Source organism: Agromyces capsici (genome assembly GCF_058349965.1).
Genome location: NZ_JBYRET010000001.1, coordinates 2,611,819 through 2,973,778, shown reverse-complemented (window position 1 = coordinate 2,973,778; position 361,960 = coordinate 2,611,819). Strand labels below are relative to the sequence as shown.

Here is a 361,960-nt window from a genome sequence, read left to right as displayed (position 1 = left end):
AAGAACACGGGGTTCAAAAAATTGGCATTGAACATAGTGCACGCTGTTGAGTTCTCAAGAAACGGACGCACCCGGGTCACGGTCGCCTGAAGCGAGCCGATCAGCCGAGACTGTTTCGTTCTTCATCCGGTGATCCTCGAGGGACCGTGCCGGACGCTTCGAACCTGGACGATCGAGATCGTGGAGGTTCGGGATCGTGCCGCTTGAGGAGGAGAAGCTCTTTCGCTTCTCTCGCTCCTGTGGGGCAACGAATGAATACTTTACGGAGATCCGGGACCTCCCGCAACTCGGGCCTGCATCCCGGGCGTGTCGCCCGTCATTCCGCCCATCGAGGGGCATCGGAGCCCCACGGATGCGGGGCCTCGCCCCACGTCATCGGACCCTCCGGCGAGGCGATCGCGGGGAGCGCGATCCGCTGCCCGCCCGCCGGTCCGACGAGCGTCCGGGTGTGCGCGGCGCGGGCGGCCTCGTCGAGCCCGCCCGGCGCCGCTTCGGCGCGACGCGGCATCGTGAGCAGCTCGGCGGCCGTGCGGCGCAGCGACATCCGCGCGACCCACGAGCCGCCCTCGGCCCGGCGGCGCTCGACCATCGTGGCGAGCGCGGCCGCGACCAGGTAACCGGTCGCATGGTCGAGTGCCTGCGCGGGCAGCGCTCCGGGCGCGCCCGCATCGCCCTCGACGAACGCGATCCCGCTCGCGGCCTGCACCAGGCTGTCGAACCCGCCGCGCTCGGCCGCGCCGTCGTCGAAGCCCCACGCCGAGAGCTGCGCGACGACGAGCCCGGGGTGGTGCTCGCGGAGCGCAGCCGGGTCGAGCCCGAGGCGCCGGAGCGCGCCCGGGCGGTAGCCGAGCACCACCGCATCGGCCGAGCCGAGCAGCGCGTCGAACCGCGCGGCGTCATCGACGACGCGGAGGTCGAGCACCGCGGTGCGCTTGCCCGGCCCCGACTCGAGGTGCTGCCACCCGATCTCGGCGGGCGACGGCGGGTCGATGCGCAGCACGTCGGCGCCGAGGAGCGCGAGCGTGCGGGTGGCGACGGGCCCGGCGATCACGCGCGTGAGGTCGAGCACGCGCACGCCGGCGAGCGGAAGCCCGGGGCGCGTCGCGTGCGTGCGGCGCGGCGCCGCGCCATCCGCCCATCGAGTCACGTCGACGAGCGGCGTCGCGACCAGGCGCGCGTCGAGCGCCTGGTCCTCGGGCGCGACGACGACGCACATGCCGCCCGCCGCCGTGACCGCCTCCGCGAGGGCCGCGGCGTCCCAGCGTGCGACGGCATCGTCGACGCGTGCCGGCGCCGCGGCATCCGTGTCGGTCAGCCCGAGCACGCGCCGCAGCGCATCGGCGTGGTGCGGGTAGTTGCCGTGCGTGCGCACCCAGCCGTCGCGCGCACGACGGAACCCGGAGAGCGGCGACCACACGTCGGGCGCGCGGCCGTCGAACTCGGCGACGCGCTCGCTCGCGAAGGCCGTGGCGATGCGGGCGCCGTCGAGGTGCAGGGACTCTGGGCCCGCAGCGCTCCCCCACCCCGCGAGGGTCGCGGCGGCGACGGATGCCGCGGCGAGCGACGACACGTCGAGGCGCGCCGGCAGCGGCACCTCGGGCAGCGGGGCGAGCGCGGAGAGCTCGCCGGGATCGCGACCGAGCTCGGCCCAGACGCGCGCGAGGAGGCGCTCGGCGGCTCCCCCTCGCGTCATCGCGGCCTACCGGACGAAGACGCCCGCGAGGGTCTTCTTGCCGCGGCGGAGGACCGCCATGCCGCCCGACGGGACGCGGTCGGAGAGAGTCGCGGTCTCGTCGTCGATGCGGACGTTGTCGAGCGAGACGCCGCCCTGCGCGATCGCGCGTCGGCCTTCGCTGAGGCTCGAGACGAGCCCGGTGTCGACGAGCAGTTGCGCGATCGGGACGCCCGGATCGGCATCGGTGTTCGGCAACTCGCGGAGCGCCGCCTCGAGCGTGGAGGGGTCGAGCCCGGCGAGCTCGCCCTGCCCGAACAGGGCCTGCGACGCCGCCACGACGGCGGCGGTGGCCTCGGCACCATGCACCAGGGTCGTCACCTCGTTCGCCAGCACCCGCTGCGCCTCACGCCGGAACGGCTCGGTCTCGACCTTCTCGGCGAGCTCCTCGATGCGCTCGCGCGAGAGGAACGTGAACACCTTCAGCCGGTCGATCACGTCGGCGTCGTCGGTGTTGAGCCAGAACTGGTAGAAGCGGTAGGGACTGCACATCTCGGCGTCGAGCCAGATCGCATTGCCCTCGCTCTTGCCGAACTTCGTGCCGTCGGAGTTCGTGATGAGGGGCGTGCCGATCGCGTGCACGTGCCGCCCCTCGACGCGATGGATGAGGTCGGTGCCGCTCGTGAGGTTGCCCCACTGGTCGCTGCCGCCGGTCTGCAGCACGCAGTCGTACTGGCGGTAGAGCTCGAGGTAGTCGAATCCCTGGAGGATCTGGTAGCTGAACTCGGTGTAGCTGATTCCCACGTCGGAGTTCAGGCGCGACGCGACGGCATCCTTCTTCAGCATCGTGCCGACGCGGTAGTGCTTGCCGATGTCGCGGAGGAAGTCGATCGCCGAGAGCCCGGCCGTCCAGTCGAGGTTGTTCACCATCCGGACGGCGCTCTCGCCCTCGGCCGAGAGGAACCGGCTGATCTGCGCGCGGAGCCGCTCGACCCACTCGGCGACCGTCTCCTTGGTGTTCAGCGTGCGCTCGGCGGTGGGGCGCGGATCCCCGATGAGTCCGGTCGATCCGCCGACGAGGCCGAGCGGCTTGTGACCGGCGAGTTGCAGGCGGCGGAGCGTGAGGATCTGCACGAGGTTGCCGAGGTGCAGGCTCGGCGCGGTGGGGTCGAACCCGCAGTAGTACGTGATCGGGTCGCCGGAGAGGAGTTCCTTCAGCGCCGCCTCGTCGGTCGAGACGTGGACGAGTCCGCGCCAGCGGAGCTCCTCCCAGATGTCGTCGAACGTCGGGTCGTTCTGCTGCGTGGCGAGGATCGCGGGGTCGGACACGACAGCAAGGGTATCAGCGGGGCCCCGGGTGCTCGGTCAAGTCGGAGCCCTTCAGATGAACGAATGAAGCTGAAATCCTTGAATGCATGAGGTGAAGGATGATACCTTCACTCCATCGAGGAGGCGCCATGTTCGTGATCACCGCCGATCAGGTCGGCAGCCGGACCGACATCGACCGGTCCTCCGAGATGCAGCGCGAGCTGCAGCAGCGCTTCGGCGCACGGCTTCGGCTCCCGGTCGACCAGACCGCCGGCGACGAGCTGCAGATGCTGACCGACCACGCCGGCACCGCACTCGAGATCGCCCTCGCACTCGGCCGCGATGGTCACTGGAGCGTCGGGCTCGGCATCGGCGACGTGCGCACGCCCCTGCCCGACGCGGTGCGCAAGGCCACGGGCGGCGCATTCATCGCGGCGCGAGAGGCCGTCGATGCCGCGAAGCGCGCCGACGGCCGGTTCGCGCTGCGCGCCGCGAGCGGTCTCGCCGACGCCCCGCATGCGGCCGCCCCGCTCGACGCGGCCGAGCTCGAGCCGCTCATCCGCCTCCTCGTGCTCGTGCAGGACCGTCGGAGTCCGCAGGGATGGGAGGCGATCGACCTCGTGCGCGAGGTGGGCAGCCAGAAGCGCGCGGCCGAGGCCCTCGGCATCTCCGACGCCGCCGTCAGCCAGCGCCTCAAGGCGGCCGTCTGGTCGGTCGACGACGAGGCCCGGCGCGGTCTCGTGCGCCTGCTCGCGGAGCTCGACCGGGCGACGGCGGCTGCGCTCGGGGCGGATGGCACGGATGGCACGGATGGCACGGGCGCGCCGGATGGCACGGGCGCCTCAGTCGGCACGAGCGACACGACCCCGACGCGCGACGCCGAGGGTCGCGCCGATGACGGCGGCGATCGCTAGGCTCGATCGACGACCCCGGACCTGCCCCGGGGTCCCCGGACCCACCCCGGAGAAGCGGAGGCCCACGTGAACCTCGACGATGCGATGTCGGCACTCGGTTGGTCGGCGATCGTCGGCTCGCTCGCGATCGCGGCGGTGTTCTCCATGCTGGCGTACCATCGCCCGCGTCCGCCGTACCTCTACGTGGCCGGCGGCGCCGTCATCGTGGCCCTCGTCGCCGCCTCGACGACGCATGCCGACGCACCCCCCGTCGCCGCACCGCTCATCGCCCTGCTCGGCATCACGGTCGCGGTCTTCGGCGGCAGCCCCGCGGCGGCGACCGCACTGCAGCTCGCGATGGGCGGCAGCGCCGCACCCGGCGCCCACGGCGGCATCCTCGTGGCCGTGCGCTCCGACGAGCCGCTGGAGCCCGGAGTCCTGCCGGCACGGCGCGAGGTGCTGCGCGGCGGGCTCATCATCGGCGTGCTCGAGCGCATCGGCGCCGCGGGCTCGATCATCGCGGGATTCCCCGAGGGGCTCGCGATCGTCATCGCGGTGAAGGGCGTCGGCCGGTTCACCGAGCTCGAGGCTCCCGAGGCGCGCGAGCGGTTCATCATCGGCACGTTCGCGAGCCTCATCTGGGCCTGCGCCGCGGCGCTCGCGGTGCACCTCGCGATCCGCTGATCCCACGCCGGCGCCGCCCGACACGGACCCGGTGCACATGCCCCACCGCGCACGCACCGCCGCGGCGGCAGGCGTCGACGGCCGGATCAGTGCGACTTCGGATGGCGCCGGTATACCGAGACCCCCGCATCACCGGGGATCCAGAACCGCCACGGGTACGCGACCGCCCCGCCGGCACCCGAGATCCCGGTGCGCGGTCCGGTCAGGTGCGGCAGCGGCCGCGTCGGGACGCGGAGCTCGAACGGCGGGGCGAGCAGGTCGCTGCCGTTGCGCGCCAGCGGCACGCCGAGCGCCTGCGCGAGACGCGCCGGCCCGCGCGCGAGGTCCCGTTCGGCCGAGCGCGGCCGACGCGCCCGCGCGAGATCGACGCCGTCGACGATGGTGCCGCCGCGCAGCAGCACGCCCCCCGAGGTGCCCGGCTCGTCCGCGACGACGTTGAGGCACGTGTGCATGCCGTAGGTGAAGTACGCGTACAGGTGCCCGCCCTCGCCGAACATCACCTCGTTGCGCGCCGTGCGGCCGCGGAACGCGTGCGAGCCGGGGTCGACGCCCACGCCGCGGTACGCCTCGACCTCCGAGAGCCGGACGGCGACGCGCCCGTCGTCGGAGTCGTACGCGAGCACGGCGCCGAGCAGCAGCGGGGCGAGCTCGACGGCATCGCGGAGGAACCACGCGCGATCGGGCGGCACGAGCGTCGCGCCATCCGTCGCCCCGGCGCCCCGCGCCATCCGCTCGCCCGTCGTCATGTCGCTCCGACTCAGTCGTCGCCTCCGGGCAGGCCGTGCATGAGGTGCCGCACGCGGTCGGCGAGCGTCGCGAACTGCGCGTCGACGCGCACGGGCGCCGTGCCGCCGATGCCGTCGCGGCTCGCGACGGACCCCTCGATCGTGAGCACGCCCCTCACCTCGGGCGTGAGGTGCGGAGAGATCGCCGCGAGCGCGCCGTCGTCGACCTCGTGCAGCTCGAGCGAGTGCTCCTCGGCGTGGCGGACGAGCGCGCCCGTGATCTCGTGCGCGTCGCGGAACGGGACACGGCGCTTCACGAGCCACTCCGCGACGTCGGTCGCGAGCGAGAAGCCGGCCGGGGCGAGCTCGGCCATGCGATCGGTGTGGAACGTGAGCGTCTCGACCATGCCCGTGAACGCCGGGAGCAGCACCTCGAGCGTTTCGACCGAGTCGAAGACGGGCTCCTTGTCCTCCTGCAGGTCGCGGTTGTACGCCAGCGGCAGCGCCTTGAGCGTGGCGAGCAGCCCGGTGAGGTTGCCGATGAGCCGGCCCGACTTGCCGCGCGCGAGCTCGGCGATGTCGGGGTTCTTCTTCTGCGGCATGATCGAGGAGCCCGTCGAGTAGGCGTCGTCGAGCGTGACGAAGCCGAACTCGCGCGTGTTCCAGAGGATGATCTCCTCGGAGATGCGCGACAGGTCGATGCCGATCATCGCCGTCACGAACGCGAACTCGGCGACGACGTCGCGGCTCGCGGTGCCGTCGATCGAGTTCTCGGCGGGCGCGGCGAGGCCGAGGTCGCGTGCGACGGATGCCGCGTCGAGCCCGAGCGTCGACCCCGCGAGCGCGCCGCCGCCGTAGGGCGAGACATCCGCCCGCTTCAGCCAGTCGACGAGCCGTTCGAGGTCTCGCGAGAGCGCCCATCCGTGGGCGAGCAGGTGGTGCGCGAGGAGCACGGGCTGCGCGTGCTGCAGGTGCGTGCGGCCCGGCATGATCGCGCCGCGATGCTGGTCGGCCTGCGCCGCGAGGGCGTCGATGAGGTGCACCAGCTGGCGGCCGATGGTCGCGGCGTGGTCCTTGAGGTACAGGCGCACGAGCGTGGCGATCTGGTCGTTGCGGCTGCGGCCCGCGCGGAGCTTGCCGCCCAGTTCGCTGCCGACCTCGTCGATGAGCGCGGCCTCGAGCGCGCCGTGCACGTCCTCGTCGGTGTCGGCGGCGACGAGCTCGCCCGAAAGCACGCGTGCCTCGAGGGCGTCGAGCCCCGTGAGCATGCGGTCGAGTTCGGCGGGCTCGAGGTAGCCGGCTGCGGCGAGCGCGCGGGCGTGCGCCCGCGATCCCATCAGGTCGTAGGGGGCGAGCTGCCAGTCGAAGTGCGTCGACTTCGACAGCCGCTGCAGTTCCGGCGACGGGCCGCCGGCGAAGCGGGCGCCCCAGAGCGAACCCTCGTTGGTGCCGTGCGTGCCGGTGTCGTCGGTCATGCTCACGCGTCCTTCCTGGCGAGGAGCCACACGAGCAGCGCCTTCTGCGCGTGCAGCCGGTTCTCCGCCTCGTCCCAGATGATCGACTGCGGCCCGTCGATGACCTCGGCGGTCACCTCGTAGCCGCGGTCGGCGGGCAGGCAGTGCAGGAACACGGCGTCGGGCTTCGCGAGCGCCATCAGCTCGTCGTCGACCTTGTAGGCGCCGAAGGTCGCCACGCGGTGCGCCTTCTCGTCCTCCTTGCCCATCGACACCCAGGTGTCGGTGACGATCACGTCGGCGCCGGCCGCGGCCTCGGCGGGGTCGGTGTACAGGGTGACCGATCCGCCGGTGCCCCCGGCGATGCGGTCGGCGTCGGCGACGACGGATGCCGCGGGCGCGAACTCCTCGGGCGAGGCGACGCGCACGTGCATGCCGGCGGTGGCGCCCGCGAGCACGTACGACTGGGCCATGTTCGACGCGCCGTCGCCGAGGAACGCGACGGTGAGCCCGGCGAGCTCGCCCTTGTGCTCGCGGATCGTCAGCAGGTCGGCGAGCAGCTGGCAGGGGTGGAAGTCGTCGGAGAGCGCGTTGACGACCGGGACGGTGGTGCCGGCCGCCATTTCGTCGAGCCCCGACTGCGCGTAGGTGCGCCAGACGATGGCCGACACCATCCGCTCGAGCACGCGGGCGGTGTCGGACGGGGTCTCCTTGCCGCCGAGCTGGCTCGATGCGGTCGAGATGATCAGGGGCGATCCGCCGAGGTCGGCGATGCCGACCGCGAACGAGACGCGGGTGCGCGTCGAGGACTTGTCGAAGATGACCGCCACGGTCTGCGGCCCCGCGAGCGGCCGCTCAGACCAGCGGTCGGCCTTGAGGCGCTCGGCGAGGTCGAGGATCGCGGCCTGCTCGGCCGGAGTGATGTCGTCGTCCCGGAGGAAATGGCGGGTCATGGGGCTCCGTTCGTGCGCGCGGCGGGCGCGCGGCGGGTCGGTGAGGTCGGTGGGGTCAGTTGGCGGCGGTCGCGGCGACGGCCTCGAGCGCGCGGGCGAACCGCGTCTCGAACTCGTCGAGCTCGGCGTCGCCGATGATGAGCGGGGGCGCGATGCGGATGGTCGAGTCGTTCGCGGCGTTGATGATCAGGCCGGCGTCGAGGGCCGCCGTGGAGACGGCCGCCGCCGCCGGCTCGGTGAGCGCGACGCCGACGAGCAGGCCCTTGCCGCGCACGCCGGCGACCAGCGGCGAGCCCAGCGCGAGCACGCGTTCGCGCAGCTCGGCGCCCCGGCGCGCCGCGTTCTCGACCAGCCCCGCGCGCTCGATCTCGCCGAGCACCGCGTTGGAGACGGTCGTGGCGAGCGGGTTGCCGCCGAACGTCGAGCCGTGCTGGCCCTTCGAGAACAGCTCGGACGCGTGGCCGAAGGTCACGAGTCCGCCGATCGGGAAGCCGCCGCCGATCCCCTTCGCGACCGTGATCGCGTCGGGCAGGATCCGAGCGTGCTGGTACGCGAACCACTCGCCCGTGCGGCCCGCGCCGGTCTGCACCTCGTCGATGATGAGGAGAGCGCCGTGGCGCCGGGTCAGCTCCCGTGCGGCCTCGAGGTAGCCCTCGGGCAGGTCGAGCACGCCCGCCTCGCCCTTGATCGGCTCGATGATGAGCGCCGCGACGCCGTCGTCGAGTTCGGCCTCGAGGGCCTCGATCGTGGACGGGATGTGGTCGACGCCACCGGGCAGCGGTTCGAACGCGTCGCGCATCGCGGGCTTGCCGGTGAGCGCGAGCGAGCCCATGGTTCGCCCGTGGAACGCGTCGACGAGCGCGAGCACGCGGGTCCGGGCGCCGCCGGAGTTGTTCAGGCGGGCGAGCTTGAACGCGGCCTCGTTCGCCTCGGCGCCCGAGTTGCCGAACCAGACGCGGCCGGCGTCGCCCGCGCCGGTGAGGCGCGTGAGCCGGTCGGCGAGCTCGAGCGCGGGCTCGGTCGCGAAGTAGTTCGACACGTGCGCGAGGGTCGCGGCCTGGCGTGAGACCGCCTCCACGAACACCGGGTGGGCGTGGCCGAGCGAGTTGACGGCGATCCCCGCGAGGAAGTCGAGGTACCGGGTGCCCTCGTCGTCCTCGACCCACGCGCCCTCGCCGCGGACGAGCTTGCGCAGCGGCATCCCGAGCGTGCGCATCATGCGGTGCTCGAACCGGTCGCGCCAGTCGCTCATGCGGTCACCTCCGACTCCTCCGCCGCGGCGACCGGCACGACTTCGGTGCCGATCCCCTGGCGCGTGAAGATCTCGAGCAGGATCGAGTGCGGCACGCGGCCGTCGATGATCGCGGCCTTCGGCACGCCGCCGGCGACCGCCTCGAGGCAGGCCGTCATCTTCGGGATCATGCCCGACTCGAGCGACGGCAGCAGCGCCTCGAGTTCGGGCACGTCGATCTCGGAGACGAGCGAGTCGCGGTTCGGCCAGTCGCGATAGAGGCCGGCGACGTCGGTGAGGATCACGAGCTTGGCGGCGCCGAGCGCGACCGCGAGGGACGCGGCGGCCGAGTCGGCGTTCACGTTGAGCGACTGGCCGCGCTGGTCGAGGTCGGGCGCGATCGAGGACACGACCGGGATGCGGCGCGCATCGAGCTGTGCGAGCACCGCCTCGGGGTCGACCTCGACGACGTCGCCCACGAGCCCGAGGTCGATCTCCTCGCCGTCGACGACCGCGCCGCGCCGACGGCCGCGGAAGAGTCCCGCGTCCTCGCCGGAGAGGCCGGCCGCGAGCGGCCCGTGCTCGTTGATGAGGCTCACGAGCTCGCGGTTGACCTGACCCGACAGCACCATCCGGACCACGTCCATGGTCTCGGGCGTCGTGACCCGGTAGCCGCCGCGGAACTCGCTCGGGATGCCGAGTCGTTCGAGCATCGACGAGATCTGCGGGCCGCCGCCGTGCACCACCACCGGGCGGATGCCGGCGTAGCGCAGGTACACCATGTCCTCCGCGAACGCGCGCTGCAGCTCGGGGCTGACCATGGCGTTGCCGCCGAACTTCACGACGATGATCTCGCCGTGGAAGCGCTGGAGCCACGGCAGCGACTCGATCAGGGTCTCGGCCTTGCGGGCGGCGGCAGCGGCATCCGTCCGGGCGTCGCCGTCGGGGCTCATCTGGTCCTTCTGCTCCTCGCTCATGCTCAACTCGAGTACGCGCTGTTCTCGTGCACGTAGTCGTGCGTGAGGTCGTTCGTCCAGATGGTCGCGGACGCCTCGCCGGCGTGCAGCTCGACCATCACGTGCGTCGCGCGCGGCGTGAGATCGACCTCGTCGCGCGAACGGTCGGGCCGGCCGGCGTGGCACACGCGGACGCCGTTCATCGTGACGTCGACGAGGTACGGGTCGAACGGCGCCGACGTGGTGCCGATCGCCGCGAGCACGCGGCCCCAGTTCGGATCGTTGCCGAAGATCGCCGCCTTGAACAGGTTGTTGCGCGCGACCGAGCGCCCGACCTCGACCGCGTCGTCCTCGGTGACGGCGCCCCGCACCTCGATCGCGATGTCGTGGCTCGCGCCCTCGGCGTCGGCCTGCAGCTGCAGCGCCAGGTCGCGGCACGCGGTGGTGAGCGCCTCGGCGAACGTCGCCGGATCGGGCACCACGCCCGAGGCGCCCGAGGCCATGAGCGTGACCTGGTCGTTCGTCGACATGCAGCCGTCGGAATCGAGCCGGTCGAACGTGACCCGCGTGGCGCTGCGCAGCGCGGCGTCGAGCTCGTCGGGCGAAAGGTCGGCGTCGGTGGTGAGCACGACGAGCATGGTCGCGAGGCCCGGCGCGAGCATGCCCGCACCCTTCGCCATGCCGCCGATGCGCCATCCGTCGACCTCGACCACCGTGGTCTTCGGCTTCGAATCGGTCGTCATGATCGCGCGCGCGGCATCGGCACCGGCGGCGTCGTCGGCCGCGAGCCGGTTCGTCGCGGAGAGCACGCCCTCCTCGAGCACCTCGCCGTCGAGCTGGTCGCCGATCAGGCCGGTGGAGCAGACGAGCACGTCGCCTGCGGAGACGTGCAGGGCGGATGCCGCGGCCTCCGCCGTGCGATGGGTGACCTGGAATCCCTCGGAGCCGGTGAAGCAGTTCGCGCCGCCCGAGTTCAGCACGATCGCCGAGACGATGCCGTCCTGGATGACCTGCTGCGACCAGAGGATCGGGTTGGCCTTGGCGCGGTTCGAGGTGAACACGGCGGCGGCGTGCTGCCGGGGGCCGCGGTTCGCGACGACGGCGAGGTCGAGCGCGCCCGTGCGCTTGATGCCGGCCGCGATGCCCGCGGCCTCGAAGCCGGCTGCTGCGGTGACGCTCACGGTGCGACTCCATTCACGGGGAGGCCGGTCGCCTCGGCGAGGCCGAGTGCGATGTTCGCGGACTGGATGGCCGCGCCCGCCGTGCCCTTGACCAGGTTGTCGACGGCGGTGACGATGACCGCCCGTCCGGCCGCGACGTCGACCGCGAGGCCCATGAGCGCGGTGTTCGCGCCGAGCACGTCGGCCGTGCGCGGGAACTGGCCCTCGGGCAGCACCTGCACGAACCGCTCCCCCGCGTACGCGTCCTCCCAGGCGGCGCGGACCGCGGCGGGGTCGGTGCCCGGGACGATCCGCGCCGTCGAGGTGGCGAGGATGCCCCGCGACATCGGCACGATCGTCGGCGTGAACGAGATCGTCGGGGCGGCCGCGCCGGCCCACCGCAGCGACTGCTGGATCTCGGGGATGTGGCGGTGCGTGCCGCCGACGGCATACGGGTTCGCGGAGCCGAGGATCTCGGAGCCGAGCAGGTGCGCCTTGAGCGCCCGGCCCGCGCCGGAGGGCCCGACCGCAAGCACCGAGACCAGGTCGCGGTCCTCGATGACGCCTGCGCGGATGCCGGGTGCGAGCGAGAGCGCGACGGTCGAGGCGTTGCAGCCGGGTGCGGCGATCCGGCGGGTCGACGCGAGGCGCGTGCGCTGCGTGCCCGAGAGCCGCGGCAGCTCGGGGACGCCGTACGTCCAGGTGCCGTGGAAGTCACCCCCGTAGAACGCCGCCCAGTCCGACTCGGACTCGAGACGGTGATCGGCCCCGCAGTCGACGACGAGCGTGTCGTCGCCGAGCTCGGCCGCGATCGCGCCGGACGCGCCGTGCGGCAGCGCGAGGAACACGACATCGTGGCCGGCGAGCGTCTCGGCCGACGTCTCCTTGAGCGTGAGATGCGTGTAGCTGCGGAGGTGCGGCTGCACCGCGGTGAGCGGCTGGCCGGCGTTCGAGTGCGCGGTCACGGTGCGCACCTCGAACTCGGGATGATCGGCGAGGAGGCGCAGCAGCTCCCCACCCGCATAACCGGACGCGCCGGACACGGCGACGGTGAACGTCATGGATTCCACCTTATGGGCTGAAGGGTCGAGTGAGTCGGCTCCGGCGACGCCCAGGGCGGCAGGCTCAGGCCGCCGCGGGAGTCGCCTGGATTCGGCGCTCGCCCCGACGTCGGCCGCGCACCACGACGGCACGCGCGATGCGTGCAGGGTGCTCGGACCGGACGGTGGACATGCAAGCGACCCTATCGAGCCGTGAGGACGACTCGCAAACCGAGGCGACCCGCGACGACGCGGAAGGCTGCGGGTGCCCGGGAGAGCCCGCGACGCCGCTCAGACGTCGTCGCCGCGGGTGCGCACCCACGCACGGTCGACGAGCGACTCCAGCACGTGCCGGTCGATCGTGTCGAGGCGGCCGATCCAGAGGCACGAGACGCCGACCTTCACCTTGCCGAGTCGCTCGATGAGCTGCTCGGCGCCGGGCGTCTGCAGGCCGTAGAGCGAGATCGACGCCTTCCGCGGGGAGAAGCTCACCACCGGCCAATCGCCTTCGCGGCCCGACTCGTACCGGAGGTGATGCAGCCCGTACCCGACGATCGACGGACCCCACATGACGGCGTCGGTGTCGGTGACGCGGTCGAAGAGCTCGCGCAGCTCGAAGCCGTCGGCCCGGCGGCCCGCGGGCTCGACCGACTCGAGGAACTCGGACACCGACGCGCCCGTCGGCTGGGTCTTCGCTTCGGCCATGACTCACGGTACCGCCGGGCGCGGCTCGCCGACAGTCCCCGGCTGCGCCGGCCGCGGATGTCGCTACTCGCGGATCGCGGCCCCGGTGCGCTCGCCGGCCAGGGCGGCCCCCGCGAGCTTCGCCTCGCTGGCCTCGGCCGCGGTGAGCGTGCGGTCGCCGGCGCGGAAGCGCAACGCGAACGTCAGGCTCTTCGCCCCGTCGGGCACGCCCGGGCCGCGGTAGTCGTCGACGAGCTGCAGGCTCTCGAGCAGGTCGCCCGCGCCCTCGCGCACGGCCTCGGCGACGCGTGCCGCGGGCACCTCGGCAGCGACGACGAGCGAGAGGTCCTGCGTCGCGGCGGGCAGCGTGCCGATCTGGCGTGCCTCGACCGACGGGTCGGTCAGCGCGAGGATCGCGTCGAGGTCGACCTCGGCGACGGCGACCACGCGCGGCAGGTCGGCCTCGGCGGTGAGCGCCGGGTGCAGTTCGCCCGCGTAGCCGACGACCTGCCCGGCGACGCGCACCTCGGCGGTCCGCCCCGGGTGGAGGGCGTGGTGGGCGCCCTGCGCGAACTCGACCTCGGCGCCCGCGGCGTGCGCGATGCGGCGCACGGCGTCGAGGGCATCGGCGATGCCGGCCGGCTCGGCGGCGCGGCCCGGCTGCTTCGGCCGCAGGTCGCCCGTGAGGAGGACGCCGACGTGGCGCGGCTGTGCGGGGATTCCGGCGTTGAGCTCGCCGAGGACGGCCTCGCTCGGACGTTCCCACCCGATCGGCAGCTCGGCCGAGCCGTAGGTGCGCCCCGTCTCGGGCAGGAACACCAGTCCCAGCTCGAAGACGTCGAGGTCGGTGAGCCCTCGCGACAGGTTGCGCCGCGCGACGCCGACGAGCCCGGGCAGGAGCGACCGGCGCAGGTACGGCGTCGACGCGTCGAGGGCGTTCGCGAGCTTGACGCTCGCGACGGGCGAACCGTCGACCGAGCCGAACTGCGCGTTCTCGGCCTCGGTCACGAACGGGAATGCGAGCACCTCGGTCGCCCCCGCAGCCGCGAGCGCATCGGCGACGACCCGTCGCACGCGCTGCGACCGGGTGAGCCCGCGTCCGGGCGGGGCCACGGGCAGCACCGAGGGGATGCGGTCGTAGCCGAGCAGGCGCGCGACCTCCTCGGCCAGGTCGGCCTTGGCGGTCAGATCGGGACGCCACGTGGGCGGGACGACCGCGAGGCCGCCGTCGACGCGGGTGACGCGACCGCCCACCTCGGCGAGTGCGTCGTGCACCTCGTCGTCGGTGTACTCGACGCCGATGAGCTCGGTGACGTAGCCCTCGGGCAGCAGGATCGCCTCGCGCTCGGGCGCCTCGTGGAGGAGCGAGCCGCCGGCGTCTGCGGTGCCGCCCGCGAGGTCGACGAGCAGCTGCGCGACGCGCGCGGCGGCCGCGCCGGCGATCGCCGGGTCGACGCCGCGCTCGAAGCGCTTGGACGCCTCGCTCGGCAGCTTGTGCCGGCGCGCGGTGCGCGCGATCGACACGGGGTCGAAGTTCGCGGCCTCGATGAGCACGTTGCGGGTCGCGCCGCCGATCTCGGTCGTGGCGCCGCCCATGACGCCCGCGAGGCCGATCGCCCCGCGGTCGTCGGTGATGAGCAGGTCCTCGGCGTGCAGCGTGCGCACCTTGCCGTCGAGGGTCTCCAGCGTCTCGCCCGCGCGGGCGCGACGCACGACGATGCCGCCCTGCAGTGCGTCGAGGTCGTAGCCGTGGATCGGCTGCCCGAGCTCGAGCATCACGTAGTTGGTGATGTCGACGGGCAGCGACAGCGAGCGGATGCCGGCGAGCTTGAGTCGCGCGATCATCCACGCCGGCGTGGGACGGCTGGGGTCGATGTCGCGCACGATGCGCGTCGCGAACACGTTCGCGCCGACGCGGCCGCGGATCGGCGCCTCATCGCGGACCTCGACGGGGAACGCGCCCGGGGCGTCGCCCGCCGCCTCGACCTGGCCGGCCGGGTCGCGGAACACCGCGCCGGTGGCGTGCGCGTACTCGCGCGCCACACCGCGGATCGAGAACGCGTACCCGCGGTCGGGCGTGACGTTGATCTCGACCGCCGCGTCGTCGAGCCCGAGCAGCGCGATGGCGTCGGTGCCGACCGGCGCGTCGATGCCGAGGGTCGAGAGCCGCAGGATGCCCTCGTGGTCGTCGCCGAGGCCGAGCTCGCGCGCCGAGGCGATCATGCCGTCGGAGACGTGACCGTAGGTCTTGCGGGCGGCGATCGGGAACGGCCCGGGCAGCACCGCGCCCGGCAGCGTCACCACGACCTTGTCGCCCACGAAGAAGTTGCGGGCGCCGCACACGATGCCGTGCACGGGGTCGCCGCCGTCGGCCGCGGGCTCGCCGTCGGGCGCGACGCGCACCTGGCACCAGCGGATGGTCTTGCCGTTGGACTGCGGCTCCTCGACGAATTCGAGCACCTCACCCACGACGATCGGGCCCTCGAGGTCGAACGTGTGCACGTCTTCCTCCTCGAGCCCGACGCGCACGAGCGCGGCGTGCACGTCCTCCAGGGACGTGCCCGGGGGCAGGTCGACGTACTCGGCGAGCCAGCTGAGCGGCACTCGCATTCTCAGACCACCATTCCGAACTGCTGTGAGAAGCGGATGTCGCCCTCGGCCATGTCGCGCATGTCCTGGACGTCGTTGCGGAGCATGAGCCCGCGCTCGATGCCCATGCCGAAGGCGAAGCCGGTGTACACCTCGGGGTCGATGCCCGCGGCGCGGAGCACGTTGGGATGCACCATGCCGCAGCCGCCCCACTCGATCCAGCGCGCACCGCCCTTGAAGGTCGGGTGCCAGAAGTCGAGCTCGGCGCTGGGCTCGGTGAACGGGAAGAAGCTCGGGCGCAGGCGGATCTTCGCCTCGTCGCCGAAGATCGACTTCACGAAGTGGTCGAGCGTGCCCCTGAGGTGCGCCATCGTGAGGCCCTTGTCGACCGCGAGGCCCTCGAACTGCATGAAGACCGGGAGGTGCGTCGCATCGAACTCGTCGGTGCGGTACACGCGTCCGGGCGCGAGCACGTAGATCGGCACCTCGCGCTCGAGCATCGAGCGCACCTGCACGGGGCTCGTGTGGGTGCGCAGCACGAGGTGCGCCTCGGGCGGGTCGACGAAGAAGGTGTCCTGCATCGCGCGCGCCGGGTGGTCGGCGTCGAAGTTGAGCGCGTCGAAGTTGAACCACTCGCTCTCGACCTCGGGGCCCTCGGCGATCTCCCATCCCATGCCGGTGAACACGTCGCACACGCGGTCCTGCAGCAGGGCGAGCGGATGGCGCGCGCCCGGCGTGAATCGCGACGGCAGCGCCGTGACATCCACCGCCTCGGCGGCGAGCTGCGCCTCGGCCTCGGCCTCGACGATCTCGGCCTCGCGCGCGGCGAACGCCTGGTTCACGCGGCCGCGGGCGGAGCCGACGAGCTTGCCGAGGGCGGCCTTTTGGTCGTTCGGCACGCTGCGCAGCGACGCGTTGAGCTGCGCGAGCGTCGACTTCTCGCCGGTGTGCTCGGCGCGGACGGACTTCAGCGCGGCGGAGTCGCCGGCCGCGGCGATCGCCGCGAGCGCCGCATCGACGGCGGCCTGGACGGCCGGTTCGGTGATCTGGAGGGGCTCGGACACGAAGAACGAGTCTAGTGGGCGAGCCGCGACGTTCAGATCGGCCCTTGCCCCATCTGCTTGGACTCCGCGATCGCCCGCGCCTGCAGCAGGGCCTGATCCTCATCCTCCGGGTTCGGCACCGGGCGGCCCGTCTTGCGCGCCGTGCGCTTGGCCACCCACCGCGCGAACCACGACAGCGAGAGGTTCATCGCCAGGTACAGCACGAGCGTGACGATGAAGAACGAGAACAGGTAGTAGTTGCCGTAGAAACTCGCCAACTGGTTCATGTTCACGCGCAGCAGCTCGACGTAGCCGACGATGTAGCCGAGCGACGTGTCCTTCAGCAGCACGACGAGCTGGGCGATGATGATCGGCAGCATCTGGCGGAACGCCTGTGGGAACTCGATGAGCATCTTCGACTGCATCGAGCGCATGCCGAGGCTGAGACCCGCCTCGCGCTGTCCGCGCGGCAGCGCCGCGAGGCCGGCGCGGAGCGCCTCGCCGATGAGCACGCCGTTGTAGAGCGCGAGCGCCGCGACGACCGCCCAGAACGACCCGGTGTTGAGCACCAGCAGGATGAACAGCATCATCAGCAGCACCGGCATGCCGCGGATGAACTCGAGGACGACCGCGGTGGGGATCCGGATCCACGGGCGCTGCGCGCTTCGGAGCAGCGAGAACACGATGCCGAGGATGAGCGCGAGGACGGCGGCGGTGAGCGCCGCCCGCAGGGTTCCCCACACGCCCGCGACGAAGATGTAGCGCCAGACCGTGGGGTCGGCGAAGATGTCCCAGCGGGACGGATCGAAGTAGCCGGGCAGGTCTCCGCGCGGCGCGGCGAGCGTGAGGACCACCCAGAGCAGGCCGCCGGCGATGGCGAGTCCGCCGACGATCGAGGCGATCAGGGAGTTGCGTCGGGCCACGGGGCCCGGCGCGTCGAAGAGGACGCTCGATCCGGTCATCGCTGCACCACCCAACGTCGTTCGAGTCGTGCCGCGATCAGGCCGAGCGGCACGGTGATGAGCAGGTAGAAGGTGGCGACGCCCAGGAGGATCGCGATGACCTGGTCGCCGCGGGCGTTGGAGAGCGTGCGCCCGACCGCGAAGAGCTCGACGACGAAGAAGCCGCCGGCGACCGAGGTGTTCTTCGTCAGCGCGATGAACACGTTGATGAGCGGAGGGATCGTCATACGGAACGCCTGCGGCAGCACGATGAGCCCGACCGTCTGCGAGAATCCGAAGCCGACGCTGCGCGCCGCCTCGGCCTGGCCGACGGGCACGCCGTTCACTCCGGAGCGCAGCGCCTCGGCGACGAACGGCGACGTGTAGACCGACAGGCCGATGATCGCGGCGGTGACGTAGTCGAGGCGCGAGCCGAGCTGCGGGAGCACGAACGCGCAGAAGAACAGCACGAGCGTGAGCGGCGTGTTGCGCACCAGCTCGGTGTAGACCGTCGCGAACCCCCGCAGCGAGGCCACGGGCGAGATGCGCATCGCCGCGATGAGCGTGCCGATCACGAGCGCCGCGAGGCCCGAGACGACCAGGAGCAGCAGCGTCGTGCCGAAGCCCTGGAGGTACAGGGGCAGGTTGTCGAAGACCGCGTCCACGCGTGTCCTTCCTGTCCGGTCGGGTCGGAGCCGACCCGGGGTCCGGGCGCCGCCGTCAGGACGGCGCCCGGACCTGGGAGTCGATCAGTACCGGTCGACGGCGGGCGGGTCGCGGAACTCGAGAACGGTGCCGGCGGTGGCGTCCCACGCCTCCTCGTACGTGCCGTCCTCGTAGGACTCCTCGAGCACGTCGTTGATGAAGGTGCGGAAGTCGTCGTCGCCCTTCTTCAGGCCGATGCCGTAGGGCTCCTCGGTGAACGGGTCGCCGACGATCTTGAACTCACCCGGGTTCTGGTCGACCAGGCCGGCGAGGATCACGTTGTCGGTCGACACGGCCACGGCCTGGCCGCTGCGCACGGGCTCGAGGCAGTTGCTGTACGTGTCGGTCTCGATGACCTGCGCGCCGAGCGCCGCGAGGTTGGCGGCCGGGGTCGAGCCCGTGACCGAGCAGACCGGCTGCCCGACGAGGTCGTCCTCGCTCTCGATCGTGTCGTTGTCCTCGAGCACCAGGATGGACTGACCGGCGAGGAAGTACGGCCCGGCGAAGTCGATGACCTCCTTGCGCTTGTCGTTGATCGTGTACGTCGCGACGACGATGTCGACCTGCCCGTTCTCGATGAACGGCTCACGGTTCGCCGAGACGGTCTCGACCCACTCGATGTTGTCGGGCGAGATGCCGAGCTTGCCGGCGATGATCTTGCCGATCTCGACGTCGAAGCCGACGGGCACGCCGTCGGGGCCGACGAGTCCGAACAGCGGCTGGTCGAACTTGGTGCCGATGGTGATCGAGCCGGCCTCGGCCAGCGTGGCCATCGTCGTGCCCTCCTCGAACTCGGGCGTCTCCTCGACGCTCGGCTCGGCCTCGTCGCCCCCGGGGGCGGCGGTCTCGCCGGCGCAACCACTGAACAGGAGCGCCGTGGCGGCCGCCGCGGCGACCAGTGCGATTCTGCTGCGTCTCATGTCGTGCCTCTTCTCTCGTGGTTCGTTCGGGTTCCCCGCCGCTCGTGGCCGCGGAGGTCTAGTGCTCGAGGATCTTCGACAGGAAGTCCTTCGCGCGGTCGGACTGCGGGTGGTCGAAGAACTGCGCCGGCGGCGCCTCCTCGACGATGCGGCCGTCGGCCATGAACAGCACGCGATCGGCGGCCTTGCGGGCGAAGCCCATCTCGTGGGTGACCACGATCATCGTCATGCCCTGCTCGGCGAGGCCGACCATGACGTCGAGCACCTCGTTGATCATCTCGGGGTCGAGCGCGCTCGTCGGCTCGTCCATGAGGATGAGCTTCGGGTTCATGGCGAGCGACCGGGCGATGGCGACGCGCTGCTGCTGGCCGCCCGAGAGCTGGGCCGGCATCTTCTTGGCCTGGTTGGCGACGCCCACGCGCTCGAGGAGCTCCATGGCCTTCGCATCGGCGTCCTTGCGCGACATCCGCTTCACCTTGATGGGCGCGAGGGTGACGTTCTCGAGGACGGTCTTGTGCGCGAAGAGGTTGAACGACTGGAAGACCATGCCGACGTCGGCGCGCAGCTTCGCGAGCCCGGCGCCCTCTTCGGGCAGCTTCTGGCCGTCGATCGTGATCGTGCCCGAGTCGATGGTCTCGAGGCGGTTGATGGCGCGGCACAGGGTCGACTTGCCGGACCCGGACGGGCCGATCACGACGACCACCTCGCCGCGGTTGACGACGGTGTTGATGTCGTTCAGGACGTGGAGGTCGCCGAAGTGCTTGTCGACGTGATCGACGATCACGAGCGGTTCCCCGCGACGGACCGAGATGTTCGACGTTGCTGGTGCGGTGTCGGCCGGAGGCATACCCCCAAAACTAGGGCTCCGGCGGGGGTCGCGGCCACCGCCCGAGCGGGGGGTTACCGATTCGTGACTTCAGCTGCGCTGCGCGAACGCGCTCTCGTACAGGCAGACCGAGGCCGCCGTCGCGAGGTTCATCGACTCGGCGTTCCCGTAGATCGGGACGGTCACGACGCGATCGGCGAGGGCGAGCTTCGCATCGGGCAGCCCGTGCGCCTCGTTGCCGAACAGCCAGGCGGTCGGGCGGGCGAGCACGCCGTCGCGTCGGGCCTCGAGCAGGTCTTCGCCCTTGACGTCGGCGGCGAGGATCGTCAGCCCCGCCTCCCGCGCACGCGCGAGCACGTCCTCGAGCTCGGCGCCCACCGCGACCGGGAGGTGGAAGATCGAACCGGTCGACGAGCGCACGACCTTCGGGTTGTACAGGTCGACCGCGCGCCCGGTGAACACGACGGCGTCGGCGCCCGCGGCATCGGCGGCCCGCACGATGGTCCCCGCGTTGCCGGGGTCGCGCACCTCCTCGAGGATCGCCACGAGCCTCGGCCCGGACGCGAAGACATCCTTCACGGCGGTGGGGAACTGGTGGCACACCGCGACGAAGCCCTGCGGCGTGACCGTGTCGGCCATCGCGTTCAGCACCTCTTCGGAGACGTACTCGACGTCGACGCCCGCGTCGATCGCGGTGTCGCCGATATCGGCGTACCGCTCCAGCGCGGTCGGCGTGGCGTACAGCTCGACCACGATCTGCGGGCGGAAGGTCAGCGCCTCGGCGACCGCCTGCGGCCCCTCGAGCAGGAACATGCCCGTCTCGACGCGCGCGGGCTTCTTCGCGAGCTTCGCGACGGCCCGTACTCGCGGCGACCTCGGGTTCTCGAGCATGCCGCCAGTCTATTGACGTCGGATGCCACGGCGCGGGCGCCGCGCCCCGGACGTCCGTCGTGGCGACGCCGAACGGCCCGGCTCCCCAGGAGGGGGCCGGGCCGTTCAGGTGACGCAGAGGCGGACTAGGCCGCGCTCTTCGGAGCGTTCACGTCGCTCGGGAGGGCCTTCTTGGCCGCCTCGACGAGACCGGCGAAGACCGCCGGCTCGTTGACGGCGAGCTCCGCGAGGATGCGACGGTCGACCTCGATGCCGGCGAGGCCGAGGCCCTGGATGAGGCGGTTGTACGTGATGCCATTCTGGCGCGCAGCGGCGTTGATCCGCTGGATCCAGAGGCGACGGAAGTCGCCCTTCTTCTTGCGGCGGTCGTTGTACGAGTAGACCAGCGAGTGGGTGACCTGCTCCTTGGCCTTGCGGTAGAGGCGCGAACGCTGGCCGCGGTAGCCCTCGGCGCGCTCCAGGATGACCCGACGCTTCTTGTGGGCGTTGACCGCCCTCTTCACTCTTGCCATTGCTCTGTTACTTCCTTATCGGGTCTCGTCGCTCAGCGACCGAGCAGCTTCTTGATGACCTTGGTGTCGGGCGCCGAGGCGACCTTGTCCTGGTTCAGACGGCGGGTGCGCACCGAGGACTTGCCCTCGAGGTTGTGCCGCATACCGGCCTGCTGCTTCTTGATCTTGCCGCTGCCGGTGACCTTGAAGCGCTTCTTGGACCCGGAGTGGGTCTTCTGCTTCGGCATCTCGTGTTTCTCCTTGGTTCTGCCGCCACGCGAGTGGCGGACGGGGGTGCTGGCCTCAGGCCTCGGTGGCCTCGGCCGTCTGCGACGACTCGCCCTCGGCTTCGGCCGCCGGGCGCTGCTTCGCCGCAGCACGCTGTGCATTCGCCTCGGCCTTGGCCTCGGACTTGTTCTTGAGAGGAGCGATGACCATGACCATGTTGCGGCCGTCGATCGTGGGGTTGTGCTCGACGGTGCCGTACTCGGCGACATCCTCCGCGAAGCGCTGGAGCAGGCGCACGCCCATCTCGGGACGCGACTGCTCGCGACCGCGGAACAGGATCATCGCCTTGACCTTGTCACCGGTCTTGAGGAAGCCGATGGCGCGCTTCATCTTGGTCTCGTAGTCGTGCTTGTCGATCTTGAGGCGGAACCGGACCTCCTTGAGGATCGTGTTCGCCTGGTTGCGCCGGGCTTCCTTCGCCTTCTGCGCAGCCTCGTACTTGTACTTGCCGTAGTCCATGATCTTGACGACCGGCGGACGGGAGTTCGGCGCGACCTCGACGAGATCGAGGTCGGCCTCCTGCGCGAGCCGCAGTGCCACCTCGATCTTCACGACGCCGACCTGCTCTCCGCCAGGGCCCACGAGGCGGACCTCGGGGACGCGGATACGGTCATTGGTACGCGGATCGCTGATGCGTGTCTCCTCTACTCGAACTGTGTTCTCAGCTCATCGGGAGACGGATGCCGCCCGATGACGAGAGCGGAAATCCACGCGATGACGCCCGCGGAATTCCACCGCGGGCTCATGCGGCACCCTGGCTGCTCCCCCGCCGGAGCGGGGAAGCGGAGTGCGAACGACCCGGTAACCTTGATGAAGCGGTATGCGCGGGTGGGAGTCTCTCCACTTTCGTACCGGGGACTGGCCCCGGAGCCCGCAGTAGTCTAGCAGAGGAATCCCCCGGTGAGCGAACCTTCGCCCGAGTCCACGCGTGCGCCCGAGCACGCCGACCACGTCGCCGCCGGCGACGCCGAGCAGGCCGTCGCCGACGCGACCCGCGACATCGCCGACGTGCCCGCGGTCGAGGTCATCACGACCGCGGCGGTGCACCTCATGAGCGCGGCGGCCGTGAAGGTCGGGCTGGCCGACGACCCCGCGTCGCAGACCGACCTCGACGAGGCGCGCAAGCTCATCAACGCGCTCGCCGGGCTCATCACCGCCGGGGCGCCCGAGATCAGCGACATGCACGCGCGCTCCCTGCGCGACGGTCTCCGGTCGCTGCAGCTCGCCTTCCGCGAGGCCTCCACGATCCCCGACCCGATCGGCCAGGGCCCGGGCGAGAAGTACACCGGCCCGGTCAGCTGACGGGTCTCGAGACGCGCCTTTCGGCGCTCCTCGACCAGCACATCGGGGTCTACGGCTGGCAGCTCGGACACCAGTAGGTCTCCCGGAGCTCGACGTCGTTGCGGCCGAGTCGCGTGTGCCGGATGCGCGTGCCGCAGCGGCGGCAGGGCTCGCCCTCGCGGCCGTACACCCAGAGCCGCCGGCCCGGCCGCGTGTCGCCGGTCGTCGTGCGTTCGAGGCGGTCGCGGTTCGCGTGGATGACGCGGCGCGCGAGGTCGACGGTCGGCACGAGGTCGACCTCGCCGATGGGCCGGTCGGGCCGGATGCCGCGCAGGAAGCACACCTCGTTGACGAGCACGTTGCCGAGCCCGGCGAGGTTGCACTGGTCGCCGAGCGCGACGACCGCGGGGACGTCGGGCGCGGCGGCGAGCCGGCGCACGGCCTCCGCGGCATCCCAGTCGGGGCCGAGCAGGTCGGGGCCGAGGTAGCCGAGCCGATCGGCCTCCTCCGCGGCCGGGAAGACCTCGACGAGGCCGAGGTCGAAGCCGATCGCCGCGGCATCGGCCGTCTCGATGATCGCGCGGGCGCGGTGGGCGGGTCGCGGCCACTTCTGGCCGGGGCGCAGCACGCGCCACTCCCCCTCCATCTTGAGGTGGGTGTGCAGCACGACGTCGCCGATGCGCATGAGCAGGTGCTTGCCGCGACTGGCGACGGAGTGGACGGGTTCGCCCGAGAGGTCGACGGTCGCGTAGGCGGGCACCCGGAGGTCGCTGCGGGTCACGACACGACCGGCCAGCGCAGCGTCGAGACGGTTCGCGGCGCGGTAGACGGTGTCACCCTCGGGCATGCCGTTCAGCTCCTCGCATCGAAGCGCAGGCCCTGCGGCGTCTCGCGGAACCCGGCCGCACGCAGCGGCAACTCGAGCACGGAGCCGTAGACCCCCTGGCCGTTCACCGACTCGACGCGGAACCGTGCGCCGCGCGCCCGCGAGAGCGCCTCGGCCAGCGCGGTCGTCGCGGCGGCGAGCACCTCGTCGTCGTCGTCGAAGACGAGCGCGGTGCGCCCGCCGCGTTCGAGGTAGAACACCGCCTCGCCATCGACGATCGCGACGAGCGCGCCCGCCTTCCGCGCGGGCCGGTGCCCGAGCGGCGCGGTGGGCTCGGGCCACTCGAGCGCCCCGCCGAACGGGTTCGCGGGATCGGTCGCGGCGAGCGCGACGGCGCCGCCCGCCATCGCCTGCCGGAGCCGGTCCACGGCGGCGCTCGTGGCGAACTGGGCGCCGCCCTGCCCGTCGATGAAGTACCCGCGGCGCACGCGCCCGGTCTCCTCGAAGCCCGCGAGCGTGCGGTAGGCGAGCGCGAACCCGCCCAGGATGTCTTCTGCGACGACCGAGCCGCGCGTGACGACGCCGTACCGCTCGAGCAGCGTCTCGCCGAGGGCGTGGGCGCGCGGCGTCGCCGCATCGCTCGGCACGGGGAGGACGGACCAGCGCCCGGCGGCGCGAGGCGGCGCCGATCGGGGGCTGCGGGCGCCCTCGGCGGCCGCGGCCGCCGAGGCGAGCGCGCGGCGCGACAGCGACCGTCCGCGGAGCCTCGCGCGCGGGGTCGGCGCCTTGGTCTTGTGCGCGCCTCCGCCCGTGAGCAGGCCGCGGACGGGCGCGAAGGTGTCGTTGGTGACGAGCCCCGCCCACGCCAGACGCCACAGCGCGTCGATCACGGGCGCATCGTCGGTCGCGCCGACGGCGTCGGCGAGCTGCCGGAAGAAGAACGCGCCGCCACCGCCCAGCGCTGCGAGCAGCTCGGTCTCGAGCGCGTCGAGCGGCTGGTCGACGGGCGCGGGCATCGTGAGCTTCGCCGTGTCGGCGAGGTGCAGGCTCACCCAGCCGTCATCGCCCGCGAGCGAGCCCTGGCCCACCCAGAGCACCTCGCCGCTCGCCGTGAGCTCGTCGAGCATCTCGGGCCGGTAGTCGCCGACCCGCGCCGGCAGCACGAAGGACTCCCACGCCGACGCCGGGATGCGCACGCCCTCGAGCTGCTCGACGACCGCCGCGACGCCGTCGACGCCGCGGAGGCGCCCGCCGACGTGCTGCCAGTCGGGCAGGAACCGCGCGAACTCGCGCGGCGCGACGGGCTCGACCTCCTCGCGCAGCGCCGCGAGCGAGCGCCGTCGCAGCCTGCGCAGCACCTCGGCGTCGCACCACTCGGCGCCCGAGCCGTGCGGGAGGAAGGCCCCCTCGACGAGACGCCTCTCGCCCGCGAGCCGGCCGAGCGCGGCGTGCGCGACGGCGACCCCGATGCCGAACCGGTCGGCCACCGCCTGGGTCGTGAACGGCCCGTGGGTGCGCGCGTAGCGGCTGACGAGGTCGCCGAGCGGGTCGCGCACGGCCTCGCCGAACGCCTCGGGCAGCCCCGGAGGGATGGGCACGCCGAGAGCGTCGCGCAGGCGGCTGAGGTCTTCGACCGCGACGATCCACCCGGTGCCGGCGAACCCGACCCGGGCCGCGCGCCGGGCGGCGACGAGCGCGTCGACGGATGCCGCGGCATCGGTCTGCTCGTCGACCCGGTCGTCCACCTCGTCGGCGGTGAGCGGTCCAAGCTCGCGGAGCAGGTCGGCGACCCCCTCCTCGCCTTTCGCGAGTCGGTCGGGATGGCGCCGCTGGAGCATCCGCTCGGTCTCCTCGACCACGATCGGGTCGAGGAGCTCGCGGAGCTCGACGGTGCCGAGCAGCTCGGCGAGCAGGCCGGGATCGAGCGAGAGGGCAGCCGCCCGGCGCTCGGCCAGAGGTGCGTCGCCCTCGTACATGAACGCGCCGACGTATCCGAACAGCAGGCTCGCCGCGAACGGGCTCGCGGTGTCGGTCGCGACGTCGACGAAGCGGATGCGACGGGCGCGGATGCGCTCGGCGATCGCCGTCAGCGCCGGCAGGTCGTAGACGTCTTGCAGGCACTCCCGCACGGCCTCGAGCACGATCGGGAAGTCGGGATAGTCGCGCGCGACCTCCAGCAACTGCGACGCCTTCTGCCGCTGCTGCCAGAGCGGCGAACGGCGACCGGGGTTCTGGCGCGGCAGCAGCAGGGCCCGCGCCGCGCACTCGCGGAACCGGGAGGCGAACAACGCCGAGTCGCCCACGCGCTCGGTCGCGAGCTGCGCGAGCTCGGCCGGGTCGAACTCGAACAGCTCGCTGCCCGGCGGCTCGTCGGCCGTGTCGGGCAGGCGCAGCACGATGCCGTCGTCGCTGGCGACCGCGTGCGACTCGATGCCGAACCGCTCCTGCACGCGCGCGTCGACCGCGAGCGCCCACGGCGCGTGCACGCGCATGCCGTACGGCGAATGCAGGACGACGCGCCAGTCGCCGAGCTCGTCGCGGAAGCGCTCGACGACCAGGTTGACCGCGTCGGGCACCACGCGGGTCGCCTCGCGCTGGTCGGCGACGAAGCGCACGAGGTTCGCCCCGGCGCGCTCGTCGAGGCCGGCGGCCTCGCAGCGCTCGAGGGCGGCGGACGGCTCGGCGCCGGCCAGCTCGCCGATGAATCCGCCGATCGCCTCGCCGAGCTCGGCGGGCCGCCCGATGCCGTCGCCCTTCCAGAACGGCAGGCGCCCGGGCTCGCCGAACGCGGGCGAGACCAGGACCTGGTCGTGCGTGATCTCCTGGATGCGCCAGCTCGTCGCGCCGAGCGCGAACACGTCGCCGACGCGGGACTCGTAGACCATCTCCTCATCGAGCTCGCCGACCCGCCGGCCGGGGCCGGCGTCGCCGATCATGAAGACGCCGAAGAGCCCGCGGTCGGGGATGGTGCCGCCGCTCGTGACCGCGAGCCGCTGCGCGCCGCGGCGGCCCGTGATCGTGCCGGCGTCGCGATCCCACACGAGGCGCGGCCGCAGCTCGCCGAAGCGATCGGACGGGTACCGCCCGGCGAGCAGGTCGAGCGTCGCGTCGAACGCCGAGCGCGGGAGGGTGTGGAACGGCGCGGCCCGCCGGACGACGTCGAACCAGTGCTCGACCTCCCACTCGTCGACGGCGGCGGCCGCGACGGTCTGCTGCGCGAGCACGTCGAGCGGGTTGGCCGGGATCCGCAGCGGCTCGATGGCGCCCGCGACCATCCGCTCCGCCACGACCGCCGAGTGCAGCAGGTCGGCCCGGTGCTTCGGGAACATCAGCCCCTTCGAGACCTCGCCCACCTGGTGGCCGGCGCGGCCGATGCGCTGCAGGCCGCTCGCGACCGACGGCGGCGACTCGACCTGCATCACCAGGTCGACGGCGCCCATGTCGATGCCGAGCTCGAGGCTCGAGGTCGCGACCACGCACTTCAGCCGGCCCGCCTTGAGGTCGGCCTCGACGAGCGCGCGTTCCTCCTTGCTCACCGAGCCGTGGTGCGAGCGCGCTATGATCGGCTCGGCGCCCGCCGTGATGCCCGACGCCCCGGGCAGCTCGGCGGCCGGGCGACGCGGCGCCCCGACCGCCTCGAGCTCGGGCACCGGTTCGGCCGTGCGCTCGGCCCACAGCTCGTTGAGCCGGGCCGTGAGCCGCTCGGCGAGGCGGCGGGAGTTCGCGAACACGATCGTCGACCGGTGCGCGAGCACCTCGTCGAGGATCGCCTCCTCGACGTGCGGCCACACCGAGCCGCCGGTCTCGCCCGACAGGTCGGCGAGGTCGTCGACCGGCACGGTCACCCGGAGGTCGAACTTCTTGCCCGACGCGGGGGCGACGATCGAGACCGGTCGCGTGCCCGAGAGGAAGCGCGCCACCTCGTCGTGCGGGCGCACGGTCGCCGACAGGCCGATGCGCTGCACGGGTGCGGCGGTCAGCTCGTCGAGCCGTTCGAGCGAGAGCGCGAGGTGCGCTCCGCGCTTCGTGCCCGCGAGCGCGTGGATCTCGTCGACGATCACGGTCTCGACGGCGGCGAGCGTCTCGCGCGCCTGCGAGGTGAGCATGAGGAAGAGCGATTCGGGCGTGGTGATGAGGATGTCGGGCGGCCGCTTGACGAGGGCGCGCCGGTCGGTCGGCGACGTGTCGCCCGAGCGGACGCCCACCGAGACCTCGGGCACCTCGACGCCGAGCGCCGCGGCGGTGCGGGCGATGCCCACGAGCGGCGAGCGGAGGTTGCGCTCGACGTCGACGCCGAGCGCCTTGAGCGGCGAGAGGTAGACCACGCGCGTGGCCCGCGGCGCCGCGTCGGCGATCTCGCCCGTCGCGGCGTCGACGCCGGGCGGCGGCGCGTGGTGCAGCCGGTCGATCGCCGAGAGGAACGCCGCGAGCGTCTTGCCCGAACCGGTCGGCGCGACGACGAGCGCGTGCTCGCCGCGCGAGATCGCGCGCCAGGCCTCGTCTTGCACGGCCGTGGGCTCGCGGAACGACTCGGTGAACCACGCCCGCGTCGCGGGCGCGAACGAATCGAGCGCCCCGGTCATCCCCCCATTCAAGCGGATGCCACCGACACAAGCGCCGGGTTGCGCCCGGGCGCCGGGCGCGTCATCCGCCCGCGCGCACCGCGGCGAGCGCGCGCTCGACGGCGGCGACCGTGCGGCGCGCCTGCGCGGCATCCGTGCCCCAGTTGCTCACCGAGAACCGCACGACGGCGCGGTCATGCCAGCGCGAGGTCATCGCCAGGACCTCGCCGTCGGCCCGGAGCCGTGCGCTGAGCGCCTCGGTCGACGCGTCGTCCTCGAGCGTGATGCAGACCTGCGTGAACACGACGTCGTTGAGCACCTCGATGCCGGGCAACGCGCGGACGCCCTCCGCGATCGCGCGCGCCGACGAGGCGAGCCGGTCGACCAGCGCGGCGACGCCGTCACGGCCGAGGTGGCGCAGCACCGCCCAGGTCGGGACGCCGCGGGCCCGCCGGGAGAGTTCGAGCACCGTGTCGTGCGGATCGGCGACGACGCCGTCGGCCTGGAGGTAGCTGGCGTGGATGCCCATCGCCCGAGTCAGCGCCCGCGCGTCGGCGACCACCGCGATGCCGCAGTCGTAGGGCACGCTCAGCGTCTTGTGGGCATCGGTCGACCAGGAGTCCGCCGCCTCGACGCCCTCGACGAGATGGCGCAGCCCCGGCGACGCCGCCGCCCACAACCCGAACGCGCCGTCGACGTGCATCCACGCCCCGGCGTCGTGGGCCGCCGCGATCCCGGCCCTGAGGTCGTCGAACGCGCCCGAGTGGATGTTGCCGGCCTGGAGCACCACGATCGCCGGGCCGTCGCCGGCGGCGAGCGCGCTGCGCAGCGCGTCGATCCGGATGCGCCCCTGCTCGTCGCTCGGCACGGTGGTCGGCTCGCCGAGCCCGACGTACCGGCCCGCCAGGTCGACCGTCCCGTGGCGCTCCTCGCCGACGATGAACCGGACGCGCGGACCGCCGGCGAGGTAGTCGCGCCCGGCGTCCCACCCGGCACGGCGGAGCACCTCGTCGCGCGCCGCGGCGAGCGCGACCGTCTGCGCGGTCGTGGCGCCGGTCGTGAACCCCACCGCACTGCCGGGAGGCAGGCCGAGCAGTTCGACCGCCCACGCGCCCGCGATCTCCTCGGCGGCGACGACACCGGGGGCGAGCACGCGCAGCGCGGTGTTCTGGTCCCACGCGGAGACGAGCCAGTCGGCGGCCAGCGCGACCGGGTGCGCGCCGCCGATCACCCACCCGAAGAAGCGCGGCGAGCCCGTCGCCATGAGGCCGGGCTCGACGCGCTCGGCCAGGCGCTCGATGACCTCGTCGGCCGCCTCCCCGTGCTCGGGCAGGTCGCGTCCGAGCGCGTCCGCGACCTCATCGGTGGTCGCGCGCGGCGGGACCGGCCGCTCGGGCAGCGAGTCGAGCCACTCGGCGGCGTGACGGTGCGCGAGCTCGAGCAGCGCCTCGTCGTGCGGCCTGAAGTCGGGGGCCGGGGCGGCCGGGGCGGCCCCGGCGTGCTCGTCGGGCATGGTCCACCCCTCCCGCGCGCCGTCGCGCATCCCGATCCTGCCCCGCCGCGCAGGGTCCGTCAATCGACGCCGCCCAGGGCGGGCAGGTCACGTCGGCAGGCGGAACGACAGGGTCAGGCCGGCGATGCGGGCGGCGCGTCGGCGACGAGCCGGACGGCCAGTGAATCGACGCCGGTCGCGATCGCGTCCTCCTCGGACCAGCGGCGCGCGAGCCGCGTGGTCGTGGCATCCAGTTCGGTGCGCGTGAGCCCGGCGACGAGGCGCAGCCGGATCACGAGCTCGGGACCCGCGAGGCGCGCGTCGGGATCGCCGGCCTCGAGCTCGACCCCCAGCACGGCGAGCTCGCCCGCGATCGAGCGGTCGAACGCGGCGCGCACCGCCTCGGCCTCGAACGGCGGCCGCCACGGCTGCTGCTGCGCCACCGACCACACCGCGGGCCGGCGCAGCACGAACTCGGTCCCCGAGCCCGGATCGAGCACCACGAGCTCGGTGCCGTCGTCGGCCGCGGCGAGCGCGACACGCACGCCGTCGGCCGGGACCGGTCGTGCGGCCGGATTCCAGCGAGCCATCGCGTCGACGGAGCCGAACACGGGGAGCACGCGGCGCCCGTCGGGACCCTCGACGGTGACGATCGAGAGCTCCTGGCTCTTGTCGATCGCATGGCCGTGGGCCCCGATCTCGGTCGCCCCCTCGCCGAGCTCCGCGAGCAGGGGGATCAGCAGCCGGGCGCGACCGAACGCCGCGACGACGTCGGCCTGGCCCCCGTCGCCCGAACGGAACCGCGCGAGCGCCGCGGCGAGCTCCTCGGGCATCCGCCCGTCGTCGGCCGCGTGCGGGTTGGCCTGGAACGACCGGCCCGCCCAGGGGCGACCGGCCGAGTCCGCGGCAGGGTCAGTGGGATGCGACATCCAGCGCCTCGGGCAGCGTGAACGCGCCCGCATAGAGGGCCTTGCCGATGATGGCGCCCTCGAGGCCCTGCGGCACGAGCTGGCGCAGGGCGGCGATGTCGTCGAGGCTCGAGACCCCGCCCGACGCGACGACGGGACGACGCGTGCGCTCCATGATCTGGCTGAGCAGCTCGAGGTTCGGGCCCTGGAGGGTGCCGTCCTTCGTCACGTCGGTCACGACGTAGCGTGCGGCGCCGGCCTCCTCGAGGCGGTCCATGACCTGCCAGAGGTCGCCGCCGTCCTTGGTCCAGCCCCGGGCGGCGAGCGTGTGGCCGCGAACGTCGAGACCGATCGCGATTGCCTCGCCGTACTGCGCGATGACGGACGCCGCCCACTCGGGGTTCTCGAGGGCCGCGGTGCCGAGGTTGATGCGCTTGGCGCCGATCTCGAGCGCGTGCTCGAGGGAGCGGTCGTCGCGGATGCCGCCGGAGAGCTCGACGTTCACGCCGCGGACCTGGCGGATCACCTTCTTGAGCACGCCGGCGTTGGAGCCGCGGCCGAAGGCGGCGTCGAGGTCCACGAGGTGGATCCACTCGGCGCCCTGCTCGGCCCAGTCGCTCGCCGCGTCGACGGGGTCGCCGTAGTTGGTCTCGGTTCCCGCTTCGCCCTGCGTCAGGCGGACCGCCTTGCCCCCGGCCACATCGACCGCCGGAAGCAGCACCAGGCGGGGGGTCTTGCTGAACTCACTCATCACTGTCCTCGAATCGGATGCCGCGCAGATCGCGACTTCGGCACAGTCACAGCATCCTAGTCCGCACCGCGCCGTGCCGCGGCGCCCATGACGAACCGGGGCCCGCCGGCGTCAGCCGAGCGAGCGGATCCAGTTCGACAGCAGGCGGATGCCGGCCTCCGCCGACTTCTCGGGGTGGAACTGCGTCGCCGACAGCGGGCCGTTCTCGACGGCGGCGAGGAAGCGTCCGCCGTGCTCGGCCCAGGTCAGCGCCGGCTGCGGGAACGGCGGCATGACGTCGAGGTGCCACTCCTGCGCGGCGTAGGAGTGGACGAAGTAGAACCGCTCGCCCTCGATGCCCTCGAAGAGCACGGAGCCCGGGTCGGGTTCGACCGTGTTCCACCCCATGTGCGGGAGCACCTCGGCGGGCAGCTCGCGGACGATGCCCGGCCACTCGCCGAGGCCCTCGGTGTCGACGCCGCGCTCGATTCCGCGCTCGAACATGACCTGCATGCCCACGCAGATGCCGAGCACGGGTCGCCCGCCCGCGAGTCGACGGTCGACGAGCTCGTCACCGCGAACGGCGCGGAGCTGGTCCATCACGGCCGCGAACGCCCCGACGCCGGGCACCACGAGGCCGTCGGCCTCCATCGCGACCCGGCGGTCGGCCGTGAGCTCGACCTCGGCGCCGGCTCGCTCGAGCGCCTTCGCGGCCGAGTGCACGTTGCCCGATCCGTAGTCGAGCACGGCAACACGGCGCACGGCCGTCACAGGGCGCCCTTCGTCGACGGGATGCCGGTGACGAGCGGGTCGTACGCCTTCGCCTGGCGGAACGCGCGCGCGAAGGCCTTGAACTCGGCTTCGGCGATGTGGTGCGGGTCGCGGCCGCCGAGCACGTTGACGTGCACGGTGAGCGCGGCGTGGAAGGTGATTGCCTCGAAGACGTGCCGCACCATCGAGCCGGTGAAGTGCCCGCCGATGAGGTGGAACTCGAATCCGGCCGGCTCGCCCGTGTGCACGAGGTAGGGGCGACCCGAGATGTCGACGACGGCCTGCGCGAGCGCCTCGTCGAGCGGGACGAGCGCGTCGCCGTACCGGGAGATGCCCCGCTTGTCGCCGAGCGCCTGGCGGATCGCCGTGCCGAGCACGATCCCGACGTCCTCCACGGTGTGGTGCACGTCGATCTCGATGTCGCCCTTCGCGCGCACGGTGAGGTCGGTGAGCGAGTGCTTCGCGAACGCGGTGAGGAGGTGGTCGTAGAACGGCACGCTCGTCTCGATGTCGCTCGTGCCGGTGCCGTCGAGGTCGATCGAGAGGTCGATGCTCGACTCGCTGGTCTCGCGCTGCACGCGCGCGGTGCGGGCGGGGCGATCGGTGGTCATGCGGTCATCCTATTCAGGGGTCGTGACGGTGATCAGGGCGCGACGGCGCGGACGGGCGCGAACGCCGCCATCGCCTCGAGGAAGGCCGTGGTCTCGGCCTCGGTGCCCGCGGTGACGCGCAGGCAGCCGGGCAGGCCGATCTCGCGGATGAGGATGCCGCGTTCGAGCAGCGCCTCGAAGACGGCGTGCGGGTCGTCGACGCCGCCGAAGAGAACGAAGTTCGCCCCGCTGCGGTACGGCCGGTACCCGAGCGCGTCGAGCTCGCGCAGGATGCGGTCGCGCTGCGACCGGATCTCGTCGACCATCGCGAGCATCTCGTCGGAGTGGGCGAGCGCGCCGAGCGCCGCGGCCTGCGTCAGCGCCGAAAGGTGGTACGGCAGACGCACGAGCCGCAGCGCGTCGACGACGGCCGGGTCGGCGGCGAGGTGGCCGACCCGCGCCCCGGCGAACGCGAACGCCTTGCTCATCGTGCGGGAGACGAGCAGCCGCGGACGGCCCTCGAGCAGCGTGAGCGCGCTCGGCGTGCCGGGGTCGGCGAACTCGAAGTACGCCTCGTCGACCACGACGACGCCCCGAGCGGCGTCGGCGACCGCCGCGATCGCCGCGAGCGACAGCGGAGTGCCGGTGGGGTTGTTCGGAGCGCAGAGCAGCACGATGTCGGGGTCGTGACGACGGACCGCCGCGACGGCGGTCTCGGGCGAGAGCTCGAAGTCGGCGTCGCGCTCAGCGGTGATCCACTCGGTCCCGGTGCCCGAGGCGAGCAGCCCGTACATCGAGTAGGTGGGCGCGAATCCGAGCGCGCGGCGCCCCGGCCCGCCGAAGGCCTGCAGGATGTGCTGGAGCACCTCGTTCGACCCGTTCGCCGCCCACAGTTGCGCCGGCTCGAGCCCGTGGCCGAGGTACCGCGCGAGCGCGGTGCGCAGCTCGGTGAACTCGCGGTCGGGGTAGCGGTTGAGCCCGATGATCGCGGCCGCGACGCGCGCGACGATGTCGTGCGCGACGTCTTCGGGGATCGGGTGCGTGTTCTCGTTGACGTTCAGCGCGACGGGGACGACCTTCTGCGGTGCACCGTACGGGGACTTGCCGCGGAGGTCGTCGCGGATGGGGAGGTCGTCGAGACTCGTCACCGATCAATGGTATCGGCGGCCGACGCGAGGTTTCGGCGGCGCCGACGGCGGTAGGCGCGGGTCGGCGCGGCGGCGCGCCGCTCGACGCTACTCGACGACCGGCAGCGCGAGGCGCTGGCCGGGCTGCACGACGGGGTCGCGGAGCCCGTTGAGCTGCATGATCTCGTGGATCACCTCGCGCGGGTCGGCCGTGGGGGCGATGGATTCGGCGATGCCCCAGAGCGTGTCGCCGGCTCCGACCACGACGGTGTCGAAGACCGCCGGACCCGTGCCGTCGTCGATGCCGGCGACCGCGCCGCCCGAGGCGAGCGAGCCGAGGAGCACGCCGATCGCGATCGGCAGTGCCGCGAGCGCCGTGAACACCACGCGACCCCGACGCGTGAGGCGGAGTCGCGTGCGCGTCGCGGCTGGGGCGAGGTCGGGCAACGCCGGACCCGCGACGGTCGTTCCGATCAGCACTGCACTCATTCCGCACCTCCCCGATAGCCCCGCATCCGACCCTCGGCCGGGAGGGCCGGATGCGAAGCTGTGTTCCGAATATATCTTCGAACAATCGAACCTGCAAGGACCCGAAGGATGGGATTCCGGGCCTGATTCCGCGACACACTCGAACGGATGTTTGTCGCGTGCGTGCGAGGCGGATACAGTTTCGAATGTCGGGGACAGTCCAGCACCGACCACCGACATCACGAGATCCGGGCCGACGGCGGCCGAGACGAGAGGCGACACCGTGAGCATCGACATCGACCAGGCACGCGGCGCGGGCGGCCGGTCGCGTCGACGCAAGACGCTCAGCGCGAAGCAGCTCTCGATCCTCGAGGTGATCCGCCGTTCGGTCGCCGATCGCGGCTACCCGCCGAGCATGCGCGAGATCGGCGACGCAGTGGGGCTGTCCTCGCTCTCGAGCGTGACGCACCAGCTCAACCAGCTCGAGCTCGCCGGCTACCTCCGCCGCGACCCCAACCGGCCGCGCGCCCTCGAGGTGCTCATCGACGTGCCGGGCACCGAACCCCGTCCGTCCGACGTCGCGGCCGCGCCGGTGGGCGACGCCGCGATGGTGCCGCTCGTGGGCCGCATCGCGGCCGGCGTGCCGATCACCGCCGAGCAGCAGGTCGAGGAGGTGTTCCCGCTCCCCCGCCAGCTCGTCGGCAAGGGCGAGCTGTTCATCCTCAAGGTCGTCGGCGACTCGATGGTCGACGCGGCCATCTGCGACGGCGACTGGGTCGTGGTGCGCTCGCAGCCGACGGCCGAGAACGGCGAGATCGTCGCCGCCATGCTCGATGGCGAGGCCACGGTCAAGGTGCTCCGCCAGCGCGACGGCCACACCTGGCTGCTCCCCCGCAACTCCGCGTTCGAGCCGATCCTCGGCGACCAGGCCGAGGTGCTCGGCAAGGTCGTCGCGGTCCTGCGCGCGGTCTGACGCGACGACGAGGGCGGATGCCGCGGCACGCGCCGCGACATCCGCCCTCGTTCGTTCCTCGGCCCAGGCTCAGCCCGCGGTCGCCCCGACCGCGACGCCCGCGCGCACGGCCTGCGTCGCCTCGACGATGTTCGCGAGCGACGCGACCGTCTCGTCGTAGCCGCGCGTCTTGAGCCCGCAGTCCGGGTTCACCCAGAGACGGCCGGCCGGGATCGCGCCGACGGCGCGCTCGAGCAGCGACTGCACCTCCTCGACGCTCGGCACGCGCGGCGAGTGGATGTCGTAGACGCCCGGGCCCACGCCGTGGTCGAAGCCGCTGGCCGACAGGTCGTCCACGACCTCCATGCGGCTGCGCGCCGCCTCGATCGAGGTGACGTCGGCGTCGAGCTCGCGGATCGCGTCGATCACGACGCCGAACTCCGAGTAGCAGAGGTGCGTGTGCACCTGCGTGGCCGGCTCGGCGCCGCCCGTGGCGAGCCGGAACGAGCCGACCGACCAATCGAGGTAGGCGGGCTGGTCGGCGCGCTTGAGGGGCAGCAGCTCGCGCAGTGCCGGCTCGTCGACCTGGATCACGCGGATGCCCGCGGTCTCGAGGTCGGTGATCTCGTCGCGCAGCGCGAGCGCGACCTGGCGCGCGGTGTCGCCGAGCGGCTGGTCGTCGCGGACGAACGACCACGCGAGGATCGTCACGGGACCGGTGAGCATGCCCTTCACCGGCTTCTCCGACAACGACTGCGCGTACTCCGACCACTCGACGGTCATCGGCGCCGGGCGCGAGACGTCGCCCCACAGGATCGACGGGCGCGTGCAGCGCGAGCCGTACGACTGCACCCAGCCGTTCTGCGTGACGGCGAAGCCGTCGAGCAGCTCGGCGAAGTACTGCACCATGTCGTTGCGCTCGGGCTCGCCGTGCACGAGCACGTCGAGGCCGAGCTCCTCCTGCAGCTGGATGACGCGGGCGATCTCCTCGCGCATGAGCTCGCGGTAGGCGGCATCCGTGAGCTCGCCCTTGACGAGGCGCGCACGGGCGCGGCGGATGTCGGCGGTCTGCGGGAACGAGCCGATCGTCGTGGTCGGCAGCGCGGGCAGGTCGAGGTCCTCCTGCGCGGCGACGCGCGCGTCGTACGCGGCACGCGAGAACGCGGCGGCGTCGAGCGCGTCGAGGCGGTCGCGCACAGCGGGCACGCGCACGCCGGGGGCTGCGGCGCGGTCGGCGAGCGAGGCGGACGCCGCGTCGAGCTCGGCCGCGATCGCCTCGCGACCCTCGGCGAGTCCGCGGGCGAGCACGGCGACCTGCGCGACCTTCTGGTCGGCGAAGGCGAGCCAGCCCACGAGTCGGGCGTCGAGCGCCGACTCGTCCTCGACGTCGTGCGGCACGTGCAGCAGCGAGGTCGACGTCGACACCGCGACGTCGCCCGAGAGCGAGCGGAGCGCCTCGGCGTGCACGAAGGCCCGCTCGAGGTCGCCGCGCCAGATGTTGTGGCCGTCGACGACGCCCGCGACGAGCGTCTTCGCGGCGAGCGCCTCCTCCGTCACCGGGTCGAGCTGCTCGGGCGCGGTGCCGCGCACCAGGTCGAGGCCGAGCGCCTCGACCGGGGTGGCGGCAAGCACGGGCAGCGCGTCGTCGAGCGAGCCGTACGGTGCGGCGACGAAGATGGCCGGACGCGCCTCCGCCGCACCGAGCGCGTCGTACGCGGCGGCGACCGCCTCGAGCACGCGGTCGCGCGGCTCGTCGATGCTCTCGCTCACGAGCGCCGGCTCGTCGAGCTGCACCCACTCGGCACCGGCGTCGCGGAGCGCCGCGAGCAGCTCGGCGTACACGGGCACCAGGTCGGCGAGACGCTCGATCGGGCGGAAGCCCTCGGGCGCGCCCTCCGCCGCCTTGGCCAGCAGCAGGAACGTGACCGGTCCGACGAGCACGGGGCGCGTGACGAACCCGGCTTCGCGGGCCTCGCGGACCTGCGCGACGAGCGCGTCGGCGTGCGCGGCGAGCGCGGTGTCAGGGCCGATCTCGGGCACGAGGTAGTGGTAGTTCGAGTCGAACCACTTCGTCATCTCGAGCGGCGCGTCGGCGCCCTCGCCGCGGGCCACCGTGAAGTAGCCGGCGAGGTCGAGGCGGCCGTCCGCGTCGAGCAGCCGCTCGAAGCGCGCGGGGATCGCGCCGACCGCGACCGAGGCGTCGAGCACCTGGTCGTAGTACGAGAAGCTCTCGGGGATCGCCGAGTCGGTGCGGCCGAGGCCGAGCGAGGCGAGGCGTTCGCGCGTGGCGGCGCGGAGGCCCGCGGCGGTGCGCTCGAGCTCGCCGGCGTCGATGCGGCCGGCCCAGAACGCCTCGACGGCGTGCTTGAGCTCGCGGCGGCGCCCGATGCGCGGGTAGCCGAGGATGGTTCCGGCGGGGAAGGCGGGTGCGGTCATCGTGTTCTCGTGTTCCTCTCGGTGCCCGCGTGGGCGGGGATGGTGCGGAGGTCGAGCCGGTCCAGGACGGCGAGCACGGCCTCGTGGCGGTTGAAGGTGTACAGGTGGAGTCCGGGGGCGCCGCCGGCGAGCACCTCGTCGGCGAGGTTCGCGGCGAATTCGACGCCGAGGTCGAACAGGGCGTCGGCGTCGGGCTCGATCTCGAGCGCGATGGCGAGCTCGCTCGGCGCGGGCACGCCGGTGAGCTGCTCGAGGCGCGTGAGCCGGGCGGCGGAGGTGACGGGCATGATGCCCGGCAGGATCGGGATCGTGACCCCGCCCGCGCGGGCGCGCTCAACGAAGCCGAGGTAGTCGTCGGCGTGCCAGAACAGCTGGGTGATCGCGAGGTTGGCGCCGGCGACCTCCTTGGCGAGCAGCACGTCGACGTCGTGGCCGACGCCGCGCGAACGGGGGTGCCCGGTCGGGAAGGCGGCGACCGCGACGCGCTCGGGGCGCGGGCGCTCCAGGATGCGCGTCGCTCCGGGGATGCCGGGGATGCCGGCCTGCCCGTACGGCTCGCGCTCCTCCTGCACCCGGTGGATGAGCTGCACGAGCTCGGCCGCGCTCTCGAGGTCGCCGATGCCGGCCCCGGGGTCGGCGCCCTCGGGCGGGTCGCCGCGCAGCGCGAGGAAGCTCGTCACGCCCGCGTCGAGGAACTCGCGCACGAGCCGGTTCGCCTCGGCGTGGCTCGACCCGACGCACGTGAGGTGCGCCATCGGCTCGACGTCGGTGTGCTCGAGCATGTACCTGAGGACGGTCAGCGATCGGTCGCGCGACGAGCCGCCCGCGCCGAACGTCACGGAGATGAACGCGGGGTCCACCTCGGCGAGGCGGTCGATCGTCCGGCCGAGCGCGAGCGCGGCGGCATCCGTTCGCGGCGGGAACAGCTCGAACGAGATCGGCGGCCTCGGCCGACGGTCCTCGCCGTCGGGCGTGCGTCCGGTCATGGCGCTCCTGGGGGCGGATGCCGCGGCGGGAGGTCGAGGGCACGGCACGCCGCGCCCGACCAGCCGTCACGGCGGGTGGGTCTCGCGGGCGGGTGCCGGGCTCGGCGGTCGCTCCAGGCGGGCGGCATCCGGCCGCTCGCCACGATCAGGTGCGACGATACGCGGGCGACGCGACATCCGGAACGTCGTTTACGCCGGATGACGAACACCGGGGCCGCGGATGGCGCGAGGCCGCGTCCGACGGCCGTCGCCGCCGCTGCTGGGCCGCCGTGTTACGCGAGCGCCGCCGCGGTGAACTCGGCCAGCTGCGCTGCCTGCTCGGGCGACGCGAGCGCGCGGATGCGGGTGCCGTCCTCGACGTACTCGGTCGAGAGCACGCGGCCCGTCTCGTGCAGCGCCGAGACGACGTCGCCGCGGTCGTACGGCACGAGCAGGTCGATCTCGACCGCCGGGTCGGGCAGCATGTGCGAGATCGCGGCGAGCACCTCGGGCACGCCCTCGCCCGTGCGCGCCGACGCGAACACCGCGTTCGGCTCGAGGCCCTGCAGCACGAGCCGCTCCTCGGGTCCGATGAGGTCGGCCTTGTTGAACACGATGAGCTCGGGCACGTCGCGCGCACCCACCTCGCCGATGACGTCGCGCACGGTCGCGATCTGCGCGGCGGGGTCGGGGTGCGCGGCGTCGACGACGTGCACGATCAGGTCGGCGTCGCCGACCTCCTCGAGCGTCGAGCGGAACGCCTCGACGAGCTGGTGCGGGAGGTTGCGCACGAACCCGACGGTGTCGGCGATCGTGTACACGCGCCCGTCGGGCGTGGTGTTGCGGCGCACCGTCGCGTCGAGCGTGGCGAACAGCGCGTTCTCGACGAGCACGCCCGCACCCGTGATGCGGTTGAGCAGGCTCGACTTGCCGGCGTTCGTGTACCCGGCGATCGCGACGGACGGCACGGCGTTGCGCTTGCGGTTGGCGCGCTTGGCGTCGCGCGCGGGCTTCATGCCGACGATCTGCTTGCGGAGCCTCGCCATGCGCGAGTGGATGCGACGGCGGTCGAGTTCGATCTTCGTCTCACCGGGGCCGCGGGAGCCCATGCCCGCACCGGCGCCGCCGACCTGGCCTCCGGCCTGGCGCGACATCGACTCACCCCAGCCGCGCAGGCGCGGGAGGAGGTACTCGAGCTGGGCGAGCTCGACCTGCGCCTTGCCCTCGCGGCTCTTGGCGTGCTGGCTGAAGATGTCGAGGATGACGGCGGTGCGGTCGATCACCTTGACCTTCACCGCATCCTCCAGCGCACGGCGCTGGCTCGGCGCGAGCTCGGTGTCGGCCACGACCGTGTCGGCGCCGAGCGCCGCGACGATGTGGCGCAGCTCCTCGGTCTTGCCGCGGCCGAGGTAGGTCGAGGGGTCGGGGTGCGGTCGGCGCTGCAGCACGCCGTCGAGCACGCGCGCGCCGGCCGTCTCGGCGAGGGCCGACAGCTCGCGCAGCGAGTTCTCGGCATCTTCGAGCGAGCCCTGCGGGTACACGCCGATGAGCACCACGTTCTCGAGGCGCAGCTGCCGGTACTCGACCTCGGTGACGTCTTCGAGCTCGGTCGACAGCCCGGCCACGCGCCGGAGCGCCGCACGCGCCTCGCGATCGTACTGCTCGCCGTCGAAGCCGCCCTCGCCGTCGCCGGCGAGCCCCTCGCGCTGGATGGACGAGGCCTCCGACGCCCCGAACCGGGAAACGCCTGCGCGGACGTCCGCGCTCCGGAGCACGCGCTCGACCGCGTCGTCGTGGGTCTCGTGTTCCGCGTCGTTCATCTCGTCCAGCCTACTTCCGTTCGTGCGATAGGTTCCCCTGTATGCCGCAGGAGCACTACTTCTCGTCGAAGCCCGCCGCCGACGGCGCGCTCCGCACCGTGAGGGTGCGCCTCGCGGGCCGCGAGCTCGAGGTGCTCACCGCGGGCGGCGTGTTCAGCCCGGGCCACCTCGACCTGGGCACGCGCACGCTGCTCGACGAGGTGCCCGACCCTCCGGCGACGGGGCACCTGCTCGACCTGGGCGCCGGATGGGGTCCGGTCGCGCTCACCCTCGGCCTCGTGGCGCCGGATGCCACGGTCTGGGCGGTCGACGTCAACGAGCGTGCGCTCGACCTCGTCCGCCGCAACGCGGCACGCGTCGGGCTCTCCAACGTGAACGCCGTGCTGCCCGACGATGTTCCCGACGACGTCGAGTTCGCCGCGATCTGGTCCAACCCGCCGATCCGGATCGGCAAGGCCGAGCTGCACGAGCTGCTCCGCCGGTGGCTGCCCCGGCTCGAGGTCGGCGCGACCGCATGGCTCGTCGTGCAGAAGAACCTCGGCGCCGACTCGTTGCAGCGCTGGCTCGCCGACGACCTCGGCGACGGATGGCGCGTCGCGCGCGCCGCGACGTCGAAGGGCTTCCGCGTGCTCACGGTCACGCGCGAGCGCTGAGCCGTCCGCGCCCGGCCGCCCCGCGGCATCCGCTCGCTCAGGCGAGGCTGAGCACGCCGTCGAACACCAGCTCGGCCGGCCCCGAGAGCAGCACGTGCTCGCCGTCGGCCTCGGCGACCATGCGCACGCCGACGACGCCACCGGGCACCTGGACGACCCACTCGTCGGGAGCGGTCTCGCCCGCCCAGTAGCGGACCGCCAGCGCCGAGGCGACCGCGCCGGTGCCGCACGAGAGCGTCTCGCCCGAGCCGCGCTCGTGCACGCGCATGCGGATGCGGCCGCGGCCGCCCTCGACGAGCGGTTCGGCGGGCACGACGAACTCGACGTTCGCGCCGGCCTGCGGCTCGGGGTCGAGGATCGGCAGGTACGCGAGGTCGAGCCCGTCGAGCTCGTCGTCGTCGGCCAGCGCCACGACCACGTGCGGATTGCCCACGTCGATGCCGAGCCCGGGCCGGGCGGCGTGCAGGTTCTTGGCGCGCACGAGCGGTTCGCCGCCGTCGAGGCGCCACACGTCGAGGTCGGCCTCGAAGTTGCCGCCGCCGAGCTCGCGCACGCGGCGCACGCCCGCGCGCGTGCCGATCGCGATCCACTCGCCGTCGGCGAGCTCGGCGAGGCCCTGGTCGACGAGGTAGCGCGCGAACACGCGGATGCCGTTGCCGCACATCTCGGACGGGCTGCCGTCAGCGTTCCAGTAGTCCATGAACCACGTGGCATCCGGGTTCTCGGCGATCGCGGCCGCGCCGTCGACGAGCCGGTCGGACCGCACCGCTCGGATGAGCCCGTCGCCGCCGACGCCGAAGTGCCGGTCGCACACCGCGGCGATCTGCGCCGGCGTGAGGTGGAGGTCGCCCTCGGGGTCGCTGAAGAGCACGAAGTCGTTGCCCGTGCCGTGGCCCTTGGTGAAGCGCAGATCGACCGCCATCCCCTCAGTCTAGGGATCGTGAACGGCCGTTCCGGACGCGCGCCCTCAGTCGGTCTCGGCCTGGCGCGCGACCTCGGCCGCGACCGCGGCGCGGTCGTCGGCGTCGACGACGGATGCCGCGGCGTACCGCTTGAACCACCCCACCTGCCGTCGCGCGTACGTGCGCGTGAGCGCCTGCGTCTCGGCGATCGCGTCGGCCTCGCCCAGGCGGCCGTGGACCTGGGCGAGCGCCTGCGCGTAGCCGATGGCCTTGCGTGCGGTGACGCCCCGCTCGAGTCCGGCGGGGATCAGCGAGCGCACCTCGTCGAGCAGGCCGTCGCGCCACATCGCGGCGGCGCGCGCGTCGAGCCGTTCGACGAGGGTCGCGCGCTCGGACCGGAGGTGCACGATGCGGTGCGGGCGCCAGGCGACCGGCTCGTCGGGCAGGCGCGCGGCCTTCGGCTCGCCGGTGAGCTCGATGACCTCGAGGGCGCGCACGATGCGGCGTCCGTTCTGCGGGTCGACGCTCGCGGCGGTCTCGGCGTCGAGCTCGCGGAGGCGGCGGTGGAGCAGTCCCGGGCCGACCTCGTCGAGTTCGCGTTCGAGGCGGGCGCGGATCGCGGCATCGGTGCCAGGGAACCGCAGGTCGTGGATGACGCCGGAGACGTAGAGGCCGGATCCGCCTGTGAGCAGCGCCACCCCGCCGCGGGCCTGGATCTCGTCGATCGCGTGACGCGCCTCGGCCTGGTACGCGGCCACGGAGGCCTCGTCGGTGACCTCGAGCACGTCGAGCAGGTGATGCGGCACGCCTTCGCGCTCGTCGGGCGGGAGCTTGGCGGTGCCGATGTCCATGCCGCGGTAGAGCTGCATGGCGTCGGCGTTGACCACCTCGGCCGGGCGACCGGTCGCCGTGATGGCGTGCGCGAGGTCGAGCGCGAAGCGGGACTTGCCCGTGCCGGTCGCGCCGACGACCGTGATGAGCGTCACGTCAGCGCTGGCCGTCGGACGGGTCGTAGATCGGCATGGTGCCGACGCCGGGCGAGGTCAGCGGCTCGGAGCCGATGCGGAGCGTCGGAAGGCCGAGCGAGACGCGGCCCGTCGCGGAGGCCTCGGCGCCCGGCGCGGCGGGCACGCCGCAGCTCTCGGCCTGCGCCCGGTCCCACGCATCGCCGGCGCGCGTCCGGCGGATGCGCAGCGGAGCGCCGTCGGGCGAGTCGGCGATCAGGTGGAACGGCGCGGCCTGCGTGATCGCGACGGAGACGACGTCACCGGGGCGCGGCAGCTCGGAGCCCTCGGGCACCTCGAAGTGCACGAGCCGGCTGTCCTCCGCGCGGCCGCTCAGGCGGTGCGTCGCGGCATCCTTCTTGCCCTCGCCCGTGGAGACGAGCACCTCGACCGGACGCCCGACGAGCTTCTGGTTCTCCTCCCACGAGATGCGCTCCTGCAGGGCGATGAGGCGGTCGTAGCGCTCCTGCACGACCTCCTTGGGCACCTGGTCCTCCATGGTCGCGGCCGGGGTCCCGGGGCGGATGGAGTACTGGAACGTGAACGCGGACGCGAAGCGAGCCGCCTCGACGACGCGGAGGGTCTCCTGGAAGTCCTCCTCGGTCTCGCCGGGGAAGCCGACGATGATGTCGGTCGAGATCGCAGCGTTCGGGATCCGCGCGCGCACCCGGTCGAGGATGCCGAGGAACTTCTCGGAGCGGTACGACCGGCGCATGGCCTTGAGGACGCGGTCGGAACCCGACTGCAGCGGCATGTGCAGCTGCGGCATGGCGGCGGGCGTCTCGGCCATCGCGTCGATGACGTCGTCGGTGAACGCCGCCGGGTGGGGGCTCGTGAAGCGGATGCGCTCGAGCCCGTCGATCTGACCCGCGGCGCGCAGGAGCTTGCCGAACGCCTGGCGGTCGCCGAACTCGACGCCGTAGGAGTTGACGTTCTGGCCGAGCAGAGTGACCTCGACGGCGCCGTCGTCGACGAGCGCCTGGATCTCGGCGAGGATCTCGCCCGGTCGGCGGTCCTTCTCCTTGCCGCGCAGCGCCGGCACGATGCAGAACGTGCAGGTGTTGTTGCAGCCGACGGAGATCGACACCCAGCCCGAATAGGTCGAGTCGCGCTTGGTGGGCAGCGTCGACGGGAAGACCTCGAGCGCGTCGAGGATCTCGAGCTGCGCTTCGTCGTTGTGGCGCGCCCGCTCGAGCAGGCTCGGCAGCGAGCCCATGTTGTGCGTGCCGAAGACGACGTCGACCCACGGCGCCTTCTCGAGGATGACGTTCTTGTCCTTCTGGGCGAGGCAGCCGCCGACGGCGATCTGCATGCCCGCATGGCGGCGCTTGACTCCCGCGAGGTGGCCGAGGTTGCCGTAGAGCTTGTTGTCGGCGTTCTCGCGAACGGCGCACGTGTTGATCACGACGATGTCGGGCTCGGCGCCGTCGGCGGGGACGTAGCCCGCGGCCTCGAGCGAGCCGCTGAGCCGCTCGGAATCGTGCACGTTCATCTGGCACCCGTAGGTGCGGACCTCGTACGTGCGGGGCGTGGCCGATTCGGCGGCGAGGGCGCCGCCGGGCACGGTCGTCGCCTCGTGGAGAGTGGTCATGATCGGACCAGTCTACGAAACCTTGCCGGAGAGGATGCCGCTCAGTCGGGTCGATCGCCGTCGAGCGCGGCGCGGACCGCGCTACGGACGACATCGCTGCCGTAGCCGCGACGGAGCAGGAACGCGCTGAGCCGGCGTTCGGCCGTGGACCGGTCGAGCCCGGCCAGCTGCCGGACCCGGCGGGAGGCGATCTGCGTGGCGTGCTCGAGCTCGACCTCGGGGTCGAGCGCATCGACCGCATCGCGGGCGAGCCCCGCGTCGATGCCGCGCCGGCCGAGCTCGTGGAGGAGCGCGCCGCTCCCCCGCCCGCGGCGCACGCCGTTGCTGTGCACGAGCTGCTCGGCGAGTCGGCGGTCGTCGAGGTAGCCGAGCCGTTCGTACCGCTCGATCCACTCCTCGACCTCGGAGTCGTCGAGCCCGTGCTCGAACAGCGCCGAGCGCACCTCGCTGATCGAGAGCGAGGATCGGCGCAGCCGGGAGACGATGAGCCGGTCGATGCGCTCGTCGCGCTCGATGCCGGTCTCGACCCGCTCCGCGGTCGCCCCGGCCCGACCGATCTCTGCGGTCATGCCGGTCTCGGATCGCTCGGCGCGGCCGAGTGCCTCGCGTTCCGCCGCGCCGTCGTCGCCGACGGCCGCGAGGCGGGTCGCTCGCTGGGCGCCGAGCGCCCGGCCGGCGGGATGCTGGCTCGAGCGGCGTGCCTGGGCGGCGCCGCCGCGATCGGATTCCTCCGATGACGGCGCCACCCACGGCAGGTAAGCGACGGGCGCGAGGCGCTCGTTCGACTGATCGCTCATCTGGCCGGCCGTCGGGCTCAGGCGCCCTTGCGCTTCGCGGTGATGGACTCGACCGGCGCGACGCCGGGCCCGGCGGCCGCGCCGCCTGCGGGCTGGCCGATGCCGAGCTTGACGAGGATCTTCTTCTCGATGTCGGCCGCGATGTCGGGGTTCTGCAGCAGGAAGTTGCGCGCGTTCTCCTTGCCCTGGCCGAGCTGGTCGCCGTCGTACGTGTACCAGGCGCCCGACTTCTTCACGATGCCCTGGTCGACGCCGTAGTCGATGAGGCTGCCCTCGCGCGAGATGCCGACGCCGTACAGGATGTCGAACTCGGCCTGCTTGAAGGGCGGCGCCATCTTGTTCTTGACGACCTTGACGCGCGTGCGGTTGCCGACCGCCTCGGTGCCGTCCTTCAGGGTCTCGATTCGGCGGATGTCGAGGCGGACCGACGCATAGAACTTCAGCGCCTTGCCGCCCGCGGTGGTCTCGGGGCTGCCGAAGAACACGCCGATCTTCTCGCGCAGCTGGTTGATGAAGATCATCGTGGTGTTCGTCTGGTTCAGGCCACCCGTGAGCTTGCGGAGCGCCTGCGACATGAGGCGGGCCTGCAGGCCGACATGGGAGTCGCCCATCTCGCCCTCGATCTCGGCACGCGGCACGAGCGCCGCGACGGAGTCGATGACGATGAGGTCGATCGAGCCGGACCGCACGAGCATGTCGGCGATCTCGAGCGCCTGCTCACCGGTGTCGGGCTGCGAGACGAGCAGGGAGTCGATGTCGACGCCGAGCTTCTTGGCGTAGTCGGGGTCGAGCGCGTGCTCGGCGTCGACGAAGGCGGCGATGCCGCCGGCGCGCTGCGCGTTGGCGATCGCGTGGAGGGTCAGCGTGGTCTTGCCCGAGGATTCGGGACCGTAGATCTCGATGATGCGGCCCCGAGGCAGGCCGCCGACGCCGAGCGCGACGTCGAGTGCGATCGAACCGGTCGGGATGACCTCGACGGGCGCGCGCTCCTCGCTGCCGAGGCGCATCACGGAGCCCTTGCCGAACTGTCGGTCGATCTGGGCGAGTGCGGTCTCGAGGGCCTTCTCGCGGTCTGCGGGTGATGGCATCGGTGCTCCTTCGTGATGGGGTTCGGCGGCCTCTAGGCTGTCGTTCCGCGTGCCAGGCCGTGACCCGGCACGTCTCGCGACAAGGCGTTTGCGGTGTGTTCCGACGCTCCGACCGTATGGCCGGCCACCGACATCCGGCGCCCGGAGGCCCGAGGATGTGGATGGATGCGACGTCGCTCCCGTTGTTGAGGAGCCTACTCCGCGAACCGAACGGATGTTCGATACGACGCGCGGCGTGTCGAACGCGTCTTCGGAGACACCGGGCGCCGGCGCCGGGTCAGGACGCCCCGCCTCCGGGGGACCGGAGGCCCGCGCCGTGGCGCCTCGACTCGGGCACGTCGGTCGCCTCGCAGAGCGCGAGCCACACCGCGCGCGGCGGCACGCCGGCCGCGAGCGCCTGTCGAGCCGTGCGCCCGTCGAGCGCGCCGAGCACGAGGTCGTCGACGACCACGCTCGCGTACCCCGGGCCGAACTCCTCCTCGACCGCCAGGTCGAACTCGCTGCGCTTCACCTGATTCCTCCGGACATGCGAACGGCCGGTCCGAGGACCGGCCGAACGCGACGATGTGACTGGGTCAGCGGACCATGATGTCCGCGTCGAACTCCGCGACGAGGTCGTCGGGCAGGCTGTCGGGCACCGACGGCGCCGAGAGCCCCTCGAGGACCGCGATGCGGTCGCCGACCTCGTGCATGATCACCGAGATGGGCGTGTCGAGCGCCTCGGCCACCGACGCGAGGATCTCGCTCGAGGCCTCCTTCTGCCCGCGCTCGACCTCGCTGAGGTACCCGAGCGCGACGCTCGCCTTGCTCGCCACCTGACGGAGCGTGCGACCCTTCTGCAGGCGGAAGTCCCTCAGCACGTCGCCGATCTCCTGTCGAACCAGAACCATCGGAACCTCCCTCTCTCTGCCTGCGACCACCTCTCGGCGGCCGTTGCGGGGAGGTCAGTTTAGCGCCTCTTCCCGTTCCCCGAGCCTACCGTTGGTCACTGGAGTTTTCTTGTGAACCCAGCACCTGTAACAGGGTGTTCACGTGGCCTATTCCCGGCCGCGCCCACCGTGTGCGGCGGTATCGGCGGGAAGCGGATCGGGCAGGTCGACCGCGGCGATCGCCCCGGTCGGCACGAGCGTGGGCGAGGCCTCGAGGCGTGCCTTGCGACGCTTCAGCCAGATGCCGGTCACCACGATGAGCGCGAGCGTGCCGTACGCGGCGATCGCGAAGGGGCTGTGCACGAGGTAGCCGATGTCGCCCTGGCTGATCGCCATGGACTTGCGCAGCTGCTCCTCCGCCATCGGACCGAGGATGCCGCCGACCACCATGGGCGCGACCGGGTACCCGTAGCGGCGCATGAGGAACCCGACCACGCCGACGACGAGCAGCGTCAGCGTGTCGAACACGTTGAAGTGCAACGCGTAGGCGCCGAGGCCCGCGAACGAGAGGATGCCCGCGTAGAGGTACGGGCGCGGAATGCGGAGCACCTTGACCCACATGCCCACGAGCGGCAGGTTGAGCACGAGCAACAGGACGTTGCCGATGTAGAGGCTCGCGATGAGCGCCCACACGAGGCCGGACTGGGTCTCGAACAGCAACGGCCCCGGCCGGATGCCGTAGGACTGGAACGCGGAGATGATGATCGCGGCAGTCGCGGTCGTGGGCAGTCCGAGCGTCAGCAGCGGCACGAGCACGCCGGCCGCGGCGGCGTTGTTCGCCGACTCGGGCCCGGCGACGCCCTCGATCGCTCCGCGGCCGAACTCGGATCGCGCGGGGCCCTTCGCGAGCCGCCGCTCGGTCGCGTACGACAGGAAGGTCGCGACATCCGCCCCGCCCGCCGGGATGGTGCCGATCGGGAAGCCGATCGCGGTGCCGCGCAGCCACGGCTTCCATGAGCGACGGAGGTCGTCGCGCGTCACCCAGCTGCGCCATCCGCTCGACACCGGGATGACGCGCACGGGTCCGTGGCGCAGTCGCGAGGCGACGTAGAGGGTCTCGCCGAGCGCGAAGAGTCCCACGGCGATCAGTACGACGTCGATGCCGTCGGCCAGGCTCGGGATGCCGAGCGTGTACCGCTGCTGACCGGAGAGCACCTCGGTGCCGACGAGGCCGAGCAGCAGGCCGAGGCCGAGCGAGACGAGCCCGCGCGGCACGCTCGAACCGAGCAGCGCCCCGACCGTGAGGAAGGCGACGACGATCAGCGCGAAGTAGTCGGCCGGACCGAGCTGGACGGCGAGCTTCGCGATCCCGGGCGCGAGGAAGGTCAGCAGCACGGTCGCGATGGTGCCGGCGACGAAGGACCCGATGGCGGCCGTCGCGAGCGCCGCCGCGCCCCGTCCGGCCTTCGCCATCCGGTTGCCCTCGAGCGCCGTGACGATCGAGGACGACTCCCCCGGCGTGTTGAGCAGGATCGACGTCGTCGAGCCGCCGTACATGCCGCCGTAGTAGATGCCGGCGAACAGGATCAGCGCGCCCGTCGGGTCGAGGGAGTAGGTCAGCGGCAGCAGCAGGGCGACGGTCATCGCCGGGCCGATGCCGGGCAGCACGCCGACCGCCGTACCGATGAAGACGCCGAACAGGGCGTAGAGCAGGTACTGGGGCTGCAGCGCGGTGGCGAAGCCCTCGAGCAGCGCGGTGAGGCTATCCATGGAAGATCGGGATCCAGTCGAGGAGGGGGCCGGCGGGGAGCGAGAGCCCGAGCCAGGCGCCGAAGACGAGTTGCGTGACGAGGCCCAGGCCGAGCCCGATGAGGAGTGCCATCCACCACCGCGTCGCGCCGAGCACGATCGCCGCGCCGCCGAACACGACGGCGACCGCGATGGGCCATCCCGCCCACTCGATGAGCAGCAGCTGCGAGAGGAAGATCGCGACGAGCTTCACGACCGTGGGCCAGTCGGTCGGCGCGTCGGGGTCGACGTCCTCGCCGTCGTCGGGAACGCCGCGGCGACCGCGGGCGACCTGCACGATGACGGCGACGGATGCCACGAGAAGGAGCACTCCGACCGCGTACGGGAACACGCGGGGTCCGAGCACGCTCGCCGAGCCGGGCGGCACGCGGATGAATCCGGCGCCCGCGATCGCGTACGCACCGAGCGCGGCGCACACGGCGGCGAACGCGTACTCCCCGATCGGCGCTCGGCGGGCACGGCCGGCCGCGCCGAGTGCGGGGGCTCCCCCCGACGCCGGAGCGTCGAGGGGAGCCGGGGTCGACTCGGTCACGGTGCGACCAGGCCGATCGTCTGCAGGGTGTCGGTGACCTCGGCGATGTTCCCCTCGAGGAACGACGAGAACTCCTCGCCCGTGAGGAACGCGTCGGCCCAGCCCTTCTCCTCGAGCGTGGCCGCCCACGCGTCGGAGTCGTGCAGCTCGGTGACGAGCGTGCGCAGTGCCTCGGCGTCGGCCTCGTCGAGGTCGCCCGGGGCGAGCAGGCCGCGCCAGTTCGTGAGGGTCACGTCGTAGCCCTCGTCGACCAGCGTGGGCGTGTCGGGCAGCAGCTCGACCGGCTCCGGCGAAGAGACCGCGAGCGCGCGGAGCTCGCCCGCCTCGATCTGCTCGACGAACTCGCCGACGCCCGAGATACCCGCCTGCACGGTGTTGCCGAGCAGCATCGTCACGGCCTCGCCGCCGCCGGAGTTCGGGATGTAGTTGAGCGTCGACGGGATGTCGGCCGGGTCGACCCCCGCCTCGGTGAGCAGCATTCCCGCGAGGATGTGGTCGGCGCCGCCCGCCGAGCCGCCGGTCACGGAGATGGCCGCTCCCTCCTCGACGATGGCGTCGACGAGGTCCTCGGCCGTCTTGTACGGCGAGGACGCCGGCACGACGAGCACGAGCGCCTCCTCGGTGAGCTTGGCGATGGGGGTCATGTCCTCGATGCGCACGGCCGACGCATTGGTCTCGACCGCGCCCACCATCACGAGGCCCGTGACCATGAGCGTCGCCGGGTCCTTCTCGTTCGCCAGGGCGGCCAGGCCGACCGTCCCGCCCGCGCCGCCGATGTTCTCGACCGGCGCCGAACCGACGAGGTCCTCCTCGGTGAGCACCTGCGACAGCGCGCGCGCGGTCTGGTCCCACCCGCCGCCCGGGTCGGCTGGTGCGATGAGGCTGACGGCGTCGAGGGATGCCGCGGCGGCGGCGTCGTCCCCGTCGCCGCCCGCCGACGCCGGCGTGCTGCATCCGGCGAGGCCCACCAGCGCGGTGATGCCGAGGCCCGCGAGCGCGGCGCGCACGGCCGCGGTCCGCATCCGGTCAGTGGTGGCCGAGGTGCTCGGCCGGCTGTGTGATCGCAATGCTCCTCCTTGAGTGCCCGGCACCCTCGCCGGGCCGACGATCGTCGGTGGCATGACGCTAGGTCGGCACCGCACGGCGCCGGAACGTTGCGGTCGTACGGGTCGTACTGGTCGTTGCGGTCGATTCGGTCGTAATGGTCACGGCTGCGGCGGCGATGGGCTCCGGCGGGTGCGGCACACTTGACGGGTGAGCCGGTCGAGGATGACGCTGGGCATGCAGTTGCTGCTGCTGCAGGTCGCCATCGTGCTCACGACCGTGGTCGGCACCGGCGTGACCGCGATGCTCATCCAGGAGCGGCAGCTCCGCGAGGGCTACCAGGACCGGATGATCGCCGTGGCGCAGTCCGTGGCCGGGCTCCCCGTGATCCTCGAGGCGTTCGACGATGCCGATCCGTCCGAGACGATCCAGCCCGTCGCCGAGGTGATCCGCCGCGCGTCCGACGTCACCTACGTGGTCGTCGCGAACGACGAGGGCATCCGGTACTCGCATCCGAACCCCGACCGCATCGGCGAGCGGGTGTCGACCGACCCGGCCATCCCGCTGTCGGGCGAGATCTACGTCGGCACGCAGACGGGCACGCTCGGCGAGTCCTGGCGTGTCAAGGTGCCGATCTTCGACACGGCCGGCGAGGTCTTGGGCCAGGTCTCGGTCGGCATCCTCGAGTCCGAGCTGCGCGCGGACTTCCTCGGCGGGCTCGGCGGCCTGCTCGCCGCGCTCGCGGTCGCCGCCCTCGTCGGCGTCGTGGGGTCGGCGTGGATCGGACGGCTCATCCGACGCCGGATCTACGGGCTCGAGCCCGAGGAGATCCGGGCGATGCTCGAGACGCGCGAGGCGATGCTGCACGGCATCCGCGAGGGCATCGTCGCGGTCGACGACCGCGGCCGGATCGTGCTCATGAACGACGCCGCGGCGCGACTGCTCGACGTCGAGGAGCCCGAACGCGTGCTCGGGCTGCCCGTCGAGGAGGTGCTCGACCGGGAGTTCGCGCGGTTCATCGCCTCCGGGGAGGACCGGGAGACGCCCGTGCTCTCCGGGGAGCGCGTGCTCCTCGTGCACGGCGACCGCGTCCGCGTCGAGGGCCGCGAGGTCGGATCGATCGCGATCCTCCGCGACCGTACGGAGCTCGAGACCACGCTCCGCGAGCTCGAGGGCGCACAGGGGCTCGCCGAGGGACTGCGCGCGCAGTCGCACGAGTTCTCCAACAAGCTCCACGTCGTCAGCGGCCTGCTCGAACTCGGGCACGTCGAGGCCGCGATCGCGTTCATCCAGCGCGTCGGCAGCGGCGGCGCCCTCTCCACGATCGACGCGCACGACGGGATCGCCGACGTGGAGACCGCGGCGCTCGTGCTCGCGAAGCGCTCCCGCGCGCAGGAGCTCGGCCTGACGCTCGAGGTCGAACCCGGCTCGCACCTCGACGCGACCGTCGACGCGCGCGAGCGCACCGACCTCGTCACGGTGGTCGGCAACCTCGTCGACAACGCCATCGAGGCGTGCGTGCTCGGCGGTCGCATCGCCCTCTCGATCCGTGACGACCTCGAACCCGGCATGGTCGTCGTCCGCGTCGACGACGACGGGCCCGGCATCCCGCCCGAACGCCGCGCGGCGATCTTCGAACCCGACGTCAGCGGCAAGGCGCCCGCACCCGGCAAGGCCCGGCGCGGCATCGGCCTCACGATCGTGCAGCGCGTCGCGGCGCGCCTCGGCGGCGGGGTGCTCGTCGAGGAGTCGCCGGCGGGCGGTGCGCGGTTCGTGGTGCGCCTGCCGTGGCGCGGCGCGGGCGGGGCCGAACCCGGCGCGGCGGACGCGACGCCCGACGCCCTCGCGGGAGGGCGCCGATGAGCGACATCCGCGTCGTCATCGTCGACGACGACTTCGCCGTCGCCCAGGTGAACCGGGCGTTCGTCGACGCGCAGCCCGGCTTCACGGTCGTCGCCGAGGCGCACACGGGCGACGCGGCCCTGGCGGCCATCGAGCGGCACCACCCGCACCTCGTGCTGCTCGACGTGTACCTGCCCGACCTCGGCGGCCTCGACGTGCTCAGCCGGCTCCGCGCCGCAGGGAACGACGTCGAGGTCATCGCGGTGACCGCTGCGCGCGACCTCGAGACCGTGCGACGCGCGCGCCTGCTCGGCGTGCGCCACTACCTCGTCAAGCCGTTCTCGGGCGCGAGCCTCGTCGAACGGCTCGACGACGTGCGTCGGGGCATCGTCGCCGACCGCGCGACGCCGGCGGCAGCGCTCGACCAGCGCACGGTCGACCGCGTGCTCGGCACGGCCACGGCGCGCCGGATCGCGCTGCCGAAGGGGCTCTCGCAGGTCAGCCTCGAGCGCGTGGCCGCCGGTCTCGCCGCGTGCCCCACCGACGCGTCGGCCGCCGAGATCGCCGAGACGCTCGGGATGTCGCGCGTCAGCGCCCGTCGCTACCTCGAGCACCTCGTGGCGAGCGGCGCCGCCGAGGTCGCGCCGCGCTACGGCAGCGCGGGCCGCCCCGAGCACCGGTATCGGATGCCGCGGCGCTGAGCGCGGCGCGCGTCAGCCGCGCTCGGCGACGCGCACGCGCGCGAGCGCGGCCTCGACCGCGGCGAGCACCGTCGCCCGGCGGATCGCGTCGCGGTCGCCCGTGAGCGCGAGCGCGACCACCTCGGTGCCGTCGGCGTCCGCGACGCCGACGTACACCGTGCCCGGCGCCTTCCCGTCCTGCGGGTCGGGCCCGGCCGCGCCAGTGGTGGCGACGCCGAGGTCGGCCGGCCGGCCGTCGATCGCGAGCGCGTGCCGTACGCCCTCGGCCATGTGCCGCGCGACCTCGGGGTGCACTGCGCCCTCTGCCGCGAGCAGGTCGGCGGGCACGCCGAGCAGCGTGCGCTTCACGGCCGTGTCGTACGCGACGATCGCGCCGCTCACCGCGAGCGACGCCCCGGGGATCCGGGTGAGCTCGCCCGTGACGAGACCGCCCGTGAGCGATTCGGCGACCGCGATGCGCAGGCCGCGCCGGGTCAGCTCGGCGATGAGCTCGGCCGTCGGATCGGAAGCCGATGGATCGGCGGCCGGCGCCATCCGCTCGTCGCTCACCCCGCCTCGCCGCGATGCTGGCGCGCGAGCCGGATCGCGTCGCGCACGTAGAGCAGCCCCGACCACACCGTGAGGACGAGCGCCGCGATCATGAACGCCCAGTTCACCCAGATGATCCAGTCGCCGACGATGGTCCAGAGCGGGGTCAGGAAGAGCGAGATCGCGATGGCCTGGGTGAGCGTCTTGAGCTTGCCGCCCGACGACGCCGGCACGACCGTGCCGCGGCGCAGCTCCACGAAGCGCCATACCGTGATGCCGACCTCGCGCACGACGATGACGATCGTGATCCACCAGGGCAGCTCGTCGAGGATCGACAGGCACACGAGCGCGCCGCTCGTGAGCAGCTTGTCGGCGATGGGGTCGAGGATCTTGCCGACGTCGGTGACGAGGCCGCGCGATCGCGCGAGCCATCCGTCGACCCAGTCGGTCGAGATCGCGACGATGAACAGCGCCGCGGCCCACCAGCGCATCGGCCCGTACTCGCCCGCGTCGGCGAGCAGCAGCCAGAAGAACACCGGCGCCATGATGATCCGCACGACCGTGATCGCGTTCGGCAGGTTCCAGTTGTTCGCCGAGCGGGTGCGGCCCGCGGGTGAGGTCATGGCCTCAGCCTAGCCGCGGGCGCGACCGCGCCGACGGCCCATGGTCCCGCGCACTCAGTCGCGACCGGTGAGCCCCCAGGCGTCCTCGTCGGAGTCCGCGTCGACCTCCTCGAGGCCTTCGGGGATGCGACCCACCGGATCGTCGTAGCGGTCGTCGACGTCGGACGCGCCGCCCGTCGCGGGCGACGGCATGGGCGCGGCGGCGGCGGTCGGTGCGGCGGATGGCGCGGCCGCCGGCGTCGGCGGCGCCGCGGGCTCCTCGCCACGCAGCTTCGCGAGCACGCCGGGCAGCTGCTCGGGCGTCACGAGCACGTCGCGCGCCTTCGACCCCTCGGACGGACCGACGATCTCGCGGGACTCCAGCAGGTCCATGAGCCGGCCCGCCTTGGCGAACCCGACGCGCAGCTTGCGCTGGAGCATCGAGGTGGAGCCGAACTGCGTCGAGACCACGAGCTCGGCGGCCGCGAGCAGCAGCTCGAGGTCGTCGCCGATGTCGGAGTCGATCTCCTTCCGCTCGACGGCGGCCTCGACGTCGTTGCGGTACTCGGGCCGCGCCTGGCGCGTGACGTGCGTCACGACCTTCTCGATCTCGGCCTCGCTGACCCACGCGCCCTGCACGCGGATCGGCTTCGATGCTCCCATGGGCAGGAACAGCGCATCACCCTGGCCGATGAGCTTGTCGGCGCCGGGCTGGTCGAGGATGACGCGCGAGTCGGTGACACTCGTCACCGCGAACGCGAGCCGCGACGGCACGTTCGCCTTGATGAGGCCCGTCACCACGTCGACCGACGGCCGCTGCGTGGCGAGCACGAGGTGGATGCCGGAGGCACGTGCGAGCTGCGTGATGCGCACGATGGAGTCCTCGACGTCGCGCGGGGCCACCATCATCAGGTCGGCGAGCTCGTCGACGACGACGAGGAGGTACGGATACGGCTTGAGCTTGCGCTCGGAGCCCGCGGGCAGCACGATCTCGTCGCCCACCACGGCCTTGTTGAAGTCGTCGATGTGGCGGAACCCGAACGACGCGAGGTCGTCGTACCGCATGTCCATCTCCTTGACGACCCACTGGAGCGCCTCGGCGGCCTTCTTGGCGTTCGTGATGATGGGCGTGATGAGGTGCGGGACCCCCGCGTATGGGGCGAGCTCGACCCGCTTGGGGTCGATCAGCACCATGCGCACGTCGGAGGGCTTGGCGCGCATGAGCAGGCTGGTGATCATCGAGTTCACGAAGCTCGACTTGCCGGAGCCCGTCGAGCCGGCTACGAGCAGGTGCGGCATCTTCGCGAGGTTCGCCACGACGTATCCGCCTCCGACGTCCTTGCCGACGCCGATCGTCATCGGATGCTTGGCGTTGACGGACGCACCCGATCGGAGCACGTCGCCGAGCGTCACGATCTCGCGGTCGGCGTTGGGGATCTCGATGCCGATCGCGCTCTTGCCGGGGATCGGCGAGAGGATCCGCACCTCGTTCGACGCGACCGCGTAGGCGAGGTTCTTCGACAGCGCGGTGACGCGCTCGACCTTCACGCCTGGGCCGAGCTCGATCTCGTACTGCGTGACCGTGGGGCCGCGCGAGAAGCCGGTGACCTTCGCGTCGACGCCGAACTGCTCGAGCACGCCGGTGATCTGGCGCACCACCTCGTCGTTGGCCGCCGAGCGGGTCTTCGCGGGCGCGCCGGCCGCGAGGGTCGAGGCGGCGGGCAGGTGGTACGGCCGGTCGGGTTCGGGCGCGGCATCGACGGCGACGGATGCCGCGGCGTCGCCGCCCGCACCGGCGCCCGCGGCGCCCGCCCCGGCCGCGACGCCGAGCACCGTCGTCGCGTCGGGGTCGTCACCTTGGAGCCCCGTGCCGCCCTGCGGCACCTCGCCCGTGAATCGCTGCAGCGCGGACTCGGCGCGCTCGAGCTCGTCGATCACGCCCGCGCCGTACGCGTCGGCCGGGCGCGCGCCCTCGAGGGGCGTCTCGAAGCTGCCCGCCGCCGATCCCGGGCCGAACACCTCGGTGATGCCCTCGGCGCCGGCCGCGGCGAAGTCGGGATCCTCCTCGCGGTTCGAGGCGTTGCGGCGCCACCAGGGCAGCAACCCGCCGGCCTGCTCCTCGCCGTCGCCGTCGATGCCGTCGAGCTCGACCTGCTCGGCGCGCTCGCGGCGCGATCGCCGCTTGGGCTTCCCATCCGCCGCGTCGCCGGCCTGCGTTGCGTCGTCGGCGGGCTCGATCCCCCCGAACAGCCACGAGTAGAGCTCGCGGAAGCGCTGCGGGATCCGGTTCGGCGGGGTCTTGGTCAGGATGAGCAGCGACAGCAGCCCGAGCAGCACGAGCACGATCGCCGCGCCGAAGTCGGTGATCAGGAGGGCGAGGGGCTGCGCGAGCATCCAGCCGAGGATGCCGCCGGCCTGCGCGAGCACGGCCATGCCCTCGCTCGGCGACGGCTGCCCGCCGAACAGGTGGCACAGTGCCGAGACGGTGAGCAGCAGCATCCCGAGCCCGATGCCGATGCGCGTGTTGTCGTGCACCGAACTCGGGTGCCGGAACAGCCACACCGCGAACATCAGCATGACGACGGGGAGGGCGAACGCCACCCGGCCGAAGAGACCGCCGAACGTGTAGGCGTCGAGCGTCTGCGCGACCGGATCGTTGATGAGGAACCACTCGACGATCGCGCCGGCGACCGCCAGCAGCACCAGGAAGAAGGGCAGGCCGTCGCGGCGCTCCTCCTTCGCGAGCGTCTCGGGGCCGAGCGCGCGGGCCGCGCCGCCGGTGAGGTGGGCCAGGCCCATCCACGCGCGCACGAGGACGCCCGGACCCTCCTTCGGCGCGGCGGCCGCCTTGGACGTGCGCGCGTTCGAACGCTGCGCCGGAAGCTTCTTGGTGGGTGCCGTGCGCGCCGACGAGCCGCGCCCGGACGCGCCCGAGGCACGACCGTTCGACCTGGTGCTCGTAGCCATGGGTCCCACGTTACGGCCCGCCGCCGACGCGAGCCGTGAGGCCGCGCGAGTGTCGGCGCACTGCCGGGACGCCGTCGCTCAGCGGAGCAGTCGCACCATGGTGTCGCGGTCCTGCGTCGTGGCGACGACCGTGAACCCCTCCGAGCGGTAGAGCTCGTGCGCGAAGTTGCCGTGCTCGACCGAGAGCGCGAGCCGCGCATACCCCTCGGTGCTCGCCCGTTCGGCGAGCGCCTGCAGCAGCGCACGCCCGATGCCCTGCGCGCGCCAGATCGGGCGCACGCCGATGATGAGCTCGGGCACGCCGGCCGCGACGAATCCCAGCGATCGGCGGTCGGCGCCGAACAGGCGGTACCACGCGGCGCCGATGGGGCGGCTGTCGGCGTCGAGCGCGACCACGCCGCGATCGGCCGGACGCTGCCATCCGGCGATGTAGGCGCCGTGGCGGGCGTCGGCGAGGATCGCGGGACGCGGACGCGTGGCCCCGGCTCGCCAGTTCGCGGCCTCGACGACCATGTCGGCGAGGAATCCGCCGTCCGCCGGAACGGCGGTTCTGATGGTGTAGTCCGCCATGCGCGGAGGATACGCGCGCGGTGTTACGGCCGTGTTTCCGTGCGAGCGGATGCTGCGGCATCCGCCCGCACGTCGCCGGCCGTCCCTAGGCCTCGATGACCAGGGGCACGAGCATCGGACGCCGTCGGAGCCGCCGGTTCACCCAGCTGCCCAGCGTGCGGCGCACCGTCTGCTGGAGCGCTCGGGGGTCGCGCACGCCGTGGTGCGCGGCGTCGGCGAGCGCGGCGACGATCTTCGGCTTGACGTCCTCGAACACCGCGTCGTCCTCGGCGAAGCCGCGCGCGTGGATCTCGGGGCCGACGATGACCTGGCCCGTCGTCGCGTCGACGACGATGATGACCGAGATGAAGCCCTCCTCGGAGAGGATGCGGCGGTCCTTGAGGTCGGCGTCGGTGATCTCGCCGACGGTCGATCCGTCGACGTAGACGAAGCCGAGGTCGAGCTGGCCGACGATGTCGACGCGGCCGTCCTTCAGGTCGAGCACGGTGCCGTTCTCGGCGAGGAAAGTGCGCTCGGCAGGGATGCCCGTGTCTTGCGCGAGGCGCGCGTTGGCGACCAGGTGACGATACTCGCCGTGGATCGGCAGCACGTTCCTCGGCTGGAGGATGTTGTAGCAGTAGAGCAGCTCGCCGGCCGCGGCGTGCCCCGAGACGTGCACCTTCGCGTTGCCCTTGTGGACGACGTTCGCGCCGAGCCGGGTGAGCCCGTCGATGACGCGGTAGACCGCGTTCTCATTGCCCGGGATCAGGCTCGAGGCGAGGATCACCGTGTCGCCCTCGCCGATCTCGATCTGGTGGTCGCGGTTGGCCATGCGGCTGAGCACGGCCATCGGCTCGCCCTGCGACCCGGTCGACATGTAGACGATGCGGTCGTCGGGGATGTCGCCCGCCTTCTTGAAGTCGACGAGCACGCCCTCGGGCACGTCGAGGTACCCGAGGTCGGCGGCGATGGTCATGTTGCGCACCATGCTCCGGCCGAGGAGCGCCACGCGGCGCCCGTTCTGGTGCGCGGCGTGCAGCACCTGCTGCACGCGGTGAACGTGGCTGGAGAAGCTCGCGACGATCACGCGGCGCGGCGAGCGGGCGATGACCTCGTCGAGCACCGGCCCGATGGCGCGTTCGAGCGGCGTGAACCCCGGCACGTCGGCGTTGGTCGAGTCGACGAGGAACAGGTCGACGCCCTCCTCGCCGAGGCGGGCGAACTCGCGCAGGTCGGTGAGCCGGCCGTCGAGGGGCAGCTGGTCCATCTTGAAGTCGCCCGTGGCGAGCACGGTGCCGGCATCCGTGCGGATGGCGACCGCGAGGGCGTCGGGGATGGAGTGGTTGACCGCGATGAACTCGAGGTCGAACGGTCCGAGCTTCTCGTGCTGCCCCTCCTTCACGGTGAGGCTGTAGGGCTGGATGCGGTGCTCCTTGAGCTTCGCCTCCACGAGCGCGAGCGTGAGCTGCGATCCGACGAGCGGGATGTCGGCACGCAGCTTCAGCAGGTACGGCACGGCGCCGATGTGGTCCTCGTGGCCGTGGGTCAGGACGACCGCGACGACGTCGTCGAGGCGGTCGCGCAGGAATCCGAAGTCGGGCAGGATCAGGTCGACGCCGGGCTGGTGCTCCTCGGGGAAGAGCACGCCGCAGTCGACGATGAGCAGCTTGCCGTCGATCTCGAAGCTCGTCATGTTGCGGCCGACCTCGCCGAGGCCGCCGATCGGGATGACGCGGAGTGTGCCGGCCTCGAGGGGCGCGGGGTCGATGACTTCGTCGGGCATGTGCCCTCCTCACGTTCAGTGTTCAGTTCGGTGCGACCCTCGGGGCCGCGGATGTCTCGAGGCGGGCGCCCAACGGGCGACGCGTGCGACCCGCCGTCACGTGCCGCCCGCCGCGCGTCAGCGCGTGGTGCCGGCCACCTTCGGCAGCGCGCCGCCGGCGGCGGCGTTGCGGTCGGGGCGGAAGTTGTGGAAGTCGACGCCGGGGATGCCCTGCACGAGGTCGATCTCGTCCTCGATGAGCGCGGCCTCCCACTCCTCGGGGCCGACGAGCGGCAGGCGCACGCGCGGCGAGCCGATACGGCCGAGGCCGTGCAGGATGTACTTCGCCGCGACCGTGCCGGGCACGTGCGTCATGACCGCGCGCACGAGCGGCTCGAGCCGCATGTGCTCGGCCGTGGCCGCCTTCAGGTCGCCCGCGTTCACGGCGTCGACCATCGCCCGGTACGGCGCCGGCGCGATGTTGGCCGTGACGCCGATGAGCCCGGTCGCGCCGATCGAGAGGTGCGGCAGCACGTTGGCATCGTCGCCCGAGAAGTACATGAGGTCGGTCTGGTTCAGGACGCGGCTGACCTCGCTGAAGTCGCCCTTCGCATCCTTGATGGCGAGGATGTTGGGGTGCTTGGCGAGGCGCAGGATCGTCTCGTACCGGATCGGCACCCCAGTGCGACCCGGGATGTCGTACAGGATGACCGGGAGGTCCGTGGCATCCGCGACCAGGCGGAAGTGCGTCAGGATGCCCGCCTGCGTCGGCTTGTTGTAGTACGGCGTGACGATCATGATGCCGTCGGCGCCGACCTGCTCGCTGTGCCTGTACAGCTCGATCGCGTGGGCGGTCTCGTTCGAGCCGCCCCCGGTGATGATCTTCGCGCGACCGGATGCGACGTCCTTGCCGACCTCGACGAGCTTGATCTTCTCGGGGTCGGTGAGCGTCGAGGTCTCGCCGGTGGTGCCGGTGACGACGATGCCGTCGGCGCCCGCGTTGATGACGTCGTCGATGTGCTTCTCGACCCCGGGCCAATCGACCTCGCCGTCCGCCGTCATCGGCGTCACGAGCGCGACCAGCACCTGTCCGAAGGGGTTTTCCGCAGTCACGTGCTCAAGGCTATCGTCCCGCGCGCCCGCACCGCTCCCACTGCCGCCGGGCGGCGCCGAGCTCGACCGCCGCGCGATCTCCCCTCGGCGGATGTCGCGCCCAGTGCAGCCTCACGTCGCCCCACCCGTCGTCGGGCTCTCGTGCCACCGCGTGCGCCGGCATCTCGACGTGCAGGACGCCCTCGTCGTCGACGGGCTCGCCATGGAAGCGGAGGGCGCTCGCGCACGCCAGGCGCCCACCGATGCGGCACGCTCGCACCGCGTCGACGTCCGTGTCGGGCAGCGCGTACCACGCCTGGCGGACCCGGATCAGGCGCTCCCTCGCGACGAGGAGTCGAACCGTCTCGTCGTCGAGTCCCATCCGCCGCAGGTCGGACCTGCGTGCGATCCCACCGAGGGCCGCCGTCTCGCGCTCGAATCTCACCCTCTGAGTCTGCCGACCGGCGATCGCCCCCGTCCGGCCCCACCTCCCCCGCAGCGAACTCGACGCCTTCACCGCCTGTGGAGGAGGACTGCCCGCCGACCCACGACGCAACCGACCCCGCGACGCGCGCCCGGAAGCGCGGACGGAACGAAGCCAGCCAGGCTCCCCCACCGCATCGCGCTCCGACTCCTGGAAACGAGGACAGAGCCACCCCGGTTTTCCCGAAGCCAAGGACGAAACGAGGCCGCCCCGACTCCTCAAGAACACGGATGAAACGTGCCCTCCCCAACTCCTGAAAACAAGGACAGGGCAATCCCGACTCCTCAAGAACACGGATGAAACGTGCCCTCCCCAACTCCTGAAAACAAGGACAGGGCCGGGTGTCCTTGGTTTCAGGAGTCGCGCGGCCCAAACGGGCCGTCCGGAGGTTCCGAATCGAACCGGCGGTGGATCGTCGCGCCGGATCAGCGCTCCAGGGTGAGGAAGCGGTAGCGGATTCCGGTGCGGGAGGTGTGCCATCCGGTGGCCGGGTCGACCACGACCGCGCGCCAGTCGGGGGTGCGGGTCGGCGCCAGGGTGTCGCCGTCGACGTCGAGGTCGAGCTCGGTGACGAGGAGGCGATCGGCCGAGCCGATCGTGCGGGCGAAGAGCTCGGCACCGCCGATGACCCAGATCCAGCCCTCGGCGTCGGACGCCGCGAGTGCGAGCGCCTCGTCGACGGAGGCCGCGCGCACGGCACCGTCGGCCGCCCACCCGTCCTGACGCGTCACGACGATGTTCGCGCGGCCGGGCAGCGGCCGGAAGCGCTCCGGAAGGGAGTCCCAGGTGCGGCGGCCCATCACGACGGGTTCGCCGTCCGTCGTGCGCTTGAAGTGCGCGAGGTCCTCTGGCACGTGCCAGGGCATGCCGCCACCGGCGCCGATGACGCCGCCGTGCGCCTCGGCCCAGATCAGGCCGACGCGCGGCGAACCGCCGTCCGCCCCGCTGCCGCTCATGCTGCTCATACGGCGACGGCGGCCCGGATCGCCGGGTGGTGCTCGTATCCGACGACCTCGAAGTCCTCGAACCGGTAGTCGTCGATCGAATCGGGCCGACGCGCGATGCGCAGCGTCGGCGACGGGAACGGCTCGCGCTCGAGCTGCAGGCGCACCTGGTCGACGTGGTTGTCGTAGATGTGGCAATCGCCGCCGGTCCAGACGAAGTCGCCGACCTCGAGCCCGGTCTGCTGGGCGACCATGTGGGTGAGCAGGGCGTACGAGGCGATGTTGAACGGCACACCGAGGAAGAGGTCGGCGCTGCGCTGGTACAGCTGGCACGACAGGCGCCCGTCGGCGACGTGGAACTGGAACAGCGCGTGGCACGGCGCGAGCGCCATGTCGGGGATGTCGGCCGGGTTCCACGCCGACACGATGAGCCGTCGCGAGTCGGGGTTCGTGCGGATCTGCTCGACCACCTGCGCGATCTGGTCGACCTGCTCGCCCGACGGCGTCGGCCACGAACGCCACTGCACGCCGTAGACCGGTCCGAGCTCGCCCGCGGCATCCGCCCACTCGTCCCAGATCGTCACGCCCTGCTCCTGCAGCCAGCGCACGTTCGACTCGCCGCGCAGGAACCAGAGCAGCTCGTAGGCGATCGACTTGAAGTGCACGCGCTTGGTCGTGACGAGCGGGAAGCCCTGCGAGAGGTCGAACCGCAGCTGCCGGCCGAACACGCTGCGCGTTCCGGTCCCGGTGCGGTCGGACTTCGGGGTGCCGTGCTCGAGCACGTCGCGGAGCAGGTCTTCGTACGGGGTCGGGATCGCGCTGGCCACGGGCTCAAGGCTACGCCCGCTCGGCCGGGCGGCCGGCAGGCGCGGCGGACGGGCGGACGGCGCGCCGCGCCGCCCCACGTCACCCGACGTCACAACGGCGCGGTGCGGCCCGGCCCGCGCGTAGCATCCGCTTCATGGATCTCGTGCCCGCGCTCGTCGCCGGACTCGGGCTGCCGCTCGTGGCGCTCGTGGCCGGCCTGGCGTGGAAGGCGCGCGACGGCCGCGTGCGTGCGGTCGCAGCACCGGCGGCGTCGCTCGACGGCCGTGACGCGCACGATCTCGGCCTCGACGCCGGCCGGCTCGGAGCCGACGCCACGCTCGTCCAGTTCTCGACGGAATACTGCAGCCGCTGCCCCGCGACGGCGCGCGCACTCGAGTCCCTCGCCGGCGGCTACGACGGCGTGCGCCACGTCGAGATCGACCTGACCCACGACCCCGCCCTCGCCGACCGCTTCCACGTGACCCAGACGCCGACCGTGCTCGTCCTCGACGCGCACGGCTCGACCGCCGGCCGCGTTGCGGGCGTGCCGCGCACCGACGACCTCCGCTCGCTCATCGACGACCTCACCGGGAGGCACCGTGTCCCGCACCACGCCTGAGTCCGCCGGCACCGCCGCGCCCGGCGGGCGGCCCGGCATCGACCCGCGCGGGCCGCGATTCACGGCGACGATCACGGCCGCGCTGCTGCTCGTGACGGCCGTGCTCGGCTTCGGCGGGCTCGACCTCGCGGCGCTCCTCCTCCTCGCCGCGATCGCCGCCGTGTTCGCCTGGAGCGCGGTCGCCGGGGTGGCGCGCAACCCGTTCGGGCTCGTGTTCCGCTCGCTCGTACGCCCCCGGCTCGCGCCGCCGACCGAGCTCGAGGACCCGCGTCCGCCGACGTTCGCACAGCTCGTGGGCTTCATCGTGACGGGCACGGGCGTCGTGCTCGGCCTGTTCGGGCTCGACCTCGCGGTGCCGATCGCCGCCTCGCTCGCGTTCGTCGCCGCGTTCCTCAATGCCGCGTTCGGGTACTGCCTGGGCTGCCAGATCTACCTGCTGCTCGTCCGCGCCCGCGTCATCCGAACCGCCTGAGCCGTACCGCGCGCGCCGCCGCGCTGCGACTGCCGCGCGCGCCATCCGCTCGCTAGGCTGGAGTCCCCGTCTCCCGAGGAGGACCCGAATGGCACTGACGAGCGAATCCACCACGGTCTGGAACGGCACCCTGTTCGAGGGGTCGGGGCACACGCGCCTCGACTCGTCGAAGGTCGCCGAGTTCGACATGGACTGGAAAGCCCGGTCCGAGGGCGAGGCCGGGGTGACCAACCCCGAGGAGCTCCTGGCCGCGGCGCACTCGGCGTGCTTCTCGATGGCGTTCTCGCTCGCGCTCGCCCAAGCCGGTCACACCCCCGAGAGCATCCAGACGACGGCAGCCGTCACGTTCCAGCCCGGCGAGGGCATCACGGGGAGCCACCTGCTCGTGAGCGCCCGCGTGCCGGGCATCACCGAGGCCGAGTTCGAGCGCATCGCCGACGAGGCCAAGGCGAACTGCCCGATCTCGAAGGCGTTGGGCGGCACGGCCATCACGATCGAAGCCGAGCTCGCGTAACGGTGCACGTCCTCGTCGCCGGCGCCTCCGGCTTCATCGGCTCCGCCGTCACCTCACGCCTCTCCGAGGAGGGGCACGAGGTGCTGCGACTCGTTCGCCGGCGCGCGTCGGCCGCCGACGAGGTGAGCTGGTCGCCGGCGTCCGGGATCATCGACTTCACGGTCATGGACCGCGTCGACGCGGTGCTGAACCTGTCGGGCGCGTCGATGACCCGCCTGCCGTGGACGCGCGGGTACCGCGACGAGATCCTCGAGTCGCGCGTCGCGGCGACGCGGACCCTCGCCGAGGCGATGCTGAAGTCCGCGTCGCCGCCGTCGGTGTTCCTCAGCGGCTCGGCGGTCGGCATCTACGGCGACCGGCCGGGCGAGCTGCTCACCGAGCATTCGCACCCCGGCACCGGGTTCCTCGCCGACGTCGTCGGGCGCTGGGAGGCCGCGGCGCAGATCGCACCGCACGAGACCCGCACGGTGCTGCTCCGCACCGGCATCATCGTGGGCCGCGGCGGCGCCTTCAAGCCCATCATGCGCCTGACCAAGGCCGGCGCGTCGGGCCGGCTCGGCACCGGCGGGCAGCACTGGCCGTGGATCGCGCTCGATGACGAGGTGGGTGCGATCATGCACCTGCTGCACGGGTCGATGGCGGGCCCGGTCAACCTCGTGGGTCCGACGCCGGCGACGGCGGATCGGATCATGTCCGCGGTGGCCGAGCGCCTGCACCGGCCCTACGTGATCCCCGTGCCCGAGCCCGTGCTGAAGCTGGGACTGGGGTCGGCCGCCGAGGACCTGCTCCTGTCGAGCCAGAAGGTCCGCCCGCAACGGCTGATCGACGACGGCTACCGGTTCCGGTACCCCACCTTCGAGTCCGCGTTGGACGCGATGCTCAGTCCTGAGCCCGCTCCAGTCCGATAGCCGTCCGGACCGCGCGACGTGCCCGCCGGCGGTCGCCTGCGGCGTCGTAGGCGAGTCCGAGCCGCAGCCAGGCCCGCCACGAGTCGGGCTCGGCCTCGACCGCCTCGCGGAACGCGGGGAACGCAGCATCCGCCGCAGCCCGCTCCGGACGACCGCTCGGCCGCAGCGGCAGGCCCAGGTCGAGCCCGCCCTCGGCCTCGAGGCGCTCGACGAGCCGCTGCGAACGGACGCCGAACTGCAGCTCGCGCCAGATCGCCCAGGCCGCGATCACCGGAAGCACGAGCAGCGCGACGCCCATCGCGATCGCGACGGGCTCGCCGGTCTGCACGAACTGCACCGCGCGCCATCCGACGAGCGCGACGTAGAGCGCGAGCAGCACCGCCATGACGACGGCGCCGGCCTTCGCACCGCTCATCGCACGCCGGGCAGCTCGAGGCCGAGCAGCGCGTCGAGGCCGACGGTGACGCCCTCGGTCGTGCCGGCGCTGCGCAGGGCGAGCAGGATGCCCTTCTCGTACGCCGAGGAGGAGACCGTCGTGTGCACGATCGAGAGGGTCTCGCCGTCGCCGCCGAGCACGACGCGCTGGTCGGCGAGGATGCCCGCCATCCGCATGCTGTGCACGGGCACGCCCGAGACGAGCTGGCCGCGGGCGCGCTGGTCGGCGTGCGGCGCCGACACCGGGCCCTCGTCGCCGCGCGCGGCGGCGATCAGCTCGGCCGTGCGCACCGCGGTGCCCGAGGGCGAGTCGACCTTGCCGGCGTGGTGGGCCTCGACGATCTCGATCGAGTCGAAGTGGTGGGCGGCGAACGCGGCGAAGGCCGAGCCGAGCACGCTGCCGACCGAGAAGTTGGGCACGAAGATCACGCCGGGCGCGTCCTCGAGGTCGCGCAGTCGCCGCTCGACCTCGGCGATGCGCTCGCGCGACCAGCCCGAGGTGCCCACGACGACGGGGATGCCCGCCTCGATGGCGGCCTCGACGATCGCGGGGCTCGCGGCGGGGTGCGTGACGTCGAGCACGACGTCGGCACCCTCGAGCTCGTCGAGGCTCGAGGCGGAGTCGAGGCCCGCGTGCAGCTCGAGGTCGTCGGCCTCGTCGATCAACCGGGCGGCGAGGCGCCCCATCTTCCCCGTCGCGCCGGCAACCGCCACCCTGATCGTCACGACGTTCACCCTAGCAACCGGGCGAATGGCGCCGACGGCCGCCCTAGGCTGGGCCCATGCTGCGCTTCCGCGACGCCGCCGTCTCCGACCCCGACGCCCATCGCCTCCTCGGCGACTACTTCGCCGAACGGGCGGCGGGCTTCCCGCGTGAGCAGGGCGAGTACCGCCCGACCTGGCCCGAGGATGCCGCGTTCACGCCGCCCGCGGGGGTGTTCCTGCTCGTCGTCGACGACGAGGGGCGCGCGGTCGGCTGCGGAGGGATCCGCCGCATCGAGCCCTCGGCCGAGAAGCGCGTGCGGTTCGAGGTCAAGCACCTGTGGCTCTCGCCCGAAGGCCGGGGCCACGGCGAAGGACGGCGCCTGCTGCGCGAGCTCGAGCGCCGAGCCGCCGAGTTCGGCGCCGAGGAGGTCGTGCTCGACACGAACGCGAGCCTCGAGGCCGCGGGCGGGCTCTACCGCTCGAGCGGGTACGTCGACATCGCGCCGTACAACGCGAATCCGAATGCGACGAACTGGTACGGCAAGCAGCTCTGACGCGCACCGGCCCGCCGGCTGCGGAGGCGAGCCGGGCCCGAGCCCTCAGATCGCGAACTGCTCCGGCAGCCCGGTGCGCAGCTCGGGCGGCAGGTGGGCGAGGTCGTTGTGGACGAGCAGCGTCCACGGACGACCCGGCGCGCGCTGGGTGAGCACGGTGAGACCGCAGTTGGCCTGGTTGATCGTCGCCCAGCGCCACTCGGGCGCGCCGAGCACCTCGCGGACGAACCATCCGATGACGAAGTTGTGCGTGATGAGCAGGTCGTGGCGGTCCTCGCGATGCGAGCGGAGGAACTCGGCGTTCGCGTCGGCCATCTGCGCGCGCCCGGCCTCGAAATCGAGCTCGGTGAACGAGCCGAAGAACGGCGCGTACGCCGAGGGCGTCTCGGGCGCCGGCCCGGAGGGCACGCAGTCGAACAGCAGCGCCGACGGCTCGGGCTGGAGCGCGGGCATCTTCATCGCGATGATGTCGGCCGTCTCGGCCGCGCGCTGCAGGGGCGAGTGGTAGGCGGCGTCGAACGGGATGCCTCCGAGCCGCTCGCCGAGCAGTTCGGCCTGGCGCCGGCCTCGCGGAGACAGTGGTCCGTCCTGGAGGCCGTGCTCGGCGTCGAGCTGCTCGCCGTGGCGGACGAGGTAGAGGTGGTGGGGCACGTCGGGTCCTGGTGTGATCGGGCGTCGCTCAGGCGACGTCGGTGCGGGGTTCGGGTCGGTCGACGACCGAGCGGAAGGCGTCCTCCTGGACGGGACCGACCGCTACGAGCGAGAAGGGCCGGTCCGCGAGGTCGGCGGCGAGCGCGCGCACGTCGTCGCCGGTGACGCGCCCGACGCGGCGCAGGGCCTCGTCCAGGTCGGCGAACTCGCCGAGCGCGAGCTCGGCGCGGCCGAGCCGCGACATCCGCGTGTCGCTGTCTTCGAGCGCGAGCGCGGAGGCGCCGCCGAGGTACCCGGCGGCGCGCTCGAGCTCGTCGGCCGTGACGCCGTGGTGTGCGAGGCGCTCGAGCTCGGTGCGCATGAGCGCCGCGACGGTCGCCGCATTCTTGGGGGCGCACCCGGCGTACATGCCGAACACGCCGGCATCGGAGTAGCCGGGCGCGAAGGAGTACACCGAATAGGCCAGCCCGCGGCGCTCGCGGATCTGCTGGAACAGCCGGGACGACATGCCGGCGCCGAACACGGTGTTCAGCACGCTGAGCACCGCGCGGCGGTCGTCGGTCGCGACGAGCCCGGGCACGCCGAGCACGAGGTTCACCTGCTCGCCGGGCTTCTCGACGACGGTGAGCGGCGCGGTGCCGTCGAGCTGCGGCGCGTCGGTCGAGCGCCGCGATTCGGGTGCGGCCGCCTCGTCGAGCCGCCAGCCGGCGCCGTCGAGCGCGGCCGTGAGCCCGGCGACGAGGGCATCGTGGTCGACCGCGCCCGCGGCCGTCACGACGAGGTCGCGCGGCCGGTAGTTGGCACGGTAGTGCTCCCACACGGCGTCGCGCGTCGCGGCATCGATCGCGGCGGGGTCGCCGCCGATCGGCCGGGCGAGCGGATGGCGCCCCAGCACGGCCTCGAAGAAGCGCTCGTTGGCGACGTCGGCCGGGTCGTCGCCGGCCATCGCGAGCTCCTCGAGGATGACCCGCCGCTCGCTCTCGAACTCCTCGGGATCGAGCACCGAGGAGGTGAACATGTCGGCGAGGACCTCGACGGCCATGGGGAGGTCGCGATCCTGCACCTTGGCGTAGTAGCAGGTGTACTCCTTGGCCGTGACGGCGTTGTGCTCGCCGCCGACGGAGTCGAAGGAGATCGCGATGTCGAGCGCGCTGCGCGTCTCGGTGCCCTTGAAGAGCAGGTGCTCGAGGAAGTGCGTGGAGCCGTGCGTGGCCTGGTGGCCGCTGTCGGCGGCGTGCTCGTCGCGTGAGCCGACCGCGACCCAGAAGCCGATCGTGGCGCTGCGGCTGCCGGGGACGCGCTCGGTGAGCACGCGGATGCCCGACGGCAGGACCGAGCGACGCACCAGGGTGTCTCCGGCGGCGCGGAACTCCAGCTCGGGTTCGCCCAGGGACAGTTCGACGGCGCCGTTCACGCGTTCCAGCCTATGTCACCCTCCCGACGCCCGGCGGTCGGCGCGGCCGAACCGCGACCGCCCCGGCATGCTCAGGCCGAGGCGCGGTCGAGCTCGACGATCTCGGAGCGGTGCAGCACGAGGTTGGCCGCGGCCACGAGCGCGTCGACCTGCTCGGGGCGGCTGGCGCTCGCGACGGGCGCGACGACCGTGGGCCGGCCGAGCAGCCAGGCGATCGCGATCGCGGCGGGCACGGTGTCGTGGGCGGCGGCGACCTCGTCGAGCGCCCGGAGCACGCGGAGCCCGCGCCGGCCGAGGTGGCGGGCCTGGCGTTCGCCGCGCGCGTCGCGGCGGAGGTCGGCCCGTCGTCGCACGCGACCGCCGAGGAACCCGTTCGCGAGCGCGAAGTAGGGCAGCACCGCGAGGCCCTGGGCGTGCGCGACGAGTTCGGGCGCGCCCTCGAAGTCGCGGCGCTCCATGAGGTTGTAGCGGGTCGTGAGCACCTGGAAGCGCGGGAGCCCGTTCGCGGCGAGGACGCGTGCCTCGATGAGGCGCTCGGGCGAGAAGTCGGAGGCGCCGATCGCGAGCACCTTGCCCGCGGTGATGAGCGCGTCGACAGCGCCCAGGCTCTCCTCGAGCGGGATCGCGGGGTCGTCGCCGTGGAAGCAGAGGAGGTCGATGCGGTCGGTGCCGAGACGGGTCAGCGACTCGTCGACGGCCGCGGCGATCGACTCGGGCGCGAGGCCGCGCCGGTCGGGATGGCGGCCCACCTTCGTGATCACCCGGACCCGGTCGCGGACGCCGCGGTTCGCCATCCACCGGCCGATGATGGTCTCGCTGCGTCCGGCGGCGTAGCTGTCGGCGGTGTCGACGAGGTTGCCGCCCACGCCGGCGAACCGGTCGAGGATGTCGGCCGCGTCGTCGGCGCCGACGGTCCACCCGAACGTGCTGGCGCCGAGTGCGAGCGGGTGCACCGCGAGGCCGGTCTCGCCGAGGGGAAGGCGCCGGGGCACGGTGATCGGGCCCGAGAACGCGTTGGTCTCGATATCCTCGGTCGTGGGCGTGCGCGCCAGCGCCGCCTCGACCGGTCCCGTGACCTCCAGCCGCTGGTCGACCTCGACGGGGCCCGGCAGTTCGAGCGCCCCCGTCGTCGCGCGCGCGTCGGCGCCCCGCGGGTCGCTCACCGCGCGCCGCGGACCGTACTGTGCGTGCTTCCGTGCCACGCGATCCCCCTCCCCAGGATTGCATCGAGCGTATGCGGCCTCGAAACCCCGTCCGTGACGGATCGGGTGAAGCGTTACCCAATCGTTGGTGAACAGTCCTCATTTGCCGAATGGATGACGCATTGCGTCGCGCCTGAACGTTCGTTTAGCATGTTGAACATGCGTTCAGTGCCTCATGAGGATGCCACGACGCGGGCCCGCATCCGCGACGCCGCGATCGCGAGGTTCGGCGCGCACGGATTCGGACGCACGAGCGTCCGCGAGATCGCCGCCGACGCCGGCGTCAGTCCGGCGCTCGTCATCCACCACTTCGGCTCGAAGGCCGAGCTGCGGGGCGCGTGCGACGACTGGCTGGTCGCCCGGCTCATCGGCGAGAAGGAGCGGCTCGGCGCCCCGGCGGTCGCCTCGACGATCCGCGAGTGGCTCGACGACCCGGGTCGCTTCCGCGCGTACCTCGACTACGTCTCGAGCATGCTCGCCGACGGCACCGAGGGCGGGGCGCGACTGTTCGACCTGCTCCTCGCCGAGACGCGCGCGATGCTCGACTCGGGGGTCGAGGACGGCAGCATGCGCCCCTCGAGCGACCCCGAGCTCCGGGCGGCCCTCATCACGCTGTACGGCATCGCGCCGCTGCTGCTGCGCGACCAGCTCGCACGCGTCCTGGGCGCGCCGCTCGACTCCCCCGCCACACTCCGGCGGATGACCGTGCCGACGCTCGAGCTCTACACGCATGGCCTGTACGCCGACGACCGACTCCTGGACGCCGCGCGCGCGGCCGTCGTCGGCGACGGCGCGACGGGCGGAACGGCCGCCGCGACCGCCACCGACGCCGTGCCGCAGGTCCGCTCCGACAAGGGCCCCGGCAACCCCAACCAGGACCCCGACCCGCCGATCGACGAAGCCGCTCGCGGCTGACGCCCGCGACATCCGCCACGTCGTCATCGATCACGGGAAAGGACCAGCATGCGCACCACCACCAGTTCCACCACCACGACCACGGAGACCGCCGTCTCGACGCGCGGCCTCGTCAAGCGCTACGGATCGACCACCGCGCTCCACGGCATCGACCTCGACATCCCGCGCGGCAGCGTGTTCGGGATGATCGGGCCGAACGGCGCCGGCAAGACCACCACGATGCGGCTGCTGCTCGACATCATCCGCCCCTCCGGCGGCGAGCTCAGCGTGCTCGGCGAGTCACCGCGCCGGGGCGGTGCAGCGCTGCGCCGCCGCATCGGCTACCTGCCCGGCGAACTGCACCTCTCGACGCGCGTGAAGGGCCGCGAATTCCTGGCCCACTATGCCGAGATCTCCGGGCCGGTGCGCCCCGCCGCGATCGACGGCCTCGCCGACCGCCTCGGCGTCGACCTCGGCCGGCCGGTGCGCAGCCTGTCGAAGGGCAACAAGCAGAAGATCGGCCTGATCCAGGCGTTCATGCACGAACCCGAGCTGCTCGTGCTCGACGAGCCGACCAGCGGGCTCGACCCGCTCGTACAGCAGGAGTTCCACGCGATGCTGCGCGAGGCGCGCGCCAACGGGCAGACCGTGTTCCTCAGCTCGCACGTGCTGAGCGAGGTGCAGCAGACCGCGCACGAGATCGCGATCCTGAAGGCGGGTCGCATCGTCGAGCAGTCGACGGTGGCGGCGCTCCGCGAGAACGCCGTGCGTCACGTGCGGCTCACGGTCGCCGAGGCGGATGCTGCGGCAGCGCGCACCACGCTCGATGCGCTGCCCGGCGTGGGCGAGGTGGCCTCCGTGCCGAACGGCCCCGGCACGGTCGCCCTCTCGGCGACGCTCGACGCACACGTCGACGCGTTCGTGAAAGCCGTGTCGCGTCTCGAGGTCGTCGACCTCACGATGGAGGAGCCCGACCTCGAGGAGATGGTGCTCGCCTACTACGGCACCGACCTCACGGCGACGCCCGATACCGACGAGGCCTCCCGGAAGGGGGCGAAGCGATGAACCGCGTGCTCCCCCTCTTCCGTCGTTCGATCCTCGACGGTTGGCGCGGCCTCGTCGGTTGGACCATCGGCATCCTCGTCGCGCTGTTCCTGTACCTGCCGCTGTACCCGTCCTTCGGCGGCAACGGCCAGATGCAGCAGATCATCGACACGCTGCCGCCCGAGTTGGTCAGGTCGCTCAACTACGACCAGATCGCCTCCGGGCCGGGATACGCGCAGGCGACCTTCTTCGGACTCATCGGCTTCGTGCTCGTGACGATCGCCGCGGTCGGCTGGGGCACGGACGCGATCGCGAACGACGAGGAGAACGGGCAGCTCGAGCTCACGCTCGCGCACGGCGTCACGCGCGGGCAGGTCTTCGCCGAGCGAACGGCCGCCGTCCTCGTCAAACTCGCGTGGCTCGCGCTCGTGAGCGTGGCGGTCGTGGCGATGCTGAACGAGCCGGCCGAGTTGGGCATCGAGTTCCCGAACCTGGTCGCCACCGCGACGGCGTTCTTCGGGCTGGTCTCCCTCGCCGCGATCGCCGCGATCGCCGTGGGCGCCCTCACGGGCCGACGCTCGTGGTCGGTCAGTGCCGGCGCGGGCGTGGCCGTCTACGCGTACGCGCTCAACGCGCTCGGCAACCAGAGCGATGACCTGGCGTGGCTGCACGACTGGTCGCCGTACAGCTGGGCGTACGGCGAGTCGCCGATCATGAACGGCTGGAACGGCACGATCTGGCTCAGCTTCGCGGTCATCGCGGTGCTGCTCCTGGTCGGATGGCTGGTCTTCCGCCGCCGCGACGTCGCGGTCTGACCGAGGCGAGCGGATGCCGCGGCGCGCGCCCCCCGGCGGGGCGCCGCGTCGCGGCATCCGCTCGTCGGCTGCTATCGCCCGACCTTGCCGAACAGTCCGGCGATCGGCGCGAGCACCGACGGGCGGGCGGCGATCCACGCTGCCGCGATGACGACGATCGAGGCGACGAAGAGCCAGAATCCCAGCCAGCCGTCGGCGTCCTGCGCCGCGAACATCGCGTTCAGGTTGCGCAGCGCACCGGTCGTGAAGACGAGGGTCACGTGGACGACGATGAACGCGACGAAGTACAGCATGACCGGGAAGTGCACGGCGCGAGCCCACTCGACCGGGTAGATCCGGCTGAGCGTCGTGGCGTTCTTCGGCCACAGCCCCGACATCCGCACCCCGGTGATCGCGGCGAGCGGCGCGGCGATGAAGATCGTCGCGAAGTACGCGAGCACCTGGAGGCTGTTGTAGTTGACCCAGCCGTCCTCGAGCGGCCAGTCCAGCGAGAGGTACTGCAGCCCCGCCGAGATCGCGTTCGGGACGACCTCCCAGCTGGTCGGCACGACGCGCATCCACTGGCCCGTCGCGAACAGGAGCACGACGAAGACGAGCCCGTTCACGAGCCACAGGATGTCGAGGGACTGGTGGAACCACAGCGTGAGGCTGATCCTGCCCTGACCGCCCTTCGACCAGCGCGGCGTCCAGGTCGCCGGTGGCCGCCGTTCGGTGCGCACCTGCAGGCCCGAGCGGATGATCAGCACCATGAGGAAGACGTTGAAGAAGTGCTGCCAGCCGAGCCAGGCCGGGAGCCCGACGGGCGCACCCTCGGGCAGCGGCGTCACTCCGGGGTAGGTCGCCATGAAGTCCTGCATGACCTCGAGCCCGAGGAACCACCTCGTGCCCTGGACGACGATGGTCGCCGCGCCGATGATCGCGAGGATACCGACGACGGATGCGCCGACCCGCTGCGTCACGGTCAGCTGCCCGAAGCGCGTCAGGCCCGTCTGGGCTGGGGCGCTCGGCGCCGGCGCCGGCGCGGCGGGCGCGGGCGCTACGGCGGCGGGCACCGCGGGTGCCGGCACCTCGGCTTCGACGGCCGGTGCGGATGTCGCCACCGACGGCGCGGACTCGGCGGGCGCTGCCGATGCGTCCACCGGAGCCGGTGCGGTGGGCTCCGCGATCGGTGCGACCGCCGCGGCCGGCGGCCACGGCTCTCCCCCGGGGAGCCTCGGGAGCCCGCGGCGCAGTCCCGACCCGGCCGCCACGGTCGAAGCGGCCGTCGACGCCGGCGCTGCAGGCTGCCGTGCCGGCGCCGTCGGGGCGGCCGGTTCGGCGACCGGCTCGCCCATTGCTGCGTGCGGTGGGGCGGCCGCGGCATCCGTCACCTCGACGTTCGCGGCACGGCCCGCCTCGCCGGGATCGGGCCACGGCAGCCCGCCGCGCACGCGCGGAAGCCCGCTTCGCAGCCGACGACCCGATGCGACGTCGACGGTCGCGACGTCGGTGAGGACCGGGGACGATACGGCCGGCGCCGTCGCGGGCGCGTCGGACGACGTGACGACGGGCCCGCCGGCCGTGTCGCCGGCGGGCGGCCAGGGCTCACCGCCGTGCCGGCGAGGCAGTCCCCTGCGCAGGTTCCCGACACCCGCCACGGGTCACCGCTTCCGCTCGGCGAGCGCGGTGATCAGTTGCGGCACGACCGTGAAGACGTCGCCGACGACGCCGAAGTCGGCGACCTCGAAGATGGGCGCGTCGGGGTCCTTGTTGACGGCGACGATGTTCTTGGCCGTCTGCATCCCCGCCTTGTGCTGGATCGCACCCGAGATGCCGAGCGCGACGTACAGCTGCGGTGAGACCGAGACACCCGTCTGGCCGACCTGGTGGTTCGCCGGGATGTAGCCGGCGTCGACGGCCGCGCGCGACGCGCCGACGGCGGCGCCCAGCGCGTCGGCGAGCTCCTCGACGAGCGCGAACTTCTCGGCCGAGCCGAGGCCGCGACCGCCCGAGACGACCCGCTTGGCTCCCCGCAGCTCGGGTCGGCTCGAGGTCTCGGTCACGGCCTCGACCGACTCGATCGTGGCCGACGGCGCACCCGAGGCCGCCACCTCGAGGGTCTCGAGGGCCACCGGCCGTGCCTCGGCGCGCGCGTCGACGGCACCCTGCCGCACGGTGACGACGAGCGGTCCGAAGGTGGCCGCGGAGTCGACGTTGTAGGCGCCGCCGTAGACGGAGTGGTGGGCGAGGACGCCCTCGTCGTCGCGCGAGACGCCGACCGCGTCCACGGCGATCGGTGCGCCGGTGCGGGCGGCGAACCGGCCCGCGATGTCGCGGCCCTCGATCGAGTTCGAGATGAGCACCGCCTCGGGCGCGACGCGCGACGCGGCCGCGGCCAGCGCGTCGACGTGCGGGATCGTGAGCTCGGACTGCGCCGAGGCGCTCTCGACGGCGAGCACGCGCTCGGCGCCGAGCGCCGCCGCCTGCTGGGCGAGCGACGACGCCTGGCCGGGCGTGGTGACGGCGAGCGCGACGGGCGTGCCGATCGTCGAGGCGGCCGCGAGCAGGCCGGCGGCGCTCGACGCGAGCTCGCCGCTCGGCGTGGCCTCGAGCACGACGAGGATGGGGGCTGCAGGGTGGTCGGTCATCATCGTCCTCTCAGACCAGACGGTTCTCGATCAGGAACTCCGCGATCTTCGTGCCGCCGTCGCCGTCGTCGGTGATCTTGGTCCCGGCCGTGCGCGGGGGCTTCTCGGCGATGGCGGTCATGATCGACCAGGCGACGGAGAGGTCCTCGGGCTCGATGCCGAGGTCGGCGGCGCTCACCGTCTCGAACGGCTTCTTCTTCGCGGCCATGATGCCCTTGAAGTTGGGGAATCGGGCGTCGGGGAGCGCCTCGGTGATCGAGATGACTGCCGGCAGCGGCGCGCTCACGCGCATCGTGCCGCCGTCGACGTCACGCGTGCCCGCCACCGAGCCGTCGGCGATCTCGACGGCTGAGAGCGCGGTCGCGTTCGGCACCTCGAGCAACTCGGCGAGCATGGCGGGGATCACGCCGCCGCTGCCGTCGGTCGAGAGGTTGCCGGTGATGACGAGGTCGAACCCGGTGCGTCGGATCGCCGCGGCGAGGGTGCGCGCGGTGAGGCCGAGGTCGGCGGCGGCCAGGCCGGGGTCGGCGATGTGCACGGCCGATCCGGCTCCCATCGCCAGGCCCTTGCGGATCGTGGTCGCGGCGCTCTCGGCGGCCATCGACATGACGACCACCTCGGTGTCGGCGTGCGCGTCGGCGTAGCTGAGCGCCACTTCGAGCGCCCGCTCGCCGATCTCGTCGAGCACGGCCTCGCTCGCGCCGCGGTCGGCGAGCCCGGTCTCGAGGTCGAGCCTCCGCGATCCCCACGTGTCGGGGACCTCCTTCACGAGGACGATGATCTTCATCGGGCCCGGGTCCTTTCCCTCGACGGCGAGCTGCGGCGCTCACCGGAACCTGTCATCACTGCCGCGCCCGCCGGACGACCGCCTCGGCCTGCCGGAGAAGCGGCGCGTCGACCATCTGCCCGCGGAAGGCGAACACGCCGTCGCGTTCGCGCACGGCGGCCTCGGCGAGCAGCGCTCGCGCCCACTCCAGTCGCTCAGGGCTCGGCGCGTACGCCGCCCGGACGACCTCGGCCTGGCCGGGGTGCACGCACGCCGTGGCGGCGAAGCCGAGCGCAGCCGCGTCCTCGGCCTCGGCGCGGAGTCCGTCCGCATCGGCGAGGTCGAGGTGCACCGCGTCGATCGCCGCCACGCCCTGCGCCCCCGCGGCGAGCAGCACCTGGGACCTGGCGTGTCGCGCGAGGTCGCGGTATCGACCGTCGGGGTATCGGCTGGAGGAGCCGCCGACCGAGGCGACGAGATCCTCCGCGCCCCACATCATGGCGGTCACGATCGGCACCGACGCGATGTCGGGCGCGGCGAGCACGCCGCGCGCGGTCTCGCACAGCGCGATCACGTCGAAGTCCTCGAGCGCCACGAGGTCGGCCGTGCCCTCGCACTTGGCGAGCATGACGGTGCGGTACGAGGTGCGCCGAAGCGTCGCGAGATCATCGGAGAGATGCGGTGTGGACGCCGGGTTCACGCGCACGATGACGCGATCGGGGTCGAGCGGGTTCGCCACGAGCGACTCGCGGGCCGCCGACTTCGCGACCTCGGCCACGGCGTCCTCGAGGTCGAGGATCACCGCGTCGGCGCGCTGCACGGCCTTGGCGTAGCGGTCGGGCCGGTCGGCCGGGCAGAAGAGGAGCGCGGGACCGAAGGCGAACGGGGGGTGCGTCATCCGCTCACCTCGCCGTTCCGGCGGGACTGCCGCTCGCCCGCCTCGCGCGTCCAGACGAGCATCGTGCGCGACGCCGTCGCGACCACCTCGCCGGCCTGGTTCCGCGCGGTGTGGCCGAGCGCCACGATGCCCTCTCCGGGTCGCGACGACGAGAGCCGCTTCGACTCGACGACGCTCTCGCCGTACAGGGTGTCGCCCACGAACACCGGGTTCGGGAACGCGACGGCCCCGAACCCGAGGTTGGCGACCAGCGTGCCCTGGGTGAGCTGGCCGACCGACTGGCCCACGAGGGTCGACAGCGTGAACAGCGAGTTCACGAGGATGCGCCCGAACGGCTGGCGCGCCGACCATGCCGCGTCGAGGTGGAGCGGCTGCGGGTTCATGGTGAGCGTCGTGAAGAGCACGTTGTCGGCCTCCGTCACGGTGCGACCAGGACGGTGCAGGTAGCGTACGCCCTCCTCGAACTCCTCGAACCAGAGTCCACGCTGCACGACCTCGCGCATCGCGGCATCCGTCATGGTGCTCCCTCCTCCGTTCAGCCGAGCCGCCTAGGCGGCCAGCCCGAGCTCGCGCGCGATGACCATGAGCTGCACCTCGTTCGTGCCCTCGCCGATCTCCAGGATCTTCGAGTCACGATAGTGCCGGGCCACGGTCGTCTCGTTCATGAAGCCCATGCCGCCGAAGATCTGGGTCGCGTCGCGGGCGTTCAGCATGGCGGCGTCGCTCGAGACCAGCTTCGCGATCGCGGCCTCCTTCTTGAACGGGAGGCCGGCGTCGGCACGGCGCGCCGCGTCGTGCCAGGCGAGGCGTGCCGTGTGAACGCGCGCCTGCATGCCCGCGATGGTGAACGCGATGTACTGGTGGCTCGCGATCGGAACGCCGAAGACGTTGCGCGTCTTCGCATAGGCCAGCGCCTCGTCGAGGCAGCCCTGGGCCGCGCCCGTCGCGAGGGCGGCGATCGCGATGCGGCCCTCGTCGAGGGCACGGAGGAAGTTGGCGAAGCCGCGTCCGCGCTCGCCGAGCAGGTTGCCGGCCGGCACCCGGACGTCGTCGAAGGTCAGCGGGTGCGTGTCGGAGGCGCGCCATCCGGACTTGTCGTAGCCGGGCCCCACGGTGAACCCGGGCGTGCCGTTCGGCACGATGATCGTGGAGAGCTCCTTCGACGTGGAGCCGTCGGGGCGGTTCCGCTCCCCGGTCACCGCCGTGACGGTGACGAACGAGGTGATCGGCGTGCCCGAGTTGGTGATGAACTGCTTGGAGCCGTTGACGACCCACTCGTCGCCGTCGAGCACGGCCGTCGTCCGCGTGGCGCCGGCGTCGGAACCGGCCTCGGGCTCGGTCAGGCCGAAGCCGGCGAGCGCGCGTCCGGCCACGAGGTCGGGCAGGAAGCGGGCCTTCTGCTCGTCGGTGCCGTGACGGTAGATCGGCATCGCGCCGAGGCCCACGCCGGCCTCGAGGGTGATCGCGATCGACTGGTCGACGCGGGCGAGCGCCTCGATCGCGAGGCACAGCGCCATGTAGTCGCCGCCCTGGCCGCCGACCTCCTCGGGGAAGGGCAGGCCGAAGAGCCCGAGCTCGCCCATCTGGGCGACGACGTCCATCGAGAGCTCGTGCGAGCGGTCGGCCTCGTAGGCCTGCGGTGCGACGACGGTGTCGGCGAACTCGCAGACCATGTCGTACAGCTGCTGTTCCTCGTCGGTCAGGTCGTGCATGGTGCTCCTCATTCCTGGTGGGATGCGTTCGCGACGGAGGCGTCATCGGCACCGCCGCCTCGGGGTTCGTGGTCGGATGTCGCGGGGCCGGCGTCGCTCGCCTCAGCCGGGGCGTCGACCGCGTGCTCGACGCGCGCCACCACCTGGTCGCGGGCGACCTGCTCGCCCGCGACGACGCGCAGGCGGACCACGCCGGGGAGGGCGGCGGTCACGCGGTGCTCCATCTTCATGGCCTCGATCGCCAGCACGGCCTGGCCGGCCTCGACGCGGTCGCCGTCGGCGACGAGGAGCGTCGTGACACTGCCGGGCATGGGTGCACGGAGATCGGGGTCGGCGCTGCCGCCGCGCTCGAGCAGCGCGAGGCGCACGTCGAGCGCAGCTCGCCGGTCGACCGGCGGGAACGCGGCGGAGCGCCCGCCGAGGTGCACCCAGGCGGTGCCGTCATCGCTCAGGCGGACGACGGCGCCGTCGAGGTGGGCGCCCGTGCGTGGGTCGCGGTCGGCGGAGGGCGCTGCGCCGCCCAGCCGCCAGCCGCGCGCCCGCTGCCATGCGTGGGCGTGCGCGACGTCGGCGCGGGCGGCCCGCTCGCGGGCGAGGCGCGCGACCTCCGCGAGTGCGTCGGCGGCGGCATCCGGCGCCTCGGGCGCCGGCAATCGGTCGATGAGCCCCGTGTCGAGGTGCCCGGCGCGGACGTCGGGGTGTGCGAGCAGCTCACGGAGGAACGCGGTGTTCGTCTCGACGCCCAGCACGACGGTCTCGGCGAGCGCGGCGTCGAGCCGTTCGATCGCCTCGGCCCGGTCGCGGCCGTGCGCGATGACCTTCGCGATCATCGGGTCGTAGTCGGCGGTGATGCGCTGCCCCTCGCCCACGCCGGCGTCGACGCGCACGCCCTCGCCCGCGGCGGGTCGCCACGCGAGCACCTCACCCGTCGAGGGGAGGAACCCGCGCTCGGGGCTCTCGGCGTACAGGCGCGCCTCGATCGCGTGGCCCGTCATCCGCACGTCGTGCTGCGCGATCGCGAGCGGCTCCCCCGCGGCGATCCGCAGTTGCTGCTCGACGAGGTCGATGCCGGTGACGAGCTCGGTGACCGGGTGCTCGACCTGAAGTCGCGTGTTCATCTCGATGAAGAAGAACTCGTCGGGCGCGGCATCCGACACCAGGAACTCGACGGTGCCGGCGCCGAGGTACTCGACGCTGCGGGCCGCGTCGCACGCCGCCCGGCCGATGCGTTCGCGCGTCGCGGCGTCGAGCAGGGGCGACGGCGCCTCCTCGACGACCTTCTGGTGGCGGCGCTGCAGCGAGCACTCGCGCTCGCCGAGGTGGATGACGTCGCCGTGCGCATCGGCGAGCACCTGCACCTCGATGTGCCGCGGTCGCTCGATGAACCGCTCGAGCAGGAGCGTGTCGTCGCCGAACGCGGCGCGTGCGACGCGACGGGCGGCGGGCAGTGCGTGCTCGAGCTCCCGCTGGTCGCGCACGACCTGCATGCCCTTGCCGCCGCCGCCCGCCGAGGGCTTCACGAGCAGCGGGAAGCCGATCAGCGGGGCCGCGTCGAGCAGCTCGTCGTCGGTCGCGTCGGGCTCGCTCACGCCGGGCACCACGGGCACGCCGGAGGCCTCGACATGGCGCTTCGCGCGGATCTTGTCGCCCATGACCTCGAGGGCGAGCTCGCCGGGGCCGACGAAGACGATGCCGGCCGCCGCGCAGGCGCGGGCGAACCCGGCGTTCTCGCTGAGGAACCCGTAGCCGGGGTGGATCGCCTGCGCGCCCGCGTCGAGCGCGGCTCGCACGATGCGCGCGGGGTCGAGGTAGCTCTCGGCCGCGGGCGCCGGACCGATCCGCACGGCCTGGTCGGCGAGCGCGACGTGCGGCGCGCCGGCATCGGCGTCGGAGTACACGGCGATCGAGCGGATGCCGAGGCGCTTGAGCGTGCGGATGACGCGCACGGCGATCTCGCCGCGGTTGGCGACGAGCACGCGGTCGAACGGCGCTGTCCTGAGGCTCTCGAAGGGGCGGGAGGGGGTGGGCTGCGTCATCCGGGTCACATCCTGAACAGGCCGAAGCGGGGCTCGGGCAGCGGGGTGCGGCTCGCGAGCTCGAGGGCGAGCGCGAGCACGGTGCGGGTCTCACCGGGCTCGATGATGCCGTCGTCCCAGAGCCGTGAGGTGGAGTGGTAGGGGCTGCCCTGCGACTCGTACTGGTCGCGGACCGGCGCCTTGAACGCCGCCTCGTCGTCGGCCGACCACGACTCGCCGCGCACCGCCAGCTGGTCGCGCTTGACGGTTGCGAGCACGGAGGCCGCCTGCTCGCCGCCCATGACCGAGATGCGCGCGTTCGGCCACATCCAGAGGAACCGCGGCGAGTAGGCCCGCCCGCACATCGAGTAGTTGCCCGCGCCGAAGGAGCCGCCGATCACGACCGTGAACTTCGGCACGCGCGTCGTCGCGACCGCGGTGACCATCTTGGCGCCGTGCTTGGCGATGCCGCCGGCCTCGGCGTCGCGGCCGACCATGAAGCCCGAGATGTTCTGCAGGAACACGAGCGGGATGCCGCGCTGGTCGCACAGCTCGATGAAGTGCGCGCCCTTCATGGCCGACTCGCTGAACAGCACGCCGTTGTTCGCCACGATGCCGACGGGGTGCCCGTCGATCCAGGCGAAGCCGGTGACGAGCGTGTCGCCGTACTCGCGCTTGAACTCGTGGAACTCGCTGCCGTCGATGAGGCGGGCGATCACCTCGCGCACGTCGTAGGGCTGCTGCACGTCGACGGGCACGACCGACGTGAGCGTGGCGGGGTCGACCGCGGGCTCGCGCGGCTCGCGCACCTCCCACGCGCGCGTTGCGGGCCGCGGCAAGGTCGCGACGATGTCGCGGACCAGCTCGAGCGCGTGCTCGTCATCCTCGGCGAGGTGGTCGGTGACGCCGGAGTGCTTCGAGTGCAGGTCGCCGCCGCCGAGCTCCTCTGGCGTCACGACCTCGCCGATCGCGGCCTTCACGAGCGGCGGGCCGCCGAGGAAGATCGTGCCCTGGCCCCGCACGATCACCGTCTCGTCGCTCATCGCCGGCACGTACGCGCCGCCCGCGGTGCACGAGCCCAGCACGGCGGCGATCTGCGGGATGCGCCGCGCCGACAGGTTGGCCTGGTTGTAGAAGATCCGGCCGAAGTGGTCGCGATCGGGGAAGACCTCGTCCTGCTTGGGCAGGAACGCCCCGCCCGAGTCGACGAGGTAGACGCACGGCAGCGCGTTCTCGAACGCGACCTCCTGCGCCCGGAGGTGCTTCTTGACCGTGATCGGGTAGTACGTGCCGCCCTTGACGGTCGCGTCGTTGCAGACGACCATGATGGGCCGGCCCTGCACGAGCCCCACCCCGGCGATCACGCCCGCGGCGGGCGTGTCGTCGTCGTAGAGGTCGTCGGCCGCGAGCGGCGAGAGCTCGAGGAAGGGGCTGGCCTCGTCGAGCAGCCGCTCGACGCGGTCGCGCGGCAGCAGCTTGCCGCGCGCGACGTGACGGTCGCGGGATGCCTCGGGGCCGCCGAGCGCGGCCCGGGCGAGCTTCGTGCGCAATTCGTCGGCCAGCACGGCATGGGCGTCGGCGTTGGCGCGCGCGGCGTCGGATGCCGTGTCGACCGCGCTCGTGAGGATGTGCATCCGCTCCCGTTCCGCCTCTCCGTCGTGGCGTGTGCGCGAGCTGGTTCGGTGAACGCTCGCTAACCGGGATTCATGTTAGCGGCCATTCACCGAAGTCCGCAACACGGCTTACCCGCCGGACGCGGGCGGCGACGCGGCGAGCCCGGCGACGAGGCGGTCGAGCCCGAAGTCCCAGGCGTCGTCGATCTCGCCGCCGAGCCGGAAGGCGCCCGCCAGTTCCATGGACGTGAAGCCGTGCATCCATGCGGTGAAGGTCCGAGCGGCATCGAGCGCGTGGCGCTCGCCCGCGAGCCGGCGCGACACCTCGAGGAGCGCGGCGCTCCCGCGATCGAGGGCGACCCGGTCCGCCCGCTCCGCCTCGGGCATCGGGCCGAACACGAGCCCGTACCCGTTCGGCCGCTCGTGCGCGAACCGGCGCACCGACGCCGCCATGGCGCGGAGGGCGGCTCCCGCGTCGTCGCCCGTTCCGGCGAGCACCGCGTCCATCCGCGAGCCGAGGTCGCGGGCGACGTCGTCGGCGACGATCCGGACGAGCGCATCGCGATCCCGCACGTGCTTGTAGAGCGACGGGGCGCGGACGCCGAGCGCGACCGCGACGGCCTGCATCGTCAGCCCGTCGCGACCGTCGCGCTCGAGCACCTCGCGTGCCGCCGACCGGAGCGATTCCGGCGTGATCCGCGTTGGGGTGGGCATGGCAGCCTCCTTATGGCTATTGACAGTAGCCATCATAGCTACGTATCATAGCCGACATGGAACTCCACCCCGGACTGCGACGCGTCGGCAACGAGATCGTCGCCTGCTACCTCCTCATCGACGACCGCGGCGTCACGATCGTCGACGCCGGCCTCGCCGGCCACTACCGCGACCTGCTCGACGAACTGGCGGCCGCGGGCCGCACGATCGACGACGTCCGCGCCGTCGTGCTCACGCACGGCGACACCGACCACATCGGCTTCGCCGAGAGGCTCCGCCGTGAGCACGGCGTGCCCGTCTACGTACACGAGGCCGATGCCGCGCGTGCCCGCGGCGAGGCGAAGCCCGCGGCCACCTCGTTCGGGCGCGGCATCCGGCCCTGGCCGATCGTGCGGTTCTTCGCCTACGCGCTCGGCAAGGGCGGCACGAAGACCGAGTACCTCACCGAGGTCGTCACCGTCGTCGACGGCGAGCGGCTCGACCTGCCCGGCTCCCCCGAGATCGTCGGCATGCCCGGGCACTCGCCGGGCAGCATCGCCGTGCACTCCCCCGAGCTCGACGCCGTGTGCGTCGGCGACGCGCTCACCACGCGGCACGTGCTCACGGGCCGGCGCGGCCCCGGGCCCGCGCCGTTCACCGACGAGCCCGAGGTTGCGATCGACTCGCTCGACCGCCTCGCCGGGCTCGAGGCGACCTGGGTGCTCCCGGGCCACGGCACGCCGTGGAACGCCGGCACCGCGGAGGCGGTCCGGCTCGTGCGCGAGGCCGCCGCGGCATCCGTCCACTGAACCGGGACGGCCCGGGGCCGCTTGCCGTGGCCACGCCTGTCGGTTAGTGTGCATTCACCGAATGCCCCGGGAGGTGCACCCTGAGCGACACGCTCACCGAGCGCGGCCGCGCCAAGGCCGACCGCCGCGCCGCGCTGCTCTCCGCCGCCGCGCGGCTCTTCGCCGACCGCGGCTACGCGGGCGTCACGCTCGAGGAGCTCGGCCAGGCCGCCGGCGTCTCCGGCCCCGCCGTCTACCGCCACTTCCCGGGCAAGGCCGCGGTCCTCGGCGCGATCCTGGCCGATGCGAGCGAGGGCCTGCTCGACGGCGGACGGCGCACCGTCGCCGCGGCCGACGATCCCGCCGCCGCGCTCCACGCGCTCATCCGCTTCCACGTCGATTTCGCCCTCGCGAACGCCGACGTGATCCGCGTGCAGGACCGCGACCTGCCGAGCCTCGACGAGGCCGGTGCGCACGAGGTGCGGCGCCTGCAGCGCGAGTACGTCGAACTGTGGGTGGGCGTGCTCGCCCGCCTGAGGCCCGACCGGGCCGAATCGGAGCATCGGATCAGGGCTCACGCGGCCTTCGGCCTGATCAACTCCACCCCCCACAGCGCCCGCATCCATGGGCGCCGACCCGCGGACAAGGTCGTCCGCAGCATCCTGGAGGACATGGCATGGTCGAGCCTCACGTCGTGACCCTGCGCGCGACCCGCGCGGGCGATCTCGATGAGCTGTTCCGAATCCAACTCGATCCCGAGGCGAACCGCGTGGCCGCCTTCACCGCAGAGGATCCGTCGGACCGCGCCGCGTTCGACGCGAACTGGAATCGCTTCTCGGCACGCGACGACTACGACGCACGAACCGTGCGCTGCGACGGCCGGATCGTCGGCCGGGTCGCCCGATGGATCGACCCCGAGACGCGCGTGCCCGAGATCACGTACTGGATCGACCGCGAGCAGTGGGGTCGCGGGATCGCCACGCGCGCCATGCGCCTGTTCCTCGACACCCAGCCGCGCCCCGTGCGGGCGCGTGCCGCGGCCGACAACACGGCCTCCGTCGCGTTGCTCACGCGACTCGGCTTCGTCGAGGTCGGCCGCGGTCGCGACTACGCCAACGCGCGCGGCGAGGAGATCGAGGAGATCGAGTTCATCCTGCGCTGAGCGCCGCTCAGCGGTTGCGGTAGAGCTCCAGCAGCGGAGCCGGGATGCGGCCGCGGTCGGAGACCTCGTGGCCGTTCGCGCGGAGCCACTCGCGGGCGTCCTTCGTGTCGCCGGCGGAGGCGCCGCCGCGGCGACCGCGACCGGCGGACGCGCGACCCGTCGAGGTCTTGCGTGCGGCCTTCACGAACGGCGCCACGGCGGAGTCGAACTTGTCGGCGTTCGCCTTGGAGACATCGATCACGTACTGGTCGCCGTCGATGCTGAAGGAGATCGTGCGGTCGGCGTCGGAACCGTCGAGATCGTCGATGAGCGTCTCGACCACTCGCTTGGCCATTTCTCCGCCCTTTCCGCGGCATTCGCCGCTGCAATTCTGGGGTTGGGTGCTTGCTGAATTCGAGCATATTCCCTTCCGAATTCGCGCGCACGAATGCAAGGACGCATTGTGGAGAATTCCCAGCGACGGAATATCGCGCCGAGTTCGGGCGATCGCCGACGGCCTCCGCGGAATGCGCGCGGGAGGGGCATTTCAGGCGTGGCGGGCGCCCTGCTCGTCCGCGATCGCGCGGATGCGCCGGGCCAGTCCGACGTCGCGGCTGGTGACCGCGCCGACGTCGTGCGAGACGAGGTCGAATTCGACGCGCCCCCATCCGAGTCGCACGTCGGGGTGGTGATTCGCGGCATCCGACTCGATCGCGACGGCATCGAGGAAACGCACCGCGGACGCGAAATCGGCCGTGCGGAATTCCGCGGTCAGCCGTTCTCCGTCGTGGCGGAATCCGGTGCCCTCGAGTTCGGCCGCGACATCCTCACGGGAAAGCGGCGTGTGCTCGTCCATGCGCCCATCATCGTCCCGCCGGGGGTGGGCGCACCACCCCCGGCGATCCGGCTCGATTCGCTCCTGCTCAGGCCATCGTGAGGGCGAGGCCCGGGTCGCGCAGGATCCGCCCGATGTCGGCGAGGAACCGCGAACCCTGCTCGCCGTCGACCAGGCGATGGTCGAACGAGAGCGAGAGCGTCATGATCTCGCGCAGTGCGATCTCGCCCCGGTGCTCCCACGGCTGCCGGCGCACGGCGCCCATGGCGAGGATCGCGGCCTCGCCCGGGTTCAGGATCGGCGTGCCCGCGTCGATCCCGAACACCCCGATGTTCGTGATCGAGATCGTGCCGCCCGACAGGTCGGCGGGTGCGGTCTTGCCGGCACGCGCCGTGTCGGCGAGCGAGGCGATCGCGTCGGCGAGCTCGATGAGCGTCATCCGCTCGGCGCCCTTGACGTTCGGCACGACGAGGCCGCGCTCGGTCGCCGCGGCGATGCCGAGGTTGACCCGGCCGAAGCGCACGATCTCCTGGGCCTCCTCGTCCCATCTCGAGTTGACCTCGGGCGTGCGCGTCGCGGCGATGCACAGCGCCTTGGCGACGACCGTCAGGGGGGTCACCCGGTGGCCCGCGTAGGCGCGATCCGCGCGGATGCCGGCGAGCAGCTCCATGGTCGCGGTCACGTCGACCGTGAGGAACTCGGTGACGTGCGGCGCGGTGAACGCGCTGCGCACCATCGCGGCCGCGGTGTGCTTGCGCACGCCCTTGATCGGAATGCGGGTCTCGGATGGCACGTGGGCCCGGGTCTCGAGACGGCCCTCGGCCTCCTCGGCCTCCGGCATCTCGAGCCGGCCTTCGATCCTCTCGAGCCCCACCGGCGCAGCGGATGCCGCGGCCTCGACGTCGGCACGCGTGATGAGCCCGCGATCCCCCGTTCCGACGACCCGTTCGAGGTCGACGCCGAGGTCGCGCGCGAGCTTGCGCACCGGCGGCGTGGAGCGCGGCCGCTCGGGTCGCTCGTCGGCGTCGTGCAGCCCGTTGACCGAGTGCGTCGCGGTGTCGGGCTCGATGCGGTCGTGCTCGGGCGGCGCCGGGACGAGGTCGGCCGCGAGCGAACCACCGCCCCCGCCGAGCCGGCGGGCCCGCCGCTTCGGTCCGCGCTCGGCGCCGGCGCCGTAGCCGACGAGCGTCGGTTCGCGGACCTCCTCGGGTTCGGCGGCCGACGCCGGCGTCGCGACCTCCGCCGCCCCGGCCCGCTCGCCGGTGTCGCACGAGAAGAGCTTCTCGCCGACGTTCACCGTCTCGCCCTCGGCCGCGTGCAGCGCCGTGACGGTGCCCTCGAACGGGGACGGCAGCTCGACGACGGCCTTGGCGGTCTCGACGTCGGCGATGATCTGGTTGAGCTCGACGTGGTCGCCGACCTTGACGCGCCAGGCGACGATCTCGGACTCGGTGAGTCCCTCTCCGAGGTCGGGCAGTGCGAAGTCGCGGATCATGCTCACGCCTCCACCTCGCTCAGCGAGTTGGGACGGCCCATCGCCCGGTCGACGCCGTCGAGGATCCGGTCGAGGTCGGGCAGGTGGTACTGCTCGAGCTTGGCGGGCGGGTACGGGATGTCGTGGCCGGTCACGCGCACGGGCGCGGCCTCGAGGTACTCGAAGCAGCGTTCGGTGATCGACGCGGCGATCTCGGCGCCGACCCCGCCCTGCTCGCCGGCCTCGTGCGCCACGACCAGGCGCCCGGTGCGGCGCACGGAGGCCTCGATCGTGGCGTAGTCGACGGGCGCGAGCGAGCGCAGGTCGATGACCTCGATCGACACGCCGTCGTCGGCGGCCGCGGTCGCGGCATCCTTCGCGGTCTGCACGAGTGCGCCGTACGTCACGAGCGTGACGTCGCGACCGGATGCCACGACGGTGGCCACGCCCATGGGGCGCGCGTCGGCGAGGTTGGCGTCGAGGTCGACCTCGCCCTTGACGTGGTAGCGACGCTTGGGCTCGAGGAAGATCACGGGGTCGTCGCTCGCGATCGCCTGCTGGATCATCACGTAGGCGTCGGCGGGGTTGGAGCACGCGATCACCCGGAGGCCCGCGGTGTGCGTGAAGTACGCCTCGGGCGACTCGGAGTGGTGCTCGGCCGCGCCGATGCCGCCGCCGAACGGGATGCGGATGACCATGGGCATCTTCACGGTGCCGCGCGAACGGTAGTGGAGCTTGGCGACCTGGGCGACGATCTGGTCGAACGCCGGGTAGACGAACCCGTCGAACTGGATCTCGACGACCGGCCGGAACCCGCGGTACGCGAGCCCGACGGACGTGCCCACGATGCCCGCTTCGGAGAGCGGCGTGTCGACCACGCGGTGCTCGCCGAACTCGGCCTTGAGCCCGTCGGTGATGCGGAACACCCCGCCGAGCGTGCCGATGTCCTCGCCGAGCAGCACGACCTTCTCGTCGTCGGCGAGGGCACGGCGCAGGCCCTCGTTGATGGCCTTCCCGAAGGTGATGGTGGTCATCGCTCGCCCCCGTCCTCGTCGTCGAACATCGCCAGGTAGCGGCCGAACCGCGCCTTCTGCCGGTCGAGGTGCGAGTTGGGCTCGGCGTAGACGTGGTCGAACACGCTCATCGGCTCGGGGTCGGGGATCGCGGTGATGCCGGCGCGCAGCTCGGCCGCGGCACGGTCGGCGGCGGCCTTCACGTCGGCGTCGATCGCCTCCATGTCGGCGCCGGAGGCCGCGAGGAGGGCGTGCAGCCGCGTGATCGGGTCGCGCTCTCGCCAGGCGGCGAGTTCGTCGTCGGTGCGGTAGCGCTTGGGGTCGTCGGCGGTGGTGTGCGGGCCCATGCGGTAGGTGACGGCCTCGATGAGGGCCGGGCCCTCGCCGCGGCGGGCGCGCTCGAGCGCCCAGCGGGTGACGGCGAGCACGGCGAGCACGTCGTTGCCGTCGACGCGGATGCCGGGCATGCCGAAGCCGTCGGCCCGGCGCGCGAGCGGCTGGTGCGACTGCAGGCCGACCGGCTCGGAGATGGCCCAGCCGTTGTTCTGGCAGAAGAACACCGTGGGCGCCGCGAAGCTCGCGGCGAACACGAACGCCTCGTTGACGTCGCCCTCGCTGGTGGCGCCGTCGCCGAAGTAGGCGATCGACGCCGACTGCGCACCCTCCCACTTCGCGCCCATCGCCCAGCCGACCGCGTGCAGCGACTGCGCGCCGATGATGATGTTCGGAATCGCCATCCCCTTCTCGAAGGGGTTCCAGCCGGATGCCGCGGAGCCGCGCCACACGCTGAGCAGCTCGTGCGGCTGCACGCCGCGCAGCCACGCCACGGCGTGCTCGCGGTAGCTCGAGAAGACGAAGTCGTCGTCGCGGAGGGCCCGGGCCGAGCCGATCTGCGCGGCCTCCTGGCCCGCGAGCGGCGGCCACAGGGCGAGTTCGCCCTGGCGCTGCAGCGCGGTGGCCTCGGCATCGAGGCGGCGCACCACGGCCATGTCGCGGTGGAGGGCGATCAGCGCGTCGATGTCGAGGTCGGCCACCCACGGATCGAACTCGGGGTTCGCGTGCCGGTGGCCGGACTCGTCGAGGAGCTGGACGAGGTCGCCGGGGCGGGTGAGCAGCCCGGTCGCCTCTCGGTCGGAAGGGGTCATGGTCGAACCTCCGTGTCGGCTCGGCCGCTTCGTGGGCAGCCTCGCACCCGGCGACGGTGCCGGATACCGGCAGCGTACGACGATCTGGCAATCGGCTCAAGCAGGCGCGGACGAGTTGCGCACATTGCATGGTGCAGACCCGGATGTCGGTGCTAACGTGTGGCGCTATGAACGGCTACGACGCGGTGGACCGGGCGCTCCTGCGGGCGCTCGCCGACGACCCGCGCGCCACGGTCGTGGCGCTGGCCGACCGGCTGCAGATGAGCCGCAATACGGTGCAGGCGCGGATGGCGCGACTGGAGGCATCCGGCGCCTTCCTCTCGTTCGAGCGCAGCATCGACCCGACCCCGCTCGGCTACCCGCTCGAGGCGTTCGTCGCGGTGCACGCGCGGCAGAAGGTGCTCTCGGAGGTCGTCCGGGCACTGGCCGAGATCCCCGAGGTGATCCAGGCGCACGGGCTCTCGGGGCCGATCGACCTGCTCGTGCGGGTCGTGTGCCGCGACGCGCACGACCTGTTCCGCATCGACGAGGAGATCCTCGCGATCGACGGAGTCGAGCGCACCGAGACCTCGCTCGCGATGGGCGAGCTGATCCCCTACCGGCTCGCGCCGCTGCTCGCGCGCTGAGCAGGCGACGGGCGGGTCGTCCACCTCACGCTTCGAGCCATTCGACCAGCTGCTTCGTCACGGCGGGCGTTCCGAAGTACGTGAAGTGGCTGACATCGGCCTTCCCGTCGAGGACGAGCGGTTTCGGCTCGAATCGGGCCAGACCCGCGACGGTCGAGACGCCCGCCGTCGGAACCACCAGGTCATTCTGCTCGTTCGAGAAGAGCACGTCCATTGCCAGGTCGTGCGTCCGCTTGAGCGGGCTGCCGTCCTGCGGCTCGTAGTCAGCGGCGATCGCGAAGTACTCCGTGTCCGAGTCGCCGTCCACGTTCAGGGCCCGCAGGTAGTCACCCTTCGGGTCCATGGCGGTCAGCCCGTCCAGTCCCTCGTATACGCCGAGGGCGAGTTGCTTCGCCACGTTCAGGACGACGGCGATGATATCGACGACGGGATTGTCGGGAATGAACTGCGCCACATTGGTCATCGTGTCGAGCCAGGATCTCAGGTTCTCGCGAGCGGCGATCGCCGTCCCCGCGTTGGGTGTGCCGACCATCACGACCCGCTTCACGTGAACTCCCGGCGAACCGCCGCGCTCGGCCAGCTCGCGAGCGACGAGACCTCCGCGCGAGTGGCAGATGACGTCGACCTCCAGCTCGATCCCCTCCGGCAGCGCCTCGACGGCCCTCCGCACGTTCTCGGTCGGATCGACGCTGATGGTGTAGTGGTCGAGCGCGAACACGCGGCCACCGTAGTGCTCGGACAGCCGGATCAGGACGTCCCGCGGCAGCTGGTCGAACGCATTGTGCGCCATCGCGCCGGTCCCATGGATGAACAGGAGCGAGCGTCCTCGAGCGAGCCTGTCCCAGGTGTCGGGATCGATCGCGTCGCTCCCGTCGAGCACGTAGTCGTCCGGCGTGAACGTCCGCCACCTCTGCAGTCGTTTGTCCTCCTCGAACTTCGCCGCGAAGTGGTTCCCCGCCTTCTTCAGCACCGGATCCAGGAGCGGGAAGACGATGAACTTCAGCACCTTCGACGCCACGGTCGAGATGATTCCGCGACTGGTGCCGTCCTCCTCGGCGTCGACCGGGATGATCGAACCCGGCAGCCGGTAGGCGAGCATCGCCCGTCCGCGCTCGACCGTGTCCACGTCCGAATCCGGTTCGACGGGGAAGTGCCACGAGGCGACGCCGTCCTCAGCGATCAGAAGCAGGAGTTGTCGCTCGTTCTCGGCGGGCGCCGGCACCTCGACCTCGATTTCGGGGCCTGCGACGTTCTCGCCGCGATCGATCCCATCGGTCGTCGTCTCTGGCACCGTACCGGCCAGGTCCTTCAGCTCGATCGTGAAGTCCTCTCGTGCGTCCGCCTCGGCGAGGGCTGCGAGCAGCTCCTCCGTGCCGAGCGCGGGCCCTCGTGTGACGGCGTCGTCGCTCGGCTCGCTGTAGGTGACGACACCGGCGATTCCCGGTGTTCTGATCACCACCGGGCCGAGTGCGATCGGGTTCCCATCCGGATCGAGCGAGTTCTCCTGCATGGTCCGGCTCCTCTCTCAGCGATGGTGGAGCACCCGCAGATTGGGGTGCCCGTAGAACTGGTAGGCGATCAAGGTGGCACTCGCCGCGGTCTCCTTCGTCGCGTCGTTCGACACCACGTAGCGCGCGCGCACGCGACGGATGAGCTCCGCGGCGGGGACGCCGCGATCGGCCTCGGCGTAGAACTCGCTCGAGATCGACCCTGCGACGCCGTCGTCGATGTTCCAGGTGCACGCGACGACGCCCCTCGCTCCGGCGTCGAGGAACACCGCGGCGAGGCCGCTGTAGTTCCCGAGGTTCTTCCTGGCCTTGCCGACCTGACACGCATTGAGGAAGACGAACGGCCGATGCGGCAGCAGCGGAGGATCCTCGTCGATGCGACCGGCCAGCATCGTCGAACCGAGGTAGGTCGCGCGGCGCTTGCCCTCGGGCCCGTCGATGAACACCAGGCCGTCCTCGACGTTGCGCGGGTCGTACTTGCCGTGCAGCGCGAAGTGCACGACATCGACCTCGCTGGTCAGCTTCTCGAGCAGTTCCATGCGAAGCGGCCGCCAGACCTCGGCAGGGGGGTACGACTTCGCGAGCGCTGCGACCTCGCGCAGCGCACCCTCCAGCGGCTTCCACCCGCCGACGCTGCCAGCGTAGTCCGCTGTCACCAGAGCGGTCTGCCGCACCTCGATCGGCCCGGGCTCGGGACGGCGCGACCTGCCGGTGTTCGTGGCGAGCGGCCACCGCCCGATCGCGAAGTGCGCGCCGAGCCACGGGGCATCCCCACCCGCCTTCGATCGCAGTCGATCGCCGTTCGGGAACGACGCAAGCTCCCATGGAACGACGGCGTCGTCGGTGAGCAGGAGCATCGTGGCCGGCCGATCAGCGGGCGCTGACTCGGCGATGCGCTTGAGCGCTGCACGCACGGGCGCCGGCACCGCCGCGCCGATTCCGCGGGCGTGTCCCCGGAGTTCCAGATATCGGGCATAGGGCTCCGAAGCACGCTCGGCCGTCGCGTACAGGTCGGTGACTGCGGTGAGCGTGGACTCATCGAGCGGTATGCGCCCGACAGGAGGAAGTTGTTCGTCGAGATCGCGCGGGAACACGGCGATGAAGTAGCTGCCGGGGGTGAGGACGTCGGCATGATAGATCGCCACGATGACGTCGGGTGGCTCCTCGCCGGCGAGCGGTCCGAGGTCGAGCCGCGAGGGGTTCGTCCTCGACGTGGGTGCCGGCGCTCCGGCCTCGCGGAACTCGCGGACCGCGATACCCCGCAGTGAGCCGTCGATGACGTAGTGCGCCGCGATCCTGCGGTTCTCGACGATCGACGCGCCGAGCGGAAGCGGCGTCACGTCCACGGTCGCCATGGGGTACGGATCCGACTCGGTCGGCATGAGCACCAGAGGGAGGGATCCGGTCACGGCGAAGGACTGGGGGTCGTACGCCAACTGCACGGTGATCGGCACGCCGAGCCGGATACCGCCGAGACCGCCGGTCGCGGCGAGCGATGCGTCGAGCCAGGGCGCGATGCCGATCTCGAGCGGGAAGGTCCGTCCCGTCATGATGGCGAAGTCGTCGTCCGGGTTGACGCCGCCCGGCCGCAGCAGCGGGTACGCAGTTCGCTCGGGCGGGAAGTCGGGCGTGTCGGGGGCTTCGACATCCACCGACCGCGGGGCTTCGGCGAAGGCTTCTTCGTCGTACTCGCCGCTCCCCAATCCGGCTGCATCGGACCCGAACGATCCCACGACCGATCCCACGTCCCCGTGTGAGCCCACGTTCCGATCGTGGTTCCTCGGTTCCAGCGCGGCCATCAGCGCCTCTCGCGCGTCGGACCGGTTCACCAGGGTCCGTGCGAGCGAATCCGCGAACGCTTCGCCGATGGTGGCCGACCAGGGATCTGCGGCGAATCGCTCGAACGAGTGGAACGGCTCTCGGGCGTCGTCGAGGATCCGCGCGAGTGTCCGTTCCAGGCTCTTGCGCACTCCCGGCCCAGCTCGCCACGCCTCCACGACCTGCCGGGCGACCGCACGAGCCACCGCCCCATCCACCTGCGGCATCACGTCAGGCTCGATCGCGAGCGCGACGGTGAGCTCGCCGTACAGATCATCGAGCGACATGGACACAGGGATCCCCGAGAGCTCGAAGAGCGTGGTCTGGAGGTCGTCGCTCGTGCGCCCGGAGCATCGCTTCAGCACCTGCGTCGTCTCGGCGGCGAGCGTGTGCGCTCGCATGTTGACTTCTCGCCAGCCTTCGGCCATCGGCTTCTCCGCCCCCCGCGAAACTGCCCGACCCGGCGGCATCCCCCGGTGCCGTCATGCCCAAGGATGGCGCATCGCGTCCCTCGTGTCCACCAGGAGTACAGCCGCCGTCGCGCAGCCTGAGACGACGGATGCCCGCCACGAACGAGTCGTGGCGGGCATCCGTGCGACGGGGCGGCGCTTACGCGTCGGCGCCCTCGGCGGGCTCGTCGGCGTGGACGCGCTCGGCCTCGCGGCCGTTCGTGTCGGCCTCCTCCGCGATGACCGGGGCGAGCGAGAGCTTGCCGCGGTCGTCGATCTTGGTGATCTCGACGAGCAGCTTCTGCCCGACGCCCAGGACGTCCTCGACGTTCTCGACGCGCTTGCCGCCGGCGAGCTTGCGCACCTCGGAGATGTGCAGCAGGCCGTCCTTGCCGGGCAGCAGCGAGATGAAGGCGCCGAAGGCGGCGATCTTCACGACGGTGCCGAGGAACTGCTCGCCGACCTCGGGGTTGGTCGGGTTGGCGATCGCGTTGACCTGGGCACGGGCGGCCTCGGCCGAGGGGCCGTCGGTCGCGCCGATGTAGACGGTGCCGTCCTCCTCGATGGAGATCTCGGCGCCGGTCTCGTCCTGGATCGCGTTGATCGTCTTGCCCTTCGGGCCGATCAGCTCGCCGATCTTGTCGACGGGGATCTGCACCGAGATCACGCGGGGCGCGGTGGGGGCCATTTCGTCGGGGCCGTCGATGGCGGCGTTCAGCACCTGCAGGATGGTGCTGCGCGCCTCCTTGGCCTGCGTCAGCGCGCCGGCGAGCACCGAGGCGGGGATGCCGTCGAGCTTCGTGTCGAGCTGGATCGCGGTGACGAAGTCGGCGGTGCCGGCGACCTTGAAGTCCATGTCGCCGAGCGCGTCTTCTGCGCCGAGGATGTCGGTGAGCGCCGCGTAGCGGGTCTCGCCGTCGACGGTGTCGGAGATGAGGCCCATCGCGATGCCCGCGACCGGGGCGCGCAGCGGCACGCCCGCGTTCAGCAGCGACAGCGTGGACGCGCAGACCGAGCCCATCGAGGTCGAGCCGTTCGAGCCGAGCGCCTCGGACACCTGGCGGATGGCGTAGGGGAACTCCTCGCGGGTCGGCAGCACGGGCACGAGCGCCCGCTCGGCGAGCGCGCCGTGGCCGATCTCGCGGCGCTTGGGCGAACCCACACGACCCGTCTCACCCGTCGAGTAGGGCGGGAAGTTGTAGTTGTGCATGTAGCGCTTCTTGGTGACAGGGCTCAGCGAGTCGATCTGCTGCTCGAGCTTCAGCATGTTCAGCGTGGTGACGCCCAGGATCTGGGTCTCGCCGCGCTGGAAGATGGCGGAGCCGTGCACGCGCGGGATGACCTGCACCTCGGCGTCGAGCGGGCGGATGTCGGCGACGCCGCGGCCGTCGATGCGCACGCCCTCGGTGAGCACGCGCGAGCGCACGACGAGCTTGGTGACCGACTTGTACGCGGCCGAGACCTCGGCGATCGCGGACTCGGGCAGCTCGCCCGCCTCGACCTTCGCGGCGATCTGCTCCTTGACGCGCGACTTGAGCGCGTCGTCGGCATCCTGTCGCTCGACCTTGCCGGCGATCTGGTAGATGCCCTTGAGCTCGTCGTACGCGAGGCCCGCGACGACGTCGTAGGTCTCCTGCTGGTACGGCGGGAACGTCGGGTAGTCGACGGTGGGCTTGGCCGCCGTCGCGGCGACCTTCTGCTGCGCCTCGACGAGCTGCTTGATGAAGGGCTTCGACGCCTCGATGCCCTGCGCGATGACGGTCTCGTCGGGCTTGACGCCGCCGGCCTGGATGAGGTTCCACGCGTTGTCGGTGGCCTCGGCCTCGATCATCATGATCGCGACATCCTGCGAGCCGTCGGCCTCGGTGACCACGCGACCGGCGACGACCATGCTGAACACGGCCTCCTCGATCTGCGAGTACTTCGGGAAGCCGACCCACTGGCCGTCGATGAGGGCGACGCGCACACCGCCGACCGGGCCCGAGAAGGGCAGACCGGAGAGCTGCGTCGAGAGCGACGCCGCGTTGATCGCGAGGACGTCGTAGTACTCGTCGGGCTCGATGGCGAGCACGGTGACGACGACCTGGACCTCGTTGCGGAGGCCCTCGACGAACGACGGACGCAGGGGGCGGTCGATCAGGCGGCAGGTGAGGATCGCCTCGGTCGACGGGCGGCCCTCGCGGCGGAAGAACGAGCCGGGGATGCGGCCCGCGGCGTACATGCGCTCCTCGACGTCGATCGTGAGCGGGAAGAAGTCGAAGTGCTCCTTCGGCTGCTTCGACACCGACGTGGCCGAGAGCAGCATGGTCTCGTCGTCGATGTAGGCGGCCGCGGAACCCTGCGCCTGCTGGGCGAGGCGGCCGGTCTCGAAGCGGATGGTGCGGGTGCCGAAGCGACCGTTGTCGATGACGGTTTCGGCGAACGTGATCTCAGGACCTTCCAAGAGGTCTCTCTCCTTTGTTTCGGCTCGCACGCCCGTATGGCGCGCGAGGTGAACATCGGAGCAGGAACAGGCAGATCTCAGCGCATCGGATGATTCCGCCAGCGCTGGTCACCAGTAGAAGTCCACCAAGCCGCGCTTGGTAAGCCACCACAGGGGACCAGCTCCTGCCGGCCTGCTCCAGGCGCCCGAAGGGGCGCCGGCTCATGTTGATTTGAGCGGATGCCACGCGGGCATCCTCGCCGAGCCTACCAGCACGGCGTGTCGCGGCCTAGCGGGGCACTCGGCGACGGATGCCGCGAGCGGCACGCGTCAGGTGGGTGCGCCCCGCCGCGACCGCTCCCCGGATCGCCCGGGAAGCTCGACGAGCGCGACGTGCTTGGCCGCCCGACCGTCGCCGGCGGTCCGGCCGAGGAGCCGGCGCCCGGCCCACGGCGCCGCATGCCGGCGCAGCCATTCGGCGGTACCCAGCGGCGGCGCGTCGGGCTCGTCGGCGTCGCCGTGCAGGACCGCGTCGAGTTCAGCGAGCGCCGCGGCATCCGGCACCCCGAGCGCATCGGCCGCGGCATACGCCAGCGTGCGGTGACCCGACGAGTTGAGGTGCACGCGGTCCTCGGCCCACACGCCCCGCCCAACCAGGACGGGGTGGCGTGCCGCGTCGAGCGCGATCGCGCCGGCCTCCTCGGCGCGCACGAGGAGTCGCTCGCGGAAGCGCTCGAACCGGGTGCGGACCCCGCCGAGGCGGACGTGCGCGGGCAGAAACGGCGTGACGACGAGCACGTCGCAACCGCGCGCCCTGGCCACGTCGATCGCGTCGCCGAGGCGGCCGGCGAGCACGTCGGGCCGGGCGTCCACGCGCACGAGGTCGTTGCCGCCGACGCAGACCGCGACGAGGTCGGCGCCGAGCTCCGCGGCGCGCGGCAGTTGGACCCCGACGACGTCGGCGACCCGGCGGCTGCGCACCGCGAGGTTGGCGTAGCCGATGCCGTCGCCGGCCGCGGCGAGCAGCATCGCGAGCCGGTCGGCCCAGCCGCGGTACTCCCCCGCCGCCATCCGCGACGAGTCGCAGAGGCCCTCGGTGATCGAGTCGCCGACGGCGACGTACCGGCGCCACGCGGGTGCCGGTGGCCGCGGTGCGACATGGGGCTGCGCCATCCGCTCGCCGCCCTCGGCGGGACCGCCGAGCGGCTCGGCCCGCGGGACGGCGGTGACCGGCCGCGCGCGGTCGGCGCCCGCCGCGTGCAGCCGCCCCGCCAGGGCGTAGTGCCCGAGGAGCTCATCGCCGAGCCGGGACCAGCTCCGGCCGGCGACGCCGTCGCGCGCGGCGCGCCCGAACGCCCTCCGCTTGGCGTCGTCGCCCGCGAGGTCGCGGACCCGTGCGGCGAGCTCGCCGAGGTCGCCGGGGCGGTAGAGCCATCCGTCGCGGCTGGAGGTGACGAGGTCGACCGGGCCGCCGCGCCCCGTCGCGACGACGGGCACTCCGCTCGCGAGCGCCTCCTGCACGGTCTGGCAGAACGTCTCGCTCTCGCCCGGGTGCACGAACACGTCGAGGCTCGCCATGGCCTCGGCGAGCGCGTCGCCGCCGAGGAACCCGGTGAACGCGGCGCCCGGCAGGGCCGCCTCGAGCGCCGGGCGTGAGGGGCCGTCGCCGATGACGACGAGCCGGACGCCGTCGATGCCGGCGAGCGCGCGCAGGTCCTCGACCTGCTTCTCGGGTGCGAGGCGGCCGACGTAGCCGACGAGCACCTCGTCGTCGGCGGCGAAGCGGCGGCGCCAGTCGGGCGATCGCCGTCCGGGCCGGAACCGGTCGGTGTCGACGCCTCGGGCCCAGCGGCGCATCCGCTCGACGCCGTAGCCCTCGAGCTGCGCGATCGCGGCCGAGGACGGCGCCAGCGTGAGCGTCGCCCGCGCGTGGAGGCGGGCGACGTGGCGTGCGAGCATGGGCGCCGCACCCGGAACGCGGTACCGCTCGGCGTAGGCGGGGACGTCGGTCTGGTACACGGCGACGCTCGGCACGCCGAGCCGCTCCGCCGCGAGTACGCCCTGCCATCCGAGCACGAACGGGGAGGCGAGGTGCACGACGTCGGGGTCGAAGTCGGCGAGCACGCCGGCGAGGCGGCGCGCGCTCGCGAACGTCACGCGGACCTCGGGGTACCCGGGCAACGGCACCGACCGCAGGAACTCGGCCTTCGCGCCGTGCATGCCGTGATCGACCGGCCCCGAGCGCGGAGCGATCACGAGGGCCTCGTGGCCCCGGCGCTCGAGGTGGCGCAGCACCTGGAGGAGTGAGTGGGTGACCCCGTTCATGTGCGGGAGGAACGACTCGGCGAGCAGTGCGACTCTCACGGGTCCCAGCGTGCGGGTCCGCGCGCCGGGTCCGCACGCCGCACGGCCGTGCTTCGCCGAGGGTTCACCGGCTCGCCGGGCGGCGTTCCCGGGTCGGTCGCGCGCTCGTCACGACATCCGCCCGCGCAACCCCTCGCGGGAAGCGCGGAACAGGAGTTGGATGGCAGGCGGACGCATCGTCCGGTGCGTCCCGATTCGTTCGAGGAGGAACGCCATGTCATCGGTCGCACGGGTCACCACGATCACCGCCTTTTCCGAGACGAGCTTCGAGGACGCGGTCTCGGTCGGGATCGCGCGCGCGGCAGCGACGCTGCGGGGCGTCAAGGGCGCGTGGGTGAAGGAGCAGAAGGTCAAGGTCGAGGGCGACCGTGTCGTCGAGTGGTCGGTCACGCTCGAGGTCACGTTCGTGCTCGACGACTGACCTCACGCGGGTTCCGACGCGACGAGCCGGGACGGATGGCTGGTGCCATCCGTCCCGGCTCGTGGCGTTCCGGATCGGACGGATCGATCAGGGAGCGCTGAAGGTGCCCTTCAGGGCGAGGAACGCGCCGCTGTCGAGGTCCTCGATCGTCACGTTCGACCAGACGACGGAGAACAGCGTCGCGGTCTGGCCGGGCGGGCAGTCGAGCGCGACATCGGCCGGGGTCGGCGAGAGTGTCAGCGAGCCGACGATGTTGCCGTTCTTCGTCGCTTCGAACTCGCCGCTCTCGGAGACCCGCGAGTCGATCGTGGTCTTCTTCGGGTCGGACGGCACGTTGTTGCCGCCGTTGACGCACGAGTAGGTGGCGCTGAGATCGGCGCTGGCGACGACCGTCTCGACGGAGCCGGACTCGAGGCCGGCCTCCTTGAAGTCGACCACGAGGTCGAATCCGTCGAGGGAGGCGGATGTGGCGTTCTTGATGAAGTGCGGGCTGCCTGCGAACGCCGGACCTGCGGCCCCGGCGAGGACGAGCGCAGCGGTCGCCGCGAGCGCGGCGAACGTTCGACGGATGGACATGGTGACTTCTTTCGGGTTGCGGATTTTCGGTTGCGGTGAGTGCGTCCGATCTCCGCGCGCGTCTTGGTTCCCCCGCCCGAACGGGGTCGCGCCGGCGTGCGCGGCCAGCGGCCACGCTCCCGCCGCAGACGCTACTCCGCACGTCGCGACGCCGTCACCCCCAAAGTGAGGGAATTTCAGTTTGAGTCGCGTCGACGCGCCCCGGCTCGCTGTGGCTGTTCCCGACGCTCGTCGCCCTCGTCCCGCTCGTCATCGCCGAGGGCGATGCCGGCGCGAGCGGGCGCGGCAGCCCGGTCGCCCCGAGGGGCACGGCGGCGAGCTGCTCGACCGAGGCGGCGATGGCCGCGAGCGCCGCGTCCCGCCCGGCGTCGGCGAGCACCGTCACACCGAACGGCAGTCCCTCCGAGGTGAGACCGACCGGCACGGCCACTCCGCAGAGATCGAGCAGGTTGGCGAAGGTCGTGAAGCGGCCGAGCGCGGCGTTCGCGGCGATCGGGTCGGCCAGGAGCGCCTCGATCGTCGTGGTGAACGGCGCCGTGGGAACGAGCAGCGCCGACACGTCGGCGAGGGTCTCCTCGGCCTGGCGTCGGAGGACGCGCAGGAGATGGGTGCCGCGGTACACGTCGCGGCCCGTGACGTCGGCTCCCGCGGCGACCGCGGCATGCACGGCGGGGTGCACGTCATCGGGATGGCTGTCGAGGAACTCCTCGAGCGCCCCGTACCGCTCGGCCAGCCACGGACCGCCGTAGAGCATCGCGCCCGTCCGCAGGAACGGGGTGAGGTCGACCGTCGCGAGCGTGGCGCCCGCCGCCTCGAGCCGTGCCAGGGTGCGATCCCACTCGGGCCGGTAGTCGTCGCTCAGCCCGAGGTCGCGCTCGGCGGGGACCGCGAACGTGAGGCCTGCCGGATCGGCGGGCACGGCACGCCGCGCGGTCGCGGGCAGCAAGCGCGACCACGCGTCGCTCGGGTCGTGGCCCGCCATGACGTCGAGCACCCGCGTCCCGTCGTCGACCGTCAGGGCGACGACCGAGACGCAGTCGAGGCTGCGGCAGGCGGGAAGCATCCCCGCGGAGCTCACGAGGCCGCGACTGGGCTTCACGCCGACCGTGTTGGTGAACGCCGCCGGCACCCGCCCGGAGCCCGCGGTGTCGGTGCCGAGCGCGAAGCTCACGAGGCCCGCCGAGACGACCACCCCGCTGCCCGAACTCGACCCGCCCGAGATCATGCGTGCGTCGAAGGGCGTCGAGGGGATCCCGTAGGGCGAGCGGGTCCCGTTGAGTCCCGTCGCGAACTGGTCGAGGTTCGTCTTGCCGATGAGCAGCGCGCCCGCGTCGAGGAGCCGCCGCACCGCCGTCGCCGTCGCGGCCGGGGTGCGTGCGAACGCCGGGCACGCAGCCGTCGTCGGCAGGCCCGCGACGTCGAGGTTGTCCTTGACCGCGAACGGGATGCCCCAGAGCGGCCTGCCGTCGGGCCGCGGGCCGAGGGCGGCAGCGGCGCGCCGGACCTCGTCGCGGGTGACGAGGCTGATCCAGACGCCCTCGCCCCGATAGCCCTCGATGCGGTCGAAGACGCCATCGACCACCTCGACCGGATCGAGCGCGCCCGCGGCGTAGCGCCGCTCGAGCGCCGCCAGGTCGAGCGAACCCAGGTCGTCGTCATGGCGGACCGCGGTCCAGTCGGGGTCGGGCGCACCCCTCGACGTCACGCGGCGATCCTCGCGTCGAGCGACGCGAGGAACGCCGACGATTCGGCGATCGCGCCGAACACGCCGCCCTGCATCGTCACCATCTTGAGCGCGGCCTCGTAGTTGCCGTAGTCGGTCGCTCCCGTGCAGTCGGTGAGCAGCAGGCACTCGTACCCGCGGTCGTTGGCGTCGCGCATGGTCGTGTGCACGCACACGTCGGTCGTGATGCCCGTGAGCACGATGTGCGTGATCCCGCGGTTCCGCAGGATCAGGTCGAGGTCGGTCGCGTAGAACGATCCCTTGCCGGGCTTGTCGATGACGATCTCGCCCTCGATCGGTGCGACCTCGGGCACGATCTCCCAGCCGGGCTCGCCGCGGGTGAGGATGCGTCCGGCGGGGCCGCGATCGCCGATGCCCGCGTTGATGCGGCGCGAGCGCCAGAGCTTGTTGGCCGGCAGGTCCGAGAGATCCGGACGGTGACCCTCGCGAGTGTGGATCACGAGCAGTCCGGCCGCCCGGGCCGCGGCGAGCACGCGCTGCGTGGCCGGCAGTCCGGCCCGGGTGAGCGAGAGGTCGTAGCCCATGGCCTCGACGTAGCCGCCGTGGCCGCAGAAGTCGACCTGCCAGTCGATGTTGATGAGGGCGGTCGTCTCGGGACGGAAGCCGCCGTCGTAGGGCCATGTGTACGGATTCGCGTCGACGGGGCCGAAGCCCCACTCGGGGATGGCGCTGGTCATGAGGTCCTTCCTTCCGTTCGGCGGAACGCCTCGGCGACCGCGGCGGAGGTGCCCACCGCGCCGAAGATCCCGCCGGACATCTCGATCATCGACACCGACGGTGCGATGAGGTCCGGGTCGAGGGGCACGCACGCGTCGACGACGAGGAGGCATTCGAAGCCGCGGTCGTTGGCGGAGCGCATGGTGGAGTGCACGGCGGTCTCGAGGCCGGCCCCGACGAGCAGCAGACGCTCGACGCGGCGCGAACGCAGCATCGATTCGAGGCTGCTGCCGAAGAAGCCGTCGAGGCCCGCGGCGTCGATGACGACGTCCGCCTCCGCGAACGGTTCCCCCGGGTGCGCGACCGCAGGGGCGGCGAGCCGCGCCGGAGGCACCGTGATCACTCGGATCACGGTGCCCCCGGCCCTGCGGGTCGCGGAGACGACCGCCGACAGGGCCTCGGCCTCGGGGGCGGATGCCTCCGGCCCCCCGGACTCCGGGCCGACGACGAGCACCGCGGTGCCCGCCGGATCGAGGTCGCCGTTCCAGGGCCACGGGTACGGCGTGGTCGCCGCGACGTGCGCGGGGAGCGTCGGGTGCTCGATCATGTCGATGGTCGCCGTCACGGTCAGTTCGCCAGGTCGCCGACCACGCCCTGGACGAAGTAGTCCATGGCATCGATCTCGGCGTACTCCGGAGTCACGCCGTCGGCGACCTTCACGGCGCCGTCCTGGTCGAGCACGGGGCCGACGAACGGCGAGCCCGCATCGGTCGCGAGGAAGGCCTGCGCCTCGTCGATCGCGGCCTGCGTCTCGTCGCTCACCGAGGGCCCGTAGCCCGCGAGCACGAACGGGTTGGTCCCGGTCTTGTACCCGACGCGGTAGTTCGCGTTGTACTCGCTGCCCGTGAACGTGCCGTCGAGGATCGTCGCGACGATGCCGGAGTAGAGCGGACCCCAGTCCCAGACCGCGCCCGTCAGCCAGCCCTCGGGCGCCAGCTCCGAGGCATCCGCGTGGTAGCCGACCGTGTAGGCGCCCGCGGCCTCGGCCGCGTCGATGACCGTCTTCGTGCAGTCCTGGTGCTGCGTGATGACGTCGACGCCCTGCGAGAGCAGGCTGTTCGCCGCCTCGCGCTGGGCGGCGGGGTCGCACCAGCTCGACGTGCTCACCGTGATGGTCTCGACGCCGGGGTTGACCGTCTGCGCTCCTCGCTCGAAGGCGTTGATGTTCGCGATGGTCTGCGGGATCGGGAAGGCGTAGACGTAGCCGAGCTTGCCCGATTCGGTCGCCGCCCCGGCGGCGATCCCCGCGAGGTACATCGGCTCGTACACGGTGCCGAAGTAGGTGCCGCTGTTCGGCAGGATGTCGCCGGTGATCGTGTTGCCCTGCTGCACCACGACGACGTCGGGGTGGTCCTCCGCCACCTGCTGCGCGGCATCGAGGTGGCCGTAGCTCGTGGCGAAGATGATCTTCGCACCGCGATCGATCATCTGCTCCATCGTGGTCACGGCGCTGTCGTCCTCGGGCACGTTCTCGGCCGTCAGGATCTCGAGGTCGGGGTGCTCCTCGGCGAGGATCTGGGAGGCCTCGTACACCGCCTGGTTGTAGCCGTAGTCGTCGCGCGGGCCGACCATGATGAAGCCGATCGCGGTGCCGCCGGTGCCGGGTGCACCGTCGGAGGATGCGGCGTCGTCGGCCGAGACGGGCGACGAACAGCCCGCGAGGCCGACCACGGCTGCGACCGCGAGGGCGGCCGCGCCGTATCGGATGGTGAAGCGTGCCATGGGGGGATCCTTTCGAGGGGGACGGAGATGCAGGGCTGTGCAGGGTGCTGGGCGAGGTGGTGCGTGTCCGGGATGCGTCAGCGTGCAGGGGCGCTGTTCTCGAACACCCGTTGGAGTTCGGCCGGCGCGGCAGTGCTGCTGCGCTTGCCGAGGGCGGCGAGGACGACGAGGGTGAGCACGAACGGGATGACGTGCAGCAGGAACTGGTTCACAGGGATGCCTCGGGCCTGCAGCGCGGGGCCGAGCGCGAGCGCGGCGCCGAAGAGGTAGGCGCCGCCGAGGACCCGCACCGGACCCCACGCGGCGAGGATCACGAGCGCGACGGCGATGAAGCCGCGCCCGGCGACCATGTTCTCGAACCACGTGTTGGTGTACGCGATCGAGAGGTGCGCTCCGCCGACGCCCGCGAGGAAGCCGCCGGCACCGAGGGCCCAGGTGCGCACGACCCGCACGTCGGCCCCGTGCACGGTGAGCGCGTCCGAGCGCTCGCCCGCGGTGCGCAGCAGGAGACCCGCGCGGGTGCGGAAGAGCACGAACCACGCGGCCGGCACGGCGAGGTAGCTGAGGTAGACCAGCGGATCCTGGTCGAAGAGCACCGGCCCGATGACCGGGATGTCGGAGAGGACGGGGATGGCCCACGTGGTGAACGGCGTGATCGTGCGCCCGACGTAGCTCGCGCCGAACAGCGACGTCAGTCCGAGCGCGAGGAAGAGCACCATGAGGCCGCTCGCGAACTGATTCGCGCCGCGCCACACGACGAGCAGCGCGTGCACGAGTGCGAGCGCGGCGCCGACGAGGCCGCCGCCGAGCACGCCGAGCCACGGGTCGCCGGTCTCGGCCGCGATGATGTACGCCGTCAGTGCGCCGCCGAGCATGCCGCCCTCGGTGCCGAGGTTGATCACGCCGGAGCGTTGCGAGACCGTCTCGCCCAGCGCGGCGTAGAGGATGGAGGTTCCCCCGCGCACGCCGCCGGTGAGCACGTCGATGATGAGGCTCATGCCTTCCTCGCCTTCACGGTGGTCCAGCCGAGCACCGCGGCCAGGATGAGCGCGGTGAGGATGTTGACGGATGCCGCGGGCAGCTGCGAATCGAGCTGCAGGCTGTCGCCCGCGATGGCCAGGGCCGCGAGCACGAACGACGCGAGCAGCACGGGCAGCGGCCGGTGCCGGGCGAGCCAGCTCGCGAGGAATCCGAGGTAGCCGATCTGCAGGCCGAACCCGGAGCGCAGCTTGTACTCGGTGCCGGTGAACTGGATCGCCCCCGCGAGGCCGGCGAGCAGGCCGCCGACGAGGAGCGCCGAGATGACGAGTGCGGCGACCTTCATCCCCGCGCGGCGGGCGGCCTCCGCGTTCCCGCCGACGACCGCGAGCCGGAATCCCCATCGGGTGCGCCCGAGCACGAGGATGACGACGGCCGCTGCGGCGAGGGCCACCACGATGCCCACGTTCACGATCGTGCCCGTGATCACCGGCAGCTTCGCGCCATCCGCGAGCTCTCGGGTCGTGGGCTGGCCGGCCGCGGATTCACGCCACGGCTGGTAGATGAGGAACAGCATCAGGTCGAGCGCGATGAAGTTGAGCAGGAGCGTGCTCACGGCCTCGTCGACCTGGAACCGGAGGCGGAGCACGGCCGCGACGCCCGCCCAGGCGGCGCCAGCGACGCCGCCCGCGAGGAGCGCCAGCACGAGCACCAGCGGACCGGGGAGCTGCTGGTCGAGCGCGAGTGCCGTGCCCGCGGCCGCGATGGCCCCGAGGATGACCTGCCCTTCACCGCCGACGTTCGTGAGGCCGGCCCGGGCGGGCACGAGCACCGCGAACGCGGCGAGCGCGATGGGCGCCATGACGTTCAGGATCTCGGCGAGCGAGCGGCCCCGGAGGAACGTGGACACCCACATGTCGCCGAGCGCCTCGATCGGGTTCGCCCCGCGCAGGAGCAGCAGGGCGCTGAAGATCACGAGCGCGCCGCCGATGGCGGCCGCCCACCGTCCGGTCGCGCGCAGTGCGGCGCCGCGGCGGTCGAGGCGCTCGCCGGGTTCGACGAGCGGGGGCGTCGGGTCGAGCATCGTGGTCATGCGGTGCCTCCCACCATGAGCCGGCCGATGGCCTGGCGATCGAAATCGGCGGCGACGACCTCGCCGGAGACGTGCCCGTCGTGCATCACGACGATGCGGTCGGCGAGCGCCATGAGCTCGTCGAGGTCCTCGGACACCATGAGGACGCCGGACCCGGCCGCGCGCCGCTCGAGGAGCACCTCCTGCGTTCGCCGCGCGTTGGCGACGTCGAGCCCCCGCGAGGGGTAGGCGGCGACGACGAGCGACGAGTCGAGCGAGAGCTCGCGGGTGAGGATGACGCGCTGGATGTTGCCGCCGGAGAGCTCGGAGAGCCGCCGCCTCGCGGGTGCGATCCGCAGGCCGAGTCGCGCGTCGGCCTCCGACATGCGGGCGCGGACCGCGGCCCAGTCGACGCCGAGCCCGCGTGCGGGGAGGCGACGGCCGTCGAGGCCCATGTGCTCGAGCACGGTGAGCCGCCGTACGACGGAGTCGGCGACGGGATCCTCGGGCACCGAGACGGCTCCGGCGGCGATCGCGTCGCCCACGCCGTCGACGCGGGTGCCGCAGATGCGCACCTCGCCGGCCGTCGTCGCGCGGAGGCCCAGGGCGACCTCGCAGAGCTCGCGCTGGCCGCTCCCGGCGACTCCCGCGATGCCGACGAGCTCGCCCGGCTGCACGCGCATGCTGATCTCGGTGAGCGCCTCGTGGCCGCGGTCGCCCCGGGAGCTCACGCCCACGAGTTCGAGTGCGGCGACGTCGCTCGGCGGCACGGCCTCCCGGTCCGCCGACAGTGCCGGCACGGCGCGGCCGACCATGGCCTCGATGAGCTGCTCGTCGTCGTAGTCGCCGGGGTCGACCCCGCTGAGCACCGTGCGCCCCGCCCGGAGGACGGTCACGCGATCGGCGATGGCGCGGACCTCGCCGAGCTTGTGCGTCACGATCACGATGCCGAAGCCGGCGTCGGCGAGCTGTCGCACGACCGCGAACAGCGCGTCGACCTCCTGCGGGGCGAGGACGCTGGTGGGCTCGTCGAGGATGATCAGGCGCGCGCCCGTCATCAGCACCTTCAGGATCTCGACGCGCTGCCGCTCGCCGATGGAGAGGTGCCGGACCCGGGCGTTCGGGTGCACGGACAGGCCGTGCCGGGCGCTCGCCTGCGCGATCTCGGCCGCGAGGCGCTTGAGCCGCAGCACCGGGCCCGGGTTGGCCGCGAGCGCGATGTTCTCGGTGACCGTGAGGGCCGGCACGAGACGCAGGTCCTGGAAGACCATGCCGACGCCGTGGCCGCGGGCCGCCGCCGGAGAGCCGAGCACGACGGGCTCCCCGTCGATCAGCATCCGGCCCTCGTCGGGCTCGTACACTCCGTAGACCATCTTCAGGAGCGTGCTCTTGCCGGCGCCGTTCTCGCCGACGAGCGCATGCACCTCGCCCGCGTGCACGTCGAACCGCACGTCGGCGTTGGCCTGCACCTCGCCGAAGCGCTTGGTGAACCCTTCGACCTGCAGCATCGGCAGTGTCGTCGGGACGGCCGGAGCCTGAATGGACATCGTCACTCCTCGCGTCCGTCACAGCCGCCGACGACTGCGGTTGATCATCATCTGCGTCATGGCGCGTGCGGCGCGCTGCTCGACGACGTCGAGGGAGACCCCGATGTGCTGGCGCAGCCGTTCGGCGGCCAGCGGCAGGTCGCCCTCGATCACGGCCTCGACGATCTCGAGGTGCTCCCTGATGCTGAGCTCGATGCGATCGGCGTCGAGGAAGTCGTGCATCCGGACCGGCCGGATGCGGACGTTGACGTTCTCGAGGGTCTCGGTCAGCACGAGGTTGCCCGAGGCGCGGTTGAGCGTCACATGGAACGACTCGTCGAGCTCGATGAACGATCCGTCGGGCTCGGGCGGCGCCTCCTTGATCGTGAGCCAACGGGCGTGCAGCGCGTCGAGCATCGAGCGATCGTGTTGCACGCCGGACTCGGCCGCGCGCGTGATCCCGCGCAGCTCGAGCGTCAGCCGCAGCTCGTACAGGTCGCGCAGGTCGAGCAGGTCGGGTTCGGCCACGTAGTAGCCGCCGTCCGCGTAGCGGTTCAGGAGCCGGTCGCCGTGCAGTCGTGCGAACGCCTCCCGCACCGGGGTGCGCGAGAGCTGCAGCTGCTCGGCCAGCGCCTCCTCCGCCATGCGCTGGCCGAACGGGAACTCGCCGAGGAGCACCATCCGCCGGATCGCGGTGTACGCCTGTTCGCGCCGCAACCTCGCCGCGGCCGAACGCGACGACGACGGTGTGGCCGACGCTGGGCTCTGCGGTGGATTCGACCCTGTATACATGCCCATATGCTTTCCGGGCGGTGTTTCGGCCGAACCGGCCCCGCGGTAACGACTGTGTTTCCGGGGCGGCGGATGTCGTAACACGATGTGCGATCGGGCGACGTAGCCTGCGTGGATGCCACTCCCCCGCATCCTGCTCGTGCACGGCGCCGCGACCACCGCGTCGGTCTGGGAACCGGTCCTCGCGCGGCTCGACGACCTCGACGTCGTCGCCGTCGACCGGCCGTGCAGCGGCGACCTCGCGACCGAGCTCGACGCCCTCGCGCCGCTCGCCGAGGGCTCGTTCGTGGTCGGCGTGAGCGGCGGGGCGACGCTGACGCTCGCGCTCGCCGCCTCGCCGGTCGCCCTGGCCGGCGGGATCGCGCACGAACCGGCGGTCGGCAGCCTGCTCCCGGGGCTGCTCGCCCCGATGGCCGCGGCCTTCGCCGCGGGCGGCACGGCCGGCTTCGCGACGCAGCTCTACGGCCCCCGATGGCGACCCGGGTTCGCGCCCGCCGACCCCGAGGCCGTGGCGCGCGAGCTGCCCATGTTCCGCGCCTTCGAGCCGCAGCCCACCCGACCCGGGCAGGGGCCCGTGCTCGTCACCGTCGGCGGCGCCTCACCGGCGCCGAGGCACGCGGCCGCCGAGGCCCTGCACACGCACCTCGGCTATCCGACCATGGTCCTCGACGGATGCCGCCACTTCCTGCCGCAGGAGGACCCCGGAGTGCTCGCCGAGCTCATCCGTGCGCGCGTCGCCGCGCTCTAGGCACCGGGTCGCAGTGCCTCGGACGCCGCGATGCCGCGGACGACGGATCGTCCGCGGCATCCGCGTGGCCGATTGGGAGGGTGCTACTCCCCCGCGAGCCCCCCGAGGAGGTGCCCCATCGGGCGGTCGAGGGCGAACGGGTCGCTCACGAGTTCGCTGCGGTCGGTGCGCTCGACGAGCTCGGCGAACTCCTTCGCGCCGCGGAAGATCCGGTCGGGCAGCGATCGGACGCCGTCGCCGCCGTCGCCCCAGTCACCCGTCGCGGCGAAGACCCCGGTCGGGACCGGGATCGCGTGCAGGTAGGTGAACAGCGGCCGGATGGCGTAGTCGATCGCGAGCGAGTGCCTGGGCGTGCCGCCGGTCGCGCCGAGCAGCACGGGCAGGTCGGTGAGCGCCTGCGGGTCGATCACGTCGACGAACGACTTGAACAGGCCGGCGTAGCTCGTCGTGAAGATCGGCGTCACGGCGATGAGGCCGTCGGCCGACGCCACGGCGTCGAGCGCCTCCTCGAGCTTCGGCGGGGCGAAGCCGAGCAGCAGGTTGTTCGTGATGTCGTGCGCGAGGTCGCGCAGCTCGAACGTGCGGACCTCGACCTCGACGCCGCGCTCGGCGAGGATGCCGGCGGACTCCGCCGCGAGGCGGTCGGCGAGCTGGCGGGTCGAGCTCGGGGTCGAGAGCCCCGCCGAGACGACGACGATCTTCTTCGCGGTCATCGTGCACCCGCCGTCCGGGTCGCAGCCGGGCCGAAGGCCGAACCGGATGCCGCCGCGGCGGTGGCCGCCGGGGCGTCCTGGTACGGCGAGCCGACCGTGAGGTTGTCGCCGCGGTTGGCGTTCGGGGTCGCCTGGCGCGGCGCGGCATCGCCGTAGGCGGCCTTCACGAGCGAGGCGTGCGTGGGCGCGTCGGGCACGTCGGCCGGACGATCCTTCGCGAACTCGCGGCGCAGCACCGGCACGACCTCCTCGCCGAGCAGGTCGAGCTGCTCGAGCACGGTCTTCAGCGGCAGGCCGGCGTGGTCGATGAGCCAGAGCTGGCGCTGGTAGTCGCCGACGTAGTCGCGGAAGCCGAGGGTGCGGTCGATGACCTCCTGAGGGCTGCCGACGGTCAGCGGCGTCTGCTGCGTGAAGTCCTCCATGCTCGGGCCGTGGCCGTAGACCGGCGCGTTGTCGAAGTACGGCCGGAACTCGTTCACGGCGTCCTGCGAGTTCTTCCGCATGAACACCTGGCCGCCGAGGCCCACGATCGCCTGTGCGGCGGTGCCGTGGCCGTGGTGCTCGTAGCGCTGGCGGTAGAGGGCGACCATGCGCTGCGTGTGCGAGGCCGGCCAGAAGATGTGGTTGGCGAAGAAGCCGTCGCCGTAGAACGCGGCCTGCTCGGCAACCTCGGGCGTGCGGATCGAACCGTGCCACACGAACGGCGGCACGCCGTCGAGCGGGCGCGGCGTCGAGGTGAAGCCCTGCAGCGGGGTGCGGAACTTGCCCTCCCAATCCACGACGTCCTCGCGCCAGAGTCGGTGCAGCAGCTCGTACGACTCGATCGCGATCGGCAGGCCCTGGCGGATGTCCTTGCCGAACCACGGGTAGACCGGCCCAGTGTTGCCGCGGCCGAGCATGAGGTCGGCGCGGCCGCCCGACACGTGCTGGAGCATGGCGTAGTCCTCGGCGATCTTCACCGGGTCGTTCGTCGTGATGAGCGTGGTGGCGGTCGAGAGCTGGAGGGTCGAGGTCTGCCCGGCGATGTAGGCGAGCGTGGTCGTCGGCGAGGAGGACCAGAACGGGGGGTTGTGGTGCTCGCCGAGCGCGAAGAGGTCGAGCCCGACCTCCTCGGCGTGCTTGGCGATCGTCAGCGTCGCCTGGATCCGCTCCGCCTCGGTCGGCGTGCGACCGGTGGTGGGGTCCTGCGTGATGTCGCTGACGGTGAAGATTCCGAACTGCATGTCGCCCTCCTGGGCTCCTCGTCTCACTTCATGCGTTTGCATGCAATTGCTCAGAACGGATGGCACGCCCGATCTATTCCCGGCCAGTCTGGCGCACGAGCGAGGGGGCCCGCCGCTCCACGCGACGGACCCCCTGCGATGGAACCGGTTACTCGGTCTCGTGCGGACCGTGGTGGTGGCCGTCCTCACCGACGAGGTCGGGGTCGAGGCCGCCGGCGTTGCCGCCGATGGTGCCCTCGGGCCCGGCCGGTGCCGGCAGCTTGAGCCCGCCCGGCACGTTCACGCCCGGCACGCCGTTGACCGACTCGGTCGAGTACGAGTACGCGAGCACCGCGAGGGCGACCGCGTCGACGTTCACGTCGAGCGCGTGCTCGTTGACGTTGTCGATCGTGTCGCACGCCTGGTGGTAGCACTGGTCGTAGGACTCACCGGCGACGCCGCCCCAGATCGACGCCTGCTCCTCGGTCTTGATGACCTCGGCGCCGGTGAAGAGGCCGCCGGCGGGGATGCCGACGCGGATGAAGGCGTCGTAGTCGCTGCGACCGCTGAACTGCGCGTCGTCGTACGGCTCGCCGACCGACGTGTAGTAGCTCTCGAAGAGCTTCTCGATCTGCACCGAGCCGTCGGGGATCGGCACGCCCGCGGGAGCCAGCCAACCGGACTCGTCACCGTCGTACACCATGAAGATGTAGTTCGGCGAGGCCACCATGTCGAAGTTCAGGTACAGCGCGATGCGGTCCTGCTCCTCCTGGCTGAGGCCGGCGACGTACTCCTCCGAGCCGATCAGGCCGCTCTCCTCGGCACCCCACCACGCGAGGCGGATGGTGTTCTGCGGCTCGACCTTGCTGAGGTTCTGCGCGAGCTCGAGGAGTGCCGCGGAGCCGCTGCCGTTGTCGTTGATGCCGGGGCCGGCCTGCACCGAGTCGAGGTGGGCGCCTGCCATCACGACGTTGTCGTCGTTCGCGCCGGTCTTCTCGGCGATCACGTTCTTCTGCGGGCGCGACTCGGGAGCGGGAACGGAGATGTTCGCGGTCGAGCCGGCCTGCGAGAGCGCGACGCCCTGCTGGTAGCTCGCACCGACGACGGGGATGTCGACGATGTCGGAGCCGCCGAGCGTGCCGACGATGAGGTCGTTGCGCGCATCGGTCGCGTCGTTGCCCTGGTTGAAGATGATCACGCCGGCCGCGCCCGCCGCCTCGGCGTTGAGGGCCTTCGTGGCGAACGGACACGTGCCGCGCTGGATCAGGGCGATGTTTCCCGCGGTGAAGCCGGCGAAGTCGGCCGGTTCGCACCCGCTCGTGCTCGTGTTCCCGATGCCGAGCTGCAGGTCGACCGCGCTCACCGATGCCGTCACGTCGCCCGCACCGCTGCCCGTGAAGGCGCCGGTCTCGTACTCGGCGGAGATCGGCGACAGCTGCGTCAGCGTCGACGGCCCGATGTAGGTGTACGGGAACTCGTCGATCGACACGTCCCAGCCCGCGGCCTCCAGCACGCCGACGACGTAGTCGACGCTGTCCTCGTAGCCGGACGTGCCGGCGGCGCGGTTGTCGTCATTCTCGTCGGCGATCGCCTGGAGCGCTTCGAGGTGCTCCATCGCACCGTCGGCGTCGACGCACGCGAGCAGGCTCGAGATGGTGGTGTTGGTGCGGTTCTCGCACCCCTTCGCCGCGGGTGCCGCGAGTGCGGCCCCTGCAGGTACCAGCGCCAGTGCGCCGACCACGGATGTCGTGGCCGCGAGCACCGTTGCGCGGCGGGAAAGCCTTGCAGTTCGGGACATCGTCTCTCCTTCGTCGGGGCATCCTCGTCGACGCCCCTGAGGCGAGACCCTAGCCGGGCTGCAATACGGAGAAACAGTCTTGATTTCCGCTCCCGTCCCGCGTATGGGGGACAAACGGCTGTCAGCGTTCACTCACTCGGGACGATCGGCTCCGAGGACCGCGGGCAGCCCGCTCAGGTCGAGATCGACCCGGAACGGCCGCGCCGCGCCCTCGATGCGCGCGGGCACGCGGACATAGGCCCCGCGTGCGCGGAGCGCGTCGAGCCCGTCGCGCCAGCGCGCGTCCGCCGCCTCCGCGACGAAGCCCGCATGCCGGGGCCGGTCGCTGCCGACGAGCTGCACGCCGATCCGGTAGCGCGGCGACAGCCAGCGCCGCGCGCGCGGCACGAGCACCGCGTGCTGGTCGAGGCCGCCGTGCACGCGCGCGACCTCGATCGCGGCCTGGTGGCGATGGACGTCCGCCACCGGCACCACGGTGCGGAGCTCGGCGCCCGCCGAGGCGGCGTCGACGATCTCGAGGCCCTCCAGGCTCGTCAGGTCGCCCATGACGTCGGGGTTCCGCGTGCGGCGCTCGCGGAGGAAGCCCACGACGAGCCACGCCGCGGCGAGCCCGATCGCCGCGAGCAGCAGCAGGTAGCCGATCCCGGACTCGGGGCGCACGGCACCGGTCAGGACCAGCAACGCGACGAGGACGAGGTAGGGCAGCGGCTCCCAGCGGAGCGGGGACACGAAGCGGGGCGCGGACACCACGACAGGCTACCCGCCGCCCGGGTGCCGGATCAGCGGAGGGCCTCCAGGCGCGAGCCGATCTCCTCGAGCACGGCCTCGCTGCCGGCGTACAGCCCGTGCTCGCGCGGCCGATGCGACACGACATCGGTGAACCCGAGCTCGCGAGCCCGGCCGATCGCCTCCTCGAAGGCGTCGACGCTGGTCATCGAGTACCGCGCCTCGTCGTCGAGGGAGAGCACGCGGTCGACGTCGGCCGGGTCGCGTCCCTCGGCGGCGCACGCCTCGTCGAGCTGCGCGACGAGGTCGCCGACGCCCGCCCACCACGCGGCAGGCGTGTCGGCCTGCGGGCCGGTCGTGACCCAGCCCGACCCGGTGCGCGCGGCGAGCCGCATCGAGCGCGGTCCGTTCGCGGCGATGAGGAACGGCATGCGCGGTCGCTGCGCGGGCTCGCCGACCATGCGCGCGTCGTTCGCCGAGAACCAGTCGCCCGAATAGGAGATGCCGCGCCCGGAGCCCTGCTCGAATCGCAGCAGCACGTCGAGGGCCTCGGTGAACTCGCGGAAGCGCTCGGAGCGTTCGCGCGCGGTCAGCTCGCCCTGCCCGAGCACGAACGCGTCGAAGCCGGTGCCGCCCGACCCGAGCCCGAGCACGACGCGCCCGCCAGAGATCTGGTCGAGGGTCGCGATATCCTTCGCGAACGGCACCGGGTGCCGGAAGTTCGGGCTCGCCACGAAGGTGCCGAGCCGGATCCGCTCGGTCGCCATCGCCGCGGCGGTGAGCGTCGGGACGGTCGCGTGCCACCGTTCCCCCGCGAGTCCGCGCCACGACAGGTGGTCGTAGGTCCAGGCGTGGTCGAAGCCGAGCCGCTCGGCGTCGCGCCAGAGCCGTGCGGCCTCGGGCCAGTCGTACTGGGGCAGGATGACGAGGCCGAAGCGCATGGCGCCGAGCCTACGGGGTGCGCACGGCCACCGGGTCGGTGGGCGGGTTCGGCGCGGGTTCGATCGCGACGGGGACGAGGTCGATGTCGAGGGCGACGGATGCCGCGTCGGCGGGCCGTCGCTCGAGCCGGACGAGCACGATCCCGCCGAGGATCAGCGCTCCGCCGAGGATCTGCAGCGGCCCGAGCGCCTCGCCGAGGAGGATCCAGCCCACGATGCCCGCGAAGACGACCTCGGACAGGCCCAGGAACGACGAGAGCCGCGCGCCGAGCAGGCGGATCGCGGCCACGCCCGCGGTGTACGCGAATGCGGTCGAGACCGCTCCGACGGTGAGCAGCAGCACCCACCACGGCGCAGTGCCCCCGAGGAACGGCACGTCGGTGAAGGTCGCCTCCATGGGCATGAGCCCGATCGCGCCCGTGATCGCGAGGGCGATCGCGCCCACGACGAAGCCGGCGGCGATGAGCGCGAGCGGCGGGACCTGCTCGGTCGCCGACTCGCCGATCGCGTAGTAGACGCAGACGCCGATCATGGCGATCGCGGCGAAGATGAGGCCGAGCGGGTCGAGGTCGCTGCCGCCCGGTCCGATCACGAGCACGAGCCCGGCGATCGCGAGCAGCGAGCCGCCGAGCACGATGAGCTGCGGCATCCGCCTGGTGCGCACCCACGCGAACAGGACGAGCGCGATGGGCGCGAGGTACTCGATCAGCAGCGTCGTCGACACCGGGATGCGCTCGAGCGAGGCGTAGAAGGCGAACTGCACGCCGGCGACCGCGACCGTGCCGTAGAGCAGCACGGTCCAGCGAGCGCGCCACAGTGGGCGGAGGTCGAATCGCAGCGCGATGAGCCCGGGCACGGCGAGCAGCACGGCCGCGATGGAGATGCGCGCGAGCACCGCCGCGCCGGGCGACCAGCCGCTCTCGAGGAGCGGCTTGACGAACACGCCGCCCGCCCCGAAGGCGAGGCCGGCGCCGAGGCCGAGCACGATGCCGACGAGTCCTCGCGATCCGCGCACGGTCGCCTCCCTCCGAGTTTCGGACATCGCACCCCGTCATGGGCGAACGACGTTATGCTCGTGACAGTACTCTGCAGGATGTCAGGAGTCAAATGATTTTCACCGATGACACGGTCGCGGCCCTCGGCTTCATGTCGGCGGTCGCCGACACCGTCCCCGACGCGTCCGAATCCGGCGAGGACGAACTCGCCACGACGGCGCAGCTCACGGCAATGCTCGACGCGTGGCGCTTCTCCGGACGACGCGACGGCGACCGTCGCGAGCTCGACGAGGTGCGCGCCATCCGAGACCGCGTCCGCGAGATCTGGACGCTGGAACGCGACGAGATGGCCCAGGTCGTCAACGCCATCCTCGAGGAGACCAACGCGACGCCGAAGCTCATGCGCCACGACGACCTCGACTGGCATATCCACGCGGTCTCGCAGGAGTCCCCGCTCGCCGAGCGCATGCTCGTCGAGGGCGCGATGGCGCTCGTCGACGTCATCCGCGCCGACGAGACCCGCCGGCTCGCGCAGTGCGACGCCGACGACTGCACGGGCGTGTTCGTCGACCTGTCGAAGAACGCCTCGAAGCGCTACTGCAGCGTGCGCTGCGGCAATCGCATGGCCGCGCGGGCGCACCGTGCCCGAGCGGGCGACGCGCCGGCGGCCTGAGCCGAGCCCGCATCGAGCGGCCGCGTCGGCGCAGGGCAACCGCCGTGGCATCCGGCCGGGGCGGATGCCGCGGGTGAACCCCACACCCGCGGCACCCTGTCTTCATCCCCGCGTCCACGGTAGGCAGCGCGCGACGCCCGGCGGCAGGGGGTTGACAGGCCCAAGTGCCCGAACGCCGGTCGACTCGCGCGCTACGGTCCGGTCATCCGCGAATGCGGCACGGCGACGAGGGCGACCCGGGAGGTCGAGATGACGGATGCCATCGGCTCGGAGGAGCCGGTCCCCTTCACGATCGACGACTTCACCGCACGACTGCGGCGCGCGGCGGGCGCCGCCGAGGCCGCCGGCCTGGACGGGCTGCTGGTCACCCCGGGACCCGACCTGCTGTACCTCACCGGCTACGCGCCCGTGGCGATCACCGAGCGGCTCACGCTCCTCGTCGTCCCGGTGGGCGGCGATCCGAGCCTCGTCGTGCCGAAGCTCGAGCGGCCGGATGCCGAGGAGGCCGTCGGCGCCGGCGTGCTGCGCCTGCTCGACTGGACGGACGGCAGCGATCCGTACGCCACCGCCGCACCGCTGCTCGCGTCCGGGCGCTACGCGGTGTCGGACTCGGCGTGGGCGATGCACCTGCTCGGGTTGCAGGGGCTGCGGCCCGAGACGTCGTACGTCGCGATGACGACGGCGCTGCCGATGCTGCGGGCGATCAAGGACGCCGACGAGCTCCGGCGGCTCGCCGCGGCGGGCGCGGCCGCGGACGCCGCGTACGGTGACATCCTGAAGGTCCGGTTCGCAGGCCGCAGCGAGCGCGAGGTCGGCGCCGACCTCGCCGCGCTGCTCATGCGGTTCGGGCACTCGCAGGTCGACTTCACCGTCGTCGGGTCGGGCCCGAACGGCGCCAACCCGCACCACGAGGTCGGCGACCGCATCATCGAGGACGGCGACATGGTGGTCCTCGACTTCGGCGGCCTGAAGCACGGCTACGGCTCGGACACCACGCGGACCGTCCACGTCGGCGAGCCGACCGACGAGGAGCGCCGCGTCCACGACCTCGTCCGGGAGGCCCAGCAGGCGGCGTTCGGGGCCGTCCGCCCCGGCATCGAGTGCCAGGAGGTCGACCGGGTCGCCCGCGCGGTGATCACCGAGGCCGGCTACGGCGAGTACTTCATCCATCGCGTCGGCCACGGCATCGGGCTCACGACCCACGAGCCGCCGTACATGGTCGAGGGCGAGCGGCACCTGCTCGAGCCCGGCATGTGCTTCTCGATCGAGCCCGGGATCTACCTGCCCGGGCGCTTCGGCGTGCGCATCGAGGACATCGTCACCGTCGAGCCCGACGGCGGGCGCCGCCTGAACCGCACGCCGCACGAGATGGCGATCGTGGCATGAACGACGCGAACGAGCCTCGCGTGCGCAGGCCCGCGCTCGTCGCGGTCGGCGTCGTCGTCGCCGTCCTGGGCGTCGTCTTCACGCTCCAGGGGCTCGGATTCCTCGGCGGCAGCCCCATGACCGGCTCGACCCTGTGGGCGATCCTCGGCCCGGTCATCGCACTGCTCGGGATCATCGTCGCCGTGTACGGGTTGCGACGCGGCCACGGGCGCTGATCCCGGACATGACGAAGGCCCCCGGCGGGCTCGTGATGAGCCGGCCGGGGGCCTTCGCAAGAAGTTCGCGGTGTCGATCGAGAGCCGCGTCGGGTACGTCGCTTAGCGGCGCAGCCCGAGACGCTCGATGAGCGCGCGGTAGCGGTTGATGTCGACGTCGGCGAGGTAGCCGAGCAGACGACGACGCTGACCGACGAGGAGCAGGAGGCCACGACGCGAGTGGTGGTCGTGCTTGTGCTCCTTGAGGTGCTCGGTGAGGTCCTTGATCCGCTTGGTGAGGATCGCGATCTGGACCTCGGGGGATCCAGTGTCACCGGGGTGCGTCGCGTACTCTTCGATGATCGCCTTCTTGGTCTCTGCATCCAGTGCCATAGATGGGATCCCCTTCCTTCTCGTTGCGCGCTGCCCGGGGCCGTGTGCCTGGGCTCTCTTGATGCGCGGCCGATTCACGGCAACCTCCATACTCTAGCAGAGCGGATGGCACGGCCCGGACGGACCCCCACTTCGCGGCATACCCTCCACGGGTCGCGCGGGTATAGCCTCCGAACGAGGCGGGTCGGGCATGGCTGGCGACGTGGATCGGTCGGAGCTCGAGGCGCGGGTCTACTCACGCGCCGGGGCCGATGAGCCGCGCGTCGATCGCATCGATCCGCGCACGGGCCGGACCGTCTCCGTCACCGAGAGCGAGTGGCGGCTGCTGCAGTCCGATCCGGGCCGCGCGGTGCGCGCAGCGGGCGCCGAGCCATCCGGAGCATTCGTGTCGGCAGCGGCATCGGCCGCGGCCGAGGCATCCGCGCCCGCGCCGGCCGCGCCATCCGGGGCATCCGCGCCATCCGCGCCATCCGCCGATCGATCGCGGCGATGGCCTCGCGCCCGCGCCTCGGCGCCGGTGGCCGCGCTGATCGGGCTGCTCGCCGGTGCGACACTCGCCGCAGCATGGTCGTGGACCGGAGACGTCGCTGCCAGGCGGCCCGAGGTCCAGGTGCAGATCTCGCCGCGGCCGGTGCTGGGCCTCGAGAGCGCCGCGGGCCTGCCGCGGGGCGACGCGCTCGACGTGTTCCGCGACCCGGATCGCGTGAACGGATCGCTGCCGGGCTGGCTGAACGAGATCTTCCCGGTCACGCGGGTGGCCCAGCTCATCGGGCCCGAGGCGCCGATCCGCGGCGCCGGCGTGTACGCCGCGATGTCGCACGAGGCGATCGCGTGCCTCATCGTGCGCCTCGAGGCCAACGGCATGATCTGGAACTGCACCTCGGTCGAGCGGCTCGTCGGCGACGGGATGTCGCTGCGCACGCCGATCCCGGCGGGACTGGGCGGCGGCCGGGACGGCGACGGCGACGGCATCGCCGGAGACGCGACGCGCTCCGACCTGCTCGTCGTCGAGTGGAACGCGGACGGCACGTTCGAGATCACGCGTTCCCGGGGCTGAGTCGGGCCCGCGGGGTTGCCGCACCACCGCACCGGGCGTAGCGTGCCGAGTGACCCGGGCGGGTGCCGCGCTCCTCATGCACGCGGCATCCGCTCGCCCCCGTCTGCTGCCCTTCGACGCGGCGGTACCTTGTGCCCTACCCGCCCTGCTCCCCCACCCGTAGCGTGCCTTCCAGCCCGTGACGATGAGGAGTGACACGACATGGCTGCATCCAGCGCACGCTTCGAGGGCCGCACGGCGATCGTGACCGGAGCGGGGTCCGGCATCGGCCTCGCCACGGCCCTTCGCCTGGCGGAGGAGGGCGCCCGCGTCGTCGCGAGCGACGTCTCGCAGGAACGGCTCGACGCACTCGTCGCGGACCACCCCGACGCCGGGTTCGTCGCGGTCGCGGGAGACGTCGCGAGCGAGGAGACCGCGCAGGCGCTCGTCGCGGCCGCCGGTGAGCGCGTCGACGTGCTCGTGAACAACGCCGGCATCATGGACGCCTTCCTGCCCGCGGCGGAGGTCGACGACGCCACGTGGGAGCGCGTCATGGCCGTCAACGTGACGGCGATCATGCGGCTGACGAGGGCGGTGCTGCCGCGGATGATCGAGGCGGGCGGCGGCGCGATCGTCAACGTCACGAGCGAGGCCGGCCTGCGCGGCTCGGCGGCGGGCGTCGCCTACACGACGTCGAAGCACGCCGTGATCGGCTACACGAAGAACACGGCGTTCATGTACGCGCCGAAGGGCGTCCGCGTGAATGCCGTCGCGCCGGGGGCCACCGCGACGAACATCGAGGCGCCCTGGAACTCGGAGTGGGCGCAGGGCCGCCTCGGGCCGCTCATGCAGGTGATCATCCCGGGCGTCGCGACGGCCGAGCAGCTGGCGGCCGCGATCACGTGGCTCGCGAGCGACGACTCCGCGAACGTGACCGGCGTCGTGCTGCCCTCCGACGGCGGGTGGTCGGCGATCTGATGGCGAGCCGGATGGCGTGCCGGAAGCGCCCGCGCGGGCGGGACTCGGGCAGGATGGCGGCATGGCGTTCGCGATGAAGCGCGTGTACGACGCGCCCGAGGCATCGGACGGGTACCGCGTGCTCGTCGACCGGCTCTGGCCGCGCGGCGTCTCCAAGGAGCGCGCCGAGCTCGACGAATGGGCCAAGGAGGTCGCGCCCTCCCCCGAGCTCCGCACCGAGTGGCACCACAGCGACGATCCGGGCCGCTTCGACGAGTTCGCCGGGCGCTACAGGTCCGAGCTCGATGCGAACCCGGCGGCCGAGGCGCTGCTCGAGACCGGCCGCGCGCACGAGCGCGTCACGCTCGTGTTCGGGGCGCGCGACGAGAGGGTGAACCACGTGACGGTGCTGCGCGAGTGGCTCGCGGAGCGCGGGGCGGCCGTCGAGGGATGAGGCGAGCGGATGGCGCGGCCGCTGCCGCGCCACCCTCGCCGCCCTCTCCGGGCTCGGGCGCCGAACGCCTGACGGCGTGCGGCAATGAGCGGGTGAACGGCGGTTTCGCGCCTCGATCGGATGTCGGAGGGTCCTGCTTCGATGAGTGCATGCCAGCGATCCTCGACCTCTCGCCCGAAGCGGCGCTCGAGTTCGAGTTGACCGCGATCGCGGCGCTCGAGGGCGTGCTCCGCGGCATCCATGCCGAGCAGTACGAGCGCATCCAGCGCGCCCGGCACCTGGCGGCCGAGGTCGAGGGCGTCTCCGCCTCGAGCACGGCGAACGAGCGCGACCTGGCGACCCGGTCGTTCGTCGCCGAGCTCGCGACGACGCTCGGCCAGCACGAGGCATCCGCGTCGCGACTGCTGACCGAGGCCGAGCGCCTCACCGGGCCGCGCGTCGCGACCCTCGAAGCCCTCGAGGCAGGTGAGCTCGCGCTCACCCAGGTGCGCTCGGTGCTCGAGCTCACCCGCGACCTGCCGGCCGAGGTCGCCGACGCGGTCGAGCGCGTCGCGCTCGACGCGGCGTCGGCCGCCGGGACGCGGGGCGTCGCGTCGACGAACGCCGAGGTGCGCCGGCGCATGCGGCAGGTGCGCGAGCGACTGCACCCCGAACCGCTCGCCGACCGGCGCGCCCGGGCTTCGCTCGAGCGGCGGGTCTGCGTCGAGCCGGCGCCCGACGGCATGGCGTGGCTGAGCCTCTACCTCGAGGCCGAGCGCGCGATCGCGATCGACCACCGGCTCGACGTGCTCGCCGCGCGCGCAGCATCCGGCGACGAGCGCACCGCCGCCCAGCGCGCCGCCGACCTCGCGGCCGACCTGCTCCTCGGCGGCACGCTCGCCGACGACGACCCCACGCGCACCGCCGCCGCGGCCACGGGCGCGGTGCAGCCCTGCATCCTCGTGACGGTGCCGGTGCTCACGTTGCTCGGCCTCGACGACGAGCCCGCCGACCTCGAAGGGTACGGCCCGATCGACGCCGACACCGCGCGCCGCCTCGCGGCGCACGCGCCCTCCATGCGGCGCATCCTCGTGCACCCCGAGATCGGCGCCGCGCTCAGCTACGGCCGCGAGCACTACCGGGCCCCGGCCGACCTCGACGGCTACGTGCGCGTGCGCGACGGCCGCTGCCGCTTCCCCGGTTGCTCGCGCCGCGCCGAACGCGCCGACCTCGACCACACCACCGCCTGGGCCGACGACGGAGTCACTGAGAGCTCGAACCTCGCGGTGCTCTGCCGGCACCATCACCGACTGAAACACGAGAGCGGATGGCGCGTGGCGCAGGAGCCCGGCGGCGTGATGCGGTGGAGCTCCCCCGCGGGTCACGTGCTGCGCACGCTCCCCGAGCGGCCGTTCGTACCGGTCGGTGCGGGCGACGGGATCGGCCTTCCGCCACCTCCCCCGCTCGATCCAGACCACCCGATCGAACACGAGTTCGCCATGCTGATCGAGCAGGAGGCTCAGCCGGCGCCGTTCTGAACTCGAGCCGTTCCGCCGGGGCGACACGGGGCGCCCCCTGCGAGGCTGCCGTCGGGGCCGGGACTGGCGCGCCGGTGGCAGAATCGGGGTGAGCGACTCACGAGATCGCACCGCGATGACCAGCGCCGAACGACCAACCGACGACCGCGACGGCTACCCGCCGCCCGCGCTCACCGCCGCCGTCCTCGCACTCATCGCCGTCGTGCTCGCGGTGTGGGCGGTGGCCGCGATCGGCGAGATCTCAGCCCGAGCGTCCGCGTCGTTCACGCCGGTCGAGGCGTCCGTCGTCGACGAGCACACCGACGAGCGGTTGGTCGCCGACCGGCGCGGCAGCCGCCCGGAGCTGTTCCGCATCGTGACCGTGGAACTCGCCGACGGCACCCGCGCCGACCTGCGCAGCGACGCGCTCCCGGTCGGCGTCACCGCGACGGTCTACCGCAGCGACGACGGCGCGGTGTTCGAGACTCCGTCCCCGCCGCCCGGCCCGCTGGAATGGAGTCTGAGCGCGGCACTCGCCTCGGCCGCGGTCGTGCTCGCGTTCGCGGCGGTGCGCGGCGCACGGCGGCTGCGTGCACCGACCTGAGTCCGTTCGCGAGTCCGGCCGCGGGGTCGAGTCAGCCGGAACAGCTCACGGCGCGATCACGAGCTTGCCCCGCACCGTCCCCGCGCCGATGCGCGCGAGCGCCTCGGGCACCCGCTCGAGCGGCAGCACCTCCTCGACCACGGGCGTGACGGCACCGGATGCCACGAGCGCGCCGAGCTCGTCGAGTCCGCCGTTCGGCTGCCCTGCGAGCAGCCGCAGCGTGCCTCCCTCGTCGTCGGGGCGTCCGCCGGTAGCGGCCACGGCCCCGATCGTGCGCGTCGAACCGCCCACGACGACGAGCCGGCCGCCGGGTCGCAGGGCCCCGCGGTAGGTCGAGCGCGAGCGGGTGGCGACGAGGTCGACGATCACGTCGTAGGCCGCAGCATCCGTGAACGGATCGGCCGCGGCATCGTCAGCGTCGACGACGCGGGAAGCACCGAGCTCGCGTAGCAGGTCGAGCTTGGCCGCACGGTCGACCCCGACGACTTCAGCCCCGAGGTGCCGCGCAAGCTGGACGGCGAACGTGCCCGCACCGCCGCCCGCGCCGACGACGAGCACCCGCTCCCCCGCCCGGACCCGTCCGACGTCGACGAGCGCCTGCCACGCGAGCCCGCCCGCCTGCGGCACCGCGGCCGCGATCACCGGATCGAGTCCGGCGGTGAGCGAGCGGAGCGCCGTGGCATCCACCGCGGCGAACTCGGCGAAGCCGCCCCAACCCGCGGAAGAGACGTCGCCCCACACCAGGTCGCCGACCGCGAACGACGCGACGCCCTCGCCGTGCCCGACGCCCTTCGCCGTGCCCGACGCCCTCGCCGAGCCCCACGACCTCGCCGACGAGGTCGGCGCCGAGCACCGGGTGCGCCGGGCGCAGGAGCCCCGCGATCCGGGCGTACCACGGCCGGCCGCGCAGCAGGTCCCAGTCCCACGAGTTGACCGACGACGCCCGCACGCGCACCAGTGCCTGGCCGGCCCGCGGCACGGGCACCGGCGCCTCGACGAGCCGCAACCGCTCCGGCCCGCCGTACCGGTCGTACCGCACGGCCCGCATGCGCGCCGGCCGGCCCGTGCCATCCGTCATCTGCTGCCCGCCCGTCACCCGCCCGGGACCAGCGGGAAGATCGCCGGCCACCCGTTGTGCGCGTACACGATCACCATGAACACGACCGCGTCGAAGATGAGGTGCACGACGAGCACGTACGTGAGCGACTTGGTGAGCTTGAACGTGTAGCCCTGGATCAGCGCGAACGGGATGGTGAGCAGCGGCCCCCACGCCTGGTAGCCGAGCTCCCAGAGGAACGACACGAACACGATCGACTGCAGCAGGTTCGCCTGCCACGTCGGGAAGTGCCGGCGCAGCAGCGCGAACACCGTGCAGATGAAGAACAGCTCGTCCCACGTGCCGACCGCGTTGACGCCGACGAAGAGGCGCGCGATCTCGCTGGGCTCGGTCACGGTCGGCCAGTTCTGGTACACGCCCGAGGTGATGAAGTAAAACGGCAGGATGAGCCATCCGGCGAACGTCACGCCGATGAGGTACCACCACTGCGTGCGCGTCCAGCGGCGGCCGGTGCGCCACGGGAACCGGATGACGCGGTCGCCGTAGACGTACCGCGAGATGGCGTACGGCACCACCACCGCGAGGCCCAGCACGAGGGCGAACCGCACCATGGCCGGGAACGAGATGTCGGCCTCGAGCGGCATCGTCGAGATGATCACCTGGCCGATCGCGATGAGCGCCAGGTCGGGCAGGAGGCGCTCGGTGCGCCCCGAACGATCGACGAGCCACGCGATCACGAGCCCGACGGCGAGCACCGCGTAGCCGGCGAGGTTCTGCATGAACCCGAAGAGCAGGATCGCCGCCGAGCACACGAGCACCGCGGGCACGAGGGCGATCGGGTGCGTGCGCACCTCGTACTGGGCGGGAGCGATCACGGGCACGCCACCAGCCTGCCATGCGGGCCGGTTGATGCGGCGGATGTCGCGGCGGACTCGGAGCCGACGCTCGGAGCCGACTCGCGCCGGCGACCGCCCGAGCCTGTCGGCGGCGCATGACACGATCGACGCATGACCCGGATGCCGCCGGCCGCCGCCGCACGAGAACGCCCGCCGACCCACGGCATCGTCCCGCCCTGGCTGCTGCGGCGCGTCGCCAAGGCGACCGGTCACTACGACGTCGCGGCCGACGCGGCGCGCCGGTCGCTGCTCCGCGACCGTCCGCTCCGCGACCTCCGGGCCGAGGGCTCGCACCCCCCGCTCGTCGCGCACGAACCCGAGCGCGAGCGGTGGCCGTCGCCGCGTCCCGACGCGGCGGGCGCCGAGCCCGGTATCGCCGCCCCCGCCGCCGCTCCCGACCGCCGCATCTCCGACGCCGAGCACCTCGAGACGCTGCCCGGCCGGCTCGTGCGCCGCGAGGGCGAGCCCGACACGGGCGACGTCCCGGTCGACCAGGCGTACGACGGACTCGGCGAGGTGTTCCGGCTCTTCCACCGCGCGTACGGCCGCGACGCGATCGACGACGGCGGCGCCTCCCTCGAGGCGACCGTGCACTTCGGCGACCGGTACGACAACGCCTTCTGGGACGGCGAGCGCATGGTGTTCGGCGACGGCGACGGCGAGGTCTTCCGCGGGTTCACGCACTCGCTCAGCGTCGTCGGGCACGAGCTCACCCACGGGGTCACCGAGGCGACCGCGCGGCTGCGCTACCGCGACCAGTCGGGCGCGCTCAACGAGCACGTGTCCGACGTGTTCGGCGCGCTCGTCGAGCAGTACGCGATGGGGCAAGATGCCGAGGCCGCGAGTTGGCTCATCGGCGAGGGCGTGTTCACCGACCTCGTGCAGGGCCGCGCGCTGCGGTCGCTGATCGAACCGGGCACCGCCTACGACGACGACGTGCTCGGCCGCGACCCGCAGCCCGGGCACCTGCGCGACTACGTGCACACGAGCGACGACAACGGCGGCGTGCACCTGAACTCGGGCATCCCCAACCGCGCGTTCGCGCTCGCAGCCGTCGAGCTCGGGGGCTTCGCGTGGGAGCACGCGGGCCGCGTCTGGTACGACACGCTCACCGACGGCGTGCTCGGCCCCGACGACGGGTTCGCGGTGTTCGCCTCGGCGACGCTCGCGGCCGCGACGGCGCGCTTCGGCGCGACCTCGCGCGAGGCCAGGGCGGTGGCGAGCGGATGGCGCGCCGTGGGCCTCGACCCCGACTGACCAGGCTCAGCCCACCCGCTCGAGCCGCACGATGACCGCTTTCGACACGGGCGTGTTGCTGCCGATCGCGGTGCTGCCGAGCGGCACCAGCACGTTCGCTTCGGGGAAGTAGGCCGCCGCGCAGCCGCGCGCCGTCGGGTAGGCGACGACGCGCTGCCCGCGCAGCACCCGGTCGGGCTCCCCCGCCCACTCGCTCACGACGTCGACGCGATCGCCGTCGGCGAGCCCGCGCTCGGCGAGGTCGTCGGGGTGCACGAACACGACGTCGCGGCCCTTCCGGATGCCGCGGTAGCGGTCGTTCAGGCTGTACACGGTGGTGTTGAACTGGTCGTGCGAGCGCAGGGTCTGCAGGATGAGGCGCCCGGGCGGCACCTCGATCGGCTCCAGCGCGCTGACCGAGAACTGCGCGCGGCCGGTCGCGGTCGCCCAGGTCCGGGAGTCCCTCGGCCCGTTCGGCAGCACGAACCCGTACGTGCCCCGGATGTCGTCGTTGAATCGCTCGAAGCCGGGCACGACGCGACTGATGTGGTCGCGGATGACGTCGTAGTCCGCGGTCATGCCCTCCCAGTCGATCGCGACGCGGTCGCCGAGCGTCGCCCGCGCGATGCCCGCGACGATCGCGACCTCGCTGCGCAGGTCGTCGCCGACGGGCGGGACGCTGCCGTGGGACGCGTGCACCGCGCACACGGTGTCCTCGACGGACACGAACTGCGCACCCGTCTGCTGCACGTCGATCTCGGTGCGCCCCAGCGCAGGCAGGATGAGGGCCTCCTCGCCGGTCACGACGTGCGAGCGGTTGAGCTTGGTGGAGATCTGCACCGTCAGCGACGCGCCGCGCATGGCCTCCTCGGCGGCGAGCGTGTCGGAGATCGCGCCGACGAAGTTGCCGCCGAGCGCGACGAAGACCTTCACCCGGCCCTGCTGCAGGGCCCGCAGGGTGCCGACCGCGTCGAGGCCGTGCGCGCGAGGCGGCTCGAAGGAGAACTCCCGGCCGAGGGCGTCGAGGAACGACTCGGGCATCATCTCCCAGATGCCCATGGTGCGGTCGCCCTGCACGTTGCTGTGCCCTCGGATCGGCGACGCGCCGGCACCCGGCTTGCCGATGTTCCCCCTCAGGAGCAGGAGGTTGATCACCTCCTTGATCGTGTCGACCGCCTTGCGCTGCTGCGTGAGCCCCATCGCCCAGGTGACGATCACCCGTTCGGCGGCGATATACCGGGCGGCGAGATCGTCGATCTCCTCCACGGTGAGCCCGGTCGCCTCGAGCACCGCCTCCTCGTCGAGGTCGGCGAGGTGCGCGGCGAACGCGTCGAACCCCGCGGTGTGCTCGGCGAGGAACGCGTGGTCGAGCACCGCTCCGGGAGCGGTGGCCTCGGCATCGAGGACGCGCCGGGAGACGGCCTGCAGCAGGGCGAGGTCGCCGCCCGAGCGGATCTGGAGCAGGCGGTCGGCGATCGCCGTGCCACGCCCGATGATCCCCCGCACCTTCTGCGGGTTCTTGTAGCGGATGAGCCCGGCTTCGGGGAGCGGGTTCACGGCGACGATCGAGCCGCCGCCGCGCTTGGTCTCCTCGAGCGCGCTGAGCATGCGCGGATGGTTCGTGCCCGGGTTCTGCCCCATCACGATCACGAGGTCGGCCTTGCCCACGTCGGCGTAGGTGATCGTCGACTTACCGACGCCGACGACCTCGTTCATCGCCGTGCCCGTGGACTCGTGGCACATGTTCGAGCAGTCGGGCAGGTTGTTCGTGCCGAACGCGCGCACGAACAGCTGGTAGAGGAACGCGGTCTCGTTCGCGGTGCGCCCGCTCGTGTAGAACGCGGCCTCGTCGGGCGAGGCGAGCGCGTTGAGCCGCTCGCCGATGATCTCGAAGGCGCGCTCCCAGCTGATCGGCTCGTACCGGTCGGCGCCGGCGGCCTTGTACACCGGCTCCACGAGCCGGCCCTGTTGCCCGAGCCAGTACTCGGTGGCATCCTGCAGCGACGAGAGCGGATGGCTCGCCCAGAACTCGCGCGGCACGGTGAGCGGCGTCGCCTCCCAGGTGATCGCCTTCGCGCCGTTCTCGCAGAACTCGAGCTGGTTGCGGTGCCCCGGATCGGGCCACGCGCAGCTCATGCAGTCGAAGCCGTCGTCCTGGTTCACGTCGAGCAGGAGGCGGGCGGCGCGAGCCGGGCCCAGCTTGCGGATGGTCGATTCCAGCGTCCGGACGATCGCCTCGGGCCCGACCGCCTCGTGCTTGGGCGGGCCGACCACGAGGTCGGGGTACTCGCCGTGCTCGGGGGTCACGCCGTCACCTCCCGGGCGGTCGCGAACGCCGCGACGGCCTCGCATGCCCGGAGGCGGTGATCGCCCGAATAGACGACCATCGAGCCGCCGCGCACGAACCCGGCGAGCGTGAGGCCGACCTCGTTCGCGAGGTCGACGGCGAGCGACGACGGCGCCGAGACCGACGCGACCACGGGGATCCCTGCCATGGACGCCTTCTGCGCGAGCTCGAAGCCCGCCCTCCCGGAGAGCACGAGCGCGGTGCCGGCGAGCGGCAGGCGGCCCTCGCGGACGGCCCAGCCGACGACCTTGTCGACGGCGTTGTGCCGGCCGACGTCCTCGCGGACCACGAGCACCTCGTCGCGCGCGACGTCGACGAGCGCGGCGGCGTGCAGCCCGCCCGTGCGCTCGAAGACGGGTTGCGCCTCGCGCATGCGGTCGGGCAGGCCGGCGAGCCATCGGGGGTCGACCTCGACCGGGTCGTCGGCGACCGGATGGACCGAACGCGTGCGCACCGCGTCGATCGAGTCCTTCCCGCACGCGCCGCACGCGCTCGTCATCGTGAGCGCGTGCCGTGCACCGACGGGCACGACGACGCCGGGGGCGACGGCCACGTCGATCACGTTGAACTCGCCCGACCCCGCCGGCTCGCCCGCGCAGTGCCGCGCCCCGAGCACGTCGTCGCGGCCGCGCACCACGCCCTCCGAGACGAGCAGGCCGAGCGCGAGCTCGACGTCGTGGCCCGGCGTGCGCATCGTCACGGCGAGCGCGCGTCCGCCGACGCGAACCTCGAGCGGCTCCTCGGCGGTCAGCTCGTCCTCTCGCCGCGAGACGCGCTCGCCGAACGTGTATCGGGTGACGCGTCGGCGCGCCGTGATCCGGGCCATGCCCGCCATCCTCTCATCGGCAGCTCCCGCGGAGGACGGGAGTAGCATCGGCGGCATGGACGTCGAGGTCGTGCGCAGCGGCGGGATCGCCGGGCTGCGGCTCTCGTGGACGGTCAACGTCGAGGACCAGCCCGACCCCGAGGAATGGGTGCTGCTCATCGAGCGGCTCCCGTGGAGCGAGACGCCGCCCGCACCGCTGGAGCCCGACCGCTACACGTACCGCATCCGCTGCGAGCCGCACGAGGCCACGCTCGCCGAGCGACAGGTGACGGGCCCGTGGCGCGACCTCGTCGACCGGGTGCGGGATGTCGCGGAGCCCGAGCGCGCTCCGTCGCGGCCCGCCAACGGCCGACGCCCGGCGCCGGCGCCGCCCGACCGCGACGAGGACCGCCCCGGACTCAGGTCGCGCTGAGCTCGCCGCGCACGATCGAGTCACCCGAGTGAGCCGGGTCGCCGTCGACCGGTTCGGCGGAGACGTCGACGAGGGTGAACTCGGCGAGGTCGATGCCCGCCGGCACGACGAACCGGCCCGAGTCGCCGTCGAGCAGGCCGAGGCTCACGAGCCCCGAGGCATCCGAGCGGATGAGCCAGACCTCGCGCACGTCGCCCTCGGGCACCGCGGCGTCGAGGTCGACGACGATCGAGCGGACGCCGTCGGCGTCCTCCTCGACCGACGCGTGGCCCGTCGCGTCGTCCCACCCGGGGAACGCCGCGAGGTCGGCGCTCGCGAGCACGACCGATGGCGCCGGCGTCGGTGCGTCGTCGCCGCCGAGGCCGCCGATCGCGGCGCCGATGGCGACGCCGGCGAGGATGCCGCCGACGGCCGCCGCCGCGGCGACCGGCCACCAGGCGCGGCGGCGCGACCCGAGGTCGACGACGGGGCGCGGCTCGGGAGCCGTCACCGGTGTCGCTGCGCGCGGCGCGGTGGCCGGCGGCGCGGTGGCCGGCGGCGCGGCGACCGGATGATCGGCGGCCGCGTGCCCGGCGAACGGGTCCGCCGCCAGCTCGGGCGTGAGGCCGAGCTCGCGGTGGATGCCCGCCCACACCGGCGCGGGCGGCGGCTCGAGTTCGCCCTCGTCGACGCCGCCGCGTCCGAGCGCGACCGTGCGGGCGAGCGCATCGTACTCGGCGAGGCACTCCGCGCACTCGGCGAGGTGGGCGCGGACCGCGTCGTCGGGCTCCCGCCCGTCGAGCGCGAGCACGGCGAGCTCGTCAGGCTCGATGTGGTCCATCATCCACCTCCCATCGTGCGCGCAGCCTGGCCAGGCTGCGTCGGACATGGCTCTTCACGGTGCCGATCGGTATGCCGAGCGCGTCGGCGATCTGCGAGTGGCTGAGCTGGTCGTAGAACGCGAGCTGCATCACCCGCCGCGGCACGGGCTCGAGGCGTTCGAGTTCCTCGGCCACCATGACGCGCTCGGCGAGGTCGTCGTCGGCGGCGGCGGGCACGGCGGAGGCCTCGGACACGAGCGTCTCCTCGAGGCGCCGGGTGCGCGCCCGCGCCTCGTGCGCGTCGGCGATGCGATGCCGCGTGATGCCGACGAGCCACGCGCTGAGCGTCGACCGCGCGAGGTCGAACGTGCTCCGTCCGCGCCATGCGGAGATGTAGACCTGCTGGGTGACGTCCTCGGCGTCGGTGCGATCGCCGAGCGATCGCAGCGCGAGGCGGAACACCAGCGGCGACCATCGCACGTACGCCTCCCGGAGCGCGCGCTCGTCGCCGGCGGCGAACTCGCGCGCGAGCGCGTGGTCGTCGATCTCGGCGAAGGAGGTCGTGGTCACCGCGCGACGCTCACCCCTTCGCGGACCGATCCGGATCCCCCCGACGGCGGAAGCCGGCGCGGGTGGTGCGGCAACGGTCGCCTGCGGCACCGGCATCAGCATATCCACGCTCCATCCGGTCAGCCGAGCGGCGCGGCCGTCACGACGAGGTTGGACAGGTAGCGGCGGTTCTCGTAGTCGAACTCGCCGCCGCAGGTCACGAGCGTCAGGCGAGGCGCGCCCGATCGGTCGAAGGCGGCGTCCCAGTCGACGTCGGCCTTCTCGATGACCTGGAGCGACTGCACGGCGTACGCGTGACGAGTGCCCGCGGCATCCGTCACGACCACCTCGGTCCCCGGTGCGGCGTCGCGCAGCCGGGCGAACGGGAGCAGGTCGTAGGTGAGCGAGTCGACGTGCGCCGCGATCACCGTGGAGCCCGACTCGCTCGCGGGCGCCGGTCCCCACTGGTACCAGGCCGCGATCGCCGGGTCGTCGAACAGTCCCATGCGGCCCTGCGCGTCGAGGCCGACGGGCTGCACGCTCACGTCGATCCCGAGCGCCGGGATCTCGAGGCGGGTGGGCGCCGGGGGCGCGACCGGCTGGTCCTCCAGGGCGGTCGACTGCCGCGGGATGTCGGGCACGGCGACCGGCGGCGCGAACGCGGCCGGGCGTGAGACCTCCTGCGGCGGGTCGGATGCCGCCGCGCCGCCGATCCCCTGCGGCGACGCGGCGCACCCGGCCATCAGGCCGACCACGGCGGAGGCCGCGACCAGGGACCCGAACACCCCGGTCGCGACCTCCTTCTCCCCCATACGGATCAGCGCTCCGCCTTCGCCGTCACGACCTTGCGGACGACGGCGGCCATGAGCGCGATCGCTGCGAGCGCGGCGAGGCCGATGGCGGCCCACGAGCGCATCTGCTGCTCGGGCGAGTTCGTCGCCACGAGCCCCGCGGCACCCGCGGGAACGCCGTCGGGGCTGGAGTGCATGCCCGTCACGTTCTGCACTGCCAGCGCGAGGTTCTCGTCCTCGAGGCTGCCCCAGGCGTACACGATGGTGAGCGCACCCTCGGAGACGGTCACGTCGGCCGGTCCGATGACGGGCTCGGTCGTGCCGGTCGCGGCGACCGCCGCGGAGACGGTGCCGGGCGGGAGGTCGAGCGTCTGCTCGTCGGGGTTGGCCAGGTTCGTGACGACCGCCTGGCCGCCGGCGAGCACGTCCACGGGGGGCGCAGCCGCCGTGTGGCGCACCGTCAACCGGCCCTGACCTGCGGGAATGTCCGACACGTCGTTGGTGAACAGCGTCGCCGTCGGGTTGCCCTCGGCGTCGAGGTGGGCCACGGCCGTGTAGTTCCCACCGGCCTCGAGCGGCAGGTCGACCGGGCCGATCGCGGGCGACGACGCGTCCGCGGCATCCGCTGCGGTGATCGCGACCGTGTAGGTGCCCGCGGGCAGTTCGAGCGGGCCGGCGAGGTCGCCCGGTACGAAGTCGTCGAGCTTCAGCTCGTCGTTGACGTAGACGTCCACGGTGAGGTCGGGAACGCCGTGGAGCACGGAGAGCATCGCCGGGTTCTCGGACGCGGTGGCCGGTGCGACGGCGCCGAGCGCGACGAGCGCGCCCGCCCCGATCCCGGCGATCAGGATCTTCTTCATGGTTCCCTCCAGGTCGGCCCCGCGAGGCGGGGCGGCGAGTTTGCCTGTCACCACCTACTTCCGGAGGACCTCACGGATCGGATGCACATGAATGGAGATTTCTTCCGCGAACATGACGGAGGCCGGTGGACCCAGCGGGTCCACCGGCCTCCGGTGCGATGCGGATGCCGCGGCGCGTCAGCTCACGCCGAGCAGGTCGATCACGAAGATCAGGGTCTTGCCCGAGAGCTGGTGGCCGCCGCCGGCCGGGCCGTACGCCTTCTGCGGCGGGACGGTGAGCTTGCGGCGCCCGCCGACCTTCATGCCGGGGATGCCCTCCTGCCAGCCGGCGATGAGCGCCTGCAGCGGGAAGTTGATGGACTGGCCGCGGCTCCACGACGAGTCGAACTCCTCGCCGGTCTCGTACTCGACGCCGAGGTAGTGCACGTCGACCGTCGAGCCGGGCGTCGCCTCGGCACCGTCGCCAACGACGATGTCCTCGATGACGAGGTCGGCGGGGGCCGGACCCTCGGGAGCGTCGACCTCGGGCTTGCTGTTGGTGTCAGTCATGGGCTCCATCCAAACGGAAGACGGCCGCGCCGGACAAGCGTCCACCCGGGGCTTGCGCCAACGGCGAACATCTTGCAGTCTGAAGCCCTAAAGACTCGTCGCCCCGTAGAGATGTCGGCATTGCCACACCACAGGGCGGCGAGTTTTTTCGTGTGCGGGCGACCCCTGGGGAGCCGCACGCCGCGAGAAAACGGGGGCAGGCAGGCGTTCCGCCGCCCCGTGGTGCGGGGTCTCGGTGGCGGCTCACTCCTCCATGAGCCGGGATCGGATGAGGAATCGGAGGCCCTCCGGCGCCTCGAGCGAGAAGCCGCTCCCCCGGCCGGGCACGACGTCGACCGTGAGGTGCGTGTGCCGCCAGTACCGGAACTGCTCGGCCGACATCCAGAACGGCACGACCCGGCCTGAGCCGAGGTCGAGCTCGCCGAGCAGCACGTCGGCCGAGCTCGTGGCGAACTCGCCGGCCGGGTAGCACATGGGGGCACTGCCGTCGCAGCATCCGCCGGACTGGTGGAACATGAGCGGACCGTGCGTCGCCCACAGGGTCGCGAGCAGGACGCTCGCCGCGGGCGTGAGCTCCACCCGCGGCGAGACGTCGCCCTCGATCGTGACGGACGCGACCACGTGGCCGGCCAGCTCGTCGATCGACATGGCGTGCACCATCCGGATCAGAAGAACCCGAGCGGGTTCTCGCTGTAGCTGACGAGGAGGTTCTTCGTCTGCTGGTAGTGCGCGAGGGCCTGCTTGTTGTTCTCGCGTCCGATGCCGGATGACTTGTAGCCGCCGAAGGCCGCACCCGCGGGGTAGGCGTGGTAGTTGTTCACCCACACGCGGCCGGCCTGGATGTCGCGACCCGCGCGGTACGCCTCGTTGCCGTTGCGGCTCCACACGCCCGCGCCCAGGCCGTACAGCGTGTCGTTGGCGATGCGGATCGCGTCGTCGTAGTCGCGGAAGCTCGTGACCGCGACGACCGGACCGAAGATCTCCTCCTGGAAGAGGCGCATGCGGTTCTCGCCCTCGAAGATCGTCGGCGCGACGTAGTAGCCCTCGCTGAGGTCGCCGCCGAGGTCGACGCGCTCGCCGCCGAGCAGCAGCCTCGCGCCCTCCTTCTTGCCGATGTCGATGTAGCTCAGGATCTTCTCCAGCTGATCGTTCGAGGCCTGCGCACCCACCTGCGTCTCGGTGTCGAGCGGGTTGCCCTGGCGGGCGAGCTTGGTGCGCTCGATCGCGTCGTCGAGGAACGTGTCGTAGATCGACTTCTGGATGAGCGACCGGCTCGGGCAGGTGCAGACCTCGCCCTGGTTGAACGCGAACAGGCTGAAGCCCTCGAGCGCCTTGTCGTAGAACGAGTCGCGCCGGTCGGCGACCGACTCGAACACGATGTTCGGGCTCTTGCCGCCGAGCTCGACGGTCGAGGGGATGATGTTGTTCGACGCGTACTGCAGGATGAGCCGGCCCGTCGTGGTCTCGCCCGTGAACGCGATCTTGCGGATGCGGTTCGAGGACGCGAGCGGCTTGCCCGCCTCGACGCCGAAGCCGTTGACGACGTTGAGCACGCCGGCCGGCAGCAGGTCGGCGATGAGCTCGACGAGCACCAGGATCGACACGGGCGTCTGCTCGGCGGGCTTCAGCACCACCGCGTTGCCCGCGGCGAGCGCCGGCGCCAGCTTCCAGACGGCCATGAGCAGCGGGAAGTTCCACGGGATGATCTGGCCGACCACGCCGAGCGGCTCGTCGAAGTGGTACGCGACGGTGTCCTCGTCGAGCTGCGTGAAGCTGCCCTCCTGCGCCCGGATGAGGCTCGCGAAGTAGCGGAAGTGATCGCTCGCGAGCGGCAGGTCGGCGTTCAGCGGCTCGCGGATCGACTTGCCGTTGTCCCACGTCTCGGCGACGGCGAGCAGTTCGCGGTTGGCGTCGATCCGGTCGGCGATCGCGTTCAGGATGGCGGCGCGGTGCGCGGCGCTCGTGCGGCCCCACGCGGGCGCGGCCTTGTGCGCCGCGTCGAGCGCGGCGTCGATGTCGGCGGCGGTGCCTCGGGCGACCTCCGTGAACGGCTTGCCGTTGACGGGCGAGATGTCCTCGAAGTAGGCGCCGCCGGCGGGCTTCACCCACTCGCCGCCGATGAAGTGGTCGTAGCGCGGCTTGAACTCGATCAGTGCGCCGGCGGTGCCGGGCGCGGCGTACACGGTCATCGTGTCTCCTCGTGACGTCGTCGTCATGCCCTCGGAGTGGGGCGGTCGCCACGCTAGGCGCGGGGGCGTTGCGCCCGAGTTGCCCGGGGGTTGCAGGAGCGTTGCAGTGGTCGCGGCCGGGTTTCGAGACGCGCGCTGGGCGCGCTCCTCAACCAGCGCGCTCCTCAACCCTCACTCGTCAGCGCAGAGCCGCCTCGATGCGCTCGAGGTGCGCCACGACCGACGCACGCCGAGGCGACCGCGGCGGGAGGATCTCGAGCAGCGCGCGCCAGAGTGCCGCGTCGTAGCGATGCTCGTCGCGTTCGGCGAACTCGAGCAGCAGCTCGGGGGTCGCGTCGGCGAGCATCGACTCGCGGAGTCGGCCTGCGAGCTCGTCGCGCAGCTCGACGATGCCCGGCGCGGTCGATGCGGGCAGCAGCGAGCCGGGGTACTCGGCGAGGGCCTTGCGCAGCGATCCCTGACCGAGCAGGCGGAGGACCCGGGCGGCATCGACGTCGAGGCCGCGACCCAGCTGGTACGGCTTGGACTCCAGCGGCGGCTCGCCGGCGGCGTCGAGCACGCGGCGGAGGCGGGCGATCTCGGCGCGGAGCGTGACGGGTGAGGCGTCGCCCTCGTAGACGAGGCTCGCGAACCGCTCGGCGCCGATGCCGCGCGGGTTCCACGCGAGCAACGTCAGGATCTCGGCGTGCCGGGGGCTGAGCTCGTGGGCGCCGAGCCGGGGCCGCCGCTCGCCGAGGACCGTGAGCGGCGTGCGCTCAGCCACGGCGGGCACGGCGCGCATGCGCGAGCGACGGATGGTGGCGCGCACCGCCGTCTCGAGGCTCGCGATGCGCAGCTCGGCCTCGACCGCGGCGACGGTCGCCGAGACGAGCGAGAGCGCGTGCGGCGCGACGGCGAGGTCGGTGCCCGTGATGTCGATGACGCCGAGCAGCGCGCCCGTCGCGGGATCGTGCACGGGCGCGGCGGTGCAGCTCCACGGGTGCACGATGCGGTTGTAGTGCTCGGCGCCGCGGATCTGCACGGCGCGGTCGAGCTCGAGCGCCGTGCCGGGCGCGCTCGTGCCGATGCGCCCCTCCGACCAGTCGGCGCCCGCGACGAAGAGCATGTCCTCGGCTCGGCGGCGCAGGTGCGGATCGCCCTCGACCCACAGCAGCCGGCCCTGGGCGTCGCCGACGGCGACGACGAGCCCCGCGTCATCCGCCCCGTCGACGAGCAAGCGCCGGATGACGGGCATGACGGGCGCGAGCGCGTGCGAGGCGCGGTACTCGCGGAACGCCCCGTCGTCGAGCTCGAAGGCGGGCAGTGCACGCTCGGGGTCGATGGCGCCGCGGATGGCGCGTTCCCACGACTCCCGGACGACCGGGCGCAGGCTCAACGGCACGACCCCGGTCGCGAGCGCATCCTCCTGGGCGCGCAGCAGCCGGTCGCGCAGGTCGTTCGACCCGCTGCCCAGCGGTTCCTGGCTCGGCATGCGCACGCCGTCTCCGATCGCCCTCGATTCCGGATGCCGCAAGCATAGACCGGCTCCCGGGAGGTCGGCCGATTCGCGGCTCAGGCCGAGATCGCGCGGCGGTCGCGCGTGACCGCGTCGAGCAGCACGCGCTCGTCCTCGAGGCGGCGCACGTCGGCGCGGCCGGTGGCGAGCGCGTTGCGCGTGAAGGCCAGTCGCGTGGCATCCGCGATGAAGCGCCTGACCTGGTCGGTGCGCGGCGGCCGCTGCGACTTCGCCCAGTTCAGCGCGGCCCGCCGCCCCGACGGCGTCGACAGCCCCTCGACCTCGTCGGCGTTGAACCATCCTGCCGCGGCGTACTCGGCCAGGCGCGTGCGCGTGACGCGCTGCTCCTCGCGCCGGAGGAACACCGTGAGCAGGATGGCGCCGATGAAGATCGGCACCTGCACCGTGAAGTAGAGCAGGAATGCGTCGGCGAACGCGAGCGAGCCGTTCCAGAAGGCGTGCAGCAGGATGGCGGCGACGAGCCCGGCGAGGAACCAGCCGATGAGGCCGCGTCCGCCGTTGCGGGCCGCGAACCCGATCGCGATGCCCGTGCACGCCGTGAAGAGCACGTGCGCGAACGGCGAGAAGATGCCGCGCACGAGGAAGGTCATGCCGAGCTCGCCCGCGCCGCCCTCGATCAGCGCGACGCCGAAGTAGAGGATGTTCTCGGTGAACGCGAAGCCGGCGGCGACCGTCGCGGCGTAGACCAGCCCGTCGACCGGTCCGTCGAAGTGCGAGCGCGAGAACGCGTAGATCAGCAGGACGCCGACGCCCTTGGCCACCTCCTCGACGATCGGCGCCTGCACGACCGCGCCCATCACCTCGCTGCGGGTCACACCCTCAGGGCTCGTGAGCGCGGTGAAGAGCTGCACGCCGAGGTCGACGACGAGCGCGATCGCGACCGAGACCGCGGCGCCCCACAGGAACGCGAACCACAGCGCCCAGCGCGGCTCGGGCTCCCACCGGTCCACCCAGCGCACCGCGAGCAGGACGACCGCGAGCGGCACGAGCGCGAGCAGCGTGCCGGTCGTCACGACCGAGAGGCCGAGCGCGACCGCGAGGTAGCCGAGCACGACCAGGCCGACGAGCAGCGCGATGGCGAACGCGACGATCCGGCCGACCCCGGCCCCCGGTCGGGGCGGCGCGGCGGGCTGCCATGCGGGCAGGTACGGCTGGGGTTCGGGGGCGGGCGGCGGCGTGAGGCTCACGCCCGCAGCCTAGCGAGCGGCGGCGTCATCGGCGCCGTGCCTCGCGGGCTCGAACATCACGCCCGGATTGAGGATGCCCCGCGGGTCGAAGACCCGCTTGATGCGGCGCTGCAGCTCGACCGAGACGTCGCCGACCTCCTCGGCGAGCCAGCGGCGCTTGAGCAGCCCGACGCCGTGCTCGCCGGTGAGGGTGCCGCCGAGCCGCACGCCGGTGCGGAACAGCTCGTCGGCCGCCGCCCAGATGCGCTCGGGCACCTCGTCGCCCTCGAACACGAAGTTCGGGTGCAGGTTGCCGTCGCCGGCGTGCGCGAGCGTGGGGATCTCGACGCCGTACCGCGCGCCGATCTCGGCGATCGCGCGGAACATCTCGGGCAGCCGCGAGCGCGGCACGGCGACGTCCTCGATGAGCACGTTGCCGCGCGCGGCGAGCGCCGGGTGCATGGCGCGCCGGATGTCGAGCAGGCGCTCGCCCGTCGCCGCATCCGTCGACCGGGTCACGCGCCCGCCCGCCGCCTCGAACACCCGCGCGATCGTCTCGGCCTCGTGGGCGGCGTCGCCCGCGTCGCACTGCGCCAGGAGGAACGTCTCGCCCGGGGCGAAGTCGGCCAGCGGCGTCCCGGCCAGCGACGCGGCGCCGAGGTGCTCGGCGACCCTGGCCAGCCCGACCGGGTCGATGAGCTCGAGCAGCGCGGGGCGGATGCGCGCGGCCGCGACGCCGCCGACCGCGGCGCCCGCGGCCTCCACGTCGGGGAACGCGGCGGCGACGGTGTGCGTCTCGCCGCGCACGAGCGGCCGCAGCCGCACGGTCGCCTCGACGATGACGGCGAGGGTGCCCTCGGAGCCGGTCAGCAGTGCCGTGAGGTCGTAGCCGGTGACGCCCTTCACCGTGCGGTGTCCCGTGCGCAGCAGCGTGCCGTCGGCGAGCACGGCGACCAGGCCCAGCACCGACTCGCGCGTGACGCCGTACTTCGCGCACAGCAGGCCGCCGGCGTTGGTGGCGATGTTCCCGCCGATCGAGGAGATCGCGCGGCTCGCCGGATCGGGCGCGAACCAGAGCCCGCGCTCGCGCGCGACCCGGTCGAGGTCGCCGTTGAGCACGCCGGCCTCGACGACGGCGAGTTCGTCGACCTCGGAGATCTCGAGGATGCGGTTCATGCGCGAGAGGTCGAGCACGATGGATCCTTCGCTCGAGATCGCGCCGCCCGCGAGTCCGGTGCCGGCGCCGCGCGGCACGACGGGCGTGCCGGCGGCGCTCGCGGTGCGCAGGACCCCCTGCACGTCGGCGACGGAGGCCGCGTGCACGACCGCGAGCGGCGGATGCGCGCTCCGCCACCCCGAGCGGTCCTCGCGCACGGCGTCCATCGCGGGACCGTCGACGACGAGCCGGTCGCCGAGGAGGGAGGTGAGCTGGTCGAGCACGTCGTGGCGCATGCCGCCAGCGTACCGGCGCAGCCATGTCCGATTTCCGCTACCGAACGTCGGTGCCGCATGCGACGCTGGAGAGGTGACCACGACCGCAGACCCGCTCGCCGATCCGGCCTTCGCCGAACGCTATCGCGCGATGCTCGCGCGCGACGCCCGCTTCGACGGGCAGTTCATCACCGGCGTGCACTCGACGGGCATCTACTGTCGGCCGAGCTGTCCGGCCGCACCGCCGAAGCCGACGAACGTGACGTTCTACCGCACGGCCGCTGCGGCGCACGAGGCCGGTCTGCGCGCGTGCAAGCGCTGCCTCCCCGACGCCGTGCCGGGCTCGCCCGAGTGGGACCTCGACGACGACCTCGCCGCCCGCGCGATGCGGCTCATCGCCGACGGCGTCGTCGAACGCGAGGGCGTGCCCGGCCTCGCCGGACGGCTCGGATACACCCCGCGCCACCTGACCCGCGTGCTCGCGTCCGAGCTCGGCGCGGGCCCGCTCGCCCTCGCCCGGGCGCACCGCGCGCAGACCGCCCGCGCGCTGCTCACGTCGACCTCGATGCGCGTGGCCGACGTCGCGTTCGCGTCGGGCTTCGGCAGCATTCGCCAGTTCAACGACACTATCCGCGCCGTCTACGAGCGCAGCCCGCTCGAGCTTCGCGCGACCTCGCGCGGGCGGTCGGCGAGGTCGACGCGGTCGGCGCCGTCGGTGCCGGATGTCGCGGCCGACGCCGTACCCGACGCCGGCGTGGTGCGGCTCCGCCTGCCCGCACGCCCCCCGTTCGACGCCGCCGGCGTCTTCGCGTGGCTCGCCGACCGCGCGCTTGCGGGCGTCGAGGAGGCCGGCGTCGACCGGTACGAGCGCACCCTCGCGCTGCCGACCGGCCCCGCGCTCGTGCGGCTCGCGGCGGCGCCCGACTCCCCCGCGCTCGACGTCGAGGCGCGGCTGTCGAGCCTCGCCGACCTCGCGCCGCTCGTGGCCCGGGTCCGGCGGCTCTTCGACCTCGACGCCGACGCCGTCGCGATCGACGCCGCGCTCGCGGCCGATCCTGCGCTGGCGCCGTCGGTGGCCGCGGTGCCGGGCATCCGCATGCCCGGCACGCTCGACCCGCACGAGCTCGTCGTCCGGGCCCTGATCGGCCAGCAGGTGTCGGTGGCCTCCGCCCGCACCGCGCTCACCCGGCTCGCGGCCGAGCTCGGCGACCGCGGCGGGTTCGACGGCCGCACCCGGACGCTGTTCCCGACGCCCGAGGCGATCGCCGCGGAGGGCGCCGGCGTGCTGCGCGGGCCGACGGCGCGCATCCGCACGATCGTCGACGTGTGCGCCCGGCTCGCCGCGGGCGAGCTCGTCGTCGCGCCCGAACGCGAGCGCGCGGAGCTCCGAGCCGACCTGCTCGCCGTGCCCGGCATCGGGCCCTGGACCGCGGGCTACCTCGCGATGCGCGTCACGCGCGAACCCGACGAGCTGCTCGTGTCCGACCTGGCGCTCCGCAACGGCGCGGCGCGACTCGGCCTGCCCGGCGAGGCGAAGGCGCTCGCCGCGCGCGGCGAGGCGTGGGCGCCGTGGCGCAGCTACGCCTCGATGCACCTGTGGCGCGCCGCGGCATCCGCCTGACCGTCTCGTACGCCCGCGTCGCTCACCCTTGTCGCCTGCGGGGAGCGTTCCGCCGGTTTCGTTGTACGCCTCGCACAGCGCCCGGCCCGGAGCGCCCGATAGCCTAGACGGGTGAAGTTCGCACACCTCCGAGTCGAAGGCCAGACGACCCCACGACTCGCGGCGGTGATCGGCGACGACGCGATCTTCCTCGACGAGGTGATGGGCGATGCGCCCGCCGACCTGCAGTGCCTCATCGAACGCGGGCCCGACGCGCTGGCCGACGTGCGCGCCGCCGTCGACGCGGCGGTCGCGAGCGGCGGGCCGGCGACCCCGGTCGCGACGCTCCGCCACGCCTCCGCGGTGCTGCGCCCCGCCCAGGTGCTCGCGATCGGCGCGAACTACGCCGCGCACGCCTCCGAGCTGAAGCTGCGCTCCGAGTCCGCCATGACGATCTTCTCGCTCTGGCCGAACTCGCTCACCGGGCACGGCATGACCACGACCTGGGCCGGCGACGTCGCGACCCAGGTCGACTACGAGGCCGAGCTCGGCGTCATCATCGGCCGCCCCGCGAAGGACGTGCCCGTGCGCGACGCCCTCGACTACGTGTGGGGCTACACGGTGGTCAACGACATCACGGCCCGCGACATCCAGTTCAGCGAGGCCCAGTGGTCTCGCTGCAAGTCGTTCGACGGGTTCACGCCCACCGGCCCGGTCGTCGTCACGGCCGACGAGGTCGCCGACCCGCAGGACCTGTGGCTCACGACCAACGTCGACGGCCACATCCTGCAGGACGCCTCGACGAACGAGATGGTGCGCAGCGTCGCCGAGATCGTCTCGTACCTCTCGAAGACCGCCACGCTGCCGGCCGGCACGCTCATCTCGACCGGCAGCCCTGGCGGCGCGGGCTACTCGCGCAACCCGCAGGTGTTCCTGCACGACGGCTCGACCGTCACCGTCACGATCGAGGGAATCGGCTCGCTGACGACGCACTGCCGCGTGGTCTGACCGCCCGCGCGCGGCCAGACCGCGCCGGCGCGCCGGCCGCGCGTCAGTCGCTCGGCTCGCCCTTGCGCTCGACCACGGGGATCGCCTGCGTGATCGGGTGCACCCCGGACAGCCGTGACGGCATCAGCTGGCGCGTGACGTCCTCGCGGGTCATCAGCCCCGCCTCGACGACCAGGTCGGCGACCGGACGGCCCGTGGCGAGCGCCGTCTTGGCGAGCTTCGCGGCCTCGGTGTAGCCGATGAACGGGATGAGCGCCGTGATGACGCCGACGCTCGAGGCGACCTGCGCCTCGAGGAACTCGGTGTTGGCCGTGATGCCGTCGACGCAGTTCACGCGCAGGGTCCAGCACGCCTGCCGCATCCAGGTGATCGACTGGAGCAGCGAGTGCGCGATGACGGGCTCGAACGCGTTGAGCTGCAGCTGACCGCTCTCGGAGGCCATCATGACCGTGACATCGGCCCCGGCGACCGCGTACGCGACCTGGCTGACCGCCTCGGGGATGACCGGGTTGACCTTGCCCGGCATGATGCTCGAGCCCGCCTGGCGGGGCGGCAGGTTGATCTCGCCGAGGCCGGCCTGCGGGCCCGACGAGAGCAGCCGGAGGTCGTTGCAGATCTTCGAGAGCTTGATCGCGCTGCGCTTGAGCGCGCTCGAGAACGTCATGAAGACGCCGGTATCGCTCGTGGCCTCGACGAGGTCGGGCGCGGTCTCGAGCGGCTGGCCGGTGATCTCGCTGAGGTGGCGGACGACGGCCGCGCCGTAGCCGGGGTCGGCCGTGATGCCCGTGCCCACGGCCGTGCCGCCCAGGTTCACCTCGGAGAGGAGCTTGATCGTCTCGCGCAGCCGGGCGATGTCCTCGCCGAGCGTCGTGGCGTAGCCGTGGAACTCCTGGCCGAGCGTCATCGGCACGGCGTCCTGCAGCTGCGTGCGGCCGACCTTCAGCACGTCCTGGAACTCGCGGCCCTTCCGCCCGAACGCGATGCGCAACTGGTCGAGCTCGGACAGCATCGTCGTGAGCGACGCGGTCATCGAGAGCTTGATCGCGGTCGGGTAGGTGTCGTTGGTCGACTGGCTGCGGTTGACGTCGTCGATAGGGTGCAGGATGTCGTAGCGGGCCTTGGGGTACCCGGCGATCTCGAGCGCGACGTTGGTGATGACCTCGTTCGCGTTCATGTTCGTCGAGGTGCCCGCGCCGCCCTGGATGACGCCCACGATGAACTGGTCGTGGAACTCGCCGTCGATGATGCGCTGGCAAGCCTCGTCGATCCACGCCTGCTTCTTCGGGTCGAGGACCCCGACCTCCTTGTTGGCGCGCGCCGCGGCCTGCTTGACCTGCGCCAGCGCGATCACGAGCTCGGGGTACACCGAGATCGGGCGCTTGGAGATCGGGAAGTTCTCGAGCGCGCGCGCCGTGTGGACGCCCCAGTATGCGTCGGCCGGCACCTCGACGCTGCCGAGCGAGTCGGTCTCGGTCCGCGTCGGGCGGGCCTGGTCGGCTGTGATCACCTCGTCCTCCGCTCGCTGGGTGGTGGCAGTGCGGTCATGTGGTCGGGTCATCGACACGTGGGCTCCATCGCCTCGGGGATGCGCGGGGTGACCGCGCGGATCTTCCTCCGAGCCTACCGCCGGGCGCCGCGGCGGCGTCGGGAATCGGGCGGACGGTTCGTGCGTGAAGCGCGAGCGCGTCGCACGAATCGTGCGCGTGCCGCCGCCCGCCCGTGATCAGGGCAGTCCGGCCACCTCGAACAGGCGCCACTCGTCCGGAACGCCCTTGAGCGTGTGCGCTCCGCGGTCGGCGAACCGGATGCCCGAGCCGACGACGAGGTCCTTGACCGTCCCGGAGACGAGCACCTCGCCCGGGGCGGCGAGCGCCATGACCCGAGCGGCGATGTGGACCGCGATGCCGGCGACCTGGCCGTCGTGGAGCTCCACCTCGCCCGTGTGGAGGCCGGCCCGGATGGAGAGGCCCAGCGTCTCGACCGCGGCGGCGAGCTCCGATGCGCAGCGCACCGCGCGGGCGGGTCCGTCGAAGATCGCGAGGAAGCCGTCGCCGGTCGTGGCGATCTCGCGTCCGCGGTGGCGCTCGAGGTGCGCGCGCACGAGCTCGTCGTGCGCGGCCTTGAGGTCGAGCCAGCGCTGGTCGCCGACCCGGGCCGCGAGGTCGGTCGATCCCACGATGTCGGTGAACAGCACGGTCGCGAGGATGCGGTCGTCCGGCGGTGCCGGCCGGTCCCCCGTCAGGAACTCCTCGATCTCGTCGAGCACGCGTTCGGCGTCGACGAACGGCGGGTACCAGTCGGCCCCCGGGAGCTCGACGTACCTGGCCCCCGGGATGTGCTCGGCGAGGTAGCGTCCCATCGCCGCGCGATAGTGCCGATTCTCGGCCTTGTGCAGCACGAGCGTGGGCACCTGGATGCTCGGCAGCACCGATCGCACGTCGAGTCGGAGCACCCAGCCGTAGATCCGGGCGGCCGTGGCCGGCGTCGCCGAGAGGCGCATGTAGTGCCGGGCCCAGCGTTGAATGTGCGGGTCGTCGGCGACGCTCGGCGCCGAGAGCCCGAGTGCGACGTCGGTGGCCCAGCCCTCCTTCCACGTGACGAGCAGGTGCTCGGCCGCCGACTCGGGCATCCCGATCGGATAGTCGTCGGCCCGCAGCATCCGCGCGAAGGTGTTCACCAGCACGAGGGCGCGCGTGCGCTGCGGATAGGTCGCGGCGAACATCATCGCCATCGGGCCGCCCTCGGCGTCGCCCAGGAGCGCGGCGCCCTCGGAGCCGGCCGCATCGAGGACGGCGCGCGCGTCGTCCATCCAGTGCTCCAGCGTCGGCAGCGCCCCCATCGAGACCGGATCGGAGATGCCGGCGCCCCGCTTGTCGAAGCAGATGACGCGCGCGAACCGGCCGAGGCGCTCGAGGTACCGGGCCATCGACGGATGCTCCCACATCACCTCGATGTTGCTCGCCCAGTTGCCGATGAGCAGCAGGTCGTGGTCGCCACGGCCGAACACCTGGTAGGCGACGTACCCGTCCTCGCTCTTCGCGTAGGCGGGTTCGGGTGCGACGGCCGCCCACGACGGCGCGCGCGGACCGCTCGGCTCCATCGCTCCCCCTTCCCCGACGCCAGCGTAGACCCGTGCGCCCGCCCGGGGCGGCATCGGGCGGCGGGACGCCCCCACGTCCCGCCGCCCGGCGTCCGGCGCCGCAGCGCCGATCGGATCGAACCCGGCCCGTCAGCCCTTCGTCTCGTCGGCCGGTGCGTCGACGCCGTCGGAGGCGAGGAGCTCCTCCTCGACCTTCCCGCCGTAGCCCTCCGCCTGCGGATCGCCGTGCAGGCCGCCCGAGACCGCGTACTCCTCCTCGGGCGAGAGCACGAGGTGGTTGCGGCCGTAGACGCCGAAGCCGATGAGCATGACGGCGTAGACGACCGCGATCGCGATGATCGCGGGCACGAAGGTCGGGTTGAGCAGGAAGCCGAGGAAGATCAGCGCCGAGATCGCCGCCGCGGCGATCGCGCCGGGCACGCCCCACGGGCTGCGGTACGGCCGCTTGGCGTTGGGGTACTTCCGCCGGAGGATCACGTACGCGACCATCTGCAGCAGGTACGCGAGCACCGCGCCCCACACCGCGATGTTCAGCACGATCGCGCCCGCGACGGCGCCCGCACCCTCGGCATCCACCTGCGCGAGCACGTCGAGGACCACGAGCGCGACGAAGCCGATCACGGCGCCCGCGACGAGCGCGACCCACGGCGTCTGCCGCTTGCCGGTCAGCGAGAGGAACTTCGGGTAGTAGCCGGCACGCGAGAGGGAGTACATGTTGCGGCCGTAGGCGAACATGATGCCCTGCAACGAGGCGAGGAGGCCGATGAGCGCGAAGAGCGCCAGCACCGCCGCGAGCTCGTCGCCGACGATCGCCCGGAACCCGTCGAGCAGCGGCTCGCCGGCGACGCCCGTCGCCTCCGCGCCGAGGACGCCCGTGTTGAGGAACAGCACCAGGAGGCCCGTGACGATGAGCGTGGCGCGCGCGATGATGCCCGCCCGCGGGATGTCCTTGACCGGGTTGTGCGACTCCTCCGCCGCGAGCGGGAGTTCCTCGATGCCGAGGAAGAACCACATCGCGAAGGGCAGCGCGAACAGGATCGGCAGCACGCCGTGCGGCAGGAACGCGCTCTGGCCGGGGTCGGGCGCGATGTCGAAGAGCTTGTCCCACGAGAACTGGCCCGAGAAGATCGCCATCACGCTGAAGACGAGCAGGATCGCGATCGAGATGATCGAGACCACGATGGCGAACTTGAACGAGATGTTCGCGCCCGCGGCGTTGATGCCGATGAACACGGCGTACAGGATGATCCACCACAACCAGCCGGGCATGGAGAACCCGAGCAGCTGGCTCGTGATCGCGTCGGCGTAGGACGCCGAGAAGAACACGATCACGGCGGTCGTCGCGACGTACTCGATCGTCTCGGCGAGCCCCGTGACGAAGCCGCCCCACGGCCCCATGGCCGCGCGCGAGAACGAGTACGCGCCGCCCGTGTGCGGCATGGCCGACGCCATCTCGCCGATCGAGAAGATCAGGCCGTAGTACATGACCACGAGGATCGCGAAGGCGATGACCATGCCGCCGAAGCCGGCGAAGTCGATGCCGAAGTTCCATCCGGAGAAGTCGCCGGAGATGACCGCGGCGACCGCGAGGCCCCAGAGGCCCCACACGCCCGCCGTGCGGGTGAGCTTACGTTTCTCGAAGTATCCCTGGTCGGCGGTCGTGTACGTCACGCCCGAGACCTTGAGGGTGTCTTTCGCCATGGCGCTCCTGTTCGTCATCGCGCGGGCCTCTGGGGGGCGGGCGCGGGGTGCGATGCTGATGCGCCACATGGTACGGGCGTAATGGTCGCTCGTACAGACCTTTTTCCGGGGGGCATGGCCCGAGACCGGCAGGAACTCGGCGCCGGACGGTCTGGTCGCGGGTGCCGCGGCATGGTGTAATGGTCGCCGAACCCGACCATTCACCACGCGAGGAGGCGCCCGACATGGCGGCACCCACCGGATTCCTCACCCTCGACGGGCTGCGCTCCGCGGTCGCCGACGGGCACGTCGACACGGTCATCGTGGCCTTCACCGACATGCAGGGCCGACTCGTCGGCAAGCGCGCCTCGGCGCGCCTGTTCCTGGAGGAGCTCGCGCTCCACGGCGCGGAGGCCTGCAACTACCTCCTCGCGGTCGACGTCGAGATGAACACCGTCGACGGTTACGAGATGTCGAGCTGGGAGCGCGGCTACGGCGACATGGCGCTCGTGCCCGACCTCTCGACGCTGCGGATGGCGCCGTGGCTCGAGGCCACGGCGCTGGTCACCGCCGACCTCGAATGGCTCGACGGCAGCCCCGTGGAGGCCTCGCCCCGCCGCATCCTGCAGCGGCAGCTCGACCGCCTCGCCGAGCGGGGCCTGACCGCCCACGTCGGCACCGAGCTCGAGTTCATCGTGTTCGACGACTCGTACCGCGAGGCGTGGCGCAAGGGCTACCGCGACCTCACCCCCGCAAGCGACTACAACATCGACTACGCCCTGCTCGCCTCGACGCGCATGGAGCCCCTGCTGCGCGACATCCGGAACTCGATGGATGGCGCCGGCATGTACTGCGAGGGCGTCAAGGGCGAATGCAACCTCGGGCAGCAGGAGATCGCCTTCCGCTACACCGAGGCGCTCGGCACGTGCGACAACCACTCGATCTACAAGAACGGCGCCAAGGAGATCGCCGATCGCCACGGCAAGGCGCTGACCTTCATGGCCAAGTTCAACGAGCGCGAGGGCAACAGCTGCCACATCCACATCTCGCTGCGCGGCGAGGGCGGCAGTGCGGTGTTCGCCGACCCCGACGACGAGCGCGGCATGTCGACGATGTTCAAGCACTTCCTGGGCGGGCAGCTCGCCGTGATGCGCGAGCTCACGCTCTTCTCCGCCCCGAACATCAACTCCTACAAGCGCTACGTCGCGGGCAGCTTCGCCCCGACCGCGATCGCGTGGGGCCTCGACAACCGCACGTGCGCGCTGCGCGTCGTGGGCCACGGCCTCGGGATGCGCGTCGAGAACCGGGTGCCCGGCGGCGACGTCAACCAGTACCTCGCCGTGGCCGCGCTCATCGCGGCCGGCCTGCACGGCATCGACCACGGGATCGATCCGGGCGACGTGTTCGTCGGCAACGCCTACGAGAGCGACGTCGCCCGCGTGCCCGCGACGCTCCGGGAGTCGGCCGAGCTGTTCGGGGCATCGGAGGTCGCACGCGCGGCGTTCGGCGACGAGGTCGTCGAGCATTACCTCAACAACGCGCGCGTCGAGCTCGCCGCGTACGAGGCCGCCGTCACCGACTGGGAGCGGGTCCGTGGCTTCGAGCGCTTCTGAGCCGGGCACCCGGGCGGCGGATGGCGCGGCGCCCGTCATCGGCGTCACGACGTACCTCGAGCGCTCGCAGACCGGCGTGTGGGACCTGCCCGCATCGTTCCTGCCGAAGGTGTACCTCGACGCGGTGACCGACGCGGGCGGCATCGCGGTGCTGCTGCCGCCGCAGCCGGTCACGCCCGAGGTCGCCCGGCGCGTGCTCGCCGCGGTCGACGGGCTCATCGTCTCAGGCGGCGCCGACGTCGACCCGCGCCGGTACGGGCAGGAGGCCCATGAGCGCACGGGCGCGCCGCGCACCGACCGCGACACGTGGGAGGACGCGCTGCTGAACGCGGCGATCGAGCTCGAGGTGCCGTTCCTCGGCATCTGCCGCGGCGCCCAGGTGCTCAACGTCGCCCTCGGCGGAACGCTCGTGCAGCACCTGCCCGACGTCGTGGGGCACGAGGGCTACCAGCCGGCGCCGGCCGTGTTCGGCGAGGCGCAGGTGACCGTCGAGCGCGGCAGCCGGCTCGACGCCATCCTCGGCGACGAGGACGAGCCGCGCGGCACGCTGCCCGTGCACGTGTACCACCACCAGGCGATCGACCGGGTCGCCGACGGCCTCACCGTCACCGCCCGCACCGACGAGGGCGTCATCGAGGCGGTCGAGCTCGACGGGGCGGCCTTCGGCGTCGCGGTGCAATGGCACCCCGAGGAGAACGCCGCCGACCGGCGGCTGTTCGCGGGCCTCGTCGAAGCGGCGCGCACCCAGCGCGCGGAGAGGAGCATGGCGTGAGCCACACCATCGTCAACCCGGCCGACGAGAGCGTCGTCACGACGGTCGCCGCGGCCACGATCGACGAGACGGATGCCGCGATCGAGCGCGCCGCACGCGCGCAGCGCGAGTGGGCGCGCGTCGCGCCCGCCGACCGCGCGAGGCTCATTCGCCGCTTCGCCGACGCCGTCGATGACGCGGTCGAGGAACTGGCGGCGCTCGAGGTCGTCAACTCCGGGCACCCGATCGGGCAGGCGCGCTGGGAGGCCGGGCACGTCCGCGACGTGCTCGAGTACTACGCCGCCGCACCCGAGCGCCTCTCGGGTCGCCAGATCCCGGTCGCGGGCGGGCTCGACGTGACCTTCCACGAGCCGCTCGGCGTGGTCGGTGTCATCACGCCGTGGAACTTCCCGATGACGATCGCCTCGTGGGGCTTCGCGCCCGCGCTCGCGGCGGGCAACGCGGTCGTGCTGAAGCCCGCGGAGTGGACCCCGTTGACGAGCCTCAGGCTCGCCGAGCTCGGCCTCGAAGCCGGTCTGCCCGAGGGGCTGTTCCAGGTGATCGCCGGCAAGGGCTCGGTCGTCGGCGAGCGGTTCGTGACCAACGAGACGGTGCGCAAGGTGGTCTTCACGGGATCGACCGAGGTGGGCAAGCTCATCATGGCCGGCTGCGCCCAGCAGGTGAAGCGCGTGACGCTCGAACTCGGCGGCAAGAGCGCGAACATCGTCTTCGCCGACGCCGACCTCGAGCGGGCCGCCGCGACGGCCCCGTACGGCGTGTTCGAGAACGCCGGCCAGGACTGCTGCGCGCGCAGCCGGATCCTCGTCGAGCGCAGCGTCTACGACCGCTTCATGGAACTGCTGGAGCCGGCCGTGCAGGCCGTGAAGGTCGGCGACCCCGCCGACGACGCGACCGAGATGGGCCCGCTCGTCGCGCGGGCCCACCTCGAACGAGTGGCCTCGTTCGTCCCGGACGACGCCGACGTCGCGTTCCGCGGCAGCGCACCGAGCGGGCCCGGCTTCTGGTACCCGCCGACGGTGCTCACGCCCGCCCGCGACTCCCACGTCGCACGCGAGGAGATCTTCGGCCCGGTCGTCTCGGTCTTCCCGTTCGACGACGAGGGCGACGCCATCCGGTTCGCCAATGCCACCGAGTTCGGCCTGTCGGGCTCGATCTGGACGCGCGACCTCAGCCGCGGCATCCGCGTCGCCCGCGCCGTCGAGTCGGGCAACCTGTCGGTCAACTCGCACTCGTCGGTGCGCTACAGCACGCCCTTCGGCGGCTTCAAGCAGTCGGGCCTCGGGCGCGAGCTCGGACCCGATGCGCCGCTCGCCTTCACCGAGACCAAGAACGTCTTCTTCGCCGTCGAATCGGCCTGAACCCAAGGAGCACCATGGCAGATCTCACCCCGATCGACCTCACCCAGCGGCTCGCCGGCCGCGTCGCCGTCATCACCGGCGGCGCGTCGGGCATCGGGCTCGCGACCGCGAAGCGCCTCGCCGCCGAGGGCGCGAGGGTCGTGATCGGCGACCTCGACCGCGCCACGGGCGAGGCCGCGGCCGCGACCGTCGGCGGCCTCTTCGTGCAGGTCGACGTGACCGACCAGGAGCAGGTCGACCACCTCTTCGACGAGGCCGCGCGCGTGTACGGCTCGGTCGACATCGCGTTCAACAACGCCGGCATCTCGCCGCCCGACGACGACTCGATCGAGACCACCGAGCTGCCGGCGTGGCAGAAGGTGCAGGACGTCAACCTCAAGTCGGTCTACCTCTGCTCGCGCGCGGCGCTCCGGCACATGGTCGCGCAGGGGCGCGGGTCGATCATCAACACCGCGTCGTTCGTCGCGGTGCTCGGCTCGGCGACCTCGCAGATCTCGTACACCGCGTCGAAGGGCGGGGTGCTCGCCATGAGCCGCGAACTCGGCGTGCAGTTCGCACGTCAGGGCATCCGCGTGAACGCGCTCTGCCCGGGGCCGGTGAACACGCCGCTGCTGCAGGAGCTGTTCGCGAAGGATCCCGAGCGCGCGCAACGTCGCCTCGTGCACGTGCCCGTCGGGCGGTTCGCCGAGCCGCAGGAGCTCGCCGCGGCCGTCGCGTTCCTCGCGAGCGACGACGCGTCGTTCATCACCGGGTCGACGTTCCTCGTCGACGGCGGCATCAGCTCGGCCTACGTCACGCCGCTCTAGGCTCGGATGATGCGAACGGGTGCGGACGACGAGCGGGCCGTGGCGGAGGCCGCGGCCGAGGCGCCCGCGCCCGCGCCCGAGCCCGCCGAGGTGCTGAGCGCCGGCCTGCTGCTCACGCCCGCGCGGCCGGCGAACGCGTTCGAGGAGACCGTCCAGCGGCTCCTGCAGTCGATCCGGCTCGGGCTCATCGCGCCGGGCGAGCGGCTGCCGCCCGAGCGCGAGCTCGCGGGCATGCTCGAGGTCAGCCGCGACACGCTGCGCGAGGCGATCGGCTCGCTCTCCGAGGCCGGGTGGGTCGTCTCCCGCCGCGGCCGGTACGGGGGCACGTTCGTCGCCGACGCGCCGCCGCAGCGCACGACGCCGCACTCCCCCGCGCCGCCCGCCGACCCCGTGGTGCTCGCGGCCGAGCTCGAGGACACGCTCGCGATGCGCGCGGTGATCGAGGTGGGTTCGGCGCGACGGGCCGCGGAACGTCCGCTCGCGGCATCCGATCGGGAACGCCTCTGGCAGGCCTACCGCGACTGCCACGACGCCACCGCCGAGACGTACCGCGTCGCCGACTCCCGCTTCCACCTGCTCATCGCCGAGCTGCTCGGCGCGCCGAGCGTGATCCCGCTCATGGCCGACGTGCGGATGCGCGTGAACGCGTTCCTCGACGGCATCCCGCTGCTCGCACCGAACATCGCGCACTCCGACGAGCAGCACCGCGCGATCGTCGGCGCGATCCTGCGCGGCTCGGGCGACGACGCCGCGCGTGCGATGGCCGAGCACCTCCAGGGCACCGAGGCGCTGCTGCGCGGCTTCTACGGCTGAGACGCGACGACGCCCCAGCCGGGTGGACGGGGCGTCGTCGCGGGCGGCTCAGGCGAACGCGAAGGGCAGGAACGGCAGCACGGCCAGGCCGAAGGCGGCCGCGGCGAGCCCCGCGACGACGATGCCGGCGAGCATCACGCCGTTGAGCACGATGCCCCAGATCGCCATGGTCCGAGCCGACGGCTCGCGCTTGAGCGCCAGGATGCCGAGCACGAGGCCGGCGACCGGCACGACGAACGTGAAGCCGGCGACGAATGAGACGAGGCCGAGCACGAGGCTCGAGACGGCGAAGCCGCGCTGCTCGAGGTCGGCCTGCGGCGCGGGCGCCTGCGGGGCCGGGGCGTACGGGGCGGTGGGCTGGTCGGTGACGGTGGTCATTGCGGGGTTCTCCTGTTCAGGCGGATGCCTCCACGCTACGGAGCCGGCGGAGGGCCTGGTATGGGGCGAACCCCCCGATCGGCGGGGCGGCTGACGCCACCGGTCGCGAGCCGGTAGCATCCGTCCGACCCACCCCGCACCGCAGATCGGAGCCGCCCATGCCCCTGCCCTGGACCCTGCACGGCGACGGCACCCATGTCGGCCCCGGCGAGGTCGTCGCCCCCGGTGAGCGCCTGTCGTGGCCCCGCACCATCGGACTCGGTGCGCAGCACGTCGTCGCGATGTTCGGCGCGACCTTCCTGGTGCCGATCATCACCGGCTTCCCGCCCGCGACCACGCTGTTCTTCTCGGGAGTCGGCACGATCCTGTTCCTGCTGCTGACGCGCAACCGCGTGCCCAGCTACCTCGGCTCGTCGTTCGCGTTCATCGCGCCGATCACGGCGGCGATGGCGGCCGACGGCGTCGATGATCCGATGGGCGCCGCCCTGTTCGGCATCGTCGTCGTGGGCGTGCTGCTCGCGATCGTCGGCCTCGTGGTGCAGTTCGCCGGTTCCCGGTGGATCGACGCGCTCATGCCGCCCGTCGTCGCCGGCGCGATCGTCGCGCTCATCGGCCTGAACCTCGCGCCCGTCGCGAAGTCGAACTTCGAGGCGGCCCCGTTGACGGCGCTCGTCACGCTCGTCGCCGTGATCGTCGCGAGCGTCGCGTTCCGCGGCATCCTCGGTCGCATGTCGATCCTGCTCGGCGTGGTCGTCGGATACTTCGTGGCGGTGCTGCAGGGCGAGGTCGACTTCGCGGCGGTCGGCGAGGCCGCGTGGATCGGGCTGCCCGCGTTCCACCTGCCGGCGAATCCGATCGCGGATGCCGCGGTCTGGGGCCTGCTCCCCGCGTTCCTGCCCGTCGTGCTCGTGCTCGTCGCCGAGAACGTCGGCCATATCCGGGGCGTCGCGCAGATGACGGACCCGTCGGTCAACGCCTTCACGGGCCGTGCCCTGTTCGCCGACGGCTTGGCGACGACGATCGCCGGCTTCTTCGGCGGCTCGGGCACGACCACGTACGGCGAGAACATCGGCGTGATGGCGGCGACCCGCGTCTACTCGACCGCGGCGTACTGGGTCGCGGGGTCGTTCGCGGTGCTGCTCGGCCTGTCGCCGAAGGTCGGCGCGGTCATCAACACCATCCCGCCGGGCGTGCTCGGCGGGGTCACCACGGCCCTGTACGGCCTGATCGGCATCATCGGCGTGAAGATCTGGGTCGACAACCGCGTGGACTTCACGAACCCGGTGAACCAGTTCACGGCTGCCACGGCGCTCGTGATCGGCGTCGCCGACTTCACCTTCACCTTCGGCGAGGTCGTGTTCAACGGCATCGCGCTCGGCACGATCGCGGCGATCGTGATCTACCACCTCATGCGCGGCATCGCCCGCCTGCGCGGCACGGCGGCCCCGACCGATCGGTCCGAGGTCAGCCCGCGATGAGCGCCTCGACCGGGCCGCGTGCGAAGTAGACGAGGAAGCCGGCCGCGACCACCCACAGCAGCGGGCTGATCCCGCGCGCCTTGCCGGCGAGCGAGCGGATGACCACCCAGCCGATGAAGCCGGCGCCGATGCCGTTCGCGATCGAGTAGGTCAGCGGCATCACGGTGACCGTCAGGAAGACGGGCAGCAGCACCGAGAAGTCGGAGAGGTCGATCTCGCGGATCTGCGACATCATGAGCGCACCGACGATCACGAGCGCTGCCGCCGCGACCTCGGAGGGGACGATCGAGGTGAGCGGCGTGAGGAACATCGCGAGCAGGAAGAGCGCGCCCGTGACGAGGTTCGCGAGGCCCGTTCGCGCGCCCTCGCCGATGCCGGAGCCCGACTCGATGAACACCGTGTTCGACGAGCTCGAGGTGAACCCGCCCGCGACGGCGCCGACGCCCTCGACGACGAGCGCGGAGCGCAGCCGCGGGAACTCGCCCTTCGCGTCGGCGAGGCCGGCGCGCGACGAGAGGCCGGTCATGGTGCCGAGCGCGTCGAAGAAGTTGGTGAACACGAGCGTGAACACCAGCATGAGCGCCGCGAGCACGCCGATGCGCTCGAAGCTGCCGAGGCTCACCTGGCCGACGAGCGAGAGGTCGGGCAGGCTCACCCACTGCGCGGGCAGCTCGGGCACCGACAGGCCCCAGCCCTGCGGGTTCACGGTGCCGTCTGCGCCGACCTTCGGGCCCAGGTCGAGGACCGCTTCGAGCACGAGTGCGAGCACCGTGCCGGCGAGCAGGCCGATGAGGATCCCGCCCTTGACCTTGCGCGCGACGAGCACGCCCGTGACGAGCAGGGTCACCACGAACACGAGCGCGGGCACGGTCGAGACCGACCCGTCGACGCCCAGGCCGACGGGCGGCGAGGCGGCGCCGGTCGCGGTCACGAAGCCGGCGTCGACGAAGCCGATGAAGGCGATGAAGAGGCCGATGCCGACCGTGATCGCGAGCTTCAGCTCGATCGGCACCGCGTTGAAGATGAGCCGGCGCAGTCCGGTCGCGGCGAGCAGCACGATGATGAGGCCGTTGACGAGCACGAGGCCCATCGCCTCGGGCCACGTGACCTGGCCGACGACGGACACCGCGAGGAACGAGTTGATGCCGAGGCCGGCAGCGAAGGCGAACGGCAGGCGCGCGACGAGGCCGAACAGGATCGTCATGACGCCGGCCGTGAGCGCGGTCACGGCCGCGACCTGCGCGAAGCCGAGGTTCTCGCCCGCGACGTCCGTGCCGCTCGACAGGATGATCGGATTGAGGATCACGATGTAGGCCATCGTGACGAACGTCACGACGCCCCCGCGGAGCTCGGCGGCCACGGTCGAGCCGCGCGCGGTGATCTCGAAGACCCGGTCGAGGAGCGATGCGGGGCGTGCCGGCGCCTCGGCCGTCGTCGCCGCGCCCGGCTCGGCCTCGTCGGCGTGCGGGGTCGTCTCGGTCTCGGGTCCGGTGCTGGTCATCTCATCCACGGAGGGTCGGGGGTGCGCACGCACCCGGTCGGATCCGCTCGGCTCGAGCGGGGAGGTCGGGTGGGACGACGACGGCCCGTGTCGGATCGTGCCCGGATCTAGGCCACGAGGCCGTGCAGGGCCGGCACGATCAGGAAGATCCCGTACAGCACCGCGATCCCGCTGAGCGCGAAGCAGGCCCACGCGCTGACCCGGGCCACGCGCTTCTGCCCGTCGGTGAGCGGGCTCTTGCGGGCGGCCTTCTCGGCGCGCTTGGCGGCCTTCGCCGCCTCTTCCGGCGTGATCACCGTGATCGCGTCCGTGAACTCCGCCGGGGCGACGACCGGCGTGCGGCCGGCGACGGTGAGCAGGCGCAGGCCGAGCGAGAAGAGGCTGACGACCACGCTCGCGCCCACGAGCGAGGCGACGAGCACGATGACGAACGAGAACCAGTCGATCACGAGGCCACTTTCCGCTTCGGCTTCGGGTTGCGCTTGATCTTCACGGCGCGGCCCGAGTCGGCGACCTCGCTCAGCACGTTGCGGTGCGAGACCTCCTCGCGGCGGGACCAGAGGAAGATGCCGCCGATGACGGCCGCGGCCCCGATCGCGGCGATGATGACCCCGGCGGTGCCGGTCAGCGCGATCACGGCGGCGAGGGCGCCCACGCCGCCCGCGGCGGGCAGGGTGAGCAGCCAGCCGATGCCGATCCGGCCCGCCGTGCGCCACCGCACCTTCGAGCCGCGGCGGCCGAGGCCCGATCCGATGACCGAGCCCGAGGCGACCTGCGTGGTCGAGAGCGCGAAGCCGAGGTGGCTGGAGGCGAGGATGGTGGCCGCCGTCGCGGTCTCGGCCGCGAAGCCCTGCGCGGGCTTGACGTCGGTGAGGCCCGTGCCGAGGGTCTTGATGATGCGCCATCCGCCCATGTAGGTGCCGAGCGCGATGGCGATGGCGCAGGTCACGACGACCCACGTCTCGGGGCCCGATCCGACCGGCTGCGCGCCCACCGAGATGAGCGTGAGGGTGATCACGCCCATCGTCTTCTGCGCGTCGTTGGTGCCGTGCGCGAGCGCGACGAGCGAACTGGAGAAGACCTGCGCGTAGCGGAACCCGTCGCGGCCGTCGGGCTTGCCGTCGTAGCGCCGCGTGATGGCGTACGCGAGCTTCGTCGCGGTGAACGCGACGAGTCCCGCGGTGAGGGGCGCGAGCAGGGCGGGCAGGATGATCTTGGACATCACGACCGCGCCGTCGATCGCCTGCACGCCGAACCCGACGATGGCGGCGCCGATCAGCCCGCCGAAGAGCGCGTGACTGGACGACGACGGCAGGCCGAGCAGCCAGGTGACCATGTTCCAGGTGATCGCGCCGATCAGCCCCGCGAAGATGAGCTCGGGCGTGATCAGCACGCCGCCCTCGCCCTCGCGGATGATCCCGCCCGAGATCGTCTTGGCCACCTCGGTCGACAGGAAGGCGCCGATGAGGTTCAGGACCGCGGCGACCGCGACGGCCACCTTCGGGCGCAGCGCACCGGTCGCGATGGGCGTCGCCATCGCGTTCGCGGTGTCGTGGAAACCGTTCGTGAAGTCGAAGAAGAGCGCCAGTGCGATGACCAGCACGACGATGAGGGTGAGATCCACCGGCGTCTTTCTGAGCGATCGGCGACGTGTTCGCCTGATGTTCACGGATGGCGGGTTTGTGGAATTCGGCGAGCGCCGAGCCCCGTCGATCCTACGCGACGTGATCCTGCTCGTGCACCACGGTCGCGAGATCCTCGCCGAACACGAAGGTTCTCCGTACGCGCCCGCCGCCGAGGACGCCGGGAAGCCACCGCCGCGCGTCGTCCCACATCTCGTGGAGCGGCACCGCGTCGAGAGGGAACCACACCGGGTCGAGCTCGTCGGACGGCGCGGGCTCGCCCGTGAACGTGCGTGCGACGAACACGCTCGACTCCTGGCTCCACGCCTCGCGGTGCGGGAAGAGGTAGGTGAGCAGGCCCCGCGCCTCGAGGTCGCCGGCCCGCACGGTGACGCCGGACTCCTCGTGCACCTCGCGCACGGCGGCGTCGACGGCGGACTCCCCCGGCTCGAGCTTGCCGCCGAGCCCGACGAAGTACCCCTGCCCGAGGCCGTGCTTCTTGCGCCCGAGCAGCACCTCGCGACGCCCGTCGGCCTCGCGCAGCAGGTAGCAGACGCACACCTGCGGCAGCGCCATCCGCGACCCCGTCATCGGCTCATCGGCCCTCCAGCCCGGCGGCCCGGCTCAGCCGAAGAGGATCCGCGCCTCGTCGTAACGAGACTGCGGCACCAGGTTGAGGCCGCCGGTCGCCTCCGCGATGGACACGCGCGCGATGTCGGTGCCGCGCAGCGTGACCATGCTGCCCCAGGCGCCGTCGACGGCCGCGTCGACCGCGGCCATTCCGAGTCGCGTCGCGAGCACCCGGTCGTAGGCCGACGGCGCCCCGCCGCGCTGGATGTGGCCGAGCACCGTGTGCCGCGACTCGATGCCCGTGCGCTCCTCGATCATCGGCGCGAGCTTCTCGGCGATGCCGCCGAGGCGCGGCCGGTTGAACGCGTCGAGGCCGAGGTGCGAGTGCGCCTCCTCCATCGTGTCGAGCTTGAAGCCCTCGGCGACCACGATGAGGGGCGCGCGGCCGCGCTCGCGGACCGAGTCGACGTAGTGGCAGATCTCGTCGATGCCCATGGGCTGCTCGGGGATCAGGATGGCGTGCGCGCCGCCGGCCATGCCCGAGTGCAGCGCGATCCAGCCGACGTGCCGGCCCATGACCTCGAGCACCATGCACCGGTTGTGCGACTCGGCCGTGGTGCGCAGCCGGTCGATCGCCTCGGTCGCGATCTCGACGGCCGTGTCGAAGCCGAAGGAGTAGTCGGTGGCGGCGAGGTCGTTGTCGATCGTCTTCGGCACGCCGATGACCGGCAGCCCGCCCTCGTCGACGAGTCGTCGGGCGGCGGTGAGGGTGCCCTCGCCGCCGATCGCGATGATCGCGTCGATGCCCTCGGCCTCGAGCATGCGACGGATGTTGTCGGGGCCGCCGTTCTCGCCCTCGAAGGGGTTGGTGCGACTCGAGCCGAGGATGGTGCCGCCCTGCTTGGAGAGGCCGCGCACGTCGTGGCGGGTCACGGGGACGATGTCGCCCTCGACGACGCCCTTCCAGCCCCACCGGAAGCCCACGAATTCCGCCTCGTGCGTGATGACGCCCTTGAGGACCGCGCCGCGGATGACCGCGTTCAGGCCGGGGCAGTCGCCGCCGCTCGTGAGAATGCCGATCTTCATGACCACTGGTTGACTCCTCGTGAGGTGGACGTTCGCGGAGGGGCCGCTTCATCGAGGCGCGAACGTGGGGAGTCTAGCGGGGTCGCGGCATCCGTCGCGCATGGCGCGGATGCCGCGACCCTCGCCTACAGCGCGCCGTCGAGCGCCTGGCGCAGCAGGTGCTGGAGCGCGTCGAGCTGCACGGAGTCGGCCGAGCCCGGCTCGATGTCGCTGCCGTCGAGCGCGCGCAGTGCGAGTCCCTGCTTCTGGTCGATCAGCTCGGCGATGCGCGCGTCGACGGTGTGCGCGGCGATGATCCGCCACGCGGTCACAGGCTCGTCCTGGCCGATGCGGTGCACGCGGTCGATGGCCTGCGTCTGCTCGGCCGCCGTCCAGCTGAGCTCGGCGAGCACGACGTTCGACGCGGACTGCAGGTTCACGCCGACGCCCGCCGCGGTGAGCGAGCACACGGCGATCGAGACCTCGGGATCGGTGTTGAACGCGTCGATCGCCTGCTGGCGTGCGATCGCGTTCTGGTCGCCGCGGATGGAGACCGTGCGCAGCTCGCGGGCCGCGAACGAGGCCTCGGCCTGGTCCATGACGTCGATGTGCTTGGCGAAGAAGACGACCTTGCCGGCCGAGCGGGCCAGCTGCGCGGCGTAGTCGGCCGCGAGCCCGGCCTTCGCCTGGCCGATGCGGCGCACCATCGTGAAGACGTTCTCGCCGGACTTCGCCGACTTCGACTCCTCGAGCTCGGACAGGGCGACCGCGCGGATGTACTGGTCGCGCTCGAGCTCGTCGAGGTCGCCCACGCGGAGCTTGCGGGACTCCACGAGCGTGCGGAACCGGGTCGCGAGGCGGTTGCCGAGCTCGCGTTCCGCGGCGCGGATCGAGCGGCCCAGCTCGTCGTCGAGCTCGACGGGGAGGTCGGCGATGCGCTTGTCGGGCAGGTCGGCCGCGACGTCCTTCTTGCGGCGGCGGACGATGCCGAGGTCGATCACCGTGCGGCGGGCCTCGGCGTAGAAGCCGGGCTCGGCCGGCGTCAGCCCGGTCTCCTCGAGCCTGCCGAGCAGTTCGGGCGACGGCCGGTCGCCGACGATCCAGCCGAGGAACTGCCAGATGGCGCGGAAGTCGTCGACGTCGTTGATGAGGGGCGTTCCGGTGAGCGCGAGCAGCAGCGGGTCACCGCCGGGCGTGTTGCGGCGGATCCGGTCGGCGAGCGCGAGCACGTTGCGCGAGCGCTGCGACTGCAGGTTCTTGATGAAGTGCGCCTCGTCGACGACCATGCCGCGGAAGCCCATCGTGGACAGCCACGCCATGTGCCGGTCGAGCACGTCGTAGTTGACGACGATGACGTCGGCGAACGCGTCGACGCTGTCGCCGTCGCCGTGGATGACCGTGGCGCGACGGTGCGGGGTCCAGCGCTCGACCTCGCGCGCCCAGTTCATCTTCACGACGTTCGGCACGACGGCGAGCAGCGGATAGGCGTCGGCGACGGAGGCCGCGAGCACCGACTGCGCGGTCTTGCCGAGGCCGGGCTCGTCGGCGAGCAGGAACCTGCGGTGGCCCTGTCGCGCCGCCTCGATGAAGCGCGCCTGGTGCGCCATCAGCTCGAGGCCGCGCGGGGCGAGCCGGTCGACCTTCGGCGCCTCGGGCAGGTCCATGGAGGCGGCCTGACCGCCGGAGCCCGCCTCGAACGACTTGAACAGCGGCCCGAGCAGCTCCCAGTTCGCCAGTCGCCGGATCGGCACCACGGGCTGCGCGCCGCGGCTGAAGTCGGGCGGGAGGAACGGGTTCGCGAGCTGGCGGGACTTCACCGACGGCGGGATCACCTGGTTCACGGCCGGCTCGGGCTTGGGCTCCGGTTCGCGCACGATGATGAGCTCGTCGTCGCTGAGGTCGGCGCCGGACTCGAGCAGCCAGTCGCGCCGGAACCGCTGTGCGACCGTCGAGATCGAGGCATCCGGTTCGAGGAGGGTGATCAGGCTCGTGTCGCGCGCCGCGGTCTTCGCCAGGATCTGCGCGATGCCGTCGAGGCGCTTCAGGAGCTCCGCGCGCGCGGCGTCGCCGAGCTCGGCGTCGCCCTTCACGCGGGCGCGCTCCTCGCGCATGAGCAGCGCGATCACCTGGAACTTCGTGCGGTTGGTGGGACCCAGCTTGTTCTTCTGGGCCTTCTGCTCGACCTCGCGCACCTTGCGCGCGAGGATCGGGATGATGGGCGCGTCGTCGTCACGCGAGCGCGTACGCTGCCGCTGCCTCGTCTGGGCCAATGGTCCTCCCCTGTCTGGGCCCGATGCGAATCGGCTCCCGTGCCACCGGCGTGCGGTGGCCCGCACCGCCGGACGGCATCTGACGTCGAGGCCGTCGTCGCGGTGCGCCGAATCCGGGAGCCGAGCATGGCGGGGAGAACCCCTGCCGTCGGACCGAAGAACGGATTCGTCGAGCGCCTCGCGGTATTCTACGCGCCGTAGCGGCTCCGACGCCAATGGCGCGCGCGTTCAGGTCGACCCGTGGCGCCGGCGAGCAGTGCGCCGACGGCGGCGAGAGCGGCCATCGCGGCCCAGATCCACCCGGGCGTGGCTGAAGCCCACGCGCTAGGCTCGACCCATGGACGAGTCGACGGGTGTCGGCGGCGACATCGCCGACGATCACGAGTTCCAGGTCGCGCAGGACGGCGAGCTTCCGCCCGAGTCCGAGGCCGCCGACGATGAGGCGCGCCCCGTGGGCGACGAGCCGGAGGACGAGGTCCCCGGCATCGACGAGGAGCGCCGCGTCGCGCTGCCCGACGAGCGCAGCACCGCCGACGAGTCCTGAACGGCGCCATCCTGAGCCGGCGAGTCACCGCGATGGCGCTGCGCCGGGCGCCGGACTCAGACGCCGCCCCCGCCGCCTCCGCCGCCGCCGCCGCCCGACGAGCCGCCGCCGCCCGACCCTCCTGACGACGAGCTCGACGACGACCCCGACCAGCTCGAGCTCGACGCGCTCGTGAACGAGCTGACGCCCGACGAGAACGCGACCGCGTTGAAGCCGTTCCGGCCCGAGTACCAGCCGGGCTGCTCGCCGCGCGCGGCGTAGAGCGCGGCCAGCTCGTCGCTCCACTCCCGTTCGTGGCCGAAGAGCACCGCGTACGGCAGCAGCCGCTCCGTGACGCGCAGGACCAGCTCGGGATCGGGACCGGTCGTGGTGACGCCCCCCGGGGCGTCGGCGAGCGGCACCCGCTCCGCCCCGGTCGGGCTCTGCAGCATGCGGATGCGATCGGCCTCGGCGAGGCGGATGTACTCGCGGAGCCCCTCGAGATGGTCGTGGAGGGTCCGCCCGCGCTCCGTCAGCGGTCGCACGCTCGAGACGATCCAGAACGTCGCGAACGCGGCGACGCCCGCGCCGAGGATGGGCAGCCACGGCCAGAGTCCGCCCATCCGCTCGTCGAGCGCGATGAAGCCGAAGATGATCGCGACGACCGCGGCGAGGATCGCGCCGACCGCGAACAGCACGCGGAGCCCGATGTCCGGCCGCCGTCGCAGGCCCTCCCGCGCGACGCGCGAGTGCACCTTGCGCCGGAGGTTCATCAGCTTGGTGCCGAGCGTGGTGTCGCGCGACTTCAGGGCGCGACGCGAGCCCGGCACGGGCGCCGGACCGAACAGCGCCCGCAGCACCGTCTGCGCGTCGCGGTCGGCCGGCTCGACGGGGCCGGCGACCTCGACCGAGTACTTCTTCCGCCCGGTCTCGACCACCCGCAGCCGGCCGGCGACCGCCTCCGCGAGGATCGTGGCCGTGATGCCCTTCGACGGTCTGCCGACGAGGTCGGCCGCCTCCATGAGCGAGAGCCGCTCCGGCGGCTCGTACTCGGCCACGATGATGCCGCGCCCCGGATGGTCGCGCCACCTGGCGGCCCGCGTCAGGCCCGCCGCGAGCGCCGCCCCCAACGCGAGGAGCGCCGCGAACGCGGAGGTCATCGCCGCGGGCGACGACGTGAACCGCTCGTCGCGCGGCTCGAACGTGCCGGGCTCGAATCCGATGGCGAGCGTGAGGTTCTCGTACGGTCCGAGGACGGCGGCCTGCGCGACGAGCGCGGGGTCGGCGGCGGGATCCAGCGTGATCAGCTCGCACGGCGTGCTCGAGCCCTCGTAGCCGCGATAGCACGCCGAGGCGCCCGTCAGGGTCTCGGCGAGTCCGTCCTCGAGCCGCACCTCCCCGCGGACGACGCCGAACGGCTGCGCCCACCCGGTGCCGTTGACGTCCCAGTAGAACTCCTGCTGCGTCCCGTCGTCGGGCTGGAACGTCACGTTGCGCTGGTGGTAGGTGATGACGTAGGTCTGCTCGCCGTGCACGTAGTCGTCGGCGGCGATGGTGACCAGCTCGAACCCGCCGTCCTCGCTGCGCTCGGTCTCGTACGGGCGGGGCGTGCCCGCGGCATCCGTCACCGACTCGATGCGGATGTCGGTCGGGTGGCCGTCGTAGTCGCGTGGGATGGCGCGGCGGATGCCCTTGTTCTGGTCGTACTCGGGGAACACCGCGACGAGCGTCTCGGTGGTCAGCAACTCGGAGCGCCGGTCGGCGTCGCGGCCGAGTTCATACACGGCGCCGAACCGTGCGAACGTGAAGTCGTCGACGTCGGCGGGGACGGCCTGCACCGGCGCGATCCGGACGGCGGCCGTCGGCGCGGCGGTCGCGACGGTCGCGGTCGCGCCCGACCCGAGGAGCAGCGCGATCGCGGCACCGGCGATCGCGACCGGGCGCAGGATCGGGCGGCGCAGGACGGGGCGCGGGGCGGCCATGCGTTCACGGTATCGAACCGGAGCAGTCCGCGTCATCAGTGCCGCTCCGGAGCATGCGGGCGCGCTCGATACGCCGGACGGGTATCGGCCGCCCGGGCGTATCCTGACTGGGTGATCGAGGACATCAAGAAGCGCGCCCTGCACCGCACGAAGATCATCGAGGGCCAGCTGCGCGGCATCGAGAAGATGATCGAGAACGAGGACTACTGCGTCGACATCATCACGCTGTCGCTCGCGGTGCAGAAGTCGCTCGGCTCGCTGAACAAGCTCCTCGTCGAGAACCACCTGCGCACCCACGTGTCCCACATGTACGAGCAGGGCGGCGACCAGCGCGAGGAGGCCGTGGCCGAGCTGGTGCGCATCTTCGAGCTCTCCAACAACCGGAGCTGAGCGGATGGCGCGACCTGCGCTGCGCGACGTGCTCGCCGATCGCCCCGTCGTGCTCGACGGCGGCCTCGGGACGCTGCTGGAACGGCGCGGAGCCGATGTCGGCTCGGAGCTCTGGAGCGCGCGCGTGCTCGCCGACGAGCCGGCGCGCGTGCTCGACGCGCATCGCGAGTACTTCTCGGCGGGCGCCGAGGTGGCCATCACCGCGTCGTACCAGGTCACCTTCGAGGGATGCGAACGGGCCGGGCTGGATCGTGCGGCGACCCGGGCCCTGCTCGAGCGCAGCGTGGAGCTCGCGACGCGGGCCCGCGACGAGGCCGGGCACGGCTGGGTCGCCGCCTCGGTCGGCCCATACGGGGCGATGCTCGGCGACGGTTCCGAGTACCGCGGCGACCTCGGCCTCGACGCGACGGGCTTCGCGGCGTGGCACCGCGAGCGCATCGGCGTGCTCGCCGACTCGGGCGCCGACGTGCTCGCGGTCGAGACCGTCGGCACGCTCGCGGAGGTGGAGGGCGTCGTGCGCGCGCTCGCGGGCACGGGCGCCTCGGCGTGGATCGCGGTGACGCCGCAGCACGGCCGGCTGCGCGACGGCGGGTCGCTCGCGGAGGCGTTCGCCATCGCGTCCGACGCACCCGAGGTGATCGCGGTCGGCGTCAACTGCTGTGCCCCTGACGAGGTGTCCGACGCCCTCGCGACGACGGGCGCGGCCGCGACGCCGCGGCTCGCCTATCCGAACAGCGGCGAATCGTGGGACGGCGCGGCGCGCGTGTGGCGCGGCGACGGCGGGTTCGACGCCGACCGGGTGCGCGAGTGGCGCCGGGCGGGCGCCCGACTCATCGGCGGGTGCTGTCGCACGGGCCCCGAGGAGATCGCCGCGATCGCGCGCATGCTCGGCCGGATCCCCGGCGCGACGGAGTCGACCGCCCGGGTGGCCGCGTCGTGAGGCGCATCGAGCTCGTCCGCGGCGACCTCACGCGCGAGCGCGTCGATGCGATCGTGAACGCGGCGAACTCGTCGCTGCTCGGCGGCGGCGGCGTCGACGGCGCGATCCACCGCGCGGGCGGCCCCGCGATCCTCGCGGCATGTCGCGAGCTGCGCGCGACGACGCTGCCCGACGGGCTGCCGACGGGGCAGGCCGTCGCCACGACGGCCGGGCGCCTCGACGCTCGCTGGGTCGTGCACACCGTGGGCCCCGTGTGGCCGGGGCACGGACCCGAGCTGGCCCGCCGGCGCGCGCTGCTCGAGGACGCCTACCGGAACTCGCTCGGGCTCGCGGCGGAGCTCGGCGCGGCCTCCGCCGCGCTGCCCGCGGTGTCGGCCGGCATCTACGGCTGGCCGGCCGACGACGCCGCGGAGGTCGCGCTCGGCACCACCGCCGAGGCGCCCGACGCGCCCGCGCTCGTGCGCTTCGTGCTCTTCTCCGCCGCCATGCACCGGACGTTCGCCGACGCCGCGCGCCGGCTCGGCGTCGACGCCGAGGTCGTCGACTGACCGGGTTCCGATCGGTCAGGTGCCCGGCGCGGTGGTCGCGATCCACGCGTCGAGGTCGCTCGGCTGGTCGGTGATGATGCCGTCGACGCCGAGCGCGCTCACCTGTTCCCAGGTGTCCTGCGAGTTGAGCGTGTAGCAGAGCACGGCGATACCCGCCGCGTGCGCGAGGTCGACGGCGGCGGGGGCCGCGGTGACCGATGCCGCGGTGGTGCCGAACCCGATGACCCCGAGCTGTTCGGCCAGCGGCACCGGATCGGCCGGCAGTTCGCGGATGAGCATGATGCGCGGCGTGGTCGGCGAGACGCGCTGCACGGACTGCAGCGTCTCGATGCTGAAGCTCTGCAGCACGACCCGGCCGCGCAGGCCGTGGCGCTCGACGACGTCGACCACGCGCCGCACCTCGCCGGGCGTCCACGCGGCCTTGAGCTCGACGAGCGCGCGGGCGCCGTCGCGCTCGGCGAGCGCCTCGAGGAACGCGTCGAGCATCGGCACGCGCTCCCCCGCCCACTCGTCGGAGTACCAGGCGCCGACGTCGAGTCGCCGCACGTGCTCGTGGTCGAGGTCCTCGATGCGTCCGTCGCGTCCGGCGACGCGCTCGAGGTCGGTGTCGTGGAAGAGCACCGGCACGCCGTCGCGGGTGAGGCGCACGTCGGTCTCGACGTACGCCAGTTCGTCCATCGCGAGCTCGAGCGCGGGCATGGTGTTCTCGGGTGCCAGCGAGCGGTCGCCGCGGTGGCCGATGATCGCGGCGGCCTCGCCCGGCTGGCGGAGCGCGCCGAACACGTCGATCGCGTACACGTCGGTCGGCGTCGAGACCGACCAGAGCAGCGCGGCGGTCGCGGCGGCGCCCGCAGTGGCGAGCGCGATGCGCACGGGTGGGCGCGGGGGCCGGAGCAGGCGGGAACGGGGGCGGACGAGGGGCGCTCGGGATGGCGCGGTCGCCGGGTCGACCGCGTCGGGGGCATGACGCACGGGTTGGACCTTCCTCCGGCCCCGCGCGCCGTCGCGCGGACCGTGCAGGTCACTCTAGCAACGACCGTTACCTTTTCGTTACCTTTTCCGCTGCGGATGTCGCGGCCTCCGCCTCGGCCGTGATGCGGTTGGCCATGCCCGCGAACACGATGCCGTGGAACGGGAACACGGCCCACCAGTAGAGCCGGCCCGCGAGTCCCTTCGGGAAGTACACCGCGCGCTGCCGGTACGTCGAGCCCGCGCCGTCGGGCTCGGCCGACATCTCGAGCCAGGCCCGGCCGGGGACGAGCATCTCCGCGCGCAGCCGCAGGAACCTGGGGCGCTCGATCGCCTCGACCCGCCAGAAGTCGACCGCGTCGCCGGGATGCAGCGTGTCGGGGTCGCGGCGGCCGCGACGCAGGCCCACGCCGCCGAGCAGCTTGTCGAGCCATCCGCGGATCGCCCACGCCAGCGGGAACGAGTACCAGCCGTTCTCGCCGCCGACGCCCTCGATGACGGACCACAGCGCCTCCACCGGCGCGGTCGAGCGACGCTCGCGCCGGTCGACGTACACGGTGTGGCCCGCCCAGTCGGGGTCGCTCGGCAGCGGGTCGCTCGGGGCGCCGGCGACCTCGGCGTTGCGCCAGCTCGTCTCGACCTCGCCGAGGCGCTCCTTCTCGAGCGCGAGCCGCACCGAGCGGCGGTAGCCGACGAGCCCCTCGGGCGGCGGCGGGATGACCGCGTCGATGTCGTGCTCGCGCATCACGCAGTCGAACTGCAGCGACTCGATGATCGGCACCGCGAGCCGGCGCGGGATCGGCGTCACCAGGTTCACCCACTGCCCCGCGAGCCACGGCGTGAGCACGGGCAGTGCCGCGATCGGCCGCTGCCGCAGGCCCGCCTCGACCGCGTACCCGTTCATGAGCTGGCCGTAGCGGAGCACGTCGGGCCCGCCGATGTCGAACGTGCGGTTCACCTCGGGCGGCACCTCGGCGGCCTCGATCAGGTAGTGCAGCACGTCGCGCACGGCGATCGGCTGGATGAAGTTGCGCACCCACCGGGGCGCCGGCATGTACGGCAGCACCTCGGTGAGGTGCCGGATCATCTCGAACGAGGTCGAACCCGAGCCGATGATCACCCCGGCCTGCAGCACGATCGTCGGCACACCCGAGGCGAGCAGGATCTCACCGACGCGCACCCGCGAACGCAGGTGCTTGGAGAGCGCACCGCCGGCCGGGTGGAGGCCGCCGAGGTAGACGATCCGGCGCACGCCGTTCGCCTTCGACGCGGACGCGACGTTGCGCGCGATCCGCTCCTCGACGTCGGCGAAGTCGCCGTGCCCGCCCATCGAGTGCACGAGGTAGTACACGACGTCGACGTCGCGCGTCGCGCGATCCACCGCCGCGGCATCGGTCAGGTCGCCCTCGACGACCTCGACCTCGCCCGCCCACGGGATGTCGCGCAACCGCTCGGGCCGGCGGACGATGACGCGGACGTCGTGGCCCGCCTCGACGAGCCGCGGGACCAGTCGCCCGCCGATGTAGCCGGTCGCGCCGGTCACCAGGATGCGCATGGCCCGACCCTAGCCCGCGCACTCGCGGGCTAGGTCGGGCCGGGGCTGTGAATGCCCCGAACGTCTCGGGGGAACGACGCCTAGCGCAGGCTCTTGGTGTGCCAGACCGTCTTCGTCTCGGTGAACGCGGCGATGCGGTCGAGCGTCGGGGCCGCGGCATCCGGGCCCTGCTCGGGGCGCAGGACCCGCTTCAGCGTGTCGGCGGCCGCGATCTCGAGGTCGATCCAGTCGAGCGCCCCCGCGCCGACGAGGTCGACCGCGTTGACGTCGGCATGGCTCGCGAGCCACGGCGCGATCTCGGCGGGCGACCCGGTGAGCACGTTGACGACGCCCTTGGGCACGTCGCTCGTGGCCAGCACCTCGGCGAGCGAGATCGCCGAGAGCGGGTACCGCTCGCTCGCGACCACGATGACCGAGTTGCCGGCGACGAGCGCCGGCGCGATCGCCGAGACGAGGCCCACGAGCGAGGAGTCCTGCGGAGCCACGATCGCGACGACGCCGGTCGGCTCGGGCACCGAGATGTTGAAGTACGGGCCGGCCACGGGGTTGGCGCCCCCGGCGACCTGCGCGAACTTGTCGGCCCAGCCGGCGTACCAGACCCAGCGATCGATCGCCTCGTCGACCTGCGCGGTCGCCTGGGCGCGGGTGACGCCCTCGGCGTCCTCGATCTCGGCGACGAACTGGGCGCGGCGACCCTCGAGCAGCTCGGCGATGCGGTACAGCACCTGGCCGCGGTTGTACGCGGTCGCGCCCGACCAGCTGCCGACCGCCGCGCGCGCGGCGACGACCGCGTCGCGGGCGTCCTTGCGCGAGGCCTTCGCGGCGTTGGCGAGGAACCCGCCGTCGGCCTTCAGGACCTCGTAGGTGCGACCCGACTCGCTGCGCGGGAACGCGCCGCCGATGAAGAGCTTGTAGGTCTTGGGCACGGCGAGGCGGCTCACTTCGCGGCTCCCTTCTTCGCGGGGCGGGCGGTTCGGCGGGTGCGGCGGACCGGCTTCTCGTCGGCGGATGCCGCGGCCGCGGCCTCCACGGCGCGCGGCGTGCCGCGACCGGCCGGCGTGGCCTTCGCGGGCGCGAGGTACGCGCCGAGCCCGTGCCGGCCGCCCTCGCGGCCGTAGCCCGACTCCTTGTAGCCGCCGAACGGGCTGGCCGGGTCGAACCGGTTGAAGGTGTTCGCCCAGATCACGCCCGCGCGCAGCTGGTCGGCGACGGCGAGGATGCGGCTGCCCTTGTCGGTCCAGATGCCCGCCGAGAGACCGTATGGGGTGTTGTTCGCCTTGGCGATCGCCTCCTGCGGCGTGCGGAAGGTCAGCACCGAGAGCACCGGTCCGAAGATCTCCTCGCGGGCGACGCGGTGGGAGGTCTGCACGTTGGTGAAGATGGTCGGCGCGTACCAGAACCCGTTCTCGGGGATCTCGCACGGTGCGCTCCAGCGCTCGGCGCCCTCGTCGACGCCGGCCTCCGACAGCTCGTTGATGCGCTCGAGCTGCTCGGCCGAGTTGATCGCGCCGATGTCGGTGTTCTTGTCGAGCGGGTCGCCGAGCCGCAGGGTCGAGAGGCGCTCCTTCAGGCGCTCGACGACCTCGTCGTGGATCGACTCCTGCACGAGCAGGCGCGACCCGGCACAGCAGACGTGGCCCTGGTTGAAGAAGATGCCGTTGACGATGCCCTCGATCGCCTGGTCGATGGGCGCGTCGTCGAAGACGATGTTCGCGGCCTTGCCGCCGAGCTCGAGGGTGACCTTCTTGTCGGTTCCGGCGACCTGCTTCGCGATCGCACGACCGACCGCGGTCGATCCGGTGAAGGCGACCTTGTCGACGCCGTCGTGCGCGACGAGCGCCGCGCCCGTGTCGCCCGCACCGGTGATGATGTTCACGACACCGGGCGGGAGGTCGGCCTGCTGCACGATCTCGGCGAAGATCAGCGCGGTCAGCGGGGTGGTCTCGGCGGGCTTCAGCACGACCGTGTTGCCCGCGGCGAGCGCCGGCGCGATCTTCCACGCCAGCATGAGCAGCGGGAAGTTCCACGGGATCACCTGCGCGGCCACGCCCAGCGAGCGCGGGTTCGCGCCGAGCCCGGCGTAGTCGAGCTTGTCGGCCCAGCCGGCGTAGTAGAAGAACCACGCGGCGACGAGCGGCACGTCGACGTCGCGGGCCTCCTTGATGGGCTTGCCGTTGTCGAGCGCTTCGGCGACCGCGAGCTCGCGGGCGCGCTCCTGGACGAGGCGCGCGATGCGGAAGAGGTACTTGCCGCGGTCGCGGCCCGACATGCGCGACCAGGTGCGGTCGTAGGCGCGGCGGGCGGCGGCGACCGCGTCGTCGACGTCGGCGGCGTTCGCGCTCGCGATCATCGCGATGCGCTCCTCGGTCGCCGGGGACGACGTGGAGAAGGGGGTGCCGCGCCCGTCGACGAACTCGCCGTCGATGAACAGGCCGTAGCTGTCGCGCAGCGACAGGATCGCGCGCGACTCGGGCGCGGGAGCGTATTCGAGGAAGCTCATGATGTTCGGTGCTCTCGTCCTAATCGATCGTCACGTAGTCGGGGCCGGAGTAGTGCCCGGTGGCCAGCTTCTGGCGCTGCAGGAGCACGTCGTTGAGCAGGCTCGAGGCGCCGAAGCGGAACAGGTGCGGCACCAGCCACTCCTCGCCGACGGTCTCGGCGACGGTGACGAGGTACTTGATGGCGTCCTTGGACGCCCGGATGCCGCCCGCGGGCTTGACGCCGATGCGCTGGCCGGTCATGCGGTGCCAGTCGCGGACGACCTCCAGCATGAGCAGCGTCACGGGCAGCGTCGCGGCCGGCTGCACCTTGCCGGTGGAGGTCTTGATGAAGTCGCCTCCGGCGAGGATCGACAGCCATGACGCCCGGCGGACGTTGTCGTAGGTCACGAGCTCGCCGGTCTCGAGGATCACCTTGAGCGAGGCGCTCGTGCCGTCGGGCCGGCGGCAGGCCTCCTTCACGGCGGCGATCTGGTCGAACACGAGCCCGTAGCGCCCCGCGAGGAATGCGCCGCGGTCGATGACCATGTCGATCTCGTCGGCGCCGCCGGCCACGGCCTCGGCGGTGTCGGCGAGCTTGATCTCGAGCGACGAGCGCCCGGAGGGGAACGCGGTGGCGACCGCGGCCACCGAGATCTTCCCGTCGTCGGGGTCGCCGTGCAGGGCGCCGAGCGCGTCGATCGCGTGCGGGACCATGTCGCCGTACACGCAGACGGCCGCGACGCGCGGGGTCGAGGCATCGGTCGGGTCGGGGTTCATCGCCTTGGCCACGAGCGAGCGCACCTTGCCGGGGGTGTCGGCGCCCTCGAGGGTGGTGAGGTCGATGAGCGAGATGATGCGGTCGAGCGCCCACTGCTTCGACGTGGTCTTGATCGACCGGGTGCCGAGCGCCGCGGCGCGCTGTTCGAGGCCGACGGCGTCGACGCCGGCGATGCCGTGGAGGTAGCGCCGCAGCGTGGCGTCGTCGGGCTCGCCGCCGAGCACGGCGAGCGCGCGCTCGCGCGCGGTGACGAGGGAGGTGCCTGACATGGGTGGTGACCTGGCTTTCGTGTTGCGGCGGATCAGCCGTCGAGGAGGTGGAGTGCGGTGGCCTCGTCGGTGACGAGCACCGAGCAGAGGCCGGAGCGCACGACGGCGTCGGCGACGGCGTGCTTGGCGCGCCCGGCGATGACCGCGATGCGCAGTTGCCCGACGCGCAGGTCGTCGAGCGTGAGCCCGACCGTGCGCGCGTCGAGCGCGGGATCGACGATGTTGCCGTCGGAGTCGATGTAGCGGCCGACGACGTCGCCGACGGCGCCCTTCTGCACGAGCAGGTCGACGTCGGCGTCGGTGAGGTAGCCGCTCTCGATGTGCACGGACGTGTGGTCGGCGGGGCCCGCGCTGAACAGGTAGGCGTCGGCCGATCGGGCGAGGTCGATGACCCCGGCGACGACGCGGTCGGACTCGATGGCCTGCTTGGTGGCGAGGTGCTCGAGGATCGCGGGGCTCGGCAGCAGCGTGGCGGTGCCGCCGCCCTTCTGGGCCATCGCGACGGCGGTGGCCGCGGCGGTGCCCGGACGCCGGTTGAGGCTCACGCCGCCGTTGATCTGCACGACGTTGACGCCCGTGGCCCAGCCGTTGCGGAGGTGCTGCGAGATCTCGAAGAGCGTGCGGCCCCAGCTCACCCCGAGGGTGCGCGGAACGGGACGCAGCGCCGTGAGGTAGTCGGCCGCGGCCTGCGCGGTGCGCGACTGCAGCTCGTCGGGCGAGACCACGCCCGCCGAGGAGACGACGATGGCGTCGTCGAGCCCGCGCTCCTCGCGGAGGCGTCGCTCGATCGGCAGCCGCCGCGCGCGCGGGTGCAGGATCTCGATGCGGATGAAGCCCCGCTGCTTGGCCTGCGCGAGCAGCCGCCCGACCTTCCAGCGCGTGAGCCGGAGTGCCTGGCCGATCTCGTCCTGCGTCTTGTTCTCTTCGTAGTAGAGCTCTGCAGCGCGGATCGAGAGGAGTTCGTCGGTCTCGTCCATTCGCCCCCTTCCGCCGCTTCCAGCGTAGGCACGTGCGCCACGAGCGGCAACATGCGCGGGGACTTCTGCTCATATGAGCAATTGCGAGGCCCACCGCGCACCGGTGCGCGACCCTGCCGGGGCCCATCCGGTCAGGCGACGGGCCGCTCGCCCTGCGCCGCCGCCCACCGCGCGACGAGCGCACGCTGGCGCACCAGCACGAGGGCGCTCAGCCCGACGAGCACGACGAACGCGATCGTGAGCGCGGTGAACGCGAACCAGTTCTCGTCGAGCGCGAGCACGATCCCGGCCGACACCGCGGCGATCCCGCCCGCCGAGATCTTCGAGCCCGCCTTCAGCCGGAGCGCGGGGCTGAGCCGTCCGTCCGGCGTGTCGCCGGGGGTCAGCAGCAGGTCGGCGAACGCGTCGACCGTCGCGAAGAGTGCCGCGGCGTAGGCGAGGGCGCAGCCCAGCGCACCCCAGAGGTTCGGTCCGCCCGATCCGGCCGCCTGCTCGGCGAGCACCAGCACGCCCTCCATGGCGCGCAGTCTACGGCCGCGACGCGCAGCGCGACAGGGCCGGGATGCCGCTCAGCGCCGGCCGTCCTCGAGGTACGCGGGGCGGGCCACGACCATCCCGGCGATCGCGGCGGGGACCGCCGAGGCGAGCAGGAGCAGCAGCGGCGCCGTCCATCCGCCGGTCCACTCGTGCAGCAGGCCGACCGCCAGCGGCGCCGCCGCGACGATGAGGTATCCCGACGACTGGGTGAACCCGCTGAGCGCGACCGCCCCGGCGTGCGTCCTCGTGCGCAGGTTCACGAGCACGAGCGAGAGCGGGAACAGCAGCGGGCCCGTGCCCGCGAGCGCGACCCAGAGCCACGTGGCCGTGCCCGGTGCGAGCAGCAGCCCGAGGTAGCCGAGCACGAGCGAGACCACGCCGACGGCGATGAGCGTGCGGATGCGGCCGTAGCGCTCGGCGATGACCGGCACGACGAGCGCGGCGGGCAGCCCCACCGCCGCGTAGAGCGCCAGCAGGGCGCCCGCCTCGGCCGGCGGGGTGCCCGCCGTGTCGGCGAGCATCGCGGGGAGCCACGCGAAGAGCGCGTAGGCATTGAATCCGGGCACGGAGAACACGATCGCGAGCGACCAGGCCAGCGGCGAGCGTACGGCCCGGCGCAGCAGGCCGGGCTCGGCCTCCTCGGGCAGCTCGGCCGGATCGGTGCGCCGCGGATGCAGCAGAAGTGCCGCCCACGGCACGAGCGCGAGCACCGCGAACACCGCCCACATCGCGAGCGACGCGCGCCACCCGGCGGCCTCCGCGACCGGCACCGCGACGAGCGGCGGCAGGAAGGTGCTCACCGAGAGGGCCGTCACGTACAGGCTCGTGAGCTGCCCCACCCGGTCGGGGAAGTAGCGCTTCACGAGCGGGGGCAGCAGCACGTTGCCGACGCCGACGGCCGCGAACGTGAGCGCGCTGGCCGCGAGCAGCCACCCCGCCGTCGGGGCGAGCCCGCGACCGGCGAGTCCGGCGGACAGCACGACGAGCGCGCCCACGAGCAGCGGCTCGAGCCCGACCCGGCGCGAGACGACCGGGGTCAGGATGCCGAACACCGCGTAGCAGAGCGGCGGCAGCATGCCGAGCAGGCCCACGAGCGCGGTCGAGAGCGGGATCTCCTGTTCGACCCGGTCGAGGATCGGCGAGAGCGAGGCCACCGCCGTGCGCAGGGTGAACGCGACGAGCACGATGCCGAGGAGCGCGAGCGTCCGTCCGGCCCGGAGCGGGCGGGCGGGCTCGGTCGTCACGTGCGAAGTCTAGGCTGGTCGCGTGGCCGACCTCTCCCGCTACCTGCCGCTCAGCCGCCGGTCCGACGTCGACGAGTCGGGCGTCACGGCCGACCGCCGCGCCGAGACGGCCGACGTGCTGGCGGGCCTCGCGCGCGTGCTGCGCGCGGGCGGCGACGAGCTCTGGACCACGCCGAGCGCGCGAGCCGGATGGCGCGTGGCCGACGTCGTCGCCGAGCTGGTGCACGGCTTCGACCGTTCGCGCACGCGACGCGCGCTCGACGCGGCCGAGCGGCTCGTCCGGGGCGGCGAGGCGCGCCGCCTCGCCGAGCTGGCGCAACTTCCCGGACCGGCCGCGGCCGCCGACGCGATCGAGGCGAGGGCGCTGGCGGTCCGCGGGCGCGAGCGCCCGACCGGGGTGGCCGAGCTCGATGACGTGGTCGTGGCCGCGCTGCTCGTCGGCGACGCCGCATCGGTCGACGTGCCGATGTCGCCCGTCGCCTCGGGAGCCGTGGCGCTGCGCCGCGCCGCAGCGGCGCCCACCGAGATCCGCGCGGTCATCTCCGGGCACGCGCTCCGGGCGACCGACGCCGGATGGGAGTTCGGGCACGGCAGCCCGCTCGTCGACACCGCGGCGGGCCTGCTGCGCTTCCTCACCGGGATCGGCACCGTCGCGCCGCACCCGCCGGGGCCGGCCGACGCGCGCGGCGATGCGCAGGGCGAGGCGCCGCGCGCCTGAACCTCGCCCGCCTCAGCCGACGAGCTCGCGCGCCCGCTCGACGTCGCGGCCCATCTGGGCGATGAGCGGTCCGATGCCGTCGAACTTCTCCATGCCGCGGATCCGGCTCGCGAACTCGACGCCCACGACGTGGTCGTACAGGTCGAGGTCGCGGTCGAGCACGTACGCCTCGACCTGCTTGCGCGGCACGCCCTCGAACGTCGGGTTGTTCCCGACCGAGATCGCGGCCGGGTACCGGACGCCGCCGTCGACGAGCCACCCCGCGTAGACGCCGTCGCCGGGGATGAAGCCGTCGGCGTCGGGCGCGAGGTTGGCCGTCGGGTAGCCGAGCTCGCGGCCCCGTTTGGCGCCGTGCACGACGAGCCCGCTCACGGTCGGCACGTGGCCGAGCAGCCGTGCGGCGTGCTCGACGTCGCCGGCGTCGAGCAGTTCGCGGATCCACGTGGAGGACACGCGGCGGCCGCCCTCGGGCACCACGTCCTCGACGACGACGACCTCGAAGCCGAGCTCCTTGCCCTGGCGCCGCAGCAGGTCGACGTCGCCCTCGTTGCCGGCCCCGTAGCGGAAGTCGTGGCCGACGAGCAGGACGCGCGCGCCGAGCGCCTCGACGAGGTAGCGGCGCACGAACGCGTCGGCGGTGTTCGAGGCCAGGCCCGCGTCGTAGTGCAGCAGCACGGTCGCGTCGAGGCCGGTCGTGGCGAGCAGCTCGAGCTTCTGCCGCGTGCTCACCAGCTGCGGCGGGCACCGGTCGGGCGCGTGGAACGCGGCGGGATGCCGGTCGAAGGTGATCGCGACCGCCTCGAGCCGGCGCGCCTCGGCGATCTCGCGGAGCTTCGCGATGACGGCACGATGCCCCTGGTGCACGCCATCGAACTTGCCGATCGTCACGGCGGAGGGACCGTAGCCGGCCGGGACCGCCTCGATCCCCGTGAAGGTCCTCACGCGGGGTCCTCCGACGCATCGACGGCGCCGGCCTCGGCGGGCCGGTGCCGGGCGAGCCACCACATGCCGAGCAGCGGCAGCACGAGCGGGATGAACAGGTAGCCTCGGCCGAAGCCCGACCACACGGTGTCGTGCGGGAACAGGTCGGGACGGATGACGCTGAGCGCGCCGATCACGACGACGCCGGTGAACTCGAACACGATGGTGGCCCACGCGATGCGGTACCACGTGCGGCCCGGGCGCACGAGGGCGATCGTCGCGACGATGTAGACGACGGCCGCGAGTGCCGACAGCGAGTACGCCAGCGGCGCCTCGTCGAACTTCTCCACGATCTGGACGATCGAGCGCCCCGTCGCGGCGAGCGCGAGCACCCCGTAGACGGCGACGAGCACGCGGCCGACGCCGCTCAGGCGCCCGGGACGCGTCGCACGGGTCGGTTCGGTGGTGGGCGTGCTCATGTCCGTCGATTCTCCCAGAAGCCGCATCACGCCTGCTGCACCGTCCAGATCTGGAACATCCGGTAGACCATGACCGCGACGGCGAGCGCAGCGACGCCGCACACCACGGTCGCCCAGCGCCCGCGGTCGACGAGCGCCCAGAACGCCGCGGCCGGCGGCAGCAGCACCGCGCTGACGAGGTAGACCCAGAACTCCAGCAGGCTGCCGGTCGGCGGGTTGCCGACCACCGGCGCGATCAGCGCGACGACGACCTGGCCGACGAGCAGCAGCTCGACGAGCGCGAGCGAGCCGAGCACGAGGTCGTTCGGCACGCGGCCGGCGAGGCCCAGCACGATGCAGAGCAGCCCGGCGACGACGGCGACCGCGACCTGCGTCCACGCGAACCACTCGATCATGCGCCCTCCTCCGCGGGGAACCCGGTGACGACCTTGAGCTGGGGGCCGCGCCGCTCGACGATCGCGACGAGCACGTCACCCGGCCCGATCGCGGCCAGGGGCGTGCCCGCGGCGGCCTCGGCCGCGTCGGCGGGCGCGTCGACGCGCTTGCCGTGCCGCAGGTCCCGCACGGCGTCGGCGTCGACCTCGACGGCCGGAAGCGCCCGGCGCGCGGCCTCGGCGGGACCGAGCCGCGCGGCCGCCACGTCGAGCCCGTCGAGCGCGCCGGCCTCGGCGACGTCGAAGCGGCCGATCCGGGTGCGGCGCAGTGCCGTGAGGTGGCCGCCGACGCCGAGGTCAGCGCCGAGGTCGCGCGCGAGCGCCCGCACGTACGTGCCCGACGAGCACGCGACGCGCACGTCGAGGTCGAGCCATCCGTCGCCATGTCGCAGGTCGAGGAGGTCGAACGCCGAGACCGTGACCGTGCGGGCGGCGAGCTCGACGGCCTCGCCGTCGCGGACCCGCTGGTACGCGCGCTTGCCGTCGACCTTGACGGCGCTCACCGCACTCGGCACCTGCTCGATGACGCCCGTGAGCCGCACCATCCGCTCGGCGACCTGATCGCGGCCGATCGACGCGACCGCGTCGGCGGGGGCGGCGGCGAGCGGTTCGCCCTCGGCATCGTCGGTCGTCGTGCCCCAGCCGAGCCGCACGGTCGCGAGGTACTCCTTGTCGAGGCCGACGAGGTGGTGCAGCAGCCGGGTGGACGACTCGACGCCGATCAGGAGCAGGCCGGTGGCCATGGGATCGAGGGTGCCCGCGTGGCCGACCTTGCGCGTGCCCGCGAGACGGCGGATGCGCGCGACGACGTCGTGGCTGGTCATCCCCTGCGGCTTGTCGACGAGGAGGATGCCGCTGTTCACGCCGTACAGGCTAACAGCGCGAGCGGACGGCGCCGTCCGTCGTCCTACGCTGGTGCGGTGAGGATCGGGATCATCGGCGCGGGCGCGCTCGGCGGCACGTTCGCCGCACTGCTCGCACGCGCGGGCCACGATGTCGAGGTCACGGCGCGCGGGGCGGGGCTCGAGGCGATCCGGGCCGACGGCATCCGGCTCTCGGGCGGATACGGCGAGGCGCACGTGCGGCCGGCCGTCGGCGAGCGCCTGGGCGTGCGCCCCGACCTCGTGCTCGTGTGCACCAAGGCGCAGGATGCCGCGGACGCCCTCACCGCGAACGCCGCCGTGATCGACGGGGTTCCGGTGGTCGTCGTGCAGAACGGCCTCGACGGGGTCGCCACCGCCGAGCGGATCCTCCCCCGCTCGTCGTGCATGGGGATGCTCTCGATCATCGCCGCGAACTACACCGAGCACGGCGCCGTGCGGGTGACGACGACGGCCGCGAGCTACCTCGGCCGAGGCGACGGCGAGCCCGACGAGGAGGTGCGTCGCATCGCCGGGCTGCTCTCGGGGGCGGTGCCGGTCGTCGCGATCGCGGACTTCCGCGGCGCGCAGTGGACCAAGCTCGTCGTGAACATGCTCAACGCGGTCCCCGCGATCGTCGGGCGGAGCGTGCAGGAGGTCGTGGACGACCGCCGGCTGCGCCGGGTGGTGGCGGCGTCGATGCGCGAGACGGTGCGCGTGGGCGTGGCCCGCGGCGTCCGGTTCGGATCGTTGCAGGGCCTGGGCGACCGGCGGCTGCGCTGGTTCGCGCGCCTGCCGCTCGGGCTCGGCCAGCTCCTGCCGTGGTCGATGCGCGTGCGGATGGGGAACGTGCCGAACCTCGGCTCGACGCAGCAGAGCCTGCGTCGCGGCCAGCCGACCGAGATCGACTTCCTCAACGGCGCGGTCGTGCGCGAAGCGGATGCCGCGGGGCTGGCCGCACCCGTCAACCGCGCCCTCGTCGCGCTCGTCCACGAGGTCGAGCGCACGGGCGCGCACCTGCCGGCGGAGCGGGTGCTCGAGGTGCTCGAGGACCGGACCCGCTGACTCAGGCGGTGCCGACAGTGCCGCGGCGCGGATGCTCGGGATCGGCGAGGTCGACGACGATCGCGGCATGATCGCGCGGGTCGGATGCCGCGTAGGCGACCCGGTCGGCCGCGTCGAGCGGGTCGCCGTCGACCGTGATCGCGAAGTCCCAGAGCTCGCGCAGCCGGTCGCGCAGCAGGAAGCGGCCGTCGAGCACGAGGACGGCGTCGGCCGGGCCCGTGCGCCATTTCGGCTCGACCCAGGCGTCGCGGACGAGGTCGAACGCGCGCGTCACGAACGCCGTCGAGCCCGCCATCCGGAACGGCTCGACGAGCGTGCGCCTCAGGACCGACTCGTCGATGCCGTAGCCGTAGTAGCGGGCGGGCGTGTCGGGACCGTAGTCGGCCTGCGCCTCGCGCGAGCGGTGGAAGTCCTCGACGCTCGCGCGGAACACGTCGAGGTCGCGCTCGCGCAGCACGTCGGCGAGGTCGTCGCCCAGCTGCGTCTTGCCGCTGCGCACCGGGCCGTCGATCGCCACGATGACGCGGCCCCGCCCGGTGTGCGTGAGCAGTTCGTCGGCCACCTCGCGGAGGAAGGTCGTGCGCGGGGTCGTGACCAGTCGCATGCTCAGAGCGTAGGCCGGAGCGGGGTTCGGGTCGACGGGGCATTCCGGACGCGGCGAAGTTCTCCACAGGACTCGAACATACGTTCGAATCTCGGTAGGATCGGGGCATGACCACCGCGACCGCCGAGCGTCCTGCGACCGTCGATGACGTGCCCGCGTGGTCGCCGTCCGCGAGGGCGGAGGAGGCACTGGGCGGGCTGGTCGACGCGGCGGTGCAGGCGCGGCGGATCGAGGCGATGCAGGCGGCCGTGCGGGTCGATGTGCTCAACCTGGCCGTGGCGTGCGCGATGGGCAACGCGGACGCGTTCACCTCGCCGTCCGCCCCGTCCGCGGGGCGGCGCGAGCTGGCGCGGCGCGCGGTGATCGCCGAGCTCGCGACCGCGTTGCGGGTGCCGGAAGGCACCATGATGCGGTGGGTGTCCGACGCCTGGGCCCTGGCGAACCGGTTGCCGGCCACGCTCGCCGCGCTCCGATCCGGTCGGCTCGACGAAGCCCACGCGCGGGTGATCATCGACGAGACCACCGACCTCGATGCTGCGGCGCTCGGCCGGCTCGACGACGACCTCGCCGGCAGGGCCGAGACGCTGACGGCGGCCGGCCTGCGGCGCGTGGCTCGCCGGCTCCGCGAGGTCGCGCAGGCCGAAACGCTCGCCGAGCGGCATGCGGCCGCCCGCGCCGAACGTCGGATCGAGCTCGAACCCGCCCGCGACGGCATGGCCTGGCTGCACGTGCACCTCGCCGCGGGCGACGCGCTGCTGATCCACGACCGCATCGGTCGCATCGCCGCCGACGCAGCCGATCCGCCACGCCCGGCGGGCGACGACGCGACCGGCGCCCGGACGACCCAGGCCCGTCGGGCCGGTACCGATCCGCGCACGCCCGACCAGGTCCGCGCCGATGTCGCCCGCGACCTGCTGCTGTACGGCGTGCCCCCGGTCGGCGAGGCGTTCCACGTCGCCGCCGCCACGATCCGGCCCACCGTGCACGTGACGGTGCCCGTGCTCACCCTGCTCGGCGACGACGCCCCTGGCGAACTCGACGGGTACGGGCCCATCGATCCCGACACCGCCCGCGAACTCGCCGCGCAGGCGCCCTCATTCACCAGGCTGCTCACCCATCCGGTCAGCGGCACCGTGCTCGACGTCGACCGCACGGTGTACCGGCCACCCGCCGACCTGACCCGATGGCTGCGCGTACGCGACCAGACCTGCCGGTTCCCCGGCTGCAACCGGGCCGCCGCCCGAACCGACCTCGACCACACCCAGGACTGGGCCCATGGCGGCACCACCGCATCCGACAACCTCGCCAGCGTCTGCCCGCCGCACCATCACCTCAAGCACGAGACCACATGGACCGTGCGACACCTCGGAGACGGCACGCTCGAATGGCGTTCACCGGCCGGTCGCACCCACACCACCGAACCCGGTATCCCGATCCCGGCACGGGCGGCTCCGCCACCCCGGCGACCCCGACGACCCCGAGGACCTCGGAACGGTGAACCACCGGGATGTGACGTGGCGAGCGGCATCACCGCCGACGTCACGACCGAAGCCACCGCAGACCTCACGGCCGACGCCACCGCCGACGCCTCGCCGCCGTTCTGACGTCGATACGCGCACGCGTCATCGTGCCCCTGACCCTCGGGCCCGGCGCTCGGCCCCTGGCACCGTTCTCCGGACACCCGCCCTCCAGCCTTCACGCACGCCGAATAGGCTGGGCGGATGCCGCTGCACGACGACGCACGCCACCGGATCGCGCCGCCGGTCGTCGCGTGGTTCGCCGATGCGGCGCGCCCGCTGCCGTGGCGCGCGGCCGACGTGTCGCCGTGGGCGGTGCTGGTCAGCGAATTCATGCTGCAGCAGACGCAGGTCGCCCGGGTGCAGCCCCGGTGGGAGGACTGGGTGCGGCGCTGGCCGACGCCCGCCGCCCTCGCGGCCGAGCCTCCCGCCGAGGCGGTGCGCGCGTGGGACCGGCTCGGCTACCCGCGCCGCGCGCTCTGGCTGCACCGCGCGGCGACCGAGATCGTCGAGCGGCACGGCGGCGAGGTCCCCCGCGACCTCGATGCGCTCCTCGCCCTGCAGGGCATCGGGCCCTACACCGCGAGGGCGATCGCCGCCTTCGCGTTCGGCGACCGGCACCCCGTCGTCGACACCAACACGCGCCGGGTCATCGCGCGCGCCGTCGACGGGACCGCGCAGGCCGGGCCGCCGGCAACGGCGCGCGACCTCGCCGCGATGGCGGCGCTGCTCCCGGAGGATCGCGACGCCGCGCACCGGTTCAACGCGGGTGCGATGGAGCTCGGTGCGACGGTCTGCACCGCGCGCGCACCGCGCTGCGACGCCTGCCCGATCGCGGGCCTGTGCGCATGGCGTGCGGCCGGGTACCCCGACTACGACGGTCCGCGCCGAGCCCGCCAGGCCCGGTTCGAGGGCAGCGACCGCCAGGCGCGCGGAGTGGTCATGCGCGAGCTCCGCGCGACGCACCGCCCTGTGCCGCGGCCGGAGCTGGCGCGCGTCCTCCCGGACGACGCGCGGCTGACGCGCGCACTCGACGGGCTCGTCGCCGACGGGCTCGCCGTCTCGACGGCCGAGGGCTACGCACTGCCCGACGCGTAGCGCCCCCGCTCACGCGCCCGCGAGGCCGACCAGCAGGTGCGCCTCGACCGGCGCCGCGCGCCCCGCGACCTCGAGCGCGCCCAGCGGCTCGGTGATCGCCGCCGCACCGAGCCGGTCGCGCGTCGCCGCCGCGATCGCGACGCCGCCGACCGGGGCGCGATGCTCGAGCCGCGACGCGACGTTCACGGTGTCGCCGATCACGGTGTAGGTCCGGCCGCCGCCCGTGCCGAGGATCCCGACGTTGGCACGCCCGGAGTTCACGCCCACGCGGAATCGCGGCCAGTCCGGGTGCGCGGCCGCGACGGCGGCCGTGGCCTGCTGCAACGCCAGGGCCGCACCCGCGGCGCGGCGCGCGTGCGAGGCGTTCGAGGCGGCATCCGTCTCGAAGACCGCCATGACCGCGTCGCCGATCAGCCGGTCGATGCGGCCGCCGAAGCGCTCCACGAGCGGCGGGATCGCGTCGGTGAAGTACGTGTTGAGCATCGCGGTCACCTCGGCCGGCTCGTGCGACTCCGAGAACCGCGTGAAGCCCGCGAGGTCGGCGAACAGCACCGAGAGGTCGCGTTCGCCGGCAGCCGTGTCGCGCGTGTAGAGGCCGGCCCAGCGCTCCTCGCGCCACGATCGCTGCGCCGCGACCGCGATGATCACGAACGCCGCGAGCATGAGCACGTGCCACTCCCACCACGACAGGTGCCAGTTGCGGCCCACGACGACCGCGATCTCGGCCTCGGCGAGGAGCGTGAACGCGGCGGCGAACGCGAGCGGCAGGGGCGAGGCGGCGTGCCGGGGCATCCGCAGGTACCGGACGACCGCGAACGCGTAGCACGCCAGCCCGATCGTCGCGAGCACCGCGAACGGCACGGTCGTGCGCTCGGGCGGCGCCGGCGCGTCGAGCGGGCCGAGGCGCAGCAGCGACACGAGCCCCCACAGGAGCATGAGCCCGATCAGTCCGCCGACGAGCCAGGGTGCCAGCCGCACGACCCGGGCGCCCCGTTCACCGCCGAGGTCGAGGCTCGACCATGCCGCGAACACCGCGGCGACCGTCAGGCCCGCCGGCGTCGCGAGCGCGAAGCCGGTGTTGCTCTCGGCCAGCAGCACGCCCGGCGTGGCCAGCGCATGCAGGGCGAGGAAGCCCGCGGCGGCGAGGAAGGACAGCGACACGAGCACCAGCCGTGCGTCGCGCCGCAAGCGGGCGGCCGCTCCGACCGCCCAGGCGAGCGCCGCGTTGATCGCCCCGACAGCGAGCACCAGCCAGAAATGCGTCGGCTGGTGCTCCCACTCGAGGTCGAGCGCCGGCTGGACGATCAGGAGCACGAGCCCGATGACCGGCATCGCGAGCGCGGCGACCGTGAGCGCGACGGCCCCACGCGCCGGCGGCGGTGCCACCGGCCCCGTCCCCGGCGCGATCGCGCTCATCGGGGTGCCCCGGGCTCCGTCTCGGCGAGGTGCTTGTGGACGGACGAGACCACGACCGAGCCCTCGCCCACCGCCGACGCCACACGCTTGACCGACTCGCGCCTCGCGTCGCCCACCGCGAACACGCCGGGCACGCTCGTCTCGTGCGGGAACGGCTCGCGGTCGAGCGGCCACGTCGCACGACCGCCCCCCTCCATCATGAGCGGTCCCGTGAGCACGTACCCCCACCGGTCGCGCAGGATCTCGGGCGGAAGCCAGTCGGTGCGCGGTGACGCGCCGATCAGCACGAACAGCCCGCGACACGCCTCGTCGGTCACCTCGCCCGTGCCCCGGTCGCGGATGAGGATGTGCTCGAGCGACACCTCGCCGCCGCCGCCGACCACCTCGGCGCCCGTGCGGACGACCACGCCCTGGGCGTGGAGCTGCGCGATGAGGTACTGCGACATGCTCTCGGCCAGGCCCGCACCGCGCACCAGCAGGGTGACGGATGACGCGTACCGCGCGAGGTGCAGTGCGGCCTGTCCGGCCGAGTTGCCGCCGCCGACCACGAACACGGGCTTGCCCGCCATGCCCTGCGCCTCGATCGCCGAGGCGCCGTAGAACACGCCGGCGCCCTCGAGCGCCTCGAGCTCGGGCACGTCGATGCGCCGGTAGGACACGCCCGTGGCGAGCACGACCGATCGGCATCGCACCTCGTCGTCGGGCGCGACGCGCACGACGAACCCGTCGTCGCGCCGCTCGATGCCCGTGACCTCGCGAGCGTGCGCGAATCGCGCCCCGAACACCCATGCCTGCTGGTACGCACGCTGGGCGAGCTCCGACCCCGAGATCCCCCGCGCGAAGCCGAGGTAGTTCCGGATCAGCGAGCTCGAACCCGCCTGACCTCCGATCGACTCGCGCTCGATCACGAGCACGTCGAGCCCCTCGGAGGCGGCGTACACCGCCGCGGCGAGCCCGCCCGGGCCGGCGCCGACGACCACGACGTCGGCCACGTCGGCGCTGTCGAACGCCGTCGTCAGCCCGTACGCGGCGGCGAGCGTCGCGTTGTCGGGGTCGCGCAGCGCGCGTCCGTCGAGCAGCAGCACGATCGGCTCGTCGGGCACGTCGCTGATCCCGGCCCGGGCGAGGCGTTCGCGCGCGGCATCCGACCCCGGATCGAACCACTCGTGCGGCACGCCGCCCCGCGCGAGCAGGCTGCGGATCTCGTGCGTGCGGGGCAGGCCCTCGCGCCCGACGACCGCGACCTCGCGGGGGCGCAGGCCGATCGAGCGCTCCCAGTCGAGCAGGAACTCGGTGATCGTGCGGTGGAAGTACTCGTCGGGCGAATGCCATGGCCGGATGACGTAGTACTCCAGCTCGCCCGCGGCCATGAGGGCGAGGATCTCCTCGCGCACGGCCGCATCGCCCCATTGGCCCCATTCGATGAGGCGCCCGCGGCGGACGTCGGGGAACGCGTGCCGCGCGACCGCGAACACCGACCGGCCGTCGAGGTCGCCCGCACGGTCCGCGAGCACGAGCGCGAGGAGCCCGCCCGACGCGGCCAGCGCCTCGACGCGCCGAGCGGCGTCGTGCTCGTCGGCCGCCTGGTCGATGCGATAGTCGGCGCCGTACCTCCGCGCGAGCTCTGCGACGATCGCCTCGCGCGCGTCGGCGTCGTGCTCGACGACGAGGATCACCGGCGGCGGCGCGCTCGACATGCCCACTCCTCCCCGGCGGGACGCGGGCTCCCCCGCCGCTCAGGGACACAGTACCCCGGGCGGGCGGGCAGGCGGGCCGCCGGGCCGTCGACCGGCGAAGGGATGTCCCGGGGTCGCCCCCGGGACATCCTTCGCGCCGCGGTGGTCAGCCGGCGGTCGTCGCGCCCGCCGTCGCCGTCGCCGTCGACGCGGTGCGCTCGCGGTCGGCCTCATCGACGGCGCGGAGGTCGAGCCCTCGGGTCTCGCGCGCCGCCGCGACCGCGACCAGCGTGATCGCGCAGGCGATCGCGACGTAGATCGCGATCGGCACGCTCGATCCGAACTGGCCGAGCAGGCTCGTGGCGATGATCGGCGCGAGCGAGCCCGCGAAGATCGAGGTGACCTGGTAGCCGAGCGAGACGCCCGAGTAGCGCATGCGGGTAGGGAACATCTCGGCCATGATCGCCGGCTGGGCCGCGTACATCAGCGCGTGGAAGACGAGCCCCAGGGCGATCGCCAGCCAGATCACGAACGGGTTCGCGGTGTTCATCAGCGGGAAGGCGAAGAACCCCCACGTCGCGCCGAGGATCGCGCCGGCCGCGTACACGGGCTTGCGCCCGAAGCGGTCGGAGAGCCGGCCGGCGATCGGGATCACCGCGAAGTGCACCGCGTGCGCGGCCACGAGGATGAGCAGCGTGTTGGCGGTGCCCTCCTGCACGACCTGGGTGAGGTAGACGATCGAGAACGTGACGACCACGTAGTACAGGATGTTCTCGGCCACGCGGAGGCCCATCGCGGTGACGACGCCGCGGGGGTAGCGCTTGATGACCTCGAGCACGCCGTAGCTCGTGGCCTTGGCCGTCTCCCGCTCCGCCTGCATCTCGAGGAAGATGGGCGCATCGGTCACCTTGGTGCGGATGTACCAGCCGATGAGCACGATCACCGCCGAGAGCCAGAACGCCACGCGCCAGCCCCAGCCGAGGAACGCCTCGTCGGAGAGCGTCGACGAGAGCACGAACAGCACGAGCGTCGCGAGCAGGTTGCCGACGGGGACCGCCGCCTGCGGCCAGCTCGCCCAGAAGCCGCGGCTCTTGGACGGGCTGTGCTCGGCCACGAGCAGCACGGCACCGCCCCACTCGCCGCCGAGCGCGAAGCCCTGCAGGAACCGCAGGAGCACGAGCAGCGCCGGCGCCAGCAGGCCGACCTGCGCGTAGGTCGGCAGGCAGCCGATGAGGAAGGTCGCGACGCCGATCAGGATGATGCTGAACTGCAGCAGCTTCTTGCGCCCGTACTTGTCGCCGAGGTGGCCGAAGACGATGCCGCCCAGCGGCCGGGCGATGAAGCCGACCGCGTAGGTCAGGAACGCGGCGATGATGCCGGCGTACGGGTCGTCGGAGGGCGGGAAGAAGACCGTGCCGAACACGAGGGTGGCGGCCGAGGCGTAGAGGAAGAACTCGTACCACTCGACGACGGTGCCGGCCATCGACGCGGTGACGACGCGGCGGAGACCCGAGGTCTCGGGGGTCGCGGTCGTCTCCCGGACGGGTGCCTGGGTCATTCGATGCTCCTTTGCATGGAATTCGACGTAGGGGATGTCGGACGCTCTCGCGTCGTCGCCCGAGTCTGTCGTGCATCCTTCTGCATTCCAATGGCGAGATACGCGACTGCGATGTGCGAAACTGCACATCGTGTCGCTGACCCCGCCCCGCCGCGCGCCGAGCGCGGACGACCTCATCGTGCTGCTCGCCGTCGCCCGCGAAGGACGCTACACGAGCGCCGCCGAGCGGCTCGGGCTGAACCACACCACCATCGCGCGACGCATCGAGGCGCTCGAGCAGTCGCTCGGCGGGCGCGTCCTCGCGCGCGGTGCGGCCGGCTGGGTGCTCACGCCGCTCGGCGAGCACGCCCTGGCCGCCGCGGAGGACGTCGAGCGCGCGATGCGCCGCCTCTCCCCCGACGGCGCGCCGGCCCTCGCGGGCATCGTGCGCCTCTCGGCCACCGACGGCTTCAGCGGGTTCATCGCCGCGCCGGCGATGGCGGCGCTGCGCGCGCGGCATCCGGATGTCTCGCTCGAGATCGTGACGGCGCAGCGCCGGGCCGCCCAGCAGCGCGTCGGCGTCGACCTGGAGGTCGTGGTCGGCCGTCCGCACGTGCAGCGCGCCGAGGCGATCCACCTCGGCGACTATGTGCTGGGCCTCTACGCGAGCCGCGCGTTCCTCGACCGCGTCGGCGTCCCGGCGTCGATGGCCGACCTCGACGGCGCCCCGCTCGTGTACTTCATCGAGTCGATGCTGCAGGTCGACGCGCTCGACGAGGCACGACGATCCACGCGCGGCATGGTCGACGCGGTGGCGAGCACCAACGTGTACGTGCACGTCGACGCGACGCGAGCGGGCGCAGGCTACGGCCTGCTGCCCGCGTTCCTCGCCGACGCGCACGACGACCTCGTCAGGCTGTTCCCCGACGAGGTCGAGGAGCGCCTCCCGTACTGGCTCGTCTGCCGGCCCGAGGCGCTGCGCCAGCCGACCGCGCTCGCGTTCATCGCAGCGCTGCGCGCGCGCATGGCGGAGGCCGCCGACGCCCTCCTCGGGCGCGGCGCCCCGCCGGTGCTCGCGTGAAGCCGGAGCCGCCGACGGGTACCGGCCGGGTCAGGCCCGCTCGGCCTCGTCGTCGAGTTCGGCCTCGTCGGCCTCGCGCGGCTTGACGTACGGGTCGGCGTCGCCGGCGTACTCCGCGGTCGCCGCGACCGCAGAGGTCTCGGCGTCGCGCTGGCGCGCCTCGCGGAGCAGCTCCTCGATGTGCTGCGCGTTCTCGGGGATCGCGTCGGCGATGAACTCGAGCGTCGGCGTGAGTCGGGCCGTGATGTTGCGACCCACCTCGCTGCGGAGCATGCCCGTCGCGGCCTGCAGGGCCAGCGCGGAGTCGCGGCGCTCCTCGTCGGTACCGTAGACGGTGTAGAAGATGCTCGCGTGCTGCAGGTCGCCCGTCACACGGACGTCGGTGATCGTGACGAACCCGAGTCGCGGGTCGCGCAGGCCCTTGTCGAGGCGCCGCGCGACGATCTCCTTGATGCGGTCGGCCAGCTTCCTGGCCCGCTGCGGATCGGCCATGATTGCCTGCCCTTCGTGGTGTGGGACGGAGACGGGGCCCCGCTCATCGCGGTGGACGAACGGGGCCCCGTGCCAGGGGTGCTAGGCCCGCGGCTTCTCGCGCATCTCGATGGTCTCGATCTCGTCGCCGACCTGGATGTCGTTGTACTTGCCGAGGCCGATGCCCGCCTCGAAGTCCGTGCGGACCTCGGTGACGTCGTCCTTGAACCGGCGCAGCGACTCGATCGCGAGGTTGTCGCCGACCACGACGCCGTCGCGGATGACGCGCGCCTTGGCGTTGCGCGTGATCGTCCCCGACCGCACGATGACACCGGCGATGTTGCCGAACTTCGAGGAGCGGAACACCTCGCGGATCTCGGCGACGCCGGACTGGACCTCTTCGTACTCGGGCTTGAGCATGCCCTTGAGCGAGGCCTCGATGTCGTCGATCGCGTTGTAGATGACGTTGTAGAAGCGCACGTCGACGCCCTCGCGGGCGGCGCGCTCGCGCGCCTTCACATCGGGGCGGACGTTGAACCCGATGACGATCGCGTTGTCGATCGTCGCCAGGTCGATGTCGCTCTCGGTGACGGCACCCACACCGCGGTGGAGGATGCGCAGCTGCACCGAGTCGTCGACCTCGATCTTCATGAGCGACTCCTCGAGCGCCTCGACGGCACCCGACACGTCGCCCTTGATGATGAGGTTGAGCGCCTCGACCTTGCCCTCTTCCAGCGCACGCGTGAAGTCCTCGAGCGAGATGCGCTTGCGAGCCTTGGCCAGCTGCGCGTTGCGCTCGGCGGCCTCGCGCTTCTCGGCGATCTGGCGGGCCGTGCGGTCCTCCTCGGTGACGAGGAAGGTGTCGCCGGCGCGCGGGACGCTCGAGAGACCCTGCACCTGGACCGGGCGCGAGGGCGTCGCGGCGGCCACGGGCTCGCCGTTCTCGTCGCTCATCGCCCGGACGCGGCCGTAGGCCGTGCCGGCGACGATCGCGTCGCCGACCTTGAGCGTGCCCGACTGGATGAGCACGGTCGCCACGGCGCCGCGTCCCTTGTCGAGCTTCGCCTCGATGGCCACGCCGCGCGCGTCCTTGTCGGGGTTCGCACGCAGGTCGAGGCCGGCGTCGGCGGTGAGGAGCACCGCGTCGAGCAGGTCCTGGATGCCGATGTTCTCGCGGGCCGACACGTCGACGAACATCACGTCGCCGCCGTACTCCTCGGCCACGAGGCCGAACTCGGTGAGCTGCTGGCGCACCTTGCCGGGGTTGGCGTCGGGCTTGTCGATCTTGTTCACCGCGACCACGATCGGCACGTTGGCCGACTGGGCGTGGTTCAGCGCCTCGATCGTCTGCGGCATGATGCCGTCGTCGGCCGCGACCACGAGGATCGCGATGTCGGTCACCTGGGCACCACGGGCACGCATGGCGGTGAACGCCTCGTGACCGGGGGTGTCGATGAAGGTGATCGCGCGATCGATGCCCTCGTGCTCGGTGTGCACCTGGTAGGCACCGATGTGCTGGGTGATGCCGCCGGCCTCGCCCGCGACGACGTTCGCGTTGCGGATGGCGTCGAGCAGTCGCGTCTTTCCGTGGTCGACGTGGCCCATGACGGTCACGACCGGCGGACGCGCCTGGAGGTCTTCGTCGGTCTCGTCCTCGAGCTCCTGGTCGAGGTCGATGTCGAAGCCCTCGAGCAGCTCGCGGTCCTCGTCCTCCGGGGAGACGACCTGGATCTTGTAGCCGAGCTCGGCGCCGAGCACCTCGAACGTCGCCTCGTCGAGCGACTCGGTCGCGGTGGCCATCTCACCGAGGTGGAAGAGCACCGTGACGAGCGAACCGGGGTTCGCGTCGATCTTGTCGGCGAAGTCGGAGATCGAGGCACCGCGACGCAGGCGGATGACGGTGTTGCCGTCGCCGCGCGGAACGCTCACGCCGCCGAGCGACGGAGCCTCCCGCATCTCGAATTCCTGCCGCTTCGTGCGCTTCGACTTGCGGGCCTTGCTCTTGCCCCCGCCACGGCCGAACGCGCCGGCCGTGCCGCCGCCGGGGCCGCGGCCACGACCGCCGCCGCCCGCGGGACGCGGACCGCCGAAGCCGCCACCGGGCGCACCGCCCGGACGGAAGCCGCCGCCGGCACCGCCGCCGGGACGCGCACCGCCGCCGGCGCCGCCGGGACGCTGGAAACCGCCGCCGCCGGGACGACCGCCCGCGCCCGCCGGGCGCGGAGCACCCGGGCGCGGGGCGCCGGGACGCGGCGGCTGGGGCCGCGGGATGTTGCCGGGGCTCGGGCGCTGACCCATGCCCTGCGAGCTGGCGAACGGGTTGTTGCCCGGACGCGGCTGGCCGGGCCGCTGGCCCATGCCCTGCGCGCTCGAGTAGGGGTTGTTGCCGGGGCGCGGCGCGCCGGGGCGCGGCGCGGGACGCGGGATGCTCCCGCCGGGCTTGGGGCCGGCGGGGCGCGCGACGTCACCGGGCTTGGGGCCGGCGGCGGGCTTCGACGCCGCCGGCTCGGCGGCCTCGGCCTTCGCGGGTGCCTCGGCACCGGCCTTCTCGGCCGACGTCTCGGCGGCCTTCTCGGCAGCCGCCTGCGCGGCCTTCTGCTCGGCCTGCGCCTGGCGCTCGGCGACGCTCATGGGGGCGTCGGCGGGGGTCGCCGGTGCGGGCGCGGGGGCCTTGGGGCCGGGCTTGGGGCCCGGCTTCGCGGCCGACGAGGGCCTGGGCGCCTCGGCGGTCTTCGCCGCACCGCCGGCCGCCTCGAGGGCGGCACGCAGGCGTCGTGCGACGGGGGGTTCGATCGAGGACGACGGGCCCTTGACGTATTCGCCCATCTCCTTCAGCTTCTCGAGCGCGACCTTGCTGTCGACGCCGAGCTCGCTGGCGATCTCGTGTACGCGTGGTTTGGCAGCCACTTCTCTCCTGTTCCGGGTCCACCCCGAAACAGGGGGACCATCAATGGCGGACGGGTCTCATTTCGAGCCGCTCATGAGTTGTCCATTAGCCGTTCAACCTTTTTTCCAGATCGGATGTGTCCAGCTCGCCCTGCACGCGGAGCGCGCGCCCGAAGGCGCGGCGTCGCTGGGCGAGTCGGAAGCACTCGAGCGTCGGATGCAGCCACGCGCCACGCCCGTCGAGCACCGCCGATTCGTCGGCGACGACTCGTGATTGCTGGGCGACGACCCTCAGAAGCGAGGACCGCGGGGCACGCGAACGGCATCCGATGCACGTTCTGACGGGTTCCATCCTACACCTCCGGCCCGAACGCCCCGCCCCCGTGCCGGATGGGGGGCGCGGGCGGCCCTCACGCCTGGTCGAGGATCGAGTCGGGCTGGATGTCGATCTTGGCTCCCGTGAGCTTGGCCGCCAGGCGGGCGTTCTGGCCCTCCTTGCCGATCGCGAGCGAGAGCTGGTAGTCGGGCACGAGGGCGCGCACGGCGCGGGTGCCCTCGTCGATGACGTACGCGCTGGTCACCTTGGCCGGCGAGAGGGCGCTGGCGACGAACGTCGCGAGGTCCTCGTTCCAGTCGACGATGTCGATCTTCTCGCTGCCGAGCTCGGAGGTCACGGCGCGCACGCGCTGGCCGAGCTCGCCGATGCAGGCGCCCTTGGCGTTCACGCCGGGCTGATTCGCGCGCACCGCGATCTTCGTGCGGTGACCGGCCTCGCGCGCGAGCGAGACGATCTCGACGACGCCCGAGGCGATCTCGGGCACCTCGAGCGCGAACAGCTTGCGCACGAGCGCGGGGTGCGTGCGCGAGACCGTGATCGAGGGACCCTTCGCGCCCTTGGCGACGCTCGTGACGTACACGCGGATGCGCTGGCCGTGGGGGTACTCCTCGCCCGGGACCTGTTCCTCGGGCGGGAGGATCGCCTCGACCGTGCCGAGGTCGATGTGCACCATGCGCGGGTTCGGGCCCTGCTGGATGACGCCGGCGACGATGTCGCCCTCACGTCCGCGGAACTCGCCGAGCACCGCGTCGTCGGCCAGGTCGCGGAGGCGCTGGTTGATGACCTGCTTGGCGGCGAAGGCCGCGATCCGGCCGAAGTCGCTCGGGCTGTCCTCGACTTCGCCGATGACGTTGCCGTCGTCGTCGTGCTCGGGAACGTAGATCGACACGTGCCCGGTCTTGCGATCGAGGTGCGCCCGCGCGCCCTGCGGATTCGCGTGCCCGTGCTGGGCGGGGTTGGTGTGCTTGAGGTAGGCCATCAGGATCGCCTGCTCGATGATCTGCACCAGTTCGTCGAACGGGATCTCCTTCTCGCGCTCCATCATGCGGAGCACGCTGAGGTCGATGTCCATTACGGCCTCCTCTATTCAGCTCTCAGTATTCAGCTCTCGGTCCGCCTCCCCTCCCGGGGCGGAACACTCAAGAGTAGCGGATGGCGCGGAGCACCGTCATCCGCGTCCCGGGATTCCATGTGAATGGGCATTGACACGGAATCGGACTTCCGCGTTAATGGGTGGTGTCATGAAAACCACGCGCACGTACACCATGCGAGCCCGCGCCGAACAGGCCGAGCAGACCCGCCTCCGGATCGTCCGGGCGACGGTCGGGCTCGGCGGCGAGCGCCCCCTCGCGGCATGCACACTCCCCGCGATCGCCGAGCGCGCGGAGGTCTCGGTGCAGACCGTGCTGCGCATCTTCGGCTCGCGCGAGGCGCTCTTCCGCGAGGTGCTCGAACGAACGAGCGCCGAGGTCGTCGCCGAGCGCACCGCCGACCCCGACGACGTCCCCGCGTCGATCGCCGCGCTCGTCGATCACTACGAGCGCCGCGGCGACACCGTGCTGCTGCTGCTCGGCCAGGAGGCGTGGGAACCCCTCGCCGCACAGGTGACGACCCCGGGCAAGCGCATGCACCGGGAGTGGGTCGGCGCCGTGTTCGCGCGCTCGCTCGCTCCGCTCGACGCCGCCGATCGCCGGACCGCGACCGACCTCCTCGTCGCCGCGACCGACGTGTCCGCCTGGAAGCTCTGGCGGCGCGACCTCGGCCGCACCCGAGACGAGACCCTCGACCGGATGCTCGCGCTCGCGGCATCCGTCACCGACCGCATCGACCCGGACTCCCGGCGCACGCCGCCCGCATGAAGGGACCCGCCATGTCCACCATCGCCATCGTCACCGTCGACGCGGGCGGCAACACGCCGCCGGCCGTCCGGATCGCCGACGAGCTCGCACGACGGGGCCACCGCGTCGAGGTGCTGGGCCACCGTCGCCAGGCCGACCCGATCGCCGCCACCGGGCACGGGTTCCGCGCGCTCGAGTCGCTCGATTTCTGGAACTCCGCGGTGCGCCGCGCGGTGCCCGCCGCGATCGACCATGCGGCACGGCTGGCGGCCGACCGCGCGCTCGAACGAGAGGTGCGCGACGCGGTCGGCGACGCCCGCCCCGACCTCGCCCTCGTCGACTGCCTGATGGCCTCCTCGGTGCGCGGCGCGCGCGAGTCCGGCGCCGCGAGCGCCGTGCTGTTCCACACCTTCCTGGACTTCTGGCTGCGCAGCTACCGCCGCGGGCCCGTCGGCATGCTCGCGCGGTTCCGCGGCACCGACCCGCTCGCCGAATGGCAGCGCGCCGACGCGCGGCTGGTCGCGAGCGACATCGCGCTCGATCCCGCGTCGGGCCGTGCCTCGCGCCTCGCGGCCGCGAGCGAATGGGTCGGCGCGATCGAGCGCGGCGCGCCCGCGGCACCCGACGGCACCCGACCGCCGCTGGTCGTCGTGAGCCTCTCGACCACGTGGTTCCCGGGCCAGACCGACGCGTACCAGCGGATCATCGACGCCCTCGGCTCGCTCCCGGTGCGGGGACTCGTGACGCTCGGCGGCCTCGCGCCCGACCGCGAACTGCGCGTGCCGTCCAACGTCGAGGTGCGCGACGCGGTGCCGCACGCCGAGGTGTTCCCCGGGGCATCCGTCGTCATCGGCCACGGCGGCCACTCGACGGCCATGCGGGCGCTGGCCCACGGCATCCCGGTGCTGCTCATGCCGATGCATCCGATGCTCGACCAGCCGATGATCGCGGCCGCGGTCGAGCACGCGGGCGCCGGCATCGCACTCCCCCGCGGTGCCGCGCCGGCGCGGATCGCGGCGGCCGTGACCACGCTGCTCGCCGACGACGGCCTGCGCGGCCGCGCCGCCGAGCTGGGCGATCGGCTGCGGTCGACGGATGCCGCCTCGGCCGCCGCCGACGCCGTCGAGCGGCTCCTGGGCGAGCGTGGCGAGCGCGCCGCCTGAGCAGGCGACCACCAGCACCACGCGGACTGGACGGCGACGGGGTGACGGATGCCGCGGCATCCGTCACCCCGTCGCGTTGGCGTCGGCTCAGCCCTTCCAGACCTGGACGACCGACGGGCGTGGCGCGGCGACCGCACCCGCGCCGTGCTGGGCGACGTAGTCGGGGAAGTACGACAGCGGCGCGTCGAACGAGCCGTCCTCGCCGGGGTGCTGCACCGCGACGAACACGAGGCCCTCGCGGTCGTGGATGACCGGCCCGCAGGTCTCGGCATCGCGCGGCACCGAGAGGAACTGCTGGACGTTGCCGCGCTCGGGCCCCTCGAGCGGCACGCGGAAGAGGCCGTCGTTGTAGCCGATGGTGCTCGGCGCGCCGTCGGTCGAGATCCACAGGTTGCCCTCGGAGTCGAACGCGACATTGTCTGGGCACGAGATCGGCGAGACGAGCTCCGTCGGGAAGCCCGCGAAGTACGTGGTCGCCGTGGTGGACGGGTCGCCGCAGAGCAGGAGGATGCTCCAGCCGAACGCCTCGCCCGCCTGTCCGGCCGTCTCGGTGATCTCGACGACGTGGCCATAGCGGTTGCCCGTGATCGGGTTGGCCTCGTCGACCGGAGCGGCCGCGCGCCCGCGGTTGGTGTTGTTCGTGAGCGCGAGGTACACCTTGCCGGTGAGCGGGTTCGGCTCGACGTCCTCCGGGCGGTCCATCTTGGTGGCGCCCATCTGGTCGGCCGCGACGCGCGTGTAGACGAGCACCTCCTCGGTGGTCATGCCGGGCACGACGCTCTCGCCGTCGCGCGTGAGCGCGATCCACTCGCCGACGCCGTCGAAGGCGCCGTCGGTCGGCATCGCCCCGGTGCCCGTGATCTCCGCGACGGGCGAGTTGCCCGTGAAGCGCGCGACGAACAGGTCGCCCTCGCTCAGGAGCCTCATGTTCTTCTTCCGTGCGCCGGTCGACGTGGCGGCGGTGTAGCGGCCCTTCGAGACGAACTTGTAGAGGTAGTCGTTGCGCTCGTCGTCGCCCATGTACGCCACGACGCGGCCGTCCTCGGCGATCGTCACGTTCGCGCCCTCGTGCTTGAAGCGACCCATGGCGGTGTGCTTCTTCGGCGTGGAGGTCGGGTCGCTCGGATCGACCTCGACGATGTACCCGAACCGGTTCGGCTCGTTGACGAAGCCCGGGTCGTGCGCGTCGAAGCGCGGGTCGTACTGCTCCCAGCCCGTCGACGTCGTCGAGGTCGACGTCGCGCTGTAGCGCTTCTGCTCGGGCGTGTCGGCCGCCCAGGCGAAGTAGCCGTTGAAGTTCTCCTCGCCCGAGAGCACGGTGCCCCACGGCGTGGTGCCGCCCGCGCAGTTGCCCAGGGTGCCCTTGACCCAGCGCCCCTCGGGGTCGTCGGCGGTCTTCACGAGGTCGGATCCGGCGGCGGGGCCGGTGAGCTCGAACACCGACTCGACCGTGAGGCGGCGGTTGCGCCGGCCGTCGACCACGTAGCTCCACGGCTCGCCCACACGGCGGCGCTGCACCTCGACGACGGCCATGCCCATGGCCGCCTTGTAGACCTCGCCGCGGCGGCGCAGCTCGTCGGGATCGCTCGAGGCGGGGAACATCAGGTTCGGGTTGACGTACTCGTGGTTGGTGACGAGCACGCCGGTCCTGCCGCTCGCGTCGGCGATGAGGTCGAGGTAGTCGTTGTTGTAGCCGAACTGCCCGGCCTGCGCCTCGGCGGTCTGGTTCTCGAAGTCGAGGGCCGGAACCGACGAGAACAGCGGATCGCCCCATCGGATGATCGGCTGCCACCGGTAGCCGGCCGGCACGGTGAACTCGTCGACGAGCCGGCCGACCGGGTCGATCGGATCGAACGCGAGGCCGGCGGTGCCGGGCTTCGCGGCGAAGGCCGGCGCGACGTCGCCGCCGCCCGCCGCGCCGCCCACGATGAGGCCGAACGCACCGGCGAGGCCGAGGCCGAGCACGGAGCGGCGCGAGATCGCCTGCGAGGCGATGTCGCGGAAGTGCGGGTTGGCGGACGTGTTGCACTCCGGGCCGAGGCACGCGTCGGCGCACTTCAGCCGGCAGGTCACCGGCGAGCGCTTGCCGACCGCGTGCGCGACCGGGGTGAGGCGGAGTTCGGGGATGGTCATGACAGCTCCTCGTTCAGTGCGCGGGGCGCCCGCGCGTCGGGCCGGAGGGACGCGCCGAGCCTCGCGGCACCGGGTGTCCCGATCGCGGCCCGCCCGCGTCCGGGAGGTGAACGGGAGCCGACCGATGCGCGAACCCACCCGCCGCGACCGCGGCGCTTAGCACTGCCGCACTCCGCCGCGCAAGGCAGTGCCCCGGTCTGCCGCGAGACGCCCCCTCCTCAGTACGCTGACGGCATGACATCGGCCACCGGCAAGTCCGCCGCGAGTGCGGCGCAGAATTCGCGCATCCTCGAGTCCCTCGCCCGAATCGGGTTCGTGGTGCTCGGGATCGTCCACATCGTGATCGGGGCGATCGCGATCTCCGTCGCCCAGGGCGGCGGCGGCGAGGCCGACCAGGGCGGCGCGATGCAGCAGGTCGCCAGCTGGCCGTTCGGCCTGTTCCTGCTCTGGGTGATCGCCATCGGCCTGTTCGCCCTCGGCATCTGGCAGATCGCCGAGGCGTTCCTCGTCCGCGAGACCGACTCCAAGAAGAAATGGGGCTACCGCATCAAGTACGCGGGCACCGCGATCGCCTACATCGCGATCGGCGTGACCGCGCTCGTCTACGCGCTCGGCGGGCGCTCGAACTCCGACCAGTCCTCGCAGACGCTGAGCTCGCAGTTGCTGGCCGCCCCCGGCGGCGTGATCCTGCTCGTGCTCATCGGCCTCGTCATCCTGGGCGTCGGCATCGCGTTCGTGTACCGCGGCGCGACCCGCGCGTTCGAGAAGCACTTGCTGCTGCCGGGCCGTGAGGCGACCCGCACGGGCATCCTCACGTTCGGGACCGTCGGCTACATCGCCAAGGGGATCGCCGTCGCCATCGTGGGCGTGCTCTGGGTCGTCGCCGCCGTCACCGCCGACCCCGAGGCGGCGGGCGGGCTCGACGCCGCGCTGAAGAGTCTCGCGGGGCTGCCGTTCGGCGTCGTCATCCTCTGGCTCGTCGGCGCCGGGCTCATCGTGTACGGCATCTTCTGCTTCGCCCGCGCGCGCTACGCCAAGATGTGAGCCGAGCGTCGGCTGAGACGCCGAACGCCCCCGGCCGCCCGTCAGGGCGCCGGGGGCGTTCGGCTGCCTGCGGGCTCGTGCGGCTCAGCGGCCGAGCGCCGCGCGCACGCCCGCGAAGGGCACGCTCGTGCGCTCGCCCGTCGCCCGGTCCCAGACCTCGACCACGCCGTCGGCCACGCCGCGGCCGGCGATGACGATGGTCGGCACGCCGATGAGCTCGGCGTCGGCGAACTTCACGCCCGGCGAAAGCTTCGGACGGTCGTCGTAGAGCACGTCGAGCCCGGCGGCCTCGAGGTCGGCGACCACGCGCTCGGCGGCGTCGAACGCGGCGGCATCCTTGCCGGTGGCCAGCACGTGCACGTCGAACGGCGCGACCGCGGCGGGCCAGACGAGGCCCTTGTCGTCGTTGTGGAGCTCGGCGATGATCGCGAGGATGCGCGTCACTCCGATGCCGTACGAGCCCATGGTGACCGTCGCGAGCTTGCCGTTCTCGTCGAGCACCTTGAGGCCCAGGGCGTCGGCGTACTTGCGGCCGAGCTGGAACACGTGGCCGATCTCCATGCCGCGGGCGAGCTCGACGGGCCCCGAGCCATCCGGTGCCGGGTCGCCGTCGCGCACGTTCGCGGCCTCGATCGTGCCGTCGGCCGTGAAGTCGCGACCTGCGACGAGCCCGAACACGTGCTGCTCGTCGACGTTGGCGCCGGTGATCCACTCGGTGCCGTCGACGACGCGCGGGTCGAGGAAGAACCGGATGCCGGTCGAGGACTCGGCGCCGAGCACCGGACCCTGGGGCGACCACGGCCCGATGTAGCCCTTGACCAGTCCGGGGTGCTTCGCGATGTCCTCCGCGGTCGCGGCCTCGACCTCGGCGGGCGCGAACGCGACCTCGACGCGCTTGGCGTCGATCTCGCGGTCGCCGGGGATGCCGACGACGACGACCTCGCGAGTGTGGTCGGGGTGCGTGAGCGCGAGCACGACGTTCTTCAGGGTGTCGGCCGCCGTCCAGTCGCGCCCGTCGGGCCGCGGGTACTCGAGGTTCGCGAGGTCGACGAGCGTGGCGATCGTCGGCGTGTTCGGCGAGTCGAGCACCTCGGGGGCCGGCAGGCCGTCGAACGGGATCGGCTCGGGCGCGACCGTGGTGAACGCCTCGACGTTGGCGGCGTACCCGCCGGTCGAGCGGACGAAGGTGTCCTCGCCGACGGGCGTGGGGTGCAGGAACTCCTCGCTCTTCGAGCCGCCCATCGCGCCCGCGTCGGCCTCGACGATGACGTACTCGAGTCCGAGCCGCGCGAAGATGCGCTCGTACGCGTCGCGCTGCGCCTGGTACGACGCGTCGAGCCCTGCGTCGGTGACGTCGAACGAGTACGCGTCCTTCATCGTGAACTCGCGGCCGCGCAGCAGGCCCGCGCGGGGGCGCGCCTCGTCGCGGTACTTGTCCTGGATCTGGTAGATCGTGAGCGGCAGTTCCTTGTACGAGGAGTAGAGGTCCTTCACGAGCAGCGTGAAGACCTCCTCGTGCGTGGGCGCGAGCATGTAGTCGGCGTCCTTGCGGTCCTTCAGCCGGAAGACCGCGTCGCCGTACTCGGTCCAGCGGCCCGTCAGCTCGTACGGCTCACGTGGGATCAGCGCCGGGAAGTGCACCTCGTGCGCGCCGGCGGCCTCCATCTCCTCGCGGATGACGCGCTCGATCTTCGCCTTCACGCGCAGGCCGAGCGGCAGCCACGCGAACACGCCCGGCGCCTGCCGGCGGATGTAGCCGGCGCGCACCAGCAGCTTGTGGCTGGTCACCTCAGCGTCGGCGGGGTCTTCGCGGAGCGTGCGGAGGAAGAAGTTCGTCAGGCGTGTGGGCACCCGAGAATTCTAGCGACGAGCGGATGGCGCATCCGCGCGTCTACGGCGTGACGACCGTGGGGGTGCCGACCGGGGCGTCGGCGCCCATCTCGCCGGCGATGCGGTTCGCCTCGGCGATCAGGGTCTCGACGATCTCGGCCTCGGGCACGGTCTTGATGACCTCGCCCTTGACGAAGATCTGGCCCTTGCCGTTGCCGGATGCCACGCCGAGGTCGGCCTCGCGGGCCTCCCCCGGACCGTTCACGACGCAGCCCATGACGGCGACGCGCAGCGGCACGCTCATGCCCTCGAGCCCGTCGGTGACGTCGTTCGCGAGCTTGTAGACGTCGACCTGGGCGCGGCCGCACGACGGGCACGACACGATCTCGAGCTTGCGCTCGCGGAGGTTCAGCGACTGCAGGATCTGCAGGCCGACCTTGACCTCCTCGACGGGCGGCGCCGAGAGCGAGACGCGGATGGTGTCGCCGATGCCCTCGGAGAGCAGGATGCCGAACGCGGTCGCCGACTTGATCGTGCCCTGGAACGCCGGGCCCGCCTCGGTCACGCCGAGGTGCAGCGGCCAGTCGCCCCGCTCGGCGAGCAGGCGGTACGCCTTCACCATCACGATCGGGTCGTTGTGCTTGACCGAGATCTTGAAGTCGTGGAAGTCGTGCTCCTCGAAGAGGCTCGCCTCCCACACGGCCGACTCGACGAGCGCCTCGGGCGTCGCCTTGCCGTGCTTCTGCAGCAGGCGCGGGTCGAGCGAGCCCGCGTTCACGCCGATGCGGATCGAGACGTCGGCGGCCTTCGCGCGCCGGGCGATCTCGGCGACCTGGTCGTCGAACTTGCGGATGTTGCCGGGGTTCACGCGAACCGCCGCGCACCCGGCGTCGATCGCCGCGTACACGTAGTTCGGCTGGAAGTGGATGTCGGCGATGACCGGGATCTGGCTCTTCTTCGCGATGATCGGCAGCGCCTCGGCGTCGTCGCGGCTCGGCACCGCGACGCGGACGATGTCGCAGCCCGACGCGGTGAGCTCGGCGATCTGCTGCAGGGTCGCATTGATGTTCGGCGTGGGCGTCGTGGTCATCGACTGCACGCTCACGGGCGCGTCGCCGCCGACGAGCACCTTGCCCACCTTGATCTGCCGGGACTTGCGACGGGGCGCGAGGACTTCGGGGACCTTGGGCATTCCGAGATTCACTGCAGGCACGGGACGAGTCTAGTTCCGGCGCGCTGGGCGCCTCCTCCATCGAACGGATGGCTCGCCCCGCGCCTGCCCCCACTGATCCCGCCGGCCGTCCGAAGTCGGCGCGGACGTTCGCCGACCCAGGCGACTCCTGAATCCAAGGACGCGATGCTCGGATCCAGGAGGGTCAGAAATGGCGCGGTGCTCGACCCGGCCGAGGCCAGTGCGGGCACGCGTGCGTGCGATGCGGCAACGATCGTCCTTGTCTTCAACAGTCATCTCCAAGAGTCACCGCTGGTGCGACGCAGTGCCGATCGTCCGTGTTTCAGGAGCACCAGTGGTGCGGCGCGGCGCCGATCGCGAGCAGGACGGTCCGAGGAGTGCCTGCGGGTCCCCGGAAGCACGGTTCGAGTGACCCGGCTCAGGCCGCGGCCTCCTCGCGGCCGTCGAACTGCGCCACGAGCTCGGCGACGAAGCGCTCGGGCTCCTCGAGCAGCGGCGAGTGGCCGGAGGCCTCGAAGACGACCTCGCGGTACGCCCCGCCGCCCTCGGAGTAGCGGTCGAGCACCGCGCGCGTCTGGGCGATCATCGGCTGCGGCGGCGCGGCCTCGGGCCCTGGCCAGCCCGGGATGACGCCGAGGGCGCCGAGGTGGTTCAGGTCGAACAGCGACGTGTCGGAGACGATGACGTCGTGCGCACCCCGGATCCACAGGATCGGGGGCTTCGACGCGAGGTCGACGATGCCGCTCACGTCGAAGTGCGTCGGCGCCATGGTGTTGAGCACGCCCCGGTCGCCCGGTGCGAACCCGGGCCAGTTCTCGGATGCCCGCGAGTCCCCGGGGTAGTTGTCGGTCCCGATCGCGGTCGACAGCATCGACTCGACCCAGAGGTCGTCGTGCTCCGACGTGAACCCGGGTGCGACGTACGTGCCGAGGTAGACCGAGCGCGGTGAGGCGGGCGCATCGGCCGTGCGGTCGCCGGACTCGATCCGCGCGATGAAGTCGGGGTTCGCTCCGCCGCCGCCCGAGCCGGCGGCGTCGTCGGTGAGCGGCCGCCCCGCGGCATCCGTCGCCCCGAAGCCGTACGGCGACACAGGGTTCACGAGGGTGACGGATGCCACGGGCAGCTCGTGCTCGAGCAGCGACTGCAGCACCACGCCGCCGCCCATGCTCCAGCCGACCAGGTGCACGTCGTCGAGGGCGAGCTCGGCGACCACCGACGCGAGGTCCTCGGCGAAGTCGCCGAGCCCGCGCGTCGCGTCGACCGGGAGGATCTCGCTCCCGCCGAAGCCGCGGAGGTCCACGGCCAGCGCACGCACGTCGGCCGGCAGAGCGAGCATCGTCGGCTGCCAGAACAGCGACGACGACACGTTGCCGTGCACGAACAGCACGGTACGGGCGTCGTCGGCCGCGGCATCCGCCGGGCGCTTGAGCACCTGGGCGGTGTAGCGCGGCGTCGTCACGCGGTGGGCGGTGATGCCGGGGAGGATCGTCTCGGTCATGCGAGCACCTCCACGGCGCTGGTGTCGAGGGGCGGCTGCGTCGCGGCGACGACCTCGTCGACGGAGACGCCGGGGGCGACCTCGACGAGCTTGAGCCCGTCGGGCGTGACGTCGATGACCGCGAGGTCGGTGATGATCCGGTCGACCACGCCCTTGCCGGTCAGCGGCAGCGAGCACGAGTCGACGATCTTCGGCGAGCCGTCCTTGGCCACGTGCTCCATGAGCACGATGCGGCGGCGGGCGCCGTGCACGAGGTCCATCGCGCCGCCGGGGCCCTTGACCATCTTGCCGGGGATCATCCAGTTGGCGAGGTCGCCGTCCTTCGACACCTGCATGGCGCCGAGGATGGCGGCGTCGACCTTGCCGCCGCGGATCATGCCGAAGCTCGTGGCCGAGTCGAAGTACGCCGCGCCCGGGAGGACCGTGACGGTCTCCTTGCCGGCGTTGATCAGGTCGGGGTCGACCTGGTCCTCGGTCGGGTAGGGCCCGACGCCGAGGATGCCGTTCTCGGACTGGAGCACGACGGTCACGCCGTCGGGCACGTAGTTCGGCACGAGGGTCGGCAGGCCGATGCCGAGGTTCACGTACGAGCCGTCGGCGAGCTCCTTCGCCGCGCGCGCGGCCATCTCGAGGCGGGTGAGCGCCATGGTTCAGTTCCCCTCTCGGACGGTGCGCCGTTCGATGCGCTTCTCGATGCCGGTGCCGACCTCGACGACGCGGTCGACGAAGATGCCCGGCAGGTGCACGACGTCGGCGTCGATCTCACCGGGCTCGACGAGCTCCTCGACCTGCGCGATGCACACGCGCCCGGCCATCGCCGCGAGCGGCGAGAAGTTGCGCGCCGACTTATCGAACACGAGGTTGCCGTGCCGGTCGCCCTTCAGCGCGTGCACGAGGGCGAAGTCGGTCGTGATGGCCTCCTCGAGCACGAACTCGTGCTCCTCGCCGCGGACCGTGAAGGTCTGCACGGGCTTCGGCGAGCTCGCGACGGCGATCGACCCGTCGGCGGCGTACTTCTGGGGCAGGCCGCCCTCGGCGACCTGCGTGCCGACACCCGTCTGCGTGAAGAACGCCGCGATGCCCGCCCCGCCCGCCCGCAGCTTCTCGGCGAGCGTGCCCTGCGGCGTCAGCTCGAGCTCGAGCTCGCCCGAGAGGTACTGCCGCTCGAACTCCTTGTTCTCGCCCACGTACGACGAGGTCATCTTGCGGATGCGACCTTCGGCGAGCAGCACCCCGAGGCCCCAGTCGTCGACGCCGCAGTTGTTCGAGACGACCGAGAGGTCGCCGACCCCGCGCTCGAGCAGCGCCTGGATCAGCACCATGGGGATCCCGCAGAGCCCGAACCCGCCCACGGCGAGCGACGCGCCGCTCGGGATGTCGGCCACCGCCTCGGCGGCGGATCCGACGGTCTTGTCCAGTGTCATCGTGTGACCTCCTTGTCAGCGACGGCGGTGACGGATGTCGCGGCGTCGGCCCCTGCGAGCCGCGGCGCGACGACCGCGGCGACCTGCGCCGCCCCGGCCTCCGTCATGACGATCGTGTAGTGGTTGAGCCCCGCGACCTCGGTGACGCGGAGCGCCGGCATCCGTTCTGCGAACGCCGCCACCCGCTCGCGAGGGTACAGGGCCTCGGGCTGGTCGAGCAGCCCCCGCTCGGCGCGGAGGACGTCGACGGGACCGGGAAGCGACGCGAGGTCGTCGGCGTACCCGTCGCTGCCGTCGAGCTCGAGCACGTTCTGGCCGACGGCCTCGGCGATCGAGGACGACCGCAGCTCGGGCGGCGCGCCGACGAGGTCGTAGGCGACGTAGTCGGCGATGTGTGCGTCCCACGCCGGTCCGATCGCCGGATGCGCCTTCCAGAAGTCGGCGTACGCGGCCGGGTCGGCGAAGCGCATCTCGAGCCGGGCCAGCGCGGGCCCGAGCACGGCCCCGGCGACCTCGTGCGGCGCGAGCCCCTCGGGGTGCGGGATCGGCAGGCCGCCGTCGACGAGGACGACGCCGGCGACCCGGTCGGGGTGCGCCGCGGCGAACCGCACGGTCACGAACGCACCCATCGAGTGGCCGAGCACGAACGCGCGGTCGATGCCGAGCGCGTCGAGCACGCGGGCCTGGTCGTCGGCGTGGTCACGGAGCGACCAGGGGCCGGGCAGCGCGTTCGAGCGTCCGCGACCGCGCAGGTCGGGCGCGACGATTCGCCGTTCGGGCAGCGCATCGGCGACGTGGTGCCAGGCCCGGTGGGTCGCCGTGATGCCGTGCAGGGCGAGGATCGGGGTGCCCCCGCCATCCGCCCGCCACTGGCCGCCGGCCAGGTCGCCGCCGCGGACCGGCGCGGAGAAGGGAACGGGGTCACGCCTCGGGTCGTGGCTCATCGGGCGCTCCATCCGCCGTCCATCGTGTAGCTGGCGCCCGTGACCATGCGGGCGTCGTCGCTCGCGAGCCAGCGCACGAGGCTCGCGACCTCGCCGGCCTCGACGAGCCGCTTGATGGCGGACTCGGTGAGCATGACCTTCTCCACCACGTCGGCCTCGGGGATGCCGTGGACCTTCGCCTGGTCGGCGATCTGCTTCTCCACGAGCGGCGTGCGCACGTACCCGGGGTTGACGCAGTTCGAGGTGACCCCGTGCGGGCCGCCCTCGAGCGCCGTGACCTTCGAGAGACCCTCGAGCCCGTGCTTGGCCGACACGTACGCCGCCTTGTACGGCGACGCACGCAGCCCGTGGACGCTCGAGACGTTGATCACCCGGCCGAAGCCGCGCTCGTACATGCCGGGCAGGGCGGCACGGATGAGCAGGAACGGCGCCTCCAGCATCACGCGCAGCAGCAGCGAGAACCGCTCGGGCTCGAACTGCTCGATGGGGCGCACGTGCTGGATCCCGGCGTTGTTGACGAGGATGTCGGCCTCGAGCGACAGGTCTGCGAGCGCCGCGGTGTCGCCGAGGTCCACCGCCCAGGCCTCGCCGCCGATGCGCTCGGCGACGGATGCCGCGGCCTCCCCGTCGAGGTCGGCGATCGTCACGTGCGCGCCGGCGCCCGCGAGCTTCTCGGCGCACGCGAGCCCGATGCCGCTCGCGCCGCCGGTCACGATCGCCCGGCGTCCGGCCAGGCCACCCGGCCCCGTCGATCCGGTCAGTCCCGTCATGAATCCTCCTCGTCGCTGCGGCGCGCGCCCCTCCCCAGGGCGCCGCCGATGAACCGCATCATCTCGTCGAGCACGTGGTCGGGCACCGCGCTGGTGCCCGAGGCCAGCGGGTCGGCCGCATTTCCGGCCCCGTCGGCTCCGTCGCCCCAGAGCACCCAGCGCATGCCGATCATCTCGCCGATGCCCATGAGCGCCCACGCGGCCACGGTCGGGTCGATGTCGCCGATGTCGCCGTCGAGCTGCGCCGCCCGCAGCCCGTCGATGTACCCCTCGACGATGCGCGTGTAGTGCAGGCGCAGGGCCTCGGGCGAGACGAACTCGGCCTCGCGCACGATCCGGTAGAGCGCCGGGTGCTCGGCCGTGAAGCGGAAGAAGGCGGCGAAGCCCGCACGCTCGGCCTTGAGGCGGGTCGTCGCGCCCGCGGCGCCCTCGCTCATCGCGTGGCGCACGCGCTGGTTGAGGTCCTCGACGAGCTCCTCGAAGAGCTCGAGCTTCGAGTCGAAGTACAGGTAGAAGGTGCCCTGGCCGACGCCGGCGCGGTCGGTGATCCGCGAGACGGATGCCTCGGTGTAGCCGTGCTCGGCGAACACGTGCTCGGCGGCCTCGAGGATCCTGCGGCGCGTCTTCTCGCCGCGCGCGGTGCGCGGTGCGGCGCTCATGCGTCGGCCCCCTCGCGCGGTGCGCGGAGGTTCGCGGCGCGTTCGGCGAGCACGCGCCGCAGCGTCTTCGTCGCCGCCCCGCGCGGGATCTCGTCGATGAAGTGGATGTCGCGGGGCACCTTGTAGCCCGCGAGCGAGCCGCGGGCGAACTCCGCCAGCTCCGTGGCATCCGTGATCGCGCCGGGGCGCAGCACGACCCAGGCCGACCCGGCCTCGCCCCAGCGGTCATCGGGCACGCCGACCACCGCGACGTCCGCCACCGCGGGATGGGCGATGAGCACCGACTCGACCTCGGCCGGCGACACGCCCTCGCCGCCGGAGATGTAGACGTCGGTCAGGCGGTCGACGACCGTGAAGTAGCCCTCGGCGTCACGGCGCACGAGGTCGCCCGTGTGCAGCCATCCGCCGCCCAGCGCGGCCGCCGTCGAGTCGGGGTCGCGGAAATAGCCGGCGAAGACACCCGGACCCGAGACCAGCAGCTCGCCCTCGGCGGGTCCGTCGAGGAGTTCGCCGGTCGCCGGGTCGGCGACGGCCACGTCGACGTGCGCGTACGGCAGCCCCGCCGAGCCGACGCGCGAGGTCGCCTCGCGGTCGGGCAGGCACAGCACGTTCGGCGACGCCTCGGTGAGGCCGTAGCCCTGCGTGAGGGCGACGCCGCGGCGATGCCACGTGCGCAGCAGCGCCGGCGGCATGGGTGCGCCGCCCACGACGGCGTGGCCGAGGCTCGAGAGGTCGGCGCGCTCGAAGTCGGGGTGCTGGGCGAGGAAGAGGTAGTTCGCGGGCACGCCCATCATGGTCGTGATGCGGCGCTCGGCGACGAGGTGCAGCACCCGCCCGGGGTCGAAGGTGCGCTCGAGCACGACCGTCGCGCCCGCCCACCAGGCCAGGAGCGGCTGGATGTTCCACCCGCCGACGTGGAACTGCGGCATGACCGCGAGCACGACGTCGTGCTCGGCGATCGGGATGGTCTTGGACAGCGACAGGTTGGTCCAGAAGCAGTTCGCGTGCGTGAGCACGGCGCCCTTCGGCCGCGAGGTGGTCCCCGACGTGAACACGATGAGCAGGGCGTCGTCGTCGCGCACGTCGAGCCGGGTCGCGGGAGCCTCCGCACGGCCGGCCGGGTGCGGCACGCGCTGCTCCACGCCGTGCGCGCCGAGCGCGGCGACGGGCAGCCGCCTCGCGACGCGCTCGAGCGCGGCCCGGGCGAGCGACTGGAACTCCTCCTCGACGAGCAGCAGCACCGGTTCGGCGATCTCGAGCTGCTCCGCGAGCTCGCGCGGCGACAGCCGCCACGACAACGGCACGAGCACGAGGCCCGCCTTGGCGCACGCGAAGAAGAGCACCACCTGGTCGGCGCTGTTGCCCGTGATCGTGCCGATGCGGTCGCCGATCGCGTAGCCGGCGGCGCGGAACGCCGCGGCGAGCCGAGCGGCGCGCTCGTCGAGCTCGCGGTAGGTCACGACGACGCCGCGGTCGTCGATCGCGATCGCGTCGGGCGCGGTGCGGGCGCGGTCGGCGGTCCACCGCCCCAGCGTGCCAGGTGCGTCAGGCATCGACGGCCTCCTCCGGCTCCACCGGGTGCTGCTTCCGTCCGGTGGCGAGGCGGCCCGGAAGGCCGGCGATGCCCCCGGGCAGGAACAGCACCACGAGCACGAACAGCGTGCCCAGGATGAACAGCGGCTCGGACAGCGGAACGCGGAGCACGTCGGGCAGCGCGGCGACCGCGTCGGATCCGGCGAGCGCCGTGAGGCGCTGGTCGAGCAGTGTGTAGACGATACCGCCGACGATCGCGCCCCAGCGCGCCCCCACACCGCCGAGCACCACGATCACGAGGAGCGTGAGCGTGAAGTCGGCCGTGGCGATGCGCGGCGCCGCGCCGGACTGCAGCATGAGGTAGCCCATGCCGGCGACCGCGGCCAGCACGGAGGCCACGACGAACACGAGGAGCTTGACGTCGTACGGGCGCAGTCCGATGACGCGCACGCGCAGCTCGTTCTCGCGGATCGCCTCCGCGACGTGGCCGGCACGGCTCTTCTCGACCCAGAGCACGACGAGGTACACGGCGACGAGGATGCCGAGCGCCATCCAGTACAGGTTGCGGGTGTCGACCACGCCGACGAGCTCGGCCGGGACGTGGGTCGTGTCGAGCGAGATGCCCTCGTCACCGCCGGTCGCACTGCCCGGGTTGCGGCGGATGAGCACCGATCCGGCCTGCGCGAACGCGAGCGTGACCATGGCGAACGAGATGCCGGTCACGCGCAGCGCGAGCGAGCCGACCGTCGCCGCGAGCACGAAGCCGAGCACCAGCGTGATGGCGATCGAGGCGACGAAGATCACCGGGCTCGGCCAGTCGGACGGCCCGAACGCCTCGAGCATCATCGCGAGCCCGTACGCGCCGGCGGCGAAGAACAGCGCGTGCCCGAACGAGAGCAGGCCCGCCAGCCCGAACATCATGCGGTAGCTGAGCGCGAGCGCCGCGATGAGCAGGGCGAACGCGAGCAGCTGCAGGGTACCGGGCGTGTAGGTGGGCCCGGGTAGGACGCCCGGGATCTCGATCGCGAAGAGCGGGAGGACGGCGAGCGCGACGACGAGCAGGATGCCGCCGACGAGCAGGCGGAGCGACTTGGCGTTCATGCGGCCTTCCCCATGAGTCCACGCGGGCGGATGAGCAGGACGGCGGCCAGCAGCACGACGACCACGAGGTCGCCGGTGCCGCCGAGGTAGAAGTTCGCGAACTGCTGCAGCACGGCCACGAGCACCGAGGCGATCGCGGCGCCCGTGAGCGAGCCGAGGCCGCCGATCACCGTGACGATGAAGGCGAAGATGAGCAGCACCGAGCCGAGGTGGGCCGACACGTAGCCGTAGTAGACGGAGGCGAGCACGCCGCCGAGTCCCGCGGCCGCGCCGCCGATCGCGAACACGAGCGTGAACGAGCGGCGCACGTCGATGCCGAGCGCGGTGACCATGTGCCGGTTCTCGACGCCCGCGCGGATGATGAGGCCGTACCGCGTCTTCCGCAGGAAGATCACGATGCCGCCGAGCACGAGCGCCGCGCATGCGATGAGCAGGAACCGGTCGTTCGGGATGCGCGCGCCGAGGATCTCGGTCGTCTGCGTGAGCCACGCGGGGCGTTCGGTGTAGATGGGATCGGTGCCCCAGATGCCCTCGAAGAGGGCGACCGCGGCGAGCGAGATGCCGACGGTCACGAGCGCCTGCTCGATGTGGCGTTCGTAGAGGCGGCGGATGACGAGCACCTCCGTGAGCACGGCGACGGTCGCGCCCACGAGGATCCCGACCAGTGCGGAGATCGCGAGGCCGGTCCAGGTGCCGTCGGAGATGCGGCGCCCGGCCTCCCAGCCGAGGAATGCCGCGATCGTGAGGAACGCGCCGTGCGCGAAGTTCAGCACGCCCATGAGGCCGTAGATCAGCGAGAGCCCGCTCGCGACGAGGAAGTACAGCGCCCCGAGGCCGAGGCCCGTGACGAGCAGCAGGATCAGGGTGTCCATCAGGCGGCCTCCCGCTCGTCGTGCACGCCGAGGTAGCGCTGCACGCGGTCGTGGTCGTCGAGGAGCTCGGCGGCCGATCCGGTGAACACGACGCGGCCCGACGAGAGCACGACCACGCGCTCGGCGAGGCGCCGCACCACGAGCAGGTTCTGCTCGACGAGCAGGATCGGCGCCGTGCGCGCGGCCTCGGCGAGCGCGTCGGCGACCTCGTCGACGATGCGCGGCGCGAGGCCCTTGGTGGGCTCGTCGACGAGCAGCAGGCGGTTCTCGTTCACGAGCGCGCGGGCCAGGGAGACCATCTGCTGCTGGCCGCCCGAGAGCGTGCCGGCGCGCTGCTCGAGCCTCGCCTGCAGGTCGGGGAACAGGGATGCCACGAGCTCGCGCCGCGGCATCCGGTCGCGTTCGGCCAGGCGCAGGTTCTCGGCGACCGTGAGCGAGCCGAATACCTCGCGGTCCTCGGGCACGTACGCGACGCCGCGCTGCACGATGCGGTGCGTGGGCTGGCGGTCGATGCGGTCGCCGGCCAGGCGGATCTCGCCCGATCGCTCGATGAGGCCGAGGATCGACTTGATCGTCGAGGTCTTGCCGACGCCGTTGCGGCCGAGCAGCGCCGTGACGCCGGTCGCGGGCACGTCGAACGAGACGTCCTCGACGACCTGCTGGCCCGCGATGCGGCCGTAGAGGTTGCGGACGCTCAGGATGGGCTCGGCGCTCATGCGGCGCTGCCCAGGTAGGCGGACTGCACGGTCGGGTTCGCCATGACGGCCTCCGGGGAATCGACGGCGAGCAGCTCGCCGTGGTGCATGACGGCGACCCGGTCGGCGAGGCCGAGCACGACGTCCATGTGGTGCTCGACCATGAGCACGGTGCGCCCGCCGCGGTGGAGCCCGCGGATCACCTCGGTGAGCGCCGGCACGTCGGCCGAGCCGACGCCCGCCATGGGCTCGTCGAGGAGGATCACGCGGGGCTCCATCGCGATGAGCATCGCGATCTCGACCTTGCGCTTCTCGCCGTGGGCGAGGCCCGAGGCGGCCTGGTCGGCCCGATGGGCCATGCCGACCTCCTCGAGCGCCGACCTCGCACGCCGGGTCGCGGCATCCGTGCGCCGCGGAATGCGGAACACGGATGCCGCGCGGCCCTCGCGCGCCTGGGCGGCCAGCCGCACGTTCTCGAGCACGTCGAGCGCCGGGAAGAGGCTCGAGGTCTGGAACGTGCGGCCGAGGCCGGCCGCGGCGCGCCGGTGCACCGGGTGCCGGGTCACGTCGGCGCCGGCGAGGCGCACGGCACCCTCGGTCGGGCGCAGCACGCCGGAGGCGACGTTGAACAGGGTCGTCTTGCCGGCGCCGTTCGGGCCGATGACGCCGAGCATCTCGCCCTCGGGCACCGCGAGAGACACGTCCTTCAGGAGGAGCGCCCCGCCGATGCGGAGGGTGACGTGCTCGAGCTCGAGCGCGACGTGGTCGGTCATGCGCGTGGATCTTCCGGTGCGGGGCGGACGGGGGCTACTCGACGACCGGCGGGGCGACGGTCTCGGCGTCGACGGTCTCGATGAGCTCCGGCTCCCAGCCGGCGTCGCCCTCGACGAGCGCGACCTGGTACATGGGCTGGATGAGCGCGTGGTCCTCGGCTCGCACCGTGACCTCGCCCTTGACCGACTCGAAGGTCCAGCCCTCGAGTGCGTCGATCATGCCCTCGACGTCGTCGCCGCCCTCGCGGACGGCCTGCACGATCATCTGCGCGGCGACGAACCCGTCGACCGAGAAGAGGTCGGGCTCGGCGCCGTTCTCCTCGAGGTGCGCGATCATGGCCTCCTCGATGTCGGTGCCGCCGGCGCCGCCGAAGTAGTGGTTGAGGAACGAGATGTTCCCCGACGCGTCGCCGTACGCCTGGTAGGTCGCGACATCCCCGAGGCCCGTGACGACCGGCGCGGCGTCGAACACGCCCTGCTGCTGCAGCGCGGTCCACATGGCGCCCGACGAGGCGCCCGCCCAGGCGACGAAGATCAGGTCGGGCTGCGCGGCGACCAGCTGCTGCGCGAACGGCGTGAACTCGGTCGCGTCCTCCGCGACGAGCACGCCCTCGACCGTGGCGCCCTGGCCGCCGAGCACGGCCTGCACGCCCGCGAGGTTGCCCTGGCCGAACGCGGTGTCCTGCGCGAACACGACGACCTTCTTGCCCTCGGCGTCGCCGATGAAGGTGCCCGCGGTCGCGACGTCCTGGTAGGTCTGGCGGCCGGAGCGGAACGTGTAGTCGTTGACGCCCGTGATGGCGTCGGTGGCGGCCGGGCCCGAGATGTAGAGGATCTCGTTCTGCTCGGCCTGCTCGGCCAGCGACGTGGCGATGCCCGACACGACGGTGCCCGCGAGGACCTTGGTGCCCTGGCCGATGAGGTCCTTCGCCTTGGCGACCGCGGTGTCGGGGTTGCCCTGGTCGTCCTCCCACGTGATCTCGAGCTCGCGGCCGTCGACCTCGCCGGTGCCCTCGGTGGCGTAGTCGAGGCCGGCCTCGAAGCCGGCGGTGTAGGCCTCGCCGTAGGCCGCGAGCGGCCCCGTCTGCGAGGTGATCATGCCGATCGCGACGGGCGCGGCGTCGGCCTCACCGGCGTCGCCTCCCCCGGCGGCGGTGGTCGGTGCGCAACCGGCCAGCGTGATGGCGGTGGCCGCGGCGGCGACGAGCGCCGGCGCGAGGTACTTCGGTGTAACCCGCATGCTGTGAGCCTCTCCAGATGACGTCGGTGTCGGTGAAACCTGACAGGTGGTTCAGGTCTCAGGAACGTACACTAGAGTCGATCGCGCACGACGCGCAACCCGAGGCGGGTTCGCACCACCCTCGCGCACCCCCGAGACGAAGGAGTCCCACCGAAATGAGCTTCCCCGACGTCGTCATCGTCGCCGGCGCCCGCACCCCGTTCGGCCGCATCATGGGCAACCTCGCCGGCCGCTCGGCCGTCGAGCTCGGCGCCACGGCCATCCGCGGCGCGCTCGAGAAGGCCGGCGTCTCCCCCGACGACGTCGACGCCGTGATCATGGGCCAGGTGCTCCAGGCCGGCGCCGGGCAGAACCCGGCGAAGCAGTCCGCGGTCGCGGCGGGCATCCCGTGGCGCGTGCCCGCGATCACGCTCAACAAGGTCTGCCTCTCCGGCCTGGTCGCCATCGCCGATGCCGCGCGGCTGATCCGCCTCGGCGAGGCGCAGGTCGTCGTCGCCGGCGGCCAGGAGTCCATGACCAACGCCCCGCACGTGCTCCCCGCGTCGCGCAAGGGTCACCTGTACGGCGCGATCGAGCTCGTCGACGTGACCGCGAACGACGGGCTGACCGACGCGTTCGACCACGAGTCGATGGGCTCGTCGACCGAGCGGTTCAACGAGCGGTACGGCCTCGGCCGCGCCGAGCAGGACGAGATCGCCGCCGCCTCGCACGTTCGCGCCGGCCTGGCGCAGGCCGAGGGCCTGTTCGACGCCGAGATCGTGCCCGTCGAGATCCCCCAGCGCAAGGGCGACCCCGTCGTCGTCACGACCGACGAGGGCATCCGGCCCGACTCGACGCCCGAGACGCTCGCGAAGCTGCGCCCCGCCTTCGCCGAGGGCGGCAGCATCACGGCGGGCAACTCCTCCCCGATCTCCGACGGCGCGGCCGCGGTCGTCGTCGCGAGTCGCGCATGGGCCGAGGAGCGCGGCCTGCCCTGGCTCGCGCTCATCGGGGCGTCCGGCCAGGTCGCCGGGCCCGACAACTCCCTGCACTCGCAGCCCTCGAACGCGATCGCCGCGGCCCTCGAGCGCGACGGATGGCAGGCCGCCGACCTCGACCTCGTCGAGATCAACGAGGCGTTCGCGGCGGTGTCGCTGCAGTCGATGAAGGACCTCGCGCTCGACCCCGAGACGGTCAACGTGCACGGCGGCGCCATTGCGCTCGGCCACCCGATCGGCGCGTCCGGCGCCCGGCTCGCGCTGCACGCCGCGCTCGAGCTGTCGCGCCGTGGCGGCGGCAAGGCGGCCGTCGCGCTCTGCGGCGGCGGCGGCCAGGGCGAGGCGCTGCTGCTTTCGCGCTGAGGTCCGCGTCCACCCACGGGTCCGGGCGGCGTTCGAGCTGGTGCAGAATGACACCACGCCCGGGCGCCGACCGGGCCCGGAGGGGTGCACATGAGCGAGACCACGATGGATGGCGCGGGGCACGCGCCATCCGCCCCGACCCGGCTCGACCACCGGCTGCGCCGCATGACGGGCCGCGACCTCGCCGAGCCGCATCGCACCGCCACGCCGCTCGAGCTCTTCTTCGACCTCGTGTTCGTCGCGGCGTTCAGCGCCGCGGGAAGCCAGACCGCCCACCTGCTCGAGCTCGGCCACTTCGTGCCGGCGACGTTCGGCTTCGTGTTCGCCGTGTTCGCGATCGCCTGGGCCTGGATCAACTTCACGTGGCTCGCCTCGGCGTACGACAACGACGACGTGTTCTTCCGGGTCGCGACCATGGTCGTGATGATCGGCGTCATCGTGCTCGCGCTCGGCCTGCCCCAGACGTTCAAGTCGATCGACGCGGGCGGGGAGCTCGAGAACGGCGTCGTCGTGATCGGCTACGTGATCATGCGCGTCGCGGTCGTCGCGCTCTGGCTCCGTGCGGCGAGGCACGATCCGCCCCGGCGGCGTACCGCGCTCATGTACGCGGGGCTCGTCTCGGTCGCACAGGTCGGCTGGATCCTGCTGCTGATCGTCAACCCGCCGCTGCCCGCGACGTTCGTCGTCTGGCTCCTCCTCGTGGCCTTCGAGATGGCGGGCCCGAAGATCGCCGAGCGCGTGGGCGGCCGCACCCCGTGGCATCCGCACCATGTCGCCGAGCGGTACGGACTGCTCGTCATCATCACCCTCGGCGAGATCGTGCTCGGCACGATCCTCGCGATCAGCGCGGTCGTCGAGGAGCAGGGCTGGGACGTCGAGGCCGTGCTCGTCACCGTCGGCGGCACCATGCTCGCGTTCGGACTGTGGTGGGTCTACTTCACGATGCCGTCGGCCGCGGTGCTCGCCAGGCACCGCGAACGCGGGTTCCGGTGGGGCTACGGCCATCTCGTGATCTTCGGCTCGCTCGCGGCGACCGGCGCCGGCCTGCACGTCGCGGCGTACGTCATCGAGGGCATCGCCCACATCGACGACACGCTCGCGGTGCTCACCGTCGTGATCCCCGTGGCCGTCTACTCGACCGCGCTGTTCACGATCTACACCGCCCTGCTGCAGGAGTTCGACCCGTTCCACATCCTGCTCTACGTCGGCAGCCTGCTCCCGCTCGCCGGTGCGGCGATGGCCGTCGCCGCGGGCGCCAGCATCGGTACCGGCATCGTCATCACGGCGCTGTCGCCGATCGTGGTCGTCGTGGGCTACGAGACGATCGGGCACCGGCACCAGGCGGCGGCGCTGGAGCGCGCGCTCGCCTGACCTGCCGTCAGAACAGGCTGACGGGCTTGACGATGTCGGCGTAGATGAGCAGCGCGCTCATCGCGCCGAGCACGATCACCACGGCGAAGGTCAGCGGCATCAGCTTGGCGAGGTCGACCGGCCCGGGGTCGGGCTTGCGGCGCACCTTCGCCCAGCCGCGGCGGATCGCCTCCCAGAGCGCGCCGGCGATGTGGCCGCCGTCGAGCGGCAGCAGCGGGATCAGGTTGAACACGAACAACGCGACGTTCAGCGACGCGAGGATGCCGACGAGGCCGGCGGCCTTCGACGCGAGCGGCACCTCGTCGAGGCTCGCGATCTCGCCCGCGACCCGGCCGACGCCGACCACCGAGATCGGGCCGTTCGGGTCGCGTTCCTCGGGCCCGAACGCGGCCTCGGCCACGTCGACGATCCGCTGCGGCAGGTTCAGGATGATGCCGGCCACGGCCTGCACGTTCGCCCCGACCTGGGGCAGCACGGCCGTCACCGGCTGGCGCACCGTCTCGGACGCCGGGCCGATGCCGACGAACCCGGCCTGGACCGTGACCGGCTCGCCCGCTGCATCCGTCACGACCACGCCCTGCTCGTCGGTCACGTACCGCTCGCTGAGCAGCGGCGTGACCTCGAGCTCGACCTCCTCGCCGTCGCGCAGCACGACCATGTCGATGGCCTGGCCCGGGTGATCGCGGATGATCGCGGTCGACTCGGTCCACGACTCGATGGGCTCGCCCGCCACGACGAGGATCGTGTCGCCAGGCTGCAGGCCCGCCTCGGCGCCCGGCGCCGCCGGGTCGCCGGACTCGCACGTCTGGCGCTCGCTCGTCGCGGGGAGCGCGCACTCGGAGACCGAGCCGATCGTGGTCGACGGCTGTGCGATGCCGAAGCCCATGAGCAGCACCCCGAACAGCACGATCGCGAGCACGAGGTTCATGAACGGCCCGCCGAACATGACGACGATGCGCTTCCACACGGGCAAGCGGTAGAACGCGCGGTGCTCGTCGCCGTCGGTGATCGACTCGGCGCTGGAGTCGCGTGCGTCCTGCACGAGCGTGCGGAAGAAGCCGGTGCTGTCCTCCTTGGCCGCGCCCCCCTTGCCGGGCGGGAACATCCCGATCATCGCGATGTAGCCGCCGAGCGGGATGGCCTTCACGCCGTACTCGGTCTCGCCCTTGCGCCTGGACCAGATCGTCGGCCCGAACCCGGTCATGTACTGCGTCACCTTGACGCCGAAGAGCTTCGCGGGCACGAGGTGCCCGATCTCGTGGAGACCGATCGAGACGGCGAGGCCGACCACGATGATGGCGACGCCGATGACGAATGCGAGCACGGAATCCACCCCGTCATCGTAGGGGCGATCCCTTGGTGCGCGCTGGCCGCGGGCTGTGAACGGATGGCGCGCCCGCCGGCCCTGCTACCCCTTGGCGATGCGCAGGTCGGCCGCGCGTCGCGCCGAGCGCTCCGCCTCGGCGAGCGAGTCGACGGTGAGGGTGCCGGAGCCGGCCTCGTGGCCGTCGACGACCTCGCGCACGGTGTCGACGATCTCGGTGAAGCCGATGCGCCCGGCGTGGAAGGCCGCGACCGCCTGCTCGTTCGCGGCGTTGAACACGGCCGGGTACTCGCCGCCCGCGCGGCCGACCTGCTTGGCCAGGCGCACGGCGGGGAACGCGCCCTCGTCGAGCGGCTCGAAGGTCCACTGCTGCGCGGTGGTCCAGTCGAGCGGCCTCCCGACGGCGGCGACGCGGTTCGGCCAGTCGAGGCCGAGCGAGATCGGCAGGCGCATGTCGGGCGGCGAGGCCTGCGCGATGGTCGATCCGTCGACGAACTCGACCATCGAGTGCACGATCGACTGCGGGTGCACGACCACGTCGATGCGGTCGTAGTCGACGTCGAACAGCAGGTGCGCCTCGATCACCTCGAGGCCCTTGTTGACGAGCGTCGCCGAGTTCGTGGTGACCACGAGGCCCATGTCCCAGGTCGGGTGCGCGAGCGCGTCGGCCGGCGTGACGTCGACGAGCTCGTCGCGCGGACGGCCGCGGAAGGGGCCTCCCGACGCCGTGAGCACGAGCCGGCGCACCTCCTCGTGCGTGCCCGACCGGAGCGCCTGCGCGATCGCGGAGTGCTCGGAGTCGACCGGCACGATCTGGCCGGGACGCGCGAGGCGCGTGACGAGGTCGCCGCCGACGATGAGCGACTCCTTGTTCGCCAGCGCCAGGGTCATGCCGCGCTCGAGCGTCGCGAGGGTCGGGCCCAGGCCGACCGACCCCGTGATGCCGTTCAGCACCACGTCGGCGTCGACGCCGCGGACCAGTTGCACGGCCTCCTCGACGCCGACCGCCGTGTGCTCGACGCCGAACTCGGCCGCCTGCGCCTCGAGCTCGGTGCGATTCGATCCCACCGCGAGGCCCACGACCTCGAACCGGTTCGGGTTCGCGCGGATGACATCCAGTGCCTGCGTGCCGATGGAACCCGTGGACCCGAGGATGATGACGCTGCGCACCCGACCACTCTAGGCCGCGGCCTCCGTGGCGGGCGGTCAGCGACGCGGCAGCACGGCGACGGATGCGGCCACGCGACCGGGCACCGCCACGTCGAACAGCCGGATCCGATCCCAAGTCGACCCGAACTCCGGCACCGTGCGCACGATCCGGCCCACGCCGTCGTCCTCGCCCGGCAGGCTCACGGCGAGCCGCGACGGCTCGATGACGCCGGCATGGCCGAGCGCGCGCAGGAGTGCCGCCTTCCGCGCCCACAGCGTGGCACGCACGAGCGGGCGAGCCGCGGCATCCATCGCCTCGAGCCGGTCGCGTTCCTCGGGGTGCAGGGCGACCTCGTCGACGAGCGGCCCGACGTCGGCGGCCGCGACCTCGATCCCGACCCCGATCGGATGGCGCGTGCCGACGGCCGCGACCACCACGCCGCCCGCCACCGCGGCGTCGGCGAACCACCGCGCGCCCGACGGCGTCGTCGGATAGCGCACCGTCGGGCGGCCGTGACGCGCACCGCACTCCGCGCAGGCGTGGTCGAGCTCGACGTCGTCGGCCGGGACGCCGGCCGTGGCCGCGAGGTGCGCGCGGAGGACCGCGTCGACGCCGGGCCCGCGTCGGCCGGTGGCGGCGACGACGGCGCGCACGCCGGAGTCGCCGAGTTCGACGACGTCGTCGGCGGTGAGGTCCATGCGCCCATGATGGCGCACCCGGCGCAGCCGTCTCGTCCGGAGCCGCAATATTCCGCCCTGCGCATACCGCGTGACGTAGCGTCGGAGGGTGAGTGAGATCGAGGCCGACTCCGTCCCCGCCCCGCCGTCGAAGCCCGGACCCGTGTACGGCCTCGTCCGCGGCGTCCTCCGACCGCTCGTCCGCCTGATCTACCGGCCGACGATCACCGGCGCCGAGAACGTGCCCCGCCACGGCGCCGTCATCCTCGCCTCGAACCACCTGTCGTTCGTCGACAGCATCGTCATCCCCCTCGCCGCGCCTCGGCCCGTGCAGTTCCTCGCCAAGTCGCACTACTTCACGGGCACGGGCCTGAAGGGCTGGGTCTCCCGCACGTTCTTCACGGCGATCGGCGCCGTGAGCGTCGAGCGGGGGGCAGGCGCCGCGGCGCAGGCCGCACTCGACCAGGGCCGGCGCATCCTCGAGGCGGGCAGCGCGTTCGCGCTCTACCCCGAGGGCACGCGTTCGCTCGACGGCCGCCTCTACCGGGGCCGGACCGGCGTGGCCTGGCTCGCGCTCACCACGGGCGCCGTCGTGGTGCCCGTCGGGCTCGTCGGCACGCAGGAGATCCAGCCCGTCGGTTCGAAGCTGCCGCGCGTGCGACCCGTGACCGTGCGCTTCGGTGCCCCGATCGACGTGAGCCGCCACGGCGGCGCCGACTCCGGGCGCGCCCGCCGCGCCGCGACCGACGAGATCATGGCCGCGATCCATGCGCTCTCCGGCCAGGAACTCGCCCACGCCTACAACGAGCTCCCCCCGCAGAGCACGTTCGCGAAGATCGCCGACCGCGTCGCGCCGCGCGAGCGCGTCTGATTCCCAGCGACCGGGGAGCCCGCGCCGGTATCGTCGGCACGATGAAGACGACGGCGCGCACGTGGATGGCCGCGCTCGCGGCAGCCGCCGCGCTCGCCCTGGCGGGCTGCAGCGCACCGGGCGACTTCGATCGCGGCGACGACTCGACCGGCGATCGGCGGATCCCGTCGACCGACCGATTCGACCCGGGCCTCATCGTCAGCGACGACGCGTTCTACGACGCCGGAGCCATGTCCGAGGGCGCCATCCAGGACTTCCTCGAGTCCCGCGACTGCCGCCCCGTCGACGACGTGCCCTGCCTCGCCGACTACCGCGAGGACGTCGCGGAAGTGCCCGCCGCCGGGCCCATGCACTGCGAGGCCGTCGAGGGCGGGTCGCGCCTGACCGCGAGCCGGATCATCGCCGAGGTCGCCGAGGCATGCGACATCAGCCCCCGCACGTTCCTCGTCCTCCTCCAGAAGGAGCAGTCGCTGCTCACGCATCCGAGCGCCCGCGGCTACGAGCGCGCGACCGGCTACGGCTGCCCCGACACCGCCGACTGCGACGCGCGCTACTTCGGCTTCTTCAACCAGGTGTACCGGGCGGGCTGGCAGTTCCGGCAGTACTCGGCCCAGCCCGACCGGCAGTTCAAGGTGGGCCGGGTCGACGTGCCGTTCCATCCGGATGCCGCGTGCGGGGTCTCGTCGGTCGAGATCCGCAACCAGGCGACCGCGAACCTCTACAACTACACCCCGTACCAGCCGAACGACGCGGTGCTCGACGACCCGTCGGGCGGCGACGACTGCTCGGCCTACGGCAACCTGAACTTCTGGCGGCTCTGGCACCGCTGGTTCGGCGATCCGCAGGAGGAGCGCCTCCCGGCGTACTTCCCACCGTGCTCGCGGCTCGTCGGCGGTTATCCGTGTCCGCCCGCGGCCCCGCCCGCGCCCGTCGCGCCCGGGCCGGCGTCGTTGCCCGCGATCTGACGCGGCGCATCCGGCGCATCGGGCGCACCAGGGCGGCCGTCGCGTACCGCGTCGCGCTCGTCACGCTCGTCGCGGACGAGCGTGACGGGCTCGTGGCGGACCGGGAAGTTGACGGAGGTCGCGATGAAGCACTTCTCGGACGCCTCGTGGTGCAGCGACTCCGCCAGCTCGCGCATCGACGGCTCGGCGACCGTGACCCGAGGGCGCAGGATCGCCTCGACCAGCCTGCCCCCGCCCCGGCCGTCCTCGAGCATGCGCGCGGACGCGGCATCCTGATAGCCGACGACGACCACCCCACGGGTCGTCGCGACGTGCAGGTACGAGAGCATGTGGCACTCGCTCAGCGCGGCGAGCACCAGTTCCTCGGGGTTCCAACGGTCGCGGTCGCCGTGGAACGCCCGGTCGCTCGACCCGGCGATCTCGTGGAGCTTGCCCGCGGCCCGGACGACGTGCTGCCGGCCGTACGCGCGGTACGACGACGTGCCCTGGCCGCGGTCGCCCTGCCACTCGACCTCGATCGCGTAGTGGTGCTCGCCGAGCATGCCGCTCCCCTCCGTCGCGGCGCCCGCCCGGGCGCCCGTCGTCGTCGATTCTGCACCACCCCGCCGACGGCGGCCCCCACGCGCGGCGATAAGCTGGCACGATCATGACTGACACCCAGATCCCCGTCGAATCCGTGCCCGCCGAGTCCGCCGCAGCGGCCGCCGCCGTGCCGCAGGAGCGACGGATCGTCACCGCGATCCCCGGACCCCGTTCGCAGGAGCTCCAGGCGCGACGCACCGCGGTCGTCTCCTCCGGCGTGTCCAGCGTGCTCCCGGTCTACATCGTACGTGCGAACGGCGCCGTGCTCGTCGACGTCGACGGCAACCACTTCCTCGACTTCGGCGCCGGCATCGGCGTGACGACCGCCGGCCACACGCCGACCCGCGTCGTCGAGGCCGTCGCCGGGCAGGCGCGCGACGTGCTGCACACGCTCTTCACGATCACGCCGTACGAGGAGTACGTGCGCGTCGCCGAACTGCTCGCCCAGCACACCCCGGGCGACTTCGCCAAGAAGACCGTGCTCGTCAACTCCGGCGCGGAGGCGGTCGAGAACGGCGTCAAGATCGCGCGCAAGTTCACCGGTCGTCGCGCCGTCGCCGTGCTCGACCACGCGTACCACGGCCGCACCAACCTCACGATGGCCATGAACTACAAGGCCATGCCGTACGCGACCGGCTTCGGCCCGCTCGCCGGCGACGTGTACCACGCCCCGAGCTCATACCCCTACCGCGACGGGCTGTCCGGCGCCGAGGCCGCCGCCCGCACGATCGGCTACCTCGAGAAGGTCGTCGGCGCGAGCGACCTCGCGTGCCTGGTCGTCGAGCCGATCCAGGGCGAGGGCGGCTTCATGGTGCCCGCCGACGGGTTCCTCCCCGTCCTCCAGGAGTGGTGCACCGCGAACGGCGTCGTCATGATCGCCGACGAGATCCAGTCGGGCATGGCGCGCACCGGCCGCTACTACGCGTCGGAGCACTTCGGCTGGACGCCCGACCTGGTGCTCTCGGCCAAGGGCATCGCCGCCGGCCTGCCGCTCGCCGCCGTCACCGGTCGCGCCGAGATCATGGACGCCTCGCAGCCCGGCGGGCTCGGCGGCACGTTCGGCGGCAACCCCGTCGCCTGCGCCGCGGCGATCGCCGTCTTCGAGGCCATCGACGAGGAGGACCTGCTGGCCGAGGGTCGCCGCATCGAAGCGACGCTCACGGCGGGGCTCGAGCGCCTTCGCGCGAAGTACGACGTCATCGGCGACATCCGCGGCCGCGGGGCGATGATCGCGATCGAGCTCGTGCAACCCGGCACCGGTGCGACCACGAAGGAGCCGAACCCCGAAGCCGTGGGCGCGGTGGTCTCGTACTCCGCCGAGCGCGGCGTGCTCTTCCTCAGCGCCGGCACGTGGGGCAACGTCCTGCGGTTCCTGCCGAGCCTGCGCATGACCGACGAGCTCATCGAGGACGCGCTCGGCGTGCTCGACGAGGCCTTCGCGGCCCTCGCCTGAGCCGTGGCTGCGACCTTCCCGGCCTCCGCCGCCGCCGAACTCGCGGTGCTCGAGCGCGGCGGCTTCGTCGAATCGCGCCACGTCGGCTCCGCGATCGTGCTCGCCTCCGACGGCGAGGTGGTCCGCACGCTCGGCGACCCCGCCGCGCCGGTGCTGCCGCGCTCGAGCATGAAGCCGTTCCAGGCGATCGCCGTGATGACCTCGGGCGTGACCCTCCGCGGCGAGGACGCCGCGATCGCGACGGCGAGCCACACGGGCACCGCACGCCACGTCGCGCTCGTGCGCGGCCTGCTCGCGCGCGAGTCGCTGCCCGCCTCGGCGCTGCGCTGCCCGCCCGACTTCCCGACCGACCGCGCCGCGCGCGACGAGCTCGTGCGCGCCGGCCAGCGGGCCGAGCCGATCACCATGAACTGCTCCGGCAAGCACGCCGCGATGCTGCTCGCGTGCCGCGCGAACGGCTGGTCGACCGAGGACTACCTCGATGTCGAGCACCCGCTGCAGAAGCGCGTGCTCGACGTGCTCGAGCGGCTCACGGGTGAGCGTCCCGTCGCGACCGTGGCAGACGGCTGCGGCGCCCCCGTGCATGCACTGAGCCTGGCCGGGCTGGCCCGCGGCATCCAGAAGATCGCCTCGTCGTCCGCGTCCTCGCCGTTCGCGCTGTTCCGCGAGTCCGCAGCGCTCGCCGACGGCGTCCGATCGAACGGCTGGGCGGTCGCCGGGCCGGGTCGGCCCGACTCGGTCGTGATCGACCGGCTCGGCGTGTTCTCGAAGTTCGGCGCCGAGGGGGTCCAGGTGATGACCGCACCCGACGGCACGACCGTGGCCCTGAAGATGCTCGACGGATCGTCCCGCGCCTCGGCGATCGTCGCGGCGCGCCTGCTCGCGGGCGCGGGCGCGCTCGAGCCGGCGGCCGTCGACGCGGTCGAGCCCGACCTCGGCCTCGACGTGCTCGGCGGCGGTGCCATTGTGGGCCGCATCCGCGCGACGGTCTGAGTCGATCGGATGCCGCGGCCCGTCGGGCCGCGGCATCCGAGTTCGCCTCCCGGGTCAGCCGGCGGACGCGGCGAGCCGCTTCGCCCTCGCGGCCCGCGACACCTGGGCGCCCACGACGATCACGAGCGCGACGATGAACACCGCCGACGCGATCACGTTCGCCTCCGCGGGGATGCCGCGCGACGCCGAGATGTAGATGTACTTCGGGAACGTCGACACGGAACCGGAGTTGAAGTTCGTGATGATGAAGTCGTCGAAGCTGAGCGCGAACGCGAGCATGGCCGCCGCCAGGATGCCGGGCAGCAGCAGCGGGAACGTCACGCGCCAGAACACCTGTCGCGGCGACCCGTACAGGTCGCGACCGGCCTCCTCGAGCGCCGGGTCGAGGCTCGAGACGCGCGCCTTGACCGTCACCACGACGAAGCTGATGCAGAACATCGTGTGCGCCAGGATGATCGTCAGCATGTCCTTCGGCACGCCCACGGCCAGGAACTGCGCCGCGAGGCCCGCGCCGAGCACCACCTCGGGCGTCGCCATCGGCAGGAACAGCAGGAGGCTAGTCGCCGAGCGGGCGCGGAACCGGTATCGCACCAGCGCGATCGCGATCATCGTCCCCAGGGTCGTGGCGACCGCGGTGGCGACGAGGCCGATCACGATGCTGTTGCCGAAGGCCTCGCACACCGCGCCGCCCTCGACGTTGCAGACGTTCAGCCACTTGTCGAAGGTGAAGCCGCGCCAGGCGATGTTCGACTTGATCGAGTCGTTGAACGAGAACACGAACGTGTACGCGATCGGGATCAGCAGGAAGATGAACGCCAGCGTCACGTAGACCGGCAGCAGCCAGTCGCCGAGCCCGACCCTTCTGCGCCGCGGCCGCTGCGGTCCGCGCCGGTCCTCAAGCTCCTCGCTTCCGGCCAGCCCGCCGAGCACGGCGCCGGCCTGCACCTCACCGCTCACAGCAGGTCCTCCGTTCCGGATCGCTTCACGTAGACGCCGACGAGCACGAGGATCGCCGCCATCAGGATGATCGAGAGCGCCGCGGCCGCCGGGTAGTTCAGCAGCACGAGGAAGTTCGCCTCGATCACATTGCCCATCATCTGCGTGTCCGGACCACCGAGGAAGTCACGACTGGCGTTGACGTAGTCGCCCGCCGCCGGGATGAAGGTCAGCAGGGTGCCCGCCACGATGCCGGGCATCGACAGCGGGATCGTCACCTTGCGGAACACCGTGAACGGGTTCGCGTAGAGGTCGCTGCCCGCCTCGAGGTAGCGCGTGTCGAGTCGCTCGAGCGTCGTGTAGAGCGGCAGCGTCATGAACGGGATGAAGTTGTACGTCAGGCCGAAGATCACCGCGAACGGCGTGCCGGCGAAGTACGCGTCGGGTCCGAGCAACCCGATCGCCTTCAGCGACGTCATGACGAGCGACTCGTCGGAGAGGATCTGCTTCCACGCGAGGGTCCGCAGCAGGAAGCTGATGAAGAACGGGGCGATCACCAGCACGAGCAGCAGGCTCTGCAGGAGTGGCCAGCGCCGCGCCTTCACGCCGATGAAGTAGGCGATCGGGTAGCTGAACAGGAGCGCGAACACGGTTGCCGCGAGCGCGTACCCGAACGATCGAAGGATGTGCGGCCAGTACTGCTCGACCACCGTGACATAGTTCTGCCAGTTGAACGCGTAGTCGTACACGCCGATGTCGCCGAACTCGCTCGGCGCCTGCAGGGAGGTCAGGACGAGCGAGATCAGCGGCGTCAGGAAGAACAGGACGAGGTAGAGGATGCCGGGCAGGAGGAGGAAGAGCGCGATCGGGCTCTTCCGCTTCGGTGCCTGCGGCTGGGCCTCCGTCGTCGCGAATGCTGCGAAGGCCATCCTCAGCTGCCCTCGAGCTCCGAGATCAGCGCCTCGCGACGCTGCACCGCGATCGACTGCGTGTCGGCGTCGGCCGGGAACCGGCTCGACTCGTCGGGTTCGTCGGCGAGCCCGAAGCCGTGCTCGACGTCCCAACTCACCCATACCTCTGCGCCCTCGGCCGCGACCGGACCGAACCCGACGTTCTGCGCGAACACCGAGATCGTGCCGACGCCCGGGACGGCGACGATGTACTCGGTGCTCACGCCCGCGAACGACACGTCGATGACGCGGCCGGGCCCCAGTGCATTGCGACCCGGGCCGGATGCCGGCTCGTCGAGGTGCAATGCGACCTTCTCGGGTCGCACGCCCACCGTGACGAGGCCCTGGTGCCGCTGCGCGCGCGCCGTGGGCACCGTGATGCGGTGGCCGCCGGCGTCGACCGTGATCGAGTCCCTCGTGGTGGCGACCACGTCACCCGTGAACAGGTTCGACTTGCCGAGGAAGTTCGCGACGAACGCGGTGCGCGGCAGCTCGTAGAGCTCCTCGGGCGCGCCCATCTGCTCGATCGCGCCCTTGTTCATCACGGCCACGGTGTCGGCCATGGTCATGGCCTCCTCCTGGTCGTGCGTGACGTGGAGGAAGGTCAGGCCGACCTCCTCCTGGATCGTCTTGAGCTCGAGCTGCATCTGGCGGCGCAGTTTCAGGTCGAGCGCGCCGAGCGGCTCGTCGAGCAGGAGCAGCGCCGGGCGGTTCACGATCGCGCGGGCGAGCGCGACGCGCTGCTGCTGGCCGCCCGAGAGCTGCGCGGGGCGCCGCTGCGCCAGGTGGTCGAGTTCGACGAGCTTCAGCGCCTCGTGGGCCTTGCCGAGCGCGTCGCCGATGCGCCGACGCTTCAGCCCGAATGCCACGTTGTCGACGATCGACATATGCGGGAACAGGGCGTAGCTCTGGAACACGGTGTTGACGGGGCGCTGGTGCGCCTTCGTGTCCGTGACGTCCTTGCCGCCGATGAGGATGCGGCCCTTGGTCGGCTCCTCGAGGCCCGCGACGAGCCGCAGCGTGGTCGTCTTGCCGCAGCCCGAGGGGCCGAGCAGCGCGAAGAACGAGCCGGCGGGGATGGTCAGGTCGAGTTCCTCGATGGCGGTGAACCCGGGGAAGCGCTTCTGGATGCCGACCAGTTCGAGATCGGCTCCGCGTTCGGCGAATTCGCGGACGGACATCACGAACCCAGGAGGATCTGCTGGAACTGCGCCTGGTACTTCTGCTCCTCCGCACCGGTGAGTGCGCGGAAGATGTGCGCGGTCGAGAGCGTCTCCTCGTTCGGGAAGATCAACTGGTTCTCGGCGAGCTCGGGGTCGATGGCCATGGCAGCCTCCTGGGCGCCGACGACGGGCGTGATGTAGTTCACCCACGCGGCGACCTCGGCGGCGACCTCGGGCTCGTAGTAGTAATTGATCAGCGTCTCGGCGTTGGTCTTGCGCGGCGAGCCGATCGGGATGAGGAAGTTGTCGTTCCACAGCGTGCCGCCGGCGTCGGGGATCGCGAACTGCCACTTGTCGCCGGCCTCGGCGTTGATCACCGTGATGTCGCCCGACCAGCAGATGGCCGCGAGGGTGTCCTCGCTCTTGAGGTCCTCGAGGTACGAGTTGCCCTTGATGTTGCGGATCTGGCCGTTCGCCACCTGCTCGTCGAGGATCTCGATGGCCGCGTCGAACTCGGCGTCGCCCCACTCGCCGGCGATGTCGACGCCGTTCTGGAGCATGATGAGGCCCATCGTGTCGCGCATCTCGGACAGCACGCCAACGCGGCCCTTGAGCTCGGAGTCCCAGAGATCCTGGACCGACGCGAGGCCGCCGGGCACCTTCTCGACGTTCCAGCAGATGCCGGCGAAGCCGCCCTGCCACGGCAGCGAGTGCTTGCGACCGGGGTCGAAGTCGGGGTTCTCGAGCGCCGGGGCGAGGTTGGCGATGTTCGGGATGTTGGCGTGGTCGAGCGCCTGCGTGTAGCCGAGTCGGATCCAGCGCGAGACCATCCAGTCGGTGAGGCAGACCGTGTCGGCGCCGATGTCCTGGCCGAGCGCGAGCTGGTCCTTGACCTTGCCGTAGTAGGTGTTGTTGTCGTCGACGGCGACCTCGTAGTTGACCGAGATGCCGGTCTCCTCCTGGAACCGCTCGAGCGTCGGGTAGTTGCCGTCGTCATCCTCGTCGATGTACGCGGCCCAGTTCGCCCAGTTGAGGGTCTTGTCGGTCGCGGACTCGTCTTCGGCGGCCGTGGGCTTGGCCTGGCCGCCGCCGGTCGAGCATGCCGCGAGCGCGAGCGCCGAGGCGCCGGCACCGGCGCCGGCGAGGAGGCTCCGGCGGGTCAGCTGCGCCTGGCGGGCCTGCGCGATGAGGGCGCGGACGATGGGGTCCTGGGGAAGGGGTCGGCTGCTCACGGAGGCTCCTATTCGATCTGCTGCGCGTGCAGGGGTGCGAAGATGATGACACACTGCGTGGCTGAAATCACGAGTTGATGTCCGAATCGTTAATTTCCGCGAACGCAACGCACGGAATCAGTGCCGATCACCGGCTTGGACGCACGGAATCCGTCGTCCGTCGCCCCGGCCAGAGCCGACGGGACGGCATCTGCCCGAGCGGGACGATCCAGCACTGGCGGACCGGGTCGTCGAGGAGTGGCGGCAGGCCCGCGCCCCGTGCCAACGCGCGGTACTCGACGGCTCCGCCGTGCACGACGACGGTGGCGCGCGACCGGGCCGCGTTCGCGAGCGCCCAGTTCGACGCCCACGCCTGCGCGTCGCCGATGACGATGCGCTGCACGCCCGGCGAGTCGGGTGACGAGAGCGCCTCTGCGGCCCGCGCCGCCGCGTCGGGTACGGAGTCGAGCGTGATCACGGTCGCGCCCGGCACGTGCGCCGCGATGGCGCCGGCGTCGGCCGGCGGCGCCGCGGCGACGATCGCGACGAGCGGGTGCCCGGCCAGCTCGAGCGGGTCGGTTGCGACCGCGTCCGGCGGTGCCGGCGGCTCCGCGCAGAGGAACTGGGCCCGGAGCCCTCGCCACTGGCCGGAGCCCGGCAGCGCGTCGTCGGCCCAGAGCTCCCCCACGCCGCCGGCGTGCACGAGGTCGGACCGCGTCGCGTGCCGGAGGAGGACGGTCGTGGTGAAGAGGTCGCGCAGGCCCGCGCCCAGTCCGGAGAGTCGAACGGCGGAGATCGCGACGGGGATGCCGGCACCGCGGGCGCCGCGGACGAGTTCCTCGACGCGCGCGAGCGCGGCGATGCGATAGTCGTCGGACCAGCCTGCGAACATCGTGTCGAGGTCGTCGATCACCACCGCGCACACGGGCACGCCCGTCACGACGGCGTCGGCCGCTCGATGCAGTCCATCCCACACGTGGCTCCGCGACCCGCCGATCCGGACCACGGCGCCCCGACCGCGACCACGCTCGATCTGCTCGGCGAGCGCGTGGATCAGGCCTGAGCGTCCGGATCCCGGGGCTCCCAGCACCGCGAGCGCTCCCTCACGGTCAGGCCGCCACTCGACCGCGGTGCGCCGCTGTCGCTCCGGGTCGTCCGCGACGCCGAGCACGACGGCGGCCGCTCGCTCGCCGGCACCGACCGCGTCGGCCTGCGCGCCGGCCGGCCGGCCGCACGCGAGCACCCCCTCCAGCTCGTCCAGTGTGACCGCGCGCGGAAGCGGGTCGAGCCAGGGCCTGCGAGGCCGACCCGCCCCGGCATGGTCGCGTCGTGCGCGGTCGAGGGCGCCGGCATCCGCGAATGCCGACTGGAATCCGACCGTGCGTCCGTCACCGGGATCGGCGACCGCCCTGCCCGGACGGCCGGGCGGGATCGCCGCGGCGGCATCGCTGCCGAGGATCGCGATGCTGTCGGCCCGGTGCAGCACGCGCAGCGAGACGCGGATGCCGCAGTTCGCCGTCACCTGATCACGGACCACGCCGTTGGGCCGTTGGGAGGCGAGGACGAGGTGCACGCCGAGCGAGCGTCCGCGGGCGGCCACGTCGGCGATGACGGCCCCGAGCCCCGGGAACCGCTCGACCATGGCCTGGAACTCGTCGATCACGACCACCAGCCGGGGAAGCTCGACGCCCTCGGCGAGCGCGGCGAGGTCGCGGACCCCGGAGACGCGGAGGACCTGCTCGCGACGACGGAGCTCGGCGCGGATGCTCGCGACCGCGCGCCCGGCCTCCGCCTCGTCGAGGTCGGTGACGATGCCGGTGACGTGCGGCAGGTCGGAGACGGGCGCGAACGCCGCGCCGCCCTTGAAGTCCACGAGCAGGAACGCCACGCGGTCGGGTGCGTAGGCCGTTGCGAGCGAGGTCAGCCAGGCGAGCAGGAACTCGCTCTTGCCGCTTCCGGTCGTGCCCGCGACGAGCGCGTGCGGGCCGGCCGCGAGGTCCAGCTCGAGCGCCCCCTGCTCGGCCAGGCCGACCGGCACACGGAGAGTGCGCCGATCCCCGGGGTCGGCGGGACGGCCCCGTGGAAGGTCGGTGACGGACACCCGATCCGGCAGTTCCGTCGCCCCGGTGCCGCGCCCGGCACGCCGAGCGGCGAGGTCGAGCGACGCGGCCCAGGCGGACGTCTCGGCCTCGGCGACCAGCTCGGGCACGATCTCGACGGGCGCGCGACCGGTTCGATGGAGGGTCGCCGAGCGGGGCGACGCGATCGCGACGACGGCGCCGAGTCCGGGCGGCAGGGCCGAGGCCCGGCCCGCCACTGCGATCACGAACGCGGTCTCGGCGGCGGTGGTCGAGGCGGCCCCGGCGGTTCCTCCGTCGAGTCCGGAGTGCTCGTGCACGAGGACCGTCGCGCCCGGTGCCGCGCACCGGCGATGCGGCAGCGCCTCGAGCCAATTCCAGCCGAGGCCCGGTCCGCGGACGGCGAGCCGGTCGGGGCCGGTCGCGTCGGCGCACTGGATCAGCGCCGCGCGGGCCGCCGCGCGCGCGAGCGCCGGCGCGCCGACGAAGCCGATCCCCGCGACGACGTCGACGCGGACGGGCGCGCCGTCGAGGCCGCCCGCGTCGCGGAGCAGCTCGGCATCATCGTCGTCTGCGGCGACGCCCTCGACCCGGAGCTCGCTGGCGACCGTCGCGCTGCCCACCGTCACTGTGCCGGGAGCCGGCCGGTGCCAGGCGGGCAGGGCGCGGCCGGCCGAGCTCCGGGCCGAGGGAGTGCTCCGCCACGCCGCGTCCCGCTCGATGTCGTGGGCTCGCTCGACCTCCTCGCGGAGCCGTTCCCGTGCGTCCCGTCGTGCTGCGAGGGCTCGACCGCGCGTCCGCGCGGCGTGCCGCCGGGCGTCGAGCATCGTCGCGACGGCGACCATCGGACCGAGTGCGGCGAAGAGGAGCGCGAACGCGGACCCGGTGATCGCCCAGATCGCGACCGCACCCACGACCGGGGCGATCGAGGCGATCCACGGGAACCCCGGTCGAGCAGGCTCCGGCGCGGCCGGGGGCAACGCGAGGGTCGCGGGACCGGTGGGGTTCGGACGATCGAGCACGCACCCATCGCAGCACGCATCACGTCGGGCTGATCCGCACAGGCCCGCGGGCCGGGCGGCCTCGACGACACGCGGGTTGGGGAGGACGGGTGGCTCCGCCCGACGGGTCAGGCGACCGTGAAGGCCTGCTCGCCGATCTCGACCCGGCTGCCGCGAGGCACGAGCACGCGGCGCCCGGGCTCGCACCGGAGGCCGGCCTCGCCGGGCCGACGCACGACGGTGCCGTTCGACGAGAACCGATCCGCGATCCAGAGCGCGCCGTCGTGCTCGCCGAACTCGAGGTGCGTCTTGGAGACCGAGAGTCCGCGATCGACGATCTGCACGAGGCGCGTGAACGCCTCGCCCGGCTCCGGCATCGGCCGCCGCCCGATCAAGCCGTCACCGGACACCGACACGACCTCGCCGGTGCTGAAGGTCAGCACGAATCGCGGCAGGTCCGACGAAGTCGCGGTCTCAGGCGCGGGAGGTTGGGCCGCCCCCGGCGCCGGCACGGCGTCCACGGCGACCTCCGCCCCGGGCTCGACCACGAGCGCGTCGAGCTCGACCGGCCGCGGCCCGTCGATCGGGATGCTGATGACCCCGCTCGCCGAGCGGTGCATGACGTAGGTGTCTCCCGGACGCGAGTCGGCCGGGCGGCGCGACTCGGGCGTCGCCGACGTCGAACTGCCGCACTCGCCGCAGAACATCGCGCCGTCGGGCAGCTCCGCCCCGCAGATCCGGCAGTTCACGACCCGGCTCCCTTCCGCGAGCCAGCGTACCCTCCGAGCGAGCCGAGCGAGATCGCCGCACGGGCGCGTTCCCGCCAGCGCCGCGGCTCCGCGAGACGGCGCTGCAGCTCGTCGACGGCCGTCCACACCCGGTCGTCGTCGCCGTCGGACGGTCCGTCGGGTGCGAACACGGCCCGGTCCACGACCCCGGCGAGCACGAGCGGCCCGAGACCGCCGACCGTCGCGGCCTGTTCCGCGCGGGTCGCGGTCGGGGCGATCGGATAGCCGTAGTCGGCCGCCGTGTCGGTGAACTCCTGCCATCCGCCCTCGATGCGCTCGACCGCGGTCGCCGCGCGCCGGCGCAGGCGTCGGCGTCGCCACTTCGCGAGCACGATCGCGACGAAGGGCGACGCGACCAGCATGACGACCGCCAGCACCAGGCCTGCCATCCGGAGCACCTCGAGGAGCGCGACGAGCCACCCGTCGGCGTCGTCGGCATCGTCGCCGCCCGGGTCCGGCTCCGCCGCGAGGTCGTCGACGGGGGTCGGGTCGTCGGGCGGCGGCAGGGCCGACTGCGGGCGGGACACGATCGTCGGCTCGTCGGGTTGACGCTCGGGGATCTCGCGCGGCTCGGGGTTCGGGTCGACCTGGATCCAGGCGCCGTCGTCGGACTGGACCTCGATCCAGGCCTGGAGGTCGTCGCTGAGGAACACCCTGGCGCCCCCCGCCGGTTCGGCATCCCGCGAGGGGAGGTAGCCCACCACGACCCGGGCGGGGAAGCCGATGCTGCGCGCCATCAGCGCCGCGGCGACGGCGTACTGCTCGCCGTCGCCGATCATCGGCTTGGCCGTCGCGAGCTCCGCGAGGCGGTCGAGCGCGTGACCGGAACGGCTCGGCTCCTCGTCCTCGAGCCCGTGGCTGACGTAGCCCTCGCGGTGGAACCCCGCGATCATCGCCGCGAGTCGCACACCCTGCGGATCGGAGGCCGGCGCCCACTCGTCGAGCAGGCGCGCCAGCTCGTCGGGCAGCTCGGGAGCCTCGGGCAGGACCGCACCGCCGGGGCTGAGCGTGGCGAGGTCGACCGGGTCGAGCGAGGCCACCGACCGCGCGGCGTACCGGTCACCCTCGGTCAGGCCGGACCGCACCCCGGCGGTCCCGGTCACGTCGTTGTAGTGGAACTCCTCGGCGAGCGTGGCCGCGCGGGGCCCGGGCTCGAACTCGATCCGCTCGAGCCGGCCCACGCCCGGCACCCACACGTCGTCGTACCCGAGGATCGCGACGTCGAGGCGGAACGGCTCCCCGGGGGCGTCCGACTGGTCGAGTCGATAGGGCAACCGGGTGAACTGGCCGGACGCCGCCGAACCGTCACCGCCGCCGACGGAGTAGACGATGCCGTCGTACGTGTCGAGTGTCGCGACGCGGACGCCGGCGGCGTCGGGAAGTCCGCTCACGGCCAGCATCTCGGTCGACGCGACCTCCGGGTCGAAGGCGGACCGGAATCCCGCGAGCGGGCTGTCGTAGTCGTCGGGCTGGAACGGCGGCTGCAGCTCCGCCCGGATCACGTCGCGCTGGCCCGGCGGCACGACGACGGCGGCGGCGGTCGCCCCGACCAGCGCGACGGCGGTGAGGGCGGTCGCGCCGACGATCCGCCGCACGTCGATGAGCGCGGCATCGCCGGGGTGCTCGATCGACGCCGAGCGTCGTTCCACGATCGCCACGCGGACGAGCCAGGCGGCGGAGGTGAGCAGGAATGCGAGGCCGGCCTCGATCGCCAGGTCGTCGTGCACCACCCCGAGCGCGATGCCCAGCACGAGGAGGATCGCCGGCGGCACCACGGCGAACGCGGGCCGCCGCGTCCGCAGCGCGATCGTCACCGCGACGGCCGCGACGATCAGCCCGAGCAGGAACGGCGGCACGAGCAGCGCCTGGTACGACCCGACGGGCACCGATATCGTCACCAGCTGCTTCCACGAGAGGGCGGTGGCCGCGACCAGCTCGACGAGGCCCTCCGCGGTCGGCAGGATGACGGCGTACGCTCGACTCGGCACGGCCACCGAGACCCCGAGCACGAGGAACGCGGCGACGATGCCCGAGGCGACCGCCCAGGACGGCCACGCGTACGCGGCACCGAGCAGGCCGACCGCTGCGCCCGCCGCGACCGCGACCGACGCCGCGAGCACGAACGCCCCGCTCTCGTAGGTCGGCCACCACGGGATCATCGCCGCGAGGTGCATCACGGCGACCATCGCCACGGTCACCCCGACCGACAGCGCGCTCTGGCCGCGGAGCCCGTGCGGGCGCGATCGCAGCATGCGCGCCGTCGCGCCCGGTGCGATCCGGCGCGGGTCCGCGGGGCCGGTCATGCGACCGAGGCCGTCCTGGCGAGGATCGCCCGGAGGTCGTCGAGATAGCCGATGTCGAACACGGACAGGCCGCCGACGGAGCGGGCACCGGCCTCCCCCTCGTCGGCGCAGCGCACGACGACGCCCGCCACCCCGAGCGGGAGCCGCGCGGTGGCGGCGCGGAGGTCCGGGACGCTCCGTCCGGCGCCCGTGACGACGAACGCCAGGGACACACCCGTGACCGTCTCGGCCGCTGCGCGCACGGTGTCGGCGAGGCCGGTCGCCCGCTCGTCGACCTCGACGAGGCAGAGGGCGTCGAGCAGACGGTCCCGCGAGGCCGTCGGCAGCTCGCGCATCGCCGCGCCCCGCGGCAGCGCCCGGGCGGCCCGCGGCCGGTCGCCGCGCTCCGCGCCCGGTCTCGCGCGCTCCGCCGAGGACCGAATCGGAGCAGAGGTCACGAAGCTCAGGCTCCGGGCGTCGCGGATGGCGCGGGCGCCGAGCGATGCGGCGGTGCTGACCGCGAGCTCGAAGTCGTCGGGGTCCTCGTAGGCGTCGGCGCCGAGGTCGAGGAGCACCATGAGCCGGCTGCGTCGCGTCTCCTCGAACTGGCGCACCATGAACGTGCCCGTCTTCGCCGAGCTGCGCCAGTGGATGTACCGGCGGTCGTCTCCGGGCTGGTACTCGCGCAGCGCGTGGAAGGCGATGTCGCTCACCGTCAGGTCGCGGGTCGGCGTGCCCTCCAGGTCGCGCAGGAAGCCGGTGCTGAGCGGCGAGACGGCGATCGTGCGGGGGTGCACGTGCAGCATCCGCACACCCGACCAGACGATCTCGCGCCGCATGAGCCCGACGGGGTCGGCGCGCACCGTACGGACCGGGCCGACGGGGACGACGCCGCGCCGCTCGGTCGGGATCGCCACGCGCTCGTCGACCGAGCCGCCGCGCGGCAGTGCGGGGATCATGCGCGTGAGCACGCGCCGACCGACCGGCAGCTCGAGGCGCGCGCCCGCGAACCGCCGACGACCCGGGTTGTGGGCGACGAGGCGCACCTCGGCCGCCTCGCCGACCGCGACCCGGTCCACTGGCAGGGTGAGCTCGATGCTCCCCGCGCCGCGTCCGGCGAGCCAGGCCGACGCGAACGCGACGAGCAGCGCGAGGCCCCAGCCGATCGTGACGAGCTCCGTCCACCCCCACCCGTACCCGAGGATGAGCGAGACGACGGCGCCGCCGACCGCACCCCACCCGAGCGGGGTCACCACCCCGCGAACGGCGCTCGTCCAGCGGTCGACGACGGATGCCGCGGCGCGCGCCGCGACGACGGCGCGCTCGATGACCACCGCGAGCAGGCCCTCCCTCGCGGCCTCCTCGGGGATCGTCGAACGCGTCTGGAACGTCACCCGACCTGCCTCGCTGATGGCGGCGACGTCTCGATGAGCACCTGTGCGATCAGGTTCGACGCGGTCACGCCGTCGAACTCCGCCTCGGGATCGAGGATGAGCCGATGCGCGAGCACGGGCTCGGCGAGCGCCTTGACGTCATCGGGCACGACGTAGTGGCGGCCCCGGCCCGCCGCGTGGGTCTTGGACGCCCGGACCAGCGCGAGCGCACCGCGGACGCTCACGCCGAGGCGGACCTCCTTGGCCGTGCGGGTCGCGTCGACGAGCCGTGAGACGTAGTCGTGGATCGTCGGGTCGACGTAGACCGTGCGCGCGAGGGCGGCCATCTCGACGATCTCGTCGGCGCTCAAGCGGGGCTCGACCTGCTGGTCGTGCGCGCGCTGGTCGGTGCCCTCGAGGATGCGGATGGTCGAGGCGTGGTCGGGGTAGCCGATCGAGGTGCGCATGAGGAACCGGTCGAGCTGCGCCTCCGGCAGCCGGTACGTTCCGGCCTGCTCGACCGGATTCTGGGTCGCGATGACCATGAATGGCCGTTCGACGTGGTGGGTCTGCCCGTCGACGGTGACCTGGCCCTCCTCCATGACCTCGAGCAGCGCCGACTGGGTCTTCGGGCTCGCCCGGTTGATCTCGTCGGCCAGCACGATGTTCGCGAACACCGGGCCGGGATGGAACTCGAATGCCCCGGTGCGCTGGTCGTACACCGACACGCCCGTGATGTCACCGGGGAGCAGGTCGGGCGTGAACTGGACGCGGTTGCTCGTGCCGGCCACCGACTGGGCCATCGCGCGCGCCAGCGAGGTCTTCCCCGTGCCGGGCACGTCTTCGAGCAGCAGGTGCCCTTCGCTCAGCAGCGCGGTGAAGGCGAGGCGGATGACGCGGTTCTTGCCGAGCAGCACCTCCTCGACGGCGCCCACGAGCCGGTCCAGGTTCGCCGCGAACCTCGTCGCGTCCTCCGGAATCATGGTCATGCGTGCCCCTCCCGTTGCCTCATCGCGCCTCGAACCTCGCGGTCACGCCCGCGACCTCAACATCCAACCAGACCGGATCGCCGGCCTTGGCGCCGGGGACCTGGCAGGAGGTCGCGGACTGCGCCTGCCGGCCGACGCGGTCGCCCTCGGTGCCGCAGCGGTACGCCGCGGGCAGCCCGTTGTTCGCGGGAGCGGCCGTCCACGACCAGGTCGTGGTGGCCGCGTCGTAGGTGCGACCGGGCAGCGCGAACGTGAGCGTCGGCGACTCGCCCGCGGGCAGCGTCTGCGACCACGGCCCGCAGGATCCCCACACCGAGCACGAACGCACCTGGAACCTCGCGGTCTCGCCGAACGGCCGGTTCAGCAACTGCCGGAGCCAACCCGAGCCGCCGAAGTCGGTCGGTGAGCCGATGCGCGTGCCGTCGGCGCCGACGGCGATGATCTGCAGGCGCCGCGAGCCGGCGTCGACGTCGTCGATGTAGCGGTCCCAGGTCTCGGCGTTCAGCCACGCCATGCTGCTCCGGACGTCGTCGACGGCCCCCGGTGCGGGCCGGACGACGGTGCTCGCGACATCCGTGTGCACGCACCCGGCCCGGTTGAAGCCCCACACGATGAAGGAGTACCGCGCGGATTCCGTGGCCGTCCCCGCGAACTGCACGCTCGCGGCATCCGGTCCGACGCGCACCACCTCGGCGACCACGCCGCCCACCGACGGAGCGGAGACCGTCCCGGGCGCGGGCGAGCCGACCGAGCAGGCCTGGGCTCCGGTGGGCACCGAGGACTCCCCCTCGACGAGCCGCTGCACGAAGTAGCCCCCCATCGCGTCGCCGTTGCCGTCGAACGGCGACCACGACACGACGACCGAGCCGGCCAGGGCGTCGGCGGAGACCGAGATGTCGCCCGACACGGGCGCGCCGAACGGCGTGCCGCTCGTACTCGTCTCGGTCCAGACGGCGAGCGCGGGGAACGCCCCGTTGCGCGCGCTGACCGTCACGTCGACCGTGCTGCCGTTGGCCAGTTCCTGCGACTCGACGGAGCAGAGCGAAGCCGTGCAGGCCCGCGCCGCCGGCACCTCGACGGGAACGCCCGCGACCGTGACCACGTACGACAGGATCTCGCTGCCGGAGCCGGCCGGGACCGGCAGCCATTCGACGCGGAGCCGCCCGTCGAGCGGCAGGGCGCGCAGCCCGGCGGCGGGCGGCGGGATCACGTCGGACCAGACCGAGGTCGGCAGGTCCACCGGATCGGACAGGCCGATGCCGTTGCGCGCCTGGATGCGGACCTGGACGGCGGCGCCCGGACCGTTGCCCGGCGTCGGCACCGTGCAGGTGGTCGCGACGCACTCGGCCACGCGCAGCTCCTCGCCGTTGGACGGGTCGAGCAGGGCGATCCGATACCCCTCGATCGGCGAGTTGTTGGCCGCACCTGCGGCGAAGGCGACGTCGATCGCGCCGTCGCCGAACGCGGTCATGCGCGCGTCGGCGACCGGTTCGGGCCGGTCCTGGATCGAGATCGTCGCGCTGCCCCAGGCGAAGCGGCTGGGGTCGCCGGTGGCGTCGGCCACTTGATACTGGACGGTCGTGTTCACGGGCTCCGCGCTCGGCGACACCGTGACGGAGAGCTCCGAGCGATCCGCGTTCGGCGTGATCGAGACTCCGCCCGGCAGGCTCGCCGCGTCGAGTCCGCGCACGCCGACGACCCGGAGCGGCGTGCCGGGGAACGGGTTGCCGGCTCCGTCGTTGGCGAGCACGTCGACCGTCGTCGTCTGGCCGCGGGCCGCCACCGCCACGTCGGGCGCCGGCTGGGCCAATGGCCGTGTCGACGGGACGACGCGCAGGTCGATGCGACCCGGCGTGCCCTCGACGTCGCCGGCCGTCACGCCGATGGTGAGCGACGCGCGCGTGCCCTGCGGCGTGGACTCGATCGCGCGGACGCGCAGCTCGTCGCCGTCGACGACGGCGTCGAATCCCTCGGGCACCTCGCCGACCACGCTGTACCGCAGCGCCGGGCCGTCCTCGTCGGGCCGGCTGGTGAGGCGCTCCAGGTCGATGGCCCGCGTCTGTCCGGGCTCGAACTCGATCATGCCGCCGGTGAAGGTCGGCGGCTGGCCGGGTTCGGGGCGCACGTCGATCGGGATGACGATGGTTCCCGTCCGCGCCTCGGGGTCGTCGGCGGATTCGCCGTCGGTGACGGTGAAGGAGATCGACGCGGGCCCGAAGTAGCCCTCCTCGCTGCGGTAGCGGATGGTGTCGTCGTCGACGACGAGGTCGCTGCCGTCGTCGTGCGACGCGCGCACGGTCGCGGCGTCCGTCAGGCGCACCGGGCGACCCGACGCCGCGACCACGTAGTCCTCGAGCTCGAGTACGACCTCCTCGCCGGTCGTCACGCGGACCTCGGGCGCGTCGCGCCGCAGTTGCGGCAGCGCATCGTCCCGGCCCGGCACCCAGATGAACGCGTGGGCGCGCAGCTCGGGGTCGTCGGGGTGGCCGACCGAGAAGGGGACGATCCGGCGCCGGTCCCTCACCTCGACGCCGATGGTCCCGTCGGCGGCCACGCGAGCGCCGTCCTCGTAGCCGGGCACGAGCGCGACGTCGGCATCGTCGACGTCGGCATCGGCGATGAAGACGCCCTCGAGCACGTCGACGTCCACGCGCTCCTCGTCGAGGACGTCGACGAGGTTGAGGACGACGTCGGTTGCCTCGGGCCTGGCGAGCGGGGCGTCGGCGTCGGCCTCGACCCGGAGGAACGTCGATGCGGAGCCCAGCCGCTCGTTCTCGATCGTGTAGATGAACCCGAACTGGCCTTCGCGGTCGGGCAGCTCGACGACCACCCTCGTGCCGTCGGATTCGGCGGTCGCCCCGTCGGTCACGGGCACGACGGACGCGATGGTGAGCGCCGACCCGTCGGGGTCGGAGTCGTTCTCGAGCACCCGGACTTCGAGGGTGCGGCCCGGACGTGCCGTGACGACGTCCTCGACCGCGACCGGGGCGCGCGCACCCTCGAGCGCCGGGGCGATGCCGACGCGCACGGTCCCGGTCGCGCGCGCGCCGAGCGCGTCGACGACAGCGTAGGAGAACGCGTCGGTGCCGGCCGAATACTCCCCCGCGCGGTACTCCAGCCAGTCCGGCCCCCTCGCGACGACCGAGCCGCGCTCGGGGTTCGACTCCTGCCCGAGCAGCTGCACCGAGTCGCCGTCGGGGTCGGCGCCGCCGAGCGGGATGGGGATGCGGACCGTGTCGCCCGAGAGCACGCGCGCGGTGGCCGTCCGCGGCACCGGCGCGGTGTTGGTCTGCGCGTCGGCCTCGCGCACGGTGATGGTCACCGTCGCGGTCGCGTACTGGCCGTCCGGTCCCTCGACGCGGTACACGGCGGTGAACTCGCCCGGCCGGTCGGGCGCGTGGTACCTGAGGCGGTCGCCCGCGGTGAAGAGCAGCCCGGCCCGCGGGCCCTCGACGAGGTCGGGTGCGAGGACCAGCTCGTCGCCGTCGGGGTGCTGGTCGTTGTCGAGCACCGGGATGTCGATGACGTCACCCGTCCGCGCGGACGCGCGGTCGTCCGCCGCGACCGGCGGCTGGAGCAGGTCGGGTTCGGGCACCTCGACGACCGTGACCTCGCCCTCGGCCTCGGCCAGCCCGTTGCTGACGCGATAGCCGAAGGTGGCCGAGCCGGTCTCGAGCGGCCGGGTGAGCGTCACCCGCAGCACGCGGTGCTCGACGACCTCGACCCGCACCCCGGCGTCGTCGGGCGCCTCGCCCGGTCCGGTGATGATGAGCACGCCCCCGGTCGGATCGATGTCGGTGGCGAGCACGTCGACGTCCATCGGCTGGCCGGAGCGCAGGAACGCGGTGTGCGGGACCGTGATCGGCGTCGTGTCGCGCTCGGGCGGCGCGGAGACCTCGACCCGCACCCGACCCGTCGCGGTCTGCGCGCCGTCCGTCACGGTGTACTCGAGGTAGTGCGTGCGCACCGCCTCGCCGACGAAGCGGAACGTGCCGCCGTCGAAGTCGGGCGTGATCCGGGCCTCGGGCTTCGCGGGCACGGCGGACAGTCGAGGCTCGCCGGATCCGCCGCGGACGTGCCGCAATGGCTCGAGCACGAGCTCCTCGCCGACTGTGGCGAGCGCGACGAAGGAATCGGCGACGAGCGGCGCCTCGCCGGGCGCCCGGACCGCCACCTCGAGCGTGCCGACGCCGTCGTCTCGGCCGTCCGACACCACCAGGGAGACCGGCCGGGTCGACCCCTCGGCGCCGCGCTCGTCGAACAGCACGACGCCGTCGGCGGTGGACGTCACGGTGTCCGGGCCGTCGACTCCGGCGGAGCGGAGGAAGACGGGGTCGCCGTCGGGGTCCACCCACTCGCCGAGGACCGGGACGGTCACACGTCCGCCGACCTCCACGACGGCGCGGCCCTGGCGCACCTGCTGGGGCGGGGCGTTCTCGTCGGGCGCACGCACCGTGACGGCCACGGTCGCCTCTGCGCCGCCCCCGCGCCCGTCGTCGATGGTGTAGCGGACGGCGAAGGAGCCGGACGCGGCGTAGTCGAGGGTGAGCTGGACCTGCTGCCGATCGGCGACGACGTCGAGGCTCGCCCCCGGCGGAAGGTCGCCCTCGACGCCCGAGATCACCAGCACGTCGCCGTTGGCGTCGTAGTCGTTCAGCAGCACCGGCATGAGCGTCGCGCGCCCGGCGCGAGCGCCGAACGCATCGTCGACCGCGACCGGGGGGACCTGGCTCTTCTCGATCGTCGGCGTCGTGTCGGGATCGTTCTGCTCGACGGTCTGGTCGTCCCGCTCGATCGCGATCAGCTCGTCCCAGTTGTCGATCGGGCCGTAGTCGTCGGACGCCGCCCAGCTCCGTCCCGATCGGTGGTCGTTGAGCACGAGCGTGTCGCCGTTGGCGAGGAAGGCCAGCGACGCGCCGCGCAGCGCGCCGTCGAGGCCGCTCGGCTCGCCCGTCCGGCCGTCGCACGACCGCCACGCCGTCCCGTCGCCCCACGCCGCGTGCAGGCAGGCTCCGTGCCGCACCGGGACCGCCGGAAGTCCCGACCGCCCCTCGTGCAGCACCACCGGTTCGGACCCGTCGAAGGGCACCTCGACCAGGCGGTGGCGCGTGGCCACGACGACGCCGTCACCGCCCGCGGAGGCTCGCTGCAGCACCGGGGCGTCGGCGGAGGCGACGAGCTCGGAGAGGTCGACTTGGCGGCCGCCCTCGACGTGCAGCCGGAGTCCGGCCTCGTCGAGCACCGCCCACCTTCCGCCGACCGAGGTGATCTGGGCCGCCGCGCCCTCCTCGAGCGGATCGATCCGCCAGGTCGCATCGGTCGAGTCGGGGTCGTCGGCGAGGACGCGCGCGACCTGGCCGGTCGTCGGCGTGAAGGCGAGGATCCGGCCGGCGTCGTCGACCGAGACCACCGACCCCCGCCCGAAGGAGAGGGCAGGCTCGGTGTCGCTCTCGAAGGCCGGGAACTCGGCGACGGGCTGCACCCAGAGCCCCCCGTCGGAGGTCACCACGACGCGGTCCCCCGCGAGCGCGATCCCCGCCTCCTCGGGCGGCACGGCGACGGTGTCGGTGATAGTCGACGTGGTCGGATCGACGATTCCGACGCTCGCCCTGCCCTGGTCGAGCACCAGCACCGTCGAGCCCTGCTGGACGACCTCGGCCCGCGTCCCGCCGGTCTCGACGACCGTGTTCAGCTCGAGCAGCGCCGTGTTGGCCCGCCCGACCGACTGCATCCCGTCGTTGGCGACCCAGACGGCGGCGTCGCCGAGGTCGACGCGCTGCGCCGTGTATCCGCCGGATGCCACGGCGATCCCGGCGACCACCGCGACCGCCGTCCCGATCGACGCGGCGGTCATCAGCGCCGAGCGCCGACGCCGCCAGATCGCCCGCAGGTCCATCATGGCACCTCGACCTCGGCGCACCGCTCGGCGCTCGGCTCGCCCGACTTGCCGTCGCGCGCGACGGTCACGCTCGCGCAGACCTGGCCGGCATCATCGGCGGAGACGGAGAGCCTCGCCTCGCGCTGCGGCGGCCACTCCCGGCCGTCGACCGTGACCACGTAGGTGTCGCCCTGCCTGAGGCCGCCCGGGTCGTCCCAGGAGAAGACGACGGCAGCGCCATCCGTCTCGGCCCTGACATCGGTGACCACGGGGATGCCGCCCGCGCCGCGGACGAGGGTGAGCAGCCCTGCGACGACGAGCGCGACGAACACCGCCGCCGCCACGCCGACGCCGATGAGGAGCCGTCGGGTCGTCGGCGGGGCCCCGCGTCCGCGGCCCGAGGCCGAGCCGCGCGACCGCGAGTCGGCCGTCTGGGCCGTCATCCGGGTGGCCGTCGCGGACCGGCGCCGACGACGCCGGGACGACTCGGCTGCGACGGTCGAGCCCGCCCCGATGCGCGTGCGCTCGTCGAGGTCGACGGCGGTCGCGATCGCCCAGTCGTCCATCGCGACCTCGATGGGCGTCTGCGGCAGCGCGAGCTCCTCCTCGACGGCCTGCAGGTCGCGGATGAACTCGAGCGCGCTGGCCTGGCGCGCCGACGGACGCTTCGACATCGCCCGCGAGAGCACCGCCTCGAGGCTCGCCGGGACGTCGGCGCGGCCCGTCGGCGGCGGCTTGGCCTTCTCGATCCGCCCGACCAGTGCCATCGTGCCGTTGTCGCCGCCCGGCACCTCGAACGGGCTGCGTCCCGCGAGGAGCGAGTACACCGTCGCGCCGAGCGACCAGACCTCGCTCGCCACCGTGCCGGCGACCTCGTCGAGCAGCACCTCGGGCGCCGACCACGGGATCGAGAGGCCGACGGCCTCGCTCGACTCGGCCTGCCCCAGGGTCGACGCGATCCCGAAGTCGGAGAGCACGGGGTGTCCGTACGCGGTCGTGAGGATGTTGGAGGGCTTGATGTCGCGGTGCAGGACGCCCTGGCGGTGCGCCGTCTCGACCGCGCTCGCGATCCGCACGCCGATCGAGAGGACCTCGGCGATCGGCAGCTGCACCGCGCGGTAGCGCTGCCCGAGGGTCGCGGAGCAGTACTCCATGACCAGGTACGGCCGGCCGTCGGCCGCGACGCTCGCCTGGTACACCGTGAGGATCGACGGGTGGCTCGACAGCTGGGCCATGAGGTTCGCCTCGGCCTGGAACATCTGGCGCACCTCGTCGTTGACGACCTCGGCGAGCAGGACCTTCACCGCGACCAGCCGGCGCGGCATGTTCTGCTCGTAGAGGAACACGTCGGCGAAGCCGCCCGATCCGAGCACGCGGATGAAGGAGAAGCCGGGCAGGTTCGGCGGCGTTGACGGCAGTCGCCTCGACACGTTCCTCCCAGCGTCCTCGGTGTCCTCGGGTGCGGCGGACGGACCGCCCCCCAATTGTAGGGTCGTCGGATGCCTCGCACGCAGGCTGTCCCCAGTGGCGCCGTCGTCGCGACGGCGGCCGTCGGCTCAGGCCCCGCCGGACTCCGCCTGCGGGCCCCGGACGACGCGGAGCACGTCGACCACGACGACCGTGACGTTGTCGCGGCCGCCGTTGCCGACGGCGGCCTCGACCAGCTGGTGCACCGCCTGCTCAGGCCGGCGACCCGAGATCAGGAAGTGCCGGATGCCGTAGGACGTGAGCTCCTTGGTGAGCCCGTCGGAGCAGACGAGGAGCCGCATGCCCTCCTCGAGCGCGATCGCCCGGTAGTCGGGGATCGGCGCCTCGTGGAAGCCGACGGCGCGGGTGATGACGTTCGAGTGCGGGTGGGTGTCGGCCTCCTCACGCGTGATCTGCCCGGCATCGACGAGCTCCTGCACGATCGAGTGGTCGACCGTCAGCTGCTCGAGCACGCCCCCCACGAGCCGGTAGACGCGCGAGTCGCCGATGTTGAACACGATCCACGCGGGCTCATCGCCGATGAGGCCGAGCGCGACGCCCGTGACGGTGGTGCCGCTGCCCTCGTCGGTCACGCCCGCGCCGCGACCCATGTCCTGCACGGCCAGCCGGAGGGAGGCGTCGATGTCGGCGGTGCCGAGGGCGGGCTTGCCGCCGTGCTCGGCGAGGCGGGTCACGACCGCGGCGCTCGCGAAGTCGCCCGCAGCGTGCCCTCCCATCCCGTCGGCGACGGCGAACACCGGGGCCTGCGCGACGAAGCTGTCCTCGTTGACCGCGCGCCGCAGGCCCGTGTCGGTCGCCGCCGCCCACGAGAGCGTGACCTCGGTGCCGTCGGGCAGGGTCACGGCGTGCCGGCTGTTGCCGTTGCCGATCTGCGTCACGTGCTCTCCCCCTGTCGGTTCGCGGATGTCGCGTCGACGCCGTCGACGGCGGGCAGGATCTCCACGATCGCCTCCCCTCCGAGCACCAGTGCGGTGCCGGGCGCCACGACCACCGACTCGCCGGGCCGGAGCCGGCGGACCCCCGACGCCGAGCGGACGACCGTGCCGTTCATCGAGCGAAGGTCGGTCGCGACGAGCCGGCGCCCCTCGGCGCGCAGCTCGAGGTGCGTCGACGAGACGACGCCCGTCGGCGAGTCGACCCGGACGAGCGACACGGGTCCGGGCGCCATGCGCGGCGGGCTCGGGTTGCGGCCGAGGTAGACGGGGACGTCGATCGGCGCCGGCTCGTCGCCGCCGACGCGGAAGCGCGCCACGGCGACGGCCGGGTCGACGGATGCCGCGGCATCCGCTCGCACGTCGTCGTCGACGGCCTCGGCCCCGAGGTCGCCGCGCCCGCGCACGCCCGCCGAGATCACCGTGTCGGCCTCGGCGGCGTCGCCGCGCGTGTACCGGACGGTGTCGTCGACCACGATCCGGATCGGCACGGTCGCCGGTCCGGACGCCGTGCCGGGCCGGGAGTCGAACGCGCCCGGCCGCGGACCGCCGGTCGGCGGGCGCCCCGCCGAGAGCACCGTGTCGACGTCGGGGTCGCCGGCGACCGGGCCGGGACCGGACGGCATCTCGCGCCACGACCACTCGACGGCCGCCGCGCGGAAGGACGCGCGCCGCGAGGGCACGGGATCGCCTCGGAGCCCCGCCTGCCGGACCGCCTCGAGCGACGAGGCCGGGCCGGCGATGCGGAGCCGGGTCACGGCGGTGAACTCGGCGAGGTGCCAGGGGGTGATGCCCCGCGAATCCAGGCGTCGGGCCCCGCCCGGCGAGGCGAGGTCGACGACGGCGTCACCGCGCACGATCGCCGTGACGGGGTCGCCGGACTCGGGCCACCACACGAGCGCGAAGTCGTCGGCGCCCTGCGGACCGATGGGGATGCGCGCGACGAGCTCCTCGAGCTCGATGCCGTCGGCCGACGCGGCCTCGGCGAGCGCGCTGAGCACCCGGTCGCGTGCGGGCGCGGCGACGGCCGCGATGAAGCGCTCGCCGACGACGGCATCCCACTGCGGCGCATCCGGCTCGACCCTGCTGCGCACCGCTCCGACCACCATGGGGTCCAGTCTGGCACCACGACGGGCACGTCGGCCGAATGCGCATGGCGAGCGCCCCGACCCTCACGCGTCGGCATTCCACGATGGAATCAGTTGCGAATCGGCTACGAATCGACGGAATCCCTTGTCAATACCAAGACTCACTGTCATGATCGGTCGCATGACGAACGCGCCCCGTCCGACGAACCACCGGCCGGTGCAGCTCGACGACGTCTCCAAGGCGATCATCGAGCAGCTCCAGGCCGACGGCCGTCGCTCGTACGCCGACATCGGCAAGGCGGTCGGCCTCAGCGAGGCGGCCGTGCGCCAGCGCGTGCAACGGCTCACCGAGGCGGGCGTGATGCAGATCGTCGCGGTGACCGATCCGATGCAGCTCGGCTTCACGCGCCAGGCGATGATCGGCATCCGTGCGGCCGGCGACACGCGCGTGCTCGCGAACGAGCTCGCGGCGATCCCCGAGATCGACTACGTCGTGCTCACCGCGGGCAGCTTCGACCTCCTGGCCGAAGTCGTGTGCGAGAACGACGAGCAGCTCATCACGCTGCTCAACTCCCGCATCCGCGCGCTCGACGGCGTCCAGACGACCGAGACGTTCGTCTACCTGAAACTGCAGAAGCAGTTCTACAACTGGGGCACCCGCTGACGCGGGCCGCCCCGAAAGGAGATCCCCCGATGACCACCCTCGATTCGGCGATGGGCCGCGCAGGCCTCGGCCACGACGACGCCGCGCTGCAGCAGAAGGCGAAGGACCATCTCTGGATGCACTTCGCGCGCCAGTCGACGATGGAGGAGCACGGCGTCCCGATCATCACCCGCGGGCAGGGCCACCACATCTACGACATCCAGGGGCGGGAGTACTTCGACGGCCTCTCGGGCCTCTTCGTGGTCAACGCCGGGCACGGGCGACGTCGCCTCGCCGAGGTCGCGGCCAAGCAGGCGGAGGAGCTCGCGTTCTTCCCGATCTGGTCCTACGCCCACCCTGCCGCGATCGAGCTCGCCGATCGCCTGGCCGGCTACGCACCCGGCGACCTGAACCGCGTGTTCTTCTCCACGGGTGGCGGCGAGGCCGTCGAGACGGCGTTCAAGCTCGCGAAGTACTACTGGAAGCTCAAGGGCCAGCCCACCAAGCACAAGGTGATCTCGCGCGCGGTCGCCTACCACGGCACGCCGCAGGGCGCCCTGGCCATCACCGGCATCCCCGCGATGAAGCAGATGTTCGAGCCCCTCACGCCGGGCGGCTTCCGCGTGCCCAACACCAACTTCTACCGCGCGGCCGACGTCGGCGCCCCGTCCGACGATCTCGAGGCCTTCGGCATCTGGGCCGCGAACCGCATCGAGGAGATGATCCTCTTCGAGGGCCCCGAGACGGTCGCCGCGGTCTTCCTCGAGCCCGTGCAGAACTCGGGCGGCTGCTTCCCGCCGCCCCCCGGGTACTTCCAGCGCGTGCGCGAGATCTGCGACCAGTACGACGTGCTGCTCGTCTCCGATGAGGTCATCTGCGCGTTCGGCCGCATCGGCCACATGTTCGCGTGCGACGCGTACGGCTACGTCCCCGACATGATCACGTGCGCCAAGGGCATGACCTCGGGGTACTCGCCCATCGGCGCCACGATCATCTCGGAGAAGATCTACGAGCCGTTCAAGACGGGCACGACCTCGTTCTACCACGGGTACACGTTCGGCGGGCATCCGGTCTCGGCCGCCGTCGCGCTCGAGAACCTCGACATCTTCGAGGAGGAGGGCCTCAACGAGCGGGTGCGCGAGAACTCGCCGCTCTTCCGGGCCGAACTCGAGAAGCTGCTCGACCTCCCGATCGTCGGCGACGTGCGCGGCGACGGGTACTTCTTCGGCATCGAGCTCGTCAAGGACAAGGCGACCCGCGAGACCTTCAACGACGAGGAGTCCGAGGACCTGCTCCGCGGCTTCCTCTCGAAGGCGCTGTACGACGCAGGCCTGTACTGCCGCGCCGACGACCGCGGCGACCCCGTCATCCAGCTCGCGCCGCCGCTCACCATCGGCGTTCCCGAGTTCCAGGAGATCGAGCAGATCCTGCGCGGGGTGCTCACCGAGGCCTCTGATCGCGCCGCCCGGTTCACGGGCCACCGCCACGGGGGCGAACACCTCCTGGTGCCGGCGCGCGTCTGATCGTCGAACCCCGGCCGGGACGGGATGGCGCGTCGCGCCGCCCGTCCCGGCCTTCCTTGACGGCCCTCTGGCCGGGCGCTCTGCCGGGCCTCCGCCACCCGCGGGTCACTCGGTCGGGCCGTCCGCGGACGGGATCGCCCGGCTGAACGCCCACTCGGGCACGGCGCCGCTGCCGATGAACCGGTGCAGCAGTCCGGCCATGGTGAGCTCGGGGTCCGCCTCGAGGGCCACCTCGATGAGCGCGCCGGCGGATGATCCGCGCCCGAGCGCCCAGGCGAGCCATCCGGCGACGCAGGACGCCCCCGCGCGGTCGGGCGCCGGCGCGTTCGCGATGGCGACCACGAGGACCTCGAGCGCGCGTTCGATGCGGGCGACATCGGGACGCACGCTCGCCTCGCCGAGCATCAGCCTCGAGAGGAACGCCTCGGTCGACTCCGCACGCTCGTCCGCGTCACGGTCCGGATCCACGCCGATCGCGCCCACTCGCTGCGCGTCCTCCGCGGCGTCCAGCGCGAGCTCGCCGATGACCGGCCCGAACGCGATCTGCAGCATCATTGCGTCGCGGAACGGCGGGCAGTCCGCCAGTCGGATGAGCCACGCGAGCATCTCGGGCGTCCGCTCGACGCTGCCGCGGGCGAGCAGCTCGGCGGCCACGAGCGGATCCAGCGCATCGCCGATCACGGCGTCGAGCTCGAGGAGCGCCTCGGGGGCGGGCGCACGCGACTCTCGATCCTCGGGCTCGGACCCGGTCGTGCCGTCCCGACGTGCAGGCGGCTTCAGGGAGTCGAGCACCGTTCGGATGCGCGCCGCGAGCTCCGGATCGGACTCGGGGATGCGGACGAGCGCCGCGGCGGACTCGGCCGGATCGCGCAACGCCGCGGGATGGCGGTTGAGCGGACTGGCGTCGACGAGGTCGAGCGAGCGGCCGCCCTGCGGCACCTCGTCGTCGAGGAGCGACCCCCACCCGTCGGCCGCGACGCAGAGCGCGTCGCGCACCAGGAACCCCGCCTCCTCGGCGCGGCGGACCACCTGCTCGAGGAGCGCGCGCTCGGGCGGCCCGGCGTCGCCGAACGGCGCGTCGGTGTACGCGATCGGGACGACGGCATCGACGTGGACCATACGGCACAGGGTGCCGACCAGGTCGGCGACGAGCGCCTCGCGCGCGGGCGCTCCGATCGGCAGGTCGTGGCGGAGCACCCCGGCCGTGCGATTGCCCTCGAACGCCACGCACAGCAGCGAGCGGGACGGGCGGTAGCCCACGAGGGTGGGGATGAGGGCGAGGAAGTCGTGCGCCTCCCGGGCGCGGATGATCGTCGTCATGCCCGCAGCGTGGCGTTCGCGGGCGGTCCACTCGGTCGTCGACGGGGAGGCGTGGGCGCGACGTCGACGCCGCCTCGTGTGGAGGACGAGTGGGCGCGCCGCGCGGCGACTCCTCCTCCACACGCGGAGGTTTCGCTCGTCGTTCCGCGGTGTCCGATTCCCGCCAGTCGATGACGGTGGCCGAGGCTACTCTCGAAGCATGACCTCCCCATACCTGCTCCGGTTCGAGAGCCCCGTCGGGCGCATCGAACTCCTCGCCGACGAGGAGCGGTTGACCGCCCTCACGATGGAACGCGACGGCGCGCTCCCCCATGACGACCTCCCCGAGCGCGCCAACGCCGTGCTCGAGTCGGCACGCGACCAGTTGCTCGAGTACTTCGCGGGTGCGCGTACGAGCTTCGACATCCCCGTCCGGCTGGAGGGCACGCCGTTCCAGCAGGCCGTGTGGAGCGAGCTCGCCCGCCTCGGCTGGGGCGAGGCGATCTCGTACGGTGCGCTCGCCGCCGCCGTCGGCCGGCCGGGCTCCGCCCGGGCCATCGGCGGCGCCGTCGGCGCCAACCCGGTGCCGATCATCGTCGGCTGCCACCGCGTCCTCGCCTCCGACGGGCGCATCACCGGCTACTCGGGCGGGGAGGGCATCCCCACGAAGCTCTGGCTGCTGGCGCACGAGCGCATCGGCTTCGCCGCGTGAGCGGCCCGACCCGGCCCGACGTCCTCGTCGGCGACGATGGCCTCGCGCGATGCGCGTGGGGTGCCTCCGATCCCGAGTACCGCCGTTACCACGATGAGGAGTGGGGCACTCCCCAGCACGACCCCACCCGGCTGTACGAGAAGCTCTGCCTCGAGGGCTTCCAGGCGGGGCTGTCGTGGATCACGATCCTCCGGCGACGTCCGGCGTTCCGCGAGGTGTTCCACGGGTTCGACCCCGAGCGGGTCGCGGCGATGACGGAGGCCGACGTCGAGCGGTTGCTCGGAGACGCGCGCATCATCCGCCATCGCGGCAAGATCGAGGCGACGATCGCCAACGCCCGCGCCACGCTGGCGCTCGAGCGACCGCTCGACGAACTGCTCTGGGGCTTCGCTCCCTCGCCGCGCGACGCCGCGCCCGTCTCGTTCACCGAGGTGCCGGCCACGACGCCGGAGTCGGCGGCCATGAGCCGCACGCTCCGCAGCCACGGTTTCCGCTTCGTGGGCCCGACGACGATGTACGCACTGATGCAGTCGACCGGCATGATCGACGATCACCTGGCCGGGTGCTTCCGCGCGGCCGCGGCGTCGGCGGTCTCGGTCGCCTGAGCGTCGTCGACCGGTGCCGGCGCTCGACCGGCGCCCTGGCTCGATCGGCGGCCGTGCTCAGGCCACGAGCTCGAGTTCGTGCGCGGGCGCGCCGGGCGCCCCGAGCTCGAGCCGGAATCCGCGAGTGCCGGCCCACGCGATGAGTGCGTCGCGGTCGCCGAGCTCGGGGCGGTCCTCGAGCAGGGCGCGCGTGAAGAGGCCCTTGGTTCGCTTGTTGAAGTGGTTCAGCGCACGACGGCGACCCGACTCGTCGACCGAGACGACGCGGACGAAGACGGAGTCCACTCGGGTCGGGGCGGGCCCGAGCTCCAGGTAGCCCTCGGAACGCAGGTCGACGATGAGCCCTTCGGTCGCCTCGAGTACGGCGGCGATCGGCTCGCGCCAGTGCTGCCGGAGCCGCAGCCCCGGCAGGCGCGAATCGTGCGACAGCCGGTACGCCGGGATCGGGTCGCCACCGCCGATCAGCCCGAACAGGGCGGAATGCACGACGAGGTGACGGGCCGCGTACGCGCGCGCATCGTCGGCGAGGGTCGGCGCATCGAGCGCGTCGAACAGCACGCCCGTGTACCGGTCGATCGTCGACATCGTGGGCGATTCACGCAGGCGCCGGTTCCGCTCCACCTCGCCCGCCTGTCGCGGTCCGAGCTTGAGGGCGCGCATCGTCGCCTCCGCATCGGCGGCGAGCTCGATGGTCGAGCCGAGCACCGCGGCGCGCGGCTCGGCGAGGCCGGAAAACGAGAGCCGGTCGAGCGCGAGCGCGGGGCCGTCCCCTCCATCGCGCTTGGTCTCGGAGGGCGGAAGCAGGACCAGCACTATGCGGCGATGAACGCCAGCGCGACCTCGACGTTCGAGCCGAGCGGCTGGACGCTGTCGAGGGTGACGCGCGGCAGGGCCGTGGACGGCCCCGTCCAGGGTGCATAGCCTTCGAGGCTCTGCTCGACGGCGCGCCAGGTCGTCTCATCGAGATGCGGGAGCTGGCGTTCGCGCTTCTCGAGCCGCTGCCGATGGATGCCGGCATCCGTGCATACGACCTCGAGTACCCGCAGTCGCACCTCGGCGCGCTCGGCGAGGTCGCGCCACTGGAGCCGTGCCGACTCGGCCGCATTCACGGCATCCACGATCACGGTCCGGCCCGCGAGGAGTTCCTTCTCCGCGATCTGCTCCGCGACCAGGTACGCCGCGAGCCCGGTGGGCTGGTCGGCGTCGATCCCGGCGCGCAGGATCGCGGACTCGATCGGGTCGACCGACACGACCGTGGCGCCGAGGCGGGCGCCGATGATCTCTCCGATCGTCGACTTGCCCGCGCCCGGCAGCCCGGCCATGACGATGAGCTGGGTGACGCTCAGGTCACCGAACTGGCGGTCGAACGGCTGCTCCCCCTGCATCCGCGTCCTCTCAGGCGAGTGCGGCGCGCGAGGCCACGACCTGCACGGCGTCGGCGTGAACCGAGAGGAACCCGTCCTCCGCGTTCGCGGTGATCTTCTCACCACCCGGCAGGGTGACGCGCACCTCGCCGCCGGCGAGGATCGCGAGCATCGGCTCGTGACCCGGCAGGATGCCGATCTCGCCTTCGACGGTACGCGCCACCACCATGGCCGCCTCGCCCGACCAGACCTCCTGGTCGGCCGAGACGACGCTCACGTTGAGGGCGGCCATGATCAGCCGTTCTCCTTCTGGATCTTCGCCCACTTCTCCTCGACGTCGGAGATCGGGCCGACGTTGAAGAAGGCCTGCTCCGCGACGTGGTCGAAGTCACCACGGGCGATGGCGTCGAACGACTCGATGGTGTCCTTCAGCGGGACGGTCGAACCCTCGACACCCGTGAACTTCTTCGCCATGTAGGTGTTCTGCGAGAGGAACTGCTGGATGCGGCGCGCACGCGACACCGTGATCTTGTCTTCCTCGGAGAGCTCGTCGACACCGAGGATCGCGATGATCTCCTGCAGCTCCTTGTTCTTCTGGAGGATCTGCTTGACGGTCGTCGCGACGCGGTAGTGGTCCTCGCCCAGGTAGCGCGGGTCGAGGATGCGCGACGTCGAGGTCAGCGGGTCGACCGCGGGGTAGAGGCCCTTCGACGCGATCTCACGCGAGAGCTCGGTCGTCGCGTCGAGGTGCGCGAACGTGGTCGCCGGCGCGGGGTCGGTGTAGTCGTCGGCCGGCACGTAGATCGCCTGCAGCGAGGTGATCGAGTGGCCGCGCGTCGAGGTGATGCGCTCCTGGAGGATGCCCATCTCGTCGGCGAGGTTCGGCTGGTAGCCCACCGCGGACGGCATGCGGCCGAGCAGCGTCGACACCTCGGAACCGGCCTGCGTGAAGCGGAAGATGTTGTCGATGAAGAGGAGCACGTCCTGCTTCTGCACGTCGCGGAAGTACTCCGCCATCGTGAGCGCCGAGAGGGCGACGCGCAGACGCGTCCCGGGCGGCTCGTCCATCTGGCCGAAGACGAGGGCGGTCTTGTCGAAGACGCCCGCCTCCTCCATCTCGTGGATGAGGTCGTTGCCCTCACGCGTGCGCTCGCCGACGCCGGCGAACACCGACACACCGCCGTGGTCCTGCGCGACGCGCTGGATCATCTCCTGGATGAGGACGGTCTTGCCGACGCCCGCACCACCGAAGAGGCCGATCTTGCCACCCTGCACGTACGGGGTGAGCAGGTCGATGACCTTGATGCCGGTCTCGAACAGCTGGGTCTTCGACTCGAGCTGGTCGAACTTCGGCGGCTTGCGGTGGATCGGCCAGCGCTCGGTGATCTCGATCTGCTCGCCGGGCTCGCCGTTCAGCACCTCGCCGATGACGTTGAACACCTTGCCCTTGGTCACGTCGCCGACGGGCACCGAGATCGGCGCGCCGGTGTCGTGGACCTCCTGGCCGCGCACGAGCCCGTCGGTGGGCTTCAGCGCGATGGCACGCACGAGGTCGTCGCCGAGGTGCTGCGCGACCTCGAGCGTGAGCTCGGAGGACTCGTCGCCGATCGTGATCGTGGTCTTCAGCGCGTTGTAGATCTCGGGGATCGAGTCGTGCGGGAACTCGATGTCGACGACCGGGCCGGTCACGCGGGCGATGCGGCCCACGGAGCCCGTCTGGCTCTGGACTGGCGCGATGGCGGTGTCAGTCATGTTCTCTTCCTTCTGGATGAATCTCGGCTACTTGGAGGAGGAGAGCGCGTCGGCTCCACCCACGATTTCAGCGATCTGCTGCGTGATCTCGGACTGGCGCGCCTCGTTGGCCAGGCGCGTGTAGTCGGTGATCAGCTTGTCGGCGTTGTCGGTCGCCGACTTCATGGCCTTCTGCGTGGCCGCGTGCTTGGCGGCGGCGGACTGCAGCATGGCGTTGAAGATGCGGCTCTCGATGTAGACCGGGAGCAGTCCGTCGAGGACCGTCTCGGCATCGGGCTCGAACTCGTACAGCGGGAAGACCTCGGCCTTGCCCGTCGGAGCGGCCTCCTCCTCGGCCTCGACGACCTCGAGCGGGAGGAGGCGGGTGACGACCGGCACCTGGGTGATGCGGCTGACGAACCGGTTGTAGACGATGTGGATCTCGTCGACGCCGCCGTCGGCGGAGTCGCGGAGGAACGCCTCGAGCACCGCGTCCGCGACCTCCTGGGCGGTCTCGAACTCGGGGTTGTCGGTCCCGCCGATCCAGCTGCGCTCGTAGTCCCGGCGTCGGAACGTGAAGTAGCCCACCGACTTGCGGCCGATGAGGAAGTACACGACATCCTTGCCCTGGCTGCGGAGCAGCTCGGCGAGCTCCTCCGACTCACGCAGGACCTGCGAGTTGAACGCGCCCGCGAGTCCGCGGTCGGAGGTGAAGATCACGATCGCCGCGCGGTCGACCCGCTCGGGCTCGGTGGTCAGCACGTGCGAGACGTTCGAGTAGCTCGCCACCGCCGACACCGCGCGGGTGATCGCGTCGGAGTACGGCGTCGACGCGGCGACGCGCGCCTGCGCCTTCTGGATCCGCGAAGCGGAGATGAGCTCCATCGCTCGCGTGATCTTCTTGGTCGTCTGCGCCGACTTGATCTTCTGGCGGTAGACCCGAAGCTGCGCTCCCATGTTTCTCCTGTGTCCTGGGTTCCTGCCCCTGAGGCTCTCGATGCGACCGAACCGGCCGGTTCCCCGAGAGCCTCAGGGAATGCACGGAATCGACTAGCGACGGCCCTTGACGATCTTCTCCTGCACGACTTCGTCCTCGCCGATCGCCTCGAACTGCTCCGAGCCGACCGAGGCGAGCGGCTTGCCCTCGCCGGTCTGGAACTCGAGCTTGAACTTGTCGACCTCGGACTCGAGCGTCGCGACGTTGTCGTCGCTCAGCACGTTGGTGTCGCGCAGCTCGGTGAGCACCGTGGTGTTGCGGCCGAGGTAGTCGAGGAACTCCCGCTCGAAGCGCAGGATGTCCTCGACGGGGACCTCGTCGAGCTTGCCGTTGGTGCCGGCCCAGATCGAGACGACCTGCTCCTCGACGGGGTACGGCGAGTACTGCGGCTGCTTGAGCAGCTCGGTCAGGCGCGCACCGCGCTCGAGCTGACGACGGCTGGCCGCGTCGAGGTCGGAGGCGAACATCGCGAACGCCTCGAGCGAGCGGTACTGGGCGAGCTCGAGCTTGAGCGTCCCCGAGACCTTCTTGATCGACTTGACCTGCGCGTCGCCGCCGACTCGCGAGACCGAGATGCCGACGTCGACCGCGGGACGCTGGTTCGCGTTGAAGAGGTCGGACTGGAGGAAGATCTGGCCGTCGGTGATCGAGATCACGTTGGTCGGGATGTACGCCGAGACGTCGTTCGCCTTCGTCTCGATGATCGGCAGGCCGGTCATCGAGCCCGCGCCGAGCTCGTCGGAGAGCTTGGCGCAACGCTCGAGGAGGCGCGAGTGCAGGTAGAACACGTCGCCCGGGTAGGCCTCACGGCCCGGCGGGCGGCGCAGCAGGAGCGACACGGCACGGTAGGCCTCGGCCTGCTTCGACAGGTCGTCGAAGATGATGAGGACGTGCTTGCCGGCGTACATCCAGTGCTGGCCGATGGCCGAGCCGGTGTACGGCGCGAGGTACTTGAAGCCCGCGGGGTCGGAGGCCGGAGCGGCGACGATGGTGGTGTACTCCATCGCGCCGGCGTCCTCGAGCGCGCCCTTCACCGAGGCGATGGTCGAGCCCTTCTGGCCGATCGCGACGTAGATGCAGCGGACCTGCTTCGTCGGGTCGCCCGACTCCCAGTTCGCCTTCTGGTTGATGATCGTGTCGATCGCGATCGCGGTCTTGCCGGTCTGGCGGTCGCCGATGATGAGCTGGCGCTGGCCGCGGCCGACCGGGATCATCGCGTCGATGGCCTTGATGCCGGTCTGCAGCGGCTCGTGCACCGACTTGCGCTGCATGACGCCGGGCGCCTGGAGCTCGAGCGCGCGGCGACCGTCGGTCGCGATCTCGCCGAGGCCGTCGATCGGAGCGCCGAGCGGGTCGACCACGCGGCCGAGGTAGCCCTCGCCGACGGGCACCGAGAGGACCTCGCCCGTGCGGGTCACCTCCATGCCCTCCTCGATGCCGGTGAACTCGCCGAGCACGACGACACCGATCTCGTCCTCGTCGAGGTTCAGCGCGAGGCCCAGCGTGCCGTCGGCGAAGCGGACGAGCTCGTTCGCCATGACCGAGGGCAGGCCCTCGACGTGGGCGATGCCGTCGGCCGCGTCGGACACGTAGCCGACCTCGGTCTTCTGCGCCGCGCCCGGCTCGTACGCCTGGGCGAACTCCGAGAGAGCCGAACGGATCTCGTCGGGGCTGATGGAGAGTTCTGCCATTGCCTTTTCCTTAGCTACTGGGATGTCGCGGCGCGGGACGCCGGTCGTTGTCGTCCGGCGTCAGCCGGCAAGCTTCTGCCTCAGGTCGTTGAGGCGGCTGGCGACGCTGCCGTCGATGACGTCGTCGCCGATCTGCACCCGGACGCCGCCGAGGACCTCGGGGTCCACGATGGCGTCGAACCGGATACGGCGGCCGGCCCGGGCACCGAGCGTCTGCTCGAGGCGGGCGAGCTGGTCGCCGGAGAGCGGCACCGCCGTGGTCACGGTCGCCACGTCGAAGCCGCGCTGGTCGGCGATGACGGACGCGGCGTTCCGCAGCATCTCGCCGATGCGGCGACCGCGGGGCGACTGCACCAGGTGACGCACGACCAGCGTGGTGGCCGGCGAGGCGGTGGAGCCCAGCAGGCGGTCCACCAGCTTCGCCTTGGCCTCGGCCGAGCCGAGCTTCGACCCGAGCGCGAGCTCGAGCTCGGCGTCGGACGCGATCGTGCGCTGGAAGGCGTACAGCTCGGCGTCGACCTCGACGTCACCGGCGGACTCGGCGGCGACGCGGAGGCCGAGCTCCTCGAGTCCGTCGAGGAAGTCGGAGGCCGACGACCACCGCTGCGACGCCGCGCTCTCGAGGAGCGTGACGGCCGCGGGCGCGACCTTGCCGCCGAAGACGCGCTCGATGAGCGAGCGCTTCACGGCCCGGTCGGCCTCGTTGTCGGTGAGCGCCGTCCGCAGCTGCGGCGTCGCGGCGATCACCCGGGTCGCGGCGAGGAGGTCGCCGGCCACCGGGAGCTCGGCCCGGCCGACCGACGCGAGCTCGGCTCGCGTGCCGGCCAGGGCCTCTCTCGTTGCGCTGCCCATGGGCTACTTCGTCCCCCCTGCGGCGGCCTGCTCGGACGCCTGGAGGTCGGCGAGGAAGCGGTCCACGACGGCCTTGGCCTTCGCATCGTCGGAGAGCGACTCGCCGACGACGCCCGACGCGAGGTCGATGGCGATGGTGCCGACCTCGGAGCGCAGCGACACGAGCGCCGCCTGGCGCTCGGCCTCGATCTGCGCCTGCGCGCTCGCGGTCACGCGAGCGGCCTCGGTCGTGGCCTGGTCCTTCGCCTCGGCGACGATCTTCTTGCCGTCTTCGCGGGCGGTCTCGCGGATGCGGCCCGCCTCGGCGCGCGCGTCGGCGAGCTGGGCGGTGTACTCCTCGAGGGCCGCCTCGGCCTTGCGCTGGGCCTCGTCGGCCTTCGCGATGTTGCCCTCGATGGCCTCGGCGCGCTCGTCGAGCAGCTTCTGCATGCGCGGCAGCACGTACCGCCAGAAGAAGACGAGGATGACGACGAAGCAGACCGCCGACCAGACGATGTCGTAGGTCGCCGGGAGGACCGGGTTCGGGGTCTCCTCGCCGCCCTCCGTTGCAGCACTCAGGAGTGCGTGAAGCACGTTGGCCTCCTCAGTTGGGACGGGGGATCAGACGAAGATGAAGTAGGTCGCGATACCGATGAAGGCGAGCGCCTCGGTGAAGGCGATGCCGATCCACATCAGGACCTGGAGACGACCGGCGAGCTCGGGCTGGCGAGCCACGCCCTCGATGGTCTTGCCGACGACGATGCCCACGCCGATGGCCGGGCCGATGGCGGCGAGGCCGTAGCCGACCGTCGCGATGTTGCCGTTGATCTCAGCGAGAACGGTGGTTGCGTCCACGTTGGGTTTCCTTTCTTGGGGTTCTCTTCGGGCGGATGCCCTGGCTCAGTGCTCCTCCGCCACCGCGAGCTGGATGTAGACCGCAGTGAGGAGCGTGAAGACGTAGGCCTGCAGGACGGCGACCAGCACCTCGAACAGCGTGAACACGAGGCCGAAGGCCAACGTGCCCGCGCCGAGCAGGGTGTACCAGCCGCCGAGCGTGAAGACGAAGAACTGCGTCGCCGCGAAGAAGAGCACGAGCAGCAGGTGGCCGACGATCATGTTCATCATGAGTCGCAGCGTCAGCGTGACGGGACGGATGATGAAGGTCGAGATCAGCTCGATGGGCGTGACGATGATGTACACCGGCCACGGGACGCCCGACGGGAAGAGGGAGTTCTTGAAGAAGTTGCCGGGGCTCTGCTTGATGCCCGCGTAGATGAACGTCACGTACGAGACGATCGCGAGCACGAGCGGCACGCCGATCACCGAGGTGCCGGCGATGTTGAGTCCTGGGATGACACCGGTGATGTTCATGAAGAGGATCAGGAAGAACATCGTGGTGAGGATCGGCAGGAACCGCTTGCCGTCCTTCTTGCCGAGCAGGTCGTCGGCGATGTTCACGCGGACGAGGTCGAGCCCCATCTCGACGAGGCTCTGGAAGCGCCCCGGGACGACGCGCATGCGCCGCGTGCCGAGCCAGAAGACGAGCAGGAGCGCGATCACCGCGACCCACCGGACCAGGATGATCCGGTTGATCTCGAACGGGGTGTCGACGAACAGGAACGGGTCCGGGAAGAACTCCTCGATCGACGGCCCGTGGAATTCACCATCATCGGTTGCAGTCGGAACCAGCAGGTTCACAGCGTTAGCTAGCAGCGCTATCTCCTGTTTCGGGGCGTGGAGCAGGGCTCTCGCGTCGACGAACATGGGACACGGTTCGGTGCACATGCCTGAGCAGGGCGGAGCCGTGGGGGATCTCCCACACTCTAGCAAGAACTCGGGGCTGTGCCGAATCGCTACGCCGTGTAGAAGTCCGCTCCGACCGGCTTGCATGCCGATCGGCGCATGACGGCGCTCGACGAAGGGTCGGCGCCGGTGCGATCGTCAGTCGTCGGCGGGCGGCGGGGGCAGCTGCGTGTCGCTCGCGTACGGCAGCCGCGACCGCGCCACGACGAGCACGTCGACCACGAGGGAACCGATCACGCCGGCGACGATCGCGAGGAACAGCACGACCGGGTCGAGCCACTCGGCGCCGCGCAGCAGCACCACGAGCACGATGAAGAGGATGAACTTCAGCAGCCACCCGCCCAGCACGATGCCGAAGAACGCGCCGACGAAGAGGTCGGATCCGGCGAAGCGGTTCGCGAGCAGGATGCTCGCCGCCGTGATGCCCATGAAGACCACGGCGATGAGCGTGCCCAGCAGGGCGCTCAGCAGCCCCTCCGTGCCCGCGACGGCGTACCCGATGACGCCGCCGACGACGGCGATCACCGCGGCGAGCAGCCCGCCCCAGATCAGGGCGCGCCGGAGCACCGGGTTGGAGGTGGGCGTGCGGTCGCCGGGTTCGCGGGTCGCGTCGGTCATCGGGCTCCTGTCGGCTGCTCGCCCGGGGTCGCCGGGCGGTCGGGGTCGGTGAGGGCGGTCGCGCCGGACAGCTCGTCGAGGCCCGGCGCGTACGGTGCGGTCGCGACATCCGCCTCGGCCGCCACGGTCTGCCGCTTGCGACGGCCGAGGGGCGCCAGCGTGAGCGCGGCGAGGATCACGAAGCCGATGCCGAGGATCAGGAACGCCCAACTCGAGTCGATGCCGAAGTACACGGGGAACACGAACGCGAGCAGGCATCCGAACGAGGCGACCGCGGTCCAGCCGTAGAAGATGAGCACGGCGTGCAGGTGCGAGTGGCCCATGTCGAGCAGCCGGTGGTGCAGGTGCTTGCGGTCGGCCGCGAACGGCGACTTGCCGGCACGCAGGCGGCGGATGACGGCGAGGCCGAAGTCGAGCAGCGGGATGATGAGCACCGCGAACGGGATGATGATCGGGATGAACGCCGGGAAGAGCTCGTCGGTGCCGAGCAGCGACGGATCGACCTGGCCGGTCACGGCGATGGCCGAGGTCGCCATGAGCAGGCCCACGAGCAGCGCACCGGCGTCGCCCATGAAGAGCTTCGCGGGGTGCCAGTTCAGCGGCAGGAACCCGGCGCACGCGCCGACAACGAGCACCGCCAGCAGCGACGCGAGGTTGAAGTAGTTCGTCGGCGAGGTCTGCTGCACGAGCAGGTAGGAGTAGAGGTAGAACACGCCGCTGGAGATGAGCGCGACGCCGGCGACGAGCCCGTCGAGGCCGTCGATGAAGTTGATGGCGTTCATCACGAGCACGATCGTGAACACCGTGATGGTCGCGCTCATCCACGACGAACCGACCGTGATCCCGCCGTCGGGGCCGCCGATCGGCAGCGAGACGATCGAGACGCCCTGCCAGGCGATGAGTCCCGCGGCGATGAACTGGCCGGCGAGCTTGGTGACCCAGTCGAGCTCCCAGATGTCGTCGGCGACGCCCATCGCGACGATGAGACCGGCCGCGACGAGGATCGCGAGCACCTGCCAGCGATCCTGGAAGATGATCTCGACGATCGAGAACCGCGCGATGCCGAGGGTGGAGATCCAGGCGGCGGCGGCGAACGCGACGAGGATCCCGACGAACATCGCGATGCCGCCCAGCCGCGGGGTCGGGCGCGTGTGGACATCGCGCTCGCGGATCTTCGGGTACAGCCGGTACTTCAGGCTCAGCTTCCACACCACGAGCGAGCCGCCGAACGTCACGACCGCGGCGACGAGCGCGAGGGCGACGAACAGCGTCATGAGGCGGCGGCGTCCGTCTCGGCGACCTCCGCCTCGCCGGTGCCCGTGCCGGGTGCCGCGGTGCCGCCGGGTGCATCGGCGCCGGGTGCCTCGGTGCCGGATGCCACGGCGCCGGCGACGTCGGACGGCTCGGCGAGCAGCTCCTCCCCCACCACGGCGGCGATCTGCTCGCGCGAGATCACGCCGGCGCGCACGATGCGGAGCACGCCCGCACCGTCGGGGTCGATGCCCGTGGCGTCGACGATGGTCGACGACGTGTCGCCGGGTCGCTCGCCGATGGCCTCGTAGCCGGTGCCCGCCGGCCCCCCGTCGAGGTAGACCGAGACGCGGTCGCCGAGCATGTCGGCGGCGTCCTGCGCGGTGGTCGCCGACGGCATGCCCGAGAGGTTGGCCGACGAGACCGCGAGGGGGCCCGTCTCGGAGAGCAGCTCGAGGGCGATGCGCTGGTCGGGCATGCGCAGCGCGACGGTGCCGCGGGTCTCGCCGAGGTCCCACTGCAGTGACGGCTGCGCGCGCAGGATCACGGTGAGCCCGCCCGGCCAGAACTCGGCGACGAGCGCGCGGACCGCCTCGGGCACCTCGACCGCGAGCGCGTCGAGCGTGGGGATGCCGGGGACGAGCACGGGCGGCGGCGACGTGCGCTCGCGCCCCTTCGCGTCGAGGAGCCGCTGCACGGCGGCGGGGCTGAACGCGTCCGCGGCGATGCCGTAGACCGTGTCGGTGGGGATGACGACGAGCTCGCCGCTGCCGATGGCGCGACGGGCCAGGCGCATGCCGGCGAGGAGCTCGGACTCGACCGAGCAGTCGTGGATGACAGTCATGACCGCTCGATTCTAGACGTGACGCGGCGCCGAGGGCTGGGCGTGACGGATGTCGCGGCGCCGGCCGGCCCCGCGACATCCGTCGTTCGCCTGCCGACGCGTCAGCGGCGTCCCGCCTTGCGCCGGAACAGCCATGCACCCCACACGGCGGCCACCGCGATCAGGAGCGCGCACCAGCCGACGGCCCACCAGGCCGCGTCGCCCATCGGCGTGCCCATGAGCAGGCTCCGGATCGCCTCGATGACCGGGGTGATCGGCTGGTGCTCGGCGAACCAGGCGAGCCAGTCGGGCAGGGTGTCGACCGGCACGAACGCGCTCGACAGGTAGGGCAGGAACAGCAGGATGAAGCCGTACGCGTTCGCCGCCTCGGGACTGGCGGCGGCGAGGCCGATGGCCGCGAACAGGTAGGTGATCGCGAGGATGTACAGGGCGATCAGCGCGATCGCGGCCGCCCACTCGAGCGGCGTCGCCGTCGGCCGGAAGCCGACGAGCAGCGCGACCGCGATCACGACGCCGGTCGCGAACAGGTTGCGCAGCACGCTCGCGACGACGTGGCCGGTGAGCACGGCACCCGCGCGCAGGGGCATCGTGCGGAAGCGGTCGATGATCCCCGTGGTCATGTCGCGCGCGACGTAGAGGGCCGTCGAGCTCGCACCGAACCCCGCGCAGAGCAGGATGATGCCCGGCACGACGTAGTCGACGTAGCCGCCGGACGGGTCGAGCGCCCCGCCGAAGACGTAGGTGAACAGCAGCATGAGCATGGTCGGCAGGAACACCGCCATGAGCAGCGCCTCGGTGTCGCGGAGCGAATGGGTGATGCTCCGCCGGATGAAGACCGCCTCCGCGGTGAGCCCGGACGGACGGGCCCGCACGGCGGCGGCGGTGGCGGGAACGGCGGCGGGAGCGTGGGTGAGCGTGGTCATGATCGGCCCTTCGTTCCGATGAGGTCGGCCTCGCGCGCCCGCTCGTCGGGCCGCGCGGTGATGGCGAGGAACACGTCGTCGAGGCTCGGCCGGCGGATGGCGACCCGGGCGCCCTCGACGGATGAGGCCGCGAGCCGGTCGAGCTCGTCGACGGCGGCACGGAGCCCGTGCACGGTGCCGTCGGTGGGCAGTTCGCCGAGCACCTGGTCGTCGGGTCCGAGGAGCTCGACGACGTCGCCGCCGACCTGCGCCTTGAGCTCCGAGGCCGTGCCCTCGGCGGCGATCCGGCCCCGGTCGAGTACGGCGATGCGGTCGGCGAGCCGATCGGCCTCCTCGAGGTACTGCGTGGTGAGGAACACCGTGGCGCCGGCGTCGGCGACCTCGCGGATGATGCGCCAGAGCTCCTGCCGGCTCCGCGCGTCGAGTCCGGTGGTCGGCTCGTCGAGGAAGATCACGCTCGTCGGCACGACGAGGCTCATCGCCAGGTCGAGCCGCCGCCGCATCCCGCCGGAGTAGGTTCCGACCCGGCGCGCCGCGGCGTCGGCGAGGTCGAAGCGCTCGAGCAGCTCGTCGGCGCGCGCGGTCGCGGCTCGTGCGCCCAGCCCCGAGAGCCGCGCGAGCGTGACGACGTTCTCGCGCCCCGTGAGCACCTCGTCGACCGCGGCCGACTGACCGGTGAGGCTGATGCGGGACCGGACGCCGTCCGGGTCTGCGAGCAGGTCGACGCCCGCGACCGTGGCCGTGCCGGAGTCGGGCCGGACGAGCGTCGTGAGGATGTTGATGGTGGTCGTCTTGCCGGAGCCGTTCGGCCCGAGGAGGGCGAACACGCTGCCGGCGGCGACCGCGAGGTCGAGGCCGTCGAGGACCTCGACCGCGCGGAACCGCTTGGCGATGCCGCGCGCGTCGATCGCGAGGTTCATGGTCACCCTTTCGTGTACGAGATAAACTGTGTATGTAGTCCACAGCGGTTTAAGTAATACACAGTTCTAGGATGGACGCAAGCACTCGCCGCCGATTGGAGCCGGATGACCGCCGAGACACCCGTCGAGCCCGAGCTGCCGCGCGGCGTCGCCCTCGCGTGGGGCGTCGCCGCCAACCCGCAGCGCGGCCCCAAGCGCGAGATGAGCATCGAGCGCATCGTCGATGCGGCCGTCGAGATCGCTGACGCCGAGGGCCTCGCGGCCGTCTCCATGAGCCGGGTCGCGCAGTCGCTCGGCTACACCACGATGTCGCTCTACCGGTACGTCACGGCGAAGGACGATCTGCTCGTCCTCATGCAGGAGCAGGGCATCGGGATGCCGCCCGAACCAGACCCCGAGCTCGACCCGTCCGACTGGCGCGGGCGACTCCGGGGCATCGGGCACGCGCAGGTCGAGGTGCACCGCCGCCACCCCTGGCTGCTCGACATCCCGATCCAGGGCACGCCGATCACGCCCAACAACCTCGCGTGGATGGACGCCATGCTCGAGGCCCTCTCGGGCGCACCCCTCGACGAGGACGAGCGCGTCGCGATCATCCTGCTGCTGACCGGCCAGCTGCGGTGGCAGAGCACGATCGAGCACTCCTACGAGGTCGCCGCAGGCGAGGCGGGCATCGACCCGCAGGCGATCGACGACGGCAGGTCGGCGATCCTCGACGCGTTCGTGAGCGCGGAGGAGTTCCCCGCGCTGCGTCGCGCGGTCGACGCCGGCGTGTTCGCCGAGGGCGAGGACCCGTTCGCGTTCGGGCTCGAGCGCGTGCTCGACGGGGTCGCCGACTACATCGGCCGGCGCGCCGGCGGGGTTCGGCCGGCCGCCGCGCCGAGCGACCGCGAGGCCCCGGAGATCGCGGCCGACAAGCGCGTCCGCGAGGCGCGGAAGTCCGTTCGCGAGGCCGAGAAGCGGCTCCGCGACGCCCGCAAGCTCGAGCGCCAGGCCGTGCGCGAGGCGCGGGCACGGCACGAGTCCCGCTGAACGCCGGGCAGCGGATGCCGCGCGTCAGCGCCGCGCGGTCGTCACGCGGTCGCGCCCGGTCAGGTCGCGGTGGTGCGCGATGGCGTGCCATCCGTCGCCTGACAGCAGCGCCGCGATCTCGGCCGCCTGCGCCTCGCCGTGCTCGATCATGAGCGTGCCGCCCGGATGCAGCAGCTCGAGCGCGCGCCGCGAGAGCACGCGCACCACGTCGAGGCCGTCCTCGCCGCCGTACAGCGCGTGCTCGGGATCGTAGAGGCGCACCTCGGGGTCGCGCGGGATCGCCCCGGCCGGGATGTACGGCGGGTTCGAGGCGACCACGGCCGCGCGGCCGTCGAGCTCGGGCAATGCCACGGCGAGGTCGCCGAAGACGAGTTCGAGGTTCGGCGCGCCCACCTCCTCGACGTTGCGCCGCGTCCAGGGGAACGCCGCGGGCGAGTTCTCGACCGCCCACACGCGCGCATGGGGCACCTCGGTCGCCATCGCGAGTGCGATCGCACCGCTGCCCGACCCGAGGTCGAGCGCGATCGGCTCGGGCTCAGCGGCGGCCCGGAGCGCGTCGATCGCGAGCTGCGCGAGCAGCTCCGTCTCGGGACGCGGCACGAACACCCCGGGGCCGACGGCGAGGTCGAGCGAGCGGAACGCCGCGCGGCCCGTGAGGTGCTGCAGGGGCTCGCGGCGCGCGCGGCGCGCGACGAGCTCGGCGAGTGCCGCGGCATCCGTCGCCCCCATCTCGCCGCCGACGATCAGCCGCGCCTGTACGCCACCGCGCGAGAGGCCGAGCACATGCCCGATGAGCAGGTCGGCATCGACCTCGGCGTCGGGCACGCCGGCCGCCGCGAGCGCGCGCACCGTCTCGTCGCGGATTTCGCGGAGCGGGCGCGACTCGGGCGAGGGGGCGGCGGGACGAGCATTCACGCAATGGAATGTAACCCACTCCCCCGCCCGACCCCCGCTCCGTATGCTGGAGCGCGGCACGACGCCCGCGTCACGAGAGGGAGCATCATGGCTCAGATCTACGAGAACATCACCGAGGCCTTCGGCCGCACGCCCCTGGTCAAGCTGAACAAGGTGACGGATGGCGCCGGCGCGACCGTGCTCGGCAAGCTCGAGTTCTACAACCCCTCCGCGAGCGTCAAGGACCGCCTCGGCATCGGCATCGTCGACGCCGCCGAGGCCTCGGGCGAGCTCAAGCCCGGCGGCACGATCGTCGAGGGCACGAGCGGCAACACCGGCATCGCGCTCGCGATGATCGGTGCGGCCCGCGGCTACCGCGTGATCATCGCGATGCCCGAGACCATGAGCAAGGAGCGGCGCGCACTGCTGCGCGCCTACGGCGCCGAGCTCGTGCTCACGCCCGGTGCGGAGGGCATGAAGGGCGCCGTCGCCCGCGCCGAGCAGATCGCGGCCGAGACCCCCGGCGCCGTGCTCGCGAAGCAGTTCGACAACCAGGCCAACGTCGAGATCCACCGGCGCACCACGGCCGAGGAGGTCTGGAACGACACCGACGGCGGCGTCGACATCTTCGTCTCGGGCATCGGCACGGGCGGCACGCTCTCGGGCGTCGGCCAGGTGCTCAAGGAGCGCAAGCCCGACGTGAAGATCGTCGGCGTCGAGCCGCTCGAGTCGCCGATCCTCAACGGCGGGCAGCCCGGCCCCCACAAGATCCAGGGCATCGGCGCGAATTTCGTGCCGTCGATCCTCGACCGCGAGGTCTACGACGAGATCATCGACGTGAACATCGACCAGGCGGTCGCGACCGCCCGGCGCCTCGGCGTCGAGGAGGGCATCCTCGGCGGCATCTCGTCGGGTGCGACGGCGTACGCGGCCGCCCAGCTCGCCAAGCGTCCCGAGAACGCCGGCAAGACCATCGTGGTGATCCTCGCCAGCTACGGCGAGCGCTACCTCTCGACGGTGCTCTACGAGGGCCTGCTCGACTGACCCGCCTCCGGCATCTGCTTGACTGAACCGGTGGGAATCCTCGTCAGTCTCAGGGAAGACATCGCGACCGCTCGCTCCCACGACCCCGCGGCACGCAGCCGCATCGAGATCGTGCTCGCCTACTCGGGCCTGCACGCCATCTGGGCGTACCGGCTCGCGCACCGCATGTGGCAGGTGCCCGTGCTGCGGCTGCCGGCGCGCGTCGTGTCGCAGCTCACGCGATTCCTCACGGGCATCGAGATCCACCCCGGCGCCACGATCGGCCGCCGTTTCTTCATCGACCACGGCATGGGCGTGGTGATCGGCGAGACGGCGGTCGTCGGCGACGACGTCATGCTCTACCACGGCGTCACGCTCGGCGGGAAGGCGCCGCGTGGCGCCCCGAAGGGCTCCAAGCGCCATCCCACCCTCGGCGACGGCGTCACCGTCGGTGCGGGCGCGAAGGTCCTCGGCGACATCGAGATCGGTGCGGGCAGCGCCATCGGCGCGAACGCGGTCGTCACCAAGGGGGCGCCGCCGCACTCGCTGCTCGTCGGGATCCCGGCGGTCGCGAGGCCGCTCTCGCCGGCGACGGCCGATGCCGCGCGCGGCGTGCACGACTGGCACGTCGACTTCCACATCTGACGCGCCCCCTTGCATCGGCCCGCGCCACTTCGACACCCTGCGCGCCACTACGAATGGCGCAGGCGACGCGCAACTGGCGCACTCGTCGGGCGCGGTCGCCCGGCTCGCCGCGGCGCCTTCTCCCCCGCCCGCGCCACTTCGGAGACCTCCGCGCCATCCCACTGGCGCAGCGGGCGCGTATCTCGCGCACGCGTCGAGCGCGCCGCTCGGGGCGGCGGGGCGCCGAACGGGTCAGCGCAGGCGCGGAAGCCCGGCCTGCAACAGGATGTCGCGGAGCGACGCCGGCTTCCATGCCTCCGACCAGTCCCATCGGGCGCAGGCCCAGCCCGTCGCCGCCCTGACCTCGTTCTCGCGCGCCTACTCCTCGCGCACGATGTCCGCGATGGACCGGCGATCACCGTCCCGCTTCGCGTCGCCCAGGTACTTTCCGTTGCCGTCCGCCTCGCCCCAGACGCGGTGCTCGGGCCACGCGAAGTCGAGGTACGCGAGCGAGCGGGTGCGCGGACGCATGACCGACCACTGCAGGACCGGCGCGGGGAAGCCGAGTTCCTCGAACCGCAGGCGGCTGAGCGTCTCGAGGGGTGTGTCGGCCAAATGCGTCGCACGTGCGAGCAGCGCCTCGGCTCTGCGGCTGCCCGGGAACGGCAGCAGGGCCGCGAACGCCGTGCGAAGCTGCTCGATCGTGCACAGCGGCTCGCCGTCCTCGATGCGCGGGCGATGCAGCGCGGCATCGGCGACCGCGAGGGCGGTGAGCAGCGGTCGGGTTCGCGCCACCTCGAGCACCGTCGCGATTGGCCCCGTCGTGGCGACGCCGTCGCTGGTGAGGACGTGAGCGGTCTCGTGGCGGACGATCTCGACCACGCCGTTGCGCTTCCGACCGGATCGCGCCTTCGCGAGGACGGTGACGTCGGCGGGCACCGCGCCCACGATCGGCAGCCCCTGCAGCAGCGCGGCCGTGAAGCCGGCGAACACGACGCCGGGTCGTCGGTGGGCGACCGCGAAGGCCTGCGCGCGGTGCCGATCCGCAGCCGTCATCTCTTCCAACCCTGCCGTGGGGAGGTACATGCCGCGCCGGATCGCCACGAGATGTCCGGCATCGCGCGCCGTCAGGAGTGACGCCGAGACGCCGGCAGATCGAGCTCGCGCGGACGGGATGATTCCGCCTGAGCCCGCCGGGAACGCATCCGGATCCATGCCCCGAGCCTCCTCCGCCGACGGGCTGGACCCGTGCCATCCGTCGCGAGTGAGGGTTCGTGGACACCGTCGTGCCATGTGGAGGACGAGTCGCCCCGCTCGCCTGCGCCAGTTCGCCGTCCAATGCGCCAGTCCGACTGGCGCAGAGGGCGTCGACGTGGCGCTACGGGGGTGGGCGCCGGCGCGCAACCGCACGCGGCGCGGGCGCGCGCCCGGTGCGCGCTACCGGTCGCCGAGGTCGGCGAGCCGCGCCTCCTCGTCGGCGCGGACGGCCGACTCGATGACGGGCTCGAGGGAGCCGTTCATCACCTGGTCGAGGTTGTACGCCTTGTACCCCGTGCGGTGGTCGGCGATGCGGTTCTCGGGGAAGTTGTACGTGCGGATGCGCTCGGAGCGGTCCATGGTGCGGATCTGCGACTTGCGCGCATCGGACGCCGCGGCCGCGAGCTCCTCCTGCTGCCGCGCCAGCAGCCGGGCGCGGAGCACGCGCATGGCGGCCTCGCGGTTCTGCAGCTGCGACTTCTCGTTCTGCATCGCCACCACGATCCCGGTCGGCACGTGCGTGATGCGCACCGCCGAGTCGGTCGTGTTCACCGACTGGCCGCCGGGGCCACTCGAGCGGTACACGTCGATCTTGAGGTCGTTCTGGTTGATCTCGACCTCTTCGGGCTCGTCGACCTCGGGGAAGACGAGCACGCCGGTGGTCGATGTGTGGATGCGTCCCTGCGTCTCGGTGACGGGCACGCGCTGGACGCGGTGCACCCCGCCCTCGTACTTCAGGTGCGCCCACACGCCCTGCGACGGATCGGTCGCGTTCGACTTGATCGCCACCTGCACGTTCTTGTAGCCGCCCAGGTCGGACTCGTCGGACTCGAGGAGCTCGGTCTTCCAGCCCTTCGACTGCGCGTACTGGACGTACATGCGGAGCAGGTCAGCCGCGAACAGCGCGCTCTCGGCACCGCCCTCGCCGCCCTTGATCTCCATGATCACGTCGCGGCCGTCGTCGGGGTCGCGCGGGATCAGCAGTCGCCGCAGCTTCTCCTGCGACTCGGCGAGGGCCTCCTCGAGCGCCGGCACCTCCTCGGCGAACGCGGAGTCCTCCCTGGCGAGCTCGCGGGCCGCCTCGAGGTCGTCCTGCGCCTGCTGCCAGGCGGCGTTCGCGGCGACGATCCGGCTGAGCTCGGCATAGCGCCGGTTCACCTTCTTCGCGCGCGCGGCGTCGGCGTGCAGCGCCGGGTCGGCGAGCTCGTCCTGGAGGGCGGCGTGCTCGGAGATCAGTGCCTGGACGGACTCGAACATGGATCAGCGGTGGTGGTCGGACTCGTGCCCGTGCCCGTTGCCGTTGCCGCCGACCGGCGCCGACTTCTGCATGAGCAGCAGGAACTCGGTGTTCGACTGCGTCTCGCGCAGGCGGCCGAGCACGGCCTCGAGGGCCTGCTGCGGCTCGAGCCCGGCGAGCGCGCGACGGAGCTTCCAGGTGATCTTGACCTCGTCGGGCGAGAGCAGCATCTCCTCGCGGCGCGTCGACGACGCGTTGACGTCGACCGCCGGGAAGATGCGCTTGTCGGCGAGCTGGCGCGAGAGGCGCAGCTCGGAGTTGCCGGTGCCCTTGAACTCCTCGAAGATCACCTCGTCCATCTTCGAACCCGTCTCGACGAGCGCGGTGGCGAGGATGGTGAGCGAGCCGCCGTTCTCGATGTTGCGCGCCGCGCCGAAGAAGCGCTTCGGCGGGTAGAGCGCCGACGCGTCGACGCCGCCCGAGAGCACACGGCCGGAGGCCGGTGCCGCGAGGTTGTACGCACGGCCGAGGCGCGTGATCGAGTCGAGCAGCACGACCACGTCGTGGCCGAGCTCGACGAGGCGCTTCGCGCGCTCGATGGCGAGCTCGGCGACCGTCGTGTGGTCCTCGGCGGGACGGTCGAAGGTCGACGCGATGACCTCGCCCTTCACCGTGCGCTGCATGTCGGTGACCTCTTCGGGGCGCTCGTCGACGAGCACGACCATGAGGTGGACCTCGGGGTTGTTGATGGCGATGGCGTTCGCGATCTGCTGCAGCACGATCGTCTTGCCGGCCTTGGGCGGCGAGACGATCAGGCCGCGCTGGCCCTTGCCGATCGGCGCGATGAGGTCGATGATGCGCTGGGTGAGCTTGGTGGGCTCGGTCTCCATGCGCAGGCGCTCCTGCGGGTAGAGCGGGGTGAGCTTGCCGAACTCGATGCGCGCGGCCGATTCCTCGGCGGTCTGGCCGTTGACCGAGTCGATCTTGACGAGCGCGTTGTACTTCTGGCGCGTGTTGCCCTCGCCCTCGCGCGGCTGCTTGATCGCGCCGACGACCGCGTCGCCCTTGCGCAGGTGGTACTTCTTCACCTGGCCGAGCGAGACGTACACGTCGCTCGGGCCCGGCAGGTAGCCGGAGGTGCGCACGAAGGCGTAGTTGTCGAGCACGTCGAGGATGCCCGCGATGGGCACGAGCACGTCGTCGTCGAGGATCTCGGGCTCGACCTCGTCGCCGACGCCCTGGCCGCGACGCTTGCGGTCGCGGTACCGGTTGCGGCGGCCGCCCTCGCCCTCGGCCTGCTGCTGCTCGCCGCGCGACTGCTGGTCGCCGCGGCCCTGCTGGCCGCGGCCGCCCTGCTCCTGACGGCCCTTGTCGGACTCGCCCTGGCCGCCCTGGCGCTCGGGCTCCGCCTGCTCGTCGGCCTTGCGGCCGCCCTGGCGTTCTCCGCCCTGGCGCTCGCCCTGCTCGGCCTTCTGCGTCTCGACTCGGTCGCCACGGTCGCCGCCACGGCGTCCGCGGTTGCGGCTGCGCCCCTGGCGGGGTTCGGGTGCCGGCTGCTCGCCGCCCTCGCCCTCGGCCTCGCCGGCCGGGCGGGCCTCGCCCGTCGCGGCAGCGAGCTGCTCGCGCACGGCGGCACGGGCCGCCTCACGCGCCTCGTCGGTCGTCGGCTCGGCGGCCTGCGCCGGGACGAGTTCGACGCCCGAGAGGCCGGCGTTGGCGTGCTGCGCGGCGGCGGTCGCGCTCGTGGCGCGGCGCGGCTGGCGGCCGCGGCGGGTCGGCTCGGCCTGCGGCGCGGCGGGCGCGGCAGCCTCGGCCGGTGCGTCCTCGACAGGTGCTGCCTCGGCCGGCGCAGCCTCGGCGGCCTCGGTCGGCGCCTCGGCGGCCTCCGCGGGAACGAGGGCGGGCTCGTCGAGCGTCGGCGCCTCGGCGAGGGCGGGCTCGTCGAGCACCGGAGCCGCGGCGTCGACGACCTCGTCGAGCTCGGCGGTGCCGGTGCCGTCGGTGTGGGCGGAGATCAACTCCACGAGTTCTCCTTTACGACGCTTCGATGCACCCGCGATGCCGAGCGAGGCGGCGAGCTCCTGGAGCTCGGCGACCTTCATGGCGGTCAGGCGGGTGCGGTTCGCCACGCCCTCGGCGTAGTCGGTTCCGTTGGTCACTGGGTTTCGTCCTTTCCCCTCGCCAGGAATCTGGGTTGGCCGAGGAGAGCTGGTCGCTGGCACGCGAAGGCGGTGCGCACGAGGCGCAGACCTGCGCGTGGGCGAAAGCATGAGATGCCGGGAATTGCACGATGCGGCCGGTGCGCGAACGCTGCGCCTGCCGGGTGCATTGCCAGTCTAGCACCAGCGGTCAGGCCGCCCGACCACGCGCCGCGCCGTGCATCACGGGATGGCGCGGCCTCGCCCCGATCGGATCGAGGTCAGTCCTCGTCGGCCGGGTGCACCGTCGCGCCGAGGAAGTCGACCGCGAGGGGCAGCGCCTGCCACGCGGTCTCGGCGGCGCCCTCCACGAGGCGGATCGCGTCGGCGCGCTCGCTCGGGTCGCTCGCGAGCACGAGGATCGACGGGCCCGCGCCCGACACGACGGCCGGGTGCCCGGCCGCGCGCAGGACGCGGATCAGGCGATCGGTCTCGGGCATCGCCTCGGCGCGGTAGCGCTGGTGCAGCTTGTCCTCGGTGGCCGCGAGCAGCAGCTCGGGGCTCTGGATGAGTGCGGCCACGAGCAGCGCCGAGCGCGAGACGTTGAACACCGCATCCTCGTGCGGCACCGACGTCGGCTGCAGGCTGCGGGCGAGCGCGGTCGACATCTCGTGCTCGGGCACGAGCACGAGCGGCGAGACGCCGCGGTGCACCATGAGCTTCTTGTGGCGCGGGCCCTCGGGGGTGACCCACGCGATGGTGAGGCCGCCGAAGAGCGCCGGCGCGACGTTGTCGGGGTGCCCTTCGAGCTCGGTCGCGAGCTCGAGCAGCTCGTCGGGCGAGATCGAGATCTCGGGCTCGAGCAGGCCCTTCGCGGCCATGATGCCCGCGACGATCGCGGCGCCGGACGAACCCAGCCCCCGCCCGTGCGGGATGGCGTTGTGCGCCACCAGCCGCAGCGGCGGGAGCTCGAGGCCGTAGTGCGCGAAGGCGTGCGCGATCGCCCGCACCACGAGGTGCGACTCGTCGAGCGGCACCTCGCCCTGGCCGACGCCGTGCACCTCGATGTCGAGGCCCTCGGGGATGACCTCGACGTCGAGCTCGTCGTAGCGTGCGAGCGCGAGCCCGAGCGTGTCGAACCCGGGCCCGAGGTTCGCCGAGGTCGCGGGGACCTTCACGTGCACGCGACGGCCGGCGAGCTCGGGCGCGAGCGCGGCGCTCGCCTCCGCCGCGGGGCTCATGACGCGAGCCCCAGCACCTGGGCGACGTGCGCCACGTCGGCCGGGACGACGGTGGGCTGCACCTCGGAGCCGTCGGGTCGGCGCAGCGCCCACTGCGGGTCCTTCAGGCCGTGCCCGGTCACCGTGAGCACCACGCGGGCGCCCTTCGGGACCTGGCCCGCGGCGGAACGCTCGAGCAGGCCCGCGACGCTGATCGCCGATGCGGGCTCGACGAAGATGCCGACCTCGGCCGACAGGATGCGCTGCGCCTCGAGGATCTTGTCGTCCTCGATGGCGCCGAAGTAGCCGTCGGTGGCCTCGCGGGCCTCGAGCGCGAGGTGCCACGATGCGGGGTTGCCGATGCGGATGGCGCTCGCGATGGTCTCGGGGTGCTTCACGGGCGCGCCGAGCACGAGCGGCGCCGAGCCGGCCGCCTGGAAGCCGAACATGCGCGGCAGCCGCGTGGCATTGCCCGCGGCGATGTCCTCGCGGTACCCCCGCGTGTACGCGGTGTAGTTGCCGGCGTTGCCCACCGGGATGAAGTGGAAGTCGGGAGCGTCGCCGAGTACCTCGACGACCTCGAACGCGGCCGTCTTCTGGCCCTCGATCCGGTCGTTGTTCACCGAGTTGACCAGGTGCACCGGGTAGTTCTCGGCGAGGTCGCGCGCGATGTCGAGGCAGTCGTCGAAGTTGCCCTGGATCTGGATGAGCTTCGCGTCGTGCGCGATGGCCTGGCTCAGCTTGCCCATGGCGATCTTGCCCTCGGGCACGAGCACGGCGGCCTTGATCCCGGCGTGCGTCGCGTAGGCCGCCGCCGACGCCGAGGTGTTGCCCGTCGAGGCGCAGATGACGACTTCGGCGCCGCGCTCGACCGCCTTGGTGACGGCCATGGTCATGCCGCGGTCCTTGAAGGAGCCGGTCGGGTTCATGCCCTCGAACTTGACCCACACGTCGGCGCCCGTGCGACGCGAGAGCGCGGGCGCGGGCAGCAGCGGCGTGCCGCCCTCGCCGAGGGTGACGACGGGCGTGGCATCCGTCACGTCGAGCCGATCGGCGTACTCGCGGATGACGCCGCGCCACTGCCGGGACGGCGCCTTGGTTGCCTGGTGGTTCACTCTGCTCCTTCGACTCGGATGACGGATGCGACCGAGGTGACCACGGGGCTGTCGGCGAGCGCGCGCACCGTCTCGGCGAGCGCGGACTCACGCGCCTCGTGGGTGCCGATGACCAGCGTAGCCCGCCCGGTCCCGTCGTTGATGGTCTGCACGAGCTCGCCGACGCTGACCCCGTGGTCGGCGAACGCGTGCGCGATGGTGGCGAGCACGCCGGGCTGGTCGGCGGCCTCGATCGTGATGGCGTAGCGGGTGGTGATGCGGCCGATGTCGAGCACCGGCAGCTCGGCGTGCGTCGACTCGGCGGTGCCGGGCCCCCCGAGCACGTGGCGGCGGGCGATCGCGACGAGGTCGCCGAGCACCGCCGAGGCGGTCTGGACGCCGCCCGCGCCGGCGCCGTAGAACATCAGCGGGCCGGCGGCGTGCGCCTCGACGAAGACCGCGTTGTTGGCCCCGTGCACCGCGGCGAGCGGATGCGTTCGGTGCACCATGGCGGGGTAGACGCGCGCCGAGACGCCCTCCTCGCCCGTCTCGGGGTCGGTGAGGCGCTCGCAGATGGCGAGCAGCTTCACGACGTAGCCGGCGCGCTTGGCCGACTCGACCTGCGCCGCGGTCACGCCCGTGATGCCCTCCCGGTGCACGGCCTCGACGGGCACGGTGGTGTGGAAGGCCAGGCTGGCGAGGATCGCGGCCTTCTGTGCGGCGTCGTATCCGCCGATGTCGGCCGTCGGGTCGGCCTCGGCGTAGCCGAGTTCGGTCGCGGTCGCGAGCGCGTCCTCGAGCGACGCGCCCGTCGTGTCCATGCGGTCGAGGATGAAGTTCGTGGTGCCGTTGACGATGCCGAGGATGCGCTCGATGCGGTCGCCGGCGAGGCTGTCGCGCAACGGCCGGATGATCGGGATGGCACCGCCGACCGCCGCCTCGTAGGACAGCTGCGCCCCGACCTGCTGGGCCGCCGCGAACAGCTCGGGGCCGTGGGTGGCGAGCAGCGCCTTGTTGCCGGTGACGACGTCGGCGCCCGCTGCGATGGCCTTCAGCACGAGCGTGCGCGCGGGCTCGAGGCCGCCCATGAGCTCGATCACGATGTCGGCGCCGACGATGAGCGACTCGGCGTCGGTCGTGAAGAGCTCGCGCGGCAGGTCGACGTCGCGCTGCGCGTCGACGTCGCGCACGGCGATGCCGACGAGCTCCAGGCGTGCGCCGATGCGGTTGGCCAGCTCGTCGCCCTGCTCGAGGAGCAGGCGCGCGACCTGGGAGCCGACGGAGCCGGCGCCGAGCAGCGCGACCCGGATGGAACGGTATTCGATCATGCGGTGACTCCGTGTGCGTCATCGTCGTGGCCGGGGTCGTCGGCCACGACGTCGTCGAGGCCCGCGTCGCGGGCGAGCAGGTCGGCCTCGGTCTCGCCGCGGACGATGACCCGCGCGACGCCGTCGCGCACGGCGACGACGGGCGGGCGCGGCACGTGGTTGTAGTTGTTCGCGAGCGACCAGCAGTACGCGCCGGTCGCGGCGACGGCGAGGAGGTCGCCGGGCGCGACGTCGTGCGGGAGGTAGTCGGCGTCGACGACGATGTCGCCCGACTCGCAGTGCTTGCCGGCCACGCGCACCAGCGCCGCCGGCTCGGACGAGACCCGGCCTGCGAGTCGCACGGTGTAGTCGGCCCCGTACAGCGCGGTTCGCGCGTTGTCGCTCATGCCGCCGTCGACCGACACGTAGTGGCGCCAGGCGCCGTCGGCGATCGGTACGGGCTTGACGGTGCCCACGGTGTACAGGGTGACGCCGGCGGGGCCGATGATGGAGCGTCCGGGCTCGAAGGCGAGCTTCGGCACGGGCACGCCGCGGTCGCGGCATCCGTGCGCGACCGCCTCGGCGATGCCGCGCGCGATCTCCTCGATGGGAGCGGGATCGTCGGCCGCGGTGTAGGCGATGCCGAACCCGCCGCCGAGGTTCAGCTCGGGCAGCGGAGCGACGCGCGCGAGCTCGGCGTGCGCGGCCAGGAGCCGCTCGGCCGACTCCGCGAAGCCCGCCGAGTCGAAGATCTGCGAGCCGATGTGGCAGTGCAGCCCGAGGAAGTCGAGCGAGGCGTGCGAGCGGATGCGGGTGCCGATCTCGGCGGCGCGCTCGAGCGAGACCCCGAACTTCTGGTCCTCGTGGGCGGTGGCGAGGAACTCGTGCGTCGAGGCGTGGACACCGCTGTTCACGCGGAGGCGTACGCGCTGCACGCGGCCGGCGCGCGCCGCGGCATCCGCCACCCGCTCGATCTCGACCTCGGAGTCGATGATGATCGCGCCGACGCCGGCGGCGACCGCGCGCTCGATCTCGGCGACCGACTTGTTGTTGCCGTGGAAGCCGATGCGCGACGGGTCGGCCCCCGCGGCGAGCGCGACGGCGAGCTCGCCGCCGGTGCACACGTCGATCGCGAGGCCGGCCTCGGTGACCCACCGCACGATGGCGCCCGAGAGGAAGGCCTTGCCGGCGTAATACACCGTCACGGTCGTGCCGACGGATGCCGCGGCCGCCTCGAACGCGGCAAGGGTGCGGGCCGCACGTGCCCTGGCGTCGGCCTCGTCGACCACGTAGAGGGGCGTGCCGAACCGCGCGGCGAGTTCGGTCGCCGGGATGCCGCCGATCACGAGGCGCCCGTCGGCGTCGCGGTGCGCGCGCTCGGGCCACACCTGCGGCGCCAGGGCGTTGGGGTCGTCGGGCGCGCGGAGCCGACCGGGTACTGCTTCGGTGGATGCCACGGGGAAACCTCACGGGACGGAAGAATCGACGGGTCGCTCGCGGCGAGCGAACCCGGATTGGTTCCTGAAGCCTGCTGCGCGCCGCCCTTGTGGGGCGACTCACCCGCGAGTCTACCGACGCCCCGACGGCGGGCCGAATCCGCGACGCATCGACCGCGCCGCGGATCCGCCCGACGGCGGCCTCAGGCCGGCGTCGCCGTGGGCAGCGCACCGATCTGATTCATGAGCGCGAAGAGGTCGCAGTACTCCGTGAGCTCGACGATCCTGCCGTCGGAGATCCGTATGAGATCCCATACGGCGATCCTGATCTGCCGGCCGCTGGCGGGCACGCCGGCGAACTCGCCGTGGTGCGTCCCCTCGTAGGTGACCCACGTGCTGACCATGTCGTCCTCCGCCACGAGGTGTCGCACGTCGATCCGCAGGTCGGGGAACGCGGCGATGAATCCGCCGACCGCGGCGCGGAACTCGGCGAGGTCGTGTCCGGCGCCGGCGTGCCCGCGCAGCTGCGGCGAGCAGACCTCGTCGAGGGCGCCGAGGTCGTGCGCACCCAGGATCGCGTAGAACCGGGAGGCCACGGCCTTCGTCTCGATGCTCATCGCACTCCCTCCTTTCCATTCCTCATCTCCGACGTTCGCACTCGCGCCGGCCCGGAGCATCGGGAGTCCTCCCTATTCCGCGGCCGGTTCCGTGAAGACGTGGAGCACCGAGTACGCGGCCGCCTCGGTGCGGCTGCGCACGTCGAGCTTCGCGAGGATGCTGCTGACGTGGTGGCCGACGGTCTTCCGGCTGATGTGCAGGCGTTCGCCGATCTCGGCATCCGACAACCCGATCGACACGAGCCGCAGCACCTCGACCTCGCGGTCGCTCAGCCGGCCGGGACGCTTCCGCCCGGTGCGTCCCCTGACCCCGATGAGCCTCAGGAACTCGGATGCCGCGTCGGCGTCGCCGTCCGCACCGACGCGTTCGAACGCCGTCAACGCGGCCGCCGCCTCGATCGCCGCCGTGTCGCGATCCCCCGGCAGGCATGCGCGGGCGTACGCCAGCCGTGCCCGGCTGGACTCGAGCCCGAGGCCGGCGGCCGCGAGTCGTGCTGACGCTGCGCGCAGCATGGACGCGCCCTCGGGATCGCCTCGGGCCGTCGCGACCTTCGCGACCGCGAACTCGGCGGCGGCTCCGTGGCGTCGGCTCGCGGTGAGCGAGGCGATGCGGGTCGCCTCGGTCGCCGCCGCGTCCGCCGCGGGGAGGTCGCCCGCCGCGAGTTCGGCATCGACGAGGAGCAGCCTGAGCGGAAACGCGACGATCGGTCGATCGGCCAGCGCCGCCCCGCCGCCGCGGAGCCGGCCGGCCGCACGGCCGGGCAGTCCGCGCACGAGGTCGACCGCCGCCATCGGGCGGACGGATTCCGGCAGGTCGGCGACCTCCTCGAGCAGGACGGCGGCCTCCTCGACCCGCCCCTGGGCGACCCTCAGCTCGGCGAGCTGGATGACGGGATGCACGCATCGCGGACCGGCGCGTCCGCCCCCGAGCGCCTGGATCGCGCCGAGGATCTCGCCCTCGGCCTCGTCGAGCCGCCCGCTGATCAGCAGCATGCCGCCGCAGCACGCGCCGCAGAAGGCGCCGACCACGTCGGTGAGCCGCCCGTGCGCACGGGCGGTCAGCGGCGGGAAGGCGTGCGAGGAACGGTAGCCCACCACGATCTCGGCCCACCGGCCGAAGCGCTCGGGGTCGCCGAGCAGTTCGGCGATCTCGACCATCGCGCAGCACGCCTCCCCCACGCTCTGCGGGTCCCGTCCCTCGCCGGCGATGGCAGCGACCATCGCCTCGTCGGCGTGGGCGATGCCGTCGTCGACCTCGCCCGCCATCACCTCCATCACGGCGGCACGTGCCAGCGCGACGATCTCGAGGTCGGCATCTCCTGTGCGCCGCGCTGCGCCCACCGCCCCGCGCACGAGCACGAGCGATCCGGCGGCTTCGGCGGCCGCGAGGTCCACCCAGCCGCGGACGGCGGCGTCCCCCGCGAGGTCGGCGACGGTCCGCGCCCGGGACAGCCAGCCGTCGGCGACGACGTCGTCGCGGTCGAGCCGGCGATGCTCGCGCGCCAGCCACGCCGCCGTCGACGCCGACTCCGCCAGCCGGCCCTCCCGGCGCAGCGCACGGTAGGCGAGGGTGCGCGCCTCGAACGCGCCCTCGACGTCGCCCTGCCACCATCGTGCGCTGCCGAGTCCGGCGTAGGCGTCGGCGCCCTCGGTCTCGAGGGCCGCCGCACCGAAGTGCGCCGCGGCTCCATCCCAGTCGCCCGTCTCCAGTGCCCGCTCACCGGCGGCGAGGCGGCCCTGCGCCGGCCCGCCCATGAGGCAAGTATGCTCCTGCGATGCCGCCGCGGCGGCGTCAGCCGCAGGTGCCGGTCGTGGCCAGCGTCTCCTCGGCCAAGGGCAGGCCGCTCGCCTCGAGCCGCACGGTGGCGCCCTCGGGCGTCACCTGGAGGTCGGCGACCTCGACGCCCTCGGGAAGCCGGTCGGCGACGCAGATGGGCAGCGGGTCGCCGCCCATGAGGCGGTCGACGAGGCCCGAGGCGTCGATCGTCCCGCCACCGGCCTGGATGTCGGCCCCCACCGGCGTGAGGAGGACGCGGTCGCCCGCCGCCTCGGGTTCGGCCGTGATCGTGAAGCCGATCGGGAAGCCGAGGACGGTCGCCTCGTCGCTGTAGGCGACGGTGCCGTCGCCGAGCTCGAGACCGCCAGGCACGCCCTGCGACTCGGCGATGGCGTCGACGGCCGCCTCGTCGATGCTCGCGACGACGTCGGCCCGTTCGACGGAGCCGCCCTCGGCGAGCGGCACGCCGTTCGCGGTCACCGTGACGTCGACCGGGACCCCGTACACGTCGAGCGCGGGCGCGGTCGCGACGACCTCGTCCATCCGCCCCATGAGCACCTGCCACAGCGCCGACACACCGCGGATCTCGACGTCGACGTCGCCCTCGACGCCCTCGGGCAGGCCCTGCTCGATCGACGCGGCGACGTTGCGCTCGGCGATGCCACGGCCGACCGTCTCGACGAGCACGAGCAGTCCCGCGACGATCACCAGCAGCAGGCCGACGACGATCAGCGCGCGGCCGCCCGCGCTCGTACGTCGACGGGGCCCGTCGGGGTCGGCGAGGGGCTCGATGCGGACGGTCTCGGCGTCGGAGGCGGACATGGCTCCGAAGGCTACATGCGCTCGGGCGCCGACACGCCGAGCAGGTCGAGTCCGTTGCGGATCACCTGGCCCGTGGCGTCGTTGAGCCAGAGGCGCGTGCGGTGCAGGTCGGTCACGGGCTCGTCGCCGAGCGGGAGCACGCGGCAGTTGTCGTACCAGCGGTGGTACAGGCCCGCGAGCTCCTCCAGGTACCGCGCCACGCGGTGCGGTTCGCGCAGCTCGGCCGCCTGGGCGACGATGCGCGGGAACTCCTGCAGCGCGCCGAGCAGGGCCGACTCGGTCTCATGGTCGAGCAGCTCGGGCGCGAAGGCCGTGCGGTCGACGCCGGACTCGGCGACGTTGCGCGCGAGCTGGGTGGTGCGCGCGTGCACGTACTGCACGTAGAACACGGGATTGTCGTTGCCGCGCCGCTGCAGCACCTCGGGGTCGATCGCGAGGGGTGAGTCGGCCGGGTAGCGCGCGAGCGTGTACCGCAGCGCGTCGGTGCCGAGCCACGCCTGCAGGTCGTCGAGCTCGATGATGTTGCCGGCGCGCTTGGACAGCTTCGCGCCGTTGATGCTCACCAGCTGGCCGATCAGCACCTCGATGTCCTTCTCGGGGTCGTCGCCTGCCGCGCCCGCGAGCGCCTTCAGCCGGTGCACGTAGCCGTGGTGGTCGGCGCCGAGCAGGTACACCTTGTGCTCGAAGCCGCGGTCGCCCTTGTCGAGGTAGTACGCGGCGTCGGCGGCGAAGTACGTGTAGACGCCGTTGGCGCGACGGATGACCCTGTCCTTGTCGTCGCCGAAGTCGGTCGTGCGGACCCAGACCGCGCCGTCCTCGTCGAACACGTGCCCCTGCGCGCGCAGCCGCTCGACCGCGGCGTCGATCGCGGACACGCCGTCCTCGTCCTTCGCGTGCAGGCTGCGCTCGCTCGACCACACGTCGAAGTGCACGTTGAACCGCTCGAGCGACTCGCGGATCTCGCCGAGCTGGAGCTCGTACGCGATCTCGCGCGCGGTGTGGAGCGCGACGTCGTCGTCGAGCTCGAGCAGGTGCGGCTCGCGCTCGAGCACGCGCGCGGCGAGGTCGGCGATGTAGCTGCCGGGATAGCCGTTCTCGGGGGTGGGCTCGCCCTTCGCCGCCGCGATCACCGAGGCGCCGAAGTTGTCCATCTGGTTGCCGGCGTCGTTGATGTAGTACTCGTTCGCGACCTTCGCACCGGCGGCGCGCAGCACGCGGCCGATCGAGTCGCCGAGCGCGGCCCAGCGGGTGTGTCCGATGTGCAGCGGACCGGTCGGGTTCGCCGAGACGAACTCGAGGTTGATCACGCGGCCCGCCAGCGATTCGCCGCGGCCGTACGCGGGGCCCTGCTCGACGATCGCCTTCGCGAGCGAACCCGCCGCCGCGGCATCCAGCCGGATGTTGATGAAGCCCGGACCGGCGACCTCGGCGCTCTCGACGCCGTCGACCGCGACCAGCCCCTCGGCGAGCTCGGCGGCCAGCGCGCGCGGGTTCGTGCCGAGCGGCTTGGCGATGCGCATGGCGATGCTCGACGCCCAGTCGCCGTGCTCGCGCAGCTTCGGCCGCTCGAGCGTGACGGCCTCGGGCGCCAGGTCGAGCACGACCTCGTCACCGGCCTCGCGTCGTCGCGCGACCATGGCGGTGACGAGGTCGAACAGGGCACGCGAGAGGTCGGCGGGAGTCACTCGAAGATCCTACCCGGCACCGTTGGTAGGGTGTCCCGCATGCCGCGCCCGAACGCCCTCCTCCCCCGCACCGCCGCGACGGCGCTCGCCGCCGCGACCGCCGCGCTGGTCCTCGCCGGCTGCACCGCGCCGGGCGCCGCGCCCACCGACGGCGGCGCACCGTCCGGCACGGCCGCACCCGACGCGTCCGCGACGGCCGTGCCCACGCCCGAGCCGACCGAGGAGCCCGTTCCGTTCGAGATGGCGTGCGACGCGATGCTGACGGCCGACCAGGTCTACGCGTTCAACCCCAACCTCGGCGTCGCCCCCGATTACGAGCCGTCCGGCTCGGGCGTCGTCGAGGTCGTCGCCGCGGAGGGCACCGCATGCGGCTGGAGCAACCAGACGAGCGGCGAGGTCGTCGAGGTCGGCGTCGCGACCCTCCCGCCGAACGCCTTCGAGCGGCAGGCCGGCCAGGCGGCGATGACGAGCAACGCGGTGCCGACCTACGGCACGCCGCCCGACGTGGAGGGCTTCTTCCTGCTCTCGGGCGGCGTCGGCCAGGCGCAGGTGTTCACCGGCGGCGAGTACTGGGTCGTCGTGGAGTCCGAGTCGCTGTTCGAGCCGGGCGACGCGCAGCAGCTCGTCGCATCCGTGCTGGGCAACCTCCCCCAGGGCTGATCGCGAGCCCCGCGCGGTGCCGAGCGGGGCTCCTCGCAGGTGGTAGTGTTGCTGGCTGTGCGCCTCCGTAGCTCAGGGGATAGAGCGCCGGTTTCCGGTACCGTAGGTCGGGGGTTCGAATCCCTCCGGGGGCACGTCGTGAAGAGCCGGGTCCAGTCGATCGACTGAGGGCCCGGCTCGTTCCGATTCCCGCGCCGCTCGCCGGCGCGCTCCCGTGTCGCGCGCGTCGCCGACGCCCGCCGCTGGAGGTCGTCTGAACGTCCGCCGTGAATCCGTGGACGGGCTCTCCGACCCGACCATAGACTCCAGACATCCGCTCCGAGGGGAAGGCAACGGGTGCGCATGCGGTCGGTACGCAGGGGTTCGATCGTGTTGGCCGTGGCGGTCGGGGTCGCCCTCGCCGCGCTGCCGCAGGTGGCGCATGCCGAGGACCCGGTCGCGTTCGGTGCGAGCCCGGTCGTCGACACCGCCGGTGCGCTGAGCGGCGGCGAGCTCGCCGACGTCGAGGCGGCGATCGACGCAGCGGCCGACGCGAGCGGCCGCCAGTTGTTCGTCGCGTACGTCGACGAGTTCACGAACCCCGAGGATGCCACGTCGTGGGCGACCGACACCGCGAACGCGAACAACATGGGCACCGAGGACTACCTGCTCGCCGTCGCGATCGACGGACGTGCGTACTACCTCTCAGCCGCCGAGGACGCCTCGCTGTCGGCCGCGGACATCGACCGCATCTCGCTGCAGGTCGTCGAGCCCGAACTGCGCGACGGCGACTGGGCCGGCGCGGCGATCGCCGCGGCCGAGGCGATCGGCGGCGGCTCAGGCGGCGGGGGCGGCGGCCTCGGATGGCTCTGGATCGTGCTCGCCGGCGCGGCCGTGATCGCGGTCGTGGCGATCGTGCTCGCGCGCCGTCGCCGGAAGGCCGCCGTCGGCGGCGCGGGCGGCCCGGGTGGCCCGCCAGCGCAGCCGCCGGTGCCCGTCGAGGAACTCCGGCGTCAGGCGGGCGGGGCGCTGGTCGCGGCCGACGACGCGCTGAAGACGAGCGACGAGGAGCTCGGCTTCGCGGTGGCCGCCTACGGCGAGGAGGCCACCGCCGGCTTCCGGGCCTCGCTCGAGACCGCGAAGGCCAAGGTCCGCGAGGCCTTCACGCTCCAGCAGCGGCTCGACGACCACGAACCCGACACCGAGGCGCAGCAGCGCGAGTGGTACGAGCGCATCCTCGCCCTGACCGGCGAGGCCGACGCCATGCTCGACGAGGAGGCCGCCCGCTTCGACGAGCTGCGGGCCCTCGAGCAGAACGCGCCCGACGCGCTCGCCCGCGTCGAGCGGGCGGCGCGCGCGGCCGACGAGGCGATCGCGCCCGCCAGCGCCCGCCTGCATGCGCTCGGCGCCCAGTACTCGGGCGCGGCGCTGGCCGCGGTCGCCGACAACCCCGAGCAGGCCCGGGCACGCGTGGCGTTCGCGCGCGATTCCATCGAGGCGGCGCGCGCCGCGATCGGCCGTGGCGAGACCAGCGCGGCCGCGGTCGACATCCGCGCCGCCGAGGAGGCGGCCGACCAGGCGAAGCTGCTCACCGCCGCGATCGAGCGACTCGCCGCCGACCTCGGCGCCGCCGACCGCGCGATCGCCGCAGGCGTCGACGACCTCGACACCGACGTGCGCACCGCGCGAAGCCTGCCCGACGGGCGCCTGGCCGGCCTCGCCGACCGCGTCGAGGCCGAATCGTCGGCGATCCGCGCCGAACTCGACCGCCCCGGTCGCGCACCACTCGAGCTGAAGGCCCGGCTCGACCGGGTGAACGCCGAGATCGACCAGGCCGTGCAGGGCGCCCGCGACGCGCAGGTCGCCGCCGATCGGGCGCGCGCCGAGCTCGACCGCACGCTGCTCTCGGCACGCTCGCAGGTGCAGGCCGCGGAGGACTACCTCGTCGCGCGGCGCGGCGCGATCGGGTCGGAGGCGCGCACGCGGCTCGCCGAGGCCGGACGGCTGCTCGTGGAGTCGCAGTCGCTCGCGACGACCGACCCGGCCCGCGCGCTCACGTCGGCCCAGCGCGCCGAACAGCTCGCCGGCCAGGCGATGTCACTGGCGCAACAGGACGTGGGCGGATTCGGCGCGGGGTACGGCGGGTACGGCGGCGCCCCACAGTCGCGGGGCGGCGGGGGCGGCGACCTGTTCGGGGCCGTCCTCGGCGGCATCCTCATCAACTCGGTCCTCGGCGGAGGCGGCGGCGGCATGTTCGGCGGCGGCGGCGGCCGGAGCGGCGGGTTCGGCGGCGGGTTCGGCGGCGGGCGCTCCCCCGGCAGCTTCGGCGGCTCGGGAACGCGGGGCCGACGCGGAAGCGGGGGCCGCTTCTGAACCGACTCGACCTGATCGCACGGCACTGACGACCACTCAACCGGAAGGAGACCAGGATGGCCAAGCAGTCCATCTTCGGACGCATCTCGCAGCTCCTGCGAGCCAACATCAACGCCCTCATCGACCAGGCCGAGGACCCCGAGGTCATGCTCGACCAGATGGTGCGGGACTTCACGAACTCGATCGCCGACGCCGAGGCGGCCATCGCCGAGACGATCGGCAACCTGCGCCTGCTCGAGGACGACCACCGCGAAGACCTCGAAGCCGCGCGCGAGTGGGGCGACAAGGCCCTCGCAGCGAGCCGCAAGGCCGACCAACTGCGCTCCGCGGGCGACACCGCCGGCGCCGACAAGTTCGACAACCTCGCTAAGGTCGCCCTCAGCCGCCAGATCTCGTCCGAGAACGAGGCGAAGGCGGCCGAGCCGCAGATCGCCGCGCAGACCGAGGTCGTCGACAAGCTGAAGAGCGGCCTGAACGGCATGAAGCAGAAGCTCGTCGACCTGCAGAACAAGCGCAGCGAGCTCATCGCGCGTTCGAAGACGGCGGCGGCGCAGCAGCAGGTGCATGAGGCCGTCAAGTCGATCGACATCCTCGATCCGACGAGCGAGATCGGTCGCTTCGAGGACAAGATCCGCCGCGAGGAGGCCAAGGCGCGCGGGCAGGCCGAGATCGCCGCGTCGAGCATCGACGCGCAGTTCAACGAGCTCGACGACCTCGGCGAGCTGACCGAGGTCGAGGCGCGTCTCGCCGAGCTCAAGGCCGGCGGCTCGTCGCAGGGCCAGATCTCGGGGTCCTGATCCGGGGCGCGGATGCCGCCGGGCCCTCGCCCGCGGCATCCGCGCCGTTCGTTCCGCCCCTTCCGGGAAGGGAGTCGTGCATGGCGCGCGTGCCCGACATGAGCCCGGAGGAGGCCGCCGCGGTCCTCGGCGTTCCGCGCGGCGCGGAGCCGGCGGAGGTGGAGCGCGCCTACCGACGGCTCGCGCGCGACCTGCACCCCGACCGCTACGTGGGGCGCCCGGTCGAGGAGGCGACGGCCGCCGCCGCCCGGTTCGTCCAGGTCGCGCATGCGCACGAGGTGCTCGTCGCGTTCGCGAGCCGGCACCCCGAGACCTCCGGCCGCATCGTCGTCGAACGGCCCGATGCGGATGGCGCGGCGCCGCGCCCGGTCCCGGTCCCCCGGTTCAGCTGGTGGCTCTTCGGCGCCTGGGCGCTCGTGCTGGTCGTGGGCGCGGTGCTCTCGACCGGGACCGGGCCGATCCTCGCCCCGATCGACCTCTGGGGGCGGCTCGGCCTGCTCGTCGCGTTCGCGCTCGCGACCTCGCTCACGCGCCGGCGATGGGTGTGGTGGACGACACTCGCCCTGCTGGTCCTGAGCGGTGCGGCGGTGATCGCGTCGACCACGATCACGGGCCTGCTCGGGCTCGGGCTGATGGCGGTGGCGTGCGTCGGGCTCGCCGTCCAGGCGGGGCTCGTGCGCTTCCCCGATCAGTAGCGGCGGCACCGGTAGTGCCCGGGCGCGCCGGGGCACATACTGGGATGCATGCCGGCCACCTTCCTCGTCGTCCCCGAGTGGCAGGGCTCCGTGTCCTCGCGCGCCATGAGCCACGCCGACGGCGCGTACGCGATCCACGGCGACCTGCCGTCGTCGGCGACCGTCCTCGTCGACGTGCCGGTCGAGGCGGGTGACGCGCTGGGCACCGGCGTCCACCGCTACAGCGCGGTCCGGCGCGTGCGCGAGCGCACCGCCGAGGCCCTCGGCTCGGCGCGCGGCACGCCCATCGCCGTCGGCGGCGACTGCGGCATCGCGCTCGCGCCCGTCGCCGCGGCCGCCGCCGCGCATCCCGGCGAGATCGCCGTGCTCTGGCTCGACGCCCACCCCGACCTCAACACGCCCGACACGAGCCCGTCGGGCGCGTTCAACGGCATGGTGCTCCGCGCGATCGCGGGCGAGGGCGCCGACGGCCTCGCCCTCGAGGGCGACCAGCGCGTGCCGTCGTCGCGCATCGTGCTCGCCGGCGTGCGGGCGATCGATGACGGCGAGCAGGCATTCATCGACGCCGAGGGCATGACGGTGCTCGGCATCGACGAGTTCGCCGACCCCGGCGCGGCGGTCCGGGCCGTCGCGGCGACCGGCGCGACCCGCGTGTACGTGCACGTGGACCTCGACGTGCTCGACCCGTCCGCGATCGCGGGGCTGTCGTATCCGCTGCCCTTCGGGGCCGAGCCCGACTCGCTGGTCGCGCTGATCCGAGAGGTCGTGGCGCGCTTCCCCCTGGCCGGCGCCTCGATCGCCGGGTTCGCCCCCGCGTCGCCCGACGCGGCGATCGACGACCTGCCCACGATCCTGCGCCTGGTCGGCGCGCTCGCGTCCGGCGCGTCCTGACGCGCCGAACCGCCCGTAGCCCGCGCACGGGCGGCTGCCTAGGCTGGTCGGGACGGCCGGGCAGCGCCCCGGGCCGGGAGGGAGCCGTGATGGTGCGGGAGTTCGACGTCGTGGTGCTCGGGGCCGGGCCCGTCGGCGAGAACGTCGCCGACCGCGCACGGGCCGCCGGGCTCGAGGTCGCGGTCGTGGAGCATGAGCTCGTCGGCGGCGAGTGCACGTTCTGGGCATGCGTGCCGTCGAAGACGTTGCTGCGCAGCGGTTCTGCGCTGCGCGCTGCGCGGCGCGTGCCCGGCGCCGCGCAGGCGGTGACGGGCGAGCTCGACGTGGCGGCGACGCTGGCGCGCCGCAACGCCTTCGTCTCGGACTGGACCGACCGGGGCGGGCAGGAGTGGCTCGCGAGCGTCGGCATCGAGCTCGTGCGCGGCCACGGTCGGCTCGACGGCGAGCGGCGCGTGATCGTGTCGCCGGCGGGCGGCGGCGACGACGACGTGCTCACGGCGCGGCATGCGGTCGCGGTGTGCACCGGCTCCGACCCCGCGGTGGCGGACATCCCGGGACTCGCCGACGCGCACCCGTGGACGAGCCGCGACGCGACCGGCGCCCAGGCCGTGCCGGGACGCCTCGCGGTGATCGGCGGGGGCGTCGTCGCCGCCGAGATGGCGACGGCGTACGCCTCGTTCGGCGCCGAGGTGACGGTGCTCGTGCGCACCGCGATGCTCCGCGGGCTGGAGTCGTTCGCGGGCGAGGCCGTGCTCGCCGGGATCCGCGCGCTCGGCGCGACCGTGCGGCTCGGCGTCGCCCCCGTGCGCGTGGACCGCCGGGCGGGCGGCGAGGTCGTGGTCGAGCTCGACGACGGCACGTCGGTGACCGCCGACGAGGTCCTCGTCGCGACCGGCCGGCGCGCGCGCACCGACGGCATCGGCGTCGAGACCGTCGGGCTCGAGCCCGGCGCCTGGATCGAGGTCGACGAGACGCTCGCCGCGGCATCCGTCGCCCCCGCCGATGCGGAAACCCCTCCGTGGCTGTACGCGGTCGGCGACGTGACGGGGCGCGTGCACTTCACGCACCAGGGCAAGTACCAGGCGCGCGCTGCGGGCGACGTGATCGCGGCGCGGGCGCTCGGCACCCCGGTCGACGACGCGCGCTACGGGCTGCACGCGGCGACCGCCGACCATGTGGCGGTGCCCGACGTCGTGTTCGCCGAACCCGAGGTCGCGGCGGTCGGGCTCACGGCTGCGAAGGCCGAGCAGGCGGGCATTCCCGTCCGCATCGCCGAGGCGTCGTTCTCGAGCGTCAGCGGCGCAGGCATCCTCGGCGACGGCGACGAGGGCCGGGCACGGCTCGTCATCGACGACGCGCGCGACGTGGTGGTGGGCGCGACCTTCGTCGGCCCGGGCGTCGCCGAGCTCGCCCACCAGGCGACGATCGCGATCGTCGGCGAGGTTCCCGTGCGGCGGCTCTGGCACGCGGTGCCGGCCTTCCCGACCCTGAGCGAGATCTGGCTGCGGCTGCTCGAGGCCGACGGCCGGCCCGAGGTCGATGGCCGGCCCGAGGCGGCCGAATGAGCCGGATGGTGCGCCTGCGCCTCACCGACTCCCCGATCAGCCGTGCCGGCTACTGGTGGGCGACCGCGGTCGGCTTCGCCTGGGGCTTCCTGTGGAGCCGCGGCCGGATCGAGGTGCGGCACGGCCTCGTCGTGTTCCGCGGCATGCCGAAGTGGACCTTCGGGCGCGGCGGCTCGTGCGTGGGCGGGTGCTACCTCACCGACCGCAACGACTCCGACACCGTCCTCGGGCACGAGGCCGTGCATCGCGCGCAGTGGCGCACCTACGGCATGCTCTTCCCGGTCGTGTACTGGATGTCGGGCCGGAACCCGCTGACGAACCGGTTCGAGATCGAGGCAGGTCTCGAGGCCGGGGGCTACCTGCGCCGACGGCCCGGGCGCAGTGCACGCCCGGGCCGCGACGCGGCATCCGCCTGAGGGCGGACGCCGGTCAGCGCGTCGTCACTGCTCGACGACGCCGGCGATCGCCTCGACGAGGGCCGGCAGGCCGCCCTCCCAGTCGAAGCTCAGCGCGGTGGGCGGAGAGACCGACGACACGGTGACCGGGTCGTACACCTGGGCGACCTGGCCCGCGGCGACGGCGGGAATGGCCTGCAGCTCGGGCTTGACGAGGAAGGCGTCGGCCTCCTCCTTGGTGCTGTGGTAGCTCACGATCACGTCGGCGTCGAGCTGGTCGAGCTGCTCGTAGCTGAGCTCGTAGTAGAAGCCGCCGTCGCTCGTGTCGAGCTCGGAGACGCTCGGCGCGACCTCGAGGCCGAGCTCGGTGAGCACCTCGATGCGCGAGTCGGCCGCGGTGTAGACGTAGACGAAGCCGTCGCCGTCCCAGACGCCGGCGAAGGTCGTTCCCGCGAAGTCGGGGTGCGCGGCCGACTGCTCGGCGAGCCCGTCGGAGATGCCCTGCAGCACGGCCTCGCCCTCATCGGCCCGGCCGAGCGCCTCGGCGGTGATCTCGATGGTCTCGTCCCACGGGGTGGTCCACGGCGCCTCGGGGTAGGCGACGACGGGCGCGATCTCGGAGAGCGTGTCGTACTGCTCCTCGGTGAGGCCCGAGTACGGGGCGAGGATCAGGTCGGGGTCGGCCTCGATGAACTCCTCGTACGGCACGGTCGCACCGCCCTCGGGGTCGCTGATGAGGGTGGGCAGCTCCTCGCCCGCCTCGTCGTACGCGGCCTCCACCCACGGGAGGTAGTTGCCCTCGCCGACGGTCCACGTCTGCTCGGCGATGGCCACGGGGTAGACGCCGACGGCGACGGCCGCCTCGGTGGAGCCCCAGCCCCAGGTCGCGACGCGCTCGGGGGCGTCGTCGATCACCGTCTCGCCGAAGGCGTGCTCGATCGTGATCGGGAAGCCGTCGGCGGCCGCGGCGGCCGGGTCGGATCCGGCCGAATCGGCGGTGCCGCCCGCGCAGGCGGAGAGGGCGAGCGCGGTGGCGGCGGCGCCGGCCACGGCGATCAGGGAACGTCGAAGACGCACGGATGCTCCTTGGTTCAGGGGAGGAGTGGATAAGGCAAGGCTAACCTAACTTACCCATCGCCGCATCCCGGGCGTCATGCGCGGTCACGCGACGCGCCCGCCGCGTGGAACCGGCCGATGGGCACCACGAGCGGCGTGCCCGCGACGGGGTCGGGGACGACCCGGGCCTCGAGCCCGAACGCCTCCCGCACGGTCTGCGCCGTGAGCACCTCCCCCGGATCGCCCTCGGCGACGACCCGGCCCGCCGACATCACCACGAGGTGGTCGGCGTAGCGCGCCGCGAGGTTGAGCTCGTGCAGGACCATCACCACGGTCGTGCCGCGCTCGCGGTTCAGCGACGTCAGGAGGTCGAGGAGCTCGAGCTGGTGGGTGACGTCGAGGAACGTGGTGGGCTCGTCGAGCAGCACGAGGTCGGTCTGCTGGGCCAGGACCATCGCGATCCACACGCGCTGGCGCTGTCCGCCCGAGAGCTCCTCGATCGGGCGATCGGCGAGGTCGGCGACGCCCGTTGCCGCGAGCGCCTCGGCGACCACCTCGTCGTCGTCGCTCGAATGCCGGCCGAACCAGCCCTGGTGCGGATAGCGCCCGCGACCCACCAAATCGGCGACCCGGACGCCGTCGGGCGCGATCGAGGACTGCGGCAGGACGCCGACGCGGCGGGCGACGTCGCGTCGCGGCATCCGGGACACGTCGAGCCCGTCGAGCGTGACGCGGCCGGCCTCGAGCGGGTGCAGTCGGGCGAGCCCACGCAGCAGCGTCGACTTGCCGCACGCGTTCGGTCCGACGATCGCCGTGATCCGGCCCGCGGGGATCGCCAGGTCGAGCCCCTCGATGACACGACGGCCGTCGTAGCCGAGGCTCACGCCCTCGGCGGCGAGCCCCGCGGCGACGTGGCTCATGGAAGCGGGCGGGAAGCTCATGCGCGGGTCCTCTCGGTGCGGGCGAGCAGCCACAGCAAATACGGGGCGCCGATCACGCCGGTCACGATCCCGAGCGGCGCCGTGAACCCGGGCACGGCGAACTGGCCGACGACGTCGGCGCCGAGCGTCAGCACGGCGCCCACGACGCCGGCGGCGGCCACCGCCGCTCCCCCGCCCCCCACGAGTCGGCGCGCGACCGCGGGCGCGATGAGGGCGACGAACGCGACCGGCCCGGCGACCGAGGTCGCCAGCGCCACGAGCGCGACGGCGATGACGAGCAGGACGACCCGCGCGGCATCCACGCGGACGCCGAGGGCCTCGGCGTGGTCGTCGCCGAGCGCGAGCGGGCGCAGCGCACGGGTGGCGAACGCCAGCGCGAGCGCGCACGCCGCGGTGCCGATCGCGAGCGCCGCGAGCGCGTCGCCGCGGACGTCGGCGACGCTGCCGACCGTCCAGTGCAGCGCCGTCTGCGCCTCGCGCACCTCGGATCGCGCGAGCAGCCAGGCCACGGTGGAGCCGCACAGGTAGGCCATGCCCACGCCGACGAGCACGAACCGCACGCCGTGCAGCCCCTGCCGCCACGCGGCGAGCCAGATCACGAACGCCACCACGAGCCCGCCGCCGAACGCGAAGCCCGCGACGATCGCGCTGCCCGCGCCGAGGCCCAGGATCGCCCAGACCGCACCGAGGCTCGCGCCTGCCGAGATGCCGAGGATGTCGGGGCTCGCGAGCGGATTGCGCAGCGTCGACTGGAACACCGCGCCGGCGAGCGCGAACGCCACGCCCACCAGCAGGGCCGCGAGGATCCTCGGGAGCCGGAGGTCGAGCACGACGAACCGGTCGAGCCGGTGGCCGCCGCCGAGGAGCACGGCGAGCACGCGGTCGGGGCTCACGCCGGCCGCACCGAACGAGAGCGCCGCGAGCGCGATTGCGATGGCCACGGCAGCACCGACCCCGACGACGGTCGCGCGGCGGCGCCGGTCGGCACGACGGACCGCGGCCACGTCGACGACGGCCTCTGCCACGGCCATCAGAGCCCAGCCACCCGTCGGCTCCGGGCGATCGCGATGAGCACCGGCGCGCCGAGGAACGCGGCGACGACGCCGGCCTCGAGCTCGGAGTTCGGCACGACGAGCCGCCCGATGACGTCGGCCGAGAGCAGCATGATCGGACCGAGCAGCACCGCGAGGGCGGTGATCCAGCGGTAGTCGCTGCCGACGAGCCGGCGTGCGGCGTGCGGCACGACGAGCCCGACGAGCGCGATCGGCCCCGCCAGCGCGACCGCGGTGCCGCTGAGGAGCACGAGCGCGACGCCCGCGACGGCGCGCGTGACCCCCACGCGCTGGCCGAGCGCCGCGGCGACGTCGTCGCCGAGCGCGAGCAGGTCGAGGCGGTGGGCCAGGGCCGCGGCGAGTACGACGCCGACCGCGAGGAACGGCCAGAGCGTCGCCACGGTCGACAGGTCGCGACCGGTCAGCGAGCCGACCGCCCAGAAGCGGTACTGGTTGAACGCCTCGGTGTCGCGCAGGAGCACGAGGGCGATGAGCGGGGTGAGCAGCGCCGTGAGTGCCGCGCCGACGAGTGCGAGCCGCACCGGCCGCGCGCCGCCGATCGCGAAGACGACGAGCGCGGCCGCCGCGGCGCCCGCGAACGCGAACCAGATGAAGCCGAGGGGCGAGGTGATGCCGAGGAACGAGATGCAGAGCACGACGGCGAGCGACGCGCCCGAGTTCACGCCCAGCAGGCCGGGGTCGGCGATCGGGTTGCGGGTGACGCCCTGGATGAGCGTGCCGGCCAGTCCGAGCGCGATCCCGGCGGCCAGGCCGATGAGCGTGCGGGGCACCCGCAGCTGCACGACGACGGCCTGGTCGGGGTCGGCGAGGTCGGGCGAGACGAGCGCCTGCCACACCTCGGCGGGGTCGATGGTGCGCACGCCGAGCGCGAGGCTCGCGGCGACGACGAGGGCGAGCGCGACCGCGCTGCCGAGCAGCACGACGACGCCGCGCCGCAGGCGCGGCCGTCCCGCCTTCCCGCGGACCTCGCTCGGCCGCGTGGCCGCGACGGGGGCCGCGGGTGCTGCCACGCTCACGCCAGTTCGGCGCGGCCCCGCCGCCAGTAGCCCATGAAGGCGACCTGACGACGGTCGAGGCCGGCGTCCTGCACCAGGAAGCGGCGGAGCGCCTTGATCATCGACGCCTCGCCGGCGAGCCACGCGTAGCAGTCGCCGTCGAGGCTCGTGCCCTCCGGGACATCCCACAGGATGCCGTGGGCATCGGCTGCCGCCTCGAGCTCGGCGAGCGTGCGACGCGCCGACTCCGCGGCCGCGGTGGCGGGGTCGGCGCAGTCGCGGAGCCAGCAGGTGCGCGCCACCCAGTCGCGCACCGCGGGAACGAGCCGCTCGCCGTGGGACTGCTCGTGGAGGCGCGGCAGCCAGCGGACCTCGACGCCCTCGGGTGCGCGCACGTCGAGCACGTCGTCGGCGGAAGGCACCTCGATCATGGCCGCGCCCGACGCGTCGGCGGGCAGCGACTCGAGGATCGCGCAGATCGCGGGCGCGGCGGTCTCGTCGCCGGCCAGCAGCACCGTGTCGACGTCGCCGGGCCGCCAGTCGATGCCGATCGTGCGACCCTCGCTCCGCTCGTCTGGCCCGATGAGCACGATCGGATCGCCCGGCCGGGCACGCGTCGCCCAGGCCGACCCCGGCCCCGTGTCGCCGTGCGCGACGAAGTCGAGGTCGACCTCGCGGCGCTCCGGCCGGACCGCGCGGACGGTGTAGGTGCGGAACGGGTTGCGCCGTTCGGCCGGCAGCTCCCGCCAGGCGGAGTACCAGTCCTCGCCGTCGGGGAAGTGCACGAAGCCCGAGTCCGCGAGCGGCATGACGACCTTGACGCGCTGGTCGAGGCCCGCCGTGCCGAAGTCGGCGAGCTCCTCGCCGGCGAAGGTCACGCGGGTGAAGTGCGGCGTGAGTCGCTGCACCCGTGCGACGCTCGCGCGGAAGCCGCGGTAGGCGGGACGCGGTCGTGCGGGCGCGGCGGCCTCGGCGAGTGAGGTAAGCATTACCTAAGTCTTGCACACGCGCATCCGGCCGCGGAACGCGTCGTCACGTGCCGACTCCGGCCCCGCGGCATCCGCTCACCACACGGGCGGCCGCCGTCGGCCGCGTCGTGCGACCCGCTCGAGCTGCGCCGCGAGGGCGAACAGCGCGGCCTCGCCGCCGGGGCGCCCGATGAGCTGCACGCCCATCGGCAGCCCCTCGTCGGTGTCGTGCACGGGCAGCACGAGCGCGGGCAGACCGGAGACGTTCACGAACGACGTGTACGGCGTGAACCGCACCTGCTGCGCGAAGTTCTCCTCGCCGTCCTCGGCGTCGTACCAGCCGACCGGCCGGGGCGTGAGCGCGAGCGCCGGCGTGAGCACCGCGTCGAACGGCGCGAAGCGCGCGATCGTCCGGCGCTCGAAGCCCGTGAGCCATGACATCGCCGAGGCGAGGTCGGCGGCCGAGCGCTCCGCGCCGCGGCCCATGAGCCAGCGCGTGAGCGGCTCGAGCAGGTGGTGCCGCTCGGGCGGCACGTCGATGGTCGCCGCGCCCGCCTGCCAGATGGTCCGGAACGCCGCCGGGTAGTCGGGCTCCGGCGACGGTGCGACCTCCTCGACGCCGTGGCCGAGCCGGTCGATCAGCGCGATGCCCGCGTCGAGCGCGTCGCGCGCAGCCGGGTCGAGGCGGATGTCGGTGAACCCGTCCCACGGCGTGTCGCGCAGCACGCCCACCTGGAAGCGGCCCTCGCCGCGGATCGCCGCGCCCAGGTAGGGGCCGTCCTCCCCCGGCGCCCGCACCGCGAACGGATGCCGCGCGGGGTAGCCGTGCGGCGCGATCATGCCGTCGAGCAGCAGCGCCGCGTCCGCGACGGTCCGGGCGAGCGGGCCGACGACGCCGAGGCCGGCGAGCCGGTCGAGCCCCGACCCCGACGGCACGCGCCCGCGCGACGGCTTGACGCCCACCAGCCCGCAGGAGGCCGCGGGGATGCGGACCGAACCGCCCCCGTCGCTGCCCGGCGCGAACGGCAGCAGGCTCGCCGCGACGGCCGCGGCCGCGCCGCCGCTCGACCCGCCCGCGCCGAGCGCGAGGTCCCAGGGGTTCCGCGCCGGCCGCCCCGCGAGCGGCTCGGTGTACGAGGGCAGCCCGAACTCCGGCGTGGCCGTCTTGCCGAGGCTCACGGCGCCGGCCGCGTCGAGCGCGGCCACGAGGTCGTCGGACTCGTCGGGCACGTTCCCGGCGTGCGCACGCGAGCCGAACGCGGTCGGCACGCCGGCGCGCGGGTGCAGGTCCTTGTCGGCGAGCGGCATGCCCCAGAGCGGCGCCGCCCTGGGCACGTCGCGCTCGACGGCGCGCGCCCGTTCGAGGGCCGCCTCGGGCGTGACGTGCGCGAACGCGCCGACGACGGGGTCGAGCCGCGCGATCCGCTCGAGGAAGTGCGCGGTCGCCTCCACCGGCGAGACGTCGCCGCGCTGGAGCAGCTGGTGGAGTTCGAGGGCGGTGTACTCGTGCAGGGCGTCGTCCACGTCACGAGCCTAGGCCCGCGACATCCGCCCGCCACCGTGGCCCCCGGCGCCGCCGGCTACTTCAGCGTCTTCTGCAGCAGCACGGTACCGAGCCAGCGGTCGAACTTGAAGCCGACCCGGCCCATGCGGCCGATCTCGGTGAACCCGAACTTCTCGTGCAGCCGGATCGAGGCGTCGGCACCCTGGTCGGCGATCACCGCGAGCATCTCCTTGAGCCCGGCCGCCTTCGACGCGTCGATGAGCGCCCCGAGCAGCGCCCGCCCGAGCCCCTTGCCCGATGCCGCGGGGCCGAGGTAGATCGAGTCCTCGACGGTGTAGCGGTATGCGCGCTTGGGCCGCCACGGCGCGACGAGCGCGTAGCCGAGCAGCTGGCCGGAGGGCGCCTCGGCGACGAGGAACGGCAGGCCGAGCTTCTGCAGCTGCGCGAACTTCTGCTTCCACTCGCGCAGCGTCATCGCATCCTCGTCGAAGGTCACCGTGGAGTTGGCGACGTAGTAGTTGTAGATCTCGCGCACCGCGGGCAGGTCGGCCGGGCGGGCCGGGCGGATCTCGTACGAGAAGGGCGCCTCCGCCGGCTCCGACTTGCGCAGGTGTCGCGGCAGCTCGCGCCGCGTCTGGTATTCCTCCTCGAGCATCCCGCCATGCTACGCGCGCGAGATGACGAGCGGATGTCGCGGGCCGGACTCAGTCCGGGATCGTCCAGTCGACGGGCTCGCCGCCCTGCGCGACGAGCAGCGCGTTCGCCCGGCTGAACGGCTTCGAGCCGAAGAACCCGCGGCTCGCGGAGAGCGGGCTGGGATGCACGGACTCGATGCGCGGCACGTCGCCGAGCAGCGGCCGCAGCGACTGCGCGTCGCGGCCCCACAGGATGGCCACGAGCGGGCCGCCGCGGGCGACGAGCGTGCGCATGGCGTGGTCGGTGACGCGTTCCCAGCCGTTGCCGCGATGCGAACCCGGCTCGCCCGGCCGCACGGTCAGCACGCGGTTCAGCAGCATGACGCCGCCGCGGTTCCATGCGCCGAGATCGCCGTGCGCGGGCGTTCGCACGCCGAGGTCGTCGGCGAGCTCGCGGTAGATGTTCGCGAGGCTCCGCGGCAGCGGGCGCACGTGCCGCTCGACCGCGAACGAGAGGCCGATCGGGTGGCCCGGGGTCGGGTACGGATCCTGTCCGACGATGAGCACGCGGACGTCGCCGACGGGCTGCTGGAACGCGCGCAGCACGCGGTCGCCCGCGGGAAGGTACGGCCGGCCGTCGGCGACCTCCGCGCGCAGGAACTCGCCCATGCGCGCGAGGTCGGGCGCGACCGGCGCGAGCGACTCCGCCCACGACGCGTCGATGAGGCCCGCATCGGCGAGCTCGGGGAGCGTGCGGCCCATCAGCCCGCGATGCTCCGGACCGAGACGCCGTCCTCGGCGGCGGTGACGCTCCACACGTTGCCCGCCCCCGCGACGCGCAGCCCCGACGTGCCGATCGCGAAGAGCGTGTCCTCGTCGATCGCGATGCCGCCGTCGACGAGCCGGGCCTCGGTCGCGGCGATCAGCCGCGTCAGCGTGCCCCACTGCGCGGCGTGGCAGTCGACCGTGAGGTCGACCAGGCCGATGCCGGCCTCGACGAACACCTCGTCGAGCTCCTCCGCGGCGTCCTCGGGCGCGACGGGCACGCCGCCGATGCGCCATCCGCCGAGCAGTGCCGTGTCGGAGGCGATCGCCGCTCCCGCCGAGAATCCGAGGTAGGGCAGGCCGGATGCCACGAGCCGACGCAGCTCCCCCGCGACGGGCTCCACGGCACGCCGGTACGCCGGCGTGAGCCCGCCGCCCACGAGCACGCCGTGCGCCCCGGCGAGCGCGGCGGCCTCGAACGCGCCCGTCTCGGGCACGACGCTGACGGCCGCGTCGACGTCGGCGACCGAGCCGAGCACGGCGCGCCACCGGTCGGCGAGCTCGGCGCCCTCGGCGTCGCCGGCGACGAGCAGCACCACGACGCGCGGCCGGTCGGCGCCGTCGCGCCCGGCCGCCTCGGCGGCCTCGACGAGGAAGGGCGCGTAGACGGATGCCGCGTGCTCGGCGCTCCATCCGCCGCCGACGAGGTGCACGCTCATCGGGTCGGCTCCTCGACCTCGACGGGCGGCAGCGCCGACCAGGGGAACACGATCCAGTCGGCGGTCTCGCGGAACGCGAAGTCGGGCACGAGCACCGTGCGGGGCTTGACGTAGAGCGTGGCGCTGCGCACCTCGGCGCCGGCCTCGCCGAGCAGGCCCACGACCTTGGCGAGGGTGCGGCCGGAGTCCGACACGTCGTCGACGAGCAGCACGCGCTTGCCGTCGAGGGCCGGCGCGTCGAGCATGGGCGGGTGCAGCACCGGCTCGGGCAGCCGCTCGTCGACGCCGGTGTAGAACTCGACGTTGATCGAGCCGCACGACTTGGTGCCGAGCGCATACGCGACCGCGCCCGCGAGGAGCAGCCCGCCGCGCGCGATCGCGATCACGACGTCGGGACGGAAGCCCGAGCGCAGCACGTCGGCGGCGAGGCTGCGGGCCGCGTCGGAGAAGTCGTCCCAGGTGAGGATCTCGCGGCGGATCCCGCCCGCGCCGTCAGCAGCGTCGTTCGCGTCGAAGGTCATGCACCAAGGCTAGGGCGTCTCCCCGGACCGGGGCGCTGCGGGCCCGGCCGGAGCGTTGTCGGGCGGCGTCGGGACGTCCTCCCGGAGACCCGCGGCGGGTTCGCCGGTGACGTCGTCCATGAGTCCCGTCCGCTCGGCGAGCGGGCCGGCCTCGGCACCGGCGCCCCTGCGCAGCGAAGCGAGGCGCTCGTTCAGAACCGAGACGAGCGCGGCCGACGCCGTGCCGAGGATCGCGACGCCTCCCGCCATGAGGAGCACCGCGTAGAGCCGGCCGAGCGTCGTGACCGGGTACGTGTCGCCGTACCCGACCGTCGCGAGCGTCACGCACGCCCACCAGAGCGCGTCGCCGAATGTCACGATGGTCGCGTTCGGGGCATCCCGCTCGGCGGCATAGGTCACGAGCGCGATGAAGAAGACGTACACGAGCGCGTACGTCAGGGCCTCCGAGACGAACCGCGCGCGCACCGCCCGCGTCGTCCTGCGCTCCAGCGCCGGGAGGTGCCGCACGAGGGCGACCACCCGCAGTGCGCGGAACAGCGGGAGCACCGCGGAGAGCACCTCGACGGGGTGACGCCAGGCCCACGTCCACCGATGCCCACGCGGCGTGAGAACGACCTGGATCACGACGTCCAGGACGAAGCCGATCCATGCGGCGATCAGCACGACGGAGAACATCGCCTCCAGCCAGGCGGGCTCGTCCTCCCAGAGCACGTAGACCGTGTAGGCCACCACGAACAGCACGCCGAGCACGGCGAGCGGCCGCGAGGTGGCGTGCACCCAGCGCTCGCGTCGCCCTTCCTGGCCGAGGACTCGGCGACTCACGGCGCACTCGCAGGCCGGACCACGAGCGCGCCCCTGGCCAGCCGGTATGGCGCCGCCTGCGCCACCGGCTTGACGACGATCAGGTCGAGGTCGACGTGCTTCGGCTTCGACATCGCGTCGACGATGACGCCGGCGATGTCCTCGGCGACGAGCGGCTCGGGCACGTCGTCGTACACCGCGTCGGCCCGCGCCCGGTCGCCGCCGAACCGCACGAGCGAGAACTCGTCGGTGCGCACCATCCCCGGCGCGACCTCGACCACGCGGATCGGCTCGCCGTTCAGCTCGAGCCGCAGCACCTCGGTCATGGCGTGCGCGGCGAACTTCGCCGCGTTGTACCCGCCGCCGCCCACGTACGCGACGTGCCCGGCGATCGAGGTCACGTTCACGAGGTCCGCGACGCCGCGCTCGGCCGCGCCGAGTCGCAGCAGCGGCAGCAGGGCGCTCGTGACGCGCTTGACGCCGAGCACGTTCACCTCGAACATCCACGCCCAGTCGTCGAGGTCGGAGTCCTCGACCGAGGCGAGGCCCTTCGCGCCGCCCGCGTTGTTCACCAGCGCGTGCACCGGGCCCGTCGCCTCGAGGTGGTCGCGGAGCGCCGCGACCTCCGCATCGCTCGTGACGTCCGCGACGAACGACGACGCGCCGGTCTCGTCCGCGAGCGCCGCGAGGCGGTCCCCGCGCCGGGCCACGGCCACCACGTCCCATCCGGCGGCCCGCAGCCCCCGCACCGTCGCAGCCCCGATACCCGAACTCGCCCCCGTGACCACCGCGCGCATGCCGTCCATGCGGCCATTCTGCACTGCGCGGCGTTTCGCGACGTGACCTCGGTCCCGGCGGTGCGGGACAATGGGCGGATGCAGCCGACGCCCGTGTCACGCACACCCCGGCCGCCGCACCGCAAGCGCCGGGTCCCGCTGTGGGACAACGCGCGGTGGATCGCGATCACCCTGGTGGTCATCGGACACGGGATCCTGCCGCTCATCGGCGAGGACGACGCGGCCTACAGCGTCTACCTCTTCATCTACTCGTTCCACGTGGCCGTGTTCGTCACGGTCTCCGGCTACTTCGCGAAGTCGGGTCCGCCGAACGCCCGCGCCATGCGGCAGGTCCTCACCGACATCGTCTTTCCGTACCTCATCTTCGAGACGATCTGGACGATCGTCCGATTCGCGCTCGGCGGCGGATTCGTGCTCGACTACACGTCCGCGTCGTGGACGCTGTGGTTCCTCATCGCGCTGGCGATCTGGCGGATCGTGCTGCCCTACCTCGTGCTGCTGCGCTTCCCGCTGCTGATCGCGATCGCGATCTCGATCGGCGCGGGCTACACCGCCGAGATCGACTCGACGCTCGCGCTCTCGCGCACGCTCGGCATGCTGCCCTTCTTCGTGTTCGGATGGAAGCTGCGGCAGTGGCGCATCACCGACCGCTGGCTCGACCTCACCACGGCGGCGACCTGGCGGTGGCGCGCGGGCGCGATCGCGCTGTTCGCGGTGCTGCTCGTCGTGCTGCCGGTCGCGATCGAGACGTGGCGCGACCTGCGGCTGCGGCGCTTCATGCTCTACGACGAGTCGTACCAGGCGATCGGCTACGACGAACCGTGGTCGGGTGCCATCCGGTTGTTCCTGCTGCTGCTCGCGATGCTGCTGTCGGTGGCGTTCCTCACGCTCATGCCGCGTCGTACCACGTGGTTCACCGCCTTCGGCAGCGCGACCATGTACATCTACCTGCTGCACTCGTTCGTGCTCTTCCCGCTGCGCGAGACGCCGATCCTCGAGGGCCGGCAGCCCTGGTGGGTGCTGCCCGCGATGATCGCCTTCTGCGTGCTGGTCTCGGTGGTGCTCTCGCTGAAGCCCGTCCGCCGCGTGTTCCGGCCGCTCGTCGAGCCCCGCGCCAGGTGGCTCTTCCGGCCCGAGCCGATGACCGCGACCGGCACCATCGTGCTCCCGCCCGACGCGCTGCCGCCCGCGCCGCCGCCCGCGGCACCGCGCGAACCGGGCGCGTGACGCCGTGTTGCGCCATCCGTTGATCACCTGATCGACCGGCCGTAGCGTGGGCGACGGATGCGGCGGGGCCGCACCCCGACCCCGAAGGAGTCCCACATGGCTGAGAACGCCGCCGCCGACTGGCGCTTCGAGACGAAGCAGGTGCACTCGGGCGCCGCGCCCGACCCGGTGACCAAGGCTCGCGCCACGCCGATCTACCAGACCACCTCGTACGTGTTCGACTCGGCCGAGCACGCGCAGAACCTCTTCGCTCTCGCCGAGTTCGGCAACATCTACACGCGCATCATGAACCCCACGCAGGCCGTGGTCGAGGAGCGCCTCGCCGCACTCGAGGGCGGCAGCGGTGCCCTCCTCGTCGCGTCGGGCCAGGCGGCCGAGACGTTCGCGGTGCTGAACATCGCGCAGGCCGGCGACCACATCGTCTCGTCGAGCTCGATCTACGGCGGCACGTACAACCTCTTCAAGTACACGCTGGCCAAGCTCGGCATCGAGACCACCTTCGTCGAGAACCAGGACGACGCCGACGAGTGGCGCCGTGCCGTTCGCCCGAACACGAAGCTGTTCTTCGCCGAGACCATCGGCAACCCGAAGATCAACATCCTCGACATCGGGCTCGTGTCCGGCATCGCGCACGAGGCCGGCATCCCGCTCATCGTCGACAACACCATCGCGACGCCGTACCTCATCCGCCCGTTCGAGCACGGCGCCGACATCGTGATCCACTCGGCCACCAAGTTCCTCGGCGGCCACGGCACCGTGATCGGCGGCGTGATCGTCGACGGCGGCCGCTTCGAGTGGTCGAAGAACGTCGAGAAGTTCCCCGGGCTGACCGAGCCCGACCCGTCGTACCACGGCGCGAGCTACACGGCCGCCGTGGGCGACGCGCTCGCGTTCATCATCAAGGCGCGCGTGCAGCTGCTGCGCGACCTCGGCGCCTCGATCGCCCCGGCGAGCGCGTGGCAGCTCATCCAGGGCATCGAGACGCTCTCGCTGCGCATCGAGCGCCACGTGCAGAACGCGCAGGAGATCGCCGAGTGGCTCGACTCGCACCCCGACGTGGCGCACGTGAACTACTCGGGCCTGCCCTCGAGCCCGTGGTACGCGGCGGCCAACACGTACGCCCCCAAGGGCGTCGGCGCGGTGCTCTCGTTCGAGCTCAAGGGCGGCGTCGACGCCGGCCGCGCGCTCGTCGACAACCTGTCGCTGTTCAGCCACCTCGCCAACATCGGCGACGTGCGCTCGCTCGTCATCCACCCAGCGTCGACGACGCACTCGCAGCTGACCCCCGAGCAGCAGCTCACGACCGGCGTCACGCCCGGTCTCGTGCGCCTCTCGGTCGGCATCGAGAACGTCGAGGACCTCAAGGCCGACCTCGAGGCCGGCCTCGCCGCCGCGCGCCGGGCCACCGAGGCCGCGCGAGTCTGACGACCGCCTGATCGACGACCGGATGCCGCGTCCCGCCCGGGGGCGCGGCATCCGCCGTCTCCGCGCCCGCATGCGCGACTCCCGGCGGGGCGACCGGCGTAACAGTCGCCCCGCAGGTCGCCGGGTCCGGGAGAATCGAGACATGGACTGGCAGACGATCTCGGAGACGGTGCCCGCGAGCATCGTGCCCGAGGCGCGCGCCGCGCGGCAGCTCGCCGGCCGCGCACCGGCGACCGGTGCGTGGCGCGAGGGCGATCCCGTCGGCGAGCGCCGCTTCGCGCGCATCGGCGATCTCGCGCTCGAGTCCGGCCAGGTCCTGCCCGACGTGCGCATCGCGTACGAGACCTGGGGCGAGCTCGCCCCAGCGCGCGACAACGCGATCCTCGTGCTGCACGCGCTCACCGGCGACAGCCACGTGGTCGGCGCCGCCGGGCCCGCGCACCCGAGCCCCGGCTGGTGGCCGGGCGTCGTCGGCCCGGGTCGCGCGATCGACACCGACCGCTGGTTCGTCGTCGCGCCGAACGTGCTCGGCGGCTGCCAGGGTTCGACCGGGCCGTCCTCGCTCGCCGCCGACGGCGTCGAGTGGGGGGCGCGATTCCCGTTCCTCACGATCCGCGACCAGGTGGGTGCGCAGATCGCGTTCGCGCGCGAGATCGGGATCGAGCGCTTCGCGGCCGTGGTCGGCGGGTCGATGGGCGCGATGCACGTGCTCGAGTGGGCGATCACGGCCCCTGAGGCCGTCGAGCGCATCGCGGTGCTCGCGGCGCCCGCCGCGACGACGGCCGACCAGATCGCGCTGAACTCGGTGCAGCTCGAGGCGGTGCGCAGCGACCCGGCGTTCCGCGGCGGCGCGTACTACGACGCGCCCGACGGCGACGGCCCGACGCGCGGCCTCTCGCTGGCCCGTCGCATGGCGATGCTGAACTACCGCACCCCGGCCGAGCTCAACCACCGCTTCGAACGCGGGTGGCAGTCGAGCCTCGACCCGCTCGGGGGCGGCGGCCGGTTCGCGGTGGAGTCCTACCTCGACTTCCACGGCAACAAGTTCACCCGGCGGTTCGACGCGAACAGCTACCTCGTGCTCACCGAGGCGATGAACTCCCACGACATCGGCCGCGGCCGCGGCGGCGTGGATGCCGCGCTCGGCCGGATCGAGGCGAGGAGCCTCGTGCTCGGCATCGACAGCGACCGGTACTTCGCGCTCGACGGGCAGCGCGAGATCGCCCGTCGACTGCGACGCAGCGTGCACGGTGCCGAGCCCGTCGTCCTGCACTCCGAGTACGGCCACGACGCCTTCCTCATCGAGGACGAGGCCGTCGGCGGGGCGCTGGCGGGCCTGCTCGCGGCGTAGCGTTCCGGGCCGAATGGTCCGCTTCATGGCCGATGACCCGCATACGGGGGTCGCTCTGCGTTATCTTCGAGGGTGACGGCGCTGATCCGCCGTGTCGGCGGGCCGTCGCAGAGGGGGTGGCATGCGTCGCATCGACAAGGAGCGGGACCGGCTGCTGCGCCGTCTCGCCCGCGCGGGAACCCTCACGGGCGCGATCCTCGCGCTCGCCTGCATCGTCGTTCCCGGGGCGCTCGATCCCGGCCGGTTCGCCCTCGCGGTGGCCCTCGACCTGATCGTCATCGTGCTCGCCGTCTACGCGACCTCCCGCTCGTCGCTGCTGCCCACGATCGGCACCGTCCTCATCGCGATCGCGTTCATGCTCGTGACCGGGGTCGACCCGGCGATCGACCCGGCCGCGAGCACCGCCATCGCGTGCACCGCGGCGCTCACGACCGCCGCCGTCGCGATCCCGACCCTGGTGCGCTCCAACGGCGCGGGCATCATGGCGGCCTCAGCCGCCGCCGTGCTCGCCACGATCGGGGTGGCGGCGGCCTCCGGGGCGAACATGTGGCTCGTGCTCGTCGCCGCGATCGCCGGATGGATCGCCTGCGCCGCGACCGGACTCTGGCTCGCCCGCGCCATCGAGCGCGCCGCGGAGCGCATCGACGAGGTCGGGCGGGCCCACGAGGCCGAGCGCCTCGCGAGCGAGTCCGAGGCCCAGCAGCGCCAGGACGCCCGCGTCCTCCACGACACCGTGCTCGCCACGCTCAGCCTGCTCGCCCACTCCGGCGTCGGCGTCGGCGCGAGCGCGCTCCGCCAGCAGGCCGGCGACGACGCGCGGCTGCTCCGGCAGCTGCGGCTCGGCGCGCCCCTCGACAACGGTTCCAGCGCGATCTTCTCGCCCGAGTCCTCCGGCGGCGAGGGGCTCGGCACCACGTTCGAGTCCGTCCGCAAGCGGTTCGCGCGCATGGGGCTCGACGTGCACTGGCACGGCGCAGGCCAGCTGATCCTTCCCCGGGACTCGCTCGACGCGCTGCTCGGCGCGCTCGGCGAGTGCCTCGAGAATGTGCGGCGGCACTCCGGCGTGGGCGAGGCCGACGTCACGATCACCGACGACGAGCGGACGGTGCGCGCCATGGTCACCGATCAGGGCGCCGGCTTCGAGCCCGCGGCCGTCGACCCGGCGCGGCTCGGGTTCGCCGAGTCCGTCGTCGGACGCCTGCATGCGGTGGGCGGGCGGGCCCGGGTGTTCAGCTCTCCCGGCTCGGGCACCACGGTGATGCTGGAGGTGCCGAAGCCGTGAACCTCCTCCGACGTTCGAGCGCCGACGACGAGGCACCGCGCGACACCACCCACGAGAGCCAGTTCCGCCGGCCCACGCGCTCCGCGCGCGCCGCGGAGGACATCCGCAGCGCCCACGGCGGCCGGCGACTCGCCGCGGGCGTCACGGTCGCCGCGGCCGCCATCCTGCTGGCGCACCTCGTGCACGCGCTCGCCTTCATCGGGACCTACCCGCCCGGCACCTCGCCCGTCGCGGCGTGGATCGTGCTCGGCGTGGTGACGATCGGCGCGTTGGTCGCCACCCGCGTGCTCAGCCGGGTGACGGACTGGGCGCTCGTGGCGCTGCTCGCCGGCATCGCCGCGACGGTCTGGCTCGACCTGGCCGCGACCATGGACCAGTTGCACCTGGGCATCACGCCGACCGCCGCCCCGGCCGCCGCCGCGCTGCTGATGCCCGTGGCCGCCCTCCGCGAGACCCGCTCGCCCGTCGCCGCCTCGTCGGCCGTCGCAGGCATCCTCGCGGTCACCGCGCTCGTGCAGGCGCCCGAGGCGAGCACCATGACCGTCGTCGGCCTCGCCGTCGCCGCGAGCGCGGTGGTCCCGGTCGTCCTCGTGACCATCGCGGTCCGCGGCTTCCGTCGGCTCGTCGGGCGCGAGCTCGACCTCTCGCTCGTGCAGTCGACCGTCTCGACCCCGCGGTCCGCGGTGGGCATGCGGGCGTCCGAGGAGCTCGCCGAACTCGACTACGACGCCGAGTCCCTCCTCGACGACGTCGGCTCCGGGCGCATCGCGATCCCGCTGCCGCCCGATGCCGCCGAGCGCGCCGGCCAGCTCGCGGCGCGCCTTCGGATCCGCCTCATCGAGGGCCGCACCGACACGTGGCTGCGGCACGCGGTGACCGAGTCCGCCTACCTCAGTCGCCGCGTGACGGTCGACGACCCCGCCGGGCTCGCCGGCCTCCTCTCGCCGATGCAGCGCGACGGCCTGCTGCTCGCGTTGTGGCTCATCGCGGGCCAGCGACGACGGAAGGCGTCGGAGCCGCCGCTCGAGGTGCGGGTCATCTGCCGCGACGGCGACTTCGACGACGACGACGCGCGTCCGATCGGCGAAGCCGCCCGGGTCGCCATCCGATTCGAGGTCTCCGGCGTCACCGCACGGAAAGTCGACGCCGCCACGTGGGAAGCACTCGATAATGTCGGAGGCAACGTCGTCGCCCCGGAGCCCGACGGCTTCCAGGTCGACGTCGACTGCAGGATCGAGCCCACGGTCCGCGGGGGCGTCCCGGCGCCGCCCAGCACCGTCCACCCGAGGGGAGCATGACGTGCCCGAACCCGAACCCCCGCGCATCAGACTCGCGATCGTCGACGACCACCGCATGCTGCTCGGCGCGCTGTCCGAGTGGCTGCGCGGCGCGGCATCCGACATCGACCTCGTCGCCGCGGTGCCGTCCTGGTCCGAGCTGCTCGCGCACCCCGCGTTCCCGGTCGACGTCGTGCTGCTCGACCTCGACCTGCGCGACAACATCCCGATCTCGATCAAGCTGTCGACCCTGAAGTCGGCGGGCGTGCGCACCATGCTGATGAGCACCTACTCCGAGCCCGCGGTCGTGCGCGAGGCCCTGGGCGCCGGGGCCCTCGGCTACCTCGTCAAGTCCGAGCCGGTCGAGACGATCGTCGAGGCGATCCGGGCTGCCCAGCGCGGCGAGTCCTACCTCAGCCGAGAGCTCGAGGAGGCGCTCGACGACGACGGGGCCGCGCCGCGCCTGAGCGCCCAGGAGCGCCGGGTGATGGCGCTGTACGGCGCCGGGCAGCCGGTGAAGGCCGTCGCGTTCCAACTCGGCATCTCCGAGGAGACCGCCAAGAGCTACCTCAAGCGCATCCGCGAGAAGTACCGCCTCGCCGGGTACGACGTGGGCACGAAGGTCGCCCTCCGAAAGCGCGCGATCGCCGACGGGATCCTGCTGCAGTCGGAGTGACCGGCGGCGCACGCACGGCGGCGCGGGCGCTCGGCCGCCTCAGTCGCCGATCGCCCCCATGGCCCCCGTGACCGAGGGCAGCGGGATGCCGCGGCGACGTCGCGCGCGGTCGAGGGCGAACGTCGCGACGGCGAGCGCGCTCCCGGCGATCGTGAACAGCAGGCCGACCCACACGGGCGCGACGTAACCGAGCCCGGCGGCGATCACCATGCCACCGACGATCGCGCCGAGGCTGTTGCCCACGTTCAGGGCCGAGTGGTTGAGCGCCGCGGCGATCGACTGGCTGTCGCGGGCGACGTCCATGAGCCGGGCCTGGATGGTCGGCGAGAGCGCCGCCGACGACGCCCCGACCAGGAACACGCCGACTCCGAGGCCGAGCGGGTACTGCGCGGTGAGCGCGAGCAGCACCAGCGCCGCCGCGAGCGTCGCGAAGAACAGGTACATCGAGCGGCGCACGCTCCAGTCGGCGAGGCGCCCGCCGACGAGGTTGCCGATCGTCATGCCCAGGCCGAATACGACGAGCACGACCGGCACCAGCGCCGACGGCAGGCCCGTGACCTCGGTGGCCAGCGGGGCGACGTAGCTGTAGACCGCGAACAGACCGCCGAATCCGATCGCGCCGATCGCCAACGCGAACCACGCCTGCGCGCGCGTGAACACGCGCAGTTCGCGTGCGAACGTCGCGGCGGGGTCGCCGGGCTGCCAGGGCACGGCCGCGAGCACGGCGAGGAAGGTCGCGACGAAGATCGCGGCCACGGCGAGGTAGGCCACGCGCCATCCGGCCTGCTGGCCCAGCCAGGTGATCGCGGGCACGCCGACGACGTTCGCGATCGTCAGGCCCGACAGGACGAGGGCGACGCCCCGGGCCCGCTTGCCGGGGCCCAGGAGGCTCGCGGCGACGAGCGAGGCGATGCCGAAGTACGCCCCGTGCGGCAGCGCGGCCACGAACCGGGCCGCGACGACGAGCTCGAAGGTCGGCAGCAGGGCCGACGCGATCGTGCCGAGGCTGAAGGCGGCGAGCAGCGCGAGCAGGAGTCGCTTGCGGGGCCAGCGGGCCGCCGCGGCGGCGATCGTCGGGGCGCCGACGACCACGCCCAGCGCGTACGCGGAGATCACCCAGCCGGCGGCGGCGTTCGCGGCGTCGGTCGAGCTGGCGGCGAGGCCGGGCAGCAGGTCGGCGGCCATCTCGGGCAGCAGGCCCATCGCCACGAACTCGGTCGCGCCGATGCCGAAGCCGCCCATCGCGAGGGCGAGGAGCGCGAAACGGATGCGGGCCGGCGACAACGTCGTCGGCCCGTCGGAAGCGTGGGTCACCCTTCGATGATGCCACGGATCGAATCGATTCGACAAACCCGCCGGTTCGGATGCCGACGCATCGCGCGGCCGGCGTGCGCGCCGACGCGGGCCGTCAGCCGTCGTTCTCGAGCGCCGCCTCGAGCCGATCGACCTTCGCCTCGATCTCCCCGGTGAATCCCGGGCGGATGTCGGCCTTCAGGACGAGCGAGACGCGCGACCCGTAGTCGCCCACCGCCTCGCACGCGTCACGGATCACCCGGAACACCTCGTCCCACTCGCCCTCGATCTCGGTGAACATCGAGGTCGTGCGGTTCGGCAGGCCGGACTCGCGGACGATCCGCACCGCCTCCGCCACCGCGTCGTGCACCGATCCGTCGGTGCGGCCCGTGCCGCTCGGTGCGACCGAGAACGCGACCAGCATGGCTCTCCCCTCCTCAGTGCGACGATCGCCGTGCGACCCTAGGCCGCGGACGCCACCGACGTCGTGCGCGCGGAACCAGCCTGCCACACGGCGCGCAGCGCCCACCCGAGCAGGACGACGAGCAGGAGCACCTTCACCGTCAGCACCAGCACGAAGCCGGGGTTGGCGATGAGCAGCCAGCCGTACCAGTACGGGTAGATCACGTGCGTGAGCAGCGCGACGGCCGCCGCGAGCGAGGCCGGCACCAGGAAGCGGCCGCCGCCCAGCACGAGCCCCAGCACGACCGGAGCGGCGAGCCAGGTGACGAACTGCGGCGAGCCGACCTTGTTCGCGACGATGAGCACCGTGGTGAAGGCGACGGCCAGCGGCGGCAGCAGCGCCACGAGGTGCGCGCCGCGCCGGACGGCGCGAAGGCCGAACGCGAGCACGACCGCGACCCCCACCACCATGACGGGCGTGGCGAGGCCGGCGGCGGTCGCGACCCCCGGCCCCTCCACCTGGAACGTGAGGATGTCGCGGTCGAACGCGATCGTCGCCTCGGTGGCGCCGCCCACGATCCACCAGAGCCAGGGCAGAGCGAACGGCGACTCGACCTGGACCCCCCGCCCGGCCTGCTCGGCGATGAAGCCGAAGGCGTTCGACCCCGATCCGGCGATCAGGCTCACGCCGAGGATGCCGGCGCTCAGGCTCGCGGCGACGATCACGACCTCCACGCGGCGCCGGAGCGCCACGACGAGCGTCGCCACCAGTGCGGCCGGCCACACCTTGATCCAGGCCGCGACGGTCAGCAGCGCCGCCGCGACCACCGGACGACCTGCCGCCCAGAGCAGCCCGACGATCGCGAACGGCACGGTCACGGTGTCGATGCGGCCGAGGGCGATCGGACCGAGCAGCGCCAGGAACGCGATCCACCACCATGCCGCCGCCCGCCGCCGGCGCGAGAGGACGCCCGTTCCGAGCAGCACGGCGAACGCGATCGCATCCAGCAGCGTCACCATCACCAGCCACGTCGCGCCGTACCAGTCGGCTCCGAACGCGAGCGCCGCCGTCATCGGCGCGAAGGCGAGGATCGGGTACACCCACGGCATGTCGATCCCCATGCGGACCCACCCGCCCTGCGCGCTCTCCGCCCAGGCCAGGTACACGGCGGTCACATCCCACATCGGGGCCGACGGGCTCCGGAGGTTCACCGCGGCGAGCACGAGGTGGACCGATGCGAACGCGATCCACGCCGCGGTGCGGCCGCCCAGACGTCGACGGATGCCGCGTCGCCGCCGACCGCGCTGCTCGCCGGCCTCCACCACGCCCTCGGTCACGGCTTCCGAGCCTAACGAACGCGTCACAGTACGCCACGATGCACCCGCGGCGGACCCGGATCCGGGATGCTGAGACCATCGCCGTCGCCGCGCATCGGAGGACCCCATGACCGCACGATCCACGATCCTCGCCACCGCCGTCGCCGCGCTGGCCGTCGCCGCGCTCGCGGGGTGCTCGACCGGAGGCGGCACCGCCGACGAGGGCGATTCCGGTTCGGGCTACCTCACCGACGGCAAGCTCACCATCGGCACGGGCGAACCGGCGTACTACCCGTGGGTGATCGACGACGACCCCGAGTCCGGCGAGGGCTTCGAGTCGGCCGTGGCCTACGCGGTCGCCGAGCAGCTGGGGTTCGCCGCGGAGGACGTGGTGTGGGTCCGCACGACCTTCGACCAGGCGATCGCGCCGGGTCCCAAGGACTTCGACTTCAACCTCCAGCAGTTCTCGATCACCGAGGAGCGGGAAGAGGCCGTCGACTTCTCGTCGCCGTACTACGAGACCACCCAGGTCGTCATCACCGTCGAGGGCTCCCCCGCCGCCGACGCATCGTCGATCGCCGAGCTGAAGCCGCTGCTCGTCGGCGCGCAGACCGGCACGACGAGCCTCGACGCCATCGAGGAGGTCATCGCACCCGACGCGGGCGCGCAGGTCTTCAACACGAACGACGACGCCAAGCTCGCCCTGCAGGCCGGCCAGGTCGATGCGATCGTGGTCGACCTCCCGACCGCGTTCTACCTGACCGGGGTCGAGCTCGACGGCGGCCTCATCGTCGGCCAGCTGCCAGGAACCGCGGGGGCCGACCAGTTCGGCCTCGTCCTGGAGAAGGACTCGCCGCTGACGGCCGACGTCACCGCCGCGGTCGACGCCCTCCGCGAGGACGGCACGCTCGACGCCCTCGCCGAGGAGTGGCTCGGCGGCGACGACACGGCGCCCGTGCTGGAGTGATCCGGCCGGCGTCCCGCGCGGCGGCGGACGCGGCCGGCGACGCGACGACGCCCCCGCCCAGCGCCGTCGAGCTCGAACGCCGCGCCTACCGGAAGCGGCAGTCGAGCCGATCGGTGCTGGTCGGGCTCGTCTCGACGCTGGTCCTGGCCGTGGCGCTCGGGGCCGCGGTGCTCGGCTCGCCGGGCTGGGCGCGCGTGCAGCAGTCCTTCTTCGACCCGCAGGTCGCGCTCGACTCCCTTCCCCGCATCCTCGAGGGGCTCCTGCTGAACATCCAGGTGCTGGTCGTGGCGAGCCTCGGGGTCGCGGTGCTCGGCGTGCTCCTCGCCACGATCCGCACGCTCCGCGGACCGGTCTTCTTCCCGCTGCGCTTCCTCGCGGCGGCGTACACCGACCTGTTCCGCGGGCTGCCGCTCATCATCGTCCTGTACCTCGTCGGCTTCGGGATCCCCGGCCTGCAGCTGACCGAGCGGATGCCGGCGGCGTTCTGGGGCACGATCGCGCTGATCCTGACCTACTCGGCCTACGTGTCGGAGGTCTTCCGGGCGGGCATCGAGGCGGTCCATCCGTCGCAGCGCCTCGCCGCGCGCTCGCTCGGCCTCAGCCACCGCCAGTCGATGGTGCGGGTCGTGCTCCCGCAGGCCTTCCGCAAGGTCACGCCCGCGCTGATGAACGACTTCGTGGCCATGCAGAAGGACGTCGGCCTCATCTCGGTGCTCGGCGCGGTCGACGCGGTGCGGGCGGCGCAGATCGAGACCGCGCAGGCCTTCAATTTCACGCCGTACGTGGTCGCCGGACTCCTGTTCGTGCTCCTGTCCTGGCCGTTCATCCGGCTGACCGACTGGCTGAGCGCGCGGCAGCGCCGCCGCGAACAGGCGGGGAGCGTGCTGTGAGCGAGGGAGCGGGCCGGACGGTCGAGGCGCCGCTGCTCGAGCTGCGGGGCATCCGCCGTGCCTACGGCGACCGGGTCGCGCTCGCCGGGGTCGACCTCGACGTCGGCGCGCATGAGGTGGTGGCCCTCGTCGGGCCGTCGGGATCGGGCAAGTCGACGCTGCTGCGCACCGTAAACCTGACCGAGCCGATCGACGACGGCGTGATCCGGCTGGCCGGCCGCGACATCAGCGACCCCCGGGTCGACGCCGACGCCGTGCGCGCGCGCATCGGGATCGTGTTCCAGCACTACAACCTGTTCCCGCACCTCAGCGTGCTCGACAACATCACGCTCGCCTCCCGGGTCGTGCACCGCCGACGTCGCGCCGACGCCGAGGCGCGCGGGCGTGAGCTCCTCGCCTCGATCGGGCTGCTGGACTTCGCCGCGGCGTTCCCCGACCGGCTCTCGGGCGGCCAGCAGCAGCGGGTCGCGATCGTCCGCGCGATCGCGACCGAGCCCGAGCTGCTCCTGCTCGACGAGGTGACGAGCGCGCTCGACCCCGAGTTGGTCGGCGAGGTCCTGGCGCTCGTGCGCTCGCTCGCGGCATCCGGCACCACCATCCTGATGGCCACGCACGAGATGGCCTTCGCGCGCGAGGTCGCCGACCGGGTCGTCCTCCTCGACGGCGGACGCGTCGTCGAGGACGCCCCCGCGGCGCGCTTCTTCACCGCGCCGCGGGAGGCGCGCACGCGCGAGTTCCTGCGAGGCGCCGCACCCGGCGCGGCGGGCGGCGGCGCGGGCGACGGTGCGGACGCGGGCGACCCGGACGTCTAGCCCGTCAGCAGCCGGCCCACGACGGGCGGGATCGCCTGCGCGACATCCATCGCCGTCACCGGTCCGCCGTCCCACGCGTCGGTCGCGTGGCGGGCGGCCTCGGAGTGGATGAACGCCGCCGTGGCTGCGAGGAACGTGATCGCGGTCGCGTCGGCCGCGAGCCGCTCGTGGTGCGTCGCGGCGAGCGCGCCGATGATGCCGCCGAGCACGTCGCCGGTGCCGGCGCTCGCGAGCCAGTGCGTCGAGGCGGTCACCGTCAGGCGGGTGCCGTCGGGGTCGCACACGTGGGTCACGGCGCCCTTCAGCAGCACGGCGACCTCCAGTTCGTGCGAGGTGCGCTCGGCCCAGGCGGCCGGATCGGCGTCGACCTCCTCGACCGTGCACGCCACGTCGCGGTCGTTGAGCAGCCGCGCGAGCTCGCGCGAGTGCGGCGTGATCACGGTCGGCGCCGTGTGGCTGCCCACCAGGTCGAGCCCGCCCGCGTCGAGCACGACCGGCTCGCCCGAGGCCAGCGCGTGCTGGAGGTCGCCGGCGAGCACGAACGAGCGGTGCCCGGCGTCCATGCCCGAGCCGAGCAGCCACGCCTGCACGCGCCCGGGAACCCCGACCGTCTCGGGCCGCGCTGTCAGCACGGCCTGCCTGACCGCGCGCGGACCTGTGAAGCGCACCATCCCGACCCCCGTGCGGTGCGCGGCCTCGACGCCGAGCACCGCGGCGCCCGGGAAGTCGGGCGATCCCGTGATGACGCCCAGCACGCCCCGGCGGTACTTGTCGTCGCTCGCGCTCGGGGCGCTGAGCCAGTCGGATGCGTCGTCGGCGGTCCATTCGCGCCACGTGCCGGTTGCCATGCTCCCAACGATAGGTTGAGGAGCATGCCCGCGACCATCCACGCGCCGATCGCCCTATCCCCACGCGTCGTCGTCTTCGACTACGGCGAGGTGATCTCGCGCTCGCCGTCCGAGGCCGACCGCGACGCGCTGACCGCCCGGGCGGGCATCGACCCCGAGGCGTTCTGGCCCGCGTACTGGGCGCACCGCGACGAGCTCGACCGCGGCACCCTCTCGATCGCGGCGTACTGGGCGCTCGTGGCCGACGCGCTCGGCGCGAGCTGGTCGGCGATCGATGTCCACGAGTTGTGGGCGATCGACCACCGGAGCTGGCTGAGCGTCGACCCCGCGACCCTGGCCGTGCTGCACGCGCTGCGCGAGGGCGGCACGCGGATGGCGCTGCTCTCCAACGCCGGCCCCGACTTCGGCGGCTGGCTGCGGCACGGCTCGTTCGCCCCGCTGTTCGAGCGGGTCTTCGTCAGCGGCGAGCTCGGCATGGTCAAGCCGGGCGCCGACATCTACGCGCACGTGATGGCCGAGCTCGGCATCGGCGCGGCCGAGTTCCTCTTCGTCGACAACAAGGCGGTGAACGTCGAGGGCGCGCGTTCCGTGGGCGGCGACGGGCACGTGTTCACGGATGCCGCGGGCCTCGAGTCCTGGCTGCGGGAGCTCGCCGCATGAGCGCCGGGGAGGCGCACGCCGCGCCCGCCGCCGCGGAGGTGCCCGCGCTGTTCCGTCCGATCACCATCCGGGGACTCGAGATCCGCAACCGCGTGTGGGTGCCGCCGCTCTGCCAGTACTCGGTGACCGAGCTCGACGGGGTGCCGCACGACTGGCATCTCGTGCACCTCGGCTCGATGGCCGCCGGCGGCGCCGGACTCGTGATCGCGGAGGCGACCGCGGTCAGCCCCGAGGGCCGGATCTCCGACCACGACACGGGCCTGTGGAATGACGAGCAGGCCGCGGCGTGGTCGCGCGTCACGCGCTTCATCCGGTCGCAGGGAGCGGCCTCCGGGATCCAGCTCGCCCATGCCGGTCGCAAGGCGTCGGTGTGGCAGGAGCACCTGCGCCGACCGGGATCGCAGCCGCTCGAGGAGGGCGGCTGGGAGACCGTCGCGCCGTCGGCGGTCGCGTTCGACGGGCTGCGCGTGCCGGCCGCGCTCGACGAGGCCGGGATCCTCGCCGTCGTCGAGGACTTCCGGGCCGCCGCGCGGCGCGCGGTCGAGGCGGGCTTCGACGTCGTCGAGGTCCACGCCGCGCACGGCTACCTCGTTCACCAGTTCCTCTCGCCGCTCTCGAACCTCCGCGACGACCGCTGGGGCGGCTCGCTCGAGAACCGCGCGCGGCTGCTGCTCGAGCTCGTCCGCGTGGTGCGGGCCGAGATCGGCGAGCGGATGCCGCTGTTCGTGCGGTTCTCGGCGACGGACTGGGCGCCCGGCGGCTGGGACGAGGAGCAGACCTCGACGGTGGCCCGGTGGGCCGCGGAGGCCGGCGCGGACTTCTTCGACATCTCGACCGGCGGGCTCGTGCGCGACGTGCGGATCCCGGTCGGTCCGGCGTACCAGGCCGCGCACGCCGAGTTCGTCGGCGGCCGGGCCGGCGTGTCGGTCTCGGCGGTGGGGCGGATCACGACGGCGGCGCAGGCCGAGGCGCTCGTCGCATCCGGCGCGGCCGACGCGGTCATGTTCGGCAAGGCCATGATGCGCGACCCGCACTTCGCGATGCGGGCCGCGTCCGTGCTCGGCGCGGGCTCGTCGATGTGGCCGCCGCAGTACCTCCGTGCGCGGCCCGAGCTCAACGACGGCGAGTTCTGACTCCCGGCTAGTTCAGGCGCATGCCCGTGAGCATCGCCCTCGCATCGTCCATCGACATGCTCGTCGGCTGGGCGATCGAGATGATGTTGCCCTCGCTGTCGTCGAACCACGCGCCGCGTTCGCCCTCCATGTCGACGACGCCGTTCTCGGTCTTGATGCCGGGCAGGTCGTAGTCGTGGAAGGTGACGCCCTTCGCGCGCAGTGCGGTCATGTCGCGGTCGAGGTCGTCGGTCATGATCGAGAAGGCGGTCGCCTTGTTGGTGCCGGCGAACTGGGACTCGTACACGAGGACGCCGACGCCACCGATCACGTAGAAGTCGCCACCCGGGTCGCTCCGCACCGGCTCGAGCCCGAAGACGTCCTTCCAGAACTTCCGGGCGCGCTCCTGGTCGGAGGCGGCGAGGGTGGCCAATGCGATGGAGTTCTCGAACATGACAGCACCTCAGCTTTCGTGACGCGCGAAGTCTACGCCGCGCGCGCCCCGCGCGCCTCACCCCCTCCGGGTGGCGTCCTCCACCTCGCCGACGAGCTCCTCGATGATGTCCTCGAGGAAGATCACGCCGGTCGTGCGACCCTGGTCGTCGAACGCGCGCGCGACGTGCGCGCCCTGGCGTCGCATCGAGGCCAGCGCATCCTCGAGGTCGGTGCCCGCGAAGATCGAGACCAGGCGGCGCACGCGCTTCGCGGGGATCGGTTCGTCGAACTCGTCGTCGTCGAGGTCGATCACGTCCTTGAGGTGGACGTACCCGTCGGGCTCGCCGTCCTCGCCCGCGAGCACGTACCGCGAGAAGCCGCGGCGCGCGACCGCGCGCTCGACGTCGGCCGGCGTGGCGTCGTCGGGCAGGCAGACCAGTTCCGACATGGGCACCGCGACGTCGCTCACGCGCTTGGTCGTGAACTCGAACGCCGCGAAGAGCGTGCCGCTCGCGTCCGAGAGCACGCCCTCGCGCCGCGACTGGTCGACGATGGTCTGCACCTCCTCGAGCGTGTACGTCGAGGTGGCCTCGCTCTTCGGCTCCACGCCGAAGAGCCGCAGCACGCCGTTCGCGGTCGCGTTCAGCGCCACGATCACGGGGCGGAAGATCCGGGCGACGAACACGAGGGGCGGCGCCAGCACGAGCACGGCCCGGTCGGGCAGCGAGAAGGACAGGTTCTTCGGCACCATCTCGCCGAGCACGACGTGCAGGTACGAGACCAGCAGCAGGGCGACGACGAACGCGACCGTCGACACGACCTCCTCGGACCATCCGGTCAGCTCGAGCGGGACCTCGAGCAGGTGGTGGATGGCGGGCTCGGAGACCGTCAGGATCAGCAGCGAGCAGATCGTGATGCCGAGCTGGCTCATGGCCAGCATGAGCGTGGCGTGCTCCATGGCCCACAGCGCGGTCTTGGCGCTGCGCCTTCCGCTCTCGGCGAGCGGTTCGATCTGCGATCGGCGTGCCGAGATCACGGCGAACTCGGCGCCCACGAAGAAGGCGTTGCCGGCCAGCAGCACGAACAGCCAGGCGAGTCCGGCCCAGTCGCTCATCGCTCCACCTCCGCCATCGTGTCGGCGTGCGTCCGCGCGGTCGCCGGGGTGAACTGGATGCGGTCGATGCGTCGGCCCTCCATGCGCTGCACGCGGAACCGGCCGCCCTCGATCTCGACCTCGTCGCCGACGACCGGCATGCGCCCGAGGCTGGCCATCACGTACCCGGCGACGGTCTCGTAGGCGCCGTCCTCGGGGACCCGGATGCCGGTGCGATCGAGCAGCTCGTCGGGTCGCAGGATGCCGGGGAAGCTCACGAACTCGCCACGACGGACCACGCCGGCCCGCGTGCGGTCGTGCTCGTCGGAGACCTCGCCCACGAGCTCCTCGACCAGGTCCTCGAGCGTGGCGACGCCCGCGGTGCCGCCGTACTCGTCGACGACGACCGCCATCTGGTAGCCGCGACCGCGGAGCTCGCCGAGCAGCAGGTCGAGCTTCATCGTCTCGGGCACGCGCAGCGCCTCGGACTGGAGCGCGGAGGCGGGGACGTCGCCGCGCTTCTCGCGCGGGACCGCGACGGCCTGCTTGACGTGCACGAGGCCCACGACGTCGTCGAGGTCCTCGTCGTACACGGGGAACCGCGAGAAGCCGGTCTGTCGGGCGAGCTCGATCACGGCCTCGGCCGGTTCGAGCCGCTGTACGGCCGCGACGCGCGGCCGCGGCGTCATCACGTCGGAGGCGTCGTGCTCGGAGAAGCGGAGCGTGCGCCCGAGCAGCGTCGCGGTGTCCTGCTCGAGCAGGCCCGCGCTCGCGGACCGGCGCACGAGCGAGGAGAGCTCCTCGGCCGAGCGGGCGCCCGAGAGCTCCTCCTTCGGCTCGATGCCGATGGCGCGGAGCAGGCCGTTCGCACTGCCGTTCAGCACGACGATCGCGGGACGGAACACCCACGTGAACGCCGTCTGGAACGGGATCACGACCTTCGCGGTCGCCAGCGGCAGCGCGAGCGCGAAGTTCTTCGGCACGAGCTCGCCGATGATCATCGACAGCAGGGTCGCCACGACCATCGCGGTGATCGCGCCGACGGGCCGGATCGCGCCCTCGGGCAGCCCGAGCGCCCCGAGCGGTGCGGCGAGCAGCGACGAGATCGCCGGCTCCATCGTGTACCCGGTGAGCAGCGTGGTGAGCGTGATGCCCAGCTGCGCGCTCGACAGGTGCGTCGAGGTGATCTTCAGCGCCTCGATCGTCATGCCGAGCCGGGTCTCGCCCTTGGCGCGGCGCGCCTCGAGGTCGGAGCGGTCGAGGTTGACGAGCGCGAACTCGCTCGCGACGAACAAGCCCGTGCCGATCGTGAGGAGGAGACCGATGCCGAGGAGCAACCACTCAGACATCCGCACCACCCCGTTCGGTCACGGGCGAGGGTCTATGGCCAGGGGACTTCGCAGAGGGAGGATCATCCATGGTCGAGCCAGTATATCGGCGGATGTCGCGAGCCCGCCGAGCCGTAACGCCCCCGTCACACGCCCTGACGGGGCCCGCTCCGGGCGCTACCAGCTGACCGGGAGCGCCTTGCCCTCCTCGTAGCCGGCCGCGGACTGGATGCCGACGAGTGCGCGCTCGCGGAACTCCGGGACGCTGCGCGCGCCGGCGTAGGTGAACGAGCTGCGCACGCCCGACGTGATCATGTCGAGCAGGTCCTCGAGCGACGGACGCAGCGGGTCGAGGTAGATCGCCGACGACGAGATGCCCTCGGCGAACAGCTCCTTGCGGGCGAGCTCGTACGCCGACAGCCGGCCGAAGCGCTCCTTGACGGCCTTCGTCGAGGCCATGCCCCAGCTCTCCTTGTAGACCCGGCCGTCGGCGTCGCGGCGCAGGGTGCCCGGCGCCTCGATCGTACCGGCGAACCACGAGCCGATCATGACGGAGGCCGCGCCCGCGGCGAGGGCGAGGGCGACATCCCTCGGGTAGCGCACTCCCCCGTCGGCCCACACGGCCGCACCGGCCTCGCGCGCCGCCTCGGACGTCTCGAGCACCGCCGAGAACTGGGGGCGCCCGACCGCCGTCATCATGCGCGTCGTGCACATGGCGCCCGGACCGACGCCGACCTTCAGCACGTCGGCGCCCGCCTCGACGAGGTCGGCGACCGCGTCGGCCGTGACGATGTTGCCCGCGACGACCGGGATGCCGAGCCCCGCGGCCTTCACGGCGCGCACCGCGGCGATCATGCCCTCCTGGTGGCCGTGGGCGGTGTCGACCACGAGCATGTCGACGCCCGCCGCGGCGAGCGCGCGCGCCTTGGCGCCCACGTCGCCGTTGATGCCGATCGCCGCCGCGACGCGGAGGCGGCCGGCGGCATCCGTGTTCGGCTCGGAGATCGTGCCGCGCAGCGCGCTGCGCCGGCTGAGCGTGCCGACCACGCGGCCGTGCTCGAGCACCGGCGCGAAGTCGAGTCCTGCGTCGACCATCAGGTCGAACGCCCGACGCGGCGTGTCGACGTCGTCGGCGTCGAGCGACGGGATTGCCCCGTGCACGAGGTCGCCGAGGCGCGCGTCGGGAAGGGCCGTCGCGAGGCGCGACGCGGGGATGGTACCCACGTACCGGCCCTCGTCGTCGGTGAGCACGATGCCGTGCCCCTCGACGGGCGGCAGCACCTCGAGGGCGTCGGCCGCGGACTGGTCGACCGAGAAGGCGTGCGGCACGTCGAATCGTGCGGGCCGCGACTTCACCCAGCGGATCGACTCGTCGAGCTCCTGCAGCGGCAGGTCCTGCGGCAGCACGCCGATGCCGCCGCGGCGCGCGAGGGTCGCCGCGAGGCGGGGCCCGGTGACCGAGTTCATGTTCGCCGAGACGATCGGGATCGACGCGCCCGACCCGTCGTCGGGCGCGAGCGAGACGTCGAGCCGGCTGGTCACGCCCGAGCGGCTCGGCACGAGGAAGACGTCGGAGTACGTGAGGTCGTGCCGCGGCGTCGTGCGGTAGAACTGCATGTCGTTCACGCTATACCTGAGCGGTCCCGACGGCCCCCGGAAGGGGTTTAGGCTTGTCAGGGCGTCCCGCGCCGTGCTGCGCGCGCCACGCCGCCAAGGTGAGAAACATCAATGGAGAGAGTGGGCGAGAGGCTGTGTCGAGCCAATTGACCGGGTCGGGGTCCGACGAGACGACGTCGGCGGAGTTCGGAGCCAACGAATGGCTCGTGGACGAGATGTACGAGCGGTTCCTCGCCGACCCGCAATCGGTCGACGAGACCTGGCGGCCGGTGCTCGAGCACTACCGCCAGATCCGCACCGGTGAGGCCGCCGCCCCGCCGCAGGCGCCCGCGGCGATGCCCGACGAGGCCGAGCTCCTCCGGGCCGCGAACGAGGCGACGGATGCCGCTCCCGCCGCGCCGGCTCCGAACGCCGCCCCGGCCGCGCCGCCCGCGAACGCGGCCGCGCAGCCCGCACCGTCGGCACCGGCCGCCCCGGCGGCCCCCGTCGCGACGACCCAGCCCCCTGCGTCCCACCCGGCGACCGCGCCGAGCCTGGTCATCGGCCAGGCGCCCGAGGCGCGCACCACGTCGGTCGCCCCGCGCACCGCGCCGGTCCCCGCCGACGTGCCTGTGACCAGCCCGCAGCCGCGGGCCGACGCCGGCGAGCGGGAAGACGAGATCGTCCCCCTGCGCGGCCTGCCGAAGACGCTCGCCGCCAACATGGACGCCTCGCTCACCGTCCCGACCGCGACGAGCGTGCGCACCGTGCCGGCCAAGCTCATGATCGACAACCGGATCGTGATCAACAACCACCTCCGCCGCACGCGCGGCGGCAAGGTGTCGTTCACGCACCTCATCGGGTGGGCGCTTATCCAGGCGCTCAAGGAGTTCCCGAGCCAGAACGTCTACTACGCCGAGGTCGACGGCAAGCCGAGCCTCGTCAAGCCGGCCCACATCGGCCTGGGCATCGCGATCGACATCCCGAAGCCCGACGGCACCCGTGCCCTGCTCGTGCCCGCGATCAAGCGCGCCGAGACCATGACCTTCAACGAGTACCTCAACGCCTACGAAGACCTGGTGTCGCGGGCTCGCGGCAACAAGCTCACGGCCGACGACTTCAGCGGCGCGACGATCTCGCTGACCAACCCGGGCGGCATCGGCACCGTGCACTCGGTGCCGCGCCTGATGAAGGGCCAGGGCTGCATCATCGGCGCCGGCGCCCTCGAGTACCCGGCCGAGTTCCAGGGCGCGAGCGAGAAGACGCTCGCGAACCTCGCGATCGGCAAGACGATCACGCTGACCTCGACCTACGACCACCGCGTCATCCAGGGCGCGGGCTCGGGCGAGTTCCTGAAGAAGGTCCACGAGCTGCTCATCGGCGAGCGCAACTTCTACCAGGACCTCTTCGCGGCGCTCCGGCTCCCGTACGAGCCGATCCGCTGGGCGCCCGACATCTCGGTCGACATCGCCAGCGCGATCGACAAGACGGCTCGCGTGCAGGAGCTCATCAACTCGTTCCGCGTGCGCGGCCACATGATGGCCGACACCGACCCGCTCGAGTACGTGCAGCGCTCGCACCCCGACCTCGACATCGAGAGCCACGGCCTGACCTTCTGGGACCTCGACCGCGAGTTCGTCACCGGCGGCTTCGGCGACAAGCGCACTGCCCTCCTGCGCGACATCCTCGGCGTGCTCCGCGACTCGTACTGCCGCACGATCGGCATCGAGTACATGCACATCCAGGACCCGGTGCAGCGGCGCTGGATCCAGCACCAGGTCGAGCGCAAGTACGAGAAGCCCACGCACGACGAGCAGATGCGCATCCTCGGCAAGCTCAACGAGGCCGAGGCGTTCGAGACGTTCCTGCAGACCAAGTACGTCGGCCAGAAGCGCTTCAGCCTCGAGGGCGGCGAGTCGATGATCGCGCTGCTCGACGAGGTGCTGCAGGGTGCCGCGAAGGAGGGCCTCGACGAGGTCGCCATCGGCATGGCGCACCGCGGCCGGCTCAACGTGCTCACCAACATCGCCGGCAAGACCTACGGCCAGGTGTTCCGCGAGTTCGAGGGCACGCAGGACACCCGGGGCTTCTCGGGCTCGGGCGACGTGAAGTACCACCTCGGCACCGAGGGCACCTTCACCGCCGACGACGGCCACCAGGTGCCCGTGACGCTGGCGGCGAACCCCTCGCACCTCGAGGCCGTCGACGGCGTGCTCGAGGGCATCGTCCGTGCCAAGCAGGATCGCAAGCCCATCGGCTCCTTCTCGACCCTGCCGATCCTCATCCACGGCGACGCGGCCATGGCGGGCCAGGGCATCGTGGTCGAGACCATGCAGATGTCGCAGCTGCGCGCGTACCGCACGGGCGGCACCATCCACCTCGTGGTCAACAACCAGGTCGGCTTCACCACCGTGCCGGGCGACGCTCGATCCTCGATCTACTCGACGGATGTCGCCAAGGCCATCCAGGCCCCGATCTTCCACGTCAACGGCGACGACCCCGAGGCCGTCGTCCGCGTCGCGGAGCTCGCGTTCCGCTACCGCCAGGAGTTCAAGCGCGACGTCGTCATCGACCTCGTCTGCTACCGCCGCCGTGGGCACAACGAGGGCGACGACCCCTCGATGACGCAGCCGCTGATGTACAACCTCATCGAGTCCAAGCGCTCGGTCCGCAAGCTCTACACCGAGGCCCTCGTCGGTCGCGGCGACATCACCGAAGAGGAGTACGAGAACGCGCACCGCGACTTCCAGGACCGCCTGGAGCGCGCCTTCGCCGAGACGCACGCCGTGCAGACCGGCGCGATCCCCGTGGTCGGGGCGACCGAGTCGCAGCGCGCACCCGAGCCCCCTTCGGGCGAGCTCGAGACGACCGGCGTGTCGACCGAGGTCGTCCACGCGATCGGCGACGCGTTCAACAACAAGCCCGCGGGCTTCACCGTCCACCCCAAGATCCAGCAGCTGCTGGCCAAGCGCGTCGACATGACCCGCAACGGCAAGATCGACTGGGGCTTCGGCGAGCTGCTCGCACTCGGCTCGCTCCTGCTCGAGGGCACGCCGGTGCGCCTCGTCGGCCAGGACGCGCGCCGCGGCACGTTCGTGCAGCGCCACGCGGTGCTCCACGACCGCGTGAACGGCCAGGAGTGGCTGCCGCTGCAGAACCTCTCCGACCAGCAGGCGCGGTTCTGGATCTACGACTCGCTGCTCAGCGAGTACGCGGCGATGGGCTTCGAGTACGGCTACTCGGTCGAGCGGGCCGACGCGCTGGTGATGTGGGAGGCGCAGTTCGGCGACTTCGCCAACGGCGCGCAGACCGTCATCGACGAGTTCATCTCCTCGGCCGAGCAGAAGTGGGGCCAGCGTTCGAGCGTCGTGCTCCTGCTGCCGCACGGCTACGAGGGTCAGGGTCCCGACCACTCGAGCGCGCGCATCGAGCGCTACCTCCAGCTGTGCGCCGAAGACAACATGACCGTCGCGCGTCCCTCGACCCCGGCGTCGTACTTCCACCTGCTGCGCCGCCAGGCGTACCAGCGCCCGCGCCGCCCGCTCGTGGTGTTCACGCCGAAGGCGATGCTGCGCCTGCGCGGCGCGACGAGCGAGGTCGCCGACTTCACCGGGGGCCGGTTCGAGCCCGTCATCGACGACGCGCGCATCACCGACAAGCAGGCGGTCAAGCGCGTCGTGTTCCTCTCGGGCAAGTTCTACTACGACCTGATCGCCGAGCTCGAGAAGAACCCCAACCCCGAGATCGCCGTCGTCCGGCTCGAGCAGTACTACCCGCTGCCCGGCGCCGACCTCAAGGCGATCGCCGACGGCTACCCCAACGCCGAGCTCGTCTGGGCGCAGGAGGAACCGGAGAACCAGGGCGCCTGGCCGTTCTTCATCATCGAGACGAACAAGCTCGGCCCGCGCGAGGTGCGCGTCGTGGCCCGCGCGGCGGCGGCGTCGCCCGCGACCGGCTCCGCCAAGCGGCACGCGACCGAGCAGGCCGACCTGGTCAAGCGGGCACTGACCCTGTAGCGGGCCGCAGCGGGCACCCGCCCCGCGAACGACGAGACGAGCGGATGCCTCCAGGAGGGGCATTCGCTCGTCTCGTCTCGTCTCAGGCCGAGGTCACGGGCTCCGGCTCGTCGGCGACCTGGGCTGCCGGCTGCGCCGGCGCCTGCGCAGGCGTGCGGAGCGGCTCCGGATCGCGGCGCGCGAGCCGGCTCGGCCACCAGATCGCCCGGCCGATGTCGTAGGCGGCCGCGGGCACGAGCAGCGTGCGCACGAGGAACGTGTCGAGCAGCACGCCGAACGCGACGATGAACGAGATCTGCGCGAGGAACAGGATCGGCAGCACGCCGAGCGCCGCGAACGTCGCCGCGAGCACGAGCCCCGCCGACGTGATGACGCCGCCGGTGAGCCGGAGCCCTCGCAGGATCCCCCGGCGCGTGCCGTGCACGACCGACTCCTCGCGCACGCGCGTCATGAGGAAGATGTTGTAGTCCACCCCGAGCGCGACGAGGAACACGAACCCGAACAGCGGCACCGAGGGGTCCGCACCCGGGAATCCGAACACGAACTCGAACACGAGCGCCGACACCCCGAGCGCGGCCGCGAACGAGAGCACGACGCTCGCGATGAGCACGAGCGGCGCGACGATCGCACGGAGCAGCAGCATCAGGATCACGAGGATCGCGAGCAGCACGAGCGGGATGATGAGCCGCTGGTCGGCGAGCGCGGCCTCGTTCGTGTCGAGGGCGACGGCGGTCGGGCCGCCGACGAGCACGTCCTCGCCGACCTCGTCGAGCGCGGTGCGCAGCTGCACGACCGTGGCCTCGGCCTCCGGCGAGTCCGCCGGGTCCTCGAGCGTGGCCTGCAGCAGCACGGTGCCGTCGACCACGGTCGGTGCCGGGGCGGGCGTCCCGGGCGGACCGAACGCCTGGATGCCGTCCTCGGTGACCGGCGCACTGCCGGCCGGCGACTCCTCCGAGAGCACCGCGACCGAGGCCACGCCCGGCGTGTCGAGCGCGACGTCGGCGATCGCCTGCAGCTCGTCCTCCGGCCCGATGACGACGGCGGGTGTGCCGGAGCCGCCGGGGAAGTGCTCGCCGACGAGCTCCTGCCCGTCGCGGGCCTGCGACTCGCCGAGCACGAACTCGCTCGACGGCACGCCGTCGGCATCCAGTCGCACCAGGCCCAGCGCCATGACGCCGAGCAGCAGCGTCGAGACGATCCACACCGTACGGGGGCGGCGCGACACGAGTCGGCCGACGGCGCCCCACAGCCCCCGCTCGTCGTTGCCGTCGGCCGCCGCCGCCGGGACGGGAGCCGTGGCATCCGGCCGCGCGATGCGCCGCGGCCAGAACGCGACCCGGCCGGCCCAGAGCATCAGCGCCGGGAGCAGCGTGAGGGAGGCGAGCAGCGCGAACGCGATGCCGATCGCGGCGACCGGGCCGAGGATCTTGTTCGAGTTCAGCTCGCTCGCCAGGAGGATGAGCAGGCCGACGATGACGGTGCCGGCGGAGGCCGCGATGGGCTCCCACGACCCCTTCAGCGCGGCCCACGTGGCATCCCACCGGCGCTCGTGCAGCGACAGCGCCTCGCGGTAGCGGGCGATGTAGAGCAGTGCGTAGTCGGTCGCCGCACCGATCACGAGGATGAACAGGATGCCCTGGGTCTGGCCCGAGAGCAGCAGCAGGTCGGCCTTCGCGAGCTGCACGACGGTGAACACCGACGCGGTGAGCGCGGACAGGCTCGTGAACAGCACGATGACGGGCAGCAACGGCGAGCGGTACACCACGATGAGGATCACGAGCACCGCGGCGAGCGCCACCAGCAGCAGGAGGCCGTCGATGCCCGCGAACGCCTCGGCGAGGTCGGCCGTGAAGCCCGCAGGCCCGGTCACGGCCGCGACGGTCCCGTCGACCGACGAGTCGGCCAGGAGCGCGCGCACCTCCTCGACGGTCTCGCCCGCGCCTCCCTCGCCGTCGCCGGGCGCGATGGAGACGACGAACTGCGCCGCCTCGCCGTCGTCGGACGGGATCACGGGCGACGACTCGTCGGCGACGACGCCGTCGACGTCGAGCACGGACTCGCGCAGCGCCTCGACGTCGTCGAGTTGCGAGGCCGTGAGCTCGGCGCCGTCGTCGGTCGCGAACACGACGATCGCGGGCACGTTCTCGGAGTCGCGGAACCCGTCCTGCAGCTCGTTCACCTCGGTCGCCTCGGCGGAGGCGGGGAGGAAGGACGCCTGGTCGTTCTGCTGCACGTCGGAGAGCGTGCCGAACGCGGCGCCGCCCGCGCCGAAGAGCGCGAACCAGACCAGGATCAGGACGGAGGGAATGAGGACTCGGAGCCAGACGGGGACGCGTCCGGCTCGGCGGGGTGTGGTGGCATGCTCGTTCATCGTCCTCGACGGTACGGAACGGATGCCGTCTCGCGCGTCCATCGAAAGTTCGGACGCGCGGTGACTCAGTCGACCAGTGCGCCGTGCCCCGACTGGATGGTGCGGATGCGCGTGAGCACGATGGACCGCAGCTCCTCGGGGGCGCTCTCGCGGCAGGCCCGCTGAACGACCTCGGTGATGGCGACGCCCACGCGCAGCTCGGCGCGGCAGTCGTCGCAGTGCTGCATGTGCTCGCGGATGTCGGAGGCATCCTCGCTGCACAGCTCGTTGTGCAGGTACTCCTCGAGTTCGGCCTTGGCCTTCTCGCAACCGCAGTCGGTCATTTCGCGCTCCTGGTCGATCGGGCCGCCGGCTGCGCCGCGGCGAAGCCGCGCTCGCGCGCGTAGTCGGCGAGGGACTCGCGCAACAGCCGCCGGCCACGGTGCAGGCGGCTCATCACGGTCCCGATGGGGGTGTTCATCATGTCGGCGATCTCCTGGTAGGAGAATCCCTCGACGTCGGCGAAGTACACGGCGAGACGGAAGTCCTCGGGCAGGGCCTGCAGCGCGTCCTTGACGGCCGAGTCGGGCAGGTGGTCGATCGCCTCGGCCTCGGCCGATCGGCTCGAGGACGCGGTGGTCGACTCGGCACCGCCGAGCTGCCAGTCCTCCAGGTCGTCGATCGTCCCCTGGTACGGCTCGCGCTGCTTCTTCCGGTAGGTGTTGATGAACGTGTTCGTGAGGATGCGGTAGAGCCACGCCTTCAGGTTCGTGCCCTGCGTGAACGAGCCGAACGCGGCGTAGGCCTTGACGAAGGTCTCCTGCACGAGGTCCTGCGCGTCGGCGGGGTTCTTGGTCATGCGCAGGGCCGCCGCGTAGAGCTGGTCGATGAACGGCAGGGCCTGCTCCTCGAACAGCGCGCCGAGGTCGCGCGTCTCGTCGTCGGACCGAGTCTCCTCGGGGGCTGAAGTGTCGTCGCCGGTCATCAGGGGCCATCCTAGATCGTCGGCCTGCATGACGGCCGGGGGTTCCAGCACCGCTACGGACACACGCACCACTCCTTCCCCGTTCGCCGGACGCTACTGTTGGTAACCGATGCAGGTATCGAGGTATTCCGCGCCCGAGTTCGATCCGTACGGCGACAACCGTCCCGACGAGTCCGATGGCGGATGGCGCGCGCCCATCGCGCCCGGCCCCGTCGCGGCCACGCTGTCGCTGCCGGGTTCGAAGTCGCTGACCAACCGCGAGCTCGTGCTGGCGGCGCTCGCCGACGGTCCGTCGGTGCTGCGCGCCCCGCTCTGGTCGCGCGACAGCGAGCTCATGCTCGAGGGCCTCCGGCAGCTGGGCACGCGCTTCGAGCGGATGCCGGGCGCCGGCGGGTTCGGCGACGACCTGCGCGTGATCCCCGCCGACGAGCTCGTCGGGTCGACCACGATCGACTGCGGCCTGGCCGGCACCGTCATGCGCTTCCTGCCGCCCGTCGCCGCGCTGGCGCTCGGTCCGACGACGTTCGACGGCGACGAGACGGCGTACCGCCGCCCGATGCGGGGCGTGATCGACGGCCTGCGCGGCCTCGGCGTCGACCTCGACGACGACGGTCGCGGCACGCTGCCGTTCACGGTGCACGGCTTCGGCCGCGTCGAGGGCGGCGAACTCGCGATCGACGCCTCGGCGTCGAGCCAGTTCGTGTCGGGCCTGCTGCTGTCGGCGCCGCGCTTCGAGCGCGGACTCGACCTCTCGCACACCGGCGAGCGGCTGCCGAGCCTGCCCCACATCGAGATGACGATCGACACGCTCGCGCGACGCGGCGTGGAGGTCGAGCAGCCGTCGGTCGGCCGGTGGCGAGTCGCTCCCGGGCCGATCGGGGCGCGCGACGTCGACATCGAGCCCGACCTGTCGAACGCCGCGCCGTTCCTCGTCGCCGCCCTCGTCGCGGGCGGCTCGGTCACCATCACGGGCTGGCCGTCGGCGACCACGCAGGTCGGCGCGCAGCTCGAGGCCATCCTGCCGCGGTTCGGCGCGCGCGTCGGGCGCGACGGCGACCGGCTCACGGTGCACGCGCCCGAGCCGAGTGCCGACGGCGGTCGGGGCATCCGCGGCGTCGAGCTCGACCTGTCCGAGGCCGGCGAGCTCGTGCCGAACCTCGTCGCGCTGGCGGCGTTCGCCGACGAGCCGAGCACGATCACGGGCATCGGGCACATCCGCCACCACGAGACCGACCGCCTCGCGGCGCTCGCGTCCGAGCTGAACGGCCTCGGTGGGCGGGTCACCGAGCTCGACGACGGCCTGCGCATCGAGCCGGCGCCCCTGCACGGCGGCGGGTGGAAGGCGTATGCCGATCACCGCATGGCCACCACCGGCGCGATCGTCGGGCTCGCCGTCGACGGCGTCGTCGTCGACGACATCGGCTCGACCTCCAAGACGCTCCCCCAGTTCACCGAGCTCTGGGAGCGGATGCTCGGATGAGCTGGTGGGAGACGGACGAGGACGAGCCCGAGTACGACGAGTACGACGAGTCCGACGTCCGCGTCCGCCCCAGCCGCCGCGGCAGCCGGCCCCGCACGAAGGTACGGCCAGAGCACGCCGACGCCGAGACCGGCATCGTGCTCGGCGTCGACCGGGGCCGATACGCCGTGCTCGTCGACGAGGGCGAACCGACCGAGCGCGAGATCACGGCCGCGCGGGCGAGCGAGCTGCGCCGCAAGTCCGTGGTCACGGGCGACCGGGTCGACCTCGTCGGCGACACGACGGGCGACGAGGGCACCCTGGCCCGGATCGTGCGCATCCAGGAGCGCACGACGCTGCTGCGGCGCAGCGCCGACGACACCGACGCCGTCGAGCGGGTCATCGTCGCCAACGCCGACCAGATGCTCATCGTCATCGCCGCGGCGAACCCCGAGCCCCGCGTGCGCCTGGTCGACCGGTACCTGGTCGCCGCGTACGACGCCGGGATCGCGCCCATCGTGTGCGTCACGAAGACCGACCTCGCCGACCCCGCCCCGTTCCTGGCGAACTTCGCGGGGCTCGACCTGCCCGTGGTCCTCAGCCGCGCCGACGCGATGCCGCTCGAGGCGATCGCCGACCGGCTCGTCGGCCACCGCACGGTGTTCGTCGGGCACTCCGGCGTCGGCAAGTCGACGCTCGTGAACGCCCTCGTGCCCGACGCGAACCGCGCGACCGGGCACGTCAACGTCGTCACGGGTCGCGGGCGTCACACGTCGTCCTCGACGGTGTCGCTCCGGCTCCGCGACGGCGACCGCACCGGATGGGTCATCGACACGCCCGGCGTGCGCTCGTTCGGGCTCGGGCACGTCGATCCCGCCAACCTGCTCGGCGCGTTCACCGATCTCGCGCGCATCGCCGAGGACTGCCCGCGCGGCTGCACCCACCTGCCCGTCTCCCCCGACTGCGCGATCATCGAGGCCGTCGAGGCGGGCGAGCTCGGCGAGACCGGCCGGGTGCGCCTCGACTCGCTGCAGCGGCTGCTCGCGACCTTCGCCTGAGCGTGCCCCCATACGATTGGGGCATGACCGACGCTCGACTCGCCGCCGGCGACCTCGCCCCCGACTTCACCCTCCCCGACCAGGACGGCACTCCGGTGACCCTCTCCTCGCTGCGCGGGCAGAAGGTGGTGCTCTACTTCTATCCCGAGGCCATGACGCCCGGGTGCACGACCGAGGCGTGCGACTTCCGCGACAGCCTCAACTCGTTCGCGTCGGCCGGCGTGCGCGTCGTGGGCGTCTCGAAGGACGACACCGCCAAGCTGAAGCGCTTCGCGGAGCGCGACTCGCTGAACTTCCCGCTCCTCTCCGACACCGACCTCGCCGTGCAGCAGGCCTACGGCGCGTGGGGCGAGAAGACGCTCTACGGCAAGACGGTGACGGGCTCCATCCGCTCGACCTTCGTCATCGACGAGGACGGCCGGATCGCCAAGCCCATGTACAACGTCAAGGCGACGGGCCACGTCGCCCGCATCCGCAGGGAGCTCGGCCTGGAGGCCTGACCGCTCAGGCCGTCCGGTCCTCCTGGCGCGAGTACGCGAGGCGGACCGGCGGCCAGAGCAGCAGGCCGACGATCGTGACGGCCGGCACCAGCAGGGCCCAGCCGAGGTCGGGCCGTGCGAACAGGCCCTGGAACGCGCCGACCGCGACCGAGAGCTGCAGCACCTGCCACACGATCGCGGCGGCCCGCGACCAGGGGGCGCGGCGAGCGGATGCCACGGCGATCGCCCCCACCCAGGCCGCGGCGATCGCGACGAGCACGATGAGCGCGATCGCGGTCGCGACCGACGACGGCCGCAGCACGAGCAGGTCGACGACGAGCCAGGCGAGGACCGCGACGAGCGCCGCCGCCTCAGCGAACAGTAGCACCGTCACGGTCGTGAGCGCCGCCCGGACGCCGCCCGTGGCGGGCTCCTCGAGCGGCCCTTCCGGCGTGTCGTCAGGGCCCGGATCGGGACGTCGATTCACAGGGTTCTCCCGAAGTGCACTCTTGATTCGCTTCCATGCCTATGCGACCATTTACAAGGCCGAATTGATGCTCACAGGGACGTGAGCCGATCGACTCTCGATCCTACTTCCCGAGATTCGGCTTTCCCCCTGCAGCACCGCCGGTTCCCGGCTGCGCACGCGTGCGCCACCGCTGCGAACTGATGAATACAAGGAGCATCTACATGGATTGGCGCGACAAAGCCGCCTGCCTCACTGCCGACCCCGAGCTGTTCTTCCCGGTGGGCAACACCGGTCCGGCCGTCGACCAGATCGAGAAGGCCAAGGCTGTCTGCGCCCGATGCACCGTCACGGAGATCTGCCTCCAGTACGCCCTCGAGACCGGTCAGGACTCGGGCGTCTGGGGAGGCCTCAGCGAGGACGAGCGACGCGCCCTGAAGCGCCGCGCCGCTCGCGCCCGTCGCGCCGGCTGAGCCGGCGCGTCCTGCGCGCCGCGACTCCGGCGGCCTGACGGCCGCCCGGAGGCGTCCCCCGGACGGCGCGCACACTCCCCGCAGCACCCGAACGCCGAACGGCACCCGCGAGCTCGTCTCGCGGGTGCCGTTTCGTCGTTTCCGTTCGGCCGGCCTCAGTCGGCGGTGATCCAGCGGAGCGGCACCTCGATGGTGACCTCGGTGCCGCTGCCGACGACCGTGTGCCAGTCGATGGTGCCGCCGAGCTCGCCCTGGATCAGCGTGCGGACGATCTGGGTGCCGAGCCCCTCGCCCACCTTGCCCTCGGGCAGCCCCGACCCCGTGTCGCGCACCTGCACGGTCAACATCGTGTCGGATCGGCTCGCGAGCACCTCGACGTCGCCCTCCTGCCCGGCCAGCCCGTGCTCGACCGCATTCGTGACGAGCTCGGTGAGCGCGAGCGCGAGCGGCGTCGCGTACGCGCTCGGCAGCACGCCGAACGAGCCCGACCGCTTCGGGTGCGCGGTGGTGTTGTGGGCCGCCGCGACCTCGGCGACGAGCAGCAGCGCCCGGTCGAACACCTCGTCGAAGTCGACGTTCTGGCTGAGCCCCTCGGAGAGCGTGTCGTGCACGACGGCGATCGCCCCGACACGGCGCATCGCCTGCGTGAGCGCCTCGCGCGCCTCGTCGGAGTGGGTGCGCCGCGCCTGGATGCGCAGCAGCGACGCGACCGTCTGCAGGTTGTTCTTCACGCGGTGGTGGATCTCGCGGATCGTCGCGTCCTTGGTGATGAGCTCCTGCTCCTGGTGGCGGAGCTCGGTGACGTCGCGCGTGAGCACGATCGCCCCGATGCGCTCGCCGCGACGGCGGATCGGGATGGCGCGGAGCGACACGGTGACGCCGCGCGACTCGACGTCGGTGCGCCACGGCGCACGCCCCGTCACGACCAGCGGGAGCGACTCGTCGACCACGAGCTTGCCCGAGAGCAGTCGCGACGCGACGTCGGCCAGCGACTGCCCCTCGAGCTCGTCGTCGAAGCCCATGCGGTTGAAGGCCGAGAGCGCGTTGGGGCTCGCGAACGTCGTGATGCCGTCGACGTCGAGTCGGATGAGGCCGTCGGAGGCGCGTGGGGCTCCGCGACGCGGGCCGGTCGGTGCCCCGAGGTCGGGGAAGTCGCCCGACGCGATCATCTGGAACAGCTCGCCCGCGCAGTCGTTGAACGTCAGTTCCTGCCGGCTCGGTGTGCGCGTCGAACCGAGGTTCGTGTGCCGCGTGATGACCGCGACGGGCTCGGGCGCGAGCTCGGTGCCCGTGACCGAGAGGCGGCGCATGACCGGCACGGAGCGCACGCGCGTGGGCATCTCCTCGTACCAGTCCGGTGCCGAGGAGTCGACGATCTGCCGGCTCGTGAACGCCTCCGACACGAGCCCCCGCCACTCGGGGCGGATCGCCTGACCGACGAAGTCGCGGTAGAACAGCGTCGCCGCGCTCGACGGGCGCGAGTGCGCGACCGCGACGAAGTCGTCGTCGCCGGACGGCACCCACAGCACGATGTCGGCGAAGGCGAGGTCGGCGAGCAGCTGCAGGTCGCCGACGAGCATGTGCAGCCAGTCGACGTCGGCCTGGCTGCTGCGCCCCTGGGCGAGGACGAGGTCACTGAGGGTCGACACCCGTCCAGCGTAGCGACCCTCGCGCGCGCCGCCGTGCCGCCGCGGCCCGACGCCGTCAGGCGGCCGCGGCGCGGCGACGCCAGACGGCGAGCGGTGCGCGGCGCCGCCGCAGCTCGGGCTCAGGGAGGACGCGCTCCTCGACGTAGGCGCGGAACGCCGCGCGCAGGGGCGAGCGCGCGGCGGCGTCGCGGAGGGTGCGGGCCGTGAGGATCGCGGCATCGGATGCCCGGCCGTCGTGCGGAAGGAGGGTGGCGTCGGCGAGACCCGCGAAGCGCCGCAGGGTCTGCCGGACCTGGGCGTGCGCGTCGATGCCGAGCGCACTCGTGCGGACGCGGTTGACGAGCACGTCGATGCGCTCGGCGTCGACGAGGTCGACGAGCTCGGCGTGGCCGCGGAGCAACCGCGAGAGCCCGACCGGGTCGGCCAGGCCGATCGCGATGACGCGGTCGGCCGACGCGAGCGCGGCGAACGTCGCGGCGTTGCGCCGCGGCGCGAAGGCGTCGCTCGTGAGCTCCTCGTCGTGCTCCAGGCTGAACCCGGTGTCGACGACGACGTACTCGAATCGCGCGCGCATCGCCTGCAGCGCGGCCGCGACGCGGTCGTGTGCCAGCTCGGGCCAGCGGCTCGAACCGACGAGGCCCGTGAAGACGTCGAACGACGCGCGCGGCGACGAGTAGCGCTGCGCGATGCGTTCGAGCTCGGCGCGGTCGAGGGCACCCGATCCGGCGAGCCGGCACGCCGAGGCGAAGCCCGGGGCCTCGTCGAGCAGTCCCAGCGCGGGCGCGATCGCGCCCCCGTACGGGTCGGCGTCGACGAGGGCGACCACGTGGCCGGATGCCGCGAGCTCGGCGGCCACGTTGACCGCCGCGGTCGTCCGGCCGGGTGCGCCGGCCGGACCCCAGACGGCGATCAGTCCGGACGAGCCGATCGGCGGTCGCGGCGCATCGCCGCGGTCGCCGAGCCGCGACGGCAGGGGGACGCCGCCCGAGACGAGTTCCTCGAGCTCGCGCACGTCGGCGCCGGCGTCGAGCACCTCGTGCAGGCCGAGCCGGTTCGCCTGGGCGCGGTCGTGGTCGGTGTCGGCGAGCGCGATCACGCGGACGCCGCGCTGGTCGCACGCCGCGAGCAGCTCGGCCGTGAGCGTGGAACGCCCGGCGCCGACGACGACCACGTCGGGGGCGAGGGCGTCGAGCCCGTCGAGCACGTCGCGCCAGCCGACGAGCCGCGCCACGATCGTGTGCCCCGCCTCGACGAGGTCGGCGAGGATGCGGTCCTCAACGACGGGATCGAGGGCGAACGCGAGCCGCGCCATCAGTCGCCTCCGGGCAGTCGCGCGGGAACCAGGTCGATCGTGTCGCCCGACGCGAGCGCCTCGAGCACGGCCGCGGTGCGCTCGCGCGGGATCAGCAGCTCGACGCTCGGACCCTCCGAGGCCATCATGCCCTCGGCCTCGACCACGGCCGCGACCTGGGCGCCGGGCACGAGCACGACCGGCGGAGCGACCTCGCCCCGCTCCGGTTCGCCGGCGTTCCAGACGTCGACGATCGCACCGGCCGCGATCTCGCCCGCCAGCGGACCGCGGCTCGGCACGACCACCGTCGCAAGGCCGACCGTGTCGCGATCGGCGACGGATGCCGCGGGCAGCAGCTCGCCCGCACGCACGGTGCGCACGATCACGAGGCCCTCGTCGGGCACGTCGCCGGGCCGCACGTAGACCTCGGCGAGGGCGCCGAGCCGCACGGACTCGACGCGCAGGTCGGTCGTGGCGATGCGCGTGCCGGGCGTGAGCGTGTCGGACGCGACCAGCACCTCGGTGGTGTCGTCGAGCGCGTCCACGAGCGCCCAGACGCCGAGCGCGGAACCGGCCACGAGCACGACGCCGATGAGGAGCCGCGGGTCGAGCCGCGCTCCCCCACGATCGCGTCGCGCACTCCGAACCGCCATCATGGTCTCCTCTCGTGGACTGCCGCGAACCATCGTGGCGCGACTCCGAGAGGACGCCGTGAAGTTATCCACATCGCGTTCCGCGCGGATCGCCCGGGCCGATAATCGAGTGATGATCCAACACGGTCCGGGCGACGCGATCGGCCGCTTCCTCACCGTCGCCGATGCGGCGGAGGTGCTCGCCGTCGAGGTCGAGGCCGTGCACGAGCTCATCCGCTCGGGTGAGCTGCCGGCCATCCGCGTCGGCGAGCGCGGACCGTGGCGCATCGAGCGCACGCAGCTCGAGCTCTGGATCGACGACCAGTACGAGGCGACGCGGCGCTACTCGGCGTGGCATCAGGGCGAGTTCGCGAACGTCGTCGAACTGTCGGGTGCGCGAGCGGGCGGCATCCGCCCGGTGATCGACCAGCCGGTCAGCGGAACGTGACGAGCACGAGGCGCTCGAACGGCACGATGCGGTAGCCGTGCACGTCGCGCTCGCGTCGCGGCACGCCCGGCTCGTGCAGCGCGAGGTCGAGGTGGTCGCGCGCGACCCGGTCGATCGTGCCGTGGTGGCGTCCGTCGAGCGTCGTGACCTCGACGCCGAGGCGACGCCGTGCCAGGTCGCGCAGCACGAACGCGAGGCCGATGCGTTCGGCGAGCCGCGCGGCGCCCTCGGGCACCGGGTCGAGGCCCGCCTCGAGCTGGTGCCGGCCGGGCAGCACCGCCGCGATCGCGCCGATCGGCACGACGCACTGCGCGGCACGCGCGGCGTCGCCGCCGGGTCCGCCGAGGCGCCCGCTCATCCAGTCGCGCCCGAACGCCGACGGCCGCACCTGGACGAGCGCCCCGCCGACGAGCTCGACCCGGATCGACCCGGCCGCGCCGTCGGCCGAGGCGATCGCGGAGAGCCGGTCGCGCAGCCCCAGCCGGCCGATCCGCAGTCGCTCGGACTCGAGCGCGAGGGCGCGCTCCTCCTCCTGCTGCTCGCGGTCGAGCTGCGACTCGAGGTCGTCGAACAGCCGGTCCCAGCGCATGCGCCGACGTTACCGGCCGTGCCGGGACCGACGCGGGGTTCTCCACAGGCGCGCGTTTCCCTTGACACCCCGTCGCCGCGCTGAATACGGTTCACTCAGGAACCCCGCACACCCCCGAACAGGGGGCACGCCGTCGTCGCTGCGCCGACGACCGCCCCACCCTACTGGAGCCGTCATGACCGCACGCCTGCCCAGCGCGCCCCGCACCGCGATCGTCGGAACGAACGCGCGGCGACTCGACGTCGACGACGATGAGTTCGCCCGCCGGCCGTCCGGCCGGGCCGAGCTCCCCGACCCCGAGCGCGTGCTGCACCACCTCACGCATTGCGTGATCGAGGTCCTCGCCGGCGCCCGCGATCTCGAGCAGCTCGCCCGGTGGGTGACCGAAGACGTCTACCGCAACCTGGGCAAGCGGGTCGTCCTCGCCTCGCGCGCCCGGCGCGCCAAGGGCCTCGTGCCGCAGCGGCCGACCTTCTCGATCGGCCGCGTCCACATCAGCGAGCCAGCCGACGGCGTCGTCGAGGGCGTCGTGATGGTGCACCAGCGGGCCCGCTCGCGCGCGGTCGCCATCCGCCTCGAGGGACTCGACCAGCGCTGGCGCGCGAGCGTGATCAACGTGCTCTGACTGCGCACGCCCTTCAGCGTGGAGCGCGGCGGCGAGGCCGTCGACCGAATATGCTCATCCGATGGAGCGTCCCTCGTCGTTCCTGAAGCGCGCGACCTCGCTGGTCGATGCGATCGCGTCGTCGTCCGCGGCCGGCGCCGACGATCGTCTCCTCGAACGGCGCGTCCTCGTCTTCACGGCGGTCTTCACCATCGCCGTCGTCATCCCCTGGGTCGTCTTCGGGTACGCGATCGGCGTCCCGCTCGCCGCGCTCGTACCGACCCTGTACATCGTCATGACGGTCGCCGGGCTGCTCCACCTCCGCACGACACGCGACGACCGATGGTTCCGCCTGTCCCAGACGGGGATGTTCCTGTTCCTGCCACCGCTCGTGCACGTCGCGATGGGCGGCTTCGCGCAGAGCGGTGGCGTGATCATGTTCTCGGTCACCGCCCCGGTCGGCGCACTCTCCTACAGCCGAGTCCGGAGGCCGTGGGCAGTGTTCGCGGTCTTCGCGGTGATCGTCGTCGCGATGGTTCCGCTCGAACCGCTGCTGGAGGCGAATGCCCCGTACGTCGCCCCCTGGATCGTGACGATCCTCTTCGCCATCAACATCGTCTCGGTGTCGACGATCATGTTCGTCGCGATGATCGCCTACGTGCGGTCGCGGAACCGATTCGCCGCGGCCCTCGCGGACGAGCGCGACCGCACCGACCGGATCCTGCGCAACGTGCTGCCCGGCTCGATCGCCGAGCGTCTCGTCAGCGGCGAGCACCCGATCGCCGACCGCTACGACGCGGTGGGGGTGCTGATCGCCGACATCGTCGACTTCACGGCCCTGTCCGAGACGATGTCGGCCGACGTGCTCGTGCACGACCTCGGCGAACTGGTCGCCGCATTCGACGAACTCGCCGGCCGGCTCGACGTGACGAAGGTCAAGACGATCGGCGACGCCTACCTCGCCATCACGGGCGGGCCGGATGCCGCTGCCGACCTCGGCACGCTCGCCGACTTCGCCCTCGGCATCCGATCCATCGCCGCGACCCACGCCATCGGCGGGCGCGCGGCGATCGACCTGCGGATCGGCATCGCGACCGGACCGGTCGTGGCCGGCGTGATCGGGCAGTCCCGATTCCTGTGGGACGTCTATGGCGAGACCGTCAACACGGCGAGCCGGATGGAGTCGACCGCACTCCCCGGGACGATCCAGCTCACCGAGGACGCCGCGGCGCGCCTCGCGGAGGGCTTCCGGATCAGGCCGCGCGGCACCATCGACGTCAAGGGGATGGGACCCGTGCGCACGTCGTTCCTCGAGGCGCGTCGCTCGATCGGCTGAAACCGGACGGCCCGGGCATCGCCCGGGCCGTCCGCGGAATCCGAGGGACTCAGCGGCCCTTGCGGTCCTGCGCGCGACGCTCGGCACGGTTTGCGGGCGCAGGCCCCGCGCCATCCGTGCGCTGGCCGAACGCCCCGCGCGCGGCGGGCTGCTGGGCCTGCTGCGGCGCCTGCTGCGGCTGCTGCCCCTGGGCGACGGCACGACGCGCGCGCTCGGTCGCGGCCTGCTGCACCTGCCCGCGCTGGTTGCGCACCTCGACCCCGCCGGAGTCGCTCGGCGCGGTGTAGCTGAGCTTCTCGTCGGGCGTGCTCGGCCGTGCGAGGCCCTTGGCTTCGATGCGCGGCCCGCCGACGCCGGCCTGCGGCGCCACCTCGACCTCGAGGTTGAACAGGAAGCCGATGGTCTCCTCGCGGATCGAGCCCATCATCTGCTGGAACATCGCGTAGCCCTCGCGCTGGTACTCGACCAGCGGGTCGCGCTGGGCCATCGCGCGCAGGCCGATGCCGTCCTTGAGGTAGTCCATCTCGTAGAGGTGGTCGCGCCAGCGGCGGTCGATCACCGAGAGCACGACACGGCGCTCGAGCTCGCGCATGGCGGGGCCGCCGAGCTGCTGCTCGCGGCGCTCGTACGCCAGCTTCGCGTCGGAGAGGATCTCGCGACGCACGAAGTCGCGGTTGATCCGGCCCTTCTCGCCGGCCTCGGCGACGACCTCGTCGATCGTGATGCCGATCGGGTAGAGCGTCTTCAGCTCGGCCCACAGCGCGTCGAAGTCCCACTCGTCGGGGTTGCCGTCGGCGGTGTGCACGTCGAGCACCTCGTCGATGACCTGCTCGAGGAAGCTCTGCACGCGTTCGTGCAGGTCGTCGCCCTCGAGGATGTGCCGGCGGTCGGAGTAGATCGCCTCGCGCTGGCGGTTCAGGACGTCGTCGTACTTGAGGACGTTCTTGCGGATCTCGGCGTTGCGCGCCTCGACTTGCGACTGCGCCGAGCGGATGGCGCGCGAGACGACCTTCGACTCGATCGCCACGTCATCGGGCACGCCGCGCGACATCAGGCTCTCGGCGGCGCCCGCGTTGAACAGGCGCATGAGGTCGTCGGTGAGCGAGAGGTAGAAGCGGCTCTCGCCGGGATCGCCCTGGCGGCCCGAGCGGCCGCGGAGCTGGTTGTCGATGCGGCGCGACTCGTGGCGCTCGGTGCCGAGCACGTAGAGGCCGCCCGCGCCGAGGACCTTCTCGGCCTCGCGCGCGGTCTCGGCCTTCACCTGGTCGAACACGGCGTCCCACGCCGCCTCGTACTCCTCGGGCGTGTCGACGGGGCTGAGGCCGCGCTCGTGCATCTTCTGCACGGCGATGAACTCGGCGTTGCCGCCGAGCATGACGTCGGTGCCGCGGCCGGCCATGTTGGTGGCGACCGTGACGGCGCCGAGCCGGCCGGCCTGGGCGACGATGGCCGCCTCGCGCGCGTGGTTCTTCGCGTTCAGCACCTCGTGGCGCACGCCCTTCTTGGCGAGCAGGCGCGAGAGGTACTCGCTCTTCTCGACGCTCGTGGTGCCGACGAGGACGGGCTGGCCCTTCTTGTGGCGGTCGACGATGTCCTCCACGACCTGCGCGAACTTGACCTCCTCGTTCTTGTAGACGAGGTCGGGCTGGTCGAGGCGCACCATGGGCTTGTTCGTCGGGATGGGCACGACGCCGAGCTTGTAGGTCGACATGAACTCGGCCGCCTCGGTCTCGGCGGTGCCGGTCATGCCGGAGAGCTTGTCGTACAGGCGGAAGTAGTTCTGCAGCGTGACGGTCGCGAGCGTCTGGTTCTCGGCCTTGACCTGCACGCCCTCCTTCGCCTCGATGGCCTGGTGGATGCCCTCGTTGTAGCGGCGGCCGACGAGGATGCGGCCCGTGTGCTCGTCGACGATCAGCACCTCGCCGTTCATGACGACGTAGTCCTTGTCGCGCTTGAACAGGGCGCGCGCCTTGATCGAGTTGTTGAGGAACGAGATGAGCGGCGTGTTCGCCGACTCGTACAGGTTGTCGATGCCGAGGTAGTCCTCGACCTTCTCGATGCCGGGCTCGAGCACGCCGACCGTGCGCTTCTTCTCGTCGACCTCGTAGTCCTCGCCGGGGACGAGCCGCTTGGCGAGGTTCGCGAACTCCATGAACCAGCGGTTCGCCTCGCCGGACGCCGGGCCGGAGATGATGAGCGGCGTGCGCGCCTCGTCGATGAGGATCGAGTCGACCTCGTCGACGATGGCGAAGTAGTGGCCCCGCTGGACCATGTCGGCGGACTGCCAGGCCATGTTGTCGCGCAGGTAGTCGAAGCCGAACTCGTTGTTCGTGCCGTACGTGATGTCGGCGGCGTACTGCTCGCGGCGCACGGCCGGGGTCTGGCCGGCGACGATGCATCCGGTGGTCATGCCGAGCGCGCGGAAGACGCGCCCCATGAGCTCGGACTGGTAGCTCGCGAGGAAGTCGTTGACCGTGACGATGTGCACGCCGCGGCTCGTGAGCGCGTTCAGGTAGGCGGCGGTCGTCGCGACGAGGGTCTTGCCCTCGCCGGTCTTCATCTCGGCGATGTTGCCGAGGTGCAGTGCCGCGCCGCCCATGAGCTGGACGTCGAAGTGACGCAGGCCGAGCGTGCGACGGCTGGCCTCGCGGACGGCGGCGAACGCCTCGGGCAGGAGGTCGTCGAGGGACTCGCCGTTGCCGTAGCGCTCGCGGAGCTCGACGGTCTCGTGCTTGAGCTCGTCGTCGGACAGCGCCCGGAAGTCGTCTTCGAGGGCGTTGATCGCGGCGGCGTAGTTCTCGAGCCGCTTGAGCGTGCGACCCTCGCCGACGCGGAGGACCTTTTCCAGAATCGAAGCCACGAACTGCTCTCCCGTTGTCGTCAGGCGTGCGACGTCGGGGTGGGGCACCCGCGCACGCCGGAGGATCCGCCTGTGCAGACGGACATCATAGCCATGCTAGTGGGCAGCAGTCTGGGCGTCGGCCCCGGGCGGGCGGCGGGCCCGGCCGGGGCCGACGGGTCGTGCGTCGGGTGGACTCGGTCAGGCGCCGGTGCGGGCGAGCGAGGCGGTCGCGGTCTCGGAGGTCGCGTCGGCCGTGCCGTGCTCGTCGAGCCCGATCAGCCCGTAGTCCCAGCCCTTGCGGCGGTAGACGACGCTCGGTCGGTGCGACTCGGCGTCGATGAAGAGGTAGAAGTCGTGGCCGACGAGCTCCATGTGGTACAAGGCGTCGTCGACGGTCATGGGGGTCGCGGCGAAGGTCTTCCGGCGGATGACGACCGGCGAGTACGCCTCGTCCTCCTCGGTCTCCTGCGCCTCGGTCACGATCGGGATGTTGCCCGTGCGGACCTTCTCGAGGATCTCGACGTCGGCCGCCTGCACGCCCACGTCGGTGAAGCCGGCCTCGGTCGCCTCGCGCAGCGAGGTCGGACGCCGGCTGCCGCCGCGGTGCATCTTGCGACGGTCCTTCGCGCGGCGGATGCGCTCGAGGAGACGCCCGAGCGCGACGTCGAACGCCGCGTACTTGTCGGCCCCGTCGGCCTCGGCGCGGACCACGGGCCCCTTGCCGACGAGGGTGAGCTCGACGCGGTCGAGCCCGGAGTTGCCGTTCTTCTCGTTGTGCCGGCTGACCTTCACATCGAGCGAGATGGCACGGTCGGACAGGTTGGAGACCTTCTCTGCCTTCTCGGCCGTGTAGGCGCGGAATCGATCGGTCACTTCCAGGTTGCGTCCGACGATGTTCAGTTCCATGAGGACCTCCATCTCCACCGGCGTGTCACCCGGGTAGAGGGTGGTTCGACCACGCCTGTCCTGACACCGTAGCCCCCGGGGTGCCGGATGTCACGAGCCGTTCGTCCGGTGTTCAGGTGATCCACGGGAAGCCCGGAGCGGGGTGTGCGCGAGCACCGCGATCGCCTCGACCGAACCCCCGGCGGACCGGATGGCGCGACGCGCCTCGGCGAGTGTGGACCCCGTCGTGACGACGTCGTCGACGAGCACGAAGCGCCGGCCGTCGAGCGCGCGGCGCGGCGCGAACGACCCCGACGCGTTGGCCCGGCGGGCGGCGCGGTCGAGGCCCGCCTGGTCGGCTCGGTCGCGCGCGACCAGCACGTTCGCCGGCCGGAGCCCGGCGTGCCGGACGAGGATCGGGACCGGGTCGTACCCGCGTGCGCGGTGCGCCGCCGCGGTCGAGGGCACGACCGCGACCTCGAGTTCCCTCGACGCGCCCGCCTCCGCGCACGCCACGGCGAGCGCGGCGCGCAGGGCGGGTGCGAGCGCGGCCGCGGCTCCCGTCCGGCCCTCGTCCTTGAACGAGCGGATGGCACGTGCCGCGACGCCCTCGTAGGCCAGGCCCGCCCAGGCGTCGACGCCGGGCCGGACGGCCCGGACCGTCCGCGGCGCGAGCTCGCTGCGGCATCCCGCGCACACGCCTCGGTCGGGCGCCCCGCAGCCGACGCACGCGACCGGAAGCACCAGCGCGAGCACGTCGCCGAGGGCCTCGCCGAGCGCCTCGGAGGCGATGCGCGCGAGCCGACGGACGGGACGGGCAGGGAGGGGCGGCTGCGTCACCGGGCCAGCTTCGTCGATGCGCGCGGGCCGTGGCCCTGCGCGGTCGTGCGGTGCGGGAACGCGCCGGGTCCACGCAACCTGTGCAGGACGGGTCGGCGCCGGGGACGTCGCCGACCCTGCGGCGTCAGCCGGTCTGCTGCGTGGCGAGGAAGCGGACCTCGCGCGCCTGCACCTGCCACCCGACGCCGGCCTGCGTCGCCAGGTCGCCGTCGGCCGTGAGCACGCGGAGGTCGCGGAGGCTGTTGGCGCCGTCGACCTGGATCGCGCCCGCGGGACCCTCGCGCGGCTCCGCGGGGGCGCCGATCTCCTGCAGGACGAGCCGGGCCTCGCCGGCGGCCGTCTCGCTCAGCGTGCCGACGTTGCGCGCATCGAGCCAGGCGACGTCGAGCGGCGAGCCCGTGGCATCCGCCAGCTCGAGCGCGACGCTGCCGAGCGCGATCGGCTGCCCCGCGTCGTCGCGCTGGATGGACGCGGCGACCACGCGCGTCCGCGCGCCGTCTGCGAGGAGCACCACGAGGCGGGTGCCGTCGCGCGAGACCTGGAGCGAGGTGATGCGCGACGACGTCCATGGCACGGCGATCTGGGCGCCCTCGGCGGCGTCGGCGGAGAACCAGGCGAGCTGGTCGGGCGAATCGGCGGGGACCGACCAGACGATCCCGTCGACGTCGATGGCGGGCACGATGAGCCCGGCACGGGGGTCGAGGAGCAGCTGCTCGGCGTCCTCGCGCACGAGCCACACGCCGTCCTCGGCGCGGACCGCGGCGGCGGTCCCGCCGGGGCCGAGGGCCGCGCCGGTCGGACCGAGGGCGACGACCTGGCCGGAGATGCCCGGGATCGCGACGACCTCGTCGCCCGACGACGCCAGGTACCCGAACGACTCGCCGTCGAAGACGAGCGTGCGCGGATCGACACGCGGCGCGGGGTCGGGACGATCGCTCAGCGCCACCGAGTCCAGCGGCACGCCGTTCAGCGAGAGCTGCACGTCGTCGACGTTGCGCACGCCCTGCAGGCTCTGCTCGAGCTGGTACTGCATGAGCTGGATGGTCCGGAGGTTGTCGAACGCGGCGCCCGCGAGCGACACCTCGGCGGTGCCGTCGCTCACGGGCACGGTCGTCGGATCGAGCGCCAGGTCGTCGGGGAAGGCCGACACCACGCCTGGGGCGAGCCACTCGGCGGGTCCGGCGAGCAGGGCGCGCACGATCCGGGTCTGCACCGCCTCCCGTCCGGCGAACCAGCGCACGTCGGGCACGACGAAGCGGTACTGCGGGTCGAAGAAGGCGAGCGTGTAGTCCCGGTACACGAGGCCGAAGTTCGTCTCGTCGATGAGCACGCCCGGCGGCGCGCTCGAGATGCGCCACTGCTCGTCGACCTGCTCGAAGCGGTACTCGAGCTGCACGGGCGCAGCCGACGACGCCTCGAGGTACTGGCCGTTCGGGGCGAGGTTGGCGGTCGGCACGGCCTGCGCACGGATGACGTCGTCGGCGAGCCGCGTGAACGAGCGATCGGCGAGCACGTCGATCGTGACGCCCGTGTCGGCCTCCCACTCGGCCGCGAACTCGTCGGTGAGGAACTCGCGGGCGACCTCGTAGTTGCCGCTCGGGCTCGCGGCGGCGTCGATGAACCCGTCGAGGATCTGCTGCTGGGTGGCCCCCTCCTGCGGCCCGCGGACGAGCACGTCGAGGTCGACCGACTGGTCGGGTGCGTCGGCAAGGCCGGGGTTGACCATGCCGCTCGTCGGGATCGACGCGCAGCCGGCCGTGACGGCCAGCAGCGCCGCCGCGGCCGCGGCGAGCGCGGCGCGCACCGCGGCGAGGGTCGCGCTGGTCTTACGCATCGTGCACCTCCTCGACGACCGCCGTGTCGGTCGGATGGCTCGCGGCCGGCTCGGGGCCGGTCGACTCCGGGTCGTCGGGCTCGAGCGGCAGCGGCGGCACGATCGTCGCCGGGTCGACGCCCCGGATGCGCGGCAGGGTGAGCCGGAACACGGTGCCCCGCCCGGCCTCGGACCACACGTCGATCGTGCCCCCGTGCGCGACGGCGTCCTCGAGCGAGATCGCGAGGCCGAGGCCGGTTCCGCCGAGCGTCCGGCGCCGGCTGGGATCGGCGCGCCAGAACCGGTCGAACACGCGCGCCGCGTCCTCCTCGTCCATGCCGAGGCCGAAGTCGCGGACCGACAGCGCCACGGCGGTCGCGTTGCTGTCGACGGACACGACGATCGGGCGACCCTCGCCGTGCTCGATGGCGTTGCCCACGAGGTTGCGCACGATCCGGCGGATGCGGCGCGGGTCGACGTCGGCGTCGAGGTGACCGCCGGGCGCCTCGAGGCGCAGGTCGCTCCCCCGCTCGAGCGCGAGGGAGTGCATCGACTCGATCGTCTCGCCCGCGAGGTGCACGAGGTTGGTCGGCTCGGTCTCGAGCTCGACCGACCCCGCGTCGTACCGGCTGATCTCGAGCAGGTCGGCGAGCAGGTTCTCGAAGCGCTCGGTCTGCGTGCGCAGCAGCTCGACGGTGCGCGCCGTGGCCGGGGCGAAGTCCTCGCGCTGGCCGTACAGGACGTCGCCCGCCAGCCGGATGGTCGTCAGCGGCGTGCGGAGCTCGTGCGAGACATCCGACACGAACCGCTGCTGCATGACCGACAGGTCGGCCAGCTCGCGGATGCGGGCCTGCAGCGTGTCGGCCATCCCGTTGAAGGAGCCCGCGAGCGCGGCCAGCTCGTCCTCGCCCTTCACCGGGAGCCGCACCCCGAGGTCGCCCGCGGCGAGCCGCCGGCTCGTCGCCGCGACGGCCTGGATGGGCTCGATGACCCAGCGCACGACGATGAGCGTGATCGCGCTCAGCATCGCGATGAGCGCGACCGCGCCGATCGCGCCGGTGAGCTGCATGAACGCGAGGGTCTGCGCGGCATCGGCGAGGTCGTAGCCGACGTACACCTCGTACCGGCCGGCTCCCTCGATGACGAGGTCGCTGCCGACCACGAGGCCGGGCCCGGGCGTGCCGCCGCCGTCGACGAGTTCGACCGACTGCCAGAACTGCCCGCCGGGGTTGTCCTGCACGCGTTCGCGGAGCTCGGGCGAGATGCGCCCGGCGAGGCCGGGTGCGAGGAAGTCGGGCGGGGCGATCGCCGTGGGTGCCGTATCGGGCTCGCGGAACAGCGCGATGTCGGGGCTGCCCGACACGCTGATGATCGTGCGGATGGCCGAGTTGGTGTCGGCCTGCACGGTCGCGCGGTCCGCGGCATCCGACGAGGCGAGGATGGACTGCGCGGCGGCGTTCGCCGTGGCCGACGACGCCAGCACGCGCTCGACCTGCGCCTGGAAGAGGTTCGACGCGACCGTGAACGAGATCGTGAAGCCGATCACGAGGATCGCGAGGCTCGACAGGCCGAGCGTGAGGAGCACCGTGCGGAACTGCAGCGAACGCCGCCACAGCGTGCCGAGCCGGCCCGCTCGGTCGCGCACCCAGCGGGCGGCCCGCACCGCGGGGTTCGCCGCCGCCGACATCGTGAGGCCCGCCTCAGGTGGTGGCGCCGGCGCGATAGCCCACGCCGCGCACGGTCATCACGATCCGCGGGTTGTCGGGGTCGTGCTCGACCTTGGCGCGCAGGCGCTGCACGTGCACGTTCACGAGCCGCGTGTCGGCCTTGTAGTGGTAGCCCCACACCTGCTCGAGCAGCATCTCGCGCGTGAACACCTGCTGCGGCTTGGAGGCGAGCGTGAGCAGCAGGTCGAACTCGAGCGGCGTGAGGTTGATGCGCTGGTCGCCGCGCCGGACCTCGTGCCCGGCGGCGTCGATCTCGAGGTCGCCGATCGAGATCGTCTCGACGACCGACTCAGGGGTCGGGCGGAGGCGCGTGCGGATTCGCGCCACGAGCTCCTTCGGGTTGAAGGGCTTGACCATGTAGTCGTCGGCGCCCGACTCGAGCCCGCGCACGACGTCGGCGGTGTCGCCCTTCGCGGTGAGCATGATGATGGGCGTGCCCGACTCGGCCCGGATCCGCCCGCACACCTCGATGCCGTCGATCCCCGGCAGCATGAGGTCGAGCAGCACCAGGTCGGGCCGGGTCTCGCGGAAGGCGGCGAGCGCACCCGAGCCGTCGGCGCAGAACGCCGGGTCGAATCCCTCGGTGCGCAGCACGATCCCGATCATCTCGGCGAGCGCGGTGTCGTCGTCGACGACGAGTACGCGTGGCGTCATCCGTTCCTTCTCCGTCGGGGCCGGCGCGCGCGCCGGGCCGGATCCAGTGCCCACCAGCGTAGTCGCTCGCACCCGCGAGACCGCCGGGGGATGCCTGTGGCAGCATGGGAGCATCCCCGGAAGGAGCGCAGCAGGTGTCCGATCACGACTGGGCGCAGCCCGTGCCGCCGCCGCTTCCGCCGGGTCCCCCGTCGGCCGTGCCCCCGCCGTACGTTCCTCCGGAATACGGGCAGTCCGGGTCCGCGCAGCCGGCGTACGGGCAACCGGCCTACGGGCAGCCCGCGTACGGCCGGCCGGCGCCTGCCGGCGCGCCGCCGCAGCCGGGCCCGCAGGCGTGGACGCCGCCCCCGAAGCCGGGGCTGCTCCCGCTGCGTCCGATGGGGTTCGGCACCCTGCTCTGGGCGCCGTTCCGCACGCTTCGCCGCAATCCGGCGCCGGTCTTCGGCACCGGGCTCGTCGTGCAGCTCGCCTCGGCGGTCGCCACCGCCGCGCTCTTCGTGCCGCTGTTCGTCTGGATCTTCGGACGTCTCGAGACCGCGAGCGCGGCCGACATGGACGCCATCCTCTCGGGCGCCGTGGGCTGGGTCATCCTGCTCTCGCTCGTGCCGATCGCCGTGTCGCTCGTCGCGAGCGCGTTCCTCCAGGGCGTGATGGTCGTCGAGGTCGCCAGCGGCACGCTCGGCGATCGCCTCACCTTCGGCGCCCTCTGGCGTCGCGCCGCGAGCCGCATCGGCCCGCTGATCGGCTGGACCCTCCTCGTGGGCCTCGTGGTGGGCGGCGTGTTCGGGCTCGTCATCGGCGGCGTCGTGGCCGTCGCCATCCTCTTCCCCGACCCGGCGACGGTGCTCGCCGTCGCGCTGCTCGCGGCCGGGTTGCTCATCGGCCTCGGCGTGCTCGGGGCGTGGCTCGGCACCAAGCTCGCGCTCGTGCCCAGCGTCATCGTGCTCGAGCGCCTGGGCGTCGTCGCGTCGATGCGCCGTTCCTGGGCGCTGACGAACGGCAACTTCTGGCGCACGTTCGGGCTGATCCTGCTGGTCGGCCTGATCCTCTCGTTCGCCGCGCAGGTCGTGGTGCAGCCGGTGTCGCTCTTCGGCACGATCCTCGCGATGATCGTCGACCCGACGGCCGGCGACACCTACCTCGCCATCTCGATCGGAACCACGGTCGCCACGCTCGTGCTGTCGGTCCTGATCGGGGCCATCACCTCGGTCGTGCAGGCCGCGCTCATCGCGGTGATCTACATCGACCTGCGCATGCGCACCGAGGGGCTCGACCTCGAGCTCGAGCGCCACGTCGAGGCTCGCGACGGCGGACTCCCCACCGGCGACCCGTACCTGCCGCCCGCCGGCGGCGCGCAGGCCCCGGCGGGCGGGCCCGCGCCGACGTGGTCCTGACGACGCTGCGGCTCGAACCGCCGCTCGACCCCGACGCGCCCGAGGCGCGCCGCCTGGTGCTCGACGAGCTCGCCAAACCCGAGTACCGCGCGGCCGAGCCCACGGCGTTCGACCTCGCCGCCCAGGCGGTGCGCGATTGGATCGCGAGCCTGTTCTCCGACGCGGGCGGGCTCCCGCTCCCGGCCCTGCAGCTCGTGCTCGTCGTGCTCGCCGTCGTGCTCGTCGTCGTCGGCCTGCTCGTCTTCGGCCTGCCACGCCTTCGTCGGCGCGCCCGGCCTGCCATGCCGCTCTTCGACGACGGCGACGTGCGCGACGCGGTCGCGCTTCGCGCCGCCGCGGAGGCCGCCGCCCGGGCGGGCGACTGGCCGCTCGCCATCGAGGAGCGCTTCCGCGCGGTCGTGCGCGGCCTCGTCGAGCGCGAACTCGTGCGCGTGCATCCGGGCACGACGGCGCACGGCATGGCGGCGGTCGCGGCGGCGCCGTTCCCGCACCTGACCGCTCCGCTCGAGACGGCCGCCGCCGACTTCGACGCCGTCCGCTACCTCGCGCGGGCCGGTTCCGAGGACGCGTACCGCCGGATCACCGCCCTCGACATCGAGCTCGCGTCGTCGCGGCCGCTCGGCGCCGGCGCCGGTGACGAATCCGCCCGGCCGGCCGAGCCCGCCCGCTCCGTCGCCGGAGGCGGCGCATGACCGCGGCGCCGACCGCCGCCCCGATCCGCCCGGCCCCCGACGGCGCGGCGGGCCAGGCCGCGAGCCCCGCCCTGACGCCGACGCTCCGCTCGTTCGCCCGGCGGCGACGCGCGTGGATCGTGATCGCCGTCGCACTGCTCCTCGGCGGGCTCGTGCTCGCGCTCATCCAGGGCCTCGTCCGGTCGCCGGGCGTGGCGCTCGGCGCCGACAACCCGGCTCCCGCCGGCGCGCGGGCGCTCGCCCGCGTGCTCGCCGCCGAGGGCGTCGAGGTTCTGGCGGTGCGATCGCTCGACGAGGCCGAGCGGGCGGCCGCCCGCGGAGCCACGGTGTTCCTGTACGACGAGTCCGGCCTGCTCGATCGCGACGCCATGACGTCCCTGGCCTCAGCGGCCGAGGTGCTCGTCGTCGCCCGTCCCGACTTCGCCGCGCTCGAGGTGCTCGCGCCGGGCGTCCGGCTCGCCGGTGCCGCGGGTGGTCCGATCGACGACGCCGGGTGCGAGCTGCCCGCGGCCGAGCGTGCCGGCGCGCTCTCCGACGGGCAGCACCTGCTCACGGTCGACGACGACGCCGCGGCATCCGGCTTCACGGGCTGCTTCGCCGACGGCGACGGGTACGCGGTCGTCACCGGGTCCGCCCCGGTCGGTGCCGACGTCGCGCTCGTGGGCTCCGAGGCCGTGTTCGCGAACGAGACCGTCGACGAGGCCGGCAACGCGGCACTGGCCCTCGCGCTGCTCGGCGGGCGCGACGAGCTCGCCTGGTACCTGCCCGGTCCAGCCGACGCCGACCCCGCCGACGCACCGACCCTCCAGGAGCTCACTCCCGCCTGGGTCAGTCCCGTGGTGGTGCTCCTCGGGATCGCCGTCGTCGCCGCCGGCATCTGGCGCGGCCGCCGCTTCGGCCCCCTGGTCGTCGAGGACCTGCCCGTGCACGTGCCCGCAGCCGAGACCGGCGAGGGGCGCGCCCGGCTCTACGCGCGATCGTCGGCCCGACTTCACGCGATCGACCAGCTGCGCATGGGCGCCGTCCGCCGCATCGCGGAGCTGCTGCGGCTGCCCCGCACCGCGCACGTCGACGTGGTCGCCGCCGGCATCGTCGACGCGACCGGCCGGACCCCGGCATCCGTCCGGGCGGTGCTCATCGACGCCGTGCCGACCGGCGACCGCGCACTCGTCGACCTCGCGCGCAAGCTCGACGACCTCGAACGCGCGGTGCGCGACGCGCTGCGCCCCGCCGCCGACGACGCTCCCGACCCGACAGGAAGGCGAACATGACCGATCCGCACCACGACGACGCGCAGCTGCGCTCCGCCCTGGACCGCGTCCGCACCGAGGTCGGCAAGGCGGTCGTCGGGCAGGACGGCGCCGTGACCGGCCTGATCATCGCGCTGCTCGCGAACGGGCACGTGCTGCTCGAGGGCGTGCCCGGCGTCGCGAAGACGCTGCTCGTGCGCACGCTCAGCCGCACGCTCCGCCTCGAGACGCGCCGCGTGCAGTTCACGCCCGACCTCATGCCGGGCGACGTCACGGGCTCGCTCGCCTACGACCCGCGCTCGGGCGAGTTCGCGTTCCGCGAGGGACCGGTGTTCACCAACCTGCTCCTCGCGGACGAGATCAACCGCACGCCCCCGAAGACCCAGTCGGCGCTGCTGGAGGCCATGGAGGAACGGCAGGTGTCGGTCGACGGCGTCACGCGGCCGCTGCCCTCGCCCTTCCTGGTCGCCGCCACGCAGAACCCCATCGAGTACGAGGGGACCTACGCGCTGCCCGAGGCCCAGCTCGACCGCTTCCTGCTCAAGCTCGTGCTCGACGTCCCCGAACGCGATGCCGAGGTCGCCATGCTCCGCCGCCACGCCGACGGCTTCGACCCGCACGACCTCGAGGCGGCAGGCGTCGAGCCGGTGCTCGGCGCGGCGGAGCTGTCGGCGGCGCGGGCCGCCGCGGGGCGCGTGGGCGTCGCCGACGATGTGCTCGCCTACGTGGTCGACCTGGCTCGCGCGACGCGCCGGAGCCCGTCGATGCGGCTCGGCGTGAGCCCGCGCGCTGCGGCCGGCCTGCTCGCCGCGGCGAAGGCGTGGGCCTGGCTCACGGGGTTCGAGAAGGTCACGCCCGACCACGTGCAGGCCATGCTCCTTCCGGCGTGGCGGCACCGCGTGCAGCTGCGGCCCGAGGCCGAGCTCGAGGGCGTCGCCGTCGACCAGGTGCTGCGCTCCATCGTCCAGCAGGTGCAGGTGCCCCTCTAGCGATGACCGTCACCGGCCGCTTCACGCTCCTCGTCGCCCTCGGCGTCGCGCCCGTCGTGCTGCTCGGCGGCACTCCCGGCGCGGCGTGGGCGGCCCTGCTCGGATGGCTCGGCCTCGCGCTCGGCCTGGGCGCGCTCGACCTCTCGCTCGCCGCATCGCCGCGCCGGGTCGCGCTCGAGCGCGAGCTGCCCGACCGGCTCCGGCTCGGCGAGACGGCGGTCTCCGAGCTCGTCGTGCGCAACCTCGGGACGCGACGGCTGCGCGCCGTCGTGCGCGATGGCTGGGCGCCGTCCGCGGGCGTTCACGGGCCCAACCGCACCCCCGTCGACGTCCCGCCCGGTGAGGGTCGCCGGATGGCGCTGCAGCTGACGCCGACGCGTCGCGGCGATCGACGCACCGAGGCCGTCACGGTGCGGTCGTACGGGCCCCTGCGGCTGTGGGCGCGGCAGGCGACCCTCGCCGCCCCGGGCCGGGTGCGCATCCTGCCGCCGTTCCACTCGCGGGCCCACCTCCCCTCCCGGCTCACCCGCCTCCGCGAGCTCGACGGGCGCACCCCGCTGCTGATCCGCGGCCAGGGCACCGAGTTCGACTCGCTGCGGGAGTACGTGCGCGGCGACGACGTGCGCTCGATCGACTGGCGCGCCACGGCGCGCCGCGCCGACCCCGAGTCGCGCGGGACCACCCGCCTGATGGTGCGCACGTGGCGGCCCGAACGCGACCGGCGCATCGTGATCGTCGCCGACACCTCGCGCACGGCCGCGGCACGGATCGGGGACGAGCCGCGACTCGACACCGCGTTCGAGACCGCGCTCCTGCTGGCCGCGCTCGCCTCGCACGCGGGCGACCGGGTCGACTTCCTCGCGTGGGACCGGCGCCTGCGCGGGCGCGTGCACGGGGCGAGCGGGCCCGAGCTGCTCGCTCGCATGGTCGATGTCATGGCCGGCATCGAGGCCGAGCTCATCGAGACCGACTGGGCGGGCCTCCCGGCGCAGGTCCGCGGCGTGACGAGCCGGCGCGCCTTCGTCGTGCTCATCACCGCGGCCGACTCCCCCGGCAGCACGCGCAAGCTCCTCTCGGTGCTGCCGCAGCTCACCGCCCGGCACCGCGTCCTCGTGGCCTCGGTCGCCGACCCCGGACTCGCGGCGACCGTCGGCCGGCGCGGCGACCTCGGCGAGGTGTACGCCGCCGCAGCGGCGGAACGATCGCGTCTCGACGCCGACCGGGTGGCGGCCGCCATCCGGCACCTCGGCGCGACGACCGTCAGCGCGACGCCGCTCGAGCTCCCGCCGGCGGTCGCCGACCGCTACCTCGAGCTCAAGGCCGCCGGGCAGCTCTGAACGAACCGGCCCGCGACGGCTCTGCTCAGCCCGCGGCGACCCGCCGCGCGCCCGCGTCGAACGCGGCGAGATCACCGGTCTCGCCCGCGGCGGCCGCGCGCCGTCCGAGCACGAGCATCCAGACCAGCAGCCAGGCCAGCGCGAGCGCGCCGATGCCGATCTTGACGGGCCACGGCCACGGCGCCGGCGTGACGAAGCCCTCGATGAGCCCGGCGACGAAGAGGAAGAACACCAGGCCGATCGCGACCGAGAACAGCGCCCGGGCGTCCTCGGCGAGCGCCGCGCCGCGCGTGCGCGGCCCGGGGGCGACCCAGGCCCAGAAGATCCGCAGGCCCGCCGCCGCCGCGACGAACACGCACGTGAGCTCGAGCAGGCCGTGCGGGGCGATGTAGAGGAAGAAGGTGTCGGCCTCGTCGTAGGCGAACATGACGGCCGCCGTGACGCCGAGGTTCTGCGCGTTCTGCAGGATCACGTACGGCACCCAGACGCCCGTGATGCCGAAGGCCACGCACTGCGCGGCGATCCACGCGTTGTTGGTCCAGACCGAGCCGGCGAAGGATGCCGCGGGGTTCTCGGAGTAGTACGCGACGAAGCCCTCCTCGGCGAGCGCGCGGAGCTCGGCTTCGGAGCCGAGGTTGGCGAGCACGCGCGGGTCGGCGGCGACCCAGAGCACGTACAGTGCGGCGACGGCGAACGTCGCGATCGCGACGGCGAGCGTCAGCCAGCGGATGCGGTACAGGGCGGCGGGCAGCGCGACGAGCGAGAAGTGCACGAGCTGTCGCAGGGGGTTCTCGGGCGCTCCCGTGAAGCGGAGCCGGGCGCGCGCGAGCGAGACGGACAGCCGGTCGCCGAGGGCCGTGGAGCCCGCGGTCGCCTGCACGAGCGAGAGGTCGGCGGCGCCGGCCTGGTAGCGCTCGATGAGCTCGTCGGCCGTCGCGCCGTCGAGGCGGGTCGCGCGAGAGAGCGCGTCGAGGCGGGCCCAGTCGTCGTGGCGGGCGGTCGCGAGGGCGTCGAGGTCCATCTGCTTGAATACTAGCCATGGCCGACGCGTCGTCTCCCGCCCGCACGGCAGGGCGCGTCGACGACGAGTCGCTGCTCACCGGCGAGGCCGTCGCGCTCGACGTGCGGCCCGCGAGCGCGGTCATGCGCGCGGGCGGCGCCGCGATCGACGTGCTCGCGACGATCGTCGTCGGGCTCGCCGCGTTCCTCGCGGTCGTCGGACTCGACCTCGACGAGGCCGCGCTGCGGGCCGTCGGCATCTCGCTGGTCGTCGGATGCATCGTGGTGCTGCCGACCGCGGTCGAGACCGCTTCGCACGGCCGGTCGCTCGGCAAGCTCGCCCTCGGCCTCCGCGTGGTGCGCGACGACGGCGGGGCGATCGGGTTCCGGCACGCGTTCATCCGCGCGCTCGTGGGCGTGCTCGAGATCTGGATGACGTTCGGCGGGCTCGCCGTGCTGGTCGGCTTCCTGAACCCCGACTCCAAGCGCCTCGGCGACCTGCTCGCGGGCACGCACGCCCAGGTCGAGCGGGTGCCGCGATATGTGCCCCAGGCGTTCGGCGTCCCCGCCCCGCTGGCCGCGTGGGCCGAGATCGCGGATGTCGGACGACTGCCCGACCCGGTCGCCCGGCGGGTCGCCGCGTTCTTCCGCAACGCGCCGCACCTCGCTCCCGCGAGCCGCCGCCGGGTCGCGGAACGCCTCGCGACCGAGGTCGCCCCGTACGTCTCCCCCGTGCCCGCGGGCGATCCCGAGCTGATGCTCGCCGGGGTCGCGGCGCTCCGGCGCGAGCGCGACCTCACCGCGCTGGCGCTCGAGTCGCGGCGCATGGCCGCGCTCGAGCCGGTGCTCGACGCGCGTCCGCTCGGATTCCCGGAGCGGTAGGGCCCTCGAGGCGCCGGGCGCGGCGCTCGTCGCGCTCGCCTAGTAGCGGTAGTGGTCGACCTTGTACGGCCCGTCGACCGGCACGCCGATGTACGCGGCCTGCTCGGGCGTGAGCACTGTGAGCTCGACGCCGAGCGCGTCGAGGTGCAGGCGCGCGACCTTCTCGTCGAGGTGCTTCGGCAGCACGTACACCCCGACCGGGTACGCGTCGGGACGGGTCCAGAGCTCGATCTGCGCGAGCACCTGGTTGGCGAACGAGTTCGACATCACGAACGACGGGTGGCCGGTCGCGTTGCCGAGGTTCATGAGCCGGCCCTCCGAGAGCACGAGCACGCTTCGGCCGTTGGGCAGGCGCCACTCGTGCACCTGGGGCTTGATCTCGACCCGCTCGGCGCCCTCGAGCGATTCGAGCCCGGCCATGTCGATCTCGTTGTCGAAGTGGCCGACGTTCGCGACGATCGCGAGGTGCTTGAGGCCGAGCAGGTGCTCGAGGCGCACGACGTCCTTGTTGCCGGTGCCCGTGACCAGGATGTCGATCTCGCCGATCACCGATTCCAGGCGCGCGACCCGGTACCCGTCCATCGCGGCCTGCAGCGCGTTGATCGGGTCGATCTCGGAGACGATCACGCGCGCACCCTGGCCGCGCAGCGCCTCGGCCGCGCCCTTGCCGACATCGCCGTAGCCGGCGACGAACGCGACCTTGCCGCCCATGAGCACGTCGGTCGCGCGGTTGAGCCCGTCGGGCAGCGAGTGCCGGATGCCGTACTTGTTGTCGAACTTCGACTTCGTGACCGAGTCGTTGACGTTGATGGCGGGGAAGAGCAGCTCGCCCGCCGCGTGCAGTTCGTAGAGCCGGTGCACGCCCGTGGTGGTCTCCTCGGTCACGCCCGTCAGCTCGGCGGCGATCCGGGTCCACCGGTCGGGCACGAGCTCGAGCGAGCGGCGCAGCGTGTCGAGCACGACGCGGTACTCCGCGCTCGCGTCATCCGACGCCGCCGGAACGGCGCCCGCCGCCTCGAACTCGCGGCCGCGGTGCACGAGCAGCGTGGCGTCGCCGCCGTCGTCGAGGATCAGGTTCGGGCCGATCCAGTCGGCGTCCGCCGCCTCGGCCTCGGCCGACCAGTCGAAGATGCGGTCGGTGCACCACCAGTACTCCTCGAGCGTCTCGCCCTTCCAGGCGAAGACCGGCACGCCGGCGGGCTCGTCGACCGTGCCCTCGGGGCCGACGACGACGGCGGCGGCCGCCTCGTCCTGCGTGGAGAAGATGTTGCAGCTCGCCCAGCGCACCTGCGCGCCGAGCGCGACGAGCGTCTCGATGAGCACCGCGGTCTGCACCGTCATGTGCAGGCTCCCGGCGATGCGGGCGCCCGCGAGCGGCTTGGACTCGCCGAACTCGGCGCGCAGCGCCATGAGGCCCGGCATCTCGTTCTCGGCGAGGCGGAGCTGGTGCCGCCCCGACTCGGCGAGCGAGAGGTCGGCGACCTTGAAGGGCAGAGCGGATGTCGCGGTCGAGCTGGCGAGGGTCATGGCGTCCATTCTCGCATCCGCGCCGGCGGTGGTCAGGACCGGATGAGCGCGAGCACCTCGTCGCGGATCGCCGCCATGGTCACGGCATCCTCGCCCTCGACGTTCAGGCGAAGCAGCGGCTCGGTGTTCGACGGGCGCACGTTGAACCACCAGAAGGGCTCGTCTCCCGAGACGAGGCCCGTCGCGGTGAGCCCGTCGAGCTCGTCGAACTCGGCGCGGCCCGTGAACGCCTCGACGACGCGGGTGTACGCCGCGGGCACGTCCTCGACGGTGGAGTTGATCTCGCCCGACAGCACGTACGGCGTGAAGCGTGCGGCGAGCTGCGAGAGCGGCGTCGACTGGGCGCCGAACTCCGCGAGCACGTGCATCGCGGCGAGCATGCCGTTGTCGGCACCCCAGAAGTCGCGGAAGTAGTAGTGGGCGGAGTGCTCGCCGCCGAAGACCGCGCCGGTCTCGGCCATCCGGTCCTTGATGAGCGAGTGGCCGACCCTCGTGCGGACGGCCACCGCACCGGCCGCCTCGATCGCCTCGGGCACGAAGCGCGAGGTGATGAGGTTGTGGATCACGGTCGGCTCGTCCTCGCCGAGCGCTCGGACACGGGCGATCTCGCGCAGTGCGACGATCGCCGCGACCGCCGACGGGTCGACCGCGCCGCCGCGCTCGTCGACGACGAAGCAGCGGTCGGCGTCGCCGTCGAAGGCGAGACCCAGGTCGGCGCCGTGCTCGACGACCGCGCGCTGCAGGTCGACCAGGTTCGCCGGGTCGAGCGGGTTCGCCTCGTGGTTCGGGAACGTGCCGTCGAGCTCGAAGTAGAGCGGGACGATCTCGAGCGGCAGTGCCGGCAGGCCGGCGGCTTCGCCGAGGACGGCGGGCACCGTCAGGCCGCCCATGCCGTTGCCGGCGTCGACGACCACCTTCAGGGGCCGGATGCCGGCGAGATCGACGAGCGAGCGGAGGTGTCGCGCGTAGTCGGCGAGGACGTCGACGTGCTCGACGGCACCGGGCTCGCCGACGGCGACCACGCCGCCCGCCTCGAGGTACTCGCCCGCGCGATCGCGGATGCCGGCGAGCCCCGTGTCGAGCGAGATGCCCTGCGCGCCCGCCCGGGAGAACTTGATGCCGTTGTACGCAGCGGGGTTGTGGCTCGCGGTGAACATCGCGGCCGGTGCGTGCATCGACCCCGAGGCGAAGTAGCTCTCGTCGGTCGAGCAGAGGCCGATCGCCACGACGTCGGCGCCGCGCGCGGCGGCCCCGCGTGAGAACGCGTCGGCGAATCCCGGCGAGGAGTCCCGCATGTCGTGGCCGACGACGACGCGACCGCCTCCGGCGCCGACCTCGTCCACGAAGGCGGCGCCGAGCGCTTCGACGACCTCGTCGGTCAGCACGTCGCCCACGATGCCGCGGACGTCGTAGGCCTTCACGATCGTTTCGAGGCGCGCGGAAGCACCGGGGAGGGAGGCGGGATTCATGCGCTGAACCCTACCTCACCGACCGGGACGTGCCGGATGATATGCCAGCCCCGAGGGGCGGAGGTGCTCGCAGCGTGGCGTTCGCACAGGTCGTACGAGTGCGGCTCGCGCGTGAACGACAGCGGCCCGAGTACGGCCATCGAATCGGCGTAGTCGTACGTCAGGGTCGCGACCGCCTCGGCGGTGCATGCGGTGCGCGAACAACGTCTCATGTCGTCCCCCAGAGTATCGATCCGGAGCCCCGCTACAGTGGAGGTCATGCCTCGTTCCCGTCGTGTCGCCGCGACGCCCGCCTCGCCGAGGCGCCTCGCCCGCGATCGCCACGGTCGCGGCATGCGCTCGGCGGTGACCGGTCCGCACCTCGAACCGCTGCGCACGCGCATCGAGGAGTTCGACGTCACGGTCGCCTCGACGGCGGCGTACCTCCGGGGGCTCTGGCCCGACCTCGAGGGCGTGAGCTTCCAGGTCGCCGATGCGCCCGCCGAGGCCATCCACGACGACCACGTCGACCGGTGGAAGGTGCACCACGACGAGCGGCGCATCGTGTTCTTCCGTCTGCCGATCGTGCGCTTCCTCCGCACGCAGGAGGGCGAGGAGAAAGACGAGAAGCTGCTCGTGGAGAGCTGCGTGTTCCGCGCCGTCGCCGACTTCCTCGGGCGCGATCCGTGGGAGCTCGCGCCGGGCCGTTACCGGCACTTCTGACCTGCACGGGCCGTCGGCGCCCCGCCGGACGATGCGCCCGGCGACGTCACCGCCGCTGCGGCGTCACTGCGGGTAGACGCGGACCGGCGCGTCGAGCGGGCCCGGGGGCGCGACCGGCATCGACGAGAGCTGGGCGTCGCCCGCGAACGACACCGAGGCGTGCAGCCCCTCGACACCGTCGAGCACGATGCGGGCATCCGCGTCGACGTCGACCGAGCTCGATCCACCGGCCGGGACGGTCACCTCTCGTTGCGCGCCGCCGACCGCGACCTCGACCAGCGCCTCCTCGTCGCCCGGGTTCACCAGGTGCAGCACCGGGGCCGGACCCTGCGGGACGGCGATCGTCGCACGCTCGAGGAGCGGCGCGGTCGCCACGGTCCACGCCAGGTCCGCGACGATCGGGTCCTCCCCGTCGCCGAGCACGGTGGCGCGCGCGGCGGCGACCACGGGCGCGTCCGCGCGGACGACGAACGTGTAGTCGCCGGGGTCGACGACGCCGATCGGCACGTCGACGGCACGCCCGGCGACGAGTTCCGCGGCGATGCTCGAGACGCTCGCCCCGCTGTCGTCGAGCACCTCGACGAGCGCCTCGGTGTCGACCTCGGGCGCGAGCAGGCGGATCGCGGGGTGGTCGTCCCCCTCGGCGTGGTCCTCGACGGGCGCGACCCCGCGCCGGTCGGCGATCACGACGCCCGGGATGACCTGGGTCGTGGCGGGCGGCGCGGCGGGGGTCGACAGTTCGACGCCGGCGGGCTCGAGTCCGAGCACGACCGAGTGCTCCAGCGCGGCCGCGACCGGTCCGCCGGTGCTCGTGACGTGCACGACCGTCGACCGGACGTTCGGCGCGAGGCCCGCGAGCGAGAGCACGCGCTGGCTGCCGGGGGGCACGATGATCCCGAGCGCGCCCGCCGCCTCGACGGTCCCGTTCTCGCCGATCACGCGGACGTCCACGTTCGAGGCGACCTGGCCGGGATTGGAGAGGAACACCAGCCCCGAGCGCCCGACGTCGGTCGCGCCGGCCACCAGCCACGACTCGGACGCCGGCTCGGCGCAGGCGGACGCCGCGAAGCCGCGCACCGATGTCGTCGCGGCCTCCTGCGACTGGGCGCCGGCGACCATGCCGGCGTCGACGCTGCCCGGTTCCGCGGCGATGGCGACGGGCCCGCCGTCGGCATCGGCGCGCGCGTTGTCGGGCGCGGCGATCGGCGACTGCTCGACGAGCGCCTCCGCGGGGTCGGCGGCGAGCGCGACGGGCGCCGGGCCGAACGAGCCGGCGGTCGTCGCCTGCGCCGAGTCGTCGGCGAGGGAGAGGAGCGGACCGGGGCACACGCGGAGCTGCCGGCTCTCGGCGGGCTGCACGACCGTCGACGGCGGGTCGGCCTCGACGCCGGGCAGCGGCACGAGTGCGGCAGCCACGACGACTCCGGCCCCGATCGCCGCGGCGACCACGGCCGCGGCGCCGCGCGCGACGCCGATGACGTGTTCACGCCTGACGCGCACCGCGATCACCTCCGCTCGGTTGCGTCTCGTTCGTCTCCGAACCGGGCGGGGCCGTGTGCGCGGCATCGGCCTCGGCACGTTCGGGCTCGGATGACTCGGGCTCGGATGACTCGGGCTCGGCGCGCTCCGCATCGGCGGACTCGGGCTCGGCGGGCCCCGCCTCGACGGGGTCCGCGTCGACCGGCTCCGCCGGCCCGGCCTCGACGGGTCCCGCGGAGGGCGCAGGCCGTCTCCCCCGCTTCGGTCGCTTCGACGGCGGTCGCCGGTCGGGCTCGCGCCCGCCGCCCGTCGGGATCGAGAGCAGCAGCGCCGAGCCCACGACCAGCAGCTGCCCGGCGACGACCCACGCGGCCACGGGGCCGGCGGGCGGGATCTGCGCCCCGGGCGCGTCGGGCTCGGCGTCGGTGAACCGCCACAGCGGGCCGAACAGGGTGTCGCCGACGGGCACGACCTCGGCGTTCCCGTCGAGGGCGATCCGGGCGCGCTGCTCGACCGCGGCCGCACCCGCGTCCTCGCCGGCCGGTCCGAGGAGCACGAAGGCGAGCCCGAAGCGCTCGACCGCGGCGGTCGCGTCGTAGCCGCTGCGCGAGGCGAGGTTGCCCGCGAGGTCCGCGATCTCCTCGGTGGTGGAGGTCAGCTCCTGCTGCGTCGCCGCGAGCGTCGACTGCGCGTCGAGGGTGACGCCGCTGCCGCGCTCGATCGTGGCGAGGAGTCCGCCCCCGTCGGTGGGCTCGAGCCGGAGCGTTCCGACGCGCGGGTCCGTGGCGGCCTCGGCCTCGACGAACGCCGGCAGCGTCCGATCGAGCGCGGGCCCGATCGCGGTGCGTCCGAGCGCGAGCTGCAGGAGCGTCGGGACCGCCGCGACGAGCAGGAGCACGGTGATGACGGCGGCGAGCGCCGCGACGCCGCGACGGAGCCCGTCGAGCGCGAGCACCGCGGCCGCGACGAGGCCGAGCCACATGAGGCTGAGTCCCGCGCCGGCCCACACCGGCACGGCCCGGTCGCCGGCGATCGAGAGCTCCAGTCCGCCCGCGAGGACGGCCGTGGCGTAGCCCAGCACCGCGAGCCCCAGCGCCACGAGTCCCGCCCGAGCGCGGCGCGACGCGACGACCGCGAACGCCGCGAGCGCGAGCGGGGCGATGAGCACGGCGAGGATGATCGGGAGCGGGACGAGTTCGCCGATCGCGCCGTCGAGCACGTCCTCCCAGTGGCCCCACGTGGCGGTGGCCTGTCCGAGCGCGGCCTGCAGCGGCGTGGGCGGAGCGGACGCCTGCGGCAGCCCGGGATCGACGAGGAGCGCGAGCGGCGTGCCGCGACCCCACTGCGGCACGGCGAGCGGGAGGAAGAGCGCGAGCGCCGGGAGCGGAATCCACGCCAGTCGCACCGCGGCACGGCCGCTCAGCGGGAGCGAGACCAGCCAGGCCACGAGCAGGGCCGGCGCGAGGCTGGGAGCGGCGGCCACGATGGCGGCGAAGACGAGCGACGCGGCGGCCGCCGCCGCCCACGAGGTCGCGGCGGCGAACATCAGCACGATCAGCCAGGGCAGCAGCACGTGGGCGAGCACGGGGCCCGGGCGTCCGGCGGAGAGCGCCTCGAGCAGGGGCGGGGCGGCGCCCCAGGCGAGCCCGGCGAGCACGCGCAGCGCGGTGCGCTCCGTCAGCCGGCTCGCGGCGAACCATCCGCCGAGCGCGGAGGCGGGGATCGCGATGAGCCAGAGCGCGAGGAGCGCGGTGGACGGATTCCAGAACGTGAGGCTGCCGAGGACGGCGAGGACGCCCGCGAACGGGTCGGCGGCCCCCTCGAATCCGCCGCCGAGGTCGCGCCATCCGGCCGCCGCGTTGCGCCAGAGCGTCGTGAGCTCGTCGGAGAGCGGGAGGAGTCCGCCGCCCGCGATGCCGCCCGAGGCGGCGAGCGGGGCGAAGATCACGGTCGAGGCGACGACGCCGGCGAGGAGGACCCAACCTCCGCCCGTCTGCAGGAAGCGCAGGTCGTCGACCCGGCCTCGCGCGCGCTGTCGGCGCGCCTCGGCGGCCTGCTGGCGTCGGAGCCGGACCTCGTTCGAGCGGATGCGCAGCGGCGCGAGCGAGGACCATCGCGCGGTGCGCGCCGAGGCCGCGGTGCGTCGGGCCCGGACCACGCGCTGCGGCGTCGCCATGACCTCGACGGCTGCGCGGAACTCCCCCGGGATCGCCCCCGGTGACTTCACGAGCAGGTGCCGCAGCGACCGCAGGATCGCGAGGGGGAGGAACGCGAGCCAGTGCAGCGGGACGAGCGGCGCGGGTGCGGCGACGAGGCGCCGGTGCAGCTGGGCCGTCCGGGCCTCGCGCGCGCGGCGCCGAGCGGCACGGCCGCCGCGCTCCGACCCCTGCCCGGCGACCCCGGTGTCGGCGTACCGGATGCGCGCCTCGGGCACGGCGACGACGCGGTGACCCGCCAGTCGCGCGCGCATGCCGAGGTCGAGCCCGTCGTCGATGGTCGGCAGGGCCGGGTCGAAGCCGCCGAGCCGCCGCCAGACGGCGTGCCGGACCAGCATCCCCACGGGATCGGCGCCGAGCACGTCGGACAGGTCGTCGTGCTGCCCCTGGTCGAGTTCGTCGTCGACGATCGCGAGGCTGCGGCCGGTCCGCGTGACCGACCGCCCGAAGCGCAGGATGCGTGCGGGCTGATCCCACGAGACGAGCTTCGGCGCGACGATCGCCGCGGAGCGCGCGTTCGTCAGGGTCGAGACGAGGGCGTCGAGTGCCCCCGGCTCGGGTGCGCCGTCCTCGGTGAGCAGCCAGAGCGCCTCATCGTCGGTTGCCGGCGCCGGCAGCGTCGCCTCGACCGCGAGCACCGCGCGGCCGAACGGGAGCACCGATTCGAGGCGCACGACGTGGTCGGGCTGCGCCTGCGCGACGAGCGCGCGCGTCGCCTCGTCGGTGCGCATGAGCACGACGGCGAGCGCATCCGACGGCCGGAGCTGCGCTCGCAGCGCCTCGAGCGTCGTGGCCAGGCGGTCGCCGCCGTGCTGAACGACGAGGACGGCGGTGACTCCAGGGAACATCGGGGACAGCATAGGCGGCTCGGGCCGCGCCATCCGTCACCCCGCGGGCGCGCCTCGAATCGCGCCGACCGGGTCGAGCGCGACCCGGGTCAGCCGGCCTGCCGGCGCAGCTTGCGGCGTTCCCGCTCGGAGAGGCCGCCCCAGATGCCGAACCGCTCGTCGTTCGCGAGCGCGTACTCGAGGCACTCGGACCGGACCTCGCAACCCGTGCAGATGCGCTTGGCATCCCTCGTCGATCCGCCCTTCTCGGGGAAGAACGCCTCGGGATCGGTCTGTGCGCACAGCGCGTCGCTCTGCCACGCCAGTTGGTTGTCGTCGTCTGCGACCCCGCGAACCCCCGGAACGCCGAGCCGCACAGGGTCGACGAACCAATCCTCAGGTACCCCAGAACGATATTCAGGCTTGCCCATATCGTCTCCCACCCAGTTGTACCGACATCCCCGAGGGGTGT

Annotated in this window: 333 protein-coding genes, 1 tRNA gene and 1 pseudogene; 98 read left to right on the top strand and 237 right to left on the bottom strand. The window is 72.8% G+C overall.

Annotated elements, in window-relative coordinates; genetic code table 11:
- Positions 1–316 precede the first annotated feature (316 nt).
- Together AC3RKB_RS13845 and tyrS are read right to left on the bottom strand one after the other, a co-directional pair.
- A complete protein-coding gene (locus AC3RKB_RS13845) occupies positions 317–1,693 on the bottom strand; it encodes a CoA transferase (protein ID WP_491436717.1) in 1,377 nt (458 codons plus the stop codon).
- A 6-nt stretch (positions 1,694–1,699) separates the two neighbouring features.
- Positions 1,700–3,001, bottom strand: a complete 1,302-nt coding sequence (gene tyrS, locus AC3RKB_RS13840) for a tyrosine--tRNA ligase (RefSeq protein WP_491436716.1) — start codon at positions 2,999–3,001, stop codon at positions 1,700–1,702.
- Between the two features lie 128 nt (positions 3,002–3,129).
- Here tyrS and AC3RKB_RS13835 point away from each other — a divergent pair, with 128 nt between their 5' ends.
- Both AC3RKB_RS13835 and AC3RKB_RS13830 read left to right on the top strand, forming a co-directional pair.
- Entirely contained in the window at positions 3,130–3,894 is a 765-nt protein-coding gene (locus AC3RKB_RS13835; RefSeq protein ID WP_491436715.1) for a DNA-binding protein, read from the top strand.
- Positions 3,895–3,960: 66 nt separating this feature from the next.
- Positions 3,961–4,557 (top strand): hypothetical protein, encoded by a 597-nt coding sequence (locus AC3RKB_RS13830; RefSeq protein ID WP_491436714.1) that lies wholly within the window; start codon positions 3,961–3,963, stop codon positions 4,555–4,557.
- A gap of 86 nt (positions 4,558–4,643) precedes the next feature.
- Here AC3RKB_RS13830 and AC3RKB_RS13825 read toward each other — a convergent pair whose 3' ends face one another.
- The 18 genes from AC3RKB_RS13825 to infC form a co-directional block, all read right to left on the bottom strand.
- A complete protein-coding gene (locus AC3RKB_RS13825) occupies positions 4,644–5,303 on the bottom strand; it encodes a DNA-3-methyladenine glycosylase (RefSeq protein ID WP_491436713.1) in 660 nt (219 codons plus the stop codon).
- 11 nt (positions 5,304–5,314) lie between these two features.
- A complete protein-coding gene (argH, locus tag AC3RKB_RS13820; protein ID WP_491436712.1) occupies positions 5,315–6,757 on the bottom strand; it encodes an argininosuccinate lyase in 1,443 nt (480 codons plus the stop codon).
- Positions 6,758–6,759: 2 nt separating this feature from the next.
- Entirely contained in the window at positions 6,760–7,689 is a 930-nt protein-coding gene (gene argF, locus AC3RKB_RS13815; RefSeq protein ID WP_491436711.1) for an ornithine carbamoyltransferase, read from the bottom strand.
- 55 nt (positions 7,690–7,744) lie between these two features.
- Entirely contained in the window at positions 7,745–8,941 is a 1,197-nt protein-coding gene (locus tag AC3RKB_RS13810; protein ID WP_491436710.1) for an acetylornithine transaminase, read from the bottom strand.
- On the bottom strand, positions 8,938–9,873 hold the full coding sequence (argB, locus tag AC3RKB_RS13805) for an acetylglutamate kinase (RefSeq protein WP_491436835.1): 936 nt from the start codon (positions 9,871–9,873) through the stop codon (positions 8,938–8,940). The genes AC3RKB_RS13810 and argB overlap by 4 nt, the downstream gene beginning before the upstream one ends.
- 26 nt (positions 9,874–9,899) lie before the next feature.
- Complete coding sequence (gene argJ, locus AC3RKB_RS13800; RefSeq protein WP_491436709.1) at positions 9,900–11,057, bottom strand: bifunctional glutamate N-acetyltransferase/amino-acid acetyltransferase ArgJ; 1,158 nt, start codon at positions 11,055–11,057, stop codon at positions 9,900–9,902.
- Complete coding sequence (gene argC, locus AC3RKB_RS13795; RefSeq protein WP_491436708.1) at positions 11,054–12,097, bottom strand: N-acetyl-gamma-glutamyl-phosphate reductase; 1,044 nt, start codon at positions 12,095–12,097, stop codon at positions 11,054–11,056. The genes argJ and argC overlap by 4 nt, the downstream gene beginning before the upstream one ends.
- Before the next feature lie 270 nt (positions 12,098–12,367).
- The gene (locus AC3RKB_RS13790; protein WP_491436707.1) at positions 12,368–12,781 is read right to left on the bottom strand and encodes a DUF1801 domain-containing protein; all 414 of its coding nucleotides are present in this window, start codon (positions 12,779–12,781) and stop codon (positions 12,368–12,370) included.
- 63 nt (positions 12,782–12,844) lie between these two features.
- Positions 12,845–15,370 (bottom strand): phenylalanine--tRNA ligase subunit beta, encoded by a 2,526-nt coding sequence (pheT, locus tag AC3RKB_RS13785; protein ID WP_491436706.1) that lies wholly within the window; start codon positions 15,368–15,370, stop codon positions 12,845–12,847.
- Positions 15,371–15,372: 2 nt separating this feature from the next.
- Positions 15,373–16,413, bottom strand: a complete 1,041-nt coding sequence (gene pheS / locus AC3RKB_RS13780) for a phenylalanine--tRNA ligase subunit alpha (RefSeq protein WP_491436705.1) — start codon at positions 16,411–16,413, stop codon at positions 15,373–15,375.
- A 32-nt stretch (positions 16,414–16,445) separates the two neighbouring features.
- Entirely contained in the window at positions 16,446–17,354 is a 909-nt protein-coding gene (locus AC3RKB_RS13775) for an amino acid ABC transporter permease (RefSeq protein WP_491436704.1), read from the bottom strand.
- Positions 17,351–17,998, bottom strand: coding sequence for an amino acid ABC transporter permease (locus AC3RKB_RS13770; RefSeq protein WP_491436703.1), 648 nt, complete (start codon positions 17,996–17,998; stop codon positions 17,351–17,353). The genes AC3RKB_RS13775 and AC3RKB_RS13770 overlap by 4 nt, the downstream gene beginning before the upstream one ends.
- Positions 17,999–18,082: 84 nt before the next feature.
- The gene (locus AC3RKB_RS13765; protein WP_491436702.1) at positions 18,083–18,958 is read right to left on the bottom strand and encodes a glutamate ABC transporter substrate-binding protein; all 876 of its coding nucleotides are present in this window, start codon (positions 18,956–18,958) and stop codon (positions 18,083–18,085) included.
- 58 nt (positions 18,959–19,016) lie between these two features.
- Entirely contained in the window at positions 19,017–19,805 is a 789-nt protein-coding gene (locus tag AC3RKB_RS13760) for an amino acid ABC transporter ATP-binding protein (RefSeq protein WP_491436701.1), read from the bottom strand.
- A gap of 69 nt (positions 19,806–19,874) precedes the next feature.
- On the bottom strand, positions 19,875–20,675 hold the full coding sequence (locus AC3RKB_RS13755) for a TrmH family RNA methyltransferase (RefSeq protein ID WP_491436700.1): 801 nt from the start codon (positions 20,673–20,675) through the stop codon (positions 19,875–19,877).
- A gap of 125 nt (positions 20,676–20,800) precedes the next feature.
- A complete protein-coding gene (rplT, locus tag AC3RKB_RS13750; protein ID WP_491436699.1) occupies positions 20,801–21,187 on the bottom strand; it encodes a 50S ribosomal protein L20 in 387 nt (128 codons plus the stop codon).
- Positions 21,188–21,219: 32 nt separating this feature from the next.
- Positions 21,220–21,414, bottom strand: coding sequence for a 50S ribosomal protein L35 (rpmI, locus tag AC3RKB_RS13745; RefSeq protein ID WP_067949205.1), 195 nt, complete (start codon positions 21,412–21,414; stop codon positions 21,220–21,222).
- A gap of 55 nt (positions 21,415–21,469) precedes the next feature.
- Positions 21,470–22,087: a translation initiation factor IF-3 gene (gene infC / locus AC3RKB_RS13740; protein ID WP_491436834.1), complete on the bottom strand. Its 618-nt coding sequence runs from the start codon at positions 22,085–22,087 to the stop codon at positions 21,470–21,472.
- A gap of 267 nt (positions 22,088–22,354) precedes the next feature.
- On the opposite strand from infC, the gene AC3RKB_RS13735 reads away from it, so the two are divergent.
- The gene (locus AC3RKB_RS13735; protein WP_491436698.1) at positions 22,355–22,756 is read left to right on the top strand and encodes a DUF1844 domain-containing protein; all 402 of its coding nucleotides are present in this window, start codon (positions 22,355–22,357) and stop codon (positions 22,754–22,756) included.
- A 49-nt stretch (positions 22,757–22,805) separates the two neighbouring features.
- Here AC3RKB_RS13735 and AC3RKB_RS13730 read toward each other — a convergent pair whose 3' ends face one another.
- The 9 genes from AC3RKB_RS13730 to AC3RKB_RS13690 form a co-directional block, all read right to left on the bottom strand.
- Positions 22,806–23,582 (bottom strand): DNA-formamidopyrimidine glycosylase family protein, encoded by a 777-nt coding sequence (locus AC3RKB_RS13730; RefSeq protein ID WP_491436697.1) that lies wholly within the window; start codon positions 23,580–23,582, stop codon positions 22,806–22,808.
- A 5-nt stretch (positions 23,583–23,587) separates the two neighbouring features.
- Entirely contained in the window at positions 23,588–28,144 is a 4,557-nt protein-coding gene (locus tag AC3RKB_RS13725; RefSeq protein WP_491436696.1) for an ATP-dependent helicase, read from the bottom strand.
- 61 nt (positions 28,145–28,205) lie between these two features.
- Entirely contained in the window at positions 28,206–29,636 is a 1,431-nt protein-coding gene (locus tag AC3RKB_RS13720) for a pyridoxal phosphate-dependent decarboxylase family protein (RefSeq protein ID WP_491436695.1), read from the bottom strand.
- 113 nt (positions 29,637–29,749) lie between these two features.
- Positions 29,750–30,544, bottom strand: coding sequence for an SseB family protein (locus AC3RKB_RS13715; protein ID WP_491436694.1), 795 nt, complete (start codon positions 30,542–30,544; stop codon positions 29,750–29,752).
- Positions 30,528–31,274 (bottom strand): bifunctional 1-(5-phosphoribosyl)-5-((5-phosphoribosylamino)methylideneamino)imidazole-4-carboxamide isomerase/phosphoribosylanthranilate isomerase PriA, encoded by a 747-nt coding sequence (priA, locus tag AC3RKB_RS13710; protein WP_491436693.1) that lies wholly within the window; start codon positions 31,272–31,274, stop codon positions 30,528–30,530. Before priA ends, AC3RKB_RS13715 begins: the two co-directional genes overlap by 17 nt.
- Positions 31,275–31,385: 111 nt before the next feature.
- Positions 31,386–32,024, bottom strand: a complete 639-nt coding sequence (gene hisH / locus AC3RKB_RS13705) for an imidazole glycerol phosphate synthase subunit HisH (RefSeq protein ID WP_491436692.1) — start codon at positions 32,022–32,024, stop codon at positions 31,386–31,388.
- A complete protein-coding gene (gene hisB / locus AC3RKB_RS13700) occupies positions 32,021–32,635 on the bottom strand; it encodes an imidazoleglycerol-phosphate dehydratase HisB (protein WP_491436691.1) in 615 nt (204 codons plus the stop codon). The genes hisH and hisB overlap by 4 nt, the downstream gene beginning before the upstream one ends.
- Positions 32,636–32,667: 32 nt before the next feature.
- Positions 32,668–33,762 carry a histidinol-phosphate transaminase gene (locus AC3RKB_RS13695; protein ID WP_491436690.1) on the bottom strand — a complete coding sequence of 365 codons (1,095 nt, stop codon included), beginning with the start codon at positions 33,760–33,762 and terminating at the stop codon, positions 32,668–32,670.
- Positions 33,763–33,849: 87 nt separating this feature from the next.
- Positions 33,850–34,230 (bottom strand): LysM peptidoglycan-binding domain-containing protein, encoded by a 381-nt coding sequence (locus AC3RKB_RS13690; protein ID WP_491436689.1) that lies wholly within the window; start codon positions 34,228–34,230, stop codon positions 33,850–33,852.
- Between the two features lie 274 nt (positions 34,231–34,504).
- On the opposite strand from AC3RKB_RS13690, the gene lexA reads away from it, so the two are divergent.
- On the top strand, positions 34,505–35,182 hold the full coding sequence (gene lexA / locus AC3RKB_RS13685) for a transcriptional repressor LexA (protein WP_491436832.1): 678 nt from the start codon (positions 34,505–34,507) through the stop codon (positions 35,180–35,182).
- Between the two features lie 69 nt (positions 35,183–35,251).
- Here lexA and metE read toward each other — a convergent pair whose 3' ends face one another.
- The 3 genes from metE to hflX form a co-directional block, all read right to left on the bottom strand.
- Positions 35,252–37,597, bottom strand: a complete 2,346-nt coding sequence (gene metE, locus AC3RKB_RS13680; protein WP_491436688.1) for a 5-methyltetrahydropteroyltriglutamate--homocysteine S-methyltransferase — start codon at positions 37,595–37,597, stop codon at positions 35,252–35,254.
- Positions 37,594–38,583, bottom strand: a complete 990-nt coding sequence (locus tag AC3RKB_RS13675) for a methylenetetrahydrofolate reductase (RefSeq protein WP_491436687.1) — start codon at positions 38,581–38,583, stop codon at positions 37,594–37,596. Before AC3RKB_RS13675 ends, metE begins: the two co-directional genes overlap by 4 nt.
- Positions 38,584–38,855: 272 nt before the next feature.
- A complete protein-coding gene (hflX, locus tag AC3RKB_RS13670; protein ID WP_491436686.1) occupies positions 38,856–40,382 on the bottom strand; it encodes a GTPase HflX in 1,527 nt (508 codons plus the stop codon).
- 41 nt (positions 40,383–40,423) lie between these two features.
- Between hflX and AC3RKB_RS13665 the strand changes: the two genes are divergently transcribed.
- Complete coding sequence (locus AC3RKB_RS13665; protein ID WP_491436685.1) at positions 40,424–41,035, top strand: class I SAM-dependent methyltransferase; 612 nt, start codon at positions 40,424–40,426, stop codon at positions 41,033–41,035.
- Between the two features lie 37 nt (positions 41,036–41,072).
- Here the strand turns inward: AC3RKB_RS13665 and dapF are convergent, their stop codons facing one another.
- The 10 genes from dapF to AC3RKB_RS13615 all read right to left on the bottom strand — a co-directional run bounded on the left by dapF (position 41,073) and on the right by AC3RKB_RS13615 (position 50,649).
- Complete coding sequence (gene dapF, locus AC3RKB_RS13660) at positions 41,073–41,957, bottom strand: diaminopimelate epimerase (RefSeq protein WP_491436684.1); 885 nt, start codon at positions 41,955–41,957, stop codon at positions 41,073–41,075.
- Between the two features lie 45 nt (positions 41,958–42,002).
- Positions 42,003–42,923, bottom strand: coding sequence for a tRNA (adenosine(37)-N6)-dimethylallyltransferase MiaA (gene miaA, locus AC3RKB_RS13655; RefSeq protein WP_491436683.1), 921 nt, complete (start codon positions 42,921–42,923; stop codon positions 42,003–42,005).
- A gap of 1 nt (position 42,924) precedes the next feature.
- Complete coding sequence (gene miaB / locus AC3RKB_RS13650; protein ID WP_491436682.1) at positions 42,925–44,532, bottom strand: tRNA (N6-isopentenyl adenosine(37)-C2)-methylthiotransferase MiaB; 1,608 nt, start codon at positions 44,530–44,532, stop codon at positions 42,925–42,927.
- A gap of 41 nt (positions 44,533–44,573) precedes the next feature.
- A complete protein-coding gene (locus AC3RKB_RS13645) occupies positions 44,574–45,329 on the bottom strand; it encodes a regulatory protein RecX (RefSeq protein WP_491436681.1) in 756 nt (251 codons plus the stop codon).
- A 17-nt stretch (positions 45,330–45,346) separates the two neighbouring features.
- Complete coding sequence (gene recA, locus AC3RKB_RS13640) at positions 45,347–46,417, bottom strand: recombinase RecA (RefSeq protein WP_491436680.1); 1,071 nt, start codon at positions 46,415–46,417, stop codon at positions 45,347–45,349.
- A gap of 277 nt (positions 46,418–46,694) precedes the next feature.
- Positions 46,695–46,928: a DUF3046 domain-containing protein gene (locus AC3RKB_RS13635; protein WP_491436679.1), complete on the bottom strand. Its 234-nt coding sequence runs from the start codon at positions 46,926–46,928 to the stop codon at positions 46,695–46,697.
- 64 nt (positions 46,929–46,992) lie between these two features.
- Entirely contained in the window at positions 46,993–47,307 is a 315-nt protein-coding gene (locus AC3RKB_RS13630) for a helix-turn-helix domain-containing protein (RefSeq protein ID WP_204393770.1), read from the bottom strand.
- 147 nt (positions 47,308–47,454) lie between these two features.
- Positions 47,455–49,056 (bottom strand): tripartite tricarboxylate transporter permease, encoded by a 1,602-nt coding sequence (locus tag AC3RKB_RS13625; RefSeq protein ID WP_491436678.1) that lies wholly within the window; start codon positions 49,054–49,056, stop codon positions 47,455–47,457.
- Positions 49,049–49,627 carry a tripartite tricarboxylate transporter TctB family protein gene (locus tag AC3RKB_RS13620; RefSeq protein ID WP_491436677.1) on the bottom strand — a complete coding sequence of 193 codons (579 nt, stop codon included), beginning with the start codon at positions 49,625–49,627 and terminating at the stop codon, positions 49,049–49,051. Before AC3RKB_RS13620 ends, AC3RKB_RS13625 begins: the two co-directional genes overlap by 8 nt.
- Complete coding sequence (locus AC3RKB_RS13615) at positions 49,624–50,649, bottom strand: Bug family tripartite tricarboxylate transporter substrate binding protein (RefSeq protein ID WP_491436676.1); 1,026 nt, start codon at positions 50,647–50,649, stop codon at positions 49,624–49,626. Before AC3RKB_RS13615 ends, AC3RKB_RS13620 begins: the two co-directional genes overlap by 4 nt.
- 232 nt (positions 50,650–50,881) lie before the next feature.
- Between AC3RKB_RS13615 and AC3RKB_RS13610 the strand changes: the two genes are divergently transcribed.
- Both AC3RKB_RS13610 and AC3RKB_RS13605 read left to right on the top strand, forming a co-directional pair.
- Positions 50,882–52,534, top strand: a complete 1,653-nt coding sequence (locus tag AC3RKB_RS13610; RefSeq protein WP_491436675.1) for an ATP-binding protein — start codon at positions 50,882–50,884, stop codon at positions 52,532–52,534.
- A complete protein-coding gene (locus AC3RKB_RS13605) occupies positions 52,531–53,214 on the top strand; it encodes a response regulator (protein WP_491436674.1) in 684 nt (227 codons plus the stop codon). The genes AC3RKB_RS13610 and AC3RKB_RS13605 overlap by 4 nt, the downstream gene beginning before the upstream one ends.
- A 12-nt stretch (positions 53,215–53,226) precedes the next feature.
- Here AC3RKB_RS13605 and AC3RKB_RS13600 read toward each other — a convergent pair whose 3' ends face one another.
- From AC3RKB_RS13600 to AC3RKB_RS13560, 9 genes are all read right to left on the bottom strand, one after another.
- Positions 53,227–53,748 carry a CinA family protein gene (locus tag AC3RKB_RS13600; protein WP_491436831.1) on the bottom strand — a complete coding sequence of 174 codons (522 nt, stop codon included), beginning with the start codon at positions 53,746–53,748 and terminating at the stop codon, positions 53,227–53,229.
- 11 nt (positions 53,749–53,759) lie between these two features.
- Positions 53,760–54,365, bottom strand: a complete 606-nt coding sequence (pgsA, locus tag AC3RKB_RS13595) for a CDP-diacylglycerol--glycerol-3-phosphate 3-phosphatidyltransferase (RefSeq protein WP_491436673.1) — start codon at positions 54,363–54,365, stop codon at positions 53,760–53,762.
- A 54-nt stretch (positions 54,366–54,419) separates the two neighbouring features.
- Complete coding sequence (locus AC3RKB_RS13590; RefSeq protein WP_491436672.1) at positions 54,420–57,311, bottom strand: FtsK/SpoIIIE family DNA translocase; 2,892 nt, start codon at positions 57,309–57,311, stop codon at positions 54,420–54,422.
- A gap of 78 nt (positions 57,312–57,389) precedes the next feature.
- Positions 57,390–57,881 (bottom strand): GNAT family N-acetyltransferase, encoded by a 492-nt coding sequence (locus AC3RKB_RS13585; RefSeq protein WP_491436671.1) that lies wholly within the window; start codon positions 57,879–57,881, stop codon positions 57,390–57,392.
- Positions 57,882–57,966: 85 nt separating this feature from the next.
- Entirely contained in the window at positions 57,967–59,643 is a 1,677-nt protein-coding gene (locus AC3RKB_RS13580) for a ribonuclease J (RefSeq protein WP_491436670.1), read from the bottom strand.
- A 117-nt stretch (positions 59,644–59,760) separates the two neighbouring features.
- Positions 59,761–60,735: a 4-hydroxy-tetrahydrodipicolinate synthase gene (dapA, locus tag AC3RKB_RS13575; protein ID WP_491436669.1), complete on the bottom strand. Its 975-nt coding sequence runs from the start codon at positions 60,733–60,735 to the stop codon at positions 59,761–59,763.
- Between the two features lie 10 nt (positions 60,736–60,745).
- A complete protein-coding gene (locus AC3RKB_RS13570; protein ID WP_491436668.1) occupies positions 60,746–61,159 on the bottom strand; it encodes a hypothetical protein in 414 nt (137 codons plus the stop codon).
- A 464-nt stretch (positions 61,160–61,623) separates the two neighbouring features.
- Entirely contained in the window at positions 61,624–62,154 is a 531-nt protein-coding gene (locus AC3RKB_RS13565) for a dihydrofolate reductase (RefSeq protein ID WP_491436667.1), read from the bottom strand.
- 5 nt (positions 62,155–62,159) lie between these two features.
- Positions 62,160–62,969: a thymidylate synthase gene (locus AC3RKB_RS13560; protein WP_491436666.1), complete on the bottom strand. Its 810-nt coding sequence runs from the start codon at positions 62,967–62,969 to the stop codon at positions 62,160–62,162.
- Positions 62,970–63,103: 134 nt separating this feature from the next.
- Between AC3RKB_RS13560 and AC3RKB_RS13555 the strand changes: the two genes are divergently transcribed.
- From AC3RKB_RS13555 to AC3RKB_RS13540, 4 genes are all read left to right on the top strand, one after another.
- Positions 63,104–63,568, top strand: a complete 465-nt coding sequence (locus AC3RKB_RS13555; RefSeq protein ID WP_491436665.1) for a thioredoxin family protein — start codon at positions 63,104–63,106, stop codon at positions 63,566–63,568.
- Complete coding sequence (locus tag AC3RKB_RS13550; RefSeq protein ID WP_491436664.1) at positions 63,549–64,040, top strand: DUF4395 domain-containing protein; 492 nt, start codon at positions 63,549–63,551, stop codon at positions 64,038–64,040. The genes AC3RKB_RS13555 and AC3RKB_RS13550 overlap by 20 nt, the downstream gene beginning before the upstream one ends.
- 88 nt (positions 64,041–64,128) lie before the next feature.
- Entirely contained in the window at positions 64,129–64,554 is a 426-nt protein-coding gene (locus AC3RKB_RS13545) for an OsmC family peroxiredoxin (protein ID WP_491436663.1), read from the top strand.
- Between the two features lie 2 nt (positions 64,555–64,556).
- Positions 64,557–65,462, top strand: coding sequence for a TIGR01777 family oxidoreductase (locus AC3RKB_RS13540; RefSeq protein ID WP_491436662.1), 906 nt, complete (start codon positions 64,557–64,559; stop codon positions 65,460–65,462).
- Here the strand turns inward: AC3RKB_RS13540 and AC3RKB_RS13535 are convergent.
- Positions 65,434–65,877, bottom strand: a complete 444-nt coding sequence (locus AC3RKB_RS13535) for a hypothetical protein (protein ID WP_491436661.1) — start codon at positions 65,875–65,877, stop codon at positions 65,434–65,436. The two genes, AC3RKB_RS13540 and AC3RKB_RS13535, sit on opposite strands and share 29 nt — an antisense overlap.
- Entirely contained in the window at positions 65,874–66,623 is a 750-nt protein-coding gene (dapB, locus tag AC3RKB_RS13530; RefSeq protein WP_491436660.1) for a 4-hydroxy-tetrahydrodipicolinate reductase, read from the bottom strand. The genes AC3RKB_RS13535 and dapB overlap by 4 nt, the downstream gene beginning before the upstream one ends.
- A 56-nt stretch (positions 66,624–66,679) precedes the next feature.
- Between dapB and AC3RKB_RS13525 the strand changes: the two genes are divergently transcribed.
- Entirely contained in the window at positions 66,680–67,156 is a 477-nt protein-coding gene (locus AC3RKB_RS13525) for a GNAT family N-acetyltransferase (protein ID WP_491436659.1), read from the top strand.
- Positions 67,157–67,201: 45 nt separating this feature from the next.
- Here the strand turns inward: AC3RKB_RS13525 and AC3RKB_RS13520 are convergent, their stop codons facing one another.
- The 3 genes from AC3RKB_RS13520 to AC3RKB_RS13510 all read right to left on the bottom strand — a co-directional run bounded on the left by AC3RKB_RS13520 (position 67,202) and on the right by AC3RKB_RS13510 (position 70,423).
- Positions 67,202–67,807: a histidine phosphatase family protein gene (locus AC3RKB_RS13520; RefSeq protein WP_491436658.1), complete on the bottom strand. Its 606-nt coding sequence runs from the start codon at positions 67,805–67,807 to the stop codon at positions 67,202–67,204.
- A 28-nt stretch (positions 67,808–67,835) separates the two neighbouring features.
- Positions 67,836–69,221 carry a M16 family metallopeptidase gene (locus AC3RKB_RS13515; protein ID WP_491436657.1) on the bottom strand — a complete coding sequence of 462 codons (1,386 nt, stop codon included), beginning with the start codon at positions 69,219–69,221 and terminating at the stop codon, positions 67,836–67,838.
- Positions 69,222–69,292: 71 nt separating this feature from the next.
- A complete protein-coding gene (locus tag AC3RKB_RS13510; RefSeq protein WP_491436656.1) occupies positions 69,293–70,423 on the bottom strand; it encodes an aldo/keto reductase in 1,131 nt (376 codons plus the stop codon).
- Positions 70,424–70,582: 159 nt separating this feature from the next.
- Here AC3RKB_RS13510 and AC3RKB_RS13505 point away from each other — a divergent pair, with 159 nt between their 5' ends.
- From AC3RKB_RS13505 to AC3RKB_RS13495, 3 genes are read left to right on the top strand one after another with little or no spacing between them, the layout of a single operon-like run.
- On the top strand, positions 70,583–71,338 hold the full coding sequence (locus AC3RKB_RS13505) for a TetR/AcrR family transcriptional regulator (RefSeq protein ID WP_491436655.1): 756 nt from the start codon (positions 70,583–70,585) through the stop codon (positions 71,336–71,338).
- Between the two features lie 48 nt (positions 71,339–71,386).
- Positions 71,387–72,382 carry an ABC transporter ATP-binding protein gene (locus tag AC3RKB_RS13500; RefSeq protein ID WP_491436654.1) on the top strand — a complete coding sequence of 332 codons (996 nt, stop codon included), beginning with the start codon at positions 71,387–71,389 and terminating at the stop codon, positions 72,380–72,382.
- On the top strand, positions 72,379–73,176 hold the full coding sequence (locus AC3RKB_RS13495) for an ABC transporter permease subunit (RefSeq protein WP_491436653.1): 798 nt from the start codon (positions 72,379–72,381) through the stop codon (positions 73,174–73,176). Before AC3RKB_RS13500 ends, AC3RKB_RS13495 begins: the two co-directional genes overlap by 4 nt.
- A gap of 71 nt (positions 73,177–73,247) precedes the next feature.
- On the opposite strand, the gene AC3RKB_RS13490 is transcribed toward AC3RKB_RS13495, so the two are convergent.
- The 9 genes from AC3RKB_RS13490 to AC3RKB_RS13450 form a co-directional block, all read right to left on the bottom strand.
- Positions 73,248–74,813, bottom strand: a complete 1,566-nt coding sequence (locus AC3RKB_RS13490) for a cytochrome b/b6 domain-containing protein (protein WP_491436652.1) — start codon at positions 74,811–74,813, stop codon at positions 73,248–73,250.
- 3 nt (positions 74,814–74,816) lie between these two features.
- On the bottom strand, positions 74,817–75,803 hold the full coding sequence (locus AC3RKB_RS13485; protein WP_491436651.1) for an electron transfer flavoprotein subunit alpha/FixB family protein: 987 nt from the start codon (positions 75,801–75,803) through the stop codon (positions 74,817–74,819).
- Positions 75,804–75,813: 10 nt separating this feature from the next.
- Positions 75,814–76,590, bottom strand: a complete 777-nt coding sequence (locus AC3RKB_RS13480) for an electron transfer flavoprotein subunit beta/FixA family protein (protein ID WP_491436650.1) — start codon at positions 76,588–76,590, stop codon at positions 75,814–75,816.
- 55 nt (positions 76,591–76,645) lie between these two features.
- Positions 76,646–77,467, bottom strand: a complete 822-nt coding sequence (locus AC3RKB_RS13475; protein WP_491436649.1) for an HpcH/HpaI aldolase/citrate lyase family protein — start codon at positions 77,465–77,467, stop codon at positions 76,646–76,648.
- On the bottom strand, positions 77,464–77,985 hold the full coding sequence (locus AC3RKB_RS13470; RefSeq protein ID WP_491436648.1) for a MaoC family dehydratase: 522 nt from the start codon (positions 77,983–77,985) through the stop codon (positions 77,464–77,466). The genes AC3RKB_RS13475 and AC3RKB_RS13470 overlap by 4 nt, the downstream gene beginning before the upstream one ends.
- 30 nt (positions 77,986–78,015) lie before the next feature.
- Entirely contained in the window at positions 78,016–79,179 is a 1,164-nt protein-coding gene (locus tag AC3RKB_RS13465; RefSeq protein WP_491436647.1) for an acyl-CoA dehydrogenase family protein, read from the bottom strand.
- 8 nt (positions 79,180–79,187) lie between these two features.
- Positions 79,188–81,215 (bottom strand): acetyl/propionyl/methylcrotonyl-CoA carboxylase subunit alpha, encoded by a 2,028-nt coding sequence (locus AC3RKB_RS13460; RefSeq protein ID WP_491436646.1) that lies wholly within the window; start codon positions 81,213–81,215, stop codon positions 79,188–79,190.
- A gap of 5 nt (positions 81,216–81,220) precedes the next feature.
- Positions 81,221–82,828, bottom strand: a complete 1,608-nt coding sequence (locus tag AC3RKB_RS13455; protein ID WP_491436645.1) for a carboxyl transferase domain-containing protein — start codon at positions 82,826–82,828, stop codon at positions 81,221–81,223.
- 108 nt (positions 82,829–82,936) lie between these two features.
- Positions 82,937–83,521, bottom strand: a complete 585-nt coding sequence (locus tag AC3RKB_RS13450) for a TetR/AcrR family transcriptional regulator (protein WP_491436644.1) — start codon at positions 83,519–83,521, stop codon at positions 82,937–82,939.
- 56 nt (positions 83,522–83,577) lie between these two features.
- On the opposite strand from AC3RKB_RS13450, the gene AC3RKB_RS13445 reads away from it, so the two are divergent.
- From AC3RKB_RS13445 to AC3RKB_RS13435, 3 genes are all read left to right on the top strand, one after another.
- On the top strand, positions 83,578–84,309 hold the full coding sequence (locus AC3RKB_RS13445; RefSeq protein ID WP_491436643.1) for an MBL fold metallo-hydrolase: 732 nt from the start codon (positions 83,578–83,580) through the stop codon (positions 84,307–84,309).
- Between the two features lie 80 nt (positions 84,310–84,389).
- Positions 84,390–84,986: an SACE_7040 family transcriptional regulator gene (locus AC3RKB_RS13440; RefSeq protein WP_491436830.1), complete on the top strand. Its 597-nt coding sequence runs from the start codon at positions 84,390–84,392 to the stop codon at positions 84,984–84,986.
- Positions 84,965–85,450 carry a GNAT family N-acetyltransferase gene (locus AC3RKB_RS13435; RefSeq protein WP_491436642.1) on the top strand — a complete coding sequence of 162 codons (486 nt, stop codon included), beginning with the start codon at positions 84,965–84,967 and terminating at the stop codon, positions 85,448–85,450. The genes AC3RKB_RS13440 and AC3RKB_RS13435 overlap by 22 nt, the downstream gene beginning before the upstream one ends.
- Positions 85,451–85,457: 7 nt before the next feature.
- Here AC3RKB_RS13435 and AC3RKB_RS13430 read toward each other — a convergent pair whose 3' ends face one another.
- From AC3RKB_RS13430 to pdhA, 5 genes are all read right to left on the bottom strand, one after another.
- The gene (locus AC3RKB_RS13430; RefSeq protein WP_491436641.1) at positions 85,458–85,784 is read right to left on the bottom strand and encodes a histone-like nucleoid-structuring protein Lsr2; all 327 of its coding nucleotides are present in this window, start codon (positions 85,782–85,784) and stop codon (positions 85,458–85,460) included.
- Positions 85,785–85,976: 192 nt separating this feature from the next.
- Entirely contained in the window at positions 85,977–86,285 is a 309-nt protein-coding gene (locus AC3RKB_RS13425; RefSeq protein ID WP_491436640.1) for a 4a-hydroxytetrahydrobiopterin dehydratase, read from the bottom strand.
- Between the two features lie 67 nt (positions 86,286–86,352).
- A complete protein-coding gene (locus AC3RKB_RS13420) occupies positions 86,353–87,759 on the bottom strand; it encodes a dihydrolipoamide acetyltransferase family protein (RefSeq protein WP_491436829.1) in 1,407 nt (468 codons plus the stop codon).
- Between the two features lie 2 nt (positions 87,760–87,761).
- Positions 87,762–88,772: an alpha-ketoacid dehydrogenase subunit beta gene (locus tag AC3RKB_RS13415; protein WP_491436639.1), complete on the bottom strand. Its 1,011-nt coding sequence runs from the start codon at positions 88,770–88,772 to the stop codon at positions 87,762–87,764.
- Positions 88,769–89,896 (bottom strand): pyruvate dehydrogenase (acetyl-transferring) E1 component subunit alpha, encoded by a 1,128-nt coding sequence (gene pdhA, locus AC3RKB_RS13410; RefSeq protein ID WP_491436638.1) that lies wholly within the window; start codon positions 89,894–89,896, stop codon positions 88,769–88,771. The genes AC3RKB_RS13415 and pdhA overlap by 4 nt, the downstream gene beginning before the upstream one ends.
- A 167-nt stretch (positions 89,897–90,063) precedes the next feature.
- On the opposite strand from pdhA, the gene AC3RKB_RS13405 reads away from it, so the two are divergent.
- The gene (locus AC3RKB_RS13405; protein WP_491436637.1) at positions 90,064–90,522 is read left to right on the top strand and encodes an Lrp/AsnC family transcriptional regulator; all 459 of its coding nucleotides are present in this window, start codon (positions 90,064–90,066) and stop codon (positions 90,520–90,522) included.
- Between the two features lie 25 nt (positions 90,523–90,547).
- On the opposite strand, the gene AC3RKB_RS13400 is transcribed toward AC3RKB_RS13405, so the two are convergent.
- From AC3RKB_RS13400 to AC3RKB_RS13385, 4 genes are all read right to left on the bottom strand, one after another.
- Entirely contained in the window at positions 90,548–92,032 is a 1,485-nt protein-coding gene (locus tag AC3RKB_RS13400; protein ID WP_491436636.1) for an esterase/lipase family protein, read from the bottom strand.
- Between the two features lie 15 nt (positions 92,033–92,047).
- The gene (locus tag AC3RKB_RS13395; protein WP_491436635.1) at positions 92,048–94,249 is read right to left on the bottom strand and encodes a CHAT domain-containing protein; all 2,202 of its coding nucleotides are present in this window, start codon (positions 94,247–94,249) and stop codon (positions 92,048–92,050) included.
- 208 nt (positions 94,250–94,457) lie between these two features.
- Positions 94,458–96,740, bottom strand: a complete 2,283-nt coding sequence (locus AC3RKB_RS13390; protein WP_491436634.1) for a polyribonucleotide nucleotidyltransferase — start codon at positions 96,738–96,740, stop codon at positions 94,458–94,460.
- Positions 96,741–97,049: 309 nt separating this feature from the next.
- Positions 97,050–99,083 carry a glycosyltransferase gene (locus AC3RKB_RS13385; RefSeq protein WP_491436633.1) on the bottom strand — a complete coding sequence of 678 codons (2,034 nt, stop codon included), beginning with the start codon at positions 99,081–99,083 and terminating at the stop codon, positions 97,050–97,052.
- 214 nt (positions 99,084–99,297) lie between these two features.
- Here AC3RKB_RS13385 and AC3RKB_RS13380 point away from each other — a divergent pair, with 214 nt between their 5' ends.
- Entirely contained in the window at positions 99,298–99,504 is a 207-nt protein-coding gene (locus AC3RKB_RS13380; RefSeq protein ID WP_491436632.1) for a dodecin family protein, read from the top strand.
- Positions 99,505–99,591: 87 nt separating this feature from the next.
- Here AC3RKB_RS13380 and AC3RKB_RS13375 read toward each other — a convergent pair whose 3' ends face one another.
- The 9 genes from AC3RKB_RS13375 to AC3RKB_RS13335 form a co-directional block, all read right to left on the bottom strand.
- Entirely contained in the window at positions 99,592–100,080 is a 489-nt protein-coding gene (locus AC3RKB_RS13375; RefSeq protein ID WP_491436631.1) for a hypothetical protein, read from the bottom strand.
- Positions 100,081–100,234: 154 nt separating this feature from the next.
- Positions 100,235–101,785, bottom strand: a complete 1,551-nt coding sequence (gene atzF, locus AC3RKB_RS13370) for an allophanate hydrolase (RefSeq protein ID WP_491436630.1) — start codon at positions 101,783–101,785, stop codon at positions 100,235–100,237.
- Positions 101,782–102,501 (bottom strand): biuret amidohydrolase, encoded by a 720-nt coding sequence (gene biuH / locus AC3RKB_RS13365; RefSeq protein ID WP_491436629.1) that lies wholly within the window; start codon positions 102,499–102,501, stop codon positions 101,782–101,784. The genes atzF and biuH overlap by 4 nt, the downstream gene beginning before the upstream one ends.
- Entirely contained in the window at positions 102,498–103,106 is a 609-nt protein-coding gene (locus tag AC3RKB_RS13360; protein ID WP_491436628.1) for a cysteine hydrolase family protein, read from the bottom strand. The genes biuH and AC3RKB_RS13360 overlap by 4 nt, the downstream gene beginning before the upstream one ends.
- 2 nt (positions 103,107–103,108) lie before the next feature.
- The gene (locus AC3RKB_RS13355; protein WP_491436627.1) at positions 103,109–104,263 is read right to left on the bottom strand and encodes a BMP family ABC transporter substrate-binding protein; all 1,155 of its coding nucleotides are present in this window, start codon (positions 104,261–104,263) and stop codon (positions 103,109–103,111) included.
- 77 nt (positions 104,264–104,340) lie between these two features.
- Positions 104,341–105,261 carry an ABC transporter permease gene (locus AC3RKB_RS13350; protein WP_491436626.1) on the bottom strand — a complete coding sequence of 307 codons (921 nt, stop codon included), beginning with the start codon at positions 105,259–105,261 and terminating at the stop codon, positions 104,341–104,343.
- Positions 105,258–106,334: an ABC transporter permease gene (locus AC3RKB_RS13345; RefSeq protein ID WP_491436625.1), complete on the bottom strand. Its 1,077-nt coding sequence runs from the start codon at positions 106,332–106,334 to the stop codon at positions 105,258–105,260. The genes AC3RKB_RS13350 and AC3RKB_RS13345 overlap by 4 nt, the downstream gene beginning before the upstream one ends.
- Positions 106,331–107,860 (bottom strand): ABC transporter ATP-binding protein, encoded by a 1,530-nt coding sequence (locus tag AC3RKB_RS13340; RefSeq protein WP_491436624.1) that lies wholly within the window; start codon positions 107,858–107,860, stop codon positions 106,331–106,333. The genes AC3RKB_RS13345 and AC3RKB_RS13340 overlap by 4 nt, the downstream gene beginning before the upstream one ends.
- An 18-nt stretch (positions 107,861–107,878) precedes the next feature.
- The gene (locus AC3RKB_RS13335) at positions 107,879–108,631 is read right to left on the bottom strand and encodes a GntR family transcriptional regulator (protein WP_491436623.1); all 753 of its coding nucleotides are present in this window, start codon (positions 108,629–108,631) and stop codon (positions 107,879–107,881) included.
- 115 nt (positions 108,632–108,746) lie between these two features.
- Here AC3RKB_RS13335 and AC3RKB_RS13330 point away from each other — a divergent pair, with 115 nt between their 5' ends.
- On the top strand, positions 108,747–109,379 hold the full coding sequence (locus AC3RKB_RS13330; RefSeq protein WP_491436622.1) for an alpha/beta fold hydrolase: 633 nt from the start codon (positions 108,747–108,749) through the stop codon (positions 109,377–109,379).
- Between the two features lie 83 nt (positions 109,380–109,462).
- Here the strand turns inward: AC3RKB_RS13330 and AC3RKB_RS13325 are convergent, their stop codons facing one another.
- The 6 genes from AC3RKB_RS13325 to AC3RKB_RS13300 all read right to left on the bottom strand — a co-directional run bounded on the left by AC3RKB_RS13325 (position 109,463) and on the right by AC3RKB_RS13300 (position 115,774).
- Positions 109,463–110,092: an FMN reductase gene (locus AC3RKB_RS13325; protein ID WP_491436621.1), complete on the bottom strand. Its 630-nt coding sequence runs from the start codon at positions 110,090–110,092 to the stop codon at positions 109,463–109,465.
- The gene (locus AC3RKB_RS13320; RefSeq protein ID WP_491436620.1) at positions 110,089–111,315 is read right to left on the bottom strand and encodes an LLM class flavin-dependent oxidoreductase; all 1,227 of its coding nucleotides are present in this window, start codon (positions 111,313–111,315) and stop codon (positions 110,089–110,091) included. The genes AC3RKB_RS13325 and AC3RKB_RS13320 overlap by 4 nt, the downstream gene beginning before the upstream one ends.
- 148 nt (positions 111,316–111,463) lie before the next feature.
- Positions 111,464–113,092, bottom strand: a complete 1,629-nt coding sequence (locus tag AC3RKB_RS13315) for a M28 family metallopeptidase (RefSeq protein WP_491436619.1) — start codon at positions 113,090–113,092, stop codon at positions 111,464–111,466.
- 132 nt (positions 113,093–113,224) lie between these two features.
- A complete protein-coding gene (locus AC3RKB_RS13310; RefSeq protein ID WP_491436618.1) occupies positions 113,225–113,839 on the bottom strand; it encodes a hypothetical protein in 615 nt (204 codons plus the stop codon).
- Between the two features lie 32 nt (positions 113,840–113,871).
- Entirely contained in the window at positions 113,872–114,759 is an 888-nt protein-coding gene (locus AC3RKB_RS13305; protein ID WP_491436617.1) for an LLM class flavin-dependent oxidoreductase, read from the bottom strand.
- A gap of 10 nt (positions 114,760–114,769) precedes the next feature.
- Complete coding sequence (locus AC3RKB_RS13300) at positions 114,770–115,774, bottom strand: EamA family transporter (RefSeq protein ID WP_491436616.1); 1,005 nt, start codon at positions 115,772–115,774, stop codon at positions 114,770–114,772.
- 92 nt (positions 115,775–115,866) lie between these two features.
- Between AC3RKB_RS13300 and AC3RKB_RS13295 the strand changes: the two genes are divergently transcribed.
- The 3 genes from AC3RKB_RS13295 to AC3RKB_RS13285 all read left to right on the top strand — a co-directional run bounded on the left by AC3RKB_RS13295 (position 115,867) and on the right by AC3RKB_RS13285 (position 118,028).
- Positions 115,867–116,427 carry a CGNR zinc finger domain-containing protein gene (locus tag AC3RKB_RS13295; protein WP_491436615.1) on the top strand — a complete coding sequence of 187 codons (561 nt, stop codon included), beginning with the start codon at positions 115,867–115,869 and terminating at the stop codon, positions 116,425–116,427.
- Positions 116,428–116,676: 249 nt separating this feature from the next.
- Positions 116,677–117,813 carry a M24 family metallopeptidase gene (locus AC3RKB_RS13290; RefSeq protein ID WP_491436614.1) on the top strand — a complete coding sequence of 379 codons (1,137 nt, stop codon included), beginning with the start codon at positions 116,677–116,679 and terminating at the stop codon, positions 117,811–117,813.
- Positions 117,810–118,028, top strand: coding sequence for a hypothetical protein (locus AC3RKB_RS13285; RefSeq protein ID WP_491436613.1), 219 nt, complete (start codon positions 117,810–117,812; stop codon positions 118,026–118,028). The genes AC3RKB_RS13290 and AC3RKB_RS13285 overlap by 4 nt, the downstream gene beginning before the upstream one ends.
- A 102-nt stretch (positions 118,029–118,130) precedes the next feature.
- Here the strand turns inward: AC3RKB_RS13285 and rpsO are convergent, their stop codons facing one another.
- Entirely contained in the window at positions 118,131–118,400 is a 270-nt protein-coding gene (rpsO, locus tag AC3RKB_RS13280) for a 30S ribosomal protein S15 (RefSeq protein WP_243556714.1), read from the bottom strand.
- 190 nt (positions 118,401–118,590) lie between these two features.
- Between rpsO and AC3RKB_RS13275 the strand changes: the two genes are divergently transcribed.
- The 5 genes from AC3RKB_RS13275 to AC3RKB_RS13255 all read left to right on the top strand — a co-directional run bounded on the left by AC3RKB_RS13275 (position 118,591) and on the right by AC3RKB_RS13255 (position 122,947).
- Positions 118,591–119,457: a hypothetical protein gene (locus AC3RKB_RS13275; RefSeq protein ID WP_491436612.1), complete on the top strand. Its 867-nt coding sequence runs from the start codon at positions 118,591–118,593 to the stop codon at positions 119,455–119,457.
- A gap of 201 nt (positions 119,458–119,658) precedes the next feature.
- Positions 119,659–120,414, top strand: a complete 756-nt coding sequence (locus AC3RKB_RS13270; RefSeq protein ID WP_491436611.1) for an SDR family NAD(P)-dependent oxidoreductase — start codon at positions 119,659–119,661, stop codon at positions 120,412–120,414.
- Between the two features lie 61 nt (positions 120,415–120,475).
- On the top strand, positions 120,476–120,847 hold the full coding sequence (locus AC3RKB_RS13265) for a DUF488 domain-containing protein (protein ID WP_491436610.1): 372 nt from the start codon (positions 120,476–120,478) through the stop codon (positions 120,845–120,847).
- A gap of 149 nt (positions 120,848–120,996) precedes the next feature.
- Complete coding sequence (locus tag AC3RKB_RS13260) at positions 120,997–122,364, top strand: HNH endonuclease signature motif containing protein (protein WP_491436609.1); 1,368 nt, start codon at positions 120,997–120,999, stop codon at positions 122,362–122,364.
- A gap of 88 nt (positions 122,365–122,452) precedes the next feature.
- Positions 122,453–122,947 (top strand): hypothetical protein, encoded by a 495-nt coding sequence (locus tag AC3RKB_RS13255; RefSeq protein WP_491436608.1) that lies wholly within the window; start codon positions 122,453–122,455, stop codon positions 122,945–122,947.
- Between the two features lie 45 nt (positions 122,948–122,992).
- Here AC3RKB_RS13255 and AC3RKB_RS13250 read toward each other — a convergent pair whose 3' ends face one another.
- The 3 genes and pseudogenes from AC3RKB_RS13250 to AC3RKB_RS13240 form a co-directional block, all read right to left on the bottom strand.
- The gene (locus AC3RKB_RS13250; protein WP_491436607.1) at positions 122,993–123,688 is read right to left on the bottom strand and encodes a zinc-binding dehydrogenase; all 696 of its coding nucleotides are present in this window, start codon (positions 123,686–123,688) and stop codon (positions 122,993–122,995) included.
- Positions 123,689–123,716: 28 nt separating this feature from the next.
- A pseudogene (locus tag AC3RKB_RS13245) lies at positions 123,717–123,995 on the bottom strand (alcohol dehydrogenase catalytic domain-containing protein); the annotation flags it as partial.
- Positions 123,996–124,039: 44 nt separating this feature from the next.
- Complete coding sequence (locus AC3RKB_RS13240; protein WP_491436606.1) at positions 124,040–124,885, bottom strand: CPBP family intramembrane glutamic endopeptidase; 846 nt, start codon at positions 124,883–124,885, stop codon at positions 124,040–124,042.
- 126 nt (positions 124,886–125,011) lie between these two features.
- Between AC3RKB_RS13240 and AC3RKB_RS13235 the strand changes: the two genes are divergently transcribed.
- Entirely contained in the window at positions 125,012–126,157 is a 1,146-nt protein-coding gene (locus tag AC3RKB_RS13235; RefSeq protein WP_491436605.1) for a M4 family metallopeptidase, read from the top strand.
- Between the two features lie 6 nt (positions 126,158–126,163).
- Here the strand turns inward: AC3RKB_RS13235 and AC3RKB_RS13230 are convergent, their stop codons facing one another.
- On the bottom strand, positions 126,164–128,443 hold the full coding sequence (locus AC3RKB_RS13230; RefSeq protein WP_491436604.1) for an FdhF/YdeP family oxidoreductase: 2,280 nt from the start codon (positions 128,441–128,443) through the stop codon (positions 126,164–126,166).
- Positions 128,440–129,309, bottom strand: a complete 870-nt coding sequence (fdhD, locus tag AC3RKB_RS13225) for a formate dehydrogenase accessory sulfurtransferase FdhD (RefSeq protein ID WP_491436603.1) — start codon at positions 129,307–129,309, stop codon at positions 128,440–128,442. The genes AC3RKB_RS13230 and fdhD overlap by 4 nt, the downstream gene beginning before the upstream one ends.
- A gap of 55 nt (positions 129,310–129,364) precedes the next feature.
- Between fdhD and AC3RKB_RS13220 the strand changes: the two genes are divergently transcribed.
- Positions 129,365–129,721 (top strand): protealysin inhibitor emfourin, encoded by a 357-nt coding sequence (locus tag AC3RKB_RS13220; protein WP_491436602.1) that lies wholly within the window; start codon positions 129,365–129,367, stop codon positions 129,719–129,721.
- Here the strand turns inward: AC3RKB_RS13220 and AC3RKB_RS13215 are convergent.
- The 10 genes from AC3RKB_RS13215 to AC3RKB_RS13170 form a co-directional block, all read right to left on the bottom strand.
- Positions 129,708–130,541: an anti-sigma factor gene (locus AC3RKB_RS13215; RefSeq protein WP_491436601.1), complete on the bottom strand. Its 834-nt coding sequence runs from the start codon at positions 130,539–130,541 to the stop codon at positions 129,708–129,710. The genes AC3RKB_RS13220 and AC3RKB_RS13215 overlap by 14 nt on opposite strands.
- Entirely contained in the window at positions 130,522–131,091 is a 570-nt protein-coding gene (locus AC3RKB_RS13210; RefSeq protein WP_491436600.1) for an RNA polymerase sigma factor, read from the bottom strand. The genes AC3RKB_RS13215 and AC3RKB_RS13210 overlap by 20 nt, the downstream gene beginning before the upstream one ends.
- Positions 131,092–131,210: 119 nt before the next feature.
- On the bottom strand, positions 131,211–131,882 hold the full coding sequence (locus AC3RKB_RS13205; RefSeq protein ID WP_491436599.1) for a class F sortase: 672 nt from the start codon (positions 131,880–131,882) through the stop codon (positions 131,211–131,213).
- Between the two features lie 5 nt (positions 131,883–131,887).
- On the bottom strand, positions 131,888–132,721 hold the full coding sequence (locus tag AC3RKB_RS13200; protein WP_491436598.1) for a DUF4397 domain-containing protein: 834 nt from the start codon (positions 132,719–132,721) through the stop codon (positions 131,888–131,890).
- Positions 132,722–132,898: 177 nt separating this feature from the next.
- Positions 132,899–133,270, bottom strand: coding sequence for an FKBP-type peptidyl-prolyl cis-trans isomerase (locus AC3RKB_RS13195; RefSeq protein ID WP_465539153.1), 372 nt, complete (start codon positions 133,268–133,270; stop codon positions 132,899–132,901).
- A gap of 243 nt (positions 133,271–133,513) precedes the next feature.
- Positions 133,514–133,918, bottom strand: a complete 405-nt coding sequence (locus AC3RKB_RS13190; protein WP_491436597.1) for a DUF779 domain-containing protein — start codon at positions 133,916–133,918, stop codon at positions 133,514–133,516.
- Positions 133,919–133,935: 17 nt separating this feature from the next.
- Entirely contained in the window at positions 133,936–135,459 is a 1,524-nt protein-coding gene (exaC, locus tag AC3RKB_RS13185) for an acetaldehyde dehydrogenase ExaC (RefSeq protein ID WP_491436596.1), read from the bottom strand.
- Between the two features lie 178 nt (positions 135,460–135,637).
- Entirely contained in the window at positions 135,638–136,930 is a 1,293-nt protein-coding gene (locus AC3RKB_RS13180) for a GAF domain-containing protein (protein ID WP_491436595.1), read from the bottom strand.
- 80 nt (positions 136,931–137,010) lie between these two features.
- Positions 137,011–138,162, bottom strand: coding sequence for a PrsW family intramembrane metalloprotease (locus tag AC3RKB_RS13175; protein ID WP_491436594.1), 1,152 nt, complete (start codon positions 138,160–138,162; stop codon positions 137,011–137,013).
- A 9-nt stretch (positions 138,163–138,171) separates the two neighbouring features.
- The gene (locus AC3RKB_RS13170) at positions 138,172–139,593 is read right to left on the bottom strand and encodes an FAD-binding oxidoreductase (RefSeq protein ID WP_491436593.1); all 1,422 of its coding nucleotides are present in this window, start codon (positions 139,591–139,593) and stop codon (positions 138,172–138,174) included.
- Positions 139,594–139,723: 130 nt separating this feature from the next.
- Between AC3RKB_RS13170 and AC3RKB_RS13165 the strand changes: the two genes are divergently transcribed.
- Positions 139,724–141,193 (top strand): AlkA N-terminal domain-containing protein, encoded by a 1,470-nt coding sequence (locus AC3RKB_RS13165; RefSeq protein WP_491436828.1) that lies wholly within the window; start codon positions 139,724–139,726, stop codon positions 141,191–141,193.
- Between the two features lie 111 nt (positions 141,194–141,304).
- Positions 141,305–142,180 (top strand): fumarylacetoacetate hydrolase family protein, encoded by an 876-nt coding sequence (locus AC3RKB_RS13160; RefSeq protein ID WP_491436592.1) that lies wholly within the window; start codon positions 141,305–141,307, stop codon positions 142,178–142,180.
- 43 nt (positions 142,181–142,223) lie between these two features.
- Here AC3RKB_RS13160 and AC3RKB_RS13155 read toward each other — a convergent pair whose 3' ends face one another.
- The 3 genes from AC3RKB_RS13155 to AC3RKB_RS13145 all read right to left on the bottom strand — a co-directional run bounded on the left by AC3RKB_RS13155 (position 142,224) and on the right by AC3RKB_RS13145 (position 146,981).
- Positions 142,224–143,684, bottom strand: coding sequence for an aspartate ammonia-lyase (locus AC3RKB_RS13155; protein WP_491436827.1), 1,461 nt, complete (start codon positions 143,682–143,684; stop codon positions 142,224–142,226).
- A gap of 219 nt (positions 143,685–143,903) precedes the next feature.
- Complete coding sequence (locus AC3RKB_RS13150) at positions 143,904–145,280, bottom strand: adenylate/guanylate cyclase domain-containing protein (RefSeq protein ID WP_491436591.1); 1,377 nt, start codon at positions 145,278–145,280, stop codon at positions 143,904–143,906.
- A gap of 129 nt (positions 145,281–145,409) precedes the next feature.
- The gene (locus tag AC3RKB_RS13145; RefSeq protein ID WP_491436590.1) at positions 145,410–146,981 is read right to left on the bottom strand and encodes an amino acid permease; all 1,572 of its coding nucleotides are present in this window, start codon (positions 146,979–146,981) and stop codon (positions 145,410–145,412) included.
- A gap of 224 nt (positions 146,982–147,205) precedes the next feature.
- On the opposite strand from AC3RKB_RS13145, the gene AC3RKB_RS13140 reads away from it, so the two are divergent.
- The 5 genes from AC3RKB_RS13140 to AC3RKB_RS13120 are packed head-to-tail and all read left to right on the top strand — an operon-like array spanning position 147,206 to position 152,322.
- Positions 147,206–148,573, top strand: coding sequence for a glutamine synthetase family protein (locus AC3RKB_RS13140; protein WP_491436589.1), 1,368 nt, complete (start codon positions 147,206–147,208; stop codon positions 148,571–148,573).
- Positions 148,554–149,345, top strand: coding sequence for a gamma-glutamyl-gamma-aminobutyrate hydrolase family protein (locus AC3RKB_RS13135; RefSeq protein WP_491436588.1), 792 nt, complete (start codon positions 148,554–148,556; stop codon positions 149,343–149,345). Before AC3RKB_RS13140 ends, AC3RKB_RS13135 begins: the two co-directional genes overlap by 20 nt.
- Positions 149,342–150,703: an aldehyde dehydrogenase family protein gene (locus AC3RKB_RS13130; protein ID WP_491436587.1), complete on the top strand. Its 1,362-nt coding sequence runs from the start codon at positions 149,342–149,344 to the stop codon at positions 150,701–150,703. The genes AC3RKB_RS13135 and AC3RKB_RS13130 overlap by 4 nt, the downstream gene beginning before the upstream one ends.
- A 14-nt stretch (positions 150,704–150,717) precedes the next feature.
- On the top strand, positions 150,718–151,509 hold the full coding sequence (locus AC3RKB_RS13125) for a 3-oxoacyl-ACP reductase (protein ID WP_491436586.1): 792 nt from the start codon (positions 150,718–150,720) through the stop codon (positions 151,507–151,509).
- 9 nt (positions 151,510–151,518) lie between these two features.
- Positions 151,519–152,322, top strand: coding sequence for a FadR/GntR family transcriptional regulator (locus AC3RKB_RS13120; RefSeq protein WP_491436585.1), 804 nt, complete (start codon positions 151,519–151,521; stop codon positions 152,320–152,322).
- 48 nt (positions 152,323–152,370) lie between these two features.
- Here AC3RKB_RS13120 and AC3RKB_RS13115 read toward each other — a convergent pair whose 3' ends face one another.
- Positions 152,371–152,700, bottom strand: coding sequence for a hypothetical protein (locus AC3RKB_RS13115; RefSeq protein ID WP_491436584.1), 330 nt, complete (start codon positions 152,698–152,700; stop codon positions 152,371–152,373).
- A gap of 158 nt (positions 152,701–152,858) precedes the next feature.
- On the opposite strand from AC3RKB_RS13115, the gene AC3RKB_RS13110 reads away from it, so the two are divergent.
- Positions 152,859–154,178, top strand: a complete 1,320-nt coding sequence (locus tag AC3RKB_RS13110) for a uracil-xanthine permease family protein (protein ID WP_491436583.1) — start codon at positions 152,859–152,861, stop codon at positions 154,176–154,178.
- Here AC3RKB_RS13110 and AC3RKB_RS13105 read toward each other — a convergent pair.
- The 6 genes from AC3RKB_RS13105 to AC3RKB_RS13080 form a co-directional block, all read right to left on the bottom strand.
- On the bottom strand, positions 154,165–155,679 hold the full coding sequence (locus AC3RKB_RS13105) for an NCS2 family permease (RefSeq protein ID WP_491436582.1): 1,515 nt from the start codon (positions 155,677–155,679) through the stop codon (positions 154,165–154,167). The two genes, AC3RKB_RS13110 and AC3RKB_RS13105, sit on opposite strands and share 14 nt — an antisense overlap.
- A gap of 107 nt (positions 155,680–155,786) precedes the next feature.
- Positions 155,787–156,128 carry a peptidase gene (locus AC3RKB_RS13100; RefSeq protein ID WP_491436581.1) on the bottom strand — a complete coding sequence of 114 codons (342 nt, stop codon included), beginning with the start codon at positions 156,126–156,128 and terminating at the stop codon, positions 155,787–155,789.
- On the bottom strand, positions 156,125–157,303 hold the full coding sequence (locus AC3RKB_RS13095; protein WP_491436580.1) for an inorganic phosphate transporter: 1,179 nt from the start codon (positions 157,301–157,303) through the stop codon (positions 156,125–156,127). The genes AC3RKB_RS13100 and AC3RKB_RS13095 overlap by 4 nt, the downstream gene beginning before the upstream one ends.
- Before the next feature lie 91 nt (positions 157,304–157,394).
- Complete coding sequence (locus tag AC3RKB_RS13090) at positions 157,395–157,892, bottom strand: 8-oxo-dGTP diphosphatase (RefSeq protein WP_491436579.1); 498 nt, start codon at positions 157,890–157,892, stop codon at positions 157,395–157,397.
- Between the two features lie 33 nt (positions 157,893–157,925).
- On the bottom strand, positions 157,926–158,957 hold the full coding sequence (locus AC3RKB_RS13085; RefSeq protein WP_491436578.1) for a 6-phosphofructokinase: 1,032 nt from the start codon (positions 158,955–158,957) through the stop codon (positions 157,926–157,928).
- A gap of 125 nt (positions 158,958–159,082) precedes the next feature.
- A complete protein-coding gene (locus AC3RKB_RS13080) occupies positions 159,083–161,206 on the bottom strand; it encodes a DEAD/DEAH box helicase (protein WP_491436577.1) in 2,124 nt (707 codons plus the stop codon).
- A gap of 337 nt (positions 161,207–161,543) precedes the next feature.
- On the opposite strand from AC3RKB_RS13080, the gene AC3RKB_RS13075 reads away from it, so the two are divergent.
- Positions 161,544–161,750 carry a hypothetical protein gene (locus AC3RKB_RS13075; RefSeq protein WP_491436576.1) on the top strand — a complete coding sequence of 69 codons (207 nt, stop codon included), beginning with the start codon at positions 161,544–161,546 and terminating at the stop codon, positions 161,748–161,750.
- A 56-nt stretch (positions 161,751–161,806) separates the two neighbouring features.
- On the opposite strand, the gene AC3RKB_RS13070 is transcribed toward AC3RKB_RS13075, so the two are convergent.
- Entirely contained in the window at positions 161,807–163,711 is a 1,905-nt protein-coding gene (locus AC3RKB_RS13070; protein WP_491436575.1) for a DUF2207 domain-containing protein, read from the bottom strand.
- Between the two features lie 111 nt (positions 163,712–163,822).
- Here AC3RKB_RS13070 and AC3RKB_RS13065 point away from each other — a divergent pair, with 111 nt between their 5' ends.
- The 3 genes from AC3RKB_RS13065 to AC3RKB_RS13055 are packed head-to-tail and all read left to right on the top strand — an operon-like array spanning position 163,823 to position 165,589.
- The gene (locus AC3RKB_RS13065; protein WP_324613084.1) at positions 163,823–164,101 is read left to right on the top strand and encodes a metal-sensitive transcriptional regulator; all 279 of its coding nucleotides are present in this window, start codon (positions 163,823–163,825) and stop codon (positions 164,099–164,101) included.
- Between the two features lie 4 nt (positions 164,102–164,105).
- Positions 164,106–165,041, top strand: a complete 936-nt coding sequence (gene mmuM / locus AC3RKB_RS13060) for a homocysteine S-methyltransferase (RefSeq protein WP_491436574.1) — start codon at positions 164,106–164,108, stop codon at positions 165,039–165,041.
- On the top strand, positions 165,038–165,589 hold the full coding sequence (locus AC3RKB_RS13055; protein ID WP_491436573.1) for an O-acetyl-ADP-ribose deacetylase: 552 nt from the start codon (positions 165,038–165,040) through the stop codon (positions 165,587–165,589). Before mmuM ends, AC3RKB_RS13055 begins: the two co-directional genes overlap by 4 nt.
- A 15-nt stretch (positions 165,590–165,604) precedes the next feature.
- Here AC3RKB_RS13055 and AC3RKB_RS13050 read toward each other — a convergent pair whose 3' ends face one another.
- The 8 genes from AC3RKB_RS13050 to AC3RKB_RS13015 form a co-directional block, all read right to left on the bottom strand.
- Positions 165,605–166,561, bottom strand: a complete 957-nt coding sequence (locus AC3RKB_RS13050) for a glycerophosphodiester phosphodiesterase (RefSeq protein WP_491436572.1) — start codon at positions 166,559–166,561, stop codon at positions 165,605–165,607.
- A gap of 67 nt (positions 166,562–166,628) precedes the next feature.
- Positions 166,629–168,113 carry an SDR family oxidoreductase gene (locus tag AC3RKB_RS13045; protein ID WP_491436571.1) on the bottom strand — a complete coding sequence of 495 codons (1,485 nt, stop codon included), beginning with the start codon at positions 168,111–168,113 and terminating at the stop codon, positions 166,629–166,631.
- A gap of 80 nt (positions 168,114–168,193) precedes the next feature.
- Complete coding sequence (locus tag AC3RKB_RS13040; RefSeq protein WP_491436570.1) at positions 168,194–169,054, bottom strand: aldehyde dehydrogenase family protein; 861 nt, start codon at positions 169,052–169,054, stop codon at positions 168,194–168,196.
- Positions 169,051–170,613 carry an aldehyde dehydrogenase family protein gene (locus AC3RKB_RS13035; RefSeq protein WP_491436569.1) on the bottom strand — a complete coding sequence of 521 codons (1,563 nt, stop codon included), beginning with the start codon at positions 170,611–170,613 and terminating at the stop codon, positions 169,051–169,053. The genes AC3RKB_RS13040 and AC3RKB_RS13035 overlap by 4 nt, the downstream gene beginning before the upstream one ends.
- Before the next feature lie 19 nt (positions 170,614–170,632).
- Entirely contained in the window at positions 170,633–171,640 is a 1,008-nt protein-coding gene (deoC, locus tag AC3RKB_RS13030) for a deoxyribose-phosphate aldolase (RefSeq protein WP_491436568.1), read from the bottom strand.
- Between the two features lie 32 nt (positions 171,641–171,672).
- A complete protein-coding gene (locus AC3RKB_RS13025) occupies positions 171,673–172,617 on the bottom strand; it encodes a sugar-binding transcriptional regulator (protein WP_491436567.1) in 945 nt (314 codons plus the stop codon).
- Between the two features lie 131 nt (positions 172,618–172,748).
- Complete coding sequence (locus AC3RKB_RS13020) at positions 172,749–173,135, bottom strand: hypothetical protein (protein ID WP_491436566.1); 387 nt, start codon at positions 173,133–173,135, stop codon at positions 172,749–172,751.
- A gap of 51 nt (positions 173,136–173,186) precedes the next feature.
- On the bottom strand, positions 173,187–174,398 hold the full coding sequence (locus AC3RKB_RS13015) for an MFS transporter (protein WP_491436565.1): 1,212 nt from the start codon (positions 174,396–174,398) through the stop codon (positions 173,187–173,189).
- Between the two features lie 22 nt (positions 174,399–174,420).
- Between AC3RKB_RS13015 and AC3RKB_RS13010 the strand changes: the two genes are divergently transcribed.
- A complete protein-coding gene (locus AC3RKB_RS13010) occupies positions 174,421–175,116 on the top strand; it encodes a hypothetical protein (protein ID WP_491436564.1) in 696 nt (231 codons plus the stop codon).
- 12 nt (positions 175,117–175,128) lie between these two features.
- Here AC3RKB_RS13010 and AC3RKB_RS13005 read toward each other — a convergent pair whose 3' ends face one another.
- From AC3RKB_RS13005 to truB, 4 genes are read right to left on the bottom strand one after another with little or no spacing between them, the layout of a single operon-like run.
- Positions 175,129–176,058 carry a bifunctional riboflavin kinase/FAD synthetase gene (locus tag AC3RKB_RS13005; protein ID WP_491436563.1) on the bottom strand — a complete coding sequence of 310 codons (930 nt, stop codon included), beginning with the start codon at positions 176,056–176,058 and terminating at the stop codon, positions 175,129–175,131.
- The gene (locus tag AC3RKB_RS13000) at positions 176,055–176,516 is read right to left on the bottom strand and encodes a hypothetical protein (RefSeq protein WP_491436562.1); all 462 of its coding nucleotides are present in this window, start codon (positions 176,514–176,516) and stop codon (positions 176,055–176,057) included. Before AC3RKB_RS13000 ends, AC3RKB_RS13005 begins: the two co-directional genes overlap by 4 nt.
- Before the next feature lie 26 nt (positions 176,517–176,542).
- On the bottom strand, positions 176,543–176,911 hold the full coding sequence (locus AC3RKB_RS12995) for a hypothetical protein (RefSeq protein ID WP_491436561.1): 369 nt from the start codon (positions 176,909–176,911) through the stop codon (positions 176,543–176,545).
- The gene (truB, locus tag AC3RKB_RS12990; RefSeq protein WP_491436560.1) at positions 176,908–177,813 is read right to left on the bottom strand and encodes a tRNA pseudouridine(55) synthase TruB; all 906 of its coding nucleotides are present in this window, start codon (positions 177,811–177,813) and stop codon (positions 176,908–176,910) included. The genes AC3RKB_RS12995 and truB overlap by 4 nt, the downstream gene beginning before the upstream one ends.
- 57 nt (positions 177,814–177,870) lie before the next feature.
- Here truB and AC3RKB_RS12985 point away from each other — a divergent pair, with 57 nt between their 5' ends.
- On the top strand, positions 177,871–178,875 hold the full coding sequence (locus AC3RKB_RS12985; protein WP_491436559.1) for a ketopantoate reductase family protein: 1,005 nt from the start codon (positions 177,871–177,873) through the stop codon (positions 178,873–178,875).
- 1 nt (position 178,876) lies between these two features.
- On the opposite strand, the gene AC3RKB_RS12980 is transcribed toward AC3RKB_RS12985, so the two are convergent.
- Positions 178,877–179,479 carry a nucleoside/nucleotide kinase family protein gene (locus AC3RKB_RS12980; RefSeq protein ID WP_491436558.1) on the bottom strand — a complete coding sequence of 201 codons (603 nt, stop codon included), beginning with the start codon at positions 179,477–179,479 and terminating at the stop codon, positions 178,877–178,879.
- Positions 179,480–179,586: 107 nt separating this feature from the next.
- Here AC3RKB_RS12980 and AC3RKB_RS12975 point away from each other — a divergent pair, with 107 nt between their 5' ends.
- Positions 179,587–181,083, top strand: coding sequence for an HNH endonuclease signature motif containing protein (locus AC3RKB_RS12975; protein ID WP_491436557.1), 1,497 nt, complete (start codon positions 179,587–179,589; stop codon positions 181,081–181,083).
- Positions 181,084–181,200: 117 nt separating this feature from the next.
- Entirely contained in the window at positions 181,201–182,094 is an 894-nt protein-coding gene (locus AC3RKB_RS12970; protein ID WP_491436556.1) for an HhH-GPD family protein, read from the top strand.
- Positions 182,095–182,103: 9 nt separating this feature from the next.
- Here AC3RKB_RS12970 and AC3RKB_RS12965 read toward each other — a convergent pair whose 3' ends face one another.
- The 3 genes from AC3RKB_RS12965 to AC3RKB_RS12955 all read right to left on the bottom strand — a co-directional run bounded on the left by AC3RKB_RS12965 (position 182,104) and on the right by AC3RKB_RS12955 (position 186,744).
- Complete coding sequence (locus AC3RKB_RS12965) at positions 182,104–183,510, bottom strand: adenylate/guanylate cyclase domain-containing protein (RefSeq protein ID WP_491436555.1); 1,407 nt, start codon at positions 183,508–183,510, stop codon at positions 182,104–182,106.
- Positions 183,507–185,207, bottom strand: coding sequence for an NAD(P)/FAD-dependent oxidoreductase (locus AC3RKB_RS12960; protein ID WP_491436554.1), 1,701 nt, complete (start codon positions 185,205–185,207; stop codon positions 183,507–183,509). The genes AC3RKB_RS12965 and AC3RKB_RS12960 overlap by 4 nt, the downstream gene beginning before the upstream one ends.
- A gap of 145 nt (positions 185,208–185,352) precedes the next feature.
- Positions 185,353–186,744 carry an MFS transporter gene (locus AC3RKB_RS12955; protein ID WP_491436553.1) on the bottom strand — a complete coding sequence of 464 codons (1,392 nt, stop codon included), beginning with the start codon at positions 186,742–186,744 and terminating at the stop codon, positions 185,353–185,355.
- A 130-nt stretch (positions 186,745–186,874) separates the two neighbouring features.
- On the opposite strand from AC3RKB_RS12955, the gene AC3RKB_RS12950 reads away from it, so the two are divergent.
- A complete protein-coding gene (locus AC3RKB_RS12950) occupies positions 186,875–187,804 on the top strand; it encodes a LysR family transcriptional regulator (protein WP_491436552.1) in 930 nt (309 codons plus the stop codon).
- Positions 187,805–187,834: 30 nt separating this feature from the next.
- On the opposite strand, the gene rbfA is transcribed toward AC3RKB_RS12950, so the two are convergent.
- The 4 genes from rbfA to nusA form a co-directional block, all read right to left on the bottom strand.
- Complete coding sequence (gene rbfA / locus AC3RKB_RS12945) at positions 187,835–188,296, bottom strand: 30S ribosome-binding factor RbfA (RefSeq protein ID WP_491436551.1); 462 nt, start codon at positions 188,294–188,296, stop codon at positions 187,835–187,837.
- Between the two features lie 81 nt (positions 188,297–188,377).
- A complete protein-coding gene (infB, locus tag AC3RKB_RS12940) occupies positions 188,378–191,182 on the bottom strand; it encodes a translation initiation factor IF-2 (protein WP_491436550.1) in 2,805 nt (934 codons plus the stop codon).
- Between the two features lie 85 nt (positions 191,183–191,267).
- Entirely contained in the window at positions 191,268–191,513 is a 246-nt protein-coding gene (locus tag AC3RKB_RS12935) for a YlxR family protein (protein WP_491436549.1), read from the bottom strand.
- Positions 191,514–191,571: 58 nt separating this feature from the next.
- The gene (nusA, locus tag AC3RKB_RS12930) at positions 191,572–192,570 is read right to left on the bottom strand and encodes a transcription termination factor NusA (RefSeq protein WP_491436548.1); all 999 of its coding nucleotides are present in this window, start codon (positions 192,568–192,570) and stop codon (positions 191,572–191,574) included.
- Between the two features lie 169 nt (positions 192,571–192,739).
- On the opposite strand from nusA, the gene AC3RKB_RS12925 reads away from it, so the two are divergent.
- Positions 192,740–193,357 carry a TetR/AcrR family transcriptional regulator gene (locus AC3RKB_RS12925; RefSeq protein ID WP_491436547.1) on the top strand — a complete coding sequence of 206 codons (618 nt, stop codon included), beginning with the start codon at positions 192,740–192,742 and terminating at the stop codon, positions 193,355–193,357.
- 11 nt (positions 193,358–193,368) lie between these two features.
- Entirely contained in the window at positions 193,369–194,499 is a 1,131-nt protein-coding gene (locus AC3RKB_RS12920; RefSeq protein WP_491436546.1) for a glycosyltransferase, read from the top strand.
- 87 nt (positions 194,500–194,586) lie between these two features.
- Here the strand turns inward: AC3RKB_RS12920 and AC3RKB_RS12915 are convergent, their stop codons facing one another.
- A complete protein-coding gene (locus tag AC3RKB_RS12915) occupies positions 194,587–196,632 on the bottom strand; it encodes a PhoX family protein (protein WP_491436545.1) in 2,046 nt (681 codons plus the stop codon).
- Positions 196,633–196,866: 234 nt separating this feature from the next.
- On the opposite strand from AC3RKB_RS12915, the gene AC3RKB_RS12910 reads away from it, so the two are divergent.
- Complete coding sequence (locus tag AC3RKB_RS12910) at positions 196,867–197,676, top strand: DUF1206 domain-containing protein (protein ID WP_491436544.1); 810 nt, start codon at positions 196,867–196,869, stop codon at positions 197,674–197,676.
- Positions 197,677–197,760: 84 nt separating this feature from the next.
- Here the strand turns inward: AC3RKB_RS12910 and AC3RKB_RS12905 are convergent, their stop codons facing one another.
- The 14 genes from AC3RKB_RS12905 to AC3RKB_RS12840 all read right to left on the bottom strand — a co-directional run bounded on the left by AC3RKB_RS12905 (position 197,761) and on the right by AC3RKB_RS12840 (position 212,207).
- Complete coding sequence (locus AC3RKB_RS12905) at positions 197,761–199,527, bottom strand: proline--tRNA ligase (protein WP_491436543.1); 1,767 nt, start codon at positions 199,525–199,527, stop codon at positions 197,761–197,763.
- Between the two features lie 40 nt (positions 199,528–199,567).
- Complete coding sequence (gene ispG, locus AC3RKB_RS12900) at positions 199,568–200,698, bottom strand: flavodoxin-dependent (E)-4-hydroxy-3-methylbut-2-enyl-diphosphate synthase (protein ID WP_491436826.1); 1,131 nt, start codon at positions 200,696–200,698, stop codon at positions 199,568–199,570.
- Positions 200,699–201,116: 418 nt separating this feature from the next.
- Positions 201,117–202,196, bottom strand: coding sequence for an alpha/beta hydrolase (locus tag AC3RKB_RS12895; RefSeq protein WP_491436542.1), 1,080 nt, complete (start codon positions 202,194–202,196; stop codon positions 201,117–201,119).
- A complete protein-coding gene (locus AC3RKB_RS12890; protein WP_491436541.1) occupies positions 202,193–202,843 on the bottom strand; it encodes a CoA transferase subunit B in 651 nt (216 codons plus the stop codon). Before AC3RKB_RS12890 ends, AC3RKB_RS12895 begins: the two co-directional genes overlap by 4 nt.
- Positions 202,844–202,846: 3 nt before the next feature.
- Complete coding sequence (locus tag AC3RKB_RS12885) at positions 202,847–203,620, bottom strand: CoA transferase subunit A (protein ID WP_491436540.1); 774 nt, start codon at positions 203,618–203,620, stop codon at positions 202,847–202,849.
- The gene (locus AC3RKB_RS12880) at positions 203,617–204,564 is read right to left on the bottom strand and encodes an alpha/beta fold hydrolase (RefSeq protein ID WP_491436539.1); all 948 of its coding nucleotides are present in this window, start codon (positions 204,562–204,564) and stop codon (positions 203,617–203,619) included. The genes AC3RKB_RS12885 and AC3RKB_RS12880 overlap by 4 nt, the downstream gene beginning before the upstream one ends.
- Positions 204,561–205,334, bottom strand: coding sequence for a 3-hydroxybutyrate dehydrogenase (locus AC3RKB_RS12875; RefSeq protein ID WP_491436538.1), 774 nt, complete (start codon positions 205,332–205,334; stop codon positions 204,561–204,563). Before AC3RKB_RS12875 ends, AC3RKB_RS12880 begins: the two co-directional genes overlap by 4 nt.
- Positions 205,331–205,993, bottom strand: coding sequence for a TetR/AcrR family transcriptional regulator (locus tag AC3RKB_RS12870; protein ID WP_491436537.1), 663 nt, complete (start codon positions 205,991–205,993; stop codon positions 205,331–205,333). The genes AC3RKB_RS12875 and AC3RKB_RS12870 overlap by 4 nt, the downstream gene beginning before the upstream one ends.
- A complete protein-coding gene (locus tag AC3RKB_RS12865; protein WP_491436536.1) occupies positions 205,990–207,546 on the bottom strand; it encodes a class I adenylate-forming enzyme family protein in 1,557 nt (518 codons plus the stop codon). The genes AC3RKB_RS12870 and AC3RKB_RS12865 overlap by 4 nt, the downstream gene beginning before the upstream one ends.
- Positions 207,539–208,627, bottom strand: a complete 1,089-nt coding sequence (locus AC3RKB_RS12860) for a branched-chain amino acid ABC transporter permease (RefSeq protein ID WP_491436535.1) — start codon at positions 208,625–208,627, stop codon at positions 207,539–207,541. Before AC3RKB_RS12860 ends, AC3RKB_RS12865 begins: the two co-directional genes overlap by 8 nt.
- Complete coding sequence (locus AC3RKB_RS12855; protein ID WP_491436534.1) at positions 208,624–209,499, bottom strand: branched-chain amino acid ABC transporter permease; 876 nt, start codon at positions 209,497–209,499, stop codon at positions 208,624–208,626. Before AC3RKB_RS12855 ends, AC3RKB_RS12860 begins: the two co-directional genes overlap by 4 nt.
- On the bottom strand, positions 209,499–210,215 hold the full coding sequence (locus AC3RKB_RS12850) for an ABC transporter ATP-binding protein (RefSeq protein ID WP_491436533.1): 717 nt from the start codon (positions 210,213–210,215) through the stop codon (positions 209,499–209,501). The genes AC3RKB_RS12855 and AC3RKB_RS12850 overlap by 1 nt, the downstream gene beginning before the upstream one ends.
- Positions 210,212–210,967: an ABC transporter ATP-binding protein gene (locus AC3RKB_RS12845; RefSeq protein WP_491436532.1), complete on the bottom strand. Its 756-nt coding sequence runs from the start codon at positions 210,965–210,967 to the stop codon at positions 210,212–210,214. Before AC3RKB_RS12845 ends, AC3RKB_RS12850 begins: the two co-directional genes overlap by 4 nt.
- Before the next feature lie 34 nt (positions 210,968–211,001).
- Positions 211,002–212,207, bottom strand: coding sequence for a substrate-binding domain-containing protein (locus tag AC3RKB_RS12840; RefSeq protein ID WP_491436531.1), 1,206 nt, complete (start codon positions 212,205–212,207; stop codon positions 211,002–211,004).
- A 155-nt stretch (positions 212,208–212,362) separates the two neighbouring features.
- Here AC3RKB_RS12840 and AC3RKB_RS12835 point away from each other — a divergent pair, with 155 nt between their 5' ends.
- Positions 212,363–213,547, top strand: a complete 1,185-nt coding sequence (locus tag AC3RKB_RS12835) for an acetyl-CoA C-acetyltransferase (RefSeq protein ID WP_491436530.1) — start codon at positions 212,363–212,365, stop codon at positions 213,545–213,547.
- Positions 213,548–213,637: 90 nt separating this feature from the next.
- Positions 213,638–214,918, top strand: coding sequence for a low temperature requirement protein A (locus tag AC3RKB_RS12830; RefSeq protein WP_491436529.1), 1,281 nt, complete (start codon positions 213,638–213,640; stop codon positions 214,916–214,918).
- A gap of 7 nt (positions 214,919–214,925) precedes the next feature.
- On the opposite strand, the gene AC3RKB_RS12825 is transcribed toward AC3RKB_RS12830, so the two are convergent.
- From AC3RKB_RS12825 to AC3RKB_RS12815, 3 genes are all read right to left on the bottom strand, one after another.
- The gene (locus AC3RKB_RS12825) at positions 214,926–216,251 is read right to left on the bottom strand and encodes a M50 family metallopeptidase (RefSeq protein WP_491436528.1); all 1,326 of its coding nucleotides are present in this window, start codon (positions 216,249–216,251) and stop codon (positions 214,926–214,928) included.
- 75 nt (positions 216,252–216,326) lie between these two features.
- Positions 216,327–217,412, bottom strand: coding sequence for a 1-deoxy-D-xylulose-5-phosphate reductoisomerase (gene dxr, locus AC3RKB_RS12820; protein ID WP_491436527.1), 1,086 nt, complete (start codon positions 217,410–217,412; stop codon positions 216,327–216,329).
- Positions 217,413–217,448: 36 nt separating this feature from the next.
- Entirely contained in the window at positions 217,449–218,090 is a 642-nt protein-coding gene (locus AC3RKB_RS12815; protein ID WP_491436526.1) for a 4'-phosphopantetheinyl transferase family protein, read from the bottom strand.
- A gap of 88 nt (positions 218,091–218,178) precedes the next feature.
- On the opposite strand from AC3RKB_RS12815, the gene AC3RKB_RS12810 reads away from it, so the two are divergent.
- Both AC3RKB_RS12810 and AC3RKB_RS12805 read left to right on the top strand, forming a co-directional pair.
- A complete protein-coding gene (locus AC3RKB_RS12810) occupies positions 218,179–218,940 on the top strand; it encodes a lysophospholipid acyltransferase family protein (protein ID WP_491436525.1) in 762 nt (253 codons plus the stop codon).
- 41 nt (positions 218,941–218,981) lie between these two features.
- Positions 218,982–219,905, top strand: coding sequence for a hypothetical protein (locus AC3RKB_RS12805; protein WP_491436524.1), 924 nt, complete (start codon positions 218,982–218,984; stop codon positions 219,903–219,905).
- On the opposite strand, the gene AC3RKB_RS12800 is transcribed toward AC3RKB_RS12805, so the two are convergent.
- Positions 219,836–220,447, bottom strand: coding sequence for an OsmC family protein (locus tag AC3RKB_RS12800; protein ID WP_491436523.1), 612 nt, complete (start codon positions 220,445–220,447; stop codon positions 219,836–219,838). The genes AC3RKB_RS12805 and AC3RKB_RS12800 overlap by 70 nt on opposite strands.
- 104 nt (positions 220,448–220,551) lie before the next feature.
- Here AC3RKB_RS12800 and gabT point away from each other — a divergent pair, with 104 nt between their 5' ends.
- Together gabT and AC3RKB_RS12790 are read left to right on the top strand one after the other, a co-directional pair.
- The gene (gene gabT / locus AC3RKB_RS12795) at positions 220,552–221,940 is read left to right on the top strand and encodes a 4-aminobutyrate--2-oxoglutarate transaminase (RefSeq protein ID WP_491436522.1); all 1,389 of its coding nucleotides are present in this window, start codon (positions 220,552–220,554) and stop codon (positions 221,938–221,940) included.
- A gap of 3 nt (positions 221,941–221,943) precedes the next feature.
- On the top strand, positions 221,944–222,933 hold the full coding sequence (locus AC3RKB_RS12790) for an asparaginase (RefSeq protein ID WP_491436521.1): 990 nt from the start codon (positions 221,944–221,946) through the stop codon (positions 222,931–222,933).
- A gap of 54 nt (positions 222,934–222,987) precedes the next feature.
- Here the strand turns inward: AC3RKB_RS12790 and AC3RKB_RS12785 are convergent, their stop codons facing one another.
- The 13 genes from AC3RKB_RS12785 to AC3RKB_RS12725 form a co-directional block, all read right to left on the bottom strand.
- A complete protein-coding gene (locus AC3RKB_RS12785; RefSeq protein ID WP_491436825.1) occupies positions 222,988–223,773 on the bottom strand; it encodes an ABC transporter permease in 786 nt (261 codons plus the stop codon).
- 113 nt (positions 223,774–223,886) lie between these two features.
- The gene (locus tag AC3RKB_RS12780; RefSeq protein ID WP_491436520.1) at positions 223,887–224,798 is read right to left on the bottom strand and encodes an ABC transporter permease; all 912 of its coding nucleotides are present in this window, start codon (positions 224,796–224,798) and stop codon (positions 223,887–223,889) included.
- A gap of 2 nt (positions 224,799–224,800) precedes the next feature.
- A complete protein-coding gene (locus AC3RKB_RS12775; protein WP_491436519.1) occupies positions 224,801–226,000 on the bottom strand; it encodes an ABC transporter ATP-binding protein in 1,200 nt (399 codons plus the stop codon).
- The gene (locus AC3RKB_RS12770) at positions 226,000–227,214 is read right to left on the bottom strand and encodes an ABC transporter substrate-binding protein (RefSeq protein WP_491436518.1); all 1,215 of its coding nucleotides are present in this window, start codon (positions 227,212–227,214) and stop codon (positions 226,000–226,002) included. Before AC3RKB_RS12770 ends, AC3RKB_RS12775 begins: the two co-directional genes overlap by 1 nt.
- Before the next feature lie 127 nt (positions 227,215–227,341).
- Entirely contained in the window at positions 227,342–230,293 is a 2,952-nt protein-coding gene (locus AC3RKB_RS12765; protein WP_491436517.1) for an FtsK/SpoIIIE domain-containing protein, read from the bottom strand.
- Positions 230,294–230,400: 107 nt separating this feature from the next.
- Positions 230,401–231,021: a zinc-ribbon domain-containing protein gene (locus AC3RKB_RS12760; protein ID WP_491436516.1), complete on the bottom strand. Its 621-nt coding sequence runs from the start codon at positions 231,019–231,021 to the stop codon at positions 230,401–230,403.
- A complete protein-coding gene (locus tag AC3RKB_RS12755; RefSeq protein ID WP_491436515.1) occupies positions 231,018–233,363 on the bottom strand; it encodes a transglutaminase TgpA family protein in 2,346 nt (781 codons plus the stop codon). Before AC3RKB_RS12755 ends, AC3RKB_RS12760 begins: the two co-directional genes overlap by 4 nt.
- Complete coding sequence (locus AC3RKB_RS12750; RefSeq protein ID WP_491436514.1) at positions 233,360–234,736, bottom strand: DUF58 domain-containing protein; 1,377 nt, start codon at positions 234,734–234,736, stop codon at positions 233,360–233,362. The genes AC3RKB_RS12755 and AC3RKB_RS12750 overlap by 4 nt, the downstream gene beginning before the upstream one ends.
- Positions 234,733–235,704: an AAA family ATPase gene (locus AC3RKB_RS12745; RefSeq protein WP_491436513.1), complete on the bottom strand. Its 972-nt coding sequence runs from the start codon at positions 235,702–235,704 to the stop codon at positions 234,733–234,735. Before AC3RKB_RS12745 ends, AC3RKB_RS12750 begins: the two co-directional genes overlap by 4 nt.
- A gap of 19 nt (positions 235,705–235,723) precedes the next feature.
- Complete coding sequence (locus tag AC3RKB_RS12740; protein ID WP_491436512.1) at positions 235,724–241,603, bottom strand: Ig-like domain-containing protein; 5,880 nt, start codon at positions 241,601–241,603, stop codon at positions 235,724–235,726.
- Entirely contained in the window at positions 241,600–243,012 is a 1,413-nt protein-coding gene (locus AC3RKB_RS12735; RefSeq protein WP_491436511.1) for a serine/threonine-protein kinase, read from the bottom strand. Before AC3RKB_RS12735 ends, AC3RKB_RS12740 begins: the two co-directional genes overlap by 4 nt.
- Positions 243,013–243,138: 126 nt before the next feature.
- A complete protein-coding gene (locus tag AC3RKB_RS12730) occupies positions 243,139–243,948 on the bottom strand; it encodes a PP2C family protein-serine/threonine phosphatase (RefSeq protein ID WP_491436510.1) in 810 nt (269 codons plus the stop codon).
- Positions 243,945–245,111, bottom strand: a complete 1,167-nt coding sequence (locus AC3RKB_RS12725; protein WP_491436509.1) for an FHA domain-containing protein — start codon at positions 245,109–245,111, stop codon at positions 243,945–243,947. Before AC3RKB_RS12725 ends, AC3RKB_RS12730 begins: the two co-directional genes overlap by 4 nt.
- A gap of 160 nt (positions 245,112–245,271) precedes the next feature.
- Here AC3RKB_RS12725 and AC3RKB_RS12720 point away from each other — a divergent pair, with 160 nt between their 5' ends.
- Positions 245,272–245,754, top strand: coding sequence for an Lrp/AsnC family transcriptional regulator (locus AC3RKB_RS12720; protein ID WP_491436508.1), 483 nt, complete (start codon positions 245,272–245,274; stop codon positions 245,752–245,754).
- A gap of 29 nt (positions 245,755–245,783) precedes the next feature.
- Positions 245,784–247,256: an aspartate aminotransferase family protein gene (locus tag AC3RKB_RS12715; protein ID WP_491436507.1), complete on the top strand. Its 1,473-nt coding sequence runs from the start codon at positions 245,784–245,786 to the stop codon at positions 247,254–247,256.
- A gap of 105 nt (positions 247,257–247,361) precedes the next feature.
- Here AC3RKB_RS12715 and AC3RKB_RS12710 read toward each other — a convergent pair whose 3' ends face one another.
- Complete coding sequence (locus AC3RKB_RS12710; RefSeq protein ID WP_491436506.1) at positions 247,362–248,576, bottom strand: DUF4192 family protein; 1,215 nt, start codon at positions 248,574–248,576, stop codon at positions 247,362–247,364.
- A 199-nt stretch (positions 248,577–248,775) separates the two neighbouring features.
- Here AC3RKB_RS12710 and AC3RKB_RS12705 point away from each other — a divergent pair, with 199 nt between their 5' ends.
- Positions 248,776–249,267 (top strand): methylated-DNA--[protein]-cysteine S-methyltransferase, encoded by a 492-nt coding sequence (locus AC3RKB_RS12705; RefSeq protein WP_491436505.1) that lies wholly within the window; start codon positions 248,776–248,778, stop codon positions 249,265–249,267.
- Positions 249,264–249,872 carry a DNA-3-methyladenine glycosylase I gene (locus AC3RKB_RS12700; RefSeq protein ID WP_491436504.1) on the top strand — a complete coding sequence of 203 codons (609 nt, stop codon included), beginning with the start codon at positions 249,264–249,266 and terminating at the stop codon, positions 249,870–249,872. The genes AC3RKB_RS12705 and AC3RKB_RS12700 overlap by 4 nt, the downstream gene beginning before the upstream one ends.
- Before the next feature lie 57 nt (positions 249,873–249,929).
- On the opposite strand, the gene AC3RKB_RS12695 is transcribed toward AC3RKB_RS12700, so the two are convergent.
- From AC3RKB_RS12695 to AC3RKB_RS12625, 15 genes are all read right to left on the bottom strand, one after another.
- Positions 249,930–250,685, bottom strand: coding sequence for a YaaA family protein (locus AC3RKB_RS12695; RefSeq protein ID WP_491436503.1), 756 nt, complete (start codon positions 250,683–250,685; stop codon positions 249,930–249,932).
- Positions 250,685–251,257: a P-loop nucleotide/nucleoside kinase family protein gene (locus AC3RKB_RS12690; protein WP_491436502.1), complete on the bottom strand. Its 573-nt coding sequence runs from the start codon at positions 251,255–251,257 to the stop codon at positions 250,685–250,687. Before AC3RKB_RS12690 ends, AC3RKB_RS12695 begins: the two co-directional genes overlap by 1 nt.
- Positions 251,258–251,267: 10 nt before the next feature.
- Positions 251,268–251,528: a F0F1 ATP synthase subunit epsilon gene (locus tag AC3RKB_RS12685; RefSeq protein ID WP_491436501.1), complete on the bottom strand. Its 261-nt coding sequence runs from the start codon at positions 251,526–251,528 to the stop codon at positions 251,268–251,270.
- 2 nt (positions 251,529–251,530) lie between these two features.
- Positions 251,531–252,988 carry a F0F1 ATP synthase subunit beta gene (gene atpD / locus AC3RKB_RS12680; protein WP_491436500.1) on the bottom strand — a complete coding sequence of 486 codons (1,458 nt, stop codon included), beginning with the start codon at positions 252,986–252,988 and terminating at the stop codon, positions 251,531–251,533.
- A 27-nt stretch (positions 252,989–253,015) separates the two neighbouring features.
- Positions 253,016–253,924 (bottom strand): F0F1 ATP synthase subunit gamma, encoded by a 909-nt coding sequence (locus AC3RKB_RS12675; protein WP_491436499.1) that lies wholly within the window; start codon positions 253,922–253,924, stop codon positions 253,016–253,018.
- A 93-nt stretch (positions 253,925–254,017) separates the two neighbouring features.
- Entirely contained in the window at positions 254,018–255,655 is a 1,638-nt protein-coding gene (gene atpA / locus AC3RKB_RS12670) for a F0F1 ATP synthase subunit alpha (RefSeq protein WP_491436498.1), read from the bottom strand.
- A 60-nt stretch (positions 255,656–255,715) separates the two neighbouring features.
- The gene (locus tag AC3RKB_RS12665) at positions 255,716–256,507 is read right to left on the bottom strand and encodes a F0F1 ATP synthase subunit delta (protein WP_491436497.1); all 792 of its coding nucleotides are present in this window, start codon (positions 256,505–256,507) and stop codon (positions 255,716–255,718) included.
- Between the two features lie 3 nt (positions 256,508–256,510).
- Entirely contained in the window at positions 256,511–257,080 is a 570-nt protein-coding gene (locus AC3RKB_RS12660) for a F0F1 ATP synthase subunit B (protein ID WP_491436496.1), read from the bottom strand.
- 27 nt (positions 257,081–257,107) lie between these two features.
- The gene (gene atpE / locus AC3RKB_RS12655) at positions 257,108–257,341 is read right to left on the bottom strand and encodes an ATP synthase F0 subunit C (protein ID WP_022888426.1); all 234 of its coding nucleotides are present in this window, start codon (positions 257,339–257,341) and stop codon (positions 257,108–257,110) included.
- 45 nt (positions 257,342–257,386) lie between these two features.
- Positions 257,387–258,184, bottom strand: coding sequence for a F0F1 ATP synthase subunit A (gene atpB / locus AC3RKB_RS12650; RefSeq protein ID WP_491436495.1), 798 nt, complete (start codon positions 258,182–258,184; stop codon positions 257,387–257,389).
- Between the two features lie 243 nt (positions 258,185–258,427).
- Positions 258,428–258,907 carry a Cg1360 family ATP-synthase-associated protein gene (locus tag AC3RKB_RS12645; protein ID WP_491436494.1) on the bottom strand — a complete coding sequence of 160 codons (480 nt, stop codon included), beginning with the start codon at positions 258,905–258,907 and terminating at the stop codon, positions 258,428–258,430.
- Positions 258,904–260,181, bottom strand: a complete 1,278-nt coding sequence (locus AC3RKB_RS12640) for an MraY family glycosyltransferase (protein ID WP_491436493.1) — start codon at positions 260,179–260,181, stop codon at positions 258,904–258,906. Before AC3RKB_RS12640 ends, AC3RKB_RS12645 begins: the two co-directional genes overlap by 4 nt.
- Positions 260,178–261,002, bottom strand: a complete 825-nt coding sequence (locus tag AC3RKB_RS12635; protein ID WP_491436492.1) for an L-threonylcarbamoyladenylate synthase — start codon at positions 261,000–261,002, stop codon at positions 260,178–260,180. The genes AC3RKB_RS12640 and AC3RKB_RS12635 overlap by 4 nt, the downstream gene beginning before the upstream one ends.
- A gap of 101 nt (positions 261,003–261,103) precedes the next feature.
- Positions 261,104–261,925, bottom strand: a complete 822-nt coding sequence (locus tag AC3RKB_RS12630; protein ID WP_491436491.1) for an ABC transporter permease — start codon at positions 261,923–261,925, stop codon at positions 261,104–261,106.
- Positions 261,922–262,845, bottom strand: coding sequence for an ATP-binding cassette domain-containing protein (locus AC3RKB_RS12625; protein ID WP_491436490.1), 924 nt, complete (start codon positions 262,843–262,845; stop codon positions 261,922–261,924). Before AC3RKB_RS12625 ends, AC3RKB_RS12630 begins: the two co-directional genes overlap by 4 nt.
- Before the next feature lie 105 nt (positions 262,846–262,950).
- Here AC3RKB_RS12625 and AC3RKB_RS12620 point away from each other — a divergent pair, with 105 nt between their 5' ends.
- The gene (locus tag AC3RKB_RS12620; RefSeq protein ID WP_491436489.1) at positions 262,951–263,877 is read left to right on the top strand and encodes a TetR/AcrR family transcriptional regulator; all 927 of its coding nucleotides are present in this window, start codon (positions 262,951–262,953) and stop codon (positions 263,875–263,877) included.
- Between the two features lie 24 nt (positions 263,878–263,901).
- Here AC3RKB_RS12620 and prmC read toward each other — a convergent pair whose 3' ends face one another.
- Complete coding sequence (gene prmC, locus AC3RKB_RS12615; protein ID WP_491436824.1) at positions 263,902–264,741, bottom strand: peptide chain release factor N(5)-glutamine methyltransferase; 840 nt, start codon at positions 264,739–264,741, stop codon at positions 263,902–263,904.
- Between the two features lie 138 nt (positions 264,742–264,879).
- On the opposite strand from prmC, the gene cysK reads away from it, so the two are divergent.
- Together cysK and epsC are read left to right on the top strand one after the other, a co-directional pair.
- The gene (cysK, locus tag AC3RKB_RS12610) at positions 264,880–265,815 is read left to right on the top strand and encodes a cysteine synthase A (protein WP_491436488.1); all 936 of its coding nucleotides are present in this window, start codon (positions 264,880–264,882) and stop codon (positions 265,813–265,815) included.
- A 30-nt stretch (positions 265,816–265,845) separates the two neighbouring features.
- The gene (gene epsC, locus AC3RKB_RS12605; protein ID WP_491436487.1) at positions 265,846–266,439 is read left to right on the top strand and encodes a serine O-acetyltransferase EpsC; all 594 of its coding nucleotides are present in this window, start codon (positions 265,846–265,848) and stop codon (positions 266,437–266,439) included.
- A 357-nt stretch (positions 266,440–266,796) separates the two neighbouring features.
- Here epsC and AC3RKB_RS12600 read toward each other — a convergent pair whose 3' ends face one another.
- From AC3RKB_RS12600 to AC3RKB_RS12550, 11 genes are all read right to left on the bottom strand, one after another.
- On the bottom strand, positions 266,797–267,474 hold the full coding sequence (locus tag AC3RKB_RS12600; RefSeq protein ID WP_491436486.1) for a hypothetical protein: 678 nt from the start codon (positions 267,472–267,474) through the stop codon (positions 266,797–266,799).
- 381 nt (positions 267,475–267,855) lie between these two features.
- On the bottom strand, positions 267,856–268,932 hold the full coding sequence (prfA, locus tag AC3RKB_RS12595) for a peptide chain release factor 1 (protein ID WP_491436485.1): 1,077 nt from the start codon (positions 268,930–268,932) through the stop codon (positions 267,856–267,858).
- A 3-nt stretch (positions 268,933–268,935) separates the two neighbouring features.
- A complete protein-coding gene (rho, locus tag AC3RKB_RS12590) occupies positions 268,936–271,014 on the bottom strand; it encodes a transcription termination factor Rho (RefSeq protein WP_491436823.1) in 2,079 nt (692 codons plus the stop codon).
- 317 nt (positions 271,015–271,331) lie between these two features.
- On the bottom strand, positions 271,332–272,291 hold the full coding sequence (thrB, locus tag AC3RKB_RS12585; protein ID WP_491436484.1) for a homoserine kinase: 960 nt from the start codon (positions 272,289–272,291) through the stop codon (positions 271,332–271,334).
- Positions 272,288–273,385 (bottom strand): threonine synthase, encoded by a 1,098-nt coding sequence (gene thrC, locus AC3RKB_RS12580; RefSeq protein ID WP_491436483.1) that lies wholly within the window; start codon positions 273,383–273,385, stop codon positions 272,288–272,290. Before thrC ends, thrB begins: the two co-directional genes overlap by 4 nt.
- A complete protein-coding gene (locus AC3RKB_RS12575) occupies positions 273,382–274,692 on the bottom strand; it encodes a homoserine dehydrogenase (RefSeq protein ID WP_491436482.1) in 1,311 nt (436 codons plus the stop codon). The genes thrC and AC3RKB_RS12575 overlap by 4 nt, the downstream gene beginning before the upstream one ends.
- Positions 274,689–276,128 (bottom strand): diaminopimelate decarboxylase, encoded by a 1,440-nt coding sequence (gene lysA, locus AC3RKB_RS12570; protein ID WP_491436481.1) that lies wholly within the window; start codon positions 276,126–276,128, stop codon positions 274,689–274,691. The genes AC3RKB_RS12575 and lysA overlap by 4 nt, the downstream gene beginning before the upstream one ends.
- Positions 276,129–276,310: 182 nt before the next feature.
- Entirely contained in the window at positions 276,311–276,724 is a 414-nt protein-coding gene (locus AC3RKB_RS12565) for an ester cyclase (RefSeq protein WP_491436480.1), read from the bottom strand.
- Positions 276,725–276,796: 72 nt separating this feature from the next.
- The gene (locus AC3RKB_RS12560; protein WP_491436479.1) at positions 276,797–278,479 is read right to left on the bottom strand and encodes a LuxR C-terminal-related transcriptional regulator; all 1,683 of its coding nucleotides are present in this window, start codon (positions 278,477–278,479) and stop codon (positions 276,797–276,799) included.
- Between the two features lie 37 nt (positions 278,480–278,516).
- Positions 278,517–279,323, bottom strand: a complete 807-nt coding sequence (locus AC3RKB_RS12555; RefSeq protein WP_491436478.1) for an LmeA family phospholipid-binding protein — start codon at positions 279,321–279,323, stop codon at positions 278,517–278,519.
- Between the two features lie 11 nt (positions 279,324–279,334).
- The gene (locus tag AC3RKB_RS12550) at positions 279,335–281,008 is read right to left on the bottom strand and encodes an arginine--tRNA ligase (RefSeq protein ID WP_491436477.1); all 1,674 of its coding nucleotides are present in this window, start codon (positions 281,006–281,008) and stop codon (positions 279,335–279,337) included.
- Between the two features lie 39 nt (positions 281,009–281,047).
- Here AC3RKB_RS12550 and AC3RKB_RS12545 point away from each other — a divergent pair, with 39 nt between their 5' ends.
- The 8 genes from AC3RKB_RS12545 to AC3RKB_RS12510 all read left to right on the top strand — a co-directional run bounded on the left by AC3RKB_RS12545 (position 281,048) and on the right by AC3RKB_RS12510 (position 288,384).
- The gene (locus AC3RKB_RS12545) at positions 281,048–281,668 is read left to right on the top strand and encodes an iron ABC transporter ATP-binding protein (RefSeq protein WP_491436476.1); all 621 of its coding nucleotides are present in this window, start codon (positions 281,048–281,050) and stop codon (positions 281,666–281,668) included.
- Positions 281,669–281,729: 61 nt separating this feature from the next.
- Positions 281,730–281,802: transfer RNA gene (locus tag AC3RKB_RS12540), tRNA-Arg, on the top strand.
- Positions 281,803–282,046: 244 nt separating this feature from the next.
- Complete coding sequence (locus tag AC3RKB_RS12535) at positions 282,047–284,020, top strand: TPM domain-containing protein (RefSeq protein ID WP_491436475.1); 1,974 nt, start codon at positions 282,047–282,049, stop codon at positions 284,018–284,020.
- A gap of 56 nt (positions 284,021–284,076) precedes the next feature.
- Positions 284,077–284,817, top strand: a complete 741-nt coding sequence (locus AC3RKB_RS12530; RefSeq protein WP_491436474.1) for a PspA/IM30 family protein — start codon at positions 284,077–284,079, stop codon at positions 284,815–284,817.
- Positions 284,818–284,897: 80 nt separating this feature from the next.
- The gene (locus tag AC3RKB_RS12525; protein WP_491436473.1) at positions 284,898–285,512 is read left to right on the top strand and encodes a J domain-containing protein; all 615 of its coding nucleotides are present in this window, start codon (positions 284,898–284,900) and stop codon (positions 285,510–285,512) included.
- Positions 285,513–285,560: 48 nt separating this feature from the next.
- Complete coding sequence (locus AC3RKB_RS12520; protein ID WP_491436472.1) at positions 285,561–286,403, top strand: arginase family protein; 843 nt, start codon at positions 285,561–285,563, stop codon at positions 286,401–286,403.
- An 89-nt stretch (positions 286,404–286,492) separates the two neighbouring features.
- Positions 286,493–287,968, top strand: a complete 1,476-nt coding sequence (locus tag AC3RKB_RS12515) for a dihydrolipoyl dehydrogenase family protein (protein ID WP_491436471.1) — start codon at positions 286,493–286,495, stop codon at positions 287,966–287,968.
- On the top strand, positions 287,965–288,384 hold the full coding sequence (locus AC3RKB_RS12510; RefSeq protein ID WP_491436470.1) for a Fe-S oxidoreductase: 420 nt from the start codon (positions 287,965–287,967) through the stop codon (positions 288,382–288,384). The genes AC3RKB_RS12515 and AC3RKB_RS12510 overlap by 4 nt, the downstream gene beginning before the upstream one ends.
- Before the next feature lie 24 nt (positions 288,385–288,408).
- Here AC3RKB_RS12510 and AC3RKB_RS12505 read toward each other — a convergent pair whose 3' ends face one another.
- The 12 genes from AC3RKB_RS12505 to AC3RKB_RS12450 form a co-directional block, all read right to left on the bottom strand.
- On the bottom strand, positions 288,409–289,440 hold the full coding sequence (locus AC3RKB_RS12505; protein ID WP_491436469.1) for an iron-siderophore ABC transporter substrate-binding protein: 1,032 nt from the start codon (positions 289,438–289,440) through the stop codon (positions 288,409–288,411).
- A 74-nt stretch (positions 289,441–289,514) separates the two neighbouring features.
- Positions 289,515–290,360: an ABC transporter ATP-binding protein gene (locus AC3RKB_RS12500; RefSeq protein ID WP_491436468.1), complete on the bottom strand. Its 846-nt coding sequence runs from the start codon at positions 290,358–290,360 to the stop codon at positions 289,515–289,517.
- Entirely contained in the window at positions 290,357–291,391 is a 1,035-nt protein-coding gene (locus AC3RKB_RS12495) for a FecCD family ABC transporter permease (RefSeq protein WP_491436467.1), read from the bottom strand. The genes AC3RKB_RS12500 and AC3RKB_RS12495 overlap by 4 nt, the downstream gene beginning before the upstream one ends.
- Positions 291,391–292,443 carry a FecCD family ABC transporter permease gene (locus tag AC3RKB_RS12490; RefSeq protein WP_491436466.1) on the bottom strand — a complete coding sequence of 351 codons (1,053 nt, stop codon included), beginning with the start codon at positions 292,441–292,443 and terminating at the stop codon, positions 291,391–291,393. Before AC3RKB_RS12490 ends, AC3RKB_RS12495 begins: the two co-directional genes overlap by 1 nt.
- A 2-nt stretch (positions 292,444–292,445) precedes the next feature.
- Positions 292,446–293,417: a siderophore-interacting protein gene (locus tag AC3RKB_RS12485; RefSeq protein WP_491436465.1), complete on the bottom strand. Its 972-nt coding sequence runs from the start codon at positions 293,415–293,417 to the stop codon at positions 292,446–292,448.
- A 75-nt stretch (positions 293,418–293,492) separates the two neighbouring features.
- The gene (locus AC3RKB_RS12480; RefSeq protein WP_491436464.1) at positions 293,493–294,920 is read right to left on the bottom strand and encodes an amidase; all 1,428 of its coding nucleotides are present in this window, start codon (positions 294,918–294,920) and stop codon (positions 293,493–293,495) included.
- Positions 294,921–294,976: 56 nt separating this feature from the next.
- Positions 294,977–295,555, bottom strand: a complete 579-nt coding sequence (locus AC3RKB_RS12475) for a GNAT family N-acetyltransferase (RefSeq protein ID WP_491436463.1) — start codon at positions 295,553–295,555, stop codon at positions 294,977–294,979.
- Positions 295,556–295,604: 49 nt separating this feature from the next.
- The gene (locus AC3RKB_RS12470; RefSeq protein WP_491436462.1) at positions 295,605–296,297 is read right to left on the bottom strand and encodes a uracil-DNA glycosylase; all 693 of its coding nucleotides are present in this window, start codon (positions 296,295–296,297) and stop codon (positions 295,605–295,607) included.
- Entirely contained in the window at positions 296,297–297,019 is a 723-nt protein-coding gene (locus tag AC3RKB_RS12465; protein WP_491436461.1) for a type 1 glutamine amidotransferase family protein, read from the bottom strand. Before AC3RKB_RS12465 ends, AC3RKB_RS12470 begins: the two co-directional genes overlap by 1 nt.
- Positions 297,016–297,540, bottom strand: a complete 525-nt coding sequence (locus tag AC3RKB_RS12460) for a phosphoribosyltransferase (RefSeq protein ID WP_491436460.1) — start codon at positions 297,538–297,540, stop codon at positions 297,016–297,018. Before AC3RKB_RS12460 ends, AC3RKB_RS12465 begins: the two co-directional genes overlap by 4 nt.
- A gap of 9 nt (positions 297,541–297,549) precedes the next feature.
- Positions 297,550–298,362, bottom strand: coding sequence for a potassium channel family protein (locus tag AC3RKB_RS12455; RefSeq protein ID WP_491436459.1), 813 nt, complete (start codon positions 298,360–298,362; stop codon positions 297,550–297,552).
- A complete protein-coding gene (locus tag AC3RKB_RS12450) occupies positions 298,359–299,147 on the bottom strand; it encodes an SDR family NAD(P)-dependent oxidoreductase (protein WP_491436458.1) in 789 nt (262 codons plus the stop codon). Before AC3RKB_RS12450 ends, AC3RKB_RS12455 begins: the two co-directional genes overlap by 4 nt.
- A gap of 69 nt (positions 299,148–299,216) precedes the next feature.
- On the opposite strand from AC3RKB_RS12450, the gene AC3RKB_RS12445 reads away from it, so the two are divergent.
- The 6 genes from AC3RKB_RS12445 (at position 299,217) to AC3RKB_RS12420 (ending at position 306,376) form a co-directional block, all read left to right on the top strand.
- Positions 299,217–300,365 (top strand): acyltransferase family protein, encoded by a 1,149-nt coding sequence (locus AC3RKB_RS12445; protein WP_491436457.1) that lies wholly within the window; start codon positions 299,217–299,219, stop codon positions 300,363–300,365.
- A gap of 96 nt (positions 300,366–300,461) precedes the next feature.
- Complete coding sequence (locus AC3RKB_RS12440; RefSeq protein ID WP_491436456.1) at positions 300,462–301,790, top strand: bifunctional o-acetylhomoserine/o-acetylserine sulfhydrylase; 1,329 nt, start codon at positions 300,462–300,464, stop codon at positions 301,788–301,790.
- A 142-nt stretch (positions 301,791–301,932) separates the two neighbouring features.
- Positions 301,933–303,141, top strand: coding sequence for a homoserine O-acetyltransferase MetX (gene metX / locus AC3RKB_RS12435; protein ID WP_491436455.1), 1,209 nt, complete (start codon positions 301,933–301,935; stop codon positions 303,139–303,141).
- 121 nt (positions 303,142–303,262) lie between these two features.
- Complete coding sequence (locus AC3RKB_RS12430) at positions 303,263–304,423, top strand: sensor histidine kinase (RefSeq protein ID WP_491436454.1); 1,161 nt, start codon at positions 303,263–303,265, stop codon at positions 304,421–304,423.
- The gene (locus tag AC3RKB_RS12425; RefSeq protein ID WP_491436453.1) at positions 304,420–305,721 is read left to right on the top strand and encodes a hypothetical protein; all 1,302 of its coding nucleotides are present in this window, start codon (positions 304,420–304,422) and stop codon (positions 305,719–305,721) included. Before AC3RKB_RS12430 ends, AC3RKB_RS12425 begins: the two co-directional genes overlap by 4 nt.
- A gap of 1 nt (position 305,722) precedes the next feature.
- Positions 305,723–306,376, top strand: a complete 654-nt coding sequence (locus AC3RKB_RS12420; RefSeq protein WP_465543141.1) for a response regulator — start codon at positions 305,723–305,725, stop codon at positions 306,374–306,376.
- 39 nt (positions 306,377–306,415) lie between these two features.
- Here AC3RKB_RS12420 and AC3RKB_RS12415 read toward each other — a convergent pair whose 3' ends face one another.
- From AC3RKB_RS12415 to AC3RKB_RS12405, 3 genes are all read right to left on the bottom strand, one after another.
- Entirely contained in the window at positions 306,416–307,690 is a 1,275-nt protein-coding gene (locus tag AC3RKB_RS12415; protein WP_491436452.1) for an MFS transporter, read from the bottom strand.
- 94 nt (positions 307,691–307,784) lie between these two features.
- On the bottom strand, positions 307,785–308,093 hold the full coding sequence (locus AC3RKB_RS12410; RefSeq protein ID WP_491436451.1) for a thiamine-binding protein: 309 nt from the start codon (positions 308,091–308,093) through the stop codon (positions 307,785–307,787).
- A gap of 38 nt (positions 308,094–308,131) precedes the next feature.
- Positions 308,132–309,409: a glycosyltransferase 87 family protein gene (locus AC3RKB_RS12405; protein WP_491436450.1), complete on the bottom strand. Its 1,278-nt coding sequence runs from the start codon at positions 309,407–309,409 to the stop codon at positions 308,132–308,134.
- 106 nt (positions 309,410–309,515) lie between these two features.
- Between AC3RKB_RS12405 and AC3RKB_RS12400 the strand changes: the two genes are divergently transcribed.
- From AC3RKB_RS12400 to AC3RKB_RS12390, 3 genes are read left to right on the top strand one after another with little or no spacing between them, the layout of a single operon-like run.
- On the top strand, positions 309,516–310,355 hold the full coding sequence (locus AC3RKB_RS12400; RefSeq protein ID WP_491436449.1) for an ABC transporter substrate-binding protein: 840 nt from the start codon (positions 309,516–309,518) through the stop codon (positions 310,353–310,355).
- Entirely contained in the window at positions 310,355–311,245 is an 891-nt protein-coding gene (locus tag AC3RKB_RS12395) for an amino acid ABC transporter permease (RefSeq protein ID WP_491436822.1), read from the top strand. The genes AC3RKB_RS12400 and AC3RKB_RS12395 overlap by 1 nt, the downstream gene beginning before the upstream one ends.
- Entirely contained in the window at positions 311,242–312,057 is an 816-nt protein-coding gene (locus tag AC3RKB_RS12390) for an amino acid ABC transporter ATP-binding protein (protein ID WP_491436448.1), read from the top strand. The genes AC3RKB_RS12395 and AC3RKB_RS12390 overlap by 4 nt, the downstream gene beginning before the upstream one ends.
- Here AC3RKB_RS12390 and AC3RKB_RS12385 read toward each other — a convergent pair.
- Positions 312,054–312,905 carry an ADP-dependent NAD(P)H-hydrate dehydratase gene (locus AC3RKB_RS12385; protein WP_491436447.1) on the bottom strand — a complete coding sequence of 284 codons (852 nt, stop codon included), beginning with the start codon at positions 312,903–312,905 and terminating at the stop codon, positions 312,054–312,056. The genes AC3RKB_RS12390 and AC3RKB_RS12385 overlap by 4 nt on opposite strands.
- 24 nt (positions 312,906–312,929) lie before the next feature.
- Between AC3RKB_RS12385 and AC3RKB_RS12380 the strand changes: the two genes are divergently transcribed.
- Together AC3RKB_RS12380 and AC3RKB_RS12375 are read left to right on the top strand one after the other, a co-directional pair.
- Positions 312,930–313,565: an HAD family hydrolase gene (locus AC3RKB_RS12380; protein ID WP_491436446.1), complete on the top strand. Its 636-nt coding sequence runs from the start codon at positions 312,930–312,932 to the stop codon at positions 313,563–313,565.
- Positions 313,562–314,698, top strand: coding sequence for an NADH:flavin oxidoreductase/NADH oxidase (locus AC3RKB_RS12375; protein WP_491436445.1), 1,137 nt, complete (start codon positions 313,562–313,564; stop codon positions 314,696–314,698). Before AC3RKB_RS12380 ends, AC3RKB_RS12375 begins: the two co-directional genes overlap by 4 nt.
- 7 nt (positions 314,699–314,705) lie before the next feature.
- Here the strand turns inward: AC3RKB_RS12375 and AC3RKB_RS12370 are convergent, their stop codons facing one another.
- From AC3RKB_RS12370 to guaB1, 4 genes are all read right to left on the bottom strand, one after another.
- Positions 314,706–315,131 carry a VOC family protein gene (locus tag AC3RKB_RS12370; protein WP_491436444.1) on the bottom strand — a complete coding sequence of 142 codons (426 nt, stop codon included), beginning with the start codon at positions 315,129–315,131 and terminating at the stop codon, positions 314,706–314,708.
- A gap of 57 nt (positions 315,132–315,188) precedes the next feature.
- The gene (locus AC3RKB_RS12365; protein WP_491436443.1) at positions 315,189–316,226 is read right to left on the bottom strand and encodes a hemolysin family protein; all 1,038 of its coding nucleotides are present in this window, start codon (positions 316,224–316,226) and stop codon (positions 315,189–315,191) included.
- Entirely contained in the window at positions 316,223–317,554 is a 1,332-nt protein-coding gene (locus AC3RKB_RS12360; RefSeq protein WP_491436442.1) for a hemolysin family protein, read from the bottom strand. The genes AC3RKB_RS12365 and AC3RKB_RS12360 overlap by 4 nt, the downstream gene beginning before the upstream one ends.
- A 156-nt stretch (positions 317,555–317,710) precedes the next feature.
- Positions 317,711–319,150, bottom strand: coding sequence for a GMP reductase (guaB1, locus tag AC3RKB_RS12355; protein WP_491436441.1), 1,440 nt, complete (start codon positions 319,148–319,150; stop codon positions 317,711–317,713).
- Between the two features lie 134 nt (positions 319,151–319,284).
- Between guaB1 and AC3RKB_RS12350 the strand changes: the two genes are divergently transcribed.
- Positions 319,285–323,145: a multifunctional oxoglutarate decarboxylase/oxoglutarate dehydrogenase thiamine pyrophosphate-binding subunit/dihydrolipoyllysine-residue succinyltransferase subunit gene (locus tag AC3RKB_RS12350; RefSeq protein ID WP_491436440.1), complete on the top strand. Its 3,861-nt coding sequence runs from the start codon at positions 319,285–319,287 to the stop codon at positions 323,143–323,145.
- Between the two features lie 82 nt (positions 323,146–323,227).
- Here AC3RKB_RS12350 and AC3RKB_RS12345 read toward each other — a convergent pair whose 3' ends face one another.
- The 3 genes from AC3RKB_RS12345 to AC3RKB_RS12335 all read right to left on the bottom strand — a co-directional run bounded on the left by AC3RKB_RS12345 (position 323,228) and on the right by AC3RKB_RS12335 (position 326,510).
- The gene (locus tag AC3RKB_RS12345; protein WP_491436439.1) at positions 323,228–325,516 is read right to left on the bottom strand and encodes an MMPL family transporter; all 2,289 of its coding nucleotides are present in this window, start codon (positions 325,514–325,516) and stop codon (positions 323,228–323,230) included.
- Positions 325,517–325,581: 65 nt separating this feature from the next.
- Positions 325,582–325,839, bottom strand: a complete 258-nt coding sequence (locus AC3RKB_RS12340; RefSeq protein ID WP_491436438.1) for a zf-HC2 domain-containing protein — start codon at positions 325,837–325,839, stop codon at positions 325,582–325,584.
- Complete coding sequence (locus tag AC3RKB_RS12335) at positions 325,836–326,510, bottom strand: sigma-70 family RNA polymerase sigma factor (RefSeq protein WP_491436821.1); 675 nt, start codon at positions 326,508–326,510, stop codon at positions 325,836–325,838. The genes AC3RKB_RS12340 and AC3RKB_RS12335 overlap by 4 nt, the downstream gene beginning before the upstream one ends.
- A 79-nt stretch (positions 326,511–326,589) precedes the next feature.
- On the opposite strand from AC3RKB_RS12335, the gene aroA reads away from it, so the two are divergent.
- The 3 genes from aroA to bcp are packed head-to-tail and all read left to right on the top strand — an operon-like array spanning position 326,590 to position 329,497.
- Complete coding sequence (gene aroA / locus AC3RKB_RS12330) at positions 326,590–327,960, top strand: 3-phosphoshikimate 1-carboxyvinyltransferase (RefSeq protein WP_491436437.1); 1,371 nt, start codon at positions 326,590–326,592, stop codon at positions 327,958–327,960.
- Positions 327,957–328,997, top strand: a complete 1,041-nt coding sequence (gene rsgA, locus AC3RKB_RS12325) for a ribosome small subunit-dependent GTPase A (protein ID WP_491436436.1) — start codon at positions 327,957–327,959, stop codon at positions 328,995–328,997. Before aroA ends, rsgA begins: the two co-directional genes overlap by 4 nt.
- 23 nt (positions 328,998–329,020) lie before the next feature.
- Positions 329,021–329,497, top strand: coding sequence for a thioredoxin-dependent thiol peroxidase (gene bcp / locus AC3RKB_RS12320; RefSeq protein ID WP_491436435.1), 477 nt, complete (start codon positions 329,021–329,023; stop codon positions 329,495–329,497).
- 4 nt (positions 329,498–329,501) lie between these two features.
- On the opposite strand, the gene AC3RKB_RS12315 is transcribed toward bcp, so the two are convergent.
- Positions 329,502–329,963 carry a hypothetical protein gene (locus AC3RKB_RS12315; RefSeq protein ID WP_491436434.1) on the bottom strand — a complete coding sequence of 154 codons (462 nt, stop codon included), beginning with the start codon at positions 329,961–329,963 and terminating at the stop codon, positions 329,502–329,504.
- A 203-nt stretch (positions 329,964–330,166) separates the two neighbouring features.
- On the opposite strand from AC3RKB_RS12315, the gene AC3RKB_RS12310 reads away from it, so the two are divergent.
- Positions 330,167–330,415, top strand: a complete 249-nt coding sequence (locus AC3RKB_RS12310; RefSeq protein WP_055859573.1) for a WhiB family transcriptional regulator — start codon at positions 330,167–330,169, stop codon at positions 330,413–330,415.
- Positions 330,416–330,570: 155 nt separating this feature from the next.
- On the opposite strand, the gene AC3RKB_RS12305 is transcribed toward AC3RKB_RS12310, so the two are convergent.
- Genes AC3RKB_RS12305 through AC3RKB_RS12295 form a run of 3 tightly spaced genes read right to left on the bottom strand, consistent with a single transcriptional unit; the run spans position 330,571 to position 334,008 of the window.
- Positions 330,571–332,064: a sensor histidine kinase gene (locus AC3RKB_RS12305; RefSeq protein ID WP_491436433.1), complete on the bottom strand. Its 1,494-nt coding sequence runs from the start codon at positions 332,062–332,064 to the stop codon at positions 330,571–330,573.
- A gap of 55 nt (positions 332,065–332,119) precedes the next feature.
- Positions 332,120–333,376, bottom strand: a complete 1,257-nt coding sequence (locus AC3RKB_RS12300) for a CpaE/TadZ family protein (RefSeq protein ID WP_491436432.1) — start codon at positions 333,374–333,376, stop codon at positions 332,120–332,122.
- Positions 333,376–334,008, bottom strand: coding sequence for an SAF domain-containing protein (locus AC3RKB_RS12295; protein ID WP_491436431.1), 633 nt, complete (start codon positions 334,006–334,008; stop codon positions 333,376–333,378). Before AC3RKB_RS12295 ends, AC3RKB_RS12300 begins: the two co-directional genes overlap by 1 nt.
- A gap of 112 nt (positions 334,009–334,120) precedes the next feature.
- Between AC3RKB_RS12295 and AC3RKB_RS12290 the strand changes: the two genes are divergently transcribed.
- Positions 334,121–334,435 (top strand): helix-turn-helix domain-containing protein, encoded by a 315-nt coding sequence (locus AC3RKB_RS12290; RefSeq protein WP_491436430.1) that lies wholly within the window; start codon positions 334,121–334,123, stop codon positions 334,433–334,435.
- Here AC3RKB_RS12290 and AC3RKB_RS12285 read toward each other — a convergent pair.
- Positions 334,422–335,024, bottom strand: coding sequence for a hypothetical protein (locus AC3RKB_RS12285; protein ID WP_491436429.1), 603 nt, complete (start codon positions 335,022–335,024; stop codon positions 334,422–334,424). The two genes, AC3RKB_RS12290 and AC3RKB_RS12285, sit on opposite strands and share 14 nt — an antisense overlap.
- A 175-nt stretch (positions 335,025–335,199) precedes the next feature.
- On the opposite strand from AC3RKB_RS12285, the gene AC3RKB_RS12280 reads away from it, so the two are divergent.
- Complete coding sequence (locus AC3RKB_RS12280; protein WP_491436428.1) at positions 335,200–335,649, top strand: Rv3235 family protein; 450 nt, start codon at positions 335,200–335,202, stop codon at positions 335,647–335,649.
- 61 nt (positions 335,650–335,710) lie between these two features.
- Positions 335,711–336,964: an adenylate/guanylate cyclase domain-containing protein gene (locus AC3RKB_RS12275; RefSeq protein ID WP_491436427.1), complete on the top strand. Its 1,254-nt coding sequence runs from the start codon at positions 335,711–335,713 to the stop codon at positions 336,962–336,964.
- A gap of 49 nt (positions 336,965–337,013) precedes the next feature.
- Here AC3RKB_RS12275 and secA read toward each other — a convergent pair whose 3' ends face one another.
- The 6 genes from secA to mtrA all read right to left on the bottom strand — a co-directional run bounded on the left by secA (position 337,014) and on the right by mtrA (position 345,725).
- Positions 337,014–339,824, bottom strand: a complete 2,811-nt coding sequence (secA, locus tag AC3RKB_RS12270; protein ID WP_491436426.1) for a preprotein translocase subunit SecA — start codon at positions 339,822–339,824, stop codon at positions 337,014–337,016.
- Between the two features lie 180 nt (positions 339,825–340,004).
- Positions 340,005–340,712: a ribosome hibernation-promoting factor, HPF/YfiA family gene (gene hpf, locus AC3RKB_RS12265; RefSeq protein WP_491436425.1), complete on the bottom strand. Its 708-nt coding sequence runs from the start codon at positions 340,710–340,712 to the stop codon at positions 340,005–340,007.
- 90 nt (positions 340,713–340,802) lie between these two features.
- Positions 340,803–341,531: a ComF family protein gene (locus AC3RKB_RS12260; RefSeq protein ID WP_491436424.1), complete on the bottom strand. Its 729-nt coding sequence runs from the start codon at positions 341,529–341,531 to the stop codon at positions 340,803–340,805.
- A 124-nt stretch (positions 341,532–341,655) separates the two neighbouring features.
- Entirely contained in the window at positions 341,656–343,365 is a 1,710-nt protein-coding gene (locus AC3RKB_RS12255; RefSeq protein WP_491436423.1) for an LpqB family beta-propeller domain-containing protein, read from the bottom strand.
- Positions 343,358–345,031, bottom strand: coding sequence for an MtrAB system histidine kinase MtrB (gene mtrB / locus AC3RKB_RS12250; RefSeq protein ID WP_491436422.1), 1,674 nt, complete (start codon positions 345,029–345,031; stop codon positions 343,358–343,360). The genes AC3RKB_RS12255 and mtrB overlap by 8 nt, the downstream gene beginning before the upstream one ends.
- 13 nt (positions 345,032–345,044) lie before the next feature.
- Positions 345,045–345,725, bottom strand: a complete 681-nt coding sequence (gene mtrA / locus AC3RKB_RS12245) for an MtrAB system response regulator MtrA (protein WP_491436421.1) — start codon at positions 345,723–345,725, stop codon at positions 345,045–345,047.
- Positions 345,726–345,859: 134 nt separating this feature from the next.
- Between mtrA and AC3RKB_RS12240 the strand changes: the two genes are divergently transcribed.
- Genes AC3RKB_RS12240 through AC3RKB_RS12220 form a run of 5 tightly spaced genes read left to right on the top strand, consistent with a single transcriptional unit; the run spans position 345,860 to position 351,387 of the window.
- Positions 345,860–347,119: a hypothetical protein gene (locus AC3RKB_RS12240; protein WP_491436420.1), complete on the top strand. Its 1,260-nt coding sequence runs from the start codon at positions 345,860–345,862 to the stop codon at positions 347,117–347,119.
- The gene (locus AC3RKB_RS12235; protein WP_491436419.1) at positions 347,110–347,811 is read left to right on the top strand and encodes a DUF4129 domain-containing protein; all 702 of its coding nucleotides are present in this window, start codon (positions 347,110–347,112) and stop codon (positions 347,809–347,811) included. Before AC3RKB_RS12240 ends, AC3RKB_RS12235 begins: the two co-directional genes overlap by 10 nt.
- Positions 347,808–349,082, top strand: coding sequence for a DUF4350 domain-containing protein (locus AC3RKB_RS12230; RefSeq protein ID WP_491436418.1), 1,275 nt, complete (start codon positions 347,808–347,810; stop codon positions 349,080–349,082). Before AC3RKB_RS12235 ends, AC3RKB_RS12230 begins: the two co-directional genes overlap by 4 nt.
- Positions 349,079–350,050 carry an AAA family ATPase gene (locus AC3RKB_RS12225; protein ID WP_491436417.1) on the top strand — a complete coding sequence of 324 codons (972 nt, stop codon included), beginning with the start codon at positions 349,079–349,081 and terminating at the stop codon, positions 350,048–350,050. Before AC3RKB_RS12230 ends, AC3RKB_RS12225 begins: the two co-directional genes overlap by 4 nt.
- Positions 350,051–350,052: 2 nt before the next feature.
- Positions 350,053–351,387, top strand: coding sequence for a DUF58 domain-containing protein (locus AC3RKB_RS12220; protein ID WP_491436416.1), 1,335 nt, complete (start codon positions 350,053–350,055; stop codon positions 351,385–351,387).
- 25 nt (positions 351,388–351,412) lie between these two features.
- Here the strand turns inward: AC3RKB_RS12220 and AC3RKB_RS12215 are convergent, their stop codons facing one another.
- Positions 351,413–352,408: a stage II sporulation protein M gene (locus AC3RKB_RS12215; RefSeq protein ID WP_491436415.1), complete on the bottom strand. Its 996-nt coding sequence runs from the start codon at positions 352,406–352,408 to the stop codon at positions 351,413–351,415.
- A gap of 17 nt (positions 352,409–352,425) precedes the next feature.
- Between AC3RKB_RS12215 and AC3RKB_RS12210 the strand changes: the two genes are divergently transcribed.
- The gene (locus AC3RKB_RS12210; protein WP_491436414.1) at positions 352,426–353,268 is read left to right on the top strand and encodes an RDD family protein; all 843 of its coding nucleotides are present in this window, start codon (positions 352,426–352,428) and stop codon (positions 353,266–353,268) included.
- A gap of 39 nt (positions 353,269–353,307) precedes the next feature.
- On the opposite strand, the gene ahcY is transcribed toward AC3RKB_RS12210, so the two are convergent.
- From ahcY to AC3RKB_RS12195, 3 genes are read right to left on the bottom strand one after another with little or no spacing between them, the layout of a single operon-like run.
- Positions 353,308–354,795: an adenosylhomocysteinase gene (gene ahcY, locus AC3RKB_RS12205; protein ID WP_491436413.1), complete on the bottom strand. Its 1,488-nt coding sequence runs from the start codon at positions 354,793–354,795 to the stop codon at positions 353,308–353,310.
- 32 nt (positions 354,796–354,827) lie between these two features.
- A complete protein-coding gene (locus AC3RKB_RS12200; protein WP_491436412.1) occupies positions 354,828–356,264 on the bottom strand; it encodes a phosphomannomutase/phosphoglucomutase in 1,437 nt (478 codons plus the stop codon).
- Positions 356,261–356,476, bottom strand: coding sequence for a DUF3499 family protein (locus tag AC3RKB_RS12195; protein ID WP_491436411.1), 216 nt, complete (start codon positions 356,474–356,476; stop codon positions 356,261–356,263). The genes AC3RKB_RS12200 and AC3RKB_RS12195 overlap by 4 nt, the downstream gene beginning before the upstream one ends.
- 46 nt (positions 356,477–356,522) lie before the next feature.
- Here AC3RKB_RS12195 and AC3RKB_RS12190 point away from each other — a divergent pair, with 46 nt between their 5' ends.
- The gene (locus AC3RKB_RS12190; RefSeq protein ID WP_491436410.1) at positions 356,523–356,966 is read left to right on the top strand and encodes a hypothetical protein; all 444 of its coding nucleotides are present in this window, start codon (positions 356,523–356,525) and stop codon (positions 356,964–356,966) included.
- A 63-nt stretch (positions 356,967–357,029) separates the two neighbouring features.
- Here the strand turns inward: AC3RKB_RS12190 and AC3RKB_RS12185 are convergent, their stop codons facing one another.
- The 3 genes from AC3RKB_RS12185 to AC3RKB_RS12175 form a co-directional block, all read right to left on the bottom strand.
- The gene (locus AC3RKB_RS12185; protein WP_491436409.1) at positions 357,030–358,466 is read right to left on the bottom strand and encodes a DUF5719 family protein; all 1,437 of its coding nucleotides are present in this window, start codon (positions 358,464–358,466) and stop codon (positions 357,030–357,032) included.
- A complete protein-coding gene (locus tag AC3RKB_RS12180; RefSeq protein WP_491436408.1) occupies positions 358,450–361,509 on the bottom strand; it encodes a glycosyltransferase family 2 protein in 3,060 nt (1,019 codons plus the stop codon). Before AC3RKB_RS12180 ends, AC3RKB_RS12185 begins: the two co-directional genes overlap by 17 nt.
- A gap of 89 nt (positions 361,510–361,598) precedes the next feature.
- Positions 361,599–361,919 carry a WhiB family transcriptional regulator gene (locus tag AC3RKB_RS12175; RefSeq protein ID WP_491436407.1) on the bottom strand — a complete coding sequence of 107 codons (321 nt, stop codon included), beginning with the start codon at positions 361,917–361,919 and terminating at the stop codon, positions 361,599–361,601.
- Positions 361,920–361,960: the final 41 nt, after the last annotated feature.

Coding starts and splice junctions, on each gene's coding strand:
- AC3RKB_RS13070 (WP_491436575.1), bottom strand. CDS start 163,711: ATGGCCGCCCCGCGCCCCGTCCTGCGCCGCCCGATCCTGCGCCCGGTC.
- mmuM (WP_491436574.1), top strand. CDS start 164,106: ATGGCGCGACCTGCGCTGCGCGACGTGCTCGCCGATCGCCCCGTCGTG.
- AC3RKB_RS13125 (WP_491436586.1), top strand. CDS start 150,718: ATGGCAGATCTCACCCCGATCGACCTCACCCAGCGGCTCGCCGGCCGC.
- AC3RKB_RS13665 (WP_491436685.1), top strand. CDS start 40,424: ATGCCGCAGGAGCACTACTTCTCGTCGAAGCCCGCCGCCGACGGCGCG.
- AC3RKB_RS12450 (WP_491436458.1), bottom strand. CDS start 299,147: ATGGACGGCATGCGCGCGGTGGTCACGGGGGCGAGTTCGGGTATCGGG.
- AC3RKB_RS12885 (WP_491436540.1), bottom strand. CDS start 203,620: ATGACACTGGACAAGACCGTCGGATCCGCCGCCGAGGCGGTGGCCGAC.
- AC3RKB_RS12515 (WP_491436471.1), top strand. CDS start 286,493: ATGGTGCGGGAGTTCGACGTCGTGGTGCTCGGGGCCGGGCCCGTCGGC.
- AC3RKB_RS12465 (WP_491436461.1), bottom strand. CDS start 297,019: ATGAGCGTGCACCTCGTCGGCGGCGGATGGAGCGCCGAGCACGCGGCA.
- AC3RKB_RS12255 (WP_491436423.1), bottom strand. CDS start 343,365: ATGCGTAAGACCAGCGCGACCCTCGCCGCGGTGCGCGCCGCGCTCGCC.
- AC3RKB_RS12870 (WP_491436537.1), bottom strand. CDS start 205,993: ATGAGCGCCGCACCGCGCACCGCGCGCGGCGAGAAGACGCGCCGCAGG.
- AC3RKB_RS13450 (WP_491436644.1), bottom strand. CDS start 83,521: ATGCCCACCCCAACGCGGATCACGCCGGAATCGCTCCGGTCGGCGGCA.
- AC3RKB_RS12285 (WP_491436429.1), bottom strand. CDS start 335,024: ATGCGCTGGGACCGGCTGTTCGACGACCTCGAGTCGCAGCTCGACCGC.
- AC3RKB_RS13205 (WP_491436599.1), bottom strand. CDS start 131,882: ATGGGGGAGAAGGAGGTCGCGACCGGGGTGTTCGGGTCCCTGGTCGCG.
- pdhA (WP_491436638.1), bottom strand. CDS start 89,896: ATGACCCCTTCCGACCGAGAGGCGACCGGGCTGCTCACCCGCCCCGGC.
- AC3RKB_RS13675 (WP_491436687.1), bottom strand. CDS start 38,583: ATGACCGGACGCACGCCCGACGGCGAGGACCGTCGGCCGAGGCCGCCG.
- AC3RKB_RS13320 (WP_491436620.1), bottom strand. CDS start 111,315: ATGCAGTTCGGAATCTTCACCGTCAGCGACATCACGCAGGACCCCACC.
- pheT (WP_491436706.1), bottom strand. CDS start 15,370: ATGCGAGTGCCGCTCAGCTGGCTCGCCGAGTACGTCGACCTGCCCCCG.
- AC3RKB_RS12875 (WP_491436538.1), bottom strand. CDS start 205,334: ATGACGGGACTGACCGGATCGACGGGGCCGGGTGGCCTGGCCGGACGC.
- AC3RKB_RS13460 (WP_491436646.1), bottom strand. CDS start 81,215: ATGACGCAGCCCACCCCCTCCCGCCCCTTCGAGAGCCTCAGGACAGCG.
- AC3RKB_RS13760 (WP_491436701.1), bottom strand. CDS start 19,805: ATGCCTCCGGCCGACACCGCACCAGCAACGTCGAACATCTCGGTCCGT.
- AC3RKB_RS12740 (WP_491436512.1), bottom strand. CDS start 241,603: ATGATGGACCTGCGGGCGATCTGGCGGCGTCGGCGCTCGGCGCTGATG.
- AC3RKB_RS12705 (WP_491436505.1), top strand. CDS start 248,776: ATGACCTCCCCATACCTGCTCCGGTTCGAGAGCCCCGTCGGGCGCATC.
- AC3RKB_RS13600 (WP_491436831.1), bottom strand. CDS start 53,748: ATGGCGCCGGCCGCCGATCCATCGGCTTCCGATCCGACGGCCGAGCTC.
- AC3RKB_RS13725 (WP_491436696.1), bottom strand. CDS start 28,144: ATGACCGGGGCGCTCGATTCGTTCGCGCCCGCGACGCGGGCGTGGTTC.
- AC3RKB_RS12635 (WP_491436492.1), bottom strand. CDS start 261,002: ATGACTGTCATCCACGACTGCTCGGTCGAGTCCGAGCTCCTCGCCGGC.
- AC3RKB_RS13585 (WP_491436671.1), bottom strand. CDS start 57,881: ATGGCGGACTACACCATCAGAACCGCCGTTCCGGCGGACGGCGGATTC.
- AC3RKB_RS13325 (WP_491436621.1), bottom strand. CDS start 110,092: ATGACCGCGAAGAAGATCGTCGTCGTCTCGGCGGGGCTCTCGACCCCG.
- rplT (WP_491436699.1), bottom strand. CDS start 21,187: ATGGCAAGAGTGAAGAGGGCGGTCAACGCCCACAAGAAGCGTCGGGTC.
- AC3RKB_RS12210 (WP_491436414.1), top strand. CDS start 352,426: ATGGCCGACGCGTCGTCTCCCGCCCGCACGGCAGGGCGCGTCGACGAC.
- AC3RKB_RS13265 (WP_491436610.1), top strand. CDS start 120,476: ATGGCGTTCGCGATGAAGCGCGTGTACGACGCGCCCGAGGCATCGGAC.
- AC3RKB_RS13350 (WP_491436626.1), bottom strand. CDS start 105,261: ATGAGCCTCATCATCGACGTGCTCACCGGCGGCGTGCGCGGGGGAACC.
- AC3RKB_RS13430 (WP_491436641.1), bottom strand. CDS start 85,784: ATGGCCAAGCGAGTGGTCGAGACGCTCATCGACGATCTCGACGGTTCC.
- AC3RKB_RS13765 (WP_491436702.1), bottom strand. CDS start 18,958: ATGAGACGCAGCAGAATCGCACTGGTCGCCGCGGCGGCCGCCACGGCG.
- AC3RKB_RS13290 (WP_491436614.1), top strand. CDS start 116,677: ATGACGGATGCCATCGGCTCGGAGGAGCCGGTCCCCTTCACGATCGAC.
- AC3RKB_RS13150 (WP_491436591.1), bottom strand. CDS start 145,280: ATGGAGCCGAGCGGTCCGCGCGCGCCGTCGTGGGCGGCCGTCGCACCC.
- hflX (WP_491436686.1), bottom strand. CDS start 40,382: ATGAACGACGCGGAACACGAGACCCACGACGACGCGGTCGAGCGCGTG.
- AC3RKB_RS13285 (WP_491436613.1), top strand. CDS start 117,810: ATGAACGACGCGAACGAGCCTCGCGTGCGCAGGCCCGCGCTCGTCGCG.
- AC3RKB_RS13200 (WP_491436598.1), bottom strand. CDS start 132,721: ATGAAGAAGATCCTGATCGCCGGGATCGGGGCGGGCGCGCTCGTCGCG.
- guaB1 (WP_491436441.1), bottom strand. CDS start 319,150: ATGCAGTTCTACCGCACGACGCCGCGGCACGACCTCACGTACTCCGAC.
- AC3RKB_RS13755 (WP_491436700.1), bottom strand. CDS start 20,675: ATGCTCGAGAACCCGAGGTCGCCGCGAGTACGGGCCGTCGCGAAGCTC.
- mtrA (WP_491436421.1), bottom strand. CDS start 345,725: ATGACGCCACGCGTACTCGTCGTCGACGACGACACCGCGCTCGCCGAG.
- AC3RKB_RS13115 (WP_491436584.1), bottom strand. CDS start 152,700: ATGACCACCGTCACCGACCAGCCCACCGCCCCGTACGCCCCGGCCCCG.
- AC3RKB_RS13045 (WP_491436571.1), bottom strand. CDS start 168,113: ATGCGCATCCTGGTGACCGGCGCGACCGGCTACATCGGCGGGCGACTG.
- AC3RKB_RS12225 (WP_491436417.1), top strand. CDS start 349,079: ATGACCGATCCGCACCACGACGACGCGCAGCTGCGCTCCGCCCTGGAC.
- AC3RKB_RS12710 (WP_491436506.1), bottom strand. CDS start 248,576: ATGACGACGATCATCCGCGCCCGGGAGGCGCACGACTTCCTCGCCCTC.
- AC3RKB_RS13480 (WP_491436650.1), bottom strand. CDS start 76,590: ATGAAGATCATCGTCCTCGTGAAGGAGGTCCCCGACACGTGGGGATCG.
- AC3RKB_RS12460 (WP_491436460.1), bottom strand. CDS start 297,540: ATGACCTTCGACGCGAACGACGCTGCTGACGGCGCGGGCGGGATCCGC.
- AC3RKB_RS13355 (WP_491436627.1), bottom strand. CDS start 104,263: ATGGCACGCTTCACCATCCGATACGGCGCGGCCGCCCTCGCGGTCGCA.
- AC3RKB_RS13565 (WP_491436667.1), bottom strand. CDS start 62,154: ATGAGCGGCAGCGGGGCGGACGGCGGTTCGCCGCGCGTCGGCCTGATC.
- AC3RKB_RS12925 (WP_491436547.1), top strand. CDS start 192,740: ATGAAAACCACGCGCACGTACACCATGCGAGCCCGCGCCGAACAGGCC.
- AC3RKB_RS12920 (WP_491436546.1), top strand. CDS start 193,369: ATGTCCACCATCGCCATCGTCACCGTCGACGCGGGCGGCAACACGCCG.
- AC3RKB_RS13645 (WP_491436681.1), bottom strand. CDS start 45,329: ATGAGCGATCAGTCGAACGAGCGCCTCGCGCCCGTCGCTTACCTGCCG.
- AC3RKB_RS12845 (WP_491436532.1), bottom strand. CDS start 210,967: ATGACCGACCACGTCGCGCTCGAGCTCGAGCACGTCACCCTCCGCATC.
- AC3RKB_RS12840 (WP_491436531.1), bottom strand. CDS start 212,207: ATGCGGGTTACACCGAAGTACCTCGCGCCGGCGCTCGTCGCCGCCGCG.
- exaC (WP_491436596.1), bottom strand. CDS start 135,459: ATGACCGTGTACGCCGCGCCCGGCACCGCCGGCGCACTGATCGAGTTC.
- AC3RKB_RS13495 (WP_491436653.1), top strand. CDS start 72,379: ATGAACCGCGTGCTCCCCCTCTTCCGTCGTTCGATCCTCGACGGTTGG.
- AC3RKB_RS12805 (WP_491436524.1), top strand. CDS start 218,982: ATGAAGACGACGGCGCGCACGTGGATGGCCGCGCTCGCGGCAGCCGCC.
- hisB (WP_491436691.1), bottom strand. CDS start 32,635: ATGACCACCGATCGCCCCGCCCGCACCGCGCGCGTGCAGCGCGAGACC.
- nusA (WP_491436548.1), bottom strand. CDS start 192,570: ATGGACATCGACCTCAGCGTGCTCCGCATGATGGAGCGCGAGAAGGAG.
- thrB (WP_491436484.1), bottom strand. CDS start 272,291: ATGAGCCCCGCGGCGGAGGCGAGCGCCGCGCTCGCGCCCGAGCTCGCC.
- AC3RKB_RS12290 (WP_491436430.1), top strand. CDS start 334,121: ATGATCCAACACGGTCCGGGCGACGCGATCGGCCGCTTCCTCACCGTC.
- AC3RKB_RS12815 (WP_491436526.1), bottom strand. CDS start 218,090: ATGGACCTCACCGCCGACGACGTCGTCGAACTCGGCGACTCCGGCGTG.
- AC3RKB_RS12545 (WP_491436476.1), top strand. CDS start 281,048: ATGCCGCGCCCGAACGCCCTCCTCCCCCGCACCGCCGCGACGGCGCTC.
- AC3RKB_RS12335 (WP_491436821.1), bottom strand. CDS start 326,510: ATGCAGGCCGACGATCTAGGATGGCCCCTGATGACCGGCGACGACACT.
- AC3RKB_RS13470 (WP_491436648.1), bottom strand. CDS start 77,985: ATGACGGATGCCGCGATGCGCGAGGTCGTGCAGCGTGGACTCTGGTTC.
- AC3RKB_RS12520 (WP_491436472.1), top strand. CDS start 285,561: ATGCCGGCCACCTTCCTCGTCGTCCCCGAGTGGCAGGGCTCCGTGTCC.
- AC3RKB_RS12360 (WP_491436442.1), bottom strand. CDS start 317,554: ATGTCTGAGTGGTTGCTCCTCGGCATCGGTCTCCTCCTCACGATCGGC.
- deoC (WP_491436568.1), bottom strand. CDS start 171,640: ATGTCAGGCACCTCCCTCGTCACCGCGCGCGAGCGCGCGCTCGCCGTG.
- AC3RKB_RS12855 (WP_491436534.1), bottom strand. CDS start 209,499: ATGGACACCCTGATCCTGCTGCTCGTCACGGGCCTCGGCCTCGGGGCG.
- AC3RKB_RS13340 (WP_491436624.1), bottom strand. CDS start 107,860: ATGTCCATTCAGGCTCCGGCCGTCCCGACGACACTGCCGATGCTGCAG.
- AC3RKB_RS13020 (WP_491436566.1), bottom strand. CDS start 173,135: ATGGAGGGCGTGCTGGTGCTCGCCGAGCAGGCGGCCGGATCGGGCGGA.
- AC3RKB_RS13235 (WP_491436605.1), top strand. CDS start 125,012: ATGACCCGGATGCCGCCGGCCGCCGCCGCACGAGAACGCCCGCCGACC.
- AC3RKB_RS13335 (WP_491436623.1), bottom strand. CDS start 108,631: ATGTATACAGGGTCGAATCCACCGCAGAGCCCAGCGTCGGCCACACCG.
- AC3RKB_RS13260 (WP_491436609.1), top strand. CDS start 120,997: ATGCCAGCGATCCTCGACCTCTCGCCCGAAGCGGCGCTCGAGTTCGAG.
- AC3RKB_RS12775 (WP_491436519.1), bottom strand. CDS start 226,000: ATGTCCGTCCGCGAATTCGCCGAACGCGGAGCCGATCTCGAACTGGTC.
- AC3RKB_RS13825 (WP_491436713.1), bottom strand. CDS start 5,303: ATGACGACGGGCGAGCGGATGGCGCGGGGCGCCGGGGCGACGGATGGC.
- priA (WP_491436693.1), bottom strand. CDS start 31,274: ATGAGTGAGTTCAGCAAGACCCCCCGCCTGGTGCTGCTTCCGGCGGTC.
- AC3RKB_RS13845 (WP_491436717.1), bottom strand. CDS start 1,693: ATGACGCGAGGGGGAGCCGCCGAGCGCCTCCTCGCGCGCGTCTGGGCC.
- AC3RKB_RS13720 (WP_491436695.1), bottom strand. CDS start 29,636: ATGCCCGACGAGCACGCCGGGGCCGCCCCGGCCGCCCCGGCCCCCGAC.
- AC3RKB_RS12200 (WP_491436412.1), bottom strand. CDS start 356,264: ATGAATCCCGCCTCCCTCCCCGGTGCTTCCGCGCGCCTCGAAACGATC.
- AC3RKB_RS13120 (WP_491436585.1), top strand. CDS start 151,519: ATGCGAACGGGTGCGGACGACGAGCGGGCCGTGGCGGAGGCCGCGGCC.
- AC3RKB_RS12485 (WP_491436465.1), bottom strand. CDS start 293,417: ATGCTTACCTCACTCGCCGAGGCCGCCGCGCCCGCACGACCGCGTCCC.
- AC3RKB_RS13455 (WP_491436645.1), bottom strand. CDS start 82,828: ATGCACATCCTCACGAGCGCGGTCGACACGGCATCCGACGCCGCGCGC.
- miaB (WP_491436682.1), bottom strand. CDS start 44,532: ATGACCACTCTCCACGAGGCGACGACCGTGCCCGGCGGCGCCCTCGCC.
- AC3RKB_RS12220 (WP_491436416.1), top strand. CDS start 350,053: ATGACCGTCACCGGCCGCTTCACGCTCCTCGTCGCCCTCGGCGTCGCG.
- AC3RKB_RS13105 (WP_491436582.1), bottom strand. CDS start 155,679: ATGACCAGCACCGGACCCGAGACCGAGACGACCCCGCACGCCGACGAG.
- AC3RKB_RS12745 (WP_491436513.1), bottom strand. CDS start 235,704: ATGACCATGATTCCGGAGGACGCGACGAGGTTCGCGGCGAACCTGGAC.
- AC3RKB_RS12280 (WP_491436428.1), top strand. CDS start 335,200: ATGACCGCACGCCTGCCCAGCGCGCCCCGCACCGCGATCGTCGGAACG.
- AC3RKB_RS12400 (WP_491436449.1), top strand. CDS start 309,516: ATGACCGCACGATCCACGATCCTCGCCACCGCCGTCGCCGCGCTGGCC.
- AC3RKB_RS13590 (WP_491436672.1), bottom strand. CDS start 57,311: ATGGCTACGAGCACCAGGTCGAACGGTCGTGCCTCGGGCGCGTCCGGG.
- AC3RKB_RS13420 (WP_491436829.1), bottom strand. CDS start 87,759: ATGATCCGCGACTTCGCACTGCCCGACCTCGGAGAGGGACTCACCGAG.
- AC3RKB_RS12385 (WP_491436447.1), bottom strand. CDS start 312,905: ATGGCAACCGGCACGTGGCGCGAATGGACCGCCGACGACGCATCCGAC.
- rho (WP_491436823.1), bottom strand. CDS start 271,014: ATGAAGGTCGCCGAGCTCCAGGAGCTCGCCGCCTCGCTCGGCATCGCG.
- AC3RKB_RS12275 (WP_491436427.1), top strand. CDS start 335,711: ATGGAGCGTCCCTCGTCGTTCCTGAAGCGCGCGACCTCGCTGGTCGAT.
- rpmI (WP_067949205.1), bottom strand. CDS start 21,414: ATGCCGAAGCAGAAGACCCACTCCGGGTCCAAGAAGCGCTTCAAGGTC.
- AC3RKB_RS12410 (WP_491436451.1), bottom strand. CDS start 308,093: ATGCTGGTCGCGTTCTCGGTCGCACCGAGCGGCACGGGCCGCACCGAC.
- AC3RKB_RS13580 (WP_491436670.1), bottom strand. CDS start 59,643: ATGCCCGACGAAGTCATCGACCCCGCGCCCCTCGAGGCCGGCACACTC.
- AC3RKB_RS12630 (WP_491436491.1), bottom strand. CDS start 261,925: ATGACCACGCTCACCCACGCTCCCGCCGCCGTTCCCGCCACCGCCGCC.
- AC3RKB_RS13400 (WP_491436636.1), bottom strand. CDS start 92,032: ATGCAGGAGAACTCGCTCGATCCGGATGGGAACCCGATCGCACTCGGC.
- AC3RKB_RS12665 (WP_491436497.1), bottom strand. CDS start 256,507: ATGGGCAGCGCAACGAGAGAGGCCCTGGCCGGCACGCGAGCCGAGCTC.
- AC3RKB_RS12560 (WP_491436479.1), bottom strand. CDS start 278,479: ATGGGCGGGCCGGCGCAGGGCCGCCTCGCCGCCGGTGAGCGGGCACTG.
- AC3RKB_RS12575 (WP_491436482.1), bottom strand. CDS start 274,692: ATGATCGAATACCGTTCCATCCGGGTCGCGCTGCTCGGCGCCGGCTCC.
- AC3RKB_RS12955 (WP_491436553.1), bottom strand. CDS start 186,744: ATGACCCAGGCACCCGTCCGGGAGACGACCGCGACCCCCGAGACCTCG.
- AC3RKB_RS13110 (WP_491436583.1), top strand. CDS start 152,859: ATGCCCCTGCCCTGGACCCTGCACGGCGACGGCACCCATGTCGGCCCC.
- AC3RKB_RS13415 (WP_491436639.1), bottom strand. CDS start 88,772: ATGACCACCATCACCTTCGGGAAGGCCATCAACGAGGGCCTGCGCCGT.
- AC3RKB_RS12500 (WP_491436468.1), bottom strand. CDS start 290,360: ATGAGCTTCCCGCCCGCTTCCATGAGCCACGTCGCCGCGGGGCTCGCC.
- AC3RKB_RS13215 (WP_491436601.1), bottom strand. CDS start 130,541: ATGGACCACATCGAGCCTGACGAGCTCGCCGTGCTCGCGCTCGACGGG.
- argF (WP_491436711.1), bottom strand. CDS start 7,689: ATGACCCGCCATTTCCTCCGGGACGACGACATCACTCCGGCCGAGCAG.
- AC3RKB_RS13465 (WP_491436647.1), bottom strand. CDS start 79,179: ATGCACGACCTGACCGACGAGGAACAGCAGCTGTACGACATGGTCTGC.
- AC3RKB_RS13170 (WP_491436593.1), bottom strand. CDS start 139,593: ATGCGCCACGACGTGCTCGACCAGCTCACCTCCCTCCTCGGCGACCGG.
- AC3RKB_RS12295 (WP_491436431.1), bottom strand. CDS start 334,008: ATGGCGGTTCGGAGTGCGCGACGCGATCGTGGGGGAGCGCGGCTCGAC.
- AC3RKB_RS12180 (WP_491436408.1), bottom strand. CDS start 361,509: ATGTTCCCTGGAGTCACCGCCGTCCTCGTCGTTCAGCACGGCGGCGAC.
- AC3RKB_RS12640 (WP_491436493.1), bottom strand. CDS start 260,181: ATGACGCTGTTCGTCGCCCTCGCGCTCGTCGCCGCGGTCGTGACGTTC.
- AC3RKB_RS12625 (WP_491436490.1), bottom strand. CDS start 262,845: ATGAACCTCGCGATCGACGCGCGCGGCATCGCCAAGCGGTTCCGCGCG.
- AC3RKB_RS12215 (WP_491436415.1), bottom strand. CDS start 352,408: ATGGACCTCGACGCCCTCGCGACCGCCCGCCACGACGACTGGGCCCGC.
- AC3RKB_RS13445 (WP_491436643.1), top strand. CDS start 83,578: ATGGAACTCCACCCCGGACTGCGACGCGTCGGCAACGAGATCGTCGCC.
- AC3RKB_RS13810 (WP_491436710.1), bottom strand. CDS start 8,941: ATGAGCGACTGGCGCGACCGGTTCGAGCACCGCATGATGCGCACGCTC.
- AC3RKB_RS13605 (WP_491436674.1), top strand. CDS start 52,531: ATGAGCGACATCCGCGTCGTCATCGTCGACGACGACTTCGCCGTCGCC.
- AC3RKB_RS12430 (WP_491436454.1), top strand. CDS start 303,263: ATGCGTCGCATCGACAAGGAGCGGGACCGGCTGCTGCGCCGTCTCGCC.
- atpD (WP_491436500.1), bottom strand. CDS start 252,988: ATGACTGACACCGCCATCGCGCCAGTCCAGAGCCAGACGGGCTCCGTG.
- AC3RKB_RS13435 (WP_491436642.1), top strand. CDS start 84,965: ATGGTCGAGCCTCACGTCGTGACCCTGCGCGCGACCCGCGCGGGCGAT.
- AC3RKB_RS12340 (WP_491436438.1), bottom strand. CDS start 325,839: ATGACCGACTGCGGTTGCGAGAAGGCCAAGGCCGAACTCGAGGAGTAC.
- rbfA (WP_491436551.1), bottom strand. CDS start 188,296: ATGGCCGATCCGCAGCGGGCCAGGAAGCTGGCCGACCGCATCAAGGAG.
- AC3RKB_RS13195 (WP_465539153.1), bottom strand. CDS start 133,270: ATGACTGACACCAACAGCAAGCCCGAGGTCGACGCTCCCGAGGGTCCG.
- AC3RKB_RS13165 (WP_491436828.1), top strand. CDS start 139,724: ATGCTCGCGCGCGACGCCCGCTTCGACGGGCAGTTCATCACCGGCGTG.
- AC3RKB_RS12190 (WP_491436410.1), top strand. CDS start 356,523: ATGCCTCGTTCCCGTCGTGTCGCCGCGACGCCCGCCTCGCCGAGGCGC.
- AC3RKB_RS13525 (WP_491436659.1), top strand. CDS start 66,680: ATGCTGCGCTTCCGCGACGCCGCCGTCTCCGACCCCGACGCCCATCGC.
- AC3RKB_RS12555 (WP_491436478.1), bottom strand. CDS start 279,323: ATGTCCGCCTCCGACGCCGAGACCGTCCGCATCGAGCCCCTCGCCGAC.
- AC3RKB_RS13625 (WP_491436678.1), bottom strand. CDS start 49,056: ATGGATAGCCTCACCGCGCTGCTCGAGGGCTTCGCCACCGCGCTGCAG.
- AC3RKB_RS12800 (WP_491436523.1), bottom strand. CDS start 220,447: ATGCTCGGCGAGCACCACTACGCGATCGAGGTCGAGTGGCAGGGCGAC.
- AC3RKB_RS12600 (WP_491436486.1), bottom strand. CDS start 267,474: ATGACGGCTGCGGATCGGCACCGCGCGCAGGCCTTCGCGGTCGCCCAC.
- dapF (WP_491436684.1), bottom strand. CDS start 41,957: ATGGCGGTCGATCTGCGCTTCACCAAGGGCCACGGCACGGGCAACGAC.
- AC3RKB_RS12965 (WP_491436555.1), bottom strand. CDS start 183,510: ATGAGCGCGATCGCGCCGGGGACGGGGCCGGTGGCACCGCCGCCGGCG.
- AC3RKB_RS13275 (WP_491436612.1), top strand. CDS start 118,591: ATGGCTGGCGACGTGGATCGGTCGGAGCTCGAGGCGCGGGTCTACTCA.
- AC3RKB_RS12865 (WP_491436536.1), bottom strand. CDS start 207,546: ATGCCTGACGCACCTGGCACGCTGGGGCGGTGGACCGCCGACCGCGCC.
- AC3RKB_RS12860 (WP_491436535.1), bottom strand. CDS start 208,627: ATGAACGCCAAGTCGCTCCGCCTGCTCGTCGGCGGCATCCTGCTCGTC.
- AC3RKB_RS13405 (WP_491436637.1), top strand. CDS start 90,064: ATGAACGGCTACGACGCGGTGGACCGGGCGCTCCTGCGGGCGCTCGCC.
- AC3RKB_RS13035 (WP_491436569.1), bottom strand. CDS start 170,613: ATGAGCTTCCTCGAATACGCTCCCGCGCCCGAGTCGCGCGCGATCCTG.
- AC3RKB_RS12380 (WP_491436446.1), top strand. CDS start 312,930: ATGCCCGCGACCATCCACGCGCCGATCGCCCTATCCCCACGCGTCGTC.
- AC3RKB_RS12980 (WP_491436558.1), bottom strand. CDS start 179,479: ATGCGACTGGTCACGACCCCGCGCACGACCTTCCTCCGCGAGGTGGCC.
- AC3RKB_RS12780 (WP_491436520.1), bottom strand. CDS start 224,798: ATGGCCTTCGCAGCATTCGCGACGACGGAGGCCCAGCCGCAGGCACCG.
- fdhD (WP_491436603.1), bottom strand. CDS start 129,309: ATGGCCCGGATCACGGCGCGCCGACGCGTCACCCGATACACGTTCGGC.
- AC3RKB_RS12995 (WP_491436561.1), bottom strand. CDS start 176,911: ATGATCGAGTGGTTCGCGTGGACGCAGGTCGCGGTCGCCGTCGTCGCC.
- AC3RKB_RS12935 (WP_491436549.1), bottom strand. CDS start 191,513: ATGGAACCCGTCAGAACGTGCATCGGATGCCGTTCGCGTGCCCCGCGG.
- AC3RKB_RS12375 (WP_491436445.1), top strand. CDS start 313,562: ATGAGCGCCGGGGAGGCGCACGCCGCGCCCGCCGCCGCGGAGGTGCCC.
- mtrB (WP_491436422.1), bottom strand. CDS start 345,031: ATGTCGGCGGCGGCGAACCCCGCGGTGCGGGCCGCCCGCTGGGTGCGC.
- AC3RKB_RS13085 (WP_491436578.1), bottom strand. CDS start 158,957: ATGAAGATCGGCATTCTCACGAGCGGCGGCGACTGCCCCGGCCTGAAC.
- argC (WP_491436708.1), bottom strand. CDS start 12,097: ATGACGTTCACCGTCGCCGTGTCCGGCGCGTCCGGTTATGCGGGTGGG.
- AC3RKB_RS12525 (WP_491436473.1), top strand. CDS start 284,898: ATGGCGCGCGTGCCCGACATGAGCCCGGAGGAGGCCGCCGCGGTCCTC.
- AC3RKB_RS13380 (WP_491436632.1), top strand. CDS start 99,298: ATGTCATCGGTCGCACGGGTCACCACGATCACCGCCTTTTCCGAGACG.
- AC3RKB_RS13140 (WP_491436589.1), top strand. CDS start 147,206: ATGGCGGCACCCACCGGATTCCTCACCCTCGACGGGCTGCGCTCCGCG.
- hpf (WP_491436425.1), bottom strand. CDS start 340,712: ATGGAACTGAACATCGTCGGACGCAACCTGGAAGTGACCGATCGATTC.
- AC3RKB_RS13790 (WP_491436707.1), bottom strand. CDS start 12,781: ATGGCCGAAGCGAAGACCCAGCCGACGGGCGCGTCGGTGTCCGAGTTC.
- prfA (WP_491436485.1), bottom strand. CDS start 268,932: ATGTTCGAGTCCGTCCAGGCACTGATCTCCGAGCACGCCGCCCTCCAG.
- cysK (WP_491436488.1), top strand. CDS start 264,880: ATGGCTCAGATCTACGAGAACATCACCGAGGCCTTCGGCCGCACGCCC.
- aroA (WP_491436437.1), top strand. CDS start 326,590: ATGCAGGTATCGAGGTATTCCGCGCCCGAGTTCGATCCGTACGGCGAC.
- AC3RKB_RS13305 (WP_491436617.1), bottom strand. CDS start 114,759: ATGCGCTTCGGCCTCGTCATCCTGCCCCAGTACGACTGGCCCGAGGCC.
- AC3RKB_RS13500 (WP_491436654.1), top strand. CDS start 71,387: ATGCGCACCACCACCAGTTCCACCACCACGACCACGGAGACCGCCGTC.
- AC3RKB_RS12495 (WP_491436467.1), bottom strand. CDS start 291,391: ATGGCCGTGGCAGAGGCCGTCGTCGACGTGGCCGCGGTCCGTCGTGCC.
- AC3RKB_RS12370 (WP_491436444.1), bottom strand. CDS start 315,131: ATGTTCGAGAACTCCATCGCATTGGCCACCCTCGCCGCCTCCGACCAG.
- AC3RKB_RS12915 (WP_491436545.1), bottom strand. CDS start 196,632: ATGACCATCCCCGAACTCCGCCTCACCCCGGTCGCGCACGCGGTCGGC.
- pgsA (WP_491436673.1), bottom strand. CDS start 54,365: ATGACCTCACCCGCGGGCCGCACCCGCTCGGCGAACAACTGGAACCTG.
- AC3RKB_RS13835 (WP_491436715.1), top strand. CDS start 3,130: ATGTTCGTGATCACCGCCGATCAGGTCGGCAGCCGGACCGACATCGAC.
- gabT (WP_491436522.1), top strand. CDS start 220,552: ATGACTGACACCCAGATCCCCGTCGAATCCGTGCCCGCCGAGTCCGCC.
- AC3RKB_RS12470 (WP_491436462.1), bottom strand. CDS start 296,297: ATGGGCCGCACGCTCCCCGAGCTCGCCGATGCGGGCCTCATCGACGCG.
- AC3RKB_RS13025 (WP_491436567.1), bottom strand. CDS start 172,617: ATGGACGAGACCGACGAACTCCTCTCGATCCGCGCTGCAGAGCTCTAC.
- AC3RKB_RS12300 (WP_491436432.1), bottom strand. CDS start 333,376: ATGGCGCGGCTCGCGTTCGCCCTCGATCCCGTCGTTGAGGACCGCATC.
- AC3RKB_RS13505 (WP_491436655.1), top strand. CDS start 70,583: ATGCGTTCAGTGCCTCATGAGGATGCCACGACGCGGGCCCGCATCCGC.
- AC3RKB_RS12895 (WP_491436542.1), bottom strand. CDS start 202,196: ATGACCGAGACGATCCTCCCCGGCATCACCGCCCACCGCGTGACGACG.
- AC3RKB_RS12565 (WP_491436480.1), bottom strand. CDS start 276,724: ATGAGCATCGAGACGAAGGCCGTGGCCTCCCGGTTCTACGCGATCCTG.
- AC3RKB_RS12510 (WP_491436470.1), top strand. CDS start 287,965: ATGAGCCGGATGGTGCGCCTGCGCCTCACCGACTCCCCGATCAGCCGT.
- AC3RKB_RS12445 (WP_491436457.1), top strand. CDS start 299,217: ATGCAGCCGACGCCCGTGTCACGCACACCCCGGCCGCCGCACCGCAAG.
- argB (WP_491436835.1), bottom strand. CDS start 9,873: ATGAGCCCCGACGGCGACGCCCGGACGGATGCCGCTGCCGCCGCCCGC.
- AC3RKB_RS12960 (WP_491436554.1), bottom strand. CDS start 185,207: ATGTCGAGCGCGCCGCCGCCGGTGATCCTCGTCGTCGAGCACGACGCC.
- AC3RKB_RS13630 (WP_204393770.1), bottom strand. CDS start 47,307: ATGGTTCTGGTTCGACAGGAGATCGGCGACGTGCTGAGGGACTTCCGC.
- AC3RKB_RS12475 (WP_491436463.1), bottom strand. CDS start 295,555: ATGCTCGAGGAGGAATACCAGACGCGGCGCGAGCTGCCGCGACACCTG.
- AC3RKB_RS13555 (WP_491436665.1), top strand. CDS start 63,104: ATGGATCTCGTGCCCGCGCTCGTCGCCGGACTCGGGCTGCCGCTCGTG.
- argH (WP_491436712.1), bottom strand. CDS start 6,757: ATGACCGACGACACCGGCACGCACGGCACCAACGAGGGTTCGCTCTGG.
- AC3RKB_RS13395 (WP_491436635.1), bottom strand. CDS start 94,249: ATGCGAGCGCACACGCTCGCCGCCGAGACGACGCAGGTGCTGAAGCGA.
- AC3RKB_RS13730 (WP_491436697.1), bottom strand. CDS start 23,582: ATGCCCGAGGGTGACACCGTCTACCGCGCCGCGAACCGTCTCGACGCT.
- AC3RKB_RS12530 (WP_491436474.1), top strand. CDS start 284,077: ATGGCCAAGCAGTCCATCTTCGGACGCATCTCGCAGCTCCTGCGAGCC.
- AC3RKB_RS13545 (WP_491436663.1), top strand. CDS start 64,129: ATGGCACTGACGAGCGAATCCACCACGGTCTGGAACGGCACCCTGTTC.
- AC3RKB_RS12970 (WP_491436556.1), top strand. CDS start 181,201: ATGCCGCTGCACGACGACGCACGCCACCGGATCGCGCCGCCGGTCGTC.
- rpsO (WP_243556714.1), bottom strand. CDS start 118,400: ATGGCACTGGATGCAGAGACCAAGAAGGCGATCATCGAAGAGTACGCG.
- AC3RKB_RS13475 (WP_491436649.1), bottom strand. CDS start 77,467: ATGACGCACCCCCCGTTCGCCTTCGGTCCCGCGCTCCTCTTCTGCCCG.
- AC3RKB_RS13075 (WP_491436576.1), top strand. CDS start 161,544: ATGGACGAGTCGACGGGTGTCGGCGGCGACATCGCCGACGATCACGAG.
- AC3RKB_RS13775 (WP_491436704.1), bottom strand. CDS start 17,354: ATGACCGGATCGAGCGTCCTCTTCGACGCGCCGGGCCCCGTGGCCCGA.
- rsgA (WP_491436436.1), top strand. CDS start 327,957: ATGAGCTGGTGGGAGACGGACGAGGACGAGCCCGAGTACGACGAGTAC.
- AC3RKB_RS12365 (WP_491436443.1), bottom strand. CDS start 316,226: ATGAGCGACTGGGCCGGACTCGCCTGGCTGTTCGTGCTGCTGGCCGGC.
- metX (WP_491436455.1), top strand. CDS start 301,933: ATGGACTGGCAGACGATCTCGGAGACGGTGCCCGCGAGCATCGTGCCC.
- AC3RKB_RS12715 (WP_491436507.1), top strand. CDS start 245,784: ATGACCACCCTCGATTCGGCGATGGGCCGCGCAGGCCTCGGCCACGAC.
- AC3RKB_RS13190 (WP_491436597.1), bottom strand. CDS start 133,918: ATGTCGATCGACGAGCTGGCCGGCCACGTGGTCGCGTCCGTCACGATC.
- AC3RKB_RS12910 (WP_491436544.1), top strand. CDS start 196,867: ATGACATCGGCCACCGGCAAGTCCGCCGCGAGTGCGGCGCAGAATTCG.
- AC3RKB_RS13715 (WP_491436694.1), bottom strand. CDS start 30,544: ATGTCGCATCCCACTGACCCTGCCGCGGACTCGGCCGGTCGCCCCTGG.
- AC3RKB_RS12440 (WP_491436456.1), top strand. CDS start 300,462: ATGGCTGAGAACGCCGCCGCCGACTGGCGCTTCGAGACGAAGCAGGTG.
- AC3RKB_RS12835 (WP_491436530.1), top strand. CDS start 212,363: ATGAGCTTCCCCGACGTCGTCATCGTCGCCGGCGCCCGCACCCCGTTC.
- AC3RKB_RS13375 (WP_491436631.1), bottom strand. CDS start 100,080: ATGTCCATCCGTCGAACGTTCGCCGCGCTCGCGGCGACCGCTGCGCTC.
- AC3RKB_RS12890 (WP_491436541.1), bottom strand. CDS start 202,843: ATGGCGCTCACCCGCCTCGAGATGGCCGCGCGCGCGGCGAAGGAGCTC.
- ispG (WP_491436826.1), bottom strand. CDS start 200,698: ATGCCCAAGGTCCCCGAAGTCCTCGCGCCCCGTCGCAAGTCCCGGCAG.
- AC3RKB_RS12345 (WP_491436439.1), bottom strand. CDS start 325,516: ATGAACGAGCATGCCACCACACCCCGCCGAGCCGGACGCGTCCCCGTC.
- ahcY (WP_491436413.1), bottom strand. CDS start 354,795: ATGACCCTCGCCAGCTCGACCGCGACATCCGCTCTGCCCTTCAAGGTC.
- AC3RKB_RS12850 (WP_491436533.1), bottom strand. CDS start 210,215: ATGAGCGCCGAGCCCATCCTGAGCGTCCGCAACCTCTACGGCCGCATC.
- AC3RKB_RS12310 (WP_055859573.1), top strand. CDS start 330,167: ATGGATTGGCGCGACAAAGCCGCCTGCCTCACTGCCGACCCCGAGCTG.
- AC3RKB_RS12675 (WP_491436499.1), bottom strand. CDS start 253,924: ATGGGAGCGCAGCTTCGGGTCTACCGCCAGAAGATCAAGTCGGCGCAG.
- AC3RKB_RS13000 (WP_491436562.1), bottom strand. CDS start 176,516: ATGAGCACGCCCACCACCGAACCGACCCGTGCGACGCGTCCCGGGCGC.
- AC3RKB_RS12645 (WP_491436494.1), bottom strand. CDS start 258,907: ATGACCGACGCGACCCGCGAACCCGGCGACCGCACGCCCACCTCCAAC.
- bcp (WP_491436435.1), top strand. CDS start 329,021: ATGACCGACGCTCGACTCGCCGCCGGCGACCTCGCCCCCGACTTCACC.
- AC3RKB_RS12230 (WP_491436418.1), top strand. CDS start 347,808: ATGACCGCGGCGCCGACCGCCGCCCCGATCCGCCCGGCCCCCGACGGC.
- AC3RKB_RS13145 (WP_491436590.1), bottom strand. CDS start 146,981: ATGGCGAAAGACACCCTCAAGGTCTCGGGCGTGACGTACACGACCGCC.
- AC3RKB_RS12620 (WP_491436489.1), top strand. CDS start 262,951: ATGACCGCCGAGACACCCGTCGAGCCCGAGCTGCCGCGCGGCGTCGCC.
- AC3RKB_RS12690 (WP_491436502.1), bottom strand. CDS start 251,257: ATGCAGGGGGAGCAGCCGTTCGACCGCCAGTTCGGTGACCTGAGCGTC.
- AC3RKB_RS13345 (WP_491436625.1), bottom strand. CDS start 106,334: ATGACCACGATGCTCGACCCGACGCCCCCGCTCGTCGAACCCGGCGAG.
- AC3RKB_RS13330 (WP_491436622.1), top strand. CDS start 108,747: ATGCCACTCCCCCGCATCCTGCTCGTGCACGGCGCCGCGACCACCGCG.
- AC3RKB_RS13615 (WP_491436676.1), bottom strand. CDS start 50,649: ATGCGGACCGCGGCCGTGCGCGCCGCGCTCGCGGGCCTCGGCATCACC.
- AC3RKB_RS12720 (WP_491436508.1), top strand. CDS start 245,272: ATGACGAACGCGCCCCGTCCGACGAACCACCGGCCGGTGCAGCTCGAC.
- AC3RKB_RS12725 (WP_491436509.1), bottom strand. CDS start 245,111: ATGGTGGTCGGAGCGGTGCGCAGCAGGGTCGAGCCGGATGCGCCGCAG.
- recA (WP_491436680.1), bottom strand. CDS start 46,417: ATGCCATCACCCGCAGACCGCGAGAAGGCCCTCGAGACCGCACTCGCC.
- AC3RKB_RS13090 (WP_491436579.1), bottom strand. CDS start 157,892: ATGACGGGGTCGCGGATGGCGCTGCCGCAGGTGTGCGTCTGCTACCTG.
- AC3RKB_RS12755 (WP_491436515.1), bottom strand. CDS start 233,363: ATGACCGGCCCCGCGGACCCGCGCCGGATCGCACCGGGCGCGACGGCG.
- AC3RKB_RS12830 (WP_491436529.1), top strand. CDS start 213,638: ATGAGCGAGACCACGATGGATGGCGCGGGGCACGCGCCATCCGCCCCG.
- AC3RKB_RS13180 (WP_491436595.1), bottom strand. CDS start 136,930: ATGCCGAGCCAGGAACCGCTGGGCAGCGGGTCGAACGACCTGCGCGAC.
- AC3RKB_RS13690 (WP_491436689.1), bottom strand. CDS start 34,230: ATGAGTGCAGTGCTGATCGGAACGACCGTCGCGGGTCCGGCGTTGCCC.
- AC3RKB_RS12195 (WP_491436411.1), bottom strand. CDS start 356,476: ATGAGACGTTGTTCGCGCACCGCATGCACCGCCGAGGCGGTCGCGACC.
- AC3RKB_RS12975 (WP_491436557.1), top strand. CDS start 179,587: ATGACCACCGCGACCGCCGAGCGTCCTGCGACCGTCGATGACGTGCCC.
- AC3RKB_RS12880 (WP_491436539.1), bottom strand. CDS start 204,564: ATGAGCCACGACCCGAGGCGTGACCCCGTTCCCTTCTCCGCGCCGGTC.
- AC3RKB_RS12175 (WP_491436407.1), bottom strand. CDS start 361,919: ATGGGCAAGCCTGAATATCGTTCTGGGGTACCTGAGGATTGGTTCGTC.
- AC3RKB_RS13270 (WP_491436611.1), top strand. CDS start 119,659: ATGGCTGCATCCAGCGCACGCTTCGAGGGCCGCACGGCGATCGTGACC.
- AC3RKB_RS13315 (WP_491436619.1), bottom strand. CDS start 113,092: ATGTCCCGAACTGCAAGGCTTTCCCGCCGCGCAACGGTGCTCGCGGCC.
- AC3RKB_RS12685 (WP_491436501.1), bottom strand. CDS start 251,528: ATGGCCGCCCTCAACGTGAGCGTCGTCTCGGCCGACCAGGAGGTCTGG.
- AC3RKB_RS13220 (WP_491436602.1), top strand. CDS start 129,365: ATGGACGTCGAGGTCGTGCGCAGCGGCGGGATCGCCGGGCTGCGGCTC.
- AC3RKB_RS13425 (WP_491436640.1), bottom strand. CDS start 86,285: ATGGACGAGCACACGCCGCTTTCCCGTGAGGATGTCGCGGCCGAACTC.
- AC3RKB_RS13485 (WP_491436651.1), bottom strand. CDS start 75,803: ATGACCGACCACCCTGCAGCCCCCATCCTCGTCGTGCTCGAGGCCACG.
- biuH (WP_491436629.1), bottom strand. CDS start 102,501: ATGACCAGCGCCATCCCCGAGTGGGGCTTCGGCCCCGTCGACGCGAAT.
- atpA (WP_491436498.1), bottom strand. CDS start 255,655: ATGGCAGAACTCTCCATCAGCCCCGACGAGATCCGTTCGGCTCTCTCG.
- AC3RKB_RS13535 (WP_491436661.1), bottom strand. CDS start 65,877: ATGAGCGGTGCGAAGGCCGGCGCCGTCGTCATGGCGGTGCTGCTCGCG.
- metE (WP_491436688.1), bottom strand. CDS start 37,597: ATGACCGCACCCGCCTTCCCCGCCGGAACCATCCTCGGCTACCCGCGC.
- AC3RKB_RS13295 (WP_491436615.1), top strand. CDS start 115,867: ATGATTTTCACCGATGACACGGTCGCGGCCCTCGGCTTCATGTCGGCG.